At 66.3% G+C, this 390,007-nt stretch carries 377 protein-coding genes, 2 tRNA genes, 1 rRNA gene and 3 pseudogenes; 144 read left to right on the plus strand and 239 right to left on the minus strand.

Features of this window, described 5'->3' with window-relative positions; genetic code table 11:
* Window positions 1-8 precede the first annotated feature (8 nt).
* Complete coding sequence (locus ACFVUS_RS38975; protein ID WP_387778892.1) at window positions 9-428, minus strand: DoxX family membrane protein; 420 nt, start codon at window positions 426-428, stop codon at window positions 9-11.
* 83 nt (window positions 429-511) lie between these two features.
* Window positions 512-1,375: a helix-turn-helix domain-containing protein gene (locus tag ACFVUS_RS38980; protein ID WP_387778895.1), complete on the minus strand. Its 864-nt coding sequence runs from the start codon at window positions 1,373-1,375 to the stop codon at window positions 512-514.
* Between the two features lie 55 nt (window positions 1,376-1,430).
* On the opposite strand from ACFVUS_RS38980, the gene ACFVUS_RS38985 reads away from it, so the two are divergent.
* Complete coding sequence (locus tag ACFVUS_RS38985) at window positions 1,431-1,901, plus strand: VOC family protein (RefSeq protein WP_387778898.1); 471 nt, start codon at window positions 1,431-1,433, stop codon at window positions 1,899-1,901.
* Window positions 1,902-1,906: 5 nt separating this feature from the next.
* Here the strand turns inward: ACFVUS_RS38985 and uvrB are convergent, their stop codons facing one another.
* Window positions 1,907-4,072, minus strand: coding sequence for an excinuclease ABC subunit UvrB (uvrB, locus tag ACFVUS_RS38990; protein ID WP_387778901.1), 2,166 nt, complete (start codon window positions 4,070-4,072; stop codon window positions 1,907-1,909).
* Between the two features lie 283 nt (window positions 4,073-4,355).
* Between uvrB and ACFVUS_RS38995 the strand changes: the two genes are divergently transcribed.
* Window positions 4,356-4,940 carry a DUF402 domain-containing protein gene (locus tag ACFVUS_RS38995; protein WP_387778904.1) on the plus strand — a complete coding sequence of 195 codons (585 nt, stop codon included), beginning with the start codon at window positions 4,356-4,358 and terminating at the stop codon, window positions 4,938-4,940.
* Between the two features lie 79 nt (window positions 4,941-5,019).
* Here the strand turns inward: ACFVUS_RS38995 and ACFVUS_RS39000 are convergent, their stop codons facing one another.
* Window positions 5,020-5,451 carry a hypothetical protein gene (locus ACFVUS_RS39000; protein WP_375967945.1) on the minus strand — a complete coding sequence of 144 codons (432 nt, stop codon included), beginning with the start codon at window positions 5,449-5,451 and terminating at the stop codon, window positions 5,020-5,022.
* Between the two features lie 152 nt (window positions 5,452-5,603).
* Between ACFVUS_RS39000 and ACFVUS_RS39005 the strand changes: the two genes are divergently transcribed.
* Window positions 5,604-6,128 carry a DUF402 domain-containing protein gene (locus ACFVUS_RS39005; protein WP_387778907.1) on the plus strand — a complete coding sequence of 175 codons (525 nt, stop codon included), beginning with the start codon at window positions 5,604-5,606 and terminating at the stop codon, window positions 6,126-6,128.
* A gap of 29 nt (window positions 6,129-6,157) precedes the next feature.
* Here the strand turns inward: ACFVUS_RS39005 and coaE are convergent.
* Window positions 6,158-7,105 (minus strand): annotated as a pseudogene (gene coaE / locus ACFVUS_RS39010) (dephospho-CoA kinase); the annotation flags it as partial.
* Window positions 7,106-7,394: 289 nt separating this feature from the next.
* Between coaE and ACFVUS_RS39015 the strand changes: the two are divergent.
* Complete coding sequence (locus tag ACFVUS_RS39015) at window positions 7,395-7,613, plus strand: hypothetical protein (protein WP_364644243.1); 219 nt, start codon at window positions 7,395-7,397, stop codon at window positions 7,611-7,613.
* An 82-nt stretch (window positions 7,614-7,695) separates the two neighbouring features.
* Here ACFVUS_RS39015 and ACFVUS_RS39020 read toward each other — a convergent pair whose 3' ends face one another.
* Window positions 7,696-9,228, minus strand: a complete 1,533-nt coding sequence (locus tag ACFVUS_RS39020) for a phospholipase C (protein WP_387778910.1) — start codon at window positions 9,226-9,228, stop codon at window positions 7,696-7,698.
* A gap of 194 nt (window positions 9,229-9,422) precedes the next feature.
* Between ACFVUS_RS39020 and ACFVUS_RS39025 the strand changes: the two genes are divergently transcribed.
* A complete protein-coding gene (locus ACFVUS_RS39025; protein WP_387778913.1) occupies window positions 9,423-11,651 on the plus strand; it encodes an MMPL family transporter in 2,229 nt (742 codons plus the stop codon).
* Here the strand turns inward: ACFVUS_RS39025 and ACFVUS_RS39030 are convergent.
* The gene (locus ACFVUS_RS39030) at window positions 11,597-12,169 is read right to left on the minus strand and encodes a TetR/AcrR family transcriptional regulator (RefSeq protein WP_387778916.1); all 573 of its coding nucleotides are present in this window, start codon (window positions 12,167-12,169) and stop codon (window positions 11,597-11,599) included. The two genes, ACFVUS_RS39025 and ACFVUS_RS39030, sit on opposite strands and share 55 nt — an antisense overlap.
* Window positions 12,170-12,312: 143 nt before the next feature.
* A complete protein-coding gene (gene rpsA, locus ACFVUS_RS39035; protein ID WP_387779901.1) occupies window positions 12,313-13,794 on the minus strand; it encodes a 30S ribosomal protein S1 in 1,482 nt (493 codons plus the stop codon).
* 295 nt (window positions 13,795-14,089) lie between these two features.
* Between rpsA and ACFVUS_RS39040 the strand changes: the two genes are divergently transcribed.
* Window positions 14,090-14,962: a class I SAM-dependent methyltransferase gene (locus ACFVUS_RS39040; protein WP_387778919.1), complete on the plus strand. Its 873-nt coding sequence runs from the start codon at window positions 14,090-14,092 to the stop codon at window positions 14,960-14,962.
* Between the two features lie 58 nt (window positions 14,963-15,020).
* Window positions 15,021-16,580, plus strand: a complete 1,560-nt coding sequence (locus tag ACFVUS_RS39045) for a serine/threonine-protein kinase (RefSeq protein WP_387778922.1) — start codon at window positions 15,021-15,023, stop codon at window positions 16,578-16,580.
* 51 nt (window positions 16,581-16,631) lie between these two features.
* Here ACFVUS_RS39045 and ACFVUS_RS39050 read toward each other — a convergent pair whose 3' ends face one another.
* Window positions 16,632-16,802, minus strand: a complete 171-nt coding sequence (locus ACFVUS_RS39050; RefSeq protein ID WP_375967952.1) for a hypothetical protein — start codon at window positions 16,800-16,802, stop codon at window positions 16,632-16,634.
* The gene (locus ACFVUS_RS39055) at window positions 16,802-17,686 is read right to left on the minus strand and encodes an SPFH domain-containing protein (RefSeq protein ID WP_387778925.1); all 885 of its coding nucleotides are present in this window, start codon (window positions 17,684-17,686) and stop codon (window positions 16,802-16,804) included. Before ACFVUS_RS39055 ends, ACFVUS_RS39050 begins: the two co-directional genes overlap by 1 nt.
* A 116-nt stretch (window positions 17,687-17,802) precedes the next feature.
* On the opposite strand from ACFVUS_RS39055, the gene ACFVUS_RS39060 reads away from it, so the two are divergent.
* Together ACFVUS_RS39060 and ACFVUS_RS39065 are read left to right on the plus strand one after the other, a co-directional pair.
* Window positions 17,803-18,369, plus strand: a complete 567-nt coding sequence (locus ACFVUS_RS39060) for a TetR/AcrR family transcriptional regulator (RefSeq protein WP_387778928.1) — start codon at window positions 17,803-17,805, stop codon at window positions 18,367-18,369.
* A gap of 86 nt (window positions 18,370-18,455) precedes the next feature.
* Window positions 18,456-20,219, plus strand: coding sequence for an alpha/beta fold hydrolase (locus tag ACFVUS_RS39065; protein WP_387778931.1), 1,764 nt, complete (start codon window positions 18,456-18,458; stop codon window positions 20,217-20,219).
* Window positions 20,220-20,391: 172 nt separating this feature from the next.
* On the opposite strand, the gene ACFVUS_RS39070 is transcribed toward ACFVUS_RS39065, so the two are convergent.
* Window positions 20,392-21,756, minus strand: coding sequence for an FAD-binding oxidoreductase (locus ACFVUS_RS39070; protein WP_387778934.1), 1,365 nt, complete (start codon window positions 21,754-21,756; stop codon window positions 20,392-20,394).
* Window positions 21,757-21,827: 71 nt separating this feature from the next.
* Here ACFVUS_RS39070 and ACFVUS_RS39075 point away from each other — a divergent pair, with 71 nt between their 5' ends.
* The 3 genes from ACFVUS_RS39075 to ACFVUS_RS39085 all read left to right on the plus strand — a co-directional run bounded on the left by ACFVUS_RS39075 (window position 21,828) and on the right by ACFVUS_RS39085 (window position 24,162).
* The gene (locus ACFVUS_RS39075; protein ID WP_387778937.1) at window positions 21,828-22,763 is read left to right on the plus strand and encodes a LysR family transcriptional regulator; all 936 of its coding nucleotides are present in this window, start codon (window positions 21,828-21,830) and stop codon (window positions 22,761-22,763) included.
* Window positions 22,764-22,834: 71 nt separating this feature from the next.
* Window positions 22,835-23,266 (plus strand): helix-turn-helix domain-containing protein, encoded by a 432-nt coding sequence (locus tag ACFVUS_RS39080; protein ID WP_387778940.1) that lies wholly within the window; start codon window positions 22,835-22,837, stop codon window positions 23,264-23,266.
* Complete coding sequence (locus ACFVUS_RS39085) at window positions 23,263-24,162, plus strand: alpha/beta fold hydrolase (RefSeq protein WP_387778942.1); 900 nt, start codon at window positions 23,263-23,265, stop codon at window positions 24,160-24,162. Before ACFVUS_RS39080 ends, ACFVUS_RS39085 begins: the two co-directional genes overlap by 4 nt.
* A gap of 114 nt (window positions 24,163-24,276) precedes the next feature.
* Here the strand turns inward: ACFVUS_RS39085 and ACFVUS_RS39090 are convergent, their stop codons facing one another.
* The 4 genes from ACFVUS_RS39090 to ACFVUS_RS39105 form a co-directional block, all read right to left on the minus strand.
* Window positions 24,277-25,029, minus strand: a complete 753-nt coding sequence (locus ACFVUS_RS39090) for an amino acid ABC transporter ATP-binding protein (RefSeq protein WP_376065541.1) — start codon at window positions 25,027-25,029, stop codon at window positions 24,277-24,279.
* Between the two features lie 23 nt (window positions 25,030-25,052).
* The gene (locus ACFVUS_RS39095; protein WP_387778945.1) at window positions 25,053-26,003 is read right to left on the minus strand and encodes an amino acid ABC transporter permease; all 951 of its coding nucleotides are present in this window, start codon (window positions 26,001-26,003) and stop codon (window positions 25,053-25,055) included.
* An 11-nt stretch (window positions 26,004-26,014) separates the two neighbouring features.
* The gene (locus tag ACFVUS_RS39100) at window positions 26,015-26,923 is read right to left on the minus strand and encodes an ABC transporter substrate-binding protein (RefSeq protein ID WP_387778948.1); all 909 of its coding nucleotides are present in this window, start codon (window positions 26,921-26,923) and stop codon (window positions 26,015-26,017) included.
* 153 nt (window positions 26,924-27,076) lie between these two features.
* Window positions 27,077-28,162, minus strand: a complete 1,086-nt coding sequence (locus tag ACFVUS_RS39105; protein ID WP_387778951.1) for an isocitrate/isopropylmalate dehydrogenase family protein — start codon at window positions 28,160-28,162, stop codon at window positions 27,077-27,079.
* Between the two features lie 130 nt (window positions 28,163-28,292).
* Between ACFVUS_RS39105 and trxA (ACFVUS_RS39110) the strand changes: the two genes are divergently transcribed.
* Window positions 28,293-28,676 (plus strand): thioredoxin, encoded by a 384-nt coding sequence (gene trxA / locus ACFVUS_RS39110; protein ID WP_375967962.1) that lies wholly within the window; start codon window positions 28,293-28,295, stop codon window positions 28,674-28,676.
* Between the two features lie 139 nt (window positions 28,677-28,815).
* Here the strand turns inward: trxA (ACFVUS_RS39110) and ACFVUS_RS39115 are convergent, their stop codons facing one another.
* Window positions 28,816-29,238, minus strand: a complete 423-nt coding sequence (locus tag ACFVUS_RS39115; RefSeq protein ID WP_387778954.1) for a 2-keto-3-deoxygluconate kinase — start codon at window positions 29,236-29,238, stop codon at window positions 28,816-28,818.
* Window positions 29,239-29,704: 466 nt separating this feature from the next.
* Between ACFVUS_RS39115 and ACFVUS_RS39120 the strand changes: the two genes are divergently transcribed.
* Entirely contained in the window at window positions 29,705-30,037 is a 333-nt protein-coding gene (locus ACFVUS_RS39120; protein ID WP_387778957.1) for a four-helix bundle copper-binding protein, read from the plus strand.
* A gap of 206 nt (window positions 30,038-30,243) precedes the next feature.
* Here the strand turns inward: ACFVUS_RS39120 and polA are convergent, their stop codons facing one another.
* Window positions 30,244-32,982: a DNA polymerase I gene (gene polA, locus ACFVUS_RS39125; protein WP_387778960.1), complete on the minus strand. Its 2,739-nt coding sequence runs from the start codon at window positions 32,980-32,982 to the stop codon at window positions 30,244-30,246.
* 169 nt (window positions 32,983-33,151) lie between these two features.
* Between polA and ACFVUS_RS39130 the strand changes: the two genes are divergently transcribed.
* Window positions 33,152-33,224: transfer RNA gene (locus ACFVUS_RS39130), tRNA-Trp, on the plus strand.
* Window positions 33,225-33,309: 85 nt separating this feature from the next.
* Here the strand turns inward: ACFVUS_RS39130 and ACFVUS_RS39135 are convergent.
* The 7 genes from ACFVUS_RS39135 to ACFVUS_RS39165 form a co-directional block, all read right to left on the minus strand.
* Window positions 33,310-34,089: an SMP-30/gluconolactonase/LRE family protein gene (locus ACFVUS_RS39135; RefSeq protein ID WP_387778963.1), complete on the minus strand. Its 780-nt coding sequence runs from the start codon at window positions 34,087-34,089 to the stop codon at window positions 33,310-33,312.
* A 36-nt stretch (window positions 34,090-34,125) separates the two neighbouring features.
* Window positions 34,126-34,887: an ABC transporter ATP-binding protein gene (locus tag ACFVUS_RS39140; RefSeq protein WP_387778965.1), complete on the minus strand. Its 762-nt coding sequence runs from the start codon at window positions 34,885-34,887 to the stop codon at window positions 34,126-34,128.
* Window positions 34,884-35,849: an ABC transporter ATP-binding protein gene (locus ACFVUS_RS39145; RefSeq protein WP_387778968.1), complete on the minus strand. Its 966-nt coding sequence runs from the start codon at window positions 35,847-35,849 to the stop codon at window positions 34,884-34,886. Before ACFVUS_RS39145 ends, ACFVUS_RS39140 begins: the two co-directional genes overlap by 4 nt.
* On the minus strand, window positions 35,846-37,087 hold the full coding sequence (locus ACFVUS_RS39150; RefSeq protein WP_387779904.1) for a branched-chain amino acid ABC transporter permease: 1,242 nt from the start codon (window positions 37,085-37,087) through the stop codon (window positions 35,846-35,848). The genes ACFVUS_RS39145 and ACFVUS_RS39150 overlap by 4 nt, the downstream gene beginning before the upstream one ends.
* A gap of 5 nt (window positions 37,088-37,092) precedes the next feature.
* Window positions 37,093-38,142, minus strand: coding sequence for a branched-chain amino acid ABC transporter permease (locus ACFVUS_RS39155; RefSeq protein WP_387778971.1), 1,050 nt, complete (start codon window positions 38,140-38,142; stop codon window positions 37,093-37,095).
* Window positions 38,143-38,231: 89 nt separating this feature from the next.
* Window positions 38,232-39,440, minus strand: coding sequence for a branched-chain amino acid ABC transporter substrate-binding protein (locus tag ACFVUS_RS39160; protein ID WP_387779907.1), 1,209 nt, complete (start codon window positions 39,438-39,440; stop codon window positions 38,232-38,234).
* Window positions 39,441-39,689: 249 nt separating this feature from the next.
* Window positions 39,690-40,313 carry an ANTAR domain-containing response regulator gene (locus ACFVUS_RS39165; protein ID WP_364643277.1) on the minus strand — a complete coding sequence of 208 codons (624 nt, stop codon included), beginning with the start codon at window positions 40,311-40,313 and terminating at the stop codon, window positions 39,690-39,692.
* Window positions 40,314-40,545: 232 nt separating this feature from the next.
* On the opposite strand from ACFVUS_RS39165, the gene ACFVUS_RS39170 reads away from it, so the two are divergent.
* Window positions 40,546-40,632: transfer RNA gene (locus ACFVUS_RS39170), tRNA-Leu, on the plus strand.
* Between the two features lie 72 nt (window positions 40,633-40,704).
* Here the strand turns inward: ACFVUS_RS39170 and ACFVUS_RS39175 are convergent.
* Window positions 40,705-41,265, minus strand: a complete 561-nt coding sequence (locus ACFVUS_RS39175) for a hypothetical protein (RefSeq protein WP_387778974.1) — start codon at window positions 41,263-41,265, stop codon at window positions 40,705-40,707.
* Between the two features lie 490 nt (window positions 41,266-41,755).
* Between ACFVUS_RS39175 and ACFVUS_RS39180 the strand changes: the two genes are divergently transcribed.
* Together ACFVUS_RS39180 and ACFVUS_RS39185 are read left to right on the plus strand one after the other, a co-directional pair.
* Window positions 41,756-42,526, plus strand: coding sequence for a GntR family transcriptional regulator (locus ACFVUS_RS39180; RefSeq protein WP_387778977.1), 771 nt, complete (start codon window positions 41,756-41,758; stop codon window positions 42,524-42,526).
* A 74-nt stretch (window positions 42,527-42,600) separates the two neighbouring features.
* Window positions 42,601-43,203 (plus strand): YdcF family protein, encoded by a 603-nt coding sequence (locus ACFVUS_RS39185; RefSeq protein WP_387778980.1) that lies wholly within the window; start codon window positions 42,601-42,603, stop codon window positions 43,201-43,203.
* A gap of 38 nt (window positions 43,204-43,241) precedes the next feature.
* On the opposite strand, the gene ACFVUS_RS39190 is transcribed toward ACFVUS_RS39185, so the two are convergent.
* Together ACFVUS_RS39190 and ACFVUS_RS39195 are read right to left on the minus strand one after the other, a co-directional pair.
* Complete coding sequence (locus ACFVUS_RS39190) at window positions 43,242-43,868, minus strand: hypothetical protein (RefSeq protein WP_387778983.1); 627 nt, start codon at window positions 43,866-43,868, stop codon at window positions 43,242-43,244.
* A gap of 229 nt (window positions 43,869-44,097) precedes the next feature.
* Window positions 44,098-44,463: a hemophore-related protein gene (locus tag ACFVUS_RS39195; protein WP_387778986.1), complete on the minus strand. Its 366-nt coding sequence runs from the start codon at window positions 44,461-44,463 to the stop codon at window positions 44,098-44,100.
* 227 nt (window positions 44,464-44,690) lie between these two features.
* Here ACFVUS_RS39195 and ACFVUS_RS39200 point away from each other — a divergent pair, with 227 nt between their 5' ends.
* On the plus strand, window positions 44,691-46,481 hold the full coding sequence (locus ACFVUS_RS39200) for a hypothetical protein (RefSeq protein ID WP_387778989.1): 1,791 nt from the start codon (window positions 44,691-44,693) through the stop codon (window positions 46,479-46,481).
* 44 nt (window positions 46,482-46,525) lie between these two features.
* On the opposite strand, the gene ACFVUS_RS39205 is transcribed toward ACFVUS_RS39200, so the two are convergent.
* The 3 genes from ACFVUS_RS39205 to ACFVUS_RS39215 all read right to left on the minus strand — a co-directional run bounded on the left by ACFVUS_RS39205 (window position 46,526) and on the right by ACFVUS_RS39215 (window position 48,919).
* On the minus strand, window positions 46,526-46,846 hold the full coding sequence (locus ACFVUS_RS39205; RefSeq protein WP_387778992.1) for a hypothetical protein: 321 nt from the start codon (window positions 46,844-46,846) through the stop codon (window positions 46,526-46,528).
* Between the two features lie 101 nt (window positions 46,847-46,947).
* A complete protein-coding gene (locus ACFVUS_RS39210) occupies window positions 46,948-48,069 on the minus strand; it encodes a hypothetical protein (protein WP_387778995.1) in 1,122 nt (373 codons plus the stop codon).
* A gap of 295 nt (window positions 48,070-48,364) precedes the next feature.
* Window positions 48,365-48,919 (minus strand): TetR/AcrR family transcriptional regulator, encoded by a 555-nt coding sequence (locus tag ACFVUS_RS39215; RefSeq protein WP_387778998.1) that lies wholly within the window; start codon window positions 48,917-48,919, stop codon window positions 48,365-48,367.
* Window positions 48,920-49,021: 102 nt separating this feature from the next.
* On the opposite strand from ACFVUS_RS39215, the gene ACFVUS_RS39220 reads away from it, so the two are divergent.
* Window positions 49,022-50,122 carry an FAD-dependent monooxygenase gene (locus ACFVUS_RS39220; protein WP_387779001.1) on the plus strand — a complete coding sequence of 367 codons (1,101 nt, stop codon included), beginning with the start codon at window positions 49,022-49,024 and terminating at the stop codon, window positions 50,120-50,122.
* Window positions 50,123-50,144: 22 nt separating this feature from the next.
* On the opposite strand, the gene ACFVUS_RS39225 is transcribed toward ACFVUS_RS39220, so the two are convergent.
* A complete protein-coding gene (locus ACFVUS_RS39225) occupies window positions 50,145-50,696 on the minus strand; it encodes a hypothetical protein (protein ID WP_387779004.1) in 552 nt (183 codons plus the stop codon).
* 174 nt (window positions 50,697-50,870) lie between these two features.
* On the opposite strand from ACFVUS_RS39225, the gene bla reads away from it, so the two are divergent.
* The 4 genes from bla to ACFVUS_RS39245 all read left to right on the plus strand — a co-directional run bounded on the left by bla (window position 50,871) and on the right by ACFVUS_RS39245 (window position 53,891).
* A complete protein-coding gene (gene bla / locus ACFVUS_RS39230; RefSeq protein ID WP_387779007.1) occupies window positions 50,871-51,791 on the plus strand; it encodes a class A beta-lactamase in 921 nt (306 codons plus the stop codon).
* A 162-nt stretch (window positions 51,792-51,953) separates the two neighbouring features.
* Entirely contained in the window at window positions 51,954-52,514 is a 561-nt protein-coding gene (locus ACFVUS_RS39235) for a monooxygenase family protein (RefSeq protein ID WP_387779010.1), read from the plus strand.
* A gap of 51 nt (window positions 52,515-52,565) precedes the next feature.
* Window positions 52,566-53,243 (plus strand): low molecular weight phosphatase family protein, encoded by a 678-nt coding sequence (locus tag ACFVUS_RS39240; protein WP_387779013.1) that lies wholly within the window; start codon window positions 52,566-52,568, stop codon window positions 53,241-53,243.
* Between the two features lie 246 nt (window positions 53,244-53,489).
* Entirely contained in the window at window positions 53,490-53,891 is a 402-nt protein-coding gene (locus tag ACFVUS_RS39245; RefSeq protein WP_364643294.1) for a hypothetical protein, read from the plus strand.
* A gap of 111 nt (window positions 53,892-54,002) precedes the next feature.
* Here the strand turns inward: ACFVUS_RS39245 and ACFVUS_RS39250 are convergent, their stop codons facing one another.
* From ACFVUS_RS39250 to ACFVUS_RS39300, 11 genes are all read right to left on the minus strand, one after another.
* Window positions 54,003-54,914 (minus strand): acyl-CoA thioesterase, encoded by a 912-nt coding sequence (locus tag ACFVUS_RS39250; RefSeq protein ID WP_387779016.1) that lies wholly within the window; start codon window positions 54,912-54,914, stop codon window positions 54,003-54,005.
* Window positions 54,915-56,336: a pyruvate kinase gene (pyk, locus tag ACFVUS_RS39255; RefSeq protein WP_375967984.1), complete on the minus strand. Its 1,422-nt coding sequence runs from the start codon at window positions 56,334-56,336 to the stop codon at window positions 54,915-54,917.
* Window positions 56,337-56,426: 90 nt separating this feature from the next.
* Window positions 56,427-57,095 carry an amino acid ABC transporter permease gene (locus tag ACFVUS_RS39260; protein ID WP_364643300.1) on the minus strand — a complete coding sequence of 223 codons (669 nt, stop codon included), beginning with the start codon at window positions 57,093-57,095 and terminating at the stop codon, window positions 56,427-56,429.
* A 33-nt stretch (window positions 57,096-57,128) separates the two neighbouring features.
* Window positions 57,129-57,884 (minus strand): transporter substrate-binding domain-containing protein, encoded by a 756-nt coding sequence (locus ACFVUS_RS39265; RefSeq protein ID WP_387779020.1) that lies wholly within the window; start codon window positions 57,882-57,884, stop codon window positions 57,129-57,131.
* A gap of 197 nt (window positions 57,885-58,081) precedes the next feature.
* On the minus strand, window positions 58,082-58,567 hold the full coding sequence (locus ACFVUS_RS39270) for a TM2 domain-containing protein (RefSeq protein WP_387779023.1): 486 nt from the start codon (window positions 58,565-58,567) through the stop codon (window positions 58,082-58,084).
* A gap of 75 nt (window positions 58,568-58,642) precedes the next feature.
* Window positions 58,643-59,851 carry a prolipoprotein diacylglyceryl transferase gene (lgt, locus tag ACFVUS_RS39275; RefSeq protein WP_387779026.1) on the minus strand — a complete coding sequence of 403 codons (1,209 nt, stop codon included), beginning with the start codon at window positions 59,849-59,851 and terminating at the stop codon, window positions 58,643-58,645.
* 229 nt (window positions 59,852-60,080) lie between these two features.
* Window positions 60,081-60,881, minus strand: coding sequence for a tryptophan synthase subunit alpha (trpA, locus tag ACFVUS_RS39280; protein WP_364643308.1), 801 nt, complete (start codon window positions 60,879-60,881; stop codon window positions 60,081-60,083).
* Window positions 60,878-62,164, minus strand: coding sequence for a tryptophan synthase subunit beta (gene trpB, locus ACFVUS_RS39285; protein WP_387779029.1), 1,287 nt, complete (start codon window positions 62,162-62,164; stop codon window positions 60,878-60,880). Before trpB ends, trpA begins: the two co-directional genes overlap by 4 nt.
* Window positions 62,165-62,172: 8 nt before the next feature.
* The gene (gene trpC, locus ACFVUS_RS39290; RefSeq protein ID WP_067570623.1) at window positions 62,173-62,991 is read right to left on the minus strand and encodes an indole-3-glycerol phosphate synthase TrpC; all 819 of its coding nucleotides are present in this window, start codon (window positions 62,989-62,991) and stop codon (window positions 62,173-62,175) included.
* A gap of 149 nt (window positions 62,992-63,140) precedes the next feature.
* Window positions 63,141-64,040, minus strand: a complete 900-nt coding sequence (locus ACFVUS_RS39295; RefSeq protein WP_387779033.1) for a TIGR02234 family membrane protein — start codon at window positions 64,038-64,040, stop codon at window positions 63,141-63,143.
* Window positions 64,033-65,580 carry an anthranilate synthase component I gene (locus ACFVUS_RS39300; RefSeq protein ID WP_387779035.1) on the minus strand — a complete coding sequence of 516 codons (1,548 nt, stop codon included), beginning with the start codon at window positions 65,578-65,580 and terminating at the stop codon, window positions 64,033-64,035. Before ACFVUS_RS39300 ends, ACFVUS_RS39295 begins: the two co-directional genes overlap by 8 nt.
* A gap of 290 nt (window positions 65,581-65,870) precedes the next feature.
* Between ACFVUS_RS39300 and ACFVUS_RS39305 the strand changes: the two genes are divergently transcribed.
* From ACFVUS_RS39305 to ACFVUS_RS39320, 4 genes are all read left to right on the plus strand, one after another.
* Complete coding sequence (locus ACFVUS_RS39305) at window positions 65,871-66,098, plus strand: hypothetical protein (protein WP_375967991.1); 228 nt, start codon at window positions 65,871-65,873, stop codon at window positions 66,096-66,098.
* Between the two features lie 107 nt (window positions 66,099-66,205).
* Complete coding sequence (locus tag ACFVUS_RS39310) at window positions 66,206-66,664, plus strand: peroxiredoxin (RefSeq protein ID WP_387779039.1); 459 nt, start codon at window positions 66,206-66,208, stop codon at window positions 66,662-66,664.
* Window positions 66,665-66,768: 104 nt separating this feature from the next.
* The gene (locus ACFVUS_RS39315; RefSeq protein WP_387779042.1) at window positions 66,769-67,365 is read left to right on the plus strand and encodes a permease; all 597 of its coding nucleotides are present in this window, start codon (window positions 66,769-66,771) and stop codon (window positions 67,363-67,365) included.
* Window positions 67,366-67,501: 136 nt separating this feature from the next.
* Entirely contained in the window at window positions 67,502-68,032 is a 531-nt protein-coding gene (locus ACFVUS_RS39320; RefSeq protein ID WP_387779045.1) for a MarR family winged helix-turn-helix transcriptional regulator, read from the plus strand.
* Here the strand turns inward: ACFVUS_RS39320 and hisI are convergent.
* The 14 genes from hisI to ACFVUS_RS39390 form a co-directional block, all read right to left on the minus strand.
* Entirely contained in the window at window positions 68,029-68,385 is a 357-nt protein-coding gene (gene hisI / locus ACFVUS_RS39325) for a phosphoribosyl-AMP cyclohydrolase (protein WP_387779048.1), read from the minus strand. The genes ACFVUS_RS39320 and hisI overlap by 4 nt on opposite strands.
* A gap of 41 nt (window positions 68,386-68,426) precedes the next feature.
* Window positions 68,427-70,316, minus strand: a complete 1,890-nt coding sequence (locus ACFVUS_RS39330; protein WP_387779051.1) for a PQQ-binding-like beta-propeller repeat protein — start codon at window positions 70,314-70,316, stop codon at window positions 68,427-68,429.
* 90 nt (window positions 70,317-70,406) lie between these two features.
* Window positions 70,407-71,180 (minus strand): imidazole glycerol phosphate synthase subunit HisF, encoded by a 774-nt coding sequence (gene hisF, locus ACFVUS_RS39335; RefSeq protein WP_387779054.1) that lies wholly within the window; start codon window positions 71,178-71,180, stop codon window positions 70,407-70,409.
* Window positions 71,181-71,184: 4 nt separating this feature from the next.
* Entirely contained in the window at window positions 71,185-72,003 is an 819-nt protein-coding gene (locus tag ACFVUS_RS39340; RefSeq protein WP_387779057.1) for an inositol monophosphatase family protein, read from the minus strand.
* Between the two features lie 5 nt (window positions 72,004-72,008).
* Entirely contained in the window at window positions 72,009-72,740 is a 732-nt protein-coding gene (gene priA / locus ACFVUS_RS39345; RefSeq protein ID WP_364643338.1) for a bifunctional 1-(5-phosphoribosyl)-5-((5-phosphoribosylamino)methylideneamino)imidazole-4-carboxamide isomerase/phosphoribosylanthranilate isomerase PriA, read from the minus strand.
* Between the two features lie 58 nt (window positions 72,741-72,798).
* Window positions 72,799-73,251, minus strand: a complete 453-nt coding sequence (locus ACFVUS_RS39350; RefSeq protein ID WP_387779060.1) for a MarR family winged helix-turn-helix transcriptional regulator — start codon at window positions 73,249-73,251, stop codon at window positions 72,799-72,801.
* 124 nt (window positions 73,252-73,375) lie between these two features.
* Window positions 73,376-74,008, minus strand: coding sequence for an imidazole glycerol phosphate synthase subunit HisH (gene hisH, locus ACFVUS_RS39355; RefSeq protein ID WP_387779063.1), 633 nt, complete (start codon window positions 74,006-74,008; stop codon window positions 73,376-73,378).
* Window positions 74,005-74,637, minus strand: coding sequence for an imidazoleglycerol-phosphate dehydratase HisB (gene hisB / locus ACFVUS_RS39360; RefSeq protein WP_387779066.1), 633 nt, complete (start codon window positions 74,635-74,637; stop codon window positions 74,005-74,007). The genes hisH and hisB overlap by 4 nt, the downstream gene beginning before the upstream one ends.
* On the minus strand, window positions 74,634-75,764 hold the full coding sequence (locus ACFVUS_RS39365; RefSeq protein ID WP_387779069.1) for a histidinol-phosphate transaminase: 1,131 nt from the start codon (window positions 75,762-75,764) through the stop codon (window positions 74,634-74,636). The genes hisB and ACFVUS_RS39365 overlap by 4 nt, the downstream gene beginning before the upstream one ends.
* Complete coding sequence (gene hisD / locus ACFVUS_RS39370) at window positions 75,761-77,098, minus strand: histidinol dehydrogenase (protein ID WP_387779071.1); 1,338 nt, start codon at window positions 77,096-77,098, stop codon at window positions 75,761-75,763. The genes ACFVUS_RS39365 and hisD overlap by 4 nt, the downstream gene beginning before the upstream one ends.
* A 127-nt stretch (window positions 77,099-77,225) precedes the next feature.
* On the minus strand, window positions 77,226-77,993 hold the full coding sequence (gene yidC, locus ACFVUS_RS39375) for a membrane protein insertase YidC (protein WP_387779074.1): 768 nt from the start codon (window positions 77,991-77,993) through the stop codon (window positions 77,226-77,228).
* Between the two features lie 83 nt (window positions 77,994-78,076).
* Window positions 78,077-78,373, minus strand: a complete 297-nt coding sequence (locus tag ACFVUS_RS39380) for a DUF6412 domain-containing protein (RefSeq protein ID WP_387779077.1) — start codon at window positions 78,371-78,373, stop codon at window positions 78,077-78,079.
* Window positions 78,374-78,445: 72 nt separating this feature from the next.
* The gene (locus ACFVUS_RS39385) at window positions 78,446-78,733 is read right to left on the minus strand and encodes a putative quinol monooxygenase (protein ID WP_387779080.1); all 288 of its coding nucleotides are present in this window, start codon (window positions 78,731-78,733) and stop codon (window positions 78,446-78,448) included.
* Window positions 78,734-78,761: 28 nt separating this feature from the next.
* Window positions 78,762-79,796 carry an aldo/keto reductase gene (locus tag ACFVUS_RS39390; protein ID WP_387779083.1) on the minus strand — a complete coding sequence of 345 codons (1,035 nt, stop codon included), beginning with the start codon at window positions 79,794-79,796 and terminating at the stop codon, window positions 78,762-78,764.
* 185 nt (window positions 79,797-79,981) lie between these two features.
* On the opposite strand from ACFVUS_RS39390, the gene ACFVUS_RS39395 reads away from it, so the two are divergent.
* The gene (locus ACFVUS_RS39395) at window positions 79,982-81,451 is read left to right on the plus strand and encodes an alpha/beta hydrolase (protein ID WP_387779086.1); all 1,470 of its coding nucleotides are present in this window, start codon (window positions 79,982-79,984) and stop codon (window positions 81,449-81,451) included.
* Window positions 81,452-81,630: 179 nt separating this feature from the next.
* Window positions 81,631-82,479 carry a helix-turn-helix transcriptional regulator gene (locus tag ACFVUS_RS39400; protein ID WP_387779089.1) on the plus strand — a complete coding sequence of 283 codons (849 nt, stop codon included), beginning with the start codon at window positions 81,631-81,633 and terminating at the stop codon, window positions 82,477-82,479.
* Here ACFVUS_RS39400 and ACFVUS_RS39405 read toward each other — a convergent pair.
* The 3 genes from ACFVUS_RS39405 to ACFVUS_RS39415 all read right to left on the minus strand — a co-directional run bounded on the left by ACFVUS_RS39405 (window position 82,476) and on the right by ACFVUS_RS39415 (window position 86,032).
* Window positions 82,476-83,069 (minus strand): maleylpyruvate isomerase family mycothiol-dependent enzyme, encoded by a 594-nt coding sequence (locus tag ACFVUS_RS39405; RefSeq protein WP_387779092.1) that lies wholly within the window; start codon window positions 83,067-83,069, stop codon window positions 82,476-82,478. The two genes, ACFVUS_RS39400 and ACFVUS_RS39405, sit on opposite strands and share 4 nt — an antisense overlap.
* 182 nt (window positions 83,070-83,251) lie before the next feature.
* Window positions 83,252-84,865, minus strand: a complete 1,614-nt coding sequence (locus tag ACFVUS_RS39410; RefSeq protein WP_387779095.1) for a protein kinase — start codon at window positions 84,863-84,865, stop codon at window positions 83,252-83,254.
* A 270-nt stretch (window positions 84,866-85,135) separates the two neighbouring features.
* Window positions 85,136-86,032, minus strand: a complete 897-nt coding sequence (locus ACFVUS_RS39415; RefSeq protein WP_387779098.1) for an arylamine N-acetyltransferase — start codon at window positions 86,030-86,032, stop codon at window positions 85,136-85,138.
* A gap of 181 nt (window positions 86,033-86,213) precedes the next feature.
* Here ACFVUS_RS39415 and ACFVUS_RS39420 point away from each other — a divergent pair, with 181 nt between their 5' ends.
* Window positions 86,214-88,703, plus strand: coding sequence for an FtsX-like permease family protein (locus tag ACFVUS_RS39420; RefSeq protein ID WP_387779101.1), 2,490 nt, complete (start codon window positions 86,214-86,216; stop codon window positions 88,701-88,703).
* Window positions 88,704-88,736: 33 nt separating this feature from the next.
* On the opposite strand, the gene ACFVUS_RS39425 is transcribed toward ACFVUS_RS39420, so the two are convergent.
* On the minus strand, window positions 88,737-89,699 hold the full coding sequence (locus tag ACFVUS_RS39425) for an alpha/beta hydrolase family protein (protein ID WP_387779104.1): 963 nt from the start codon (window positions 89,697-89,699) through the stop codon (window positions 88,737-88,739).
* Window positions 89,700-89,808: 109 nt separating this feature from the next.
* Here ACFVUS_RS39425 and ACFVUS_RS39430 point away from each other — a divergent pair, with 109 nt between their 5' ends.
* From ACFVUS_RS39430 to ACFVUS_RS39440, 3 genes are all read left to right on the plus strand, one after another.
* Complete coding sequence (locus tag ACFVUS_RS39430) at window positions 89,809-90,987, plus strand: winged helix DNA-binding domain-containing protein (RefSeq protein WP_387779107.1); 1,179 nt, start codon at window positions 89,809-89,811, stop codon at window positions 90,985-90,987.
* A 196-nt stretch (window positions 90,988-91,183) separates the two neighbouring features.
* Window positions 91,184-91,669 carry a tellurite resistance TerB family protein gene (locus ACFVUS_RS39435; RefSeq protein ID WP_387779110.1) on the plus strand — a complete coding sequence of 162 codons (486 nt, stop codon included), beginning with the start codon at window positions 91,184-91,186 and terminating at the stop codon, window positions 91,667-91,669.
* An 83-nt stretch (window positions 91,670-91,752) separates the two neighbouring features.
* Window positions 91,753-91,932: a hypothetical protein gene (locus ACFVUS_RS39440; protein ID WP_364643394.1), complete on the plus strand. Its 180-nt coding sequence runs from the start codon at window positions 91,753-91,755 to the stop codon at window positions 91,930-91,932.
* 59 nt (window positions 91,933-91,991) lie between these two features.
* Here ACFVUS_RS39440 and nadC read toward each other — a convergent pair whose 3' ends face one another.
* Genes nadC through nadA form a run of 3 tightly spaced genes read right to left on the minus strand, consistent with a single transcriptional unit; the run spans window position 91,992 to window position 95,577 of the window.
* Window positions 91,992-92,852, minus strand: coding sequence for a carboxylating nicotinate-nucleotide diphosphorylase (gene nadC, locus ACFVUS_RS39445; protein ID WP_387779113.1), 861 nt, complete (start codon window positions 92,850-92,852; stop codon window positions 91,992-91,994).
* Window positions 92,849-94,504 carry an L-aspartate oxidase gene (locus tag ACFVUS_RS39450; RefSeq protein WP_387779116.1) on the minus strand — a complete coding sequence of 552 codons (1,656 nt, stop codon included), beginning with the start codon at window positions 94,502-94,504 and terminating at the stop codon, window positions 92,849-92,851. The genes nadC and ACFVUS_RS39450 overlap by 4 nt, the downstream gene beginning before the upstream one ends.
* A 35-nt stretch (window positions 94,505-94,539) precedes the next feature.
* A complete protein-coding gene (gene nadA, locus ACFVUS_RS39455) occupies window positions 94,540-95,577 on the minus strand; it encodes a quinolinate synthase NadA (protein WP_387779118.1) in 1,038 nt (345 codons plus the stop codon).
* Window positions 95,578-95,654: 77 nt separating this feature from the next.
* On the opposite strand from nadA, the gene ACFVUS_RS39460 reads away from it, so the two are divergent.
* Window positions 95,655-96,404, plus strand: coding sequence for an NUDIX domain-containing protein (locus ACFVUS_RS39460; protein WP_387779121.1), 750 nt, complete (start codon window positions 95,655-95,657; stop codon window positions 96,402-96,404).
* A gap of 14 nt (window positions 96,405-96,418) precedes the next feature.
* Here ACFVUS_RS39460 and ACFVUS_RS39465 read toward each other — a convergent pair whose 3' ends face one another.
* The gene (locus ACFVUS_RS39465) at window positions 96,419-97,348 is read right to left on the minus strand and encodes a MerR family transcriptional regulator (RefSeq protein WP_387779124.1); all 930 of its coding nucleotides are present in this window, start codon (window positions 97,346-97,348) and stop codon (window positions 96,419-96,421) included.
* A gap of 47 nt (window positions 97,349-97,395) precedes the next feature.
* Between ACFVUS_RS39465 and acpM the strand changes: the two genes are divergently transcribed.
* Window positions 97,396-97,668 carry a meromycolate extension acyl carrier protein AcpM gene (gene acpM / locus ACFVUS_RS39470; RefSeq protein WP_387779127.1) on the plus strand — a complete coding sequence of 91 codons (273 nt, stop codon included), beginning with the start codon at window positions 97,396-97,398 and terminating at the stop codon, window positions 97,666-97,668.
* Between the two features lie 14 nt (window positions 97,669-97,682).
* Here acpM and ACFVUS_RS39475 read toward each other — a convergent pair whose 3' ends face one another.
* Window positions 97,683-98,315, minus strand: coding sequence for a TetR/AcrR family transcriptional regulator (locus ACFVUS_RS39475; RefSeq protein ID WP_387779130.1), 633 nt, complete (start codon window positions 98,313-98,315; stop codon window positions 97,683-97,685).
* A 67-nt stretch (window positions 98,316-98,382) separates the two neighbouring features.
* On the opposite strand from ACFVUS_RS39475, the gene ACFVUS_RS39480 reads away from it, so the two are divergent.
* Entirely contained in the window at window positions 98,383-99,810 is a 1,428-nt protein-coding gene (locus ACFVUS_RS39480) for an FAD-dependent monooxygenase (protein WP_387779133.1), read from the plus strand.
* Window positions 99,811-99,815: 5 nt separating this feature from the next.
* On the opposite strand, the gene ACFVUS_RS39485 is transcribed toward ACFVUS_RS39480, so the two are convergent.
* The 4 genes from ACFVUS_RS39485 to bioB form a co-directional block, all read right to left on the minus strand.
* Complete coding sequence (locus ACFVUS_RS39485) at window positions 99,816-99,992, minus strand: hypothetical protein (RefSeq protein ID WP_387779136.1); 177 nt, start codon at window positions 99,990-99,992, stop codon at window positions 99,816-99,818.
* A gap of 71 nt (window positions 99,993-100,063) precedes the next feature.
* A complete protein-coding gene (locus ACFVUS_RS39490; RefSeq protein WP_387779139.1) occupies window positions 100,064-100,780 on the minus strand; it encodes a DUF2567 domain-containing protein in 717 nt (238 codons plus the stop codon).
* Entirely contained in the window at window positions 100,780-100,995 is a 216-nt protein-coding gene (locus ACFVUS_RS39495) for a hypothetical protein (protein ID WP_364644195.1), read from the minus strand. The genes ACFVUS_RS39490 and ACFVUS_RS39495 overlap by 1 nt, the downstream gene beginning before the upstream one ends.
* A 76-nt stretch (window positions 100,996-101,071) precedes the next feature.
* A complete protein-coding gene (bioB, locus tag ACFVUS_RS39500) occupies window positions 101,072-102,109 on the minus strand; it encodes a biotin synthase BioB (protein ID WP_387779142.1) in 1,038 nt (345 codons plus the stop codon).
* A 108-nt stretch (window positions 102,110-102,217) separates the two neighbouring features.
* On the opposite strand from bioB, the gene ACFVUS_RS39505 reads away from it, so the two are divergent.
* Window positions 102,218-102,802 (plus strand): TetR/AcrR family transcriptional regulator C-terminal domain-containing protein, encoded by a 585-nt coding sequence (locus ACFVUS_RS39505; RefSeq protein WP_387779145.1) that lies wholly within the window; start codon window positions 102,218-102,220, stop codon window positions 102,800-102,802.
* Window positions 102,803-102,913: 111 nt separating this feature from the next.
* Entirely contained in the window at window positions 102,914-103,630 is a 717-nt protein-coding gene (locus ACFVUS_RS39510; protein WP_387779148.1) for an HAD family hydrolase, read from the plus strand.
* 4 nt (window positions 103,631-103,634) lie between these two features.
* Here the strand turns inward: ACFVUS_RS39510 and ACFVUS_RS39515 are convergent, their stop codons facing one another.
* On the minus strand, window positions 103,635-104,864 hold the full coding sequence (locus ACFVUS_RS39515) for a helix-turn-helix domain-containing protein (protein ID WP_387779151.1): 1,230 nt from the start codon (window positions 104,862-104,864) through the stop codon (window positions 103,635-103,637).
* Between the two features lie 168 nt (window positions 104,865-105,032).
* Between ACFVUS_RS39515 and ACFVUS_RS39520 the strand changes: the two genes are divergently transcribed.
* Window positions 105,033-105,230, plus strand: a complete 198-nt coding sequence (locus ACFVUS_RS39520; protein ID WP_387779154.1) for a hypothetical protein — start codon at window positions 105,033-105,035, stop codon at window positions 105,228-105,230.
* A gap of 6 nt (window positions 105,231-105,236) precedes the next feature.
* On the opposite strand, the gene ACFVUS_RS39525 is transcribed toward ACFVUS_RS39520, so the two are convergent.
* The 12 genes from ACFVUS_RS39525 to ACFVUS_RS39580 all read right to left on the minus strand — a co-directional run bounded on the left by ACFVUS_RS39525 (window position 105,237) and on the right by ACFVUS_RS39580 (window position 117,001).
* Window positions 105,237-106,475, minus strand: a complete 1,239-nt coding sequence (locus tag ACFVUS_RS39525; RefSeq protein WP_387779157.1) for a multiprotein-bridging factor 1 family protein — start codon at window positions 106,473-106,475, stop codon at window positions 105,237-105,239.
* Window positions 106,476-106,543: 68 nt separating this feature from the next.
* Window positions 106,544-107,116 carry a dihydrofolate reductase family protein gene (locus tag ACFVUS_RS39530; RefSeq protein ID WP_387779160.1) on the minus strand — a complete coding sequence of 191 codons (573 nt, stop codon included), beginning with the start codon at window positions 107,114-107,116 and terminating at the stop codon, window positions 106,544-106,546.
* A 40-nt stretch (window positions 107,117-107,156) separates the two neighbouring features.
* Window positions 107,157-107,891, minus strand: a complete 735-nt coding sequence (locus ACFVUS_RS39535; protein WP_387779163.1) for an SRPBCC domain-containing protein — start codon at window positions 107,889-107,891, stop codon at window positions 107,157-107,159.
* Window positions 107,892-107,894: 3 nt separating this feature from the next.
* Window positions 107,895-108,530, minus strand: coding sequence for an ArsR/SmtB family transcription factor (locus ACFVUS_RS39540; RefSeq protein WP_387779166.1), 636 nt, complete (start codon window positions 108,528-108,530; stop codon window positions 107,895-107,897).
* A gap of 59 nt (window positions 108,531-108,589) precedes the next feature.
* Window positions 108,590-109,741, minus strand: a complete 1,152-nt coding sequence (locus tag ACFVUS_RS39545; protein ID WP_387779169.1) for a lipase family alpha/beta hydrolase — start codon at window positions 109,739-109,741, stop codon at window positions 108,590-108,592.
* Window positions 109,742-109,797: 56 nt separating this feature from the next.
* Window positions 109,798-110,277, minus strand: a complete 480-nt coding sequence (locus ACFVUS_RS39550) for an SRPBCC domain-containing protein (RefSeq protein ID WP_387779172.1) — start codon at window positions 110,275-110,277, stop codon at window positions 109,798-109,800.
* A 62-nt stretch (window positions 110,278-110,339) separates the two neighbouring features.
* Window positions 110,340-111,659 (minus strand): sensor histidine kinase, encoded by a 1,320-nt coding sequence (locus ACFVUS_RS39555; protein ID WP_387779175.1) that lies wholly within the window; start codon window positions 111,657-111,659, stop codon window positions 110,340-110,342.
* Window positions 111,656-112,330: a response regulator transcription factor gene (locus tag ACFVUS_RS39560; RefSeq protein ID WP_387779178.1), complete on the minus strand. Its 675-nt coding sequence runs from the start codon at window positions 112,328-112,330 to the stop codon at window positions 111,656-111,658. The genes ACFVUS_RS39555 and ACFVUS_RS39560 overlap by 4 nt, the downstream gene beginning before the upstream one ends.
* Before the next feature lie 172 nt (window positions 112,331-112,502).
* Window positions 112,503-113,753, minus strand: a complete 1,251-nt coding sequence (locus tag ACFVUS_RS39565; protein ID WP_387779181.1) for a DUF1501 domain-containing protein — start codon at window positions 113,751-113,753, stop codon at window positions 112,503-112,505.
* Window positions 113,754-113,785: 32 nt separating this feature from the next.
* On the minus strand, window positions 113,786-115,006 hold the full coding sequence (locus ACFVUS_RS39570; RefSeq protein ID WP_387779184.1) for a DUF1800 family protein: 1,221 nt from the start codon (window positions 115,004-115,006) through the stop codon (window positions 113,786-113,788).
* A 154-nt stretch (window positions 115,007-115,160) separates the two neighbouring features.
* The gene (gene bioD / locus ACFVUS_RS39575; RefSeq protein WP_387779187.1) at window positions 115,161-115,850 is read right to left on the minus strand and encodes a dethiobiotin synthase; all 690 of its coding nucleotides are present in this window, start codon (window positions 115,848-115,850) and stop codon (window positions 115,161-115,163) included.
* Entirely contained in the window at window positions 115,847-117,001 is a 1,155-nt protein-coding gene (locus ACFVUS_RS39580; protein ID WP_387779190.1) for an 8-amino-7-oxononanoate synthase, read from the minus strand. The genes bioD and ACFVUS_RS39580 overlap by 4 nt, the downstream gene beginning before the upstream one ends.
* Before the next feature lie 75 nt (window positions 117,002-117,076).
* Here ACFVUS_RS39580 and ACFVUS_RS39585 point away from each other — a divergent pair, with 75 nt between their 5' ends.
* Window positions 117,077-117,388 (plus strand): hypothetical protein, encoded by a 312-nt coding sequence (locus ACFVUS_RS39585; protein ID WP_387779193.1) that lies wholly within the window; start codon window positions 117,077-117,079, stop codon window positions 117,386-117,388.
* Between the two features lie 4 nt (window positions 117,389-117,392).
* Here ACFVUS_RS39585 and ACFVUS_RS39590 read toward each other — a convergent pair whose 3' ends face one another.
* Window positions 117,393-118,661, minus strand: a complete 1,269-nt coding sequence (locus ACFVUS_RS39590) for an adenosylmethionine--8-amino-7-oxononanoate transaminase (RefSeq protein ID WP_387779196.1) — start codon at window positions 118,659-118,661, stop codon at window positions 117,393-117,395.
* A gap of 110 nt (window positions 118,662-118,771) precedes the next feature.
* Between ACFVUS_RS39590 and ACFVUS_RS39595 the strand changes: the two genes are divergently transcribed.
* The 3 genes from ACFVUS_RS39595 to treY are packed head-to-tail and all read left to right on the plus strand — an operon-like array spanning window position 118,772 to window position 124,284.
* Entirely contained in the window at window positions 118,772-119,737 is a 966-nt protein-coding gene (locus ACFVUS_RS39595; protein ID WP_387779199.1) for a GNAT family N-acetyltransferase, read from the plus strand.
* 9 nt (window positions 119,738-119,746) lie between these two features.
* The gene (gene glgX / locus ACFVUS_RS39600; RefSeq protein WP_387779202.1) at window positions 119,747-121,864 is read left to right on the plus strand and encodes a glycogen debranching protein GlgX; all 2,118 of its coding nucleotides are present in this window, start codon (window positions 119,747-119,749) and stop codon (window positions 121,862-121,864) included.
* A gap of 11 nt (window positions 121,865-121,875) precedes the next feature.
* Window positions 121,876-124,284, plus strand: coding sequence for a malto-oligosyltrehalose synthase (treY, locus tag ACFVUS_RS39605; RefSeq protein ID WP_387779205.1), 2,409 nt, complete (start codon window positions 121,876-121,878; stop codon window positions 124,282-124,284).
* 31 nt (window positions 124,285-124,315) lie between these two features.
* Here treY and ACFVUS_RS39610 read toward each other — a convergent pair whose 3' ends face one another.
* Both ACFVUS_RS39610 and ACFVUS_RS39615 read right to left on the minus strand, forming a co-directional pair.
* The gene (locus ACFVUS_RS39610; RefSeq protein WP_387779207.1) at window positions 124,316-124,561 is read right to left on the minus strand and encodes a hypothetical protein; all 246 of its coding nucleotides are present in this window, start codon (window positions 124,559-124,561) and stop codon (window positions 124,316-124,318) included.
* A 97-nt stretch (window positions 124,562-124,658) separates the two neighbouring features.
* On the minus strand, window positions 124,659-125,834 hold the full coding sequence (locus tag ACFVUS_RS39615; RefSeq protein ID WP_387779210.1) for a DUF2235 domain-containing protein: 1,176 nt from the start codon (window positions 125,832-125,834) through the stop codon (window positions 124,659-124,661).
* A gap of 148 nt (window positions 125,835-125,982) precedes the next feature.
* Here ACFVUS_RS39615 and ACFVUS_RS39620 point away from each other — a divergent pair, with 148 nt between their 5' ends.
* A complete protein-coding gene (locus ACFVUS_RS39620; RefSeq protein WP_387779213.1) occupies window positions 125,983-126,657 on the plus strand; it encodes a response regulator transcription factor in 675 nt (224 codons plus the stop codon).
* 84 nt (window positions 126,658-126,741) lie between these two features.
* On the opposite strand, the gene ilvA is transcribed toward ACFVUS_RS39620, so the two are convergent.
* Together ilvA and ACFVUS_RS39630 are read right to left on the minus strand one after the other, a co-directional pair.
* The gene (gene ilvA / locus ACFVUS_RS39625) at window positions 126,742-128,106 is read right to left on the minus strand and encodes a threonine ammonia-lyase IlvA (RefSeq protein ID WP_387779216.1); all 1,365 of its coding nucleotides are present in this window, start codon (window positions 128,104-128,106) and stop codon (window positions 126,742-126,744) included.
* Window positions 128,107-128,181: 75 nt separating this feature from the next.
* The gene (locus tag ACFVUS_RS39630) at window positions 128,182-128,619 is read right to left on the minus strand and encodes a nitroreductase family deazaflavin-dependent oxidoreductase (RefSeq protein WP_387779219.1); all 438 of its coding nucleotides are present in this window, start codon (window positions 128,617-128,619) and stop codon (window positions 128,182-128,184) included.
* Between the two features lie 86 nt (window positions 128,620-128,705).
* On the opposite strand from ACFVUS_RS39630, the gene ACFVUS_RS39635 reads away from it, so the two are divergent.
* The 6 genes from ACFVUS_RS39635 to ACFVUS_RS39660 all read left to right on the plus strand — a co-directional run bounded on the left by ACFVUS_RS39635 (window position 128,706) and on the right by ACFVUS_RS39660 (window position 136,258).
* The gene (locus ACFVUS_RS39635) at window positions 128,706-128,945 is read left to right on the plus strand and encodes a hypothetical protein (protein ID WP_387779222.1); all 240 of its coding nucleotides are present in this window, start codon (window positions 128,706-128,708) and stop codon (window positions 128,943-128,945) included.
* Window positions 128,946-129,027: 82 nt separating this feature from the next.
* Window positions 129,028-129,633 (plus strand): MspA family porin, encoded by a 606-nt coding sequence (locus tag ACFVUS_RS39640; protein WP_387779225.1) that lies wholly within the window; start codon window positions 129,028-129,030, stop codon window positions 129,631-129,633.
* Between the two features lie 36 nt (window positions 129,634-129,669).
* Complete coding sequence (locus ACFVUS_RS39645) at window positions 129,670-131,604, plus strand: hypothetical protein (RefSeq protein ID WP_387779228.1); 1,935 nt, start codon at window positions 129,670-129,672, stop codon at window positions 131,602-131,604.
* 9 nt (window positions 131,605-131,613) lie between these two features.
* The gene (locus ACFVUS_RS39650) at window positions 131,614-133,125 is read left to right on the plus strand and encodes a hypothetical protein (protein ID WP_387779231.1); all 1,512 of its coding nucleotides are present in this window, start codon (window positions 131,614-131,616) and stop codon (window positions 133,123-133,125) included.
* Window positions 133,122-134,594, plus strand: coding sequence for a glycosyltransferase (locus ACFVUS_RS39655; protein ID WP_387779234.1), 1,473 nt, complete (start codon window positions 133,122-133,124; stop codon window positions 134,592-134,594). Before ACFVUS_RS39650 ends, ACFVUS_RS39655 begins: the two co-directional genes overlap by 4 nt.
* Window positions 134,591-136,258 carry an ArnT family glycosyltransferase gene (locus ACFVUS_RS39660; protein WP_387779237.1) on the plus strand — a complete coding sequence of 556 codons (1,668 nt, stop codon included), beginning with the start codon at window positions 134,591-134,593 and terminating at the stop codon, window positions 136,256-136,258. Before ACFVUS_RS39655 ends, ACFVUS_RS39660 begins: the two co-directional genes overlap by 4 nt.
* On the opposite strand, the gene ACFVUS_RS39665 is transcribed toward ACFVUS_RS39660, so the two are convergent.
* The 3 genes from ACFVUS_RS39665 to ACFVUS_RS39675 all read right to left on the minus strand — a co-directional run bounded on the left by ACFVUS_RS39665 (window position 136,259) and on the right by ACFVUS_RS39675 (window position 142,042).
* Window positions 136,259-137,431 carry a beta-mannosidase gene (locus ACFVUS_RS39665; RefSeq protein ID WP_387779240.1) on the minus strand — a complete coding sequence of 391 codons (1,173 nt, stop codon included), beginning with the start codon at window positions 137,429-137,431 and terminating at the stop codon, window positions 136,259-136,261. It abuts the gene before it with no gap.
* A 79-nt stretch (window positions 137,432-137,510) separates the two neighbouring features.
* Window positions 137,511-141,059 carry a DNA polymerase III subunit alpha gene (gene dnaE / locus ACFVUS_RS39670; RefSeq protein ID WP_387779243.1) on the minus strand — a complete coding sequence of 1,183 codons (3,549 nt, stop codon included), beginning with the start codon at window positions 141,057-141,059 and terminating at the stop codon, window positions 137,511-137,513.
* Window positions 141,060-141,160: 101 nt separating this feature from the next.
* A complete protein-coding gene (locus ACFVUS_RS39675) occupies window positions 141,161-142,042 on the minus strand; it encodes a DMT family transporter (RefSeq protein WP_387779246.1) in 882 nt (293 codons plus the stop codon).
* 96 nt (window positions 142,043-142,138) lie between these two features.
* Here ACFVUS_RS39675 and ACFVUS_RS39680 point away from each other — a divergent pair, with 96 nt between their 5' ends.
* Window positions 142,139-142,660, plus strand: a complete 522-nt coding sequence (locus tag ACFVUS_RS39680; protein ID WP_387779249.1) for an STM3941 family protein — start codon at window positions 142,139-142,141, stop codon at window positions 142,658-142,660.
* Between the two features lie 23 nt (window positions 142,661-142,683).
* Here the strand turns inward: ACFVUS_RS39680 and ACFVUS_RS39685 are convergent, their stop codons facing one another.
* Window positions 142,684-143,937, minus strand: a complete 1,254-nt coding sequence (locus tag ACFVUS_RS39685) for a serine hydrolase domain-containing protein (protein ID WP_387779252.1) — start codon at window positions 143,935-143,937, stop codon at window positions 142,684-142,686.
* Between the two features lie 129 nt (window positions 143,938-144,066).
* On the opposite strand from ACFVUS_RS39685, the gene ACFVUS_RS39690 reads away from it, so the two are divergent.
* The gene (locus ACFVUS_RS39690) at window positions 144,067-145,461 is read left to right on the plus strand and encodes an alpha/beta hydrolase family protein (RefSeq protein WP_387779255.1); all 1,395 of its coding nucleotides are present in this window, start codon (window positions 144,067-144,069) and stop codon (window positions 145,459-145,461) included.
* A 39-nt stretch (window positions 145,462-145,500) separates the two neighbouring features.
* A complete protein-coding gene (locus ACFVUS_RS39695; protein ID WP_387779258.1) occupies window positions 145,501-146,118 on the plus strand; it encodes a class I SAM-dependent methyltransferase in 618 nt (205 codons plus the stop codon).
* Between the two features lie 24 nt (window positions 146,119-146,142).
* Here the strand turns inward: ACFVUS_RS39695 and ACFVUS_RS39700 are convergent, their stop codons facing one another.
* The 4 genes from ACFVUS_RS39700 to ACFVUS_RS39715 all read right to left on the minus strand — a co-directional run bounded on the left by ACFVUS_RS39700 (window position 146,143) and on the right by ACFVUS_RS39715 (window position 149,445).
* Complete coding sequence (locus tag ACFVUS_RS39700; protein ID WP_387779910.1) at window positions 146,143-146,544, minus strand: VOC family protein; 402 nt, start codon at window positions 146,542-146,544, stop codon at window positions 146,143-146,145.
* 241 nt (window positions 146,545-146,785) lie between these two features.
* Window positions 146,786-146,992, minus strand: coding sequence for a hypothetical protein (locus ACFVUS_RS39705; protein WP_387779261.1), 207 nt, complete (start codon window positions 146,990-146,992; stop codon window positions 146,786-146,788).
* Window positions 146,993-147,061: 69 nt separating this feature from the next.
* Complete coding sequence (locus ACFVUS_RS39710) at window positions 147,062-147,727, minus strand: response regulator (RefSeq protein ID WP_387779264.1); 666 nt, start codon at window positions 147,725-147,727, stop codon at window positions 147,062-147,064.
* Window positions 147,709-149,445: an ATP-binding protein gene (locus tag ACFVUS_RS39715; protein WP_387779267.1), complete on the minus strand. Its 1,737-nt coding sequence runs from the start codon at window positions 149,443-149,445 to the stop codon at window positions 147,709-147,711. The genes ACFVUS_RS39710 and ACFVUS_RS39715 overlap by 19 nt, the downstream gene beginning before the upstream one ends.
* A 162-nt stretch (window positions 149,446-149,607) precedes the next feature.
* Here ACFVUS_RS39715 and ACFVUS_RS39720 point away from each other — a divergent pair, with 162 nt between their 5' ends.
* From ACFVUS_RS39720 to ACFVUS_RS39730, 3 genes are read left to right on the plus strand one after another with little or no spacing between them, the layout of a single operon-like run.
* A complete protein-coding gene (locus ACFVUS_RS39720) occupies window positions 149,608-150,414 on the plus strand; it encodes an ABC transporter ATP-binding protein (protein WP_387779270.1) in 807 nt (268 codons plus the stop codon).
* The gene (locus tag ACFVUS_RS39725) at window positions 150,404-151,288 is read left to right on the plus strand and encodes an ABC transporter permease (protein WP_387779273.1); all 885 of its coding nucleotides are present in this window, start codon (window positions 150,404-150,406) and stop codon (window positions 151,286-151,288) included. Before ACFVUS_RS39720 ends, ACFVUS_RS39725 begins: the two co-directional genes overlap by 11 nt.
* Before the next feature lie 2 nt (window positions 151,289-151,290).
* A complete protein-coding gene (locus ACFVUS_RS39730; protein ID WP_387779279.1) occupies window positions 151,291-152,343 on the plus strand; it encodes an ABC transporter substrate-binding protein in 1,053 nt (350 codons plus the stop codon).
* A gap of 120 nt (window positions 152,344-152,463) precedes the next feature.
* Here ACFVUS_RS39730 and ACFVUS_RS39735 read toward each other — a convergent pair whose 3' ends face one another.
* Together ACFVUS_RS39735 and ACFVUS_RS39740 are read right to left on the minus strand one after the other, a co-directional pair.
* A complete protein-coding gene (locus ACFVUS_RS39735) occupies window positions 152,464-152,868 on the minus strand; it encodes an ArsR/SmtB family transcription factor (RefSeq protein ID WP_387779282.1) in 405 nt (134 codons plus the stop codon).
* A complete protein-coding gene (locus tag ACFVUS_RS39740) occupies window positions 152,868-153,524 on the minus strand; it encodes an SRPBCC family protein (protein ID WP_387779285.1) in 657 nt (218 codons plus the stop codon). Before ACFVUS_RS39740 ends, ACFVUS_RS39735 begins: the two co-directional genes overlap by 1 nt.
* A 96-nt stretch (window positions 153,525-153,620) precedes the next feature.
* Between ACFVUS_RS39740 and ACFVUS_RS39745 the strand changes: the two genes are divergently transcribed.
* Window positions 153,621-154,091 (plus strand): GtrA family protein, encoded by a 471-nt coding sequence (locus ACFVUS_RS39745; protein ID WP_387779288.1) that lies wholly within the window; start codon window positions 153,621-153,623, stop codon window positions 154,089-154,091.
* Here ACFVUS_RS39745 and rarD read toward each other — a convergent pair.
* Complete coding sequence (gene rarD, locus ACFVUS_RS39750) at window positions 154,048-154,935, minus strand: EamA family transporter RarD (RefSeq protein ID WP_387779913.1); 888 nt, start codon at window positions 154,933-154,935, stop codon at window positions 154,048-154,050. The genes ACFVUS_RS39745 and rarD overlap by 44 nt on opposite strands.
* A gap of 182 nt (window positions 154,936-155,117) precedes the next feature.
* Between rarD and ACFVUS_RS39755 the strand changes: the two genes are divergently transcribed.
* Both ACFVUS_RS39755 and ACFVUS_RS39760 read left to right on the plus strand, forming a co-directional pair.
* Window positions 155,118-157,565 (plus strand): HAD-IC family P-type ATPase, encoded by a 2,448-nt coding sequence (locus ACFVUS_RS39755; protein ID WP_387779291.1) that lies wholly within the window; start codon window positions 155,118-155,120, stop codon window positions 157,563-157,565.
* 148 nt (window positions 157,566-157,713) lie between these two features.
* Window positions 157,714-158,541 (plus strand): PhzF family phenazine biosynthesis protein, encoded by an 828-nt coding sequence (locus ACFVUS_RS39760; protein ID WP_387779294.1) that lies wholly within the window; start codon window positions 157,714-157,716, stop codon window positions 158,539-158,541.
* Window positions 158,542-158,639: 98 nt separating this feature from the next.
* Here ACFVUS_RS39760 and ACFVUS_RS39765 read toward each other — a convergent pair whose 3' ends face one another.
* The gene (locus ACFVUS_RS39765; RefSeq protein WP_387779297.1) at window positions 158,640-159,554 is read right to left on the minus strand and encodes an ADP-ribosylglycohydrolase family protein; all 915 of its coding nucleotides are present in this window, start codon (window positions 159,552-159,554) and stop codon (window positions 158,640-158,642) included.
* Window positions 159,555-159,866: 312 nt separating this feature from the next.
* Between ACFVUS_RS39765 and ACFVUS_RS39770 the strand changes: the two genes are divergently transcribed.
* Window positions 159,867-160,448 carry a hypothetical protein gene (locus ACFVUS_RS39770; RefSeq protein WP_387779300.1) on the plus strand — a complete coding sequence of 194 codons (582 nt, stop codon included), beginning with the start codon at window positions 159,867-159,869 and terminating at the stop codon, window positions 160,446-160,448.
* A 4-nt stretch (window positions 160,449-160,452) separates the two neighbouring features.
* On the opposite strand, the gene ACFVUS_RS39775 is transcribed toward ACFVUS_RS39770, so the two are convergent.
* The 7 genes from ACFVUS_RS39775 to lspA all read right to left on the minus strand — a co-directional run bounded on the left by ACFVUS_RS39775 (window position 160,453) and on the right by lspA (window position 165,320).
* On the minus strand, window positions 160,453-160,824 hold the full coding sequence (locus ACFVUS_RS39775) for a hypothetical protein (protein ID WP_364643586.1): 372 nt from the start codon (window positions 160,822-160,824) through the stop codon (window positions 160,453-160,455).
* Between the two features lie 11 nt (window positions 160,825-160,835).
* Window positions 160,836-161,273 (minus strand): roadblock/LC7 domain-containing protein, encoded by a 438-nt coding sequence (locus ACFVUS_RS39780; RefSeq protein ID WP_364643589.1) that lies wholly within the window; start codon window positions 161,271-161,273, stop codon window positions 160,836-160,838.
* Between the two features lie 120 nt (window positions 161,274-161,393).
* Window positions 161,394-162,281, minus strand: a complete 888-nt coding sequence (locus ACFVUS_RS39785; RefSeq protein WP_387779304.1) for a hypothetical protein — start codon at window positions 162,279-162,281, stop codon at window positions 161,394-161,396.
* A complete protein-coding gene (locus ACFVUS_RS39790) occupies window positions 162,271-162,606 on the minus strand; it encodes a hypothetical protein (protein WP_387779307.1) in 336 nt (111 codons plus the stop codon). Before ACFVUS_RS39790 ends, ACFVUS_RS39785 begins: the two co-directional genes overlap by 11 nt.
* Before the next feature lie 325 nt (window positions 162,607-162,931).
* The gene (locus tag ACFVUS_RS39795; RefSeq protein WP_387779310.1) at window positions 162,932-163,624 is read right to left on the minus strand and encodes a hypothetical protein; all 693 of its coding nucleotides are present in this window, start codon (window positions 163,622-163,624) and stop codon (window positions 162,932-162,934) included.
* Between the two features lie 23 nt (window positions 163,625-163,647).
* On the minus strand, window positions 163,648-164,574 hold the full coding sequence (locus ACFVUS_RS39800; RefSeq protein ID WP_387779313.1) for an RluA family pseudouridine synthase: 927 nt from the start codon (window positions 164,572-164,574) through the stop codon (window positions 163,648-163,650).
* A complete protein-coding gene (lspA, locus tag ACFVUS_RS39805; RefSeq protein ID WP_387779316.1) occupies window positions 164,571-165,320 on the minus strand; it encodes a signal peptidase II in 750 nt (249 codons plus the stop codon). Before lspA ends, ACFVUS_RS39800 begins: the two co-directional genes overlap by 4 nt.
* A gap of 888 nt (window positions 165,321-166,208) precedes the next feature.
* Here lspA and ACFVUS_RS39810 point away from each other — a divergent pair.
* Window positions 166,209-166,277, plus strand: a pseudogene (locus ACFVUS_RS39810) (hypothetical protein); the annotation flags it as partial.
* 189 nt (window positions 166,278-166,466) lie between these two features.
* A complete protein-coding gene (locus ACFVUS_RS39815) occupies window positions 166,467-167,192 on the plus strand; it encodes a hypothetical protein (protein ID WP_387779319.1) in 726 nt (241 codons plus the stop codon).
* Between the two features lie 60 nt (window positions 167,193-167,252).
* Here ACFVUS_RS39815 and ACFVUS_RS39820 read toward each other — a convergent pair whose 3' ends face one another.
* From ACFVUS_RS39820 to ACFVUS_RS39845, 6 genes are all read right to left on the minus strand, one after another.
* The gene (locus tag ACFVUS_RS39820; RefSeq protein ID WP_387779322.1) at window positions 167,253-170,543 is read right to left on the minus strand and encodes an arabinosyltransferase domain-containing protein; all 3,291 of its coding nucleotides are present in this window, start codon (window positions 170,541-170,543) and stop codon (window positions 167,253-167,255) included.
* Window positions 170,544-170,586: 43 nt separating this feature from the next.
* Window positions 170,587-173,274: a hypothetical protein gene (locus ACFVUS_RS39825; RefSeq protein WP_387779325.1), complete on the minus strand. Its 2,688-nt coding sequence runs from the start codon at window positions 173,272-173,274 to the stop codon at window positions 170,587-170,589.
* Window positions 173,275-173,279: 5 nt separating this feature from the next.
* Entirely contained in the window at window positions 173,280-173,600 is a 321-nt protein-coding gene (locus ACFVUS_RS39830; RefSeq protein WP_387779328.1) for a hypothetical protein, read from the minus strand.
* A gap of 130 nt (window positions 173,601-173,730) precedes the next feature.
* Window positions 173,731-174,687 carry an NAD(P)H-dependent flavin oxidoreductase gene (locus ACFVUS_RS39835; RefSeq protein WP_387779331.1) on the minus strand — a complete coding sequence of 319 codons (957 nt, stop codon included), beginning with the start codon at window positions 174,685-174,687 and terminating at the stop codon, window positions 173,731-173,733.
* A gap of 111 nt (window positions 174,688-174,798) precedes the next feature.
* Window positions 174,799-175,299: a hypothetical protein gene (locus tag ACFVUS_RS39840; protein ID WP_387779334.1), complete on the minus strand. Its 501-nt coding sequence runs from the start codon at window positions 175,297-175,299 to the stop codon at window positions 174,799-174,801.
* A 205-nt stretch (window positions 175,300-175,504) separates the two neighbouring features.
* Window positions 175,505-176,836: a DNA polymerase IV gene (locus tag ACFVUS_RS39845; protein ID WP_387779916.1), complete on the minus strand. Its 1,332-nt coding sequence runs from the start codon at window positions 176,834-176,836 to the stop codon at window positions 175,505-175,507.
* 231 nt (window positions 176,837-177,067) lie between these two features.
* On the opposite strand from ACFVUS_RS39845, the gene ACFVUS_RS39850 reads away from it, so the two are divergent.
* The gene (locus ACFVUS_RS39850; protein WP_387779337.1) at window positions 177,068-177,946 is read left to right on the plus strand and encodes a UTP--glucose-1-phosphate uridylyltransferase; all 879 of its coding nucleotides are present in this window, start codon (window positions 177,068-177,070) and stop codon (window positions 177,944-177,946) included.
* A 152-nt stretch (window positions 177,947-178,098) separates the two neighbouring features.
* Entirely contained in the window at window positions 178,099-179,130 is a 1,032-nt protein-coding gene (locus ACFVUS_RS39855; protein WP_387779340.1) for an alpha/beta hydrolase, read from the plus strand.
* A gap of 4 nt (window positions 179,131-179,134) precedes the next feature.
* On the opposite strand, the gene ACFVUS_RS39860 is transcribed toward ACFVUS_RS39855, so the two are convergent.
* A complete protein-coding gene (locus ACFVUS_RS39860; RefSeq protein WP_387779343.1) occupies window positions 179,135-180,124 on the minus strand; it encodes an SMP-30/gluconolactonase/LRE family protein in 990 nt (329 codons plus the stop codon).
* A 121-nt stretch (window positions 180,125-180,245) separates the two neighbouring features.
* The gene (locus tag ACFVUS_RS39865; protein ID WP_387779346.1) at window positions 180,246-180,710 is read right to left on the minus strand and encodes a MarR family winged helix-turn-helix transcriptional regulator; all 465 of its coding nucleotides are present in this window, start codon (window positions 180,708-180,710) and stop codon (window positions 180,246-180,248) included.
* Between the two features lie 53 nt (window positions 180,711-180,763).
* On the opposite strand from ACFVUS_RS39865, the gene ACFVUS_RS39870 reads away from it, so the two are divergent.
* A complete protein-coding gene (locus ACFVUS_RS39870) occupies window positions 180,764-181,813 on the plus strand; it encodes a hypothetical protein (protein ID WP_387779349.1) in 1,050 nt (349 codons plus the stop codon).
* A 3-nt stretch (window positions 181,814-181,816) separates the two neighbouring features.
* Here ACFVUS_RS39870 and ACFVUS_RS39875 read toward each other — a convergent pair whose 3' ends face one another.
* Window positions 181,817-182,359: a TetR/AcrR family transcriptional regulator gene (locus ACFVUS_RS39875; protein WP_387779352.1), complete on the minus strand. Its 543-nt coding sequence runs from the start codon at window positions 182,357-182,359 to the stop codon at window positions 181,817-181,819.
* A gap of 75 nt (window positions 182,360-182,434) precedes the next feature.
* Here ACFVUS_RS39875 and ACFVUS_RS39880 point away from each other — a divergent pair, with 75 nt between their 5' ends.
* Window positions 182,435-182,848, plus strand: coding sequence for an organic hydroperoxide resistance protein (locus tag ACFVUS_RS39880; RefSeq protein ID WP_375968076.1), 414 nt, complete (start codon window positions 182,435-182,437; stop codon window positions 182,846-182,848).
* Between the two features lie 6 nt (window positions 182,849-182,854).
* Here the strand turns inward: ACFVUS_RS39880 and ACFVUS_RS39885 are convergent, their stop codons facing one another.
* The 24 genes from ACFVUS_RS39885 to ACFVUS_RS40000 all read right to left on the minus strand — a co-directional run bounded on the left by ACFVUS_RS39885 (window position 182,855) and on the right by ACFVUS_RS40000 (window position 210,755).
* A complete protein-coding gene (locus ACFVUS_RS39885; protein ID WP_387779355.1) occupies window positions 182,855-183,394 on the minus strand; it encodes an NlpC/P60 family protein in 540 nt (179 codons plus the stop codon).
* Window positions 183,395-183,623: 229 nt separating this feature from the next.
* Window positions 183,624-184,430 carry a carboxymuconolactone decarboxylase family protein gene (locus ACFVUS_RS39890; protein ID WP_387779358.1) on the minus strand — a complete coding sequence of 269 codons (807 nt, stop codon included), beginning with the start codon at window positions 184,428-184,430 and terminating at the stop codon, window positions 183,624-183,626.
* Between the two features lie 172 nt (window positions 184,431-184,602).
* On the minus strand, window positions 184,603-187,758 hold the full coding sequence (gene ileS, locus ACFVUS_RS39895; RefSeq protein WP_387779361.1) for an isoleucine--tRNA ligase: 3,156 nt from the start codon (window positions 187,756-187,758) through the stop codon (window positions 184,603-184,605).
* Between the two features lie 284 nt (window positions 187,759-188,042).
* Window positions 188,043-188,246: a hypothetical protein gene (locus ACFVUS_RS39900; RefSeq protein ID WP_375968244.1), complete on the minus strand. Its 204-nt coding sequence runs from the start codon at window positions 188,244-188,246 to the stop codon at window positions 188,043-188,045.
* Window positions 188,247-188,337: 91 nt separating this feature from the next.
* Window positions 188,338-189,162 (minus strand): DivIVA domain-containing protein, encoded by an 825-nt coding sequence (locus ACFVUS_RS39905; protein WP_387779364.1) that lies wholly within the window; start codon window positions 189,160-189,162, stop codon window positions 188,338-188,340.
* Between the two features lie 71 nt (window positions 189,163-189,233).
* The gene (locus ACFVUS_RS39910) at window positions 189,234-189,536 is read right to left on the minus strand and encodes a YggT family protein (RefSeq protein ID WP_364643659.1); all 303 of its coding nucleotides are present in this window, start codon (window positions 189,534-189,536) and stop codon (window positions 189,234-189,236) included.
* Window positions 189,537-189,776: 240 nt separating this feature from the next.
* Window positions 189,777-190,574, minus strand: coding sequence for a cell division protein SepF (locus tag ACFVUS_RS39915; RefSeq protein ID WP_387779368.1), 798 nt, complete (start codon window positions 190,572-190,574; stop codon window positions 189,777-189,779).
* Window positions 190,575-190,678: 104 nt separating this feature from the next.
* Window positions 190,679-191,461, minus strand: coding sequence for a YggS family pyridoxal phosphate-dependent enzyme (locus ACFVUS_RS39920; protein ID WP_387779371.1), 783 nt, complete (start codon window positions 191,459-191,461; stop codon window positions 190,679-190,681).
* Window positions 191,458-192,198 (minus strand): peptidoglycan editing factor PgeF, encoded by a 741-nt coding sequence (pgeF, locus tag ACFVUS_RS39925; protein ID WP_387779374.1) that lies wholly within the window; start codon window positions 192,196-192,198, stop codon window positions 191,458-191,460. The genes ACFVUS_RS39920 and pgeF overlap by 4 nt, the downstream gene beginning before the upstream one ends.
* Before the next feature lie 211 nt (window positions 192,199-192,409).
* Window positions 192,410-193,681 carry a cell division protein FtsZ gene (ftsZ, locus tag ACFVUS_RS39930; RefSeq protein WP_387779377.1) on the minus strand — a complete coding sequence of 424 codons (1,272 nt, stop codon included), beginning with the start codon at window positions 193,679-193,681 and terminating at the stop codon, window positions 192,410-192,412.
* A 317-nt stretch (window positions 193,682-193,998) separates the two neighbouring features.
* On the minus strand, window positions 193,999-194,838 hold the full coding sequence (locus tag ACFVUS_RS39935; RefSeq protein WP_387779380.1) for a cell division protein FtsQ/DivIB: 840 nt from the start codon (window positions 194,836-194,838) through the stop codon (window positions 193,999-194,001).
* A gap of 6 nt (window positions 194,839-194,844) precedes the next feature.
* The gene (gene murC / locus ACFVUS_RS39940) at window positions 194,845-196,284 is read right to left on the minus strand and encodes a UDP-N-acetylmuramate--L-alanine ligase (protein WP_387779919.1); all 1,440 of its coding nucleotides are present in this window, start codon (window positions 196,282-196,284) and stop codon (window positions 194,845-194,847) included.
* A gap of 79 nt (window positions 196,285-196,363) precedes the next feature.
* Window positions 196,364-197,596, minus strand: coding sequence for a glycosyltransferase (locus ACFVUS_RS39945; RefSeq protein WP_387779383.1), 1,233 nt, complete (start codon window positions 197,594-197,596; stop codon window positions 196,364-196,366).
* Complete coding sequence (ftsW, locus tag ACFVUS_RS39950) at window positions 197,593-199,143, minus strand: putative lipid II flippase FtsW (protein ID WP_387779386.1); 1,551 nt, start codon at window positions 199,141-199,143, stop codon at window positions 197,593-197,595. Before ftsW ends, ACFVUS_RS39945 begins: the two co-directional genes overlap by 4 nt.
* A 26-nt stretch (window positions 199,144-199,169) precedes the next feature.
* Window positions 199,170-200,612 carry a UDP-N-acetylmuramoyl-L-alanine--D-glutamate ligase gene (murD, locus tag ACFVUS_RS39955; protein WP_364643684.1) on the minus strand — a complete coding sequence of 481 codons (1,443 nt, stop codon included), beginning with the start codon at window positions 200,610-200,612 and terminating at the stop codon, window positions 199,170-199,172.
* A gap of 49 nt (window positions 200,613-200,661) precedes the next feature.
* Entirely contained in the window at window positions 200,662-201,738 is a 1,077-nt protein-coding gene (gene mraY, locus ACFVUS_RS39960) for a phospho-N-acetylmuramoyl-pentapeptide-transferase (protein ID WP_364643688.1), read from the minus strand.
* Window positions 201,735-203,231 carry a UDP-N-acetylmuramoyl-tripeptide--D-alanyl-D-alanine ligase gene (gene murF, locus ACFVUS_RS39965; protein WP_387779389.1) on the minus strand — a complete coding sequence of 499 codons (1,497 nt, stop codon included), beginning with the start codon at window positions 203,229-203,231 and terminating at the stop codon, window positions 201,735-201,737. The genes mraY and murF overlap by 4 nt, the downstream gene beginning before the upstream one ends.
* The gene (locus ACFVUS_RS39970; protein WP_387779392.1) at window positions 203,228-204,862 is read right to left on the minus strand and encodes a UDP-N-acetylmuramoyl-L-alanyl-D-glutamate--2,6-diaminopimelate ligase; all 1,635 of its coding nucleotides are present in this window, start codon (window positions 204,860-204,862) and stop codon (window positions 203,228-203,230) included. The genes murF and ACFVUS_RS39970 overlap by 4 nt, the downstream gene beginning before the upstream one ends.
* 152 nt (window positions 204,863-205,014) lie before the next feature.
* A complete protein-coding gene (locus tag ACFVUS_RS39975) occupies window positions 205,015-206,949 on the minus strand; it encodes a peptidoglycan D,D-transpeptidase FtsI family protein (RefSeq protein WP_387779394.1) in 1,935 nt (644 codons plus the stop codon).
* Window positions 206,946-207,614, minus strand: a complete 669-nt coding sequence (locus ACFVUS_RS39980; RefSeq protein WP_387779396.1) for a hypothetical protein — start codon at window positions 207,612-207,614, stop codon at window positions 206,946-206,948. Before ACFVUS_RS39980 ends, ACFVUS_RS39975 begins: the two co-directional genes overlap by 4 nt.
* A gap of 115 nt (window positions 207,615-207,729) precedes the next feature.
* Entirely contained in the window at window positions 207,730-208,731 is a 1,002-nt protein-coding gene (gene rsmH / locus ACFVUS_RS39985; RefSeq protein WP_387779398.1) for a 16S rRNA (cytosine(1402)-N(4))-methyltransferase RsmH, read from the minus strand.
* Window positions 208,732-208,893: 162 nt separating this feature from the next.
* Window positions 208,894-209,325: a division/cell wall cluster transcriptional repressor MraZ gene (gene mraZ / locus ACFVUS_RS39990; protein WP_364643704.1), complete on the minus strand. Its 432-nt coding sequence runs from the start codon at window positions 209,323-209,325 to the stop codon at window positions 208,894-208,896.
* A 438-nt stretch (window positions 209,326-209,763) separates the two neighbouring features.
* On the minus strand, window positions 209,764-210,189 hold the full coding sequence (locus ACFVUS_RS39995; RefSeq protein WP_387779400.1) for a DUF3040 domain-containing protein: 426 nt from the start codon (window positions 210,187-210,189) through the stop codon (window positions 209,764-209,766).
* A 125-nt stretch (window positions 210,190-210,314) separates the two neighbouring features.
* Window positions 210,315-210,755 (minus strand): SAV_6107 family HEPN domain-containing protein, encoded by a 441-nt coding sequence (locus ACFVUS_RS40000; protein ID WP_387779403.1) that lies wholly within the window; start codon window positions 210,753-210,755, stop codon window positions 210,315-210,317.
* 217 nt (window positions 210,756-210,972) lie between these two features.
* Here ACFVUS_RS40000 and ACFVUS_RS40005 point away from each other — a divergent pair, with 217 nt between their 5' ends.
* The 5 genes from ACFVUS_RS40005 (at window position 210,973) to ACFVUS_RS40025 (ending at window position 216,165) form a co-directional block, all read left to right on the plus strand.
* Window positions 210,973-211,584, plus strand: coding sequence for a GNAT family N-acetyltransferase (locus tag ACFVUS_RS40005; RefSeq protein ID WP_375968089.1), 612 nt, complete (start codon window positions 210,973-210,975; stop codon window positions 211,582-211,584).
* Complete coding sequence (locus ACFVUS_RS40010; protein WP_387779406.1) at window positions 211,581-213,149, plus strand: phytoene desaturase family protein; 1,569 nt, start codon at window positions 211,581-211,583, stop codon at window positions 213,147-213,149. Before ACFVUS_RS40005 ends, ACFVUS_RS40010 begins: the two co-directional genes overlap by 4 nt.
* A 152-nt stretch (window positions 213,150-213,301) precedes the next feature.
* Window positions 213,302-214,153: a carotenoid biosynthesis protein gene (locus ACFVUS_RS40015; protein ID WP_387779409.1), complete on the plus strand. Its 852-nt coding sequence runs from the start codon at window positions 213,302-213,304 to the stop codon at window positions 214,151-214,153.
* 87 nt (window positions 214,154-214,240) lie between these two features.
* Window positions 214,241-214,930: an LppM family (lipo)protein gene (locus tag ACFVUS_RS40020; protein WP_375968246.1), complete on the plus strand. Its 690-nt coding sequence runs from the start codon at window positions 214,241-214,243 to the stop codon at window positions 214,928-214,930.
* Window positions 214,931-214,983: 53 nt separating this feature from the next.
* Window positions 214,984-216,165: a glycosyltransferase gene (locus ACFVUS_RS40025; RefSeq protein ID WP_387779923.1), complete on the plus strand. Its 1,182-nt coding sequence runs from the start codon at window positions 214,984-214,986 to the stop codon at window positions 216,163-216,165.
* A gap of 101 nt (window positions 216,166-216,266) precedes the next feature.
* Here the strand turns inward: ACFVUS_RS40025 and ACFVUS_RS40030 are convergent, their stop codons facing one another.
* Window positions 216,267-217,175, minus strand: a complete 909-nt coding sequence (locus ACFVUS_RS40030) for a hypothetical protein (RefSeq protein ID WP_387779412.1) — start codon at window positions 217,173-217,175, stop codon at window positions 216,267-216,269.
* 89 nt (window positions 217,176-217,264) lie between these two features.
* On the minus strand, window positions 217,265-218,263 hold the full coding sequence (locus ACFVUS_RS40035) for a methylenetetrahydrofolate reductase (RefSeq protein ID WP_387779415.1): 999 nt from the start codon (window positions 218,261-218,263) through the stop codon (window positions 217,265-217,267).
* Window positions 218,264-218,776: 513 nt separating this feature from the next.
* Here ACFVUS_RS40035 and ACFVUS_RS40040 point away from each other — a divergent pair.
* The 4 genes from ACFVUS_RS40040 (at window position 218,777) to ACFVUS_RS40055 (ending at window position 224,229) form a co-directional block, all read left to right on the plus strand.
* Entirely contained in the window at window positions 218,777-219,886 is a 1,110-nt protein-coding gene (locus ACFVUS_RS40040) for a polyprenyl synthetase family protein (protein WP_387779926.1), read from the plus strand.
* Between the two features lie 132 nt (window positions 219,887-220,018).
* Window positions 220,019-221,632, plus strand: coding sequence for a phytoene desaturase family protein (crtI, locus tag ACFVUS_RS40045; protein ID WP_387779418.1), 1,614 nt, complete (start codon window positions 220,019-220,021; stop codon window positions 221,630-221,632).
* Window positions 221,633-221,695: 63 nt separating this feature from the next.
* Window positions 221,696-223,309 (plus strand): alpha-(1->6)-mannopyranosyltransferase A, encoded by a 1,614-nt coding sequence (locus ACFVUS_RS40050; protein ID WP_387779421.1) that lies wholly within the window; start codon window positions 221,696-221,698, stop codon window positions 223,307-223,309.
* Window positions 223,306-224,229, plus strand: a complete 924-nt coding sequence (locus ACFVUS_RS40055) for a phytoene/squalene synthase family protein (RefSeq protein WP_387779424.1) — start codon at window positions 223,306-223,308, stop codon at window positions 224,227-224,229. Before ACFVUS_RS40050 ends, ACFVUS_RS40055 begins: the two co-directional genes overlap by 4 nt.
* Window positions 224,230-224,265: 36 nt before the next feature.
* On the opposite strand, the gene ACFVUS_RS40060 is transcribed toward ACFVUS_RS40055, so the two are convergent.
* Together ACFVUS_RS40060 and ACFVUS_RS40065 are read right to left on the minus strand one after the other, a co-directional pair.
* Entirely contained in the window at window positions 224,266-224,556 is a 291-nt protein-coding gene (locus ACFVUS_RS40060; protein ID WP_387779427.1) for a hypothetical protein, read from the minus strand.
* Between the two features lie 117 nt (window positions 224,557-224,673).
* Entirely contained in the window at window positions 224,674-225,042 is a 369-nt protein-coding gene (locus ACFVUS_RS40065) for an Rv2175c family DNA-binding protein (RefSeq protein WP_364643746.1), read from the minus strand.
* A 106-nt stretch (window positions 225,043-225,148) separates the two neighbouring features.
* Between ACFVUS_RS40065 and pknB the strand changes: the two genes are divergently transcribed.
* Window positions 225,149-227,158: a Stk1 family PASTA domain-containing Ser/Thr kinase gene (pknB, locus tag ACFVUS_RS40070; protein ID WP_387779430.1), complete on the plus strand. Its 2,010-nt coding sequence runs from the start codon at window positions 225,149-225,151 to the stop codon at window positions 227,156-227,158.
* Window positions 227,159-227,258: 100 nt separating this feature from the next.
* On the opposite strand, the gene ACFVUS_RS40075 is transcribed toward pknB, so the two are convergent.
* Window positions 227,259-228,647, minus strand: a complete 1,389-nt coding sequence (locus ACFVUS_RS40075) for a class II 3-deoxy-7-phosphoheptulonate synthase (RefSeq protein ID WP_364643741.1) — start codon at window positions 228,645-228,647, stop codon at window positions 227,259-227,261.
* A gap of 213 nt (window positions 228,648-228,860) precedes the next feature.
* Here ACFVUS_RS40075 and ACFVUS_RS40080 point away from each other — a divergent pair, with 213 nt between their 5' ends.
* The 3 genes from ACFVUS_RS40080 (at window position 228,861) to ACFVUS_RS40090 (ending at window position 230,165) form a co-directional block, all read left to right on the plus strand.
* Window positions 228,861-229,373, plus strand: coding sequence for a polyadenylate-specific 3'-exoribonuclease AS (locus ACFVUS_RS40080; RefSeq protein ID WP_387779929.1), 513 nt, complete (start codon window positions 228,861-228,863; stop codon window positions 229,371-229,373).
* A gap of 111 nt (window positions 229,374-229,484) precedes the next feature.
* Window positions 229,485-229,757, plus strand: a complete 273-nt coding sequence (locus ACFVUS_RS40085; RefSeq protein ID WP_387779433.1) for a hypothetical protein — start codon at window positions 229,485-229,487, stop codon at window positions 229,755-229,757.
* 114 nt (window positions 229,758-229,871) lie between these two features.
* Window positions 229,872-230,165, plus strand: a complete 294-nt coding sequence (locus tag ACFVUS_RS40090) for a hypothetical protein (protein WP_387779436.1) — start codon at window positions 229,872-229,874, stop codon at window positions 230,163-230,165.
* A 67-nt stretch (window positions 230,166-230,232) separates the two neighbouring features.
* On the opposite strand, the gene ACFVUS_RS40095 is transcribed toward ACFVUS_RS40090, so the two are convergent.
* The 10 genes from ACFVUS_RS40095 to ACFVUS_RS40140 all read right to left on the minus strand — a co-directional run bounded on the left by ACFVUS_RS40095 (window position 230,233) and on the right by ACFVUS_RS40140 (window position 239,317).
* Window positions 230,233-230,958 (minus strand): lysophospholipid acyltransferase family protein, encoded by a 726-nt coding sequence (locus ACFVUS_RS40095; RefSeq protein WP_364643749.1) that lies wholly within the window; start codon window positions 230,956-230,958, stop codon window positions 230,233-230,235.
* A gap of 164 nt (window positions 230,959-231,122) precedes the next feature.
* On the minus strand, window positions 231,123-232,127 hold the full coding sequence (locus ACFVUS_RS40100) for an ROK family protein (protein WP_387779439.1): 1,005 nt from the start codon (window positions 232,125-232,127) through the stop codon (window positions 231,123-231,125).
* Window positions 232,124-233,026, minus strand: coding sequence for a hypothetical protein (locus ACFVUS_RS40105; RefSeq protein WP_387779442.1), 903 nt, complete (start codon window positions 233,024-233,026; stop codon window positions 232,124-232,126). The genes ACFVUS_RS40100 and ACFVUS_RS40105 overlap by 4 nt, the downstream gene beginning before the upstream one ends.
* Window positions 233,023-234,285 (minus strand): ArsA family ATPase, encoded by a 1,263-nt coding sequence (locus ACFVUS_RS40110; RefSeq protein ID WP_387779445.1) that lies wholly within the window; start codon window positions 234,283-234,285, stop codon window positions 233,023-233,025. The genes ACFVUS_RS40105 and ACFVUS_RS40110 overlap by 4 nt, the downstream gene beginning before the upstream one ends.
* A gap of 32 nt (window positions 234,286-234,317) precedes the next feature.
* A complete protein-coding gene (locus ACFVUS_RS40115; RefSeq protein WP_387779448.1) occupies window positions 234,318-234,755 on the minus strand; it encodes an SRPBCC family protein in 438 nt (145 codons plus the stop codon).
* A 44-nt stretch (window positions 234,756-234,799) separates the two neighbouring features.
* A complete protein-coding gene (locus ACFVUS_RS40120; protein ID WP_387779451.1) occupies window positions 234,800-235,189 on the minus strand; it encodes a polyketide cyclase / dehydrase and lipid transport in 390 nt (129 codons plus the stop codon).
* A 66-nt stretch (window positions 235,190-235,255) separates the two neighbouring features.
* Window positions 235,256-236,419, minus strand: a complete 1,164-nt coding sequence (locus ACFVUS_RS40125) for a glycosyltransferase family 4 protein (RefSeq protein WP_387779454.1) — start codon at window positions 236,417-236,419, stop codon at window positions 235,256-235,258.
* A gap of 77 nt (window positions 236,420-236,496) precedes the next feature.
* Window positions 236,497-237,501 carry a hypothetical protein gene (locus ACFVUS_RS40130; RefSeq protein ID WP_387779457.1) on the minus strand — a complete coding sequence of 335 codons (1,005 nt, stop codon included), beginning with the start codon at window positions 237,499-237,501 and terminating at the stop codon, window positions 236,497-236,499.
* 19 nt (window positions 237,502-237,520) lie between these two features.
* Window positions 237,521-238,486 carry an NlpC/P60 family protein gene (locus ACFVUS_RS40135; RefSeq protein ID WP_387779460.1) on the minus strand — a complete coding sequence of 322 codons (966 nt, stop codon included), beginning with the start codon at window positions 238,484-238,486 and terminating at the stop codon, window positions 237,521-237,523.
* A 237-nt stretch (window positions 238,487-238,723) separates the two neighbouring features.
* Window positions 238,724-239,317 carry a C40 family peptidase gene (locus ACFVUS_RS40140; protein WP_364643776.1) on the minus strand — a complete coding sequence of 198 codons (594 nt, stop codon included), beginning with the start codon at window positions 239,315-239,317 and terminating at the stop codon, window positions 238,724-238,726.
* 587 nt (window positions 239,318-239,904) lie between these two features.
* Between ACFVUS_RS40140 and ACFVUS_RS40145 the strand changes: the two genes are divergently transcribed.
* Window positions 239,905-241,680: a DEDD exonuclease domain-containing protein gene (locus ACFVUS_RS40145; protein ID WP_387779463.1), complete on the plus strand. Its 1,776-nt coding sequence runs from the start codon at window positions 239,905-239,907 to the stop codon at window positions 241,678-241,680.
* Here the strand turns inward: ACFVUS_RS40145 and ACFVUS_RS40150 are convergent.
* From ACFVUS_RS40150 to fabD, 13 genes are all read right to left on the minus strand, one after another.
* Window positions 241,653-242,747 carry a serine/threonine-protein kinase gene (locus ACFVUS_RS40150; RefSeq protein WP_387779466.1) on the minus strand — a complete coding sequence of 365 codons (1,095 nt, stop codon included), beginning with the start codon at window positions 242,745-242,747 and terminating at the stop codon, window positions 241,653-241,655. The genes ACFVUS_RS40145 and ACFVUS_RS40150 overlap by 28 nt on opposite strands.
* Before the next feature lie 45 nt (window positions 242,748-242,792).
* On the minus strand, window positions 242,793-243,803 hold the full coding sequence (locus ACFVUS_RS40155; RefSeq protein ID WP_387779469.1) for a hypothetical protein: 1,011 nt from the start codon (window positions 243,801-243,803) through the stop codon (window positions 242,793-242,795).
* 116 nt (window positions 243,804-243,919) lie between these two features.
* Window positions 243,920-245,464 carry an acyl-CoA carboxylase subunit beta gene (locus tag ACFVUS_RS40160; protein WP_387779472.1) on the minus strand — a complete coding sequence of 515 codons (1,545 nt, stop codon included), beginning with the start codon at window positions 245,462-245,464 and terminating at the stop codon, window positions 243,920-243,922.
* Between the two features lie 11 nt (window positions 245,465-245,475).
* Window positions 245,476-247,026, minus strand: coding sequence for a phytoene desaturase family protein (locus tag ACFVUS_RS40165; RefSeq protein WP_387779475.1), 1,551 nt, complete (start codon window positions 247,024-247,026; stop codon window positions 245,476-245,478).
* Window positions 247,023-248,096, minus strand: coding sequence for a 3-oxoacyl-ACP synthase III family protein (locus ACFVUS_RS40170; RefSeq protein WP_387779478.1), 1,074 nt, complete (start codon window positions 248,094-248,096; stop codon window positions 247,023-247,025). Before ACFVUS_RS40170 ends, ACFVUS_RS40165 begins: the two co-directional genes overlap by 4 nt.
* Window positions 248,093-250,414 (minus strand): beta-ketoacyl synthase N-terminal-like domain-containing protein, encoded by a 2,322-nt coding sequence (locus ACFVUS_RS40175; protein WP_387779481.1) that lies wholly within the window; start codon window positions 250,412-250,414, stop codon window positions 248,093-248,095. Before ACFVUS_RS40175 ends, ACFVUS_RS40170 begins: the two co-directional genes overlap by 4 nt.
* A 14-nt stretch (window positions 250,415-250,428) precedes the next feature.
* Entirely contained in the window at window positions 250,429-251,706 is a 1,278-nt protein-coding gene (locus ACFVUS_RS40180) for a beta-ketoacyl-[acyl-carrier-protein] synthase family protein (protein ID WP_387779484.1), read from the minus strand.
* On the minus strand, window positions 251,703-252,089 hold the full coding sequence (locus ACFVUS_RS40185; RefSeq protein WP_387779487.1) for a 3-hydroxyacyl-ACP dehydratase FabZ family protein: 387 nt from the start codon (window positions 252,087-252,089) through the stop codon (window positions 251,703-251,705). Before ACFVUS_RS40185 ends, ACFVUS_RS40180 begins: the two co-directional genes overlap by 4 nt.
* Complete coding sequence (locus tag ACFVUS_RS40190) at window positions 252,086-253,336, minus strand: beta-ketoacyl-[acyl-carrier-protein] synthase family protein (RefSeq protein WP_387779490.1); 1,251 nt, start codon at window positions 253,334-253,336, stop codon at window positions 252,086-252,088. Before ACFVUS_RS40190 ends, ACFVUS_RS40185 begins: the two co-directional genes overlap by 4 nt.
* Entirely contained in the window at window positions 253,333-253,779 is a 447-nt protein-coding gene (locus ACFVUS_RS40195) for a hypothetical protein (protein ID WP_387779493.1), read from the minus strand. The genes ACFVUS_RS40190 and ACFVUS_RS40195 overlap by 4 nt, the downstream gene beginning before the upstream one ends.
* A 7-nt stretch (window positions 253,780-253,786) precedes the next feature.
* Entirely contained in the window at window positions 253,787-254,566 is a 780-nt protein-coding gene (gene fabG, locus ACFVUS_RS40200; RefSeq protein WP_387779496.1) for a 3-oxoacyl-ACP reductase FabG, read from the minus strand.
* Window position 254,567: 1 nt separating this feature from the next.
* A complete protein-coding gene (locus tag ACFVUS_RS40205) occupies window positions 254,568-254,969 on the minus strand; it encodes an acyl carrier protein (RefSeq protein WP_387779499.1) in 402 nt (133 codons plus the stop codon).
* 54 nt (window positions 254,970-255,023) lie between these two features.
* Entirely contained in the window at window positions 255,024-255,983 is a 960-nt protein-coding gene (gene fabD / locus ACFVUS_RS40210) for an ACP S-malonyltransferase (protein ID WP_387779503.1), read from the minus strand.
* Between the two features lie 208 nt (window positions 255,984-256,191).
* Here fabD and ACFVUS_RS40215 point away from each other — a divergent pair, with 208 nt between their 5' ends.
* Together ACFVUS_RS40215 and ubiG are read left to right on the plus strand one after the other, a co-directional pair.
* Window positions 256,192-257,382 carry an FAD-dependent monooxygenase gene (locus ACFVUS_RS40215; RefSeq protein WP_387779506.1) on the plus strand — a complete coding sequence of 397 codons (1,191 nt, stop codon included), beginning with the start codon at window positions 256,192-256,194 and terminating at the stop codon, window positions 257,380-257,382.
* A 35-nt stretch (window positions 257,383-257,417) separates the two neighbouring features.
* Window positions 257,418-258,122 (plus strand): bifunctional 2-polyprenyl-6-hydroxyphenol methylase/3-demethylubiquinol 3-O-methyltransferase UbiG, encoded by a 705-nt coding sequence (gene ubiG / locus ACFVUS_RS40220; RefSeq protein ID WP_387779509.1) that lies wholly within the window; start codon window positions 257,418-257,420, stop codon window positions 258,120-258,122.
* A 91-nt stretch (window positions 258,123-258,213) separates the two neighbouring features.
* On the opposite strand, the gene ACFVUS_RS40225 is transcribed toward ubiG, so the two are convergent.
* From ACFVUS_RS40225 to ACFVUS_RS40235, 3 genes are read right to left on the minus strand one after another with little or no spacing between them, the layout of a single operon-like run.
* Window positions 258,214-259,122: an SDR family NAD(P)-dependent oxidoreductase gene (locus ACFVUS_RS40225; RefSeq protein WP_387779512.1), complete on the minus strand. Its 909-nt coding sequence runs from the start codon at window positions 259,120-259,122 to the stop codon at window positions 258,214-258,216.
* The gene (locus ACFVUS_RS40230) at window positions 259,119-259,634 is read right to left on the minus strand and encodes a DUF2505 domain-containing protein (protein WP_387779515.1); all 516 of its coding nucleotides are present in this window, start codon (window positions 259,632-259,634) and stop codon (window positions 259,119-259,121) included. The genes ACFVUS_RS40225 and ACFVUS_RS40230 overlap by 4 nt, the downstream gene beginning before the upstream one ends.
* Window positions 259,631-260,092: an ester cyclase gene (locus ACFVUS_RS40235; protein WP_387779518.1), complete on the minus strand. Its 462-nt coding sequence runs from the start codon at window positions 260,090-260,092 to the stop codon at window positions 259,631-259,633. The genes ACFVUS_RS40230 and ACFVUS_RS40235 overlap by 4 nt, the downstream gene beginning before the upstream one ends.
* A gap of 134 nt (window positions 260,093-260,226) precedes the next feature.
* Here ACFVUS_RS40235 and ACFVUS_RS40240 point away from each other — a divergent pair, with 134 nt between their 5' ends.
* Window positions 260,227-260,706 (plus strand): hypothetical protein, encoded by a 480-nt coding sequence (locus ACFVUS_RS40240; RefSeq protein WP_387779521.1) that lies wholly within the window; start codon window positions 260,227-260,229, stop codon window positions 260,704-260,706.
* Window positions 260,707-260,716: 10 nt separating this feature from the next.
* Here ACFVUS_RS40240 and ACFVUS_RS40245 read toward each other — a convergent pair whose 3' ends face one another.
* Window positions 260,717-261,358 carry a TetR/AcrR family transcriptional regulator gene (locus ACFVUS_RS40245; protein WP_387779524.1) on the minus strand — a complete coding sequence of 214 codons (642 nt, stop codon included), beginning with the start codon at window positions 261,356-261,358 and terminating at the stop codon, window positions 260,717-260,719.
* A gap of 149 nt (window positions 261,359-261,507) precedes the next feature.
* On the opposite strand from ACFVUS_RS40245, the gene ACFVUS_RS40250 reads away from it, so the two are divergent.
* The 5 genes from ACFVUS_RS40250 (at window position 261,508) to ACFVUS_RS40270 (ending at window position 266,239) form a co-directional block, all read left to right on the plus strand.
* Complete coding sequence (locus tag ACFVUS_RS40250; protein ID WP_387779527.1) at window positions 261,508-263,691, plus strand: MMPL family transporter; 2,184 nt, start codon at window positions 261,508-261,510, stop codon at window positions 263,689-263,691.
* 179 nt (window positions 263,692-263,870) lie between these two features.
* Complete coding sequence (locus tag ACFVUS_RS40255) at window positions 263,871-264,641, plus strand: BTAD domain-containing putative transcriptional regulator (protein ID WP_387779530.1); 771 nt, start codon at window positions 263,871-263,873, stop codon at window positions 264,639-264,641.
* Window positions 264,642-264,762: 121 nt separating this feature from the next.
* Window positions 264,763-265,161 carry a hypothetical protein gene (locus ACFVUS_RS40260; RefSeq protein WP_364643847.1) on the plus strand — a complete coding sequence of 133 codons (399 nt, stop codon included), beginning with the start codon at window positions 264,763-264,765 and terminating at the stop codon, window positions 265,159-265,161.
* 20 nt (window positions 265,162-265,181) lie between these two features.
* Window positions 265,182-265,661 carry a DUF1772 domain-containing protein gene (locus ACFVUS_RS40265; RefSeq protein ID WP_387779533.1) on the plus strand — a complete coding sequence of 160 codons (480 nt, stop codon included), beginning with the start codon at window positions 265,182-265,184 and terminating at the stop codon, window positions 265,659-265,661.
* Window positions 265,658-266,239: a TetR/AcrR family transcriptional regulator gene (locus ACFVUS_RS40270; RefSeq protein ID WP_387779536.1), complete on the plus strand. Its 582-nt coding sequence runs from the start codon at window positions 265,658-265,660 to the stop codon at window positions 266,237-266,239. Before ACFVUS_RS40265 ends, ACFVUS_RS40270 begins: the two co-directional genes overlap by 4 nt.
* Window positions 266,240-266,394: 155 nt before the next feature.
* On the opposite strand, the gene ACFVUS_RS40275 is transcribed toward ACFVUS_RS40270, so the two are convergent.
* The 4 genes from ACFVUS_RS40275 to ACFVUS_RS40290 all read right to left on the minus strand — a co-directional run bounded on the left by ACFVUS_RS40275 (window position 266,395) and on the right by ACFVUS_RS40290 (window position 270,706).
* Window positions 266,395-267,999, minus strand: coding sequence for a cytochrome bc complex cytochrome b subunit (locus tag ACFVUS_RS40275; protein ID WP_387779539.1), 1,605 nt, complete (start codon window positions 267,997-267,999; stop codon window positions 266,395-266,397).
* Window positions 267,996-269,150 (minus strand): ubiquinol-cytochrome c reductase iron-sulfur subunit, encoded by a 1,155-nt coding sequence (locus tag ACFVUS_RS40280; protein WP_387779542.1) that lies wholly within the window; start codon window positions 269,148-269,150, stop codon window positions 267,996-267,998. The genes ACFVUS_RS40275 and ACFVUS_RS40280 overlap by 4 nt, the downstream gene beginning before the upstream one ends.
* Complete coding sequence (locus tag ACFVUS_RS40285) at window positions 269,147-270,010, minus strand: c-type cytochrome (protein WP_387779545.1); 864 nt, start codon at window positions 270,008-270,010, stop codon at window positions 269,147-269,149. Before ACFVUS_RS40285 ends, ACFVUS_RS40280 begins: the two co-directional genes overlap by 4 nt.
* 84 nt (window positions 270,011-270,094) lie before the next feature.
* A complete protein-coding gene (locus ACFVUS_RS40290; RefSeq protein WP_364643862.1) occupies window positions 270,095-270,706 on the minus strand; it encodes a heme-copper oxidase subunit III in 612 nt (203 codons plus the stop codon).
* 177 nt (window positions 270,707-270,883) lie between these two features.
* Between ACFVUS_RS40290 and ACFVUS_RS40295 the strand changes: the two genes are divergently transcribed.
* The 3 genes from ACFVUS_RS40295 (at window position 270,884) to ACFVUS_RS40305 (ending at window position 272,916) form a co-directional block, all read left to right on the plus strand.
* The gene (locus ACFVUS_RS40295) at window positions 270,884-271,294 is read left to right on the plus strand and encodes a hypothetical protein (protein ID WP_387779548.1); all 411 of its coding nucleotides are present in this window, start codon (window positions 270,884-270,886) and stop codon (window positions 271,292-271,294) included.
* A 77-nt stretch (window positions 271,295-271,371) separates the two neighbouring features.
* Window positions 271,372-272,427: an anthranilate phosphoribosyltransferase gene (gene trpD / locus ACFVUS_RS40300; RefSeq protein WP_387779551.1), complete on the plus strand. Its 1,056-nt coding sequence runs from the start codon at window positions 271,372-271,374 to the stop codon at window positions 272,425-272,427.
* Window positions 272,428-272,565: 138 nt separating this feature from the next.
* Window positions 272,566-272,916: a hypothetical protein gene (locus ACFVUS_RS40305; RefSeq protein WP_387779554.1), complete on the plus strand. Its 351-nt coding sequence runs from the start codon at window positions 272,566-272,568 to the stop codon at window positions 272,914-272,916.
* 74 nt (window positions 272,917-272,990) lie between these two features.
* Here ACFVUS_RS40305 and ACFVUS_RS40310 read toward each other — a convergent pair whose 3' ends face one another.
* Together ACFVUS_RS40310 and ACFVUS_RS40315 are read right to left on the minus strand one after the other, a co-directional pair.
* Window positions 272,991-273,266 (minus strand): Lrp/AsnC ligand binding domain-containing protein, encoded by a 276-nt coding sequence (locus tag ACFVUS_RS40310; RefSeq protein ID WP_364643874.1) that lies wholly within the window; start codon window positions 273,264-273,266, stop codon window positions 272,991-272,993.
* Between the two features lie 44 nt (window positions 273,267-273,310).
* Entirely contained in the window at window positions 273,311-273,766 is a 456-nt protein-coding gene (locus tag ACFVUS_RS40315) for a MarR family winged helix-turn-helix transcriptional regulator (RefSeq protein WP_387779558.1), read from the minus strand.
* Between the two features lie 90 nt (window positions 273,767-273,856).
* Here ACFVUS_RS40315 and ACFVUS_RS40320 point away from each other — a divergent pair, with 90 nt between their 5' ends.
* Together ACFVUS_RS40320 and ACFVUS_RS40325 are read left to right on the plus strand one after the other, a co-directional pair.
* A complete protein-coding gene (locus ACFVUS_RS40320) occupies window positions 273,857-274,708 on the plus strand; it encodes an SDR family oxidoreductase (RefSeq protein WP_387779561.1) in 852 nt (283 codons plus the stop codon).
* Between the two features lie 104 nt (window positions 274,709-274,812).
* Window positions 274,813-275,628: a YdcF family protein gene (locus ACFVUS_RS40325; protein WP_387779563.1), complete on the plus strand. Its 816-nt coding sequence runs from the start codon at window positions 274,813-274,815 to the stop codon at window positions 275,626-275,628.
* An 18-nt stretch (window positions 275,629-275,646) separates the two neighbouring features.
* Here ACFVUS_RS40325 and ACFVUS_RS40330 read toward each other — a convergent pair whose 3' ends face one another.
* A complete protein-coding gene (locus tag ACFVUS_RS40330; RefSeq protein WP_387779566.1) occupies window positions 275,647-276,291 on the minus strand; it encodes a TetR/AcrR family transcriptional regulator in 645 nt (214 codons plus the stop codon).
* A 63-nt stretch (window positions 276,292-276,354) separates the two neighbouring features.
* On the opposite strand from ACFVUS_RS40330, the gene ACFVUS_RS40335 reads away from it, so the two are divergent.
* Entirely contained in the window at window positions 276,355-276,819 is a 465-nt protein-coding gene (locus tag ACFVUS_RS40335) for a VOC family protein (RefSeq protein WP_387779569.1), read from the plus strand.
* A gap of 40 nt (window positions 276,820-276,859) precedes the next feature.
* Here ACFVUS_RS40335 and ACFVUS_RS40340 read toward each other — a convergent pair whose 3' ends face one another.
* Genes ACFVUS_RS40340 through ACFVUS_RS40360 form a run of 5 tightly spaced genes read right to left on the minus strand, consistent with a single transcriptional unit; the run spans window position 276,860 to window position 281,955 of the window.
* Window positions 276,860-277,318: a MaoC family dehydratase gene (locus ACFVUS_RS40340; RefSeq protein WP_387779572.1), complete on the minus strand. Its 459-nt coding sequence runs from the start codon at window positions 277,316-277,318 to the stop codon at window positions 276,860-276,862.
* On the minus strand, window positions 277,315-278,799 hold the full coding sequence (locus ACFVUS_RS40345; RefSeq protein ID WP_387779575.1) for a long-chain fatty acid--CoA ligase: 1,485 nt from the start codon (window positions 278,797-278,799) through the stop codon (window positions 277,315-277,317). The genes ACFVUS_RS40340 and ACFVUS_RS40345 overlap by 4 nt, the downstream gene beginning before the upstream one ends.
* 3 nt (window positions 278,800-278,802) lie before the next feature.
* A complete protein-coding gene (locus tag ACFVUS_RS40350) occupies window positions 278,803-279,960 on the minus strand; it encodes an acyl-CoA dehydrogenase family protein (protein ID WP_387779578.1) in 1,158 nt (385 codons plus the stop codon).
* A 59-nt stretch (window positions 279,961-280,019) separates the two neighbouring features.
* Window positions 280,020-280,772: a 3-oxoacyl-ACP reductase FabG gene (gene fabG, locus ACFVUS_RS40355; RefSeq protein WP_387779581.1), complete on the minus strand. Its 753-nt coding sequence runs from the start codon at window positions 280,770-280,772 to the stop codon at window positions 280,020-280,022.
* Window positions 280,773-280,803: 31 nt separating this feature from the next.
* A complete protein-coding gene (locus ACFVUS_RS40360; RefSeq protein WP_387779584.1) occupies window positions 280,804-281,955 on the minus strand; it encodes an acyl-CoA dehydrogenase family protein in 1,152 nt (383 codons plus the stop codon).
* A 96-nt stretch (window positions 281,956-282,051) separates the two neighbouring features.
* Between ACFVUS_RS40360 and ACFVUS_RS40365 the strand changes: the two genes are divergently transcribed.
* A complete protein-coding gene (locus tag ACFVUS_RS40365) occupies window positions 282,052-282,684 on the plus strand; it encodes a TetR/AcrR family transcriptional regulator (protein WP_387779587.1) in 633 nt (210 codons plus the stop codon).
* Window positions 282,685-282,746: 62 nt separating this feature from the next.
* Window positions 282,747-283,778 (plus strand): peptidoglycan recognition family protein, encoded by a 1,032-nt coding sequence (locus ACFVUS_RS40370; protein ID WP_387779590.1) that lies wholly within the window; start codon window positions 282,747-282,749, stop codon window positions 283,776-283,778.
* Window positions 283,779-283,784: 6 nt separating this feature from the next.
* On the opposite strand, the gene ACFVUS_RS40375 is transcribed toward ACFVUS_RS40370, so the two are convergent.
* The 3 genes from ACFVUS_RS40375 to ACFVUS_RS40385 are packed head-to-tail and all read right to left on the minus strand — an operon-like array spanning window position 283,785 to window position 285,819.
* Window positions 283,785-284,567, minus strand: coding sequence for an ABC transporter permease (locus ACFVUS_RS40375; protein WP_387779593.1), 783 nt, complete (start codon window positions 284,565-284,567; stop codon window positions 283,785-283,787).
* Between the two features lie 5 nt (window positions 284,568-284,572).
* Complete coding sequence (locus ACFVUS_RS40380) at window positions 284,573-285,319, minus strand: ABC transporter ATP-binding protein (RefSeq protein ID WP_387779596.1); 747 nt, start codon at window positions 285,317-285,319, stop codon at window positions 284,573-284,575.
* Between the two features lie 17 nt (window positions 285,320-285,336).
* Entirely contained in the window at window positions 285,337-285,819 is a 483-nt protein-coding gene (locus ACFVUS_RS40385; RefSeq protein WP_387779599.1) for a hypothetical protein, read from the minus strand.
* A 230-nt stretch (window positions 285,820-286,049) separates the two neighbouring features.
* On the opposite strand from ACFVUS_RS40385, the gene ACFVUS_RS40390 reads away from it, so the two are divergent.
* The 4 genes from ACFVUS_RS40390 to ACFVUS_RS40405 are packed head-to-tail and all read left to right on the plus strand — an operon-like array spanning window position 286,050 to window position 289,700.
* The gene (locus ACFVUS_RS40390; protein WP_387779602.1) at window positions 286,050-286,367 is read left to right on the plus strand and encodes a type VII secretion target; all 318 of its coding nucleotides are present in this window, start codon (window positions 286,050-286,052) and stop codon (window positions 286,365-286,367) included.
* Window positions 286,367-288,706, plus strand: coding sequence for a hypothetical protein (locus ACFVUS_RS40395; RefSeq protein ID WP_387779605.1), 2,340 nt, complete (start codon window positions 286,367-286,369; stop codon window positions 288,704-288,706). The genes ACFVUS_RS40390 and ACFVUS_RS40395 overlap by 1 nt, the downstream gene beginning before the upstream one ends.
* Window positions 288,703-289,518: a hypothetical protein gene (locus ACFVUS_RS40400; protein ID WP_387779608.1), complete on the plus strand. Its 816-nt coding sequence runs from the start codon at window positions 288,703-288,705 to the stop codon at window positions 289,516-289,518. The genes ACFVUS_RS40395 and ACFVUS_RS40400 overlap by 4 nt, the downstream gene beginning before the upstream one ends.
* Window positions 289,515-289,700: a hypothetical protein gene (locus tag ACFVUS_RS40405; protein ID WP_387779611.1), complete on the plus strand. Its 186-nt coding sequence runs from the start codon at window positions 289,515-289,517 to the stop codon at window positions 289,698-289,700. The genes ACFVUS_RS40400 and ACFVUS_RS40405 overlap by 4 nt, the downstream gene beginning before the upstream one ends.
* A 56-nt stretch (window positions 289,701-289,756) precedes the next feature.
* Here the strand turns inward: ACFVUS_RS40405 and ACFVUS_RS40410 are convergent, their stop codons facing one another.
* The 6 genes from ACFVUS_RS40410 to cysD form a co-directional block, all read right to left on the minus strand.
* Complete coding sequence (locus ACFVUS_RS40410; RefSeq protein ID WP_387779614.1) at window positions 289,757-291,076, minus strand: TIGR03118 family protein; 1,320 nt, start codon at window positions 291,074-291,076, stop codon at window positions 289,757-289,759.
* Between the two features lie 103 nt (window positions 291,077-291,179).
* Window positions 291,180-292,313, minus strand: coding sequence for a sulfotransferase family protein (locus tag ACFVUS_RS40415; RefSeq protein WP_387779617.1), 1,134 nt, complete (start codon window positions 292,311-292,313; stop codon window positions 291,180-291,182).
* Between the two features lie 20 nt (window positions 292,314-292,333).
* Window positions 292,334-293,128, minus strand: coding sequence for an SDR family oxidoreductase (locus tag ACFVUS_RS40420; protein ID WP_387779620.1), 795 nt, complete (start codon window positions 293,126-293,128; stop codon window positions 292,334-292,336).
* Window positions 293,125-294,327, minus strand: coding sequence for a hypothetical protein (locus tag ACFVUS_RS40425; RefSeq protein ID WP_387779623.1), 1,203 nt, complete (start codon window positions 294,325-294,327; stop codon window positions 293,125-293,127). The genes ACFVUS_RS40420 and ACFVUS_RS40425 overlap by 4 nt, the downstream gene beginning before the upstream one ends.
* Entirely contained in the window at window positions 294,327-296,216 is a 1,890-nt protein-coding gene (gene cysC / locus ACFVUS_RS40430) for an adenylyl-sulfate kinase (protein WP_387779626.1), read from the minus strand. Before cysC ends, ACFVUS_RS40425 begins: the two co-directional genes overlap by 1 nt.
* Window positions 296,216-297,121: a sulfate adenylyltransferase subunit CysD gene (gene cysD, locus ACFVUS_RS40435; protein ID WP_375968250.1), complete on the minus strand. Its 906-nt coding sequence runs from the start codon at window positions 297,119-297,121 to the stop codon at window positions 296,216-296,218. Before cysD ends, cysC begins: the two co-directional genes overlap by 1 nt.
* 278 nt (window positions 297,122-297,399) lie before the next feature.
* Between cysD and ACFVUS_RS40440 the strand changes: the two genes are divergently transcribed.
* Window positions 297,400-298,308, plus strand: coding sequence for an IclR family transcriptional regulator (locus tag ACFVUS_RS40440; protein ID WP_387779629.1), 909 nt, complete (start codon window positions 297,400-297,402; stop codon window positions 298,306-298,308).
* Window positions 298,309-298,346: 38 nt separating this feature from the next.
* Here ACFVUS_RS40440 and trxA (ACFVUS_RS40445) read toward each other — a convergent pair whose 3' ends face one another.
* Together trxA (ACFVUS_RS40445) and ACFVUS_RS40450 are read right to left on the minus strand one after the other, a co-directional pair.
* Window positions 298,347-298,694 (minus strand): thioredoxin, encoded by a 348-nt coding sequence (gene trxA, locus ACFVUS_RS40445; protein ID WP_387779632.1) that lies wholly within the window; start codon window positions 298,692-298,694, stop codon window positions 298,347-298,349.
* A 15-nt stretch (window positions 298,695-298,709) separates the two neighbouring features.
* The gene (locus tag ACFVUS_RS40450; RefSeq protein WP_387779635.1) at window positions 298,710-299,084 is read right to left on the minus strand and encodes a MerR family DNA-binding transcriptional regulator; all 375 of its coding nucleotides are present in this window, start codon (window positions 299,082-299,084) and stop codon (window positions 298,710-298,712) included.
* A gap of 72 nt (window positions 299,085-299,156) precedes the next feature.
* Here ACFVUS_RS40450 and ACFVUS_RS40455 point away from each other — a divergent pair, with 72 nt between their 5' ends.
* Window positions 299,157-299,714, plus strand: coding sequence for an NUDIX domain-containing protein (locus ACFVUS_RS40455; protein WP_387779638.1), 558 nt, complete (start codon window positions 299,157-299,159; stop codon window positions 299,712-299,714).
* On the opposite strand, the gene ACFVUS_RS40460 is transcribed toward ACFVUS_RS40455, so the two are convergent.
* Window positions 299,689-300,171: an SRPBCC family protein gene (locus ACFVUS_RS40460; protein ID WP_387779641.1), complete on the minus strand. Its 483-nt coding sequence runs from the start codon at window positions 300,169-300,171 to the stop codon at window positions 299,689-299,691. The two genes, ACFVUS_RS40455 and ACFVUS_RS40460, sit on opposite strands and share 26 nt — an antisense overlap.
* Before the next feature lie 145 nt (window positions 300,172-300,316).
* On the opposite strand from ACFVUS_RS40460, the gene ACFVUS_RS40465 reads away from it, so the two are divergent.
* Window positions 300,317-300,832 (plus strand): L,D-transpeptidase, encoded by a 516-nt coding sequence (locus ACFVUS_RS40465; protein ID WP_387779644.1) that lies wholly within the window; start codon window positions 300,317-300,319, stop codon window positions 300,830-300,832.
* A 55-nt stretch (window positions 300,833-300,887) separates the two neighbouring features.
* On the opposite strand, the gene ACFVUS_RS40470 is transcribed toward ACFVUS_RS40465, so the two are convergent.
* Window positions 300,888-301,634 carry an SDR family oxidoreductase gene (locus ACFVUS_RS40470; RefSeq protein ID WP_387779647.1) on the minus strand — a complete coding sequence of 249 codons (747 nt, stop codon included), beginning with the start codon at window positions 301,632-301,634 and terminating at the stop codon, window positions 300,888-300,890.
* Between the two features lie 85 nt (window positions 301,635-301,719).
* On the opposite strand from ACFVUS_RS40470, the gene ACFVUS_RS40475 reads away from it, so the two are divergent.
* On the plus strand, window positions 301,720-302,553 hold the full coding sequence (locus ACFVUS_RS40475) for a helix-turn-helix transcriptional regulator (protein ID WP_387779650.1): 834 nt from the start codon (window positions 301,720-301,722) through the stop codon (window positions 302,551-302,553).
* An 83-nt stretch (window positions 302,554-302,636) separates the two neighbouring features.
* Here ACFVUS_RS40475 and ACFVUS_RS40480 read toward each other — a convergent pair whose 3' ends face one another.
* On the minus strand, window positions 302,637-303,215 hold the full coding sequence (locus ACFVUS_RS40480; RefSeq protein WP_387779653.1) for a TetR family transcriptional regulator: 579 nt from the start codon (window positions 303,213-303,215) through the stop codon (window positions 302,637-302,639).
* Window positions 303,216-303,375: 160 nt separating this feature from the next.
* On the opposite strand from ACFVUS_RS40480, the gene ACFVUS_RS40485 reads away from it, so the two are divergent.
* Window positions 303,376-304,542: an FAD-dependent oxidoreductase gene (locus ACFVUS_RS40485; protein ID WP_387779656.1), complete on the plus strand. Its 1,167-nt coding sequence runs from the start codon at window positions 303,376-303,378 to the stop codon at window positions 304,540-304,542.
* A gap of 16 nt (window positions 304,543-304,558) precedes the next feature.
* Here the strand turns inward: ACFVUS_RS40485 and ACFVUS_RS40490 are convergent, their stop codons facing one another.
* Together ACFVUS_RS40490 and ACFVUS_RS40495 are read right to left on the minus strand one after the other, a co-directional pair.
* Window positions 304,559-305,107, minus strand: a complete 549-nt coding sequence (locus tag ACFVUS_RS40490) for an NADAR family protein (protein ID WP_387779659.1) — start codon at window positions 305,105-305,107, stop codon at window positions 304,559-304,561.
* Window positions 305,108-305,278: 171 nt separating this feature from the next.
* On the minus strand, window positions 305,279-306,484 hold the full coding sequence (locus tag ACFVUS_RS40495) for a hypothetical protein (protein ID WP_387779662.1): 1,206 nt from the start codon (window positions 306,482-306,484) through the stop codon (window positions 305,279-305,281).
* 137 nt (window positions 306,485-306,621) lie between these two features.
* Between ACFVUS_RS40495 and ACFVUS_RS40500 the strand changes: the two genes are divergently transcribed.
* From ACFVUS_RS40500 to ACFVUS_RS40510, 3 genes are all read left to right on the plus strand, one after another.
* A complete protein-coding gene (locus tag ACFVUS_RS40500) occupies window positions 306,622-308,172 on the plus strand; it encodes an alkaline phosphatase D family protein (protein WP_387779665.1) in 1,551 nt (516 codons plus the stop codon).
* 77 nt (window positions 308,173-308,249) lie between these two features.
* Window positions 308,250-309,509: an FAD-binding oxidoreductase gene (locus ACFVUS_RS40505; protein ID WP_364643966.1), complete on the plus strand. Its 1,260-nt coding sequence runs from the start codon at window positions 308,250-308,252 to the stop codon at window positions 309,507-309,509.
* A gap of 99 nt (window positions 309,510-309,608) precedes the next feature.
* Window positions 309,609-310,433 carry an SDR family NAD(P)-dependent oxidoreductase gene (locus ACFVUS_RS40510; RefSeq protein WP_387779668.1) on the plus strand — a complete coding sequence of 275 codons (825 nt, stop codon included), beginning with the start codon at window positions 309,609-309,611 and terminating at the stop codon, window positions 310,431-310,433.
* 56 nt (window positions 310,434-310,489) lie between these two features.
* Here the strand turns inward: ACFVUS_RS40510 and ACFVUS_RS40515 are convergent, their stop codons facing one another.
* Complete coding sequence (locus tag ACFVUS_RS40515) at window positions 310,490-310,876, minus strand: MerR family transcriptional regulator (protein ID WP_387779671.1); 387 nt, start codon at window positions 310,874-310,876, stop codon at window positions 310,490-310,492.
* Between the two features lie 65 nt (window positions 310,877-310,941).
* Here ACFVUS_RS40515 and ACFVUS_RS40520 point away from each other — a divergent pair, with 65 nt between their 5' ends.
* A complete protein-coding gene (locus ACFVUS_RS40520; RefSeq protein WP_387779674.1) occupies window positions 310,942-311,715 on the plus strand; it encodes an SDR family oxidoreductase in 774 nt (257 codons plus the stop codon).
* Between the two features lie 159 nt (window positions 311,716-311,874).
* Window positions 311,875-312,720: a hypothetical protein gene (locus ACFVUS_RS40525; protein WP_387779677.1), complete on the plus strand. Its 846-nt coding sequence runs from the start codon at window positions 311,875-311,877 to the stop codon at window positions 312,718-312,720.
* Between the two features lie 5 nt (window positions 312,721-312,725).
* On the opposite strand, the gene ACFVUS_RS40530 is transcribed toward ACFVUS_RS40525, so the two are convergent.
* The 5 genes from ACFVUS_RS40530 to ACFVUS_RS40550 form a co-directional block, all read right to left on the minus strand.
* On the minus strand, window positions 312,726-313,169 hold the full coding sequence (locus ACFVUS_RS40530) for a TIGR03618 family F420-dependent PPOX class oxidoreductase (protein WP_387779680.1): 444 nt from the start codon (window positions 313,167-313,169) through the stop codon (window positions 312,726-312,728).
* A 25-nt stretch (window positions 313,170-313,194) separates the two neighbouring features.
* Window positions 313,195-314,370 carry a hypothetical protein gene (locus ACFVUS_RS40535; RefSeq protein ID WP_387779682.1) on the minus strand — a complete coding sequence of 392 codons (1,176 nt, stop codon included), beginning with the start codon at window positions 314,368-314,370 and terminating at the stop codon, window positions 313,195-313,197.
* A gap of 106 nt (window positions 314,371-314,476) precedes the next feature.
* The gene (locus tag ACFVUS_RS40540; RefSeq protein ID WP_387779685.1) at window positions 314,477-315,262 is read right to left on the minus strand and encodes a ParA family protein; all 786 of its coding nucleotides are present in this window, start codon (window positions 315,260-315,262) and stop codon (window positions 314,477-314,479) included.
* A 156-nt stretch (window positions 315,263-315,418) separates the two neighbouring features.
* Window positions 315,419-315,835 (minus strand): cytochrome c oxidase subunit 4, encoded by a 417-nt coding sequence (locus ACFVUS_RS40545; RefSeq protein WP_364643981.1) that lies wholly within the window; start codon window positions 315,833-315,835, stop codon window positions 315,419-315,421.
* Between the two features lie 13 nt (window positions 315,836-315,848).
* Entirely contained in the window at window positions 315,849-316,847 is a 999-nt protein-coding gene (locus tag ACFVUS_RS40550) for a cytochrome c oxidase subunit II (protein WP_375968176.1), read from the minus strand.
* A 419-nt stretch (window positions 316,848-317,266) separates the two neighbouring features.
* On the opposite strand from ACFVUS_RS40550, the gene asnB reads away from it, so the two are divergent.
* A complete protein-coding gene (asnB, locus tag ACFVUS_RS40555; protein ID WP_387779689.1) occupies window positions 317,267-319,228 on the plus strand; it encodes an asparagine synthase (glutamine-hydrolyzing) in 1,962 nt (653 codons plus the stop codon).
* 18 nt (window positions 319,229-319,246) lie between these two features.
* Here asnB and ACFVUS_RS40560 read toward each other — a convergent pair whose 3' ends face one another.
* The 3 genes from ACFVUS_RS40560 to ACFVUS_RS40570 all read right to left on the minus strand — a co-directional run bounded on the left by ACFVUS_RS40560 (window position 319,247) and on the right by ACFVUS_RS40570 (window position 323,565).
* The gene (locus ACFVUS_RS40560) at window positions 319,247-321,031 is read right to left on the minus strand and encodes a sigma-54-dependent Fis family transcriptional regulator (protein WP_387779692.1); all 1,785 of its coding nucleotides are present in this window, start codon (window positions 321,029-321,031) and stop codon (window positions 319,247-319,249) included.
* Between the two features lie 331 nt (window positions 321,032-321,362).
* A complete protein-coding gene (locus ACFVUS_RS40565) occupies window positions 321,363-322,091 on the minus strand; it encodes an IclR family transcriptional regulator (RefSeq protein ID WP_387779695.1) in 729 nt (242 codons plus the stop codon).
* A 4-nt stretch (window positions 322,092-322,095) separates the two neighbouring features.
* Window positions 322,096-323,565: an APC family permease gene (locus ACFVUS_RS40570; RefSeq protein ID WP_387779698.1), complete on the minus strand. Its 1,470-nt coding sequence runs from the start codon at window positions 323,563-323,565 to the stop codon at window positions 322,096-322,098.
* Window positions 323,566-324,048: 483 nt separating this feature from the next.
* Here ACFVUS_RS40570 and ACFVUS_RS40575 point away from each other — a divergent pair.
* The 3 genes and pseudogenes from ACFVUS_RS40575 to ACFVUS_RS40585 all read left to right on the plus strand — a co-directional run.
* Window positions 324,049-324,588 (plus strand): annotated as a pseudogene (locus tag ACFVUS_RS40575) (amidase family protein); the annotation flags it as partial.
* Window positions 324,589-324,697: 109 nt separating this feature from the next.
* Window positions 324,698-325,399, plus strand: a complete 702-nt coding sequence (locus ACFVUS_RS40580) for an amidase family protein (RefSeq protein WP_387779701.1) — start codon at window positions 324,698-324,700, stop codon at window positions 325,397-325,399.
* Window positions 325,400-325,441: 42 nt separating this feature from the next.
* Window positions 325,442-326,971 carry an APC family permease gene (locus ACFVUS_RS40585; RefSeq protein ID WP_387779704.1) on the plus strand — a complete coding sequence of 510 codons (1,530 nt, stop codon included), beginning with the start codon at window positions 325,442-325,444 and terminating at the stop codon, window positions 326,969-326,971.
* Window positions 326,972-327,021: 50 nt separating this feature from the next.
* Here ACFVUS_RS40585 and ACFVUS_RS40590 read toward each other — a convergent pair whose 3' ends face one another.
* The gene (locus tag ACFVUS_RS40590) at window positions 327,022-327,417 is read right to left on the minus strand and encodes an ankyrin repeat domain-containing protein (RefSeq protein WP_387779707.1); all 396 of its coding nucleotides are present in this window, start codon (window positions 327,415-327,417) and stop codon (window positions 327,022-327,024) included.
* 63 nt (window positions 327,418-327,480) lie between these two features.
* Here ACFVUS_RS40590 and ACFVUS_RS40595 point away from each other — a divergent pair, with 63 nt between their 5' ends.
* The 4 genes from ACFVUS_RS40595 to ACFVUS_RS40610 all read left to right on the plus strand — a co-directional run bounded on the left by ACFVUS_RS40595 (window position 327,481) and on the right by ACFVUS_RS40610 (window position 334,660).
* Complete coding sequence (locus ACFVUS_RS40595; RefSeq protein WP_387779710.1) at window positions 327,481-328,854, plus strand: FAD-dependent oxidoreductase; 1,374 nt, start codon at window positions 327,481-327,483, stop codon at window positions 328,852-328,854.
* 314 nt (window positions 328,855-329,168) lie between these two features.
* Complete coding sequence (locus tag ACFVUS_RS40600) at window positions 329,169-331,646, plus strand: hypothetical protein (protein WP_387779713.1); 2,478 nt, start codon at window positions 329,169-329,171, stop codon at window positions 331,644-331,646.
* An 18-nt stretch (window positions 331,647-331,664) separates the two neighbouring features.
* A complete protein-coding gene (locus ACFVUS_RS40605) occupies window positions 331,665-332,108 on the plus strand; it encodes a hypothetical protein (RefSeq protein ID WP_387779716.1) in 444 nt (147 codons plus the stop codon).
* A complete protein-coding gene (locus ACFVUS_RS40610) occupies window positions 332,105-334,660 on the plus strand; it encodes an Hsp70 family protein (protein WP_387779719.1) in 2,556 nt (851 codons plus the stop codon). The genes ACFVUS_RS40605 and ACFVUS_RS40610 overlap by 4 nt, the downstream gene beginning before the upstream one ends.
* Window positions 334,661-334,710: 50 nt before the next feature.
* Here the strand turns inward: ACFVUS_RS40610 and ACFVUS_RS40615 are convergent, their stop codons facing one another.
* From ACFVUS_RS40615 to ACFVUS_RS40625, 3 genes are read right to left on the minus strand one after another with little or no spacing between them, the layout of a single operon-like run.
* Window positions 334,711-335,415, minus strand: a complete 705-nt coding sequence (locus ACFVUS_RS40615; RefSeq protein WP_387779722.1) for a methionine ABC transporter permease — start codon at window positions 335,413-335,415, stop codon at window positions 334,711-334,713.
* Window positions 335,412-336,599 (minus strand): methionine ABC transporter ATP-binding protein, encoded by a 1,188-nt coding sequence (locus tag ACFVUS_RS40620; protein WP_387779725.1) that lies wholly within the window; start codon window positions 336,597-336,599, stop codon window positions 335,412-335,414. The genes ACFVUS_RS40615 and ACFVUS_RS40620 overlap by 4 nt, the downstream gene beginning before the upstream one ends.
* Window positions 336,596-337,477, minus strand: coding sequence for a MetQ/NlpA family ABC transporter substrate-binding protein (locus ACFVUS_RS40625; RefSeq protein WP_387779728.1), 882 nt, complete (start codon window positions 337,475-337,477; stop codon window positions 336,596-336,598). Before ACFVUS_RS40625 ends, ACFVUS_RS40620 begins: the two co-directional genes overlap by 4 nt.
* A 131-nt stretch (window positions 337,478-337,608) precedes the next feature.
* Between ACFVUS_RS40625 and ACFVUS_RS40630 the strand changes: the two genes are divergently transcribed.
* The gene (locus tag ACFVUS_RS40630; protein ID WP_387779731.1) at window positions 337,609-338,472 is read left to right on the plus strand and encodes a MetQ/NlpA family ABC transporter substrate-binding protein; all 864 of its coding nucleotides are present in this window, start codon (window positions 337,609-337,611) and stop codon (window positions 338,470-338,472) included.
* Window position 338,473: 1 nt separating this feature from the next.
* Here the strand turns inward: ACFVUS_RS40630 and ACFVUS_RS40635 are convergent, their stop codons facing one another.
* The 5 genes from ACFVUS_RS40635 to ACFVUS_RS40655 all read right to left on the minus strand — a co-directional run bounded on the left by ACFVUS_RS40635 (window position 338,474) and on the right by ACFVUS_RS40655 (window position 344,380).
* Entirely contained in the window at window positions 338,474-339,499 is a 1,026-nt protein-coding gene (locus tag ACFVUS_RS40635; RefSeq protein WP_387779734.1) for a hypothetical protein, read from the minus strand.
* Window positions 339,500-339,512: 13 nt separating this feature from the next.
* Window positions 339,513-340,304, minus strand: a complete 792-nt coding sequence (locus ACFVUS_RS40640; protein ID WP_387779736.1) for a DUF4239 domain-containing protein — start codon at window positions 340,302-340,304, stop codon at window positions 339,513-339,515.
* Between the two features lie 133 nt (window positions 340,305-340,437).
* On the minus strand, window positions 340,438-341,181 hold the full coding sequence (locus ACFVUS_RS40645) for an adenosylcobinamide-GDP ribazoletransferase (RefSeq protein WP_387779739.1): 744 nt from the start codon (window positions 341,179-341,181) through the stop codon (window positions 340,438-340,440).
* A 129-nt stretch (window positions 341,182-341,310) separates the two neighbouring features.
* Window positions 341,311-343,308: a nicotinate-nucleotide--dimethylbenzimidazole phosphoribosyltransferase gene (cobT, locus tag ACFVUS_RS40650; protein ID WP_387779742.1), complete on the minus strand. Its 1,998-nt coding sequence runs from the start codon at window positions 343,306-343,308 to the stop codon at window positions 341,311-341,313.
* A gap of 103 nt (window positions 343,309-343,411) precedes the next feature.
* Window positions 343,412-344,380: a helix-turn-helix domain-containing protein gene (locus ACFVUS_RS40655; RefSeq protein ID WP_387779745.1), complete on the minus strand. Its 969-nt coding sequence runs from the start codon at window positions 344,378-344,380 to the stop codon at window positions 343,412-343,414.
* An 86-nt stretch (window positions 344,381-344,466) separates the two neighbouring features.
* On the opposite strand from ACFVUS_RS40655, the gene ACFVUS_RS40660 reads away from it, so the two are divergent.
* The 3 genes from ACFVUS_RS40660 to ACFVUS_RS40670 are packed head-to-tail and all read left to right on the plus strand — an operon-like array spanning window position 344,467 to window position 344,959.
* Complete coding sequence (locus tag ACFVUS_RS40660) at window positions 344,467-344,589, plus strand: hypothetical protein (RefSeq protein WP_387779748.1); 123 nt, start codon at window positions 344,467-344,469, stop codon at window positions 344,587-344,589.
* Window positions 344,586-344,816 carry a hypothetical protein gene (locus tag ACFVUS_RS40665; RefSeq protein WP_387779750.1) on the plus strand — a complete coding sequence of 77 codons (231 nt, stop codon included), beginning with the start codon at window positions 344,586-344,588 and terminating at the stop codon, window positions 344,814-344,816. Before ACFVUS_RS40660 ends, ACFVUS_RS40665 begins: the two co-directional genes overlap by 4 nt.
* The gene (locus tag ACFVUS_RS40670; RefSeq protein WP_387779753.1) at window positions 344,816-344,959 is read left to right on the plus strand and encodes a hypothetical protein; all 144 of its coding nucleotides are present in this window, start codon (window positions 344,816-344,818) and stop codon (window positions 344,957-344,959) included. Before ACFVUS_RS40665 ends, ACFVUS_RS40670 begins: the two co-directional genes overlap by 1 nt.
* 43 nt (window positions 344,960-345,002) lie before the next feature.
* Here the strand turns inward: ACFVUS_RS40670 and ACFVUS_RS40675 are convergent, their stop codons facing one another.
* Window positions 345,003-345,680 (minus strand): DUF3043 domain-containing protein, encoded by a 678-nt coding sequence (locus tag ACFVUS_RS40675; protein ID WP_375968194.1) that lies wholly within the window; start codon window positions 345,678-345,680, stop codon window positions 345,003-345,005.
* A 174-nt stretch (window positions 345,681-345,854) separates the two neighbouring features.
* Here ACFVUS_RS40675 and ACFVUS_RS40680 point away from each other — a divergent pair, with 174 nt between their 5' ends.
* From ACFVUS_RS40680 to ACFVUS_RS40695, 4 genes are all read left to right on the plus strand, one after another.
* On the plus strand, window positions 345,855-346,205 hold the full coding sequence (locus ACFVUS_RS40680) for an iron-sulfur cluster assembly accessory protein (protein ID WP_067565240.1): 351 nt from the start codon (window positions 345,855-345,857) through the stop codon (window positions 346,203-346,205).
* A gap of 204 nt (window positions 346,206-346,409) precedes the next feature.
* The gene (locus ACFVUS_RS40685) at window positions 346,410-347,381 is read left to right on the plus strand and encodes a carbohydrate kinase family protein (protein WP_387779757.1); all 972 of its coding nucleotides are present in this window, start codon (window positions 346,410-346,412) and stop codon (window positions 347,379-347,381) included.
* Between the two features lie 124 nt (window positions 347,382-347,505).
* The gene (locus tag ACFVUS_RS40690) at window positions 347,506-348,582 is read left to right on the plus strand and encodes a homoserine O-succinyltransferase (protein WP_387779759.1); all 1,077 of its coding nucleotides are present in this window, start codon (window positions 347,506-347,508) and stop codon (window positions 348,580-348,582) included.
* A 96-nt stretch (window positions 348,583-348,678) separates the two neighbouring features.
* Entirely contained in the window at window positions 348,679-349,392 is a 714-nt protein-coding gene (locus ACFVUS_RS40695; protein WP_387779762.1) for an MBL fold metallo-hydrolase, read from the plus strand.
* A 104-nt stretch (window positions 349,393-349,496) separates the two neighbouring features.
* Here the strand turns inward: ACFVUS_RS40695 and ACFVUS_RS40700 are convergent, their stop codons facing one another.
* Window positions 349,497-350,597 carry a branched-chain amino acid aminotransferase gene (locus ACFVUS_RS40700; RefSeq protein ID WP_387779765.1) on the minus strand — a complete coding sequence of 367 codons (1,101 nt, stop codon included), beginning with the start codon at window positions 350,595-350,597 and terminating at the stop codon, window positions 349,497-349,499.
* A gap of 122 nt (window positions 350,598-350,719) precedes the next feature.
* Window positions 350,720-351,820, minus strand: coding sequence for a glycine cleavage system aminomethyltransferase GcvT (gene gcvT / locus ACFVUS_RS40705; protein WP_387779768.1), 1,101 nt, complete (start codon window positions 351,818-351,820; stop codon window positions 350,720-350,722).
* Between the two features lie 114 nt (window positions 351,821-351,934).
* Here gcvT and ACFVUS_RS40710 point away from each other — a divergent pair, with 114 nt between their 5' ends.
* The 5 genes from ACFVUS_RS40710 to ACFVUS_RS40730 are packed head-to-tail and all read left to right on the plus strand — an operon-like array spanning window position 351,935 to window position 354,580.
* The gene (locus ACFVUS_RS40710) at window positions 351,935-352,255 is read left to right on the plus strand and encodes a hypothetical protein (protein ID WP_387779771.1); all 321 of its coding nucleotides are present in this window, start codon (window positions 351,935-351,937) and stop codon (window positions 352,253-352,255) included.
* On the plus strand, window positions 352,255-353,661 hold the full coding sequence (locus ACFVUS_RS40715) for a hypothetical protein (protein ID WP_387779773.1): 1,407 nt from the start codon (window positions 352,255-352,257) through the stop codon (window positions 353,659-353,661). The genes ACFVUS_RS40710 and ACFVUS_RS40715 overlap by 1 nt, the downstream gene beginning before the upstream one ends.
* The gene (locus ACFVUS_RS40720; protein ID WP_387779776.1) at window positions 353,661-353,972 is read left to right on the plus strand and encodes a hypothetical protein; all 312 of its coding nucleotides are present in this window, start codon (window positions 353,661-353,663) and stop codon (window positions 353,970-353,972) included. The genes ACFVUS_RS40715 and ACFVUS_RS40720 overlap by 1 nt, the downstream gene beginning before the upstream one ends.
* Window positions 353,966-354,274: a hypothetical protein gene (locus ACFVUS_RS40725; protein ID WP_387779779.1), complete on the plus strand. Its 309-nt coding sequence runs from the start codon at window positions 353,966-353,968 to the stop codon at window positions 354,272-354,274. Before ACFVUS_RS40720 ends, ACFVUS_RS40725 begins: the two co-directional genes overlap by 7 nt.
* Window positions 354,275-354,580, plus strand: a complete 306-nt coding sequence (locus ACFVUS_RS40730; protein ID WP_387779782.1) for a hypothetical protein — start codon at window positions 354,275-354,277, stop codon at window positions 354,578-354,580. It begins immediately after the preceding gene.
* Between the two features lie 32 nt (window positions 354,581-354,612).
* On the opposite strand, the gene ACFVUS_RS40735 is transcribed toward ACFVUS_RS40730, so the two are convergent.
* The 8 genes from ACFVUS_RS40735 to ACFVUS_RS40770 all read right to left on the minus strand — a co-directional run bounded on the left by ACFVUS_RS40735 (window position 354,613) and on the right by ACFVUS_RS40770 (window position 363,375).
* The gene (locus tag ACFVUS_RS40735) at window positions 354,613-354,849 is read right to left on the minus strand and encodes a hypothetical protein (protein ID WP_387779785.1); all 237 of its coding nucleotides are present in this window, start codon (window positions 354,847-354,849) and stop codon (window positions 354,613-354,615) included.
* 26 nt (window positions 354,850-354,875) lie between these two features.
* Window positions 354,876-355,856, minus strand: a complete 981-nt coding sequence (locus ACFVUS_RS40740; RefSeq protein ID WP_387779788.1) for an exonuclease domain-containing protein — start codon at window positions 355,854-355,856, stop codon at window positions 354,876-354,878.
* 2 nt (window positions 355,857-355,858) lie between these two features.
* A complete protein-coding gene (locus ACFVUS_RS40745) occupies window positions 355,859-356,398 on the minus strand; it encodes a hypothetical protein (RefSeq protein WP_387779791.1) in 540 nt (179 codons plus the stop codon).
* A gap of 115 nt (window positions 356,399-356,513) precedes the next feature.
* Entirely contained in the window at window positions 356,514-357,452 is a 939-nt protein-coding gene (locus ACFVUS_RS40750; protein ID WP_387779794.1) for an ImmA/IrrE family metallo-endopeptidase, read from the minus strand.
* Window positions 357,453-357,583: 131 nt separating this feature from the next.
* Window positions 357,584-358,375, minus strand: coding sequence for a hypothetical protein (locus ACFVUS_RS40755; protein WP_387779797.1), 792 nt, complete (start codon window positions 358,373-358,375; stop codon window positions 357,584-357,586).
* 244 nt (window positions 358,376-358,619) lie between these two features.
* Entirely contained in the window at window positions 358,620-360,059 is a 1,440-nt protein-coding gene (locus tag ACFVUS_RS40760; protein ID WP_387779800.1) for a protein kinase, read from the minus strand.
* Window positions 360,060-360,095: 36 nt separating this feature from the next.
* Window positions 360,096-361,364, minus strand: coding sequence for a hypothetical protein (locus tag ACFVUS_RS40765; RefSeq protein WP_387779803.1), 1,269 nt, complete (start codon window positions 361,362-361,364; stop codon window positions 360,096-360,098).
* Window positions 361,354-363,375, minus strand: a complete 2,022-nt coding sequence (locus ACFVUS_RS40770) for an N-6 DNA methylase (protein ID WP_387779806.1) — start codon at window positions 363,373-363,375, stop codon at window positions 361,354-361,356. The genes ACFVUS_RS40765 and ACFVUS_RS40770 overlap by 11 nt, the downstream gene beginning before the upstream one ends.
* 165 nt (window positions 363,376-363,540) lie before the next feature.
* On the opposite strand from ACFVUS_RS40770, the gene ACFVUS_RS40775 reads away from it, so the two are divergent.
* The 5 genes from ACFVUS_RS40775 to ACFVUS_RS40795 all read left to right on the plus strand — a co-directional run bounded on the left by ACFVUS_RS40775 (window position 363,541) and on the right by ACFVUS_RS40795 (window position 367,349).
* Window positions 363,541-363,855 carry a hypothetical protein gene (locus ACFVUS_RS40775; protein ID WP_387779809.1) on the plus strand — a complete coding sequence of 105 codons (315 nt, stop codon included), beginning with the start codon at window positions 363,541-363,543 and terminating at the stop codon, window positions 363,853-363,855.
* Between the two features lie 127 nt (window positions 363,856-363,982).
* The gene (locus ACFVUS_RS40780; RefSeq protein ID WP_387779812.1) at window positions 363,983-364,600 is read left to right on the plus strand and encodes a DUF4352 domain-containing protein; all 618 of its coding nucleotides are present in this window, start codon (window positions 363,983-363,985) and stop codon (window positions 364,598-364,600) included.
* 99 nt (window positions 364,601-364,699) lie between these two features.
* The gene (locus ACFVUS_RS40785; protein WP_387779815.1) at window positions 364,700-365,320 is read left to right on the plus strand and encodes an NERD domain-containing protein; all 621 of its coding nucleotides are present in this window, start codon (window positions 364,700-364,702) and stop codon (window positions 365,318-365,320) included.
* Window positions 365,321-365,388: 68 nt separating this feature from the next.
* The gene (locus tag ACFVUS_RS40790; protein WP_387779818.1) at window positions 365,389-366,033 is read left to right on the plus strand and encodes a plasmid pRiA4b ORF-3 family protein; all 645 of its coding nucleotides are present in this window, start codon (window positions 365,389-365,391) and stop codon (window positions 366,031-366,033) included.
* Window positions 366,034-366,158: 125 nt separating this feature from the next.
* Entirely contained in the window at window positions 366,159-367,349 is a 1,191-nt protein-coding gene (locus tag ACFVUS_RS40795; RefSeq protein WP_387779820.1) for a Fic family protein, read from the plus strand.
* 466 nt (window positions 367,350-367,815) lie between these two features.
* Here ACFVUS_RS40795 and ACFVUS_RS40800 read toward each other — a convergent pair whose 3' ends face one another.
* The 4 genes from ACFVUS_RS40800 to ACFVUS_RS40815 are packed head-to-tail and all read right to left on the minus strand — an operon-like array spanning window position 367,816 to window position 375,747.
* Window positions 367,816-371,025 (minus strand): type I restriction endonuclease subunit R, encoded by a 3,210-nt coding sequence (locus ACFVUS_RS40800; RefSeq protein WP_387779823.1) that lies wholly within the window; start codon window positions 371,023-371,025, stop codon window positions 367,816-367,818.
* Window positions 371,025-372,191: a restriction endonuclease subunit S gene (locus tag ACFVUS_RS40805; RefSeq protein ID WP_387779826.1), complete on the minus strand. Its 1,167-nt coding sequence runs from the start codon at window positions 372,189-372,191 to the stop codon at window positions 371,025-371,027. The genes ACFVUS_RS40800 and ACFVUS_RS40805 overlap by 1 nt, the downstream gene beginning before the upstream one ends.
* A complete protein-coding gene (locus ACFVUS_RS40810; RefSeq protein ID WP_387779829.1) occupies window positions 372,188-373,810 on the minus strand; it encodes a type I restriction-modification system subunit M in 1,623 nt (540 codons plus the stop codon). The genes ACFVUS_RS40805 and ACFVUS_RS40810 overlap by 4 nt, the downstream gene beginning before the upstream one ends.
* Window positions 373,811-373,863: 53 nt before the next feature.
* A complete protein-coding gene (locus tag ACFVUS_RS40815) occupies window positions 373,864-375,747 on the minus strand; it encodes a helix-turn-helix transcriptional regulator (RefSeq protein WP_387779832.1) in 1,884 nt (627 codons plus the stop codon).
* Between the two features lie 286 nt (window positions 375,748-376,033).
* On the opposite strand from ACFVUS_RS40815, the gene ACFVUS_RS40820 reads away from it, so the two are divergent.
* The 5 genes from ACFVUS_RS40820 (at window position 376,034) to ACFVUS_RS40840 (ending at window position 380,110) form a co-directional block, all read left to right on the plus strand.
* Window positions 376,034-376,552 carry a hypothetical protein gene (locus tag ACFVUS_RS40820; protein WP_387779834.1) on the plus strand — a complete coding sequence of 173 codons (519 nt, stop codon included), beginning with the start codon at window positions 376,034-376,036 and terminating at the stop codon, window positions 376,550-376,552.
* Window positions 376,553-376,626: 74 nt separating this feature from the next.
* Window positions 376,627-377,226 (plus strand): exonuclease domain-containing protein, encoded by a 600-nt coding sequence (locus tag ACFVUS_RS40825; RefSeq protein ID WP_387779837.1) that lies wholly within the window; start codon window positions 376,627-376,629, stop codon window positions 377,224-377,226.
* A 74-nt stretch (window positions 377,227-377,300) separates the two neighbouring features.
* A complete protein-coding gene (locus tag ACFVUS_RS40830) occupies window positions 377,301-377,771 on the plus strand; it encodes a hypothetical protein (RefSeq protein ID WP_387779840.1) in 471 nt (156 codons plus the stop codon).
* On the plus strand, window positions 377,764-378,426 hold the full coding sequence (locus ACFVUS_RS40835) for a hypothetical protein (protein ID WP_387779843.1): 663 nt from the start codon (window positions 377,764-377,766) through the stop codon (window positions 378,424-378,426). The genes ACFVUS_RS40830 and ACFVUS_RS40835 overlap by 8 nt, the downstream gene beginning before the upstream one ends.
* 40 nt (window positions 378,427-378,466) lie before the next feature.
* The gene (locus ACFVUS_RS40840; protein ID WP_387779846.1) at window positions 378,467-380,110 is read left to right on the plus strand and encodes a DUF6119 family protein; all 1,644 of its coding nucleotides are present in this window, start codon (window positions 378,467-378,469) and stop codon (window positions 380,108-380,110) included.
* Between the two features lie 66 nt (window positions 380,111-380,176).
* Here the strand turns inward: ACFVUS_RS40840 and ACFVUS_RS40845 are convergent, their stop codons facing one another.
* Window positions 380,177-380,383: a DUF397 domain-containing protein gene (locus tag ACFVUS_RS40845; RefSeq protein ID WP_387779849.1), complete on the minus strand. Its 207-nt coding sequence runs from the start codon at window positions 380,381-380,383 to the stop codon at window positions 380,177-380,179.
* Entirely contained in the window at window positions 380,380-381,282 is a 903-nt protein-coding gene (locus ACFVUS_RS40850) for a helix-turn-helix domain-containing protein (RefSeq protein ID WP_387779852.1), read from the minus strand. Before ACFVUS_RS40850 ends, ACFVUS_RS40845 begins: the two co-directional genes overlap by 4 nt.
* Window positions 381,283-381,740: 458 nt before the next feature.
* Between ACFVUS_RS40850 and ACFVUS_RS40855 the strand changes: the two genes are divergently transcribed.
* Window positions 381,741-382,193 (plus strand): hypothetical protein, encoded by a 453-nt coding sequence (locus ACFVUS_RS40855; protein ID WP_387779855.1) that lies wholly within the window; start codon window positions 381,741-381,743, stop codon window positions 382,191-382,193.
* Window positions 382,194-382,310: 117 nt separating this feature from the next.
* Here ACFVUS_RS40855 and ACFVUS_RS40860 read toward each other — a convergent pair whose 3' ends face one another.
* Window positions 382,311-384,245: a UvrD-helicase domain-containing protein gene (locus ACFVUS_RS40860; protein ID WP_387779858.1), complete on the minus strand. Its 1,935-nt coding sequence runs from the start codon at window positions 384,243-384,245 to the stop codon at window positions 382,311-382,313.
* A 224-nt stretch (window positions 384,246-384,469) separates the two neighbouring features.
* Between ACFVUS_RS40860 and ACFVUS_RS40865 the strand changes: the two genes are divergently transcribed.
* A complete protein-coding gene (locus ACFVUS_RS40865; RefSeq protein WP_387779861.1) occupies window positions 384,470-387,919 on the plus strand; it encodes a phosphotransferase in 3,450 nt (1,149 codons plus the stop codon).
* Window positions 387,920-387,931: 12 nt separating this feature from the next.
* Here the strand turns inward: ACFVUS_RS40865 and ACFVUS_RS40870 are convergent, their stop codons facing one another.
* From ACFVUS_RS40870 to rrf, 4 genes are all read right to left on the minus strand, one after another.
* Window positions 387,932-388,684, minus strand: coding sequence for a hypothetical protein (locus ACFVUS_RS40870; protein WP_387779864.1), 753 nt, complete (start codon window positions 388,682-388,684; stop codon window positions 387,932-387,934).
* Window positions 388,685-388,731: 47 nt separating this feature from the next.
* Window positions 388,732-389,235 carry an LmeA family phospholipid-binding protein gene (locus tag ACFVUS_RS40875; protein ID WP_387779867.1) on the minus strand — a complete coding sequence of 168 codons (504 nt, stop codon included), beginning with the start codon at window positions 389,233-389,235 and terminating at the stop codon, window positions 388,732-388,734.
* 38 nt (window positions 389,236-389,273) lie between these two features.
* A complete protein-coding gene (locus ACFVUS_RS40880; RefSeq protein ID WP_387779870.1) occupies window positions 389,274-389,834 on the minus strand; it encodes a hypothetical protein in 561 nt (186 codons plus the stop codon).
* A gap of 82 nt (window positions 389,835-389,916) precedes the next feature.
* Window positions 389,917-390,007: ribosomal RNA gene (rrf, locus tag ACFVUS_RS40885) — 5S ribosomal RNA — on the minus strand; the annotation flags it as partial.

Below are 390,007 nucleotides of genomic sequence, written 5' to 3' on the forward strand. Positions count from 1 at the left end.
CCGGACCGTCAGGAGAGGCTGAAAAGCGGTCCGGTCAGCGTCAATCCGAGATCGCCGCCGACATGGGCGAAGAAGGCGAAGAGCATGAGCGCCGCGCCCGCCAACGCCAGATCCTTATTGAACGAGATCATCTCGGTCTGCTTGGCCTGCGGATCGGTTTCCTTCCAGAACGCGTGCATGATGAACGCGGTCGGGACCAGGAAGATGACCAGCAGCAGCGCGCCCAGATCGGCCCAGACGCCGAGCAGCACGCTCAGCCCGCCGAGCAGCAGCAGCACCCCGGAGCCCAGCACCGACAATCTGGCCGCCGGAACACCTTTGAATTGCGCGTACTGCGCCATGGCCTCGGACTGGGTCAGATGCCCGACCGCCGAGGAGAGGAACAGTAGAACGAACAGAATCCGTCCGATCAATACCAGCACGTCCATGGCCCGCTCCTTAGTCGATTCCTGCCATAGGGTGATACGGCAACCAACCACATCAGGGGCGTGCACATTCCCGATCTTGCTGTTCAGGAGGGTAGCGAGGTCTTGGCGTATTCCAGCGGAGGCATTCCGATCTCGTTCGCGAACTCACGGGAGAAGTGCGCCTGATCGAAGTAGCCGAGGTCCAGGGCGAGCGTGGCCAGATCGGAGGTGCGGCCCTGGGCGAGCAGATGCGCGCCGTCCTGCAGCCGGAAACGGCGCAGCACCCACTTCGGGCTGACGCCGACGTAGCGGCGGAACAGCCGTTGCAGGGTGCGGATCGGGATATCGAACAGTTCGGTGACCTGATCGACGCGGGTGAGCTCCCGATCGGATTCCATGGCGTCGATAATGCGCAGCACCAGGTGGTAGGAGGCGTCGTCGGCGACGGCGCGCCGATCGATGGCCTCGATCAGGAAGTCCTCCACCAGGTTTCGACGCTGCTCCAGATCGGTGGTGGCCAGCACCCGCTCGGCCAGACCCCGTGCGTCGGGCAGCACCTCGGTGACCGGGAGCGCGGTATCGCGCAGCGCGCCCACATCCATACCGGTGAACGCGCCGAAGCCGCCGGAGCGGAACTTCACCCCGAAAGTGTCACCGACACCGGCCAATTCGCGCACGTACTTGCTGGTCCAGACGCCGGTGACGAAACCACCGCGACGGTCGTGCGCGTTCTCGAAGGTCAGGTTCACCACCGGAAAGCCCAGTACCTCGGCCGAATACGGCGGCAGGCCGGTGCGATCCCAGTGCACGGACCAGTAGAACTCGACATAGCGCGCGACCTGCTCCCCCGCGGGCAACCGGGCGTGATTGCTGGCCGCGATCTGTTCGCGCGGACGCAGAATCCCCTTCGCCGTTTCCGGCGGCGGTATCCGGCGGCGGCCGGAAATCGGCGACTCATCGCTGGTCATGAGGCTGTCGCTTTCTTACAAGATCCCCGGCGGCGCGGCGAGCAGAGTGAATGCCATGAGCAACGCGGTGCATCCGATCCCCGAGAACTACCACTCCATCACCTGCTACCTGACCGTCCCCGACGGCATCAAGGCCATCGAGTTCTACAGCGAGGTACTCGGCGCGAAGGTGGTGAGCCGCAACGATCTTCCCGACGGCCAGCCCGCCCACGCCGAACTGCTGATCGGCGACTCCACCATCCAGGTCGGCATGCCGATTCCGGAGAGCGGCCTGATCGCCCCCAATGGCGAAACCCTCAACACCAGCATCGTGCACTACTGTCCGGATGTGGACGGGGTGATCGAACGCGCCCGCGCCCTCGGCGCCCGCATCGCCGACGAACCGGCCACCTTCGTCACCGGTGATCGGTACGCCGTGCTCTACGACCCCTTCGGCTACCGCTGGGTCTGCATGACCCGCGTCGAGGACGTCTCCCGCGAGGAGGCCGAGCGCCGCGTCAACGAGTGGATGGCCCAGCAGGGCTGAATCGCTCATTGCAATCCGGCCGCGTCCATACCGCGGAGTTCCTTCTTGAGGTCGGCGATCTCATCGCGCAGCCGGCCCGCGAGTTCGAATTGGAGTTCGCGGGCGGCGTTCATCATCTGCGCGGTCATATCCTTGACCAGGTCCGCGAGTTCGGCGCGGGGCATGGATTTGACGTCGCGGCCCTCGAAGACGCCGGCCGAGACCGCACGCCCGGGTTCGCCCTGGGCGCGGCGGCCGCGGCTGGAATTGCGGCCGGAGCCACCCACCTCGACCTCGGTCTCCTCGGCCTCGCGGTAGACGGTGTCGAGAATGTCATTGATCTTCTTGCGCAACGGTTTCGGATCGATACCGCGCTCTTCGTTGTAGGCGACCTGTTTGGCCCGGCGGCGTTCGGTCTCGCTGATGGCGTGCGCCATCGAGTCGGTGATCTTGTCCGCGTACATGTGGACCTCACCGGAGACATTGCGCGCCGCGCGGCCGATGGTCTGGATGAGGCTGGTGCCGCTGCGCAGGAAGCCTTCCTTATCGGCGTCCAGAATCGCGACCAGTGAAACCTCGGGCAGGTCCAGGCCCTCGCGCAGCAGGTTGATGCCGACCAGCACGTCGTATTCGCCGAGTCGCAACTGGCGCAACAACTCCACGCGGCGCAGGGTGTCGATCTCCGAATGCAGATAGCGCACCCGAATGCCCAGGCCCAGCAGATAGTCGGTGAGATCCTCGGACATCTTCTTGGTGAGCGTGGTGACCAGCACGCGCTCATCACGCTCGGTGCGCAGGCGGATCTCGTTCACCAGATCGTCGATCTGGCCCTTGGTCGGCTTCACCACCACGTGCGGATCGACCAGGCCGGTCGGGCGAATCACCTGTTCGACGAATTCACCGCCGGACTGGCCCAATTCGTACTTACCCGGGGTCGCGGACAGATACACCGTCTGCCCGATGCGATCCGCGAACTCCTCCCAGGTGAGCGGGCGATTGTCGACCGCGGACGGCAGCCGGAAACCGAACTCCACCAGGTTCCGTTTGCGCGACATATCGCCCTCGTACATGCTGCCGATCTGCGGCACGGTCACATGCGATTCGTCGATGACGAGCAGGAAATCATCCGGGAAGTAATCGATCAGGGTGGCGGGTGCGGTGCCCGCGCCGCGTCCGTCGATATGACGCGAGTAATTCTCGATACCCGAGCAGAAGCCGACCTGCCGAATCATTTCCAGGTCGTATTGCGTGCGCATGCGCAACCGCTGCGCCTCCAGCAATTTGCCCTGCTTCTCCAATTCGGCCAGGCGCGTTTCGAGTTCGGCCTCGATATCCTTCACCGCGCGTTCCATACGTTCCGGACCCGCGACGTAATGGGTGGCCGGGAAAATGCGGACCATATCCACCTGCCGCACCACATCACCGGTGAGCGGATGCAGATAGTAGAGCGCCTCGATCTCGTCACCGAAGAATTCGATGCGGATCGCCAATTCCTCATAGCTGGGAATGATTTCGACGGTATCGCCGCGCACCCGGAAACTGCCGCGGGTGAACGACATGTCATTGCGGGTGTACTGCACATCGACCAGCAGTCGCAGCAGCTTATCGCGGTCCACCTCGTGACCGACCTCGAGCTCGATCGAGCGGTCGAGATAGGACTGCGGGGTGCCGAGACCGTAGATGCAGGACACCGACGCCACCACCACGACATCGCGCCGGGACAGCAGGCTCGACGTGGCCGAATGCCGCAGGCGCTCGACATCGTCGTTGATCGAGCTGTCCTTCTCGATATAGGTATCGGTCTGCGCGATGTACGCCTCGGGCTGGTAGTAGTCGTAGTAGGAGACGAAGTACTCGACCGCGTTGTTCGGCAGCATCTCGCGCAGCTCATTGGCCAGCTGCGCGGCGAGGGTCTTGTTCGGGGCCATGACCAGTGTGGGCCGCTGCAACTTCTCGATGAGCCAGGCCGTGGTGGCGGATTTACCGGTACCGGTGGCGCCCAGCAGCACCACATCGCGCTCACCGCCGTTGATGCGCTTCTCCAGTTCGGCGATGGCCGCGGGCTGGTCACCGGCGGGCACATGCTCGCTGACCACCTGGAACTGCCCCTCGATCCGCTCGATATCGCCGATGGGCCGATGCTCCGAATGCGCCAGCGGCCGGTCTTCGGGGATCTCGGTTGCGAAAGCCATGCTCACAGCCTAGAACGACCCACCGACAGGTTCACGTGGACCGTGATCGCGGCGGGCGAGCCGCCCCGCCGGTACCCCGCCCTTCCGACCGCACGGTTTGATGCTGGAGCATTCCTCTTTCCAATGGGTCAATTGTCCGAATTATTGTTTCTCCCAAGAAAGTTCAAAGAATTCCCATGTGACGAACCTCGAATTTCCTTCCCACACAACGGAGGTCCCTTTCCCAGACTTCAGGTGTAACCTGGGCTGGCGGTTCGGGACGAGTCGGAAAAGAGGCAGGGCCATGGTCGGTCTGCATATGCCACAGCGCAATTCCACCAACGGCGCAGATCCTCAAAGGGTCGAGCGGCCGGCTCCGGCGGCGTCCGCGCATCGCCCCAGGCTGGAGTTCTTCAATCTCGCGGACCTGTGCTGGACGGATTATCACGGGTACGTGCACTCGGTGGAGCGGCTACACGCCGAACCCTGGGGCCTTTATATCGAGCGGATTGTGGACAATCCACGTTTCCACTACATCGAATCCTGGTTGCTCCCAGAGCTTTACCTTCGGGTCACGGTCTATCACCTGCGGCCCGGCCACGACCGGGGGCAGACCTACTACCTCGATATCGGCGAGTACAGCCAGATCGAGCCGAAGAAGTGGCGTGGCGAGGGTCACTACCTGCACGTGGTGGCGCGGCCGGGACAGGTGCCCGAACTACTCGGCATCGACGAGCTGCTGACCGCGCACGCGGCCGGGCATTTCGATACCGCGCGCACGCACAAGGCCATCGAGCGTGCCGCGGCGGTGGTGGACGGTATCGCGGGCTGCGGTCACGATGTGGATCGCTGGCTCGCCACCAAGGGTGTCGCACTGAGCTGGCTCTAGCTTCGCGAGATATGGAGAAGGCCACCCGGTCCGTCTCGTACCCGGCCCGGGTGGCCCTGTCCCGTCGTACTTTTCGGCGCTAGCTGGAGCCGGTCGGGATGAGTCCGCCGAGCCCGCCGCCGCACCCCAGGCTGCCGGTGTTGCTACCCGCGGTGACCTGGACGTTGATCGAATCGCTGATCAGGATCTGCCGCGCTTCGAGCTTGTGGTTGCCCACGGTGGTGGGGGTCCACTTGATGGTGACCTTATTGCTGAGCAGCGAGGGCGACACCGGGCTGCCCGGGATGTCCACGCCGTTATCGGTGAACTTCACCGTCGACAGCCGGTCCACCTCGACCGAGGCGGTGACGGTGTAGCTGCAACCGGTCTTGTGCTCGGTGCCGCCGTCGACCTGGAGATTACCGACCCACGCGCCGGCCTGTGGTGCGGCCATGACCATGGTGGCGGCCAGCGCGCCGAACGCGGTGACACCCATCCCGGCCCGGCGAGCGCGAACGCTCTGTACCTTCATCTTTGCTTCCCTTATTCGAACTACCCACGTCAAGTAATGGGTAGCCGCAACATAACGGAAGGCAACGTTTCACATTTGCGTTTCGGCGAAACTCGGCCGAATCGGCCACACTCCCCTGGACGACGCCCGCCGGACAAGCGATGCTTACCTGCATGACTCAGGCTTCCGCGGTTGACCTACACCGACCCAAGGTTGAGTACTTCAACGTCGATGAACTCACCAATATCGATCCCAAGGGCTTCGTCCGGCAGGTCGAGCGCTACCACGTCGAACCGTGGGGGCTGTACATGGCGCGCACCTCGGACCATCCCGAGTTCCACTACATCGAATCCTGGCTGCTGCCAACCCTGTCCATTCGCGCGACGGTCTTCCACTTCACCCCCGCCCACCTGCGCGATCAGGACTACTACATCGATATCGGCGAGTACGCGCAGGTCGGTGCGAAGCAGTGGAAGTCGGTCGACCACTACCTGGATCTGGTGGTGCGCAGCAATCGCGAAGTCGAACTCCTCGATGTGGACGAGCTACTCGCCGCACACGCCGCCGGATACCTGGACCCGAGCCAGGCGCAGCAGGCCATCGAGACCGCGACCACCGTCATCGACGGAATCGCCGCGCACGGACACAGTTTCGAGGCCTGGATGCAGGCCCGGGATATCACCCTGACCTGGATGTAGCGCCCGACCCGGCGGGCTGTTCGTCAGTTCTCGACAGCCACAATCACATTGGCGAGGCGACCGGGATCGGCGCTCGCATGCGCCCACTCCCCCGCGACCGGCCGATCGGTCGTGGCACGCGGGAAACCGGCGTCCGCCAATCGATCTCGCAGCCCCTCGGCCACGCCGGCGTCGGCGACCGTGATGCGAATATCGAGGATGTCCTCGGCGGGCTTATCCGCCACCGCGGTCGGCCCGACGTGTTCGATGCGGCGCGCATCGGCCGCGCACGCCAGGGCGAGGCGGGCGATGAGCCGCTTGGCCTGCACCGGCCATTCCGGATTCGCCGACACCACGGGCAATTCGGCGGGCCGGGCGGCGGGGGTGCGGGTGCGCAGATTGCGTTCGAACGGGATGAGCCGCTCGGTCCAGAGCGCGTCGACGGCCGCCGCGATCGCACCGTCCGCGCCATTGTTGTCCAGCAGCACATCGGCCACCGCGTGCCGCTGGGCGTCGGTGGCCTGGGCGGCGATGCGGGCGCGCGCGTCCGCTTCGTCCACGCCGCGGAATTCCACCAGGCGGCGCAGCCGGGTCTCCTCGGCCACGTCCACGATGACCACCAGGTTCATGAAGGGCGCGAGCCCGTTCTCCACCAGCAGCGGAATGTCCTGCACCACAATGCCGTCCGCGGGCGCGGAGGCGACCAGTTCATTGGTGCGCTTGCCGACCAGCGGATGGGTGATGCCGTTGAGGGTGGCGCGCGCGGCATCGCTGGCGAATGCCTTGGCGGCCAATGCCGGTCGATCCAGGCTGCCGTCGGCGGCGAGGATATCGGTTCCGAAGGCGGCCACGAGTGCGGCCAATCCCTCGGTTCCGGGTGCGACGACTTCGCGCGCGATAACGTCGCTGTCCACCAGCAACGCGCCGTGTTCGACGAGAATGCGGGCCACGGTGGATTTGCCCGCTCCCATGCCTCCGGTGAGACCGATTCGCAACATTCGCCCAGTCTGACATCTACTGAAACGGCCGCGAACACCACCCCTCACCTGGCGAAAGTACGGATTACCCAGTCGGACCGGTGAATTCACTTTCGGCCGTGGAGTTTGCTCATTCCGTGATATTGATGAGACCAATTCGCAACTTTTTCGTTCAATACGGACCGTTTGTCGGCAACATTCCGACACGCCGGGGTGAATGTCGCGCAAAATACGGCGTCGCACACTTTTGTTCGGCTAAGGTTCGCCGCAGGCGATCCAGGGCCGGTAACACGTAGGAGAAGGAACTTCATTGGGCACCAGAAACATCCAGACGGGTCGGCACCGTCTGGGACTGCCGGGCATGATGCACTGCATCGAGATTCCCGCGGTCGCGGCAGCGCTCGCCGTACATCGGCGCGGCTGGTTCACCGCTTTGCTCAACCTCACCCCCGCTCGGCACAGTGCCGCCGCCACGCGAAAACGCGCCGAACGTCCCGCCGTCCAACAGTGGGTGCCCGCTACCGCCTGATACGCGAACGCGACTGTGGCCCAGCCCCTTCCGGGACTGGGCCACCATTTCGCGTGCGTACGGGCGGCCGCGCCGCCGGACCTCAGACCGCGAGTCCGCTGGGCTTGCGGCGAGTGCCGGGTTCCTGTGTGGGCATGGCGTTGGGCGGCACCGGATACGGGGTGCCGACATTCGCCGTACCCAGGGCGACATTCGGACCACATTGCGCCAGTGCGGCATTCAGCTTTCGGTCCGCCGGGCCGAAGGCGGGTTTCGCCGTGTCCGGGGTCGAGCCGAAGTCGAAGCTGGAGGTCATATCGCCGGTGACGCCGCGCCGCCACGCGGTCAGGTTCGGCACGTCCACGCCGAAGCGGCGCTCCAGCAGGCGCAGCTGCGAGGTGTGGTCGAAGGTCTGCGAGGAGACCAGGCCGCCGCGGCTGTACGGCGAGATGACGAAGCACGGCACGCGATAGCCCAGACCGATCGGTCCGGCGATACCTTCCGATTTGTGCGCGCGATCCAGGGGCACGGTCAGGTATTCACCGGCGGTTCCGGGCGGCGGGGTCGGTGGCGTCACGTGATCGAAGAAACCGCCGTTCTCGTCATAGCTGACGATCAGCGCGGTCTTCTCCCACACCTTCGGATTCGAGGTGAGGATATCGAGCACCTGCATGATGCCGACCGCGCCCAAAGCCGGTGGTAGCGCGGGGTGTTCGCAATTGAGCAGGGACGGAATCACCCAGGACACATTGGGCAGCTGATCCGCGGCCACATCGGCGGCGAAATCACTCGGGTACACCGGGGCCTTACCCCGGCGCGCCAGCTCCGACGCGGGATCGGCGGCCTGTTTGAAGCAGCCCATCATGCCGTCCAGGATCACCGAGGACAGCGGTCCGACATCGCGATTGTTGTAGATCTTCCAGCTCACCCCGGCATCGGAGAGGTTCTCCGGCATGGTCCGCCAGCTGTACGCGTTCTGCGGAATCATGGTCGGCGTCTCCAGCAGCGGACCGCCCGCGAGACCATCCGGATCGATGGTGGCCGACACCCAGTACAGCCGATTGGGATCGGTCGGCCCGAGCACCGAGCAGTGGTAGTTGTCGCAGATGGTGAACGCGTCCGCGAGATCGTGATGCACCGGGATATCGGCGCGGGTGTAGTAGCCCATGGCCGCCGGGCCGTTGGCCGCGCCGACCGATGCGATGGACATCGGCATCCAGCCGTCATTGCGCCCGTTGTTCCACGCCTTGTGCATGCCCGCCCAGGTGTGGTCGGGATCGTTGATGCACTCACCGTCCAGGGACGGGCCGCGTTCGGTGTCCAGGCGGAACGGGTTGATGAATCCGTCGGCGGTCGGGCCGATGCCGGGGGCGTAGCCGTACTGATTCCACGCCGGCGATGGATCGTCGAATCCTCTTACACCGGAAAGGGTTCCGAAGTAGTGGTCGAAGGAACGGTTCTCCTGCATCAGCAGTACGAAGTGCTCGATATCCCCGAGTCCGCCCATACCGGCCGGATCGGCGGCGTAGGCGCGATCGATGATCGGATTGGCCCAGGAGGCCACCATGCCCGCGCCGCCGGCGACCATCGCCTTCGCCATGAAGTCACGCCTGTTGATGCCGTCGAACACGCCCATGCCTGCATCCAACCTTCGATTGGTGTCGGGACTGCGAATCCCCGGTTTCCGACCGGGTTTCCGACCATGACGCCGGTCACGGTACCGCATGATCACAAATTTCCTGAGAGTGACTTGCAGGGGTCCGCGGCACCGGCCTAGGCTGAGCGAAATATCTGAGAGTGACTTTCAGGTATCGCGTCCGGAGGGGAACCATGACAGAGCCCGCAGCGCCCGAATTCGGCATGGTCGGCAGGGTCGGCCTGTTCATGGCCCGGCATCGGCGCACGGTCCTGGCGGTGTGGTTACTGCTGGTCGTGGTGTGCGCGACCGCCTATCCGGCGCTGCACAGCCGCCTCGGCGCACCCGACTACAGCGTGCCCGGCTCGGAATCCAAACGAGTGGAACAGCTTGCGGCCGAACACTTCTCGCAACTCGGTGCGGAGCAGGACCTGATCGTCTTCCACTCCGCGCGCTATTCCGCCGACAGTCCCGAATTCCGCACCGCCATCGACAGCGCGCTGACCGCCGCCCGCGCCATCCCCGGTATCGCCGGTGCGGTCGGCCCGTTCGAAGGCAATGCGGGACTGCAGATCTCGGCCGATCGGCATACCGCGTTCGGCATCGTCGGACTCAACGGAGAGATGACGGCGCGAGTGGATCTCGCCGGTCGACTACAGACAGCGCTGGATCCGATAGGCAGCACCGGCATTCAGGTCGCGGTCACCGGATACTCCCCCATCCAGGGCGAGCTGATGCGCATGGAAACCGCCGATATGCAGCGCGGCGAGAGTATCGGCCTGCCGGTCGCGGCCCTGGTGCTGGTGCTCGCCCTGGGTGCGATCGTGGCCGCCACCCTGCCGATCACGGTGACCGGCGCGGGTATCGCGGTGGCGGTGGGCGCACTGTTCGGACTCACCACCTTCCTGACCTTCGATTCGCTGGTGCTCTCGGTCGCCACCATGATCGGCACCGGTACCGCCATCGATTACGCCATGTTCGTGGTGAGCCGGTTCAATGAGGAGCTGACCCGGCGCGGCGTACGAGATCGCAAGGCCCGCACGGAGATCGATGCCAGTGTGGCCGCGGCCATGGACACCACGGGCCGCACCATCGCAGCCTCGGGGCTGATCGTCATGATCTCGCTGTGCGCCCTGGTCGTGGTGGGGCTGCCGATGCTCAACGGCGTCGCGATCGGCGTGGTGACCGCCGTATCGGCCACCCTGGGCGCGGCATTCACGCTGCTGCCCGCGGTGCTGGCCATGCTCGGCCCGGCGATCAACCGAGGCGCGCTGCCCGCGCGATTGCGGCCCGCCGAGACCCGCGCTGCCGTCACCTCCACGGCGTGGACCCGCTGGGCGCGCACCGTCATGGGCCGCCCGGTGCTGTTCGGCGCGGCCGGAGTCGCGGTGCTGGCCATCGCGGCCGCGCCGCTGACCGGTTTGAAGTACGGCATCGATATGGGTTTGGCCTCGCTCGGCGATCGACCGGCCGGGCAGGCGACGCAATTGATCCGGGACAACTTCGGACCCGGACTGCTCTCACCCATCCAGGTCGTCTTGACCGGACCCGGCGACGCACCCCTGTCCGGCAGCGGCTTCGTGGACGCGAATCGTTTTGTGGCCGAACTCAATCGAGATCCGCGCATCGCGTCGGTGGTGCCGCAGACCGCCGACGGCCGCATGCTGGCGCTGGTGGTGCCGAAGGATGCGTTCGATTCCACCTCGGTCGCCGAATTGACCACCGATATCCGTTCCCGCGCGGGCGATATCGACTCCGCGACGATCTCGGTCGGCGGCGTCTCGGCCGTCTTCGCCGATGTCTCCCAGCTGATCACCTCCCGATTCCCCTGGGTGATCGCGCTGGTGCTGACGGTCTCGATGGCGTTCCTGATCTTCGCGTTCCGCAGTATCGTGCTGGCGGTCAAGGCGATCGCGCTGAATCTGCTGGCAACCGGTGCGGCACTGGGCATTACGGTCGCGGTCTTCCAGCACGGTATCGGTGAATCGCTGCTCGGCTTCCACAGCGCCGGATTCCTGCAGGTGTATCTGCCCATGCTGGTCTTCGCGGTGCTATTCGGGCTGTCCATGGATTACGAGGTCTTCCTGGTGCGCCGCATGAAGGAGGCCTGGGAGCGCAATCCCGATAACGCCGCCGCCGTGGCGGAGGGATTGCAGCACACCGCGCGTCCGATCACCGCGGCGGCGGCCATCATGGTCGCGGTCTTCGCGAGCTTCGTGACGGCGGATGTGTTGGAGCTCAAGCAGATCGGCTTCGCGCTGGCGGTCGCTGTCACCATCGACGCGGTGATCGTGCGCCTGATTCTGGTGCCCGCCTTCATGCAGCTGTTCGGCCGCTGGAACTGGTGGCTGCCGACGCTGCGCCGGACTCAGCCGATCACGGCCGCCAGCGCCGACAGAATCGAATCCAGCGCCTCGGTGTAAACCTGCCGCATGGGCACGGCGAAATCCGTTCCGGCCCAATGATCCAGCGATGCCATGCACCCCCAGATGGCGGTGGCGACGGCGATCCGCAACTGTAGGTCATTGGCGTCGCGCCCGGACCGCTCGGCCAGCAGCGCCAGGAATTGCGCCTCCAGCTCGCGCATCTGCCGCACCTGCCGATCCCGGATCTCCGGATAGGTCAGCGCATGTTGCATGCGCATTCGGGTGCGGCGTTCGAGCTCCGGGGTGATGAGGGTGTCGATGAGGATCGGCGCGAGCGCGCGCGTCAGCGCCAGCAGTTCGGCCGGTGTGGCGATACCGCCGTCACCGGCGGTGCGCAGCACCTCGAGGATCTGCGGATCGGCCTCGTCGTAGAGGACCAGCATTTCCTTGGTGCCGAAGTAGCGGTAGATCGAACTCGGCGACACCCCCGCCGCCGTCGCGACCCGTTCCACCGTCACCTCGCGGTACCCGTGCCGCTCGAACAGATCCAGCGCGATTCGCTGGATACGGCTCATGGCTTCGACTTTGCGGCGCTCCCACAGCGATCCGGGAGACTCGACGGCGGATTGGAACATATTGCATCGAGAATAGCGAAAGTCCCCGAGCCCATAGGGACTCGGGGACTTTCGAACTATCGCGTTATCGCGTCAGTAGCGAATCAGGCGTTGCCCGACAGCTTCTCACGGAGCGCGGCCAGCTGCGCATCGCTCGCCAGCGAGCCACCGGCGGGCTCGGAGGAGGACGAAGACGACGAGGAGGACGTGGCCGCCTGCGAACCGCTCTCGGAGGAGTAGTTCTGCGGGCCACCGTTGGCGGCCTCGGCAGCGGCGTCGGCCGCCATCTTCTCCATCTGAGTGGTGTGCATCTTGTGGCGACGCTCGGCCTCGGCGTACCGGCCTTCCCACTCCTCGCGGACCTTGTCCGAACCCTCGAGCCATTCGTTGGTCTCGGGATCGAAGCCCTCGGGGAAGATGTAGTTGCCCTGGTCGTCGTAGCTGTCCGCCATGCCGTACTTGGACGGATCGAACTCGGCGTTGTAGTCCTCGTTCGCCTGCTTCAGCGACAGCGAGATACGACGACGCTCGAGGTCGATGTCGATGACCTTGACCATCGCGTCGTCGCCGACGGCGACAACCTGGTCCGGGACCTCGACGTGGCGCTCGGCCAGCTCGGAGATGTGCACCAGGCCCTCGATGCCCTCTTCGACGCGCACGAAGGCGCCGAAGGGAACGAGCTTGGTGACCTTGCCCGGGACGATCTGACCGATCGCGTGGGTGCGGGCGAACTGACGCCACGGGTCTTCCTGAGTCGCCTTGAGCGACAGGGAGACACGCTCGCGGTCCAGGTCGACGTCGAGGACCTCGACGGTGACCTCGTTGCCGACCTCGACAACCTCGGACGGGTGATCGATGTGCTTCCAGGACAGCTCGGAGACGTGCACCAGGCCGTCGACGCCACCCAGGTCCACGAAGGCACCGAAGTTGACGATGGAGGACACGACGCCCTTGCGGACCTGGCCCTTCTGCAGCTGGTGCAGGAACTCGGAGCGCACCTCGGACTGGGTCTGCTCCAGCCAAGCGCGACGCGACAGGACCACGTTGTTGCGGTTCTTGTCGAGCTCGATGATCTTGGCCTCGATCTCCTTGCCGACGTACGGCTGGAGATCGCGAACGCGACGCATCTCGACCAGCGAAGCCGGCAGGAAGCCACGGAGACCGATGTCGAGGATCAGGCCGCCCTTGACGACCTCGATGACGGTGCCCTTGACGGCCTCGTCCTTCTCCTTGAGCTCCTCGATCGTGCCCCAAGCCCGCTCGTACTGCGCGCGCTTCTTCGACAGGATCAGGCGGCCTTCCTTGTCCTCCTTGGTGAGAACGAGGGCCTCGACCTCATCACCCACGGAAACGACCTCATTCGGGTCGACATCGTGCTTGATGGAGAGTTCGCGAGAGGGGATGACGCCTTCGGTCTTGTAACCGATGTCGAGAAGGACCTCGTCACGGTCGACCTTGACAATGGTGCCTTCGACGATGTCACCGTCATTGAAGTACTTGATCGTCTTGTCGATAGCGGCGAGGAAGTCCTCGGCAGTGCCGATGTCATTAACGGCTACCTGCGGCGAGGTCACAGTAGTGGGCATGTGTGAGGTTGCTCCGGACGGATTGTGGTCGGAAGTGGACATGTGGGCTTTCGGTATTGCTGCGAACACACAGCTGATGGAACTAACGTTGGTCATGCAACAGCACATCGCTGTGGCGGAGCACAACGCTGCCCTGAAAAGCATGCGGACTCACAGCACGATTGTCTGCTCTGCGCGGTCCAATGAGTTTCCCCAGAGATCCGAGTACAGAAGACACTCGCGGGAAACAGCGTACGCGAGGTCTGTTGTACCAAGCAAACACGGGTACTTCGGCGCGAGTCGATAGGGTTGCGCAATGGCCGAAGATCACCCCGCTCTCCCCGACGATACCCGGCACGCCGAGGCGAATTCCCTGCTGGGGACGGTGGGAGTGGCTCGAACCAAGATTGACTCCACCGCGAGCGAGCGCGCCAGCCGCAAATGGTGGGATGCGGACGCCGCGGCCTATCACGAGACGCATGCCGATTTTCTGGGCGTGGATTCGGTTGCCGGGGAGTTCATCTGGTGTCCGGAAGGACTGCACGAGGGTGACTGGCGGCTGCTCGGCGACATTGTGGACAAGCACATATTGGAGATCGGCTGCGGTTCCGCGCCGTGCTCGCGCTGGCTCGCCGCGCACGGTGCGCATCCGGTCGGGCTCGATATCTCCCGGCAGATGCTCGAGCGCGGTATGAGCGCCATGACCGCGGGCGGGCCGCGGGTACCGCTGGTGCAGGCGGGCGCGGAGGCGCTGCCCTTCGCGGACGCGAGTTTCGATCTGGCCTGTTCGGCGTTCGGCGGGGTGCCGTTCGTGGCGGATTCGGGTCAGGTCATGCGCGAGGTGGCGCGGGTGCTGCGGCCGGGCGGGCGCTGGGTGTTCTCCGTCAACCACCCCATGCGCTGGATCTTCCCGGACGATCCCGGACCGGAGGGATTGCGCGCCGCCATCCCGTATTTCGATCGCACGCCGTATGTGGAGCTGGACGGAGACGGTGAGCCCACCTACGTGGAACACCATCGCACCGTCGGCGATCGGGTGCGCGAGATCGTCGCGGCCGGGCTGACGCTGGTCGACATCATCGAACCCGAATGGCCGGAGTGGCTCGAGCGCGAATGGGGCCAGTGGAGTCCTTTGCGAGGCGAAATATTCCCGGGGACAGCCATTTTCGTGACCGAGAAGCCGAGCTGAGCCCCGTCCATTCGCGCTGACCCTGCCGCCGTCGCCCCGGGTGTGGTAGGCGTGACGTGTGGAGGAAAGTCCGTTCGGCCGCTATCGACTCCTCGGACTGCTCGGCGAAGGGGGCATGGGGCGGGTCTATCGCGCCTTCGATACCGAGACCGAGCGGGTCGTGGCGCTCAAGGTGTTACCGCCGCAATTCGCGCATGATCCGGTGTACCGGGAGCGATTCCGGCGGGAGGCGCAGGCGGCCGCGCGGCTGACCGAACCGCACATCATTCCGATCCACGGGTACGGGGAGATCGACGGTCGGCTGTTCCTGGATATGCGGCTGGTCGAGGGCACCGATCTGGCGTCGGTGCTGACCGCCGAGGGACGGCTCGCGCCCGCGCGCGCGGTCGAGGTGCTGGCGCAGATCGCCGCCGCGCTCGATGCCGCGCACAGTGCCGGGCTGGTGCACCGGGATGTGAAACCGTCCAATATCCTCACCACCGCAAACGATTTCGCGTATCTCATCGATTTCGGCATCGCGCGCGGTGAGGACGATTCCGATCTGACCACCATGGGCGCGGCCATCGGCACGTTCGCGTACATGGCCCCCGAACGCCTCGCCAACGACAGCTATGACGGCCGGGCCGATGTGTACGCGCTGGCCTGCGTGCTCTACGAATCCCTGGCGGGCTCGAAACCGTTCCCCGGCACCAGCGTCGAGCGTCAGATCGCCGCGCATCTGTCCGCGCCGCCGCCGCGTCCGTCGATTCAGGTCGCGGGGGTCGCGCCCGATTTCGACGCGGTCATCGCGCGGGGCATGGCCAAGAATCCGGCGGATCGCTATCGCACCGCCGGCGCCTTGATCGACGCCGCCCGGTTGGCGGCGCGCGGTCGTGCGCTGCCCGACCCCGGCTCCGAACTCACGCTGCCGGGTCCGGCCGCCGGACCGCACACCCGCCTCGGTCCGGGCTCGGCTGACCCGGATACCGTTGCGACACAGGCCAGTCCGCTGTCGACGCCGCGACCCGAGCACTGGGTCTCAGCCGCCTCGACCGCCGACACCCAACTCATCCGGCCCGCGACCCCCGATCCGGCCAAGCGCTCACTGCGGGCCCTGATGTGGGCGGCCTCGGCCATGGCGTTGCTCATCGCGATCGGGGTCATCGCGGTCCCGCTGATCCGGCAGAGCGGCACCTCGACCGATTCCGCCGGTTCCCCCGCCCCGCAGGCCACCAACACGATGGCGCTCACACCCCCGGGCACCCGCTCAACTCCCCCGCCGACCACCACCGGCGAAAGCGAAACCACCAGCGCTCCAGCCGATTCCGCCACTCGCGCGGCGAACTTCCTCCGTGCGCACTACGCCCTGCTGCCGGGCAATCCGGCGGCCGCCTGGGCGCGCCTGACACCCGCCTACCAGAACCGCATCGGCGGCTATACCGCCTACCAATCCTTCTGGACCACGGTCGACGCCGTCACCGCCTGGGATGTCGCCGCCGACGGCAGCACCCTGACGGTGACCTACCGCCTGTCCTTCCGCTACAACAACGGCAAACCCATCGCCGCCGAACAACGCCGCGCCCAATTGATCCGCAGCGGCGACACCTTCCTGATCGACAGCGCCGAACTCATCTCCTGATCCGGTCCGGATACGCCGAACTCCTCCCGCACGGTGCGGGAGGAGTTCGGTTCAGGGTGTCTTCGGTTCTCGCCCAGCGTTTTTCAATGCCACCCGGAGGGCGTATTCGATTTGGGCGTTGATGCTGCGGAGGTCGTCGGCGGCCCATTTGGCGATGGCGTCGTGGACGCCCGGATCCAGGCGGAGCAGAACCTTTTTGGGCTCGCGTTTGGGCGCCGGCATCAGCTGTAGAGGGTGCCGGTGTTCACAACGGGCTGGGCGGCGCGATCACCGCACAGCACCACCAGGAGATTGGAAACCATCGCGGCCTTGCGCTCCTCGTCGAGTTCGACCATGCCCTCGGCGGCGAGCCGTTCCAGGGCCAGGCCGACCATGCCGACCGCGCCCTCGACAATACGGGTGCGGGCCGCGACGATCTGCGAGGCCTGCTGGCGCACCAGCATGGACTGGGCGATCTCGGGGGCATAGGCCAGGTGCGTGATGCGGGCTTCGATGACTTCGATACCGGCCAGGTCGGTGCGTTCGCGCAGTTCGGCGGTGAGTTCCTCGGCGACCGTGCTGCCATCGCGCAGGCTGGTGCGGGTGGCGTCGTCGTGGGCGTCGTACGGGTGGATGGTGGCCAGGTGGCGGACCGCCGCCTCGGACTGGGTTTCCACGTACTGCTCGTAATCGTCGACGGCGAAGGCGGCCTTGTAGCTGTCGACCACGCGGTAGACGACCACCGCGGCGATCTCGACCGGATTGCCGTCCGCCTCATTGACCTTCAGCTTCTGGGTCTCGAAGTTCCTGACCCGCAACGAGATTCCGCGCCGGCTGCTGAACGGGGTGACCCAGTGGAATCCGGCCTCGCTGACCGAGCCGATGTACCGGCCGAAGAACTGAACGACCTTGGCCTGGTTGGGATTCACCACCACGAAGCCGGTGAGCACGACGACGGCCGCGATCATGGCCACGGTCAGCAGCACCGCACCGGCCGGTGACGCCCCGTTGTGATTGTTGGCGGAATTGCCGAGCACCGCGATCCCCGCGACGGCCAGCGCACTGAAAAGTAGAAAAACCCCCAGCATCAGAAACCCGTTCACGCGGAACGCCCGACGCATCTCCATGACACTCTCCTAGTATCGAAGTGATATCACGACGATAGCGCTCGAACCGGCCGCTGCCAAGTCGGTTTTCCGGACTCGGGGTTGCGTAAATATGTAGACCGGTCTAGTTTTCAGGCATGGGACAGAAGGGCGCGGAAACGCGGGACCGGCTGCTGGACGCGACCCAGGAACTCATGGAGACCTCGGGATACTTCGGCGCCGGACTCAATCAGGTGGTCGCGCTCAGCGGTGCGCCGCGCGGATCGCTCTACTTCCACTTCCCCGGCGGCAAGGACGAGATGGTGGGGGCATCGGTGCGGCGGGCCGGGCAGACGATCGGCGACGCACTCACCGGTCTGGCCGAATCGAGCGATTCGGTGACGGCGCTCGCGGACGCGATGCTGGGCTTTCTCGGCGATCAACTGGAGCAGTCGGGGTGGCGCAAAGGCTGTCCCGTCGCGACGGTCGCGCTGGAGACCGCCGCCACCAATGATCCACTGCAACAGGCATGTTCGGAGGTCTACCGCGCATGGGAGGCGGCCCTGCGCATCCAGGTCGCGGACCGCCCCGATGCGGATGATCTCGCCATCACGATCCTGGCGCTGGTGGAGGGTGCGCTGGTGCTGGCACGTGCGCATCGGAGCCGAGATCCGCTGACGCGGGTCGGGCGGCAGATCAACGCGCTCTTGTCAACACCCGCCTGAACCCCGCCCGCCAACCCGGCCCGCTCTCGACGGCGGGCCATTTTCCGGACCCGAAAATATGTAGACCGATCTATTAAGGACTCCCCATGGACGCAATCGTCTTCGGCGCGACCGGTTTTCTCGGACGCACCCTGGTGGCCGAACTGCTCGGACGCGGACAGCGGGTGGCGGCTGCCATCCGCAGCGACACGCTCACACCGTGGCTGATCTCCCAAGGGCTCGATATCAGCGGTCTGGAGCTGGTCGCGGCGGACATCACCCAGCCGCTCACGGGACTACCGATCGTGCGCGATGTCTACAACACCGCCGGTCGGTACGCCTTCGGACTCGGCAGGCAAGAGGCACGGGCGACCAATGTCACCGGCGCGATCAACGTACTCGAATGGGCCGCAACGCTTCCCGAGCTCCGGCGGCTGGTGCACATCAGCGGATATCGGGTGAGCGCGGCCGACGGCATGCCCGACTACGACGAACTCGGCGCGTACGAGGCATCGAAAGTCGAGGGTGATCTCGCGGTGCGCACCCGCGCTCGCGAGCTGGCGGTGCCGCTGACCGTCGCCAATCCCAGCGCGGTCATCGGCCCGGGGCAGTACATCGGCCCGGCGAGTCTCGTCGAGCAGCTCTGGAACGGACAGCTGCCCGCGTTACCGGGCGGTCCGAACACGTTCGTACCGATCGTCACGGTTGACTACGTGGCGAAGTTCCTCGCCGAGATCCCCGAATACCCTGCGGGCGAGCATCATTGGATTCTCGACGACGCCACTCCCCCGCTGCCCGAATTGATCGGCACGATCGCGAATCACCTCGGCGTGCGTGCACCGCGCCGCAGCATCCCGGTCGGCCTGTTGCGACGACTGCCGCGCGCCTTGACCGGAGCGGACCCCGAAACCCTGACATTCCTGTCGACCGACCGCTACCCGACCGCCTCCGCCCGAGCGCTCGCGGCACAGACGGGTCTGGAAATGCCCTCCGCCACAGCGGCTTTACGCGACTGGGCCGATGAACTGGTGGCCGCCCGCTTCGGCGCGGCCGAGCCCTGGCAGCGCCCGCACGGATTCCACGACGTGGCAGGCAGCCGTACCTGGCTGGTCGGCGACCGCGAACGCCCCGATTACGTCCTGCTGCACGGCCTGCCGATGAACGCCGACCTGTGGGCCCCACTCGCCGCACACCTACCCGGCCCGATCCTCGCCCCCGACCTCCCCGGCCAAGGCCGTTCCGCCGCAGCCGAATCCACCGACACCTGGCTGGCCGAGCTGTTCCACCCGATCCGCACCCGCCCCGTCCTGATCGCCCATTCCGCGGCCTGCGCACCCGCCCTCCGCTTCGCCGCCGACCACCCCGACCGCATCGGCGAACTCATCCTCATCTCCCCCGCATTCCTCCAGAAACCCGCCGGTCGCCTGGCCCGATCCAGCGTGTCCGCCCCGCTGCTGCGACGCATGTCCGCGCAGCGGCTGGCAAGGACGCTGAATCTCCCCGAAGGCGATGAGATCCGAAGCGCCGCAGCAGATCTGCACCGCCCCGGCGTAGCGCGCCGAACCCTCGCGGCCTTGCGCACCGACACCGCGCAACGCGCACGATCGCACGCCCTGCTGAACCGGCTCGGCGACCCCGGCACGACACGGACCGCGCCGAACCCAACGCGCGCCGATCAGCGACCAGTCATGAATGAGTCCCACGTACGCGTCACGATCATCGTGGGCGCAACCGACCCCCTCGTCACGCCCATCGATCTCCCGGTGATCGAGATCAGCGGAGCCGGGCACTACCCCCAGCTGACACACCCCGTCGAGGTCGCAAGACACCTCACCCACGCCGACCTGACCACCACCACCCCTCGAAACTGAGGCGGCTCCGCCCCTCCGTCATCCCGGCATGCTTTTGGCCGGGATCCACACCCGTTGCACACCAACTGATTTCGCGGATTCCAGCCAACCCCACGCCGGAGTATCGACCGGGCAATCCACCGGCTCCGTGCCCGCGATCGAATCCGATCGCGGGCACGGAGGTTCGTCCGGCTCAGCGGGGCTGGATATTGCGGTTGAAGCGGAACAGGTTGTCGGCGTCGTACTTCGACTTCAGGGCGGCGAGGCGATCGTAGGTGGTGGCGGTGTAGGCGGAGCGGGTTTCGGATTCGCCGCGGTCGCCGCCGCCGTAGAGGAAGTTGAGGTTGGTGCCGATTGCCCAGGGCTCCACGGTCTTTCGGATACGGGCCAGGCCGGCGGTGATGGCCGCGGCGTCCGGGCCGGGTAGTGCGATGGCACGGGCGACATACTGGGCGTCGCGGTGATCGACGGCGGATTCGTAGGCGGCGGGGCGGCTCAGCGCACCGCCCAGGTGGCGGAATCCGGCGACGACCGGCAGGTCCGAACCCGGGCCGGTGGCCTCGAGGAAGGCGTCGGTGGCATCGGCGGGGAGTTCGGCGAGCAGGGCGTTGGTGGCGGTGTACGGGTGCGGTTGCGGCGGATCGCTGTGGATGGTGTGGGATTCGGTGTAGGGCAGCACTTTCAGGTTGTCGGTGAAGCGCTCGCCGATGGCGCGCAGCGGGGCGACCAGGTGTTCACCGTCGGCTTCGGAGCCGGTGTACGCGATATTGATGGTGGCCAGGTAGCGGCCGCGCAGGTGTGCGGGGAATTGCGGGATATCGGGCATGGTCATCATGCCGAAGGCGGAGGTGAGCTGGTCGGCCAGATCGGTGGTCCAGAGCCGCCAGGCTTCCAGTGCCTGCGGCACCAGCGGTGCGTCGAATTGCAGTTGACCGCCGTACACCGTTGTCACCGGCAGCAATTCGAGTTCCAGCGCGGTGACCACGCCGAAATTGCCGCCGGTGCCGAGCACCGCGCCGAACAGTTCGTCGCCGGGAGCCAGGCGGCGCAGACGGCCGTCCGCGGTGACGATCTCGATGACCCGCACATGGTCTGCGGCATAACCGAATTCGCGAGCCAGCAGGCCCAGGCCGCCGCCCAGGGTGTACCCGACGACGCCGACCGAATTGGATGACCCGTTCAGCGGGGCCAGCCCGTGTGCGGCGGCGGCCGCGATCAGCTCGCCAGCCTGCACGCCGGCCGCGACGCGAGCGGTGCGGGCGGCGGCATCGATCCGAATGTCCTTCATACGACGGGTAGTGATGAGCACTCCCCCGTCGGCGGGTGCGGCCAGGCCGTGCCCGGTGGCCTGCACCGCGATCGGAAGTCCGTGCCGCGCGGCGTATTCCACGGCGGCGCGGACATCCTCGGCGTGCACGGCCGCGACGACGACGGCGGGGCGATGGGTGTACGCGGTTTGGAATCCCTCGATTTCGGCGCGGTAATCGTCGTCCTCGGGCAGCAGAACCGCGCCGGTGGTGGAGGGGAGTTCGTTCCGGTGGTGCGCTGTCTTCGTCATGTCCCCAACTCTGCGCCGCTTCGATCCAGAACTCCAACACATAGTTTTTCTTGCTACTAGAATTATCAGTTATGGAACTTCGCCAGCTGCGCTACTTCGTCACCGTCGCGGAGGAAGCGAATTTCACCCGCGCGGCCGCCCGCCTGCACCTGGCGCAACCGGGGTTGAGCGCGCAGATCCGCCAGCTGGAACGCGAACTCGGCCAGCAGCTGCTGGATCGCTCCACCCGCTCGGTAACCCTCACCCCGGTCGGCGCGGCCGTCCTGGACCATGCCAAGGCGGCATTGGCTGCGGCACAACAGATTACGCACACCGTGGACGAGTTCACCGGCCTGCTGCGCGGGCATGTCCGGGTCGGCCTGATCTCCGGCGCGGCCAATGACGAGGTCGATATGGCCCGGGTACTGGCCGATTATCACCGCGATCATCCGCAGATCGCCATCTCGCTCACCGAGGACACCTCCGAGGCCATGTACGCGGCGCTGCGGCATTGCGAACTCGATATCGCCCTGCTGGGGTTGACCGGCGCGGAGGACGATCCAGCGGTCGCGCTGGAGACCGTTTTCGATACCGCCATCGTCGCGGCCGTCGCCGCCGACGCCACCGGTTTCGGCGACCGCATCACCCTGGCCGAGCTGTGCGAGCATCCGCTGATCTGTCTGCCGCGCGGCACCGGAATTCGAGGTGTCCTCGAGAAGGCGTGCGCGGCAGCCGGTGTGACACCGGATGTGGCCTTCGAAGGGGCCGCGCCGCCACTGCTGCTGCGCCTGGCCGGACACGGACTGGGCGTGGCGGTGGTGCCGCCATTGCGCCCGGCCGACGCGGCGGCGATCGGGGTGCGCATGGTCGATATCGACCCGGTCATCACCGGGCGGCTCGCCCTGGCCTGGAATCGGGAGCGGCCGTTGAGCCCGGCCGCGAAGGTGCTGCTCGGCCAGGTCCGCATCGCGATGGGCGGCTGGAAGGGCGGCGACACGATCTTCGTCGAACGCGAGGGCCGGGCATAGCCGCACACCGACGCATACTTCCCTAAACTTCCCTATTGAGATGTTTCATAGGGACGTTTACAGTAGTTCTCGTGACCGATCGCCTGTATTCCGTAGAAGACGTCGCCGAACGCCTGGGCCTGCATGTGCGCACCGTCCGCGGCTATGTGCGCGATGGCAAGCTCCCGGCCGTGCGCATCGGTAAGCAGTACCGCATCGCGCACGCGGATCTGGAGGCCTTCACCGGCCGCCCGGTACCGGAGGCGTTGCGCGAGAGCGTGTCCCGGCAGCGGCATGCCGAGGTCTCCAGCATCGTCGAGGCGGACGCGGTGGACCGGGCCACGGTGGACCGGGTGTCCGCCCTGCTCACCGGCGCGACCGGGAATCGGCAGGCCGGTGACGCGCCGATCCGGTTCCACACCATGTACGACGCCGAACGCGCCCGGCTCAAGATCATCATCGTGGGCAGTCTGAGCGAAACGGCTCAGCTGCTCGAATATCTGGACGGAGTACTCACGCCATGAGCACCGCGAACCGCTCCGGGAGCAGCACCGCGAATGACACCGTGCCTCCCATCTACAAATCCGCCGCCGGACAGGCGGCCATCCGGGAGCGCTACCGGGAAGTGTTGCGCGACTGGCCGGTTCCCGCCGAGCAGCGGACCATTGCGACGCGCGAGGGCGATACCTTCGTACTCGTCTCCGGACCGGAGACCGCGCCGCCGGTGCTGCTGCTGCACGGTTCCGGAGCCAATTCCGGCACCTGGCGCGGCGATATCCCCTCCTGGGCACAGCATTTCCGCGTGTACGCCGTCGATCTCGTAGGCGAACCGGGCGGCAGCGCACCGTCGCGGCCGAAGCTCGGCACCGAGGCCATCGCGCTCTGGTTCGACGATGTGCTTGCGGGGCTGGGGCTTTCGGAGACGGCCGTGGTCGGCATGTCACTGGGCGGCTGGCACGCACTGGATTACGCCATTCGCAGGCCGGAACGCATTACGGCACTGGCACTGCTGTGCCCGGGCGGGATCGGCAAGCAGCGCTACGGCTGGCTGCTCAAGGCCATCGTCCCGCGCCTGCTCGGCCGCCGGGATCTACGCGGTTCCGCACAGGCCACCACCGGACTGTACGGCGCGGAGTTGGAGCCCATCCTCGATGACATCGTGTTGACGTTCACCCATTTCAATCCGCGCACCGAACGGCTGCCGCGCTTCACCGACGAGCAGTTGCGCGGCCTGTCCATGCCGGTGTTGGCGATCGTCGGCGATCAGGACGCCATGCTCGACTCGGCCGAAACCGCCCGGCGCATCACCGCTTCGGTACCGGACGCGACCGTACTGATGCTGCCCGGCGTCGGCCACGCCATCCTCGGCCAGACCGAGCCGGTGCTGAATTTCCTTACCGCGCACGCGGATCGGAAGTAGACCGCCTGCAAGTCACACCGGGGGCCTCCGACCCAACCGGGGCTCCCGCAACCGAACGTCAGCCCCGCCCTCCGATGACCGAGGGCGGGGCTGACGACGGAATACGCTGTGCCGCTACAGAATGCGGGACAGGAATGCCTTGGTGCGATCGTGCTGCGGATTGGCGAGCACCTCGCGCGGGTCACCGGCTTCCACGACCACGCCGCCGTCCATGAAGACCAGCTGATCGGCGACCTCACGCGCGAAACCCATTTCGTGCGTCACCACGACCATGGTCATACCGTCGGCCGCCAATTCCCGCATGACACCGAGGACTTCGCCGACCAGTTCCGGATCCAGCGCGGAGGTGGGCTCGTCGAACAGCATCAGTTTGGGATCCATGGCGAGCGCCCGCGCGATGGCGACGCGCTGCTGCTGACCGCCCGAGAGCTGCGCCGGATACGAATCGGCCTTATCCGCCAAGCCGACCCGATCCAGCAGGGTGCGGGCGCGGGTCAACGCCTCGGCCTTCTTGATCTTCTTCACCTGGGTCGGGGCCTCGATCACATTCTCGAGCACGGTCCGATGCGGGAAGAGATTGAAGTGCTGGAACACCATGCCGATATCGCGGCGCTGGCGGGCGGCATCGCGCGGATGCAGCTCGTAGAGCTTGTCACCCTTCTCGCGATAGCCGACCAGTTCGCCGTCCACGTACAGCCGCCCGGCATTGACCTGTTCGAGGTGATTGATGCAGCGCAGGAACGTGGATTTGCCCGAGCCGGACGGCCCGATCAGGCAGAGCACCTCACCGCGCTTGACCTCGAGGGAGATGCCCTTGAGCACCTGGAGCGCACCGAAGTTCTTGCACACCTTGTCGGCACGCACCATCGGCGTCGCCGGATCGACCGAACTCACTGCACTCCCCCCGCCCGCTGCATCTGCGCCAGGGCCTTCAACTGCTTACCGGTCAGCTTGCGCGAGGATCCGCGCGAGTAGTACCGCTCCAGGTAGTACTGGCCGACCATGAGCACACTGGTGATTGCCAGGTACCAGGTGGCGGCCACCAGCAGCAGCGGAATCGGCTGGAAGTTCACGCCGTAGATATCGCGCGCCCGGCCGTACAGGTCGGTGGTGAGCGGGATGGCGGTGACCAGCGAGGTGGTCTTGAGCATGGAGATGAGCTCATTGCCGGTCGGCGGGATGATCACCCGCATGGCCTGCGGCAGCACGGTGCGGGTCATGGTCTGCGACCACGACATGCCCAGCGCCGTCGACGCCTCACGCTGGCCCTCGTCCACGGAATTGATTCCGGCGCGGACGATTTCGGCCATGTACGCGGCCTCGTTCAGACCCAGGCCGATCATGGCGAACAGGAATGGCGCGGACAGATGCTGCACATCGAAATTCGCGAACGACGGCCCGAACGGCACACCGAGGGTGATGGTCTTGTACAGCGACGGGAACAACCCCCAGAACACCAGCTGCACGTAGACGGGCGTACCGCGGAAGATCCACAGGTACACCCACGCCACCGAGCGCAATACCGGATTCGGCGAGAGCCGCATGACCGCCAGCAGCACCCCGAGCAGCACGCCGATGAACATGGCGAGCACGGTGAGCTCCAGGGTCACCATGGCTCCGGAGGCGATCTTGCTGTCCCGCAAGTACTTCCAATAGGTATCCCAGTGATACGCCGGATTGGTCTTGGCGCCCCAGAGGAACAGTGCCACCAGGATCAGTAGCACGGCCGCGGCGATCCACCGGCCCGGCCGACGCAGCGGAATCGCTTTGATCGGCGCGGGTTCGGTGGATTTCGCGAGCGTCGCAGCCGAGGCTGCGGAGTTGGTCTCGTCCTGCGACATGGTGGGTTATCTCAGCCCTGTGCTCCGTTGATGACCGATTTGCTGATCGCGCCGTCCTGCACGCCCCAGTTCTCGGCGATCTTCTTGTACTGGCCGTTGTCCATCAGGTACTGAACCGCTTCCTGCAGAACGGGTCCCAGCGCGGAGCCCTTCTTGATCGGCCAGCCGTACGGCGCGGAATCGAAGATGGCGCCCGCGGCCTCGATGGTGCCCTGGTTCTGCTTGATGGCGTACGCGGTCACCGGGGAATCGGCGGACATGGCGTCGACCTGACCGTTGACCAGTGCGGTGGCCGCGGCGCTCTGCTCGTCGTAGGCGACCTTGGTGATCTCCGGCTTACCGGCGGCGACGCAGGCCGCGCTCTTGGCGGGGATCTCGTCGGTGTCCTGAATGGTGGTGCGCTGCACCGCGACTCGCTTGCCGCAGGCATTGTTCGGATCGACCGTCTTGCCCTTGGGCTGGGCCCACAGGCTGCCCGCGCTGAAGTAGGTGACGAAGTCGGCGGTCTTCTCGCGTTCCTTGTTATCGGTGAACGAGGACATGCCGAGGTTGTAGGTACCGGCCTCGATACCCGGGATGATCTTCTCGAAGTCGGCTTCCTTGTAGTCGGCGTTCAGGCCGAGCACCTTGGCGACCGCGTCCATCAGGTCCACGTCGTAGCCGACGATCTTGCCCGAACCCGGATCCTTGTACTCGTTCGGCGAGTACGGGGTGTTCACGCCGACGATGAGCTTGCCCGAGCTCTTGATATCGGCGGGCACCTTGGCCGCGATGGTGTCGACCTTCGAGACGTCGACCTTGGCCACCGCGGGCGCGTCGGAATCCGAGTTGCTGGTACACGCGGTCAGCACCAGGGCGCCACCGGCGATAACGCAGGCGGCCCGCAGGGCACGCCCGCGGAGAGAGTTACGAACAGACACAGCAGTCCTCCACAGTTCGGTCACGCGACATCCGGACGTCGCCCGCCGTTTTGAAATGTAGGCGAGTCGTACATTCCATGCCGGTCGGTAACCGAACATTAATCGGCGACACGCCGGAGCGGGGCCGATACACGCCCGGTTACGGAAGCGCGCTCACCAGCGGTGCAGCCGTGCGCGCACCTGCTCGGTGAATTCGGTGGTAGATGCTAACCCACCCAAATCGGATGTGGCGATTCCGGCCCGCAACGTCTCGGCTACCCCATGTTCAATCCGCTCGGCCACCCGTCGCAGCGCACTGTGCGAATAGCGGGTCGCGATCCAGCGCAGCAGCAGTGCGGCGGAGAGCATGAGCGCCACCGGATTCGCGCGATTGTGCCCGGTGAGGGTAGGCGCGGCGCCGTGCACGGCCTGCGCCATCGCCTGCGTGTCAGAACAGTTCAGCGAGGGCGCGAGCCCGAGCGATCCGCTCAACTCCCCGGCGAGATCGGAAAGGATGTCGCCGAACAGGTTTTCGGTGACGATGACGTCGTAGTCCTGCGGCGCGCGCACCAGATGCGCGGCGGCGGCATCGACGTGCTCATCGTTCACCTCGATCTCGGGATAGTCCTCGGCGACCTCATAGCACACGTCCCGGAACAGACCCATGGTCACCGGCAGCACATTCGCCTTGTGCACGATGGTGACCTTCTTGCCCCGATTGCCCGCTCCATCGAAGGCAAGTCGCGCGACACGCTCGATGGCGGTACGCGTGAACACGCCGATGGCCATTGCCATATCGGCGGTCGGACGGAATTCCCCGGAGCCGGTGAACATATTGCGGTCGGCGTACAGCCCTTCGCTGTTCTCCCGCACGATGATCAGATCCATCTCGCCCGCCACCGCGCGCACGCCCTCGATGGTCCGCGACGGACGCACATTGCCGTACAGCCCGAAATGTTTGCGGACCGCGCCCGCGGGCGGCAGTCCGGTGCGATGCTCGGGCGCGTACGAGGCGCTGTCGTGCGGACCCATGATCCAGCCCCGCAAACCCTCCAGGGCCGTCAGCGTCGCGGCGGGCATCGGATCACCGAATTCCGCGATCGCGGCGTGGCCGATAGGCACCGACACCCACTCCACCGCGGGCAGCCCCACCACCTCGAAGGCATCGTCGACCACGGTCCTGGTCGCCCGGACGATCTCCGGGCCGATACCGTCGCCCTCCATCAGGCCCAGCCGGAGCCGAGTCACGCTGTCGCTCATGACAGTCATCCTCGCGCAATCGCGACGGCGGCCGGACGGCGGCACGCGGTTGGCCGCTACCGTAGTGGGTAAAGGGAAGAGAACCGCACGGCCCGGTGTTGGACCGGGAAACTCGACATGAGAGGACGCCATGGCCACCCAGACACTGACCGAGCAGAACTTCGATGACATCGTCACCAAGAGCGATGTTGTTCTCGTAGATTTCTGGGCTGCGTGGTGCGGTCCGTGCCGGTCGTTCGCCCCGACCTTCGAGGCTTCCTCGGACAAGCACCCCGATGTGGTGCACGGCAAGGTCGACACCGAAGCCGAGCAGGGCCTGGCCGCCGCCGCGAATATCCGGTCGATTCCGACCATCATGGCTTTCCGCGAGGGCGTGCTGGTGTTCGCACAGCCCGGCGCGCTGCCGCCCGCCGCGCTGGAGGATCTCATCGGGCAGGTCAAGGAGCTCGATATGGACGAGGTCCGCAAGCAGCTCGCCGAGCAGCAGGAAACCCAGCAGGAGACCAAGGCCTGATTCGCGAAAGCGGCCGGTACCACCGGTAATTCACGCATCGAATGCGCCGCACACCCGTAAAGGGTTGCGGCGCATTCGTTTTGCGTGCGTCAGTCCTGAAAGTGCCTGCGGCCGTACATCAACCGCAGGCGTCGCGCTCTCAGGCGAAGGTGTTGATTCCGGCGATCATGGCGCGGACGGTGGATTCCGCGCTGTCATCGGCCAGGGCCGCACCCCAGCCGCGACGGCCGTTGAACTCGCACTGCACGAAGGTGGCGATGCCGTGTTCGGTGCGGCGCTGGTGGAATGCCAGGATCTCGATCGGATAGCCCTCGTCGTACAGGGCCGAGGTGAGCGCCGCCACCGGGCTACCGGAGGTCGAGACGGTGCGCAGGTGATCGGCGAATTCCAAGGTCGCGGTGAAATCCGCGGCCTGGATATGAGTCCATTCGCCGAGCTTGATCGCACCGGTATCGCGGCAGTAGCGATCATGGAATTCGGCGGGGCTCAAACCGGCACTTTCGGCCCGCAGGCTCGCGGGGGCAGCGGTGATGAACGCGTGAGTATCAAGTGTGATTGTCATTGGACTAGGTCTTCCCGACTTCTTCCCAGAAATTGGCAGAGGTGACCAGCTCAAAAAAGTTTCAACGGCCGCAGCGAGGGGGCCGGTCCGGAATCAGACCCCGCTACGGCGAGGTACTACGAGTACGCGGTCAACAGCCACCGTCGCGGTGAGCGGAACAATCGCGGCGCGGTCGCGGATAGCGAGCGCTGCGTTGCGGCTGTTGGCGGTATTCGGCACGGCACCGAGCATAGGGGCAGACCCACGCATTGGCAACCATATTCGCATTCGACCCACGGGTAACTTTGTCGCAGGTCATCGGGTGTGTGGCGCGGGCCATACCGGCTAGCGCCGGGAAGCACAGCAACCAGTGTCTTGGAGCACAGCAACCATGCTCCCGGCCGTGGGCAACCACGGATGTCACAATGGGCAAACCTTGCCGAACGCGCGTTCCAACCCTTCGTGAACACACTCGGGAGAAGCACCGATGACCGATCCGAAAATCATGAGCACCATCAACCATCTATTCGGTTGTCACCGCACCTGTGTCCGGCAGACCGGCGAGTCGCTGGATTTGAGCGGCGATCACGCCGCGCGGGCGCATATCGCGCAGTTGATGGATTGCGCGGCCATCTGCCGCCTCACCGCCGACATTCTGGATCGGCGCTCGCCGTGGGCGCTGGAGCTGTGCGAACTCACCGCCAAGGTGTGCGCGGCGACCGCCGAGAGCTGTGAACAGCTGGACGAGAAGATCTGCGCGCGCACCTGCCGCGAAACCGCCGAGGTGCTAACAATTCTCGCGGCTCAGCTCGCGAACTGAGCCGCTCGGGCAAACTCCCGCCTCCGCGTTATCCGGCACCAGCCCCGTCATCCCGGCGCGTTTTTGGCCGGGATCCACACGATCGGCGCAGTACTGCTCGGTGTGGATCCCGGCCAAAAGCATGCCGGGATGACGGAGGTGGCCCGCCGGGATGGCAGACGAAGGCTCACCTGCCACGGCGTGCGACGACTCTGGTCGCCCTTCCTCTAATGCGCGGCGGAGTCCCAGCTGCGGCCGACGCCGACCGAGACCTCGAGCGGGACCGAGAGTTCGATGGCGTTCGACATGTGTTCGCGGGCAAGGGCTTCGAGTTGTTCGCGTTCGCCCGGGACGACCTCGAAGATGAGTTCGTCGTGGACCTGGAGCAGCATGCGGGATTTCAGCCCGGCATCGCGGATGGCGCGCTGGGTGTCGATCATCGCGACCTTGATGATGTCGGCCGCGGTGCCCTGGATCGGGGCGTTCAGCGCCATGCGCTCGGCCGCCTCGCGGCGCTGCCGGTTGGACGAATCCAGATCGGGCAGGTAGCGGCGGCGACCGAAGAGGGTTTCGGTGTAGCCGGTCTTGCGGGCCAATTCGACTGCCTCGCGCAGGTATTCGCGAATCGCGCCGAAGCGTTCGAAGTAGACGTCCATCTGCGCCTTTGCCTCTTCGGCGCTGATCTTCAACTGCTGGGACAGACCGTAGGCGGACAGACCGTACGCCAGGCCGTAGGACATGGCCTTGATGCGGCGGCGCATTTCGGCGTCGACCTCGGTGATCGGGATGTCGAATGCCTTGGAGGCCACGAAGTTGTGCAGATCCTCGCCGGAGTTGAAGGCCTCGATCAGGCCCTCGTCCTTGGAAAGGTGCGCCATGATGCGCATTTCGATCTGGCTGTAGTCCGCGGTCATGAGCGATTCGAAACCCGGTCCCACCACGAAGGTGTCGCGAATGCGGCGGCCCATATCGGTGCGGATCGGAATGTTCTGCAGGTTCGGCTCGGTCGAGGACAGGCGGCCGGTGGCGGCGACGGTCTGGTTGAACGTGGTGTGAATGCGGCCGTCATCGGCGATGGATTTGAGCAGGCCGTCGACCGTCACCTTCAGGCGGGTCGCGTCGCGGTGTTCGAGCAGATGTTGCAGGAACGGGTGCTGGGTCTTCTCGTAAAGCCCTTCCAGCGCATCGGCATCGGTGGTGTAACCGGTCTTGGTGCGCTTGGTCTTGGGCATATCGAGTTCGTCGAACAGCACCACCTGGAGCTGTTTGGGCGAGCCCAGATTGATCTGCTTGCCGATCACGCCGTACGCGTTGTTGGCGGCCTCGGCCACCCGGTCGGCGAATTCGCGTTGCAGCTCTTCCAATTGGGTGGAGTCGACGGCGATGCCGGCGGCTTCCAGATCGGCGAGCACGCTCAGCAGCGGCAGTTCCATATCGCCGAGCAGCGCGGTGGATTCGATGTTCTCGAGTTCGGTGTCGAAGGCGTCGGCGAGGTCGTACACCGCACGCGCGCGCAGCATTTCGGCCTTGGCGATTTCCTCGTCGGCCTGATCCTCGTCGTCGAGCAGGGACAGCTGGGTTTCCCCGGCGTCCTCGACGCGGAGTTCGCGGCTCAGGTAGCGCAGTGACAGGTCGTCCAGATTGAACGTGCGCTGGCCGGGGCGCACCAGGTAGGCGGCGAGCGCGGTATCGCTGCTGAGCCCGCCCAGCGTCCAGCCACGGCCGCGTAGCGCGTGCATGGCGGACTTGGCCTCGTGTACGGCCTTGAAGGTCTCCGGATCGGCGAGCCAGGCGCCCAGCGCCGCTTCGTCTTCCGGGGTGAGGATGTGCACGTCCAGGTACGCGCCCTCGCCATCGGCGGCGGCCAGCGCGATGGCCTTCACGTCCCCGTGTACCGGACTGCCCACGCCGACCACCGAAAGTCCGTGGCGGACACCGGCCTTCGCATGCTCGGCGAGCCAGTCCGGGACCGCGCCGGGAGTCAGTGCGGCGCCGCTGATCTCGAAGCCGGCCTCGGCCTCGGGCTCGACGGGCGCAAGGGTGTCGAACAGCCGATCGCGCAGCACCCGGAATTCCAGCTCGTCGAACAGGCGGTGGATCTTGTCCCGATCCCACGGCTGCATCGCCAGCTGATCCGGGGTGTACGGCAGCGGCACCTCACGGACCATCTCGGTCAGCTGCCGGTTGAGCAGCACGCTGGACAGGTTGGCGCGCAAGGCATCTCCGACCTTGCCCTTGACCGTGTCGACCTTGTCCACGAGTTCGGTGAGATTGCCGTATTCGCGAATCCACTTGGTGGCGGTCTTCTCCCCCACGCCGGGAATGCCGGGCAGATTGTCACTCGGGTCGCCGCGCAGCGCCGCGAAATCCGGATACTGCGCCGGGGTGAGCCCGTACTTCTCCTCCACCGCCGCCGGGGTGAACCGGGTCAGCTCGGAGACGCCCTTCTTCGGGTACAGCACGGTGACGTTGTCGTTGACCAATTGCAGCGAATCGCGGTCGCCGGTGACGACGAGCACCCGGAACCCCTGCGGCACCGCCTGCGTCACCAGGGTGGCGATCACATCGTCGGCCTCGTACCCGTCGATGGCCATCACCGGAATGCCCAGCGCTCCCAGCACTTCCTGGGTGGTCTCCACCTGCCCCCGGAACTCGTCCGGCGTGGCCGAGCGATTCGCCTTGTACTCCGGATACGCCTCGGTACGGAAGGTCTTGCGGCTCACATCGAACGCCGCCGCCACATGCGTGGGCTTCTCGTCCCGCAGCAGGTTGATCAGCATGGCGGTGAACCCGTACACCGCATTGGTGGTCTGCCCGCTCGCCGTCTTGAAATTCTCCGCTGGCAGGGCGAAGAAGGCGCGATACGCCAGCGAATGCCCATCCAGCAGCAGCAACGTGGGCTGCTCGGTGGACGCGGCAGGTGCGGACACGGCGCTCGGCCGTTGATCGGTAGAGGCAGGGGTCACGGCACAGAGTCTAGGGACGTGCACCGACACGTGCGGGAACCGGGCGCGATCGCCGCGTCACGGCCGCCGAATCGCCGCCGCCGGGGCCGAATCTCCGCAGGCAGCGGCGCTGCCACAAATCGATTTCCGGGACGGGCACCCCGGCTGATAATCTTGCCGCGCACGACAAAGGGGCGTAGCTCAATTGGCAGAGCAGCGGTCTCCAAAACCGCAGGTTGCAGGTTCAAGTCCTGTCGCCCCTGCAAGAATCGGGCCGGTCATTCACGTGATGACCGGCCCGAATGCTTTCTCGGACAGGGTGTTACGGCACGCTCGCCGGGATATGGCCTAGTGCGGGACGCGGGCGGCGGGAATCGGCAGGCCCGCGATACCTGCGGTGCCGGACAGCAGCGCGCCCGCCGTGGTGACGACCATCGTCGTATCGGCGAACGCCACCGAGGAGACGAAGGCGTCCGGGACGTCGATGATCTCGTCGAGGGTGCCGTCGGGATGGAAGCGGGCTATACCGCCGCCGCTGCCCAGGGCCACCCAGACGCCGCCTTCGACGTCCACCGCCAAACCGTCGCATTCACCGCGCGGTGCGGTCGCGAAGATGTCGGAACCGCCGTCGCGCACCGCCCGGACGCGACCGGCGGCGTACTCGGAGATATAGATGGTGCGACCGTCCGGTGAGTGGCCGATTCCATTGGGCCACAACAGATCCGACTCGACCACGGATATCGCGCCGGAGGCGTCGAGCCGCAGCACCTCGCTGGGTGTCGCGGGCTCGCCGCGCGACGGACGATGCCGCAGGACGCCGACCAGGAGCGCGCCGTCGCGGTCGACGGTGACATCGTTGTATCCGGTCGACCCGGGGACGGACAACACCGGCACCGGATCGGACTTCCCGTCGTACGCGATGACATCGCGTCCGGTCACCAGCAGGCCGCCGTCGGCATGGTGTGCCAGCCCGCCGATTCCGCGACGGGCGGGCAGCACCGTGCCGACCGCGCCGTCGCGGAATTCGAAAACGCCCCCGGCGCCGACATTGACGAACAGGATCGAGCCGTCCGACGCCGGGCGCGGCGCTTCGAGCAGACCGTCCATCTCATGTATCACCCGCAACATAGGGCGTTCCTACCGCATCGAGTGCCGGTGCGGTAGTCAGCCCACGCCGAGATACGCGGACTTCACCGCCGGATCGTGCAGCAGTTCCCGGCCGGTGCCCATCTTGGTGACCTCACCGGTCTCCAGGATGTACGCGCGGTCGCTGCGGGTCAGGGCCTGCTGGGCGTTCTGCTCGACCAGCAGCACCGTGGTGCCCTGCGCGTTGATATCGGCGATGATGCGGAAGATCTGCTGAATCACCATGGGGGCCAAGCCCATCGACGGTTCATCGAGCAGCAGCAGTTTGGGGCGGGCCATGAGCGAGCGGGCGATCGCGACCATCTGCTGTTCACCGCCGGACAGGGTGCCGCCGGTCTGCTTCTGCCGTTCCTTGACGCGCGGGAACAGCGTGAAGATCCATTCCAGGGTCTGGTTGTAGTCGGCCTTGTTCTTGAATGGGCGTGAGTAGCAACCCATATCGAGATTTTCCTGGACCGTCATACCCGGGAACACCCCGCGCCCCTCGGGCGCTTGAATCAGCCCCAGACCGACGCGATCGTGCGCCTTGACCCGGGTGATGTCCTTGCCCTCGAACAGGATTCGGCCGCCCGAGAGCGGCAGCAGACCGGACAGCGCGCGCATGGTGGTGGTCTTGCCCGCACCGTTCGCGCCCAGCAGGGTCACCAGCTCACCCTGTGCGACGGTGAGCGAAATACCGTGCAGCGCTTGGATTCTGCCGTAGTTGACGACCATATCGTCGACCTGGAGCAGCGCCTCGGGTTGGGACGGATTCGGCGGTGCCGGGTTCGGCGCGGTCATCCGAGGTCACCCACTTCCTCATCGGGCACGCCGAGGTAGGCGGCAATCACCTTGGGGTCCTCACGAATCTGCGTCGGCAATCCGTCGGCGATCTTCCGGCCGAATTCCAGCACCACGATGCGATCGGTCACACCCATGACCAGGCGCATATCGTGCTCGATCAGCAGCACGGTGAAACCGTCGTCGCGGATCTTGCGGATCAGGTCCATGAGCGCGGCTTTCTCGCTCGGATTGAAGCCCGCGGCGGGCTCATCCAGGCACAGCAGCTTCGGCTCGGTCGCCAGCGCGCGGGCGATCTCCAGGCGGCGCTGATCACCGTAGGAGAGGTTGCGCGCCTTCTCCACCGCGCGCGGGGCGATGCCGACGAATTCCAGCAGCGCCATTCCGCGTTCGACCGCGTCCTTCTCCTCGCGGCGATGGCGGGCGGTGCGGAACACCGCGCCCGGCACCGAGGTGTGGTGCCGCGCATCGGTTCCCACCACCACGTTCTCCAACGCCGTCATCTCCGCGAACAAGCGAATGTTCTGGAAGGTGCGGGCGATGCCGAGCCGGGTGATCTCATTGCGTTTGGATTTGGTGAGCGGTCGGCCGTCGAAACTCACCGTGCCCGAGGTGGGCCGGTACACGCCGGTGATGGCGTTGAAGCACGTCGTCTTGCCCGCGCCATTGGGCCCGATCATGCCCAGGATCTCACCGCGCCGAATGTCGAAGGTGACATTGTCCAATGCGGTGAGGCCGCCGAATTTGACGGTCAGGCCCTCGGCGCGCAGCAGCGGCGCGCCCACCTCGGTCTCGATATCGCGGTGCGGCGCAACCACATCCGCGACCACTTCGGGATCCTTGTAGACCGGCAGCACCTCGGTGACATCGAGGGTGCCCGCACTCGGTTCGGCCTCGGCGGAGGTGTATCCGGCGGCCATATCGTCATTGTCGAATAGCGCGCCGCCACCCGGCCCGGTCATCGCACCCCTCCAGTTGTCTCCCCGGGGGTGCGGTGCACCGCGCGATATACCGTGCGCCCGTAGGCGAGCAGTTTCTGCCGCACCGGGAACAGGCCCTGCGGGCGGAAGATCATGACGACCACCAGTGCGACACCGTAGAAGAGATATTTGTACTCGCCGAGCGATTGCCCGCCGACATTCACCGACATGAAACGGTTCGGCAGATACACGATCAGGAACGCGCCGACGATGACACCCAGTTTATTGCCCTGACCGCCGATCACCACCGCGCACAGGAACAGCATCGAATTGATGATGTTGAATCCGGTCGGATTGATGAACTGCACCTGACCCGCGTACAGCGCACCGGACATACCGCCGATGCCCGCGCCGATCATGAACGCCCACAGTTTGAATTTGAAGGTGGGCACGCCCATCATCTCGGCGACATCCTCGTCCTCGCGAATGGCGACGAACGCGCGGCCGACGCGGCTGCGCTCCAGATTGCCGACGATGAGCAGAATGATGATCACGAACGCCATGCCCATCCAGAACCACCAGGCTCCGGAATTGGCGCGGTCCAACAGGTTTCCGCTGTTCTTGTCGCCGAGATTGCCGGACGAGAAATGCCCGCCGGGATTGGCTTCGGTACCGCCGACATGCGGATAGGCGATACGGGAGAGCCCGAGGCTGCCATTGGTGATATCGCCCAGATTCTCGGCGAGCAGGCGCACGATCTCACCGAAACCGAGCGTCACGATGGCGAGGTAATCGCCGCGCAGGCGCAGCGTCGGGGTGCCCAGGATCAGACCCGAGACCGCGGTGACCGCGATCGCCAGCGGAACACAGATGACCCACGCCCAACCGGGTTTCAACCAGCCATCGGTTTGATTCCACGGACTGTTCGGACTGGTGAGCAGGCCGACCGTGTACGCGCCGACCGCGTAGAAGCCGACATAGCCGAGATCGAGCAGACCCGCTTGGCCGACAACGACATTCAGGCCGACCGCGATCAGCGCCGTCATGGCGAACTGCGCCATGACACCGGAGAAACTGGTGCCCGGGGTGTCGATGATCGGCGGCGGGAAAAGCGGGAGCAGGGCCAGCAGAATGATCGCCGGCACGCCTACGCCCCACTGTGCGGGCCGGGAAAGTCCGGCCCACCAGGTGCGCAATTGATCGCCCACACCGCGTTTCACCGGACCCTCGGCGACCGGCGGCTGAATTCCGCGCTGCTCGGGGCTGGGACTTTTCGCCATATTCGTCATACCCGCGCCCTCCCCAGACTCTCACCGAGAATGCCGGTGGGGCGGAACATGAGTACGGCCACCAGCACCACGAACGCGACGACATCGCGCCACTGATTGCCGAACAGAATCTGGCCGTAATTCTCCGCGAGGCCGAGCAGCAGACCGCCCAGCAGCGCGCCGCGCAGATTGCCGATACCGCCGAGCACCGCGGCGCTGAATGCCTTGATGCCCAGGATGAATCCACCCGAGGAGATGATGCCGCCGGGAATCTTCAACGTGTACAGCAGTGCCGCCGCACCCGCCAGCAGACCGCCCAGCAGGAACGTCAGGGTGATGATCCGCTCCCGCGAAACGCCCATCAGCGTCGCGGTATCGGGATCCTGCGCGACCGCGCGAATACCGCGGCCGAATTTCGTTCTGTTGATGAGGATTTCGGTGACGGCCGCGAGCACCACCGCGGAAATGATGATCACGAGAGTCACATTGCTGACCGCCGCGCCGAAAATCGTGAACTGGGTGGAATCGCGCACCAGCGTGATCGGCTGCTGCGCGGTACTGCCACCGAGCGGAGTCGACATACCCTGGGTGAGTTTGGGCAGTACGTATTGCACGGACTGCTCGATCACGAAGGACATGCCGATCGCGGTGATCAGGAAGATCAGTGGTTTCGCCCCGCGTTTACGCAGCGGGCGATAGGCGACCCGTTCCAGGCCGACCGCCGCGCCACCGGACACCAACATGCCGAACAGCATGGCCGCGGACAGATATACGACGGTGAGAACGACGCCTTCGTGATAGACGTTTCCGCTGGGCGCGAATCCGAGCAGCATGAGCCCGACGTATTGGCCGAACATGCCCAGCATGAAAATTGAGGAGTGCGCGAAATTGATCAGCCGGAGTACACCGTAAACCAGGGTGTAACCGACTGCGACCAGCGCGTAGATCGAGCCATACGCCAAGCCGTCCACCGTGAGCCGCCAGAATTGGTCGACCACGCCGGAGACGTTGAATTCGATGGACCCGTTGGCTAGCAGAGCCGCATCGGCCAGGACGGATAAAGACATTCAATACTCTCGCCGTAGAGGAAGCGGCGCGTGCCGAACGGGTTTGTGACCCGCCGTATTACCGGCACGCGCCGCTCCAGAGTCGGTGACTACTTGACTTCGTACATCCAGATCAGGGCGTTCGACAGCTCGCCCGTATCGCCCCACTTGTACTCACGGGCCAGGCCCTGGCCCTGGTAGGTCTTGACGTACGAGACCAGATCGGCGCGGTTGGTCTTACCGGCGGCGATGCCCTTGAGCACGATCGTGGTCAGGTCGTAGCCCTCGGTCGAGTAGGTGCCGGCGTCGAAACCGTTGAACGCCTTGTAATCCGTGGCGAACTTATCGGGCGCGGGACCACACGGGCAGGACAGCAGCGAGCCCTTGGACGCGTCACCCGCCTGCTTGGTGAATTCGACGTCCTTGGTGCCGTCATCGGAGATGAAGGTCGCGGTCACGCCGCCGGTGCGCAGCGCGCGCACGAACGGGGACGCCTCGGCGTAGTAGCCCGCATAGAAAATGGCATCCGGCTTGGCGGATGCCATCTTGGAGACCGCGGCGGAGAAGTCCTTGTCACCGGCCTTCACCTGGGTGGCACAGCTGGAATCGGCGATCGAGCCGAGACCCTCGGTGAGCGTCTTGGCAAGGCCCGTACCGTAATCCGAGTTGTCCTGGACGACGCAGATCTTCTTGTACTTGCCGGTGCCGGCGAGGTACTTGGCGACCGCCGGACCCTGTACGCCGTCATTACCGAGGCCGCGGAAGAAGGTCTTCCAGCCGTTGGTGGTGAGGCTGACATTGGTGGCGGACGGGGTCAGCGACAGCAGACCCGCATCGCTGACGACCTGGCCGGTCGCCTTGGTCTCACCCGAGAAGGTCGGGCCGATCATGGCGACGATGGACGAATCGTTGATGATCGTCGGAATGACCTGGGTGGCCTTCTGCGGGTCACCTTCGGTGTCGAATTCCTTGACCGCCACCTGGCAGTTCGGATTCGCCTTGTTGTGCTGGTCCAGCGCGAGCTTCACACCGCGCACGATGTTCAGGCCGAGATTGGCGTTCGGGCCGGTCAGCGGTCCGGACATGGCAATCGTCTGCGGCGCGCACTTGTCGTTGCCGTCGCTGGCGGGATTGGCCGCGGCCGTGTTGTCGGCGCTGGCTACTTCCTTACCGTCCTTGTCGATCTGGACAAGTGGCGCAATGGTCAGGCTGCTGTTGTTGTCTCCACTGGTACCGGCATTATCAGTGGACTTGCTGCCGCAACCGGCAGCGCTGAGCGCGAGTACTGCCGCAGCTCCGATGACCACCGCGCGCGCCATGCGGCTGCGCGGTTTCGTCACTGAACCAAGCACGATTCACCTCTATGTTCTGTGCTCCCCCGGCTCGCCGAGGAGGGCCGCCCCATCGATCGGCCCGGACAGAACATATCCCCGCCAGGTTAGGTCCGCATCACATTCGGATCATTCATGTGACATCGCAACAAACGAAAGAGCCCCTCGTGTTACCGGTGGGTTAATTGCGCTGGCGCATTTCCGGCAACAGAGGGGCAATGTTCGGGCAATCGCTGCCTACTTGGGCGCGAGATTCTCCAGTACGACCTCCGCGACCGCCTTCATCGTGGTGCGACGGTCCATTGCGGTGCGCTGAATCCACTTGAATGCCTGCGGTTCCGAGAGGCCCTGGGTCTGCATGAGCACACCTTTGGCACGCTCGACGAGCTTGCGGGTCTCCAAACGGTCCGACAGATTCGCGACTTCGCTTTCCAGCGCGGCGATCTCGTGGAAGCGGCTGGCGGCCAATTCGATGGCGGGCACCAGATCGGACTTCGTGAACGGCTTCACCAGATAGGCCATCGCGCCCGCGTCGCGCGCCCGCTCGACCAGATCGCGCTGACTGAACGCGGTCAGAATGACCACCGGCGCAAGACGTTTCGAGGCGATCTCGGCGGCAGCGTCTATTCCGTCGCGGCGCGGCATCTTCACATCCATGATCACCAGATCCGGACGCAGCTCCTCGGCGAGCTCCACGGCCTGCTGACCGTCCCCCGCCTCACCCACCACGTGATAACCCTCTTCCGAGAGCATCTCCACCAGGTCCATCCGGATGAGCGCCTCGTCTTCGGCAACCACCACCCGCTTGGGGGCCGATGCCGCGGCATCCTTCTTCGAACCGCCCCCTGCTGTCGTTCCCATAGATGAACCCCTGTCGCTCCGATATACCAACACCCGACGTACATCGGTCCGAAGCCACCCTCGACGGATCGGCACGTACCCGAGTACCCAAAGAGTACCGTCCGTCCCCCGCCACAACCCACGTACCCAGCGCAAACCGACCAGTATCACAACCGTGTCATTCTCACCCCCACCCTCCCGAGCCCCGGTTAGGTCATCCACCCCACCACCCGCTATAGTTCCAACGCGGTGCGCCGAGTTGGCGGAATAGGCAGACGCGACGGTCTCAAAAACCGTTGTCCGAAAGGACGTGTGGGTTCGATTCCCACACTCGGCACCAAAATGGAGGGCTGTTCCGAACACTCGGAACAGCCCTCCACTCATTCGCCCCATAGGGCATGTGCACAGTGGGTCAGGAGAGTTCAGGCTGCGGCGGCGGAGGCAGCAACACGTCCCTTACCGGTCGTCCGCCACCGGTGAGGCTCCCCCGAACGCCGAGGTCCTTCCTCGCCGCATCATGGAACACATTGATCGCCTGGAAGACAGCTCGAAAGTCTACCAACCAGTCCTCGTAAGACCCGGCGACCTCGCCCCGCGCCCGCCAAATCAGGCCCTCGGCAGTGGCGTTCAGGTCGTGAGCGGTCTCCACGACATCCTCACCACCGAGCAGCATGACGCGTTCGAACGCTCGACTTCTCACCTTCACAGCTTCCGTCAGTGCCGCAAGCAACTCTTGCTCTGGTAGCGCCCCGGTGCGCTGCCCTTCCCTTCGATATCCCTCGTACAGCACCAATGCCGCCGAAACGCTCGCGCGGACCTTATCGACATAGTTCTCGTAGGCATCGAGCTTCTTCACATCCCACCGGGTGGAAAGCTCGTACTGATTGCGTTGCCGCGTAAGCAGATAGGTGGCGAAATACGTTGCCGTCGCACCCAGCAACACCGCGCCGATAGTGACCAACTGACTGACCATGCGCTCCCCCGGAAGCCGAACCTGACGCCAGCCTATGCGCCGAACCTCTTGTGATGCAGTTTCTTTCAGTCCAAGGATGAATGGGCATCGCCTAGATACGCTGCCGCGGTTCGCTTGCGCGGACACGGCGGCTCACATGAAGCATGGATCTTCAAGATGCCACGGGCACGCTCGGGATTGATCGCGTACACGTAGCCCCTCTCACAGTCGTCGCAAACCCAGTTCGTCACGCGGACCCGCGCTCCGCCGACCGAGAAGTCGGCCGCATCCCACCGCTCACCCGATTGAGGAGTGCGCTCACCTTCCATCACTCAACCCCCTTGCGCCTGTTGCGATTTAAGAACAGCCAGCAGATAGAACCAGCTCTATTGGACCAGTATCATCCCATTGAGTCAATAGAGCTGGCTTTATATGGCCGGACGCGTAGATTACATGGTTACGGCTACCCTTAACAGCGGCTACCTCAGGACAATGACGAGAGGGCTCCCCGATGAGCACGACCGGATACCGCGAACTGGCGGCGCGCCTACGGGACTCCATTCAGCGGGGCGAGTACGGCCCCGGCGCGAACCTGCCGAAGCAGCAGGAGTTGGCGGAACAGTTCGGCGTCAACATCAAGACTGTTCGCCAAGCAGTTGGGCTACTCGAAGCAGAGGGCCTGGTCACCGCGATCAGGCGCCGAGGGACTGTGGTTCGCGAACGGCCACCGATGAAACGCCTTGGTGTCGAACGTTATTCGAAGCAGAAGTGGAAGTACGGAGACACGGTTGCGTTCATCGCCGACCGCGAGGCATCCGGTCGGCCGTGGAATCGCACCGACCAGACGCAGACCGTAGCGCTCGTCGAGGCGGACGCGGAGGTCGCCGAGGCGTTCGGCCTCGAACCAGGCGCGCACGTATTCGAACGCGCCCGGACGGTCCGCGACTCCGGTCAACCGACACACACGCTCACAAGCTATTACGTTCCCGAGCACGTGGAAGGCACGCCGCTCGTGGATCCGACGCCCGGCCCGGCCGGTCCCGGCGGCGGGTTCGCTGTACTCACGCTGCAGGGCTACGAACCCGACCACATATCCGAAACCGTCTGCGGGCGTATGCCAACCCCTGAAGAGTCCAAGGTTCTCGAACTCCCCGCTGGTGAGCCGGTGATGATTCTGAAGCGGCGAACCTATACCGCCAACGACGTTCTTATCGAGTTCGCCAGAGGTGTCCACGCCGCCTCCCGATTCGCATGGACCTACGACTTCAAGCTTCCCGAGTAAGGAGAGCCGTGCCTACAACGACCATCGCGGATGATCTCCGTGGCGATGTCGAAACCCTTTGGGACTACAGCCAAATGCATCACGAGCCGAAGCCGGTGGATCTCGGGATCGGTCTCGGAAGCCATGATCCAGATGTGCCGGTCTACACGACGGAGTTGTACCACCGTGGACTCTTTCCGACGATTGTGTTCACCGGAGCCAACGCACCCGGCACGGTCGAGGCGTTTCCACGAGGCGAGGCTGTCCACTTCCGCGATCGCGCTCTCGAACTCGGCGTGCCGGACAGCGCGATCCTCGTCGAACCCGAGGCGACCAACACCGGCGAGAACATCGATTTCACACGTGCACTCATCGAAGAGCACACGGCCCTGGGACCAATCCGCACCGTCCTGCTGATCTCCCGCCCCTACCAGCAGCGCCGGAGCTATGCGATATGCCGAAAGCGTTGGCCCGGAGTCGAAGTGACGTGTGCCGCGCGCCCACTCCCCCTCGATGAGTACGTCGCTCGAATCGGCGACGCCAATCGGGTGATCAACATGCTGGTTGGCGACACCCAGCGCCTCTGGGTCTACCCGGCCAATGGCTGGGCAATCGAGCAACCGATACCCACCGCCGTACGAAAAGCCTTCGCCTGCTTGGTAGCCGCTGGATTCAGCGCGCGGCTACTGCCCGAGTGAGATGACTTTGTCGATATCGCGCATCCGAACGGGCATTGTCAGGAGGCTTCCTTACGCGCCCGCTTGGTGTTGAACCGGACAGCCCAACGGCGCACTTCGGCCTCATGCTTCGCGTGGACCTCCACGATCAACTGCTCACCCACCGTATTCTCCACAAGTACGAACAGGCGGCGATCTTCGACGGTCTTCTTCGCACCGAGGCCCGCCGCGATCGCGCCGACCGGGCCGAAGAGCAATCCACCGGCGGCAATTCGTGTCACGGTCGCACGCTTGACCAGCGCACCGGAGGATTCGACGGAAGCTCGCGCGCCAGCTGCCGAGATCGGCTCCTGTCCCGGAGCACTCACCATGCCTCGTGAAATCCTGATACCGGGATCGGCTTCCCGCTGCGTCTGAAGCGCTTTGGCCTCTGCCGAACGTTGCCCGTGAGCCTTGTACTCCGGTGATGTACCGAACAGGACGATTCCGGGAAAGAAGATCAAGAGCGCCGGAACACCGAAGGCAGGCCCACCCCAGATCGCGCAAATGCCCAGCAGAATTGCGATCAGTAACAAGACCGTTCCGACGTTCCCCGCAACCGACGTCTCGGTACTCGCATCCTTGCCAGCCATACCCGCCCCACACACTTCGATCATTGTGACGACACCACTGAAGATGCCGGACACTGTTTGCCTGTGAACGAGTCTTCTTCAGACAGACAACTTTTGGCAAATCACCTGAAGCGCCGTGAGCCGAGTGGGCGGCATGACGCTGCCCAAGTAGTCACCGGATTCGACCGCCGACCGCTCCCCGAATGAGTGACATGCGGAGCAGCTCGGTGGACAGGTGGGCACGTATTGGACAGAACAGGGCAGGGCCGGTGACAACCGGCCCTGCCGTACCGCTCCGTTTGGGTCAGTACTGGCCGCAGGTGTCGACGACCTGGGAGAGCTTGTTGCCGAATTCGGCGTTGGTGTCGGCGCTCACGCCCATTTGCTGCTGCTGGGCGATGAGGTTCTGGAATGCGGTGCGGCGCTGGTCGACCGGCTGGTCGTAGGCGTTCTTGATGGCGGACTTCTGAGCGGGGGCGGCGTCGAGCTGGGCCGCGGTCTCCGGGGAGACCTTGTGCAGGGCGGAGTCGATCTGGGCGAAGGAGCAGCTCGAGGTCAGGAGCGGCTCGATATCGCTCATCGGGTCGGCGGCGGCGGGACCCGCCAGCGCGATCGCGGCGAAACCGGTGGTCGCGATCGCGACCGCAAACCGCGCACTGATCAACCTCATGTAGGACCGGCCTTTCGAAGTAGCTGGATCGACATGGACAAACCGACCCCTCGGGATGGGGTCGGCCACAAGGGGTATCGGAGCCGATCGGGCCGTGGCTTGGTCGGCTCGGGAAGTTTCGGCGCGATACCGAAAATCGGTCCCATATGGGCGATTTGGGCGGACTCCGGCGAATTTGTCGGAGGGCGCGGGCATGATCGGACGCCGTGGGGAGTGAAAGAACCGATATGGCAACGCCTTCGAAGCACGCGGTGGATGTCGAGGATGTGTGGCGGGTGTCCGCCGCATGGCTGGCCGGCGCGGAACCGTTTCGCGGGATCAACGCACCACCGCCGCGGGAGATCGACCCGGGGGCGACGGAGGCATTGTTCGAGATACTCGATATTCGCAGCGGGCTCATCGCGGACGTGCTCGAGGCGACCCGGGCGGCGGGTCTGGATGAGCTCGCCGACGCGGCGCACGAGTACGTGCGGGATCCCGGGGGCGAGGTATCTCCGATCGGGGCCGCGGCCATCTGGGTGATCGCGCACTATGAGTATCGGTTCTGCTGCGGATCGACCTCCGAGCACTGGCAGCATGCCGAGATCGATCTGACTCCGGTATTCATCGACAGCTGGATCAGCGAACACGGTCTGGCGTTCGCGGCCGCCGCAGCTGTTCATCGGTCCGGGATGACGGCTCGTCAGGTATACCCCGATACGGGCCAGCGGACCATGGCCCTCGAACCCCTGGACCCGGCAGCGGGCGGCGTCGGCGGACGTGGGGATGTGGCGGAACAACTGCGCGCGATAGTGGCGGCCGCGCCCGAGGCCGACCATCGCGAAGTGGTGCAGCGGCTCGCACTGCTGCGGTCCGAACCCGGGACGGATTGGGCCAGACTCACGACCTCCTATCTGCTTCCGGAACAACAGGATTGGGTCGAGGTCGATCTCGCGCTACCTGGACTCGGAAACTCCCCGGCGGCAGCGCGATTGCTCAGCTCACTCACCACCGCAACCCAGTACAACCGGTTCGCGGCAACCGCGATGTATCTCTACACCCGCGATGAACACCTGTTCAATATGCTGACGCAGATCGGACCGCGGACCACGCCCGTAATCGTGCGCAGGCTCGCCGAGGCGGTCCGCGGGGCCAACCCGCGGCTCATACGAACCATGTCGGCCATTCTGGCCGAACTACCCACCGACGAAGCCTTTCAGGGACTGGTCGATCACGCTTCTCACGATGAGGTCGACAAGGCGTTGGCGCAGGCCATGATTCGATATCCACGGCGGGCAATCCGAGTGCTGTCCCGCAGCGCCGCCCGCACCGGGGCACCCGCGGTCGTGCATCGGCTCAGACTGCATGCGCATATCCATCCCGAACTGGTGGGCGAACCCGGGCATTTCGATCCCGACGCACTGCCACTGCTGGGACGGGCAGGGAACCGGGTCGACGCGCAGGCGGCCGACCTGCCGATGATCCTGACCGCGCCACCGTGGGCCAAGCCGCGGAAGAAGACCGTTCCACCCGGTCCGGTATCCGCGAAGGTTCCGGCCGTGCCGGCATGGATTGTTCCCACGCTGCTGCCACAACTCGCCCTGCGCGATGCCGAGACCGCACTTCCGGAATTCGCTGTCGCACACCTGATCCGAATACTGGCGGCGTCCGGAACCACCGGTAATCACGTCGGGCTGATCGAAGCCACCGAACCAATCGACCGGAAGTCACTGACGGAGTTCGTCTGGGCCCTGTTCGAAACCTGGCATTTCGAGCACTATCCCGCCAAGAGCGGCTGGGTGCTGCACGCACTGGGACAGTTCGGCGATGACGAGACCATCAATCGATTGGCCCCCTACGTGAAAGCGTGGATCTACCGCACCGCATCGGCACGCGCGACCGCCGGATTGAACGTGATCGCCACGATCGGTGGCGCGACGGCCGTGCAGGAGTTGCGCACGATCGCACGCGAAACGCGTTACAGCGCACTGGGTCGGCGGGCCGGGGCGATTGCAGAGACGGCTGCGGCAGCACTGTAGCTCAGGATTACCTCGCGCTTCGCCGCGATCGGAATCCCGCCAGGCTACGGGGCGGACGATGGACTGTCGGTGCGCACGATCTCACGCGAAGATACTGCGCCGGAAGGCTTTTCGCCGAGCAACAGGCACGTGATAACCCGGTAGACCAGAACCGCGGGAATCACGGTCAGCAGCGCTACCCGCAGGACTACCTCCAGCGCGGCAATTGCCAAGTAGGGCAAGCTCATACCCGCGGGGGAACCGAAGCCGTGAGTTGCCGAGAGCGCGACCAGGATCGGGCGCAGGACCAGGTACGCGAGCACCAGGATGGGCAGGCGAAGAAGTCGCCACGCCGGACGCAGACGCGGAGGGATGCGGAAATTCATCAGAGTGGCTCCCAAGCCGGTGGTACGAAGTTCATCGGGCGTGTCCCAGCCGCGGGCGCGGAGGCTCATCAGGCCAGTTCGCTCGGCGGGGGGACGGAGGCTCATTGGGCCAGCTCCGGGCCGGAGGTGAGGAAGGCGAGGAGGAGGGCGTTGCCGGTGGCGCCGGCGGTGGTGAAGCGGAGGCGGGAGTCGGTGCGGAGGGGGAAGCCTAGGAGGTCGGCGGTGCGGAAGACTCGGGTGAAGACCGCGCGATTCTCGAAGGCGTGGGCGGGGGCGAGGGCGAAACTGGTGGCAGAGACCGAGATTCCGAGGATTACCGGGCCGCTGTCTATATCGCCGGCTCCGCTGTAGCCGCTGCCGTATTCGTGAATTGCGCTGAAGCCGAAGAGTTTTCGTTCCTGGCGGAACATTCTGTCGGCGAGCTCCTTCGCCAGGGAGCGGTCGGCGAAGCCCGCGAAGTAGGCGGCCAGGCCGGTGCCGGAGGAGCGTGGGGCGTCGTGGGATTTGGCGTCGACGCCCATGCGTTGCACGACCAGGCCTGTGGCACGGTCGATTTGGACGGCGCGGACCTGTTGCGCCCAATGCGCCAGGACCGCCGAGTGGTCGACGCCGGTCGCGCGGCCGTGCACCGCGATGGCGGCCGCGACCGCCGCGATATCGGTGGGGTACGCCTCGCCGGGGAGCGTGTCCAGGAGGGCGGTCGGTGAGGCGAGCAGGCGGCGCTCATAGGAGGCGACCAGTGCGTCCTGCTTCGCCGCGAGATCGGCGGGGAACGCCGGATCGACCAGGCGCGCCATGCCGAGCGCCAAGGCCGGATAGGACAGGTACGCATGACCATTCGAGCCGTCGAGCACGGACATGCCGTCCTCACCGTGCCAGGCGGCGGTGAAGGTGGAACGCATTTCCGGGAGCAACGTCTTCGCGGCGGCACGGGTCGCGATGGGGGCGTAGCGATCTCGCCATTCGGGATGTGCGAGGCAGATCTGCGCCAACCCCTGCGCGGTCATCTGATGGGTGAGCAGACCCCACATATCGGTGAGTTCGCCGCCCTTACCGGTGGCGCGGAGTTGATCGTCCGCGGCTTCGAACGCCACCATTTCCTCGGCGAGTCCGCGCACCCGTCCCGCGTCGCCCCGAAACCAGGCATCGGCTTCACGCCCGCACCACCAGTTCGGCACCGCCACCGCGACCAGTGCCGCGACCACGAGCCCGAGCACCAGCACGATCGGCCGCCGAAACCTGTTCCGCGCGGTCGACCGATCGGGCTCGCGCGACGCTATCGCAGATCGCCGAAACCGGCCCTGGAACGCCTTAGGTCGCCTGAATTCACCCGGCTCCGACGGCTTTTCCATCCCGTCCGGCCCGGACCGTCGTTCGATTCCATCCGCCGCCGGTGCCGATTCGAACCCGTCCGGCGGCGTTGTGGCCCGCTCACCCGTTCCCGATGACGCTTGCGGCCGAACACGGTCCGCGTTGTCCCCACCCAAATCCATACCACACGGTACACAGCAAAGATACTCAGGCGAGTAGGGCTCGGACTATCCGATCCACGCTCGGGTGTGGGTCGAAATCTGTTGCCGGATAGGTCAATTGGTGCAGGGCGGCGCCATCGATGTATTTGACCAGGAGTGGGGTTGTGTCGGGTGGCGCGTCCGGAACCACCGCTCGCAGCATGGTGGCGATCCATTCGGTCAGGCGGGTGTGGCCGCGGAGTAGGACCGACTGGAGGGCGGGGGCGGTTTGAGATTCGAGGAAGAGGGCGTAGCGGGCGAGGGTGCGGGCGCGGTCGGTGGTGACGGCGTGGGTGAGCAGGGCGGCGAAGCCGTCGATCAGTTGGGGCAGCGTGCTGGGGGCGGCGATGCGGGTGACGGCTTCCCAATCGGCGTAGTCGCGTTCCTCGAGACGTTCGGCGATGCCCGCGAGCAGTGCCTCGCGGGTGCGGAAGTAGTTGGAGGCGGAGCCCGGGGGCATGCCGGCGAGTTCGTCGACCGCGCGATGGGTGAGTGCGCGCAGGCCGCGCGTACCCAGGAGTTCGATCGCGCCGTCGAGGATCAGCTCGCGTTTGGTGGGCATGCACGGATACTACATCGGTAGTTTTTTCACTACAGCAGTAGTAGCGTTCACGGCGTGCAGCGATCGGCCCGCAAGAGCCGATTCGGATCGAAGGGAAACGACATGCCCAAGGCGCTCATCATCGGCGGCGGAATCGGCGGACTGGCCACGGCCATCGCGTTCGATCGACAGGGCTGGGAGGTCGAGGTACTGGAGAAGGCCGCCGCGATCAAGGAGGTCGGCGCGGGACTATCCCTGTGGCCCAACGCCATTCGCGCACTCGACGCGCTCGGCCTGGGCGAGCGCGTGCGGGAGCGCGCCATCGAGGAGGGCTCGGCCGGTATCCGGAACAGCAAGGGCGCGTGGCTGTCCCGCGCCGATACCGAGACGATGCGGGCACGCTACGGCAACCCGATCATGATCCACCGCGCCGACCTGCTGGACATGCTGCGCGCGGCACTGCCACACAACGCGCTGCGCACCGGCATCACGGCGACCGAGGCGCGCCCCGACGGCACCGTCACCCATTCGCAGGGCACCTCCACCGGTGATGTGATCGTCGGAGCCGATGGCATCCACAGCGTCGCGCGCCGCGCGGTCTGCGGTGTGGTCGAACCCCGCTACAGCGGTTACACCGCGTGGCGAGTGGTGGTCTCCCCCACCACACCGGTCGGCGATCTGGGCGAAAGCTGGGGCCGCGGTGAGCGATTCGGCTACGCCGGACTCGCCGACGGCCGCGTCTACTGCTTCGCCACCGCGAACGCGCCCGCGGGCACCCCGAGCGGCGGCCTCGCCGAATTGCGCCGCCGCTTCGGCACCTGGCACGACCCGATCCCGAGCCTGCTCGCCGCGGCCGACGACTCCGCCGTCCTGCACAACGACATCTACGAACTCCCCGCGCTGACAACCTATGTGGCGGGCCGCATAGCCCTGATCGGCGACGCAGCCCACGCCATGACCCCGAATATGGGCCAGGGCGCATGCCAGGCTCTGGAGGACGCGGTGGTCCTGGCCCGCATCGCCGCCGCCGACGCAGACCTCACCCGCTACGACACCGAACGCCGACCCCGCACCCAGCTGATCGCCGCCCGCTCCGGCAGGATCGGCGCGGTCGGCCAACTCGCCTCGGCCCCGGCGGTATTCATCCGAAACGCCGTCCTACGCCTGCTGCCGGCATCGGCACAGTCCAAGGCCCTCGCGCCGGTGCTCGATTGGGAAGGCTGAGACGGCGCGGCCGCCGACTGCCTCAGGCGCTGCCCTCGGCGAAATCCTCGACCGCCGGCGGCACATCGTCGATGCCGCGGGTTTGCAGATCCGCCGAGGTGAACGTCAGGCTCGCGCGGCTGCCCGCGAGAATGCCGAGCAGCGCTTCGAGCATGTCCAGGTGGGCTTCTCGCGAGGACTGCATGAGCTTGTCGATGCGGCCCGAGGTCGCCAGCACCTGGCGGCCCTGATCGCCCGCGGCTTCCAGCGAACGCAGCAGCAGACCCGCCTCCTGCTGCCCGGAGGTGGGGGTGCGCTGGGCGAGCAGGGAGTTCACGGTACGTTTGAAGTGCATGAACAGAACTGTGCCGCGCGGGATTTCAACCATCTGTCCCATTTCCAGGGTCAGGCTGTAGAGGTCTTCCAGGCCGCTCAGTAATCGTTCGCGGTATTTGCGCAGGGCCGCGTTGTAGGCGGTGTTCTCCTGGATGTAGCCACCGATCGGATCGGACCAGTTCGCCTGTGCCAGTACATAGATTTCGGCCAGATCGCGTAGGTGGTAGGTGCGCGGGGCGGCGACGGTTTCGGAGCTCACCACCGGACAGTATCCGGGCCGGTGCTGGTCCCGCACGGCATTAGAACGACTCACAGTTCGGATGCGAACCGGCGTGGCGAACCGATGGGCCGGATGCGGCTTTTGCCCCGATGACGGTGCGCCACTCGGGTTTATTAGTGTCGGTAAGGGAATAGCGGCGACGAAAGGATGCGTATGCGGTTCGGGTGGCGTGGCACGGCGTTGGGGGTGGCGGCCCTGCTCGGGGTCGCGGGCTGCGGCGGAACGGATGACTCCCAGCGCAACGGGAGCGAAACCACCGTCGCCGCCACCGAAGTCGTCGACGCGACCGCCGCGATGCGCGATCTGGAAACCAGATACGGCGCACGCCTGGGCGTATTCGCGATCGATACCGACAGCGGCCACGAGGTGTCCTACCGCAAGGACGAGAAGTTCGCGCTGGCATCCACTTTCAAGGGCATCGCGTGCGGGGCACTGCTGAAGGCGCATCCGCTACAGACCGGCTACTGGGACACGGTGGCGCATTTCGGCCAGGACGAAGTGGTCGCCGCCTCCCCCATCAGCTCGCAGCGGGTCGAGAGCGGTATGACGATCTCCGAGCTCTGCCATGCCGCCATCACGGCCAGCGACAATACCGCCGCCAATCAGCTGCTGAAGCAACTCGGCGGACCGGGCGCGGTCACCGCGTTCATGCGGAGCATCGGAGATCAGGTGAGCCGCCTGGACCGCTGGGAACCCGATCTCAACACCAACATTCCAGGCGATGAGCGGGACACCACCACCCCGGCCGCCCTGGCCGCCGACTATCGGACCCTCGTACTCGGCGATGTCCTCGGACAGCCCGAACGCGATCAGCTCAAAGCCTGGCTGGTCGCCAATACCACCGGCGCTGAACGCATTCGGGCCGGGCTGCCACCGGGCTGGACCGTCGGCGACAAGACCGGCACCCCCGCCTACGGCGGCAACAACGATGTGGCGATCGCCTGGACCGAACTCGGCGGCCCGATCGTGATCGCCATGCTGGCCACCAAGACCGAGCCCGAGACGACCACCGACAACGCCCTGCTCGCGGATGCCACGCGGCTGGTGGTGAACACGCTCAACGTGCACGAATAGCGGTAACGGACTGGACGCGCGGATGGCATCCCCGGGCCCGGAAGAGCATGCTGGACCCAAGGGGACGCGAAATGAAGAGGGTCCGAACCGTCGTAGCGGCTATTTCGTACATCCGCACAGACCGACCTGACGACGGCCTCGGTTCGAAGTGGAGGTCTCCTCATGCGGGTGCACAGGGTTACGGCGGATCTGTCCGACTATCCGGACCTGGTGGTGATCCTGCTCGGTATGCGGGTACACAAGCCGCGCGGCATGCTGCGACTGCTCGGGGTCGGGCCCAAGCTCTACAAATCCCATCGTGATCGCCCGGACGGCCTGCTCTCGCACGAGGACGTGATCTGGTCGCTGTTCCCGCCGCACTGGGGCGCACGGCAGTACTGGCGGGATCTGGAGAGCCTGGAACGCTGGACCAGATCCGAACCGCACAAGATCTGGTGGCGGGACTTCCTGAAGGATTCCGGGGGCACCGGGTTCTGGCATGAGGCGTACTTCGCGCGCGGCGGCATCGATTCGGTGTACGACGATATGTCCCCGGTTTCGGGGCTCACTCGTTTCGCGCCGCTGGTGCCCGCGCGGGGTCGCATGTTCTCCACGCGACAGCGCGTGGAAGGCGCCGCGCCACTGGTCGAATCGGTCGTCGACGAGACCGAGTACTACGCCGGGAGCGAACTCCAGGCGACCGACATTCGGCCGCGAGATGAACTTCCCGGACGAAACGTGTGATTCGGTCTTCCAGGCGTTTTCGTGGCTCCGCCGGGGGCATACGTTGACCTCATGCATGTGCTCTTCGTGTGCAGCGGCAACGTTTGCAGGTCCGTCATCGCCGAGCGCCTCACGCTGGCGGTGGCCGCCGAACACGGGCTACAGGAGCTATCCGCCGAAAGCGCGGGCGTGCGGGCGCTGGTCGGCTTCCCGGCGGAACCGCTTGCGGCGCAAACGATCATCGGACTGGGCGGCGACCCGAGCGGATTCAAAGCGCGCCGACTCAAAGCCGAGATGGTGTTGCGCGCCGATCTGGTGCTGACCATGACCGACAAGATCCGGGACCAGGTGCGCGAATTGGTGCCCGAGGCGCTGCCCCGCACCTTCACCCTGCTCGAGGCCTACCGCATCGCCAAGGTGAGCGGTGCGCGCTCGGTGGTCGGACTGCACGCCGCCCGCGACGATCTGGCATACGTGGGGCGCGAGAACATCTCGGACCCGGTGGGTTTGAAGGCCCAGCAGTTCTGCGAGGTCGGCGATCGCATCGCCGAGGCGCTGGTGCCGCTGCTGCTCGCGCTGCACGCGCATCAGCATCCGCAGGCCACCATCCACCCTCGCGGCAGCGCCGATGAGGCCGGCGCACCGCAGCGCCCCGCACTGCTGGTGCTGCCGGGCGGGCGCGCCGATACCGGCCCGCTGCCCGAATTGTCGCGCCGGTCAGCCGAACCCGTGCGGCACTCGGCCGGATAGGCACCACCCCGGCGCGCGGCACACCACCGATACCACCGAATTCCGGCCACTGACGCTGCCGAATTCCGGCCACCCGACACGGATTTCGGGCATTCGAGACCCGCTCCTACTTCCCTTGCGGCGTAACCAGGATTACGCTGGCCCCTGCGTGTCAATACACCTGTCTGCCCGCTAAGTCCGGTAAGGGATTACACTTCCGCGCGGAACACCACCGCCGGTGGTTCGACACAGGAACAGGACTCAGACATGCCGAAGCGCATTTCGGATGTTTCGCTCCATGTTTTCGTCACACCGCAAACCCTCCACCGCGTCACCGAAACGGTGTGCCGCGTCGTGGATGACTACGTGGACGATCGCGACATCTTCGCGTGGCGCTTCACCCTTCCGGTGGAGTGCGACGATCCCACCCATACGGTCCTCGAAACCCAGTGGCGCCTGGATCATCCCGACGCCGATCCGGGTGAGCGCCGCACCTACGAGATAGCGCTGAGCCTGGTCGGCGAGGCGCGCCAGCTCACCAAGGCGGGCATCGCCCGGCTGGAGCAGCGGCTGGTGCTCGAGCTATCCGCGGACGAACCCATCCCCTACATCGTGCACGCGTTGCAGCGGGAGAATTTCGATCTCGAGGAGAACCGCGAGCTCATCTGAGCCGCAACCCCTCGGCATCCATTGCCGCCGGGTGGATTCCGGCCACAACCATGCCGGAATGACGAACGGGCCGCACCCGCGACGGGTACGGCCCAAATTCAGTGTCTCCGGTCAGGTGCGAGCCGGGAAGTGGCGGATGACGCCTTCCTGGACCGTGGTGGCCAGGAGTTCGCCCGCGCGCGAGTAGAAGTGGCCGCGCGCCAGTCCGCGCGAGCCCGCGGCGACCGGCGATTCGGTGGCGTACAGCGCCCAGTCGTCGAACCGGAACGGCCGGTGGAACCAGATGGAGTGGTTCACCGTGGCCGCGAGAATCCGGTCGTGACCCCAGGACAGCCCGTGCGTGGTGATGATCGAATCCAGCACCGTGGTGTCGGACGAATACGCCAGCGCCGCAACGTGAATCAGCGGATCATCGGGCAGCGCGCCATCGGTGCGCATCCACACCCGATTGTGGTTGAGCTTCTCGCCCGTGCCCTTGAGGATCCAGGCCGGATCGTTCGTGTACCGCATATCGATGGGATGCGGTGCCTTGACGAACATTTCGAGCTTGTCTTCCATGCCGATGAAGGATTCCTCCACGCGCGGAAGGTTTTCCGGATCGGCGACCTCGGGCAGCGGCGAACCGTGCTCGAGGCCCTTACCCCAGTCCTGGAAGGCGGCCAGCATGACGAACAGTTCCTGATCGTCCTGATAGGCCGTCACCGTGCGATTGGCGAAAGCGCGCCCGTCGCGATGCCGATCGACGCGATATTCGATCGGCTTCTTGACGTCGCCGCCGCGCACGAAATGCGCGTTCACCGCGTGCACCGGCCGGCCGGGGCCGACCGTGCGCCCGGCGGCGATGATCGCCTGCGAAACCAGCTGCCCGCCGAAGGTGCGACTCCACACCTTCTCCGGGTGCTGTCCGATGAAGATATCCGGTCCGTGCTCCTCGAGATCGAGCAGCTCGAGGAGCACCCGTAGATCATCGGCCGGGGCCGGTGTTTCAGCCCCGGTCAGGGTTTCGTCAAGCGACGCACTCACCTAGTGGTCCTCCTCGCCGATGCGGTGCACGTGGATCAGATTGGTCGACCCCACGGTACCCGGCGGGGAGCCCGCCACGATCACCACGAGATCGCCCTTGCGGTACCGGCCGATCGACAGCAGCGCGGTATCCACCTGATGAATCATCTCGTCAGTGCTATCGACGGTGGGGACGATGAATGTTTCAGTGCCCCATGTCAAGGCCAGCTGACTGCGAATCGCCGGATTCGGGGTGAATGCCAGCAGCGGCAGCGGGGTGTGCAGGCGGGCCAGGCGGCGCACCGTATCACCGGACTGCGTAAAGGCAACCAGCGCTTTGGCATTGAGCCGCTCGCCGATATCGCGCGCCGCGTAGGAGATGACACCGCGCTTGGTGCGCGGCACATGGGTCAGCGGCGGCACCCGGGTGGAGGATTCGGACTCCACCGCGTGCACGATGCGGGCCATGGTGCGCACCGTCTCGATCGGGTAGTCGCCGACCGAGGTCTCACCCGAAAGCATCACCGCGTCAGCGCCATCGAGCACCGCGTTCGCCACATCGGACGCCTCGGCGCGGGTGGGCCGCGAGTTGGTGATCATCGATTCCAGCATCTGGGTGGCAACGATGACCGGCTTGGCGTTCTCGCGCGCCATCTGGATGGCGCGCTTCTGCACCAGCGGCACCTGCTCCAGCGGAAGTTCCACGCCGAGGTCGCCGCGCGCCACCATGATGGCGTCGAAGGCCAGCACGATGGCCTCCAAATTGTCGATGGCTTCGGGCTTTTCGAGCTTGCCGATGATCGGCACCCGGCGGCCCACGCGATCCATGATCTCGTGCACCAGCTCGACATCGGACGGGGAGCGCACGAAGGACAGCGCGATGAAGTCCACGCCGAGCTTCAGCGCGAACTCGAGATCCTCGATGTCCTTCTCGGACAAGGCCGGAACGGAGATATCCATACCCGGCAGCGAGACGCCCTTGTTGTTGGAAACGGGGCCACCCTCGGTGACCCGGCAGATCACGTCATTACCGTCGACGCGTTCGACGGTCAGCCCCAGCTTGCCGTCGTCGACGAGCAGCCGATCCCCGGCCTTGGCGTCCTTCGCGAGCTGCTTGTAGGTGGTCGAAACTCGGTCGTGAGTGCCTTCGATGTCGTCCACGGTGATGCGGATTTCTTCACCCGTCGCCCAGACGGTCTTACCCTCGATGAACCGGCCCAAGCGGATCTTCGGTCCCTGGAGATCGGCGAGAATTCCCACCGCGCGGCCGAGCAGATCGCTGGCCTGACGCACCTTTTTGTAATTGTCGGCATGGTCGGAGTGTTCGCCATGGCTGAAATTCAGCCGCGCCACGTCCATTCCACTCTCAACGAGTTCACGAATACGGTCCTCGGACGACACAGCCGGTCCGAGTGTGCACACAATCTTCGTTCGTCGCATCACGGCATCAACCCTAGACCTGCCGCATGTGTCCCGCTGAACGGGCACACGCTCCTGCGGAAGATATACACATGCCGTTCAGCTAACCGCCGGTCAGCGCGCGACGTGCCGTCCGAGCCTGGTCTCCAAGCGGGTTTGGCCGAAGCCCAGGACCAGGCATATTACCCAGTAGTAGAGTGCCGCTACGCCATACAGCGCGAAGAAGTCGAACGTCGGCGCGGCCGCCAGCTGAGCCGTCCGCAACAACTCGGTGACGAGGATGGTGGATGCCAGCGAGGTGTCCTTCACCAACGAGATCAGGGTGTTGGACAGCGACGGCACCGCGATCCGCGCGGCCTGCGGCAGGATGATCAAACGCAGCGCCTGCGCATAGCTCATACCGACCGCATAGGACGCTTCCCACTGGCCCTCGGCGACCGAAAGAATAGCGCCGCGAATGACTTCGGCCGCATATCCGCCGACATTGAGACTGAACGCGATCACCGCCGCCGGGAACGGATCGATCACTATGTGGAACTGCGGCAGCGCGTAGAAGACGATGAACAGCTGCACCAGCAGCGGCGTACCGCGAATGATCGAGATATAGAACCGGGCCGCCGCCGATACCGGCCACAGCTTCGACATCCGGGCCAGCGCCACGAACAGCGCCAGCACCAGGCCGATGGCGAAGCTGATGGCCGTGAGCGGCAGCGTCATCTCGACGGTGGCCTTCAGCATCGGCCACAGATTCGCCCGGATCAATTCCCAGGTGGCGTCGTCCATTCGGTCGCCAGTCGTCCAATCGTCCTGTGCCGCTTACTTGCTGACGTCGGTGCCGAAGTACTTGTCGGAGATCTTGGCCAGCGTGCCGTCCGCGCGCAGCTGATCCAGGGCGGTGTTGACCTGATCGATCAGCGCCTGCGAATCCTTGCGCCCGGCGAACGCCTGCTTGCTGGTCTCACCGGTCTTGCCCGCGACGTGCACGCTGGAATCGTTGGTCTTCTTGGTGTATTCGCCCACGGCCAGGGTGTCGTTGACGGTCGCGTCGACACGGCCGTTCTTGAGCAGCTGGATGGCCTGTACGAAGCCCTCGACGCCCTCGACCTTGCAGCCCGCGCCCGCGGCGACCTTGTTCCAGTTGCTGGTGACCGACTGCGCGCAAGTCTTACCGCTCAGATCGGTGAGCGCGTGGATGCCGGTGTTATCGGCCTTGGTGACGATGACGCCCTCGGAGGTGGTGTACGGCTGCGAGAGCGAATACTTCTGCGCGCGTTCGGGATTCACGGTCACCTGATTGGCGACCAGATCGAAGCGCTTGGATTCCAGGCCCGCGAAGATGGCATCCCAGGGGGTCTGCACGAATTCGACCTTGCGGCCGAGCTTTTCGCCGACGGCCTTGGCAACCTCGACGTCGTAGCCGGTGATGCTGCCGTTGTCCTGATAGCTGAACGGAGCATATGTGCCCTCGGTGCCGATCTTCAGCACGTTCGGGTCGTCGTTGCTGCTGCACGCGGTGAGCGCCGCGGTGGCGGCGACTACGGCTAGTACGGCGGCGACCAACTTACGGCGCACGGGGAACACCTCTCCTCGAGCGTGGTCGACCCACGCGACGGACAACCGACAAAGGGTACGCCGTAAACCAACCGGGTGGCACGTCAACCATCTGATCGCGCGAAAACCTTGTGCGATCACGACGGTGATGATAGCGGCGGGCGGGCACCGCCCTGCCCAGTGGTGCCCGCCGAAGTCGGTGTGTCGCTACCGCGCGATCAGTCCTTGAGTGGACGACCCTGCGGATCCGGCACCTTGCCGGTGAGGATGAGAATGCCGTCGATCAGCGACCAGATACCGAAGCCACCGCACGTGATCAGTTGCAGCACACCGATGGTGGTGTAGCCGAGGTAGAAACGGCCGATGCCCAGGCTGCCGATCAGGATCTGCAACAGACCCGCGGTCAGCTTGGACTTGTCCGAATACGGGACGCCGTACGGATCGCGGCCGAAGGGGGCCTCGGCATCCGCGCCGTAGGGCATCGGCTGGCCGTAGGGGCCGGGCTGACCGAATCCGGGCTGGGGCGCACCGTAGGCGGGCTGCTGACCGTATCCGGGCTGGGGCTGACCGTAGCCCGGCTGGGGCTCACCGTAACCGGGCTGCGGCTGGCCGTAACCCGGCTGCTGCTGACCGTACTGCGGGCCGGTGCCGGGCGCGCCGTACTGCGGGCCCGGTTCGGGCTGTTTGGCGAATGGGTCGGTCACTCGAGTCCTCCTGGATCGCGGGCCGCACGGCCCCCTGTGTGCTGAACCCGCCGTGCGAGCCTCGATACGCGGCGGTCAGGAGCCATTCTTGCCCGAGTCGACCGCTTTCGTCTCGTCGAGCGTGACCGCCGGTTCGGATTCACCGGATTCGGAAGAGTTATCGCGAACCTTTGCGGATTCGTTGCCTTCCGAAGGAGATTCGGAGGTGGCGGCGTCCTCGGATGACTCGGCTTTCGCGGGATCGGGCGAATCGGACTTCTCGAGGTCGACTGCCGCATCCTCGGCGGCGGTGTCGGCCGTGGCGGCATCGGCGGTGGTGAACTCGGCCGCCGCGGCCCCGGTGCCCGCGCCGTACTTGCGCAGCGCGGAGAACTGCCACGGCCACGGCCGCAGCACGCCCGCGCGCACCTGGTCCGGTGTCTCGCGACCCTTGGTCGCGAAGACGAAATACGCTATGGCACACAGGAATACGATCGCCGCGGTGAACGAGTTGATCCGGATCCCGGCGATATGGGTGGCGTGATCATCGCGCAGCAGCTCCACGAAGAAGCGCCCGAAGCAGTAGATCGCCACGTACAGCGCGAACAGTCGGCCGTGCCCGATCTTGAACTTGCGATCCACGTACAGCAGGATCGCGACGCCGAGCAGATTCCAGATCAGCTCGTACAGGAACGTCGGCTGCACGATCTTGACCGGCGGGCCCGAGGCGATGCCGTTCATCAGATCCGGGTCGCCGTGGGTGTTGAAGCGGTCGTAGATCTCCAGGCCCCACGGCATGGTGGTGGTGCGGCCGAACAGCTCCTGATTGAAGTAGTTGCCGAGCCGCCCGATGCCCTGCGCGAGCAGAATGCCCGGCGCGATGGCGTCACCGAAGGCGGGCAGCGGGATCTTGTAGATGCGGCAGCCGATCCACGCGCCGAGCGCGCCCAGCAGTACCGCACCCCAGATGCCGAGCCCGCCCTGCCAGATCTTCCACCAGTCCCCCGCCTTACCGCCGGGACCGAAGTACGTCGACCAGTCGGTGGCCACGTGATAGAGCCGCCCGCCGATCAGACCCAGCGGCACCGCGAACATGGCCACGTCCAGCACCATGCCCTGCTGCCCGCCGCGCTGCTGCCACCGCTTCTCCCCCAGCCAGATCGCCGCGACGATGCCGAGGATGATGCAGATGGCGTAGGCCCGCAGCGGGAACGGTCCGATATCCCATACGCCGCGAGGCGGACTGGGAATGTAGGCCAGCACGTCGGAGGCCGGAACTCGGTCGGCCAGGGCTCGTATGGTCACGCGCCCACCGTAGCGGAATCAGCTGGGAAGGCATGTGGCCCGGGTGGCGCGCCGCCGACACCTCGGCGAACAACGCCCCACCGCCAGGCCGCCCAAGCGCCAATGGCACCTACCGGCAGGACCACGTCCCGTCATCCCGGCATGCTTTTGGCCGGGATCCACACCCGCTGCACAGCAACGGTTTTCGTAGATTCCGGCCAAAAGCGCGCCGGAATGACGGGGGCGTATGTCAGGAAGCCACGGCGGCCGAGCGGACGCCGAGGGCGAGCTCCTCGGTGAGGGTGCGGACCGCGCCCAGGCCCTGGGCGGCGGCGCTCACCAGCGCCGAGCCGACGATGACTCCGTCTGCGTAGGAAGCGATTTCGGCCGCCTGCGCGCCATTGCGCACACCGAGGCCGACGCCGATCGGGATATCCGAGTGCGCGCGGACGCGGGCGCACAGGGCCGGGGCCATATCCGAGACCGCGTCGCGAGCGCCGGTGACGCCCATGGTGGAGGCCGCGTAGACGAAGCCGCGCGACGCTTCCAGGGTCTTGACCAGGCGCTCTTCAGTGGAGGACGGTGCCACCAGGAAGATGCGGTCCAGGTTGTAGGTGGAGGAGGCGACGAACCAGTCGTCGGCCTCTTCCGGAATCAGGTTCGGCGTGATCAGGCCGAGGCCGCCCGCCGCCGCGAGATCGCGGGAGAAGGTGTCGACGCCGTACTGCAGCACCGGATTCCAGTAGGTCATGACCACGGCCTTACCGCCAGCCTGGCTGATCGCCTCGACGACCTTGAACACGTCGCGGACGCGGATGCCACCGCGCAGCGCCTGTTCGGCGGCGGCCTGGATGGTCGGACCGTCCATCACCGGATCGGAGTAGGCGACGCCGACTTCGATGACGTCACAACCGGATTCGACCATGGTGCGGCAGACATCGATGCTGCCCTGCAAATCCGGGTATCCGGCGGGCAGGTAACCGATGAGCGCCGCGCGATTCTCCTCACGGCAGGCCGCGAAGGTGTTCGCGAGACGGGACTGCTGGCTCACTTGTCGTTCTCCTCGGTCTTGTCGAAGAGCCCGAACCAGCGGGCGGCGGTATCCATATCCTTATCGCCGCGACCGGACAGGTTGACCAGGATGATCGCGCCCTCGCCCAATTCCTGGCCGAGCTTCAGCGCACCCGCGACGGCGTGCGCGGATTCGATGGCCGGGATGATGCCCTCGGTGCGGCTCAACAGCATGAGCGCGTCCATGGCCTCGGCATCGGTGATGGGCCGGTATTCGGCGCGGCCGATGTCCTTGAGATGCGCGTGCTCCGGGCCGACACCCGGATAGTCCAAACCGGCTGAGATCGAATGCGATTCGATGGTCTGCCCGTCCTCGTCCTGCAGCAGGTACGAGTACGCGCCCTGGAACGCGCCCGGGCGGCCACCGGCGAAAGTGGCTGCGTGACGGCCGGTTTCGACACCGTCACCCGCCGCCTCGTAGCCGATCAGGCGCACGCCCGCATCGTCGATGAACGGGTGGAAGATGCCGATGGCGTTGGAACCGCCACCGACACAGGCGGTTACCGCATCGGGCAACCGGCCCGTCAGCGCCTGGATCTGCTGGCGCGCCTCCATGCCCACGATGCGCTGGAAGTCGCGCACCATGAGCGGGAACGGATGCGGTCCCGCGGCGGTGCCGAAGCAGTAGTACGTCTCGTCGGCATTGGTGACCCAGTCCCGCAGCGCCTCGTTGATGGCGTCCTTGAGCGTCTGCGAACCCGTTGTCACACTGACGACTTCGGCCCCGAGCAACCGCATGCGGGCCACGTTCAGCGCCTGCCGCGCGGTATCGACCGCACCCATGTAGATGACGCATTCCAGGCCGAGCAGCGCACACGCGGTGGCGGTGGCGACGCCGTGCTGGCCCGCGCCCGTCTCCGCGATGACGCGGGTCTTGCCCATGCGCTTGGCCAGCAGCGCCTGCCCCAGCACATTGTTGATTTTGTGAGAACCGGTGTGGTTCAGGTCTTCTCGCTTGAGCACCAGGCGCGCCCCACCGGCGTGCTTGGCGAGGTTCTTGCACTCGAACACCGGCGACGGACGCCCGGTGTAGTCGCGCTGCAACCGATCCAGCTCATTGAGGAAGTTGGGGTCGACCCGCACCTTGTCGTATTCGGCGGTGACCTCTTCGATCACGGCCATGAGCGCCTCGGGCACATGCCGGCCGCCGTAGACACCGAAGTGTCCACCGAGGTCCGGCTCGTGCGCGCTCTTGTGCGAGACGCCCGCGCTGGCCTGCGGCAGGCCGAGCGTGTTCTTACCCAGGTCGTTGATCTGTGTCATCGGCTCTTTCACCGGCCCCGGCGAACCGGCTTCGGGCAGGACGGATGGGTTCCGGCGGTCACCAGCTCGGCCACCGCGGCACGCGGATCGCCGCTGGTCACCAGGCCTTCACCGACGAGCACGGCATCCGCGCCCGCGCCGGCGTAGGCCAGCAGGTCCGCGGTGCCGCGGATACCGGATTCGGCGATGCGGATGACATCGCTGGGCAGGCCGGGGGCGATGCGCGCGAACACATCCCGATCGACCTCGAGGGTCTTGAGGTTGCGGGCGTTCACACCGATCACGGTGGCGCCGGCCTCGAGTGCGCGGTCGGCCTCTTCCTCGGTGTGCACCTCGACCAGCGCGGTCATCCCGAGCGATTCGGTGCGGTCGATGAGCGAGGACAGCACGTCCTGCGGCAGCGCGGCCACGATCAGCAGAATCACGTCCGCGCCGTGGGCGCGGGCCTCGTGGATCTGGTACGGGCCGACGATGAAGTCCTTGCGCAGGATCGGAATGTCGACCGCGGCACGCACCGCGTCGAGATCCGCGAGCGAACCACCGAAGCGGCGCTGTTCGGTCAGCACGCTGATGATGCGCGCGCCACCGTCCTCGTACGCGCGGGCCAGTACGGCCGGGTCCGGAATGTCGGCCAGGGCGCCCTTGGAAGGAGAAGACCGCTTCACCTCGGCGATGACGCCGATGCCCTCTTCGTGCAGCGCGGCCTTGGCGTCACGTGGAGATTTCGCCGCGGCGGCGGCCTTCTTCACTGCCTGAAAATCCAGGAGGGCTTCCCGAGCGGCCACATCCGCGCGGACCCCGTCGAGAATCGAGTCGAGTACCGTCATCTGGCTCGAATCCTTTCTGGGGAGACGGACTTGCTGCCTGAGAATCCCCCCAGGCGCTGTCTCACCGATGCTGATAAAGAGTAAATGGCTATGTTCCCGTCACTGTCGGCGGGGGCGGAACCGGGAGCGACACTGCTCCGGTCCGCTGTTCACGCGGGCTGGTGGCCCGTTTTCCCGCTACCTGGATCATCGTGTGCGGCAGGGGCATTGGTTTCATCGTCGGTCGGATCCGCACCGGCGTCGAGGGCGTCCCACAGCACACGACCCGACAGCGGCTCGGCCGGGGCCGACTGTGACCCGGATTCCGCAGCGCGCTTGACCGCGTGATGTTCGGCAACCTGTTCGGCCGCCTCGGACTTCCGGAAAACCGGGTTGTCGTATTTTCCGGACATGGGCGCGGCGGCCGACGGCATGCGCGTCAGCAGCACACCGGCTCCGAACGCCGCCACCGCGCCGATGAGGGTCAGCACCGCGGGCAGCGTCGAGGTCTGCGCCTGCCCTACATGTTCCCAGTCGTGCAATTCCGCCAGCCGACCGGCCCGCTCCGCGGTTTTCCCGGCACCCTTGAGCAGGGCGTACGCGGGCACGGCGGCGACGGCCGCCAGCACCGCCACCACCACGCCGATGATCCGGCGCGGCCAGCCGCTGGTGGCGAAAACCGCCGCGATGGTCGCGAGCAGTACCAGCGCCAGCGGCGTCAGCGCGCCGAACCAGGTCCCGCCGTCCAATTTCTCGGTGCGGCCGGGGCCCAATTCGCTGATGACATCGACGCTCACCCAGGTCATCCGGGAAGCGGCCCACAGCAGGGCCGCGGCCACGGCGAGCAGGGCCGCCGCGCCGACGGGCCGGGGCTTGGCCTTGGCGGCGTCCGCCTCCGCTTGCCGCGCATCGGCTTTCGCCCGCGCGGCATCGGTCTCCGCCGCCGCGAAGTCGGCGTCGGCCCGCGCCGCATCCGCCTGTGCCGCTTGCACATCGGCCGCGGCGGCGCTCACCTCATCCGAGTTGTGCTGCGGTAGGGCCTTTTCCGGGTCGGGATCCGGATCACTCATCGGTACTGCCGTTCGGACGGTAGGCGCGCAGGGTTTCGGCGGCGGCCACGGCCTTGAGGACGGCCATGGCCTTGTTGCGGGATTCGACGTCCTCGTAGTCCGGGTCGGAATCCGCGACGACGCCCGCACCCGCCTGGACGTAGGCGGTGCCGTTCTTGAGCAGTGCCGTGCGAATGCAGATGGCGGTATCGGCGTCACCGGCGAAATCGAGATAGCCGACCACGCCGCCGTAGATGCCGCGGCGGGTGGGCTCGAGTTCCTCGATGAGTTCCATGGCGCGCACCTTCGGAGCGCCGGACAGGGTGCCCGCGGGGAAGCACGCCTGCACCGCGTCGAAGGCCACCTTGCCCGCGGCCAGGCGACCCGAGACGGTCGAAACCAGGTGCATCACATGGCTGTAGCGCTCGATATGCCGGTATTCGGTGACGCGCACGGTGCCCGGTTCGCAGACGCGGCCGATGTCATTGCGGCCGAGATCGACGAGCATGAGGTGCTCGGCGTTCTCCTTCTCATCGGCGAGCAGATCCTTCTCGAGGAGCAGATCGTCCTCCTCGGTGGTGCCGCGCCAGCGCGTGCCCGCGATGGGATGCGTGGTCGCGATGCCGTCCTTGACCGTCACCAGGGATTCGGGGCTGGAGCCGACGATGGAGAACGCGGTGCCGCCGGAACCGTCCGGGATATGCATGAGGTACATGTACGGGCTCGGATTCGAGGCGCGCAGCATGCGATACAGGTCGATCGGGGTGCCGCCGTATTCGATCTCGAAGCGCTGGGACAGCACCACCTGGAACGCCTCGCCCGCCTCGATCTCCTTGACCAGGCGGCGCACGCCCGCGCCGAATTCCTCGGAGGTGCGCTGGCGGCGGAAGTCCGGTTCGGGGCGATCGAACACCGACACCGTCGATTCGGCCGGGGCGGCAAGGGCTTCGGTCATGCGGTCCAGCCGGGCCACGGCGTCGTCGTACGCCTCGTCCACGCGCTCATCGGTGCCGTTCCAGTTGACGGCATTGGCGATGAGGGTGATCGCGCCCTCGTGATGGTCGAAGGCGGCCAGATCGGTGGCCAGCAGCAGCACCATCTCCGGCAGTTCCAGATCGTCGGTGGCGAGCGCGGGCAGGCGTTCCATCCGGCGCACCGCGTCATAGCCGAGGTAGCCGACCATGCCACCGGTCAAAGGCGGCAGACCGGGCAGGCGTTCGGTGCGCAGCAATTCCAGGGTTTCACGCAGCGCGACCAGCGGGTCGCCACCGGCGGGCGCGTCGGCCGGACTCTGCCCGAGCCAGGCCGCCTCACCGTCGACCACGCTCAAAGCGGTCGGACTGCCCGCGCCGATGAACGACCATCGCGACCAGGAGCGCCCGTTTTCGGCGGATTCGAGCAGGAAGGTCCCGGCCCGATCGGCGGCCAGTTTGCGGTAGGCCGAGAGTGGAGTCTCCGAGTCCGCCAACACCTTTCGAATCACCGGCACAACCCGATGGTCCGCCGCGAGCAACCGGAACTGTTCGCGGGAGGTGGTCGAGGGGTTAGACGCGCTGGGCATTGCCCCATCATTCCAGGCCGCACAACGGGAAATTGAATTGGCCATCCCCGCCCAGCCGAGAGACCTCTGGCCGCGAATACTCGATGCGGTCATCACTACACTCGCGGCAATCTGCGCTTCCCGCAGATCAATCTGCGCTTCCAGCAGATGGAGAGGTCGCACGCGGTATCCCAATCGAGAGGAGTTCAACACAGATGTACCCCTCGCAACCGGTAGCTCCGGAGGGTCCACGGCACGCTGCTCCGCAGGTCGGCCAGGGTATGCCCGGTCAACCGCCGCGGATGATGAATATGAATCACCAGCAGGGTGGTCAGCAGGTCGGCGGCAAGTACAGCGCCATCGCCTCGTTCGTCACCTATGTGAAGGCCCTGGAGGCGCTCGATCCGCGCAGTTTCCCGGACGAGTACGCCGAGCACACCGAGCGTCTTCGTGAGCTCAAGCCGTTCCTGCGGGCGCACGGCATTCTCGATGTCATGGATATCAAGAACCCTGAGGTCGCCGCGCTCATCGGTGTGTGACCCCGGGGTGTTCCCGAAGTTCCGAAAACGGCCCGCGGCCGGACCGTACAGACAGGTCCGTCCACGGGCTGATTCGTGCGCGAGGCTAATCACGTAATCTGCTGCGTATGAAGCCAGGTCAGCTCGCCCCCAAGTTCGAGCTTCCGGATCAGTCCGGCACCGTGCGTTCCCTCGAGTCGCTGCTCGCGGATGGTCCCGTGGTGCTCTTCTTCTACCCCGCCGCCAATACCCCGGTGTGCACCGCCGAGGCGTGCCACTTCCGGGATCTGGCAGGCGAATTCAAGGCGCTCGGCGCCACCTGCGTCGGCATCAGCGCCGATGACGTCGAGGTGCAGTCCGGGTTCGCGCAGAAGCAGGGCCTGGGCTACCCGCTGCTCTCGGACAAGGGCGCGAAGGTGGCGGCCGAATTCGGTGTGAAGCGCGGCCTGCTCGGCCCGCTCATGCCGGTCAAGCGCACCACCTTCATCATCGATCCCGATGGCAGCATCGCCAAGGTGATCAACAGCGAGCTGCGCGCCAACGTGCACGCGGACGAAGCGCTGGAATTCCTGCGCACGCGTAGCTGATTCGAGCCCCGCACCCGCCGCGGCGCTGCGGTTCGTCCGTCACGTCCGGTTGGTCCGGAGTGGCGCTCACTGCCGCGTCGCGCGGGTCGGCATACGCTTGGGCTATGACTACGCCCAGCGAGACCGTGCCGGAGCGCAAGCGATCCTCGTTCGTCACGTGGCGCAATCGCATCATCGCGCTGGTGATCGCGGCGGTGGTGCTGTGGTTGTCGTATCTCATTCTGGCGGCGTTCATTCCGCGCTGGTGGGCGCAGCGGATCGCGGAAATGGTGCACGGCAGTTTCTCCAAGGGCATCTGGACCGGTTTGTCGATGGGTGCGGTTTGTACCTTTCTGCCGCTTTTTCTGCTGTTGATCGCGGGAATGACCTGGCGGAAACGGGGCGGTCCGTTTATTGCGGGCGCTTCGGCCGTTCTCGCCCTCATTACCGCCATCCCCAATTTGATGACGCTGACCGTCGTGCTCGGGAACTCCAATGCCGCACACGCCGGTGAGCGCATTCTCGATGTCGACGCGCCCGCATTCCGCGGTGCCGCGCTGGCGGGTGCCATTGCGGCCGCGGTGGTGTTCCTGGGTGTGGCATTTCTCTTGGTGCGCAGGCGAATTCGGAAGAATCGCGCCGCGAAGCAGCAGGCGGTTCCGGAAAAGCCACGCGTGTCCGCGGAAACTCCGCCAAATCCGGCAGAACCCGGCGCGTACTGATTTCAGCGTGCGACACGCGTGATGGATGTCACGTCATTCATGAACACCGTGACTGACGAGCGAAATCGTGGCAAACTTTGCTCTGCGGGTGACTCGCTGTTGATGCTCCACCAACCGCCGGACTGGCCAGCACAACATGTCACTTGGCTGCTACGAGAGGGCTGGCACGGTGACAAAGTGGTTGAATCCCATGGAACAGCGAGCGTGGCGAACCGTCATCGCGCTGACCACCCGACTCCCCGCTGCTCTGGATACCCAGCTTCAACGTGAGTCCGGGATTACCCATTTCGAATACTTCGTGATGACTCTGCTCTCCGAAGAACCGGGCCATCGGTTGCAACTGAGTGAGCTTGCGCAAAAGGCAAACGCATCGCTATCGCGTCTCTCCCATGTGATTTCCAAGCTCGAGCGTTTGGGCTGGGCCGAACGCGTCTCCATCTCCGGCAGACGCGGCGCACAGGCCGTACTCACCGACGCGGGCTTCCAGAAGGTCACCGAGGCCGCCCCCGGATACCTGGAATGCGTGCGCGGACTGGTCTTCGACGGACTCGACAAAGACCAGACCAAAGAGTTGCTCGAACTCGGCGAGGCACTTCTCCAGCAACTCGACAAGGGCATGTCCCGCGGCGTCGGCCGCTCCGGCCGCCCCAACAGCCACCTGGATTAGAGCAGCTGATCGCCCCGGGCCAGCAGCACATCGGTATCGAAGCAGGTGTGCGTCCCCGTATGACAGGCCGCGCCTTCCTGATCCACGATCAGCAGCACGGTATCCCCATCGCAGTCCAGCCGGACCTCATGCACGTACTGCGTATGCCCCGAGGTCTCCCCCTTGACCCAGTACTGCTGCCGCGACCGCGAATAGTACGTCCCCTTACGCGTTTCCAACGTCCGCGCGAGCGCCTCGTCATCCATCCAGGCCATCATCAACACATCCCCGGTACCGCGCTCCTGCGCGACAGCCGCGAACAACCCATCGTCATTGCGCTTGAGACGGGCGGCGATAGCGGGATCGAGACTCATCCCTCGGTTATAACAGGGCGAACCACCCCGCTCGCGCGCGGCTAGCCGTTCGGACGGAATCCGACCACGTCGGCACCGGTGTCGGTGACGCACGGCACCAGCGTCGCGCCCGGGACGGAGAGCAGCCAGTGGTCGGAGCAACGTTTCCCGTCCCGGGTGATCGGCGTGGCGGTGACGAGGGCACCGTCGGCCCGACGCCACGTTCGGACTTCGGTGTGAGCGCCGCTGTCCGAGTCGTACAGCGCCGCTTCCACCAACTCGTCGGAGAGGAACAGGTCCGATGCGACGATGCTCAAATGGCCGGGAACCTCGATGCGATCGACGACCATTCCGTCCGCGACTCGGCGGATCTCCAGCACGACGGGTTCGTCGGGGGCGCTGTCGAGTTGGAGCACCATGTCGGTGCCGGTCGGGTCGACATCCAGCAGGGTCGACCTCGATGTGCTGTCGGTCCGTGCGGTGAGCAGATGCTCGGGCTTGTCGATGACAATCCGCTGCCGGGAATCGTTTCCGGCATGAAAGGTAATGACCACCGCACCCGCGGTGTGCGCGCTGGTGGAAATCACGTTGTCGACGTCGGCGGCCCGCCCGAGTTCACGTTCGGCCATGATCGCGCCGGTCGCGGGATCGAGTGCGGTGACAACCAGCCGCACACCTGCCGCACCAGCCCCGCTGTCGACACAGGTGGCGATGCGGTAGAGCGCGGCATCGGTGCTGATGACACCATCGCGACCAGCGCTCTCGCAGACTTCGGTGGACCACAGGCGTTTTCCGGTCCGGGCGGCGTAACGAGTGACGTGGGTCTTATCGGTGGCGAGCAGCGCCGTCGAACCGATCCATCCCCGTTCGCGCGGTGCGGGCCAGCGCTCCTTACCGGACACCAGATCCGCGAATTCCGATTCCTTCCAGAGCAATTCGCCGGTGACGGCGTCGAAAGCCGTCAGACCACCATTGCGCCACTGCGCCAGCACCGTCGAACCACCATCGAGCGACATGAGTGACCCCACGGTGTAATCGACGCCCGGACGTCCGTGGGCCGACACATTCGATCGCAGGTAGTGCCAGCGCGGCGCACCGGTCGCCCCGTCGTACGCGGTCAGGCCGCTTTCGGTGGCGATCACGAAACCTGTTCCGGCGATGACCATTCCGGCGAGGGTCTTACCGTCGGCGTTGAACGGCCGTGGGACACGGTAGCGTTCGGTCCCCAGCGTCGCCGGAATGGCCGGAACCGGAATCGAGGCGGCGGAGACGTGGTCGACGCGAGTGCCGTCGTCGCCCGCGTGCACAGCCACGGCCGCGACCGTCGCACTGACGAACAGTCCCGCGCCGAGCCCGAGAATCAGCGATCTCCTACCGGCGGCGCGCACCGATGCCGGACGCAGCAGACCGATGAGAAGTACTGTGCCGCAGAAGATCAGAACGATCGCGGCGGCCGCGGTCGGCAGTCGCCCGAACAGTGGGTATTCGAAGCGCGCCGCCGCCAGCACACCCGGTATGTGCTGGGGGATCGCGTACCAGCCGAGATTCACCCCGGCGAGCACCAGGACGAGCAGCCACGCGCTGACGGCTGGATCCGGATTCGCGGCTCGGCTGCGGCGCAGCAGATCCGCGATGACGACCAGCAGGATCAGGCCCCAGATGAGCGCGATGCCGGACCACCGTTCCGGTGCGGTCGCGAACGGCAGCGCGAACTTGCCGAACAGATCTCGCCCCGAGGCCCAACGCTCGCCCAGGTCTCGGGTCGCCGCTCCGAATCGACTGTAAAGCGCCAGTACCGTCCCCCCGATAACCATTCCGGCACCGAGCAGGCCCAGGACGGCAGACGTCCGCCGACCGGATTCGGGGCTGATGTCGGGGACGCCCGGTGCCGCGTTCGGCTGGGTGTTCGCGACTGGGTCGGAGGGATTCGGCTGCGGGTCGTGGTCGGGCATAGCTCCCCCTCGGCGGTATGCGGCGGCGTGGTGCCGCTGTCATCATTCCGAATGGGTGTGCGGTCCCGGGGAGGACACGCTCCGGCCGGGTCAGCGGACGGTGATGCCTTCGGTGCGCATGGCGTCTTTCACCTGGCCGATGGTGAGGTCGCCGAAGTGGAAGACGCTGGCGGCCAGGACCGCGTCGGCGCCGGATTGGACGGCGGGGGCGAAGTCTTCGACCTTGCCCGCGCCGCCGGAGGCGATGACGGGGACCGAGACCGCGGCTCGGACGGCGCGGATCATGGTGAGGTCGAAGCCCGCCTTGGTGCCGTCGGCGTCCATGGAGTTGAGCAGGATTTCGCCGACGCCGAGTTCGGCGCCGCGGATGGCCCATTCGACGGCGTCGATGCCGGTGCCGCGTTTGCCGCCGTGCGTGGTGACTTCCCAGCCGGACGGGGTGGCGGGCTGGCCTTCGGGAACCGTGCGGGCGTCCACGGACAGCACGATGCACTGGGAGCCGAAGCGTTCCGACATCTCGCGCAGCACATCGGGATTGGCGATGGCGGCGGTATTGACCGAGACCTTGTCCGCGCCCGCGCGCAGCAGGCGGTCGACATCGGCGACGGTGCGGACGCCGCCGCCCACGGTGAGGGGGATGAAGATCTGTTCGGCGGTGCGGGTGACCACGTCGATCATGGTGCCGCGATCGCCGGTGGAGGCGGTGACGTCGAGGAAGGTGAGCTCATCCGCGCCCTGGGCGTCGTAGGTGGCGGCGAGTTCGACGGGATCGCCCGCGTCACGCAGGTTTTCGAAGTTGACGCCCTTGACCACGCGGCCGGCGTCCACATCCAGGCACGGGATTACGCGCACTGCCAACGTCATTGCTCTACCTTTCCTCGGATATGTCGGCGGCCCTGACGGTTTCGCCGATCATGTCCAGTAGTTCCTCGTGCACGCCGGGCGCGGCGGCCAGCACCGATTTGGACTCGATGGTCCAGTCGCGGCCCAGCAGATCGGTGACAACGCCGCCCGCGGCCCGCACCAGGGCCACGCCCGCGGCGTTGTCCCAGGGATGGTGTCCGAAGACGACGGCTCCACCCAACACGCCGGATGCGGTGTATGCCAAGTCGATTCCGGTGGAACCGTGCATGCGCACGCGCCCCGACAACCGGCTCAGCGCACCCAGCAGGTTGAAGCGGAAGATCCCCGGAATCCGGCCCGCCCCATCGATATTGAAGGCGCCGAAGCCGATCATGGCGCTGGAAAGCTTGCCGTGCGCCAGTTTCGGCAGCGGCTGACCGTTCAGCAGTACCGGCCCGTCGACGGTGGCGGCGTAGCGCTGATTCAGTCCGGGCAGCCAGGTCAATCCGATGACCGGTTCCCCGTCCCGCACCAGCGCCAGCAGCATGCCCGAAAGCGGATGTCCCGCAGAGTAGTTGAAGGTGCCGTCGATGGGATCGAGCACCCAGGCGGTACCGCTGGTGAGCTGGGGGCCGCCGAATTCCTCACCGTGCACCGGGAATCCGGTGCGTTCGGTCAGCTGCTCGGAGATGGTGCGTTCCAGCTCCAGGTCGAGTTCGGTCGCGAAATCGTTGCGCCCCTTCTCGACCGCGCTGGGCGCGCCGACGCCTTCCACGAAACGCGGTGCGGCGGCGTCGAGTACATCACGGGCGATGGTGAGCAACTCGGCGAGTTCGGCGGCCATCTGGTTCAGCGCACCGCGGCGAGAGCTTCGGGCAGGGTGAAACGGCCCGCGTACAGGGCCTTGCCGATGATGGAGCCTTCGACGCCGTCCTCGGTGAGGGTGGCGATGGCGAGCAGATCGTCGATGGTGGAGACGCCGCCCGAGGCCACGACGGGCGAGTCGGTGGCATTGGCGACATCGCGCAGCAGCACCAGGTTCGGCCCGGTCAGCGTGCCGTCCTTGCTGACGTCGGTGACCACGTAGCGCGAGCAGCCGTCCCGCTCCAGGCGCTCGAGCACCTCCCACAGATCGCCGCCGTCGCTGACCCAGCCGCGCCCGCGCAGCCGGTACTCACCGTCGATGAGCTTCACATCCATGCCGACCGCGATCTTGTCGCCGTATTCACCGATGGCCCGGCGGCACCATTCCGGATTCTCCAGCGCCGCGGTGCCGAGATTGACCCGCGCGCACCCGGTCGCGAGCGCGGCCTTCAACGATTCGTCATCACGAATACCGCCGGACAGCTCCACCTTCACATCGAGCTCACCGATCACATCCGCCAGCAGCTCCCGATTGGACCCCTTACCGAACGCGGCATCCAAATCCACCAGATGCACCCATTCGGCCCCATCGTTCTGCCAGGCCAGGGCGGCATCACGCGGCGAACCATAACTGGTTTCACTCCCCGCCTCCCCCTGAACCAGGCGCACGGCCTCCCCATTGGCGACATCGACGGCAGGTAGCAGCACAAGACTCACGCAAGCATCCTAGTAGTTACCGGCCGCCGCCTCGGCGTCGGCCCGTACTGCCGCCGATTCAGTTGCGGGGGTGTAGTTCCAGGATGCGGGTGAGGGTGAGGACGAGGTTGGCGCGGTCGGCGGGGGTGAAGCCGGGGAGGAGTTCGGCTTGGGCGGCTTCGAGGCGGGTGTCGAGGTCGTGCAGGTGGGTGTGGCCGGCGGGGGTGAGGGTGAGGGTGTTGCGGCGGCGGTCGGCGGGGTCGGGGGTGCGGGTGAGGTAGCCGCGGGCGGAGAGGTCGTTGACCGCGGCGACGATATCGCTGCGGTCGATGCCGGTGCGGCGGCCGACTTCGGCCTGGCTGAGCGGGCCGGTTTCGTCGAGGGTGGCGAGTAGCGCGTAGTGGTAGCGGCGGGAGCCCGTGGGTTCGAGGGCGCGTTCGGTCGCGCGGTTGGCCAGGATCGCGACCTGGCCGATCAGGCGGGTCGGGAGGGCGCGGAGGCGGCCGGAAGCTCCTGCGGGCGCGATGTCCATGGGGGCAATGTACCCCTCTTGTTGGTGCCACCAATCTTCTGTGCACCGCGCCGATCGCGGCGGTCAACTCGCTGAAACACGAAACCCCCGCCGCCGGCGAGGGTTTCGGATGTCGGTGCGGGCCTCAGAGCGAGGTGACCCAGTTGCGCAGGAGCTGGGCGCCCGCGTCGCCGGACTTCTCCGGATGGAATTGGGTGGCGCTCAGCGGACCGTTCTCGACCGCGGCCAGGAACGGGACGCCGTGTTCGGCCCAGGTCAGTTTGGCCGGGGCGAGGGGGCCGTCGTCGGTGAGTTCCCAGTTCTGGGCGGCGTAGGAGTGCACGAAGTAGAAGCGGGTGTCCGCGTCCATGCCCGCGAACAGCACGCTGTCCGTGGGAGCCTTGACGGTGTTCCAGCCCATGTGCGGCAGGACGGGCGCGTCCAAACGCTCTACGACACCGGGCCATTCGCCGCAGCCGTCGGTTTCGACGCCGAATTCGACACCGCGCTCGAACAGGATCTGCATGCCGACGCAGATGCCGAGCACCGGACGACCACCGGCGAGCCGCTTACCGATGATGCGATCACCGCGCACCCCGAGCAGACCCGACATGCAGGCCGCGTACGCGCCGACACCCGGCACCACGAGACCATCGGCGTTCAAGGCGATCTCGGGATCGGCGGTGACGGTGACCTCGGCCCCGGCGCGCACCAGCGCTCGCTCGGCGGAGTGCAGATTGCCCGAACCGTAGTCCAGGAGTGCGAGTTTGGTGCTCATAGCGTCCCCTTGGTGGACGGGATGCCGCTCACGCGCGGGTCGTATTCCACCGCGGCGCGCAAAGCCCTTGCCACAGCCTTGAATTCGGCCTCGGTGATGTGATGCTGATCGCGGCCGTAGAGCACCCGCACATGCAGGGCGATGCGCGCGTTGAGCGCGATCGACTCGAAGACATGGCGGTTGATGACCGTGGAGTACGACGCACCCGCGCCGACCGACGGAATCACGGTGTGCAGCATGTGTTCCGGCTCACCGGTGTGCACGCAGTACGGCCGCCCCGAGACGTCGACGATGGCCTGCGCGAGGGTCTCGTCCATGGGGATGAAGGAATCACCGAAGCGGCGAATGCCCTTCTTGTCCCCCAGTGCCTGCGCCAGCGCCTGCCCGAGCACGATGGCGGTGTCCTCGACCGTGTGGTGCGCCTCGATCTCGATATCGCCCTTGGCCTGCACGGTGAGATCGAAGCTGCCGTGCTGCCCGAACGCGGTGAGCATGTGATCGTAGAACGGGACGCCGGTGGAGATATCGGTCTTACCGGAGCCGTCGAGGTTCAGCTCGACCACGATGCTCGATTCACGGGTGGTGCGTTCCACCCGGGCGATTCGGTCCATGCTCGCTTCCGTAGTCATCGGGCAACCACTTCGGTCGCAACAAGTTTCGCGCTCACGCGCAGGAATTCGTCGTTCTCGGCGGCCAGGCCGATGGTGGTGCGCAGGTAGCCAGGGATGCCGACATCGCGAATGAGCACACCCTCGTCGAGGTAGTGCTGCCAGGCGCGCGGAGCGTCGGCGAACCGACCGAAGAGCACGAAGTTGGCGTCGGAGGGAATGACGTCGTAACCCATATCGGTGAGCGCCGCCATCACCCGATCGCGTTGCGCCGCCAATTCCGCGACGCTGCCCAGGGTTTCGTCGGCGTGCCGCAGTGCCGCCCGCGCCGCGGCCTGGGTGACCACGGACAGGTGGTACGGCAGCCGCACCAGCAGCATGGCGTCGATGACCGCGGGCGCGGCCACCAGATATCCGAGCCGCCCGCCCGCGAAGGCGAACGCCTTCGACATGGTCCGGCTGACAACGAGTTTCGCCGGGAACCGGTCGATCAGCGAGATGGCGCTGGGCGCACTGGAGAATTCCCCGTACGCCTCGTCCACCACCACGATGCCCGGTGCGGCATCGAGGATGCGCTCCAGATCCGCGACCGGAATGCTGTGGCCCGTCGGATTATTGGGGCTGGTCACGAACACCACGTCGGGGCGGCGATCGGCGATCGCCATGACGGCGTAGTCGATATCGAGGGAGAAGTCGCCATTGCGCTTGGCTTCGATCCACTCGGTGTCGATGCCCTCGGAGATGATCGGGTGCATCGAATACGAGGGCACGAAACCCAGTGCGCTGCGGCCGGGCCCGCCGAAGGCCTGCAACAGCTGCTGCAGGATCTCATTGGATCCGTTGGCGGCCCACACATTCGACACATCCACCGCGACACCGGTCTGCCGGGTCAGGTAGGCGGCGAGATCGGTGCGCAGGCCGACGGCATCGCGATCCGGGTAGCGGTGCAGATCGGCGGCCGCGGCGCGCACGGATTCGGCCACATCGTCGACGAGCGCCCGGCTCGGCGGGTGCGGGTTCTCATTGGTATTGAGCTGTACCGGCACCGTCAATTGCGGTGCGCCGTAGGGACTCTTACCGCGCAGGTTCTCCCGCAGCGGCAGATCATCCAGTGAGACAGCGGATCCGGGGACGGTCACGGCATTCACGACAGTTCTCCGAATCGCACCTGGACGGCCTGCCCGTGTGCGGGCAGATCCTCGGCATTGGCCAGCGCGACCACGTGTCCGGTAACGTCTTTCAACGCCGCCTCGGAGTAATCGACCACGTGGATGCCGCGCAGGAACGTCTGCACGCTCAAACCCGAAGAGTGCCGGGCACATCCGGCGGTGGGCAGCACGTGATTGGACCCCGCGCAGTAATCGCCGAGGCTGACCGGGGACCACGCGCCGACGAAAACCGCTCCGGCACTGCGCACCCGGGCGGCGACGGCCGACGCGTCGGCGGTCTGGATCTCGAGGTGTTCGGCCGCATAGGCGTTCACCACACGCAGACCCTGCGCGATGTCATCGACGAGTACGGTGCCGGACTGCTTGCCGGACAGCGCTTCGGTCACCCGATCGTGGTGCTTGACCACCGCCATCTGCGCGGTCAGCGCCGCGTCCACGGCATCGGCCAGTTCGACGCTGTCGGTGACCAGCACGCTCGCGGCCAGCACATCGTGTTCGGCCTGCGAGATCAGATCGGCGGCGACATGCGCCGCGTCGGCGGTGGCATCGGCCAGAATCGCGATCTCGGTAGGCCCGGCCTCGGCATCGATGCCGACCAGTCCGCGGCAGAGCCGCTTGGCCGCGGTCACATAGATATTGCCCGGTCCGGTGATCATGTCGACCGGTTCCAGCTGCGCGCCATCGGTATCGATACCGCCGTACGACAGCAGTGCGACCGCCTGCGCGCCGCCGACCGCCCACACCTCCTCGACCCCGAGCAGCTGTGCGGCCGCCAGAATCGTCGGGTGCGGCAGTCCGCCGAATTGCGCCTGCGGCGGTGAGGCCACCACCAGCGAATCCACGCCCGCGGTCTGCGCGGGAACCACGTTCATGACCACGCTCGACGGGTAGACCGCATTGCCGCCGGGCACATACAGCCCGACCCGCTCGACCGGAACCCAGCGCTCGGTCACGGTACCGCCGGGCACCACCTCGGTGGTCTTGTCGTTGCGCCGCTGATCGCCGTGCACCTTGCGGGTGCGCTCGATGGCGACCTCTAGTGCGGTCCGCACCGCCGGGTCCAGTTCGGCGAGGGCCTTCTCGAGTTCGGCGGCGGGCACGCGCACCGATACCGGCCGCACGCCGTCGAACTTCTCGCTGTATTCCAGCGCCGCCTCGACACCCCGATCGCGAATGGCCTCCACGACCGGTCGCACATGATGCAGCACCGAGTCCACGTCGACGCCCCCACGCGGCAGAGCCGCGCGCAGTTCGGCAGCAGTGGGAGTACGTCCGCGCAGATCCACGCGGGCGAGCTCGATGCGGCTTGTCATAGCGCTGTCAAGTCCTTGTCTGTGCTGATCATCAAAGGGGTCCGGCGGACAGCCGAAACTGCCCGCGACCAGGTACCAGACTATCGGGTCGGCGCCACCGCTTATCCGCAGGACCGGCTCGGCCCGGTTACGGCACCGGGACTTCCGCGTCGAAACGGCGGTAGACCAGATGTTGTTGGGCGAAGGTCCAGGCGTTCTGGGTGACGAAGTAGAGCAGGATCGCGACCGGCATGACGGCTCCGGCGGCGATCGCGCCGAGCGGGAAGACGTACAGCGACAGGTTGTTGATCAGGCGCACCTGCGGGGTCACCTCGGTGCCTATGCGGCGCTGGCGCTCCACGGTGAAGCGGGCGGTGAAATGGGTCGCGACCGCGGCGATGATCATCAGCGGGATGGCAACGGCCGCAACCGAAGTGAACGAGTCGCCCGCGTTCATCAGGGTCGAGGCCAACGGGGCGCTGAAGAGTTTGGCCTGTAGGAACGACTGCACCTGCTCCGGGGAGAAGACGTAGTTGGCGATATTCGGGTTCTGGAATGAGCGCAGCACGTGATAGAGGCCGATGAAGACGAGCGTCTGGCCGACGATCGGGAGGCAGCCGAGGAACATGTTGACGCCCTTCTCCTCCTGGAGTTTGCGCATCTCCTCGCTCTGCTTCTGCATATCGCCGGGGTGTTTGCGCTTGATCTCCGCGATGTGGGGCTGCATTTCGGCCAGGCCCTTGGAGAAGCGCAATTGCGCCAGGAACGGTTTGATGAGCAGGGCGCGCAGGGTCATGACCAGGAAGATGATGGCCAGCACCCAGGCCAGGCCGCTCGATGCGCCGAGCACCGCCGCGAAGGCGGTATGCCACAACCAGAGCACGGCCGATACCGGGTAATAGATGAAATTGAGCATGGGGGACCTCACTGCGAGGCACCCGCGCACGGGCGCGGGTGGAGCGATTCAGGGCAGCGGCGGACCCGATCGTGCGCGCACGATCAGGCCGGGCACACCCCGGGCGCTCGCGGCCGCGGTCGTCCCGCCGCATCCGGATTGCTCTGTCGCAGAAAGGCTCCCCGCCGCCGACCGGCCGCCGATTCCGGCGGTCCGGCATGTACGGCGGTCCGCAGCACCGGTCCGCGCGCCGCGATGAGGGCGGCGGTCAGGGCTACCAGCGCGGCCGCACCCAGCACGAACAGCGAATTGGGTTCGGCGGCGGCCAGGAAGAGCACGGCCCACGCGGCGACGATCAGGGCGCACACCAGCACCACCGTCGACTTCACCCGCGTGACCATGCCCCCGACCCTACCCACATACCCCGCACCCGCGCCCACAATGTGAGCCAACCCGACATGTTCCGGGGGTGGTTACTCGGGGATGAGGCGGCGGATGACCATCGGCTCGGCGAGGATGCCGTCCAGGACGCTCGCGATGTGGCGGAAGTGCGGGGTGGTGAAGTGCTCTTCCAGTGCCTCGGCGGTGGTCCACTCCTCGACGACGACCATGTGTGCCGGATCGTTCGGATCGGCGAAGGGCTGATAGCTGAGGCAGCCGGGCTCGGCCAGGGACGGTTCGATCATGGCTTCCAGCGCGGTGCGCAGGCGATCCTGGTGCTCGGGGAGAGCGCGGAGTTCGGCGACGACATGCAGGGACATCGGAGATTCCATTCCTGAAGTGTGGTGGTCAGGGGCGGGCGGGGCCGGTGCCCGCGCCGGTGGTGGTGATGGCGGTGGCGATCTCGTCCAGATCGGACCGGGTCAGCACCAGGGTGAGCGCGCCGGTCCAGCCGTCGATCTGGGTGGTGCTGCGAGCGCCGACGATCGCGCCGGTGATGCCGGGCCAGGAGGTGACCCAGGCCAGGGCGACCTCGGCGACGGTGACGCCGTGCCGGGCGGCGATCGGGCGCAGGGCATCGACCAGGGCCAGGTTGGCGGGCAGGCCGGTGGTGAAATCCGGGCTGCCGGAACGCCAGTCGTCGGCGGTGAGTGTGCGGTCGGCGGTGAACGCTCCGGACAGCAGACCGGACTGGAGTGGGGAGTAGGCGATCACACCGGTGGAATGCGATTGCGCCCAGGCGATTTCGGGGGCGGAGCCGCGGTTCACGGCGGAGAAGGGCGGTTGGATGGCATCCACGTGCGCTATCGCCTCGGCCCGATCCAGTTCGGCCACATCGTGATTGGACAGTCCGATGGCACGGACCTTGCCCTCCTTCTTGAGGTCGGCCATGATCTGCCAGTACTCCTCCAGCGGAGTCGGCTGGGCCAGGCTCTCCCCTTCACCGCCGTAGACGAAGACCGCGCCGGTGTCCGGCCAGTGCACCTGGTACAGGTCGATGTGGTCGACGCGCAGTCGGCGCAGTGACGATTCCAGTTCCGCGCGAATGGTTTCCGGGCGCATGATGCGGCGCGGCGGCCCGGAGCGGTCGTCGCCCTCCTCCCAGATCAGGCCGGTTTTGGTGAACAGGTACGGGCGGTCGGCCTCGGGCAGATCCGCCAGGGCGCGACCGACCAGGGTTTCGGCGTGACCGAGACCGTAGGCGGGCGCGGTGTCGAGCCAGTTCAAGCCGCTGTCCACGGCATGCCGGATGGCGGCGATGGATTCGGCGTCATCGGTGGCGCCCCACGAGTACTGCCAGCCGGAGCCGGCGATCACCCAGGTGCCGAAGCCGAGCGGGGTGAGGTTCATACCGGTGCCACCGAAGGGACGGGTGTCGCTCATTCGAATCTCCTGACGCGCTGCCGGATCGGTTCCGGCTGTGAGCACTACTTTTGTCCGCCGCCAGCGGGGTAAACAGTGCCGCGCGAGCCTGGGCACCGGATGACCAGGATGCGACCGGGGAGCCAGGCGGGAACGGCTCCGCAGGGTGATGCGGGTGGGCTCGGGCGGTGCCTAGCGTCGGCGGGATGAAGAGCAGTCATCGTCTCGGAGCGCTTGTGGCGCTTGCGATTCTGTCCGTCTCGACGATCTCGGCCTGCCGCACCGCGCCCGCCGCGACCGCCCCGGAGTGGGGAGCCTGCCAGGGCGGAAACCTGGATCCCAGGCAGGAATGCGCCACCATCTCGGTACCGCTGGACTACAACGATCCCGGGGGCGAGCAGATCACCCTGGCCATCTCCAGGATTCGCAGCGCGCATCCGGAGTCCCGGCACGGGGTGCTGCTGCTCGTCCCCGGCGGCCCCGGCGGCACCGGCCTGGAGCTGCCGACCACCTGGGGCGCGAAACTCCCTGCCGCACTGCGCGATACCTACGATCTGGTGAGCTTCGATCCGCGCGGACTGGGCGCGAGCACCACCGCGGATTGCCGTATCGACCGCGCCGATCTGGCGCTGGAACGTTTCCGGGGCTGGCCGGGCCCTGATGGCGACATCTCGGCGAATATCGCTGTCTCCCAGCGCATCGCGAAGGCCTGCGCGGACAACGGCGGCGCCCTGGTGCGCACCATGGGCACCCGCACCGAGGCCCGCGATATGGATCGCGTTCGCGCGGCGCTGGGCGAGGACCGAATCTCGGCGTGGGGCGAGTCCTACGGCACCTACGCGACCTCGGTGTACGCGACGATGTTCGGCGGGCGCACCGATCGAATCCTGTTGGACAGCAATGACGATCCCGATCCTGAGCGGGTGGAGCGGACGTGGAATGCCAACTACGCCGTGGGTGTGCGGGATCGATTCCCGGATTTCGCGCGCTGGGCGGCCGATCCCGGCAACCCCGATCGCCTCGTCGATACGCCGGACGCCATGCTCGGCGAATTCCTCACCCTGGCAGCGCGACTCGATCGCGATCCGCTGCCCTGGCCGGGCTCCGAGACGGGACAGTTGACCGGCAATGGGCTGCGCCAAGCGCTGCTGGACGCGCTCTATCGCGATGCGGCCTTCCCCGCCCTGGCCCGCGTAATTCGCGCCGCACGCGCCTCGACCCCCCTGCCAGATCCGCAGCCCGCCCCGCCCGAACAGCTGCTCCAGCAGCGCACCGCCGTCGCGGTGGGCACGATCTGCAATGATTCCGCTTGGCCCACAAAGCTTTCCGACTACGCCGAGGCGGTCATGCGCAGTCGCGCCGCCGATCCGCTCACCGCCGGACTCCCGCAGAACGTCTCCCCCTGCACATTCTGGCCCTACCCACCGGCCGACAAGACGGTCGTCGACGCGAACGGCCCCGCCAATGTGCTGCTCGTCCAGAATCTGCGCGATGTGGCAACGCCGTACAGCGGCGCACTGAACCTGCGCAACGCCTACGGCGACCGCGCCCGCATGATCACCGTCGACGCGGGCGGCCACGGCGCGTACCCCTCGCCCAACCCCTGCGCCAACGCCGCCGTCGACCATTTCCTGCGCGACGGCACCCGCCCCGACCGGGATCTGACCTGCCGATGACCCCGGACCGTCACTCTCGCCGACACAATCGCGCACCGTGATCGCCCCGGCGTGACGCGGTCAACCGAGCGTGCTCGATCCCGTCGACATCACGCCGCCGGATCGATCGGCGAACAGCATCGCGAGCCTGGGCACGAGGTGACCAGGAACCGTGGCGCGCCGCCCGCGATACTGGACGCATGACTCTCGATCGTCGTGCCGAACTCGGTGAATTCCTGCGCTCGCGGCGGGCTCGGTTGAGTCCGCAGGAGGTCGGGTTGATCGATCACGGGGCGCGGCGGCGGGTGCCGGGGTTGCGGCGGGAGGAGTTGGCGCTGTTGGCCGGGGTGAGTGTGGATCATTATGTGCGGCTGGAGCAGGGGCGCACCCTGCACTTCTCCGAATCGGTGTTGGACGCGGTGGCCCGGGCGCTGCGGTTGAATTCGGTGGAGCGTGATCACTTCTACCGGCTGGCGCGGCCGTGGTCGGGCGAGGAGCCGCCGGCCGCACAGCAGGTGCGGCCGGGGTTGCGGCGGCTGCTCGAATCCGCCGCGGATGTGCCCGCCTACATCGTCGGGCGCGGTACCAATGTGCTCGCGTGGAATCGCTTGGCGGCTGCCCTGATCACCGATTTCTCCGCATTGCCGCCGCACGAGCGGAATCTGGCTCGCCTCGTCTTCCTGGACGAGGGCATGCGCGAACTCTACGAGGACTGGGATGCCAAGGCCGCCGATGTGGTGGCCTACCTCCGACTCGATTCCGCCCGCAATCCCGGGGATTCCGGCATTGCCGACCTGATCGCAGACCTGTCCGAATCCAGCACGGAATTTCGTGACCTCTGGGATCGGCACGAACTCAAGGACAAGACGCACGGCCGGTACGTCTACCTGCACCCGGTCGTCGGCCGCATCGAGCTCGGCTTCGAAACCCTGCGCCTGCCCGACGATCCCGATCAGGGCCTGATCGCGCACACGGTCGAAGCGGATTCTCCGAGCGCCAACGCATTACGCCTGCTGACCAGCCTCGCCGCGGAAACGCAGTCCGCCTAGCGAGCGCGCAGTTCGGCCACGCCGTCGCCCTCGAGATCGTCGTACGCGACGGTCCGGCCGACCATGGCCAGGGCGAGCGCCTCACCGGGTCCGCGCACCAGCGGTCCCGCGCCCTTCGACCAGTCGACATCGGTCGCTTCCCAGCGCAGTCCCTTCAGATAGCGGCCGGGACCGGCGAAGATATCCGGATTGTCGAGGACCAGCAGCAGCCGCTCGGCCGGAATCTTGCGCTCGCGGCCGAGCGGACGACGAATGTCCTGCTGATGCACGAAGCTGTCCGACAGCGCCAGTTTGGGCATATACCGCGAGAACCAGCCGCGCGGTTCGACCAGCCGATCCACCAGCTCCCCCGTGGGCCGCCCATTGAATTGCTCGACCAGCGCCTGATTGAGCCGATCCGTGGAGGGATTGCGCAGCCCCAACAGCAGGTAACTCGGCAGCGACACGGTATCGGTTTGCAAGTGGCTCACCACATCTCGCACCCGCCACCCCGCGCACAGCGACGGTGTATCCCATTCCTCGACGGTCAGCGACCGCAATAGCTCGACCAGTTCCCCGCGCTCATCGATGAGCAGCTGGCGCACGTTCATACCCGAAAGGCTAATCGCCCCAGCCATATTCCGACAGCGCCCGCGAAGGCGCAGCCGCACCCCGGCAGGTTCCGACAGCACCCGCCACCGGAGCTGTCGCGACCGGCGCGCGCACAATGCTCCCGTAACGCACTGCGCCGCACCGGGATTCCGGTGCGGCGCAGGGGTATTGCGGTCAGCGACTACATCTTGGTGTCGCTGTCGATCTTCACATTGCCGCTGCCCATATCGATCACGCGGAGCGTCACCGATTTGGTGGAGCTGCCGGTGGAGACGGTCGCCACCGAAATATCCGCCGAGCCATCGGCATTCACGCTGTCGGACCAGCCGCGCGCGCCATTGATGGTGGAGTAGCGGGTGATTCGGTTATCGGTCCAGTAGGACTGGAACGAGGACTGGCTGCCGTACACCTGCTGGGCGGCGGGGGTGAGGCGGTTCCAGGCGTCGGCGAAGTTCAGGTAGACGAGGCCGTCGTAGAACTTCTGTACCGCGTCGACACCATCCTGCACGGTGACCTGTCCGGCGCTCTTGGTCTGGCCGAGTGCGCCGGCGGTGCCCTTGCCGGTGGTGGTCTGCGCGGATGCCTTGGTGGCGCTGGTATCGCCACCGGTGGTGCCCGGACTGTCCGATCCGCCGGAACTCATCAGGCCGAAGACCACCGCGCCCGCCACGACGACGGCGGCGACCAGGGCCGCGATCACCAATTTGGTGCGGCGCGGCTGTTCCGGCTCGTCATCGTCGAGATGCGGTGCGAAGGTGGATCGGGTGGGCGGACCGCCGTTGACCGAGGGTCGCGGCGGCGGGGTTTCCAGCAACTGGGCCTGGCTCATGGCGCCGGTGGGGATATCCGCGTTGGCGGATCCGCGCCGATCCATCTGCCGGGTGTTGCCGCGCTGCGGTGCGGGCCGCGCGCCTGCCGGTTTGGCGGGCGGCGGGGTCAGCGTGCCGCCCTGGCGACGTGCCGCCATGACGCGGGTGGCCTCGGCATCGGGCCCGATTTCCGCGAACTCCGCCATGATGTCGCGGACCTCGGTCATGCTCGGCCGGTCCTCCGGCTCGAAGCTGAGCAGGGCCAGCAGCAGATCACTGAGCGGTCCGGCATTGCGCGGCGTGCTGATCTGGCCGTTGGCGGCCGCGTACAGCAGGGCGAGCGGATTCGGGTTGGTGCCGTAGGGCGGTTCGCCTTCGAGCGCGTGGAAAAGCGTTGCGCCGAGCGCGAATACGTCGGCGGCCGGGCTCGGTTCGGCGCCGCGCGCGACCTCGGGTGCGAGGTAGGCGGCGGTGCCGGAGATGAGTCCGGTGGCGGTGAGGGTGACATCGCCCTTGGCCTTGGAGATGCCGAAGTCGGTGATCTTCACCGCCCCGTTGTCGCCGAGCAGGATGTTGCCCGGCTTGACATCTCGATGCACGATGCCAACCCGGTGCGCGGCGATCAACGCCGACGCGACCTGTTCACCGATGCGAGCGACCTGCGGCAGCGGCAGGGTGCCCTGAGAGGACAGCACCACCGCCAGACTCTGCGATGCGAGGTACTCCATCACGAGGCATGGATCGCCCTCGTGCTCGGTGATGTCGAACACCACGATGGCGTTGGGATGCTGGAAGCGAGCGGCATTGCGGGCCTCACGGGCAGCGCGCTGACGCACGATGTCCTTGTCGGCCGCGGACAGGCTCGGCTGGGTGATGATCTGTTTGACCGCCACCGAACGCTCGAGCCGCTCGTCGACGGCTCGCCAGACGACGCCTGTGCCGCCGCTACCAATCCGTTCGACCAGGCGGTAATGCCCTGCGATCACTTGGCCGGTTTCGATGGCACTACTCCGAAATTCTGCGCGATGGTGACTGTGACAACGCGGTTGCCCGCGTGTTTCCCCGCATGAGTGTAGCGGGCGATGGGCAGCACGCCGACGTCAGCGTGAGATATGAGCGAGATCTCGGTGAGATGTACGCCGCACTCCGGTTACGTTTATCCGACGGGCCACGTTAAAGCGCTGCTCAGAGCAGTTGGATGACATGACAGCGAATTCTGCCGCACAAGAGCGGATCCCACCGCGTGGGACGCGATTTCAGTTGGTGCGTGTCGCGCCGTCCGCCTCGTGCTGCGCGGCGGGCCATTCGGCGCGGGTGAGCCGCGTCGCATCGGCCGCGTCGAGTTCGATATCGAACACCTCGGTGAGCACCTTCGGCAGTTCGGCCGCGTCCAATTCGCGAACTTCGCCCGTTCCGTCCGGATAGTCAATCGTCCAGGTCGTACCGTCGATTTGGTGGTGCACCGCCTCGGTGAAGCGCTGAACGAACGGACGCGTGGTGAACGGGGAACGCGGCGAGGTCGCGACGAAGTGATTACCGACCGTGAAGTCTGTTCGATACTGCGGATTCGGGCTGAATGTATAGCGATCCAGCCAGCCGTCCCGGCCGAACTGGTACAGCGTCCAGAGCTCGCCGCCGAGCGCGTCCGCACCCAGCTCGAGCCGGTAACGCCAAGCGCCGAGCGAGAATTCGCCGCGACCGGGCGTCAGCTCGAACGGTTCGAGCGGGCCCGAGCCGAAGCCGACATCGCAGAGCCAGGCGCGCTCGTCGTCGACCGGGCGCACCCGCAGCAGCGCGTGTGTCGCGGGCCGCAATCCGCTGGCGCCCATGGTGACTCGGCCCGAGATGCCGGTGAATTCGAACCCCAGGCGTTCGAGCGCGGCGGCGAACAGCAGCACGTTCTCATAGCAGTACCCGCCGCGGCGCTGCCGGATCAGCTTGTCCTGCAACGATTCCAGATCCAGCGGGACACCGCGGCCGAGAATGATCTCCAGATTCTCGAACGGAATGGTGGTGGTGTGCGCGCGGACGAGAGCGCGCAGTACGGCCAAGGTCGGGGTGCGCTCGCCGGTGTATCCGATGCGGTTCAGGTACGCGTCGAGATCCAATTCGCCGCCGCTCCACAGATAGGACGGATCCACCGGTGTCGTCATCACTGCCTCCGTTTCGATTCGGGTTCCTACGCGGCAACCCCGTACATCACGAAGATGTTCCGAAATCGAGCATGCCCGACAGGTTTGCGGAACGGACGCTGGGGTGCGCCGCGCGGAATTCGTCTGGGACGGTTGTCCGGATTTCGTGGACAGTGCGCAGTCCCGGTCATAGCCTCGGTCCATGATCGCGCTGCTGGATCGGTTGCGGCTGCTCACCATTCGTGAGTTCGCCACACATTGGGGACGAACGGTGGCCTCGGTCGTCGTCATGGCGGTGTCGTCGGCGTTCCTGGTGGCGGTGATCGGCATCTCCGGTTCGCTCACCGGATCCATCGCGCAATTGTCCTCGGGGTTGGCGGGTAATGCGGCGCTGGAGATCTCGGGGGTCACCGATGCCGGATTCCCGCAGGCGGTGCGCGCGGATGTGGCGGCCGTACCGGGCGTCACGGCGGCGGTGCCGATGCTGCGCGCGAATGTGGGACCGGACGACAACCGGCTCATGCTGCTCGGTGTGGACGCCTCCACCGCCGCGCTGGACAGCGATCTGAAGGACTCGGTGGGCAGCGCGCAGACGGCCGCGCTGCTGAGCGTGCCCAATGGCGTGCTCGCCGGACCGGGTGCGGGATTCACCGCGGGCGATGTGATCACCCTGCGCTCGGGCACGGTGACCGTCGCGGCGGTGCTGTCCGGCAAGGAGCAGGCCCGGCTCAATGGCGGCCACTATCTGATCGCACCGCTGCCGCTGGCCCAGCGCGTCACCGGCCGCACCGGGCAGGTGGATTCCATCCTGATCGTCACCGCACCGGATGCCGATGCGGCCCAGGTGAATTCGGCGGTCACCACGGCGGTCGCGGGACGCGCGCTGGTGAGCACGCCCAGCCTGCGGGCCGCGCAGACCAGCAGCGGCGTCGTCATGCTGCGTTTCATCGCGGCCATGGGCGCGGCGATCGCCTTCGTGGTGTCGGCGTTCCTGATCTACAACACCATCAGTATGGCGCTGGCCGGTCGGCGTCCGGTGATCTCCATGCTGCGGGCCATCGGCGGGCGTAAACAGACCATCGTGCGCGATGTGCTGGCCGAGGCCGCGGTGCTCGGGCTGGTGGGCGGACTGCTCGGCGCGGGTTTCGGAGTTCTCATGGGGCGCTACGCCATCGGCCTGCTGCCGGGTGCGTTCAGCCAGATGATGGAGGCGCGGCTGGAATATCTGCTGCCCTGGTACGCGATTCCGGCCGCCATACTCGCGGCCGTCCTGACCAATCTGGCGGCCACCGCGGTCGCCGCCCGGCAGGTGTACCGGGTCTCACCGGTGGAAGCGCTGGCCCCGGTGGGTGTTTCACAGGCCGATGCGGTGCCCGTACGGGTGCGGCTGCTCGCGGGCGCGCTGGCGGTCGGGTTGGCCGTGCTGACGGTGCTGGTCGTGCGCGCGCACCTCGGGCTGTTCGCCGCCGCGGCACTGGGTTCGGCGCTCGGCGCGGAGATCGCGCTGGCATTCGCCTGCACCGGGCCGATCGTCCGGTTGACCGGTGCGACGGCGCGGCGACTGGGATCGGCGGGCGTGCTCGCCGGGGTGAATATCGATCGAGCGCCCCGCCGGGTGTGGGCCACGCTCATGACCGTCACCATCGCCGTCGCGATGACCATCACGATCACCGGTTCGAACGCCGACGCCGTGCGCTCGGCGCGCGACACCTTCGCCTCCCTCGCCGATAACGATGTGTGGGTGAGCGTGACCGCCGAGGATATGGTGCCCACGCCGCTGCTGCCGAACGGCTTGGCCGAGCAGGTCGCCGCGGTGCCCGGGGTCGGACGAGTCACCCAGGGGCAGTTGGCCTTCGCATCCTTCGGCGGTACCAAGGCGCTGGTCTACGGAGTCGATCCGGACAGTAATTTCGCCATGGCGCGCTCGCTCGATACCGCGACGCGGCAGCGATTGCTCGCGGGCGAGGGCGTGGTGCTCTCCCGGGATCTCGCTCGCGCACTGGGGGTTTCGGCCGGGGATGACCTGACCGTGCAGACGCCCAGCGGGGAGCGCCGCACCCGGGTGCTGGCATCGGTGTCGTACTTCTCGGCGTTGAGCGGTACGGCGTCGATGAGTTTGACCCTGATGCGGGAATGGTTCGGCCGCCCCGGCGCGACCACCTTGCAGATCGATGCCGCGCCCGGGGTGGACAAGGCGCAATTGTTCACGGCCATAAGGCAGGTCGTGCCGGCCGAACTGCATGTGTACACCGGCGCGGCGGCACTGGACGGTGTCGGCAAGGCGATGGAGCAGGGGCTGGTGCTGTCCCGGATCATGCTGGTCATCGTGGCGTTCATCGCGGCCATGGCGCTGCTCAATACGCTCACCCTGGCGCTGCTGGAACGCCGCCGCGAGTTGGGGATTCTGCGGGCGGTCGGCTCCAGCAGGCGGTTCGCGCTCCGCATGGTGCTGGCCGAGGCCGCCGGCATCGGGGTGATCGGCGCGGCGCTGGGCGTGCTGTTCGGTTTGGCCAACCAGTACCTGTATTCACTGCTGGCCACCGACATCATGGGTCTGGATGTGCACTTCCGGCCCGGGCCGCCGCTGCTCGTATTCACGGTCGCCGCACTGGCTTTGAGCCTGCTCGGCTCGATTCCGCCCGCGATGCGCGCGGCCCGGCTCAATATCGTCGACGCGGTCAGTGCCGACTGACACCGGAAGCGCGGTGCCGACCGATACTCGAATTCAGGCGGCGCACTTGGAATTCGGCGGCGCGGGCGGAGCCGTGTTCACCCCGTTGGCCACATCGACGATGTAATCGCTCGCCCACGGCTCGGTGTTCGCGAGCAATCGTTCGACCACACAACCGGATTCGAAGAAGACCGGGCTGAGGCCGTGATCTCCCGGCACCACCGCACCGCCCAGATCACGGCCGGACAGCACGGTGTACATCGAGACCGGCTTCCCGGCGGCCATGAGCGCGGCCCGCATCTCCAGTCCGGAGGTGTACGGCACCAGTGGATCCGCGGTGCCGTGCAACAGGATTGCCCGGCGCACCCCGATCCGGCCCGCCAGCAACGACGGTGAGCGCGCCGCGTAGGCGGCCGGACAGGTCAGCGGTCCGCAGCCGCCCGCATCGCGCTCGATCTCCGGCCGCAGACTCGGACCCGCGAGCGGGGCCTGCGCCCAGGAGATGAAATCGCTTGCCTGGCCGAAGGTGTCGACCCAGTAGTCGTAGGTGCCCGGCGGCGCGTAGGCGGCGGCGAGACCGCTGGTCAATCCGCCCTGGCTCCAGCCCCACAGCACGGTGCGGCCGATGCCCGGATGTTCACCGCGATACCACTGGGTGGCGGCAACGATGTCCTGCCAGCCCGCCCATACATTCCATTCCCCGGTGCGCCAGCGGCCGTCGGCCGAGCGCTGATCCATGGTCAGCAGCGCGGCCCCGGTGTGCTGTGCGATCGAGGCCATGTACTCGGGAAAGTCGGCGGCGCTGCCCGCGTGCCCGTGCACCGCGACGATCAGATCCCGGATCTCGCCGTCGGGTTCGTAGACGCGCCCGGTGGCCCGCTCGCCCTCCACGGTGAGTGTCACATCGCGCACGCGCACCGGGGTTTCCGCGGCGGCCTCCGGTATCGCGGCCACCGTGGCGACCAGTATCGCGAGCACCACTCCGCCGACCGTCCACCGCCGCCTTCGACCACCCATCGCGGAATCATCGCACGTCACGGGCGGCGAGCCGGGCAGGCCGCGGCCGGTGTCCGAACACCAGGGCCGAGATCGCTCGAATGTCGTACCCGGCGGCTAGGATTCGCCCATGCGTTCGATGAGTGTGGCGGAGCGAAGGGCTCGGGTCGGGGTGCGGCATCGGCTGGCCGCGGCCGAGCGCGCCGAGGATGTGAACGACATCGTGCGCTCACTGGTGGTGCTGCACGCCACCGATCCGGCGACGGTGTTCCTGTCGATCGCCGCGCGCAGCCGGGGTCTGGAGCCCGGCCACGTGGAAAAGGCGCTGTACGAGGATCGGACACTGCTGCGCATGCTGGCCATGCGGCGCACCATGTTCGTCGCACCGCTGGAATTGGTTCCGGCGCTCCAGGGTTCGTGCGCGGACGCGCTCGCGCATAAGCAGCGCAAGACCTATGGGCGGCTCATCGATCAGGCCGGGGTGGTCGAGGGCGATATCTCCGACTGGCTCGCCGAGGTGGAGGCCGAAACCCATCAGGCGCTGTTGACGGCCGGTGCCGCCACCGGCGCGCAATTGAGCAAACTGGTGCCGCGCCTGCGCACCCAGATCGACGCGGCCCCGGGCAAGTCGTATTCCAAGCCGACCAGCATCACCACCTGGATTCTGGTGGTGCTCGGCGCGGAGGGCCGCATCGTGCGCGGGCGGCCGAACGGCAGCTGGAGCAGCAGCCAATACACCTGGGCTCCCGTCGAATCCTGGCTGCCCGCGGGCATTCCGGCGCTGTCGGCCGAGGAGGCTCGCACCGAGTTGGTGCGAAAGTGGCTGTACGCCTTCGGTCCCGCACCGGAGAGCGATATCAAATGGTGGACGGGCTGGACACTCGGCGAGGTCCGCAAAACCCTCGCGCAGATCGATACGGCCGAAGTCGACCTGGACGGCGTCACCGGCCTGGTCCTGGCCGACGACCTGGACCCGGTCCCCACCCCCGATCCCTGGGTCGCCCTGCTCCCCGCGCTGGACCCCACCCCCATGGGCTGGCAGGCCCGCGAGTGGTACCTCGGCGCACACGGCCCGGCCCTGTTCGACCGCAATGGCAATGTCGGCCCGACCATCTGGTCCGACGGCCGCATCGTCGGCGGCTGGGCGCAGCGCCCGGACGGCGAAATAGTCTGGCGCCTACTGGAAGACATCGGCACCGAGGCCGAATCCCGCATCGAGGCCGAGGCCGCCCGCATGGCCACCTGGTACGGCGACGTGCGCCCCATCCCCCGCTTCCGCACCCCCTTGGAACGCGAACTCACCACCTGAGTGGGCGAACCTCCCCGAATCCCGCACGGCCGGAATCGTTCTCGCGGCGTGGGCAATCAGCGGATGCTGGGCGTTCGCACAGGAATTTCCTAGGCAGCGCCAGGTCATCGACTGTTAGGGTCTGTTTGTACATCCGCACAGTCCGGGCATCGACACGGGGGTCTACGAGTCCGGGGAGATCATTTCGGAGTGTGTCATGACTTTCCTGCATCGCGTCGAAGCCCAGCCGATCTCGATTCCCCGGTTGCCGGAGCACACCGCACAGTGGCGGGAGCAGCTGCTCGCGCAGCGAAACGAGTTGCGCGACGGCCCTTTCCGGGACGCGATCGTGGCGGTGTGCGCCCTGATCACCGCGGCGGACGGCGGTATCGATCCCGATCATCGCGCCCGGGTGGCGCACCTGCTCGGCGCCGATCCCGCGCTGCGCCACTTTCCGGCGGATGAGCTGCGAAATCTCTTCGAGGACAACTGCTCCCGGATGAGTATGGATCCGGCGTTCGGCCGTGCCCACGTACTGGCGCAGATCGCCGAATGCACCGGCGATCCGGAGCAGGCGCGCGCGGTGATCCGATTGGGCATCATGATCGCCGCCGCCGATCGCGGGCTCGATGCCCACGAGGTTGCCGCTGTCCGGGAGGCTTGTCAGGTGCTGCACCTGGAAACACCGGAATTCGGCGTGTAAAGACTGCTGGATACGCCTTTACATCGCTCGGTAAATAACGCACCCTTGGTGAGTTTGGATTCCGAGCGAGGAGTGCACGCTGCATGGCGATCCAAGGTTTTCTGAATATTTTCTTCGATACCGTTCACCCGAATAGGGGCTGGCGGTACTGCATGATGTGCGAGGGCAAGGGCGATTACGGCCTGGTCAACGACTCGGTGCAGTGGTGTTCGGTATGCGGCGGAACCGGCTGGCTAGCCGACGCGCCGCAATACCGCCGCTGAACCCGCAGCGAAATTCCCAGTTAAATTCCGGAATTTCGGACTTTTCGGGAAAAGCGGAATTACATATCCAAACCCAGGTCCAAAACTCGGACCGAGTGGGTTAATGCGCCGACCGACAGATAATCGACACCGGTGCCCGCGTATTCCGCCGCGACATCCAGGGACAGGCCGCCCGAGGATTCCAGCTTGGTCCGCGGCGAGCGGTTGTTGCGGCGTTGCACCGCGGCCTGGGTAGCCCAGAGCGGGAAGTTGTCCAGCAGCACCAGCTGGACATCTTCGCCGAGGATGGCATCGAGCTGGTCGAGGCTGTCCACCTCGATCTCGCACTCGATGTCCGGGTTCACCTCGCGCACCGCGCGCAGCGCCGCGACCACCGAACCGGCCGCCACCACGTGGTTGTCCTTGATGAGCGCGGCATCGCCCAGACCCATGCGGTGATTCACGCCGCCGCCGGTGCGCACCGCGTACTTCTGCAAAGCCCGCAAACCGGGCAGAGTCTTGCGGCTGTCCCGGATTCGGCAGTCGGTGCCCGCGACCGCGTCCACCCACGCGGAGGTCGCCGTGGCGATTCCGGACAGATGGCACACCAGATTGAGCATGGTGCGCTCGGCGGTGAGCAGTCCGCGCGTCGGCGCGACCAAGCTCAGCACGGCGTCACCGGGCTGCACCCGGGTGCCGTCGGCGACGCGGGCGGTGACCTCGTACTCGCCCGCGCCGATCACCTCGTCCAGCACCAACAGCCCGACATCGAGTCCGGCGATGGTGCCGGGCTGACGCGAGGCCATGGTCGCCTTGGCCACCGCGTCGGCGGGAACCGTTGCGGCCGTGGTGATATCGGGGCCGTAGCGCAGGTCCTCCTCCAGAGCCCGGCGAATGAGCGCGATCACCTCATCGCGATCCAGTCCGGCGTCGAGAGTCATTGCGGCACTCCTTCTTCAGTGCGTGAAGCGTCGTGATGCCAGGTCGGCACCATTTCCGAGCCATCGGTGATCAACTGGGGGCGGCCGTCGGAGCCGAGCCGCACCGCGGTACTGCGGTGCAGTTCCTCGCGCGGTTCCGGATAGTCCGAACGGGTATGGCAGCCACGGCTTTCGGTGCGCGCGGAGGCGGTCAGCAGGAACGCCCGCGCGGTCAGGGTGAGCGCGGAGTCCTCGAGATCGCGGATCACCGCGGCCGGATCGTCGGCGCGCACGTCATCGCTGTCATCGGCTTCGCCGCCGGTGATCAGGCCGACCAGCCGCAGCACCGCACCGCGCAGGCCATCGCCGTCGCGGACGACCCCGGCGTGCTCGGTCATCAACTCCTGCAATAGTTTGCGATCCGCGCGCGGCAGCGCGGCCACCCCGGCGAACCGCTGTTCGGCGGGAATGAGCTCGGCCCGGCCGCGCCGTTCCGCGGCCGCGACGCCGACGCGCCCGCCGACCACCAGCCCCTCGAGCAGACTGTTGGAGGCCAGCCGATTCGCGCCGTGCAGTCCGGTGCGCGCGACCTCACCAGCCGCGTACAGCCCGGGAACCGTTGTGCGCCCGTGGGTATCGGTCACCACGCCACCGCACTGGTAGTGCGCGGCGGGTGCGACCGGAATGAGATCGACGCGCGGATCGATACCGGCCGCCGCACAGGACGCGGTGATCGTCGGGAATCGCTCGGGGAACCCCTCGATGGCGCGCGCGTCGAGATAGACGTGATCGGTGCCGAGTTCGCGCATGCGTGCCGCGATGGCCCGGGACACCACATCGCGCGGTGCGAGATCACCGCGCGGATGCACCCCGGCGGTCACCGAATTCCCCCGCGAATCCACCAGAATCGCGCCTTCGCCGCGTACCGCCTCGCTGATCAGCGGCCGCCGCCCCACCCCGCCGGGGGTGAACAGCACGGTGGGATGGAATTGCAGGAATTCCAGATCCGCCACCACCGCCCCGGCGCGCAAGGCCAGCGCGATACCGTCGGCGGTCGCGCCGGGCGGATTGGTGCTGCACGCGTAGAGCTGTCCCAAACCGCCGGTGGCCAGCAGTACCGCGGGTGCGTGCACGATGCCGAAACCCTTGTCCGACACCGCGATCACACCGCGCACCCCGTCGGGTCCGGTCACGATCTCGACCACGGCGGCCCCGAACAGCACCGGCAGTCCGGCCGCGTTCAGCGCGCGCTGCACCTCGGCCCCGGTGGCGTCGCCACCGGCGTGAATGATGCGCCGCGTGCTGTGCCCGCCCTCGCGGGTGCGTGCGACCTCGCCATCGCGGCCGTGATCGAATACCGCGCCGAGATCGGTGAGCGCGGTGACGGCCTCGACGCCGCCCTCGACGATCGAGCGCACCGCCTCGGCATCGCACAGTCCGGCCCCGGCCACCACGGTGTCGTGCACATGCGAGGCGACCGAATCCCCGTGCGGCGCGACCACGGCGATACCGCCCTGGGCGTACTGCGTGGAGGTATCGGTGGCCCCGCCCTTGCTGAGCGTGAGGACGCGCAATCCGCGCAGTGAGGCGGTGCGCGCCGCGGTCAAACCCGCGACGCCGCCGCCCACCACGATCAGATCCGCTTCGGCCTCCCACGTGAGGGAAATACTCACGGTTTCACCCTTTCCGGCGAACGACCGAGCTCGTACTATTCCCCGCCGCCCGGATTGCCGATCTCGATCATGCGCTGCACCGAATTACGCGCCAGGGCAGCGGTTTCCAGGTCCACGTGCACCTCGTCGCGGTTCTCCACCAGGCAGCGCAGCAGCGCGGCGGGGGTGATCATCTTCATGTACTGGCAGGAGGCGCGGTCGTTGACCGGCTGGAAGTCGATGCCCGGGGCGGCTTTTCGCAACTGGTGCAGCATGCCGACCTCGGTAGCCACCAGTACCTGGTTGGACTTGGCCGCCTTGGCGGCGTCGATCATGCCGCCGGTGGACAGGATGTGCACCCGGTCGGCCGGGAACTCGCCCGCACCCGCCAGGTAGAGAGCCGAAGTGGCGCAACCGCATTCGGGGTGCACGAACAGCTCCGCGTCCGGGTGGCTCTTGGCCTGCGCGTTGAGCTCATCGCCGTTGATGCCGGCGTGCACGTGGCATTCGCCCATCCAGATGTGCATGTTCTCGCGGCCGGTGATGCGCTTGACGTGCGCGCCCAGGAACTGGTCCGGCAGGAAAAGCACCTCGCGGTCCGGGTCGATGGAGGCGACCACGTCGACGGCATTGGAGGAGGTGCAGCAGATATCGGTGAGCGCCTTCACCGCGGCGGTGGTGTTCACGTACGAGACCACGACGGCGTCGGGGTGCTCGGCCTTCCACTCGCGCAGATCATCGGCGGTAATGGAATCCGCGAGCGAACATCCGGCGCGCTGATCCGGGATCAGCACGGTCTTCTCCGGGCTGAGGATCTTGGCGGTCTCGGCCATGAAGTGCACGCCGCAGAACACGATGGTGCCCTCGGGGGCCTCGGCGGCGATCCGGGAGAGCGCGAGCGAATCGCCCACATGATCGGCGATGTCCTGGATCTCGGGCAGCTGATAGTTGTGCGCGAGGATCGTCGCATTGCGCTCACGCGCCAGCCGCTTGATCTCCGACGCCCATTCCGGGGTGGCGTTGACGCCGGTGAATCCCGCGGGCCCATCCACAATGCGCTCGGTGAGCGCCAACGTCGCACCTAGTGCAGCCATCTCCTGGCTCCTTCTCTCATGCGGCCGGCCACTTCGCCGATTCGCATACAACCGGTTTTCGACTTAGGATCGAAAACGTGCCCCATCGTAGCACCATCCACGAAACGCTCACCGCGGTGTTCCAGGTTCGTCGCTTCCCGGACACCAACACCGCAGGTGAGAGCAATTCCACCCCCGTCGGAGACCGTTGCCCGCCCGGACAGCACACCGAACTCGCGGTGTTGCTGTGGGAACGCGCCCTGGACCCGGCGATCGGCACCTGGTCAACCCCCGGTGGACGGCTACGCGATGGCGAGGATCTGAACACCTCGGCCGCGCGCCAGCTCGCCGAGAAGGTGGATGTGCGCGAATTGACGCATCTGGAACAGCTTTCGGTCTTCAGCGATCCGGATCGCGTCCCCGGCGACCGCCGCATCGCCTCGGCGTACCTCGGGCTGGTGCCATTGACCGCGGATCCACAGCTACCCCCGGACACCCGCTGGCATCCGGTCTCGGCGCTGCCGGATATGTCCTTCGACCACGGCATCGTGGTGGAGCACGCCCGCACCCGGCTGGCGGCGAAACTGTCCTACACCAATATCGCCTTCGCCCTCGCGCCCGAGCGTTTCACCATGTCGACACTGCGCGAAATCTATTGCGCCGCACTCGGATATGACGTGGACACCACCAACCTGCAACGGGTACTGACCCGTCGCGGCGTCATCACCCCGACCGGCGCGACCGCCTCCCCCGGCCGTGCGGGCGGCCGCCCGGCGGCGCTCTACCGTTTCGCCGACTCCGAAATCCGGGTCACCGACGAATTCGCGGCCTTCCGGCCACCGAGCTGATTCACCGCACCGAGCTAATTCACCGCGGGGCCGGCCGAATGGGCGAGCGCGTCGTACACCCACCGATGCGCCCGCCCGACGGTGATACGCGGTCCGAGCAGCCGTTCGGTCAGCGCCCAGTACCGATCGATACGCCGATCGGTATCGGGGCCATCGAGCAGCAGCCGCGCGCGGAAACGCGGGGAATCCCGCTCACCGCGCGCGGTGGCGTGCGCACCGACGAATCGATCGAGCTCGATGCCGCCGCGCGGTGCCACCCCGCTCGAAACCAGCGGCACCACATCGGTCATCACCGCACCCACCGCGGCATACAGCTCCGGCCCATCGCGGACCGTTTCCGGCCGCGTCCGCCAGAGTTGTTGTCGCACCGCGCCGTGCAGACCGGAGTCGGTGATGAGCGCGGCCAGTTCGGCGTAGGCGACGACCTGGTCCACGGTCGGATCGGCGGGTGGTTCCGGGACATTCCAGCCGATGAAGGTATCGACCTCGGCCCGGGGTATGGGCGCGAGCACGCCGCGCCAGAACCGCACCAGATGCTCATGCGCCGCAGCGGAATCCGATATCGCGGCCAGCAATACGAGCCGCTCGGCCCGCCGCTCCGGGACAACCGCGCCCACCGCTCGCAGCGCCGCCCGCCGCCAGGCCAGGGCCCTGAATTCGCTGTCCAGCCGCGCGGTTTCGGCGGCGACGGCCTCGTCGATCGACCATTTCCCGTGCAGCACATCGGTAATCGACTCCAGCCCGAGCCCGAGCGCACGCAACCGCCGCACCAGCAGCAGGCGTTCGACAGCGGTCTCGGCATCGAACATCCGATGTCCGCCCGCGCTGCGCCGCGATTCCAGAATGCCCTCATCGCAATAGAACCGGATCGTCCGCACGGCAATCCCGGTGGCGCGCGCCAACTCTCCGATACTGACGGGTGCGCCACCCCATGTGTCATCCATCACAACCGCTTGAACCTCCACCCCACTGGAGCTCCTAGCGTAATCGCATGGCTATCACGCAAGCGGAAATCGTCGCCGGTATCGCGGAAATCATCGAGGAGGTCACCGGGATCGAGGCATCGGAGGTGACCATCGAGAAATCCTTCTCCGAGGATCTCGAGATCGACTCACTGTCCCTGGTGGAGATCGCGGTGCAGCTCGAGGACAAGTACGACGTCAAGATTCCCGATGAGGATCTGGCGAGCCTGCGCACCCTCGGCGACGCGGTCGCCTATGTACAGCGGATGGAATCGACAATGCAGGAGAGCCAGGCGAAGTGAGGTAACCCAGGCGCTCACTGCGCGCGCTGTGCGGCCAGACCGTCGCGCAGCAGATCGAAGGCCACGTTCGTCGCGTGCACCGCCGCCGGATAGCGGTGGTCGGCGGACTCGCCGTCGACGAGGTGATCGTGATTCATGGAGGCGAGTTCGGTATGGATCACGGCCACCTGGGCCGCGACCAGGCGTGCGGTCAGCGGATCGAAACCGTTCTCGCGCAAGGCTTCCGCGAGGGTGTTCACCGCACGGGACAGATAGCTCGTCAGCCTGGCCGCCAAAGACTCGGTACCCCTGACCAATTGGAGAAAGGCCATGATCTCCGGGGTGTCGTTCAATCCGGTGTTCGGATCGCGACGGCTCAGCGCTTCCAATCGCGCCTCCCGCAGGGTATCCAGCGGAGGATGGCCGGGCCGGGCCCGGATCTGCCTGGCCGCCTCGTCCTCATGATCGGCGAACCGTTGCAGGACAAGGTCTTCCTTGGTCGGAAAGTACGCGAAGAGCGTGCGCCGGGAGACCTCCGCCGCCTGCGCGATATCGGTGATGGAGACGCGATCGAAGCCCGATTCCAGGAACATGCGGATCGCCGTGGCGGCGATCGTCTCGCGCAGGCGCAGTTTCTTGCGTTCGCGGATGCCCATCGATTCGGTCATGCGATGACCATACCGCCAAAAGTAGACCGAGTGTATTCTTGCACCAAGTCTACTTTTGGAGATCATCGTGCAGACCGAAGTGATCGTCGTCGGCGCCGGGCCGACCGGATTGATGCTGGCCAATGAACTGACCCTGGCCGGGGTTCAGGTCGTGGTGCTGGAGAAAGAGCGCACGCGCAGTTCGCAATCGCGCGCGGGTGGGCTGCAACCACGCACCGCGGAGGTGCTCGACCTGCGCGGATTCCTCGATCCGCTACTCGAACAGGCACTGGATCGCGGCAAATTCGGCGGGCACTTCGCCGGACTACCGGTCGAATTGGATTGTCGGCCCTGGCAAACTCGGCATCCATACCCGGTCGCGATCCCGCAGGGGCGATTGGAAGCGTTCCTCGAACAGCGGCTCGTCGAGCGCGGGGTGCCGGTACTGCGCGGACACGCGGTCGCCGCGATCGAACAGGATGCGGACGGCGTGACGGCCGGGGAGATTCGCGGCGGCTATCTCGTCGCCTGCGATGGCGGGCACAGCGCGGTGCGCAAAATGCTGGGCGTCCCTTTTCCCGGCATCCCGGGTCGCATGGCATCGGTGGTCGCGGACCTCACCCTGGCGTCCCGGTCCGAGGCCGTCCCGCGCGTGTCCGAACATTTCAGTCGATATCCCAAGTCCGCCAACGGATTCTTCACCGTGCTGCATCCGATCGAAGGCGAACGGTACCGATTGATCTTCGGCAGGTTCGCCGCCGAGCGCCCTGATCGTGAGCTGCCCATCACGACAGAGGAGGTCCAGGAGGCACTGACCGCGGTGTACGGACCCGAGACGACCCTGGGCGAATTGCTTGCCGCATCCCGATTCAGCGATGCCACCCGGCAGGTCGAGAACTATCGCGAAGGCCGGGTGCTCTTCGCCGGGGACGCGGCGCATATTCACCTGCCGATCGGCGGCCAGGGCGTGAACCTCGGCATTCAGGACGCGGTCAATCTCGGCTGGAAACTCGCTGCGGCGGTACGTGGTTGGGCACCCGAGGGCTTGCTCGACAGCTATCACGCCGAGCGCCATCCGGTCGCCGCGCGCGTATTGCGCACCACCCGAGCCCAGAGCCTGATCATGAATCCGAGCCGGGACGCGGATCTGGCCACGGTTCGCGACCTCTTCACCGATCTGCTCCGGCTACCGGACACCAATTACTTTGTCTCGGGCATGATGTCGGGCCTGGACATCGAGTACCCGGGGGTCGGACCGCGCATGATCGATCTGGATCTGACCACCGCGGACGGCCCGACGCGGGTGAGCCGACTGCTGCATTCGGGCCGCGGCCTGCTGCTCTGCCTCGATGACGCGCCCAGATCCATCGACCACTGGGCCGATCGGGTGAATCAGGTTGTGGCCAAGGCGGATCGGGACGCCGGCACCGTGCTGATTCGGCCAGACGGCCATATCGCCTGGACCTCAGGCGATATGCAACCACTGGACACCGCGCTGACCCGCTGGTTCGGCTGAGCCGATCACCACGCGCGATCGCGATGCTTCGAGGTGCGCTTGTATTTACGCCCACTCGGAATCGGTTGTGCGGCATTGGATTGCCGAATGGCATGGCGCTGACGCCAGGCGGTGAGATCCGGTCGTTCCGCCTGGGCTTCGGGAGCCTCGGGGGCACGATCGGCGTGCGAAGCGGCTTTCATGGCCGGTCCCCCTGCGGTGTCGTGAGTTCGGCACCAGGGTAGGGGGATTCGGCCGCACGCTCCAGTGATTTTCAGCGGGGGCGGTCGGTCTCCGACGAATCGAAGGGGACCACGGGGTCGCGGGGGCCGTAACCGGGACCGCCATTGCCACCGGGTCCGCCGTACGGGCCGTAGCTGATGGCGGAACCGTACTGCGCGGGAGCGAATACCGACGGTTCCCTCGGCTTGCCGCCGAACGGCAGGAATTGGCCGCTGCCCAGATCATCGGAGGTGCTCAGCGCCGTCAGGATGAGCACGACCAGCACCGCGATCAACGGCTGCACCAGCAGTGCGGGCCAGCCCTCGACGGTCGGGGCGAATTCGACGATGCTGTGCACCGCCGGATGCGCGGGGCGGGTGTGGCGTTGTTCGGCGACGGCCTCACCGACCCAGCGCATGAGCGAGGAGCCCAGTGCCGAACCGGCCAGCAGGCCCAGCAGCATGACCGGGCCGCGAGCGCGCCGCCAGCGCCAGGCGGCGGCGGTGCCCAGTACCGCGACGACGAATCCGAAGAGTACGAACATGGCGACCGCGTCGAAGCGGTGCGTGCTCTCCCCCGTCAGCGCCGCGCCCCGGTCCGGATCGACCACCAGGAGTTGTTCGGCGGGTGCGACGAAACCCCACAGCACGCCGCCGAGCGCGCTCACCGCGGCGATGGCCGCGAACACCACCGCTGCCGCGCGCGCCTCGCGCATCAGGGTGTCGATACGCATGGAGGGCTGCTCGGCAGCGGTGAATGTGGTTGCCACTAGCGGTTTTCCAGGGTGCTGGAATCGAGTACGCCGTGCCGGGAGCATTTGGCCCACCAGCCGTCCGGACTCACCTGCACGATCATGCGGCGGCCGCAGGACTCGCAGAACCGCGGCGGTTCCAGGCCCATGGCGGCGGCGGTCGGTACGGGATCGTCCAGACCCGGCACCACTCGCTTGCCCGTGAACGGGTTGTAGCGCTCCTCTATATCCACGACCACCTCAGTGCACCTCAGCCTCAGTGAAGTTCCGGTACCGCTCACGGTACCGGTTTCCCATAACCCGTTTATCTCAGAGGGTTTCGTTGAGCGCCTTGATCGGCATGGAGAGCTCGCCGAGCAGATCGATATCGGCTTCGGCGGGTCGGCCCAGCGTGGTCAGGTAGTTGCCGACGATGACGGCGTTGATGCCGCCCAGGATGCCCTGCTTGGCGCCGAGGTCGCCGAGGGTGATCTCGCGACCGCCCGCGAAGCGCAGGATGGTGCGCGGCAGCGCGAGCCGGAACGCGGCCACCGCGCGCAGCGCGTCGGCGGCGGGCAGCACCTCGAGGTCGCCGAAGGGGGTGCCGGGGCGCGGGTTGAGGAAGTTCAGCGGCACCTCGTCGGGCTGCAATTCGGCCAGCTGCGAAGCGAATTCGGCGCGCTGCTCCAGGGTTTCGCCCATACCGAGGATGCCGCCGGAGCACACCTCCATACCGGCCTCGCGCACCATGCGCAGGGTGTCGTAGCGCTCCTCGTAGGAGTGCGTGGTGACCACGTTCGGGAAGTGCGACTTCGCGGTCTCGAGGTTGTGGTTGTAGCGGTGCACGCCCATGGCGGCGAGCTGATCGACCTGCTCCTGGTTCAGCATGCCGAGCGAGCAGGCGACCTGGATGTCGACCTCGTTGCGGATGGCCTCGACGCCCGCGGCGACCTGCGCCATGAGCCGGGCATCCGGACCGCGTACCGCTGCCACGATGCAGAATTCGGTCGCGCCGGTCTTGGCGGTCTGCTTGGCGGCCTCGACCAGGCTGGGGATATCGAGCCAGGCGGCGCGCACGGGCGACTGGAAAAGCCCGGACTGCGAACAGAAGTGGCAGTCCTCGGGGCAGCCGCCGGTCTTGAGCGAGATGATGCCCTCGACCTCGACCTCGGGACCGCACCACTTCATGCGCACGTCGTGCGCGAGGGCGAGGGTCTCCTCGAGACGGTCGTCACCGAGCCGCAGCACCTGCACGGTCTGTTCCTGGGTGAGTCCGATGCCGCGCTCGAGCACCTGCTCGCGGGCGATGGTCAGAATGTCCTCACCTGCCGTGCTGTCGGCTTCGGTGCGGACGGCTGCCTGGGTCATGCGCGCGAATCCCTTCGTCCGGCCGGGTGTGGCCGAGCAACTTGAACGGTGTTCAGGGTAGGCTAGCAGTCCGGAGAGTGAGCCGGAACACGAAGGGGTCGGATTTCAGTGCAACTGCACCGCACGGACGTGGTCGACGGAGCCATCGCCATTCTCGACCAGTACGGGCTCGCCGATCTGACCATGCGCCGGCTCGCGGGTTCCCTGCACGTCCAGCCCGGCGCGCTCTACTGGCACTTCCCCAATAAGCAGGCCCTGCTCGGCGCGGTCGCGGACCGCATCCTGGCTCCCATGGACGAACCGGTCGAAACCACCGAATGGACCGGCCAGATCACCGAATTGGCGCACCGCCTGCGCTCCTGCCTGCTCGCCTACCGCGACGGCGCCGAATTGGTCTCGGCCACATACGCTTCCCGCCTCACCACCAGCAAGGGCCGGGAACGCCTGGCGGGCGCGGCAATCCGCGCGGGCATGACCCGCGAGGAAGCCGAACTGGCCGCCTACACCCTGCTCTACTACGTCCTCGGCCAAACCGTGGACGAACAATCCCGCATCCAAATGGACTCCGCCGGAGCACTTCCCGAGGAAAGCTCCCCCCTCTACGACAGCCCCGACGCCACCTCCCGCTTCGATTTCGGCCTGCAACTGTTCATCAGCGGCGTCCGCCACCTCCTCGGCACCCGCGTGCGCTGAATCAGTAGAACAATTAGTTCGAATAGGCACACTCTGCTAATTCGGGGCACATCCGGCGAGTCGCCGCATTGTTCGGCGATTCTTCCGGTGTCGCATTAGTCTTGCGCAATCATGCTGACACCTACGCCGAATGATCCACTCCCCCAGCGTATCCGAGCGGTCGTCTTCGACTGGAGAGGCACGCTCGTCTCAGAACTCGACGCATGCGGTTGGGTCCGCGAAGCACTACGACTCACAAACCGCGATCATGATGATCATGCCGTCGACACGATACTGAAAGCCATTCACGCACCCGAATTACTCCGCAGACTCCAGTCACCACAGGGCAACACCAGCGCACAGCGCCACCGTGAGACCTACTACGGCGTTTTCACCGATGCCGGGCTGGAAAAAGATGTGGCGGACGCATTGTGGGACATCGACTCGAGTACGAAATACAACCATTTCGCCGCGGACGCGGCGGACACCATCCACATGGCTATCGAGAATGGTTGCAAGATAGGCGTTCTCAGCAACATTCATTTCGATATCCGTCCGGTCTTCGACGCTGCCCGGCTACTGGAACCGATCGACGCGTTCATCCTTTCCAACGAGGTCGGTGTGCAGAAGCCGGATCCCGCGATCTTCCGGTTGATGCTCGATGCACTCGGTACCGACGCCGCCGCCACCCTGATGGTCGGAGACCGGCCCTCGCGTGATGGCGCGGCCGCGGCGGTCGGCATGCCCACCCGGATCGTTCCGCCCTTGACCGACCCCGCGATCCGCCAGCTCCACATCGTCGAGGAAGCGATACTCGCCGGTCACGCACCGGCCGCCCGGACCGCCTGATCCCTCAGGCCAGCCGCATCGCGCGCTCGATCGCGCCGAGTCCGGCGTCGATCGCGGTCGGCTGGCCCCGTCGGCACAACTCGCCGACCAGATCCCGGGCGGTCGGATGGTTGTAGACATACTGCGGGGCCAGCCGAGCCGCCCGCTGCAGCTGGTGCACCGCCGCACCGTCCTGTTTGAGTAGCCCACAGGCGCGGGCGATTTCGATGCGATGCCGGGTATGCCGTTCCTTCGAGGCGAGTCGCGCCAGATCGATCGAGGCATGCCGCCGCAGCGCGATATCGGGTTGATCGAGCGCGACGGCGATCTCCGCGGCATGGATATCGCAGTTCGTACGTCCGAAAACGGTCTGAAAGTCATTGCGGTCCACGCCGAGCCGGGCCGCGGCCACTTCCGCCTCGGCCAGATACGCCCACGCGCCGGACGCGTCGTGGCGGCGCGCGGATGCCACCGCGCAGCGCAGATGCAGCGCTCCCCACAGCGAAAGCACCTGCGGTGCGGGCGAAGTCATGGCGGCGCGGAGATCGTTCAGAGCGGCCTCGGCGACCGTCAGCACCTCGGCGCTGGCCTCGGTATGCAACAGCACCCCGCAGCGATCCCAGGCCGAGCAGGCGCGCATGAGCGGATCACCGAGCCGGGCCGCGGCGGTCGCGCCGTTCTCGACGGCCGTCCAGGCCAGATCGTGGTATCCGAGCTGGTTCAGCACGGTGCGGGCGACATGCGATGTCTCCACGATCAACCCGTCGACCAGATCCCGTTCCGCGCCATTCACCGTGAGTGCGGCGGTATTCAGCGATTCGGCCAAGTCCGGGAGCTGCCGCATCACCTCCGGCAGATTCGCGGCCTGACGACGCCTGGTGATGCGGTCGACCTCGGCTCGCAGATCCGGGAGCAACTGCGGCGGTGCCGCCGGGCGTAGACCGGGCTGTCCGGCGAGGCCGAGACCGGTGCGGCGCAACGCTGTTCGCAATGCCGGGATGGCGCTGTGCTCGGTCTCCTGGCCGAAGTCCAGGTGCTGTCCGAGCAGCCAGCCGATATCGATCTCGAGCACGGTGGCGAGCCGATCGATCACCGAATACCTGTCGAGTTCGATGCGGCCGGCCTCGACTCCTCGCAGCCAGGATTCCGAACGCTGCACGAGACCGGCGAGGGTGGCTTGACTCATCCTGCGGGCCCGCCGAGATCGTCGTATTCGCGAGCCGATGGTCAATGCGGCATTGGTACTGGTGGCCACACTCCGAGTCTATGGGGTCGATCCGGAAAAACCGCTAATAAATTGACGGTCGACAGATTCTTCGCCGGACCGTCAGATATCTGACGAAACTTCGACCGAATAGTTGCCATTCTATTCGCGGCCGGGAATCCGGCGAATCGATCTTGCGCATGGGATGGAACCTTCACAATGACAGATTTCAATGAATCACCGGACAGCGGAAATGATCATCGAGCGGATACCGAATCGTCGGCGCGCCCGCTGATGGTGCTCTCGATCGGCGCCGGACTGGCCACCATCACCGGACTGCTCACCGATTGGAACACGGCGTCGATGGTGTTTCTCGCCATCCTCACGCTCTACGACAATGAGCGCCCGAGATCATGAAAAGGTTCATTCCAGGCCCATTCCATTTTTGATTCCGACCAGTCCGGCATCAAATGCGGAACGTCGCGCCCGGCGCAGCAGATTCTCGACCAAACCGCGTGCGAGGGGATGACCGTAGACATACTGCGGTGCGTCGCCGGCCGCTATGCGCAGGGTCATGACCGCACTCGCATCGTCGCCGATTTGCCCGTACGCGCGCGCCACATCGATGCGGTGCCGGGAATGGCGCTCCTTACTCGGCACCGAGGTGAGATCGAAATCGGCACTGCGCCGTAGCGCCACCTCCGGCCGATCGAGTTCCACCGCGATCTCGACGGCGTGAATCGCCACATTGCCGGGACCGAATACGGTCTGAAAATCGTTGCGCTGGCCACCGAGCCGGGTCGCCGCCCGGTCGGCCTCGCCCAGATACGCCCAGGCCGACGCCGCGTCATCGCCGCGTGCCGCCGCCACGGCGCACCGCAGATTGAGCGCCCCGAACAGCGAAAGCGCCTGCGGGTCAGGCGAACTCAGCTCGGGTCGCAGATCGTCCAGCGCCGCCTCGGCCAGCACGCGAACCTGCCGCAGCGCCCCGCTGTGCAGCAGCGCACCGCATCGGTCCCAGGCCGCGACCGCGAGCATGAGCGGATCACCCAGCCGAGCGGCGGCCGCGGCGGCGTTGCCGGCGGCGGTCCAGGCCAGATCGTGGAAACCGAGCTTGTTCAACGCCATTCGCGCGACCTGACTGGTTTCGATGATCAGCCGATAGATCCCATCCAGCTCAGCGGTGTCCGCGGCATCGAGCGCCCCGGTGTTCAAATCCTCCACCAGCCGCGGCAGTTCGAACATGACCGCGCGCAGGCTCGCCGCCTGTCTGTCTCGCACTACGCGAAAGACGTTGGCGCGCAGTGTGTCAATGGGCACCGGTTCGGCAGCCGCGGATATTCGGCGCTGCCCCGACAGCATCAGATCGGTGCGGCACAGCGCGGTACGCAGCGCGGGAACCGCACCGTATCCCGCATCCCGCGCCGGTTCCGCGGATCGATAGGGCTGGCCCAGCAACCACGGAATATCGGTGCCGAGCAGGTCGGCCAGCCTGTCGATCGACGAATACCGCTCCGGGGTGAGCCGATCGGCTTCCACCTCACGCACCCACGACTCCGGCCAATCGCCCAGCGCGCCGAGGTCCGCGACGCTCAATTCCCTCGACAGCCGAGCGCGCCGGACCCTGGCACCGAAGCTGTCGCCGATCGCATTGCTCGGCATACGCTGATTGTGCGGTTCCGGCGCGACTCACGTCGGCCATTCGCGAACTTGATCTCCCGAATGACCGATCAGCGGATGACGTCGAAGACGTTTTTCTGCAGGCCGTTCGAGTAGGACTCGCTTTCGACCAGCTTCAGCTTCTGGGTGTCCTTGTCGGTGGTGGAGAACAGGCGCTTGCCGGCGCCGAGGAGGAGGGGGAAGACCAGGAGGTGGTAGCGGTCGATGAGGTTCGCGTCGGACAGGGACTGGTTCAGGGAGGCGCTGCCGTGCACGATGATGGGGCCGCCCTCGGTTTCCTTGAGCTTCGCGACGTCGTCGAGGGAGCGCAGGATGGTGGTGTCGCCCCAATTGGTCACCAGGTCATCGTCTTTCAGGGTGGTGGAGACGACGTACTTGGGCATCTTCTTGTAGTCGCCGAACTCTTCCATATCCGGCCATACCGGGCTGAATGCCTGGTAGCTGACCCGGCCCAGCAGCATGGCGGCGGCCTCGGTCTGTTCGCGGCCCTTGATCTCGAAGGCATCGGGAACGAAGTCGATGCCCTTGAAGGTCCAGCCGGAATTGCGGTAGCCGGGCTCGCCGCCCGGGCCTTCCACGACGCCGTCGAGGGAGATGAACGCGGTGCTGATCAGAGTGCGCATGTGCTTGTCCTTCTGCGTGTTTCGGATATGTCGGTAGATCTCAGCCCAGCAGGGTGTTGAGCCACTGCTGCCAGGCGGCTTGTGCCCCATCGGTTTTCGGTCCGAAGAGGTGGTGGAACATGAGGGTCAGGCCGGTCGGGCCCTGATGGAAGCTGTAGAGGGCGTCGGCGGTGCGAACCTCGAAACGCTGGTCATCGGCCCACACCACTTCGCCGTCCAGCGGCGGGAGTCCGGCGATCTCGGCGTGTGCCCGCGCGCCGTTGGTGATCGGCGTCGGCAGGGCCAGCGCCGCGGTGAGCGCGGCCCGAACCTGTTGTGCCGATTCACCATTCGCGACGCCGAACACCGGTACGCCGATGCGGCCCGGGAAGTGCGTGAGGTATTCACTCAGCGTGTGCAGGTGGAACGGCCAGCCGCTGCGCAGCGCGTCGTATTCGTCCTGCCAGTCGTCACCGAGCATGCCGCTGTGCACGACCCGCAGCACGGTGCTGCCGCCTTCGCGACCCTCGAGCAGATATTCGAAGGCCATGAATTTGCCGTCGGCATCGGGTTCGGTGCGGGTGGCAAGGCGTTTGCCCGGATCGTAGGCGATGACGGTCGATTCCTCGCGATGCCCGCCGGTGTCCATGGCGGCGATACCGCCCACGCGCGGTTCGACCTCATTGGCTCCCATGAACCAGGAGTCGATGCCCGGACCGGTGGCGATCGCCTCCCACACCTGTTCCGGGCTCGCGGCGAGAGTCGTCTCCAGTTCGATTTCGAACGGCTGCGGCATTGGTCAGTTCTCCTGTCCTGCTTCGGTTTCGGTCTCCGGCTTCGGCGCGGGCACGGATAGCGCGTCGGGGATCTGATGCAGTCCGACGATCACCCGGTGACGACGCCCGCCCGCGGCCGATTCATCGTGATAGCGGCTCACCAGCCCGGCCACGGTCTGCGCGAGTTCATCGGCGAAGGCGGCGCGGTCGGCGGCGGAAGCGAAACGCACTTCCGCGTCGATACCGAACGAGGCGATCCGGCGCTGCGCCCGCGCGGCTCCGGTGAGCAGCGCGCCCACCTCCTGCACCAGCCGCGAGCCGAGCGCCAGCAACCAACGGGCCGACAGCTGATCGGGCGAACGAGCCGGATCCGGACTGATCGCGCCCAGCGCACTCGGCGAGATCACATATGACGCCGCGATGGCGCGATAGACCCGTTCGGTGACATTGCCCTTGCGCCGTTCGGTATCGAGCTCGACCAGACCGTGCTTCTCCAACTCCTTGAGGTGGTAGTTGATCTTCTGCCGGGGCAGCCCGAGCCGCCCGGCCAGCATGGCCGCCGAACCGGGTTCGGCCAGCGCGGCCAGGATCCGGGACCGAATCGGGTCCAGGGATGCCTCCGCCACGGCGGGTTCTTCGATCACGGCTACGTCGAGCATGCGCCCAGTCTGCTACCGACAAATATTTTTGTCAAGACAAGAATAATCGTCGGTAAGTGTCATCTGGGCGGGGCCGCGACCGCTACCGGCTGCTGGCGCAATAGCCGGATGAACGGCACCGCCTGCTGTTCGATGACCGCGTTGTACTCGCGCGGCCGCTGAATCGGATTGGCGTGCGCGGTATTGCGAGTGGTGATCACCAGCAGCGTCCCGTTGACACCGCCGACCTGATCGATGAGCACGCGATGCGAGTAGTCGACATCGACGATCGGATCGTGATAACCGTCATGCGGGCGAATGAAAACGATTGCGGGGCGCGGTTTTCCGGCGGCGGGTTTGGCCAGGGCGCGCAGATCGTCGATCGCGCCGCCCGCGACGATCGCCTTGAACTGCGCCTCGATCAGGCCATTGCTGGCGATATCGCTGTTCAGGATCTTGTCGTGCAGCACCTGCAGCACCGCCTCGCGCAAGCGTTCCGGGCGGAAGCCGTAGCGGCCACCGCCCATGAATCGCTCATGGCGGGCATACATTTCGACGGTGAAGCGCAACAGGCGGCTTTCCCGCGCGCCGGGAATCCAGCCGGTCCAGCGCAGCATCTCCTCGCCTTGATCACGGCTTTCGGGGCGCACGGCGTGCAGATCGACGGGGGTGCAGTCCAGCATGACCGCGAGCACCCGGCGATCGCTCCCGGTGTGCAAGTGGCTGGCGATCTCGAGCGCGATGACCCCGCCCATGCTGTGGCCGACCAGCACCACGTTCGGTGCGCGGGCGGCCGCGGTGACCTTCACGATCAGATCGGCGATGACCTTGGTGTCGATACCGGTGTTGTCATAGCGCACCGCCCACACCGAGCCGAGCTTGCTCAGTGACGGCAGCGCCTGCGCGGTATCGGTGGCATCGAGCACACCGAGACCGACGAGATCGAAGACGGCGGTATCGGCCGCGCGCGGATCCGATGGTCCGGCGATGGGCATGACGGCGGGTTCGGTGCGCGCCAGCCGGGCGCGCTCGGGCATGACATCCCAGGCCAGATACTGGGCGAACAGGCCGATCAGCACGAGCGGAATCAGGCTGCCGCGCAGCAGGATCAGCCGGGTGCGCCGCCAATCGATCCAGTCGTGTCCGAGGCGGGTTTCACGCAGGCGGGCCTGCCGCCGTCGATCGTCGTACTCGACGGCAGTGGACGGACGTGGATAGCCCGGCAGCGCCATACCAATCCACCATAGGCACCGAACCCGGCATCGCGCAGCCGTCCGTTACGCCCGATTCAGTCGGGCGGCGTGTCGGATTCGGTGTGTTCTGCCAGGTCGGCGAGCTTGGCCAGCGACATGCGGAAGCCGAGTTCATTGTCGTCCGGGGACAGGCCGCGGGGCAGATTCTCGTGTCGCGCGATCACCCGGGTGCCGCCGCGCTCGGAGGATAGCGAATAGGTAATGGTCATCTCGCCGCATAAGTCCGGGTTCTCGGTTTCGAATTCGACGCTCTGCACCACCTCCGCATCCGGCACCAGGCGCACGAAGCGACCGTGGAAGGTATCGGTGTGCGCGGAGGTCTTGCCCGCCATACCGGGGACGTCATAGGTGAGCGAGATTCGGAAGCGGCCGCCGACGCGCGGGTCGAATTCGTGGACGCGACTCGTCATACCGTCGGGGACCATCCACGTTCGTACCGATCGCGCATCGAGCAATGCCCGGAAGACATTCGGGCGGGGAGCACTCACGAACCACTCGACGCGGGTGGAGTTCACGGGCGTCACCATACGCCCGGTCTGTTGGTTTCCGAGGCCGGTTCGAGTGGACAGCGCGCAGGTCAGAGCTGGGGTGGGGCGGGCAGGGTGAGCGTGGCTAATGTGCCGCCATCGGGGGCGGAACCGATTGCCACCGAACCCGAATGCGCGCGGGCCACCCACTGCACCAGGGATAGCCCGATGCCATACCGCCCACTCGGACCTTTTGTGCCGTGCTCGAACGGATCGGCCAGCTCCGGATCCAATCCCGGACCGTGATCGCGCACGGTGACCGCGTAGTCGGCGACCGTGATCTCGATCGGCAGCCCACCGTGCACCAGCGCGTTATCGATGAGATTGCGCACCGCGAGCGCGAGCAGATCCGGATCCGCCTGCACCACAGTCGGTTCCGATCGCACCTCGATTCCCGCCACCCCGGATTCGGCGACCACGCCCTCCACCAGCTGATCCAGCCGCAGCCGCTCCACCTCGAGTTCACCGACACCGGTCTCGGTGCGGGTGCGCGCCAGCAGTCCGGTGACCAGGCGGCCCATCCGATCGGTGAGCTCGCGCGCTTCGGTGACCGCACGCCGGGTATCGTCCGGATCCCGCAGTGCCGCATCGAGATACAGCCGCAGCGTGGCCAGCGGGGTGCGCAATTCATGCGAGGCGTCGGCCAGGAAACGCTCCTGCTCGGCGAGCATGCGCACCGCCGGGCGAGTGCTCACCCCGGACAGCACGTGACCGATCAGGGCCGCCAGCGCGATCAATCCCAGACCGCCGAATTCCAGTGCCAGCACCAATCTTTGATGATCGCGCTGGGACGGGGCCGGATCGGCCCCGGCGAACACCACCGCCCCGACGGTGTAGTCCGCGTCGTACGCCGGAGCCGACGCCACCCGAATCCGATCTCCCGACCGATTGGTCATGGTGCTGATCACGGTGTCATCCGACAGAGCCGTTCGCGCCGCCGCTGCACTCAGATCCTGCGGCAACTCCGAGCGCAGATGTCCGTACTTCTCATGCCATTTGCCGTCTTCCTCGAGGGACAGCACCACGACGGCCGAATCGCCCTGCGCCAGATCGTCATCGCGCAGCGCCTCCAGGTCCACCGCCCCCTCCTCATTCCAATAGACGACCCGCGCCAAACCGGTGACCACCCGATTCACCGTGTCATCGAGTTCGCGGTCACGCGAATGACTGTCGATCGAGGCGGCCACCGTGGCCAGCACCAGCAGGCAGGCGGCGGTGAGCGCGGTGAAAAGCGCCGTGAGCAACCACCGCATCCGCCGCAACCGCCCCGGCGTCGTCGGATTGCGGCGCGGACCGGCCGCGGCCTTGCCGCCGCGCGATCGAAACAGCGCCGCCACCCGGGCGCGCAGCCGAAGCAGCCACGCGCTCATGGGGATTCGGCGATCGTGAAGCCGACGCCGCGCACCGTGTCGATGAGCGGTGGATCACCGAGTTTGCGGCGCAGCTGCGCGACCACCACGTCCACGACATTGGAGGCGGGTTCCGCCATTTCGTCCCAACAGGATTCGATGAGTTCGGTGCGCGAGACCACCGTGCCCGCGCGTGCGGCCAGCAACTCCAGCACGCCGAATTCCTTGGGTGTCAAGGTGAGTAGCACGCCCGCGCGATGCACCTTGCGGCGCGGGCGATCGACGGTGAGGTCGCCGAGCGTGGTGCGGGTCGGCGCGGGCGGTTCCCGGCGGCGGCACAGCGCGCCCACCCGCGCGGTGAGCTCATCCATGGCGAACGGCTTCACCACATAGTCGTCGGCTCCCTGCGCGAACCCGTCCAGCCGATCCGCCAGCGCGTCCCGCGCGGTGAGCATCACCACCGGTGTCCGCTGCCCGGACTCCCGATGCGCCTTCACCAGATCCAGCCCGTCCCCATCGGGCAACCCGCGATCCACCACCAGACAGTCATAGGCATTGACCGCGATCTTCAGATCCGCGTCGGCGTAATCGCGAGCCAGATCCACCGCGAACCCGGCCGCGCGCAGCCCGGCGGCCACCTCGTCGCCCAGCTGTCGATCGTCCTCACACACCAAGACCCGCACTGTCGCCATTAGAGCACCACCTCCGACACCCCGGCCAGCACATGCGCGGTGCGCCACCCAACAATCAGGCACACGTCCAGGTCAGCGCGCGGCCTGCCCGCGCACCCTGGCGCGGCGGTCGTCGCGGTGGACCGGGACGAGCACGCCGAGGTCAACCGCGTCTCGAGGCGGGAAGCCGGGCTCATGCGGCGATCACGCCGGGGATGGGGCGGGGGAAGCCGGGGAGGACGTCGGAGGCGGGGATGCCGAACCAGGATTCGGCGAGGGTGGCGTAGAACTCGGTCATGTGGACGGTGGCGCGCAGGTTGTCGTCGGGGTCGAGAGTGCGCAGGGACGGCACGGCGCCGAAGACGCCCGGATTGGTCGGGCCGAGGATCAGGGCGGTGCCCGCCGCGCCGTGGTCGAGGCCGTCGGAGCCGTTGTCCGGGACGCGGCGGCCGAATTCGCTGTAGGCGGCGATGAGGACGCGGTCGGCGATACCGCGCGCGGCGAGGTCCGAGCGGAGCGCGGCGAGGGCGGTGTCGAGGTCGCGCATCAGCAGGGCGTAGCGCGCGGGGTGGGAGGTGTGGGTGTCGAAATCCGCGCCGACCGGGACGTGGACTATGCGCAGGCCGTGCTGGTCATCGGCGAGAAGCCGTGCGGCCAGGCGTAATTGGACACCGAGATCGGAATCCGGGTAGCCGGTGGCGGCGGGTGACAGGGTGGCCGCGACATCCGAGAAGCGCAGCGCCGCCGCGGTTCCCGCGCGGGCGGTGGCCAGTTGCGAGGTGTCGGCGCGGTCGGGGTGCGACATGGCGCGCTGGGCGGCGAGCCAGGCGGCACGCAGGTTGTCGTCCTCGAAAACCGGGAAGAGGCCGTCGTTTCCGGCATCCACCGACAGGGTGGTGACATGTTCGCAGGCCAGCGCCTGCGACGAACCGACGCCCAGCGAGACCCCGACCGCCGGGACGCTCGGATCGCCGAGCTGATCGCAGAGCCTGCCCAGGAATCCGGTGGCCGGTCGGGTACTGCCGCTCGGATCGCCGGTCTGCCAGCGGTGCAGCATTTCGAAATGCGAGAGATCGGGCTGGGCGACGCCGACGCCCGGAATCACCGAGACGCCCGCCGCCGCCAATTTCGGCAGCTCCGGATGCAGGCCGATCTCATTGTCGATCGGATGCACCGCGTTGGCGGCAATGGCGGTGGCGGGTCGCAGATCCCGGTAGCGCGAGTCGGTGTAGGGCACGGCCATGGACAATCCGTCACTGCCACCGGCCATTTCGATGACGAGCAGGCGGCGGCGCTCGGGGGCGGCGGCGCGCAGCAACGGCGGCGGAGCCCAATAGTCCGGGGGTCCGGACAGCGTGCGCACGGCGGCGATGCCCGCCGTGGTGGCGGCCACCCCCAAACCCACACCGGCTCGCAGCGCGGTGCGGCGATTCAAGGTGACCATGGCTGTCCTTGCTGTTCGGGCGATCCGGCCGCTCAAGCCAGTGCGAATTCGGGTGAGGTGAGGGTGAGCGCGAGCAGTCCGGTCGCGGCCTGTTCGGGATCGCGACGCAGCGCGAACGCGAGATCGCTTGCGGCCACCATGGTTTCGGGTGTCACGTCGTGGATTCCGGCACGTGCGAAGACGGCTGCGACGGGGTCCGCCGCCCCCGCCAATTCGGGAATCACCGGCGCATCCACCGCGAGCGCGGCCCGCGCGACCGAGCTGCCCGGCCCCAGCAGCGTGCCGCCGAGCGGCCAGCCCGCCACACCGGGCGGATAGAACGGGGACTGTCCGAGCGCGGTCATATGATCGAAAGCCGCTGCCGGATCATCGATTCCGCAGACCGCGAAGGCGGCGGTCACCCATTCGACCGGGTAGCGCGGACGGGTACGCACGGCGGCGAGAAACGATTCGTGCCGCACGATGGCCTCCACCAGCGGCCGAATCTCCAAGCGTGACCGCGTGAATACCTCGGCCAGCTCCCCGAGCCGCTGCTCGGCGGGCCACTCCCCCAGCAGGAAGGCATGCAGTTTCGCGGCAATGAGCCGCGCGGTCTCCGGCCGGTCGCACAGCACGTCGACGGCATCGTGCACATTGGTCACCGGACGCGAAAGCAGCTGCACCGCACGCTGATTCCCGGCATCGCGATCGAACACGGCTGTGCCGTCATCGTCCACGCTCCACCCGGACAGCGCCGACGCCGCGGCCTTCACATCCGCCTGCGAATAGCTCCCGCGCCCAATGGTGAACAGCTCCATGAGTTCTCGACCATGGTTCTCATTCGGCGCGGCGGCCGTCGAGCCCGCCCCGTCCAGCCACTGCAACATGGCCGCGTCCACGGTGATCGCCTGCGCCAGCTCCCGGAAATTCCCCAGTGCGTGCTCGCGCAGCAGTACATGCTGCCGCCACATGAGATCCCAGGTGTCGACCTTGTCGTGGCTGGAGGTGAAGTGCCCGTGCCAGAACCACACCAGCTTCTCGTGCACGCCCGCCGCCGGATCGGCCATCAGCCGCAACCAGCGCACCGCGGGCCCATCCGCCCCGGCTTCGGCGAGTTCGTCGAAAACCGGTGCGCCCGGGGTCAGCGGCCGCGCATCCAGCACCGCGTCCAGCGCGCCGCCGACCCCGCGCGCCGCGAACGCCTCGGTCATTCCGGGAAACGGCCCGAAGGTGGTACGCCGCAGCACATGCGCCACAGCGGCGAACTCGTCCATGCGCTCACGGTCGCAGTGGGCTCATTAGGAAATCGTGAGGCCGGGAGAATGACTCCCGGCAGTCCGGATGCGCTGTTGGCCGGAATTCACTGCGGACGGCTGGAGATCCGCAGATGTGGATCCCGGCCAAAAGCATGCCGGGATGACGGGGGAGTTAGTTGGCCGGGTGCAGGTGGTGAGCGGTCCAGGTGGGGTCGAACCAGGTGGGGGCGGTGGTGGTGAAGCGGTCGCGGGGCCATGCGCCCGCGCCGGCGGGGAGGGTGCCGATGATGTCGACGCCGGTGACGGCGGGGAGGTCGGTGCGATTGCAGTCGGCGGCGAGGTCGGGGGTTTCGGGCCAGGAGCCGATGACCAGGCCCGCGCAGCGCACGCCTGCGGCTTGCAGGGTGCGGGTGGTCAATTCGGTGTGGTTGAGGGTGCCGAGTCCGGCGGCGGCGACCACCAGGACCGGGGCGGCCAGTTTCTGGGCCAGGTCGAGGAGGGTGAATTCGCCCATGCGGACGAGCAGGCCGCCCGCGCCTTCGACCAGGGTGAGGTCGGCGTCCGCGCAGGATTCGATGCCCGCGACCGTCTCCGCGAGGGTGAGCAGCGGCTGACCGCAGCGGCGGGCCGCGGTGTCCGGGGCCAGCGGCTCGGGGTAGCGGGCCAACTCGACCGTGCGGGTGATGCCGGTGAGCCGGGTGATCTCCGCGAGATCACCGGCTTCGCCCGGGGCGATACCGGTTTGGGCCGGTTTGACCACCGCGACGCGCGCGCCCGCCGCCGCGGCGGTGGCGGCGAGGGCCGCGGTGACAATGGTCTTGCCGACATCGGTCGAGGTGCCGGTGACGAAGAGCAGACTCATGAGGCGACAACGGTCCTTCCACGGGCTTCGGCCAGTACTTCACCGAGAATCGTTGCGATGGTGGCGATCTCGTGCTCGGTCAGGTTGGCGCGAGCGGTGAGCCGCAGGCGCGAGGTGCCCTCGGGCACCGACGGCGGCCGGAAGCAGCCGACGCTGAGCCCGCGCGCCGCGCACGCCTGCGCGGCATCGTAGGCGACCTGCGCCTCCCCGAGTACCACCGAGACCACGGCCGAATCCGGTTCCGGCACACCGGCGATGCGCGCCAGATCGGCGGCCCGCGCCAATACCCGCGCTGCCATGCCGGGATCGCGGCGCAGTACGCGCAATGCGGCGCGGGCGGCACCGACGGCGGCCGGAGCCAGCCCGGTATCGAAGATGAACGTCCGCGCCGAATCGATGAGGTGCGCGCGCACCCGCGCGCTGGCGAGCACCACACCACCTTGCGCCGCAAGAGCTTTGGACAGCGTCGCGGTGATCACCAGATCGGGTTCCCCGGCCAGCCCCACCTCGTGCACCAGTCCGCGCCCGCCCTCGCCGCGCACCCCGATGCCGTGCGCCTCGTCCACGATCAGCACCGCGCCATTGGCCCGGGTCACCCGATGCAGTTCGGCCAGCGGTGCGAGATCCCCGTCCGCGCTGAACACCGAATCGGTGAGCACCAGCGCCCGCTCCTCGGTGCGCTCGGCCAGCAGTCGGTCCACCGCGCCCGGATCCCGGTGCGCGGCAACCTCCACGCGCGCCCGGGACAGCCGGCAGGCGTCCACCAGTGAGGCGTGGCTGCCCGCATCGGACACCACCAGCGATCCGCGCCCGGCCAGTGCCGTGACCGCGCCCAGGTTCGCCGCGTATCCGGAGGCGAAGACCAATCCCGCTTCGGCGCCGACGAATTCGGCGAGTTCGGACTCCAGCAGCTCGTGTTCGGCGGTGGTCCCGGTGACCAGGCGCGATCCGGTCGAGCCCGCGCCCCATTTGCACACCGCGTCGACGGCTCCGTCGATCACCTCGGGATGCCGGACCAATCCGAGGTAGTCGTTGGAGGCCAGGTCGATGCTGGCGGTCTCGGGTGCGCGGGGGCGTAGCTCGCGGCGCAGTCCGGCGTCAACGCGCGCGGCGGCGCGTTCATCGAGCCAGCTCAAGGGATCGGCACTCACAGCTCCGCAGCATACTTGAACACCGTTCAGGAAGCATCCGCCGGGCTATGCTGGAGACTATAAGGAGGCTGCGCGATGCCACGATGGGCAATAGTGGTCGAGCAGACGACCGGCTTCGGCGACAGCAAGAACTGGGCGCCGAAGGTCATCACCGAAGTGGTCGGCACCCGCGAGCAAGCGCTCGCCAAGGTGCCCGATCTAGTACAGAAATTCATTCCCGATCATCCGAAATTGATCAGCCGCCGCACGATCCTGCGCGACGGCGACACCTTCATGTTGATCGCACGCGGTTGGTCCGACGACTACCACTGCGTCTTCCGCGTCTGGGAAGTGCTGTCGGACACCGAGAATCCCGAACGAGTCCGGGAGAAACGCGCCAGTCGCTGAGCGCTCACACCGCCGCGGCGGCGAGCACCGCGGTGGTGATGCGCTCCACGTCCCGAGTCGAACTGATGAAGGGCGGCATGGTGTAGATCAGGTTGCGGAACGGCCGCAACCACACGCCGCATTCGACCGCGGCATGCGTGGCTTTTCGCATGTCCACGTCATGGTCGAGTTCGACGACGCCGATCGCGCCGTGCACGCGGACGTCGGCGACGCCCGAGATGTCAAGGGCGGGAGTCAAACCCGATCTCAGTCCGGCCTCGATCGCGCGCACCTCGCCCTGCCAGTCGCGGGACAGCAGCAGTTCGATGGAGGCCACCGCGACCGCACATGCCAGCGGATTGCCCATGAAGGTCGGCCCGTGCATGAGCCCGCCGTGCGACCGGCTGATGGTCTCGGCGATCTCCGAGGTGCACAGTGCCGCCGCGAGCGTCATGTACCCACCGGTGAGCGCCTTGCCCACGCACATCACATCGGGCCGCACCCCGGCCGACTCGGCGGCGAAAAGTGTTCCGGTGCGGCCGAATCCGGTGGCGATCTCATCGAACACCAGCAGCACGCCGTGCGCATCGCAGATCCGGCGCAGATCGGCGAGATAGCGCGGATCGTGGAAGCGCATACCGCCCGCGCCCTGCACCACGGGTTCCACGATGACCGCCGCCAATTCGGCGGCGTGCGTGCGGATCAGCCGTTCCAGTTCCGAAACGTATTCCGGCACATAGTCGCTCGGCGGCGCGGGCGCGAAATGCTGCTGGGCGAGCACATCGGTCCAGAGCGCGTGCATACCGCCCTCGGGATCGCACACGCTCATGGGCGTGAAAGTGTCGCCGTGATACCCGCCGCGCCAGGTGAGCAGCCGGGACTTCTCCGGATGTCCCAGCGCCCGCTGATATTGCAGGCACATCTTCACCGCGACCTCGACCGAGACCGATCCGGAGTCGCAGAGGAAGACCTTGTCCAGCCCGTCCGGCGTGAGCTCGACCAGCAGCTGGGTCAGGCGCGCGGCGGGCTCGTGGGTCAGCCCGCCGAACATCACGTGACTCATCCGCCGGGACTGCGCGAGCAGCGCCGCGTCGAGCACCGGGTGCTGATACCCGTGCACCGCCGCCCACCACGAACTCATCCCGTCGACGAGTTCACGCCCGTCGGCGAGGGTGAGCCGGGTACCGGACGCGGAGGCGACGATCAGCGGTTCGGTGCTGGCCGGGAATCCGCCGTACGGATGCCATACGTGCGCGCTGTCGATGGCGGTGATCTCATCGGGTGTCAGTGCCACAGGGAATCCTTCACGAGGCGGCGGCTTGAACGCTGTTCAAGTTACCAGAACCGGCACATGACTAGCAGCGGCGGCATATTCTTTGACGGAGTCAAAGGATTGGGGAAATCATGGCGACCGCCGAACGTTCCGTAACCGCCGACCACATCAGCGCCGTGCGATCCTTCAACCGGCGCTACACCCGCGTCATCGGGGTGCTCCAGGGCGGGCTGCTCGGCACCGAGCACTCGCTCACCGAAGCACGAATCCTGTTCGAACTGGCCAGTTTCGGCGCGGCGGAGGTGGTGGACCTGCGCCGCGAACTGGATCTGGACGCGGGCTATCTGAGCCGCATCCTGACCCGCTTCCAGGACCGGGGCCTGATCGCGCGCCGCCGCTCGGACACCGATGGCCGCAAACAGGTGGTCGAATTGACCGATAAGGGCCGCGCGGCCTTCGCCGAGCTCGACGGCCTGACCCAGCGGCAGATCGGTGAACTCCTGCAAGCGCACTCCCCCGGCACCCGCGGGCGGCTGATCGGCGCGATGCACACCATCGAACAGATCCTGGACGCCGATTCCGAACCCGATCCGGCCGCCGTCCGGGTGCGCGCGCCCAGGCCCGGCGAACACGGCTGGGTGATCGAACGCAATGCCGTGCTCTACACCCGGGAGTACGGCTGGAACGACGAATACGAGGCATTGGTCGCCGGGATCGTCGCCGGGTATCTGAATTCCCATGACCCACAACGGGAACGGGCCTGGATCGCCGAATACCGGGGCAATCCCGTCGGCTGCGTCTACTGCATGCGCGAGGACGACGACACCGCCCGGCTGCGGCTGCTGCTGGTGGAACCGAGCGCCCGCGGTCTCGGCGTCGGCAGTGCCCTGGTCGAGGAATGCCTGCGCTTCGCCACCGCCGCCGGATACCGCGAACTGGTGCTGTGGACCAATGACGTGCTCACCTCCGCGCGGCACATCTACCAGCGCGCCGGATTCGAACTGGTGGAATCGAATCCGCATCACAGCTTCGGCGTCGATCTGGTCGGCCAGACCTGGCGGAGGGCACTTGATTCGGGGGTCGATCCGGACCGATAGGGTCTGGGCATGGCTCGCGCGATCACCGACACGGCACCCCCGGGTGTCTGGCCGGGAACCGCCTACCCGCTGGGCGCCACCTACGACGGAGCAGGCACCAATTTCTCGGTGTTCTCCGAGGCCGCCAAGCGCGTCGAGTTATGCCTGCTCGGCGACGACAATCGCGAGACGCGCGTCCCCTTGGACGAGGTCGACGGGTATGTCTGGCACGCCTACCTGCCCGGTATCGCCCCCGGTCAGCGCTACGGCTTCCGGGTGCACGGCCCGTTCGATCCCGCGCGCGGGCTGCGCTGCGATCCCAGCAAACTGCTGCTGGACCCGTACGGCAAGGCGTTCGAGGGCGATTTCGGGGCCGATGCCGCGCCCTACAACCACGGGCAGAACACCCTCGGGCACACCATGACCGGGGTCGTGATCAACCCGTTCTTCGATTGGGCCGATGATCGCGCGCCCAAACGCCCGTACCACGAGACGGTCATCTACGAGACCCACGTGAAGGGTATGACCATCACGCACCCGGACGTGCCGCCGGAATTGCGCGGCACCTACGCGGGCATGGCGCATCCGGCGATCGTGGCGCATCTGCTGAGCCTGGGCATCACAGCGGTGGAACTCATGCCGGTGCACCAATTCCTGCACGACCGGCTGCTTTTGGATCGCGGCCTGCGAAACTACTGGGGCTACAACAGTTTCGGATACTTCGCCCCGCACCTGGAATACGCCTCCAGCAAGACGCCCGGTGCGGCCGTCACCGAATTCAAGGCCATGGTGCGGGCACTGCACGCGGCGGGCATCGAGGTGATCCTGGATGTGGTCTACAACCACACCGCCGAGGGCAATGAATTCGGGCCGACGCTGTCGTTCCGGGGTATCGACAATGCCGCGTATTACCGTCTGGTGGACGATGATCCGCAGCACTACATGGATTACACCGGCACCGGCAACAGCCTGAACGTGCGGCATCCGCACACCTTGCAGCTCATCATGGATTCGCTGCGGTACTGGGTGCTCGATATGCACGTGGACGGTTTCCGCTTCGATCTGGCCGCCACCCTCGCGCGGGAATTGCACGATGTGGACCGGCTGGCCACGTTCTTCGATCTGGTGCACCAGGATCCGGTGGTGAGTCAGGTCAAACTCATCGCCGAACCGTGGGATGTCGGCGAGGGCGGCTATCAGGTCGGCAATTTCCCGGTCGCCTGGACCGAATGGAACGGCAAATACCGTGACACCGTGCGGGATTACTGGCGCGGACAACCGGCCACGTTGGGCGAGTTCGCATCCCGGCTCACCGGGTCCTCGGATCTGTACGAGGCGACCGGGCGCAGACCCAGTGCCAGCATCAATTTCGTCACCGCGCACGACGGCTTCACCCTCGCGGATCTGGTGTCCTACAACGACAAACACAATGACGCCAACGGCGAGGGCAACAATGACGGCGAGAACTACAACCGCTCCTGGAACTGCGGTGTCGAGGGCCCGAGCGCTGATCCGGAGATAATCGCCCTGCGCGCCAGGCAATCTCGCAATCTGCTCGCCACCCTGCTGCTGTCCCAGGGCACCCCGATGCTGCTGCACGGTGACGAATTGGGCCGCACCCAGCACGGCAACAACAATGTCTACTGTCAGGACTCACCGCTGTCGTGGATGGACTGGTCCCTCATGCGCACCAATACCGACCTGCTCGACTTCACCCGGCGCGCGGTGGCGATCCGCACCGCGCATCCGGTGTTCCGGCGGCGGCGGTTCTTCGACGGGCGGCCCGCGACCACCCATGACCATCCCGACGACATCGCCTGGTTCACCCCGACGGGCGCCGAAATGACCGATGCCGATTGGGAAACCGGCTTCGGCCGCACCCTAACCGTGTTCCTCAACGGTGACGGCATCCGCGAACCCGGGCCGCGTGGCGAGCGCATTTCCGATGATTCGTTCCTGCTCTGCTTCAATGCCCATGACGCCGAAATCGATTTCACCCTCCCGCCCGCCGAACACGGTGCGGTCTGGAAGGTGGAGCTGGACTGCTCGACACCCACCGGTGCGGCCGCCGAAGATCAATCACATAACGCCTCGTCCACCATGGCAGTGCCCGCACGCTGCCTACTCGTACTGCGCCGTACGGCATGATTCAGAAGGCCATGACCAGCACGCCCGAACATCACACCGGCCCCATCACGCGGCAGACGCCCGTGCGCAGCACCTATCGGTTGCAATTGCGCCCGGACGCACTGACCTTCGCCGATGCCCGCACGATCGCCGAATACCTGCAGCAGCTCGGTATTTCGCATCTGTACCTGTCCCCCGTACTGACCGCGACCCGCGGGTCCACGCACGGCTACGACATCACCGATCCGACCACCGTGTCCTCGGCGCTGGGCGGGCCCACCGGGCTCAAAGCGCTCTCGGACGAGGTGCGCGGGCGCGGGATGGGCCTGATCGTGGATCTGGTGCCCAACCACGTCGGCGTCGCCGATCCACGGCAGAATCCGTGGTGGTGGGATGTGCTCACGCACGGCAAGGAATCGAAGTACGCGCACTACTTCGATATCGACTGGAGTCCGGCGAACGGCGCGGGCGGGCGGCTCGCGCTGCCGGTACTGGCCAACGAGAACGATCCGGCCGCGCTGTCGGTGGATCGCGGCGGCCTGGAACCCATGCTGGCGCTGCGCGATATGCGCTTTCCCATCGCGCCCGGCACCGACGGCGAGAACGCGCTGCGCATTCACGACAAACAGCACTATCGGCTGGTGAACTGGAAGTCCGGGCTGTGCGGATACCGGCGCTACTTCACCGTCGGCGGGCTGGCGGCACTGCGGCAGGAGGATCCGGCCGTCTTCGACGCGACGCATCGCGAACTCGCGGCGTGGTGTGAGCACGATCTGATCGACGGGGTGCGCGTCGATCATCCGGACGGGCTGTCCGATCCCGGCGAATACCTCACCCGCCTGCGCAAACTCATCGGGCCGCAGCGCCTGCTGCTGGTGGAGAAGGTTCTCGCGCACGGCGAACCGCTTGATTCCGGACTGCCGATCGACGGCACCACCGGCTATGACGCGCTCGCCGATATCGGCGGGGTGCTCATCGATCCGGACGGTGAGAAGACCCTCACCGAACTGTCCCGGCAGTTCACCGGGCACGGCAGCGATCGGGCCTGGTTCACCGAGCACGAGCATCGGATCAAACGCGCGGTCGCGGAGACCATGCTGGTGCCGGAGGTGCGGCGGCTGGTCGCGGCCGTCAAACGCGATGCGCGGGCGGACGCCTTCGACACCATGGCGCTGACCAACGCCACCATCGAAGTGCTCTCGTACATGCCGGTCGCGCGCGGCGATTACGCACCGCTGTCCGGAACCATCGGCAGGGTGGTCGCCGAGGTGGCGGCGCGCAACAGCGAACTCACCGCGCCCCTGCAGGTGCTGGTGACCGGGCTCTCGATTCGTGGCGAGGCGGCGACCCGATTCCATCAGGTGTGCGGTGCCGTCATGGCGAAAGCCGTGGAGGACACCATGTTCTACCGCGCCGCGCGACTGGTTTCGCTCCAGGAGATGGGCGCGGACCCGGCCCGTTTCGGGGCGTCGGTGATCGACTTCCATCTGGCCAATGCCGAGCGGGCCGCGCGCTGGCCCGCCACCATGACGACGCTGTCCACCCATGACACCAAGCGCGGCGAGGACACCCGGGCACGCATCGGCATGCTGTCGCAGGTACCCGATATCTGGGCGCGGTCGGTGAGCGCGTGGCACGAGATCGCACCCGGCCCGGACGGGGCGACGGCACTGTTCCTGTTGCAGAACATGTATGGCATCTGGCCCGTCGACGGCCGTGCCGCCGCGGCCGTGCCCGGATTCCGGGAGCGCATACATCAGTTCGCGGAGAAGGCCGTTCGCGAGGCGGGCACCCAATCCTCCTGGGAGGAACCGGATCTCGAATTCGAGAATGCGGTGCACCGCTGGATCGACGCCATTGTCGACGGGCCCGTCGGCGTCGAATTGGGGGAATTCGTCACCGATCTCGCGGCGCACGCCTGGACCGACGCGCTGGCGCAGAAACTGCTGCAACTGTGCGGACCCGGAATCCCGGATATCTATCAGGGTTGCGAACTCTGGGAGGATTCCCTCGTCGACCCGGACAATCGCCGGCCCGTCGACTTCACCCACCGTTCACTGCTCTTGCAATCACTCACCGGCACACCGGATCTGGAGCCGACCGGGGCGGTGAAAATGTGGATCGTGGCGTATGCGCTGTGGCTGCGCCGGGAGCGACCCGAATGCTTTGTCGGCGGGACATATACGCCGCTGTTCGCATCCGGCGACCATGCCAAGCATCTGGTGTCCTACGCCCGCGGGCGCAATGGTGAAACACCGGAGGTCATTGTCGCGGTCACCCGGCACAGCATTCGACTCGATGAAGCGGGTGGCTGGGGCGATACCGTTCTGGATCTACCCCAGGGCCATTGGACCGATCGTTTGACCGGCCATACATTCTCCGGGCGATCGCGATTGGAGAAGCTGTTCGCCCGGCTACCCGTGGCACTTTTGGTTCGATAGGTTAGAGGACTGTCGGGATCGATTTACCAGGTCAGAGCGTCGGGCACCAGGCACCGGCGCCCGGCGGCGGCGCGGGGATGATGCGCTCGGGAGCGGGAACCACGCGTTCGGGAGCCGCGCCCGCGGGGAGGGATTTATCGCCGGGACCGGGGCCCGCGGGAGCCACTCCGACGGGGCCGGTGTCACCGGACGCCCAGGCCGCGGACGGATTCATGGTGAATATCGAGGCGCAAACAAACGCACCGACGAGCAGGCCGATGAGCTTCTTTTCCGTCATGTATGGCGACGATACCGGCGTGGCAAGGCAATTCGGTGTATCCGGGGTTGATCGGCGGGTTGAGTGGGTATAGGGCGCGCGTGAATAGACACCGGCCTCAGGCGGCGGACGCCGATTCGGATTCCGGTTCCGGGGCGTCCAGGGGGCCGAGTTCGGTGGATTCGATCAGACTCGATGGCATTGAGCCGTCGAGGGTTTCGCGCCAGCGCACGAGATTGGCGGGCAGGTATTGGTGGGCGTGCTGGACGGATGAAGCGAGATAGCCCGCCTGGTCCGTCGGGGTGAGGATGCGACGCCAGGAATCCCAGTAGAAACGCGGACTGCGGGGGTGCCGCAGGAAGCGCAGGAAATTGAGGACCTTGAAGCCGGTGCCGAGGGAATTGTGCAGTAGGAGATGCTTTTTCGGCGGGCGCGGGCAGTGTTCGCGCAGGACGGTGAGCCGGTCGTGGTCGAAGACCAGGCCCTCGGCTTCGGCTTCGCGGATCATCCAGTGCAGGGTGATGTCGGAGAGAGCGCATTCGGGGTAACCGCCGCCGATATCGCTGTGCACGCCCTCGAACCAGACCTGTTTGACGCGGTCGGTGCGGCGGTATTTCTCGTCGATTTCGACGGGGACTTCCCAGAGGCAGGGCTCGAAGGCGCGGCGGCGTTCGTTGAGGGCCAGGGCTTGGCGGGCGCAGCGGACCGTGCGGGAGAGACGAACGTCGTGGAAGCGGTGCCGCCAGGCGGTGATACCGGGGATACCCATCGCGCCCACGGTGTCGAAGACGCCGAGGAAGTTGATTACCACCGGATCGGGATAGCAATTGGCGCGGCGGAATTCGGCCCATTCTGGCGGGTCCGGATCGTCCGGATTGACCTTTCTGGTGTGATAGATCTTCAGCGCGTCGGGATATTTGCCGTCGATCATGGCTTTATAGGTCAAGATACCCAGACGATTAATCATTCCGGCCAGGCTGCGCGCGGTGTACGCGCCCCGGCTGAAACCGAAGATGAAGATTTCGTCACCCGGTTCCCAGTTCAAGGCGAGCTGCCAGTAGGCGGCCGACAGATTGGCTTCCAGGCCCAGTCCGAATGCGCCGCCGAGCAGGCGATCGCTGGTGAAGCCGCGTGCGCCGGGACCGGAAATGTAATAGACGCGCTGGCCGATGGGGTGGCCTTCGCGGTCCGCGCCCGCATGGCATACGGTTTGTGCGATTTTCACGATGTTCGACACCGTGGTGGAAGACTCGGCCTTCCAGGTGCCGTCACAACACACCACAAGTCTCTTCATGAAATAGATGCTCCCGCCCAGGCAATCGGTATTCATGCGTAGTCGACTACTCGGGTTCATCGTATGGACTACGGACTCGCGTTAACCCCGGCTTCGGAAAAACATCCGATCATGATTCGTTCATGATCGGCATGACACCGTTGCCCGCATGCCCGACGATCGGATGACGCCCCGCGACCTGTGGATCCTGGTGTGCGAGGACGACGACGAGCTGGGCGAACGGGTCGCGAGCGGACTGCGGGGAGCCGGGTACACCGTCGATCTGACCCGGAATCTGGCCGAGGCAGGCCAGAACTGCGGCACCCGACGGTATGACTGCCTGATCGTGGATCGGGGGCTGCCCGATGGCGATGGACTGGATTTGATTCGGGGACAACGGGAATCGGGGCGGCGCACCCCCGCACTGATCATCACCGCCCGGGACAGTCCACATGAGCGCGCCGAGGGATACGCCTGCGGCGCGGACGATTACCTGGCCAAACCCTTCTCGCTCAGTGAACTGGCGACGCGGGTGCGGACGCTGTGCGGGCGGCGGCGGTCCACCACCCAGGTGCTGGCGGTGGGTGATCTGGTGGTGGATCGGCTGCGCCGCCGGGTGCGGCGCGGCGGCGTGCTGTTGACCATGACCGCGCGCGAGTTCAATGCGCTGGAATTGCTGACGGCGCGGGCGGGGACAGCGGTCAGTCGCAGTGAGATCGCCGAATACTGCTGCGGTACAGCGTCATCGGCGAGTGTCGAGGATGTCATCCGGCGGCTGGGCCGGAAGCTGGGTGAGCCGCAGCTCATTCACGCGTCCGGATCCGGCTATCTGATGCACATCTGATTTCAGGCTCGCGATCCCGTGGGGTGGATCGCGCACGACCGTCCCGGGCAGGGCACTTCCCCGCCTTGCCCGGGATCGCGTCGATCAGGTCAGATAGCGGTACGCGGATGAGCCCGGTTCGAGGCGTTCGCCGCGAATCGGGGATTCGTCCATGCGCTTCTGCAGTGATTCGAGCCCGTCCGGCGAACCCAGTTCGATGCCGACCAGCGCCGCACCGGTCTCCCGGTTGTTGCGCTTGACGTATTCGAACAGGGTGATGTCGTCGTCCGGGCCGAGCACCTCGTCCAGGAAGCGCCGCAGCGCGCCCGGCTCCTGCGGAAAGTCCACCAGGAAATAGTGTTTCAGGCCCCGATGCACCAGCGAGCGCTCGATGACCTCGCCGTAGCGCGAGACATCGTTATTGCCGCCGGACAGCAGGCACACCACGGTCGAGCCCGGCGCCAGATCGATCTCGCGCAGTGCCGCCGTGGCCAGCGCGCCCGCGGGTTCGGCGACGATGCCCTCGTTCTGGTAGAGCTCGAGCATGGCGGTGCAGATGGCGCCCTCGTCGACCGTCATCATGCGGAAAGCGCTTGTGCCGCCCCGGGATTCGGTGGTGGTCAGTAAAGGCAGCGAAGCGTGCGAGCGCACTCCCCCGCCGAGCCGGGACACCGCGGTGTAGGGCACGCCGCCGATGCGGCGCACGGCCGCACCGTCCACGAACGGGTCGATCTCGGGCAGCGTGACCGGTCCCCCGGCCACCAGGGCCGCGGTCATGGAGGCAGCGCCCGCCGGTTCCACACCGAGAATCGCGGTGTGCGGTGAGCGTTCCCGCATATAGGTGCTGATGCCGGCCAGGCAGCCGCCGCCACCCACCGGGACCACCACCAGATCGGGTGCGCGGTCGAGCTGTTCCAGGATTTCGGCGGCGATGGTGCCCTGTCCGGCCGCGGTGCGCGGGTCGTCGAAGGGCGGGACCATGGTCGCGCCGGTGCGCGCCACATCGTCGACGGCGGCCGCGGCGGCCGCGTCGTAGGTATCACCGACGGCGATGAGCTGTACGAACTCCCCGCCGTGCACGCGGATTCGATCGCGCTTCTGTTTGGGGGTGGTGGTGGGGACGTAGATGCGGCCGTGGATGCCCATCGCCTTGCATGCGAAAGCCACGCCCTGGGCGTGGTTTCCGGCGCTCGCCGCGACCACGCCGGCGGCGCGTTCGGCGGCATTGAGCTGCACGATCAGGTTGTAGGCCCCGCGCAGCTTGTACGAGCGCACGGCGGTGAGGTCCTCGCGCTTGAGGTAGACCTCGGCATCCTTGTCCGCCGACAGCCGCGCGATTCGCTGCAGCGGGGTCGGCTCGATAATCTCGGAAATTCGCTTCGCGGCAGCATCGATTTCGTCCGCGCTCAACTCGGGCACGTGACTGGATACTTTCTCTGCGACTACAAGCGGATCCGACACCCGGCACATGTTACTGAGGTGGGCCGGACAGCAATACGCCGACCGGGGGATGCCGGTCGGCGTATCGGGTGAAAGCGGCGAAACTCAGTCGCGCTCGGTGAGCACGAAGATGGGGATCACCCGGTCGGTCTTCTTGGTGTAGTTGTCGTAGTCCGGCCAGACCTCGGCCGCGCGCTTCCACCAGAGATCGCGTTCCTCCCCGGTGACCTCACGCGCGTCGTAGTCCTTGACCACCGCGCCGTCGCGCAGGTCCACGTGCGGATCCGCCTTGATGTTCCAGTACCAGACGGGGTGCTTGGGAGCGCCGCCCAGCGAGGCGACGACCGCGTACTCCCCTTCGTGTTCGACGCGCATGAGCGCGGTCTTGCGCAGCTTGCCGCTCTTCGCGCCGCGGGTGGTGAGCAGGATGATCGGCTTGCCCTGCAGGGTGCCGCCCTTTTCGCCGTTCGAGCCTTCGTACAGATCGGCCTGCTTGCGGGCCCAATCCGACGTGCTGGGTTCATATTCTCCAGTAAGTGGCATGACCGAGCTAACACCATCGAATGTTGTTATGTTCCCGACAGAAAGTTCGTTTGCCCGAACTTTCGGTCTGCGGGTAGCCTCGAAACATGGCAGTGGTTCACCCAACGCAGATGCATCGCACCCCCGTGCGCGTCGCGACCGTGAATATCGCGGGCACGGCCTGGCCGCTCTTCAAGCTCGAGGCCCTCGCGGCCGGACTGGTCATCGCCCTGATCCTGCTGCTCGTCACCGGTTCCGCGCAGACAGCGGTACTGGCCGGGGCGACCGTGATGGCAATTCGCTGGGTTGTCGCGATCGTGCGGAACGGTCTGACCGACACGAACTGAGCGGTCGGTTGCCCGTGTCTTACGGGTCGGTCATGCGGTTCATCTATTACCGTGATTTCCCATGCGGTCGAAACCGTTCGGGATGTTTTTACTCGCCAGCGGGATCGCGCTGTGCTCCTCGCCTACCGCCCAGGCCGATGTCATCGCCATGCCCGCGCATGAGCGGACCTTCGCCTCGCCCTTCGGCAGCTTCACCGTCGGCAATCGCACCGAATCGGTCAATCGGATCGCGCCGCTGAATCAGGTCGGCACCACGCGTGAGGCCCTGGTCAGCAATGTCGCGTACGGACGGGTCGACGGGGTCGCGGGCGGACAGCTCAAGACCGGGTATCACGTGGGCTGTTCGGTGAACCTGCTCAATGGCAATGTCGGCGCGATTCCGCAGGCCTACGCGCCGACGGTCAATATCCCCGTCATTCCGGACCCCGGCCTCGGGGTCGGCGTGATCGGGCCCAATATCCAGATCCCGATGAGCGTCAATCTGAGCCCGGGCGAGGTGAAGGATATTCCGGTCGCGGACAAGGAGCTGCTGCCGGGCAAAGAGGTGCAGATCGTCATTCGCGACTTCCATATCGCGGTCAATCAGTGCACCGGACCGGTGTCGATCCGGCAGTACACCTATCTCTACGCCAAATCCGCCGAAGTCGATGACAGCGGCGGCGTTTTCGGCGATCCGACCTGGCTGTAAGCGCGCCGCGCGCGCACCCACACAGGAGACCATTTCATGAGTTTGCGTGCGGCGAGCGCTGCGTTCGCCTTGCTGACAGCGGTTTTCGCGGTGACGGCGGCGCCCGTGGTGGTGCACGCCGAACCGGCGGATCGTCCGATCGCACTGCCCGGGCTCGGTATGGGCAAGTCGCTGGAGTTTCCCGGGCGCGAGCACGAGGTCACGCTGACCCTGCCGCTGCTGCCGGGACTCGCGCCGACCGCGATCACCGGAACGGTGCAGCTGCCGCCGAATGTCGGGCGGGCCACCCTCGACGCGCGGTCCGGTGACAAGTTCCTGGATCGGGTCACGTTGCCGCCGGATCCCCGTGCGCCGGTGCGTATTTCGCTGCTCGGGGCCGAGGTGGAGAACAACGCGGTGACCGTGACGCTGACCTCGTCGCTGGTGCCCGAGCCCGGAATCTGCGTCGACGATTGGATGGGCCGGCCCGCCACACTGTCCGATGCGACGGTGGTCTACTTCGGTGAGGAGGCACAGCCCACCACGGTCGCGGAATTCCTGCCGCCCGCACTGCAACGGCTGACCCTGTATGTGCCCGGGAATCCGAGTACGACCGAGAGCGCGGCGGTGCTGGCGCTGAGCACGGCGGTGACCGCGCGCTACACCCGGCAGCCGGTGGCGGTGGATATCCGCCGAATCGATTCCGGCACAGCGCTTCCCGATCATCCGCCCGCCTTCCTGGAGCGGCAGATCGTGGTGCGCGAGGGTGCGGACGCGGGCGTGCGGCTCAGCGGTGGACCCGCGCCGGTGCTGACCGTCTCCGGTGACGAGAAGTCGCTGCCGATCCAGATCCGTTTGCTCACCAGCGATTTGGCGAAAGCGGCGATGGCCTCGGCCGCCACGGCGGTGGGATTGCCCGCCGCGCCCCAGCTCGCGCCGGACACCACGACTTTGCAGGAGCTCGGCCAGGGCGCGTTGAGCGCCACCGCCATCGGCAATGTGCGGGTGGATTTCGCCATCGATCAGACCCGGCTCGGGCGGCCGTCCAAGGGGGTGCGAGTGCACCTGCACGGCAACCACACTCCGTTGCCGAGCACGCTGAACGGCCAGCTCGCGGTGACCATCGGCAATCGGCAGATCGCGGCGTGGCCGGTGGAATCCTCGGGTGCGTTCAACCAGTGGATCACCATTCCCGATGACCTGCTGGCGCGATTCACCACGGTGTCGGTGACCCTCCAACAGGCGGGACTGACACACGGCTGCGGTTTGGAACAGCCGGTGACCCTGACCATCGATCCGGACGGCGAGGTGCGCGGTGAGCCGGCGCAGCCACCGGTGCCGGGCGGGCTCGGTTCGGTGCCGCAGTCGCTGCTGCCCCGGGTGCAGGTGGGATTGCAGACCCCCGGTTTCGCCGATACCGTGCGGGCCGCGCAGGTGCTGATCGCCTCGCAGCGCCTGACCTCGGTGCCGCTGCGACCGGAGCTGGTGTCCTTCGACGATGCGGTGCGAGGCAAACTTCCGGCGGTCCTGGTCGCCGCGAACGGCGCTGTGCCGGAGTCGATTACGCTGCCGCTGGATCGGCACGGCGAAACGCTCACGGTGTACGGCGATGACGCGTACCTGCGCACCAAGATCGACCTGGCGCCGCCGATCGACTTCGGCTCGCTACAGGCCACCTGGAGCGGTAAGCGCACGGTGCTGATCGCCACCTCCACCCAGTCGCCCGAACATCTGGATCGGCTGCTGAATTGGCTTGTCGCCGAACCGGATCGGTCCTTCCGGATGACGGGGCCGGTGCTGTTGCAGGCGGGTGACCGGGAGCCGGAGTTCTTCGATCCGGCCGCCTCGATGAAGGCCGAGGCGGCGGCCGCCGGGACCGGTGACGGCGGAATTCCCTTGGCGCGCACGCTCGCCCTGGTGGGTGGCGCGGTGCTGGCGGTCGGCGTGCTGGCCGGGATCGTGATCCTGCTGCGCCGTCGCCGTACGCGCTGACGCACGACGATGACCGCCACCCTGGAGTCTCCCCCGGAACCACGACGCGACCACTGGTGGCGGACCATCCACTGGCGACCGGTGGCGCGCATGGCGCTGGTGCTCGCCTGCACGGTGGGGGCGTTCTGGAATCTGTGGGCCGAACTGATCGAGGATGTGCGACAGGGCTCCGATATCGGCTTCGTCTTCGCGTTGCCGGTGCTGGCGCTGTTCGCCGCCATCGGCATCGCACTGCGGCATCAGGATGAATTGCCCATCTACGACCGGCAATCCGACATCATCGTCGGCATGCTCGGACTGGCGCTGACCGCGGCGCTACAGGGCCTGCTGGTGTTGCGCTACCGGTACGAGTACGAGGTGCTGCACCTGGATCTCATTGCCGCGCCGCTGTTCCTGATGAGCGTGAGCATCCTGATGTTCGGGCTGCGCCCGGTGTTCCGGTTCTGGCCCGCCTGGCTGCTGTTCCTGGCCGGGTTCCCGTGGTTCTACCGCGGCACTCTGGTGCTGTTCGGCGCGACCAAGCTCGCCGAGGGCATGGCGGCGCTGGTGTTCGCCACCATCGCGGCGGCGATCGCGGCGGGGCGCACCTGGCAACGAGCCCTGGCGGCGGCGGTCGGGGCGATCGGGGTGGGCACGCTGGTGCTGGCCGGGCTGGCCATCGGGTTCCCGCACGCGCATCAGCTTGTCTACCAGCTGGTTCCGTCGGTGGTGACGGTGTTCGCGGTATCGGCGATCATGTACCTGGATCAGCGCGGCTGGTCGCATGTGCGGCCGTTGAACCGACCGGTGCGGCCGCTCACGGCGGGGCAATCGCGCAGTGCCGCGGTGACCGCGATCGTGGCGGCGGCCCTGTTCGCGATGATCCCGGTGCCCGAGGAGTACAAGGTGCCCAGTCCGGTCGTGCCGGGATTGGTCATCGCGCACGCGCCCGCCATACCGGGCGGCTGGACGCTGCTGGGCGAACGCCAATACCCCTGGGCCTCCAAGTATTACGGCCCGAACACCACCTGGGTGCGGCAGCGGATCCGGGCCGAGCGCGGTAATCCGGAGTGGGACAAGGAATCCCGGCGACGCCGGATCATGGTCGATATCCTGCGCTCGGACAGCCCGCACAATGTGGACCGGTATCCGCAGTTCACCATGTACGAGCTGATCCAGCCGCGCGTGACGCCCGGCAGGCATGTCGATCTCGGGCACGGGGTCACCGCACGGCTCAATACCGTGCTCGATGATCAGCGGCTGCTCAGCTGGAGCTATCTGAGCTGGAACTGGCAGGGCCAGGGCGGTGCGGAGCGGGTCACGCTGATCGCGGCCGACAATCATCTGCCCGATGCCGCCTTCCCGAGGCCCGAACCGTGGGCGGTCAGCAATCTGAACAATCTGCTGCATCAGTTCCTGCGCGGCAATGCGGTCAATGTCGATCCCGATTCCGATCTCGAAGATGTCGATCTCGAGCTCAAGGACGGCGAGATGCTGATTTCGGTGGGCCGGGAAATGGTGCGATTGGGGGCGGGCGGATGACCGCGGAGCTGCCCGGACTGGCCACCCCGCAGGAGCGCGAGTACGCGCTGCGCATGGCCGTGCAGGGTTTGCGCGAGAACGATCCGATGGCCTCGGCCTCGGTGGCTTTCCTGCCATGGCAACGCAATACGGTCATCGCCGCGGTATTGATCGTGCTGGTGTGCGCGGTCTTCGCACCGTTGACGACGCTGACCGTGCTGGTGGCGGTGTGCACGCTCGGCTATATCGCGGTGATCGTGGACCGGGTGCTGATCTTCACCCGGGGTATGGCCCGCGATGCCATCCTGACCGTGAGTGATGAACAGGCGCTGGCGCTTTCGGATGATCAGCTGCCGCCGTACACGATTCTGGTGCCCGCCTACGGCGAACCCGAGGTGGTCGGTGATCTCATCGCCGCGCTGAACGGGCTGAACTATCCGCGCGATCGCATGCAGGCGCTGCTGCTGCTCGAGGAGGACGACGCGCCGACCATCGACGCCGCCCGCGCGGCCGGAATCGGTACGGCCGGAAGCGAACACATCACCATCGTGCTGGTGCCCGCCGCCGATCCGCGCACCAAGCCCAAGGCCTGCAATTACGGATTGCACGCCGCCACCGGCGATATCGTCACCATCTACGACGCCGAGGACATTCCCGATCCGCTGCAATTGCGGCGCGTGGTGGCCGCGTTCGGTGGTCTGCCGCGGTCGGTGGTGTGCGTCCAGGCCAAACTGGCGTTCCACAATGCCCGGCAGAATCTGCTGACCGCCTGGTTCACCATGGATTACGGGCTCTGGTTCGGCTTCCTGCTACCCGGGCTGATGCGCAGCGCCGCGCCGATTCCATTGGGCGGCACCTCGAATCACTTCCGGCGCAATGTGCTCATCGATATCGGGGCGTGGGATCCGTACAACGTCACCGAGGACGCCGATCTCGGGGTGCGAATCGCGGCGCGCGGATACTCCACGGCCGTCATCGATTCCACCACCCTGGAGGAGGCGAATCCGGATCCGATCAACTGGATTCGGCAGCGCTCACGCTGGTACAAGGGGTATTTGCAGAGCTGGCTGGTGCACGCGCGGCGGCCGGTGCAGCTGTGGCGCAAGATCGGTCCGGTCAGCTTCCTGCGGTTCACCCTGATTCTGGCGGGGACGCCGATCATCGCCTGCCTGAATCTGCTGTTCTGGTTCGTCACGCTCACCTGGATTTTCGGCCAGCCCTGGCTCATCGAGAAGCTGTTTCCGGCGGCGGTGTACTTCCCGGCGCTGATCGCGCTGGTACTCGGGAACGCGGCGACGGTGTACATGAATCTGATCGCGTGCCGGGAGAACGGTCGGCCGGATCTGCTGTGGGCGTGCCTGTTGTCCCCGGCCTACTGGGTGCTCATGGCGGTGGCCGCGACCAAGGGGTGCTGGCAGTTGGTACGTAATCCGTCTTACTGGGAGAAGACTTTCCACGGTTTGGGCACCGCGAAGGAGACGGCCGAATGACCGCGGTGCGCACACCCCGGGTGATCTTCGCGGTATCGGCGGTGCTGTATCTGTGCGTGGGTGTACTGCTCACCGCCGGGCGGGGTTATCTGGGCGGTGACGCGCTGAGCCGGGTGGCGGCCACCCAGTCCGCGATTCTGAGCCGCGATCCGCATCTGTCGGCCATCGGATTCGTGTTCACCCCGCTCACCTCGCTGGCGCAGTTGCCGTTCGTGGCGTTCGCGCAGTGGTCGGCGGGGATCACCCGGTGGGGTCTGTCCGGGGTGCTGATGACCTCGCTGTTCATGGCGGGCGCGGTGGTCATGGTGTGGGGTATCGGCGGGGATCGCGGTGCGCCGCAGTGGCTTCGCATCGTCATCACGCTGGTGTTCGCGCTCAATCCGATGGTGGTGTTCTACGGCGGCAACGGCATGAGCGAGGCGCTGTTCCTGTTCTGCCTGTGCTGGGCGGCGCGGCGGCTGATGCGCTGGGTGCGCACCGACGGGGTGCACGATCTGGTGGCCACCGGTATCGCGCTGGGGCTGGGATATCTGACCCGGTACGACGCACTCGCCCCGGCGATGGGCGCGGCGGTGCTGGTATTCGGGCTCAGCTATTACCGGCGGCGCGCGGCCGAGCATCGATTCGCCGGGGCGGCGATGGATCTGGTGCTGGTGACGGCCCCGGTGACGCTGGCGTTCGTGGTGTGGGCGGGAACCAGCTGGCTGATCACCGGGCAGGCGTTTCAGCAATTCACCTCGCAGTACGGCAATTCCGCGATTCTGACGCAGTCGGGAGCGGGCGGGCCCGGGAATCCGATCGCGGCGATGCAGTATTCGCTCGGCGCCATGCTGATTCTGGCTCCGCTGCTGCCGCTGCTGGTGCCGATCACCGGGGCGCTGGGCATTCGGCGGCGGGATTGGCAGGTGGCGGTGCCGATGCTGCTGTTCGGTTCGGTGCTGGCATTCCAGATGCTCAGTTACGCAATGGGTTCCACCTTCGCGTTCCTGCGGTTCTATATCGCGGCGATTCCGCTGACGGCGATCCTGGCGCTGCTCATCGCGCCCGCGCACGGTTTCCCGCCGACCAAGCGGGCCGGGCAGTACGAGGACCGCGAGCCTGCCGCACCGCTGATCGCCACCCGCTCCTGGCGACCGCTGGCGGGCGCGGCGCTGGCGGCGGTGCTGTTGATCGCGGGGCTGCCGGTGACGGTGCTGGGCATGAACAATCAGCTGATGGCCGTGCAGGAGTATTCGCTCGAGGCGGTGCTGTTCCCGAATCCGGACAATGTGTCCGCCAAATACAACGACGAGGTCCGCATCGCCGCGACCTTCCGCACCGAACGGCGGCTGGCCGAGTATCTCGACGCGCTGGACCTGCCGCGCGGCGCGGTGGTGATGGACACCGTGTACGGGTTCGCGGTGCTGGTGGCCTCGGAGAAGCCGGATCGGTTCGTCATCCCCTCGGATCGCGATTTCGTGCGGGTGCTGAACCGGCCGCTGGATCGCGGGGTGAAATACATTCTGGCGGTGCCCAATACCGGTCGCGGCACCTCCGACGCGGTGAATCGGCGCTATCCCAGCATGTACGAGAACGGCGCGCAGATCGCCACATTGGAGCTGGAGATCCCCAATGACGGTGCGGGTCAGCCGGATTGGCGGCTGTACCGGGTGATCGGCAGCTGACTACTGTCCCAGGGTGGTGTGCTGGGCGACCACCGGCCAGAGCGGATCGTCCGGGCCGACATCGTAGGTGCATTCGCCATGGCGCGGATCGGGGACGAACGCCCAGATGAGCGCCCCCGCGGTACCGGCCCGGCGCTGACCGTCCATGCGGCGCACCATGATCTCGGCGCGCTTCTCCAGGGTGTCGCAAGAACCGGCGTATTCGCCGATCTCCCCCACCAGCAAGGGTTTTCCGAGTTCCCGGGACTGCGCGATGCGCCGGGCCAGGCCGTTGGCCGCGTCACCGGGTAGCGGGTTGCCGTCCTCGGTGTAGTCGTGGAATTCGGTCACGTCCACATTGCGCGATCCGCTGGCCACGCTGAACGCGTCGCCGGCGATACCGCATTGGCTGCCGCCGACATATCCGGCGAAGAGCAGGCGCTGGGGATCCAGGGTGCGCACGATATCCCCGGCGTCGTCCATGAACGTGCGCAGCACCTGGGCGGCGTCGGCGGGACAGGTGCGGTGCCGCAGATCGCAGCGATTGTGATCGCAATTGCTCGGTTCGGGTTCGCCGACCAGTTCCCAGCCCGCCAGCACCGGGGAGCCGCGCCAGCGGGCCACGGCGGTGTTGACCCAATCCCGGTAGCTCATGACCGAACGGCCGGGCACCTCGATGAGTTTGGTCCAGCCGTCCACGTACCACTGTCGCTGTTTGTAGACCTCGTCACCGCAATCGCCGGTCTGCGCGGCCAGCACGGGAAGCACCATCTGGCCGTACTTCTCGGCCGCCGAGAACACCACGTCGGCGGGTTTGAAATTGAGTTCGCCGGTGTCCTTGTTCACCACGAAGGCCTGGAAGAGCGCGAATCGGGTGAGGCTGTTGGGCGGCAGGGCACGGAAGAAGGCGTCCAGATCGACCTCGGCCCCGCAGCCGAAATTGACGGCGTAATCGGTGGCCAACTGCGGGCCGTTGAAACCGCTCGGCCACCACGGCTGGCCGCGCAGGCGCAACCCGTCCGGGGTGGCGGTGACGGCATTGGGCGCCGACGGCGCGCCCTGCGGTTGCGGAATGCTGCGCGCCGCACGGGGTTGCGAGGTGGTCACCACCGAATGCGGGCCACTGTGACCGCAGCCGACGAGCAGTCCGGTGGCCGCGAGCACGGCCAGTAGTCGAGCGCGCGGAAAAGCCACCTCGGACATCCTCTCCGGTCCTGATCACGGCTGTGCCTATCGGCACCCTACTGCCGTGATCAGGTAAATCCGGGGAGGCTCAGCCCGCCAGGCAGCCGGGGCCGAGCAGTGCCTTGAGATCGCCCATGAGTGCCGAGGACGGTGAAACCCGCAGGTTGTCAGCGACTTTGAGCACCGTGGTGCGCTCGCGCGAGCCGACGTGGCGGATATGCACGTCCGCGGTGCCCGGATGGCTGCTGAGCACCCGCTTGAGCGCGCTGATCTTGTCCGGGGTGCAGAGCCGGGTCGGGATCACCACCGACATCGGCTTATCCACGCCGATGGACGAAAGATCCGGCACCACAAGGTCATTGGCGATCAGCGAGATGCGATCGTCGCGGGCCGAGACGCGCGCCTTCACCAGCACGATGGCGTCCTCGGTGACATCCATGCCGTACACCGAATAGGACTGCGGGAAGAACAGCACCTCGATACCACCGCTGAGGTCTTCCAGCTGCGCCGAAGCCCAGGCCAGGCCGTTCTTGTTGACGCGGCGGGTGACGCTGGCGAAGATGCCGCCGATGGTGACCTGCTGACCGTCCTTGACATCACCGTCGAGAATGGTCGGGATCTGAGTGTCGGACTGCGCCGCGAGCACATGCTCGACACCGTTGAGCGGATGCCCGGACACGTACAGGCCCAGCATTTCCCGCTCCAGGGCGAGCTTGTGCTTGGTCTCCCACTCCTCGTCGGGGACCTTCACATTGAAGACGCTGGCCATCGAATCGTCGTCGTCCAAACCGCCGAAGAGGTCGAACTGGCCGATGGCCTCGGCCTTCTTGGTCGACATGACCGCGTCGATGGCATCGGAGTGCACCAGCAGCAGACCCTTGCGCGGATGCCCGAGCGAATCGAAAGCGCCCGCCTTGATGAGGGATTCGATGACCTTCTTGGAGCAGGCGGCGGCGTCGACCTTGTTCAGATAGTCGGAGAAGTCGGTGAACTTCGACTTCTCCTTGCGCGCGGCGATGATCGAGGACACCACGTTCGCGCCCACATTGCGGACCGCGCCCATGCCGAATCGGATATCGCCGCCGACGGAAGCGAATTCGATCTCGGACTCGTTGACATCCGGCGGCAGCACCTGAATGCCCAGGCGGCGGCAGTCGGCCAGATATACCGCGGCCTTGTCCTTGTCGTCACCGACGGAGGTGAGCAGACCGGCCATGTATTCGGCGGGATAGTTGGCCTTGAGGTACGCGGTCCAGAACGACACCAGGCCGTAGCCGGCGGCATGCGATTTGTTGAACGCGTATCCGGCGAACGGAAGAATGGTGTCCCACAGGGCTTTCACGGCCGGTTTGGAGAAACCGTTCTCGACCATGCCCGCTTCGAAGCCCTCGAACTCGGCTTCCAGGACCGAGGCCTTCTTCTTACCCATGGCGCGGCGCAGAATATCGGCTCGGCCGAGCGAGTAGCCGGCGACCTTCTGCGCGATCTGCATGATCTGCTCCTGATACACGATCAGGCCGTAGGTATCGCGCAGAATGTCCTTCAGGGGCTCTTCGAGCTCCGGATGAATCGGTTTGACCTCTTGCCGCCCGTTCTTGCGGTCGGCGTAGTCGTTGTGGGCGTTCATGCCCATGGGGCCGGGGCGGTACAGCGCGAGCACGGCGACGATGTCCTCGAAGCCGGTCGGCTGCATGCGCCGCAGCAGATCGCGCATGGCGCCGCCGTCGAGCTGGAACACGCCGAGAGTGTCACCGCGCGCGAGCAATTCGTAGGTGGGGGCGTCTTCGAGCGGCAGCGTGTCCAGGTCCAGGTCGATACCGCGGTTGGCCTTCATGTTCACCAGCGCGTCGCCGATGACGGTCAGGTTGCGCAGACCCAGGAAGTCCATCTTCAACAGGCCGATGGCCTCGCACGACGGGTAGTCCCAGCCGGTGATGATCGCGCCGTCCTGGGCGCGCTTCCACACCGGGATGGCGTCGGTGAGCGGTTCGGACGACATGATGACCGCGCAGGCGTGCACGCCCGCGTTGCGGATCAGGCCCTCGAGCCCGCGCGCGGTCTCGTAGATCTTGGCGACGTCCGGATTGTTGTTGATGAGTTCGCGGACCTCGGCGGCCTCTTTGTACCGCTCGTGCTCGGGATCCATGATGCCCGAGACCGAGATGTCCTTGGCCATGATCGGCGGCGGCAGCGCCTTGGTGATCTGGTCGGCGATGGCGAAACCGGGCTGACCGAACTGTACGCGCGCCGAATCCTTCAGCGCCGCTTTGGTTTTAATGGTACCGAAGGTGATCACCTGTGCGACCCGGTCACTACCCCACTTCTCGGTGGCGTAGCGGACCATCTCACCGCGGCGGCGATCGTCGAAGTCGATATCGATATCGGGCATGGATACGCGCTCGGGATTGAGGAAGCGCTCGAAGAGCAGCCCGTGCGGGATCGGGTCGATATTGGTGATGCCCATGGACCAGGCGACCAGCGAACCGGCGGCCGAACCACGACCCGGGCCGACGTGGATGCCGACCGAGCGGGCGTAGGTGATGAGGTCGGCGACGATGAGGAAGTAGGCCGGGAAGCCCATTTCGATGATGACGTCGAGTTCGAAGTCCGCGCGCGGCAGGTATTCCGGCGGAATGCCATTGGGGAACCGGCGATGCAGACCGGTCATGACCTCGTGCCGCAGCCAGCTGCCCTGGGTCTCGCCCTCGGGCACCGGGAAGATCGGCATGCGGTCGCGCGGGGCCCACACCTCGTCGTAGGACTGCACGCGCTCGCCGATGAGGACCGTGTTGTCGCACGCGCCGGGGACCTCGTCATCCCAGATGGCGCGCATTTCCTCGGCGGATTTGAGGTAGTAGCCGGAGCCGTCGAACTTGAACCGGGTCGGGTCCGAGAGCGTCTTGCCGGTCTGAATGCACAGCAGCGCTTCGTGATTGCCCGAATCGGTCTCGTGCACGTAGTGGCAGTCGTTGGTGGCCAGCGGCGGGATGCCCAGCTCGCGGCCGACCATGAGCAGGCCCTCGCGCACGCGGCGTTCGATGGACAGGCCGTGGTCCATGATCTCCAGGAAGAAGTTCTCCGGACCGAAGATCTCCTGCCATTTGGCGGCGGCCTCGAGGGCTTCGCGCTCCTGGCCCAGGCGCAGGCGGGTCTGCACCTCGCCCGAGGGGCAGCCGGTGGTGGCGATGATGCCCGCCGCGTGCTCGGCGATGATGTCGGCGTCCATGCGCGCCCACTTGCCGAGCTGACCCTCGATTGAGGCGAGGCTGGAGAGTTTGAACAGGTTCCGCAGACCCTGCGCGTTCTCCGCGACCATGGTCATATGCGTGTACGCGCCGGAACCGGAGACGTCATCGCTCTTCTGCGAGGGATCGCCCCACTGCACGCGCTTGGTGTTGAACCGGGATTCGGGCGCGATGTACGCCTCGATCCCGATGATCGGCTTGATGTCCTGCTGCTTGGCGGAGTTGTAGAACTCCGAAGCGCCGTACATATTGCCGTGGTCGGACATGCCGACCGCGGTCATGCCCAGGCGTTTGGCCTCTTTGAACAGAGGCGTGATCTTCGCCGCGCCGTCGAGCATCGAGTACTCGGTGTGGTTGTGGAGATGGACGAATGATCCCGACGAGGCTGACACCCGAACATCCTAAGCGCCCCCACCGACTGGTTTCGAAGGCACGCGGACGTGACTTGCGCGTACGGCGTTTCGCTCTGCGCGTGTCGTGTTCAAGGTCACTCTCAGGGCTGTGAGACCGGTGCGGAATCGGGCACTTCGAGCGGTTCACCCGCCTGCGCGCGGGACAGCGCGACGGTCGCGACGCACATGACGAGCACCGCCACGATCACGAACGCGGTGCCGACCGGACCGCTGCGCAACCGCTCGTCCAGCACGGTGATCCCGACGAACGCGGCGACCAGCGGTTCGGCGATCGTGAACGCCGGAAGGCACGCGGCCAGTGACCCGGCCTGATATCCGCGCTGTTGGAGATACACGCCCCCGACTCCGGTGAGCACCAGTACGTAGATTTCCCAGCTGGTCAACGCCGAGCTGATCGACTGCCCGAACAATCGAGTCACATTGGCGGTCAACGCCGCCGACACACCCACCAGCGTGCCGCCCGCGCCGCCGAGCAGAAGCGCCCGCAGCGCAGGCGTTTTCACCACCCGCGCCCCGATGACCCCCGCCGCCACCACCGCGAACACCAGTCCCAGCGGCCACAGCCAGCGATGCCACGGCGCGTTGTCCAGTCCCTCGGTCGGATCACCGACGATCAGGAACACCGCCAGCGCCACCGACAGCGCAAGCGCGTTGGCCCACATGCTCGCCGTGGTCTTGCGCCCGCTGTACCGCGCCGCCATCGGCAGGGCGAATACCAGCGCACTGACCAGAATCGGCTGCACGATCAACACCGACCCGAGCGCCAGCGCCGCCACCTGGAACGCGAATCCCCCACCGTCCCCGATCATCCCGGCCCACCACCGCGGATTGCGGATCAGCGCCCGCATCAGCCCTTCGCCCTCGGGCACCGCCGCGGCGGCACTCTGCTGCGCCACCGCCGACACCGCGAACAACAGAGCCGCGACGAACGCACAAATCACCGCACCGAGAGGAAGCTGCACGCCCCCAGTCTGCCGCGCCCGGCTTTCCCCGTTTGAACCGGCGCGCTCGGTGGCGGATGATCACGCACTGAACTCGTTCGAGCAAAGGGAATTCGTATGTCGCCGTCCGACCGCACCACGGACGGTTCGACCGTCTACTACATCTCGCAGTCGCGCCTGCTGGTTCCGCTGCTGTGCGCGGTGGCGCTGGTGATCACCGGGATCGCGATGGTGGCGTTCGGCGGGTTGAAGGCGGTCATCGGGGGTGCGCTCGCGGTGCTGTTCTTCGGTTTCTGCGCGGTCCTGCTCGGGGTGCAATTCGTGCGGCGCAGCCCGCAGTTGACGATCTCCTTCCAGGGGCTGGCCTTCCGCAATCGCAGCCTCGGCTGGCATGAGATCGAACGAATCCGGCTGCGCCACACCGGCCGTCAGCACGCTCTCGAGGTACTCCCGCACCACCTCGAGAACCACAGCGCCGGGCTCTCCCCGGCGGGCCGGCTCCTCGCCCAGAGCAATACGGCGCTGGGCTACAGCCCGCTCACCATCACCGCGCAGACCCTGTCGGTCTCGGTCGACGATATCGCCCTCACCATCCGCCGCTACTGCCCGACGCTGCGGATCGAAGACCTGCGCAACTGAGATCCCTTGGTCGGCAAGGGCACTCAGGCCGCGCGGCGGCGGGCCGGGGTCTGGGCGGTGCGGCGCGTTGATCGAGCGCCCCGCACCGCCAGCGGCAGCACCCATGCCGAGGCCAGTTGGTCCGTGTAGAGGGCGGTCAGGGAGAGGCGGTTGTGGGTGAAGCCGACCGAGAGGCCGGTGTTGGGGTCGGCCCAGCCGAAGGAGCCGCCGAGGCCGATATGGCCGAAACCGGCTCGGGCTCCGGGTATCGGCAGGGAGTGGTAGCCCATATGCCAGAGCATGGGGATGTAGAAGAGGGCGTGATCGAGGGAGTAGGTCTCGATGTGCCGCATGGTCTTGATCGTTTGCGGTGATAGGAAGCGGCGGCCGTTGTGCATGCCGCCGTTGGCGAGCGCACCGTAGAGGGTGGCCAGACCGGTGGCGGTACAGACGCCGTTTCCGGCGGGGAGTTCGGTGTCGAGGATGGGCGGGGTGTCGCCCTCGAGGAAGTCCTCCAAGCCGGGGAGGAAGAGTGCGCGGGAGGCAGCGCCGAGTGCGCCGGGGAACGAATAGGCGCGGCCCAGGACCAGCGAGATATAGGTGGTGCCGACGAACGCGAGGCGGCCGCCGTGCATGGTGGCGGCGGTGGTGACCGAACCCGCCGGTGGCCTGCCGAGGTGGATACCGGTGGTGCCCAGTGGTTCCGCGACCTCGGTGCGGAAGAGTTCGGCCATACCGCGGCCGGTGACGGCGCGGGCCAGACCGGCCAGCAGCCAGCCGTAGGTGAGAGCGTGGTAGGTCGGGGTGCCCCGCAGATGATCGGGCTTGGCGGCGGCCAGCCGCTGTTCCATCAGCCGGTGATCGAGGATGTCGTCCAGACCGGCGGCGATATCGGGGAGGCCGGACAGCCCCGCGCGATGGGAGAGCAGGTGCCGCACGGTGATTCGCTCTTTGCCATTGGCGGCGAATTCGGGCCAGTAGTAGGCGACCGGGGTGTCGTAGTCGATGAGGCCGCGATCGGCGAGGCGGTGGATGACCGTCGCCGCAATGCCTTTGGTGGCGGAGAACACGATCGCGCCGGTATCGGCGTCCCAGGCGGTGCCGGGCGCGGATTCGCCGATCTGAATGTCCACCAGCGGGACGCCGCGCAGCTGCACGGTGAGCGCACCGCCCGCACCGGGCACCCCGCCCATGAAACGGGCGAAAGTCCGTACCAGCGGACCGAATTCGGGGGTCGCGTAACCGCCCACGCCGGTGGGTAGATCCGCGAGATCGTGGGCGATGGCGACGTTGCTCATCGATCCACGGTAGAAGCGCGCGGCGCGCCGGGCAATGGGATGACGGCGAGAGTTACCCGCGAATGCCCAGTGGTTATGCGGGGTGTCGAATCGGTAATGCGGGTGTGACCCCCGCGTACGCTGGGCGGCATGCGAGCCCTGCGGTCTCTTTCACTGAGTGTGCTGGTCGTGGTCGCCGTGGTGGTGGCGGGTTGCGCGTCGAAGAACGACGCGCCCGCGACACCCGCCGGGGTCCCCGGGGACTGGCACGGAAATATCGAGATTCCGGATCAGCCGTTGCCGGTCGGTGTCACCTTCACCGCGGACGGCAAGGCCACCATCGACATTCCGCTGCAAGGGGTGTCGGCGCAGGAGCTGGGCGGGGTGCAGACCGATCCGGATCAGGTGACGTGGACCATCACCGGATTCCCGGGCTCGCCATCGTTCAAGGGCAAGTTCGACAAGGGGTCGGACACCATCAAGGGCGAGTTCAGCCAGTCCGGTGCGACGTTCCCGTTGAATATGACACGCGGCAAGATCGCCGGATTGAATCGCCCGCAGGAGCCGAAACCGCCGTTCCCGTACAACTCCGAGGACGTCAGCTATCGCAGCGGCGATATCACCATCGCGGGCACGCTGACCGAACCGCGCAGCGCCGGACCGCATCCCGCCGTCGTGCTGATCACCGGCAGCGGACCGCAGGATCGCAATGAGGAAATCGCCGGGCACAAACCATTTCTGCTGATCGCGGACACTTTGACGCGCGCCGGATACGCCGTGCTGCGCACCGACGATCGGGGCGTCGGCGGTACCGGCGGCAAGATCGACGAGGCGAACTACGACCAGCTCGCCGCCGATGTCGTCGCGGGGGTGAGCTTCCTGCGCGGCCGTTCGGAGATCGACGGCAAACGCATCGGTTTGCTGGGCCACAGCGAGGGCGGCTATCTCGCCCCGCTGGCGGCGACCAAGCCGGACAGCGGTATCGCCTTCGCGATTCTCCAGGCGGGTCCGGCGGTACGCGGGTCCGAGGTGCTGATCGAACAGAACCGGCTCATCCTGGCCGCGGGCGGCGCGACCCAGGAACAGATCGACGCCCAGGTCGCCTACATCACCGGTCTGACCGAGGTGATGCGCGGCGGCGATCTCGACGCGGTCCGCAAATACGCGCACGCGCACAATGATTCGCTGCCCGCCGATCAGCGCGCCACCGATGAGGTGCTGGACGGCACCATCACCACCAGCATGCTGGCTCTGGTCAATTACGATCCGGCCCCGGCGCTGTCGGCCCTGCGGATTCCGGTGCTCGCGGTGTACGGCAGCAAGGATCTCCAGGTGCCGCCGGCCCAGAGCGAGAGCGCGGCGCGCACCGCGCTGGCCGCCGATCCCGATGCCACCGTGCACACCTTCGACGGGCTCAATCATCTGATGCAGCCCGCCAAGATCGGCCTGCCCGCCGAATACGCGGGCATCGACACCACCATCGATCCCCGGGTGCTGGATATGTACACCACCTGGCTCGAGCAGCGGTTCCCGCCGAAGCGTTAGCACCTGGCGGACCGGCTATTTCCTTGGAAGAGTGAGCACATGGGCATTTACGAGAATCAGGTCCTGCCCCGGATCATCGATCTGTCATGCGGTTCGGCCATGCTCGATCCGGTGCGCGAGCAGACCTGCGAGGGACTGCACGGCCGCGTGGTCGAGATCGGCTTCGGCTCGGGCCGCAATGTGCCGTTCTATCCGGGCGCGGTCGATACGGTGACCGCCGTGGAACCGGTCGATCGCGGCTGGCACATGGCGAGCAAGCGCGTCGCCGAGTCGAAGGTCCCCGTCGAGCGGTCCGGCCTGGACGGCCAGTCACTTCCATTCGCGGACAACAGTTTCGATTCGGCGCTGTCCACCTGGACGCTGTGCACCATTCCGGACGCACAGGCCGCACTCGCGGAATTGCGGCGCGTCCTGGTGCCCGGCGGCACACTGCATTTCGTCGAACACGGCCTCGCACCCGACGCCGGTGTCCAGAAATGGCAGCATCGCCTGAATCCGGTGCAGCAGACGCTGTTCGGCGGCTGCAATCTGAATCGCGATATTCGCGCGATGATCGAGGATTCGGGTTTCGAGATTCGCGAAGTGGATCGCTTCTACGAGAAGATGGCCCCGAAATTCCTGGGCGCGCTGTCACGGGGCGTGGCGATCTCGGCGTGAGCTCGCCACGCCCCGCGCCACGTACTACGTGGCGGGCCAGCCACCGTACGGAACGGTGATCAGCTCCATGTAGTGACCGTTGGGATCGGTGAAATAGATGCCCCGACCACCGTCATTGTGGTTGATCTCGTTCACGCCCTGCATACGCGGATCCGCATAGTAGGTGAGACCGCGCTCCTGGATCTTCTTGAAGGCCGAATCGAATTCGTCCTCCGAGACCAGGAAGGCGTAGTGCGTGGGGTGAATGCCGCCCGGAATATCCGGCGGGCTCTTGGCGAAATCGAAGGTGACGCCGTTGTGTACGGGCAGCGCGATGAACGGACCCCACTCCGCACCGACTTCCAACCCGAGGATATCCGCCCAGAATTCGGCGGTCTCCCGATTGTCCTTGCTCGCGACAATGGTGTGGTTGAACTGAATAGTTATCGGAATTCTCCTGTGTCCGTGGCGATCCCGACCCTGGACCGGTGCAAGTCGGCCAACAGGAGCACCGCCACACCCCCGAAGCTAGCCGCAAACCATCCAGCCCGCAAACCATCCAACCCAAACCGTTCAACCCGCAAACCCCCAAAACGGGGGTCCGGGGGCGAAGCCCCCGGCGGGGGCCGGGGGCAGAGCCCCCGATTCCGGGGGTCCGGGGGCAGAGCCCCTGGGAAAAATACAGCTACTACTTCTGCGCAGATGCCGAGGCCGAGAACGTGCTGAGCAGGCAGATCACACTCTGCGGGAACTGCTGGACGCAGACCTGCCCCGCGACATCAGCATTCTGCACGGGAGCCTCGTCCAGCGGTACGGCAGACGCGGTAGCGACGCCGGCCAGCGGCGCGAGCACCAGGGCGCTCACCAGGACTCCGGCACGAAAACGATTGCGCATGAAAATATTTCCTTCCAGGACGGTGACGGGGTACACCACCCGCTTGCAGGATAGTGATATGTGCACATTTCAGACAGGGGCGGAATACTCCTGCTCCGGCCGCCCGGTGCTGCCATAGCGCAACTGCATCCGCAGACCCCCCGTTGCCACCAGCGTAGCGAGATACCGCTGCGCCGTGGCGCGAGAAATCCCGATGGCCGCCGACACCTGCGCGGCGGACATGGGCGCGGTGGCCCGCTGGACGGCTTGCAGGACAAGGTCTTTCGTCGGCGAGGCAACCGCCGCCGCACCACTCGGCACCGCATTCGGCCGCAACGCCAGCAGCGCGGCATCGACCTCTGCCGCCCCGATCTCCGGCGCCGACAGGATCCGGCGATACCGCGCGTACCCCGCCAGCCGCGCAGCCAGCGCGGCATGTTCGAACGGCTTCACCAGATAACCCAGCGCCCCCGCCGCCAGCGCCCCCCGCACCGTCTCGGATTCGGTTGCGGCCGTGAGCATCATGGCGTCGAACCGAATCTCCCGCACCAGATTCACCCCCGAACCGTCGGGCAGATACACATCGACCAGCGCCAAATCGAACCCGCCCCGCCCGATCTCGGCCCGCGCGGCGGCAAGGGTATTCGCAACCGCCCCGACGACGAATCCCGGTAACGCCGAAACGATTCCGGCATGCATATTCGCCACCTGGAAGTCGTCATCGACCACCAGCACCTTCAGTTCTCCGCGGCCCACGCCGGTTCTCCCTCGATCAGCACACCCGGCAACCGGGCAATGAACTCCGCTCCCCGCAGCGGTCTTTCCGATTCCGCCGACTCCCCCGCACCGGATTCCCCGGTACTCGCGGCGACGCCACCCCGATGCGCGAGCCGAACCTCGCCCCCGCGCGCCCGCGCCACCTGACGGGACAGCGCCAGCCCCACCCCGCGTCCACCGGGTACATCCCCGCCGGAACGCGTCGAAACCCCTTCTACGAAAATCGAATCCACCAATTCCGCGGTCACCCCGGCACCGCTGTCCGCGACAGCGATGTGCAGCGTGTCGCCCTCCTGCACCAACTCCACTTCGACGACCGGCGATACGTCCGGACCTGTTTCGGCCGCCGCGTCGATGGCGTTGTCGAGAAGGTTCCCCAACACCGTCGTGACATCCACCGGCGCAGCGAGATTCGCGGTTACCCAGGTGTTGGGGCCGAGGCGGAGGTGGACGCCTTTTTCGCGGGCGTGGGCGGCTTTGGCGGAGAGGAAGGCTTGCAGGTAGGGGTCGGCGACGGTGTCGATACCGGGCAGGGCCGCGCCGAGGGGGCCGGAGCCGAGCAGTTCTTCCAGGTAATTCGCGGCCTCGTCGGGGCGGCCGGTGTGCAGCAGGCCGCTGAGCAGGTGCAGGCGGTTGGCGAATTCGTGGCGCTGGGCGCGCAGCACGGTGCTCATGGAGCGGACCGCGTCCAGTTGGCGGGTGAGCGATTCCACGTCGGTGCGGTCGCGCACGCTCAGCACCGCGCCGAGCGGGCGGCCGTCGCGGGTGACAGTGCGGGCGGTGACGACGACTATGCGCTCCCCCACCGCCGCCTGCACGGGTTGGCCGTCGGCGGCCCGGAAGGCTTGCAGCACACGGGGAGTCAGGTCGATGGCGTCGATATCCGCGCCGGGCGCGGCGGTGATGCCGAGCAGGCGGCGGGCTTCGTCGTTGATCACCGTGACCCGCCAGGCGACATCGGCGGCGACCACGCCCTCACCGATGCCGTGCAGCACGGCATCCTGTTCGCGCACCAGCTCCGCGAGCTCGGAGGGTTCCAGGCCGAGTGTCAGCCCGTGCCAGCGACGAGCCAGCAATACCGATCCGGCGATACCCGCCAGCAGTGCGCCGCCGATCAGCAGCCCGGCCCGGCGCAGATCGCGCAGCAGTTGTTCGCGCACGGCGGTGGTGGAGATGCCCACGCTCACCTCACCGACCACCCGGCCGGTACCGCGTTCGAGCACAGGCACTTTCGCGCGCACCGATTCACCGAGCGTGCCATGTTCGCGGATCACCACCTCGCCACCGGCGAGCGCCTTGGACGGGTCGGTGCTGACCATCTCGCCGAGCCGAGTGCGGTCCGGATGCGCCAGCCGCAGTCCGGCGTCATCGGTGATGACCACGAACAACGCTCCGGTGCGCAGTCGCGCGTCATCGGCGATATGCGCCAATTCGCCCTCGGCGAGCTCATCCTCGAGTTGCGGTCCGGGCCGCGATGCGGAATTGCTATAGCGCGCCACCTCGGTGCGCACCACCGGATCCGAGGCAACCGTGCGCGCGATGGCAAGCGCCCTTTCGCCGTACTCCCCCGACAGCCGCTGTCCGCTGACGTACGCGAATACGCCGAATGCCAGGCCCAGCGTCAATCCGACCACCGCGACCTGCAACAGCACGATCTGGGTCCGGAGGCGAACCGAGCGGGGGCCGAGCGAGAACACGGGCGACAGTGTAGAGAACCCCCGGCAAACGCATGAGCAGAATGCGCGAAACGTCCGAATCGCTGCTTGTGCGGGTAGCGCGCACAACCGGGCCCGGTGTGACCCGGGACACGTAACTTCTGTCCAACGCCGCAGGGACGCGGCAGGAATACAGGAGTGGCAATGACAGATCCGCTGATTGAGCTCAGGGGCGCGACCAAGCGCTTCCCCGGGACGAACGGTGGCATTCACACCGCGGTGCGCGACCTGAACTTCACCGTCGCGCCCGGCGAGTTCGTCGCCGTGGTCGGCCCGACCGGCTGCGGCAAGTCCACCACGCTGTCGCTGGTCTCGGGACTCGAACCCGCTTCGGCCGGAAGGACTCTGGTGCGCGGCACGGATGTGCGCGGCATCCCGGACGGCGTCGGCTACATGTTCCAGCAGGACGCGGTGCTGCCGTGGAAGACGGTGCTGGACAACGTGGCACTGGGCCCGGCGTTCCGGGGCGTGCCCAAGAAGGCCGCCCGCGAACGCGCCGCCGCCTGGGTGCGCACGGTCGGCCTCGCCGGATTCGAGGGCTACTACCCGCACCAGCTGTCCGGCGGTATGCGCAAGCGGGTATCGCTGGCGCAGACCCTGGTGAACGATCCCGAGATCATTCTCATGGATGAGCCGTTCAGCGCGCTGGACGTGCAGACCCGTCAGCTCATGCAGGACGAACTGCTGCGGGTGTGGTCCGGGACGAACGCGGCGGTCATCTTCGTGACGCACGATCTGGAGGAGGCCATCGCGCTCGCCGATCGGGTGGTGGTCATGACCGCTTCTCCCGCAACGGTTTGCGGTGATTTCAAGGTCGGCTTGGAGCGGCCTCGTGATGTCGAGGAGGTGCGGCTCACCGAGGAGTTCCGCGACCTCTACAAGGAAATCTGGGAAACGCTGCGCGATCAGGTCGAGGCAGCTCGCAGTAAGGGAGCCTCCCGTGTCGCTTGATGTCTTGCCGCAGAATGCCACCGCCACACCGGTTTTCGAAACCGAGGAGCAGATCCTCGCCCGAGTCCGTAATCAGGCGCGCAAGAACAAGATTCGCACCTGGAGCCTGCGCGCCCTGCTGGTCGCGTTGTGGCTCGGGTCCTGGGAACTGACCGCCTCGCTGTGGATCGACCCGTTCTTCTACTCCAAGCCCTCGCTCATCTGGGACCGGCTCGTCGAATGGTTCACCGAGGGCACGCAATTCGGATCCATCTGGCTCCAGCTCTACACCACGGTGCAGGAGGCGGTGCTGGGCTTCGTCATCGGCACCGTTGCCGGTGTGGTGCTGGGTGTGCTGCTGGGCCGTAGCCGCTACTGGGCCGATGTGCTCGCGCCGTTCATCAAGGCGCTCAACGCCGTTCCGCGTATCGTGCTGGCATCGCTGTTCATCATCTGGTTCGGCCTTGGCCTGAGCTCCAAGGTGGCGACCGTGGTGGTGCTGGTGTTCTTCGCGGTGTTCTTCAACGCCTTCACCGGCGCTCGCGAGGTGGACGGCAATGTGATCAACAATGCCCGCATTCTGGGCGCGTCCAAGCGCCAGGTGCTCACCTCGATCGTGCTGCCCAGCGCCACCACCTGGATTCTGTCCAGCCTGCACACCGCCTTCGGTTTCGCGCTCATCGGCGCGGTGGTCGGTGAATACGCCGGGGCCAGCAAGGGTTTGGGCCTGCTCATCTCGAACGCGCAGGGCACCTTCGACGCGGCCGGCATCTATGCGGGCATGATCGTCATCACCGTGGTGGCGCTGGTCGCGGAGTGGATCATCGGCCTGGCCGAGGGCCGCCTGCTGAAATGGCGTCCGTCGCAGGCTGCCGCGGGCCACGGCGGGATGTGAGCATGCGCTATCGCAAGAGCCTGGCGCTCATCCTGCTCGCCGTCTCCTCGCTGCTGCTGGCCACCGGCTGTCGCGATTCGCGCACCATTCCGACCGCGAACGGGCGGCCGCAGCTCACCATCATGGTCGGCGGGCTGGAGAAGGTGATCTACCTGCCCGCCATGCTGACCCAGCAGCTCGGCAATTTCGAACGCAATGACATCGATGTGACACTGCTCGGCGAACAGTCCGGCGCGACCGCCGAAACCGCGCTGCTCACCGGCGATGTGCAGGCCGTGGTCGGATTCTACGATCACACCATCGATCTGCAGGCCAAGGATCAATGCCTGCGCACCGTGGTCCAATTCGCCGATGTGCCGGGCGAAGTCGAGCTGGTGTCCACCGCGGACGCGGGAACCATCCGCTCCCCCAAGGACTTCGCGGGCCGCAATCTCGGCGTCACCTCGCTGGGATCCTCCACCGACTTCCTCACCCAGGCGCTGGCCGGGCAGGAGGGCCTGAGCACCTCGGACTACACCCGGGTGAAAGTCGGTGCGGGACAGACCTTCATCGCGGGTATGAACCACAATGGCATCGACGCGGGCATGACCACCGATCCGACCGTCGCCAAGATGGTCAGCTCCGGTGATGCCCAGGTGCTCATCGATATGCGCAATGAACTGGGCACCCGGGCCGCGCTGGGCGGGCTGTATCCGGCTGCCTCGCTGTACATGCGGTGCGAGACCGTGGACAGCCATCCGGAGATCGTGCAGAAGCTGGTCACCTCGTTCGTGCAGACCCTGCAGTGGATCAAGGCGCATTCACCGCAGGAGATCGCGGCGAAGATGCCCCCTCAGTACGCGGGTGGCGATCCCGCGCTGTACGTGAAGTCGGTCGGCGATTCGATCAGCATGTTCAACGGTGACGGGCTGATGAAACGCGAAGGCGCGCAGAACGTGCTGCGGATTCTGGGGCAGTACTCGCGCAATGTGAAGCCGGTGCGCGATCGCATCGATCTCGATGCCACGTACACGAATCAGTTCGTGGAACAGGCGCTGCGGCCCGCCGCGCAGTAGCGCCGGATTCGAAAAGCCCCGTGCGACCGCGCATCCGATGAGGGGATGCGGGGCTCGCACGGGTTTCCGATGTCCGCGCACCGAACCGGCCCTGCGTGGGGCGCGTGCACGGGCAGCGCATCACGCGTAGCGCGTGTCCGGCCCGCCGTGTTCATCGCGACTATGCCTGCGGGGCTGCTGATTCCGGCGTTCGCGCTGCCCGCGCGCGATCTCGGTGGCGAGCGCGTCCAGCGGTTGCGCGAACGGCTGCACGGTCAGCGCCGTGAGCCACTCGCGGGCCGCCCGCGTGGCCTCGGGATCGATGGCATAGATCCGGCGGGTGCCCTCGGCGCGCACGGTGAGCAGTCCGGCCTCGCGCAATACCTTGAGATGCTGGGAGACCCCGGGCTGCGAAATCGAGGTGAACTGTTGCGCCGCGGCGACAATCGCCCCGGCGGGCAGTTCGCCCGCGCCCACCAGTTCCAGGATGAAGCGGCGCACCGAATCACCGAGAGCGTCGAAGATTTTCGCCGGGGTTGTGGCCATCAGGATTCCGCGCTGCCCTCCGGCTCGACAGTGTAAAAGGTGATCGTATTGTCCCGCGCCGCACGGGCTACGACGGGATCGTCACCGTCGGCGATGGCGGCCGCGGCCCAGCCCTCGGCGGCCGCGCTAACGAATTCGATGCCGGGCGGGGTGGTCGGAAAGGCCAGTCCCGCAGCCGGATCCACCGATTCGCCGGATTCGATGTGCAGGCCCAGGGCCATCAGCGACAGATCCCAGCCGACGCCGACCGCGCCCGGACCGTACTGCGTCCAGAAGTCCGGGTCCACCAGCGCCTCGTGCACCAGCTCCAATGCGGTGCCGTCACCGTCCGGGGTGAGGCCGATGGTCAGCCAGGACATGGCCGGGCCCATTTCCCAGGTCACCGCGAAGCGTTCGGGGGCATCACATTCCTCGATGACCCCGCCCGCGTTCCCCTGGGTCTGATAGCGGCCGCCGGGCTTCAGCTCACCGGTCACCGGCAGGAACCAGCGCGGCAGCCGTTCCGGATTGGTGAGCGCGTCCCAGAGATCGGCCTGATCGGTGGCGTAGACGCGCCGGGCGACGGCGGTGCGGGTCGGCTTTCCGTCCCGCGAACCGGTGCGCACCTCACGCACGACCAGTCCGGCGACGGCGATCGGATCGTCGAGCAGGGCCATGACATCCTCCTTTATATAAGTTTCAACTTATACTACCCGGCGTCGAGTTGGCTCGCCGCTAACCTGGCCGCCATCTCGCGATGGCATCTTGATCTCGTGCACAAGGTTCTGCCCGATACCTGGTTCCACCGCCTGTGCGCGGGCATCTCCGACCGCCTGCCGTTCGGGCTCGAACGCTTCGCGCCACCGACCGTCGTGGGCTATCTGCTGATCAGCGCGGTGTGCTTCACCGCCGACATGATCGTGCTCACCCTGTTGCACGGCACCCTCGGCACCCCGCTGCCGGTCGCGGTCACCACGGGTTACATCACCGCGTTCGGTTTGAGCTATGTGCTGAACCGCACGCTGAACTTCTCCTCGCACGCCGCGGTCGGACCGCAGCTCACCATCTATGTCGTCGTGGTCGTGGTGAACTACCTGGTCTTCATCCTCGGCGTCACCAGCGGATTGGCCACGATCGGCGTCGAATATCAGCTCGCCCGGGTGGCGGGCGGCATCGGCGAGGGCATCTATATGTACGCGGCTATGCGCTGGCTCGTCTTCCGCGGCGCAATGCGTCGATCGTGAAGATGGCCAGGGCCAGCCAGATGAGCGCGAAACCGGCCCAGCGCGAGGCGGGCATATCCTCGTGACCGATCGCCACACCCCAGGTCAGCTGTAGCGCCGGGGTCAGATATTGCAGGATTCCCATGGTGGACAGGGGAACTCGCGGCGCGGCCAGCGCGAAGCACAGCAGCGGTATGAGTGTGACCGGACCGGAGATCATCAGCAGCGCCGAATGCGAGACGCTGGAACCGAAGGTGGCGTTACCGGTGACGGCGAGCACCACCACGGCGATCACGGCGAACGGCGCGGCCGAAATGCCTTCCGCGGCAAGGCCGGGCAGGGCATCGAGGCGGATCACCTTCTTGATCAGCCCGTAGGTCGCGAACGAACAGGCCAGGATCAACGCGATCCAGGGCGGGCGGCCGTAGTCGATGGTCAGCACGATGACCGCGGTCGCGCCCAGACCCAGTGCGAGCCACTGCACCCGGCGCAGCCGCTCCCGAAAGATGATGACGCCGAACGCAACCGTCACCAGCGGATTGATGAAGTAGCCGAGCGCGCACTGCACGACCTGTTCGGACATGACGCCGTAGACGTACACGCCCCAATTGATGGACAGCGCAAGCGAAGCCGCCGCCGCCAGCCACCAGGTGCGGGCATCGATACCGCGCAGTTCGCGCAGGCGGCCGGAGATCAACAGGAGCAGCAGTGCCACGCCCAGGGTCCACAGAATCCGTTCGGCCAGCACCTCGACGGGGCTCGCGAATTTCAGCAGGCCGAAGAACGCCGGAAACAGGCCCCACATGAAGTACGCGCCGAAACCGAAGGCGACGCCCACCTGACCGGCCGAACGCCCGGCCCCGATACGGCTGGATTTCGCGGCATCCGCCTCGACGGCGGCGGGTCTGTCGGACACCCGTCAACGTTAGCCTGTGCAACGACCAGGCGACTATCGGATATTCGCCTTATAAGTCCCGCTTGCCGACGCGCTTCCGGCTTACCTGGGCAAACCCGGCTAACCGCACGCAAACCCTTAGGCTGTGAATCATGTCGATCACCGCACAGGCAGCGACGCCCGCGACCGGGCTCACCTCAGCGGAGGTGGAGCAAAGACGGCGCGACGGGCTCACCAATGATGTTCCCGAGCGGGCCTCCCGCTCGGTGCGAGATATCGTCAAGGCCAATATCTTCACCCGCATCAACGCCATCCTCAGTGTGCTTTTCGTGCTGGTGATCGCGACCGGATCGATCATCGACGGCATGTTCGGACTGCTCATCGTCGCGAACAGCGCGGTCGGCATCATCCAGGAATTGCGCGCCAAGAAGACCCTGGACGAATTGGCCATCGTCGGCCAGGCGCAGCCGGTGGTGCGGCGCGAGGGCCGGGCCAACGCGGTCGCACCGCAGGAGATCGTGCTCGATGACATCATCGAGCTCGGACCCGGCGATCAGATCGTGGTCGACGGCGAGGTCATCGAATCCGAACTGCTCGAGGTCGACGAATCACTGCTCACCGGTGAGGCCGATCCAATCGACAAAACCGTTGCGGCACCGGTCATGTCGGGCAGTTTCGTGGTCTCGGGCAGCGGCGCGTACCGGGCCACCAAGGTCGGCAAGGACGCCTACGCCGCCAAACTCGCCGATGAGGCCAGCAAGTTCACCCTGGTCAAATCCGAACTGCGCAATGGCATCGACACCATTCTCAAGGTCATTACCTACCTGCTGATTCCGGCGGGCCTGCTGTCCATCTACAACCAGCTGGTCTCCAGTAAGGAATCGTGGCGGCCCGCCGTCAACGGCATGGTCGCGGCGCTGGTGCCGATGGTGCCCGAGGGCCTGGTGCTGATGACCTCCATCGCCTTCGCGGTCGGCGTGGTCCGGCTCGGGCGGCGGCAGTGCCTGGTGCAGGAACTGCCCGCCATCGAGGGCCTGGCGCGCGTGGATGTGGTGTGCGCGGACAAGACCGGCACCCTGACCGAAAACGGTATGCGGCTCAGCGAGATTCGGCCGGTGCACGACAACGCGGTGGGCGAGGCGCTCTCCGGCGACAGCGAATTGACCCGGGTGCTGGCGGCCATGGCCTCGGATGATCCGCGACCCAATGCCAGTGTCGCGGCCATCGCCGAGGCGCTGCCGGATAAGCCGGGCTGGAAGACGACCGGCATCGCGCCGTTCTCCTCGGCCAAGAAGTGGAGTGGTTTCTCCTACGGCGACCATGGCAACTGGCTGCTCGGCGCACCCGATGTGCTGCTCGACCCGGATACCGAAACCGCCGCTGTCGCACAGGATATCGGCGCGAAGGGATTGCGCGTGCTGCTGCTGGCCGGCAGCGACCGGCCGGTGGACGCCCCCGACGCACCGGGCACCGTGACCCCCGCCGCGCTGGTGGTGCTGGAGCAGCGGGTGCGGCCCGATGCCAAGGAGACCCTGGAGTACTTCGACTCCCAGCATGTGGCGACCAAGGTCATCTCCGGTGACAATGCCGTCTCGGTGGGCGCGGTGGCGGCCTCGCTCGGCCTGGCGGGCGGTGACGATCCGGTCGACGCGCGCAAACTGCCGACCGATCAGAACGAGCTCGCCGATGTGCTCGATCACAAGACCGTCTTCGGCCGGGTGCGCCCGGATCAGAAGCGCGCCATGGTTTCCGCGCTGCAATCGCGCGGGCACACCGTCGCCATGACCGGTGACGGCGTCAACGACGTACTCGCGCTCAAGGACGCCGATATCGGCGTCGCCATGGGTTCGGGCAGCCCGGCCACCCGCTCGGTGGCGCAGATCGTGTTGCTGGACAACAGGTTCGCGACGCTGCCCTACGTGGTCGGTGAGGGCCGCCGGGTGATCGGCAATATCGAGCGCGTCTCGAATCTGTTCCTCACCAAGACCGTCTACTCGGTGGTGCTGGCATTCCTGGTCGGCATCGCGGGCATCGGCTCACAGATCTTCCACTACAAGGCGATCGGCTATCCGTTCCTGCCCCGGCACGTGACGATCGCGGCCTGGTTCACCATCGGCATTCCCGCGTTCATCCTGTCGCTCGCGCCGAACAATGAACGGGCCCGCACCGGATTCGTCGGGCGCGTCATGCGATTGGCGATTCCGTCCGGTCTGGTGATCGGCGTGATGACCTTCATCGCGTACCTGATCGCGTACCAGGGACCGGACGCGGGTGAGACCGCGAAGGTGCAGGCGGGCACCACCGCGCTCATCACGCTGCTGATCATCGCGGTGTGGGTGCTGGCCATCGTGGCGCGGCCGTGGAACTGGTGGAAGATGCTGCTCATCGCGGGTTCCGTTGCCGGATACCTGATTCTGTTCGCGGTGCCGTTCACCCGGCACTTCTTCAAACTGGATCCGAGCGATATCGCGCTCACCACTTCGGCGATCATCTGCGGTGCGATCGGCATCGTGCTGGTGGAGGTGGCGTGGTGGGTGAGCGCCAAATTGCAGGGCGAGACACCGCATCTGCTGCCTACCGCGCCGAGCGAAAACGACTGATCTTCACCGCATTCCGAATAGCGACGGCGGCGCACCGATACGGTGCGCCGCCGTTGTTGTCAAACATCCAAACTGGTCGCATGGTTTGGCTCGCCGGTGAACTGCCTTGTCCCGGACGTTTTTTGACCAGCGGGGTACCTTGTGCCCCATGGAGGTCCTGCTGCATCAGATCGACGCGTTCGCCGACGCACCGTTCTCGGGCAATCCCGCCGCGGTCATGCCGCTGCTGTGCTGGCTGCCCGATGAACTGCTGCAACATCTCGCCGAGGAGAACAATCTCGCCGAGACCGCCTTCTACACTTCGGCGCTACCCGCGGAGGCCGGTGCGGCACCGGACAACTCGCCCGCCTTCCATCTGCGCTGGTTCACCCCCGCCAATGAGGTCGACCTGTGCGGGCACGCCACGCTCGCCGCCGCGGCGCAGATTCTGGACGATATGCATCCCGGCGCGGATCGCGTGCACTTCTACACCCGCAGCGGCTGGCTGCGCGTCGACCGCGATCGCGATGATCTGGTGCTGGATCTGCCGACCGTCTCCTCGGTGGAGATCGATGTGCGCGAAGACATTCCGCGCGCGCTCGCCGCCGCGCTGGGGGTCAAACCGTTGCGCGCCTACGACGGCACCGATGTGGTGCTGCTGGTCACCTCGGAAGAGGAAGTGCGCCAGGCACATCCGGACTTCGCGGCGTTCCCGAAAATGCCGCGCGGCGCGATCATCACCGCCGCCGGAGCCGAATCCGATTTCGTCTCCCGCTTCTTCGCGCCCGGACAGGGCATTCCGGAGGATCCGGTCACCGGTTCCGCGCACGCCCAGCTCACCCCGCTGTGGAGTCGCGAACTCGGCCGCACCACCCTGTCCGCCCGCCAGCTCTCCGCCCGCGGCGGAGCGCTGCGCTGCACCCTCAGCGGCGACAGAGTCCGTCTGGCAGGCCGCTGCCACCGTTACCTGGACGGCGTAGTTCGCCTGGCGGACTGAACCCTCGTCATCCCGGCATGGTTTTGGCCGGGATCCACACCGGTTACGCCACAGCGGATTTGGTGGATCCCGGCCAAAAGCGCGCCGGGATGACGGGGTCAGCGGCGATTGACGATGGCGTCGGTGAGTGCCAGCAGATCGGCTTCCCGGTAGCCCGGGTAGCCGTGCAGCATGGCGCGCCACTCCGGCGGAATCGCGGACGCGCCCCAGCGCGCGCCCAGCAGGCCGCCCGCGATGGCGGCGGTGGTATCGGTATCGCCGCCCGCGCGTACCGCGAGTTCCAGTGCGGCGGGCAGGGTGTCGGCGTGGGTGATGGCCCACCACGCGGTCTGCAGGGCGTGCACCACCCAGCCGTTCTTCGGGAAGTCCGCGGGGACGCCGCATTCGGCCTTGTCCAGCAGCGGTCCCCAGAAACCCGCGTCCACCTTCGAAAGTGATTCGCGCACACCGTCATAGGTGCCGTACAGCACCGCGTGCCGAATGGCGCAGGTCCACAGTTTGCACGCCTGCATGGCCTGCATGTCGTAGTGCGTGAGCGAACTGACCACGGCCGCGCCCTTGGCGCAGTGCTCTTCGTCGTCGAGGTAGGCCAGCGCCACCGGCGCGGTGCGCATGAGCGAGCCGTTGCCCGCCTTCAAACCCTCCAGATCGTGCGCGCGCACCTGCATCTCGCGCCCGGTCGGGCTGCGCCACTGCAGTACCTGCCTGGTCTGCATGCCGATATCGGCGGGCTTGGAATCCCACCAGGCCAGGAATTCGGCCGCGACGGCGTCGAGGCCGGCCTCCTCGTGCAGGTTCGGCACCCGCGCCGCCGCGCGGGCGATGGCGATCGCCATGGAGGTGTCGTCGGTCCACTCCCCCGGCGCCCAGTTGAAACTGCCGCCGCCCTTCATCTCGATGACCACCTCGGGCCCGGGATGGGTGAACTCGTACCCCGCGCCCAGCGCATCGCCCGCCGCCGTACCCAGCAGCACCCCGGCCGCCCGGTCCGCCTGCTCCGCGGTCAGTTCCATCAGATCCCAGCCCCTCTCGATGAGCTCGCTGCCCTCACTCTCGCACGGACAGCTCTGCTGTCACGGTAGCTCTCCCGCGACGGCGCTCGTGCCGCGGCCGGGCGATGGTTGCGCTTCCTTGACGGTGCGAGCCGATCCGCGATTAGGGCAGATGTCCGATGGTGCGCGGATGCGGCCGCCCATAGTGTCGAGTCCGGGGGTTCACCGCCGGGTCGCACCGTGCCTACCCCCGTGCCGGAATCAGCGAAAGATGTTGCCGCGCAGTTCCGGTCGGGCGGAGTGGCGTGCGCGGCGGGAAAAGAGGACCACTCCATGACACACACCAGCCGCCCGCGCGCGATACGACGGACGCTGCCGCTGCTGGCGACGGTCGCGGCGCTCGGACTCATCGTGGGATGTTCGAGTGATCCGACCTCGGGACCGATCACGGTCAAGGGGTCACCGGCGGTCACCACCGTGAGCGCGGCCCCGACCACCACTACCACCGGGGCGAATCCGGGTGCGGCACAATCGGGCGGCGGACAGCAGCCGGGCGGCGCGGGACCGCAGCAGCAGCCCGGCGGCGCGCCGATCGACGAGCCGGGCCCCGCACCCGATCCGGGCACGGGCACCCCGCTCGGCACCGACCATTACGTGAAATGTACGGACAAGATCAATTACGCGGGTGACCCGCGCTCCAATGCCGAGATAAATCTCGAGGGCGAACGGCACGGCGGTGATTGCCCCGCCCCGATAACGTCGTCCCCCACGGCTGCGCCATCCACTGTCGCGGCGACGACAACCGTTGCGCCCCCGGCGGTTACGACCACCGTGAGCCCCGCGCCGACCACCACCGCGGCGGCGACCAGCGCACCCGCCGCCACCGAACCGGCGACCACGAGCGCGGCGAAATAGTCGACTAGACCTCGAGCTCCTCTTCGATGCCCCGCAGCCGGTGCCGCGCCATCGCGAGATTGGCGCGGCCCCGGTCCAGAGCCAGATACAGGAAGAGCCCCTTGGACTTTCGGCCCGTCATCGGCCGAATGATGTGGTACTGCGCGCCGAGGGTGATGAGAATGTCCTCGATATCCTCATTGATGCCGAGCTGATCGATGGTGCGCATCTTGGCGCGCACCACCTCGGTATTGCCCGCGGCGGCCACCTGCAGATCCAGGGCCTTGGAGCTGCCGAGCATGCCGAGCGCCATACCGCTGTTGTAATCGACCACGCAGGCGCCGACGGCACCGTCGATCACCATCATGTCCTTCAGTGCGATGTCCATGTTGGACATGGCCGTTCCTTTCAATCGGTGTTTCTCTTCGGGGTTTTCTTGACGTTGTTCGCCAATTCGGTCAGCTGATCGGCGATGGCGCGGGCCACCGGACGCGATTCCAGATGCAGGCGGCCCACATTCACCTCCGGACCCGCCAAAACCGTCAGTGAGGCCGTCCAACCGGCCGCGTAGATGACCACGTATCCGCCGGAGCCGTGCACCACGACCTCGTGAAAGCCACCGCCGTGCGCGGTGGTGGCCAGCCGATGCGAGAGCGACAGCTGGGAGGCGGTGAGCGCGGCCATGCCGGTGGGTTCGATATGCGGCGGCAGATCGTGTGCGATGAGCAGCCCGTCGGTGGAGGCCACCAGGGTGCCGGTCAGCCGAGGTACGCTGTCGCGCAACAACTTCAGCTGTGCCAGCAGCACCGTATTCGGTTCGGGTCGCGAAATCGCCACCTTTGTCATCCTTCTTCCCATCATTTCGCCGAGCCGCCTCCTGCGCGCGGTCACACCAGCTCCTCCAAGGCCGCCTCCCATTCCGTCCGCCGGGCCTGATCCGTTTGATCGAACGCGGCCGCTGTGCGGTCATGCCAGCTCCTCCAGTGCCGCCCGGACACGGACGAGCACTTCACGGTCGATGGGTTTCCAGCGTTCCGGAGCGGGAGTCGTTGCCCCGGAACGCGCGCGGCGGCGGGGAAGCTGTGCGGGCGGCTGCGAGGCCGCCGGTTCCGGATCCGATCCGGGGCCGCCGAGTGCCAGCGGCGGCAGACGATCCGCCGCCGCCCGGCGCGCGTTCAGCGCGATCAACGGCGCGACCTGCGCGTCGGCGGCATGGCGCGGAGCGGTGAGGCGCACGGGCGGTTCGATCAGCCCGGCCTCGGTGAGTTCGCGGACGGCGGTGAGACAGCCGTAGGTGGTGCGGCCCAGATACTCGGCCAGGGTGGTGATGCTGCGGCGCGCGTCGGCGGCGGCGAGCATTTCGGCCTGACCGCCGGTGAGCATGACGCGGCGTTTCGGGATGCGGCGGGCCGGGACCACGGGGGCGCGGTCGACCAGCGTCACCGGCCACGGCCCGGCCTCGGGATCGCCTCGGCGCGAACACTCTTCGACGAGGGCGGGCGGTGCCACCTTGCAGACGGGGGCCAGCCAATGCGCGGGCGCGGGCTGGAATTCCGGGGTGGCCGGGGTCGCCAGCAGGAAGTAGGCGGCATCGAAAACCGAGAGCAGCGCCAGGGTTTCGAGTTGTGGGCGGTGCAGCAGCGGACCGAGATCTCCGGTCTCGGCCCGCCGCCACTCCTCCGGGGTCGCCACACCCGCTTCGACCACCAGGCGATCGAGCCCAGTAGTCCGGCGGCAATCGGCGCAGGCGATCGTACCCTCGGCCAGATGGAATGCGCCATCTCCCGCGTGCAGTACGCCCGTCGAGCCTTCCGCAGCCAATCTCCGCAATTCGCTTGCGAGTTCAGCGCTCATGACCGCCCTCGGTGAATTCGGCCAGAATTCCGCGCAGGCGGAAACGGGCCATACCGAGATTTCCGGTTTCGTCATCGAAGAGCACGTGGACGAACAGTCGTCCGTCGAAGTCCCCCTTGACGAGATTCAACAGGTGGTACCCGCGAGTGCCGCACACGATGATCTCGGAGATGTCATCGTCGTCCGAGCCACTCGCCAGCGCCGGGCAGCCGAGCACCGCGCGCACCACATCCGTGCTAGCCGCGGCATCCTCGTGCTGATCGAGGGGGTCCTGCCGCCCCGCCCCCGCTACCGCGAGCCCGCTCGCACCATCTACCAGCGTCACACTGCGCGCACCTGGAATATCCATGATCCGCTGCAGGCAGCCGTCTATACCGATCACCGCGTCACCGCTTTGTCTGATAAGCCATTTGGCGATCCAGACGCTACACACGCGCCGCGCGAGCTGTACCCCGTTTGCGCGAGAATTACGCGTACCCAAAGCATTCCCCCAGTAAACCTCTGAAGAATACCCCTCGGTACTCAATACCTCGCAGTACCAACAAGATTCGAAATGAAATATTCACTCGAATTGTTTGCTGGAATCCCCCGTCCAGCAAACCCTATGCTGATCATTAACCGCACTCACCTACCGACCGGCAGGGGCGATGTCAGTTGTCGGGGACGGGGCCGTCATTGGGACCCGCATCGGCGAGGTCCCGCTGTTCGGGAAGCAGCGGCGCGACGGCGAAAACGGCCGCGGAGGCATCGGCGGGCAGCGCCTCCACCGCGCGAATTCCGGGGCGGGCAGCCAGGTTTCGGAGTTGTTCGAGGTTGCCGTGCACGACCAGGCTCACCAGGCAAGGGCAATTGGCGCGCAGGCGGGCTGCGACCACGGCATTGGTGCGGACATCGCGGTCGTTGTAGGCCTGCGCCACACCCATTGCGGCCGCAGCCGAACGCTGGGAGGCCAGCGCGGCGGCTTCGCTCGCCGGGAGCGGAATATCCAGCACCGGGGTGGCGACCCGGTCTATCGCCACGTGGTAGACCGCGTCCGAGATACGCAGGCCGCCACTGTATTCGGGAATGTGATCGGCCGAAATGCCTTCGGTGAAGGAGATCAGCGCCCAATGCTCATCGGTATCGCCGCCACGCAAAGTGTCCTGGGCGCGCGCCAGGTACCGCGCCACCGGCTCGCTGTTCTCCGGTCCCAGCCGATCGGTGGCGATGATGCCCTTGCGCGGCGGAATCGCCCAGCCCAGCAGCACGATCAGGATCACCAGCAGCGCCGCCGCCGACCAACCCGCGATCCGCCGCGCCCGGCCATCATCGATGAGGGCGCTGACCGCCCGGCCGAACTGCACGCGTAACTCCTTGTGCTCGTGAATCAGTGCGTGCGCAAGACTTCCAGAGCGTGCTCCAGATCGGCGGGGTATTCGCTGGTGATCTCGATCCAGCGGCCGTCCGCCGGATGGTTGAAACCGAGCTGGCGGGCGTGCAGCCACTGGCGTTCCAGACCCAGGCGTTCGGCCAGGCGCGGATCCGCGCCGTAGGTCAGATCACCGCAGCAGGGATGCCGGACGGCGGAGAAATGCACGCGAATCTGGTGTGTGCGACCGGTTTCCAGATGGATGTCGAGCAGGCTCGCCGACTGGAAGGCCTCCACCGTGTCGTAGTGCGTGACGCTGGGGCGGCCGTCCGCGGTGACCGCGAACTTCCAGTCGTTACCGCGGGCACGGCCGATCGGGGCGTCGATGGTGCCGCTGCTGGGATCCGGATGACCCTGCACCAGAGCGTGATAGCGCTTATCCACGGTGCGCTGTTTGAACGCGCGCTTCAGCACGGTGTAGGCGTGCTCGGACTGCGCCACCACCATGACACCGGAGGTGCCCACATCCAGGCGGTGCACGATCCCCTGGCGCTCATGCGCGCCCGAGGTGGAGATGCGGTAGCCCATCGCCGCCAGACCGCCGACCACCGTCGGGCCGGTCCAGCCGACACCGGTGTGCGCGGCCACGCCGACCGGCTTGTCGACCGCGACGATATCGTCATCGGCGTAGAGGATCCGCATACCGTCGACGGGGGTGGCCTCGACGGTGAGTTCGCGCTTGGGCTCGGGGAATTCGACCTCCAGCCAGGAGCCCGCGTTCAACCGGTCGGACTTGCCCGCCGCCACACCGTCCAACTGGACCGAACCGTCCTCGGCCATACTGGCGACGGCAGTGCGCGACAGGCCCAGCAAACGGGACAGTCCGGCATCGACACGCATGCCGTCCAAACCATCCGGCACCGGCATACTGCGGGTTTCCCTCATACGGTCTTCTCCTCCGCGCTCTCGTCCTCCTCGTGCCGATGCGCACGCGTGCCATCGGGTTCGAAACCGAACACCGTCAACGCCACCAGTAATGCGGCGCCGCAGACAATCGCCGAATCGGCGACATTGAACACCGGCCACCAGCCGACCGCCACGAAATCCACCACGTGACCCTGCAGCGGGCCGGGCGCGCGGAACAGGCGATCGATCAGATTGCCCAGTGCGCCACCGAGCACCATGCCCAGGCCGATCGCCCACGGCAGCGACCGCATGGTGCGGCCGATCCGGACCACACCGATCACCACGGCCGCGGCGACCAGGGTCAGCAGCCAGGTCATACCGGTCGCCATCGAGAACGCCGCGCCCGGATTGCGCACCAGGGTCAACCGCACCACATCGTCGATGATGTGGATCGGGCGGCCGGGAGTCAGCTTGGCGACCACGATGCACTTGGTCAGCAGATCCAGGCCGAGCAAGACCGCGGCCACGATCAACAGCGTGCGCAGCCGCAGCGGCTGGGCGGTGTCGGGCTCGGCGACAGCGGGGCTCGCGGATTCGGCGGCAACAGGGGTCGCTGGCTCAGCGGCAACAGGGGTCGCGGGCTCGGCGCTAACAGGGGTCGCGGGGTCCACGGCAGCGTCCGGATTCGGCTTGGCCGGGGTGCCGAGGGGTGCGCTATCTGCTGGCGACTCGCCTGGTTCGTCTGCGCCGGATTCGCGCGGCCGGTCGGTACTCACCCTTGACATCATTCCCTATGGCCATTCCGTGCCCGATGGCCGGACGGCGCGCCCGCATCCCAAGCTGATTATCAGGAAGTGGCCGTAACCTGTTCGACGTGACGGTGTTGTCTTCATCCCCCGGTTCGGCGAACGCCACCGCACGCTGTACCCGTACCCCCGGCCGCGCCCGGCCGGGACAGCGCGCCACCCGATCCGGCGTCCTTCTCATCGTGCTCGCGGTCACCCTGTCGGCCTTCGGCGTCGGCTGCAGCGACCGCTCCGAGACCACCACCGAATCCGAGGGCGCGGAGCCGCTCGGCATCGGTAAAGAGGTCACCATGCCGATCGCGGCGGTGACCACCACGGTGCTCGATCCGGGCGCCGAACCGCGTGCCGCGCTGCGGCCGACCTTGCCGCCGGGCACCACCCAGCAGGTCACGCTGCGCACCGACCATCACATCGAACAGCAGATCGGCACGCAGGCCGTGCGCGATTTCTCCCCGCCCGCGGTGACCATTCCGCTCACCGCCGAGGCGGGGAACGACGGGGTGGAGCTCACCCTCGGCACCGTCACCTCCCCCGATCCCGCGCTCGCCAAAGCGCTACTGCCCGCTGACGGTTCGCGCGCCGGGCTCGATATGAGCGAGCTGGGCGCCATCACCGCGCTGCGCCTCGCGCCCAAGGCCGCCACCTCCGATGCCGCGCGCGCCGCGCTGGAGCAGGCGTTCTACCAGGCCGTCTACCAATCCGTGGCATTCCCGGACGATCCCGTCGGCGAAGGCGCGGCATGGACCGTGCGGCAACAGGTTTCCGGCAGCGTGCCGCTGGAACAGGTCACCACCGCGACGCTCACCCATCGCGAGGGCAATCTGCTCACCATCCAGCTCGATGTGACGCAGACCCCGAAATCCACGGTGTGGCATCTGCCCAATGAGGCCGGGCAACTGGAGATCATCGACTACCTCATGCGCGGCACCGGCGTGATCACCGTGGATCTCGGTATGCCGCTACCGGTTTCGGGCTCGGTCGAAGTGGGCGGCAACCAGGCCTACCGCGATCCGCACAGCGCGGTCACCCTGCGCCAGACGCTACGCACCCAGGTGCAGTGGGGCGCCTGACACGCGCGGGCGGGGCTGCGCGCGCGGAAATCACCGGCCGGGGCATGATGGCGGCGTGAACCTCCGTTATCGGCCGCGCGGGCGCACCGCGCTGGCCGCCCTGCTCGGCGTGAGCGCCGTGGCGCTGTCCGCCTGCGGCTCACATGATTCCGCGCCCGCATTGCCCACGCTCGGGCCGGTGGTGCAGCCGACCGTGCCGAGCAATGTGCCGGTGCCGGATGTGACGGCGCTGCGCAACGGGCTGCTGGACGCGACGCAACTGCCCACCGGATACACCTCGCTCGGCGATCCGCCGACCGGCAGCACCACCGGGGCGGGCGCGGGCACCAACCCGGCGCAGTGCGCGAAGGTGCTCGCGCCCATCGCCGAACAGGCCACCAACGCCGCCACCCGCGCGGCGGCGCAATACGGCGGACCGGATTTCGAGAGCATCGATATCGACGCCGCCGCCTACGCGAGCGGCGCAGCGGCGCAGGCGTTCTCCTCGGTGCAGGCGCTGTTGCGCGCCTGTGCCAGCTACTCCAGCACCGATCCGGACGGCACCAAGGTCGAATATCAGGTCGGCGGACTGGACCAGCCTGCCTCGGGCGACGCCTCATTCGCCTTCCGCGTGCACACCACCAGCCAGGGATTGACCCTCTACTCCGCGGTGACGGTGTCACTGGTCGGCGCGACCGTCGTGCAGTTCTCCATGTCCGGTGCGAAAGAGCCCGACCCGCAACAGCTCACCGCGCTCACGGTGGCCCAGGTGAACAAGCTGCGCGGCCAACCCGCGCCGTAGCCGATAGCACGCACCCGAAACGAGTTCCGCCCCCGCTGTTTTCAGCGGGGGCGGAATGTTCTACTTCCAGCCGTTCACATTGATCGGACCCGGAGTCCAGAGCCCCGAATGGGTTTCGGGGGTGATCACCGGGCGGCCGGTGATGGCGGTGTCGTCGATGCGGGAGAACTGTTGCAGCTCACCCCAATCGCGTCGCCAATCCTGATTCAGGTAGGTCGCCAGGGTGTGCGGGCGCAACAGCATGGTGCTCCAGCCGAGCGGACCGCCGCCGTCGTGGTTCTCCCACAGGTTGGTGTCATGCGCGCCGCCGCGATCCGGCAGGATGCGGTAGCCCGGCACCTCGGCGATGCCGACGTGATGGTCGAACGGGCGCTGGCACGGGAATTGCAGGCCCACCGCCCAATCCAGCAGCACCGGCTGCTGTGAACCGATCAGATCCTGCAGGATGCGGGTCTGCGGAACGCGCGGCGGAGTCAGCGCCACCCACTGCTTGGGATCCCGATCGCGATCGGTGGCGACAATGCGGATGACCGTGGCATCGGCGGGGATGTCGGTGAACGGGACCCGCAGATTACGCCAGGTCGGCGTGGGACCGATATCGATCGGGGTGATGCGGCCCTGCGGCTCCAGATCGGCTGTGCCGTACTCGATTTCGACGGACTGGCCGGGGGTCACCACCCCGTACTGATCCACCGAGCGAATCCGCCCGGCCGCCGTGATCGCGACAATGCCCTTGCGATCGGCCGCCGCGGGCAACCGGTACCAGCCCGTGGTGAGCTCGGCGACCGATTCGCTCGAGCCATTACTGCCCAGCACCGGCACCTTGGCCGGATTCAAGCCGAAAGGCAGTGCGGTGGTGGTGGTTCCGGACTCGCTGTCACTGGACTTGTTGGTCAGCGTGGTGGTGATGGCGCTGGTGTCGACCTCATCGTCGGCGCGCATATCGGTGGCGACACCGGACGGGCTGAACCCCTTGACATCGGCGGTGAAGGTGCCGAACACATCCCCGTTCACCGGGGTCAGCATGCCGTCATTGGGATCGGTCTCCACCAGCACATCTCGCGCCATGCCGCACGGTTGTCCCAGTACCGCGGCGGTATTCGAGCGCGCCAGCGAGAACGCCGGATACTGCGAATACGCCGCCTTCGCGAACGAGCCAACCTCGACCAGCACCATCAGCGCCGCGGCCAGAGTGAGCGGCGACAAGGCCGCCAATCGCCACGCGCGCGGCGAAATACGATGCGGGGCAGCCGGTTCCGGAGCCCGCACATGCCACCACCCGGCCAGTACCAACAGCAGCAGGGCGAGCACCAGGAACAGCTTGTTCACCCCGATACCCGCGATCAGCGGCGGCTTGTCATTGAACGGGATGCCGAAATTGGAGACGTACCACCAGCCGTTCATGCTGGAGAACGTCAGCGCCAGCGCGAACGCCACCACCGCGGCGAACAGTGCCCGGTTGCGCGGTGAGCGCATTACCTTGGGGCCCAGCGCGACCGCCGCGAGCACACCGATCACGCCCGCCAGCCCGGCGTAGACGCCATTGTGGTGCGTCCACTTGGTGGGGGTCGTCATCATCAGCAGGATCACACCGACGGTGCTGCCCAGCACCCGCCGCGCCGGACCGGACGCCACCGTGGGAATCCGGCCGCCCTTGCGCAGCAATACGAACGCGCACGCGGCCATGCCCAGCCACAGCATGAACATGCCGAACCGGCGCGCCACCGAACCGTCGATCGAGACCATGAACAGGTACTGGTAGCGCAGATATTCGTCCGGCCACTTCACATTCGGGCCGACGATATTGTGCACGCGCTTCATCTCGAACATGGCGGCGAGGGTTTCCACGCCGAACATGGCGACCAGCACCACGGTTCCGGCGGCCACCAGCGGGGTCGCCAGGGTGAGATAGGCAACGAAACGGCTGCGCAGGATTCGCAGTGCGCTCGCACCCTCCGGAACCGGCTTGCTCAACGCCCGTGCGCGGTTATCCAGCACCCGCCACATCGGGCGGATACCGGCCAGCAGCGGGGCGAAGCAGATGACGCCCGACGGGCCGACCGTACAGCTGAACGCGCCGATGGCGATCGCGATGCCGTACGGCAGCAGGCGGCGGGTGGCGATGGCGCGCTCGACCGAGACCCAGGTGAGCAGTACGCCCATCGCCACCATGGCCTCGGGGCGCAGGCCGTTGTTGTACGGCAGCCAGATGGTCAGGAAACCGAGCGCACCCGTCCACACCGCGACCCGATTGCGGCGAATCCGCGCGCCCAGGCGCGGAATCACCTCGCGGCTGATCACCAGCCAGCAGATGAAACCGGCCAGCAGCGCGGGCAGGCGCACGAACGGGCTCGCGACGCTGATCTCGGCGAGCCGGCCGATCAGGTCGTAATACGGTGTGCCGACCGGGTTTTCGGGGACGCCGAAGTACGCGAAGTAATTCGCCATATAGCCCGCGTGGATGGAGGTGCGGCCCATACCGAACTGGTAGCCGTCATCGGAGGTCGTGGAACCGATGAAATGCCACAGCAGCAGCGTGCCCAGCACGAACGCGTCCACGAGGGAGAACGACCACCAGCGCTGCGGCAGGAATCGGCGGGCGCGACGGCCGTCCAGACGATCCAGGCGGTGCAGCGCGAACAGGGCCAGCACGGTGGCGAGCACGGCCGTCCACAGGGCGATGCGCTTGATCAGCGTCGGATGCGCGGAGAAGCGGCTGTCGAGTTTCGCGGTGGCGGTGACGCCGTCCGGGGCGGGCAGCTCGGTGAAGAAGCCGACCAGCTGCGGGCGATAGTCTCCATCGAGTGTGACGGGAGACACATTCGAACCGGTGAGAACCGCGGTGGCCCGGGTCATTTCGGTGTGCACGGTGAGCACGCAACCGGCCGGGAGCTGGTCCAGCGGGACGCTCACCAGGGTCTGATCCTGCAATACCGCTTCGAATTTGCCGGGTGTGACGACGCCTTCGGCATCGGTGGTGGCGGCGGTCACATGCGCCGCGAACCCGTATCGATCGCGATTCGGCGCACCGTTCGGCCCCGTCGCGAGCAGTGTCCCGCCCTGCGAACCGAGCTGCGCCGCAGCCGAACACGGAACACTCGCGTCAAAACTCAACGGCGCGTAGGAAATCAGCGGCGCTTCCACGCTCTTGGCCGAATCCCCCTGCGGCCAGGACAGTGTCGCGGCATCCACCTTGACCGGCAACACCGGCACCGCGATGGCCGCCAGCACGGCGATCAACCCCGCGATCAGAGCGACCGGCCGTTCCCAACCCCCGTATCTTCGCCGAGCGGTCTCGGGTCCAGCACTACCGGCGGAATCCTGCCCCGCCTTCTCCATCACGTCGGTCACGATCGCAGATATTAAGGGGCGTTCCTGATAACCCGCTCTCGAGTCACCCACCACCCCGCCGACCAGCCCCTTCCGACTCCCGCGCGGGCTCAGAGCCGAATCCGAGCTCGGGCTCCGACTCAGGCGCGGGCTCCGGTTCCGGCTCTGGTTCGGGCTCGGGCTGGGGCTCAGGTTCCGGCTCGGGCTCGGGCTCTGGTTCGGGCTCGGGCTCGGGCTCGGGCTCAGGTTCCGGTTCCGGTTCCGGCTCTGGCTCGGGCTCGGGCTCGGGTTCCGGCTCCGGTTCCGGCTCGGGCTCGGGCTCTGGTTCCGGCTCGGGCTCTGGTTGACACCCCACGTCCGGTCGGGGCGCGGGTTCCGGAATACGGTGCGGTCGATTTTCAGGCTCGGGACGGTGCTCGGGCTCGGATCCAGGTTCCGGCACCGGCTGAGGCTCGGGGACCGGCTCAGGTTCGGGCGTCGGTTCGGCGATCGACTCCGGCACCCAGAAGCCACGGTCGGGAGCCTCGGGCGACTCGTACTCGACGATCGGGGGCAACCCGAAATACCGTGGGGTGTAGGGAATCTTCGACGTCGTGTCGTACTCGTGCCCGTGCGGCGAGATCGGGAGATCAGGTAGACCCGCTCGCGAAGACCGCGGCGCGGGAGGCGCTTCGGGAACCACCGAGCGTGGTGAACCGACAGGTTCGACACGTTTGGGCGGGGTCGGCTGATGACCGAACTCGCCGGACGGCGAGGGCGCACCCTGCGGTGAGGCACCGGCGGCCGCGGGTGGTAGGGCCGGGGCGGGCGCGGACGCTCGCGGCGAATGCGACTCGACCGGAACAGCTTTCGGACCGCCACCGGGTGCGGAGGACTCGGCTACCGGCCCGGGTCGAGGGGCTACCGGTGCGGATTGCGACGCTTCGGGCCGCAGGTGCGGAACCGGGTTGGCGACGGGCTCCCCGACATGATCGACATCGAGGCCCAGTTGACGGCCCGCATGCCGCAGCTTTCCCAACTGCTCATCGAGCTGCGCGTGCATCGCCGACTGCTCGGAGGGGCCGAGCCCGGCCGCATCCACCATCTCGCCGGCGGCATGTAATTCGGCAATGCGCTGCAGCACCGGATCACCGCCTGCCCGACACGGCTGCTCGGCCGTCATACCGCCGGGATCGGGGGCCGACTCCGGAGCCGGAGCCGGAACCTGGGGCTGGGGCTGGGGCTCACTGGCTCTCAGTTGAGGATGCGCATCGAGGAGGTTCGTGATCTGCTCGTCGAGCTGTGTGCGCATCGCGGCGTGTTCGGTCGGGCCCAGGCCCGAGGCGTCGAGCAGGTCGGCGGTCGCCCGCAGTTCGGCGATCCGGCGGGCTGCCTCGGTGCCGGGATCCGATATGAGCCGTTCGATGCTCGACGCCGATTCGTCCGGTGTGGCGGCGCGGGGAACCTCGACGTCGGCACTACCGGCCCGGACCGTCGATTCGGCGGCGGTGTCGTCCTTCGCCCGGGTGGGCTGATGCTCGGGGGCGCTCGCCCGGGGCGGCTCCGCGACGACCGGTTTGTCCGGGGTCGCCGGACGTTGCGGTGCAACGGGTTCGACGGATTCGACTCGGCCCGCCTGTGGACGGGATGTGCCCGAGCCGGGATGAGCGCCGCGGGAAGGCGCACCGGACGGCGGTTGCTGACCGTGCGTGGATCCGGTCGGTCCGGGTTGCACGGTGGGCGGGTGCACCGAATCAGGCTGCGCCGCGTTCTTCTTCGCGGGCTCGGGGTGGGGAGTGGTGCCGTCGGGGCCGCCGAAGTGCGCGCCGTCGGGAGCGTTGAAGCGGCGGACGCCACCCGGATGGGGGGCGGTGGTGGGGTGGCGGAGGCCCTTGGTGCCGCCGGTGAGGGCGCCGAAGGCGGCGCCGTTGGTGAGCAGGCGCGGGTCCCAGGTGAAACCGTTCAGAGCCCCGCCAACGCCCCAGGCACCTACCGCGCCGATCATGCCTGCGCCCGCTCCGACGGCTGCGCCTCGGAACGTGTTGGGAATTCGCGTGTCCGGGAGAGGGAGGTGGTTTGCGGCCTTGCCGAGGAGGTCGCCGGCCGGGCCGCCGATGGCTCCCGCGGCCGCGGCGGTGAGGGCGGTGTTGCCCACTCGGGTCCAGTCGACGTCTTCGCGGTGACCGGCGGCCACCTGGCCGACCTGGATCGCGAGGTCCTGGCCCGCGCCGAGGGCGGTGCTGATCGCTACGTGTTTCATGGTGAATTTCGCCAGCGCGGCTACGGCCAATTTCATTGTCTCGCGGGCGATTTCACTGATCGCGCGACCGGCCAGTTGCCGAATGGCCACGCGGGTGGTGACGATGGCGGCGGCTTCCACGGCGGGGGCGGTGGGTGGGAACAGCCAGGCGGCGGCCATCTCGATGGCGAGCATGGCCAGGGAGCTGATGACGAGGATCTTGGTGTATTCGATCTCGGTGCCGAGGGCGTCGGCGCCGGCGGCGACCGTATCGAGGATTCTCGCGAATTCCTCGAGGGATTGGGAACCGTGCTCGAGCCGGTCGAGGGATTCGGCGATCGACTCGATGCCTTCGCCCCACGGGTAGGCGGCCAGGGTGGCGTACTTGGCCGCTGTCACCTCATCCAGCAGAGCGCGGATTTCCCCCGCGGCCGTTCGCCAATCGGAGCCGATGGCCCACATCCGGTCTTCATCGCCTTCGGGCCAGTCCGACCCGGCGACCCAGCCCAGTACATCGGGGAGGTCGAAGCCCAAAGCCGTTACGCCCCGCCGAAATCGCGCGCGCCACGATGGTCGTTCCGCTCCAGCAGGCCGGCGGCGTCCCGCTGTCCATCGGCATAGGACTTGAATGTGCCTGCCAGATGGGTGAATCCGGTTTTCAGGTTCGCGTGGGCGGCGGTGTAACCCTGGTCGCCCTCGGCGAATGTCGCGCCGTAGCCGTCGTCACCCCACGCCGCGCCCTGGGCCGCCAGCGAGTGCTCGAGCCTGCTCAGGATGTCGGTGACACGCAGGTGCAGTTCATCCATTTGCCCTGCGGCACCGCGCAATCGGCTCGCACTCGCCCCAACCTTGGCTGCCACCGCAACTCCTCCACCGCATTCGACCGGAGTAGCACGATCGCATGGCCGGAACCGCGCCGGACAGATGACCGCGCCGGAATTAACGCGCTTCTGACAACCGCTGCGGCCCAACCGATCCCGCGTTGACGAGTTATTGACGCCCCGGATAACGCTCCGCCAGCGCGCCGATGATGTCCAGGCATTCGCGCGCACACCGCTCGATGATCTCCGCCACCGGTTCGACGGTATCGATGCGGCCCGCGACCTGCCCGCTCAGGGCGATGGCGGCCTCCATATCGCCGCCGAAGTACAGCTCCATGGCATTGCCGAACAGTGCCATCGCATTGGTATCGGTATCGAACTCCAGCGCGGTGGTGCGGCCGGTACGCAACGCCCGAAGTGCGGGTTTGGCATGGCGATTCAGGAAAACCGTATCGGTCTCGCGGGCGGCGAGCACGGCCTGCTTCCAGTTGTCGTGAATGGGGCTCTCGGCCGCCGACACCATGCGGGTGCCCATCTGCACCCCTTCCGCGCCGAGCGCGAACGCCGCCGCCATGGACGCCCCGTCCACGAAACCGCCCGCGGCGATGATGGGCACATCCACCTTGGAGGCGATCAACGGCAGCAACACCATGCTGGATACCGGCTGCGGACTCTTGAAGCCACCGCCCTCACCGCCCTCGACGACGAGCCCGTCCACCCCGGCGTCGACCGCGCGCAGCGCGCCTTCCAGATTGGGCACCACGTGAAATACGGTGAGCCCATTCGCCTTCAACGACGCCGTGTATTTCGTCGGACTGCCCGCCGATGTCGTGACGAATGAAACCCCTTGTTCGGCAACGAAATCCACGATGCCGGGATCCCGCACGAACGCCTGCGCGATATTCACCCCGAACGGCTTGTCGGTGAGCTCTCGCATGGCCAGGATCTCCTGCCGGATGACATCGAGCTCCCCCGAAGAGGTTTCGATGATCCCCAGCGCCCCGGCATTGCTCACCGCACTGGCCAGCCGCGACCGCGCGATCCAGCCCATCGGCGCCTGCACGATCGGAATGTCCACGCCGAGCAGTTCGGTGACCCGGTTGGTGAATCGCGATGTCGAAACCATGCGTCCGTCCTACCATCCCCGCACCGTGCGCGAACAGTGCGCGAATCGCCTGTCCCGCACAGCGAGCGAGCCCGCCGTCCACACGGGACGACGGGCTCGCTGCGGGAAGAACTACGTGCAGGCCGGGGAGGTCTGGTTGGCCAGCGACAGCATGTTGCAGATCCATTCCTTCTGGACCTTCCACTTGCCGTCCTCGGCGACGAAGGGCACCACGGCGTTCTGCGGTGCGCCACCGGCGACGGCGACCTGCGCGTCGGCGGTCAGCGTGCCATTGCCCAGATCGGTCACACCGGTGACGGTGATGGTGGCCTGGTTCTGCTTGTAGGCGTCGATCATGCGCGTGGGCAGGCTCGGATCGGCCTGCACGCCCTGCATCATGTCCAGCTTCTCGGCATCGGGAATCGCCGGATCCAGTGCCTTCTGCAGCTGGGCGTTCAGGTCCGCCGCCGTGGGAGCGGGCGGGTAATTCTGGGCGGCGGTGGTCTGCGAGGTGGAGGTCTTGGTGGGCTTGGTGGACTCCTTCTTGTCACCGTCGCCACACGCCGACAGCCCGAGTACCGTCACGACAGCCAAGGTGGCGACCGCGATACGTCCAGTCTTCTGAAGCTTCAACTGCTCGTCCTTTGCGTTCGAGAAGGTCCGTTTCGACTACGTGACAACGCGGCAAACCGATCGGCAACGCTGCACGACGACACAGAGGCTACCAACGTGGTCGGCGAGAATCCGCCTCCGAACACGCTGCGACCGCACTTTCAGTCCGAATCCTCATAATTGGCGCATTCATCCCTTAAACGCGGCCCACCAGCGGATGTGTCGTTCACTCCAGGCTGCGCAGCGGATCCGCCCGCGTCAGCGCCGGATCCGCGGCCGAAAAGGTGCGCGCCGCGCCGGGACCGGTGGAACGGGTCTCGAACCGCACCGTCACCACCCCGTGCCCCGCGCCCTGCACCCAGCCGTGCCCGAATTCCGGATGCGCGACATCCAATCCCGGATACCAGCTCTCCTTGGCGTAGGACCGGGTGGCGGGCGGCACCTCGGGCACCGGCCCCGCCGCGATGCCCAAAGTCGGCTCCTCCGAGACCGATTCGCCGCCCTCCACGGCCTGATCCAATTCCGGGAACAGCGATTCCTGCCGAATCTCCGACAGCCCCGCGAATCCCACACCCACCAGGCGAATCGGCCCCAACTCCACCGGATCGATGGCCGAGCGCTGCGCCGCAGCGGTGAGCGTGGCCAAATCCTCGGTGGCGTACGGCAGCGTGAACGATCGCGTCACGATGCTCATATCCCGGCGCTTGAGTTTGAGCACCACGGTGCGCGCGGCCCGCCCGTCCGCGGTGAGCCGCCGATGCGCGGACACCGCCATGGCATCGATGGCCGGGCGCAGCTGCGGCAGCGTGACGATATCGGTCTCATAGGTGGTCTCGGCGCTGATCTGCTTGGCCTCGGCGCGCTCGGCCACCGGGCGATCATCGATACCGCGCGCCAGCCGATGCAGCGCGATCCCCATGGCGCCACCCAGAATCGAGGACGCCTCGGACTCCGGCAGCGCGGCCAATGCTCCGACGGTCTCGATTCCCAGTGTGCGCAAACGACTTTCGGCCACCGGCCCGATCCCCCAGAGTCGGCGCACCGGTAGCGCGGCCAGGAAACGCTGCTGCTCCCCCGGCGAAATGACCCGCACCCCATCGGGTTTGGCCATATCGGAGGCGATCTTGGCCAGCTGCTTACCGCTGCCCGCACCCACCGAGGCCACCAGACCGGTGCGCTCGCGCACCAGCGCGCGCAGCTCCTCACAGAAGTCGAGCACCTCGCGCGCGGTGGCCCCGGCCAATTCGGCGGGCTCACCGAACGCCTCGTCGAAGGACAGCGTCTCCAGCACCGGGATCCGCGACCGCATGGTCTCGAACACCTGCCCGCTCAGCTCGCCGTACACCGCCCCGCGCGGCGGCACCACCACCGCGTTCGCACCCACCAGCCGCCGCGCCTGATGCATGGGCATGGCCGACCGCGCCCCGAACACCCGCGCCTCATAACTCGCGCCCGCCACCACGCCGCGCCCGCCCATACCGCCGACGAGCACCGGCCGCCCGCGCAGCGTGGGCCGGGTCAGCTGTTCGACCGAGGCGAAGAAGGCGTCCATATCCATATGCAGCACCCAGCGCCGCCCGCGCTGATCGTTCGCTGTGTGACCGCTCCCGGGTTGCTGCGAATCCGCCCCGCCGCCCGCAGCCGGCGCACCGACCCCGCCCGCACCCGCGAGCGCGCCACGACCAGGCACGATGCGCTCGGGCGCGGAATGGGCAGAGGTGTTCACGCTCGGGAATCTACGCGCCACTACCGACAGGTAGGGCCAAGGCGGTGTGTGAGGATGGATGTCATGACGATTCGCAAGGCCGTGATTCCCGCGGCGGGCATCGGCTCCCGCCTGCTGCCCCTGACCAAGGCGATCCCCAAGGAAATGCTCGCGGTCGGCGATAAGCCGGTCATCGAACACACGGTGCGTGAGCTGGTGGACTCCGGCATCACCGATATCACCATCGTGGTGAGCGGCGGAAAGTCATTGATCCAGGACCACTTCCGGCCCAACCCGCAATTGGTCGCGCAACTGCGCGCCGACGGCAAGGCCGCCTACGCCGACGCGGTGGAGGAGGTCGGCGAACTGAGCCGACAGGGTCATATCACCTACCTCGATCAGCACGGCCCGTACGGCAACGGCACGCCGGTCCTGAATGCCGCCCGCACCCTCGGTGATGAGCCCATGCTGGTGCTGTGGCCCGATGACGTATTCGTCGCCGGGGTGCCGCGCGCCCAGCAGCTCATCAACGCCTACGAGAAGACCGGCGCGCCCGTCCTGGCCCTGGTGCCGATGGACCCCTCCGAATCCCAGCGCTACGGCGTCCCGGTGGTGGAGGAGACCGAGGCCGACGGCCTCATGCGGATCAGCGGCCTGATCGAGAAGCCCAAGCCCGCCGACGCGCCGTCCGGCTTCGCCGCCATCGGCGGGTACGTGGTGACGCCCGGCATCATCGCGGAATTGCGCCGCCAGGTGGACAACTGGTACACGCATCGCACCGGCGAGGTCTACCTCACCGACGCCATCAATATCTTCGCGGCCTCGAATCCAGTGTACGGCCAGGTCATTCGCGGTACCTGGTACGACACCGGCAATCCGGCCGACTACCTGGTGGCCCAATTCGCCTCCGCGCTGGCACATCCCGAGTACGGTCCGCTGTTGCGCCAGCTCGTGAAGGAGTAGGCGCGCGTCACAAACACGCCAGCGTCCAATTGGTCAAAACGTGAAACATAGGGGCAACAAACCACGATCATCCCCACTGGATCTTGCTGGGCTAGTGTGGGAGTTCGGTTTTGCGGTGCGGCAGTACGCTCATGTTCGGAACAGGTATCCGGATGGCGGCGCTTGCCGCCGTGACCTGTGTAGTCACCGGTTCGCTCAGCGCGCGCACGGCTGAGGCGGCCCCACCCGACCCGATCACGAACGGCGCGACCCTCGCTGCCACACCGGTTTCCGAGGACGGCTCCCGAATCACCCGCTTCGAGATCAGGGATGCGCACAACCTCACCCTGCACGTGTACTCGGAGGCCATGAACGCCGAGTACACGGTGGAGGTGCAGCGTCCCGCCGACGCCTCCGCGCCGCGCCCGGTGCTCTACCTGCTCAATGGCGCTGGGGGCGGCCAGGATACGGCGAACTGGAAGCGCAATACCGACGCCACCCAGTTCTTCGCCGATAAGAACGTGAACGTGGTGATGCCGATCGGCGGCGCGTTCAGCTACTACACCGACTGGCGCGCAACCGATCCCAAGCTCGGCGTGAACATGTGGAAGACCTTCCTCACCGAGGAGCTGCCACCGCTCATCGACGGGGCGTTGGGCACCAACGGTTTACGCGCCATCGTCGGCATGTCCATGTCCGGCACCTCGGTGCTGCAATTGCCGATCGCCAAGCCCGGTCTGTATCGCGCGGTCGCGGCCTACAGCGGATGCGCGCAGATCAGCGATCCCATCGGGCGTAAATTCGCCGAACTGGTGGTGTCCATCGGCGGCGGCAATCCCGCCAATATGTATGGGCCCGATACCGATCCGGAATGGGCGGAGAACGATCCGTACGTGCACGCCGAGGATCTGCGCGGACTCCAGCTCTACATCTCCAATGGCAGCGGACTGCCCGGGCGGCACGACAATCTCTCCGATGTGCGCAGCCTCGGCCCGGCCGACGGCGGCATCATGCAGCAGCTGCTGGTCGGCGGCATTCTGGAGGCGGCCAGCGACTGGTGCGCCCGGAACCTGCAGGTCAAACTCGATGAACTGGATATCCCGGCGACCTTCGAGATCAGCCAGGCAGGCACGCATTCGTGGGGTTACTGGGAGGATGCGTTGCGCGCCTCCTGGCCGGTGCTGGCCAAGGGCCTGGAGCTGTAAACCCCTACGGCAGTGGGACTATCACCACGCGATTGTCCGGCATGGCGGGCACCCACAGGTTCCGTCCCGCCGCGTCGACGGTGAAATCGGCTGGGCCGTGCAGGTTCTCGGGCAGTTGCACCGGGGTCACCTCGGTCCCGTCCGGACGGTAGGTGGTGATCCGGCCCGGCTGATCACCCTGGCTCACCACCCAATCCGAGACGACCAGGGTACCATCGGCCAGCACCGCCAGCCCGTCCAGCACACCGTGCACCGCACCGATTCGCTGCGGCACCACCGGATTCTGCGCGAGGTCGAGCCGCCATACGTCACCACCGCCGAAATCCGCGCCGACGCCGACCACATAGGCGAGCTTGCCCGTCGAATCGAGCGCGATGCCATTGGCCCCGGGAAGCCCGGCGGCGACCGGCTCGAAACGCTTGGTCTCCAGGTCGAGCCGGGACACACTGCCGCGCGCGGTATCGGTGACCAGCAGCGTATGCGAGTCCAGCAGTGCCAGATCATTGAGCAGCGCGGGGCCCTCCCCGCCGAGCGCGGCCTCGAATACCTGCCCGTGCGTATCGACGTCATAGCCGACGACCCGATCGATATCGGCCACGAACACCCGATTGTCCGTGCGCGCCAACCCCTTCGGCGCGTTCAACGGCGGATCGCCGGGCCGCGGCATGGCCCGCCGCGCGGTCACGGTTCCGGCCGAATTCAATTCGGTCAGATAGCCGTCACCGTCCTTGCCGGTGGCATCGGCCTTCGCCCCCACATTGGAGATGAACCAGCGGTCCCCGGCGAACAACACGCTCTCGGGCGTCGAGAAGCCTTCCAGGGAACCGGGTTTGACGACGGTACCGGGCGCGGCGCGGGTACCGGTGGCGGACGATCCGCCGGCATCCTCGTTACCGCCGCATCCGGTCGCGGCGGTGAGCAGCATCACCCCGGCGCAGGCGGTCACCACCCGGCGGCCACTCCGACTCGCGAGACCGTTCGACCCATGGGACATAGGCCCACCCTCCGACGGAAGATCTCGCCCCGACCGGCGAGACGGGGCTCATTCTAGCCAGCGCCGCCGCACCGGATCAACGAAATCGATTGAACTCCAAGCGGTTTCGTTTACTCATCAACTACTCGTCGGCGGCGTTGTAGCGGACCAGATAGTCGGCCATGCGCGCTATGTCCGCATCATCCCAATCGCGGAGGCGGTCGGCGAACGCGGCCGCGCGAACGCGCGCCGCCGCACCCGCCACCCGGCGACCCTCGGGGGTCGCACGCAGGATGTGATTGCGACGGTTGGCCGGGTCCACCTCGCGCGCCAGATAACCCAGCCGCTCCAGCGTCGCCACCTGACGACTCATCGTCGATTTGTCGAGATGGAAGTGTCCGGCCAGATCACTGGCCAGGCAACCGTCCCGCTCGATCACCAGATCCAGAATGCTCGACGCCACCAGCGAGAGCTCCGGATGCAATTCGGCGGCGCGGCCGCGGGCACGGCGCGAGAAGGCGGTGAGTTCACGCTGGATCACCGCGATGGCGTCCGCACGGCCGGTCTCGGCGGGCGCGGCACCCGGGAATGCGGGGTCGGTCTCCATAGTTGTATAGTACAACCTCATATAGTTGCATTTACCAACCATTCGGAGATTCCATGGCCCCGCATCAGATCCGGCACGTCGCCACCCATCTGCTCACCCCGCTGCTCATGTGCCTGGGCATGGGACTCGCCTACCTGGGGGCATTCCATCAGCCCTCACCCAATCACCTCGCCGTCGCGGTGGTGGGCGACAGCGCGCAGGTCAAGGTGCTCGCGCAGACACTGAAGGACACCGGCGGCAGCGCCCTGGACGTCATCACCCTGCCCAGCCGCGACGATGCCGTTGCCCAGCTGCGCACTCGCGATCTGGCGGGCGCGTTCATCCCCGACGCACAGCATCCCGAGGTACTGGTCGCCAAGGCCGGATCCGATACCACCGCCATGGCCGCCGAGGCCGTCTTCGGTCAGGTCACCGCGAAACAGGGTGTGCCGCTGACCATCACCGATGTCACCACCGCCGCCTCCGGCGATCCCACCGGACAGGGCATCTTCTTCCTGCTGGTCGCGTTGAGCATCGGCTCGTACGGCAGTGTCGCCGCCATCGGCGCGGCGGGCGCGGGACTGTCCATGTGGATCAAAGGCCTCATCGGACTGGTGACCTCGCTGCTGGTGAGCCTGATCGGGCTGGCGCTCGCGGGCCCGGTCTTCCACGTGGTGGATCACGACAGCGCCGCCATCTGGGCCATGTCCTGGCTCTACTCCGCGGGCATCCTGGCCGTGGGCATCGGCGCGCACACCTTCCTGAAGCGCTGGACCACGCTCGCCATGATGGTGGTGTTCGTCATGCTCAACTTCACCACCTCCGGCGGCGTCTACACCCCGTGGTTGCAGAACGATTTCTTCGGCGCACTGCACTCCTTCTGGAACGGTGCGGGTTTCGTCGAAGGCGCGCGCAGCCTGCTCTACTTCGACAGCGCGGGCTTCGACTCGCGACTACTGAGCCTGTTCGCCTGGTTCGGCGCGGGGCTGGTGATCATGGTCGCGGCCGCGTATGCCGAAAAGCGCCAGGCGGCAACGGCTCCCAAGCATGCGGCAGTGGCCGAATCAGCGGCCGAAGCCCAGGAGGAGGCCGAGGAGGAGATGGAGGAGACGGTCGGGGTCTGACGCTCAGCGGCGAATATCGAGCTGCGCCAAGGCCGTTCGCACCCCGGCCTGCACGGTTTCGGTATCGCCCACTCCCCCGCTGACGGCCACGCCGTCCCGAGTCAACAGCAGTGCGCGCGCCGCCTGGTCCACCTCATGGTGACCGGCGGCGCGCAGCCGTTCGGCCATGAGTTCACGGAACCAGTCGCGATAGTCCCGCACCACCCCGCGCACCGCGTGCTCCGGATTCGGAAACTCCACGGCGGCATTGAGAAACGGGCAGCCCCGGAAACCCGGACCGCAGCTGAGTTCGCCGAGCTTCTCGAAAATGGTGACGATGCCGTCCGCGCCGGCACCGGGCACCGACTCCAAAACCTGGCGCTGCCGGTCGTATTCGCGCACCAGATACGCCACCACCAGATCGTCCTTGGTCCGGAAGTGGCGATAGAAGGTGGCCTTGGCGATGCCCGCCTCGGCGATGATGCGGTCGATGCCCACGGTGTGGATGCCCTCGGCATAGAAGAGCCGGGTGGCGGTCTCCAACAATCTCTCGCGGGCTGCGCTCATACCCTTGACGATAGCAGACAGATCTGTCTACTCTGAGGGAGCACGTGAACAGACTAGTCTGTCTAGGAGGCAGTCATGGCACCCCTCTACACCGCAGTCGCCACCTCGGTCGGTCGCGACGGCCGCTCGTACACCGATGACGGCATCCTCGATCTCACCCTGGCCCGACCCAAGGAAATGGGCGGCGACGGCGCGGGGACCAATCCCGAACAGCTCTTCGCGGCCGGTTACTCCGCGTGTTTCGCGAGCGCGCTGCAACTGGTCTCCAAGCGCATGAAGCTCGACGCCGAGGACGCCTCGGTCACCGCCGAGGTCGGCCTGAACGCCCTCGAAGGCGGCGCTTTCGGCCTGTCCGTCGTACTGCGCGTGGAACTGCCCGAGCATCTGCACAACGAGCAGGGACAGGCGCTCATCGAGGCCACCCATCAGGTCTGCCCGTACTCCAATGCCACCCGGGGCAATATCCCGGTGGAACTGGTTGTGGAGTAACGACTTTCAGTAGAAGCGGCGGATATCGTAGATCTCGAACTGCGCGAGCGGGCTCAACCCGACCGGGACACCCCAGTCATAGGCGTTGAGCACGTTCCCGCCGCCGGCATAGATGCCCACGTGTGAGGCATCGCCGTTCAGAATCACCACATCGCCCGGCTGCACGGCCCCGACCGGGACCTCCAGGCCCACCTCGGCCTGCTGCCAGGTGGTGCGCGGCATATCGATGCCGACGCTGCGGAACGCCCATTGGACCAGACCGGAGCAGTCCCAGGCGTCCGGACCCACCCCGCCCCAGCGGTACGGCTTACCGGTCTGGGTCTGCGCCAGTCCCAGTGCGATCATGGCGCGCGGACTGGTGATCGGCAATTGTGCCGAACCACTGGCACTTCCGGAGGCGGAACCGCTACCGCTGCCGGAGGAGGAACCCGAGGCGGCGGATCCGGTATCGGCGTGCGCCGCGCCCAGGGAGAGCGCGCCGGTGAGAGTCAAGGCCGCGGCAGTCGTCAGGAACGACGCGGATCGGCGCAGCAGTCTTCGTGTCATGCACTCGCCCTTCAGCTCAACCACGCCGAAGGCACGACACTCAGCAAGCAATCAACCTGCAAACGGGCCACGCTGCCCGGTGTGACGTGAGATTCAGCGCTTACGACTGGAACTAGCGATACATCTCGAAAACACCATAAAGCTAAACGTTAGCTCTACAGTTGCTGTTCTATCTCATCAGTCACATGCTTCACAAGGGGTATCCGGCGGGCGAGTCTCGAGACCCAGCTCACTCCCGGGCGGCGAACACCTCTCGAGCGGCGGTGATGGCATTGAGCGCCGCCGGGAATCCGGCGTAGCCGCCGAGCTGGATGATCGCCTCCACGGCCTCCTCGCGCGTGCCGCCCACATTGAGCAGACCGTGCAGGTGCACGCGGAGTTGCGGTCCGGCGGTGCCGAGCGCGGTGCACGCGGCAATGGTCGCCAGCTCACGCGTCTTCAGGTCCAGGCCGGTGCGGGAGTACACATCACCGAAGGCGAATTCGACGATGTAGCGCGCCAGGTCGGGAGCGGTGTCCGCGAGGGCGGCGAAAATGTGTTCGGCCGCATCGCCATCCACCTCATCGAGCTTGGCCAGCCCGCGCCGGTAGCGCTCCTGCCCTGTCTCCTCGGGCCGAATATCGGACTCCGACACCGGATTTCCGACCTCCGGCCGATCCGCGAAGGCCGCCCGCGCCACCGAGATGGCATTGAGCGCCGCCGGGAAACCCGCGTACACCCCCACCTGGATGATCGTCTCGACCACCTCGGCCGGGGTCAGCCCCACCGTGAGCCCGCCGTCGATATGCCAGCGCAACTGCGGGGCGGCATGCCCCAGCGCGGTCAGCGCGGCGATGGTGATGATCTGCCGCTGTTTCAGCGTCAGCCCGGGCCGCGAGTAGATATCCCCGTACCCGAACTCGACCACGTATCTGCCCAGATCAGGTGCGATATCGGCCAGACTGTTCACCACTGCGCGCCCGGTCGGGCCACCGACCTGGTCGAGCACCTCCAAACCACGCTGGAAACGATCATCGGCGGTGGGGCTGGAGCTCATACCGGACTTCCTTCCCTGAACTGACACACCTGAGTTGACGCTGCGAGCCGGGCGATGGCCCAACCCATCCTCAACTCCGCAACCTCCATCCCGCGCGCGACATTCCGGGCTGTCCCGAGATGACGAAGGGGCGCAGCCGCGATGGCTGCGCCCCTTGCGAGCTGTCCGACCGTCAGGCCTTGGTGACGGAAACCTTGACGCCGCCGACGATCTCGGCGGCATCCGCGCCCGCGTCCCCGAAAGTCAGGGTGGTGGCGAGGATTTCACCGGCGATCAGGTCGCGGTGGGTTTCGGCCCAGCCCTTGCGGTCGGCGGGGACCTCGAGGATCACGGTGATCCGGTCCGAGACGTCCAGGCCCTGCGATTTGCGGGTTTCCTGGAGGTCGCGGATGAGGTCGCGGGCCCAGCCCTCGGCCTCGAGTTCCTCGGTGACCACCGAATTCAGCACCACCAGACCAGCATTGCCGGGCAGCGCGGCGGTGGATTCGGGTTCGGCGGCCACCAGGCGCTGGGTGTACTCCTCGGGCAGCAGCGCGATACCGGCGGCGGTGACGGTGCCGTCCGCGGCCTCGCTCCACTCCCCGGCCTTGACCGCCTTGATCACCGTCTGCACCTGCTTGCCCAGGCGCGGTCCGGCGGCGCGGGCGTTCACCACGAGTTCGAAGCGGCCGTGCGAGGCCACATCGGTGGTGAGATCGACCTTCTTGACGTTCACCTCATCGGCGATGAGATCGGCGAACGGGCGCAGCCGCTCGGCGTCCTCGGCCGCCACGGTGAGCTCCGAAAGCGGCAGCCGCACACGCAGATTCTGCGCCTTGCGCTGCCCCAGCACGGTGGAGCAGACCACACGCACCTCATCCATGGCCGCGACCAGTTCCGGATCACCGGGCAGCTCGGACGCGCTCGGCCAATCGGTCAGATGCACCGAACGACCACCGGTGAGCCCGCGCCAGATCACCTCGGTGATCAGCGGCAGCAGCGGCGCGGCCAGCCGGGTGATGACCTCGAGCACCGTGTGCAGGGTGTCGATGGCATCGCGATCCTCTTCCCAGAACCGCGAACGCGACCGGCGCACATACCAATTGGTGAGCGCGTCAGCGAAGGACCGCAATTCCTCTGCCGCGGTGGCGATATCGAGACCCTCGAGGGCATCGGTCATCACATCGCGGGTCGCGGCCAGCCTGGCCAGGATGTAGCGATCCAGCACATTCTGCGAATCCGTGCGCCACACACCGGGTGTCGAGGCGTACAGGTTCAGGAAGGTCCACGCGTTCCACAACGGGCGCAGCGCGTGGCTGACGCCTTCGCGGATGCCGCGCTCGGTGACGATGAGGTTGCCGCCGCGCAGGATGGGCGAGGCCATCAGGAACCAGCGCATGGCATCGGCGCCGTCGCGGTCGAAGACCTCGAAGACATCCGGGTAGTTGCCCTTGGACTTGGACATCTTGAGGCCGTCATCGCCCAGCACGATGCCGTGCGCCACAACCGATTTGAACGCCGGTCGATCGAACAGCGCGGTGGAGAGCACATGCAGGTTGTAGAACCAGCCCTTGGTCTGGCCGTTGTACTCGACGATGAAATCGCCCGGACTGTGCGCGGCCTGATCGCCGGAGCCCTCGAACCACTCCTTGTTCTCGAACGGGTAGTGCACCTGCGCGTACGGCATGGACCCGGATTCGAACCAGCAGTCCAGCACCTCGGGCACGCGCCGCATCATCGACTTCCCGGTCGGGTCATCGGGATTCGGGCGCACCAGATCATCGATGATCGGCCGGTGCAGATCGGTCGGGCGCTCGCCGAAGTCACGCTCCAACGCGTCGAGCGAGCCGTACACGTCCACGCGCGGGTACTGCGGATCGTCCGACACCCACACCGGGATCGGCGCGCCCCAGAAGCGATTACGGCTGATGTTCCAGTCGCGCGCGTTCTCCAGCCACTTGCCGAACTGACCGTCCCGCAGATGTTCCGGGGTCCAGTTGATCTGCTGGTTCAACTCCAGCGCGCGATCACGGAACTTGGTGACCGCCACGAACCAGGACGGCACCGCCATGTAGATCAGCGGCTGACCCGAACGCCAGCTGTGCGGGTACGAGTGCTCGATGGTCTCGTGCCGCAACAGCTTTCCGGCGGCCTTGAGGTCCTTGATGATGACCGGGTTGGCGTCGAACACCATCAGACCCTGATACGGCGGCACCATCGAGGTGAACTTGCCGCCCGCGTCGAGGGGCTGCACGATCTCGATGCCGTTGGCGGTGGAGACATCCATATCCTCCTCACCGAAGGCGGGGGCGAGATGCACGATGCCGGTACCGGAGTCGGTGGTGACGTAGTCGGCGTTGAGCACGCGATGCGCGTTCGGATGGCCGACGAAGAAGTCGAACGGCGGCTGGTACCGCAGCTCGGCCAGCGCCGCGCCGGAGTGCTCGGACAGCACCTCGGGCTCCTCGCCGAACTCCCGGGTGTAGTGCGAAACACGTTCGGCGGCAAGCAGGTATCGCTTCCCGTCCTGCGCGCGCAGGTGCACATAGGTGACATCGGGATGCACCGCGATGGCGAGGTTGGACGGCAGGGTCCACGGCGTGGTGGTCCAGATCAGCGCGTTCGCACCGTCCAGCTGCGCGAGCGGATGCTCGGCCGGAACCGAGAGCACCATATCGACGGTGACCGCCGGGTCCTGGCGCATGCGGTACGAATCATCGAGGCGCGCCTCCTGATTCGACAGCGGCGTCTGCTCGTACCAGCTGTACGGCAGCACCCGGAAACCCTGATAGATCAAACCCTTGTCATGGAGCGACTTGAACGCCCACATGACCGATTCCATGAAGTCGAGGTCGAGGGTTTTGTAGTCGTTGTCGAAGTCGACCCAACGTGCCTGTCGCGTCACATAGTTTCGCCACTCGTTCGTGTAGCGAAGAACCGAGGATTTGCACGCGGCATTGAATTCCGCGAGGCCCATGGCATCGATCTGTGATTTGTCCGTGATACCGAGCTGCTTCTCCGCTTCGATTTCCGCGGGCAGTCCGTGAGTGTCCCAACCGAAGCGCCGCTCGACCTTCTTACCGCGCATCGTCTGAAAACGTGGGATCAAATCCTTGACATATCCGGTCAGCAGATGGCCGTAATGCGGCAATCCATTGGCGAAGGGCGGACCGTCGTAGAAGACGAATTCCTCTGCATCGGAACGGTTCTCGATGCTGGCGCGGAAGGTGTCATCGGCGGCCCAGTAGTCCAGCACGCGCTGCTCGAGCTCGGGGAACGATACCTGCCCGGTCACGGAGCTGAGCTCGACGCGAGGGTAGGCGTTGGGGGTCGGGGTCTCGCCGGACATCTCGGCGTCAGCTCCTCGTGCCAGTGGGTCTCGGGGACCCGGTGGGCACGGGGACGATGACGGCGCCGGTGCGCCGATACCGCGGTACCACCCCGCTTGTCCGGCTGCGGACCGGACCTCTCGTTATGAGCTGTGACGGGCTCACCCGTTCGGTTCTACTGGGCGCGCGCACCGAAAGCGGTGCTCACGCTGTTCTTCCGAAGACTCCCCGGTGATGGCCGGATCAACGCCGTGAAACTGTTTCGATTCTAACCGGGCAGGTCCAGTGGATATTTCCAGCCCGTCTAATGCTTCGCGTGCCGCCCGCCGGGGCGCGACTGCGAATCTTCCTCCGGTTCACGTAGCGACAGCGCACTGACCAGCAGTAACACCGCCCCTAACACGCACACAATGATGCAGCCCCAGGCCCAGATCACCGAACCGGTGGTCAGGGCTGTCACCAGCAGGCCGAAGCCCACCGCTGCCAGAGCCAGCGTCATCACGAGCATGGTCACCACCCCTCTTATGGAAACGGTGGCGGCGCCGCACCTCCCGCTTCAACGAACGGGGAGCGCGGCACCAATGGCCGTGATTACGACTCTACTTGCCGCCCTTGAGGAGTGCGCCGTTGCCCGAGGCGCCCTCGCCGAACTCGCCGCCGTCGACCGGGACCGCGGAGCCGCGGTTCTCCAGCTCTTCCAGCTGCGATTCCAGGTAGGACTTCAGGCGTACCCGGTACTCCCGTTCGAACGTCTTGAGCTGCTCGATCCGGCTCTCCAGCACGCTGCGCTGCTGGGTGATGGTGGCCATGATCTCGGTGTGCTTGCGCTCGGCATCGGCCTGCAGGGCGTCGGCCTTCTCCTTGGCCTGGCGGAGCTGGGAATCGCTGCGGGTCTGCGCGTCCGACAGCATGGCCTCGGCCTTCTGACGGGCATCGGCGATCATCGCCTCGGAACGGGTGCGGGCATCGCCCACCAGTCGCTCGGAATTCGCTCTGGCATTGGCGAGCAGCTGCTCGGCCTCGGTCTTGGCATCGGAGGTGAGGCGATCGGCCATCTCCTGGGCCAGCGAAAGCACCTTGGCGGCCTGTAGATTCGCGTCCGCGCTGGGGGCCTCGGCCTTGACCGGAACGGGCGCGGGAACAGGCATGGGAGCCGGCGGCGGAATCGGAGCGGCCTTGACGGGCTCCGGCGCGGGCGGCTGCTTCACAGCCTGAACGGGACCGCGATTCTTCTTGGCATCAGCCAGTTCCGCGTCCAATTCGGCAACGCGCTGGCGAAGATCTGCGTTTTCTTCGATGAGGCGTGAGAGCTCCTGCTCGACCAGGTCGAGGAAGGCGTCGACTTCATCCTCGTTGTAGCCGCGCTTCCCGATCGGTGGTTTGCTGAACGCGACGTTGTGCACATCGGCAGGGGTCAGCGGCATGGAACGATCCCTTCACGCTTCGTTGGAGATCTAGCGGTAGATCTGGGTAAGCATTCTTTCCGCTCATTCTGTCACACATGAGCTAACGGCTGCCCCTGCTGGCCCGTGATCGTCATGAGGATGAACACGATGAAAAGCAGGACCATTATCGACAGATCCAGCCTAATTCCCCCAAGATTCACTGGGGGTATCAAACGCCTCAGGAGTTTCACGGGCGGGTCCGTGATGGTGAAGATCGCCTCGAGGATGATCACGACGAACCCGGTGGGCCGCCAGTCCCGCGCGAAGCTGCGAATGAACTCGACGATGACTCGGCTGATGAGCAGCAGCCAGAAGAGGAACAGCAGGAGGTTCAACACCTGGAACAAGGCCACACTGTTCACTCTGCCTCAGAAACAGTGCCGCGCAAAATAGGATCACCGATCGCGCCGGTCACAGTGTGGTTTTCGGCGTAGTTCCGCCGGATCTTCCCCCGCGCGCGGCCGCACGCTCACACCCGTCACCGACCGGCCACCGATGGGCCGTGAATGGACTGGGCGGGCTCTGGCGACCGCCTCGCAACCCCCATTAACGACTGTCACACCGGCGCTGATCATCAAAGCCGGTGCGACAGCTTACTTCTGGTTGTAGTAACCGTTCTCGGCCAGCTTGCGGCGCTCCTCGGCGGAGACATCCACATCGGCGGGCGAGAGCAGGAACACCTTCGTGGCGACCTTGTCGAATGAGCCACGCAGTGCGAACGCGAGACCGGCGGCGAAATCCACCAGGCGGCGGGCGTCACTGTTGCTCATCTCGACCAGGTCCATGATCACCGGGGTGCCGTCCCGGAAACGCTCGCCGATGATGGCGGCTTCGGCATAGGTGCGCGGGCGTAGCGTCGTGATCTTGGACAAGGGGCCTCCGTCCTCGAAGATCGCGGAACGGCGCGGGGGCTGCTGTTCCAGCCGGCGCTCCTCCATCCGCAACTCTTCCATGCGCCGCTCGGCCTCCGGGTCCACCGCGAGCGCGCCGCGGGTGGTGCCGCGCACCATCGAGGCGCCACCGGAACCCCCCATGGAACGGGTGCGGCTGGACGGGGCGGTGTCGATGCGGGTGGGGCGACGCGGCGCGTCGTAGCGATCACGTTCGCGCTCACGGTCATCCGCGTATTCGTCCGCGTACTCGTCACGGCGCGAGGTGCCGTACGCGGGCTTGTAGGGCGCCTTGTAGGGCGGCGGCTCGGCGTAACCGGGCTCGTCGTCGTAGCGCTCGTGCTCATACCGGTCGTAGTCACGCTCGGTGTAGGCCCGGGACCGGCGCGGGGCACGTTCGTCGACGGCCGGACGGGGGCCGCGGTCCTCGACATAGTCGTCTTCGTAGTCCTCGAGCGGAACCATGCCGAAGTACGCCTTGAACTTGTGCAGCGTGCTCATCTGGTCGACCTTCCTTCGGCCCCGGTTGGCCTGGGGTGTTGTCCTGCTCAGTCCTCGTCTGCCACCAAGCATATGTTTCATATGTGACTGATGAGGTTTCTTTGCTACGCCGAGGTTATCGGTCGAGCGCCCATCAAAGCGGTACCGACACGCACGCAGGTGGATCCGTGGCGTATCGCGGCCTCCAAATCACTTGACATGCCCGCGGACAGCTCTCTGGCCTGGGGATGTTCCGCCAAAAGTGAGCCGTGCATATGGGCGAGTCGCTCGAATGCGGCGTCTGGGTCGGCGTCCAGCGGCGGGATCGCCATCAGGCCCGCGAGCTGCAACGATGCGGATTGCGCAACCTGATTCGCGAGGGTGAGCATGGCATTGTCCGAGACACCTCCGCGCGCCGGATCGGCATCCAGACTCACTTGCAGCAGCACACGCAAGGGGGTCGTGCGCTCCCCCGCTTCCAGGGCCGTATGGACCCCGGCGTCGAGGGCGCTCGCCAACCGATCACTGTCGACCGAATAGACCGTATCCGCCCAGCGTGCAACGTGTTTCGCCTTATTGCGCTGCAATCTGCCGATGAATTCCCAGCGTACTTGTGACAGGTGGCGCAGTTGCGCCACTTTGTCCGATGCCTCCTGCTCGCGTGATTCACCGAACTCACGCAGGCCGAGGCCATAGAGGATCTCGATATCCGAGGCCGGGTGGAACTTGGTCACCGGGAGTAGTCGCACACTGCCCGGTGCACGGTCCGCGGCCCGGCACGCTGCGCCGATGCGCTCGGTGAGGACCTCGAGCGCCGCCGACAACTGCGCGACACGATCGGGCGCGGAAGTGAGCTGCGACTCCTGCGCCACCGTGGAACCGGTTGCGGCGGCGGGATTCTCGGTCATTCTGCAATTCCCTCCGATGCCATCCAAATCACACCGGCGAGTCTGCCGGTCGGCGCGCCACGGCGGTGACTGAACAACGCTTTGTCCTCGATGGTGCAGCGCGGGTCCACGGCCACGGCGCTCACCCCGGCGGTTTCCAGCTGCCGCCGGATGCCCGCGCGCAGATCCAGACCGGGGGTACCCCGCACGGTCGTGGTCGCACTGCCGGGCAGATGCTTTTCCACATCGGCGCGCATGGCGGCGGGCACCTCGTACTGGCGACCGCTGGCCGCCGGGCCCAGGAACGCGCCGATTCGCTCCACCTGCGCGCCGAGCTCGAGCATGGCCTCGATGGCCTTGGGCACGATGCCGATCCGCGCGCCGATCCGGCCCGCGTGCACGGCGGCGATCACGCCCGCCTCGTCATCGGAGAGCAGCACCGGCACACAGTCCGCGCTGAGGGTGACCAGCGCCAGATCGCGCTGGGTGGTCACCAGCGCATCGGTGGCGGGCACCGGCTCGGACCGCGGGCCGTCGACCACCGTCACGTTGCGGCTGTGGATCTGTTCCATCCACACCAGCCGGTCCGGGGTGAGCCCGATGCTCTCCGCGAGCCGAACCCGATTGCGCCGCACGGCTTCCGGATCGTCCCCGACGTGATCGCCCAGATTGAACGAGTCATAGGGGGCCTGGGAGAAGCCGCCCGCCCGCGCCGTGACAACTCGTCTCGTCCGATACGTCGTACCCGCAGAAGTCATACCTTCGAGAGTAGTGGCCAATTCCCCGCAACCCATCCCGAGACGGCGTGGTCATCACCACCCGCGCGGCCCGCCGACACCACCCCGCCGCGCCAACCCTGCCCACATCTGGACTGAGCAGGCACGACCCCGCACCGGCGACATGCCGGGCAAACGAACGCGCCCGCCTCCGTAGGGAGGCGGGCGCATTGTTGTTGCTTCGCGGCGCTGGTCAGCGACGCATGAACGAGGGGACGTCGACGTCATCGTCATCGGCGTCCGGGGGCTGGATATGGCTGCGGGAATTGTTCGCCACGGTGGGTTCCATTGCCGGGCGCGGGGATTCGTAGGACGGCGCGGGGCCGCGACCCGAGGACGGCGGCGGGTTCTGCGCCACCGGTGCCGGGGCCGGTTCCTGCCGGACCGGGGCCGGTTCGGGGGTGCGGGCGGTGGTGTAGTCCGGGGTGCGGGCCACCTCACCGGCGCGGGCGGTATTGAAACTGGAGGTAGTGGTGGTGGCGGTGCGGCCGACCGCGGGTTCGATGCGCCGGGCGGGACCGCTCCCGTCAAAACCCGCCGCGATCACCGTCACTCGGACCTCATCGCCGAGGGAATCGTCGATGACGGTACCGAAGATGATGTTCGCTTCGATATGGGCTGCTTCCTGCACCAGCGAGGCTGCCTCGTTGATCTCGAAGAGGCCGAGATCCGAACCGCCCGCGATCGAGAGCAGCACGCCGTGCGCACCGTCCATGGACGCTTCCAGCAGTGGTGAATTGATCGCGGACTCCGCGGCTTTCACCGAGCGGCCCTCACCGCGGGCCGAGCCGATGCCCATGAGGGCGCTGCCCGCACCGGACATGACGGACTTGACGTCCGCGAAGTCGACGTTGATCAGACCCGGGGTGGTGATCAGATCGGTAATGCCCTGAACACCGTTGAGCAGCACCTCATCCGCGGAGCGGAAGGCGTCCATCAGCGAGACGGCCGCGTCGCCGAGCTGCAGCAGGCGGTCGTTCGGGATGACGATGAGGGTGTCGCAGGATTCGCGCAGCGCCTGGATGCCCGCCTCGGCCTGATTGCTGCGGCGCTTGCCCTCGAAGGAGAAGGGCCGGGTCACCACACCGATGGTGAGCGCGCCGAGCTTGCGCGCGATGCCCGCCACGACGGGCGCGCCACCGGTGCCGGTGCCACCGCCCTCGCCCGCGGTCACGAAGACCATATCGGCGCCCTTGAGCACCTCTTCGATCTCGTCCTTGTGGTCCTCGGCGGCCTTGCGGCCGACTTCCGGATCGGCGCCGGCGCCGAGGCCGCGGGTCAGTTCACGACCGACATCGAGCTTGACGTCCGCATCACTCATCAGCAGCGCCTGCGCGTCGGTGTTGACCGCGATGAACTCGACTCCCTTGAGTCCCTGTTCGATCATCCGGTTGACGGCATTCACGCCGCCGCCGCCGATGCCGACGACCTTGATCACAGCAAGGTAGTTGTGCGGGGGCGTCATGGGCTCTCGCCTTCCTTAGATCCAAAAAGCTTGTCGTCTAACGGATGCTCGCCGTATGCCAGTTCCGGATGGTCTCGGTTCGATGAACCCTCAACCATAGGTTTAGCCTTATGTCAAGTATCCGACTGGTGCGGAACGGTATTCGCAGCCACCGCGTTACGGGCGCAGGCGCGCCGAAACGAGAATCAGAATCTTGTGTGATCCACCTCGTCCGGTCCACCTGGCATCGTATCGTGGACGGTTGCCCTCCGGTGCCGGGACGGCGCTGGAGCGTTCCTGCAGGCCACCGAAACTTTCGGTGGCCCAATGGGTATCGCTCACTTTACCGTGACGAGATTCGGACTCGAAACATCGAACACCTTGCCGGGCTGGGTGAGTAGAGGTCCCACCACCGCCGCCTTCTTCTGTGAATCACCGGTCCCACCCCACAGCACGGTACGCCCATCTCGCAACTCGAGAGCAATATCCGAAACCGATCTGGCCACAACCTCTCCCACGCCCAGACTCGGCGGCACCAGCGCCATCACCGCGACGGCCGCGCGGGTGGCCGGATCATTGCCGCCGGGATGGTCGGTGACGAGTTTGGGCGCGGTGCCCGGGGGCTGTTCGATCGCGAATTCCACGCTGTCGCAATCGAGCAGATGCGGTCCGTCCGGGGCGTCGTAGTAGAGCACCGGGGTGCGCTCGACAACGGTCACCTGCACGGTGGACGGGAATTCGCGCTGCACCCGCACACTGCGGACCTTGGGCAACTGCGCCACCCGTTCGGCCATGGCAGTGGTGTCGAGCCGGATCATGGACAGCCCGTCCGGCACCTGGAGTGCGTCCAGCACTTGATCTTCCGGCACCACGGACAGTCCGTCGACGCGCACGGTGCGCACCGACAGCACCGGCGTGAACCAGGCCGTGATCCCCAGCGCCAGGATCAGGACCAGACCGATCGCCGCGCCGATGCGCACCCGCGGCGAGCGCCACGAGTACAGCAGCTTCGAATCCTCCCGGGCCCGCCCGCGCCGCAGCCGGGCACGCCGGGCCGCGCGAGCCGCCGAATCATCTTCGGCGGCAGGCTCGTCCACCCACTCGTCCGGCTCCTCGGCGGCACCGCGCTTGCGGCCGGAACCGTCAGCCGAGTCCTTCGCTCCCCCACCCGGGCTCATGTCCGCTCACCGCCCGTGTGAGGGTCGCGCGCGCAGACCGTCCAGGATCTGGCTGCCCAGCATGGTGACATCGCCCGCGCCCATGGTGATCACCACATCGCCGGGTCGCGCCAGCGCGGCCACCTGGCGGCCCACCCGCGACATATCCGGCTGATAGTGCACGGGTTTGGTGACCGAGTTGGCCACCAGCGCACCGTTCACCCCGGGCAGCGGTTCCTCGCGCGCGCCGTACACGTCCAGCACCACGACCTCATCGGCGAGCGAGAGGGCGGTGCCGAACTCGGTCGCGAAAGTGGCGGTGCGACTGTACAAATGCGGCTGGAAGACCACGATCACCCGGCCCGGGCGCGAGCGCGCGCCGTCGCGGGCCTCCTGCGCCACCAGTTCGGCGGCGGCGCTGAGCACCGCGCGCACCTCGGTCGGATGGTGCGCGTAATCGTCGAAGACGCGCACGCCGTTCTCCCGGCCGGTGAGCTGGAAGCGGCGGTGCACACCGCCGAAACCCTCCAGGCCCTGGATGATTTCGCCCATATCGGCTCCGGCGGCGCGGGCGGCCAGCAGTGCGCCGAGCGCGTTCAGCGCCATATGGCGACCCGGTACCGAGAGCCGCAGGGTGCGCGGCGCGGGCTCCTCCGACAGCTGGAATATCGCCACACCGCCGACATCGCGCGGCTCCCACGACAGCAGCTGCGCGCCGATCGGCACACCCGCGAAATCGCCGGAACCGTAACCGATTACCTCGATACCGCGCGGATCGTCCGCGAGCCGGGCCACCGAACGCTCGGCCAGGCCAAGCGAGCCGGGATCGTCCAGGCACACCACCAGGCGGCCGCCCGGTTGCAGGCGATCGACGAAATCGTCGAAGACCTTGGTGTATGCCTCATCGGTGCCGAAGAAGTCCAGGTGATCGGATTCGATATTGGTCACCACGGCCACATCCGGCGCGTACTGCAGCAGCGAGGCATCGCTCTCATCGGCCTCGGCCACGAAGATGCCGCCGGTGCCGTGATGGGCATTGGTGCCCGATTCGTTCAGCTCGCCGCCGACCGCGAACGACGGATCCGCACCGCAGTGTTGCAGCGCCACCACCAGCATGGAGGTGGTGGAGGTCTTGCCGTGCGTACCCGAGACCAGCAGGGTCTTATGACCCTGCATGAGTTCGGCCAGTACGGCGGGGCGCAGCAGTACGGGCAGGCCGCGCCGATGTGCCTCCACCAGTTCGGGATTGGTCTTGGGGATGGCGGCGAAGGTGGTCACCACGGCGGTCGGGCCGCCGGGCAGCAGGTCCAGGGCGCTCGCGTCGTGGCCGATGCGCACCTGTGCGCCGCGGGCCCGCAGTGCCAGGACACCGCGGCTCTCCTTGGCGTCGGAACCGGACACCATGCCGCCGCGGGACAGCAGAATTCGGGCGATGCCCGACATCCCGGCCCCGCCGATGCCGATCATGTGTACCCGGCGCAGCAGTTCCGGTAGGTCGGTCTGCTGCTCAACGGGCGTATTCACGGCCTGTTGGGTATCGGCTGCTTCAGTCACGACCCGCCACCTCCAGCACAATTCGCGCTACCTCGTCCGCGGCGTCGCGATGTCCGGCGTCCGCCGCCGCGCGACCCATGGCTGTCAGCCGATCCGTATCCCTGAGCAGCGGTATCACCTCGTCGATCACGTATTTCGGAGTCAGCTCCGCGTCCGCCACGATTCTGCCACCGCCGGCGGCCACCACGGGCCGCGCGTTGAGCTCCTGCTCGCCATTGCCATGCGGTAACGGAACATAGAACGCGGGCAGACCCACCGCCGACACCTCGGCGACGGTCATCGCACCCGAGCGGCACACCACCGCATCGGCGGCGGCATAGGCCAGCGCCATCTGCGATAAATACGGCACCGCAACGTATTTCGCGGGCTCGTGCAGGCCCTCGAGGGTGAGACTGTTCTTCGGCCCGTGCGCGTGCAAGACCGAGATCCCGGCCGCCGTCAACTGCGGCGCGGCGGCCGACACCGCCTCATTGAGACTGCGCGCCCCCTGCGACCCGCCGAACACCAGCAGCACCGGCCCCTCGGCGGGCAGGCCGAAGTTCTCGCGCGCCCGCGCCCGCAACGCGGGACGGTTGAGCGTGGTGATCGCCGACCGCACCGGAATACCGACCACCTCGGCATCGGCCCGCCCACGCGCATGCACACCCGAATTCGCCGCCGCGGCCAGCACTCTGGCGGCCACGCGCGCGCCGATCTTATTGGAGATACCGGCCATGGCATTGGCCTCGTGCACGATCACCGGGACTGCGCGGCTACGCCCCCGCCTCGTCATCCCGGCATGCTTTTGGCCGGGATCCATTGAATCCCGTTGGAGGTCAGCCCGTGTGGATCCCGGCCAAAAGCGCGCCGGGATGACGGAGGCGATGCCTCGCCCGGCGGCCAGGTAGGCGGGTAATGCGACATAGCCGCCGAAGCCCACGATGACATCCGCGTCGACCGCGTCGATGATTTCGCGGGTGCGGCGCATCGAGGCCAGCACTCGGCCGGGGAGGCGGAGCAGGTCCGGGGTGGGTTTGCGGGGTAAGGGCACGGGCGGGATCAGTTCGAGGGTGTACCCGCGCTCGGGGACGAGCTTGGTTTCCAGGCCGCGCTGGGTGCCCAGTGCGGTGATCCGGATGGCCGGGTCATGGCGGCGGAGCGCGTCGGCTACCGCCAGGGCGGGTTCGATATGTCCCGCGGTGCCACCGCCCGCCACGATCACCGAGAGCGGCCGCTCCACTGTCACCTCGAATGTCCCCTGTCCCTATCGTGTTTCGTCGGATAGCTGGGTTCCCAGGCCCGGGTGCTGCGCCACGATTCGGTGGAGCGGCTGGTGGTGCGCCGGGCGGTATCGGAATCTACGGACCGGCGGCGCGGCGGTTCGGAGCGACCCCGGCCGCTGGGCGGTAGCGCGCGCCGCTGCGGCGCGGGCTTCACACCCGATTTCGGCTTGGGCTTGGCCTTGGCCTTGGCGGTGCTGCGCGCGCGGGCGGCCTGTGCCCGTGCGGGCGAATACATTTCGGGCACCGGCAGTCGCAGCAGGCGGCTGAAGCGCCCGTCCTGTCCGGCGTGCAGCGCGGCGACCGCCTCGGGTTCGTGCCGGGCGGCATTGGCGATGATGCCGAACATGAGCAGCGTGATGGCGAGCGAGGAACCGCCCGCCGACACCAGCGGCAACTGGAGTCCGGTCACCGGCAGCAGTCCCACCACGTAGCCGACGTTGATGAGCGCCTGCCCGGTGATCCAGGTGGTCGCCGCAGCGGTCAGCAGCCGGATGAACGGATCCACCGAGCGGGTGGCGATGCGCAGTCCGGTGTACACGAACAGCGCGAAAAGCCCCAGCACCAGGGCACATCCGAGGAAGCCGAGCTCCTCGCCGATGATCGCGAAGATGAAGTCGTTGTGCGCGTTGGGCAGATAGCTCCACTTGGCCCGGGACTGTCCCAGCCCGCGGCCCCAGATCCCGCCGTCCGCAAGCGAATACAGCGCCTGGCGGGCCTGATAACCGATGCCTTGCGGATCATCGCCGGGGCTGAAGAACGCGCGCATGCGGTCCGAGCGATATCCGGCCGACAGCGCCAGGATGCCCGCCGCCACCGCACCCGACACCGCGATGGTGACGAACATGCGCAGCGGCAGTCCGCCGAACCACAGCAGCGCGGACAGCACGATGCCCAGCGCGATGGTGGTGGACAGGTTGGGTTCGAGCACGACCAGGAAGCACACCAGCAGCCCGGCGGGCACCAGCGGCATCAAAATGTCCTTGTACCCGGCCCTTTCGGTCTGCCGCGAGGCCAGCAGATGCGCGCCCCACACCACCAGGGTCACCTTGGCGATCTCGGACGGCTGCACCGAGACGAAGCCGAGGTCGAACCAGCGCCGCGAACCCTGCACCTCGAGGCCGATGCCCGGAATCAGCACCAGCACCAGCAGTACGACCGAGAGCGCGAACACCGGGAACGACAGCTGCCGCATCACCCGCATGGGAATCCGCAGCGCGATATAGAACAGCACGGCGCCGAACAACGCCATCATCGCCTGCTGGATGAACAGCGAATACGCCGATTTGCCAACGGCATACGATTCCACGCTGGACGCGGACAGCACCATCACCAGTCCGAGCACGGTGAGCAGCACCGCGATCGCGACCACGAGATGGAAGGACGCCAGCGGTCGCGCCAGCCAGGCCGCGAACCAGGTATTGCGGAACCGGGCCGAACCCGCCGAATCCTTGGCCGCGTGCCCGGAATCGGTGGCCGCACGCGCCGGTGTCTGCGCCGCACGAGACGGCATTCTGTTTCCGGCGCGGCGCGGCCCCGTCATTCCGATCTCCCGATGTCCTTCTCGTCCAGGGCCTGCACCGCGGTGGCGAAACTTCGCCCCCGATGGGTGTAGTCGGCGAACATGTCCAGGGATGCCGCGGCCGGGGCCAGCAGCACGGTGTCGCCTCGGGTGGCGTAGCCCGCGGCCACGCGCACCGCGCGGGCCATCACCGCTTCGGGTTCGATTTCGGTGAAGGGGTCACCCATCCCTGCATCGTCCCCCGAATTCAGCTCCACGACGGGGACATCGGGCGCGTGTCGCGCCAGTGCGGCGGCGATCACCGGGGCGTCGACGCCGAAGAGCACGGCCGCCACCAGGTGCTCGCGCACCTCCTCGACCAGATCCTCCACACTCGCGCCCTTGAGCTGGCCACCGGCCACCCAGATCACCGACTGGTGCGCCAGGATCGAGGACCGCGCGGCGTGCGGGTTGGTGGCCTTGGAATCGTCCACGAAATCGACGCCGCACAGCTCCCGCACATGGGCGGCGCGATGCGGGCCGACCTTGTGCTCCTGCAATCCCTCTTTCACGAATTGCGGTGCCACATCGATGGATCGGGTGAGCGCGGCCGCGGCGAGCGCGTCGGCGACACCGGCCGGACCCTGCGGGCTGATATCGCTCGTCTCGGCCAGGATCGCGGCCTTGGTGAAGGCGCGGTCCAGCAGTTTGCCGTCCACCACGCCGAGTTCACCGTCGGCGGGTACGCCGATGCGGAAGCCGACGGTGCGGCGCGCCTTGGACTTTCGCGCCAGCGCGGCCGCGACCTGATCGTCCAGGCCGACCACGCCGACGCGTCCGGTAAGTGCGCGCGCCTTGGCGGCGGCATAGGCGTCCAGGCCGCCGTGCCAGTCCAGGTGATCCTCGGCCACGTTCAGCACCACACCGGCTTCGGGTCGCACCGAAGGGGCCCAATGCAATTGGAACGAGGACAGTTCCACGGCCAGCACCTGCGGCCCCGGATTGCGGCGCAGCGCGTCCAGAATCGGCAGTCCGATATTGCCGCAGGCCACGCTGGGGATCCCGGCGGCCCGCAGAATCGAGTGCGTCATCTGCGTGGTGGTGGTCTTGCCGTTGGTGCCGGTGATGACCAGCCACTTGCGCACCGGACCGTAGATGCGCGCCTGATCGACCCACCAGGCGAACTCGACATCACCCCATACCGGAATGCCCTCGGTGACAGCCGAGACCAGTATCGGGGAATCCGGCCGCCAGCCCGGGCTGGTGATGACCAGCGCGAACCGTTGCAGCGCATCGGGTTCCAGCAGATCCGCGGTGGTCGCGGTCTGCAAGCCGAGTTCGGCGGCCTCGGCCAGGGCCTTACCGCCGCCGTCGGTCACCACCGGGCGGGCGCCGATGTCCTGTAGCGGCTCCACCAGGGAGCGCCCGGACACCCCCCAACCGGCGACGAGCACGTCACGACCGCGCAGGAATTCGAGCATGGGGCCTGGCGAACGCAGGACCCTCGGAGAATGTTCGACCATCAGATGTTCACCCGACCGCGGAGAGGTAATCGCTGTAGAACAGGCCCAGACCGATCGCCGACGCCATGCCGGCCAGCAACCAGAACCGGATGATCACCGTGGTTTCCGCCCACCCTGATAATTCGAAGTGGTGGTGGAACGGCGCCATCTTGAACAATCGGTTCCGCGTGGTGCGGAATACCGCCACCTGGAGAATCACCGAGGCGGCCTCGGCGACGAAGAGCGCGCCGATCACGATCATCAATAGTTCGGTGCGGGTGGTCACCGATAGGCCCGCGAGCAGACCGCCCAGCGCCAGCGAACCGGTATCACCCATGAAGATCTTGGCGGGCGCGGCATTCCACCACAGGAAGCCGATACACGCCGCACCGCCCGCGGCGCACACCAGCGCCAGGTCCAGCGGATCGCGCACGTTGTAGCAGCCCGCCTCGGGATGCGTGGTGCAGGCATTGCGCCACTGCCAGAAGGTGATGATCATGTACGCGCCCAGCACCAGCGAGATGGAACCGGCCGCGAGACCGTCCAGGCCGTCGGTCAGGTTGACCGCGTTGGACCACGCCACCACGACCAGGCTGACAAACAGCAGGAAGACCACCACGCTCATCGACACCGTGGCGATATCGCGGGTGTACGACAGATGCCTGCTGGCCGGGGTCAACCCGTTCGCGCCCTTGAATTGCAGTGCCAGCACACCGAAGATGACCGCCGAGGCCAACTGCCCGATGTACTTGCCCGCCGCGGTGAGCCCGAGATTGCGCTGCTTGCGCAGCTTGATCATGTCGTCCAGGAAGCCGACCGCGCCCAGCGCGGTGGCCAGACCCATCACCAGCAGACCGGACGCGGACGGGCCGGGCTCGCCGTAGCTCATCGAAATCAGGTGTGAGCCAAGGTAACCCGCCCACATACCGGCCAGGATCGCCACGCCGCCCATGGTGGGGGTGCCGCGCTTGGCCTTGTGACTTTCCGGGCCGTCGACCCGAATCTCCTGGCCGAAGCCCTGTTTGGCGAACCAGCTGATCACCGCGGGGGTGAGCAGAATCGAGACGGCGAGCGCGATGGCCGCCGACAAGAGAATCTGAGTCATCGCGCGGCCTCCAGCAGGTGCTCGGCAACGGTCCAGAGCCCCACCGACTTCGACGCCTTCACCAGCACCACATCACCCGGTTCCAGTTCGGCGTCGAGAATCTCGATCGCGGCTTGCAGGTCGGGCACCAGTATCGACTCTTCACCCCAGGAACCCTCCATCACCGCCCCCTGATGCATACCGTGCGAGGGCCGCCCGGTCCCGACCACTATGAGCCGGTCCACGTCCAAGCGCACGACGAGCCGGCCGATGCGATCGTGTTCGATCACCGAATCGTCGCCCAGTTCACCCATTTCGCCGAGCACGGCCCAGCTGCGGCGGCGGCCGATCTCCCGGCCCTGCCCGTCCGCACCGGCCGCGCGGGACATGGTGACCAGCGCCTTGAGCGCGGCGCGCACCGAATCCGGGTTGGCGTTGTAGGAGTCGTTGATCACGGTCACGCCGTCGGTGCGGGTGCGCACATCCATGCGGCGGGCCGAGGCCGCGCCGGCACCGGAGAGCGCCTGCGCCACCGTCTCCAGCGACGCGCCCTGGTTCAGGGCCACCGCGGCGGCGGTCAGCGCATTGCCGACCTGATGCTCACCGTGCACGGCGAGCCGGATCTCGATGGATTCGCCGTTGTGGTGCAGCGTGAATCGCGCCCGCGCCTGCTCGTCCATCTGCACATCGGTGGCGCGCACATCGGCGTTCGCGGCCATACCCACGGTCACCACGCGGGCCTGTGTGCGTGCGGCCATCTTGGCGACGAGGTGATCGTCGAGGTTCAGCACGGCGAGGCCGTCGGCCGGAAGGGCTTCGACCAGTTCACCTTTGGTCTGCGCGATGACTTCCTGACTGCCGAATTCGCCCAGGTGCGCGGTGCCGACATTGAGCACCGCGCCGACCGCGGGCGGCGCGATCTCGGTGAGCGCCTTGATATGTCCGGGTCCGCGCGCGGAGAGCTCCAGCACCAGGTAGCGGGTGCTCGCATCGGCGCGCAGCGCGGTCCAGGGGTGGCCGAGCTCATTGTTGAACGAACCGGGCGGGGCCACGACCGCGCCGAGCGGGGCCAGCACGGCCGCCAGCAGATCCTTGGTCGAGGTCTTACCCGCCGAACCGGTCACGCCGACCACGGTGAGCGTGCCCGCCGCCGCGAGCCGATCGACGCTCGCGCGGGCCAGCTTGCCCAGCGCGCCGAGCACGGCCGCGCCGGAACCGTCGGTGTCGTACGCCAGCGCGATGGCGCGGCTGGCATGCGGTTGCGGCGTCACCACGATGGCGGGGACGCCGACCGGGCGCGCGGCCAGCACCGCGACCGCTCCGGAGGCCACCGCGCGGGCGGCGAAGTCGTGGCCGTCGGCCTTCTCACCCGGCAGCGCCAGGAACAGGTCACCGGGAGTGATTCGGCGCGAATCGAATTCGACCGCTCCGGTGACCGTCGCATCGGGGTCGGGGACGTCGTGCAGCGTGCCGCCGACAATGTCCGCGATCTCCCGCAAAGTCATCTCGATCATGAATGTGTCAGGTCCCTCGTCCTTCGCGACAAGGCCGCCGCGAGCACCTCGCGGTCGTCGAACGGATACTTCACTCCCGAAATCTCCTGCCCTGTTTCATGTCCCTTGCCCGCGATCAGCAGCACATCGCCGGGTTGCGCCCAGTCGACGGCGGCGGCAATGGCCTGTGCCCGGTCCCCGACCTCCCGGACCTCTCCGCGTTCGTCCGGCGCAACCGCATCGGCTCCGGCACGGACCGCGGCGCGGATGGCCGCGGGCTCCTCACTGCGTGGATTGTCATCGGTGATGATGAGCAGATCGGCGCCGCGCGCTCCGGCCGCGCCCATCAGGGGGCGTTTACCGGCATCGCGATCACCGCCCGCGCCGACCACCACGGCCAAGCGTCCGTTTCCCTGTTCCGCCAACAGTGCGCGCAGGGTCGCCACCACCGATTCGATGGCGGCCGGTTTGTGCGCGTAGTCGACCACGGCCAGGAAATCCTGTCCGCGCTCCACCCGCTGCATCCGGCCGGGCACGTCGACCTCGCCCAAAGCCGAAGCGGCGGTGGCGACTTCGGCTCCCGCGGCCGCGCACACGGCCAGCGCGAGCAGACCGTTGGCGATGTTGTACGCACCCGGAAGCCGCAGGCTCACATCGAGTTTCACGCCCGGACCGGACGCCTCGAACCGCTGGCTCGCCGCACCGGGTACGGCCGCACCGGCCACCCAATCCGCTTGTACGCCAGGGGTTGTCGTCACGGTCACCGGTTCCGGACGGCCATCCGCGAGCGCGGCCACGGTCACGTCACCGGCCAGCCGGACGCCCCACTCGTCATCGACGCACAGCACCGCCGTCGCGGCGGGCACGACGGCCGAATCACCGGCGACGAACAGACGGCGCTTGGCGGCGAAGTAGTCCTCGAAATCAGCGTGGAAATCCAGATGATCCTGCGAGAGATTGGTGAACGCGCCGACCGCGAAGGCCACGCCGTCCACCCGGCCCAGCGCCAGCGCGTGACTCGATACCTCCATGACGACCGCCTGCACACCCTGTTCCACCATGACGGCGAACATGGCGTGCAATTGCGGAGCCTCGGGGGTGGTCAACGCCGAGGGCACCCGCTGGCCGCCGATGCGGGTTTCGATGGTGCCGATCAGCGCGGTGCGGAATCCGGCGGCCGCCAGTCCGGCCTCCACCAGATACGAAGTCGTGGTCTTGCCCGAGGTTCCGGTGATGCCGATGATGCGCAGCGTGCGAGACGGATCACCGTAAAGGGCCGAGGACAATTCGCCGAGCACCGAGCGCGGGGCATCGTGCACCAGCACCGGCACGCCGATCTCGCCGATCAATTCCGCGCCCGCCGGATCGGTGAAGATCGCGACCGCGCCACGCTCCACCGCATCGTGCGCGAAACGCGCGCCGTGCGAGTGCGCACCGGCCAGACCGGTGAACAGATCACCCGGCCGGACCGCGTTCGACCGCTGCTCGATACCGGTGATCTGCACATCCGCCGGAATTCCGGCCGCACCGGCCGGACGGGCGTTCGTGAGCTCGGCGACCGTGCGCAGGGCGGTCACCGGCGGTGCGGCGGGCCGAAGTACCTGCGGACTGTCTTGCGCGGGCACGAAGCTCCTCTCCGGGACGGTGTTCATCGAAGGTCATAGGTGCGAATCCGGTACTCGGACTCGGATCGACGTGTCAGGTTACCTGTGTTCGGTCACCGTGCGATCGGCACGCCGGAGTTCGGTCACCCGCCCCGGCGCGAGCCGGGCGCGGTGTACGTCACGTCCATCGCAAACCCGCTCTAACTCGCCTGCAAAATCAGCTGTTTGGCCGGTGGTGACGGCGGCACCCGATCGCGCTGCAGTGCCCAGGAGGCGATGGCGTGGAACAGCGGTGCGGCCGATCCGCCGCCACTGCCGTCGGAGCTGCGCACGGGTGCGTCGAGCATCATGCCGATCACATAGCGCGGATTGTCGGCGGGGGCCATACCGGCGAAGGTGATCCAGTAGCGATCGGTCGAATAGCACCGGCACTTCTGATCGATCTGCTGTGCGGTACCGGTCTTGCCCGCCACCTGATAGCCCTCGATGGCCGCCGGACTGCCGGTGCCCGACTGGATACCGCGCGGATCCTTCTGCACCACGGCCTGGAACATCTGCCGCAGCGTCTGCGCGGTCTGCGGGCTCACCACCTTGATCCCGTCCGGCTGCTCCTCCTCGGTGCGGTGCCCGTCCGGAGCGATCTTGGCCTTGACGATGCGCGGCGGAATCCGCACCCCGTCATTGGCGATGGCCTGGTACATGGCCGTCATCTGCAGCGTGGTCATCGAAAGACCCTGGCCGATGGGAAGATTCGCGAAGGTCGAACCGGACCACTGATCGCGCGGCGGCAGTACGCCCGCACTCTCACCGGGCAGGCCGACACCGGTGCGCTGCCCCAGGCCGAACTTCTTGAGCATGTCGAAATAGCGGTCCTCGCCGACGCGCTGCGCCAGCATGAGGGTGCCCACATTGGAGGACTTACCGAAGATGCCGGTCGTGGTGTACGGGGCGACCCCGTGCTCCCAGGCATCGTGCACGGTGACACCGCCCAGGCTGATCGCGCCCGGAACCTCGTGCACCTCATCGGGATCGGTGAGACCGTATTCGATGGCCGCGGCCGCGGTGACGATCTTGTTCACCGAACCGGGCTCGTACACCTCCGCCACCGACGGATTGCCCAGATCCGATTGCGACCAGAACTGCGGGCCCATCGCGGGATTGAAGGTGTTGTCATTGGCCATCGCCAGCACCTGACCGGTGTGCGCGTCCAGCACCACCGCCGAAGCCGCCTGCGCACCGGACATATCCTTGGCCTGCTGCACCTGCTGCTGCACGTAGTACTGCAGATCCTGATCCAGGGTGAGCTCGACGCCGTAACCGTTCACCGCGGGCACCTGATCGCGCCAACTGCCCGGGATCACCGCGCCGTCCGAACCGCGGTCATAGGTCATGGAACCGTCCGAACCGGCGAGGATCGCGTCCATCGCCGATTCCAGGCCGATCTGCCCGTGCCCGTCCCAGCCGGTCGCGCCGATCATATTGGCGGCCAGCGAACCACCGGGATATTCGCGCATATCCTGGCGCTCGCTGCCGACCTCCGGGAACTTCAGGTTGATATCGGCGGCGATGCGCGGATCCACATTGCGCACCAGATAGGCGAACGGATCGTCACTGCGCAGTTTGGTCAGCAGGTCCTTCTCCGGCGCGGCATTACCCAGCTTCTCGTGAATGTATTTCGCGATGGCCTGCAGGCGATCATCCGGTTCGGGCTTCTTCGGATCCTTGTCATGCGCCTCGGCCAGATCCTTGCGCACCTTCACAGGCTGGAAGGTCAGCGCCTTGGCCGCGATGGTGAAGGCCAGCGAATTGCCGTAGCGATCGGTGATCGGACCGCGCTTGGCCGGATCCGGCAGCTTCACGGTGCGCTGACTGGCCGCCTGCGCCGACAGCATGGGCGCGGAAAAGCTTTGGATCCAGAGCAATTGGCCCGCGGTCACCAGCAGGGCCAGCAGCATGAGCACCCGGCCCACCCCGAACCGGAACCGCGTCGAGCCGTCCATACCCGCGGCGGTGCGCGGTCTGGCGCTGCGCCCCGGCCCGGAACCCGCACGGCCGGAGCCGGATCGGCTGCGTGCGGCGGCCGCCCGTCCCCGGCCGGAATCACGGCCACCGCGCACCGCGCGGGAAGAACTCATCGAGGCGTTCCATTCGGCGCGGCCTGCAGCGCCGGGGACTGCGGCGCCGGATTCTGCGGCGCGGTAGCCGGATTGGGCGCGGTGGTCGGCGGTGTCGTGGTCACCGGCACCGGACGCTCACCCTGGGTCTGTTGCACCGCGCGCGGCGCGGTCGGGGGCGGCGCCGAGGGCGTGGTGTTCAACGGCGGCACCGGACCGCCCTGCGCGGGCTTGGGATCGCCGATCACGATGACCTGACCGTCCGGGCCCACCACCAGGCGGGCCGGATCCTTGGCCGGGATCATGCCGAGTTCGGCTGCGCGCTGGGCCAATTCGGGCGCCGAATCGGCGGCCTCCACCTCACGCTGCAATGCCGCCTTCTCATCGGAGAGTTGCTCGTTGCCGCGCCGGGCATCGCCCAGGTGATAGCTGTCCTCGGTGGCGCGGGTGGTGAGCAGCAGCGTCAGCGCCAGCCCGCAGCCCAGCAGCGCGATGATGGTGGCCACGAACGACATGCGGCCGCGCGGGGCGTCCGCACCGCCCATGCGCCGCAGCACCGGGGGCAGTTCGGCGCGCTCGCGACTCTTACGACGGGCATAGGCGCGTTGTGCCGCACCGGATTTCACGGGTTCGGCGGCCTGTGCCCGGCGCGCCCCCCGCACGGTGCTCTGCGTCTTGATCGTCATAGGGCGGCCCCGTTCCACGACGGGCGCGCGTGCCACCTCCGAGTCCGGTATTCCCGGACGGGCGTTGCCCGCCACTCCCCGGCCGTGTCCGCTCGCCGATTCCGCACTTGCCCGCTCATTGCGCAACCTCCCCTGCGATCCGTTCCGCCGCCCGCATGCGCACCGGGGCGGCCCGCGGATTGTCTTCGATCTCCTGCTCGGTGGCTTTTTCCGCGCCCCGGGTCAGCAGCTTGAATTCCGGTCCCATACCGGGCAATTCGACCGGCAGATCGATGGGGGTGCGCGAGGCCGTGCGCTTGGCAAGCTCCGCCTTGACCACCCGATCCTCGAGGGACTGGTAGCTCATGAACACGATCCGGCCGCCGGGCGCGAGCGCGTCCAGCGCGGCGGGCACCGCGGCTTCGAGGGATTCCAGCTCGCGATTCACCTCGACGCGCAGCGCCTGGAAGGTCCGCTTGGCCGGATGACCACCGGTGCGGCGGGCCGCGGCCGGAATGGTGGCGTACAGCACCTCCACCAGCTGCGCGCTGGTGGTGAACGGGGTTTTCTGCCTGCGGCGCAACACTTCCGAGGCGATCTTGCCCGCGAAGCGTTCCTCACCGTAGACCTTCAGCACCCGGGCCAGATCACCGTGACCGTAGGTATTGAGCACATCGGCCGCGGTCGGCCCGGTGCTGGAGTCCATCCGCATATCCAGCGGAGCGTCGATCGAATAGGCGAAACCGCGATCGGCCTCGTCCAACTGCATGGAGGACACGCCGAGATCCATCAGAATCGCGCGCACCGAACCGGTACGCGGCAGCCCGGCCTCTTCGAGGGCGTCGGCGATACCGTCATACCTGGTGTGCACCAGCGTGATTCGGTCCTGGAACGGGCTTAGTCGCTCCCCCGCCAGTTTCAGCGCCTCGGTATCTCTGTCGAGCCCGACCAGGCGGATATTGGGGTAGGTACGCAGGAAGTGTTCGGCATGACCACCGAGGCCCAGCGTGCAGTCCACATAGACGGCGCCATCGAGACCCAAAGCGGGACCGAGGATTTCGTCGGCACGATCGAGGAGAACCGGGACATGGCGGGGGCCGTCATTGCCTGGGTGCACCTTCGACCTCCCGGACCTCACATTCGTCGCACGGCCGCTGACGGGTCGCTTGCGATTCGGACTAAGCACTGAATCGATGGCCAATGCCCCAGGGTCTCTGACCGAAGCGCGGCACCTGGCGTTGGGGAAGTACGTCAGGGTCCACGTCGGGCAGAGGCCGCAGGGCACTCGCCTCGCTGTGGGCTAGAAAATTCCGCCCAGCGACTCGTCTCTGGCCTGCGAGTAATCCTCCTCATGCTCGGCGAGGTAGCTCTCCCACGCCGTCTTGTCCCAAATTTCGAGGAAGTCGACCGAGCCGATCACCACGCAATCCTTCGAGAGGTTCGCGTAGCGACGATGCTCAGCCGACAACATGATGCGTCCCTGGGCGTCCGGACGCTGTTCATCCGAGGAGGCAGCCAGGTTACGGACGAACGCGCGAGCCTGCGGATTGCTTCGGGACGCGGCGGCGGCTCGCCGCGCGAGCGCGGTGAACTCTTCCTTCGGATACACGGCAAGGCTGTGGTCTTGACCCTTCGTGACCATCAACCCTCCCGCCAAATCGTCCCGAAACTTCGCAGGCAACGTGAGTCGCCCTTTGTCGTCCAGTCGAGGGGTATAGGTACCGAGGAACAAGTCCCAGCACCTCCTACCGGATCACCCTCTCGACTGTTCGGCCTCCTGTAGTGCGCGCTCCACATTACCCCACTTTCCCCCACTTTCAATCGAAAGCGGCGGTGATCTCAGTCCCCGCTTGGCGAACTTCGCAGGTCACACCAGCTATCACACGGGTGGGGAACTTTCCCCGCAGTTCCCCCGACACGCGCGGCACGCGGCGGGCAGGACCCGACAACAGTCAGCAAACCCGCAGATAGCGCGCATTTCCGGCGGATGTGGGTGAGCGTGGGGGAACCCCGTGGGGGGAGGTGGGGAAGGCCGGGAGGGCATCGACACGCCGCTCGACTTCCACAAGAAACGCCGTGGCGCCACACCTCAAATCGGTGTGGCGCCACGGCGTGTCGCTCTTGTTTCAGTTAGCCGAACAGCCGCCCCCTATAAGAGGGAGCGGACCGATCAGTTGTCCTGCTCGAACCGGCGGCGGAACCGGTCCTCCATACGAGATGAGAACCCGCCCGACTTCTTCGCCCGGCCCTGGCCGCCGCCAGGACCGCTACCCGAGGCGGGATGACCATCGCTGCCGCGGCCACCCTGGGACTTCATCCCAGGGCCACCGGTCAGCAACAGCACTCCCGCGCCGAACATGACGATGAATCCGATCAAACTGATGATCGGGAAGTCGCCCAGCTTGATGGGCGCGGCGATGCCTGCCACGAGCAGGAACAGACCAAGGACGAACAAAGCCGCCGACTGAAGTCTGCGCCGGCCGGTGGCGGATCGTAAGCGTCCGCCCCGAACCGTCGAGGCGAACTTGGGGTCCTCAGCGTAGAGCGCGCTCTCGATTTGTTCGAGCATGCGCTGCTCGTGCTCGGAGAGTGGCACGGTACCTCCCCCGGCACTAGGTGGTGGCGGTCGCCTCCGGGTAAGCGACAGATAGCCGGCGTTGGCGGCTGTCTGCCACCAATAATACGAGTTCGATCAGGTACCTACCACCTACTCGCCGATAGTCATGCCAGCATTCCGGCAACCCAGCCCGTTCCGGGACCCAATCGTGATGCCTGGGCCAGCAGATCTTCCACGTCATGCAGGAATGCGCCTACCCGCGAAGAGAACTCGTCGGCGCGCCGATCATCGACCGGACGGGGCAGACCGGCCTCCAGAGCGGCCCTGGTTTCGGACTGCGCGCTGAAGTAATCCGCCCACATGACGAATTCCGGTGCGGCGGCCTGCATCATGACCCAGGCATTGCGCGAACGCGCCCGGGGCGCGCGATCCGCGCCCGTCAGCGCCAGCACCGCGCCCGCCCCGCGCAATGCCGCCAGATAGGCCGTTCGGAAGCGCTCGGCCGGATCGGACTCCCCCGCGGCCTGCATCAACAGGCCGTCGGCGCGCCGGAGCAGTTCACCGGCGCGGCCGGGATGGGCCGGACGTTGGTTTCTACCGGACATCGGGTACCTCCCCACTCGCATACCCCGATTCCACGGGACCCCCTCAGGGCGAGAAGAGCCTCCAGAAAGATCGAACAGGTATTCGAAGGTTTCAATTGAGTCTGACTCTAAAGACACCCACCGACAAGTTCCGGCGCTCGACCACGCGGCAACGCCAGGCGAGAACGGCGCTATCGTCGGACCATCCGTCCGCGCCAACGAGAGCTGCGCCTGCCCGATGACCGCCGTCACCCCCAACACCACACCCGCACCCGTCGTCGTCGATCTGTCGGCGGCGACCATGCGCGTCCGGCTGCATGACGCCCTCTCGGTATACGTCGCGGCGATGGACTACCCGCGCGGCACCGAACATCAGCGCGCGCCCATGTGGACCGAGCACACCACCCGGCCCGGCTGGCAGGCCGTGGCGGCGGTGCTACCCGATGACGACGGGCGCCTGGACCTGCGCACCGCGCCGATCGTGGCCATCGCCTACGGGTATCACGGTGCGGCGCACCAGTGGTGGCATCAGCAGGTGTACAGCGGGATGCGGCGCACCGGCTGGCCGGAACACGCTGCGCGCGAACTGCTTTCGAATTACTTCGAATTGACCGAACTGCATGTGCATCCGGCCGCGCAGGGGCGCGGCATCGGGGAGATATTGCTCACTCGGCTGCTGCAGAACCGGCCCGAGCGCATGGTGCTGCTGTCCACCCCCGAGGTGGACGCCGAGGCCAATCGGGCTTGGAAGCTCTATCGCCGACAGGGATTCGGAGACGTTGTCAGACATTTCATCTTCTCGGGCGATACGCGCAAGTTCGCGGTGCTCGGGCGGCGGTTGCCGCTGTGAGTGTGCTGATCATCGGGTCGGGGCACAACGCACTGGTCGCGGCCTGTTATCTGGCTCGGGACGGGCATCGAGTGGAGGTGCTCGAGCGGGATACCGTGATCGGCGGGGCGGTCTCGACCGTGGAGCGGTTTGCGGGGCATCAGGTGGATCGCGGGTCGTCGGCGCACATCATGATCCGCCATACCGGGATCATCGAGGAGCTGGAGCTCGCGAAATTCGGGCTGCGGTATATCGACTGTGATCCTTGGGCTTTCGCGCCCGCGCCGCCCGGGGTGGACGTGCCGCCGATCGTGTTCCACCGCGATGTGGAGGCGACCTGCGCGTCCATCGCCGCCGCGTGCGGGGCGCGCGATGCCGCCGCGTATCGAGAATTCGTCCGGGTGTGGGGACCGCGGACCGCGCGGGTCATGCGGAGTTTTTCCGGTGCGCCCACTCCGGGACGATTATTGAAGTCGTTCTGGGGGCTGGACGCGAAAGGCGGCGGGAGCGCGCTGTCGCGGGAGTTCCTACAGAGCGGAGACGCGCTGCTGGACAGTTATTTCGACGATGAGCGGCTCAAAGCGGCGCTGGCATGGTGGGGTGCGCAATCCGGGCCGCCCATGTCCGAGCCCGGCTCCGCGCCCATGGTCGGGTTCGCGGCGCTCATGCATACGCTGCCGCCCGGACGGGCGGTCGGCGGTAGTGGGGCCTTGACGACCGCGCTCGCGGCGCGATTGCGGGCCGATGGCGGGGTGATCAGTCCCGGGGATGCCGCGGTGTCGCTGGCACGGTCCGGGAAAGGCTGGCGGGTCGAGACCGCGAGCGGGCGAAACCTGTACGCGGACACCGTGATCGCGGGATCGCACATTCTCACCACGCTGAAGCTGTTGGAGCAGGGCGGTTTCGACGCGGACACCCTCGTCGACTGGCGACGCCGGATCCGGGTGGGCCCGGGCATCGGCATGGTGGTGCGCGCCGCCACCACCGCACTTCCCGAGTACCCCGGCGCGAAAACCGGCGAATCCGCCCACGGCCTGCAACTTCTGGTGACCGACCGCCGCCACCTGCGTCGCGCCCACGGTGCCGCGCTCGCCGGTGATCTCCCACCGCGACCGGTCGTTCTCGCCATGAGTTTCAGCGCCCTCGACCCGAGCATCGCCCCCGCGGGCGAACATCAACTTTCGCTGTGGGCGCAATGGCACCCCTACGAACTGGCCGACGGCACCTCCTGGAGCGAGCACGCCGACCGCGAAGGCGACCGCATCATCGCCGAAGTAGACGCGCACGCACCGGGTTTCGCCGCCACCGTCCGCGACCGCTTCGTCCAGACCCCCGCCGACCTGGAACGCGAAATGGGCCTGCTCGGCGGCAATGTCATGCACGTCGAAATGTCCCTCGACCAGATGTTCATGTGGCGACCGCTCCCCGAGCTCTCACACCACAAAGTCCCTGGCGCGCCGGGCCTGTACCTCACCGGCGCGTCCACCCACCCCGGCGGCGGAGTGTCCGGCGCGAGCGGCCGCAGCGTCGCCCGCGTGGTTCGGCGCGACCTGCGGCCCGCCCGGCTGCGTCTGCCCCGCCGATGAGCGGCGACCTATCCCCGACCAGGACCGAACCGGCCCGGCTCGACGGCCGAAGGTCGATCTCAACGAGCGATCCCGCACCACTACAGCGGAACTCGGTGAACCGGGTGCGTGGACTTCGGGGGGCGGTGCGCTCCGGGGCGCGATACGGACGAATGCTCGTGCGGGGTGGGGTGAGTCGCACGGTTGTGGTGGCGGCTGTGCCCGCGGTGTTGCTGGTGCTGGTGCAGATCGCTTATCCGCTGACGGACGGGGTGGCTCGGGATCGGGTGACCGTTGCGGTGGTCGGGTTGTCGGCGGTGACGGCGCTGGTGCATGCGGGGTTGACGCGCGGGGTGCGGTGGGCTGTCGGATTTTTGGTGATCGTGTCGGGGATCGGGCTGGTGGCGGAGGTGGTGGGGACGGCTACGGGGGTGCCGTTCGGGGCGTACGAGTACGCGGTGGGGCGATTGGGGCCGGAGGTCGCGGGGGTGCCGCTGGTGGTGCCGCTGGCGTGGACCGGGGGGATCTATCCGGTGTGGATTGTGGCGGGGTTGCTGAGTTCGGCTGTGGGCGAGTGGGTTTCGCGCACGATGCCACGAGTTCGGCTGGCGGTGCCGCGGGTTTGGCTGACGATGCTCGGTGCGGTGGGGTGGGATCTGTTTCTGGATCCGCAGATGGTGGCGGATGGGCAGTGGGAGTGGAAGGCCGGGGCGGTGGGGTTGCCGGGGTTGGGGCAGATTCCGTTGACGAATTATCTGGGGTGGCTGGCGGTGGCGGCGGTGATGGCCGGGCTGCTGGAGTTGTGGGATCGGACCGCGATCGACAGCGGTGCCGCGCGGGTGGTGCCGGTGGCGGTTTTCCTGTGGACCTGGCTGGGGTCGGCGCTGGCGCACGCGGTGTTCCTGGGATTGCCGGTGTCGGCGATATACGGGTTCGCGGGGCTCGGGGTGCTGGGGATTCCGCTGGTTCGGGGGCTGATGGCCCGTCGAATCACACTGCGGCCCCTGGGCCATGGCACGATGTGAGCCGTGCCGAGTCCGATCACCTCCACAGCAGACGACCCGCTCGAATCCGCGACGCCGGAACCGGAGACTCGGCGAACGCGCCGATGGATGCGGATATCGGCCGTCATGCTGTTCGCGGCGCTCGCGGTCATGCTCACCGGATGCCTGCGTGTACAGGTGTCGATGGGCGTGTCCTCCAATGACCGGGTATCCGGGCGCATCGTGGCCGCCGCGGTCCCGCAGAACGACAAGGACAAAGGGCCGCAGCTGAAAGCGCCCGACGCGCTGTCCAGCAAGGTGCGTGTCGACAGCTACTCGCAGGACGGGTACGTCGGCAGCCAGGTGTACTTCGACGATCTGACCTTCGGTGAGGTGCAGCAGCTGGGCTCGCTGTCCGATCAGACGCAGGGCATGTTCACGTTGCAGTTCAACCGCGTCGGCGATCTGGTCACCCTGACCGGGCGCGTGGATTTGAAGAGCCTGCCGCCGCACGGTTCGGATGTGCAGTTCACCGTGGCGTTCCCGGCGCGCGTGGCCACCACCAACGGCACCCGCGAGGGTGATTCGGTGGTGACGTGGAAGCTGCCCGCGGGCGATGTGTCCACGCTGCGCGCCGAAGTCGGCTATTCCGACCCGAATACGCGCTCGTTCGCCGGTTGGGCCGGCATCGTCGGCGGCATCACCCTCGCGGTGGCCGCGGTGGTCGCGGTGCTGGCGTACATGACCCGGAATCCCGATCCGCCGAAGTACGTGCGCGCCGCGCGCTGGCTGCGCACCAAGCGCGATACGCGGGTGTGAACGCCCACCGCACCTGGGAATTCGCGGTGCGGGCCGGAACGGTACTCGCCGTCATGAGCGCGGGCACCGCACTGGTGAACCGAATCACGCTGCGGCAGTTGCGGGATGGGGATGTCGAGGTGACCGAACCGGTCACGGTGTGCGTCCCCGCCCGCGATGAGGCCGACCGCCTGCCCGCACTCATCGCCGATTTGCGTGCACAGCAGGGGATTCCGCTGTTGCGGGTGCTCATCCTGGACGACGATTCCAGCGACGACACCTACCGTGTAGCGCTCGACGCCATCGGCGGGGACGATCGATTCACCCTGCTGCGCAACGATATTCCACCCGCAGCCGGTTGGACCGGCAAGAACGCGGCGTGTGCGCGACTGGCCGCCCACGCGAACGAACTCGACCGGGTGGCCGAAGTCCTGATCTTCCTCGACGCCGATGTGCGACTGACCCCCGGTGCGCTCGCGGCGGCTGTCCACGAATTGCGCCGCACCGGAGCGGGTTCGGTCTGCCCATGGCCCGCACAGCAGGCCGAGACAGTGGCCGAACGACTGGTACAGCCCCTGCTGGCCTGGTCCTGGGCATCGACACTCCCTGTCGCACTGGGTAATGCGACGCTGTTCCCCTCGATGGCGGTGGCGTGCGGCCAATTTCTGGTCTTCGACGCAGCCGCATACCGCGCGATCGGCGGCCACGCCTCGGTAGCCGACCGAATCACCGAAGACCTCGCCATCGCACGCGAACTTCGCCGCAATGGCCACCGCACCGCCCTGGTAGCGGGCGGCGGCATTGCCGCCACCCGGATGTACCGGAGCGCAAGGGAACTCGACGAGGGCTACCGCCGCTGGCTGTGGACGGCCTACGGCGGAATCGCAGGCAGCGCCGCCGTCGGCGGCTACGCCGCACTCGCCTACTGGCTGCCACCGCTGGCCGCTGCGGTGGGACACGGGAGCGTGCGCCGAGTCGGATTGCTGGGCTATGCGGCCGCCGTGCTCGGAAGACTGGCGGCCCGATCAGCGGAACGTGGCGGACACTTCGGTCAAAAATCGCTGGAGCGTGGACAGGGCCACGAGCGGGCACGAATGCACCGATCAGGTCCGGGCATCACCGGCGCGGACGTCGTTTCGGCGGTGGCGCATCCGATTTCGGTGGCAGCCTATCTGGCCCTGTCGATTCGGTCGCACCGGGCGCGGCGGCACGGGACGTTGGCGTGGAAGGGCCGACTGCTCGGCGACAATCGGTGAGGCACCGGAATTCCGACGGTAGCGGTTGCGATCGGCCCGGGCCGAATAGTCCCGGGCAACAACCGGTTACGGCCCACGCGAGGCAGCGAGACGAGGTGGTCCTACGGGACCGGGGTGATGCCGATGGTGGGGAGGAAGAAGCAGGAGCGGCCCGCGTTGTTGACCACGCCGAACATGGTGGCCAGGACGGTGCCGGAGCCGGTGTCGACGGGGACGGCGCGGACGCCGCCGACCGGGAGGGCGCTGAGGAAGAAGTCGTGGACGGCCTGTTCGACCATGGGGCGCAGTTCGCCGGGGATTTGGGGCGGGAGCATGCCGTTGAGAACGTGCGAGAGCGAGCCCATGGGCGCGAAACCGCTTTTGCCCGTGGTGAGATTGAGCCAGACGACCTGCATGCCCGAGGTGTCCGCGCCATCGGGGCTCATACCGTAGGGGACGAACGCGAACATGGCCTGGCCGGCCTTCACGGCCGAAAGGTCAAGGCCGGGAACCGAAACGGCGTATTTGGGCCAGGGGCCGGGGATGGTGCCCGCGACGGCGGGGGCCATACCGAGCGTCGTGCCGTTCAGGCAGAAGGGGGCGGCGGTCGGGTAGAGGAACGGTTGCACGCCCAATTGCTGTAGACCGTCCAGGGTTTCGCCGTACGCGGCGAACCAGTCCGATGGGGCGGCGGTCTGGGTGGCGCGCGCGATGGCGCTCACCGCGGCGGCGGTATCGCGCGGACTCAGACCGTGTGCCATGGCGGCCGCCGCGCCTCGGGCGAGCGCGGCACCGAGACCCTCGCCGCTGTCACCGGCGGTCCCGGCCGTCACATCGCCCGGTCCGTTCGGTTGAGCCGCGCCGCCACGCATCGGATTCGCGCCGCCGTTCGCCGTCGCCGTACCGCCGTCGGTGGCCGATGGGGATGAGCCGGGGTTGGTTGGCTCGGCGGTTGCCGGTCCGGCGGCGGCCAGGACGGCGCAGGCGGTCAGGGCGCCTGCTATGCGGACGAGATTGCGTGACACGGGCATAGCGGGCTCCTCAACTTCGCGGTCGAGGGTGGACGCTACTCGGCTGATCGGTGCATATCCGACATTTCGCCCGGCATGCCGGGCGAGAGTCAGGCGTGCACGGGCGCGGAGGTGACGGTATAACCGAGGTTCGCCAGGACTTCGCTGGTGGCCTTGGCGAAGTTCAGGGTGATGAAATGCAGGCAGGGCGCGCCCTCGTCGATGAGGCGCTGCGCCATTTCGGTGGCGATCTCGATACCGGCGGCGCGCACGGCCGCACGGTTCTCCTCCGGCCCGTCGCCCGCGGCTTTGCGGAGGCGCTCGAGAACCCCGGCGGGAAGTTCGCGGCCGGAGAGCTCGACCGCGCGCTCCACCGTGCGCAACGAGGTGATCGGCATGAGCTCGGGGATGATCGGCTTATCCCCTTCGGCCGGATCGAGTTTCGCGACGCGGTCGCGCAGCCGGAAGTAGTGCTCCGGATCGAAGAACATCTGGGTGATCGAATATTCCGCGCCCGCACGAAGTTTCGCGATCAGATGCCCGGTGTCCTGATCCAGGTCGGTGGAACGCGGATGCCCCTGCGGGAACGAGGCGACGCCCACGTGGAAGTCGCCGAGATCGCGCACCATGCGCACCAGTTCCTCGGCGTACTCCACGCCCTCGGGGTGTTTGACCCACTCCCCCAGCGGATCACCCGGCGGATCGCCGCGCAGCACCAGCAGATTCCGGATACCCGAATCCGCGTACGCCCCGACGATCGAACGTAGTTCGCCGACACTGTGATCCACGGCGGTCAGATGCGCGACCGTCAGCAGCGTGGTCTCGCGCGCCAGCTGACCGGTGACCCGAATGGTGCGATCGCGGGTCGACCCGCCCGCACCGTAGGTCATGGACACGAACGCCGGATGCAGGCGCTCGAACTCCCGCGCCGCCCGCCACAGGCGCGCCTCACCGGCCGCGTCGCGCGGCGGATTGAACTCGACAGAGAACGGCACCGACCCGTCCGGGCGCGGCCCGAGCTGCTGGATCACCGAGCGAGTTCCGGACCCTTGCGGTGTGCGGGAAACTCGGCCAGGGGTCGAATATCCCCGTACATTGTCGAAACTCACGGCCCCAGTTTAAGGGCATTCGACCCGATGGCCCGCCGAGACCCGGCCTCACACGCTGCGAGAACACCTATTTCCCGCACCGAAGCGGACAATACGACCAGCCCAAAGCCCCCGCCCCCGCACCGAAGCGACCCACACCACATTTCACCTCGGCGGCATTCGCCGCCCGGCCGACCACACCCCGCAAGTGACTCCGTGACCGCACTCCCCGCGGACCCGCACCCACTCGGATACCGCGAATCGTCACGGCACTCAAGTCGAATCGCGGGAGCCGCCGACCGGTCGCGGCGCGGGTGGTTCGGAGCACCTGACCGGTTGGGTCGGGGTGGCGGGTGGCTCGGTAGAGTCGGGGCGAATCCCCGCGCGGGCCACTGCGGTCTCGCGGCGTCGGCGGTTCGGCGACTTCTCAGGTGAGTTCGAGCGCTCGCGCGCGACTCCGGAATCGTCGCCGGATGCCGGGCGGGGACGTGTACGCGTCGCGCCGAGGGTGCGGCCCCACCACAGGAGGATCCTCTGTCCGCCGGACCCGGTACCCCGACACGTCAGCCGGTCGGCGCGGGATCGCTCGTCGCCGCCGTGGAGGAACGACTCGCGCATTTCTTCGTCACGCGGCAGGAGACCATCGCACCGCTGGGACCGGTCGTGGCCGACGCCGCGCGGGCGCTGGAGGATTTCGTACTGCGGGGCGGCAAGCGCACCCGGCCCGCGTTCGCGTGGACCGGATGGCTGGGCGCCGGGCGCGATGCCGCCGACCCGCAGGCCGATGCGGTGCTGACCGCCTGTGCCGCACTGGAATTGGTGCAGGCCGCGGCGCTCATCCACGATGACATCATCGATTCCTCGCGTACCCGGCGCGGATTCCCCACGGTGCATGTGGATTACGAGACCCGGCATCTGAGCGGCGCGTGGGCGGGCGATTCCGCGCACTACGGCGCGAGCATCGCGGTGCTCATCGGCGATCTGGCGCTGGCCTGGGCCGATGACATGACCCGCAGCGCCGGACTGGACGCGGACGCCGAGCATCGATTCGCGCCGGTGTGGTCGGCCATGCGCACCGAGGTGCTCAGCGGACAGATCCTGGATATTCACGGCGAGGCGGGCGGGGATGAATCCGTCGAGGCCGCACTGCTGATCAACCGGTTCAAGACCGCCGCGTACACCATCGAGCGACCGCTGCACCTGGGCGCGGCGCTGGCGGGCGCGGATGACGAATTGATCGCCGCCTACCGGGAATTCGGCACCGATATCGGTATCGCCTTCCAGCTGCGGGACGATCTGCTCGGTGTCTTCGGCGATCCGGCCGTGACCGGTAAGCCGTCCGGCGACGATCTGCGCGAGGGCAAGCGCACCGTGCTCATCGCGGAGGCATTGAGCCGCGCCGATGTCACCGCACCCGCCTCGGCCGCGCTGCTGCGCCGCAGCCTCGGCACCGATGTCACCCCCGAGCAGGTCGCCGAATTGCGCGGCATACTCACCGATCTCGGCGCGGTGGACGCGGTCGAGGCGCGCATCACCGATCTCACCGACCGGGCGCTGACGGCTTTGGACGCGAGCACCGCGACGGCGGATGCCAAACGGCAGTTGCGGTCCATGGCGCTGGCCGCCACGGCACGGGCTTACTGACACCCGTCATCCCGGCGTGCTTTTGGCCGGGATCTCCACTAGCAGAGGTGGATTCCGGCCAAAAGCGTGCCGGAATGACGAGGAGGCCCGACAGGGACCGGGATGAAATACCGACGAGGAAGCAGTGCTGGGATGAAAACTGTTGCGGGGCCCACTGATCGGGTTGTCGTGGTGGGCGCGGGGCTGTCCGGGCTGGCGGCGGCACTGCATCTGGTGGGCGCGGGGCGGCAGGTGACCGTGCTGGAGCGGGCCGATCATCCGGGCGGGCGGGTCGGGTTGTATCGCGGGGACGATTATGAGATCGATTCCGGGGCAACCATTTTGACCGTTCCGGGTTTGCTCGACGAGGCGCTGGCGGCGGTCGGGCGGACGCGGGAGTCGGTGGGGCTGCGGATCATCGATCTCGCCCCGGCGTATCAGGCCAGGTTCGCGGACGGGACCAGCGTGGGGGTGTATTCGGATCCGGACGAGATGACCGCCGAGGTCACCCGGGTGCGCGATGCCGCTGCGGGACAACGGTATCGGCGGCTGCGCGACTGGTTGCGGCGGGTGTACGAGTCCGAGTTCGGGCATTTCATGGACACCAACTTCGATTCCCCGCTCGATATGGTGCGCTACCCCGACAAGCGCGGCGCGCTGTTGAAGCTGGTGCGGCTCGGCGCTTTCGGACGCCTCGGGCCGCGCGTGCGCAAGCTCATGGGCGATGAACAGCTGGCCCGACTGTTCAGTTTTCAGGCACTGTTCGCGGGCACCGCGCCGAATCAGGCGCTCGCGGTGTACGGCGCGATTCCCTATATGGATACCTGCCTGGGCGTGTCGTATCCCGAAGGCGGTATGCGCGCCATCGCCGACGCACTCGCCCGGGCGTTCACCGAGGCGGGCGGCATCCTCGAATTGAATACCGAGGCCGCCGGCATCGATTACTCCGGCCGCCGGGCCACGGCCGTGCGCATCGCCGACGGCCGCACCGTGCCCTGCGACGCGGTGGTGCTCACCGCCGATATCGGCTCGCTGCCCGCTTTCGGCCTGCGCCGCCGTCGTGGGCTGCGTGCCTCCCCGTCCGCGGTGGTCGCGCACGGCACCATTCCCGCCGATATCGCCGCCGCCTGGCCGATTCAGGCGCATCACACCATCGATTTCGGCGCGGAATGGGACCGCACCTTCACCGAGATCGCCGCCCGCACCGGCCGGGGCAAGCTGATGAGCGATCCGTCGCTGCTGCTCACCCGCCCGGCGCTCACCGATCCGGCGCTGTACATCGAACGGCCCGAACCGCGAATCGACGCGGCCGGGCACCTGTCCGACACCACCCGATACGAACCGCTGTCGCTGCTGGCCCCCTGCCCCAATCTCGATGCCGCACCTCTGGATTGGGATCAGCTGGCCCCCTACTACCTGCGCGAACTACTGCAAACCCTGGAAGAGCGCGGTTATCAAGGCATTTCGCGGCACTTCCGAATCGATATCGTCGACACCCCGCAGACCTGGAAGAACAGGGGCATGCTCGCGGGCACCCCGTTCTCGGCCGCACACCTGTTCCGCCAGACCGGCCCGTTCCGGACCCGGAACCTGGTTCCCGGCCGCGACAATGTCGTTCTCGCAGGCTCGGGCACTGTTCCGGGCGTCGGCGTGCCGACCGTGCTGCTGTCCGGAAAACTCGCCGCGACCCGCATCACAGGTGATCTACGACATGCCCGGGCCGGAACCTCCCCTGCCGGGGCGGTGGCCGCGCCGCACAAGCACTAGACTGACCGCGTCCTGAACCAGCGCGGCGGGCGCCGCCGACCTTTCCGGGGGGAACGACCACCGATGCCGACCCCCGATATGGACCTCACCATCACCACTCTCGAACCGCAGTCCCGCGTCACCGCGAACACCGAGCCACATCGCTGGGTGCGCAACTGGGCCGATTTCGTGCGCAGTCCCGAAGGTAAAGCCGCACTGCTCGGCTTCTTCGGCGCGGTCATGATCACCTTCGGCGGGTTCGGGGCGGGCAGTGTGCGCCGCAACGATCCGCTGCTCGAGGCCGCGCACCTGTCGTGGCTGCGCTTCGGGCACGGGTACGCGCTCTCGACGGTGTTCGTGTGGATCGGTGTGCTGGCCATGATCACCGCGTGGGTGCGGCTGGGTCGCGCGACGCTCGGCACGGTCCCCAACGCCAAGGTGACGCTGAACGAATTGCGCGCCATCGTCGGCATCTGGATCTTCCCGCTGCTGTTCGCGGTGCCCATGTTCTCCCGGGACGCCTACTCGTATCTGGCGCAGGGTGCGCTGCTGCGCGACGGCTTCAACCCGTACCAGGTCGGCCCGGTGGTGAATCCCGGTGTGCTGCTGGACAATGTGAGCCCGGTCTGGACCACCACCACCGCCCCGTACGGTCCGATCTTCCTGCTGCTGGCGCGCGGCATCACCTCCATCACCGGCGATAACGTGGTGGCGGGGACGATCGCGCTGCGCCTGGTCATGCTGCCCGGCTTGGCGCTGATGATGTGGGCGGTACCGCATCTCACCAAACACCTCGGCGGTAAGCCGACCACCGCGCTGTGGCTGGCGGTGCTCAATCCGCTGGTGCTGATCCATCTCATCGGCGGCGTGCACAATGAAATGCTCATGGTCGGGCTGATGGCGGCGGGTATCGCGCTGGTGCTCGAACATCATCATGTCGCCGGAATCGTGGTCGTCGCGGTCGGTGTCGGTGTGAAGGCCACCGCCGGTATCGCGCTGCCATTCCTGGTGTGGATCTGGATGATTCACGAACGCGAGCGCCGTGCCGCGCAGGGTGAGGGTGAGCTGCCGCATCCCGCGATGATGTTCGCCAAGATCGCCGGATTGGGTGTGGCGGTCTTCGGGCTGGTCTTCGCCGCCGCGTCGGCGCTGGCCGATGTGGGCATCGGCTGGCTGACCGCGCTGTCCGGTTCGAAGAAGATCATCAACTGGCTGTCGCTGCCGACCATCATGGCGCATATGACCACCTGGGTGACGCCGCTGCGAATGGAATCGGTGCTGTCGGTGACCCGATTCCTGTGCGCCGTCGCGCTTGTCGTGATTCTGGTGTGGGCGTGGTGGCGGTTCCGGCATACCGAGCGGGAAGCGGTCTTCGGTATCACCGTGGCGTTCGTGGCCATCGTGATCCTGTCCCCCGCCGCACTGCCCTGGTACTACTCGTGGCCGCTGGCGCTGGCCGCCGGATTCGCGTTGTCCACCACCACACTTCAGGTGCTGGTCGGCCTGTGTACGTGGTTGATGCTGGTCTTCCAGCCGGACGGATCCATCGGGCTGTACAGCTTCTGGCATGTCGCACTGGCCACCTTCGCGGCCGTGGTGGCGGCGCTTTCGCTGCGCACCATCGACCCGCTCAAGCTCAGCGCGCATTCGCATGTCCATCCCCCGGCGAGCGTGAGCGCGCCACCCAGCGCGGCATGAGCTCGGCCGAACTCGAACTCGCATACCGGGATTGCCGCCGCATCGCGGCCGAACACGGGCGCACGTATTTCCTCGCGACCCGGCTGCTGGAGCCGGAGCGAAGACCGGCCGTGCACGCGCTGTACGCCTTCGCGCGCATGGTCGATGACATCGTCGACGACAGCACCGCCGCGACGCGCGCGGAACACTCTGCGGCGCAACTGGATCGGATCGAACACGAGCTACGCGGGCGATTGGCGCACGCCCCGGGAGCCGGTGGCGCGGACCGCATCCTGCTCGCCGTCTCCGACACCATCGTGCGCTATGACATTGCGCCCGAACACTTCTGGGTGTTCCTGGACTCCATGCGCATGGACATCCCCGGTGGCCCGCAGTACCGCGACCGCTACCCCACCATGGACGCCCTGCGCGAATACATGCGTGGCTCCGCCGCCGCCATCGGCCTGCAACTGCTCCCGGTGCTGGGCACCGTGGTCCCCATCGCCGAGGCCGAACCCGCCGCGGCCGCACTCGGCGAAGCCTTCCAGCTCACCAATTTCCTGCGTGATATCGCCGAGGACCTGAACCGCGGCCGCATCTACCTGCCCGCCGACGAACTGGCGGCCTTCGGCGTAGACGAAGAACTGCTGAAGCATTGCAACGACACCGGCCGCAGCGACCCCCGAGTCCGCCGAGCTCTCGCCCACCTCATCGCCGTGAACCGGGGCATCTACCGTCGCGCCACCCCCGGAATCGACCTGCTCACGCCCCGCGTGCGCCCCGCCATCCGCACCGCCGCCACCCTGTACGCCGCCATCCTCGACGAAATCGAACGCTCCGACTACGCCGTCTTCACCCGCCGCGCCACGGTCCCCCAACACCGCCGACTACGCGTCGCCGCAAGGGAATTCGCGTTCACGGCCGAGGTCCACCGGACCTGACGAAGCCGGGGATATCGAAACATCCCCGGCGCGATATCAGTAGTGACCACCGCACCCCGTCATCGGCCCCATCGGGCAGTCCAGGGGCGGAAGCTGAACACTCCCGGTGGCCAGGCCGAGCATATCGAGCCCGGCGCTCCCGGTGGGGCCCATGATGACCTGGGCCGTGCTCGGCGATACGGCGGGAGCGGCGGCACCGGCATCCTCCAGCGCTATTCCATCGCTCTGAACGGGAGCGGCAGTGGCGATAGCGGAACCGCCCGCCACCGCCCCGGCGAGGGCCGTCAACACGACGGCGGTACGGAGGGCGGGAAGCAGTGCACGCATGAAGCGGGTCCTTTGATCGGGCTGCAATTTCACCCGTGAGGTTTTCAGACCCGTATCCCGCTGTGACAGACAGCGTTTCCCCTGCCCCCGACGCCGGGGGCGGGTACTACCGGTAGCTCAGAACGGGTCGGCGGCCGCGCGGCGAATGACCTCGCGGGCCAGATCGCCGTGCAGGGCGTCGATGGGACGGCCCGGCAGGGACGGGTCCTCGGTGTAGATCCACTCGAGGATTTCCTCATTGGTGTATTTGCCGTCGCGCATGACGGTGATCAACCCGGTGAGATGCTTGGCGATTGCTCCGTGGGAGTCGAAGAACTCCTCGGGGACGGCGATAACGCCGTCGCGGCGAACCGCGATCAGCTGATGTTCGCGCAGCATCTGGTGTACGCGGGTGACCGACTCGCCGAGCAGCTCCGCCACGTCGGGCAGGGGAAGCACGGTGACCGATTCCGGCAGGACATCATTGCTGTAGGGGATGGCACTCACGGGGATAACGGTAGTCGGTCGCGTCGCGTCCGCCGCATCACACCCCGACCCGACTACCATCGGGTCACAGTCGCACCGGGCGGCACGGAAGTCGGAAGGGTTGCAGTTGATCGGCCAGATGCTGGAAGGGCGCTACCGCATCGACGCGCCGATTGCGCGCGGCGGTATGTCCATGGTGTTCCGGGGGGTGGACACCCGCCTGGACCGACCGGTCGCCATCAAGGTGATGGACCCCAAGTTCGCCGCCGACCCACAATTCCTCACCCGCTTCGAATTGGAGGCCCGCGCGGTCGCCAAGCTCAAGCATCCGGGCCTGGTCGCGGTCTACGACCAGGGCGTGGACGGAGATCATCCGTTCCTGATCATGGAACTCGTCGAGGGCGGCACGCTGCGCGAGTTGCTGCGCGAGCGCGGGCCGATGCCCCCGCACGCGGTGCGCGCGGTTGCCGAACCGGTGCTCGCGGCGATCGGCGTCGCGCACGCGGCGGGGCTGGTGCACCGCGATATCAAACCGGAGAACGTGCTCATCTCCGATTCCGGCGAAGTCAAGATCGCCGACTTCGGATTGGTGCGCGCGGTCGCGGCGGCGAATATCACCTCCGACAGCGTGATTCTGGGCACGGCGGCGTACCTGTCGCCCGAACAGGTCACCAGCGGCAGCGCCGATTCGCGCAGTGATGTGTACTCGGCGGGCATTCTCATCTTCGAAATGCTCACCGGGCGTACGCCGTTCACCGGCGACACCTCCATTTCGGTTGCGCTGCAACGGGTCGAGAAGGATGTGCCGAGTCCGAGCCGCCTGATCGGCGGGGTGCCACCGGAATTCGACGAGCTGGTCGCGCACGCCACCGCGCGCGAGCCGTCGCATCGGTTCAGCGATGCCACCGAGATGGCGCGCGAGCTACGCCGCATCGCCCGCGACCTGCAGCTACCGGACTACCGGGTGCCGTCGCCGACCGAATCGGCCGAACACCTCAGCGCCCGATACAAGGTCGCCACCCCGGCCGCGCCCGCACGGCAGCCGCACACCCCGGCTCCCGCCCGCAACGCGCCGTACGGGGCCGCCGATCTCACCACGCGCATCCCGGCCGATCCGCCGACGCAGCACATTCCGCCGCCGCATCAGCAGACCCGGGTCATGACGGCCGCGCGCGAGATTCCACCGGATTACGCGCCCTCGACCTCCCAGTACGACATGCGCGAACCCGAACGCGGCAGACGCTCGGACCTGATCGAGAATCGCGGCAAATCGCGGCGCACGGTCATCATCTGGCTCAGCATCGTGGTCGCGCTGGCCCTGCTTCTCGGTATCGGCGGCTGGTGGGTGGGGGTGGGCAGATACTCGGCGGTGCCGTCGATCGCCGGGCTCGACACCCAACGGGCGATCACCACGCTCACCGACGCGGGCTTCAAGACCGAGACCAGACAGAAGGCGTCGGACATCATTCCGACGGGCAATGTGGTCGGCACCGATCCGGCCGCCGGGACCAAGGTCACCAAGGGTTCGACGGTCGCGGTGCTGGTCTCCAGCGGTAAACCCAAGGTCCCGGACGTCAAGGCCGGACAGGATGTGAACGGCGTCAAACAGGCGATCAAGGACGCGGGGCTGACACCGGTCGATTCCGGCGAGATCGGCAGTACGGCCCCGAAAGGCTCACTCGCCAAGGTGGATCCGGCGCCCGGGACCGTACTTCCGGCGGGCGCGAACGTGAAGGTCTATCGCAGTAAGGGTTCCGCGCCGATCAAGCTGCCCGATGTGAGCGGTAAGACCGAGGACGAGGCCCGGGATGCGCTCACCAAGGCCGGAATCACGGTGCGGGACACCAGATCCGAGTTCAATACCAAGGTCAAGGGTGGACAGGTGATCGGTACCGATCCCGCCGCCGGGGCCACCGTCGAATCCGGTGACGGGGTCACCCTGATCATCAACAGCGCGGTGGACGTGCCGAGTGTGCTGGGTTCCAATGTCGCCGCCGCCCGGGTCAAACTCGAAGGGCTCGGATTGAAGGTCACGGTGCGCCAGCTGGCTTCCAATGAGAGTTCGATCGTCATCTCGCAGAGCAGTCTGGGCAATGTGGAGGCGGGCTCCACGATCACCCTCGTCGCAATCCCTTAGGCAGATAACGCTGAAAGCGATCGACCCCTGACGGACGAAACGCGGCCCGGTCCATTGGACCGGGCCGCATCTTATTTCGTTGTGGGCGTGAGCGGTTCGCTCAGCGCAGCATCTCCGCGACCAGGAAGGCCAGTTCGAGGGACTGCTGGGTGTTCAGGCGCGGATCGCACGCGGTCTCGTAGCGGTCCACCAGATCCAGATCCGAGATGTCCTGCGCGCCGCCGAGGCATTCGGTGACGTTCTCACCGGTGAGCTCGATGTGCAGGCCGCCCGGATGGGTGCCGAGCGCGTGGTGCACCTCGAAGAAGCCCTGCACCTCGTCGACGATGCGGTCGAAGTGGCGGGTCTTGTAGCCGTTCGAGGTCTCATGGGTGTTGCCGTGCATGGGATCGCACTGCCAGATCACCTGGTGGCCGGTGGCCTGCACCTTCTCGATGATCGCGGGCAGCACCTCGCGCACCTTCTGATTGCCCATGCGGGCGACCAGGGTCAGGCGGCCGGGCTCATTGTTGGGATCGAGGCGCTCGACGTATTCCACGGCCATTTCCGGCGTGGTGGTCGGGCCGATCTTGAGGCCGATCGGGTTGGCGAGCAGTTCGGCGAAGGCGATATGCGCGCCGTCGAGCTGACGGGTGCGCTCACCGATCCACAGGAAGTGCGCGGACAGGTCGTAGAGGGTCGGCTCACCGGTGGTGGGGTGCGCGCTCAGGCGCAGCATGGCGCGCTCGTAGTCCAGGACCAGCGCTTCGTGCGAGGCGTACAGGCGGGCCGAGGACAGGTTCGGGTCGTTGACGCGACAGGCCTTCATGAAGGCGAGCGCGCGATCGATCTCGGCGGCGAGGGCTTCGTAGCGGGCGCCGGCCGGGGACTGGGCGACGAATTCGCGGTTCCAGTCGTGCACCTTGTGCAGGTCGGCCATACCGGCGGAGGTGAGCGCGCGCACCAGGTTCATGGCGGCGGAGGCATTGGCGTAGGCGCGCACCAGGCGGGACGGATCATGCACGCGCACAGCGGGATCGGCGACCAGGGAGTTCACCATATCGCCGCGGTAGGAGGTCAGGCCGAGGGAATCGGTATCGGAGGAGCGCGGCTTGGCGTACTGGCCCGCGATGCGCGCGACCTTCACGACCGGCAGGCTCGCGCCGTAGGTGAGCACCACTGCCATCTGCAGCAGCGTGCGGATATTGCCGCGGATATGCGGTTCGGTGTTGTCCGCGAAGGTCTCCGCGCAGTCACCACCCTGCATGAGGAAGGCCTCACCGCGGGCCACCTCGGCCAGGCGCGCCTTGAGCTCCTCCACCTCGGCGGGCACGCAGATGGGCGGCACCGACTCCAGTACGGTGCGCATCTTGGCGGCCTGCTCGGGATCCCAGGACGGCTGCTGCAGTGCGGTGCGAGCCAGCGCGTCATCGAGTCGCCGGCGTAGCTCGGCGGGCAGCGGCGGAAGTTCCGGCAGGCGATCGATCGGTACGTCGACGGTCCAGTTCACGAGTTCAGAATACGGACCGCGACAAACCGCTCGGACTACACCCAGGGCTGGAATACCCAACACCGTATGAACCGATCTTGACGTAACCCCAGACCCGGCCGCCGCGATCCGGGAACCTAGGCTGGAGGGCCGGAGGATCTGCCCGGATCATCCCCAGTCCCCAGCGTCGAAGGCATAGGCCCCGGCCGCGAACCCGAGGAGAGACCGATCTCTCTGCGATATTTTTACGATTCGGAATTCATCGAGGATGGGACCACCATCGACCTCGTCTCCATCGCGGTGGTGTGCGAGGACGGCCGCGAGTATTACGCGGTCTCAACCGAATTCGACGCAGACAAGGCCGGGCCGTTCGTGCGCCGCAATGTGCTGCCCAAACTGCCGCCGCCCGCCTCACACCTGTGGCGCAGCCGCCAGAAGATCCGCGAGGACCTCTACAGGTTCTTCCTGCCCCGCCCCGGCGTCGAACCGGAGCTGTGGGCATGGGTCGGCGCATACGACCACGTCGCACTGTGCCAGCTCTGGGGTTCCATGGTCGACCTCCCCAACGCGCTCCCGCGCTTCACCAATGAGCTGCGCCAGCACTGGAACCAGCACGGCCAACCACCGCTGCCGCCCATCCCGAAAGACGCGCACGACGCACTCGCGGACGCCCGGCACAACCTGGCGAAGTTCGAGGCCATCGAAGCGTATCGCCGACAGGCATCGGACACCCGGCCCGTGCACTGAGGACCTGCCCGGCCCCCGCATCGGGGGCAAGGTAATCAAGGGCTGCGGCGACAGGCTGAAAGCTGAAAACGTCTCGAGGTGAATTGCTTTCCGAGTAGAGGACACACCTTGATGCGTGCACTTGTTCCCGCCCTGCGTTCCGCCGTCGTGCTGACGGCCCTTGTCGGAGCGGTGGCGGGCGGTTCCGCGATCGCCGCCGCCGATACTCCGACAGGGGTCGCCGCGCCGGTCGCCATCGAGCCGGTCGCCAATCCGTACGGCCCCAACACCGGTAGCGCGGCACTGGATTGGGGGACGATCTTCCTCGGCCTGCCCACCGGAAGCCTGCAACGGCCCTGTGTCCCGACCGGAAAGCCGTTCGGAAATTGCCAGCTGCTGGGCTGACACCGAGCGCACCGCCCCCGGCGTCGGGGGCAGGGGAAAAACGGTCTGTCACAGCGGGATCGGGGTCTGAAAAGGTCGCGGGTGAAATTGCAGCCCGATCAGAGGACCCGCTTCATGCGCGCTTTGTTTCCCGCTATCAGAACCGCCGTTGTCATGACGGCCCTTGCCGGAGCGGTGGCGGGCGGTTCCGCGATCGCCACCGCGACCGCACCCGATCCGGCGGACAGCGTTCAGCTCGTCGCGGCCGGTCCGGCTGACGCGCAGTTCGTGTACACGAGCGATACGGGCAGCGCGGTGCTCGACCTGCTGACCATGTTCTTCAATCTGCCCACGGGCAGCCTGCAGAAGCCGTGCCCGCCCGTGTTCGCGGACTCGTGCGCGATGCGGCCGCCGACCAGCGGTAGTTAGAAGTCGCACCCGGATATGGCTCGGGCCCCGAGAGTTGCTCTCGGGGCCCGTGTCTGGCTGAGGTGACTCAGCCCGCCATGGTCTGGGGGATGCGGTCCGCGTCGGGGCGGGTGCCCGAGGGGACGTTCTTCTTGAGGCTGGCGGCGTAGACGTCCACGTATTCCTGGTCGCCCATGCGCATCAGTTCGTACATGATCTCGTCGGTGACGGCACGCTCGACGAAACGGTTGCCGCCCATGCCCTCGTAGCGCGAGAAGTCGATGGGCTTACCGAATTTCACGGTGACCTTGCGCGGCCGCCAGCGGAACGGTCCGGGCGGGCAGACCTCGTCGGTGCCGATGAGGGCCACCGGGATCACCGGGACGCCGGTCTCCAGGGCGAGGCGGGCGACGCCGGTCTTGCCCTTGTAGAGGCGGCCGTCCGGGGAGCGGGTGCCCTCGGGATACAGGCCGACCAGGCGGCCCTCGTCGAGCAGCTTGCGCGCGGTGTTGAGGGCGGACTCGGCGGCATCGGCGCCGGAACGGTCGATCGGGTACTGCCCGGTGCCGGAGAAGAAGAACTTCTGCAGGCGACCCTTGAGACCGGGGGTCGTGAAGTACTCGGCCTTGGCCAGGTAGGTGATGCGGCGCGGGCTCGCGAGGGGGGTGAACAGCCAGTCGGTGAACGACAGGTGGTTACCGGCCAGAATCGCGGCGCCATCCGGGGGGATGTTCTCCACACCTTCGACCTTGGGTCGATTGATGAGCGAGATGAATGGTCCCACCAAGACGAACTTCAGCAGCCAGTAGAACATTGCGTCCTTTCCCCTGTTTCGATACCCGGGACCGGCCTCGTTGCGGGCACCACACTCTCTTTGGCGACTCTACCGCCGAGACAAGCCGGTGACCAACCGCCCACTGCCCGATGTGTCCGGTTCACCGAGTATTTACGTCAAGGACGGCGATTCGCCCGGGAGTGTCACCGACCCGAGGGACCGGCGGGCACCGCATCACGCTGCGCGTCCAGGGCCGCGCGCGCCAGTTCGGCCGCGCCGATCATGCCCGCGGCCTCCCCGAGTTGCGCGGTCCGGATGCGCGCCAGGCGACGATGCCGGGCGCCGGTGATGGAGGCCGCGTAATGCTCGCGGGCATCGTCCAGGAACAGCGGGGCCGAGGAGCTCACGCCACCGGCCACCACGATCAGATCCGGATCGAAGATATCGCTCACGAACGCCAGACCCAGGCCCAGCCAGCGCGCGAAATCGGCCATCACGTCCAGGGCCAGCGGATCGCCGTCCTGGGCCGCGCCCGCCACCCGGCGACCGGTGAGCGAACCCGGATCGCGGCCCGCGTCCCGGGCCAGCATGGTGGAGCGGACCGGATCGGTGGCCAGCATCTCCAGCGCGGTATCCACCAGAGCCGTTCCGCTGCAATACCTTTCCCAGCAGCCGCGCTTACCGCAGGCACAGGCGCGACCGTTCGGCACCACCTGCAGATGGCCGAGTTCCGGTGCGACACCGTAACTTCCGCGATACAGCCGCCCGTCGATGAGCAGCGCGGCTCCTATCCCGGTGCCGATCGCCACCAGCACCACATTGCGGCCGCCCGCCGCGGCACCGAATCGGTATTCGGCCCACAGCGCGGCATTGGCATCGTGTTCGAGCACCACGGGCAGCCCGAGCCGATCGGTGAGCCGGCGCGCGACCGGCGCATCCTCCCAGGGCAGATGCGGTGCGAAACGCACTGTCGCGCGGTCCTCGTCGACGAATCCGGCGACGGCCAGACCGACCGCGCCGATGGCGTGGCGGCCGCACAGTTCGCGCACCACCCGCGCCAGCCCGTCCTCCAGGGCCCGCGCGGACTGCGGGGTGGAGGCGGTCACGGTATCGAGCACCTCACCGGCACCGTCCACCACCGACGCGCGAATATTGGTGCCGCCCACATCGATTCCGACAGTCAGCGGCACCTGTCCACCGCCTCTCATGCCTTGATGGTCACGTCGATGGGGACATATCCCGCCCGCGTCGCCCCCCGCCCGCGGCCCGGCTCGCTCGCATCCCCCGGTCGCCTGGCCACCCCGGGCCCGCGTCCGAAAGAGTCGCTGCCGCTCGCGGTCTCACGCTCGCGACGACCCGCGTTCACACCGCTCTGCGCGCCCGCGCCGGAGGCATCACCGCGCGCGCGGCGGCCGGTGGAGTCCGGTGCGCCCGCCGCGGACGTGCCACCGCCGGAACCGTCTTCCGCGCCCGCGCGGCTCTCGGCCGCTGCCGGATCGGTTCCGGCCTGTGCGGCGCGTGCGTGTTCGGATCGAATGCCTTGTGCGCCTGCGGCGAAGCGGGCGATGAGCCCGGCCAGCGCGGCGCTCGCCCCGGTGTGCGCACCGGCCGCACGGCCACGGGCCGCGCCGCCATCGGGCTTCCCGGATGCGTCGCCCGCGGCGAAATCGTCTGCGGGATGGTCGAACCCGGCCCCGCCGCCGGTTGGGCCGTTATCGGGACCGGGCTCCGCCGGAGCCGCGCCGTGCCCGAAGGAATGGTGCAGCCAGGCTTGATATTCCGCCGATTCGGGATCCAGATCCGGTGGCAGCACCGGTTCCACGGGCACACCCGCGAGCGCCTCGCGCAGCACCGTCACGATGGCGGTGCCGTGATCGGCGATGGCCGCCACCACATCGTGGTGTTCACCGCGCACCACGGCCGCGGCCGCGCACACCGGGCACCAGGCGCAACTGGACCATTGGGTGCGGCCGTCGGCGGCGGTGCGGCGCAGTACCGGTTCGACGCGTTCGAGCACAGCCTCGGCGAGCAGCCGGAGCTCCTCGGCGAATTCGCTGAAGTTGTCGTCGGGGTGGCCGGAACGTGGATGGTCGTGCGTCGCGGTCATTTCGGCCAGACCTCGGGGTCGGGACGGAAACGGATCACCAGTTGATCGCCGTCGAGTTCGGCGGCGTCGACCGTGCACCGCCGCAATACCGGCGCCAGCCGCAGCCGGCGCCTGACCCCGTCCGCTCCCACGATCAAATCGTCCTCCACTCGTCCCAGCTGCAGGGTCGACGGATCGACCACGGGTAGATGCATGCGCATGGCGAACACCGAATGCACACCCGTTCCCGCTTCCAGCCGCACTACCGGCCCGGCCGAAACGGACGGCATCGGGTCCACATCTGAGCCAAGCATAGGGACCGGACCCGGTCCCACCCAGTTACCACTCGGATCGACCGCATAGGACAGTGCCGTTAACGAGCTCAGGCCCACGGGTTCGGATCCGGCGTGGGTCACCACCTGCACGGGAATGCCGCCCATGCGTTTTCGGAGATCGGCGATCACATCCAGTTGTTCCCCGCGCCGGTTGAAATACCACTGCACGGCGGGATGAATATTCGCGCCGTAGTCGGGCGCGGCGGTCTCCGGCAGGACCTTGTTGACCAGGACCGCGATCAGGCGCAGGCCGAGCAGGGCCGCGGCCGAGCGCACCCGGGCGGATTCGGCGACGGCGACCTGTTCGGGCGCGGTGACCAGGCGGGCGGTGGTGCGGGTGGGATCGGCGATGAGGTCGCGGGCCGCGGTCACCGAGGCCACGATCTGTTCCACCGTCACCGCGAGCACCGCGCGCCGCAGATCCCCGCCGACCGCGGTGAGGGTGCGCGAATGCGCGGGCCAGACCCGTTCGAGATAGCCGAGCAGGGTGTCCGGGGCGGTGAGAATGCGCAGCATATCCGCCGAGGGCGGGCAGTCCAGGATGATCACATCCCACTGCCGGGTCTTGCTGAATTCGGTGATCTCCAGCAGTGCGAGCAGTTCCTGCACCCCGGGCAGGCCGGTGAGCTCGGCGGGATCCAGTGCGCCGATATCGATTCCGTGATCGTGGCCCGCACCGGACAGCATGAGCAGTACGGTGCGGAAGCGATCCTCCAGCAGCGCAAGGGAATCCACTTCGATCACGTCCAGGCCGGGCTGCACCGCCGCCACCCCGGGCACACTGCCGGGTTGGTGCGCGAACCGGAAACCCAGTGCGTCACCCAGGGAATGGGCTTGATCGAGGGAGGCCAGCAGCACCCGCTGCCCGGCGCGCGCGTAGGCGAGTGCGGTCGCGCACGCCAGCGTCGTCTTTCCCACCCCACCCTTGCCGACGAACAGTTCCACACGGGTGGCAGGTCGCTCGGGCCTGCTCGCGGTCAGCCTTCGACCCGTTTCTTGAGTTCCTTCAACGCCGTATCGGTGATGACCTTCTCGGCCTTGCGTTTGAACATGCCGATCATCGGGATGTTCAGGTCCACGGTGAGTTCGTACACCACCTGGGTGCCGCCCTCGGGCAGGGTGATCAGCTCATAGCTGCCGTCCTGGGCCTTCTGCAGATCACCGCCGACCAGGGTCCAGCTGACGGCTTTGCCGTCCGGACGCCAGTTGTAGGACAGCGTGTACGTGTCCTTCACGACGCCCGCGTCCAGCACGAAGCGCGCGGTGCGGGCGCGGCCGTCCGGGAATTTGTCGAGCACCTCGACCGAGCGGGCCGCGGCGACCCATTCCGGATACGACTCCAGGTCCGCGATGACGGCCAGCACCCGATCCGCGGGGGCGTCGATCACGATCGACCGTTGAGTGCGATCGGCCATGGGTGGCAACGCTTCCTTTCGAAGGGGGCGGAACTACGAGTGGTCTACTGCGCGGCGGCGGGTGCGACCCCGGCCTTGCGACCGGCCTCGAGCCGGGCCTTGACCTCGAAGGACATCTTCTTTCCGGCGACCCGGCGGGTCCGATTGAGCGCCAGCAGATCCCGCGGCGACATCCCCTCGGCCCGCTGCGGCTCCGCGTGCATGAAGTAGTGCAGGATCACCCCGTCCAGCATGGGCTCCAGCCACACCTCCATGGTGCCGGTCGCCGCCCCGCTGACCGTCCACCGAATCCCCTTGTCGGCCCGGTCTTCCCGCACCTGCAACTGCAGGTCCGGCCACCACTGCCGCCACCGACCGCGATCGGCCAGCATCTCGCCCACCACGGTGCCGGGCGCGGCGATGAAGGTCTGGTCGGCAACCTGGATACTGCTCACGCGCTGAGCCTAACCCAGAGTCCGCCCACGTTCGATTCGCCTCCGGCTCACACCTCCCGGTCCAGGTCAGTTCAGGGTAATGCCGGGCATCGAGCGCACCGGTGGGTCGAGTAGGTCGCGCAGGCGTTCGCCCATGCGGTCCCAGCGCCATTGCTGTTGGACCCAGGTGCGGCCGGCTGCGCCCATGCGGGTGGCGGCGTCGCGGTCGGAGAGGACGTCGACGATGGCCTTGGTGATGGCGGCGGTGGAGCGGCCGTTGACGACGTAGCCGGTTTCGCCTTCGCGGACGGTTTCGGGGGCACCGCCGGAGTTGCCCGCTACCACGGGGACGCCGGAGGCGGAGGCTTCCAGGAAGACAATGCCGAGGCCTTCGACGTCGAGGCCGAAGCCGCGGGTGCGGCAGGGCATGGCGAAGACGTCGGCGAGGGTGTGGTGGGCTGCCAGTTCGGCGGCGGGGACGCGGCCGGTGAAGACGACATCGTCTGCTACGCCCAGGGTTTCGGCGAGGGTGTGCAGTTTCTGTTCGTAGGGGCCGCCGCCCGCGATGACCAGGACCGCGCCGTCGATCTGTTTGCGAATGTCCTGCATGGCGACGATCAACGCGTCCTGACCTTTGCGCGGGACCAGCCGGGACAGGCACAGGATGGTGGGGCGATCGCCGAGGCCGTAGCGCTCGCGCAGTTCGGCGCGGGCGGCCGGATCTGGTGCGAAGACCTCGGAATCCACGGCGGGCGGCAGATATTCGAGTGCGGCCTGCGCACCGAACGCGGCGGAGAAGCGGCGGCGCGTGTACTTGCTGACATAGGTGATGACATCGGTGTTGTCACCGATGGCGCGCAGGGCTTGGCGCGCACCGGGCAGCATGGACCAGCCCACCTCGTGCCCGTGCGTGGAGGCCAGAATGCGTTCGGCTCCCGCGCGGCGCAGCAGCGGTGACATCAGGGCCAGTGGTGCGGCGGCGCCGAACCAGACCCGATCGCACTGCTCATCGCGCAGCAGTTTCGCCGCGCGGCGCGCCACCAGCGGTGTGGGCAGCATCAGCGTGGTGGGGTGCCGGACCACCTCGAAGGGCTGCTCCGCGTCGAACTTCCAGTGGCTGTCGCCCTTCCAGCGGGGCGCGTACACCACCAGTTCATCGGGCGGTAGCTGCATGGCCAGCGCGTGCACGTAGGACTGGATACCGCCCGGTCGTGGCGGGAAATCATTGGTAACCAGCAGCGTTCGCCCCATGCGATCAACCTACTGCACGGGCGGCCGGGACTCGCCCCGGCCGCGAACCTCGCACCCCCGCAGAGTGGCGTGTCGCGTCAGGCGCCGGGAGTGGTGCGGGTGGCGATCCAGGAATGCCAGCGCGCCAGCAGGTCCGGATAGGCGGTGGCCAGGGTGTTCTGCACGATCGCCGCCACGGCGGCGTGATCCTTGGGCCCGCTCGCCAATTGCCGGTAGAGCGAAACCAATTGGGCCTCGCCGAACTGATCGGCAATGAAAGCGCAGGCGGACCAAGCCTGTTCGTAGACCGCCGCCGCTTCACCGCTGGCGGGTTCGAAGGCCGCGTCGGTGGGCAGATCGGCCGGGAGATTGCCCGCCCGCGCCCGCGTGGTGAGGGTGGGCGCGACCTCTTCGATGGGCTGGCGCATACCGCGATGCGCGACGTATTCGGCGAAACCCTCCAGCATCCACTGCGGGGAACCGTCGACGGTCACCGCGCGGGTGGCGACATGGGTGAGCTCATGGCGCAGCACCGAACGCAATCCGTCGGGACCGAGCCGCCGCCCGGCATCGGATCCGAACACGACGCGCTGACCGGTCGGCTGCGTCCCCGGATGAAAGGGATCGGCGACCGTGGCCGCGGCGACTTCGGCGGGCACCGCACCGGTCTCATTGGTCAGTGCCGCGAATTCGGCTGGGCTGGAAGCGACCACCACCACCGGCGCCTGCGACCAGTCCGAACCCCACACCGCGCTGACCGCGGTGGTGGCCGCGGCCAACTCTCCGGCGAGCACGTCCATATCGCTGCCGCGCGCCGGATGTCCCAGCACCACACCGACTTTGCCCGCCCCGGTGTTCACCGGTTCGGAGCTCACCTTGCCGTAGGAATCCATCAGCCGGTGCAGCGCCGATACCTGCGGATCGGTGGCGACCAGCGCATCGCCCCCGGGCACCACCGCGCGAATCTTGGGCAGTACCGAATTGGGCAGCATGAGCAGGGCGCCGCAGGCGGCGGTCAATCCCGTCACCATGACCAGGGTCAGGCAGAACTGGAAGCGTCGTTTCGCCGACAACCAGCCGCGTACCTGCCGCAGTGCGCTCATTGCCACCTCGTGGTGTAGGTCAGAATCGTCGCGCCGAGTGGAAAGGTGTCGATCCCATCGGCGCCACCTGGACAGGCACTCCGAATGTGGAGGCGTGCAACATCAAACCATTGCCCGCGTAGATGCCGACATGCGAGATGTCGGAATAGAAGAAGACGACATCGCCGGGCCGCAGATCCTTCTCATCGACCGGGGTGCCGTACGAGGCCTGCTGCTGGCTGGTGCGCGGCACATTCTTGCCGACCTGATGGAATGCCCACTGCACCAGACCCGAGCAGTCGAACTGTTCCGGACCGACCGCGCCCCAGACATACGGCGCGCCGATGCGGGTGAGCCCGGCGGCCAGCGCGCTGGTGCCGCTGCCCGGAACCAGCCCGCGCAGTAGCGAATCCCGGTCGAAGCCGGGCGGGAACATCGAACCCGCAAGGGCGGAACGATCACTCGCGGAGAGCTGACCCCATGCCGCGATGACCCCGGCCATGGAGCCCTGTAGTGAGGAGCGCTTGTTCTCCAGATCGAGGCGTACGGCATCGGCCTGATCGCTGGCCGCACGCGCCGCGTCGGCGGCGGTGCGGGCAACGGCCTCGGCGGCGGACGCGGCGGTGCTGACCTTCTGATACTGGCTCAGTTGATCATTGGTACGCGCACCGACGAAATCCACGATGGACATCTGATCGAGCAATTGCTGCGGTGAGGAACTCACCAGCAGCGAGGTGAGCCGGTTGGTTCGGGAACCGAGCAGGGCTGAGCTGGCCGCGCGATCGATCACCGGCTGATATCTGCGAATCTCGGAGCGCGCCGCATCCAATGCGGTGGCGGCGTCCGCGGCCTTGGAATCGGCGTCCTTGGCGGCGGCGACCTTGGTGTCGAGATCGGATTGGGCGTTCAGGGCCTGCTGGTTGAGCTGTTCGGATTGCCGTGACAGATCGATCAGGCGCTGCACCGCTTCCCCGGCCGATGCCGGTGCGGCGACCGGATCGGCCATCGCGGGTCCGATGCCATTGGCTCCGACCAGGAGTACCCCTGCTGTGAGGGCTCCACCTACGAGTTTCTTCGTGCGATGTTGCGCTACCACCGTGGTGCCGTGTCCCGTTCTCTTACCCCGAGCTGGAAAAGAAGGTCTCGAATAGATTACGAAACGGCGACCGCTTGTGTCCAGCAGGCCACGAAATCATTACGGTCGCCGTTCGCTCGCAGGTCATCCGACCTGCGGATCTTCGATTCAGATTCGTCGCGCGCCGGCGAACGGCATGGACGAGATCGGGGCGACCTTGACCGGCTGGCCGGAGGTCGAGGCGTGCACGACATTGCCGTCGCCCACGTAGATGCCGGAGTGGCTGCCGCCGTAGAACGACACCACATCGCCGGGCTCGAGCGAGTCCTCGGAGATGGCGTAGCCGGCGTTGAGCTGGTCATAGCTGGTGCGCGGCAGGCTGATTCCGGCCTGCGCGTACGACCACTGCACCAGACCGGAGCAGTCGAAGGCGTTCGGGCCCGCGGCGCCGTACACGTACGGGTCGCCCAGGCGGCTCATGGCGGCGTCCACGACCTGCTGGCGCGGGCTCACCTGGGGAGCGGGGGCCGGGGCGGCCGGGATCTCGACGCCCGGGATGGCGGGCAGCTGCACCGGAAGCGATTCCGGGACACCGGGGATGCCGGCCGGGAGCTGGATCTGATCCGGGACGTCGAAGGTTCCGACGCCGGGGATGGTCACCGGCTGCGCCGAGGCAGGAGTGGCGGGCAGCAGCAGCGCACTCAGCGTGGCAGCGCCGACGGCACCGGCCGAGAGGGCCCGCTTGACGGTCTTGGTCGCCATGGTGAGGTACTTCCAATCTGCCCCGCGACGCCGCACCGGTTTGGTGGGTCGGACTCCGCGAGGTCTCAGGAAGATTACGAGCCGATAACGGTGGTTTGTAAAGCTGCGCCCAACGGACGATGGCTCGAAATAGTTACAAGCCAACATTTCGGTGCGACAAAAGTCACAGCAATCACGAAACGATAACAGCGACCAATTCGGCGGGAGCTTCCGCTGAGCTACCAGTCAGTAAGGAGCGGGTTGGGACAACCCCTCCTTGCAGGACCGATTCCGAATAACAGCAGGTCGGAGACGCCTTGCCCGACCAGGCTCTGACCGGCGGACTTGCAAACCGTGCTGAGGCGATCCTCACCGCGCCAGCACGCGCCGGACACTGACCCGGACAGTCCGTCACACTCCCCCGGATTGATCCACATTATGAATCAATGTGACCCTGACCACATTTCTGCATATTTGCTCAAATCGGGGATTTCACCTCGAGAATCTCGATTACGAATTCAGACATTTCCCCTGGTCAATGAAATCCGGGCCGTTACCGGGGGTAACGGCTTCGAACCTGTCGGACCCCCGGCCTACGCTTGCGGGTCGTGTCCGAACAGCTGGCCTTCGATGAGCTCGAAACACCGCTCTATGACACAACGTTCGTGGTCGTGGACCTGGAGACCACCGGAACCAGCCCCGAAGGCGATGCCATCACCGAGATCGGCGCGGTGAAGGTGCGCGGCGGTGAGGTGCTCGGCGAGTTCGCGACGCTGATCAACCCCGGGTACGCGATTCCACCGCAGATCGTGCAGATCACCGGGATCACCACCGCGATGGTCATCGACGCGCCACCCATCGCACAGGTGCTGCCCGGATTTCTGGAGTTCGCCGCCGGGGCGGTGCTCGTCGCGCACAACGCCCCGTTCGATACCGGGTTCCTGCGCGCCGCGGCGGCGCGGTCCGAGATCCCGTGGCCCGCTTTCCAAGTGCTGTGCACGGTCCGGCTGGCGCGGCGGGTGCTCGGGCGTGATGAGGCGCCCTCGGTGAAGCTGTCCTTCATCGCGGAACTGCTGGGCGCGCAGACCCGTCCCACGCACCGCGCGCTCGACGACGCGCGCGCCACCGTGGACGTATTGCACGCGCTCATCGCCCGGGTCGGCAATCAGGGCGTGCACAGCCTCACCGAGCTGCTGGACTATCTGCCGGAGGTGACGCGCCGCCAGCGCGCGAAACGGACTCTCGCGGCGGACCTTCCGGCCACCCCCGGCGTCTATCTGTTCCGGGGTCCCTCCGATGAAGTCCTATATATAGGAACCGCGGTGAATCTTCGCCGCCGTGTCCGCAACTATTTCACCGGTTCGGACACCCGCCCGCGCATGCGCGAAATGGTGCAACTGGCGACGCGAGTCGATCATGTCGAATGCGCGCACGGTCTCGAGGCGGGCGTCCGCGAACTCCGCCTGCTGCTCGCGCACACCCCGCCCTACAACCGCCGCTCCAAATTCCCGCAGCGCGCGTGGTGGCTCAATCTGACCGACGAACCGTTCCCGCGTTTCGCGGTCTCCCGCACCCCCGTCCGGGACTCCCTCGGCCCCTTCACCTCCCGCGCCGATGCCGTGGAGGTGGCGACCACGATCGCCGAGAACTGCGCCCTGCGCACCTGCACCCACCGCATCCCCCGCGACGGCGCTCACGATTGCCCGTCGGCCGTGGTCGGCGGTTGCCCCGCGAACGCCCAAAACAGACCCCTATATATAAAGGAGTACGCGCAGTCTCCCGAAGCGGTCCGCGCCCTGTTCTCCGGCGATAGCGACGCGATCTTGATCTCCATCCGGGAAAAGATCGAATTCCTCTCAACCGCAGAACATTTCGAGGCCGCAGCCCGCCTACGGGACCGCACCATCACTGTGATCCGCGCCCTCCGCCGCACCCAGCGCCTAGCCGCCCTCACCCGCATCCCCGAACTGATAGCCGCCCACCCCGACGGCACCGGTGGCTGGCAGTTCGCGATCATCCGTCACGGCCGCCTCGCATCAGCCGGCAACGCCCCCCGAGGCATCTCCCCCATGCTCACCGTCGACCGCCTCGCAGCCGCCGCCGAAACCGTAATCCCACCCCGCCTCAACTCCCCCACCGAGCCCCCGATCCACCCACCCCTGCACGGCGCCCTCCCCGAGGAAGCAGGCCTCCTGGTCCGCTGGCTAGAACAGCCCGGCACCCGCATAGTCCGCACCACCAACGGCTACGCCGAACCCCGCCTCGGAGCAGGCCTCTGGCTGGACTGGCTCGCCCGCGCGGAAACCGCGCGAAGCGTCGATGAACCACCTCCTGGTGATCACCCGCCCAAAGTCCGCTACACAGGCCCCGTGACGAATGCTTGAACCGCCGTCTCGGCGAAGGTGATGGGAGGCATCGATTGCCGGTGGCCCGCACTGGATACACCGCGCATCAACGCGACGACGAGAACGACGATGATCAGGATTGACACCGCGATGAAGACGATTGCTCGGGCGGGAGTTCCGGATTCGGCCGGCTCGTCCGATGGTGGTGTCCGTGCCGGTGGAGTGGCCTGCTTCGGCGCGAGGTGACGCGGGTTGATCGTGGTGGCGCGGTGCGGGGAGTTGAGGGCTCGCTCGGTGTCGGCCGCGAATTCCAGGCAGTCGGGGTATCGATGGCCGGGTGATTTCGCCATGGCGGTGGCGATGATTTTGTCCAGCCTGGCGGGTAGGTCCGGGCGTAGCGCGGTTGGTCGCGGTGGTGGCGCGGTGAGGTGGGCCGCGAATACCGCGGCCTGATCGGAGCGCGGGAATGGTGTTTGCCCGGTGAGCATTTCGTAGAAGGTCGCGCCGAGGGAGTAGACGTCGGCGCGCAGGTCGACCGGGATGCTTTCGAAGCGTTCGGGTGCGGCATAGGCGAGGCTGGCCATGACCGTCGACTGTGTCGCGGTGTCGTCCAGGCTGCGGGCGATCCCGAAATCGGCGACCAGCACCTGTTCGACATCGTCGATGTGCTCGATGAGCAGGTTGGCCGGTTTCACATCCCGATGCAGGACGCCTTGGCGGTGCGCGAAGCTCAGGCCGCGGGCAGCCCCCGTGATCAGATGGAGCGCGCGATCGGCGGGTAATTGCCCATCGGCGCGTGTGATCACCCCGGCGGTGTCCCCGCCCGATACGTAGCGCATGGCCAGCCACAGCACCGGGTCGCCGGGACCGCTGCGGTCATGGATGGCAACGATATTGGGGTGTTCGAGCCGCGTCACCACCTCGACTTCACGCTCGAACCGCGCCCGTGCCTTCGGATCGGCGCTCAGCGCCGAATTGAGTACCTTGAGCGCCACCTGGCGTTGCAGCCGTGGATGCTGCGCCAGATAGACCTGCCCCATACCGCCGGATCCGACCAATTTTCTGATGGTGTAACCGGCGAACACCGTCCCAGGCTCGAATGCCACCCCTGACAACACCTTCCACAACTCGATACCTCGGTGAACCCTACGTCAGGATTCGAGGGTGGGGGTGAGGGCTTGGAGGAGGGTGGATTTGATGGGGGTGCGGGTGGTGCAGACGAGGGCGAAGGTTGCTTCGCGCATCAGTTGTTCGGCGGGGGTGTGGGTGAGGGTGGAGCGGCTGCCGGTGGTTACTACCGCTGCTGCGGCGGCGGTGAGGGCGGCTTGGGATATTTCGGCGCGGAGGGTGTGGGTCAGGGCGGGGTTGCCGAGGGCGGTGGCGTATTTGGTTCGGAGAGTGGACAGTTGGGCCGCGTAGGGGGTGGCGTCTATCGGCTGGGTTGCCAGGTAGCGGTTGATGCGGGTGAGGATGCCGAGGGAGAGGGCTCCGTTGATCCAGTCGCTGAGGGGGTTGGGGGCGGTTTCGTCCACCGGTTTGATGGATATCAGGGTGGAGTCGGGGACGAAGGATTCGGCGAAGTGGAGGGTGACGGTGGAGCTGGCGTCGGCGGCGGTGAGGGGGAGGCGGGTGGGGGTGAGGTTGCCGGTGTCGTGGATCGGGATGAGCAGGGTGGCAACGGATTCGGTGCCGCTGGCGTGGACGCGGACGGCGGTGGCGACGGCGTCGATGTAATCCCAGCCGGTGACGAAGGGGGCGGTGCCGGTGAGGAGGAAGCCGTCCCGCACGGGTTCGGCGAAGAGGGTGGGGTTGGGGCGGGCCGCCGCCCAGGAGACGCCGCAACGGTAGGTGCCCGCGAGCATGCGGGGCAGGAAGCGGTCGCGCAGGGCGGCGTCGAGGCTGAAGGCGACCGCGCGCAGGGCTCCGAGGTGTTGTGCCCAGACGAAACCCGTTGCGAGACAACCGCTGATAATGGTCGCGGCGGTGTCGATGAGAATCTCCGGTGACATGCCTTCGGAGAGCGGGAAGCCGTAGAAGCCGCGTTCGGCGAGGGCGTCGAAATGCGTGGCGGGGATCGTGCCGGTGCGATCGACCTCCGCGGCGGACGCGTCGAGCACCTCGTGCACGAGTGTTTCGGCCGCGCGTACCCAGTCCGCACCCATTCGGTTTCCTCCCCGATCCCGATCGAGGCCCACCGTGGAATTCGGCGTGGCGACCTCGGCACAGGAGACTACCAGTGCCGATATGGGCGATTCCGGGTGATTCGGCTCGCGCGGAGCTACTGCGGTGGGTTCCCGTGTTTGCGGATCGGCAGTCCGACTTGCTTGCGCCGCAGCATCTCCAGTCCGCGGATGAGCGCGATTCGGGTGTCCGCCGGATCGATGACATCGTCGACGAGCCCGCGTTCGGCGGCGTAGTACGGGTGCATGAGTTCGGTGCGGTATTCCTTCACGCGCTGCTGCCGCAGCGCTTCCGGATCGTCGGCGGCGGCGATCTCGCGCCGGAAGATCACATTGGCGGTGGCTTCCGCACCCATGACGGCGATCTCATTGGTCGGCCACGCCAGCGCCAGATCGGACCCGATCGACCGGGAGTCCATCACGATGTACGCGCCGCCGTAGGCCTTGCGCATCACCACCGAGATGCGCGGCACGGTGGCATTGCAGTACGCGTACAACAGTTTCGCGCCGTGCCGGATGATGCCGTGATGTTCCTGATCGACCCCGGGCAGGAATCCGGGCACGTCCAGCAGCGTGACGATCGGGATATTGAACGCGTCGCACAGCTGCACGAAACGCGCGGCCTTCTCCGATGCGGCGATATCGAGCACGCCCGCGAGCACGATCGGCTGGTTCGCGACGATCCCCACGAGTTGCCCATTGAGGTGCGCGAAGATGCACAGAATATTCGCGGCCCAGTTCTCGTGGACCTCGAAGAAGTCCCCGTCGTCGACGATCTCCTCGACCACGGTGCGCATATCGTAGGGCCGGTTCCCGTCGGCGGGCACGATGTCGTAGACGCGTTCACAGCGCCGATCCGGCACGTCCGGGGTATCGGCGATGGGGGCCGAATCACGATTGTTGGCGGGCAGAATGGCCAGCAGATACCGCACATCGTGCAGGCAACCGGCTTCATCGTCGTAGGCGAAATGCGCGACTCCGGAGGTGTCGGCGTGCACATCCGCCCCGCCGAGCCCGTTCATGGTGACCTGTTCCCCGGTGACGGCGGCGATGACATCCGGTCCGGTGATGAACATCTGCGAGGTCTCGCGCACCATGAAGATGAAATCGGTGAGCGCGGGACTGTAGGCCGCCCCACCCGCGCACGGCCCCAGAATCACACTGATCTGCGGAATCACCCCGGAGGCCGCGACATTGCGCTGGAAGATCCCGCCGAATCCGGCGAGCGCGGTGACGCCTTCCTGAATGCGTGCTCCCGCACCGTCATTCAGTCCGACCAGCGGCGCACCGGCCGCCAGCGCCAGATCCATGATCTTGTGGATTTTCTGCGCGTGCGCCTCACCGACCGCCCCGCCCATGATCCGGAAATCCTGCGCGTAGACGAAGACGGTGCGGCCGAACACGGTGCCCCAGCCGGTCACCACGCCGTCGGTGTGCGGTTTACGATTCTCCAGCCCGAACCCGGTGGCGCGATGCTTGCGCAGCGCGTCCACCTCGTGAAATGACCCCTCGTCCAGCAGGATCGCGATGCGCTCGCGGGCGGTGAGTTTACCTTTGGCGTGCTGGGCCGCGGTGGCGGCGGTATCCGGCCAATCCTGTACGCGCCGTTTGATATCGGCCAGTTCCGCTGTGGCTCTGCGCATTCGATGCCCCTTTATCTGGTGGATGCCTGAAAGCGATCGACGCGATCGAAGGCCGGTACGAAAACCGGTGCGCCCGCGACCAATTCCGCGGTCTGGATGCCGGAGCTAACCACGGTGAGCACCCCGCCGCCGGGCTGGGTCCAGTGCCCGGAGAAGAAGAGTCCGTCCACGGGTCCGCGATGCGGCATGCGATCGGTGGAACTCTGTTCGGGTGTATGCGCCCAGCCGTAGATCGCGCCCTGCTCATTGAGTGTGTAGCGCTCCATGGTTCGCGGTGTTCCGGCTTCGGCGAAGTCGATATGCCCGCCGATACCGGGTATCACCTGCTCCAGCTTCTCCAGCATGAGCCGCTCGTACCGCGGCTTGTGCGCCCGCCAGGAATCCACCGCGTCGTAGGCGATGAGCGTGGACAGCGTCACCAGGTGTTTGGCCCGTCCGCGCAGCAGCGACGAATCACTCAGTGTCGGAACGGTTACCGCGAGCGCGGGCACCTCACCGGCGTTCATGCGGTCGTAGACGATGTCGTGATCCCAGTGGTCGTACAGGAAGGTCTCGTGCGCGACGTCCATCTGCTCGAGCGGCAGATCCGTGGCCAGGAACACCACCGCCGCCGAGAGCGAGGGCCGCATATCCCGCAGTCGCTTCGTATAGTCCTGCCCCACAACGCTTTCACCGATGAGCTCGGCGCAGGTCTGGAGCGGATCGGCGTTGGAGATGACGGTCTGCGCGCGAATCCGCTGCCCGTTGTCGAGCACGACCCCGGTGACGCGCTCATTCTCCACGGTGATGCGCCGCACCGAGGTCTTCAGCAGCGTCTCACCACCGGCGGTGGTCAGGCTCGCGGCAACAGCGTCGACGAGATTCTGGAAGCTGCCGACGCAGTAGTAGACCCCGAGATCCACATAGTTCATCAGCATCGGCGCCCAGGTGTCGAAGGCCGCTGCGCTGGGCGGCACACCGAGATACGGCCACAGCGTGCCCAGCAGCGCCTTCAGTTTCGGATCACGCAAATGCTGGTCGAAGACCTCGCCGACGGTCCGGTGCCGGTATTCGTGCAGTAGCGGCAGTCCGGCCGCGAGCAGATCCTCGGACGGCAGATCGGGCGGGGTCCGCATCACCTCGCGCGCCAGCTGCGTCGAAAGGCGTTGCAGGCGGCGCAGTCCCAGCTTCTCCTCGGGGAAGAGCCGGGTGTGCACGTCGAGAAACTCCGGCCCCGTGGGGATGTCGACGCTCATGCCGGGAAACATGGCCCGGTACAGCGAATCCAGCTGCCGGAACTCACATCGGTCGGCGACCCCGAGGTAGTCCAGCAGCAGCGGCAGCATGCTCGGAAAACCGCTCTCGCTGTGTTCGGCACCGGCGATCAGATGCACCGCCGAATCGAAGATCTGCCGTTTGTGCGTGAACGAGTGCGCGTAGCCACCGAGCCGGTTGTGCCGTTCCACCACCAGCACACTGCGCCCGGTCTGCGCGAGCAGCGCGGCCGCGGTCAACCCGCCGAGTCCGCTGCCGATGACCACGACGTCGTAGCTGTCCTGCGCGGCATCCACCAGAATCGTCATCGCGGGCTCTTCTCTGCCGTCCAGGTCAATGCCATACCGGCGTAAATCCATCGGCTGGTTTCGATTCCGAGCAGCAGCACCTTGTCGCCGGGGCGAATGCGCCCGTGCTGCCAGGCGTCATCGAGCGCGATGGGAACCGCAGCCGATCCGGTCGCGCCGACGTCGGAGAGGTTCTCCATGATCTTGGATTGCACTGTTTTCCACTGCTCGGCGGACATGCCCGCGGATTCGAGCTCGGCGGTGAAATAGGGCGCGTTGCCTTCGGGCAGCACGCATCCGGTGATCTCGTCGATGGTCAGCTCACTGGCCCGCAGCAGCGCGTCGAGGGCTTCCACGAACACCGTCGGCCCGAACTTCTCGGACTGCACGACATCGAGATTCAGCCGCACCATCTGGCGCGCGGCCAACTGTTCGGCGATCGGCGCGTGCGTACCGCCGCCGATAATGTGCATTCCGGGTTGGCGATCCCCGCCGATGCAGGCATTCACGCTGCCGTGCAACCGATCCGGGCCATCACCCGGTGTCAGCACCACCGCGCCCGCGCCATCACCGAAGTTGTAGAACGAGATTCGATCCCGCAGCCGCACGGCCTCGGGATCCCCGCTGCGCAGATACGGGAACAGCAGCGGGGAGATGATCTCACTCCCGATCACCACCGCATTGGCGTAGCGCCCCGATTCCACCATGCGCCAGGCGATATCGAGTGCCTGCACCGCACCCGCGCAGCCGGAGCGCACCTCCACCACCGCGCAGCGGGTCAGTCCGAGCCGCGCCTGCACGAACGTAACCTGCGCGGGCAGATGGTATTCCGGGCTGGAGGTCGACATGACCAGCAGTTCGACGTCGCCGGGTTCGATTCCGGCGCGCTCCAATGCCTGTCGCGCGGCCGCCTCGGCCATCTCACCATTGCTGACCAGGTGGCGGCCCGATACCGGGTCGATGGCCCAGTGCCTGCGCTGCACCTGCAAGCCTTCGAGCACCTCGGGCGGCAGTGTTCCGCACAGCCCGGCCATATCGTCGTTCGTGAGCGGTGCGCCGGGCAGATACGCGCCGGTGCTGGCGATCGTCACCACGATGTACTCCTGTCGTCGGCGGTGCGCACCGGGGTCAGCACCACGCTGATATGGGTGCCGCCCGGCGAGGAACTGTTGATCAGCACCGGTTGTGCGAGCGGCTGTTCGGCCGCCAGCGCGACGGCCAGGTGCGCGCCCGCGCCGACCGGTTCGCCCAGCCACCGCTTGGGTGTTTCGACAAATGGTTCGGTGCTGTCGAAAACCCGTCCGATGGCGGCGAATTCGGCGGTGTCGAAGGCCTCGACACCCGCCGCGTTGGACTGGATGCGCGGGACCTGCGCCGCGGTCAGCTCCGCGTGCGCCAGCGCGGCCCGCATGGCGCGTTCGAAACCCTTTCCATCGGTGTCGAATTCGCCGATGCCGAGGCCGTCGGACGCCATGCCGAATCCGGCGAACTCCGCGCGCGGCACCGCACCGCGCGCCAGCGCCTTCGAAAGCGGTTCCAGCACAATGCCGTACCCGCCCTCGGTGGGTACGTATTCGGCCGATCGCGCGAAGGCGGGTAAGCGCCCGTACGCGGTTCGCGCGGCAGCACAAAAGGTGTCGACGGCGGGCACCACGATCGCGTCGGCGGTGCCCCGGCGCAGCAGATCCCGCGCGACGCACAGCGCCGCCGCACCCGCGGCATGCGCGGCGGTGAGCGTCGAGGTCACCCCGGTGAGCCCGAGTTTCATGGCGACCTGCCCGGCGGCGGCGTTGTACACCGTGTTCGGGAACACCGCCGGATTGGCGGTTTCCGGCCCCGAATCGACCAGCGGCACCACGAATTCCTCGATGCTGGCGAGCGGTCCGAGCCCGGTGCCGAGCACCACGCCGATGCGCGGCGCGGGACGCTCCGTCCCCGCGAGTCCGGCATCGGCGAGCGCCATGGCGGAGGCCATGATGGCGTACCTGCCCAACCGGTCCACCCGGCGGCGTTCGCGCGGCGGCAGCTCCCATTCGGGATTGCCGAGCAGTGCGGCGAAGCGTTCGGATCTGCGATCGGCGGCCGAATAATCGCGGTAGGCGGCATGCAGTCCGGCGAGGGTGTTCCAGTCCGGTCCGAGTGCGGCCAGTCCGGTGATGACGATCGGTTCATCGCCCGGTGCCGGACTCTCGATGCGGCCGGGCAGGCCGAACAGAATGCTGGCATTGGCCCCGGCGAACGCGAAGTTATTCGACAGCGCGGCCGCGGTATCGAGCGTCCGGGAGCCGCCCGGCACCACATCGATGGCGCAGTGCGGATCCGGTTCCAGGAATCCGGCCGTGGGCGGCGCGGTCTGCTCCCGCAGCGCCTGTACGGTCACGATGCTCTCCACCGCGCCCGCCGCGCCGAGCAGATGCCCGATCATCGATTTGGTGCTGCTCAACAGGGTTTTCGCGGTGTCGTCGCCGAAAGCCGTTCGCACCGCGGCGACTTCGGCCGGATCGTTCTTGGGCGTCCCGGTGCCGTGCCCGTTCACATAGCCGACCTCGTCGGGCCGGACACCACCGGACGCGAGCGCCGCGACAATGGCGCGCGCCGCCCCGGCTCCCTCGGGATGCGGTGCGGTGGCGTGATATCCGTCCGCCGACAGTCCGTAGCCGAGCACCTCGGCCAGCACCGGCGCGTCATGCGCCGCCGCTATCGTGGCCCGGGTCAGGACCAGCATCCCGCTGCCCTCGCCGAGCGAAAGACCGTCGCGCCCTTTCGAATACGGTGCGGCCGGATTGGGCGAGAGCGATTCCAGACTGTTGAATCCGGCGAACGTCACCCCCGAGAGCGAATCGCTACCGCCCACCAGCAGCGCGTCGGCGTGCCCGTCGCGCAGCAGTTCCACCGCGTGCGCGATGGCGTGCGCACCGGAGGCGCAGGCGGTGTTCACCGACAGCACCGGTCCACCGAAACCGAAGGCCGCGCCGATGACCTCGGCGATGGTCTGCGGTGAGACCAGCAGCAACTGCTCGAACGGTGCGGGCTGTCCGCTCGCCTCGGCGCGCAATGCCTGTTCCCCGCTGACCAATCCGCCATTGCAGGTCGCGAACACCACGCCCCAGCGTTCGGGCGGCACGACGCCCGCGAGTCCGCTGGCGGCCAGCGCCTCCTCGGCGGCGACCAGCGCGAAGTCCAGCGACGGCTCTCGCACCGCACCGGAAAGCCCGTCGTACGACGGTTTCACGTCCTCCGGCACCTCCCCCGCGAGCTTGGTCCGATACCCCGCCATGGGCAGTCCGGCCACCGGGCGAATGGCGACGGCACCGGCGCGCGCACCCTCCCACAGCGGTTCCAGGCCGATACCGAAGGCGGTGACGGCCCCCATTCCGCTCACGACTATGCGGTCGATGGTTTTCGACATGAGTTCCTCCGGGTCTACGAGATGGGGCGCAACGCGAGCGCCACCTGCTGACCGGCCAGCCCGCGGGCCAGCGCCAGCGCGCCGGTGAGCGTGGCGTCCGGGCGCGCGGATTTGGGCACCCAGTCCAGATCGCAGTCCGGATCCGGTGTTTCCAGGTGCAGCGTCGGCGGCACGATCGCGTGATGCAGGGTGAGCGCGGCGATCGCGATATTGAGCGCACCGGCCGCACCGACCAGATGCCCGGTCTGCGGTTTCACGCTGCTGGCCCGCACCGTGTCGGCGGTGGAGCCCAATGCCGTTCGAATGGCCCGGGTTTCGGTGACATCACCGAGCCGGGTGGCGCACCCGTGCGCGGCGATATATCCGACCTGATCGACCGGCATGGCGGCATCGTCGAGCGCGCGGGTGATGGCGGCGGCCAGTGCGCGCCCGTGCGGTTCCGGGGTGAGCGCCTGCCGGTCGTTGGTCAGGCCCGAGCCCGCGATCTCGGCGTAGCAGCGCGCGCCCCGGGCGAGCGCGGCATCGCGGCGCTCGAGGATCAGGAAGGCCGCGCCGTCGCCGAGCACCGAACCCGAGCGATCCCGGTCGAACGGCCGGAAAGCCGAGGGGCCGAGGTCATTTCGATCCGACAGCACCCCGAGGGTGTCCATATGCGACATCGGCCACCACGAGGTCGGATCATCGAAGCCGCCCGCGACCGCGATATCGGCCTCGCCCCGGCGCAGTGCCCGCGCGGCACGGGCGACGGCATTGGCGCCCGCCTCCGCGGTTCCGTGGAAATACGCGTTCGGCCCACGGACCCCGAACATTTGGGACAGGAAGAACAGCACGGCCGGTTGCAGGCCCTCGACGTAGAACAGCGGCGGGAACACCGACGACGCCACCTCGCCGAGCTTGCGGAAGTCGGCCCGGCCGTCCTCGCCGCGAACGGCCAGCGCGCCCTCGACCACGCCTTCGGGGCGGCACAGTTCCTTGTTGCCGCCCGCGAACACCCCGGTGCGCGCCGGATCCAGGTCGGCCACTTCGAGTCCGGCGTCCCGGAGCGCGAGCAGCGCTGCGGCAGCGGCGATCTCGTCCACCGGGGCCATGAAACGACGGGCCTTGCGCTCCAAATACGTACGGACGTCGAAGTCCCGCAACTGGGCCGCCTGGCGGGTGTGCAGGGACGCGGGTTCATAGGTCGAGATCGGCCCGATCCCGGTGCGCCCCTCGATGAGTCCCTGCCAGGTCGGTTCCTGTCCCTCGCCCAGGGCGGTGATCAGCCCGATACCGGTGACGACTACCTCGGTCATACCGGCACCACCGCTTCGACCGGGCTCAGCCGCAGGGACCGGCAGGTGGCGACCACCCGATCGCCGACCTTGGCCTGCACCTTGAAGGTTCCGGGCGCGGTGAGCGTCGCCTCGATGATGACGCGATCCCCCGGCTGCACGAAGTGCCGGAAGCGCACCACCCCGGCCTCACGCACCTGCCAGGCCGGACCCGGTTCGCCGACAACGTATTTCGCGGTCTCGATCATGCTGTCCAGCAGCAGCACCCCGGGCAGCACCGGAAAGCGCGGGAAGTGGCTGTCGAAGATGGCCAGGGTGGCCGGGATATTGCGGACCGTCACCGCGCGCTGCCCGGGTTCGACGAGCAGCACCCCGTCCAGGATCGGTTCCCATGCTGGGTTCATTGGTGCTCCTGTGGCTTGGCGACGACCAGGCAGGTGTTGGTGCCGCCGAACGCGAAGGCGTTCACCAGCACCGCGCCGACCTCGCGATGGACGGCGATATTGGGTACGTAGTCCAGGTCGAGCTTGGGATCGGGACGATCGAGGTTGATGGTCGGCGGCAGGATGGAGGTGCGCAGCGCACCGACCGCGGCCAGCACATTGAGCGAGGCCGCCGCCGAAGTCAGATGTCCCGTCATGGATTTCGGTGAGCTGACCGCCACACGCGCCGCGCTGTCACCGAATACGGATTTGATGGCGATGGTCTCGGAGAGATCGTTACCGGGTGTGCCGGTGCCGTGCGCGACCACGTAATCGATATCGGCGGGGGCGATTCCGGCATCGTCGAGCGCGCCGGTCATGGCGCTGATCGCACCGCCGCCATCGGGCGGCGAATCGGTGATGCGGTACGCGTTCAATGTCGAGGCGTAGCCCCGCAATTCGGCCAGGACGGTCGCGCCGCGAGCGTGCGCCGCCTCCCACTCCTCGAGCACCACCATGACCGCGCCTTCACCGATCACGAAGCCGGAGCGATCGGCTTCGAAAGGCCGCGAGGCCTTTTCGGGCCGATCGTTGTAGTCGACGGTGAGCGCGCCCAGCAGGCCGAAGCCGAGCACATCCATCCAGCTGGTCAGCGTGTCGGTGCCGCCCGCGACCATGGCGCGAGCGTCACCGTCCTGAATGGCCCGGAACGCCTCACCGATGGCATGCCCCGATCCGGCGCAGGCGGTGCTGACACTGATCATCGGCCCGGCCGCGTCGGCCGCCACCGCGAGCGCGGACAGCGTGATATTCGCGTTGCGGTACAGCACATCTCGCGGGGCGTGCCGATAGATCTCGGTGGCCCCGGTCCGATCGCGCAGGTACGCGACATCCACGACGGTCTGCAATTCCGGGCGGCCGACACTGGCTCCGACCGCGATGCCGATCTGCTCGGGCGCGTACGTGCCCGGACCGATCCCGGCCTGCGCGAGCGCTTCCCGGGTGGCCGCGATGCCGTACCGGCCCGCATCCGGCAGACGCCGATCGCGCAGGTCCGTACAGCGGAAATCCTTGACCTGTCCCCCGATTCGCGCGGGGTAGGTCGAGGCGTCGAAGGTGGTGAGCGGCCCGACGCCGCTGCGCCCCGACGCCAGACCCGCCCAGGTCTCGACGGCGGTATTGCCCAGCGGTGTCACCGCGCCGATCCCGGTGATGGCGACCCGCCTCATATCGCACCCCCGAGCAGCTGTTCACCGTGCAGGCGCACCCGTTCGGGATCATCGAGCTTGCCGGTGTCGATGAGCGCGCACATCACCCCGGTCGCGGTCAGCACCCGCCGCTCCCCCACGGTGACGGTGCCGTCCAGCACCGCCACCTCATCGGAGGTGGAGATCACCGTGCCATCGATGGTGAGCACATCACCGCTGTACACCTCCGATTCGAACGCGACGTGTTCGATGGACAGCAGCGCCGCCCGCCGGGCGTAATCGCTGCTGAGCATGACCAGCCAGGTTCCGGCCTGGCAGAGTGCCTCCAGCACCAGGGGTTTCGGCATGACCGGACCCTCCGGGCCCACCCGCCAGAATTCCTCGGCCGCCGAGGTGAGTTTGCGCGCCCGGATCTCGGTGTGCGGGGTCCAGGATTCGATGCGGTCTACCAGGTGGAATCGCATACAGTCCTCACAGCTTGGGGCGGCCGAGGCCGAGCGCGGCGCCCGCGCCGCCGTCGACCCGCACCAGCGAACCGGTCATATACGCCGCGCCCGGTCCGGCCAGGAAGGCGACCACCTCGGCCACCTGTTCCGGACTCGCGAACTCGCGCACGGGAATCTGCTGTTTGATCGAGCGCCCGCCGTCCTTGGCCAGCAGCCCGCCGACCAGTTCGGTCGGGGTGAAACCCGGCAGGGCGGCGTTCACCCGCACCCCGAAGCGCGCGAGTTCCAGTGCGCTGCACCGGGTGAAGGCGTTGATCGCGGCCTTGGACGCGGCGTAGTTGGATTCGCCGATCCAGCCCGCCTCCCCCATTACCGAGGAGACGTTCACGATCGCGCCCGCGCGCTGGCCCATGAAATGCGCCATGGCGGCCTTGGTGCAGTTGAACGTCCCGCCGAAGTTGGTGCGCATGACCTCGACCCAATCCGCCTCGGCGAGATTGAAAATCAGTCCGTCCCTGGCGATTCCGGCATTGTTGACCAGAATGTCGAGACCGCCGAGTTCGGTGACGGTGCGCTCCACCAGGCGCTGCGCCTCCTCGGGCGCGGCGACATCCGCGCCGAGGGCGATGGCTTTCCCACCGCGCGCATCGATTTCGCGCACCACGTCTTCGGCCTGCGCGCTGCCGGAGCGATAGTTCACCGCGACCCGCGCCCCGGCGGCCGCCAGGCGCAGCGCCACCGCGCGCCCGATCCCGCGCGAAGCACCGGTGACGAGCGCGACCTGACCGTCCAATTCGGCAGCCATATCAGGCCGCATTCTCGGCGGCCTTGGCCTTGCCGATCACAATGTCGATCAGGTTCTGCACGGTCAGCAGCGACATGATGCGCTCGGCGGGAAGCTTGCCCGCCAGCGCCTCCACATCGATCTGCGGCATCACCTTCGCCAGCTGCGCCAGTCCGGCGGCGGTGACGATCTCGTTCTCATCACCGAATTCCTCATCCGGGATACCGCCCTGGATGGCGTCACCGATATCGGAGGCCTGCACCTTGATGCCGCTCTTGCGCTCGACGCGGAACAGAATGTCGAGCAGGTCGATGGACTCGGCGCCGAGCTCATCGATGAGGGTCGACTCCAGGGTTACCTCGCTGTCGTCGAGCCCGAGGGCGGCGGCAACGGCTTCGATAACGGTGGAATTGATTTCGGACATGAGGGACTCCTCGTGAAGTGGTGAAACTGTCATTCGTGCGGTGGCCGTCGCGATTCAGGACGCGATGGCGCGCGCGTTCTCCAGCGCCGCGAGCACCGCGGCGAGGTTCTTGGGGTTGCCGGTGCCCAGCGTCTGGGCATCGGGCGCAATGCGTTTGGCGAAACCGGTGAGCGCACGGCCCGGGCCGATCTCCACCAGCGTGGTGCTGCCGGCATTGAGTGCGGCGCGAACCGTGCCGACCCACTGCACACTGCCGCTGAGCTGGCGGCGCAACAGGATTCGCGCCTCCGCGCCCGAGCGCAGCGGTGCGGCGGTCACCGAACTGATGACCGTCATGCGGGGATCGGCGAAGGGCTGGCGATCCAGCTCGGCCCCGAAATCGGCGGCGATGGCGTCCATCAGCGAACAGTGAAAGGGCGCACCGACTTTGAGCCATACGCATTTCTCGGCCCCGGCGGCCAGTGCGGCGGTCTCGACCTCGGCGATGGCCGCGGCGGTGCCGGAGATCACGGTCTGTTCGGGCTCGTTGTAGTTCGCCACCTCCGCGCCCGGGGCCTGTTCGCACAGTTCCTCGACCCGCTCCGCGGACAGCCCGATGATCGCCAGCATGGCCCCCGGCACGCTCGCACCGACCTGCGCCATGAGTTCGCCACGACGCGCGACCAGCAGAAGTGCCTGCTCATAGGTCAGCACCCCCGCGGCCGCCAGCGCCGCGAACTCGCCGAGGCTGTGCCCGGCCACCGCCGCGGGCTCGAAACCCCTGGCGCGCAGTACATCCCAGATGGCCAGACTGGTGGCGACCACGGCGGGCTGGGTGATATCGGTGCGCTGCAACTCCTCCTCGCTGCCGGTGCTGCACAGCTGCGAAATCGACTGCCCCAGTGCCGCATCCGCCGTCGCGAAGACGGCCGCCGCCTCATGATGATCGGCGCGCAAGGCGGTCGCCATCCCCGGACGCTGCGATCCCTGACCTGGGAACATGCCCAGAATCGGGCCCTCGAGCTCAATACCCATCGCTCGTGATCTCCTCTCCAGAGCGCCTGGAATCGAGCATGCCCGGGGGCACTGTGCCGCCCACTGGATCGCGTGCCGGGCGGTCCACTTGCAGTTCACTGGGCGGACCACTGAACGTCGCCGAATTCAAGACAACCTCGAGATGCCCGGCCAGCTGCGGTGGCCAGGCTGGCACCCGACATCGCAGACCAATTGCCGGGAGGCGCAGATGGTAGGGACACAGGCCCGCCGAGTCCTGATCGCCGGGGGCGGTATCGGCGGTCTCGCCGCCGCACTGGCGTTGCAGCACAGGGGATTCGAGCCGATCGTGTTCGAACGCTCGGAGACGCTGCGGGACGGCGGGGCCGGATTGCATATCTGGACCAATGGCACGCTGATCCTGGACCAGCTCGGCGTCGCCGACGAGGTGCTGAAAATCGCTCCGGCACAGGAGATCTGTCGATTCGCATCGTCACGTGGCGAAGTGTTCGGAGCCTGGGACGTCGGCTCGTTCACCGCGAAGTACGGACGGCCGACAATCGCCGTGGAGCGGTCGGTACTGCATCGGGCACTACGAGAGGCACTGAGCGGCAGTGTCGTTCGAACCGGAGCGGAGGTGGTGGGGTTCGATCAGAACGACACCGGCGTGACCGTGCGCCTCGCGGACGGCGGCACCGAAACCGGCGATGTGCTCATCGGCGCGGACGGCATCAACAGCGCGGTTCGAATCGGGCTGCACGGTGCCGAAAAGCCGCGCTACAACGGGTATATCGCGTGGCGCGGCAAGGCATCGCTCACCCACGACCTGATTCCCCCGGGCACCTTCCACGCGCTCTTCGGGCCGGGCACCCGCTTCACCTATTACGACGTCGCGCCCGGCGTCGTGCACTGGATGAGCGTCGCGAACGGTCCGGCGGGCGGGGCGAACGAGCCGGATATGAAGGCGCTGCTCGCCGAACGGCATCGCGGCTGGGTCGAGCCGGTGAGTGAAATCCTCGCCGCCACACCGGAGTCCGACATCATTCGCAGTGACGTCTACGACCGGCGGCCGAGTAAGAAGCGCTGGGGCCGGGACCGGGTGACCCTGCTCGGGGATGCCGCGCACCCCATCACCTTCAATATCGGGCAGGGGGCGTGCCAGGCCCTCGAAGACGCCATGATCCTGGCCGATGAACTCGCCGCCACCCCCGATGTGCCATCGGCCCTGCGGCTCTACGAACAGCAGCGCATCCCCCGCACCGCCGCAATGCAGCGCACCGCCTGGCTCATCGGGCAGATGGGCGCGGTGCAGCATCCGGCCCTCATCCAGCTGCGCCAGCTCGTCATGCGCCTGGCCTGGCCGAAATTCGCGTTCACCGCCGCCGAACGCGACCAGATCTCCTATGCCGCACGGTGGGCCACCGTGCCGACCGCCCCGTGACCGCGTACCACCCTGTGAATTCGGAAGGAAACCCCATGACCGAGCCGGCCACCGACCCCTATTTCTTCGGCGCCTTCGCCGACAAGTGGTGGAGCGAAGACTCGAATATGAAGAACCTGGCCTCTTTTCAGGGACCGCGGTTCGCGTACTTCGACAAGTTCGTCGACAACTGGGCCGGGAAGAAGGTCCTGGACGTGGGCTGCGCGGGCGGGTTCACCACCGAATTCCTCAGTGCGCGTGGCGCGCTGGTGAGCGGGATCGACCCCTCCCCCAATCTCATCGCCGTCGCGCGGGCGCACGCCGAGGAGACCGGCAAGGCCATCGACTATCAGGTCGGGGTCGGGGAGCAACTGCCGTACGCGGATGGCGCCTTCGATATCGTCACCTGTGTGGACGTGCTCGAGCACGTGACCGATCCGGCGCAGACCGTGCGTGAGATCGCGCGGGTGCTGGCTCCCGGTGGAATCTTCCTGTACGACACCATCAATCGGACGCCGGTCTCGTACTTCATGATGATCGTGATGCCGGAGTACGTGATGAAGATCGTCCCCAAGGGCGCGCACGCGTACAAGGACTTCATCAAACCGAGCGAGATGCGCGGCTACCTGTCCGGTGCGGGCCTCACCCAGCTGGACAAGATGCGCGGGCTGACCATCCTGGGCCAGCGCAAGGACGGCAGCCTGATGACCTGGCAGGGTCTGGACAGCACCTCGACGTACATGAACGTCGCCAAGAAGTAGACGCGACCTCCGTCATCCCGGCATGCTTCTTGGCCGGGATCCACATCGGTTGTGGATCCCGGCCAAAAGCGCGCCGGGATGACGGGCGGATCTAGGCCTGCTGTACCAGCAACTCCGAGACCTCCCACAGTTCGCGGGCGCGCTCGGTGTCATGCGATTCCGGCGCACTGGGCACCCTGTCCCGCCCGGTGAAATAGCTGCCGGTGACCTCCGCCATCTCGGGCGCGGTGGCCAGCCAGGCCAGATCGTCGGCGGACTGCGAGAGCGGCCGCGCCACCGGCATCATCAACCGGATGAGCGGGGTCATCAACCGGTAGCCCCGGCGCATCAGCAGCGGATAGTTGCGGGACAGCTGGGTTTCCGGCATCAGGCCCGGATCGAACGCATTGGCGGTGATACCGCGATCGGCCATCCGCCGTGCCAGCTCATAGGCGAAGTAGACATTGGCCAGCTTCGAGGTCGAATAGCGCACCCGGCCACCGCGATTCGAGGCCGTGCGGCGCTGCACCTCGACATCGGCCAGCTCACCCGGCGTGGTCCATTCGGGCGCGGGGAAGCCGCCGGACTTCTCCGGACCCTGATGCACATCGCTGGACACCACCAGGATGCGAGCCCCGGATGCCAGCGTCTCGATCACCTCGTCGATGAGCTGGAAATGCCCGAGATGGTTGGAGGCGAAGGTCATTTCGTACCCGTCGGCGGACTGCTGCACCCCGTCCACGATCTGCAATCCCGCATTGCAGATGATGGCCGCGGGCGGTTCCGCGAGCGATTTCAACTGCCGCGCCGCATGCCGCACCGATTCGATCGAGGCGAGATCGACGATCACGATCTCCACCTCGGCCGTGGGCACGGCCGTGAGGATCCGCTGTTTCGCCGCCGCCGCGCGGCCCTCGTCCCGGCAGCCCAGAATGACCGGAATGCCTTTGCCCGCAAGGATTGTCGCGGTCGCCAGACCCAGTCCCGAGCTCGCCCCGGTGATGACTATCGGCGCGCTCATGCCTTGTCCTGCCGCTCGCGGGTCAACCAGGACTCGGTGTATTCGGCGATCTGGGTCACCTCATTGCCCACATCGGTGGCGATATTGCCCTCGATCGCCTTGCCCAGCACCGGAACCCGCACATCCACCGTGCCGTCGAAATCCAGCGTCGATCGCGGACCGGCGTCCTTCAGCACGAATTTCGCCGCCAGCGTGATGGGCATCCCGGCGATATCGGCCACCATCTCCGCGTGCGCGACGCCATCGGTGAGCGGACCCCAGGACTCGGTCACCTCCAGCCGCACCGAATCCGGAATCAGCTTGGCCACCTGCGCGGGCATCCGGCCGACCGGCGCGGGCTTGGACACCACGATCCTGGTGGTGTCACCGGTGACCTCGAAGGACACCAATTCCGCTCCCGCGCCGTCCAATTCGGCGACCCGGTCCACCCAGTACTGCCGGGTGGTGACCGCGCGATGCACTTCCGCGGCCGACTGCGCGTACTCCTCGACGCGACTCACCTTGCGTGTCATAGCGTTCCCCCTGTCCGCGGAGTCGAACTCTTGGACGAACTCCACTTGAATTTCAGGCCGAGCGCGCGGCGCATGTTCTCGTCGAAGCCGATGGACCAGCGCTCGGTGATCAGTCCGGCGTCGACCCGGAACACGACCAGCGCGTTGAAGCTGACCTGCTGCCCGGTCGCCGGAATATTGAGGACCTCCCCCAAATGTGTTCCGGACCAAGTGTTGTGGCACGCGACGAGGCCATTATGCGCGCTCATCTCATGGGTCTGCACGGTGAGATCGGGCAGTACCGTCCGCATCAGGCCGATCGAGGCGTGCGCGCCCTCCGGCCCACGTTCGGGTGCACCCGGGAACGCCTGGTGGTCAATATATTTCGGGGAGTAGATCTCATACGCGACATCGAGTTTGCCCTGGCTGGCCATCTCGTCGAATACGCGGCGTATCAGCGCCTTGTCCGCCTCTGACATCAAAACTCCTGACTGCGGTGCATCGGTTTCCTGCGCCCGAGAATCACATCGGAGCATTGGACGAAACCTTGAACCCACCTTGACTCGAGCGGACCTCGAGGTGGCGCACCAGTCACCGCGGCAATTGTTTTCGCATGCGAAGTATCACCACCACAGTCCTCGCCGCCGCACTGCTGGCAACCCCGGCACTGCTCGCGCCGAGCGCCCACGCCGAGCCCGGCCGCACGGTCCACGTCTTCGAGAAGATGACCTCCCTGGAGATCAACGGCATGACCGGCACCTACTCCTACACCATCCACGACACCCCGGATGGGCCGGTGATCGGGCAGACCACGGGCTACTGCACCGTGTTCTTCCAGGATCCGAGCAATAGGGAGATGTACTCGTACTGCGATGACACCATGAGTTTCCACGGTGGCACGCTGCACTCCTTCGGTGTCATCAATATGACCACCGCCTACGCGGGCGCGCCGATCACGCTGGGCGTGAACGGCACCGCCGGCGACTTCGAGAATCGGATCGGCACCCGCTACTGGGTCGCCAAGTCCGAACCGAGCGCGGATTCGCGCTCGCAGATATTCACCGCGACTTCGGATTTCACCTTCATGTCCTGAGCTCGAAGCCTCAACACAGTTGCGCGTCGAACAGCGGGGCCAGGGAGGCGAGCATGAACTGCTCGCCCTGCCGGGTGCCGCCCGCCACCCGGCCGCTCATCGTCAAGGAGACGAACCCGTGCAGATACGCCCACATGGTGTGCACGGCGGCGGCCGGATCGCGCAACCGCTTGCCCTGATCGGTCGCGATGGATTGCAGCACCGCGTGGAAGACCGTGAAGCCGCGCTCCACCTCCGGCGGCATCTCCGCACCGTCGAAGGAGACCCCGGCCTGACCGTTCATGGCCTGGTACAGCTCGGGCGCGGCGAACGCGAAATTCCAGAACGCCGAGGCCACCGCGTTCAGGCGCTTGTCGGCGGGTTCGCTCATGGTGGCCTCGATACGGTCCGCGATATCCCGGAAGCCGACGCACATGACCTCCGAGACCAGCGCGTCCTTCCCGGAAAAGTACTGGTAGATCACCGGCGAGGTGTATTCGATGCGGTCGGCGATGCGCCGGATGGTGACCGCCTGCCACCCCTGTTCCGCCGCGATGCTGCGGGCCGTGTCGAGCAATAGGTTTCGCATGTACTCGCGCTCGCGTTCGCGTCGCCGTCCGCTGGGGCTGCTCGCAGGGGCCTTGACCTCTCGCTCCACGGATCCTCCTTTCATTGACAACAGCATACTGACAACGGTTGACTGTCTATCAGTGATAGATGTTCAATAGTCGATAGTTCAGCTACTACTGATCGAACGACAGGAAGCGCACCATGTTCACTCGATTAGGTCTCTTCATCGTTCGGCGAACGAGGTTGGTCCTGGTGCTCTCCGGGATCATCGCCGTGGCGGCCATGGCCTTGGCGGGCACCGCGTTCTCGAAACTGGAGACCGGCGGATTCGCCCCCGACAACGCGGAATCGACGCACGCGCAACAGCTCATCGACCAGCACCTGGACGGCAATCCGAACCTGCTGCTGTTGATCGAGGCCAAATCCGGCAAGGTCGACGATCCCGCCGTCGCCGCCGCGGCCGATCGGGTCACCACCGCGCTGAAGCAGCGCTCCGAAGTGCGAAACATCGTGTCCTACTGGACAACCGGCGCTCCCGCGCTCAAATCGCAGGACGGCCGCTACGGGCTGATCTCCGCCTTCGTCAGCGGCGACGAGACCGCAAGCGCGAAAACCGTTGCCGCCGTTGCGAAGGACGATCTCGGCAAGGCGGGCGACGCGGTGACGGTGCGGGCCGCCGGTGCGCTCGCGGTCAACAACGACATCAACACCGCGGTGATGAAGGGCCTGGTGCTGGCCGAATCCATCGCGCTGCCACTGACTCTCATCCTGTTGCTCGCGATTTTCGGCAGCGTCATGTCGGCGGTGCTGCCACTGCTCATCGCACTGCTGGCCATCGCGGGCACCTTCGCCGAACTGTCCCTGCTCGCCGAGGTGACTCCGGTGAGCATCTTCGCCACCAACCTCATCACCGCCATGGCGCTCGGCCTGGCCATCGACTATGCGCTCTTGACCGTCAGCCGCTTCCGTGAAGAACTCGCGCGCGGCACCGCCACCCCGGACGCGGTGGTGCACACCGTCCGAACCGCCGGGCGCACCATCGTTTTCAGCGCGGTGACGGTCGCGGTGGCACTGTCGGCGGTGCTGGTCTTCCAGTCGACCTTCCTGCGTTCACTGGCGCTGGCCGGTATCGGGGTCACGGTCATCGCCGCCGCAGCGGGCACGATTCTGCTGCCCGCATTGCTGGCGGTGCTCGGCCCGCGCATCGACGCCGGTCGAATTCCCTTCGTGCACAGCGCGAGTGCGCAGGAATCGCGGACCTGGGGTCGCCTAGCCGCGACCGTCATGCGCCGTCCGATCGTCACCGCCATTCCGGTGCTGGCGATTCTGCTCCTGGCCGCCGCGCCGGTGCTGCGCATCGAATTCGCCACCGTCGACGATCGCTCGCTGCCCACCACCACCGACAGCCGGGTCGCGCTCGATGTACTGCGCACCCAGTTCGGCGGGGACAGCACCGCGACCATCGACGCGGTCACCACCGATCAGGTGTCCGTCGTCGCGGTCGACGACTACGCCAAGCGCCTCTCACTACTGCCCGGGGTGGCCCGAGTCGACAGTCCCGCAGGGCTTTTCGTCTCCGGACAACCGGCCGGGCCCGCGCAGCGACAGCTCGCCACGGCCACCGCACAGCAGGTGGTCATCACGCCGAACGCCGATATCCACCCCGAATCGGGCACCGCGCAGGATCTGGTGCGAACTGTCCGGGCCACTTCCACCCCGGACGGCGCGCACTTCCTCGTCGGCGGCACCACCGCCACCCTGGTCGATACCAAGCACGCCATCAGCACCCGGCTGCCCTGGGCACTGCTGCTGCTGGTCGTGACGACCTTCGTGGTGTTGTTCCTGTTCACCGGCAGCGTGATTCAGCCGTTGCGGGCGCTGCTGCTCAACGCGCTCGGCCTGTCCGCCACCTTCGGCCTGATGATCCTGATCTTCCAGCAGGGACACGGCGCCGGACTGCTCGGCATCACACCGCGTCCGCTGGACATGTCGATGCCGGTGTTGTTGCTGTGCATAGCATTCGGCCTGTCCATGGACTACGAGGTATTCCTGATCAGCCGGATCAAGGAGCTGCACGATGCCGGGGCGAGCACCCGCGAGGCCGTGGTCGAGGGCCTGGGCCGCACCGGGCGCATCATCTCGGCGGCGGCGGTGCTGATCGCCATCAGCTTCTTCGCCTTCGCGCTCAGCCCGGTCAGTTTCGCGAAGTTCTTCGGCATCGCGGCCGGGCTCGCGGTGGTGCTCGATGCCACCGTGATGCGCGGAATTCTGGTTCCGGTCACCTTCCGGCTGCTGGGTGAGCGGGCCTGGTACGCACCGGGACCGCTGAAGCGGCTCCACCAGCGCATCGGCGTCCGGGAATCGGATGCGGACGAGTTGCCCGCGACACCGCCCGCGAAGCCGGAGACCGCACCGGCGACACTGACGGGAAGTTAACAGGTTTACCTGAAACCCAAGGTAGACAAGCTATTTCGAGCTCCCTCCCGGCGCAGCGCACAAGATCACGACCGGACACGATCAGCTATCAGTGATAGGATCGCTAACGGTTGAGATCAGCGGCGACTCGACTGCGCTGGGGGGGATCTTCAATATTGGCTTGTTATGTTGGGGGCAGTATGGAATTTCAACTTCTCGGATCGCTGGACCTATATGCGGGCCATGCTCCGATTAGCCTCGGTCCACCGAAACAACGAGCAGTGCTCCTGCCACTTCTTTTGGAACCAAACACACCGATCGGCTTCGATACATTGGTCGAACGGGTATGGGATGAATCACCGCCTTCGGATGTTCGCAATGTCGTCTACACGTATGTGACCCGACTGCGGCGCATTCTCGAGAAAGCGAACGAAGGCTGCAATTCGGCGAATGACGTCAGAATAGTCCGCCAGAACGGCGGCTATCTGCTGGATATCGCGCCGAACTGTATCGACCTGCACCGGTTTTATGCGCTGATGAGTGAGGCCCGGCAGGAAAACAACCCTCGTACCAGGGCTTTCCTGCAAAAATCAGCACTGAATCTGTGGCAGGGATGCCCCATCGCGAATATCTCCGGGAGCTGGGCGACCCGGGTCCGGGAATGGCTCGACCGGGAACGACTCGACGCCATGACCGATTGGGCCGAAACGGAAATAATGATCGGGAACTCGAGTGCGGTGATCACCGAACTCCGCCGCGAGATGGCGAATAATCCACACTCCGAGCTCGTGATAGAAAAACTCTTGCAAGCCCTCATGCAAACCGGGCGCACCGTGGAAGCGCTCGAACTGTATGGGACAGCTCGCGGTCGCATTGTGGAAATGATGGGCGCGGAACCGGGGCCGCGGCTCCGGGAAATTCATCGCACCCTGCTGGCCTCGGATAGTTTCGATCTGCGCGAAATATCCTGAGGGCGGTCCCGTGGTCATCGGAATCAAGATTCCGTCAAGTGTTCCGGCCAGTCTCCGGTGACAGTCTTGGTGCGCATATTCGACGGCGTGCCGCAGCGCACACGAGATTAAGGCTGGATCAATGGCCAACGGGAAAACAGTCTTGCGTCAGGTGGTTCGCAGCACCGCCTGGGCTCAAGGCGCCGCACGCGTGGCAATCGGCAGCGGCATGCTGCTCAATCCCGCGGAGACGGTCAAATCGTGGTCGGGCGAGTACGACGAGAAGATGTCCTCGTTGCCGTCCCGGGCGTTTGGGGCCCGGGACCTGGTGCTCGGCGCCGGCACCCTGTTCTCGCTGTACCGGGGCCATCCGGTGCGGCACTGGTTCGTGCTGAGCGTGGGACTCGAGCTCATCGACGCCTCGGTCACCCTCAACAAACGTCGCATCACCGGTAACTCCGGTGCCCCCGACACCTGGGAACTCCTCACTGCCGCAGGTCTTTTCGGTGGCCTCCTGGTCGCCGGCCTGCTCGACGACTGAAGATTGGGAGCGGAAAACCCGTGCGAAACATCACCGAAGGACTGCTGACGGTGTCGGTGCTCGGCAGCGCCGTCGTCTACGGCACCGACGTATTCTGCGCGATCGTGCTGCGCCCCGCCCTCGCGGCGGTGGACGACAACGTGCTGGTGCAGACCATCGGCAATGTGCATCGAATCGCGGACGCGCGCATGCCGATTCCCGGCGCGGCGGGCTGGATCGCCGCCGGACTCGCCGCGGTGACCTCGCTGATCGACGGCGATAAGAAGGTCACGCTGCTGGCCGCACTGGCCTTCGCCTTCCTGGCGGTCTGGATGGCCATCTACGTCCGCGTCAGCGCCCCGATCAACAAGCAGCTCACCGCCGCCTCGCAGGGCGCCGCACCCGCGGGCCTGGATGCCCGCGCCCTCCAGAAGCGCTGGGACAGCGTCATCTACGCGCGCGCCGGTCTCCAGACCGTCGCGCTGCTGAGCCTGTGCCTGGCCATCCGGGAAGCCGCGTGAGCAGAGTTCGCATGACCGCCGCCCAGCGCAGTGAGCAGGTGCTCACCGCGGCTGTGGCGGCATTCTGCGAATCCGGTTACGCCGGAACCACAACCGATGACATAGCGCGGCGGGCGGGCGTCTCGCAGCCCTATGTCATCCGGTTGTTCGGCAGCAAGGAACAGCTCTTCCTGGCCGCGGTGCACCGCGTCTGCGATCGCATCGCGGACATCTTCCGCACCATCGGCGAAAACCGGGATGCCGCAACCGATCCGGCGGAACTGCTCGCCGCGCTCAGTGCGGGCTACGCCGAGATCCTGGCCGAACGCGAACTGGTCGTCGTCTTCCTGCACGGGATGGCGGCGAGTTCACATCCCCCGATCGGCGTCGCGGTGCGCGAGCGCTACGGCGAGATCTACGCCCTGGTCAAGGAATTGACCGGGGCGACCCCGGACCAGGTCACCCGTTTCTTCGAAACCGGCATGCTGCTCACCGTGATGACGGCCATGCAGGTCATCGGCCCCGGCGCGGTGGATACCGACTGGGCCCGGGAGATCACCGAGACCTTGGAATCGAACTCGGCGCACGAGCTGGTCTGACTCCCCCGTCATCCCGGCATGTCTTTGGCCGGGATCCACACCGCCACTGTGGATCCCGGCCAAAAGCGCGCCGGGATGACGGGGATTGCGCCGGAAACGGGGAAGGCCCCGAGTCGAATTCGACTCGGGGCCTTCCCTTTACAGCGTGCGCGGGCTCAGTGGCCGTGCGAACCGCTGTCCGCGGTGTCCTGGTGGGATTCCAGGGCGGCCAGCATGTCGTGCTCTTCCTTGTGCGCGTGCTCGACGTTCTCCAGCTGCTGCTGGGCCGGGTCGGCGAACAGGAAGGAGCCGGTGCCGGGCTTACCGGCGGAGCCCAGCTTGGACATCTTCTTGGGCACCGGGGCGCCCTGGTACTCCAGCGGGATCGGGTGACCGTGCGAGTCGACCGGGCCCAGGGGCTGGTGGATCTCGATGTACTCACCGTGCGGCAGGCGCTTGATGACACCGGTCTCGATACCGTGCTCGAGCACCGCCCGGTCGCTGCGCTGCAGACCCAGGCAGAACCGGTAGGCCGCGAAGTACGCAAGCGGCGGCACGGTCAGCAGGGCGATGCGGAAGAACCAGGTGGTGGCGTTCAGCGAGATGTCGAACTTCAGCGAGATGATGTCGTTGACACACGCCAGGGTCAGCACCAGGTAGAACGCGATGGCCATGGAGCCGATCGCGGTACGCACCGGCACATCGCGCGGACGCTGCAGCAGGTTGTGCCGCGCGGTGTCGCCGGTGAGGCGCTTCTCGATCCAGGGGTAGATCACCAGGACGGTGAACACCAGGCCCATGATCAGCGCGACCCAGAAGGCGGCCGGAACCGTGTGACCCCAGAAGTAGAGCTCCCACGGCGGCATCAGACGCGCCATACCGTCGGTCCACATCATGTAGAAGTCCGGCTGCGAACCCGCGGAGACCTGAGACGGGTTGTACGGACCCAGGTTCCAGATCGGATTGATCTGCAGCACGCCACCCATGATCGCGACGATGCCGAGGGTGAAGGCGAAGAACGCGCCCTGGTCGGCGGCGAACACCGGCACGATGCGCGCGCCGACGACATTGGTTTCCTTGCGACCCGGTCCGGGGAACTGGGTGTGCTTCTGGTACCAGACCAGCGCGACGTGCGCGGCGATCAGGGCCAGCAGAATGCCCGGAATGAGCAGCACGTGCGCGATGTACAGACGCGGGATGATGATCTCGCCCGGGAAGTCGCCCGCGAAGATCAGCCAGTGCAGCCAGGTGCCGATGACCGGAACACCGATGGTGATGCCCGAGAAGGCCGCGCGCAGACCGGTACCCGAGAGCAGGTCGTCCGGCAGCGAGTAACCGAAGAAGCCTTCGAACATCGCCAGGATGAGCAGCAGCGAGCCGATCACCCAGTTGGCCTCACGCGGCTTGCGGAACGCGCCGGTGAAGAAGATGCGGAACAGGTGGATGATGATCGACGCCGCGAAAAGCAGTGCCGCCCAGTGGTGCACCTGGCGCACGAACAGACCGCCGCGCACCTCGAACGAGATGTTCAGCGCGGTCTCGTAGGCCCGCGACATGGTGACACCGCGCAACGGCTGGTACGAGCCGTTGTAGACGGTCTCCGACATGGACGGGTCGAAGTACAGCGTCAGGTAGATACCCGACAGCAGCAGGATGATGAACGCGTACAGCGCGATCTCACCGAGCAGGAACGACCAGTGGGTCGGGAAGACCTTGTTGATCGACCGCTTCACGAATGCGGCAGCGTGGTACCGCTCGTCGAGTTCGTTGACCTGGCTCATGAACGACGCTCCCAGAAGGCCGGGCCGAGGGGCTCGAGGAAGTCGTGTACGGCGACCAGATAGCCCTCGGCATTGACGGTGATCGGCAGCTGCGGCAGCGCGCGAGCGGCGGGACCGAAGACCGGCTTACCCCACTCGGTCGCGGAGAACTGCGACTGATGGCAGGGGCACAGGATCCGGTTGGTCTGCTGCTCGAAAAGCGAGGTCGGGCAACCGAGATGGGTGCAGATCTTCGAGTAGGCGAAGTAGTCGCCGTAGTTGAAGCTCTCCTGGCCCTTACGCTTGATGGCCTTTTCGGCGTCCGCGGTGCGCAGGCGAATCAGCATGACCGCGTTGCGGATTCCACGCAGCGACTGCAGGGTCTCGTGCTCGTCGCCACGCCATTCTTCCTTCCAGGGGAAGACGGTTTCCATGGCGCCGGCGTCGAGGTCCTCCGGGCGCACCAGGACGATGTCCTCGGGGCGGCCGGTATCGCGACGCAGGAAGATGGTCTGGCCCGCGAAGTCCGGGGTCCAGCCCGAGACCCACAGCGGCGACTTGTCGCGCTTGGCCCACGGGTTCTTGACCATGCCGCCGACGAACACGAGCAGCGCGCCCACGCCGAGCACACCGACGCCGGCGCCCGCGGTGCGGGTGATCAGCTTGCGGCGGCCCAGGGTGGAGGTCTCCACCGCGTCCTGCAGCTGCGCGCCCAGCGTGCGGCGGTTGACCTCGGAGGAGCGGCCGTCGTGGCGATCCTGGATGGAGATCTCGACCGGGATGAACTTCTTGCGGATGAGCACCACGGCGATACCGACGGCGAGCACCGCGATACCGAGCGTGAGGCCGTACAGCGGAGTGGTCAGCGTGTAGGCGGCATTGCCGTCCTCGCCGCGACCCTTGTACTCCCAGGGCCAGAACAGGTAGATGCCGACGAGCGCGGCGCCGAAGATACCGGCGATGGCGAACCACAGCGCCACCTGGCGCTCGGCGCGCTTCTCCGCGCGGGTGCCGGGCACCGGCCAGCGCGGTGCGCGGTAGGCCACGTCGACACCGTCGAGCTTGGTGCCGAGTTCGACGAGCTCATCGCGCGACATGGCGTCGAGCTGCTCATCGGTGAAATCGTGCTCGCTGGGGTTGTCCCCCATGCTCTTTCGCTCCTGTTCACTCATGACCGGGATCCGATCCACATGGCCGATCCGACCAGCGCCACGATCCCGACGATCCAGATCGCGAGACCTTCGGTCGCGGGACCGAAGCCGCCGAGGCCGTAGCCGCCCTCGGACTTGGTCTCCATGCGGTCCTTGATGTACGCGACGATGTCCTTCTTCTCCTCCGGCGACAGCTGCCGGTCGGAGAACTTCGGCATGTTCTGCGGGCCGGTGAGCATGGCCAGGTAGATCTGCTGCTCGCTCGCCTCTTCCAGGGGCGGGGCGAACTTACCGGAGGACAGCGCGCCGCCCTTACCGGTGAAGTTGTGGCAGGACGCGCAGTTCATCCGGAAGAGTTCGCCACCGCGGCCGAGATCGGCTCCGGCGATGATGGACTCCTGGGCGATCTCCCCGTTGGGGTCGCGCAGCACGGTCGGGCCGCCGCCGTTCGCCTGGATGTAGGCGCCCAGGGCGTCGGTCTGGCCGGCGTCGAACTTCGGGGGCTTGCGCACGATCTGCGCCTCGTTGCGGGCGGCGGGCATACGACCGGAGGAAACCTGGAAGTACACCGCGGCCTCGCCGACGCCGATCAGGCTCGGGCCGCGATCCTGCACACCCTGCAGGTTCGCGCCGTGGCAGGTGACACACGAGGTGTCGTAGATCTGCTTGCCCTCGCGGATCAGCGCGGACTGGTCCTCGTGCGCCGTGGCGACCTGCGCCGTCGGGGTCAGGGCCGATGCCGCGAAGCCGGCTCCGACGAGGCCCATCAGAAGAACCAGACCGCCGGCGAGCTTGCGGCGCATGCGCCGCTGCTTGCGGGTCTTGGTGGCCTCGCCGATCCCCTCGCTGGGATCTGGCGCTGACGGGGGAGATGAACTCATCTGTGTCCCTTTGGAGTAGACGGAACCGACTTGTCAGAAGCTTCGTGCCTACGGCGGGCTGTGCCGTGGTACTGGATCCGCTTGCTAGCGGATGAAGTAGATCGTGGCGAAGAGCCCGATCCAAACGATGTCGACGAAGTGCCAGTAGTAGGAGACAACGATCGCCGCGGTCGCCTGCGCGGGGGTGAACTTGCTGAGCGAGGTGCGGACCAGCAGGAACACGAACGCGATCAGACCGCCGATGACGTGCAGACCGTGGAAGCCGGTGGTGATGTAGAACACCGAGCCGTACACGGTGCTGGAGATCGTGGTGCCTTCTTTGACCAGGTTCGTGTACTCGTAGCCCTGACCGGCCACGAACATCGCGCCCATGATCAGCGTGATGGTGTACCAGCGGCGCAGGCCGAACACATCGCCGCGCTCGGCCGCGAAGACGCCCATCTGGCAGGTGAAGGACGAGGCCACCAGGACTGCGGTCACCGGCACGGCGAGCTTGAGGTTCAGCTCGGTCGGCTCCATCGGCCACTTACCGTGGGCCTGCGCGCGAGCGACAAAGTACATAGCGAACAGGCCGGCGAAGAACATCAACTCGCTCGACAGCCAGATGATGGTACCGACGCTGACCATGTTGGGCCGGTTCAGCGAATGCACTCGCTGGGTAATGGCCGATCCTGGGGTCCCTACTGCGGTCGTCACGCCGGTAAGTATGACTTGTCGTAGTACGACAGACATAGCGGGGTACGAAAGTTCGTCGTACGTGTCGGAAACCGCAGGGCGAGCAAGCCTCTCGATGGGCGCTCGGCGTGTCACGGACCAACCTAGATTGCCCAGGTAAGAGAAACCTGAGCCCTATTTCGGAGGAGTTTTCGAACCATGGAATGGGTGCGGCGACTGCTGCGACGCGGCGGGACAACGGAACTGGATCCCGGGCGCGCCGATCTCGTCACGGTGGCGTCGAGTTTCGATGACGCGGAGGCGTGTTCGGCCGCATTGGCCCGAGCGGAGAACTGGACTCCCGACCAATCGGTGGTGCTGCGGCATCACCTGCGGATTCCGGTGGCGCGGCAGGCGGAGGTCGCCGCCATCGCCGCGCAGGGCGGCTACACGCTCGGTCATACCGGCGACGAGTCGAATGTGATCTTGCAGCGCGTGCAGGTGCTCGACGCCCTGCACTGCTCGCAGGAACGCTCGCGAATGGCGAGCCTGGCCCACCGCCACGATGGCGAGGCGCTGGGCTGGGATGCCCTGCAACCGGCCGCGGAGCCGCCGAGAGAAAAGAAATAGCCCCCGCCCACTAGGCTTGCACCGACAACACTGGTGGCCCGACATCCACTCCGGATTCCCGGGGGAACGGAAGAGCAATGAGCGCGCGCAGCTGGCGAGAAATCCTCGGCATCCTCACCGATGGCAATGATCTGTCCACCGATGAGGCCGCGTGGGCCATGAACGAGATCTTCACCGACAGCGCCACCTCCGCGCAGATCGCCGCGTTCGGCGTGGCCCTGAAGATGAAGGGCCCCACCCCCGATGAGCTGGGCGGTCTGGCCCAGGGCATGCTCTCGCACGCGCGCCGGGTGCCGTACAAGGGCGCGGCGGTCGATATCGTCGGCACCGGCGGTGACCGCTCCGGCACGGTGAATATCTCGACGATGTCCTCGATCGTGGTGGCGGCCACCGGAATTCCCGTCGTGAAGCATGGCAACCGCGCGGCATCCTCCAAGAGCGGCGGCGCGGATGTGCTCGAGGCGCTCGGGGTGAAGATCGCCCTCGGCCCCGAATCCGTGGCGACCTCGGTGAACGAGGTGGGCATCGGCTTCTGTTTCGCCCCCGTGTTCCATCCGTCGCTGCGTTTCGCGGGCCCGGCGCGCAGTGAGATCGGCATTCCGACGGTCTTCAATATCCTCGGCCCGCTGACCAATCCGGCCCAGCCGACCGCGGGGCTCATCGGCTGCGCCTTCGCCGATCTGCTCCCGGTCATCGCGGGCGTATTCGCCGGTCGCGGCGCCTCCGCGCTGATCGTGCGCGGCAATGACGGCCTGGACGAGATCACCACCGCCGACACCACCGACGCCTGGGTCGTCGCGGGCGGTCGTGCGTTCGAAACCACCATCGACCCAACCGAACTCGGCATTCCCCGGGTGGCTCCGGAAGCCCTGCGCGGTGGCGATGCCGCCATGAACGCGGTCATCGCCCGCAATATGCTCGCCGGTGAACCCGGCCCGGTGCGCGATGCGGTGCTCCTGAATTCGGCCGCCGCCGTGGTTGCCTTCGAGTTGACTCCGGACACGGCCACGGACAATCTGCACCCGCAATTGGCCGCGGCCCTGGAACGCGTCGCCGCCGCCATCGATACCGGTGCGGCCGCCGACCTGTTGACCCGCTGGGTCACCGTCACCAATCAGCTCGGTTCGGACTGACCCGGACTTATCACCGCCGGGAGGCGTGTTTGCCGGCGGGATGCCCGTGACGGCGCTACAGTTTTGGCGTTGAGCAGGCGGTTTCCCGCTGATGGGTGCGGCTGACCGCGACACTGGCCCAGTCGAGGATGTGCGGCAATGGTGCGGTTCGGGCGCGACGGAATACCTTGGCGGCGGGGACTTCTCACGATCGGCGCGGTGCTGGCGGCGGGGGCCGCGATGGGGGTGGTGCCCGAGAGCGGGGCGCATCCGGTCGCGCCGATATTGACGCAGACCGCGAGCGGCACGCTGAGCGTGGACGGGCACGATTACGGCGATCCGGCGGGCTGCCTCACCGTTCGCAAGGTGCCGCGCCGCCTGGCGGTGGTGAACCACACCGCCCAGGAAGTGCGGGTGTATCTCCTACCCGGCTGCAAGGGCGGGGTCACCAATGTGGTCGAGCCGGGCAGATCGGCCACTCCGCTCGGGGCGTCCATACAGACCGGCTAGTTACCCGGGAATCCGCGCCGGGGGCGCATCGCCCTACCCGGCGAACCCGCACCCGCGCGGCATGTCCGCGACGGCTATTCGCCGATGGAGAACCCCGCCTCGACATCGGCGCGGTTGTAGGACTTGAACGCGATATGGGTCGCGGTGCGCACCACCCCGGCGGTCTTGTTGATCCGCCCGGTGACCACCTCCGCGATGCGCTCGTATTCGCGGACGCGCACGACCGCGATCAAATCCACGTCACCCGCGCAGGAGTACACCTCGGCCACACCGTCGATATCGGCCAATTCCTGGGCGGTCTCAGGAATGCGGTCGGACTCGGCGTGAATCAGCACGATCGCGGTAATCATGTGGCCAACTCTAGGTGATCGCCGGGACGGTGTTGCCGGTTGCGTCAGTCGGGCAGCGCGCCCGGCTCGTCGATGGGACCGCCGAGGAGTTCGGTGGCGGCCCGGTGAATCTTGGCCAGCGCGCTCATCAGGTTGGCGCGCTCGGTGGCGGTGAGCGCCGCGGTCACACTGTCCTCCAGCGCCTTTCGCTCCGCTTCGACGGGCCGCCGCAGCTCACGCCCCCGATCGGTGAGCCACAGCCGCACCAGCCGGTTGTCCCGGTCATCGCGTTTGCGCACCAGCAGCCCGGCGGCGGCCATCCGGGTCGCCATCTTCACCACGGTCGGCGTGGTGACATGCAGCGCCGCCGCCATCTCCCCCGGCGTGCGCCCGTCGTGTTCCCACAGCACCGCGAGCACATGGTTCTGCCCCAGGTGCAGTCCGTGTCGCCGCATATCGCGATCGGCCAAGGCGCGCAATGCCTTCGACGTATTGCCGTGCAGTTCCAGGAATTCGGGCATCCATCCTCCGGGTGCGGAAATCAACCGTTGCCCTTCGATCGTTAGCCGTCTAGCGTTATTCGATAGACGGCTAACGAACAAGGGATTCTCATGATACTTCTGACCGGAGCCACCGGGAACATCGGCCGTGAGCTCACCCGCCAACTGGCCACCGCCGCAACGCCTTACCGGGCATTGGTGCGCGATCCCGCCCGCGCGGAACTGCCCGGCGGCGCGGCCTGCCGCGGCGATCTCGACGACCCGGACGCGCTCACGCCCGCCTTCGACGGGATCTCCGCACTGTTCCTGCTGGTCCCCGGTACGGGAATGGAACACGCTCGCAATGCCGTCGCCGCTGCCCACAGCGCGGGGGTGGAGCGGATCGTGGTGATCTCGTCGTTCTGGGCTGTCGGCGATCCGATACCGGCCATGGGCCGCTGGCATCACGAACGGGAGCGGCTGGTGCGCGAGAGCGGGATCGCCTCGACGATCCTGCGCCCGGGTGGACTGATGAGCAATGCCCTGGAATGGGTTCCCGCGATTCGCGCAGGTGCACCGATCCTGGACCCCACCGGCCCCGGGCGGTTCGCGCCGATCGATCCGGCCGATATCGCGGCGGTCGCGGCGCTGGCGCTGACCAAGGACGGCCACGGGGGCGCGGCCTACGACCTGACCGGCGACGAATCCCTCACCTGCGCGGAGCAGGTCGGCATACTGGCGCGAGTTCTGGACCGCCGCTTGGCGGTTCGAGCGACGAACACCGTCGAAGAGGCCGTGCGCGCCCGGTTCCCCCGGGGTGCGCCGCCCGCCCTCGCGGCGGCGATCGCGGAGTCGTTCGAGCAGATGCGTTCGGACACGGTCGGCCTGCGCACCGGCACGGTGAAAGAGCTGCTGGGCCGCGCGCCGCATACCTTCGAGGACTGGTGCCGCGCCCATCGATTGGCATTCGGTCCCACTGAGTGAACATGTTTCGCCAATCGGGATCTTGTTTTGCCGAAAACCCCTACCGGCCAGTCACTTCGGGGTGATCATGGATCGCAAAAGTGAACCGACTAGGAGTCACTAGGGTGACTGTCCAGGGGGTTTTCATGTTCGATCTGCTACCGGCCATCCCGGTTCTGCGTCACCTCTCCCGAAATACGGCTCGGCTCGCCGTACGCACCCTGCTCGCGGGCGCCACCGTCGTGGTGGTCGCGGCGGGGGCCGCACCGGCGCAGGCCGATACCGGCGCGGTCACCGTTCCCGCGCAGTCCGAGGCGGTCACCGCCGCCCGTCCCGATACCGTGACCGCACCCGGCCAGGCGATCGCGCCGGAGCCCGCCCGGCCCATCGTCATGCCCGCCACCCCGATCGCGGGAATCACCGAAGACGTTGTGAACGTGCTCAATTCGGTGACGACGCTGGTTCCCGGCCTGGATCTGCCGGGACTGGAACTGCCCGCCATGTTCAGTCCGAGCACCGCCATCGTGGTGCTCGGCTACGGTCTGATGCCGGACGGGGAGATGCGGCCCGAGCTGATCAATCGCCTGTACGCGGGCTATGTCTCGGCACTGCTCTCACCGATGGCCCCGGTGATCCTCACCGGCGGCAATCCGCAGGCGGGCGTCACCGAGGCGCAGGCCATGGCGGATTGGATGACCCAGCGCGGCATCTCCCCCGATCGCATCCACACCGAGACCAAGGCGAATTCGACGGTGCAGAACGCCGCCTTCTCCGCCAAGCTCATGGAGGTGATCGGCGCGCACGCCGCCATCCTCATCACCTCGGCGGACCATATCGCGCGGGCGCTCAGCAATTTCCGCTCGGCCGGGATATCCGTGGTGGCGACCATGACCCCCGATGAATCACCTTTGTCCGCACAGCCTTTCGGCCCGGACAAGTAGCACGGGCAGCCGGGGCGCTCACGCGCGCAGGAGTTGCGCGGTGACCGACCCGGTCAGCCAATCCCGGTATCGCGCCGCACTCCAGCCCCGTTGCCGCCGCAGCAGCCGGAACACATGCGGCGAGGCGAGCGCGAAGAAAATGTCCGCCGCCGCTTCGGCATCGAGTTCGGGCCGTAGCGCACCGGCGCGAAAGAGGTTGCGGGTCAATCCGAGCCACGTCTGGTAGGTATCCGCCTCCGCGGCGTCGGACCCCGCGCGCATGGCCGCGTCGGCCGCGCCCGCCTCGATGCCGACCATGATGAGATCGCCCGCGCGCTCGAAGAGCGCCGCCGTGTACTCGACGAGCCCCGCGATCGCGGCGGCGGCATCGGTATCGGATTGCGCGGCAAGCACTTCGGGCCGCTCCAGCACCGCGACGGGTTCCTCGTCGCCGACGGTGGCCACGCCTATGGTGTGCCGGAACAGCTCGAATTTGTTCGGGAACGCGTCGTAGAGCGTGCGCTCCCCCACCCCCGCGCGCCGCGCGACCTCCCGCATGGTGGTCGCGGCGTACCCGGATTCGACGAAGAGTTCGGTCGCGGCCGCGCGCAGGGCGGCACGGGTGGCCTCGGCGGTCCGGGCGCGTTTATCCGCGCGGTAGGTCCTCTTGACCGGTTGGCTCATGAGGAGCATCCTATCAATATCTACCGCAGTGCCACTGCGGTGAAATTCGAGAAGGTGACTTCGATGCCCGAACTGGCAGGCATACATCACATCAAGATCCCGGTGACCGATCTGGTGCGCTCGGTGCGCTGGTATCGGGACGTACTGGGCTTCCGCCCGACCGTGCAGTTCACCGATGACGACGGGGTGGTGCGCGGTACCGCGGGCGAACTGCCCGGTATCGGCGCGTCGATGCTGGGCCTGCGCGAGAACCCGCTGGCCGCGCAGGGCTGCAAGGATTTCGACCCGGTGAGCCTGGGCGCGCGCGGTCCCGCCGATCTGGAGCGCTGGGCCGCGCATCTGGACGCGCACGGCGTCGAGCACTCCCCCGTCATCGAGGCCAGTATCGGATGGCTACTGGTCTTCAACGATCCGGACGGCCTGCAGCTGCATATCTACACCTGGGCCGAGCACAGCGCCGACACCGCCGATCGCCCCGGCTACGGCACCCCGATCGCCGATCCGGACACCTGGCTGCCCGCCCGCTGAATCGGTGTGGGAGCGAGGGGTTCCCACACCGATTCGGCACTCAGGACAGGTAGCGGGCGATGCTCGTAGCGACGCAGGCCGGTTTGCTCGCACCCTCGATCTCGACGGTGACCGTGCGCTCGGCCTGCACACCGCCGGGGATATCGGTGACGGTGTTCAGGGTGAAGCGCCCGCGAATGCGACTGCCCACTGGCACCGGGTTGATGAAGCGAACCTTGTTGAGCCCGTAGTTGATTGCCATGCGCGCGGCACTGAAGGTCATCACCTGCGCGGTCATCGGCACCACCAGGGACAGGGTCAGGAACCCGTGCGCGATGGTGCGGCCGTACGGCCCGGCCGCCGCCCGTTCCGGGTCGACGTGAATCCACTGATGGTCGCCGGTGGCCTCGGCGAACAGATCGATGCGCTGCTGATCGATGAGAAACCAGTCGCTGACCCCGATTTCGGTGCCGGCGGCGGCGCGCAACTGGTCGAAGTCGGCGAAATCGGTGACGCTCATGCGAAGCGCTCCTTCAGTTCTCGCTTGAGGACCTTATGGGTGGGGCCGAGCGGTAGCGCGTCCAGGAATTCCACCCGGCGCGGATACTTGTAGCGCGCGACGTGCTCGCGCGCGTAGTCGATCACCTCATCGGCGGTGACCGGTTCGGCGGGCACCACCACGGCCAGGATTTCCTCACCGTAGTTCTCATCGGGGACGCCGATGATCGCGACCTGGGCGATCTTGGGATGCCGCAGCAGCGCCGCCTCGACCTCGGTCGGGTACACGTTGAACCCGCCGCGAATGATCATCTCCTTGATGCGGTCGACAATGCGCAGATAGCCCTTGTCATCCTTGGTGCCGAGGTCCCCGGTGCGAAACCAGCTGTCCACCACGGCTTCCGCGGTCGCCTCGGGTCGCCCGGTGTACCCGCTGAACACATTGTGCCCGCGCACCACCACCTCGCCGATGGTCCCGGCGGGCAGCAGTTCGATGCGGTCGCGCACGTCCGGATCGGCGATCTCGACGTCGACGCCCCAGACCGGATGTCCGACGGTGCCCGCCTCCGGTCCGAGTTCGGGCTGATTGACCGAGGCGGTCGGTGAGGTCTCGGATAGTCCGTAGCCCTCCAGGATGTACGAGCCGAAGACGCGTTCGAATTCCTCGAGCACCGAGGGCGGCAGCGCCGCGCCGCCACTGATGCACAGCCGCAGGTGCGGCAGGGTCTCGAATTCCTTCGCGGCCTCGAGCATGCCGATGTACATGGTCGGCACCCCGTGGAAGGTGTTCACCCGCTCGGCGTTCATGAGCCGAATCGCCTCCGCCGCATCGAATCTCGGCAGCAGCACGAGGGTGGCCCCGACCCGCCAGTGCGAGTTCATGGACACCGTCTGACCGAAGACGTGGAACAGCGGCAGCGCGCCGAGCGCGATATCGTCGCGGTGCACGTCATTGGCGTCGAAGGCGTTCACCGTCGCGCACATGACCATATTGAGGTGGCTGAGCTCCGCGCCTTTGGGTCGCCCGGTGGTGCCGCTGGTGTAGAACACCACGGCGGTATCGAGCGGGCTGCGCGATACGAAGGTTGGAATCGCCTCGCCGACAAGGTCTTTCGGGCCGACGCAGGGAATTCCGGCGCGCTCGGCCGCCACCGTGCCGACCGGTGCGACCATCTCGTGGCAGATGAGCAGCGCGGCCCCGCTGTCGCGCAGGACGTATTCGGCCTCATCGGCGGTGAGCAGCAGGTGCACCGGCACCACGGTCGCGCCCGCGGCCAGAATGGCGTAGTAGGCGCGCGGGAAATCGGTGGTGTTCGGCCCCATCAGCGCGACCCGATCCCCGGGCCGCACCCCGAGCGCGATGAGCGCGGCGGCCTGTTCGCGCGCCTGCCGCCACAGTTCGGCGAAGGTAATCCGTTGCGCCCCTTCGATAAGGGCGATGTGATCGGGTCGCCGCCGCGCGGGTTCGGCGAGAATGCTGGCCAGCGAAAGAGTCGCGTTCATGTTCTACAGACCCATGTCCTTGGCGATGATCATCTTCATGACTTCGCTGGTGCCGCCGTAGATTCGGTTGACTCGGTTATCGGCGTACAGGCGGGCGATGGGGTATTCGTTGATGAAGCCGTAGCCACCGTGCAGTTGCAGGCAGCGGTCGATGACGCGGGCCGCGACCTCGGTGCAGAACAGTTTGGCGGAGGCGGCGTCGGCGGCGGTGAGGGTCCCGGCATCCAGGGCCTCGAGTCCGCGATCCACCACGGCTTCAGCGGCGTCCACTTCGGCCTGGCAGGCGGCGAGTTCGAACTTGGTGTTCTGGAAGCTGGCGACCGGCTGCCCGAACACGTTGCGCTGCCGGGTGTAATCCTTGGCGAACCGCACCGCGGCCTTGGCCTGCGCGTACGCGCCGACGGCGATGGAGAGTCGCTCCTGGGGCAGGTTCAGGCCCAGATAGGAGAAGCCGCGGTTCTCCTCGCCGAGCAGATCCGCGACCGGCACCCGCACATCGGTGAAGTTCAGTTCGGCGGTATCGGACACCCGCAGGCCGAGCTTGTCCAGCTTGCGGCCGACGGTGTAACCGGGCGATTTGGTGTCCACCAGGAACAGTGAGATCCCGTGGCGGCGATCATCGGCGCGCGGTGCGTCGGTGCGGGCGCAGACGATCACCCGGTCGGCATGCACGCCGCCGGTGATGAAGGTCTTGGACCCGTTCAGCACATAGTGCGTGCCGTCCTCGGAAAGCTTTGCGGTGGTGCGCATTCCGGCAAGGTCGGAGCCGGTGCCGGGTTCGGTCATGGCGATGGCGAACATGGTCTCGCCGCTGACGAAGCCGGGCAGCAGCCGTTCCTTCTGCTCCTGGGTGGCGAGCATCTTCAGGTACGGCAGGCACAGCCCCACGTGCACACTGGATCCGCCGAAGGAGACCGCCGCGCGGGCGGCCTCTTCGATGAGAATGCTCTGGAACTTGAAGGATTCGATGCCCGCGCCACCGAATTCCTCCGGCACCTCGATACCGAAGACGCCGAGTTCGGCCAGCTTGTAATAGAACTCGCGCGGTGCGATCCCGGCCTCGAACCACTGGTCGTAGACGGGCGCGACCTCGGATTCGATGAAGGCCCGTACCGTCTTACGGAAGGCCTCATGGTCAGCATTGAAAACTGTTCTCTGCATGATGATTTCTCTCGTGATTCGGGGGTTTCAGGGGGAACCCCTGAGAGCCCGAGAGTTGCTTAGAGCTTGCGTCCGCCGTCGACGTAGATGGTCTGACCGGTCACGAACGAGGAGTCCTCGGAGGCCAGGAACGACACCACATTGGCGATATCCTCCGGCTGCCCGACGCGCCGCAGCGGCGTGATATCGGCTGCGGCCTTACGGAATTCGGCCGGATCCACACCCACGCGCGCGGCGGTGGCATCGGTCATATCGGTGACGATGAACCCGGGCGCGACGGCATTGACATTGATCCCGTACGGGCCGAGCTCGATGGCGAGGGTCCGGGTGAAGCCCTGGATCCCCATCTTGGCGGCCGAGTAATTGGCCTGCCCCCGGCTGCCCAGCGCGGACACGCTGGAGGTGTTCACGATCTTGCCGGACTTCTGCTTCACCATGTACCGCTGCGCGGCCCGGCTGCACAGGAACGCACCGCGCAGGTGTACCGACATGACGGTGTCCCAGTCCTCCACGGACATCTTGAACAGCAGGTTGTCGCGCAGTACGCCCGCGTTGTTCACCAGCACGTCGACCGAACCCAGTTCCGCCACAACGCGTTCGAACGCCGCGTCGACCGAGGCCTCGTCGGCGACATTGCAGCCCACGGCGCTGGCCCTACCACCGGCGGCAACGATGGCATCGACGGCGGTCTTGCAGGCGGCCTCGTCCAGATCGGCGATGACGACGGTGAATCCGTCGGCGGCGAGCCGGGTCGCGGTGGCCGCGCCGATGCCGCGTGCCGCTCCGGTGACGAATGCGACCTTCGAGGTCATGGTGAAACTCCTTGTCAGCGAATGCAAGTGGTCAGTTGAAGGCGTTGACGCCGGTGAGCGCGCGCCCGATCAGCAGCTTCTGGATCTGGCTGGTGCCCTCGTACAGCGTGAGCACGCGTGCGTCCCGAAGGTATTTGGCGACCGGGTATTCGTCGATGTACCCGTATCCGCCGAATACCTGAATGGCGTTGTTGGCGGCCTTGACCGCGGCCTCACTGGCGAACAGTTTCGCGACCGAGGCTTCGGTGCCGAACGGTTTTCCGCGTTCCACCAGGTCGGCGACTCGCCAGGCGAGCAGTCGCGCCGCCTCGACGTCGACGGCGATATCGGCGAGCAGTTCCTGAACCAGCTGGTAGGAGGCGATGGGCTTACCGAATTGTTCGCGTTCCGCGGCGTATTTCACAGCCGCTTCCAGGCAGCCGCGCGCGACGCCGACGCATCCGGCGGCCACACCCATGCGGCCCTTGTCGAGTGCGCCCATGGCGATTTTGAAGCCCCGGCCCTCATCGCCGAGTCGCGCGGTATCGGGCACCCGCACCTGATCGAGCACGAATTCGGCGGTGGCCTGACCGCGCAGGCCGAGTTTGCCCTTGATCTCGGTGCGGGTGAACCCGGGTGCGTCGGTGGGCACCAGGAAGGCGGTCACGCCCTTGGGGCCGGGTCCGCCGCTGCGTGCGAAGACGATCGCCACGTCGGCCCAGGTGCCATTGGTGATGAAGATCTTGGTGCCCGAGAGCAGCCAATCATCGCCGTCCCGAACGGCTTTGGCGGTGAGGTTGCCCGCGTCCGATCCGGTGCCGGGCTCGGTGAGCGCGAAGCAGCCCAGCGCCTGTCCGGAGGTCAAGCGCGGCAACCATTCCCGTCGCTGCTCGTCGTTCCCGTAGGTCTTGATCGATTTGGCGACCAAACCCAGTGAGACCGAGACGATTCCGCGCACCGAACTGTCGCCGCGGCCGAGTTCCTCGAGCAGCAGGCAGTAGTCCAGGGCGGTGCCGCCGGACCCGCCGTACTCCTCGGGAATCTCGATGCCGAGGAAGCCCATATCGCCGAGTTTGCCGACGATGGCGGTATCCACCGCTTCGGCGCGATCCCAGGCGGCGGCGTACGGCACGACCTCTTTGTCCACCCAGGCGCGGGCGACCTCGCGTAGTTCGCGCTGTGCCTCGCCGAGCTCGAAGTCCATCTGTGACAGCTCCTAACCGAACGTTGTTAGGTTTATAACCCCGAAGCTATCCTAACGGTGTTCGGTTTTTCAAGACCCAGGTGATAACTTGCGAAGATGGCCAGACCGAAGGTGCCGCTACTGAGCCGCGAACGCATTCGCGACGCGGCGCTGACCCTCATCGACCGCGATGGGCTGGCCGATCTGTCCATGCGCAAGCTGGCCGCCGAATTGGGCGTACAGGCCGCCTCGCTCTACGGCCACTACCCCACCAAGGACGATGTCCTGGACGACATCGCCTCGGGCATCATGAGCCGGGTCGACACCTCCGAGTTCGAGCACGGCGATTGGCGACACGGCCTCATGTCCTGGGCGCGGTCCTATCGCGCCGAACTGGTCGCGCACCCGAACTTCGTGCCCTATCTGGCCGCCGGTCCGGGCCAGCGCGAGGAGAATCTGCGCCACGCCGACGCGGTGCACGGCGGACTGGTCGGCGCGGGCTGGCCGCCCCGTGAGGCCACCATGATCGGAGCCGCCACCCGCTACCTGGTGATGGGCGCGACCATCGGCTCGTTCTCCCGGGGTTTCGTCGACGATGTTCAGGTCTACCGCGACCGCTACCCGCATCTGGAGCAGGCGCATCTGCTGCGCGCCCGCGCAGACGAAATCGATTCGGAGAGTTTCGAACTGGCGCTGACCGCCTTCGTGGACGGGCTCGCCGCGCGCTTCCCAGCGCGGGTCACGGAATAATCGTTGCCTCTTCGTACGATCTACCGGACGACAGAACGCCGGCGGTAGTGACGAGGGTGGTAGTGACACAGCATATTCGGATCGATCGCCGCACCCTGTTGACGGGGGCGGCGCTGACCGCGGCCGGGCTGCTGGGTACGCGCGCCGGCGCACTGGCCGCACCGGTCGGGGAAACCGATTGCCGGGGAGCGGTTTTCACCGCGCTGCGGGATATCGAGCCGAATGCGGCACCGGCCGCGGTGCGCTTCCAGGTGGCGGGTGTGTGGACCGATCCGATCCCGGTACATCGCACCGCGCACGGCCGCGACGACCGGCCGGGCAAGCTGTCGGAGATCGTGCCGATTCCGCCCGGCGCGGACAGGGTCGATGTGATCGCCGAGAACGTCACGCTGCCCGGCGTTTTCGCTCCGGTGACGGCGCAGCCGTTCACCACCGCCGTAACCACCTCGTACGCCTGGGGTTTCCCGGCGGTCACCCGCTCCGGCTGGGGCGCGGACGAGGCATTGCAGACCTGGGGTGAGCCGGAATACGCACCGGCACAGGTGATCACCGTGCACCACACCCAGATTCCGACCGGCCAGGAGTACGACGACTACCGCGATACGGTTCGCGGCGTCTATCGCTTCCACGCCCTGCCCGATCCGGACGGCCAGGGCTGGGGCGATCTCGGCTACCACCTGATGATCGACCCGAACGGCGTCATCTATTCCGGCCGCCACACCGGCGCCGACGACTCCCCCATCTTCAAACCCGGCACCGCCCTGAAGCCGGGAGCCGAGGTGGTCACGGCGGGCCATGTGCGCGGGGCGAATTCGGGAAATATCGGCATCTGCCTGATCGGCGATTTCAGCCGCACCCTGCCCAGCAAGGCCGCACTGCACAGCCTCGACATCGTGCTGACCCGGCTGTGCTCCGGGCTGGGCATCAATCCATTCGCGCAGATCAACTATGTGAACGCGGCCAACGGCGTCACCGCCGTCAAACCGGCCGTGGCCGGTCACGGTGACTGGCAATCGGTGTGCGGGGAAACCACCTGTCCCGGCGATTTCCTGCACACCATCCTGCCGCTGCTGACCGCGCTGTCCCAGTTGTGATGTCGATCAGTCGGTGGTGGGGTCGCGGCGGGACAGTCGCACCGTTCCGAGAGCGAAGAAGGTCACCGCGATGACGGCGAAGTAGGCGAGGGAACCGTTGGCACCGCCGAAGATCGGGTGGATTGTCGGGTATTGGCCCGCGCCCAGTTCGCCGTTCTTGAACGGCATCCACTGCTGCACCACATTTCCGATCTTCACCGGGAGTAGCGCGGAGAACGCTTCGATGCCGAATTTCCACAGCAGCACCGCGCCGACCACGACGCCCGGGCGCGGTATCAGCCCGGCGATGCCGATGCCCAGTGCGGTGACGAGGAAGGCGAAAACCGGTAGGGCCCAGAGCAATCGGAGTCCGGCCGGGGAAGTCGCGTCGACGCGGCCCCACACCTCGGGGAACACAGCCGGGAAGACCATAAGCAGTACGACCACGGTGATCAGGGTGGCGATCACGGCGATCAGCCCGAATACGATCAGTTTCGCCACCGGCAGCAGCCAGCGCCGCGGCTGTGCGCCGTAGACCAATTCCACCGTGGCGTACTTGAATTCATTGCTCAGCGAGGCGACACCGGCGGACATCAGGATGACGGTCGAGAAGATCATCACCCAGTACCCGGCGTTATTGGTGTCCATGCCACCGCTGCCGTTGACCTTGTTCATACCGGTCGCGATAGCCAGGCCCGCGTTCAATCCGAGCGGCAGCAGCACCGCGAGCGGCACGATCGCGAACCACAGTGGGCTGCGCCGGGACAGTTTCGCCAATTCGCTTCGGACCGAACGGATCACATCCGTCATCGGGGTCACCGGTCCGCCCGTTCGCCGGTCGTGCCGTCGTATTCGACGCTGTCGCGGGTGACCGCCAGGTAGGCCGATTCCAGCGGGCGCGGACCGGAGCCGAGCGCCACCGTCTCATCCCGGCCGGCATCGGACAGCACCCGCCCGCGTCCCATGATCACGATGCGATCGGCGGTGATCTCGACCTCGGTCAGATTGTGCGAGGCGACCAGCAGCGTACGGCCCTGTGCCGCAAGCCCGGTCAGCAGTTCCCGCAGCCACAGGATGCCGTCCACATCGAGCCCGTTGTCCGGTTCGTCGAGCACGATGGTGCGCGGATCACCCAGCAGTGCGCTCGCGATCCCGAGTCGCTGGAGCATGCCGAGCGAGAACCGCCCGACGAGCCGATTCGCCACCTCGGCCAACCCCACCCGCGCGAGCACCCGCTCGACCTCGGACACCGGGATACCACCCAGGCGCGCTTGCCATTTCAAATGCTGCGCCGCCGTATGCCGCGGATCGCGCGCGAAGGTATTCAGGTTGAACCGAACCGCGCGCATCGTATCGGCGAGCCCGCGCAGCGACTCCCCATCGATCCGCACCGTGCCCGCATCGGGCGTCGTCAATCCCGCGATCATGCGCATGGTCGTGGATTTGCCCGCCCCATTGGGTCCGAGCAGGTACGTGATCGCCCCGCTCGCCGCCTCGAAACTGACGTCACCGACGGCGACCTTGTCACCGAAGCGCTTGGAAATACCGGAAACCGAGATCATCAGCTATCGAGCGCGACTCAGTACCCGAAGTCGGGGTTACCGGAGCAGCCGCCCATACCGGCGCAGGTGGCCTTCCAATCGACCTTCCACAGCCCGTCCTCACGGATGTAGCTGTAGGTCCCACTCGACGCCGGGAATCCGGCCATCACCCCGGAAAGCGTTGCGGTCATGGTGTTCCCGGTAATGCTCTTGGCGGTAGCCCGCTCCTGAATCGACAGGAAGTCGTACACCCCACCCTGCGACAGAATCCCCTGCAACGCGGGCGCGACCGAACTCCCGTGGTAGCTGACCTCCGCCTTCGCGTTCATCGGCAGACTCGGATTCCACAGCGCCGCGAACTGCCCCGCCAGCGCGTCCAGCGACGGATCCGCGTCCCGCACATACAGATCCGCGACCGTCGCATCCCGAACCGACCGATCCGCGAGCGCGGGCGCCGCGAAACCGGCCGTGACCAAGCCAGCGGAAACCAGGGCGGCGAACGCGCCGACAATCTTCTTCATGACACCTTCCTTCGCGGTAGCGGAATGCCCCGCACGCTACTTCCCAAAGTTAGGTTAGTCAAACCTAACTACACGTCACCCGAGCACTCATCATCCCCGCCAATCCCCCACTCCCCCGGACCGGCCGAAATCTGCTGCGACAGTTCGATTCTGATAATCTGCGACTGCATTCTCCCTCGGGCGGAGGACGGAGAATGCATTAGATGAACCCACTATGAATGGGGGGCCACATGCAGGTTTCTGCACAGGAATTGCGCGATGCCGCGACCAAGTTCGACACCATTGTCGCGGCGGTCGGAAAACTACCCGCGATCGATAGCGCGGGCGGCTTCCTCGGCACGCTCGGATCGTTCATGCAGGGCTCCGAAACCGGCCCTGAGCTGGATCGGATAGAGCCGGTACGCGCCAAGGCGATGCCCGTCATCAGCGGCCGCTATCAGGAATTCGCCGCACTACTGCGCGAATCCGCCGACACCTATCACGGCACCGACACCGGTGCCGCGGCCCGGTTCGACGCCCTCGGCGATTTCAACTCCGGGACGAAGTAGTGCGCGTTCCCACCGTCGACCAGGTCATGTTCTGGAATATCGATATGGGATCGGTGGCTCCGAAAGCCGAATTGATCGCCACCGGCATTCGCGATGCCGCCGATGACATGCGAAAGGCAATCGACGGCCTGAACTGGTCCGGCGAGGGCCGCCAGGGCGCGGAAGGCCGAGCCGATCGCGAGCGCACCCAAATGCGTTCGGTCGCGGACGCTTACGACGATCTCGCGACCGCCTGCCGCAATGGCCAGAACGCGCTGGCCCCCATGGTCGTCACCGCGCGACAGACGGTCACCACCCTGCGCGACTCCGGATTCGAGGTCGACGACACCGACTGGTCGGTCAGCGACCCCTACAACTATCCGGCCGCCCTCGCGGCCGCCGGTGACGACCAGAGCCTGATCGATCAGGTGAACACGCTCCGCTCCACCCGCACCACCGAGGCCGCCAATCAGACGGTCGCCCTGCAACGCCTGGCCGCCGATCTGGGCGTGGCCGATGAGACCGCCGCGACGGCAATCCGCAACGCGCTGAACGCCATCGAGCAATTGACCCCGGCGACCTCGGCGCTGAATCCGGCACTCGCGGCCCAGGATGAGGCCGCCCTGCGCAATGGCACCGCGACCCCGGAGCAGATCGCCCGATTCCAGCAGGCGACCACCCTGACCCAGCAGCAGAAGGACGATCTGCTCGCGGGCAAACAGGTGAATCTGCCGCAGGGCCAGTTCGACTACCTGCGCGGTTTCATGCGTTCCACGGATTCGATGAGCGTCACCGATATCGACAAGATCGGCACCGGGCTACCCGCCGACCAGCAATCGCAGGTGCGGGCCGGGGTCGCGAACGCGCTCCAGATCATGTCCAACCCGCAGATCGAGACCGCCGGCTATCACGGGTCCGACCATGAGGTTGTGGGCGATACCGGCGGAATGTCCTTGCTGCCCACGCAGGTTCGCACGCTGCTGACCGAAAAGCCCTACAAATCACTGAATCCCGGACGCGGGGCCGGTGCGGGCGGTGTCATCGAGGTATCCCGCATGGGCGACTTCAACACGCTGACAAACCTATTGGGCAAAGGCGATTCGGGTCTGGCGCAGGGCACCGATATCGATCGCGGCCTGCTCAAACAGGCCGCCGAGATCGCGGGCAGCAATGTCAAGAACATCCAGGGCCCGTGGGGCAGTACCGAAACCCCGAGCTCACTGGCCGACAAAATGCTCAGCCGGGCGGGCATCGACCATCTCGCCGTGCACGATCTCCTGACCGGCGGCGCTCAATTGCCCGACGGCACACACCGCATGGACGCCACCGTCACCCCGGGCGGCAGGTACGACCCGGAGTCGCATATCGGAAACCTGCTCAACCACAACTGGGTAGGCCACGACGCGGGTATCGCCACCGTCGTCGATACCGCCGGAGAATTCGCGACCTCACCGATCGACGCGCAGCGCATCGGGGCCGGTGAATCGGCGCACGCGCTCGCGAGCTATATGAGCAAGCACGAAGACGAACTGCTGCATATCAACAGCTTCGAGGGGCAGCGAGAGATCGGTGTCGCCAACCCCGAATTGACCCGGGCACTGGCATCGACGCTGTCGCCCTACATCCCCGAAATGGTTTCCGTCGGCCCGGAGTGGCTGCATACGGGTGGATTCGCCCATGACTTCAGCGCGGACGATGTCAAGAAGGTATTCGCGGTCATCGATTCCGACAAGCAGGCCGCGATCCAGTTCAATGGTTCGGCGTACGCGACGATTTCGCAGCTGAACCAGCAGTTCGGAATCACCGGAGCGCAGAACTATCAGCTCGCCGACTGGGCCGGCGCGATCGATGCCGGGGCCAAGAACGGGATGAAGTTGGAGTTCGACACCAGATCGCTGGGCGACACGCAACGCGTGAAGGAGGCAACGGTTGTCTTCGACTCGGCGCGTGAGGGTGTCGCCTTCACCGCCAAGCGGATTCCCGTTATCGGCGATGCCATCGAACTCGGCGTGAAGGCGTCCTCACCCGGAGTCAAGGCGTGGCTGTTCGGATCTGCGCCCGAAGTCCATGAGACAGTTGACCTGACTTCGAACGGCAATCCGGTACAGCGCTACTACAACATCCTCGAAGGCATCAACCAGTCCCCGAATCACGAGGACCTGCGAACGAACCCCTACGTCGGCAAGTACTTCGACGCCGAGGGCAAATTGAAGTCCCTGGAAGAGATCGCGGGGAACGACCCCGCACAGTATCTACCGAAATTCGACAGCGATATGCAGAACTATCTGCCCAACCATCTGCCCGGTTACGAGGTCAGCTGGGAACACGGACACCACCCGAACGGACTCCCCAAAAAATGAGACCGGAGAACCGAGCTGTGCGCTTCCGCCGCGTCGTACCGGTGGTCCTGGCCGGCTGTCTGCTCGCCGGATGTTCCGATGACGCGACACCGGGAAAGTATCAACCGCCCGAAGCTGTGCAGTTCTCCTACCGTTGGACCGCCACTGCCGGTGTGGACCTCACCTCCGATGCCGCGATTGTCACCCGCGCCGTGATCGAATCCTCGTTCATCGCCGCGATCACCGGCACGACCTCCGAACGGGATATCGGCAAATACACCTACCCCGGATACACCCGTGCGGTCGATCGAGCCGTGGCGGACAAGGACCCATCGCCCTACAAAGTGTGGGATTCGAGCATTCTCGGGACCGCGCCCCCGCTGCACGGCACCACCTATCTCTATCTCGCGGCGCTCAACCCATCGGCGAACGCCACGGCTCCCCGTACCGTGGACGCGCTCACCTGCGTGTGGTTCAACGGCCTGAGCAAGGACGTGAGCCCCCCGGAGAAATATGCGTCCCTGCGAAATCCCGCTCTCACGCCGCAGGCGGTAAAGCTGAAACTGCGTGCCCCACAGGAAGACACCCCTAAGCTGACCGCGCTCGGCCATGGTCTTTCCCGCTACCCGGTAAGCGATGTATTCGGTGACTGGTCCGTCGAATCGATCGAGATCACCAACCGCGACCTGAAGGGCCGGGCCTATCAGGACCCCTGCGTCGACCTCCCCGGTAATCCGGTTCCCCCCGAACAACTCGCGGTCACCGGACTGACGTTCTACCGCGATCCGCTTCCCACGCTCGACCCGTCCCCCGGTTGGCCAGCCGCACAATGAGTTCGCCCAATCTGCCACCGGAGATCCTGGCCGCGCTCCACACCCCGATCGCCGAATCGAGCGGCGCGGGCGCCGGTGCCGATTCGAATGCCGATGACGCGCCGGGTTTCACCGACGCGGTGAGTTATGAGCGCTGGTACCGGGATCTCATGTGGTCGGTTCGCGAACCGCCCTGGATGTGACACGCGGCGGGCCCCGAGTCGGAATCGACTCGGGGCCCGCCTATTACGCGTGCTGCCTACTGGAGGCGGAGGCTGCCGAAGAGGCCGTCTTTCTCGTCTTCGGGGCCCGCGGTGAAGTAGAGGGCGTCGGAGTCGCCGAGGCTTTCGCCGTTGCCGAACATCAGGGCCCACAGACCCGGGATTTCGATGGGCGCGCCGGTGGTGTTGCGCAGGTAGTCGACGGGCTTGCCGGTCTTGTCGTCGATGGCGACGATGTGGCCGAGGCCGCCGAAGTTGCCGACCAGGATCTTTCCGGCAAGGGGGCCGAAGGAATCGGGGGCGATGGTGACGCCCCAGGGGGCGTTGAAGCGGTCGTCGCCGTCGATGGTGCGGACCAGTTTGCCGGTGGCGTCGAATTCGGCGACCTTGCCCTTGCCGGGCTTGCCCGCGGCGGCCTTATCGGCGGCCTTGTCGAGGGAATCCTCTTCGCCTACATCGATTTTGCTGGCGTCGACCTCATCGGGCTTGGTGGTGGCGTAGGAGATGAACACGCGCTGGCCGATGGTGGTGACGTTCCAGGGGGCCGGATCGCCGGGCTTGACCTTCTTGCCCTTGGTCGGATCGGCCGGGTCGAGGTTGTCACCGGTGGCGAAGGGGTTGGCGTAGCCGGTGGTGCCGATCAGCTGCCAGTTCTTGTCGAACGTGCGGATCTGCGGGTTCTCGCCGAAGTCGGCGGCGAGCAGCTTGTCGCCGGACGGGGTGAGGGCGATGCCGAAGAACTGCATGCCCTTGTCCTTACCGTCGAAGACGGTGTTGGCCGGGCCGTCGTGACGCACGATCGCGCCGCCCGCGCCCTGTTCGGTCCAGGCGGAGATCTTGCCGGAGTCGGTGGCGAAGATGAATCGCGCCGAGCCGGTGAGCTTTTCGTCCTTGCCGTCGTAGCTGACCGGCTGATCCTTCACCACGAACAGGTCCGAGGTGATGGGCGCGGGGTTGAAGATGACGCCGGTGGTCTTGCCGACGCTCTTGTCGGAGGTGTCCGAGTCCGCGCCGGGGACGGTGACGAGCTTCAGCGGATCCTGAAACAGCTTCTGGAACTTGGGATCCGAGGATTTGGTGACGTCACCGACGAACTGGAAGGAGAAACCGCCGCCGCCGACCCAGAAGTGCCCGCCGGCACCCTTGGGGCGATCGGCCAGGCCCCAGGCGTTGACCATGTCCGGATAGGTGAACTGCGCCTTGTACGAGTCCTTGTCCGCGGCCAGGTTGATCTGGGCGTAGTGATTACCGTCCAGCGCAGCCGGGTAGTTGTCGGCGGCGGGCTCCGACTTCGAGCACGCGGCGGCGACCAGTATGGCCGCGCCGAGCGCCGAGATCCGCATCAGATTCTTACGCAATTCCCTCGTCCTTCCAGTCCAGACCGCATTTCCACGGTTAGGCGACGCTAACCATAGCTGGTTTAGGTGATGCTAACCATATCCGGAAGGACGAGGGGTGCGCCTAGCTTTCGAACTCCGCCCTGACCTGCGCTTCGGTCAGTCCGTAATCGGCCAGGGAGTACCGGTGAACGGGTTTACGATCACCGCTCTTACTCTCCTCATCGAGGGAGCCCATGGCCGTACGCGCGGAGTCCGAGAAATCGATGCCGAAGGCGCCGTAGATCTTTTCGACGGTGCCCATGGGATCGGCCCGCAATTCATCGAATTCGATATCGAGGAACTGCTCCGGGTTGTATCGCGCACGGGCGCTGTTGAATTCGCGCAGCCCGCGCGACCACAGCTCCAACTGCGACTTGCCGATGGTCTCCCCTAGGAAGGTGGTGGACCACCCGCGCGCCGCCTGATCGGACAGGCTGCACGAGGATCCGACAATGGTCACCGGGTCACGATGGGTCTGAATGATCAGCGCGTCCGGGTACACCGCCATGAGCGCGTCCAGGGCGAACAGGTGGCTCGGATTCTTCAGCACCCAGCGCCGCTCATCGCCGAGCCCGATGAGCTGCAGGTTCTTCCGATGCCGGGTGTAGGCGTCGGTCCAATCCTGCTTGCGCAACCACTGCGAGTAGGTCGGCAGATAGGCAAGCGACTCGTACGAGATGGACTTGGCCGTCTGGCGCAGCAGCTGCCAGCACTCCTCGACATCGGCGGCGCTCATATAGTGCACGCCCATGAATTCCGGATTCTCGATGCGATGCTGTGCGAATCCGGCGTCGATGCGCTGGTAGATCGGATTGTCGGCCCAGCTGTCGCGCGGCGGCCGCGGCTGCGGGAAGTCCGCCAGCCACATCTCCAGCGCCTGATGCCCCGGATCCGCGGCCAGCAGCCGATGCAGCGCCGTGGTGCCGGTGCGCGGCAGTCCGGTCACGAAAATCGGCCTGGTGACCCGGGTTTCGGCGTACGCCGGATTGGCTTTCCAGGACGCTTCGCTGAGCGCGCGGGCGACCAGCGCCCCGCGCAGGAAGAACCGGCTCATCTTGGAGCCGAGCTCGGTGAGTCCGGCATCGCGCTGATACGACTCCAGCAGGGTGCTCAAACCCTCCAGGTAGTCGTCCGCGCCGAAGTCTTCGAGGCCGCAGACCCGGGTGGCCGAGGCGTGCAGATCCTCGACGGTGCCGACGGAGGTGCGTGCGCTCATGGGTGGTAACTCCTTGCTCATCAAACGTGGTATTCGCCGCAGTTGACGTCGATGGTGTGGCCGGTGATGGCATTGGCGAACGGCGAGGCCAGGAACACCACGGTCTGGGCGATCTCATCGGGCAGCGGCAGCCGCTTGAGATCGGTTTTGGACGCTGTCTGCTGGTAGACCTGCTCCTCGGTGATGCCGTACTTCTTGGCGATCTCGCCGAAGTACCACTTCAGCTGATCGGTCCAAATGTAGCCGGGGGCAACGGTGTTGACGCGGATTCCTTTGTCACCGAGTTCGGTGGCCAAGGTCTGCGACATGGCCAGCAGCGCGGATTTGGCGACCTTGTAGCTGCCGTAGCGGGGTTCGGAGTGCCGCAGCACCGCCGAATTGATCATGACGACATTGCCCTTGGTCTCGGCCAGGGCTTCGGTGAAGGTCTGCGTCATGCGCAGCCCGCCCAGCACGGTGAGTTCGACGCTGTCCCGGATCTGTTGAAAGTCGGTGCGCGCCAACGGCTTCATGGAGGGCACCGAGAACGCGTTGTTCACCAGCACATCGACCTTGCCGAAGGTTTCCAGCGTGCGCGCCAGCAGGTTCCGCACCTGCTCCTCATCGGTGATATCGGTTGGCACACTGAGGCTTACGCCGCCCTCGGCCTCGATCTCGTCGGCGACTTCCTTCAACCGCGATTCGGTGCGGGCGGCGAGCACGACCTTGGCCCCGGCCGCGGCGGCCTCGAGGCAGATGGAGCGGCCGAGGCCGGGGCCCACCCCGCTCATCACCACGACCTTGCCGTCGAGCAGTCCTGTCCTGAGCCGGGTCATCCGAGCATCCTTCCCGCGAAAGCGCGCTGCCGGTCGGCGATTCGTTCCCGCCAGCCCGCCTCGTCGATCTGATTGTGTGCATAGTGCGGCAGCCGCTCGGCCACCTTGTCGAACGGCACCAGTTCGATGGTGGGGCCGTCCGCCTCGGTCATCGGGCGGCCGACGCGCTGCCAGCGGAATTGCAGGATGCCCAGACGGCGGCCGGTGGTCTCGATCCAATTGGTGACCCCGGGATTGCGCGCGGACACCACCATGCGAATGAGTCCGTCCGGATCCACCTGCGCCTGAGCGTGATTCAGGCTGGTCTGGTGATTGCTGTAATCCAGCGAGATGTACCAGCGACTGCCGAGCTGGAAACCCTGGTACGGCGCATCGGATTTGGGCACCGTGATGATGAGCGCCTGATCGTCGGCCAGATCGAAATGCCCCACCGAGGAGTACTGGGTGCTCAAACCGCCCGGGGTGAGCCGGGGTTCGGTGAGGGTGTTGACCGGCAGGTTCAGATAGAACCACTTGGGGAAGTTGAACCAGGTGTTGACCCGGGTCAGCAACATGCGACCGGCGGCCCGGTAGCGCTTGCGCAGTCCGGCCACATCGGGTTCGGCCGGAGCGGAGCCGATGGTGTCGACGCGCTCGATGCGAATCGAGCCTTTGCGCTCGGTATCCCAGTCGCCGTACACCTCTCGCACCGCGAGCATGGACGCACCCTCGCCGAGCACGAAGTAGTTCGGCTCCGGATTCTCCTTGGCCGGGCCGAATCGCAGCTGGTAACTGCCGTCCGCGGCGATGTCCAGGCGGCGATCGTCGAAGGCGTCATCACCATTGGGGACGTCGGTGGCGGTGTAATCGCCCTTGAGCACCTGGAAACTCAGGTCGACGGTATTGCCGCGCACGCCGGTGAGCAGGTACTCGCCGGTCGACTCCACATTCGCGTGGTAGTACAGCGTATCCGGGTTATCCAGGCCCATCTTGGTGTACGGGCCGGTGGAGGTCACGAAGTACGGATGCGAGGTGCCGTGCGCGCGGGACAGTTGCAGGACCGCGGCGATGCTGCCCTGCAAATAGTCGTAGCCCTCGGCGAGGTCGTGCTCGTCACGGATGAAATCCGCTGCGGCGATGAGCTTCTCGGCCTCGGCGACCGCGGCCAGGAAGGGCTCGGTCAGCGGGAGTTCGGCCTGCTCGATATCGGGGGTGTCCATCAGGCGTCAACGATTCCTAGTTCTCGGCGGATAAGGCGGGCGATTTCGGCTGGGTTGCCCTGGTCGGGCGTAATGGTGAGTTCGGCGTACTCCGGGCGCTCGTAAGGTGAAGAGATGCCGGTGAATTCGGGCAGCTCCCCCGAACGGGCTCGCTTGTACAAACCCTTCGGATCCCGAAGCTCGCACTCCGCGAGCGGTGTGTCAACGAAGATCTCATTGAACGGCAATCGCTTGTCGTCGTGCAGCTTTCGCGCATCGCGGCGCTGTTCCCGGAACGGACTGATGAGCGAGACGATGGCGATGGTGCCCGCATCGGCGAACAGCGAGGCGACCTCGGCCACGCGGCGAATGTTCTCGCGCCGATCCGCATCGGTGAAGCCGAGATTGTTGTTCAGCCCGTGCCGCAGGTTATCGCCGTCCAGGAGATAGGCCGGGCGACCGGCGGCGATCAGCTGCCGCTCCAATTCGACCGCGATGGAGGACTTTCCGGAGCCGGACAGCCCGGTCAGCCACAGCGTCATACCCTGGCTCAACCGCTGTCCGCGATCCACGGCCGAGTTGTGCCACACCACATTCGCGCGCGGGCGGCGGCCGGTGGCGCGGTGCCCGCGATCGCTGGTCGCCTCGGCGATGCCCGGGGTGCGGGCGGTGATCATGCCCGCCGCGACCGTCTGATTGGTGCTGTCGTCGACGAGAATGAAACTGCCCGTGGCGCGATTGTCCCGGTACGGATCGAACATGATCGGCTGCCGGGTGTGCAGCGTGACGCGCCCGATGTCATTGAGCGCCAGCGCTTGTGCCTCGGTCTGCCGGTGCAGAGTATTTACATCGAGGCGATAGTCCAGCTCGGTGACCCGCACCTTGGTGTGCTGGGTGGCGGTGCGAATGCTGTAGTCGTTGCCGGCGCGCAGCGTGCCGGTATCGGAGAACCAGCAGACCATGGCGTCCAGCTCGCGATCCTGATGCGGCTGATTACCGGGCCGGGCGAGCATATCGCCACGGCCGATATCGATTTCGTCATCGAGGGTGAGCGAGACCGCCATACCCGCGAAGGCTTCTTCGATCTTGCTGCCGCCCGGACCCCAGATCTCCGTCACGTGACTGGTGCGGCCCGAGGGCAGCGCGACCACTTCGTCACCGGGCTTGAAGATGCCGCCCGCGATGGTGCCCGCGTAGCTGCGCTGACTCTCGCCGTGCGGCCGGATCACGTACTGCACAGGCAATCTGGCGTCGATGAGATTGCGATCGGAGGCGATGTGCACCTCCTCCAGATGACGCAGCAGCGGCGGTCCCGCGTACCACGGTGTGTGCGTGGACATTTCGACCACATTGTCACCGTGCAGCGCGGACAGCGGCAGAAAACTCAGATCGCCGACATCGAGTTTGGTGGCGAAATCCGCGAACTCCTCCCGGATTTCCTCGAATCGCTGTTCGGACCAGTCGACCAGATCCATCTTGTTCACGCACAGCACCAGATGGCCCACACCCAGCAGCGAGGACAGGAAGGCGTGGCGGCGGGTCTGTTCGGACACGCCCTTGCGGGCATCGACCAGGATCAACGCCAGATCCGCGGTGGACGCGCCGGTCACCATATTGCGGGTGTACTGCACATGCCCCGGGGTGTCCGCGATGACGAATTTCCTTCGCGGCGTGGTGAAGTAGCGATACGCGACATCGATGGTGATGCCCTGTTCGCGCTCGGCGCGCAGGCCGTCGGTGACCAGCGACAGATCCGGTCCGCCATTACCGCGCGCCAAGCTGGCGCGTTCGATGGCGTCGAGCTGATCGGAAAACAGCGATTTGGAGTCGAAGAGCAGGCGGCCGATGAGGGTCGATTTGCCGTCGTCGACACTGCCCGCGGTGGCGAGTCGTAAAAGGTTGCGGCGCATCAGAAGTAGCCCTCTCGCTTGCGATCTTCCATGCCGGATTCGGAGATGCGGTCATCGGCGCGGGTGGCGCCGCGTTCGGTGAGCCGGGTGACGGCGGTTTCGGCGATCACCGCGCCCGGGGTGGCGGCATCGGATTCGACGCAGCCGGTGCAGTCGGCATCGCCGAGGGTGCGGAAGCGCACGCTGGTCTCGAAGAGTTCCTCCTCGGGCTTGCGGGCGATGAACCTGTTGTCCGCCAACAGCATTCCGTCGCGCTCCAGCACCAGGCGGCGGTGCGCGTAGTACAACGGCGGCAGCGCCACCTCGGCGCGCTCGATGTACTCCCAGATATCGAGTTCGGTCCAATTGGACAGCGGGAACACGCGAATGTGCTCGCCCTTGCTGTGCTGACCGTTGTAGAGGCTCCAGACTTCGGGCCGCTGTGCCCGCGGATCCCATGCGCCGTATTCATCGCGGAAGCTGAAGACGCGTTCCTTGGCGCGCGCCTTCTCCTCATCGCGCCGCGCGCCGCCGAAGACGGCGTCGAAACGGTGCTCCCGAATACTGCGCAGCAGCGTGGCCGTTTGCAGCCGGTTACGGGATTCGCCCGCCTTCTCGGTGACCCGGCCCGCGTCGATATCGTCCTGCACGCTGCCGACCAGCAGCTGTGCACCCAGGCGTTCGACGGTGCGATCGCGGAAATCGATCACCTCGTCGAAATTGCGGCCCGTATCGATATGCATCAGCGGGAACGGCAGCGGCGCGGGCCAGAACGCCCGCCGCGCCAACTCCAGCATGACCGCCGAATCCTTACCGCCGGAGAACAGCAGCACCGGTCGTTCGAAGGTGGCGGCCACCTCCCTGATGATGTGCACCGACTCCGCCTCCAGGGCGTCCAGGTGCGACAACTCGTATCCCGCGCGCATTCGCTTCACTCACTCGCCGCGTCGATCTTCGCGACCGCGTCTACCCGAAAGACTTGCGGTGTCGAATATTCGACGCTATTGTTCGATTATGTGACACCGACGATAGGTCGCCCGACCAGTCCCGGTCAATAGCCAGCGCCCGATTCGTCCCGGCCGGAATCCAGCCCGTCATCCCGGCATGCTTTCGGCCGGGATCCATACCCCGCCACCGCACGCCGCTCGCGATAGATTGGCCTCATTGCCCGCGGCCCGGCCGCCCGACGACCACCGAGGACGACTTGACTGAAATCGCCTCCACCACAGCGCTATCCGAAGCCGGTACGCCCGGCACCGATGAGGTGAGCGCCTCGCCGCCGACCCGGCGCGTGGTGCAGACGATCGAGTTACTGTCCCGGCATCCGGCCGAACATCTCTCGCTGGCCCGCATCGTGCGCGGAACGGGCATGTCCCGGGCCACCGCGCACGCGGTATTGACCCAGCTCACCGCCGATGGCTGGACCATCCGCGATGCGGACGGCAACTACTGCCTGGGCCTGGGATTGATGACGGTGGCACGCCGCGCGGAGGCGGCCTTCCCGCTGCGACGACTGGCGGCGGAAGCGATTCGCCGCCTGGCCGACACCCACCGCATGCCCGCGTTCCTGGCCGAGCGCGAAGGCGATTCGATCGTCATCACCGAGGTCATCGGCACCCCGTCGGTGCCGTGGATGCGCGCGGGCCGGCATATCCCCTTCGCCCCGCCGGTCTGCCGCGAATTCATCGCCTGGGCACCGGCCCCCGCACGCGCGACATGGCTGGCGGCCGCCGAACCGGCCCACCAGCCCCGCTTGACACTCGTCCTGGACGCCATCCGCGCCCGCGGCTATTCGGTCGAACGCCTGGCCGACGACTCCGGACCGATGCTGGAAGCCCTTGCCTCCCTGCGCAATTCCCCCCTCACCGACCCGCTGCGGCATCGCCTCAGCGATATGATCACCGAACTCATCACCATCGACTACCTCCCCGACGAACTCGGCGAGGAGAATGCCGTGGTCTCGGTGGCCGCACCGGTATTCGGCGCGGACGGCGAGGTAGTCGCCTCACTGGTGGTCTGCCCCGACACCCAGCTCCCCGCCGCACAGTTGACCGCGCTGGCCGAAGCGGCGATCGCGGCAGCCGATACGGTGACGACCGCCCTGCGTCATTAGCAGACGCGGACGGCCGTCACCACGATGCGAATCGCGCGCTAGCTGCTCGCGGCGGCGTCGATCGCGGCCAGCAGTTTCATCTTCGATTGCGCCCCGATCATGGTCCGCACCAGTTCCCCATCCCGGAACAGCAGTAGCGTCGGCAACGACATGATCTGGTAATCCCTTACGGTGCCCAGGTTTTCGTCATGGTTCAACTTGCAGATGGTGAGACTGTCCGCCCGTTCCCTGGCGATGACGTCCAGCACCGGCGCGATCATCCGGCACGGCGGGCACCATTCGGCCCAGAAATCCACCAGTACCAGCCCCGGCCGGGCGAGCACCTCCTGCTCGAACGTCTTATCGGTGACGTCGATGATTCCGGTTGCGGTGTGCGACTGCGACATACGATTTCCTTCGATTCAGAACGGGCTGGGGTCGGCATTGCGATGCGCGGCGTCCCGCAACCGGTTGACGAGACCGTCGCGGCGCGCGGTCAATTCGTCGATCTGCGCGGTCAGATCGGCGATGGCGCGGCGGTATTCGGCCAGCGAGGCCGGACAGTCGTCGACGTGTTCGCCACCGGAGGCCAGGCATTCGAGGAACGGGCGGGTTTCCTCGACCGGAATGCCGAGCAGGTTCAGGCTGCGGATCTCGGCCACGGCGCGCACCGTGTCCTCGTCGTATTCGCGGTAGCCGTTGGCCTGGCGCGCCGGAGCCACCAGGCCCAGGGCCTCGTATCGCCTGATCGCCTTCGGGCTGACTTCGGCCAGCCGGGCCAGTTCGCCGATCCTCATGGCATCGAATGTAAATGCTGCCCCTAGGGGCAAGGTCAAGCCCCGGCGCGCGCGATGGGTCAAGATCGAGGGATGGAACGGATCAGTTCACGGGAGATCTACTCGAATCGGTGGATAACGCTGCACGAGGACGTCGTTCGGCACGACAACGGGGAGCAGGGCATCTACTCCCATATCGACAAGGGCGATTTCGCGCTCATCATCCCGTTCGACGGTGCGCGGTTCCATCTGGTGGAGCAGTTCAGATACCCACTGCGGCAACGCTGCTGGGAGTTCCCCGGCGGTTCGATACCGGACGCGCAGGGGTTCGATCCGATCGAGGTCGCGCGGCAGGAACTGCGGGAGGAGACCGGGCTGCGCGCCGACAATCTGGAACTGCTCGGCAAATTCGCCGCCGCGCCCGCGACCGCCAACCACTACGGCCATGTCGTGCTCGCCACCGGCTTGACCGAGGGCGAGCACGAACGCGAGGCGACCGAACAGGATATGCGCGCGGCCTGGTTCACCCGCGACGAACTCGAATCGATGATCGCCGAGAACGTGATCGTCGATTCGCACTGCATGGCGGCCTATTTGCTGCTGCTTCTGCATGAGCGCAAGAGCGCTACGCCGACTCCCCCGCATGCTTGATCAGACCGTGCACGACCTCCGGGAAATCGGCGGTGATCTGCGGGCCGACCTCGGGACCCGCGGTATCGGCGGCGGGACCGGTGATCTCGGTCCGGTAGGTGACCCGGGTGCGGCCGTCGCCGAGCGCGGTGAGCCGATGTTCGGTGCGCACCTCGAGGCCCTCGCCGGCGAACACATCGCTCCAGAGTTCACCGTCGATGATCTCGACGAACCGCAGTTCGACGGTGTCGCCCTCGGGTGAGGTCATCCGGAATGACGTCCCGACCGCGAAAGGTCCGTCCAATTCGAAGCTTTCGATGCCCGGATTCCATTCCGGCCACCGATTCGGGTCCGACCAGCTGCGCCACAGCGCCGCCGCGTCCACCGTGGTCTCGGCGCTGAATTCGTACTCCCACATGGTGATCTCCCAAGCTCGGAACCGCTTCGAGCGGGACAGTATCCGTTTTGCGGTGTACACGCCGATTCTCCCCGGTGGCGATTCGGCACGAATCCCCGCTTTGCGCTTATAAGATGCACTGATAGTTCCTGTGCATGACCAAAGTGGTGGTTTCCGAATCACCGGCGTACAGCGCTGCGCCCTGGATGAGCGAGGTTGGAACGTCATGAGCGGCAAGCAAATCCGTAAACGCACGGCCGGGATACTCACCGGTCTGGCCTCGGCGAGTCTCGCCCTGTCGGGTACCGCCCAGGCCGAACCGCTATGGCCCGGCGGCCCCGATGTCCCCGGCGTCCCCGCCATTATTCAGCCCCCGGCCCCCGCGCCGGTGGTCGCGCCCTGCACCACCGCGGGCGCGCGCGTCTGCATGAGCCTGTCCGAGAACGAGGCCTGGCTCATGGAGAACGGCAAGGTTATCTACGGCCCGACCCCGATTTCGCACGGCCGCCCGGGTTTCGAGACTCCCCCCGGCGTCTTCCACGTGGCTTCCAAGAAGGAATACCACTGGTCGACCATGCACAATGCCGAGATGAAGTGGGCCGTGTTCTTCAATGGCGATATCGCCACCCATATCGGCCCGATCGAAGAGAAGTCGCACGGCTGCATCCGGATGACTCCCGAGGGCGCGGAAACCCTGTACCGCTGGGTGTCCAATGGCGACATCATCGAGGTCGTTCGCTAGTTTCCGCTCGACCGGGCACTCATGGCGGCAGGTCCGCCATGGGTGCCTTTCTCGATTACCAAGGCAGTCGGCCGTATTCGACATCCGAACCCCACAGAAAGCCCCAGAGCTCGCCGGACGGGCCATCCGCCGGGAGGGTGGCCAGGTGGACGGACGGTTCGGCACCCTGCGCGGCGGACCGGAAACCGGTGTTGTGGTTCAGATCGGTGGCGCAGTAGCCCGGATTGGCGGCATTGACCTTGATGGGGGTCTCCCACAGTTCCTTGGCGTACATGGCGGTGACCATATTCAGCGCCGTCTTGGAGGACGGATACGGAATGGACGCCATCTGCCACATCGGGCCCTCGGGATTCAGCATCATGTCCAGCGAGCCGACCTCACTGGAGACATTCACGATGCGCGCGGCCTCGGCCCGGCGCAGCAGCGGCAGCAGTGCGTTGACGACCGCGACGACGCCGAACACATTGGTCTCGTAGACCCGGCGCAGATTCGCGAGCGAGGTGGAGGACGGTTTCCCGTCGCGCTCCATACCGCCGGTGATACCGGCATTGTTGATCAGGATGTCCAGGCTGCCGAATTCGGAATCGATCCATTCCGCGGCGCGGGCGATGGAATCCTCGTCGGTGACATCGAGCTGGACGAAGTGCGCCTGTGCGCCTTCGGCTTTCAGGGTGTCCGCGGCGGCCTGGCCGAGATCCTTGTCGCGGGCTCCGAGCAGGACGGTGATGCCGCGGGCGGCGAGCTGGCGGGCGGTTTCGAATCCGATGCCCTTATTGGCTCCGGTGATGAGTGCTGTGGTCATGGAGTAAGCATCACGCCGCGAGGGTGATCCGGGGAGGACCAGGTTGTACCACCCAGAGCGGGATGAAAAGGACCACACTTGGGTTATGGCGGATCGAAGCGCACTGGCCGAATTCCTGCGGACGCGGCGGAATCGGCTGCGGCCCAGCGATGTCGGCCTACCCGACGGGCTGAACCGGCGCGCGGCCGGATTGCGCCGCCAGGAGGTCGCGCAATTGGCGGGGATCTCGGTCGACTACTACATCCGTATGGAGCAGGCGCGCGGGGCGAAACCGTCGCGGCAGGTGCTGTCCGCGCTGGCGCGTGCGCTCATGCTCACCGTCGATGAACGCGAATATATGTTCCGGCTGGCCGGGGAGCACCCGCCGATCAGCGGTGGGCCCAATCGCACTGTGCCGCAATCGGTCCGGATCATGCTCGATACGCTCGGCTCGCCCGCCTACGTGGTGGACGCCACCTACGAGATCCTGGCCTGGAATCGCTGCGCGGTGCCGTTCATCGGCGATCTGGACGCCCATCCCGACCACGAGCGCAATATGGTCCGCTGGATGTTCCTGCAGGCCGGGGACCATCCGCAATGGTCGGACGAGGAAACCCGGCGCTTCGCCCGCTCCACCGTCGCGGATCTGCGCGCCGCCTACGCGCGCTATCCCGGTAATCCGGCGCTGGCCCGGCTGGTCACCGAATTACTCGGCACCGCACCGCGTTTCGCCGAAATGTGGAACTCGCACGAGGTACAGGTGCGGCGCGGGCACAACAAGAGCATCGCCCACCCCGAGCTGGGCGCACTCGAATTCGAATGCCAGGTCCTGCACATCTCCGACACCGATCAGCGCATCATCGTCTACTGCGCCACCCCGGGCACCCGCACCGCCGCCGTATTCCGCACCCTCGCAGCGGAATCCGGCCGCGCGACGTGACCCGTCATCCCGGCATGTTTTTGGCCGGGATCCACCCGGCGACTTGGATTCCGGCCAAAAGCGCGCCGGAATGACGAGGCCGTTCAGTCGGCGGGGGCCGAGGTGAGGTAGCGCTGGATGGTGGGGCCGATATCGGCGACCAGCTGGTCGGGGGTGAGCGCCAGCACCGGGGGGATGCGTAAGACGTAGCGGCACAGGGCCAGACCGAGCATCTGGGTAACGATCAGCGCGGCGCGCCGGGGCGCGTCGGCGGGATCGCCGAGCCGCAGGACCGCGGGCATGACCTGTTCGGCGAAGACCTGGCGCACCCGTTCGGTGACGGTGTCATCGGTGACGGCCGAGCGCAGCAGGGTGAGCATGACCTCATTGCCCGGCGGCGCCTCCCAGATCTCCACGAAGCGGCGCACCAGCAGTTCGCCGAGGGCATCCGCCCGCACCGCCGCGAGATCCGGCAGTTCCAGGCGCACATCGACAGCGGCGGCGAACAGACCCTCCTTACTGCCGTAGTAGCGCATGACCATGGACGGATCGATGCCCGCGTCGGCGGCGATGGCGCGAATGGTGGCCTTGCGGACGCCGTCCTCGGCGAACCGGCGGCGCGCGGCGTCCAGGATGGCGGCGCGGGTGGCGTCGGAGCGGCGCGGGGCGGATGCTGCGGTCATGCCAACAACTGTAGGCCAACAGTCGTTGGCGCACACGAGCAACACCGGACAACTTGTCAACATCTGTTGGCCAACAAGTGTTGACAGGCCTTCGACCGGGGCATATCGTTCACGTCAACAGATGTTGGCCAACACACGTTGGCAAGATCGAGGAGTCGATATGAACGCCATTCCCGCCACCACCACGGTCGCCATCGTCGGCGCGGGCCCGGCCGGTCTGACCGCCGGCATCGCGCTCGCCGACGCGGGTGTGGATGTGGTCCTGCTGGATCGGCTCGCCGAGGGCGCGAACACCTCCCGCGCGGCCGTCGTGCACGCCCGCACCCTCGAGGTGCTGGAGCGCTTCGGCATCACCGATGAGATGCGCGAACGCGGAATCGTGGTGCCGCACTTCGTCATGCGTGACGGTGAGCGCGCGATCGTGGAGATCTCGTTCGACGAACTGCCGTCGGCGTACCCGTACACGCTCATGATCGGGCAGGAGACGACCGAGGCGATCCTGTTGGCGCGCCTGGAGAAAGCGGGCGGCAGCGTGCATCGCCCCTACGAGGTCACCGGCCTCACCCAGGACGAGAACGGCGCGACCCTGACCTACACGGGACCGGACGGTGCGGGCTCGCTGCGCGCGGACTATGTGATCGGCGCGGACGGCATGCACAGCAAAGTCCGCGACGCCGTGGGCATCGCCTTCACCGGCGCGAGCTATCCGGAATCGTTCGTACTGGCCGATGTCCGGATGACCTGGCCGGATGCCCGCGACCAGGTGGCACTGCATCTGTCCCCCGAAGGCGTCACCGTCATCGCACCGCTGCCCGATGCGGCGGGCGATCGCTACCGCGTCGTCGCCACCCTCGCCGACGCCCCCGAAAAGCCGAATCTGCAAGACGTCCAAGCGATCCTGACCGCCCGCCGCCCCGCCTCGAATGTCCAGGTGCACGAGGTGCTGTGGAGCTCACGCTTCCGCGTGCACCACCGCGTCGCCGAGCAGTACCGCGCGAATCGCGTATTCCTCGCGGGCGATGCCGCGCACGTACACAGCCCGGCGGGCGGTCAGGGCATGAACACCGGTATCCAGGACGCCGCGTTCCTCGGCGATGTGCTGGCCCGCACCGTGCACGGCGAACCCGCCCTGCTGGACACCTACGAGCAGACCCGCCGCCCGGTGGCGCTGCGCGTGGTGTCCTTCACCGATCGCGTGACCCGCATGGCCACCCTGCGCTCCGCCCCCGCCCGGCACGTGCGAAACCTGTTCCTCGGCACGGTGACCCGCATCCCGGCGGTCCGCCGCACGCTGGCCTTCCGCATCGCCGAACTCGACAACCGCTGACCCGACCCGAGCCGGATCAGGCCACCGAGACCAGGGCTTCGCGAGCGTCCATCAGCGCGAAGCCCAGTAGGTTCTCCCCGCGCCAGGTGGAAGGGTGTGCGGCCGCGGGGTTTTCGGCTCCCAGGCCGATACCCCAGATGGTGTCTCGCGGCGCGGCCTCCACCAGGACCTTGTCGCCCGTCGCGATGAGGAAATCGCGCAATGCCTCGTGCTGGCCGAATTTGGCGATGCTGCCGCGCATGACGATATCGAAGCGGTGCGCGACCCAGGTGTCCTGATCGAAGCCCCGCACCTCGCGGCCCAGCCGCTTGGCATCGGCGGGGGTGGCGCTGGCCAGGATCTTGGCGCGGATGGCCTCGTCACCGAACAGCCGGGCCTTCTCGCCCATCATGAAATGTTCGGCGCTGCCGTAGCTCTGGCCGTCGACGGTGAATTCCACCTGCCACCACTGGCTGAGCACCCACTTGCCGATCTCGTACCCCGGGGTGCGGGTATGCCCCCAGAAGAAGAGGAATTCCGGTATGGCCCCGTCCGCCATCTCAGCTGTCAGCTGCGCCCTGTCCACAAAACCCGACCCTAGCCGACCCTGACGACACAATCCGATGCCTTATTCGCCACACCGCCGGACCCGCCGCTATGCCGCTGTACCGCAACCGCTCCAGCCCCGAATCGCCCACACCCACCACACACCCACCCTCGTCATCCCGGCGCGCTTGTGGCCGGGATCCACACGTTCTCAATACGACAGCGCGCGTAGGCGATCCATCACCCCGGCGGGCGGATGATCTTCCACCCGATAGCGCGGCGGATCGAAACCCGGAGCGGGGGTGAGCGATACGTGTGCCGCGACGTCCTCCCAGGCGACCCGGAAGACCTCACCGGTCATGGTGACCAGGCAGACGAAGTGGGCATACGGCAGCAGGGTGGGGACGCCGTCGGTCCACGGGGTCATGGTGTGTTCGGTGCCGTCGGGGGCGCGCACATGCATGACCTCGCTGACGGCCTCCTCGCGATAGCGGTCCGCGCGCAGATATTCGGTTTGCACGCGGTACGCGTGCGCGGCCAGTCGCGCTTCGGCACTGCGCAGCGCGGACCAGCCGGGATGCCCCTGCGGCACCTGGAGCGGCACCAGATCGCCTTCGGCGTCCACGGTGTACGGCAGCGGGGACAGCGGGCGTAGCGCCTCGTCGTACTTGTTCGCGGCCATCTCCAGAAACGCCGGGAGCTGCTCATCGGAGGAGTCCAGCACCACGAACATGCCGAGGTGCCCGGGCATCAGCACGATGGGCCGGGTGCCGGTGCGGGTCGCGACCCCGGCCAGCCAGCCCGCCACCAGCGGTAGTGAGCCGACATAGCTCTCACCGTCGTCATCGGCGAATTCGAGCACCCGGGTATTCGTGGTGGGTTCGAAGGCGGCGAGCGTATTCATCGCCAGGCCGGCCATATTCACGTGCGCGGCGCGGAATACCTGTTCGGCGTCCACACCCCAGCGCTCCAGATCGAGCCGATTGACGAAATGCATGGTGGCGGGCATATCCACCACGACGAGTTCGATCAGGTACGGCAGCGCGGGCCGCCACACCATCACATCCCGGCCTTCGAATCCCTCGAGGTCGATGCGTGAGCGCTCGGATCCGCGCAGCACCGGGCGCAATCGCCCCGCCACCGCATCCCAGGTGTCCGGCGCGCTCTCGGTGAGGTACTCCCCCACCAGATCATCGACGCGGCGTTCGCGTTCGGCATCCGGCTGCCCCTGGCAGCGGGTGTACAACGTGTCCAGCATCAGCTTGCCGTGCCCGGACTCGCGGAAGCGGAAACGCACCTCGAAAGCGGCGGCGTCGAATTCGGCGGATTCGATGCCCTCGTAGCCGAGGACTTGCGCAAGCACCTTCTCCCCGAACCGATTTCGCGCCGACCCGAACACCCCTCCCAGAAAACTCATGTTCCGGACTATACGGAGCGGGACCGACAATCGGTCCAGCTCGCGACCCCGCGACACGCCGCACCGTAGCCGAGCATTCGCGGACCGGTCCGGCACAGTTCAGCTGATGTTGAGCTAGCTGATGAAAGGTCGGCAACATGGCTATACATCTGTCGCGGCGCACCCTACTGCGCACCTCGGCCGCCGGTCTGATCGTCGCTCCGGCGCTCGCGGCGTGCTCGTCGAATGATGGTCCCGCCTTGGTCACCCAGCGGCCCAAGCTCACCCACGGTGTGGCCGTGGGTGATCCGCGCTCGGACGGCGCGCTCATCTGGGCCCGGTCGGATCGGCCCGCGAAACTCATCGTCGAGACCGCCGCCACCGAATCCTTCAAGGACGCAAAGCGTTTCGAAGGCCCCATGCTGACCCCCGATACCGACGGCACCGGCCGGGTGCGGGTGAACGGCCTGCCCGCCGGACAGCAGGTGCACTATCGCGTCACCCTCGAGGGCGATGCCACCTCCGAACCGGTCACCGGCGTTTTCCGCACCGTGCCCGCAGGCGCGTCGGATATCAAACTGCTGTGGTCCGGCGATGTGGTCGGCCAGGGTTACGGCATCAATCCCGATCTCGGCGGTATGAAGATCTTCTCCGCCATGGCCGCGCGCGATCCGCATTTGTTCATTCACTCCGGCGATTCCATCTACGCGGACGGCCCGCTCAAGGAATCGGTGACGCTGCCGGACGGCCGGATCTGGCGCAATACCGTCTCCGAGGCGAAAAGCGCTGTGGCGCAGACCCTGGATCAGTTCCGCGGTAATTTCGCCTACAACTTCACCGACGAGAACTATCGCCGCTTCAATTCCTCGGTGGCGCAGATCGTGCAGTGGGACGACCACGAAACCGTCAACAACTGGTATCCGGGCGGACAGGTCGGCCCGACCAAGGGATATACCGAGCGCAGCATGGACGTGCTCGCCACCCGGTCCTGGCAGGCATTTCACGAGTGGATGCCGGTGGAGCCCAAGGAGGCCGTGGACGGGCGGCTGTATCGCAAGATCTCCTACGGACCGCTGCTGGATGTCTTCGTACTGGATATGCGCACGTACAAGGACACCAATGACGAGAACCGCTCGCCGGACGGCAAGATCTTCGGTGCGGCCCAAACGCAATGGCTCATCGGCGCTTTGAAGGATTCCAGGGCGACCTGGAAAATCGTCGCCAACGACCTGCCGCTGGGCGTGGTCGTGAAAGATGGTGAACAGCCCGATCGCACGGCTTTCGAGGGTCCGGCGAACAATGATCCGGGCGCGCCCTCTGGTCGCGAGACCGAAATCGCCAAGGTGCTCTCGTCCATCAAGGCGAACAAGGTTTCCGGCGTCGTCTGGCTCACCGCGGATGTGCATTACACCGCCGCGCACCACTATTCGCCCGAGCGCGCCGCGTTCCAGGACTTCGACGAATTCTGGGAATTCGTCTCCGGGCCGTTGAACGCCGGTGCGTTCGGCCCGAACCCGCTCGACGGAACCTTCGGCCCGGAAGCCGTTTTCGTGCACGCGCCGCCGGTGCAGAACGCCTCACCGCTGGACGGCGCGTACCAGCATTTCGGCGAGGTCAGCATTGACGGCAAGTCCCGCGAACTCACCGTGAATCTGTGTGACGCGACCGGGAACGTGCTGTTCACCCAGCGTCTGGCACCCGCACGCTGAGGCGTCTCGCACCCGCACAGTGAGACGGCGGTCCAAGTACGAGCAGGACGGGCTCGACTATGGTTAGCTGTAGCGCCATGAGCACGTCCTTCTCCACCCTCCCGGCCGAGTTCCTGCCGCGCGACACCGCGGATGTGGTTCGTACCGTTCGGGATTCGCGCAAATCGACGAAACCGCTGATCATCCGCGGTGGGGAGCGACCGGACGAAGAGCTCGCACTGCCCGAACAGGGCACCGTGCTCTCCCTGCGCAAGATGAACCGGGTCCAGGTGGTGGACGCCGACGCCCGCACCGTGCGGGTGCAGGCGGGCGCGCGCCTGTCCGATATCGACCGCACCTTGGGCGCACACGGTTTGGGCCTGCCGATCGTCGGCGACCACCGGGATATCACCGCGGGCGGTTTCGCGGCGGTCGGCGGGCTCAGCGCCGCCTCGCATCGCTTCGGCATGTTCAGCGATAACGTCGTCGAGGTCGAATACGTAGACCAGGACGGGCGTTTCGGCACCTGCGGGCGCAATCACCACACCGAGCGCTTCCACAAGATCCTGGGTGGCGGCGGGCGCACCGGCATCATCACCGCGCTCACCCTCGGGGTGACCGAGGTGGACAAGGACCGCACCTGGCTCACCACCGACGCGCACCGCTTCCTGGACTTCGACACCTTCGTGGAGCAGGCGTACAAGGAGATTCAGTCGCCCGGTGAGGCCATGCTCCAGGTCGGGCGCTGGGTGGACACCGCACCGCTGAAGGTGGCGCGACCGGTCGGCACCGGCACCGTACAACTGGGCACGGTGCGCTTCGGTCAGTGGTCGAGTCTGCATCCGACCGCGCCCAATCTGTCGCTGCGCGCGCGGCGCGAGGTCGGCTCACGCGCTCGAAAGTCGCTGGGCGCCATCGCCGCATCGGCGGGCGGGCGCGCCGGTATGCCGGTGCGTAATGCCGCCGCGGGCGCGCTCATGTTCGCTCCGAAGGTGCTGACGCTGCGCGATGCGGAGTACCTGGCCGATACGGTCATCAGTTCCTCCGAACGTGGTTCGGCATACCGCATCTCGGTCTTCGCGCCGATGTCGACCTATCCCAGGGTCTTCCACAAGCTGCACGATCTGTTCTCCGGGCATCGTGAGCAAACCGGTTGCTTCACCGTGATTTCCGCGCTCACCTACGGGGTGCGCTCGCACTACCTGCGCGAACTCGATAACGAAGATCATGGCTTCATCACCTTCACCTGCCGGTTGCGCCCGGCGGCGCTGCCCTCGGAACTGTTGCGGGACATCGTGTCCTCGATCGACGAAATCTGCCTGGCCGAACGCGCCCGGCGTTATGACCCGACCGATTAGAATGTGTTCCGCCGCACCGCCAGCAATCGGCTAGCAGCCGGGTGGTGCGGACGGTATCGGTACTGTCGGCGGGGTATCGGTGCATGGTTCGGCTCATTCATGACTGAAGGTTGCCTGTCCATGATGGAATTCCGCACTGCCCGACGCCCTCGTCCCGCCGCCGATTCGATCGCGGGAAAACGCATCGTGATCACCGACGCCTGTTCCGAAATAGGCCGGGCCACAGCGCGATTACTCGCCTCCCACGGCGCAGAGGTACTCCTCGTCGCGCGCCGCGGGAGTCAACTGGCCGTCGATTGCGCCGCCATCATCGAAGCCGGTGGCCGCGCGCACTGGAATCGCTGCGATCTGTCCGCGCTCGGTGATGTGGATCAGCTGGTCGAATGGCTGCGCACCGATTTCGACAGCATCGATGTGCTGATCAATAACGCGGGCCGCCCATCCCGTCGCCCGGTACTGCAATCACTGGATCGCTTCAGCGATTATCAGCGCACCATGGCCGCCAACTACTTCGGCCCGCTCCGGCTGACCCTGGGCCTGCTGCCCGCCATGCTCGCGGGCGGTTCCGGGCACGTGGTGAATGTCGGCCCCTGGAGCCTGACCACCGGCGCCGCACCGAATTTCGCGTCCTATGCCAGCTCGCAGGCGGCCTGGACCACCTTCGGGCAGTGCGCCGACGCCGAACTCTCCCCGCGCGGGATTCACGTCACCACCGTGCACTATCCGGCGTTCCGCATCGACGCCACCGCACCCACGTATTTCACCGAACAGCCGGTGCTGGACGCGAGCGAGGCGGCGCACTGGATCGAGACCGCCATCCGCACCCGGCCCAACCAGCTCCAACCCCGTTTTCCCCGAGCCCTGTTGGGCCTCGCGGGCATGTCACCCCGTACCACCCGGTTGAAACACGCCCTCGGCATCTGAGCCAGCTCCACTCGATGAGGGGAGACGGGGTGCCGGGCACTCGGGCACCCCGCCTTTCAGTTCACTCGGACCGATCGCTCCAGCTCCCTGCGCCGCACCGCCGCAACGTATTCGGCGACGGCGGCACGACTGTGTTCCAGCGCCGCGATGCGCGCCGTCATGCGGTCGTACTCCTGCTCCAGGGTCGTCAGCATTTCCGGGGTGGGGTTGTCGAAGTGGATATCGCGCGGCGCCTTCAGGCACGGCAGGATCTGCCTGATGATGCGCACCGGCAGCCCGGCCGCGAGCAGACCCCGAATCTGCACCACCCGATCGACATTCGCCTCGTCATAGCTGCGATAGCCGTTCGCACACCGATCCGAGGCGATCAAACCCTGCTCCTCGTAGTAGCGCAGCAGGCGGGGCGGGGTTTCGGTACGCCGCGACAGTTCTCCGATTCGCATATGACCCAATCCGATTCGCGTAGGGCTTGACTCTCACACCGGTGTCAGAGTTTCAGGATTCCGCTATGAGCAACAACGAGAACATCGCCCAGCGTCCCGTCCACGATTTGACCGGCAAAGTCGCACTGGTGACCGGCGGCAGCCGCGGCATCGGCGCGGCGATCGCCGAACGACTCGCCGCCGACGGCGCGCACATCGCACTCACCTATGTCGAGGCCGCCGATCAGGCCGCGGCGGTCGCGAAGCGGATCGAGGCGAACGGTGGCCGGGCGCTGATCATTCAGGCCGATCTGACCGAACCCGAGGCCGCCACCCGCGCGGTCGAACAGACGGTGAAAGAGCTGGGCGGCATGGACATTCTGGTGAACAACGCGGGGTTCCTCACCTACGGGCCGCTGACCGAGGTGTCCGCCGCGGAATTGGATCGGGTACTGGCCGTCGATATCCGCTCGGTCTTCCTGGCCGCCCAGGCCGCCGCCCGGCAGATGTCCGAGGGCGGCCGGATCATCAGCATCGGGTCCTGCTTCAACGGGCGGGTGCCGGGTCCGGCGTTCGTGCTCCAGGCCACCGCGAAATCCGCGCTCATCGGACTGACCAAAGGTCTTGCCCGCGAGCTGGGTCCGCGCGGTATCACCGCCACTATCGTGGATCCGGGTCCGATCGACACCGATATGAATCCGGCGGACGGCGATACCGCCGGCTTCCAGCGCTCGCTCACCGCCCTCGGGCATTACGGGCAGGCCGCGGATATCGCCGCGGCCGTGGCGTATTTGGCCGGTCCCGGTGGCCGGTACATCACCGGCACCTCGCTCGCGGTGGATGGCGGGTATACCGCCTGACACCCGGCGCGCCCGGTATCGCCAGCGTGCGTACCGGGCGCGTTCGCGCGCCCTCCGGGCTCGCCCGGGGATCTGTAGGCTCGCAAAGGAAGTGCCCGGCCACGCCTGCCCGGCGGATCCGTGCGCCGTCCACCCCGTCGACCGGCCGGAGGTATCTCCTTGTCCAGCACAGCGATCCGGTCACGATCCGCGGGCGTCTCCGGCCACCTGGTCGTCGCGCTCGTCGCATTGGCCGTGGTCCTGGGCTTCGCGCTGGTCATCGCCCCGCGGACCCTGGCGGCAAACGATTCCGCGGACTTCTCCGATGAGAACGCGCTGCGTGAGGCGTTCCGGAAGGCCTTCGCCGAGTATTGGGCGTCCGGTTCCGGCGACTTTCCCGCGAGCCTGCAACACACGGTCGACTACTGGTTCCGCTATCACATCGCCAAGGCGGTGATCGCCGCGCTGCTGCTGATCGTGCTTGCCGCACTGGCGGTGCTGCTCTGGAAGGCGTTTCTGCGGGCCGGCGGACTGGGTGCGGGAGTCAATGCCGCGCTGGCCACCGCCGGGACGTTCGTCACCCTGCTCGCCGTCTTCGCGCTGTTGACGGTGATGGCGAATATCCAGGGCATCGCGTCCCCGTTCGCCTCCCTGCTGCCGATGCTGCCGGTCGGCGACTACGGCGGTGCCTACGCGGGCATCATCGGCCAGATCCGCCGGGCGCTGGCAGGTTCGGAGACCACGCCCGCGCTGCGGGTGATGATCGACGATTTCGGCCGGTACCACGTGGCGATGGCGGTCATAGCCGGAACGGTGGCCGTCATATTCGCCGTCGCCGGGGCGCTGTGCCTGCGCGCGTTCGCTCGAACAGCCAAGTCCGAGAGGCGAACCCGGCGCGTGCTGGCGACCTTCGGAGCCCTCGCGATCCTGTCGACCGCGACCACGATCACCCTCGCGGTGGTCAACACCGCAACCGCGGCCGATTCCGCACCCGCCCTCGCCGCGTTCTTCAACGGCGGCTGGTGATCAACTCACCCGTTCCCGTACACCCGATCCGGAATCACCAGCACCACCGCGCGCCGATCCTCCGCCATCACCCGGTCGTACTCATCCCAATCATCATGCGTCCCACCGGCAGCGCTGAACACCTCCCGCAGCAACACCCGCAACCGCTCCCCATCGATCCCCGCCACCGGATCATCGGGTCCGACGATCCACACCGTGCCCTCGACCGTGCGCCACTCCCACCCGACCCGAACCACCACCGACATGCGCGGCCGCGCCCGCAGATTCGCCAACTTCCGCGTCCCGCCCCGCAACACCATCCCCACCACGGGCTCACCGCTGTCCGGATGTTTCAACACCCCCGCATTGATCAGCGAGGACTGGATCGTCCCATCCGCCCGCAACGTCGACACAACGCACAGCCCATGATCGCCGGCAATCAGCCGCGCGAATTCCGCGAGATCGGTCACGATCGAAGTCTACGGACTCCGGACCTCAACAGCCGGATTCGGCGGTGGTGCTCGAACGCCCGATTCGAGTTACGCGGCAGGCGGATTTGGCGAGAGCGCGGGCTGCGTCATCTGTGAGGCTGACGACCAGTGCATCGGCCAAGGCTCGGCCGAGTATCGGTCGGATAATGAGTCTCGACGCGACCTGCCCACCGGAGTTGGGGATGAAAGAGCAGGTGAGAGTGGTAGATCCATTCCCTGGCATCTCCACGACACCCGTGCAGTCCGGTCGAGGGATGACTGAGTCATTGAAAATATTGTCCACCGGGGTTGTGGAGCGGGGGGTGATCCCGGGGATGGTGACGTCGAGCAAGCCACGCGCGGAGCTGGTAAGCGTTGCGATCGCAGCGCAGGTCGGCGCGCAGGACATGTCCCAGCTGCCCACGGAGGTAACCTTCGTGTCCTTCTGGGAGGCGACATCGAGGGCGGACACGGTCGGCCGGAGGTCGGTGCAGAAGCGCGACACCTCATCGGATGTCATTACCGCGACGCGAATGTCGAAGCTCGCGTGCACAATTCGGTCGACCCGACCCGCGTGCACATAGGTCGTTACCGTCCCGCTGGTGATCGGCGTGGAATCGTGCCCGTCTATGCTGATCGCCCGGCCGAGCTGTACCGGCTGACCGTATTCCGCAGCCGAGCCCAGGAACATGCCGAGCGAATCCGGAGTCAGAGTCACGGATAGGTCCATGCCGTAGAACGTGGACAGCTGCTCCAATTGCTGACCGTCCGCGGTGGTCGCGCCGTCCTCGGTGAATCCATAGGTCAGCCATGCGTCACGACTACCCTGCACGAAAGTCTTTGTGCCGATTCGCAGATAGTTCAGCTTCCGGCCGGGCGCGATTTCCAGAGTCCCCGACATATCGCCGACGTTCGTGACATACAGGTCCACACTCGCGCTCTTACCACCTGGCCCGTTCAGCACCCCGGTGTAGTGCGCGCCGGGCGCATTGATCAAATCCAGCTGTGCCGTCCGCAAGTCCGCACGCGCGGCGTCCTCGGGCGACACATGAACGCGAGCGAAAACCGCCAACGCCAATACCGCGGAACCACCAAGTAGCGCCACAATCAGCAGGATCCAGCGCTTCCCGCGGCGCGGTGCCGCCGCGACCTCAATCGTGGTATCGCCCACCGGCTCCGCCGCGGCAGTCTCGGCCGTCATCCCCACCCCATCGAACACACACTCACGCGCTATAGACGCGAGGACTATACGGCCCGCCGCGTAACCCCGGCAAACCAAACAAGCCAGTCCGATCGACGCTTGCGTCTCACCGCCCGGTGCGGGCGATCAGTTCGGTGGCTAGGGCCCGGTATTGTTCGGCGCCTTGGGATTTGGGGGCCCAGGTGGTTACCGGTTCGCCGGCGAGGGTGGCGTCGGGGAAGCGGACGGTGCGGGAGATCTGGGTGTCGTAGACGCGGTCGCCGAAGACTTCCTTTACGCGGGTGAGGACTTGGCGGGAGTGTAGGAGGCGGCCGTCGAACATGGTGACGACGATGCCCGATAGGTGCAGGCGGGGGTTGAGGCGGTCGCGGACCTTTTCCATGGTGTCGGTGAGCAGGGCCAGGCCGCGCAGGGCGAAGTATTCCGGTTCCATGGGGATGATGACGCCGTCGGCGCACGCCAGGGCGTTGACGGTGAGCAGGCTCAGCGACGGCTGGCAGTCGATGAGGATGTAGTCGTAGCGGTCGCGGATGGGGTCCAGGACGCGGGCCAGGCACTGTTCGCGGCCGACCTCGTTGACGAGCTGGATTTCCGCGGCGGAGAGGTCGATATTGCTCGGGAGCAGGTGCATGTTCTCGACGCCGGTCTTCATCAGCACCTCGTCGACCGAGGGCGCGTTCCGGCTGAGTAGGTCGTAGATGGTCAGCTCCAGGTCGTTGACGTACACGCCCAACCCGGCCGACAGCGCGCCCTGCGGATCGAGATCGACCAGCAGCACGCGCAGTCCGGTCTCGGCGAGCGCCGCTCCTAGATTGATGGTCGAGGTCGTCTTCCCGACCCCACCCTTCTGGTTGCACAGGGCCACGATCTGCGCTTCAGAGGTTGCCAACATGTTGCCAGGCTAGCCCCGTAGACTCCGGACCCGGTGCTGCGACGCGTGAGTGTTTACTCACGAAATACCGCTCGCACCGGCCGAGTACGCGGAAAAGATGAAGCGCCCCACCGGAATCCGGTGGGGCGCTTCGTAATTCGGTTCAGTGCTGCTGGCTCAGTGCTTTTCGGGGCCGAGGTGGTACTCGAACACCAGACCGCCCGCGGCGACCAGGATGCAGACGACGCCGACGCCGATCAGCCAGTACTGGAAGAAGGCGAAGCCCAGGGCGGTGATGGAACCCGCGCCCGCGAGCAGGATGGGCCAGAACGAGCCGGGCGAGAAGAAGCCCAGGTCGCCGGCGCCGTCCACGATTTCGGCCTCTTCGTAGTCTTCCGGACGCAGGTCCAGTCGACGGGCGACGAAGCGGAAGTAGGTGCCGACGATCAGCGCCAAGCCCGCCGTCAGCACGATGGCGGTGGTGCCGGCCCATTCCACGCCGGTGCGCGACTGGGCGGTGAAGTAGGCGTAGACGACGCCCACGATCGCGAAAAAGACCGCGAGCAGTTCGAAGATGCGAGCTTCGACCTTCATGTCAGTTCATCCCTCACTTGACTTCGGAGGCGAGTTCGTTGCCACGCGCATCGCGCTTGGTGTTGAACGGCTTGGTGGTGGTCGCCAGCGGCGACTGCCCGATGGACTCCAGCGCCGCCGCGTTGGTCTTGCCATCCTTGCGCGCATCCAGGTACTTCTGGAAGTTCTCCGGCGAAACCGCGCGAACCTCGAAGTTCATCATGGAGTGGAAGGTGCCGCACATCTCGGCGCAACGGCCGACGAACGCGCCTTCCTTCTCGATCTTGGTGATCTGGAAGATGTTGTCCGAGTTGTTCTGCTTCGGGTTCGGCATGACGTCCCGCTTGAACAGGAACTCCGGCACCCAGAAGGAGTGGATGACATCCGCCGCGGCCAGCTGGAACTCGATGTTCTTACCGGTCGGCAGGACCAGCACCGGGATCTCGTTCGAGGTACCGACGGTCTCGATCTTGTCGTAGTTCAGGTACGAGATGTCGTTCGCGGGCAGACCGTTGTTCGGGCCGGGTTGCGGGTGACCGTCCTCGGTGCGCTCCGCGTACTCGTCCTTGATCTGCTGGTTCATGTCCTGACGGACGTGATCGACACCGTCGTATACCGGAGCGCCGCCCTTGAGGTCGACCTTCTGGTAGCCGAACTTCCAATTCCACTGGAACGCGGTCACATCGACCACGACATCCGGATCGGAGACCTTCTCGTGCACGTAGTTCTGCACCACCACGGTGAAGTAGAACAGCACCGCGATGATCACGAACGGAGCCGCCGTGTAGCTCAGCTCCAGCGGCACGTTGTAACCGGTCTGCCGCGGGAACTCCGGGGAGTCCGCCTTCTTGCGGTGGAACGCGATCGTCCAGAAGGTCAGACCCCACACGATCACACCCATCACCAGAGCGGCGATGACGGACCAAGTCCACAGCTCGCGCATCCGGGTGGCCTGCGGCGTGACGCCCGAGGGCCAACCGAATCGAAGCCACGGGTTGTCGATCGAGCATCCGGAGACGAGCATCGCGGTCATCCCCAAGGACACCGCCAGCCCGGCCCGTCGAAGGATGCGGCCCCGCCGACCCTGGGCGGGTCGTGCCCCTATCGCTTCGCTCGCCTTGTGCGCCACGCTCAACGCCTTCCTGGTCGTCTATTCGACTGGCATCGCCCGGGCTCCCTACCGCCGGGCGACACAACTACAGCACGCTGGGAACCTCTGGAACCGATCGCGCGCAACGCAGGATCAGCCCCGGGAGTTCCCGAGTACTACGCAGCGTAGACCAAACCGGGCACACCATTGTGATGGGGTCGGCTTCGACACTCCGAGAACCTCATAACCCGTGGATACGGCCTCTGGCGGCGCGATCAACGCGCGTGCGGCATACTCGGACAGTACGTTTCGCGTATCGACGCGTGACTCTCCTTTACTCCGGAAACGAGGTTCTGCCCGCAGTGTGTGGACTGCTCGGATTTCTGACGGCTCAGACGGCGACCACCCCGGATGGGCGGACGGTCGAGACCACGGCGGCGCAGGTGTACGAGGCGCTGCACTGCCAGCGGCACCGCGGCCCAGATGAGAAGGGCACCTGGAACGACGATCGGATGATCTTCGGTTTCAATCGCCTGTCCATCATCGATATCGAGCATTCGCATCAGCCGCTGCGCTGGGGCCCACCGGAGAATCGGGAGCGCTACGCGCTCACCTTCAACGGCGAGATCTACAACTACCTCGAACTGCGCGAGGAGCTGAAGGCCGCGCACCAGGCCGAGTTCGGCGATGAGCCGATGTTCGCGACCGAGGGCGACTCCGAGGCGATCGTCGCGGCCTTCCACTACTGGGGAGCCGAGGCCGCCAAACGCCTGCGCGGCATGTTCGCCTTCGCCATCTGGGATACCGAGACCGGCAAGCTGTTCATCGCGCGCGACCCGTTCGGCATCAAGCCGCTGTTCCTGGCCACCGGGCCGGGCGGCACCGCGTTCGCCAGCGAGAAGAAGAGCCTGCTGGAACTGCTTCCGGAACTGGAGCTTTCGGACGAGCTCGATCCCCGCGCGCTCGAGCACTACACGGTGCTCCAGTACGTGCCCGAGCCCGAGACGCTGCACAAGAGCATCCGCCGCCTCGAATCCGGTTGCTACGCCTGGATCGAACCGGGCCGCGCCCCGCGCATCACCCGCTACTTCAACCCGCAGTTCCGGGTGCGCCCGTTCGGCGACACGCAGCCCCGGTACCGCGAAATCGCGGAGGCGCTGGAGGATTCGGTCGCCAAGCATATGCGCGCCGATGTGACCGTCGGTTCGTTCCTGTCCGGCGGTATCGACTCCACCGCTATCGCGGCGCTGGCGATTCGGCACAATCCGAATCTGCTGACCTTCACCTCCGCGTTCGAGCGCGAGGGATACTCCGAGGCAGATGTGGCCGCCGAGACCGCCGCCGCCATCGGTGCGAAGCATTTCATTCGCATGGTGACACCGGAGGATTTCGCCGGCGCGATTCCCGAAATCGTCTGGTACCTGGACGAACCCGTCGCCGACCCGGCGCTGGTGCCGCTGTACTTCGTCGCCAAGGAAGCCCGCAAGCACGTCAAGGTGGTGCTGTCCGGCGAGGGCGCGGACGAGCTGTTCGGCGGCTACACCATCTACCGGGAGCCGTTGTCGCTCAAGCCGTTCGAGTACCTGCCCAAGCGGGTGCGCAAGCTCGCGGGCCTGCTGTCCGATCGCATTCCGGAAGGCACCCGCGGTAAGAGTCTGCTGCATCGCGGCTCGCTGAAGCTGGAAGACCGCTACTACGGCAATGCCCGCAGCTTCAACGACGCCCAATTGCGTTCGGTGCTGCGCGAATTCCGCCCGGAATGGACGCATCAGGATGTCACCGGCCCCATCTACGGCGTGCAGGACCGCGCCATGGATCCGGTCGCGCGCATGCAGCATCTTGACCTGTTCACCTGGTTGCGCGGCGATATCCTGGTCAAGGCCGACAAGATGACCATGGCCAATTCGCTCGAATTGCGGGTTCCCTTCCTCGATTCCGAGGTCTTCAAGGTCGCCGAGCAGATCCCGTTCGAACAGAAGATCACCAAGGAGACCACCAAATACGCGCTGCGCCAGGCACTGGAGGGCATCGTCCCGCCGCATGTACTGCACCGCGCCAAACTGGGTTTCCCGGTCCCGCTGCGGCATTGGCTGCGCGGCCCGGAGCTGTTCGACTGGGCGCGTCAGCAGATCGCCGATTCCGGCACCGATCACCTGCTGAACAAGCCCGCGATTCTGGCCATGCTGGAAGCGCACCGCACCGGCCCGATCGATCATTCGCGCCGGCTGTGGACGCTGCTGGTGTTCATGGTGTGGCACGGCATCTTCGTGGAGAACCGCATCAAGCCGGACATTCAGGAGCCGGTGTACCCGGTCAGCCTCTGAGCCGACGGGGGCAGGCGCTCACCCGGTGAGCTTCTGCCCCACCCGAATTCCGTACGCCTGGATCTTGCGATAGAGCGAGGACCGGGCGATCCCGACCAGCACGGCGGCATCGCGCCGATTGCCGCCGGTCTGCATGAGCGCCCGCACGATCGCGCTGCGCTCGGCCGCCTCGATGGGCGTGAGCCTGCGCCCGCCGGAGACGAAACAGGTCTCGGGCAGATCCTCCGCTCGCAGATCCCCCACCGGCCGCCGAGTCAGCGCCGTGCGCAACGCGTCTCGCAGCTCGGTCACATTCCCGGGCCAATCGTGCCCGAGCAGCACCCGCAGCGTGGCAGGCGTACACGCCACGGTCCGGCGGGGAGCGAGCGCACCCAGCAGATGCGAAACCAATTGCGGCAGATCATCGATGCGATGCCGCAGCGGCGGGACACTGACCGAGACCTCGAAATGCCGCAGCACGGAATCCAATTGGGGGTGTGGATCCCGGCCACAAGCATGCCGGGATGACGAGGGGGAACCGCAGCCGGAGTTCGCGCTCGACATGGTGGCGGCCAGCCAGCCGTCGTGGTCGAGGGATTCCAGAATGCGGTCGAGATCGTCGTAGTCGCCGGGTAATTCGTCGAGGTGGGCCAGGACAAGGGTGGGGAGGCGGGCGGCTTCGAGGCCCTCGAGGACCCGGGTGACCGGGTCGGTGCGGCAGTCGATGACGACCAGGGGCCGGGTCGGGAAGGTGCGGCGGTGAGCGGCGGTGAGCAAAGCCAGTTTGCCGGTGCCGGATTCGCCGGTGAGCACCACGGGCGCGGCGGTGTGCGCCGCGTCGACCACCTCGCCGGTGACGCGCCGCCAGGCGGCGGAGTCACCCGGGATCTCGGGCATGCCAACCGATTTCACCGGGGCGCGGCGAACGCTCGGCTCCGGCGCGGTGAGATCGACCCGCAGCACCACACCCGCGATATCCGCGCCGACGGTCACGGTCTCCGGTCGCACCCGGGCGGAGCGGCCGGAGGGCATTTCGACGTCGAGCACCATGCTGTCGCGCAATCCGCCCAGCCCGGAGGCGATTTCACGGATGTAGGCCTTCTCCTGCGGCAGCAGTTGCTGATTGGCGCGGGTATCGCTCATGAACACGTCCCCGCCGAGTGAGACCACCGGTCCGCGCGCGGTGCGGCTGACCCGCAGGAAATGCTCCAAGACCGCCTGCTGATGCACCGATCCGCTGGCGCGCAGCTCGATTTCGATATTCCGGGCGGCCTGCTGTGCGAGCGAATGCATGAAGGGGCTGGCGTCGGCGGCCAGGCAGCTCAGATCCAGTACACCCTGCACCAGTCCGGTCAGCGGATCACGGATGGGCGCGCCGGCGCAGGCGAAGACGGTGATGTTCTCGGCGAAATGCTCATGCCCGGTAATGAATACGGCCCGGCCCGAGGCCAGCGCGGTGCCCACGCCATTGGTGCCGACCTCGCCCTCGCTGTAGTTGAAGCCGGGCGCGAAGAACACGGTGTCGAACCGTCCGCCCAGTAACCGCTGGTTGTCGCGCCGCAACAGCACCCGCGAATTGCGGTCGGCGAGTGCGATACTCACCGGTAGATCGCTCAATTCCCGTTCGAGACGGTCGATTACGGGTAGCGCGCACTGTACGAACCGGCTTTGCAGGTCGAGATCGCCGATATAGCCACGATCCAGCACATTCGACAGATCGCTGACGCCCGCCTGCACCGATCGCTGCCAGGATGCCGACACCAGACCGGACACCCCGTTCACGGGTAGATCACCCGAGCTGAGGAAGCTTTCGCGCGCACGCACGACCGGGATGCTGTGGACGGCCGGACTCACGGGTGCCCCTCTCGCCGTAGTTTGCTGCCTTCCACCTTCAAGTGTCCCAAAGTGGGACATCGTATCCGGGTGATTCCACCTGAAACTGATGACACCAACGACTGTGACCACAGCCGCTGACGGATACGTGCCCCATTCGGCTGTGGCACCTGTTGGAGTGCCCGCCCGCCCCGGCCACCGGTGCCAGTGTTGTCACCCGTGACCTACCGCCCAAGGTTCGCGTCAGGGTCGGGGCAGGTGGTGCGGCGCTGATCAAGACAGCGCAGATCGATCGGCTACGCACGGCAAGCGGCCGTACTTGTCAATACAGCAGCGGGCCTAATAGTTTCGCGTACTTACGAGCCGATTCATCATGTTCGAGCAGTGCCGCATACCGGCCGCTCGGTCCTGAAATACACAGTGCGCCTTCGGCGGTGCCGTGTTCGCTGTACACCGGATACGCCAGACAGGCGATGCCCGGCACCAGCTCATTGACCGCGCCGGCATAGCCGGTATCCCGGATGACCCGCATCTCCTCGGCCAGCACCGCATGCTCCACATGGGTGTGCGTGGTGATCCGCGCCGGATCGGAAATCATTGCGCGCCACTGGGTTCGCGTCGAGAGCAGCAGTTTACCGGCGGCCGAGGCATGCGGATGCCGGACCAATTCGCGCTCCCCCGGCACGGGGTGATCCGGATCCTCATTGGCCACCTGCACCGAATCGGTGCGGAAATGCATGAGGTGCACCGCGAATCGCGTCGTGGAGCGGAACTCGTCCAGGCATCCGCGCGCCGCCGCGGGCACCACCGGGGTATTCAGGGCCCCCGCCAGTCCGCGCAATCGCACCCCGAGCCCGAAGCCGCGCAAATCCGCTGTGCGCACCAGATATTCGTCCGCGACCAGCGCGTTGATCAACCGATACGCGGTCGCCGGTGCCATATCCAGGCGATGCGCGATCTCCTTGGCCGTCACCCCGACCCCGCAATCGGCGACCACTTCGAGAATGGCCAGGGAATTGGAGACCGCGTTCGCGCGGCGCGAATCCTTCATCGCGCTACCGGAACGTCGCGGTCTGGAGCAGATCGGTGCGCCGCGGCTCATCGTAGATACCGATGCCGCGCAATCGATCCGGCGCGAAGACTCGCAGCCAGGCGGTGTAGAGCAGCGATGCGCCCAGCACCGCGGCATAGACCGTCAGCAGTTCGGCATTGTTGCTCTGATTCGAGAACGCCGCCGCCCCCACCAGCACCGCCAGCAGTACCGCCGTCACCGCGCCCAGCACGTTCAGCGCCCGGCTGGATTCGTGAATCCGCCGCAGGAGCGCGGGCCCGGCCAGACAGGCGGGCAGATAGCTGCCGAGATAGCCGAGGGCACTGAGCGTCAGGAAGGACCGAATGCCGTCCTGCGGTTCGGTACCCGCCAGCAGCGCGCCGACCGCACAGGCCGTGATCACCCCCATCGCCAGCACGATCGCATGCGCGGGCGTGCGAAACCGCCGATGCGCCCGCCCCACCACCGCGGGCGCGATGCGCTCGCGTCCCATGGTGAACAGCACCCGCACCAGCGCGTTGGTCGAGGCGATCGTGCACGCGAAGAACGAGGCGGCGATGCCCAGATCCACCACGGCCGCGAGCACCCGCGCGTCCTGCCGCAGCAGCAGATCGGTCACCGGCGTCTCGGTGCCCGCGCTCAATGCCGAACCACCGCCCAGCGCAATCGATTCCGCGCACACCGCGACCACATAGATCGCCGCCGCCGCGACCGGCGTCCACACCAGCGTGCGCGGCACCGATCGGAACGGCCGATACGACTCCGAGGACAGCGTGGTCGCGCTCTCGAACCCGACGAACGCGCTGATGGCCACCACCGCGCTCATGGCCAGATTGCCGGTGCCGGGATGTTCGGTGTACTCGAGCGGCAGCTCCGCACCGCCGCCGCCCCGGGTGAGCAGATAGATCATGAGCGCCAGCACCACCGCCACCGATACGCATTCGACCAGCAGCGTCGCCCCCGCGGAGACGCGAATCCCGCGCACCATGAGCAGTACCGCCACCGCCGCCGCGATCAGCAGCACCGCGACTATGGCCGCGGTGGAACCGAATCCGCTCACTCCCGCCGTCTCGGCGAACTGCCCGGCATAGGTGCCGACCGCGATCAATCCGGCCACGCTCACACTGCCGTATCCGACGATCGCCGACCAGCCCACCGGAATCGCCACGGTGGGCCCGAGCCCCTGCGCCACATAGGTATAGAGCCCGCCACTGACCGCCAGCCGCTGCGCCATCGGCCGAATCAGCAGCGCCACACAGGTGGCCAGCAGCCCCGCCGCCACGAACGCCAGCACACTCGCACCCCCGCCCACCGCGCTGATCACGAAAGGCGGTGTGACAGCGGCGGTCCCGGACGGCGCGATGGCCGCCACCGACTGCGCGAACACCGGCAGGAACGGGAGTTTGCGGCGAGTGAGCCCGCGCAGCGCCGACCGCCGCACCACCAGTGGCGGACTCGGCGTCGGCGCGGGCATTCTCGATCCAACTCTCTACTGCTGCGACATGAAGTCCCACAGCGTGCTCGATCCCGATGTCGGGCAGGTTAATTCCGGTTACGGCCATTTATCGCGGCGTGAGAGAAATACCGCCCCATTTCTCTCGTTCCCGGTCACCGCGACAGGACTCCCCCGAAACAGCCGCCAACTACGGTTTCGCAACAACACAGGACGGGTGGAATCGGGAAGGTGGAATCGACGGTGACCGAACAGGGCCGCAGGTATCGCATCGCGGATATCTCCGCGAGCGATTCCACGCATTCTCCGGCCGGGTATCGGAATTCGACGGTCGTGAATCGGCGCACCGCACTGGGATTGGCGGCGAAGACGGCGGCAGTCATCGCGGCGGTGGGCGGGGGTGGGTTGGTCCGCCCGGGGCCGGCCGCCGCCGACGCCTCCGATGTCGCGGAACTCGCCTTCACCCCGGCCACCGAACTGGCGCGGCTCATCGCGGCGGGGCAGGTGTCGGCCACCGAACTCACCACGCTGTTCCTGGATCGGATCGATCGATTGAACCCGGCGCTCAATGCCTTCACCACGATCATGCGGGAGCAGGCGTTGGGTCAGGCCACCGATCTGGATGTGCGGCAGGCACGCGGGGAACGGCTCGGACCACTGCACGGTGTGCCGATCGTGGTGAAGGACGAGGACCATGTGGAAGGCATTGTCACCACCTATGGCGGCGGGGCGTTCTCGGTTCCGGCCGCGCGGGACAGCGCGGTGGTGGCCCGGCTGCGCGCGGCGGGTGCGGTGATTCTGGGCAAGACCACCATGCCCGAGTTCGGGATCTGGGCGTTCACCGAATCCGATGCGCACGGGATCACCCGCAATCCGTGGGATCTGTCGCGTTCGACCGCGGGATCCTCGGGTGGGACGGCGGCCGCGGTGGCGGCGGGCCTGGCCCCGCTCGGCGTGGGTGGTGATGGCGGCGGTTCGATTCGCCTGCCGTCCTCCTGGTGCGGATTATTCGGTCTCAAACCGCAATTGGGCCGGGTGAGCGCCGCGCCGAATCGGGAACTGTGGAACAACCTGGGCGTCATCGGCTGTCTGTCCCGATCGGTCGCGGGATTCGGCGCTGTTCTACGACATCACCCAGGGCTCGACGCCGGGCGTGGACATCTACAGCGCGGGCGCGTTGAACGGCACGTTCGCCGAGGCCGCCGCGACTCCGCCCGCTCCGTTGCGCATCGCCATCTCCACCAAGCCCGCCAGCCTCACCGCGACAGTCGATCCCGAAACCGCCGCCGCGCTGGAATCGCTCGGCCGACTGCTGGAATCGCTGGGCCATCACGTCTTTCATGGTGAGCCCGCCTATCCGGATATCACCGCCGCGTTCGAGCCGATGTGGCTGGTCTCCCCCGCCGCCGAATCCCGGCGGGCCGATCATCCGGATCTGCTGGAGTTGCGCACCCGGGAACTCGCGCTCTACGCAACAGCTTTCGACAATCCCGGCGCGATGGCCGCCGCCCGTGCCGCGACCGATGCGGTCATCGGCGCGGTCATGCCGTTCTTCGAGACCGCCGATGTGCTGATCACCCCGACCACCCCCGGTCCGGCCTGGCCGGTCGGGCAGCTCACCGGAATGGATTTCCACGGCGCGGCGCTCAAATCCCTTCCGGCGGCGAGCTGGACCAATATCTGGAATGTGTGCGGCAATCCGGCCGCCGCCATTCCCACCGGATTCTCCGGTGGCGGCCTGCCACTGTCGGCGCAATTGATCGGCCCGCCGGACAGCGAATTGCGCTTGATATCCCTGGCGGCGCAAATCGAACAGGCGCGGCCGTGGTCCGGTACCCGGCCACCCGTCCGCTGAATCCCTTTTAGCTCTGAAACCGGTTCGTAGAGAGATGAGTTCATGACCCAGCAAATACAGGCAGCGCCGGTGACCCCGGTAGACCCCGCCGAATCATCAAGTGGCGCTTCGGGTGTGCATCGCCTCAAGCCGAATGCCGTCGGATTGCTCGGTGTGGTCTTCATGGCCGTCGCCACCGCCGCCCCGATCACCGCCATGACCGGCAATGTGCCGTTCATGATCTCCTCGGGCACGGGTACCGGCACACCCGCCGGATTCCTGATCGCCATGGTGGTGCTGGCCATCTTCTCGGTGGGTTTCACCACCATGTCCAAGCACATCACCGCGACCGGTGCGTTCTACGGCTTCATCTCCTACGGTCTGGGCCGCACCGTCGGCCTGGCGTCGGGTCTGCTGGCGGCCTTCGCGTACATGGTGTTCGAACCGTCGCTGGTCGGCATTTTCGCCAGCTTCTGCACCAATACCGTTGGGGCGCAATTCGGTGTGCACGTGCCGTGGTGGGTGTTCGCGATCATCATGATCGGCGTCAATGCCATCGGCACCTGGTTCGGTATCGCGGTGGCGGAGAAGCTGCTGGTGGTGCTGCTCGGCACCGAGGTGCTGGTGCTCGCGGTCATGGCGATCGCGGTGGCCGTGCACGGCGGCGGCCCGGACGGCTTCTCGTTCGAACCGCTGAACCCGGTGAACGCCTTCGCCGGTCCGTCGGCCGGGCTGGGCCTGTTCTTCGCCTTCTGGTCCTGGGTCGGCTTCGAATCCACCGCCATGTACGGCGAGGAATCCAAGAATCCGAAGAAGATCATCCCCAAGGCCACCATGATCGCGGTGCTCGGCGTGGGCGTGTTCTACGTGCTGGTGTCGTGGATGGCCATGTCCGGCAACGGTATCGAGGAATCCGCGAAGCTGGCGGGCTCGGACAGCCCGATGGATGTGTTCTTCAATCCCACCACCGCCTATGTCGGGCACTGGGCCGTGATCGCTATGCAGTGGCTCATGATGACCGGATCGCTGGCCTGCGGTATGGCCTTCCACAATTGCGCGGCCCGCTACCTGTACGCCCTGGGCCGCGAAGGCGTCATCCCCGCGCTGCAACGCACCATCGGCCGCACCCATCCGGGTCACGGCTCCCCGCATATCGCGGGCCTGGTGCAGACGGTGTTCGCGGCGCTGCTGGTGCTGGGCTTCGGGCTCGCGGGCAAGGATCCGTACTCGGGCACCTACACGCTGCTGGCCATCCTGGGCACCATGGCGATCCTGGTGGTGCAGTCGACCTGTTCGTTCGCGGTGCTGTGGTACTTCCGCAGGAACCATCCGGAGACCCGGCACTGGTTCCGCACCTTCGTGGCCCCGCTCACCGGCGGGCTGGCCATGCTCGCGGTGGTCGGGCTGCTGATCGTGAATATGGGTGTCGCGGCGGGCAGCGAATCCGGCTCCCTCGTCCTGCGAGCCACCCCGTGGCTGGTCGGGGCGATCGTGGTGGGCGGCATCGGCGCGGCGCAGTACCTCAAGCGCCGTGATCCGGACCGCTATGCCCTGCTGGGCCGCACGGTCCTGGAAGAGACACACGAACGCTGACAAACGAACCACGATGGGCATCCGCTATCCGGCGGATGCCCATCGTCGTATTACTTCAGGAAGCTCTCGAGGAATGCCGTGCGATCGAACATCGCCGCCGTATCGCGCGCGGAGGGACTCCCGGCATCGGGATCAGCCCCCGCCCCGATCAGCGCCTTCAGAATTCCGGTCTCACCCTTGAAAACCGCTCCGGCCAAAGGTGTTTGGCCCGCGTCATTGGTCACATTGGGGTCCGCGCCGTGCTCGAGCAGCGTCAGCACCGCCGCTTCGTTGCCGTAGTACGCGGCCAGCATCAGAATGCTGTCGCCATTCTCATTGGTGAGGTTGACCGGAACCCCGGCATCCAGGTACGCGCCCAATTTCTCGGCATCTCCCTGGCGTGCGAAGTCGAAGATCTGACCGGCCAACTCGAGGACCTTGTCGGCGTCGGGGTCATTCGCGCTCATTGGTCCAGTACTACCACCATGCGGTCGCACCCGCTGGCGGACCGGCGACGTAACGTCATCGGTATGACTGAACGTCTGGTGATCATCGGCGGGGACGCGGCCGGGATGTCGGCGGCCTCGCAGGCGCGGCGCATGAAATCGGCGGAACAGCTGGAAATCATCGTCTTCGAACGCGGCCATTTCACCTCTTTCTCCGCCTGCGGCATCCCGTACTGGGTGGGCGGGGATGTGACCGATCGCGATGAGCTCATCGCCCGCACCCCCGAAGAACATCGTGCGCGCGAGATCGATCTGCGCATGCGCGTGGAAGTCCTGGAGATCGACGTCCCCGGCCGCCGGGTGCGGGCGCGTGATCTCGAGGCCGGGACCGAAACCTGGGTCGGCTACGACAAACTCGTCATCGCCACCGGGGCGACACCGATCCGCCCGCCCATTCCGGGCATCGACGCGCCCGGTGTGCACGGGGTGCAGACCCTGGACGACGGCCAGGCGCTCATCGAAACCCTGGGATCCACCGCGGGTCGACGAGCCGTCGTGGTCGGCGCGGGCTATATCGGCGTCGAAATGGCCGAGGCCCTGATCAACCGCGGCTACGAAGTCACCATGATCAATCGCGGCCAGCAGCCCATGGCCACCCTGGACCCCGATATGGGCGCACTCATCCGGAAAGCCATGGACGGCATGGGCATTCGCGTGCTCTGCGATGCCGAACTCACCGAAGTGCTGCTCGATGCCGACGGCCGGGTCCGCGCCGTCACCACCGCCGACGCCGAATTCCCCGCCGATGTGGTGGTGCTCGGCATCGGTGTGCGCCCGGCCACCGAATTGGCCCGCGCCGCGGGACTTCCGCTCGGCCTGCACGACGGCCTGCTCACCGATCTGTCCATGCGGGTGCGCGGCCACGAGAACATCTGGGCGGGCGGCGACTGCGTCGAAGTGCTGGACCTGGTCTCGGGCACCGAACGCCATATCGCCCTGGGCACGCACGCCAATAAACACGGCCAGATCATCGGCGCGAATATCGGCGGCGGCTACGCCACCTTCCCCGGCGTCGTCGGCACCGCCGTGAGCAAGGTCTGCGACCTCGAAGTCGCCCGAACGGGCTTGCGCGAGAAGGACGCTCACGCGGCGGGCCTGCAGTACCTCACCGTCACCATCGAATCCACCAGCCGCTCCGGCTATTTCCCCGGCACCGCCCCCATGACCGTCAAAATGCTCGCCGAACGCCGCACCGGCCGCCTGCTCGGCGTCCAGCTCGTCGGCCGCGAGGGCGCGGCCAAACGCATCGACATCGCCGCCGTAGCCCTCACCGCCCGCATGACCGTGGACCAGATGATCGCCCTCGACCTCGGCTACGCACCCCCCTTCTCCCCCGTCTGGGACCCCATCCTGGTCGCCGCCCGCAAGGCCGCCCTAGCCGTGGAACGCAACCGCTGACCGCTGAAATCCGGTGCCGCGGCACCGAATGCGCGGCACGGTCCGGCAGCACCGCCGGACCGTGCCGAAATCTTTACCGTCGGCTTGACGGGAATGGCTCGGCGCGGGATATTGTCGGTCATTGTTAGGGGGCGGGGTCCGGGTGGCTATCCCCGGCAACGCTTTTCGGCAGCCCCCGGCAGGAGTTCGTGTACGTGAAATGGCGATGGCCGCGGGGTGGCGGCGAGCAGCAGGGGGAGCCGGGTGGGGACAATTTCGATGAACCGGTGCGTCGGGTCGTGACACCGCGGGGGCCTTCACAGTTCGAGATCGCCATGCGTGAAGCCGATGCGGAACCGGTGTTCCGGACACGAATGCTGCTGGTATTGGCCGCTATTCGTGATCTGCTCGGGCGCGGCGACGATGCGGAACTGGCCCGCGATCGGCGCGGGGTCGAGACGCGGCTGGTGCAGGCCGCGCGGGTCGCGCCCGATACCGCCGTGCGATTGCTGTGCGATGTGGCCGATCGCTGCGGAATCGATGACGAGTCCGGGCGGCAGGTGCTCGCGGTCTGGGCGCGCGAACCGGTGGCCGCGGAATTCGCGCGCACCTGGTTCGCGGTGGACGGCCTGCTCGAGGATCACGCCGAACTCGGTGTGTGGCTGGCGAATTCGATTCGGTCCGGATCGCAGGACATATCGCCGGAATTCCGGCGGCTGACCCGCGCACATCTCACCGGACTGCTCGACAAGCAATTCGAGCGCTACGAGTTCTCCGGACCCGCCAAACCGGTCTGGCAGCTGCTCTACGCCCTCGGCCCCGCCAGCAGACCGGACTGGTTCCTGCGGCTCGGCGATCTGGCCGCCGCCCGCGGCGAGGAACACGAGGCCGCACGGCGATACGAACTCGCCGAACGATTCGGCGGCGGTGCGCAGGCCCGGGAGCGGGTCGAGCGATTGCACGATATCGCCGCGTACCACCGCCTGGCTCAGGGCATCACCACCACCGAGCAATTGAAGGGCTCGGGCACGCCGAGCCCCTATCGCCAGTTGGTACTGGGCGCGGCGGCCGTCATGACCGATCGATCCCCCACCACACAGGTCGCGGAAGTGCTGCGCGCGCAAGACACCCGGCTGCACGCCCCGGCCCGGCTATTGACCGCCCTGGACCACCTCCGCACCGGCAACCGGCAGGGCGCACGCCAGCAACTGCGCATGATGATCGGTGCGGACTCGGGCAATGGAACGAAGACGGTTGTCGGCGCGGACAGTTCGACGAAGGCGGGTTCCGACGCGGACAGTGCAACGAAGACGGCTATCAGCGCGAGCTCGGACGATGTCGCGAGCGTGGATTCGGTTGCGGCCAATGCCCGCCTACTACTCGGCGCGCTGGACGCCGACGATCAACTGATCACCGACGGCGCGCGCACCCTGCTGGCCCGGCACGGCAATGCCTGGCCGCGCCACAGCCTGGTGGACGCCACCACGGTGCTGACCGCGGTATCGCGCCGCGATCCAGCCCTGTTCTCGGAACTGATCGGCGCCACGGGCAACGACCCCGGCGGTGAACTCCGCGAACTGCATCTGAAAGTCGCGGGCACCGTACTCGCCGACGCCGCGCACGCCGAACTCTTCGAGCAGCCGGAGCGGTCCGACGCCGCCCTGACCTGGGCCGGACAACTGCTCGCCGGGGTCGAGGGCGAGCAAGCCGCCCGATTGCGCTCGGTCGCCGCCCGAATCACCGATATCGCCGCCGGCCGCCGCGCCTCGGCAGACGCCGATCGCCCCCTGGATCGCCTCGCCTTCGCCGAACTCCGGCGCGAGGGCGAACTCCAGCCCTGGACGCCCTCGGCCCTTCGCATCCTGCGCGAGTCCGATGCCGAAAACGGCGGCGGGCTGCATCACCTCGCCATCGCCGAGCACGCTCGCGCGTACCAACTCGAACTCGACGGGGATGCGGCCGCTTTCGAACAGTGGAAACGGGCATTGGCGGTCTGGGCCCGACTACACGCCGATGATCGACTCTGGGATGAGCTCCGGGCGTATCTGATCGCCGTGACGCCCGATACGACACCGGACGAGGTATCGCACGCCGTCGACAACGTGCGCGCCGAACTGCCCGGCCGGCTGCTGGAACCGCACGTCGCGCGCGTGCTGGAACTGCGCCGCGATCAACTGCCCAGGGCGCGTGCGCATTTGGAGCTCATTCGCGGCGCGGATTTCGCTCCGGCCGACGTGGCCCGGGCACGGGCGCGCCTGGCAAGGGACGCGGGTGCGCAGATCCGCAGACTCATTCGCGAACAGCAACTCGATCGCGCACTGGACGAGGCGCGAGCCTGGGTCGAGATCGACTCCGAGAATATTCCGCTCGCCGAGCAGGCCCTGGAAGTCGGCCTGGAGGCCGCCGAGAACGCGAGGCACGAGGTTGAAACCTGGGCCGAAGAGATCCGTCCCACGCTGGAACAGGTGGCCGCGATGGTCGAGCCCCTGTGCTCCGAATTGGGGCTCACCGCATCGAGAATCGCGACCGGCGCACCGCCCCGTTTCGACGAGCCGGATCGTATCGCGTTCGCCGCCAAGTACGCGCGGCACGAGTTCTGGCTCGGCCTGATCCTGGTCATCACCACCAGCCAGCGACTGAATTCCAATCCGTACGAGGATCGCCACGGCTTCCGAATCGGCTCCAACCATCTCAACAACGCGCTGAAACTGGGCCTGCCCGCGCACAAGCCGTACAGCCACGCGCACGACTTCCTGGTGGCCGCCGGCGTGTGGGCGCGCCACTCACAGGGCCCCGTCATCGGGTTCTTCTAGCCGGATCGGAGCAGCACAGTGAATCCCTGGGCTTGGCGTGAGCGCAACCCCTACTACGAGACGGCATTTCAGGTCCTGGACCTGGATCCGGCCGCCGACCGGGCCACCACCCGCGCCCGTATCGCCGCCCGCCGCAAGCGAATCTCGTACGACCCCAAGCGTTTCCCACTCTTCGGCAGGGAACTGACGGTGGCCGACGTGAACGCCGCCGAGGAGCAGCTGAGCACCCCGGACGGCCGCCTGGCCGCCGAACTGCTCACCCATCGCACCGAGGTCGCGGGCGACGATATCGCCGAGTTGGCCGAGCTGCTGGAACTGAGCAGAAACCTCTCCGCCACAGCGGAATCCGCCCCTGCCGCGGGCTACGAGTTCCGGATCGATCACAGCGTCCTGCCCGCGCTGCTGCCGCATCCGACCGGCGCCGAACCCACCGCGCACCCAGATGAGAAAGACCCCGCATGAGCATCGTCGCCGGCATCGACCTCGGCACCACCAACTGCTGTCTCGCCGTCCCGGCCGACGCCGATATACCGAATAAGCAGGCGCTCATCGACAGTCGCCGATTGCGACCGCTCGGGGGTTCGCTCATCGTCGCGAATCCTGATCTGTCACTCACCACGCCGTCCGCGGTGTGGATCGCCACCGACGGCACTCCGCTGGTCGGCGCGCTCGCCAAACGCAAAGCGCGCCAACCCGGTTCGCCCCCGGCTATGTTCTTCAAACGCAATATGGGCACCGATGCCCTGGTCACCGCGGGCCACGCGATCCTGACCCCGGTGGAGGCATCGGTCCATCTGCTGCGTCATCTCAAATCCGTCGCCGAGGAAACCCTTGGGGTGGCCATCGATCGCGCGGTCATCACCGTGCCCGCGTACTTCGAGACCGGAGCCAAGACCCAGACCACACAGGCGGGTGCGGCGGCCGGGCTGGAGGTGGCCGAAACCCTGATGGAACCGGTCGCGGCCGCCCTGGCCCATATGCATGAGACCGGCGAAAACCGTTCCGAGCGAAGGCGTTTCCTGGTCTACGATCTGGGTGGCGGCACATTCGACACCTCGGTGGTCTCCTGGGACCCCGAGGACGGCTTCAGCAGCCGCTCCTTCGACGGTGACCGCTATCTGGGCGGCTACGACTTCGATCAGGCGATCGTGGACTGGATGATCGGCAGCCTGCCCGCCTACGACCTGCGCGTGGAACCGGGTAATACCGGCGACGCCGAACGCCAGGCCCGGCTGCTCTCCCTGGCCGAGACCGCCAAACACGAACTCACCCGCGATACCGAGACCGAGATCGTCAACCAGGATCTCGAGGATCACGACGGCCTGCCCATGAGCATCAACCTGCCACTGGGCCGCCACGAATTCGAGCGCATGATCGACGGTTTCGTGCGCGGCACGCTCGACCACTGCGCTCGCGCGGTCGAGAAGGCCCGGCTCGGCGCCGCCGATCTGGACGAGATCGTGCTGGTCGGCGGATCCTCCCGGGTGCCACTGGTGGCCCGGCTGTTGGCCGAGCGGTTCGGCGTCACCCCGCGTCTGTTCCATCCGGAGCTGGTGGTCGCCGTGGGCGCGGCGCTCAAAGCCGGGAATCTGGCCGTGCGCGGAGCCGTACTGGAGCTGGAACCGCTACTGCCGGACGGTGATTGCGCCGATATCGCGGGCCGGGTGCTGCGTTCGCGCATCGACGCACGCGAGATCGTGGTCGAGGTGCGCCCAGATGGCGGCGCTCCGATGCGCGAGGTGATTACCGATCCCGACGGCGCGTTCCTGTTCATCGAGGTACCGCTCACCGGTGGCGAATGCACCATCCGGGTGCTCGCCGACGGCATCGAGATCGCGGCCGAAAAACTCGGTGTGCGTGTCGAATCCGGGCCGGCGGTACCGGAACTGGCGGGCGATATCCTCGCGCACGACTTCTCCGTCGAACTGCTGGATCGGCAGCTGTGCCAGGTCGTCAAGGCGGGCACCAAGATTCCGCACCGCGCCTATCAGCGCTTGGAAACCGCCACGCGTGGAACGACACTCGCCGTGCGACTGTACGAGGGCTGGATTCCCATCGGCGAGGTCAAGATCCGCGATCTGCCGGACGATCTGGAGCCCGGCGCGGTCGTGGAACTCACCCTGGAATTCGCCGCCGGCTGGACCATCCAGGCCTCGGTGCGCATTCCGCACCTGGATCGCAGTGCCACCGCCGCCATCGAGATCCCGGTGCGCGAGGTCGCCCCCTGGCCCGAAATCCGCACCCGCGCCGCGCGAGTGCGGACCGATTGGCAGCAGATGCGCCGCGAGGCGCATCAGGCCGAGACCGCCAAGGCCGAACCCGAGATGGAACAGCGGTTGACGGCACTGGAGCCGCTGATCGTCCGCACCCAGGATCAAGCCAAGGCACACCACCTGCTGCTGGAGGCGGAGACCATCCTGCGGGGACTGCTCAACAGTCACGGTCCGGACGACTATCTGGAGCCACCGCTCGGCGAATTCGAGGAGCGGCTGGACAATCTGGACGAGATCATCCTGCTGCTGCAGCGCACCGAGCCCGAGCTCGCGCCCGGTTTCCGGCTGCGCGTCGACGACCTGCGGGCACGGGGCCGCGAAGCCTATGCCGCAGGCGATTTCGTCGTCTGGCCGCGCGTGAATCAGCAACTGGAGGACCTGACGCGCGAGGCCGTACAGGTGCCGGCCATCCGCGAGATCATTATCATGCAGCAGACCCCGAGCATGCTGAGCCGCTCATTGCACGCCCGCATCGATGTCCTCGACGCCGCCATTCACGCCAAATTCCGTGAATTGCAGTCCGATTCACGACTCGAGGCACAGGACCGGGCACAGTTGCCCGGTCAGCGCGACGACTTCCTCGGTGAACTGGCGGCCATCACGTTCGCCGTCGAGGCGGTGGATCCGCAGCGCCCCTCCGCGCCCGAACAATTGCGCAATATCTACTACGACCGACTCCGGCCGCTCGAGCAGCGAGTCAACGGCTGGGGCCGCGAAGCCGGAATGCGGCAGTCGCAGTAGGGATTCGCGGCGTGGACGGCCCGCCGACGAGGTGGCGGGCCGTCCACCCCTCAACGCCGCAGTACCCTGCGGGCCAGCCAGTTCCCGAAGAACTGGATGCCTTGCACCCCCGCGATGATGATCAGCGTGGCCACCAGGGTGACCTGCCAATCGAAGCGCTGATAGCCGTAGACCAGGGCGAAATCACCCAGGCCGCCGCCACCCACGGTGCCCGCCATGGCGGACATGTCGACCACCGCGATGACCACGAAGGTGTAGCCGAGTACCAAGGGGCCCAGCGCTTCCGGGATCAGCAGGGTGGTGATGATGCGCAGCGGACCGGCTCCCATCGAACGCGCCGCCTCGATGACGCCGGGATCGACGGTCACCAGGTTCTGCTCGACGATCCGGGCGATGCCGAACGAGGCCGCCACGATCATGACGAACGCCGCCGCATCGGTGCCGATGGTGGTGCCCACCACCTCCAGTGTCACCGGCCCCAAGGCCGCCAGCAGAATGATGAACGGAATCGGGCGCACCACGTTCACCAGGAAATTCAGCACCAGATTGATCGGCGCGTTCGCCAGCAGACCGCCCTTGCGGGTGGTGTACAGCAGGGTGCCCAACGCCAACCCGATCAGCCCGCCCACCACGAAGGTGAGCAGCACGAGATAGATCGTGGTGCCGATCGCCTCGGTCAGCACCGGCCGCAACTTGTCCCAATCGGTATGCACCGCAGCGTAATTCACGTCCGCGTGCACGGTCGCGTAGCTCATGCCGACCTCCGATCGTCCGCCACGAGCGCCGCCGCGGCCGACCCATCGGCGGCTCGGTCACCCGATGCCGCCGGATGATCGCTATCGGGGTCCTGGGACACCGCTTCCGGGGCATCGCGTTCCAATTCGCGGGCAACGCGTTCCACTGCCTCGTCCGCACCGGCCAGCGCCAGCGTCAAGCTGCCGAAGGTCTTGTCCTGCAACGTGCTTACGCCGCCGTACACGATCTCGAAGGTGACGCCCGCTTTGGCGGCGGTGGCCAGGGCCGCGCCGATACCGCGCTCATCGGCGATATCGACGGTGACAAGTCGACCGGGATGCTTCTCGCCGAGGCGTTGCAGCTCTTCGGGAGTGGGCCGGTTGTGCAGCACCGTCTCCACGAAGGATCGGGTGGGCGTGGCCTGCGGGGCCGCGAAGACGTCGAAAGTGTTCGCCAGCTCCACGATTCGGCCCTCGGCCAGCACCGCGACCCGATCGGCGACGGCGCGGATCACATCCATCTCATGGGTGATCACCACGATCGTCACGCCCAGTTCGCGATTCACCTTCTTCAGCAGCCGCAGCACCTCACCGGTGGTTTCCGGATCCAGCGCCGAGGTCGCCTCATCGGCCAGCAGCAGTGCGGGCGAGGTGGCCAGCGCGCGGGCGATGCCCACGCGCTGCTTCTGCCCGCCCGAGAGCTGATCGGGATAGCTGCGCGCCTTATCGGTGAGCCCCACGAATTCCAGCAGCTCCGCCACCCGCGCCTTGCGCCGCGCGCGTGACCAGCCCGCCACCTTCAGGGGGTATTCGATATTGCCTGCGGCAGTGCGTGATCGGAACAGATTGAACTGCTGGAACACCATGCCGATATCGCGCCGCAACTGCCGCACCCGGGATTCGGGCACCCCGGTGATCGGATCACCGGAAATGAGCACGGTCCCGCTGCTCGGCTGCTCCAGGGCATTGATGAGCCGCACCAGGGTGCTCTTGCCCGCACCGGAGTAGCCGATCACCCCGAAGATCTCCCCGCGCTCGATGCGCAGATCGATCTCGCTCAACGCGGTGTGCGACTGCTTGCCCGCCTTGAATACCTTGGTGACCGAAAGGAATTCGACAGCGGCCGCCTGGGCAGTGGCGGCAGCGCCGGACCGCCCTGCCGACTCGGCTACCTGCGTGGCGCTCTCGGTGGCGTTGTCGCTCACTTCTTCTCGCGGATGGTCTGCTGCACCCGCGCCAGAATCTGCTCCAGCTCCGGCCCGCCGCGCTTGACCTCGACCGCGGTTCCCTTGGAGGTCTTGGCGACCGCCGCCTGCACCTGCGGCCCGTGCCAGATCTCCACCAGCTTCAGATAGGTGGGGTTGGTCTTGTCCGCACTGCGCGTGACGAACGCGTTGATGTACGGCTCCGCGCCGGGATTCTTCGGATCATCCTTGTACAGCGCCGAATTCGGGTCGATGCCGGACTTCTCCAGGAAGGTGTTGTTCACGATCGAACCGTCCACCGAGGCCAGCGACAGCGCGGTCTGGGTGGCGTCGACCGCGGTCACCTTCACCTTGGACGCGCCCTTGTCGACATCGGCCGGGGTCGGCTGCTTGACGTCACCGGACAGCTTCAGCAATCCGGCGGCCTGTAGGACGAACAGCGCCCGCGCCTGATTGGTCGGATCGTTCGGAATGGCGATCTCACCGCCCTGCGGGATATCGGCCAGGCTCTTGTGCTTCTTGGAGTACAGCCCCAGCGGCACGATCTGGGTCGCGCCGATCGGCGTCAGATCATCGTTGTTGGCGACGTTGTACTGCCCGAGGAATTGCAGATGCTGGAACAGATTCACATCCACCTGCTTCTGCGACAGCGCGGCGTTCGGCTGCGAGTAGTCGGAGTAGTGGGTGATCTTGAGCGTGATCCCCTGCGCCTTCGCCTGCTCCTCGAACACATCCCACTGCGGATCGGTCTCGGTGGTGCCGATGCGCACCACATTGCCCGCCGCGTCATCGTTCTTACCGCACGCCGTCGCGGTGAGGGTCAACCCCGCGACTGCCGCAACCAGGACCGGGATCGCCAGTACCCGTTGGAATTTCACTCGTGCTCCCACATGGTCGTCGAAAATCGAACCTGGTAAGCCAACCTTTCCGGCAACCCCCGAGCAATGATTGCGATCTGAGCGATCGAAACACTCCCGCACCCGCGATGCGATCGCCTAGCTTGTCCAAAATGCGAAAATTGCGCCGTCTCCTGGTGATTCCGCTTCTGCTGAGCCTGGCCCTGAGCGCCGCCTGTGGCCGGGAACACGACGAGAGTGTGGTGCGCATCGGTGTGAACGATCTCGCACAGCCGCACTGGGACGTGTTCAAGAAGAAGGCGTCCGCCGCGGGCATCACCGTCGAATTCGTGAACTTCTCCGATTACAACCAGCCGAATCCCGCACTGTCGCAGGGGCGGGTGGACCTCAACAAGTTCCAGCACATCCGGTATCTGGCCAACTACAACGCCCGCAATAACGACACCCTGATCCCGCTGGGCGCGACCGAGATCTTCCCGCTGACGCTGTACTCGAAGAAGCACAAGAATGTGTCCGAGGTACCGCAGGGCGGTGAGATCACCCTGAGCAACAATCCCGCGAATCAGGTGCGGCCGCTGCTGAGCCTGGCCGCCGCCGGATTGATCGTGCTGAAGAACGGCGCGAGCTGGGATTCCAAGATCGAGGACGTCGACAAGGCCGCCTCCAAGGTGCGGCTCACCACCATCGATCCGACGCTCACCGCGCAATCACTGGAGAGCGTCGACGCGGCCTTCGTGGACGACACCTTCGCCCAGCCCGCCGGACTGACGCAGCAGCAGGTCATCTACACCGATGACCCCAATCGGCCCGATCTGACCCAGTACATCAATATCTTCGCCGCGCGGGCCGCCGACAAGGACAATCCGAAGCTGTTGCAGCTGACCAAGATCTATCACGATCCCGAGGTCGAGGCGGCGATCAAGGCCGAGACCGGTTACCAGGGCATCTTCAAGAACAATCCGCCCGCCGAATTGCAGACCGCCGCAACCGAACTCGAAGCCAAGTTCAAGAAGTAGGTCAGCCGCGGCGACTGCGGGCGTTCTTCGCCCGGGCGGCGGCGAGGATGGTGATGACCATGACGGTCATCATTTGCAAGGTGTTCCAGTCCACCGGCTCGGGGGCGGGCGGCGCGGCCAGCACCACCGGACGCGGAGGTATGACGACCGGGATCACCGGCGGGACGGGCGGCACCGCCGCGATCTCCACGGGCGGCACGACCGGAGCCGCCACCGGCTCGACCACGGCGGGCGGTGTGATGGCCGAGGGAATGAGCAGTGGGATACCGGGAATCTCGGGCGCGACCGGGAGCAGCAGCAGACAGGTGAGTGCGGCGCTGCCCAGCGCCGCACTGCCGACCACGACACTGCCCGCACCCGAAGAGCCCGGACCCACCAGACCGCTCGATCCGGGAACGAAGCCCGGGCCGATCAGTCCGGAACCGAATCCGCTGCCGGTGAGCAGGCCGAGACCCAGTACGGCACTGCCGAATACGGCGCTGCCCGCACAGGCGGTGAGCACGCTGCCGGACTCCAGGCCCAGCGTCTCACCGAGCGTGCTCGGGGCGGCCACCTGCCCGCGAAACGCGTCCGAGGCCGAGCCGGAACCGGGTAGCGCGATGGCCGCGGCGGCCGGATCCGCGGCGCTGCCGCTGCCCGCGCTACCGGTGGCCGAACTGCCGGTGCTCAGATAGCCACCGCCCGCGACCGGGCTCACGCCCAAAGAGCTACCGGACTTCGCACCGTCCTTACCGGAGCTACTCCCCGAGGCCGCACCGCCGTTCGCGGAACTGCTGCCCGAAGCGCCCAGCCCGATACCGGAATTGCTGCCGGAGTCACTGCTTCCCGAGCCCAGCCCGAGCGAACTGCCGGTGGGTCCGTCGATGGGGGCGGCCCCGCCGCCGGAACCCGCACTGCCGGAGATAATCTCGCCTATCGACGGCAGCCCCGGATCGGCGACGGCCGCGGCGGGATGCACCGCCAGGAACGCCGCCGCGATCGGAGCTGCCGCGAATCTGCCTGCGCCGCCGCGCTTTCCCTTATTCATGACTACCTACTCTTCAGCGCGGCAGAATGCTCGACGAGCCGCCGGAGACGATGTGCTCATACCTGGACAGCGCCAGTTCGAAGGCGTCCTTGGACACCATGTTCCCGCCCGCGAACGGCCGATCCAGCTGGTAGACAGCGAGAATCACCGCGCCGATGACGACGCCGAACAGGCCGGTCATGATGGTGCTGCGCTTGGTGACGACCACACCGGAGAACACCGTGCCGAGCAGCAGCATGCCGGTGCCGAACCACAGCGCCACGTAGAGGAAGGTGGGCAGCCGGTAGGCGGCGTCCATCCCGCGGTCGTAGCGCGCGTCCGAGACCGCGTCGAGGGCCGAATCCGCTTTGTCCTGAATGTCCTTGACGTTCGGATCCGCGGTGGAAAGACCGGACACCGCCGCCCGCAATTCGTCGAGGGTGTTCTGGGTGTCCTGGCTGAGCTTGGCATCCTTGCTCATCACCGACCACTCCGACCCGACCACCTGCTCGGTGTAATCGCGCACCAGACCCTGGATCTGCGTGCGATCCTGCATCGGCAGATCATTGGCCGCCTCGTACACCGAGACCAGCGCCTTCGCCTCGGACACGGTGTGCGCGTGCGAATTGTCGTACTGCTGCCACAGAATCACGACGATGAAGGCCACGATGGCCGCGAAGAACATATTCACCAGATCCAGCACCATCGTGCTGGACGCTTCGTCATCACTGTGCCGCCAAGTATCCGGGCGCAATCGATCACCGACCAGGAAGACGGCTACGGCGACCAGCGCGAACAGGACGAGCACACCCAACTGCAATGCCATACTCGGCTCCGCCTCCCAGGCACGGGCAATATCGAACACGAGATATTCGAGGCCACTGGGCGGTCGGATTGTGACGCAAGCAATCCGTTATAGAAGACCGCAGATAACGATCCCCCGGTCAGCACGGGATCAGTCAGCCGAGGGTGAAGACCCCGGCGGCAATCGCGACGGCGAATTCCAGTGCGGCCCCGAGCACATCGCCGTTGAGTCCGCCGAATCTGCGCACGCAGTGCCGCACCACCAGGACCGCCACCCCTAGCGCGGCAACCACGCCGAGCGGGCCGATCCACCACTGATTTCCCGCGAATAGCGCTGCCGCCACCGCGATTCCGGCCCAGAGCGCACCGACGATCGCCCCTTGAGTCCCCGCGACCAGGACCCCGAACCCCGCTCCCGGCGCCGCCTCGATCCCCTGTCGGCAAGCCAGCACTACGGCGACCCGCCCGACCGCGACCGCCACCACGATCCCAGCCCACCGCCCGGCATCAGCCAAGGCGGCGAACGAAACGGCCTGGATCCCAATCACAAACACCAGCGCGGCCACCCCGAACGGCCCCGCCCCACCACTCTTCATGATCTCGCGGGCACGCTCCGGCGGCCCGTAACTCCCGAGCCCATCCATGGTGTCGGCAAGCCCGTCGATATGCATCCCCCGGGTAATCAATGCCAACCCGGCCACCGCCACGAACCCGGCCAGCAGCCATGACGCCCCGGCCGCACCCAGCCCCCACATCACCCCGGCCGCACCGAGTCCCAGCAACGCCCCCACCAGGGGTGCCCATCCAATGGCCCGCCCAGCCGCGCGTCGATCCACCTCGTCCGGTCCGCGCACGGGCAACACCGTCAACCACGAAAGCGCGAGTCGCACACCGTTCATGAGCGTGCGCGCTCTCGTCGGATCTGATGAACCGACTCCGGCCGGGTGGGTTTCGTCTGTCGCGAAGCGAGTGTTGTTCCCGCCCCGGGCGCTTTCGTAAGCGCCCGAGCGGGTTCCGTCGTCGCGGCTTTACACACCGGCGGATTCGGTTGCGGCGTCGGCGGTGCTGACGCCCGCCTGGGCGAAGGTCGCCATTTCGGCGAGGGTCGCTACGGCGGCACGGAGGACGGGCAGGGCGGTGAGCGCGCCGGAGCCTTCGCCGAGGCGCATATTCATTTCGACCAGCGGTTCGAGCTGGAGGCGGTCGAGGGCGACGGTGTGCGAGGGCTCGCTGGAGCGGTGGCCCGCTACCCACCATTCCTTCGCGCCGAGCGCCAGTTGGTTGGCGACGAGAGCGGCGGCGGTTACCACGACGCCGTCGAGGATTACCGGGGTGCGGCGGGCTGCCGCGCGGGCGAGGAAGCCCGCCATGGCGGCGAGGTCCGCGCCACCCGCGGTGCGCAGCAGGGCAACCGGGTCCTTGACGACCGGGCGCGCGCGCCACATGGCGTCGCGAATGGCGGCGGTCTTGCGGATCCAGCCCGCGTCGTCGACGCCGGTGCCGCGACCCACCGCGACGACCGGTTCGGTGTCGGTGATGGTGGCGATCAGCACGGTGGCGGGGGTGGTGTTGCCGATGCCCATATCGCCCGCGATGAGAAGGTCTGCGCCGGAATCGATTTCCTCATCGGCGATGGCGGCGCCGGCGGCGAGTGCGGCCTGCACCTCGGCCTCGGTCAGCGCGTCCTCGCGGTCGATCGACCCGCTGGACTTGCGCACCTTGTGCTTCGAGATCTCCGGCGCGGTATCACCCTGCACCGCAATGTCTTCCACCCGTACGGTGGCATCGGCCAGTCGCGCGAGCACATTGACCGCCGCCCCGCCCGCCTGGAAGTTGGCGACCATCTGCGCGGTCACCTCACTCGGGTAAGCCGAAACCCCATGCGCCGCAACACCGTGATCGCCCGCGAACACCACGACCCGGGCGCGCTCGAACTGCTTGGGCGGGCACACGCCCTGGCAAGCCGCGACCCAGTTCCCCAGCTCTTCCAACCGCCCCAGCGCCCCGGCCGGTTTGGTCAGCTCCAGCTGCCGCTCCTTCGCCGCGACCAGGAAATTGCCATCCGGCCCCGGCACCGGCCCGAACGAAATCCGCACCGGCTTGGTGAGTTTCAGCCCGCCATCGGCGCTCGGCTCCGCCTGCGCGGCAGCCTGATCCGACGTAGCGGCCGCTGCCATGGCACTCGACACCACCACGGTCTCAGCGGTGGAAACCGTAACCGTCTCGGCGGCGGAAGTCGCATGGGTCTCGGCGGCGAAAGCCGCGGCTGTCCCGGTGGCAGAGCCCGCCGACCCGGTGGCGGAACTCGCGACACCGGTACTGGAGTCCGTCGCGGCCGAATCCGGTTGTGCGGCATGCTGTCCCGCGGTTCCCGCCGCCGTAGCGAGCACGGCGGCGACCTGCGCGTTGGCGGTCGCGGTCGCCTGGGCGTCCGCGGTGGCGGCGGCATCGGTGAGCGCGGCGGCGGAGGCGAAGGCGCGGTCGGGCTTGATGCGCAGCGGCTGACCCGCCACCACGAGGTAGATCTCATCGCAGAGCTGGGCCAGGCGCTGGTTCAGCGCACCGAGCTCATCGCGGAAGAGGCGGCCGGAGTGGGTGGCGGGGATGACGCCCAGGCCCACCTCGGGGCTCACGATGACGAGCCGTTCGGAGTATTCGGCCACCGCCGCGACGAGCGCGTCGACATCGGGCGCGATGGTCCCGCGCGGGGCTTCCCACGCGCCGCGCGCGTCGATGCGCGCCGTCAGCCAGGTGCCGAGATCATCGATGAGCGTCGACGGGACGGGCTGGGCCAGTGCGTCGACCGGATCGCCCTCCACGACGGTCCAGTTCCCGGGCCGCCGAACCCGATGTGCCGCAATCCGTTCGGCGAAATCCGCGTCCTCGGGATCCGGTACGGCGGTGGCGATGTACCGCACCGCCTCCGATACGACCAACTGTTCCGCGAAAGCCGACTTACCGGACCGGGCTCCACCGAGCACCAGCGTCCGTAGCGGTCGATCGGTTGACTGAGCACTGTGCGACACGTCAGCACGGTATCAACACCCCGCACTCCACAGCCGATGAGGCACGACTCGAGCACGGAAACGATGCGGTGGCCGGACGCGGCAGGTCCGGACACCCGCACGATCAAGCGGTGCGCACCCCTCCGAAGCGACGGCGATATTCGGCGGGCGCGATGCCGACCTGCCGCTGGAAGTGATGCCGCAGCAGCGCCCCCGACCCGAATCCGCACCGATTAGCCAGATTCTCCAGATCCATATCGGTGTCTTCCAGCAGCTGCTTGGCAAGCAGAATCCGCTGCCCGGTCAGCCATTTCACCGGTGTAGTCCCGGTCTCGGCGGCGAACTTGCGCGCGAACGTCCGCGTGGAGGTATTCGACCGCGCCGACAGCGATTCCACCGTATGCGGCAGCTCCAGGTTCTCGCCCATCCAGTGCAGCGTCTCGCTGAGACTGTCCGAACTACAATCCACCACCGGCCGCTCGATGAACTGCCGCTGCCCGCCATCGCGCTGCGGCGGCACCACCATGCGCCGCGCGACCGCGTTGGCCACCGAACTGCCCAGCTCACGCCGCACCAGATGCAGGCAGGCGTCGATCCCGGCGGCCGTGCCCGCACTGGTGATGAGATTGCCCTCATCCACGAACAGCACATCCGGATCGACGGTGGCGAGCGGAAACCGTTGCGCCAGTTGCTCGACATACCGCCAGTGCGTCGTGCATTTCCGCCCGTCGAGCAGCCCGGCCTCCCCCGCCAGGAACGCTCCGGAACACACCGTCAGCACCGTCGCGCCGCGCTGTGACGCATCGCGTACGGCGTCAACGATCTGGGTGTCGAGCACCAGCCCCTTGTTGAACGGAAAGGCCGGAATCGCCACCAGATCGGCGTCGGCGAGCTCCTCGAGCCCGAAATCGGGTGTCACCGAGATCCCGGGCGAACTGGTCCGCAGCGGCTTTCCGGGTTGGGCTCCGCAGACCTTGTAGTCGAAGGCGGGCAGTCCGTCGGCGGTGCGATCGAGCCCGAAAACCTCACAGACCACGCCGAATTCGAACATGGCGAGGTTGTCGTTGAGCACGACGGCGATCTTCGAGAGCATGTTCCCATCCTATCTGGCGGGATATTTGCGAACTATGTCAGAACCGCCACTGTTGGCAGTAACTGCATTGGAGAAAACTTACTGCCATGCAAGCCCTTACCACAATCACCGCAGCCGGAACCGCGATGAGCGCCCTCGGCTACCTGACCTTCGCCGCCATGGCCTGGGACAGCACCGAACCCACCGATGAGAACGAGGCATGCGCATGACCACCATCAGCCACTTCCAGGCCCTGCACACCACCACCGATACCGAACCCAAGGCGAAGGCCATGTTCAGCCGACTCTTCACCCTGTTCGCCGCCGCCGGCCGCGCCGTACCGTTCCATCGCGAATCCGATTGGGGCATGCGCGGATCCACCGGCATCACCGACCGCGATCACGACCGCTCCGCCCTCGAACTGCACGCCATCTCCAGCATGCGCGAGCACGGCTGATGAGCTGGTTGTCCCTCGCCCTCGTCGGCCCGGCCCCGCGCCAGTGGGGCACGCACGCCACGGCCGTGCGCTTCGGCGACGAACGCCCGCAGCAGCCACCCGAACCACCGCGTCATCGAGACACCGACCCCGCCAATGACTGAGGGCCGCCGAATCATTCGGCGGCCCTCGTCGTTTCGCGAGAAACTAGATGCTGTCTCCGGCGCTGACCCGCGGCTTCGGCGCGCGCATGCGGCGAATCTGCGAGGCGCGCACGAACGAGTACCAGCCCAGCGAGAAGCTCGACTCGGTGGCATCCGGGAAGCGCTCGCGCACCCGGCGATTCACGATGCGGCCCAGGATGATGCCCTCGATGATCATGAAGACCATCATCACCAGCATGGCCAGCGTCACGATCGCCTGGAGTGCGGGCGAGAGGATCATGCTCAGGATCAGCACGAGTGCAAGGGGCATGAACAAGCCGAGCAGATTGCGCCGCGCATCCACGATGTCGCGCACGTAACCCTTCACCGGACCCTTGTCGCGCGGCAGCAGGTACTGCTCCTCACCGGCGAGCATGCGCGCCCGGCGATCCTGCACCGACGCCTTGCGCTCGGCCGAGGCGACCTTGCGATCCGCACGGGAACCACGTAGCTCCTTGCGGCGCGCACGCGCTTCCTTCGAGGTCGCGGGCGCGGGCGCGACCGGCCCGCGACGGCGGGATTCGGCCTCGCGGCGCTTGGGGGTGGGCCGCCCCTTACCGGGGGTGGACGGGCGCTCCGCGACCGTCGCCGCACCACCGGCATCGACGACAGGGGTGTCGGAGGTGGGAGTGGATTCGCCACGGCGCAGGAACTTCACGGCGACCAGGCTATTCGATGGCATGCCCGCCGGAAAAACCTGGTCCGCCCGTTTTGCGCGCGCGGCCGCTCAATCCCTGCAACTGCTGGCAGAATGGCCGCCGCGTAGGATTGGGAATAGTCGCCCGCGAAGTGGCGTTGACAGGCGTTGAGCCGTGCCCCTTCTCACGGGTTGAAAACAGGTCCTTTAGGAGAGTTCATGACTGTGCAGAACGAGACCACCACTCATGGTGCGACTCTGACGGACGCCGCTGCCGCCAAGGCGAAGGCGCTGCTCGACCAGGAGGGCCGCGACGACCTCGCGCTGCGCATCGCCGTACAGCCCGGTGGCTGTGCCGGCCTGCGCTACCAGCTCTTCTTCGACGATCGCAGCCTCGACGGCGACCTGGTCGTCGAATTCGGCGGCGTCAAGCTGGCCGTCGACCGCATGAGCGCCCCCTACATCCAGGGCGCCTCGATCGACTTCGTCGACACCATCGAGAAGCAGGGCTTCACCATCGACAACCCGAACGCCACCGGCTCCTGCGCCTGCGGCGACAGCTTCAACTGATCCAGCTCAATCAGCGCGGAACCCCCTTCGCCGGAGGTTCCGCGCTGTTGTGTGCTCAGGGTTAACCCGCCCGCAAGTTGGAGTTTCCTGTCTCGGACAGGGTATTTTCATAAGTGCGGACCCATCGGTTCGCTCCCCCCGGCCCCGCGTCTGCCTCGTCTCGAATAGGTGTGCGCAGCGCACGTCACCGAAGGATCGACGCCCGTGACCATCGCCGTGTCCGCATCAATCGCGACCGACCACCTCATGCGCTTCCCGGGGAAATTCTCCGATGCGCTGCTGGCCGACCAACTCCAGCACGTATCCCTGAGCTTCCTCGTCGACGACCTGGTCATCCGCCGCGGCGGCGTGGCGGGCAATATCGCCTACGCCATGGGCCTGCTCGGCCGCACCCCGCTGCTGGTCGGCGCGGTCGGCCCCGACTTCTCCGATTACCGTCAGTGGCTCGAGACCAGCGGCGTGGACTGCTCCGCCGTGCGCATCTCCACCGAGGCGCATACCGCGCGTTTCGTCTGCACCACCGATGAGACCATGGCGCAGATCGCCTCGTTCTACCCCGGCGCGATGAGCGAAGCCCGCGAAATCTCCATCGGCGAACTGGCTTCGGGCCGCGAGCTGGAACTGGTCCTGGTCGGCGCGAACGATCCCGACGCGATGGTGCTGCACACCGAACAGGCGCGCGCCGCGGGCATCCCCTTCGCCGCCGACCCGTCGCAGCAGCTCGCCCGCCTCGACGGCGAGCAGGCCCTGTCGCTGATCGACGGCGCGGCCTACCTGTTCACCAATGAATACGAGTGGGGCCTGCTGCTGCAGAAGACCGGCCTCACCGAAGCCGAAATCGGTGAGCGCGTTGGCATCCGGGTCACCACCCTGGGCTCCAAGGGCGCCAAGATCGTCGACCGCGACGGCACCGAACTGCACGTCGACGTGGTCCCCGACAACGCCAAGGTCGACCCCACCGGCGTCGGCGACGGCTTCCGCGCCGGCTTCCTCACCGGCCACTCCTCCGGCCTGTCCCTCGAGCGCTCGGCCCAATTGGGTTCCCTCATCGCCGTTCTCATCCTCGAGACCGTCGGCACCCAGGAATGGACCCTCGACAAGGACGTGGCGTTGAAGCGCCTGCGCGAGGCCTACGGCCCGGACGCCGCATCCGAAATCGAAGCGATTCTTCGCTGACACCTGCTGGACTCTTTTGTACCGCACGCTGATCTCACGATCGGCGTGCGGTTTCTTCTGTGCTGACGCCTGACCCGGTCGTCGGCTCTTGTTCGTTGTAAGACAGTTCTCGAAGGACCTGATGATGGTGGTACGGGTCGGCACCGTGGTGAAGATCGGAATTGTGGATCTGATCTCGTCGCGGCCGGACAGCATGACGCGGCGGGTGTTCGCCGAGGCGGTACGCGGGGCGACCGGACGGCTCGGCTGGGCGATACCGGAATTGCCGTTTGCCGACCCTACGCCGGTGGAATGGGCGGAAACCGCTGCCGAGCAAGGTGATTCGCTCTGCGGCATCGAGTTGAGCTGTTTCGGGATCGATCCGCTCGGGTCGCCGGACGCGGTCGACTGGGCGGCGCTGGCCGCGATGGACGGGCTGATCATCAGTGGGAGCGAGCCGACCGCATCCGATATCGCCGATGAGCCGTGTCTGGCGATCATCGATCGACTGATGCGTGAGTGCGCCGACAGTTCGCTGCTGTTTTCTTGCCAGTCCGCGCATGCGGCGCTGTATCTGCTGCACGGGGTGCGGCGGCATCGGCTCGTGCGGCGGCAGCACGGGGTGTTCGATCACCGCGTGCATACGTCGGGGCTGCTCGACCTGGAGATGGGTACGGGCACAGCGCATTCCGGGCCCGAGGCGGTGCTGACCGATGGGCTCACCACGCCGGTGCGGGTGCCGCATTCGCGGTGGAATGTCATGGCTTCGGCCGATCTGCGTGCCGCAGGGCTCACCGTGCTGCTCGATTCCGAAGAGGCGGAGTGGCAGCTCGCCATCGGTCCTTCGGAGTTGCGGCAGGTGTTCATCCAGGGGCATCCGGAGTATCTGCCGGACACCATGGCTCGCGAGTACCGCCGGGATCTGCGCCGGTGGATCGCCGACCCTTCGCTGCCGTTCCCCCAGATTCCCGCCGACTACTTTCCCGCCGAAGCGCTCGAGCAGATCGTCGCGCTCACCGAACTGGTCCGAATCAGCCGCGATCCGGCGGTGCTCGACGATCTCGTGCTGCCCGCGGATCACACTCGGGTGGCGCACGACTGGTCCACGTATTCGCGCGTCTTCTTCGCCAATTGGCTGGCAGCCGTGCGAGATCGGCGCGGAATCGCGGCGGGGTCGGCCTTCGGGGTGGCATCGGTCGATCCGGAAGCGCTGTCCGCGTAGTGGCGGACATGTCCGTCATATTGCGACTGGGCGACAGTCCAACTTCCGTGGGGGTACCGCACATTCAATCGTGCCCGAGGCAATAGGGTGTTCGGCATGGGCTCCGACCGTTTGTATTTTCGTCAGCTGCTCGCGGGACGCGACTGGGCCGTCGGTGATCCGATCGCCACCCAGATGCGGAACTTCGCGTACCTGATCGGTGATCGGGACACCGGCGACTGCGTGGTCGTCGACCCGGCGTACGCCGCCGCGGATCTGGTGGAGATCGCCGAGGCGGATGGCATGCGGCTATCCGGGGTGCTGGCCACCCATCACCATCCCGATCACGTCGGCGGCACCATGCTCGGCTTCACGCTGAGCGGAGTCAAGGAGCTGCTCGAGAAGGTCGATGTGGCGGTGCACGTCAATGCCGAAGAGCTGCCCTGGGTCGCGAATGTCACCGGCATCGCGCCGAGCGAGCTGACCGGGCACGCGCACGGCGAAAAGGTCGCGGTCGGCGGCTTCGAGATCGAACTGCTGCACACGCCCGGGCATACGCCGGGCAGCCAGTGCTTCCTGTTCGACGGTCGGCTGATCGCGGGCGACACGCTGTTCGTGGACGGCTGCGGCCGCACCGATTTCCCCGGCGGCAATTCCGACGATATGTTCCGCAGCCTGCGCTATCTCGCTGAGCTGCAAGGTAATCCGACGGTGTACCCGGGGCACTGGTACTCCGAGGAGCCCAGCGCCGAGCTGACCAAGATCGTCGAGAAGAACTACGTCATGCGGCCGAAGACGCTCGAAGAGTGGCAGATCTTCATGCCCAGCTGATTCGGGTCGGCGGCGATCGCATTGCCGCGCAGTCGAATCTCGGCCCAACGCACAGCGCCCGCCCCGAATCTCATTCGGGGCGGGCGCTTTTCAATTCCTGAGGCTTATGCCAGGGTGCGCATCCAGCCGTGGCTGTCGGCGAAGGTGCCGCGCTGGATACCGGTGAGGGTGTCCCGCAGCGCCATGGTCACCTCGCCGGGTTCGCCTCCGCCGATGGTGAATTCGCCCTCGGCGGACTTCACCGTGCCGACGGGCGTGATCACCGCGGCGGTACCGCAGGCGAAAACCTCGGAAATCTCACCGGATTCAGCGCCCTTGCGCCACTCCTCCACCGAAATCTTGCGCTCCTCAACGGGATACCCCGAATCGGCGGCAAGGGTGAGCAGCGAATCGCGGGTGATACCCGGCAGCAGCGAACCCGACAGCTCCGGCGTCACCAGCCGCGCCTCCGACCCGGTGCCGAACACGAAGAACAGATTGTTGGTGCCCATCTCCTCGACGTACGCCCGCTCGATGGCATCGAGCCACACGACCTGATCGCACCCCTGCTCGGAGGCCTGCTGCTGCGCCAGCAGCGAAGACGCGTAGTTACCCGCGACCTTGGCCTCACCGGTGCCACCGGGAGCCGCGCGCACGTATTCGGTGGACAGCCACACCCGCACCGGCTTCACACCGCGCGGGAAGTACGCACCGGCGGGCGATCCGAGCAGCAGGTACTTGTACGCGCTCGCGGGCTTCACGCCCAGCCCCGCCTCGGTGGCGAACATGAACGGCCGCAGGTACAGCGACTCCTCGCCCCCGGCGGGCGGCACCCACTCGGAATCGATCTCGAGCAACTGCCGCACGGATTCGATGAACAGCTCATCCGGCAACTCCGCCATCGCCATCCGCGCCGCCGACCGCCGGAACCGCGCGGCATTGGCATCGACGCGGAAGGTAGCGATGCTCCCATCCGCCTGCCGATACGCCTTGAGCCCCTCGAAAATCGCCTGACCGTAGTGGAACACCATGGTCGCCGGATCCATCGACAGCGGCCCATACGGCTCGACCTGCGGATTCACCCACTCCCCATCGATGTAATCGATGGAAACCATGTGATCGGTGAAGAAGCGCCCGAACCCGGGTGCCGCGAGAATCTCCTGCCGACGCTCCGCCGAGGTGGGCGCGGGATGCGAGGTGCGGGTGAACTGCGCGGCAACTGTCATGCTCGGGAGTTTAATTCGCCGCCGAGAAGGACGCGCCGCCGCCCACCCACCCGCTAACCCGGGCGCGTCGCACCTGAGCAACCGACCGGTGTGACGCGACCCGAGAAGAGAGCTGACAGCCGTCAGGCGGTGTGCGGTTCCACGAAGGGCGGGCGGATGACCTCGCACTTGAGGCGGCGGCCGCGCACGTCGACCTCGACCTCATCGCCGGGCTCGAGCTTCGCGGCGGTGTCGAGCAGGGCGAGGGCGATGCCGACCTTGAGGGTGGGCGAGAAAGTGCCGGAGGTGGTTTCGCCGACCTGCTCGTCGCCGCGCATCACGGCCTGGCCCTGGCGCAGTACGCCACGATCGAGTGCCTTGAGGCCCAACAGGAGTCGCTTGGGCCCGTCGGCCTTCTCCTGCTCCAGCGCGGCCTTGCCCCAGAACTCCGGCTTCTTCCAGCCCACGGCCCAGCCGGTGCGCGCCTGCAACGGCGAAATATCAACGGAGAGTTCATGTCCGTGCAGCGGGTAACCCATCTCGGTGCGCAGCGTGTCGCGCGCACCGAGCCCGGCGGCCTGACCACCGGCGGCTTCGACCTGCGTCACGATCGCACGGAAAACCGCTTCGGCGTCATCCCATTTCGGGAGCAGCTCGTAGCCGTGCTCACCGGTGTAGCCGGTCCGGCACACGCGCACCGGCCGGCCTTCCCACTCCGCGTCGGCGTACGCCATGTATTCCATATCGGTCGGCAGCCCAAGCGCCGCAAGCACTTCCGCCGACTTCGGCCCCTGCACCGCGAACACCGCGTACCCGCGATGCTCATCGGTCACCGTGATGCCTTCGGGAGCCTGCTTCCGCAATTCGGCAACCACCGCAGCGGTATTCGCCGCGTTCGGCACCAGGAAGATCTCGTCATCGCTGACGTAGTAGGCGATCAGATCGTCGATCACACCGCCCTCGGGCGTGCAGCACAGCGTGTACTGCGCCTTCCCCGGCCGAATCCGATTCAGGTCATTGCTCAGCGCCGAATTCACGAACGCCGCCGCCCCCGGCCCCGCAACCGTGGCCTTCCCGAGGTGGCTGACATCGAACAGCCCGACCGCGGTCCGAACCGAGGTGTGCTCCCCCACGGTCCCCGCGTACGACACCGGCATCTCCCACCCCCCGAACGGCGCGAACGTCGCCCCGAGCTCAACGTGGACGTTGTGGATGGGCCCCTGCAACAGCTTCTCGTCGGTCACGCGCAGGAGTTTATCCGCCACCGACCCCTTGGTTGTGATCCACCCGATTCCCGGCAGACCGGTCATAGCAGTCTGCGATAGAGTCTGCCGGAAGTTTGCAGTTGAGGGAGCACCATGCCATTCGAAGTCAACCCCGACGGCCTCCGCGCCGCCGCGGGCGCACTTGCCCTGCTCCCCGGCGATATAGACCGCGCTCCCCGACTGGGCGCCGAACCGGTTGCCGCAAAGATGCCAGGCTCAGCGGTAGGTGCGGCCCTGTCCCCCTCCGACAACCTGAGCCGCAAAGCCAAAGACCTCCTGAAGGCCCGCTTCAACGAATTCTCCGCAACCCTCGTCGTCGCCGCCGACACCTACCGCGGCACCGACACAGACGCCGCCAACCGCATCGCCGCCCTCACCGACATCAATTCGGGCGACCCCCACGCAGGCCGCTGATGCCCACCCCGCTCCAAGTCCTGACCTGGGACATCTCCGGCTACGCCACCACGGCGACCAACGCCACCCAAATCGCCGACGCCATAGTCAAAGCCTCCGGCACCATGCACGCCACCATCTACGACCTGTTATGGCAGGGCGCAGCCCGCCAAGCAGCCGAGTCCAAAGCCGACGCCGAACAAACCCAAATGCGCGCCATCGCCACCGCCTACGACGACCTGGCCACAGCCTGCGCCGGCGCGGCAAGCGCCATGGCCGACCCCATCGCCACCATCAAGTCGATCATCCTCAACTACGTCCACCCACTGGTCTCCATCGGCGACGACTGGTCGATCGAGGGCGTAGAAGACTGGAATTCCGAAGCGGGACTACAACTTTCCCGCCTGGCGGGCCTGGCCTCCACCCTCTTCGCCGCCGATGCCGAATGGGGCGCGAAGATCGCCACGGCCAACAGCGAATTGGAAGCCATGGCCCCGGCCGCCGCACTCGCCGCGGCCAACGCTGTAATCCAGACCGATAAGACGAGCGATACCCGCGCCGATCCGGAACGCCTCCAAACATCGGCAGCGGCATTCCAGCAGGTCTTCGCGCGGCTGCCGACCAGCCCCGCCGATTGGTCGACCGCCGAGGCTCTCAATCCGAAGAGCTACGACCCGAAATATCAGGGCGTCGGACCCGAGATTCGAGTGGCCCGCATCGATCCGGTCAGAGGTCAGGGCGTCGTGCGGACCGGGCAATTCATCGAACAGCGCGATGTCACCTCGACCCCGAAGGGCGTCAACCCATTCCCGCGCGACCGGGGCGACAATCGCTCGGCCGACTCGAATTTCGATCCCGAACACACCCGCGTGACCGCCTATGTCGACTATGAGAACGGCATCGTGGTCATGCGCCAGAACCCTTCCGTCGAGCAGAACAGCGACGGAACTCCCGGCGAGGTGAAGGTTGAGGCCCCGAACGGCCGGGTCTGGCAGAACCCGGACGGTGCGGTACGCATCCAATACGATGCCGCGAACCCCTTCGCCCCTGGCGTGGCGAAGGACCATTCGGTGCTCGGCGACCATACGATCACCGTGAACGGCGATCTGGTATTCACCCCGGGAGCCAATGGCGTTCAGGTCAATGGAACTCGAACCGACTACCCGTCGCTGGAGGTCTATCAGGACCGGCCGAATGGGCAGACCAGCACGATTGCCATCGATTCGGCCGTGACCGGCAGATCCTGGGGCCCGGCGGTGAACCTGCCGTTCCATCACGACATCGGTTCCGGCGGTAAGGCTTTCTCGGATTTCTACGACTGGAATCCCGTGTCCGACACGAAAACCTCGGTCAGACCGTCGGTGGAACTCGGCCCGACCACAGCACCACCGTATGTCCCGGTACCAGTACCCAAAGGAATGATCTGATGTCGATGGGATCGGCAGTGCAGGAACGATATTGGAAGGTCGCGACACTGAGCGTCGCGGTCCTTCTCGTCGCACAGGCGATGGTTTTCGTGATCAGCGTCGCGATCATCGATCTGGACGGACCCGATCTTCCGCTGCGCGCCTTCCTGATTACGAACGGCGTCAGCGTGCTCGCCACGATCCCGCTGCTCCGAAGGGGGCTCGGCGAACAGAAACCTCTCGCCCTGGCCGCAGTCGTTACCGCCGGAATCTGGCTTATCGCAACACTTTTCGAAATACTACTGTACAGCGGAGCGGGGATCGTGTGGTGACCGAATTCAACGATCAGCGGCAATTCCTGCCCGCTCGCGAACCTCGATTCGGTCGGACGTCATTCGTCAGCGCGGCGATCGGCGGATTCCTGAATGTCACGTCCCTGTTCACGCTGAACTTCGCCTACTTCTTCCTCGTACTCTTCTTCCTGGTCGAACTTGTGATCATCGCGGTGCTCCATCGCATCGGTGGACGGGCACGCCAGGTCGGAGTTGGCCTTGCGGTCACATTACTCAGCGCCCTCGCAGTCATTGTGTTGATGCTGTGCACGGTTTGGCTTCGAGACCACTGGCTTCGGTAGATGGCGCGGCCTACTCGAATCCAGAATTTCACGGCCGATAGCGCCTTCTGGCGATCGGCGACAGTTACCCTCCCACTGGCCATCGCCGGGGAGGCGGCATTGTTCGCGGCCGTCGTTGCCGCGATTACCGACTCCGATCCCAAGGCCGATCCGTCGCGGCACCTGCTCTTCTCGATCGGGGCGGCAATTGCGGTTCTGGCTGTAACGCTGCTCTGGCGCAGGCGAACGCCCACTGCGCAGGGCGCGGCGCTCGGTGTGGCGACTGCTGGCGCATTCCTGCTCCTACTCTGGGCGGCGACCCTGTGACCGAACCGCTACGCCGCTATCTCCGACCGGAATCATTCGGCCCGGAGAGTTTCGCTGCAGCCATCCTCGGATTCCTCTGCATAGCTTTGCCTTTCATCGGCTGGGTTCCGAATGGCGCCGTATGGTGCCTTTTCGCACCCGGCGTCGCCGGTGCGGTGCTCGTCTTCTTTCCCGGTAGCGGTCGACGCATCGGAATCGGCCTGCTCGCCGGATTCCTCGGGTTCTTCCTTATCGTGTTGGCTTTTCTCGCGGGTCTCGCCGTCGGTCATCTCTTCTGACCGTTGACCGTTGAAGATCAGGACATATTCACAGTCGGTTTGAGGGTGGCGAGGAAGAGTTGTTCGTCGAGGACCGCGATCTGCTGACCTTGGGCACGCAGGTAGGCGGCGCGGTGGGCTTTGGTGGTAGTGAAGGCGGTCGAGTCCGTGCCGGTGAAGCCGTCGCCGATCACCAGGCAGGTGGTGCGTTTGGTGACGTTCTTGGCGGGGGTGGCGCCGCAGGCGGCGATGATGTTCCAGGCTTCCTGGCGGGTCAGGGTGGTGAGATCGCCTGTGAAGACGATGATTTGGCCGTACAGGGGGTGGGTGGGGTCGGTGCCGGTAATTTCCGGGAGCACCAGTTCCTCGCGGGCGAAGAAGGAGCGGCGGGGGCGAGGGGTTTCGGTGCGGAGAGTCTCCGAGCGGCGGGTTTCCGCCCGGCGCGCGGTGGCTCGGGGGCGGTAGGGGCGTTCGTTTCCGAGGCGTTCGAGATCACCGAGGGAATCGATGCCGGTGCGGGCGGCCAGGGCCAGGACGATGTCCGCGGCGGCCGTCGCATCGGCCGCCGCGTCGTGGTGGGTCAGTAGCGAGATGTCCAGTGCGTCAGCGACATCGGGGAGGCGGTAGCTGTCCAGGTCGAGGTGTCGTCTGGACATTGCCAGGCTGCAGCTGAAATCCCAACTCGGGGAATCGATTCCGCTGTGGCGGCAGGCCTCGCGAATGGCCCCGCTGTCGAAGCCCGCATTGTGGGCGACCAGCGGGAGGTCGGCTACCACATCGAGCACTTCGGGGAATCGCGCCGCGAAGACCGGTTGATCCGCGACCATTCCGGCGGAGATGCCATGCACGCGAATGTTGTGGTGGGAGAAGAAATCCACCGACCGAGGTGGACGGCACAGCCACGAGTGCGTGGCCAGCCGCACGCCTTCACGAACGATCGCCACGCCGACAGCGCAAATGCTGCCGCGCGACGAATTCGCCGTCTCGACGTCGATTGCCGCGAACGACAGTCCCGCCATCGTCACCGCACCACGAGTGGCAGCGGACGCACGGCAGGACCGCCATGCTCGGCGAGGAAAGCTCTTGCCACTCGCAATGATTCGAAATCCGCCCACGAGTCGGCCAAGTCAGCGATTCCGCGCGCCAAAATCAGTGCCTCCCTCACGGTTTCATCCATCCCGTACAAGAACTGCCGCGCGTGCACCGGGTGCACCAACTCCGGCCATTCCGGCCGGATCAACTTATTCCCTTGCTTCTCTTGATATTCGGTGAAGAGCACGTCCACCGCATCGACCTCGGCACGCGCGGCCGCCACCGTCGCATCGAGATCCACCACACCCCCGGTCACAACCCCCTCGGCAACCTCGTCGCACCACACGGCGTCATACCCGCCGGTGAGCGTAGCGATCGCCGCGCCCTCATCATCCCCAACAACCCAAGCGCCCGATAGCCGCGAAAGCCCCATGGCCCGACCAACATTCACATGCCAAACAACCAACCGGTCTCCCACCTTGTCGAGCACCACCACAAGGGACAAAACGGTCTGAGTCGCACTGGTCATGACGCTCCGAGGTCGCTGCGGATGCTCTGCATCCGACACCATAGGGCATGGGTCCGACAGGTCATCGAGGGCTATTTCAAAAGTGTTCGAAATCAACCGATTCCGACCGGTGGGTTCAGGTCGACTCACCTTTCAGGTGCGACCAATCCGCCATCGAGACCACCCGATCGGCATAGCTGGAGTCATCGCGCAACGAAGGCGTTTTCACATGCCGCGCAACCGGATAGCGCGCGGTCACGGTCCGAAAATCCGCGTCCGAAACCCGGCACTCCGCGATCAAGTGGTGGCCGTGGATCCCGACCTCGTCCAGTAGTTCCAGCGCACGCGGCAGCAATGACGGCTGCTCGATCACAGGCGCAACCGCCGTGCCGACCTCCCGATCAACCAGTCTGCCGCCGGCACCGCCGGTCGCGAATGAGTCCCCCATCTGCGCACTCGGCAATAGAAACTCCGCCGCGAAGCGGTCCGCCTGGAGTTCGGCCACCCGATGACCCGGTTCAGCATCACAATGCATAACCAGATGCCCCAATTCGTGTGCGACATCGAATCGCTGACGGTGGGGATCTTCCACATTCGGATCCAGCACCACAATCGGCCGGTGCGCACCCTCGAAGGAGTAGGCGGCAACCGCCGTCGTTCGAGCCGAGCCGAAAATGACGAGCACACCATGGTTCTCGACCAACCGCACAACATGACGTATCGACGCGGTACCGAGACCCCAGGCCTCGCGAACAGAGCGAGCAGCACATTCAGGCGCGGCACTGTCCAAATCGTCGATGGCGACCGTAATTCGCGGAACCTCGACCCGGGGGAACTCCACCCGGCTCTCCAGCGTCGAAGCCACCTCGACCGCGAGCCGCCCGTACGCGAACGCTTGATCCCGGTCCAACTGCGTGGTGGTCCGGAGCGATCTGAAATGCGGTGTCGTACTGAGTATCGAGTCCGGGCGCACCATCAGGAATTCCGCCGGAATCGCCAGGCCGAGCGCGAGCTCGGCCACCACGGACGCCCGCGGACGCAACATCCCGGATTCCCAGGCGGACACCTCGCTCACACTCCGATCGAGCGATTCCGCGAGTTCGCTTTTGCGCATTCCCGACAAATGCCGCGCCAATGTCAGCCTGGCACCGTCGAAAAAGGCCGAAACCTCCATTGCCCTTTCGATGTTCGGCGTGCGTACGGTCACTATCCAGCAGTACCACGCTCGGTTCGCTGGTCAGCTACCGGCCCGCGCAAACGCACCGGCGCATCGGGGACAGGATCCGGGCCGATCGGCGGCGGACCACTCGGCCCGGCCACGGCACTGTCCGGCGGATCGAGCAGATTGTGTTGCCACACCCAGGCATCACCGCCGCCGAGGTTGAATTGCGGCCGGCCGATGACCAGTTCATGATCGCCGGTGAATCGATCAAGACTGTGTGCGACAACGAAAGTCGGCAGATCCAGCTCCCGCTCCGCCAATGCGGCGGAAACCGCCGCCAACCCGTCGATCTCGTCGGGAGCGAAGGGATCGAAGAGCGACTGTTGACCGGAATCGGGATCGGATTGTCGTGCCACACCCTGCTTCGTCCGGCTCTTCTGCGGCCATGGAATGTGGTTGATCTGCCCGAACTTACTGGAGGCCAACAGGAATCGATGCTTCCCATGGACCCATCCGGGGCTTCCGTTCAGACCGTCGCGAGCCACCAGGTCGATACCCAGTTCGGGCATGTCACCGAGGTCACGGATGGCCGAGTCGGGAGTCTCCTCGACCCCAGCGCTTCCCGCTCCGACACCGAAGCGCTCACAGCTGAAGACTCGGTCCAGCCGATCACGCAGCAACGTGTATCTGGTTGTACCCACCCAGGTTTCATCAAGACCTGCGCGCGCCGCGTACATTTCCATCGTCTCCGCGATAGCGGACCGGTAGGCCCATCGAATCCCGGCCGATACGCCATCGCGCTCGAAGGCCGACACGACCTCCTGCTTCTCGGTCATCCCCGCTCCAACCCGAGCTCGTCGGCGCTCGAACTCGTGGCCGCCGACTGCCTGATCGTCGAATGAACTGGGCCGCGTTGCCCGCAACCAGCAACGCTCAGAAGATCGATTCGCCAACGCCGCCCATCGCACCCCCTGCGATCGTGCTGTCAGTCAAGTATGCGTCGCAGAGCGGCTGCGATGACGCAAATTCCGGCGGGAATGTGAAACGCTCACAGGAGAACGACTAGTCGGTCCTTGGTGGTCAGTTGGCCTTGATGTGACCGATCTGTGCGGCCAATTCGATGACGCGCCTGTCCTGTTCGCCGTAGCGGACCGCCATCTGACTGTGCAGTCGCTTCAGGCGGGTCAGGGCCGCTTTGACGTCGCCGGTGTGGACGTGGCAGGCGGCGAGGCGGCGCTGGCAGTACATGACGTGGTCGTCGTAGGGGCCGCGTTCGGCGGTCAGGTCGTCGATGAGTTCGCGGTAAAGGTCTGCGGCACCGGCATAGTCGACGCTTTCGAAGCGCAGGTCCGCCAGGCGCAGGCGGGCTTCGACGACGTCGGCGTCGCGGGAGCCGAATCGGGGCAACGCCTTGTCCACCACGGTCTGCAATTCGTGCACGGCGGGGTCGTAGCGGGAGTCGTCGGCGAAATCGCGGGCGCGGCGCATGGCGCGCTGCAGATCGCCGCGGCTGAAATCGGTGGGAACCGGTGCCGGAGGGACGGTTGGCGGCTTCTCCGGCAAATTTCGCAACACGCGCGTAGGAGACACAACCGTCTGAGCGGTCCGCGATGAGCCGCCGGCCGCGATGGCCCGGGCGTACATATGCGCGGGGCTGAGCGGGTCGCTGACCTCCGATAGCGACCCGACTCCCGTCGCATAGCGCAGCAGCACCGAGTGCACCGTCGCCGCGTCATCCGGCCGCTGATCCGGCGATTTGGCCAGCATCGCCATGATCAACCGCGCCAGCTCGACGGGGACTTCCGGTCGCTCATAACGGATATCGGGCGGGGTCTGATGAACCTGGTTCTGCCACACCACATATGGGGAGCTGCCCGTCATAACCCGGTCGCCGGTGAGCAATTCGTGCAGCACCAGGCCCAGCGCGTACAGATCCGTCTGCGGCACAACGGTTCCGCCCTCGACCTGCTCCGGTGCCATGAAAGCCGGTGTGCCCAAGGTGTGTCCGGTGCTGGTGTACCGGGTCTTGTCCGCGTCGAGTGATACCGCGAGCCCGAAATCGAGCACCTTCACGGTCCCGTCATCGCACAGCATGAGATTCGACGGCTTCAAATCCCGGTGGTAGATGCGATTGCGATGCGTGGCGGCGAGCACCGCCGCCGCCTGCGACCCCAGCGACGCGACCACCCCGACCGGCAGCGGCCCCCGCCGATCGAGCAGGTCATCGAAGGTCACGCCCTTCACGAATTCCATTACGAGATAAGGCCGTTCGGGCGTCCCCGGCTCGATCCCCGCATCATGGATCATCGGCAATCCCGGATGCCGCATCTGCGCCATGAACTCCGCTTCCCGGAAGAAGCGCTTCGTCCAATCCGGATCCTTGTCCAGACTCGGATGGGTGAACTTCACGGCGATCTGCCGCCGCAGGTGGCGGTCGAAGCCGTCGTAGACCTGCCCCATGCCGCCCGCGCCGATCTCACTGATCAGCTCGTACCGGCCGCCGACGACCTGCGGTTGCACCGCACCTACCTCCGTGATTTCAGGAAAACCGACACGCTACTCGTCACCGCTGCCGTGTGGGACGCGGGCCTGCGACGATGCGGCGTGATCCGGGGGCCGCAGCAGCCCCTGCGCGAGGCCGCGGAAACCGGTGCGGACCAGGCGCTCCATCGTCGAACGCTGCTGCTGCCAGGCGGTTTCCAGTGCGGTCAGCTGCTCGAAGGCTGCGCCGTAGCGACGCTGTTCGGCGAGCGGGATTCTGGGCACCGCGACCTGGTAGAGGTCGACGTGACTGCCGTCCGCCGCGTCCACCGCGGCGCGCAGGACACCGGCGAGGAAATTCGGATCGACGGCTTTGGCATTGGTGCGCACCAACTGGATGCCGGAACCGAGCAGCACACCGTCATCGGCGCAGACGCGGACAGCGGGTTCGGTGCTGATCACCACGGCCACATCGCCTTTGCGGACGGTGACCGCGCCGCTGGCGTCGGTATTGCCCCAGCGCGAGGCCGGACGACCCAGCCGGACATCCTTCGCCGACAGCAAAGGTGTCTCGCCGGATTCCGAGGCAACGGTGGGTGGCGCTTCGAAACAGGCCACCGCCTCCGCATCGACCAGTTCTTCCAGCGAGATCGCGCTGTGCTCAGCGCTATTCGACTCCAGCGCAGGCGGCGCCCATACCCGCTGTCCCACCAGCGTGGTCCGCAGCGCCGCGTACTCGGCAGACGAATCACCCGCAGATCCGCGCGGTGCCAGATCGATTCGATCATCGAGGAGGTCGACCACTCGCACCGCGTAGGGCGCGGCATCCGGGTGCGCCGAATCCACTTCGAAAGCGCGCCAGGCATTCGACGCGAGCCCGGGCTCACCGAGCGCGTCGATCAGCAGCACATGACTCGGATGCGTATCGCTCTGCCGAAGCAGCCACAGATCCGGCGCATCCGGCAATCCGGAGATGATGCCGCGCAGTACGCCGTTCCGCAGCAGCATGTTTCGCAGTGCCCGCGAATCGGGTCCGGTCGCCGCGCTCGACGGCATTGCCACGGCGACCAATCCGCCCGCTTCGGCATGCCCCAGGCATTCCCGCAGCCACACCGACGCCCGATCGACGGTCGACCAGCGCGCACGCCCGAAGTTCGCGGGATCGTGCACGACGGCATCGAATTCGTGTTCCGCGAACGCGCGATAGCCCGGATGAGCGGCGATATCCCCCGTCACGGCCTGCCTCCCCACGCGTTCACCGGCCGCACTCCCATTGCGGTCCTCGGCAACCGTAGCAGCGCTCGGCGTCGAGCAGCGGATGTACGCCCGTGCATTACTTCTCATCCTTCTCATCCGGTGCGAGGGCTCCCGCGGTGAGCCCGGTGGTCACCAGTTCCGCGACACTCTCGGCGGCGTAGGTGGCCCGGCGGGCCGCGCCGCGGAGCAGGAACAGGTGGCGGAAGGTTTCGCCGTAGCGTTGCTGCTCGGCGAGACTCAGCACCGGGACGCGCAGGCGGCTCGGATCGAATCGGATGGTGGATGTACGGGTGGCGGAGACGTTTTCCGCACCGGTGAGGAAGCCGGCGAGGAACCACGGGTCGAGCCGATCCCGGTCGGCGCGCAATAGGTGCACATGCGGACCGCGGATCGCCCCCTGGTCCTCAGGACCTGCGACACGCGCACTGCGGCCGCCGGTTCGGTCGCTTCGTACGGCCGGAATCAGCACATCACCGGTCCTGATCTCCACCTCGGTCTCGGGCGCGGAGGTGCTGAAGCTGCCCGAAGCAGGGCTCCCGGTCGCGACATCAGGAGCGGTGAGAATGGCGCGGGAGTCATCCGCTTGACGGCCGGAGCTGGGCGGCGACGCTCGAATCCATTCCAGCTGGCCATAATTCACCAGGTCGGCGATGGACACGAACCGCCAGGACTTGCCCGATGTGCCGGACCAGCCACCGAGCACGGCGGTCACTTCGGCCAATTCCGCCGCCACACTGGAGAGTCGGCGAATCGCGTCGTCGACCTGATCCGAGACGGTGTCCGAATCCAGCGACGAGCGGACATAGCGTGCCGGAGTCAGATCGACTTCATCGTCCAGCACCTCGACCAGGCGCACCGTGGCTGCGAGTCCGGAAACGGTTGCGGTGCTGGAGTTCTCGCCATCGAAGGCACGCCACGCTTTGAGCGTCGATCCGGTGACGGCCTCCCAATCGATTCCTTCGGCGGCGACCGGCAGCGCTGTCGTATCGACGAAAAGCATTGTTTCCGAAGCAGTCTCACCCGCCTGCACCGGTCGCAACACCCAAATCTGCAATCCCACGTGCCACGGTTGCGCCGCCCCGGGGGCAAGTCCTATGACCGCGCGCAGCGCACCCTTGCGCACCAGGCCCGCGCGAATCTTCCGACCGGAAGGGCGGGTCGCCACGGCCGGCGGGAGTAGCAGCAGGGCGGTGCCACCGGGGCGCAGATGCGCTATGGCGTGCTGCACCCAGGCCAGCTCCGGCTCACCGCGCGGAGGCGTGCCGTAGTCCCAGCGGGTGTCGAAGGCGAGCTCGCCGGAGCCCCAATCACGCTGTCCGTAGGGAGGATTGCAGAGCACCGCGTCCACGCGCAGGTTGTCGAACGCGTCGGAGGTGAGGGAATCGCCTTCGCGTACAACGGGTTCGAGATCGGTGTCCGCTTCGAGCAGCAGGCGAGTGCGCTCAACCTGAACGGACAGCGCGTCCTGACCGTAGAGCTCGACCGCGCCGACACCGGCCGCCGCCAACAGGAGCGACCCGCTGCCGCAAGCCGGGTCGAGCACGCTCCGCAGCTCCGACGCCGAAGGCGAATCCAACAGCGTCGCCATCAGTTTCGCGACAGGTTCCGGTGTGATGTACACACCCGTCGCCGCGGTGTCCTCCAGCGCACGCTCCGCGAGTACGTCCAGGGCGGCACGGTTACCGTCCGCAGCGGCCGCGCGTTCCAGCAACCGCAGCAGCTCGGTGACGCTGTCGCTGTTTACATCCGTCTCGCCGTGTACATCGCCCCCACTGTGTACATCCGCTCGCTTGCCGGCGCTCCACGTCCCCTTCGAGGCGCGAAGCCCCGCCATCAACCGAGAGAGGGCATCCGGCGTGGTGTGCGACCGCACCAGCGTCCGCAGCTCGGTCACCGGCGACTCGGAAACCTCGACACCGTGACCGAGCAGCCATTCCTGCACTTCCCGCAGGTCGAACTGCGGTCGCGCCTCACTGCTCCCGGCAATCGGCTTGGGAAAGTCGTCATGCCGCCGACGCCAGTTGCTGACCGTGGCACGCGTGACATCGGCCAACCGCGAAATCTCCGCGGCACTGACCACTGAAGCGGGCTTCGACATACCCCTCCTCTCGTAAACGTTCCCCCCAGACTGCTGGACGCATGAGCAAAAATCAATCACAGATTTTGGGTTGACAATGTTTTCACCGTCTCTTACGGTTTTGCATCAGCGGGACAGAGCCGAACCCGGCCACCCGATCTCCAATCCCTGAACGAAGGAAAACCCATGCGCCGCAACGCCATCGCCCTCCTGGCCGCCACCGCCATCACCACCCTCGCCATCGGTGGCACCGCCAATGCCGCCGCCACCCAGCTCCACGAGGGCCAGCAGGTAGTAGGCCAGGACGTCCAGCCCGGCACCTACCGCACCGACGGCCCCCGCGACCAGGACTACGGCTCCTGCTTCATCACCTGGCTGCCGTACAAGGGCGCGAAGTCCTCCGAGCTGATCGACATCCAGTCGTACACCGGGGCTTCATTCGTGAAGCTCAACGCCGGCGACGTTGTCGACGTCAGCGGCTGCAACTGGGTCGCCGAGTAATAACGCCGGTCGCGGAGTCGCCGTCCCACCCGCGCAACCGGCGTCCGCCTCGAAACAACCTCCACCCCAACGCAATAGGTCCCCGGTCAGCGACCGGGGACCTCCCGAACCTGCCCAAAGGAACCCCATGTCCCACCCGAATCAGCCCTACCCCGGCCATCTCCCCCCGCAGGGCTACCCCCAGTACCAGCAGCCCGCCCCGCCGCCCAAGAAGTCCCACACCCTCCGCACCATCCTGATCATCCTCGCGGCGATCGTGGCCGTCTGCGGCATCGGCGGCGCGCTGATAAGCAAGGGCTCCTCGTCCTCCTCCTCATCCACCCCCGGCGTCGACCCCAGCAAGCCCCTCCCCGGCCTGAACACCCCCGTCCGCGACGGCAAATTCGAGTTCGTAGTCACCGAAGTCCAGTCCGGCGTAAAGACGGTGGGCGACAACCAATTCCTCCAAAAAACCGCCCAAGGCTCCTACACCATCGTCTCCATAACCATCACCAACACCTCCGACAAACCCCAATCCTTCTCCCCCACAGACCAATACGTCTACGACGCCAAAAACCGCAAATTCAGCAACGACACCGCCGCCGCCATCAACCTCCAGTCCGACACCAGCCTCTACGCCAGCGTCAACCCCGGCAACAAAATCACCGCCCAGGTCGTCTACGACCTCCCCGCCGACTCGGTCCCCGACCACATCGTCCTGCACGACTCGATGTTCAGCGGCGGCACCACGGTCTCGCTGCACTGATGTTCTCCGAAACCCCCAGACCACCTGGGGGTTTCATCGTTTCTGTCGGTGCTTCGAGCTACGTTCACCGAAAGCCGTTTCGCCCCACGAGGTCGCCCAATGGATCACACCCGCTGGACCGCAGTAACCGAATCCGCGTTCGAACATGAACGCCGCGGCCTGGACCGAATCCGCGAATCCCTCCCCGACCGCGCCCCCTGGCGCGCCTGGTCCAACTTCACCTTCGCCACCCGCAGCGGCACGTTGTTCGAGGTAGACCTGCTACTGGCCGCCCCCAGCGGCGTACACCTCATAGAACTCAAATCCTGGCGCGGAGCCATAGACGAATGGCACGGCGTCTGGGTTCAGCACACCGAGGACGGCTCCCGAATCCCGCACGGCAACCCGATGACCCTGGCCATCCACAAGGGCGCAGCCCTGCGCCACCTGCTACTGACTACAGGCGAATCCCCCTACTTCCGCCCCTCGATCTGCTTCACCAACGACTCCCTACGCGTAAATCTCCCTCGCCTCGACCTCCGCCACACTCACAAAGTCCCCGACCTGATCCGCATGCTGTCCCGCCCCACCCACAACGCCCGCGACATCATGACCGCGGACCGCGTGGCGGCGCTCGAGGAATCCATCGAACTGACGGGCATCACCAGCTCAACCGCCAACTGCGGCGACCTGCACTCCCTCGTGAACCGCCTCTTCACCGAGCTCGCAGACGGCAGCTAGCCTCTTACGCCGCAGCAACATTCACCGTCGCAATCCGCCGCGGGCTCTTCACCAACTACTCTCGCCCCGTGGCCGACACACAGCCATCCCCCCGCCGACCGCGCCGCAAAAAGCCGGTCACCTTCCGCCTGCGCGCCACAATCGAAGGCACCGACCCACCCCTCTACCGCTGGCTCGACGTCTCCTCCGAACTCTTCCTGCACGACCTCCACGAGGTACTCGGCGCATCCTTCGGCTGGGTAGACCGCGCCCACCACGAATTCCGTTGCGGCCCAACCATAGACACCCCCACCGACCGCTACATCTCCCCCGAAGCGGTAGCCGCCGGCGACCCCGCCACCCCCGAAAACCAGGTCCGCCTCGACGAGCTCCTCACCACCCCCGGCGACACCCTCTACTACCTCTACGACTTCGTCGACCCCTGGCCCCACCACCTGGTCCTCACCGAACTCCTCCCCCGCACCGCCAAAACACCCCGAGCCCGCTGCACAGGCGGCATGCGCGACTGCCCCGCCGACGCCTCCGGCGGCATCCCCCGATACGAATACTCTTCCCGCAGATCAATCTGGAACGACGAAGACGATTCCTTCGACCACATCACCCCCGAAGCCATCACCTCCGACTCCTACGAAGCGGAACCCAGCCCCTTCGTCATCGAAGAGATCAACTGGCACCTGAACAGCGTGTTCGGGTATGGAAGGAACGTGAAGTAGCGCCGGCGCAGCCGTAGGTCTTCAATGCAAATCGGTAAAGTACATCAACACGAACTATAAATGCGTTTTTTATGCATAAAGTATATTAAACATAGAGTTGGTGTACCTTAGCTGATGGAGACCTCGTGGACTGGCCGCCTCACCGCGACGAAGATCGGATCTGGAGCCCGAGTCAGCGCCAAGGCTCGAGGGCCGACCGCACCCTTGACCAGATCACGGTCGCGATCCCGCCCGCAATCGGCGAGCTCGACTACGACCCGACCGGGACCGTTGCCCGCACTCATGAAGCGGCATTGATCGCGATTGCCCGCCTCGAGGCAGGTTTCGGTGAGCACTTGGCCCCGCTCGCGGACTTCCTGCTGCGCAGCGAGTCCGTCGCATCCTCCAAGATCGAACATATCGACGCGGGCTGGCACGCCTTCGGCAAAGCTGTCGCCGGAGGGAAAGCCAGCGACGAAGCGAAATCGCAGCTGGCAGCAGTCAAAGCCCTAATCGCCATGGTCGACGCGGCTGGTGCGGGCACCATCCAGCTCGACGATCTACTCGAAGCTCACCGCCTGCTGATGGCCGTCGACTACTACACGTCTCGCGACGCGGGACAACTACGAGATGTCCAGAACTGGATCGGCGGCAGCGACTACACCCCGATCAACGCCGCCCACATCCCCCCGCCCCCCGAACTGGTTCCCGACCTGATCACCGACCTCCTGGCATTCGTCAACCGAACCGACCTGCCGATCCTCGCCCAAGCCGCCATCGCGCACGCCCAATTCGAATCCATCCACCCCTTCACAGACGGCAACGGCCGCATCGGACGAGCACTGATCAGCGCGGTACTACGCCGCCGCGGCCTCACCCGCCAGGTAACCGTCCCACTGGCATCGGTCATGCTGGCCGACACCAGCCGATACTTCATGCACCTCAACCAATTTCGCCATGGCGACGTAGATTCGTTCGTCGAGTACCTCGCAACCGGCGCGATCCACGCCAGCGAGGCCGCCCAGGACTCCGCCCTGGCCCTGGCCGACCTACCAGGCCGCTGGCGCGACATCGCCCGCCCGCGAACCAACTCCGCGGACGAGAGCCTCCTCTCGGCGCTACTCGAAACCCCAATCCTCAACGCCGACACCGCACAACACCTCACCGGCACCACCGAAGCCAGCACCTACCGGGCACTGGGCAGGTTGACCGACGCGGGAATTCTTGAACTGCTCTCAGAGAGCAAACGCAACCGAATCTGGGCCGCGACTGACGTGCTGGCGGAGCTGGATGCCCTGAGCGCGGCGATTGGGCGGCGCACCATCGAGCAGCTCTGAAATTCCTCACTGGCTGGACCCAATCAGGTGAACAAGGGTGATCCGTAGAAGCTGGCAAATTGCGACAGGGGCACCGCTCAATCAACCCGTTGGAAGAATGCTCTGCATGGCCAAGAAGGACGGTACACAACACCAGAAATACATCTTCAGCGCAGTGCCGTGAAGATTCGCAAAGCATCACCAGTATAGAAATTTGCTATCACTCCGCTGCGCAAAGGGAACGAACCGATTCGATCTCGGATAGTTCTCCGGCACGTGGCTACAGCCGTCGAAGGCCAATTCCACTGTCCCTATGGCCTTCCGGGCACTCTCCAGGGACACGCGCAGCGATCGCAAGAGTTGGAGCAAGATCGCCGCTCTCGATACCCCCGCGAGTAACGACAATCGACAGGAAACGAGGCGAAGAACTAGAAGGGTCCTGACATTCGGAACGAAACTCGTTGCACTAGAGGAGGATCCGAAGATCCTATCCTGCTTGCCGCAGCTCCTCAGCGTAACGGGGAGCCATCGCCTCCATCTGCTCAACGACCAGGCGGATCGCTTCGGGCTGCTTGTCCGGCGGGTACTTGTACTTGATCAGCAGGCGCTTGATCGAAGAGCGCAGCTTAGCTCGCACATCGTCACGAACTGTCCAGTCCGTCTTGATGTCTCGTTGCATTACCTGAAGTAGTTCCCGCGCGATCCGGGCAAGGGTGTCATCGGTCATCGCTTGCACCGCCGACTCGTTCTCGCGTACCGCATCGTAGAAAGCGAGTTCATCGCTCGACATCGGAGGGGTGAAGTTCTGACCGCGGTTGCTTTCCGCGGTCGCCTCCTTCGCCAGCTCAATCAATTCCGCGATCACCTCGGCTGCGGTGAGCTGCTGATTGGTGTACTTGCGCATCAGCTCCCGCAAACGTTCGGAGAAAGCCCGTTCGCGAACGAGGTTGTTTCGAGTCGCATTTCGCGCCCGGTCAGTAACCAAAGCTCGTAGTGCCTCGATCGCCAAGTGCGTGTTGGTCGCCGAGCGCGCTCGGGATTCGAACTCGGGGGTCAGGTCGGTGAGTGAGGGTTTGGGTAGACCAGCCGCATCGTAGATGTCGATTACCTCACCAGAGACGGTCGAGTCTGCGACCAAAGTGGCCAGCATCCGCTGGATCTCTTCGGGAACCGGACGCCCCTCTGACTGCCGCTGGCCGGCGTCGAACTTGGCCATCCAGACCCGAACCTCTTCATAGAAGCGGACGACCGGATGCAGTTCAGCGAGAGTCTCGTGACCGGCTGCCAGGGTCCACGCGCGCGCAAGTTGATTGGCATAGGTTCGAAACTGCTCAGTGAGAGTGTCCTCGCCCTCCGGCACCTGGTTCCCAGGTGTGGACGGTGAGCGCAGATATTCGGTCAGGCCGACAGCAGCGCGGACCCAACCGTGTTTGCCCACATCCAGTTTGGAGCGCCAGGCGTACCCCGCGCAGAGGAGATCCAGGGTTGCAATCAACTCGGTGACCAGTACGGCCGCTTCGCTGGTATCCCGGCCGACCGGCCGCTCAGTCTGATCCGTGGTCGTGTACTCGGCAAGCGCTTTCTCCAAGTTGTCAGCCAGCACCGGCGCGTAAGCCACCAACAGGCCGGAAGGCTTATCGAGGAAGGTTCGATTAACTCGGGCGAGTGCCTGCATCAGGAGTGCGCCCTTGAGAGGCGCATCGAGGTACAGGGTATGCAAGGGCGGGGCGTCGAATCCGGTGAGCATCATGTCTTTGACGATCACCAACCGCAAAGGATCGGTCCCACTCCGATCTTTGATCCGCTCCTGGATTTCTTTGTTCTCTCCCGAACGCCGAACATGTTTGCTGACTACGCCTGTGTCCTTCGCACTACCGGAGTAGACAACCTTCACCACCCCCTTGTCTAGAGCCTCGTCGTGCCACTCTGGTCTGAGCGCAATAATCTCCTCATACAACTTCGCGCAGATCTCACGAGTTGCCCCAACGATGAAACCGCGACCAGAAAAGCCGAGGAACTTGGTCATCTCCGCTGACCGCGTCTCCCAATGATCGACAATGTCTTTCGCTAGAGCTGAGATCCGGACCGGTGCACCATAAATGGCATTCATCGCCGCAACAGACTTTTCGATGCGAGCGCGTTCAACATCGTCCAAGCCGACAGTGACTTCGTCAGCGGCCAGGTCAATGTCCTCGTCACTAACGTCTGCCGCAAACTGCATACGAATGAGCCGTGGCTCGAACGCCACCTCAACGGTGGCACCATCCCTCACCGCACGAGTAAGATCGTATACGTCGATATCAGGACCGAATTCGGCGCGAGTATCGCGTTCGATAGTTGAAATCGGGGTGCCCGTGAACGCGATCCTAGTCGCGTTGGGCAGCGCGTCCTTGATGTGTTTAGCGAAACCGTTGAGATTGCCGTAGTGACCACGATGTGCTTCATCGACAATGAGAATTACATTGCGACGATCGGTCAACTGCGGATGTGTCTGGCCCGCCTTCTGTTCGTCTTCCGAAAGCCCGAATTTCTGCAATGTAGTGAAGTAGATTCCGCCAGTCACACGATTTCTCAACTCGTCACGCAGATGTTTACGCGAGGTGACCGCGACAGGCTCCTCAGCCAGCAGCTGTGACCGCCGGAACGTCCGAAACAGCTGATCATCGAGCTCGGTCCGATCAGTGACTACAACAAGCGTCGGATTCTTCAACTTGGGCTGTATACCCACGAGGTGGGCATACAGTTCCATTTCCATCGACTTCCCCGAGCCCTGAGTATGCCAGACGACACCGGCTTTACCATTACTCTCATACGCTTGCACTGTGCATCCCGTGGCTTTGGTTACCGCGAAATACTGGTGCGGTTTGGCAATTCGCTTCACATAACCGCCGGCCGTCTCGTCGAATGCAGTGAAATTGCGTTGCAATTGCAAGAATCGTTCAGGATTGAACACGCCGTCAACAAGATGCTCGAGCTCCACCCCAACGCTGTCGGGATCTGCTCGCTGACCGAACTTGACGGGTTTGCCGTCGTCGTCGACGTTCCAGGGCGCGAAATGATTGAGGGCGGTGAACGGCGTGCCGTACCGCGCCGTAATACCGTCGCTGATCACCATCAGCACCGCGAACCGGAACGCCATCGGGAACTCGTCGAGATATGTCCCCAGCTGCGCATGCGCTGCGGCGAGCGTCGCCTGCGGGCTGCCTGCCTGTTTCAACTCCATGACCACAACGGGCATCCCGTTGAGGTAGAGCACAACATCAAAGCGACGCTCCACCTCCCGCGACCGAATGGTCACCTGATTCACGGCCAGCAGTTCATTGTCCTCGACTCGCTCACTTATCAGCCGGATCGTCGGATTCTGCTCCGCCCCTTCATGATCGATGTAACTGACCCCCCGATACCCGTTCACGCAGATGTCGTGCAGCCGATAGTTCTCAGCAATCGGATCCTGAGACTTCGCCTGATTGATCTCCGCCCGCGCCTGCTCCAAGAACTCTACCGGCACATCGGGATTCAACTTTCGCATAGCCGCTAGCATCCGCGCAGGCAATACCAGTTCCCCCCATGACGCCCTCCCCAACTCGGCGCCCGGCGCAATCGCCGACCCGGACAGCGGCTTCCATCCCCACTCCCCCAGCCGCTCGAGCGCCAACTGCTCCCAGTACGCCTCACTGGCACCTGCGTGAACGGTCATTAAACGACTTCTTCCACTAGCTTTTCTGCATCTTTGACACGAAGTTTTCCGGAAATTAAGAGGGGCAGAAGTTGGTCACGAGTACGTTCTAGAAGCATATTCTCTTGAATTGAACTCGCAATCATCGCCTCAAGAGAACCGAGCTGCACTTCCAGCTGCGAAGCGGCATCCGCGGAAACCATCGGCACTTGAATAGCCGCGAGTTGTGTCTTGTTGATCGATCCAAATATGGTCCCTTCTGCTTCAAAGGGTGCCCATTCCGATTTGGCCGCACCAATCTGATGAAAGAGCGTCATCGGACTATCTGTACGGGATCGCACGCCCGCGAGTCCTCGACCGATACAAAGACTCTCATTGGCGAGATTCAATCTCCCAACTGGTGCGCGTACACTAACGAGTGTGTCATATTTTTCCGCAGTCCGACCAGGCTCTGTCGTCCAAACACGATTGGATGGATAGCGAATACCAAAGTCTCGTACCCCTTGATAAAAGCACATTCCATCGCTATTTTCATTATAGCTAGAACCGGGCGGCGAGGACCCCATCGTTATCTCAGCGATAGACACTAACGACACAGTCGATCCGTTAAGAGAGGACTCCAGTACCGCAGACGCGAGCTGGTTAGCCTTGATAATCACCTCGTCGTTAGCGGCGATCTTGCCATCGAGCGCCCCCAATACCTCTGCAATGGCTCGCTGATCGCCGATATTCACATGAACATCGAAAAATAGCTTACCGAAATCACCCTTCTTAAAATGAGGGATCATCGTCCCCACATGCATATTCCCTATCTTCGACTGAACATCCAAAGAGAGCAGCCGATAATAAAGATATCCAGAGTCCACGACATCCTCATTGGCGCGTAGGGCAACCATATCCTGCGCTATACAAAATGTCACAGGATCGGAAACAACAGCAACGCGACCGGGTGAACCTTTTGTTACAAATAGAATGTCACCAGGCTCCGGATGTGCCCTGAACCAAGATTCATACGTCACCTCGTCAACATATCGAATATTTTCAAATACAGGATATTTGACTCCCGATTTCAAGCAGTTCGTAGCGATAAGAGGAAACCCGCTATCAGCTGTCGGGCACGTGCGGCCTCGATTATCGACAATCGAACTAACTACCTCAAGCAAGCTGCGCTTGATGAGATTTGTCATCGGACTCGCCCCAATTGATCGCGTACGGTTTTCTCCAAACGCGCCGATTCATCGAATGCTGCCAACAATTCGGTTGTCAGACGGTGAACTTTCTCATCGATTGGCTCGCCGTCGTCCTCAACCTCCGGCGCGCCAACATAGCGTCCCGGCGTAAGCGCATAGTCTGCTGCCTTGATCTCAGAATTGGTGGCCGACTTGCAGAATCCTGGAATATCCTCGTATATAGAGTGTTTTGCACCAGCGGAGCCGGTCCCACGCCAGGAGTGATACGTGGCAGCAATCTTGGCAATATCCGCATCAGCAAGTGCTCGTTCCGCGCGATCCACCATGTAGCCAAGTTCACGGGCATCGATGAATAGAACTTCACCGCGTCGATCCACCGCGCCCCGTTGGCCCGAAGCCTTGTCTTTGGCGAAGAACCAAATGCACACCGGGATTCCCGTGCTGCGGAATAGCTGTGTAGGCAGAGCTAACATACACGACACCATATCCGCCTCAACAATTCGAGCCCGGATGTCACCTTCACCATTAGAGTTCGATGACATCGACCCATTCGCCATCACGACTCCAGCGCTGCCGCCAGGGGCGAGTTTGTACAGTATGTGTTGAATCCAGGCGTAGTTGGCGTTGTTGGCGGGCGGTACACCGTATATCCAACGGGGATCGTCGGCATTACGAGTCCAGTGCTTGATGTTAAATGGCGGGTTCGCCATCACGTAGTCCATTTGGACATCTGCATGCTGATCGCGAGCGAAGGTGTCGCCCCATCGCGCACCGAGGCCGCTGTTGCTGATACCGTGGATAGCAAGGTTCATTTTTGCCATGCGCCAGGTTTCTTCAAGGGCTTCCTGGCCGTAGACGGCAACGTCTTTCGGGTCGCCGTCGTGTTCAAAGATGAATTTCTCAGTCTGCACGAACATACCCCCGGAGCCGCAGCACGGATCGTAGACACGACCGCTGGAGGGTTCGAGAACCTCGACGATCACCTTGACGACGCTGGGCGGGGTGAAAAACTCACCCCCTCGCTTGCCTTCTGCGCGTGCGAAATTCCCCAGGAAGTACTCGTACACCTCACCCATCAGGTCACGGGCACGATGTTCTCCCTGACGGCTGAATCGAGCACTGTTGAACAGGTCGATCAGCTCGCCAAGGCGGCGTTGATCGATATTGTCTCGATTATAGAGTCGCGGCAGAGTTCCGTTGAGTGCAGGGTTAGCTTCCATTACCACAGTCATGGCATCATCCAGCAACTCGCCGATGGTTTTGGCAGGCGAGTCTTCGGTGGCGGACCTACCTTTCGCGTTGTAAGCCAAGAACTCCCAGCGAGCTGCAGATGGGACAAGAAACACGCCGTAGCCCTGGTATTCCTCAGGATCGTCGATGACCTGAACGATCTGTTCGTCATCCCAGCCCTCGTCCACGAGTCCGGCTCGGATGTCCGCGCGGCGCTCGTCGTAGGCATCAGACACATACTTGAGGAAAACCAGGCCAAGGATCACGTCCTTGTACTGGTTCGAGGACAACGATCCGCGGAGCTTATTGGCCGCATCCCAAAGAGTGTCCTTGAGCTCCTTCATTGTCGACGGTGCCGACGGTTCCTGCTTCTTCTTGGGGGCCACCCCCACGCTCCTTTTCTCTAGATCCAAACCGACTGTGTCAAAACCGAGTTGAGTCACGGCTTGCTCCCATCCGTGGTGTGCAGGCTGAGCGCGCCCGCGCCGATCCCGTCGATCAGCGCGTGTTCCAGGTCGTCTGCGGCTCGGAGTCGTTCTCGCAGATGTTCGCGGTAATGGGCGGCATCCGTAAGGACTGCCTCCAGGCGCAGTACTTCATCTTTGTCGATGACGGGGACGCTCCAGGACTGCCAGTCGCGGGCGGTCTCCGGCAACTGATTGATGATCACCGCGAGTGCTCGCGGGCCGATGCCGGCGTTTGGGGCCAGCCGCAGCACGCGCGACGGTGACGCTACGAGCGCACCCCCGCGCTCATCTACAAATGCGACAGGCCGCGGGCGGTCAGCGAAGATCACGTCGCCAGGTTCTGTGTGCACCGCTCGACCGTAGTGCTTCGATACATCCAGAGGATCGAAGCGGAGGTGGTCGGTCGAACGGTCGGCGGACAGCAGTGCGACCGTCCCGTCTGCTGCGGCCTTCTCCGTGTCGATTCGATTGCCCCTGACCATTCGCAGCACCCCATCCCGTTTGAGCTCCGCCAGCGTGCGTCGCCTCAGCACAGGCATGGCCTGATGAGCGGTGACCACCGTGTCGAGCGTACGGATCGGCACCGAAGTCACCCTGGTTGCCGAGTAGACGCGATCGATATGGGCGATAGGGTCCCCGACATGAAGGCGGTATGCGGTCATTCCAGGCGGTACCGGGGGACCGCCAACCAATATCTCCGGGAGCTGATGTGCTCGAAGGTATCTATACGACCGGCTACGAGTCTGAGCCAGAGCCGCGACGATATCGGAACTCAAGTCCTCACGATCGAGATCTTCGATCCGACCCACCCCCAGGTCCGCTACCAGCGGCTGACTGATCCCCCGATCGCCGGTGCAGACCCACACCCCGAGAGCCTGCCGATGCGCCTCCTTCCACAAGCCGCGCGGAAGTCGAAGTGCCACAGCGAGATTGCCAGAGCGCAGGGTTTGAGACCGCTGATGCTCGCGGTCCCCGCGTAAGGAATCGCACAATGTCGACGCTGCGCCGATGATGAGAGCGACCTGGCCAAGCCCGAGGTCGAGTAGCGTGTTGTCGATTGCATCCAGGGCGTCATCAGGGTTGGCACCGACGACCGAAAGCAATCGGACTTGCGGACCGACGGCGGCCTCGATCACCGTGAACCCTCGTATGAGAGCGCGCCGGCGCAGCGCTCGTGTCGGCTCCCCCTCGCCCTCGATGACGATTTCGGGGAAGTCCTCGGCCAGGGTCAGTGCGAAGGTCGCGGATTCGCCATCACAAACCAACGGCACGGCCTCGGCGTCGATGAACGAAACTGCCGCATGGGCAATCGTCCGGAGCAGATCGACGGCCGAATTGATCAGATCACGGGCACCGATCTCACGGGCCGCCCGGCCGTGTTCCAGGTGTTCGAGTGCATCGTCCAAACCGAAACAGGATGCCACCAGATCGTCGACGAATGCCAGCGTCTGATGAGAGGGGTTCAGTTCCCGTGTTTCGCAAAGCAAATACTGGTCGTGGGGATCTACATCTTCCGCTGCATCGATACGCCCCTGCGTGTCCTCTTCGGTCAACTGCTGCGAACCGGCGGCGCGCAGGCACAGTAGGATTACCAGCTCGTCAAGTGAAACTCCTTCGGGCACACCGAGCGTCGGCGCGTCGAGATCATATTCACGGTTGTTTCCTCGGCCAGTTTGTTCCAGCCAGTCCACGATGTCGTCGCGGCGGAATCGCGGTACTCGTCCGGTCTCAGCCGGCTCGGGAAAGGGCAGGTACTGGCCGCGCACCGTGGGCCGTTTGCGCCACATGCTCACCACCGGGCGCTCGACCTTCGCGAGCTCAGCGATGTCCTGCAAGGTCAGCATCGGTTCGGCCATGGTCTGCCACTCACCTCTCCTGTTCGGGAGTTCATCGGGCCTCAACCATACGAAGGCTCCAGAATTGCATCCAGCCTAATCACCGATAAGACGGCTTATCACGATTGTCAATCGACTTCATCAAACTGCAGCCGCACAGTTGCTCATGTCGAACCACACCCCCGAGCACTACCGGGACGGTGCCAAGCCGGACGTACCGAGTCCACCAGGAGAGACGCACATGAGCACTCACACTCGCCAGAACCGCGGACATCGCCGCTCGCATCGGTCACGCCGTGGGCTGGACATGCGCAACGGCACCGACCTGACCAAGCGGTTCACCTCTGCCCCGACCACCCGCTGTGGAATTGGCAAGCGCCGCTATATGACTCGCTCCGATGCCGAGCTGGTTCTGGCCTGCCTGGACCGTACCAATCCGCATCGGCGCGAAAAGCGGGTTTACTGCTGCCCGGTGTGCGACGGCTGGCATCTCACGAGTTGGTCGCTCACCGAATACGAGGCCAGCCGGGTCACCGTCAACGCGAGTGAGGCGACGACCGACATACAGGTCGGGGCTGCCGTCCAGGTCCGTCGGCCGGTGGTGCTCGAGCCGATCTCGGCTGAGGATGCGCGGGTGCCGACTCCCCTTGAAGTTGCGCTGCGCACCGCCCCGGTCACCAAGGCTCGGACCACCAGAAGCCGCCTCAGGAAACAGCCGACGGCAAATGACGGCAGCCGCGAGGTACAGCGTTTCGGGCAGAGGCTTCGTGCCCGAGTTCGAGCTGTCGTCCATTCGAGGCTTCGACAGGTTCGCGGCACCCGATGACCTTTCCCACTGATCGGCGGCATCGAGTCCGATACGAGATCAATCATTCACCCGCTCACGCCTCTGGAGGCACAGTGATCACCGGATTGTCTTTCGCCGCACTCGATGTCGAGACGGCGAACCCCAAGCGCGGCAGTATCTGCTCAATCGGTCTCGCCATCGTCCGCGACGGCCGACGCATCGCGGCCCAGTCCTGGTTGTGCCGACCTCCCGCGCCGGTCGACCATTTCGAACCGTTTCAGGTGAACATCCACAAGATCACCAACGAAATGGTTTCCGGGCAGCCGACTTTCGCCCAGCTGTGGCCGACGGTGCTGCGCACGATCGATGGTCTTGCGGTGGTGGCCCACAATGCGAGCTTCGATATCAGTGCTGTTCGTCAGGCTTGCGATCACAGCGGCTTGGAACTGCCGGACTGGTCGTACGGGTGCACCAAGGTGTGGGCTCAGCGACGCCTTCGCCATTTGCATAACCACAAGTTGAAGACGGTCGTTGCCGCGCTTGGGATCAATCTAACGGCCCATCATCGCGCTGATGCCGACGCCGTAGCGGCGGCTGACGTAGCAGTCACTCTGGCTCGCCTCACCGGAGCTCGCACGCTGACCGAGCTCGCCCGGGCGACCGGAACTCGGCTCGGGCGGATCAGCCCGTCCGGCGTTCGGAGCTGCAGTTAGGGAGCGGCTCACGACACCGATCAGCTCTACACCCAACCAAATTTCGCCCGGTACTACCAGGAGGTGAGATAGCCATGAACGACACACGATTCGAACACATCATGGGGCTGCTCCGAGAACGCATCCCCAGTCTGGCAGACGAACTCGACCAAGATTTTCGGCTCGGGCGAGCGGTGCCCGTTCGGGCAGTGCCGCATGAGTCCGACATGCGAGAACGGTCGAAAAGGCTGGCGGACAACGACCTTCAGCCCTTGGGACGCGCGGACATGGTCGTGGTCCCCTACTCGGATGACGAGCGCGGGACATCGATAAACGAGGCGCTGTTGACCCTGGCGGAGACCATGTATCGATCTCGCCTGGCCCTGTTGAAGACTGCCACGGCGCACGGGATGGACACGACGATCCAGTTCGGCGATCCGGAATTCGAAGAGCCGTCCCGCATCGACCTGTCGATCGAGGTCGAGCGTGCGCGTGTCGCCCGAGACCTCGTCCGCACACTCCTGTCGGGCGGATCCATCAGCGGAAAGGAGATGTCCGATGAATAAGGTGGACTTGATCCAGGCCATCGAGCAGGCGATCGGTGCGCTCGAACCCGTGTACCGGAACCGCGCCGATGAGTCGGATCTGTATGAGGCGTCCCTGATCTCAGTGTGTGCCGACGCGGCCGCAGCCGCCGGAGGCCAGACTCTGCTGACCGAGGATGGAAAGGCGCCGTCCACGCTCATGAAGTTCCGCAGGTCGCCGGGAGTGCTGCCGACGAACGGCTTCACCTATGGTCTGGTGCGTTTTCCCGATACGCCGAAACTGCTCGAGATCCACTTGGGCGTCTATGTACTTGCCGCGTATTCGAAGGTCGCACACGAATGCGATGTCGCGATCATCGACCATCGTGAAGCTCAGCGGAGTCGGTTGAGCGGGGCGTATCCCCGCAACCGGGGTCTGATCGCAGCAATCGAAGCCAAGCACTACGACAAGTCCCCCAGCCTTGGAATTGGCCGCGGATTCCTCGGGCTCGCAAGGGAACTGGGCGAGAAGAAGTGCGCGCTCGTCTTCCCCTCCCGCAGTTCCGCGAACCTCGGAGCTTTGATCGCCAAACGGCCCAGTGAGGCATATCCGGAGTTGCTGCCCAACACAACCGCCGCCCTGCGATTGCATTCCCAGCTGGACCAGGCGATCCGGAATTGGAAGAACAGCCTTTAGCGCCCGACTCGTCAACTTTCGAATTGAAGGAGTAAGAGACTTGGCCACCTCCGTTCGCAAGATCTCGGTATACCGCCTGAAACATGTGCAACCCACCGCCGAGGGCATTTTCGATGCGATGGCAACGGGCAAGCTGGTCGGCGACGGCTTTGACGTCGACACGTTCGAAATCGGGGATGTACCGGCAGTGCTGTTCACAAAGCAGCTGCCAGAGAAGCCCACCGGGTGGTGCGAAACCTTGTCAGCGCTCACTGCTCGTCCCATCGAGCTCAACTGTTCAGACGCTGCCGCCGTCCTTGTGATGGCGATCGGCGACACCGTCCTCGCAACGGGGTACGGCATGGGATACCAGTACATCCCCAGCGATCTGAAGGTAGACAACTTCGGGCTGCAGATCGCTCTGCGGGTTGTCAACCCGGACAAGGTTCGTGAGGTAAGCCGCAGGAGCATGGCCGTCGCAGGCCGGCAGGACGATACCTACATCACAAGCGGTATCCCGATCAGCAGCATCGGTATTCGCGAATGGACCGAACTGGTGAAGCGCCTCGGCGGTGTCATTGATGCCGCAGAACTTGGTCTCGATCATCGCCAGCGGGTTGCCATCCGTGGCGGCTCGAGTCTGATCGTCCCGATGCCCGTGGACCCGGAGCGGTTCGTCAACGTCCTGCGACGGATCGCCGCGATCGGACGACGCGAAATTCCCGCCGAGTTCGAACTCCTGGAAGCGATTCAGTTGGTGACCGACGAAGCGGTCTGCGCGGAACTCGAATCGCGACTCGCCGCCTGTCTCAGGGAAGACTCGGATGCAGTGCTCGATTTCGCCATGCCGATCGATCTCACCGACTACAGGCACGAGGTCACCGGGTACATCCTCGAGATCGGCAGCACCGTGCAGATTGTCGCCGATCTGAGCCAGGAGGTCGTGCGTGGGCTGTGCTGCCAAACGGACAATCCCGCCGAGGCGCTCCACAACGGCACTATCGGTTTGATTCTGGGGCAGCGACCCGATGACAGCGGTCCGGATACTGCGGCCGACCTCTGGCTCGAGGCGTCGATTTCGATCGGCTCCCGTATCTACTGGCTGTGCGAAGGTGAATGGCTCGAATGCGGAACGGCCTACATGCAGTCGATCGACCGAAATATCCGCGAACTCATGCTTGAAGAACCGTCGATCGTGCTGCCTGCATGGCACGTCGGAGAACTCGAAAAGGACTACAACGAGCGCGTTCAGAAGGAGCTTGGGCCGGAAGCATTCTTGTGCCTGGACACGAAGCTCATCAGAACTAGCGTGCATAACGGAAACGGATTCGAGCCCTGCGACGGCTTCACCGACGCACGGGCACTCGTGCATATCAAAGGTGCAGACCGTGCCGCGCCGCTGAGTCACCAGGTGAATCAGGCCTACTCGTCGGTCGAGGCGTTGTTCGCACAGGCTGAGGCCAGAAAGAAGTTCAGCAAGCTGGTCGCGGATACGAGCGATAACAAGGTCTTACTCTTGGAGGATTTCCGGCCTACCAAGGTGATCTTGGGAATCAAGCTCAAGGGTAAGGACGCCACGGCTGAGAACCTCTACCCCCTCGCCAAGGTCGCAATTGTCAATATGGCCAAAAACCTTGAGCAGTACTACGGTGTCACCGTCGAGGTGGTTGCGATTCCCGAGGGGCGCGGAGAACACCAGTCGTGAGCGTGGGTGGGCGCAATCCCCACCCTAGTCACGACATCCAAATACGTTGAAGCGCAACCCGAAGCATCAGCGACAGTCGAACAGACCGGACTTCACGGCGTTGTTGAACTGATCCCACACAACCCCGTCAAAAACCAACACCGGGCTGGCGGCACCCAACTTCGAATCCCGTACCCCTACATTACCGCCGCGCATGTGGGCTGCTTCTACGCAGGCTTCGCCGCCTGCGCTGAAGCTGCTCTTGAACCAGTGTGCTTCCCGCGTCTCACTCATGCTTCGAACTCCTTCGCTACCTGCCGAAGCAAGTGTTTGCTATCAGCTTCGTTCAACGCTACCTGCCCAATGCCGTTGTGGGCCTCCAGGTATCGCGCCACCGTTGTCGTACGGTCGTAGTACAGCCGGGATCCATAGGACTCGCTGTACACGGTGGTTGGCTCCACCGGCTCGCCCGTGCTGGGATCCGTTGGGAACCGAAGTATCACGAACGGACCCGGTGCAGTTCCGAGCGGGAATCCGGCGGTGAACGGCACAATTCGGATCCGAGCATTCGGCGGAGCATCAGCCAGTTTCCACAGTTGGGCGGCCATCACTCTTCGGCTTCCGGCAATACGCCTGATCACCGCCTCATCTAGGAGGAGGTCAACCTCAACCGGGGACAACTTCCGAGTGAGGGCACATTGCCGTCGCAGCTTCACCTGAATGCGCTGTTCCAGGTCAGTTGGCGTATCGGCCGTGAAGAATGTCCGGTCCAGTGCTCGCGCGTAGTCGGCCGTCTGGACCAGCCCCGGCACCAAGTCAGTCTGATACATGATCACATGTGTCGCTGCGGCTTCCAGGCTCATGTAGGTCTCGAAGTCGTCTGGGATCAGATCGTCGTATCGGTGCCACCAGACACGCTCATCCACCGGCCGCATGCGCTCATCAGCTTCCTTCGCAAGGGCCTGTAATGCGTCTAGCTTGCCCGTCTCCGCGCCATACAAGCGGCACAATGCCTCGATGTCCAATAGCCTGATCCGTGGGTTCTCGCCCTTCTCCAAACGCTGAAGCGTTCCAGCTCCTCGTTCGATCAGCCGCGCGGCATCCGCAATGGAAAGTCCTGCGGCTTGGCGCATTTCACGAAGCTGGCGGCCCAGCTGTCGACGGGGGATCGTCGTCGGATTCTTGCCGATCATAAGCTTTGCTCCCGAGTTTTTGGACGACTCGCGCGCTGATCATGGATGGTGTAGCTCGATCTGTTGGATGCCATCTTCCGCTCGCTTCGGGTGGCACGCTGGGAAAATGGGCGGATTCATTTGGACGATCCGAAAGTGCCTCCGCCGCAGTCGTTGCGGGTGCCTACTTGCTTCATCACCACCGGGCGGCGAGCTCAGCCGAACCGCCGTTCGGAATAGTAGATCGGACACTGACGAGGGGACATCGAAATGCCCTGGGAATCTTTGGTTTTGCTCATCATGCTCACAACAGGCTCAATCACCATCGTCGGCGCGGTGGTGGCGGACCTACGCGACAGCCGAAGCACACAGCCTCGACAGGCTGCGCTTCCGCTCGAACTGTCCACCGGTAGCACCTATCCCGTCGCGGCGAGGTGCGCACCTGGGCGGCATCGGGCCGGGGTAAGCGAGCGGCAGCGATGACCGGCGTCTACTCGCGGCTCGATCACCACCCCGTTTCAGCGTATCGAGTCAATTTGCGTTATCCGCACGGCCTGCGAGCGTTGCTGTACCCCCATCGCAACTGCGTTGCCGGGCCAGGGCGCAATGACAAGAGTTGCGCCCGACTGCGGCAACTGCTTGAGATCGCAGACCGCAACGAATGGCATTGGGCGAAACGGATTGTTGGCCCACAACCGCGGAGCACGACAACGGCGGAGAGATACGGCCCACGCTTGAAGATGCTCGAAGCGCACACCGTCGCGGAGTCCGAAAGCCGGATGACGCAGACGGAGGCCATCGAAGCCAAGGCGCACCATCGTGACTGCGACCCACCGTGCGAGCGCGCCCGCGCCGCGAACGAGCGATTGGCGGACGACTTCGCCCAGAGACCCGCGACCATCCTTCGATTCCCGGATCGGGTCGACCTTTGAGCATCAAGAATCACCCTCGGGCCGGTTCATTGACACGACCGCATCGCACAGCCGCGCGTTATTCGACCGACGGTATCGATCATCGTGCGGAGCCAACCTCGGACGCCTGCACCTCGACTAGTCGTGCAGGTAAGCAACCCAGATATAGTCCCGAGCCCTGGTCAGTGCGACCAGTGTTTGGCGGGCCAGGGTCTCGGCCCGATCCCGCTCTCCGCCGGTCAGTTCGCTCAGCGGCACGTCGATCGATTCGGTGATGTGGAAGACCGCCCCGAAGTCCATACCCTTGCCGCGCCGGACGGATCCGACTTTGATGACGTCCGGTTGTGTGCCGTCGTAGTCCACGAGCGGTAGCACTGGAAAACCCGCTCGCTCCAATGCCTTCTCATAGGTGCGAGCCTCCTGTGGTGTGTGGGTGATCACCGCGATCTCCGAATTCGAGAAGCCTGACTCGGTGATCGCTGCGATCAGCTCCGTCTCAATTGCGTTGCGGTGCACAGATTTTTCGACCGCGCGCCCACCACTCAGCACCGCTTCGCTGTCGCGCAGCACGAAGCCGGGTCCGCCGTCGAGGTCGTCGACAGTGTTGGCGGCCTCGATGCGCTGGGCGTAGTTCAGGACCGTTTCCCGGTTGCGGTAGTTGGTTCGCAGGACTCGGCCGCGGCCGACGATGGGGATGCCGGCGTCCGAGAGTGTCCAACCACCGGCGTAGACCTGCTGCTGGCCGTCGCCGACCAACAGCAATTGGGCGTTCGATTCGCCACCTGCGATCTGGTGCACCAGCTGGAGCTCGAGCAGAGTGCAGTCCTGCACTTCGTCTACGACGACCATCGCGTAGTTCTCGAAGTCGTCGAGCGGGCGGGCTCGCAGTTCGTCGACTGCTTTGCGGATGAGATCGTTGAAATCATCGACGCCGCGGTGTTCGAGCCGCGCCTGGTAAGGCTCGAAAAGCAGGTTCCATACGGCCTCGCGCTGAGTATTGAAGAGTGGAACACCCTCGCGCCCAGTACGTTTGATGCTGCGATAGCCACGGCGACCATTCTCGTCCTTGAACGTGGTGATGCCGCGACCCTTGATTACGCGGTGCAGCTCGTCCTGCCAATACTGGTGGTCTGTGCCGTCGACGCGGCCGAGAACATCGCGGGCCTTGACCCACGCTCGCGCAAAGGCATCCTCACTTGCCTCTTTGACGAGGCGGAAGGGCACACCGCGGTGGGCGAGGAATCGGGCAGTCCAGGCGTGCAGCCCGATGAACTCGGTGCGTTCTGCCGCGTGTGGCGCCAGGCGGGCGTATCCGGATTGGTGGTATGCGGGAAGGGTTTTGACGAAACTGGTGAACAGCATCCTGCCCGGATGCTGTTTGGCGAGCTGTGCCATACGGTGCAGGGCAACCACGGTCTTCCCAGTACCTGCCGGACCGCTGAAACGCGCCGGACCGTTGAAGTTCACAGTGACCAGACTCAGTTGCTCTGGGTCAAGGAAAGTCATCCAGTCCTGGAATGGGCGACCGAGAGCCTTGTCGCGCTCACCTTCCTGGAGATCGGCGGCAGCGAAGAGTTCTTCGACAACAGGCGCTTCGGCCGTGGGTGCGTCATCGCTGGAGAACCACTCGAAGCGCGTAAGGCGAGCATCGGCCGCCGCGGCGAGTTCGCGGGCACGCTGTCGTGAAAGCCACCCGTCACCGTTCAGGAGGGTGTCGCGGAACGTCGATTCGTCGACTGCGAGGAACGGATCGTGCGCCTCGACCTTCACTGCATTGGCCATCAGGAGCATCACGTCCAGCATGTGTGGCACGAACTGACCGCGGTCCAGCACCAAGCCCCTGAGGGAACTCTCGGCGCTCTCACGGATGCCGCGGACTTGGGCCCTATCGGGAACGCTGTCGGTGAATACAAGCGCGTAGACCCCGGTTCTGCCGATCGCGAATGCGGCCGGGCGCGCAGGTTGGCCGACTGATTCGACCAGTAGGTGCCACCCGTTCTCCATCAGTGGCACCGAAAGGAATCTGCGCTGCTGTGGCGTCAGCCCCGGCAGTCGATCGAGCTGCTGTTCCACCCAGCGACGTCTGCGTTCCCGAGCAATGTCCGACATCGAATACCCCCATCGAAGATCCGGCAATACGTCAACAGTACTGGACACTCGACTAAGGAATCTGCGAATTATGTTCTACGCCAATTGATTTGATGGCTGAAAGGTTGCCTATTCACGTCAGCCGAAAGCCCGTGGCTCCGACCTGGTCATGGGAGAATCGACAGTGCCGATCGCGAGGGGGAATCTCGATGGTGTTGACCGCACGCTACCAACCAGGGGCAATCCGGCGTCCGTTCGTGAACCGGGATGCGGTGTTCCTGCGTTTCGATGAGTTGCTTGCTGAGTCGGCGCATACGCCAAAGGTGCTGCTGCTGACAGGGATTGGCGGGATCGGGAAGTCGCGGCTGCTGGCCGAGTTGAAGGCTCGAGCTGGTAAGGAGCATGCGGCGGCCACTGTCGATTTTCAGGTGCCCAGTCAGCGGCAGTCGATCGAGGCGCTCGCGGTGTTGCGGTCCCAGTTCGGGTCGCGGAAGGTCAAGTTCCATCGGTTCGATATCGCGTACACAGTGCTGTGGCAGCGGTTGCACCCGCATCTTCGAGTCAGCTTCGAATCGTTGGCGTTCGCGGAGAACAGTGAGGTGCTCACCGAGATTCTCAATGACGCAACCGGGATACCGGTCTTCGGCACCGCGGCTCGACTGATCGAGTTGAGTGCGCGGAAAATGAAGCGCACCTTTCGCATTCGTCATGATCAGGTGCTTCAGGAGCTCGATCAGTTGACGCTGTCGCAGTTGGAGGGTGCGGTGTCGTATCTGTTCGCCGCGGACCTCGCGGCCGGTACGGAAGGCGAACCGTATGTAGCGTTTCTCGACGCCTACGAAGCGTTGGTCGGTGGCGTCGAACGGGTTGGGCGAGCGGCGGATTCGGATGCTTGGTTGCGGGATCTCGTCGCACAGCTGGACAAGGGATTGGTGGTCATCGCCAGCAGGGAACCGCTGGGCTGGGAGCGCCACGATCCGGAATGGCAGGGACGGATCGAGAAGATACGGCTCGATGACCTGGTTCTGGCCGACCGGCATCGCCTGCTCGACGCTTCCGGTGTCGGTGACCCCGCCGAGCGCATGGCCATCGCCATGGCGAGCGCCGGGGTGCCGTTCTACCTTCATCTCGCCATCGACGCGCGGCTTCGCGGTGGTGTGATGGCGCCACACGAACTCGTCTCTCCCGGAACGATTCTCGAACGATTCCTGCTGCACGTCCGCCCCGAAGAGGTGCGGACCCTGGAGTTGCTCGGCCTGCCGCGGATCTTCGACAGGGAGACATTCACCGCCATCGCGACCGCCTTCGGACTCCCGGCTCATGTGACGGCGTGGACGTCATTGATCGGATACTCGTTTGTCTATGCGGCCGATGAGGAAGGCACCACCGGGCGGTTCCAGCTACACCAGCTCATGGTGACCGCGTTGCGCCACCGGCTGGATATCGGGGTGACCGCTACGCTTCATGATGTGCTGCACCACCTGTGGCGTTCACGTGCGGAAGCCGCGTCCGGTCGCGTGACCGCATTGCGCGAGGCCGGCTACCACGGCCTGCGTGCCGGGACATTGACGGCCGTCACGCTGCTCGATTATGTGGATCGGATCGCGGCAGCGGGTGGGAAACAAGGGATCGACGCGGTGCTCACGGACCTGAATCAGTACCTGCTGGATGACGGCTCCACCCGGCCGGACCTTCCCGAATTACGCGAGCTGACACTGTGTCTGGAGACCGAGGGCGCATTGCTGCTCGGTGATGCCAAACATGCCGACCACCTCACAAGCTCGATCAATGTAGATCGAACCGGACCCGTCGCCGAACGGCTTACATTGGCCGCGGCCAACGCTCGACGAATCATCGGCCGCACGGATGAGGCGCTGACGATGTACCAGGCGCTGTGGTCGCATGGATCGGGCCGCGTTCGACTGAATGCCGGCCTCTGGGCCGCAGACCTGCACATGTGCCAGGGGCGATTCGCGCAGGCACTCGAATTGTGTGACCGCCTGGTCGAACTCGCGGACTCCGATGATCACGAGTTCCTCGGCGATACCGCACGGCTTCGATACCTCACCTACCGGATGTCGTTCGATACCGACGCTGCGGCCCGATATCTGAACGAGGCCGACGGTCACTACCGTTCAGCGGGAAGCGTTGTCGGACAGGCCAATATCGCCACAAACCGCGCCGAACTGCTGGCGCTCGTCGAGCCGAGCCAGGCGATTGCGGCGGCAGCCGCGGCCATCGCGATCCAGCGCGAACTCGGTGCGCTGCACGAACTCGGGAAGGCGCACACCGCCCTCGGCATCGCCCAGTTGGCTCTCGGGGATCTCGATGCGGCCGAACGAGCCTTCGCCGACGCCTGCGAGACACTCGAACGCGCGGGTTACCGCTCCGGTCGAGCCAGAGCTGAGCTGTTCCGAGCCGGTGTGCACGCCCAGCGCGGACGTAGAGAAGACGCTGCCGCCGGAGCACGTTGGGCGGTCGCGGAATTGGAGGCGGTCAACGTCTACCCTGCGCTCGTACTGGTCGCACGAGCGGTGCTGGCGTTACTCGGATGGCCCGATCCTGCCGTCTCACTGGCGGCCGCGCGGGCACATCTCCGCATTCAGCCTCTTGCCCCGGATAGCGACCTGGAACTCGCCGCTCAACGGCTGAGCGCCCGGATACTCGGACTCGATCCGGACGCGTACTACCGCGAAGCAGTCAGCCGAACCGATTCCGCCGCAGGGTATTACAACCACAATGTGCGGGTCGCGACTGCCACGGGTCCGGTGAATGTCCGAATTCCGGTGGCGGGTGCGGACATTATGGATCTGCGGATCTGGCCGGAGGTGGAGGTGCTGCGCGCCATCGAACCCTTCGTAACCGCGGCCCCTCGGCTGCGCTGGGAATCTGCCGTCCCGGCCTACCAGATTCAGGACTTCATCACCGGCGACCTTCTCGATGACATCGCGCCACGCGGGCACGCGGTCCCCGATTGTGTACCCCGGGACGTCCCCAGGCTCTTCGCGGAACTGCGCGGCATCCCCACCGAGCTGTTGCCGACGCTGCCCAGCTCATCCACGGAAGATCCGGCGGCGTTCGCTCGCCGCTTATCCGACGTCACCGAACGCGTGTATCAGGAGAATCAGCATCGATTCGGGCCGCTGTATCGCAGCCTGGGTGTGCCCGAGAATCCGCTTGCCACAGTGCTTTCCGATTGGAACACCCTCGAATCTCGCCCGTTCCGTCTCGTGCACGCGGATGTGCACCGGAAGAACATGATCATCCAGAATGGCACCGCGGTCGTATTTCTGGATTGGGAACTGGCACTGCTCGGCGATCCGCTGTACGACGTGGCCAGCCACCTGCACAAGATGGGTTACCAGCCGGACGAGCGCTCCCTCTTCCTGTCCCAGTGGGTCGCTGCCGAACCCGAAGCAGCGACCGGTCGCTGGGAGACCGATCTACAGACATACCTCAACCACGAACGGATCAAATCCGTCATCGTCGACTCGGTGCGGTACGCCAAACTGCTCACAGAAGGAAGCAGAACCGCCGATCAGCAGCGGGCACTGGTGAGCAATCTTGTCGCCAAAATCAATGCTGCTCATGAGATTTGGGGCAGCAGTGCGCGGTTTGATGCGAATTCTGTCAACTCGAAGCTGCGGGCGGCTCGCTAAGCCTGTGACCTACTACCCACGCAAACAGGCATGCCAGGAGGACGGCGGGGCATCCAGGATGATGGAGCCGTTGTCGTCGACTTGATTTCGGTTGCGGCTGTAACTCGGGACCGGATTCCACACTCCACCCGCTGATGCCGTGGCCGTCTTCAGTTCTGCGAGAAAGGCATTCAGCCTGGATCCGTTGAGTTGTGCCAGCTGGGTGTTGTCGAGGGCTTGGTTGCCAGGTCGCCCGACGGGGGGATTCCAGGGGAAGAAGATGTCGGTTGTGACTGCGAGTTCGAAGGTGAGTGATTCTTCGCCGGGAAGTGAATCCATGCCGCCCAGTAGTACCGGTGGCTGTTGGAACGATTCCAGGAGGTCGGCGGCGGAGCCGATGTCTTTCATTTCTGATATCCAAGAATCCGTGATTTTCCCTTCGCGGTCATAGTATTCGAGACGGGTGGCGGGCACGACTCCGAAGGATGCGTCCAAGTATTTGGCGAACACACATCGGGATCGAGACTCTTGCGGCTCCACGTTCGGAGCCAGCTCGGGGTGATCGGCAAGGAAGTCCAGGACGTAGCCGTCACGGTCGAAACGGAATCGGCCATTGGACAGGGCCAGTTCCTGTACGCGCAGAATGCCCGTGCGCTCCCCCGCGTCCAGCACAGCTCGCTGCCAGCGGAGCAGGACATCGTTGATCGCGGGTACGCCGACATGCCAGACGAATACCTCGTCTTCACAGCTGCACCAGTTATTTACATGGGCTTCCGAAGACGGCACTGAACTCCTCCTTACATCAGCATTGCGCAGCGTTAGGGGCCGGGCGCCTAGGACTTCTTGCCCTTCAGTTGGTCGATATCCACGAGGACGTTTTTGCCGGTGCCGGTGACTATGACTGTGGTGCCGTCCATGCGGATTGAGGTGGGGACTACGCCGAAGGGGAGGAGGCCGGCTACGTCCAGGAGGACCATGGGGCGGAGGGCGTTGAAGCGGGCTGTGGCCTCTAGGCGGTCTACCGGGACTCGGTGGAGTTCGCGGCTTTTCAGGTCGCTCAAGGGGAGTTCTACGCCGTGGAGGGTGGCTTCTACGTCTACGAAGCCGAATTTTTCGGTGCCTACGTGGTTGGCCTTGATTACGAGTTCGTCGTATTTGCCTCGGGCGGCCTGGAGTAGGACCGGGAAGCCTTTGATGTCTACCGAGGGGTCGGAGCCGAGGTTGGCTGTGTTGCGCATGGATTCGGCGGCGGCTTTTTCGGCGTAGGCCGCGGCGCCGAAGTCGGCGGCTACGGCCAGGCCCGCGATGATGATCAGGGTGATGAGGAGGGTGCGCACCTGAACATCATGCCAAGGTTGTCGGTGCGCACCGCGGGTCAATCGGTTACTCGGTGGATGAAGCGGGTCAGGTCTTCGGGGGTGTAGCCGAGGAGGCGGGCTCGTTCTACGGACATCAGGAGGAGTTGGGCCAGAATCCTTGCGCCCCAGCCGTCTTTGCCGTCGGTGACCCATTCGTCTACCTTTTCGACGCCGATGTCGGTCAGGAGCAGGCCGTGGTCCTTGTGGATCAGCGCGCAGGTGGTGGAGATGGCGTCGAGGAGATCTGTTCCTGGGCGGGTGCATTCGAGGCTGAAGCAGTGCGTCAGGGGTTCGGGGACGCAGCCTTCGGGTGGGGATGACCTGATCGCGGTGTAGGCGGGGTCGTCGGGAGTCGCACCCTCCGAATTGAGGAGGCTGTCTATGAGAGTGAAGCGGTGGTAGCCCGGCGGGGGTTCCGGCGGCCGCGGGGATGCCTTGCGGCCGAAGGACTTTTCGACTTCGTCGGCTGCTACTTCTTTGGATTCGTGGGTGATGGTGATGGTTCGGTGGCCGTCCTCGCCGGTTACCGTCCATCGGCCGCTGTGTGGATCTTCTTCATATGAGAGATACAGGGACACGGGTGATATTCGGAGCCGCAAGGGAATTGGTGGTGAAACGAAAAAGACCCCCAGCGAATGCTGGGGGTCTTCTCGAATGATGTTCCGGCGGTGTCCTACTCTCCCACACCCTGTCGAGTGCAGTACCATCGGCGCAGGTGGCCTTAGCTTCCGGGTTCGGAATGGGACCGGGC

The sequence above is a fragment of the Nocardia sp. NPDC058058 genome, assembly GCF_042885355.1.
Taxonomy (GTDB): domain Bacteria; phylum Actinomycetota; class Actinomycetes; order Mycobacteriales; family Mycobacteriaceae; genus Nocardia.

Coding starts and splice junctions, on each gene's coding strand:
- ACFVUS_RS38975 (WP_387778892.1), bottom strand. CDS start 428: ATGGACGTGCTGGTATTGATCGGACGGATTCTGTTCGTTCTACTGTTC.
- ACFVUS_RS38980 (WP_387778895.1), bottom strand. CDS start 1,375: ATGACCAGCGATGAGTCGCCGATTTCCGGCCGCCGCCGGATACCGCCG.
- ACFVUS_RS38985 (WP_387778898.1), top strand. CDS start 1,431: ATGAGCAACGCGGTGCATCCGATCCCCGAGAACTACCACTCCATCACC.
- uvrB (WP_387778901.1), bottom strand. CDS start 4,072: ATGGCTTTCGCAACCGAGATCCCCGAAGACCGGCCGCTGGCGCATTCG.
- ACFVUS_RS38995 (WP_387778904.1), top strand. CDS start 4,356: ATGGTCGGTCTGCATATGCCACAGCGCAATTCCACCAACGGCGCAGAT.
- ACFVUS_RS39000 (WP_375967945.1), bottom strand. CDS start 5,451: ATGAAGGTACAGAGCGTTCGCGCTCGCCGGGCCGGGATGGGTGTCACC.
- ACFVUS_RS39005 (WP_387778907.1), top strand. CDS start 5,604: ATGACTCAGGCTTCCGCGGTTGACCTACACCGACCCAAGGTTGAGTAC.
- ACFVUS_RS39020 (WP_387778910.1), bottom strand. CDS start 9,228: ATGGGCGTGTTCGACGGCATCAACAGGCGTGACTTCATGGCGAAGGCG.
- ACFVUS_RS39025 (WP_387778913.1), top strand. CDS start 9,423: ATGACAGAGCCCGCAGCGCCCGAATTCGGCATGGTCGGCAGGGTCGGC.
- ACFVUS_RS39030 (WP_387778916.1), bottom strand. CDS start 12,169: ATGAGCCGTATCCAGCGAATCGCGCTGGATCTGTTCGAGCGGCACGGG.
- rpsA (WP_387779901.1), bottom strand. CDS start 13,794: ATGCCCACTACTGTGACCTCGCCGCAGGTAGCCGTTAATGACATCGGC.
- ACFVUS_RS39040 (WP_387778919.1), top strand. CDS start 14,090: ATGGCCGAAGATCACCCCGCTCTCCCCGACGATACCCGGCACGCCGAG.
- ACFVUS_RS39050 (WP_375967952.1), bottom strand. CDS start 16,802: ATGCCGGCGCCCAAACGCGAGCCCAAAAAGGTTCTGCTCCGCCTGGAT.
- ACFVUS_RS39055 (WP_387778925.1), bottom strand. CDS start 17,686: ATGGAGATGCGTCGGGCGTTCCGCGTGAACGGGTTTCTGATGCTGGGG.
- ACFVUS_RS39060 (WP_387778928.1), top strand. CDS start 17,803: ATGGGACAGAAGGGCGCGGAAACGCGGGACCGGCTGCTGGACGCGACC.
- ACFVUS_RS39065 (WP_387778931.1), top strand. CDS start 18,456: ATGGACGCAATCGTCTTCGGCGCGACCGGTTTTCTCGGACGCACCCTG.
- ACFVUS_RS39070 (WP_387778934.1), bottom strand. CDS start 21,756: ATGACGAAGACAGCGCACCACCGGAACGAACTCCCCTCCACCACCGGC.
- ACFVUS_RS39075 (WP_387778937.1), top strand. CDS start 21,828: ATGGAACTTCGCCAGCTGCGCTACTTCGTCACCGTCGCGGAGGAAGCG.
- ACFVUS_RS39085 (WP_387778942.1), top strand. CDS start 23,263: ATGAGCACCGCGAACCGCTCCGGGAGCAGCACCGCGAATGACACCGTG.
- ACFVUS_RS39090 (WP_376065541.1), bottom strand. CDS start 25,029: ATGGTGCGTGCCGACAAGGTGTGCAAGAACTTCGGTGCGCTCCAGGTG.
- ACFVUS_RS39095 (WP_387778945.1), bottom strand. CDS start 26,003: ATGTCGCAGGACGAGACCAACTCCGCAGCCTCGGCTGCGACGCTCGCG.
- ACFVUS_RS39105 (WP_387778951.1), bottom strand. CDS start 28,162: ATGAGCGACAGCGTGACTCGGCTCCGGCTGGGCCTGATGGAGGGCGAC.
- trxA (WP_375967962.1), top strand. CDS start 28,293: ATGGCCACCCAGACACTGACCGAGCAGAACTTCGATGACATCGTCACC.
- ACFVUS_RS39115 (WP_387778954.1), bottom strand. CDS start 29,238: ATGACAATCACACTTGATACTCACGCGTTCATCACCGCTGCCCCCGCG.
- ACFVUS_RS39120 (WP_387778957.1), top strand. CDS start 29,705: ATGACCGATCCGAAAATCATGAGCACCATCAACCATCTATTCGGTTGT.
- ACFVUS_RS39135 (WP_387778963.1), bottom strand. CDS start 34,089: ATGTTGCGGGTGATACATGAGATGGACGGTCTGCTCGAAGCGCCGCGC.
- ACFVUS_RS39140 (WP_387778965.1), bottom strand. CDS start 34,887: ATGACCGCGCCGAACCCGGCACCGCCGAATCCGTCCCAACCCGAGGCG.
- ACFVUS_RS39145 (WP_387778968.1), bottom strand. CDS start 35,849: ATGACCGGGCCGGGTGGCGGCGCGCTATTCGACAATGACGATATGGCC.
- ACFVUS_RS39150 (WP_387779904.1), bottom strand. CDS start 37,087: ATGGCGAAAAGTCCCAGCCCCGAGCAGCGCGGAATTCAGCCGCCGGTC.
- ACFVUS_RS39155 (WP_387778971.1), bottom strand. CDS start 38,142: ATGTCTTTATCCGTCCTGGCCGATGCGGCTCTGCTAGCCAACGGGTCC.
- ACFVUS_RS39160 (WP_387779907.1), bottom strand. CDS start 39,440: ATGGCGCGCGCGGTGGTCATCGGAGCTGCGGCAGTACTCGCGCTCAGC.
- ACFVUS_RS39165 (WP_364643277.1), bottom strand. CDS start 40,313: ATGGGAACGACAGCAGGGGGCGGTTCGAAGAAGGATGCCGCGGCATCG.
- ACFVUS_RS39175 (WP_387778974.1), bottom strand. CDS start 41,265: ATGGTCAGTCAGTTGGTCACTATCGGCGCGGTGTTGCTGGGTGCGACG.
- ACFVUS_RS39180 (WP_387778977.1), top strand. CDS start 41,756: ATGAGCACGACCGGATACCGCGAACTGGCGGCGCGCCTACGGGACTCC.
- ACFVUS_RS39185 (WP_387778980.1), top strand. CDS start 42,601: ATGCATCACGAGCCGAAGCCGGTGGATCTCGGGATCGGTCTCGGAAGC.
- ACFVUS_RS39195 (WP_387778986.1), bottom strand. CDS start 44,463: ATGAGGTTGATCAGTGCGCGGTTTGCGGTCGCGATCGCGACCACCGGT.
- ACFVUS_RS39200 (WP_387778989.1), top strand. CDS start 44,691: ATGGCAACGCCTTCGAAGCACGCGGTGGATGTCGAGGATGTGTGGCGG.
- ACFVUS_RS39205 (WP_387778992.1), bottom strand. CDS start 46,846: ATGAATTTCCGCATCCCTCCGCGTCTGCGTCCGGCGTGGCGACTTCTT.
- ACFVUS_RS39215 (WP_387778998.1), bottom strand. CDS start 48,919: ATGCCCACCAAACGCGAGCTGATCCTCGACGGCGCGATCGAACTCCTG.
- ACFVUS_RS39220 (WP_387779001.1), top strand. CDS start 49,022: ATGCCCAAGGCGCTCATCATCGGCGGCGGAATCGGCGGACTGGCCACG.
- bla (WP_387779007.1), top strand. CDS start 50,871: ATGCGGTTCGGGTGGCGTGGCACGGCGTTGGGGGTGGCGGCCCTGCTC.
- ACFVUS_RS39235 (WP_387779010.1), top strand. CDS start 51,954: ATGCGGGTGCACAGGGTTACGGCGGATCTGTCCGACTATCCGGACCTG.
- ACFVUS_RS39240 (WP_387779013.1), top strand. CDS start 52,566: ATGCATGTGCTCTTCGTGTGCAGCGGCAACGTTTGCAGGTCCGTCATC.
- ACFVUS_RS39245 (WP_364643294.1), top strand. CDS start 53,490: ATGCCGAAGCGCATTTCGGATGTTTCGCTCCATGTTTTCGTCACACCG.
- ACFVUS_RS39260 (WP_364643300.1), bottom strand. CDS start 57,095: ATGGACGACGCCACCTGGGAATTGATCCGGGCGAATCTGTGGCCGATG.
- trpB (WP_387779029.1), bottom strand. CDS start 62,164: ATGACACAGATCAACGACCTGGGTAAGAACACGCTCGGCCTGCCGCAG.
- trpC (WP_067570623.1), bottom strand. CDS start 62,991: ATGACGGTACTCGACTCGATTCTCGACGGGGTCCGCGCGGATGTGGCC.
- ACFVUS_RS39295 (WP_387779033.1), bottom strand. CDS start 64,040: ATGAGTGATCCGGATCCCGACCCGGAAAAGGCCCTACCGCAGCACAAC.
- ACFVUS_RS39300 (WP_387779035.1), bottom strand. CDS start 65,580: ATGCCCAGCGCGTCTAACCCCTCGACCACCTCCCGCGAACAGTTCCGG.
- ACFVUS_RS39305 (WP_375967991.1), top strand. CDS start 65,871: ATGAATCACCAGCAGGGTGGTCAGCAGGTCGGCGGCAAGTACAGCGCC.
- ACFVUS_RS39310 (WP_387779039.1), top strand. CDS start 66,206: ATGAAGCCAGGTCAGCTCGCCCCCAAGTTCGAGCTTCCGGATCAGTCC.
- ACFVUS_RS39315 (WP_387779042.1), top strand. CDS start 66,769: ATGACTACGCCCAGCGAGACCGTGCCGGAGCGCAAGCGATCCTCGTTC.
- ACFVUS_RS39320 (WP_387779045.1), top strand. CDS start 67,502: ATGTCACTTGGCTGCTACGAGAGGGCTGGCACGGTGACAAAGTGGTTG.
- hisI (WP_387779048.1), bottom strand. CDS start 68,385: ATGAGTCTCGATCCCGCTATCGCCGCCCGTCTCAAGCGCAATGACGAT.
- ACFVUS_RS39330 (WP_387779051.1), bottom strand. CDS start 70,316: ATGCCCGACCACGACCCGCAGCCGAATCCCTCCGACCCAGTCGCGAAC.
- hisF (WP_387779054.1), bottom strand. CDS start 71,180: ATGACGTTGGCAGTGCGCGTAATCCCGTGCCTGGATGTGGACGCCGGC.
- ACFVUS_RS39340 (WP_387779057.1), bottom strand. CDS start 72,003: ATGGCCGCCGAACTCGCCGAGTTGCTCACCATCGCCCGTGATGTACTC.
- ACFVUS_RS39350 (WP_387779060.1), bottom strand. CDS start 73,251: ATGGACATCGCGCCCGCAGGAGCTTCCGGCCGCCTCCGCGCCCTCCCG.
- hisH (WP_387779063.1), bottom strand. CDS start 74,008: ATGAGCACCAAACTCGCACTCCTGGACTACGGTTCGGGCAATCTGCAC.
- hisB (WP_387779066.1), bottom strand. CDS start 74,637: ATGACTACGGAAGCGAGCATGGACCGAATCGCCCGGGTGGAACGCACC.
- hisD (WP_387779071.1), bottom strand. CDS start 77,098: ATGACAAGCCGCATCGAGCTCGCCCGCGTGGATCTGCGCGGACGTACT.
- yidC (WP_387779074.1), bottom strand. CDS start 77,993: ATGCTCAATTTCATCTATTACCCGGTATCGGCCGTGCTCTGGTTGTGG.
- ACFVUS_RS39380 (WP_387779077.1), bottom strand. CDS start 78,373: ATGGTCACGCGGGTGAAGTCGACGGTGGTGCTGGTGTGCGCCCTGATC.
- ACFVUS_RS39385 (WP_387779080.1), bottom strand. CDS start 78,733: ATGTCCCTGCATGTCGTCGCCGAACTCCGCGCTCTCCCCGAGCACCAG.
- ACFVUS_RS39390 (WP_387779083.1), bottom strand. CDS start 79,796: ATGAGCGACACCCGTCCCTTCGGTGGCACCGGTATGAACCTCACCCCG.
- ACFVUS_RS39395 (WP_387779086.1), top strand. CDS start 79,982: ATGAAGAGCAGTCATCGTCTCGGAGCGCTTGTGGCGCTTGCGATTCTG.
- ACFVUS_RS39400 (WP_387779089.1), top strand. CDS start 81,631: ATGACTCTCGATCGTCGTGCCGAACTCGGTGAATTCCTGCGCTCGCGG.
- ACFVUS_RS39405 (WP_387779092.1), bottom strand. CDS start 83,069: ATGAACGTGCGCCAGCTGCTCATCGATGAGCGCGGGGAACTGGTCGAG.
- ACFVUS_RS39415 (WP_387779098.1), bottom strand. CDS start 86,032: ATGACGACACCGGTGGATCCGTCCTATCTGTGGAGCGGCGGCGAATTG.
- ACFVUS_RS39420 (WP_387779101.1), top strand. CDS start 86,214: ATGATCGCGCTGCTGGATCGGTTGCGGCTGCTCACCATTCGTGAGTTC.
- ACFVUS_RS39425 (WP_387779104.1), bottom strand. CDS start 89,699: ATGGGTGGTCGAAGGCGGCGGTGGACGGTCGGCGGAGTGGTGCTCGCG.
- ACFVUS_RS39430 (WP_387779107.1), top strand. CDS start 89,809: ATGCGTTCGATGAGTGTGGCGGAGCGAAGGGCTCGGGTCGGGGTGCGG.
- ACFVUS_RS39435 (WP_387779110.1), top strand. CDS start 91,184: ATGACTTTCCTGCATCGCGTCGAAGCCCAGCCGATCTCGATTCCCCGG.
- ACFVUS_RS39440 (WP_364643394.1), top strand. CDS start 91,753: ATGGCGATCCAAGGTTTTCTGAATATTTTCTTCGATACCGTTCACCCG.
- nadC (WP_387779113.1), bottom strand. CDS start 92,852: ATGACTCTCGACGCCGGACTGGATCGCGATGAGGTGATCGCGCTCATT.
- nadA (WP_387779118.1), bottom strand. CDS start 95,577: ATGGCTGCACTAGGTGCGACGTTGGCGCTCACCGAGCGCATTGTGGAT.
- ACFVUS_RS39465 (WP_387779124.1), bottom strand. CDS start 97,348: ATGGATGACACATGGGGTGGCGCACCCGTCAGTATCGGAGAGTTGGCG.
- acpM (WP_387779127.1), top strand. CDS start 97,396: ATGGCTATCACGCAAGCGGAAATCGTCGCCGGTATCGCGGAAATCATC.
- ACFVUS_RS39475 (WP_387779130.1), bottom strand. CDS start 98,315: ATGACCGAATCGATGGGCATCCGCGAACGCAAGAAACTGCGCCTGCGC.
- ACFVUS_RS39485 (WP_387779136.1), bottom strand. CDS start 99,992: ATGAAAGCCGCTTCGCACGCCGATCGTGCCCCCGAGGCTCCCGAAGCC.
- bioB (WP_387779142.1), bottom strand. CDS start 102,109: ATGACCCAGGCAGCCGTCCGCACCGAAGCCGACAGCACGGCAGGTGAG.
- ACFVUS_RS39510 (WP_387779148.1), top strand. CDS start 102,914: ATGCTGACACCTACGCCGAATGATCCACTCCCCCAGCGTATCCGAGCG.
- ACFVUS_RS39520 (WP_387779154.1), top strand. CDS start 105,033: ATGACAGATTTCAATGAATCACCGGACAGCGGAAATGATCATCGAGCG.
- ACFVUS_RS39525 (WP_387779157.1), bottom strand. CDS start 106,475: ATGCCGAGCAATGCGATCGGCGACAGCTTCGGTGCCAGGGTCCGGCGC.
- ACFVUS_RS39530 (WP_387779160.1), bottom strand. CDS start 107,116: ATGCGCACTCTGATCAGCACCGCGTTCATCTCCCTCGACGGCGTCGTG.
- ACFVUS_RS39535 (WP_387779163.1), bottom strand. CDS start 107,891: ATGCCGCAGCCGTTCGAAATCGAACTGGAGACGACTCTCGCCGCGAGC.
- ACFVUS_RS39540 (WP_387779166.1), bottom strand. CDS start 108,530: ATGCTCGACGTAGCCGTGATCGAAGAACCCGCCGTGGCGGAGGCATCC.
- ACFVUS_RS39545 (WP_387779169.1), bottom strand. CDS start 109,741: ATGGCGCTGCCGGGCTATCCACGTCCGTCCACTGCCGTCGAGTACGAC.
- ACFVUS_RS39555 (WP_387779175.1), bottom strand. CDS start 111,659: ATGAGCGCGTGGCTGCTTCGGCTGCGCGCCCGGGTGGCGGCGCTGTTT.
- ACFVUS_RS39560 (WP_387779178.1), bottom strand. CDS start 112,330: ATGGCGACAGTGCGGGTCTTGGTGTGTGAGGACGATCGACAGCTGGGC.
- ACFVUS_RS39565 (WP_387779181.1), bottom strand. CDS start 113,753: ATGGTCACCTTGAATCGCCGCACCGCGCTGCGAGCCGGTGTGGGTTTG.
- ACFVUS_RS39570 (WP_387779184.1), bottom strand. CDS start 115,006: ATGGACGAGTTCGCCGCTGTGGCGCATGTGCTGCGGCGTACCACCTTC.
- bioD (WP_387779187.1), bottom strand. CDS start 115,850: ATGAGTCTGCTCTTCGTCACCGGCACCTCGACCGATGTCGGCAAGACC.
- ACFVUS_RS39585 (WP_387779193.1), top strand. CDS start 117,077: ATGCCACGATGGGCAATAGTGGTCGAGCAGACGACCGGCTTCGGCGAC.
- ACFVUS_RS39595 (WP_387779199.1), top strand. CDS start 118,772: ATGGCGACCGCCGAACGTTCCGTAACCGCCGACCACATCAGCGCCGTG.
- glgX (WP_387779202.1), top strand. CDS start 119,747: ATGGCTCGCGCGATCACCGACACGGCACCCCCGGGTGTCTGGCCGGGA.
- treY (WP_387779205.1), top strand. CDS start 121,876: ATGACCAGCACGCCCGAACATCACACCGGCCCCATCACGCGGCAGACG.
- ACFVUS_RS39610 (WP_387779207.1), bottom strand. CDS start 124,561: ATGACGGAAAAGAAGCTCATCGGCCTGCTCGTCGGTGCGTTTGTTTGC.
- ACFVUS_RS39615 (WP_387779210.1), bottom strand. CDS start 125,834: ATGAAGAGACTTGTGGTGTGTTGTGACGGCACCTGGAAGGCCGAGTCT.
- ACFVUS_RS39620 (WP_387779213.1), top strand. CDS start 125,983: ATGCCCGACGATCGGATGACGCCCCGCGACCTGTGGATCCTGGTGTGC.
- ilvA (WP_387779216.1), bottom strand. CDS start 128,106: ATGTGCCGGGTGTCGGATCCGCTTGTAGTCGCAGAGAAAGTATCCAGT.
- ACFVUS_RS39630 (WP_387779219.1), bottom strand. CDS start 128,619: ATGCCACTTACTGGAGAATATGAACCCAGCACGTCGGATTGGGCCCGC.
- ACFVUS_RS39635 (WP_387779222.1), top strand. CDS start 128,706: ATGGCAGTGGTTCACCCAACGCAGATGCATCGCACCCCCGTGCGCGTC.
- ACFVUS_RS39640 (WP_387779225.1), top strand. CDS start 129,028: ATGTTTTTACTCGCCAGCGGGATCGCGCTGTGCTCCTCGCCTACCGCC.
- ACFVUS_RS39645 (WP_387779228.1), top strand. CDS start 129,670: ATGAGTTTGCGTGCGGCGAGCGCTGCGTTCGCCTTGCTGACAGCGGTT.
- ACFVUS_RS39650 (WP_387779231.1), top strand. CDS start 131,614: ATGACCGCCACCCTGGAGTCTCCCCCGGAACCACGACGCGACCACTGG.
- ACFVUS_RS39655 (WP_387779234.1), top strand. CDS start 133,122: ATGACCGCGGAGCTGCCCGGACTGGCCACCCCGCAGGAGCGCGAGTAC.
- ACFVUS_RS39660 (WP_387779237.1), top strand. CDS start 134,591: ATGACCGCGGTGCGCACACCCCGGGTGATCTTCGCGGTATCGGCGGTG.
- ACFVUS_RS39680 (WP_387779249.1), top strand. CDS start 142,139: ATGTCGCCGTCCGACCGCACCACGGACGGTTCGACCGTCTACTACATC.
- ACFVUS_RS39685 (WP_387779252.1), bottom strand. CDS start 143,937: ATGAGCAACGTCGCCATCGCCCACGATCTCGCGGATCTACCCACCGGC.
- ACFVUS_RS39690 (WP_387779255.1), top strand. CDS start 144,067: ATGCGAGCCCTGCGGTCTCTTTCACTGAGTGTGCTGGTCGTGGTCGCC.
- ACFVUS_RS39695 (WP_387779258.1), top strand. CDS start 145,501: ATGGGCATTTACGAGAATCAGGTCCTGCCCCGGATCATCGATCTGTCA.
- ACFVUS_RS39705 (WP_387779261.1), bottom strand. CDS start 146,992: ATGCGCAATCGTTTTCGTGCCGGAGTCCTGGTGAGCGCCCTGGTGCTC.
- ACFVUS_RS39720 (WP_387779270.1), top strand. CDS start 149,608: ATGACAGATCCGCTGATTGAGCTCAGGGGCGCGACCAAGCGCTTCCCC.
- ACFVUS_RS39730 (WP_387779279.1), top strand. CDS start 151,291: ATGCGCTATCGCAAGAGCCTGGCGCTCATCCTGCTCGCCGTCTCCTCG.
- ACFVUS_RS39735 (WP_387779282.1), bottom strand. CDS start 152,868: ATGGCCACAACCCCGGCGAAAATCTTCGACGCTCTCGGTGATTCGGTG.
- ACFVUS_RS39740 (WP_387779285.1), bottom strand. CDS start 153,524: ATGGCCCTGCTCGACGATCCGATCGCCGTCGCCGGACTGGTCGTGCGT.
- ACFVUS_RS39755 (WP_387779291.1), top strand. CDS start 155,118: ATGTCGATCACCGCACAGGCAGCGACGCCCGCGACCGGGCTCACCTCA.
- ACFVUS_RS39760 (WP_387779294.1), top strand. CDS start 157,714: ATGGAGGTCCTGCTGCATCAGATCGACGCGTTCGCCGACGCACCGTTC.
- ACFVUS_RS39765 (WP_387779297.1), bottom strand. CDS start 159,554: ATGGAACTGACCGCGGAGCAGGCGGACCGGGCGGCCGGGGTGCTGCTG.
- ACFVUS_RS39770 (WP_387779300.1), top strand. CDS start 159,867: ATGACACACACCAGCCGCCCGCGCGCGATACGACGGACGCTGCCGCTG.
- ACFVUS_RS39775 (WP_364643586.1), bottom strand. CDS start 160,824: ATGTCCAACATGGACATCGCACTGAAGGACATGATGGTGATCGACGGT.
- ACFVUS_RS39780 (WP_364643589.1), bottom strand. CDS start 161,273: ATGACAAAGGTGGCGATTTCGCGACCCGAACCGAATACGGTGCTGCTG.
- ACFVUS_RS39785 (WP_387779304.1), bottom strand. CDS start 162,281: ATGAGCGCTGAACTCGCAAGCGAATTGCGGAGATTGGCTGCGGAAGGC.
- ACFVUS_RS39800 (WP_387779313.1), bottom strand. CDS start 164,574: ATGAGGGAAACCCGCAGTATGCCGGTGCCGGATGGTTTGGACGGCATG.
- lspA (WP_387779316.1), bottom strand. CDS start 165,320: ATGTCAAGGGTGAGTACCGACCGGCCGCGCGAATCCGGCGCAGACGAA.
- ACFVUS_RS39835 (WP_387779331.1), bottom strand. CDS start 174,687: ATGGTTTCGACATCGCGATTCACCAACCGGGTCACCGAACTGCTCGGC.
- ACFVUS_RS39845 (WP_387779916.1), bottom strand. CDS start 176,836: ATGGATATGGACGCCTTCTTCGCCTCGGTCGAACAGCTGACCCGGCCC.
- ACFVUS_RS39850 (WP_387779337.1), top strand. CDS start 177,068: ATGACGATTCGCAAGGCCGTGATTCCCGCGGCGGGCATCGGCTCCCGC.
- ACFVUS_RS39855 (WP_387779340.1), top strand. CDS start 178,099: ATGGCGGCGCTTGCCGCCGTGACCTGTGTAGTCACCGGTTCGCTCAGC.
- ACFVUS_RS39860 (WP_387779343.1), bottom strand. CDS start 180,124: ATGTCCCATGGGTCGAACGGTCTCGCGAGTCGGAGTGGCCGCCGGGTG.
- ACFVUS_RS39865 (WP_387779346.1), bottom strand. CDS start 180,710: ATGGAGACCGACCCCGCATTCCCGGGTGCCGCGCCCGCCGAGACCGGC.
- ACFVUS_RS39870 (WP_387779349.1), top strand. CDS start 180,764: ATGGCCCCGCATCAGATCCGGCACGTCGCCACCCATCTGCTCACCCCG.
- ACFVUS_RS39875 (WP_387779352.1), bottom strand. CDS start 182,359: ATGAGCGCAGCCCGCGAGAGATTGTTGGAGACCGCCACCCGGCTCTTC.
- ACFVUS_RS39880 (WP_375968076.1), top strand. CDS start 182,435: ATGGCACCCCTCTACACCGCAGTCGCCACCTCGGTCGGTCGCGACGGC.
- ACFVUS_RS39885 (WP_387779355.1), bottom strand. CDS start 183,394: ATGACACGAAGACTGCTGCGCCGATCCGCGTCGTTCCTGACGACTGCC.
- ACFVUS_RS39890 (WP_387779358.1), bottom strand. CDS start 184,430: ATGAGCTCCAGCCCCACCGCCGATGATCGTTTCCAGCGTGGTTTGGAG.
- ileS (WP_387779361.1), bottom strand. CDS start 187,758: ATGTCCGGCGAGACCCCGACCCCCAACGCCTACCCTCGCGTCGAGCTC.
- ACFVUS_RS39900 (WP_375968244.1), bottom strand. CDS start 188,246: ATGCTCGTGATGACGCTGGCTCTGGCAGCGGTGGGCTTCGGCCTGCTG.
- ACFVUS_RS39905 (WP_387779364.1), bottom strand. CDS start 189,162: ATGCCGCTGACCCCTGCCGATGTGCACAACGTCGCGTTCAGCAAACCA.
- ACFVUS_RS39915 (WP_387779368.1), bottom strand. CDS start 190,574: ATGAGCACGCTGCACAAGTTCAAGGCGTACTTCGGCATGGTTCCGCTC.
- ACFVUS_RS39920 (WP_387779371.1), bottom strand. CDS start 191,461: ATGACCGAGAATCCCGCCGCCGCAACCGGTTCCACGGTGGCGCAGGAG.
- pgeF (WP_387779374.1), bottom strand. CDS start 192,198: ATGACTTCTGCGGGTACGACGTATCGGACGAGACGAGTTGTCACGGCG.
- ftsZ (WP_387779377.1), bottom strand. CDS start 193,681: ATGACGCCCCCGCACAACTACCTTGCTGTGATCAAGGTCGTCGGCATC.
- ACFVUS_RS39935 (WP_387779380.1), bottom strand. CDS start 194,838: ATGAGCCCGGGTGGGGGAGCGAAGGACTCGGCTGACGGTTCCGGCCGC.
- murC (WP_387779919.1), bottom strand. CDS start 196,284: ATGATCGGCATCGGCGGGGCCGGGATGTCGGGCATCGCCCGAATTCTG.
- ftsW (WP_387779386.1), bottom strand. CDS start 199,143: ATGCCGTCTCGTGCGGCGCAGACACCGGCGCGTGCGGCCACCGATTCC.
- murD (WP_364643684.1), bottom strand. CDS start 200,612: ATGCTCGAATTCCTGCGCGGTCGTGACGTGCTCGTCGCCGGTTGGGGG.
- mraY (WP_364643688.1), bottom strand. CDS start 201,738: ATGACTCAGATTCTCTTGTCGGCGGCCATCGCGCTCGCCGTCTCGATT.
- murF (WP_387779389.1), bottom strand. CDS start 203,231: ATGATCGAGATGACTTTGCGGGAGATCGCGGACATTGTCGGCGGCACG.
- ACFVUS_RS39970 (WP_387779392.1), bottom strand. CDS start 204,862: ATGAACACCGTCCCGGAGAGGAGCTTCGTGCCCGCGCAAGACAGTCCG.
- ACFVUS_RS39975 (WP_387779394.1), bottom strand. CDS start 206,949: ATGAGTTCTTCCCGCGCGGTGCGCGGTGGCCGTGATTCCGGCCGGGGA.
- ACFVUS_RS39980 (WP_387779396.1), bottom strand. CDS start 207,614: ATGACGATCAAGACGCAGAGCACCGTGCGGGGGGCGCGCCGGGCACAG.
- ACFVUS_RS40000 (WP_387779403.1), bottom strand. CDS start 210,755: ATGTCCGGTAGAAACCAACGTCCGGCCCATCCCGGCCGCGCCGGTGAA.
- ACFVUS_RS40005 (WP_375968089.1), top strand. CDS start 210,973: ATGACCGCCGTCACCCCCAACACCACACCCGCACCCGTCGTCGTCGAT.
- ACFVUS_RS40015 (WP_387779409.1), top strand. CDS start 213,302: ATGCTCGTGCGGGGTGGGGTGAGTCGCACGGTTGTGGTGGCGGCTGTG.
- ACFVUS_RS40020 (WP_375968246.1), top strand. CDS start 214,241: ATGCGGATATCGGCCGTCATGCTGTTCGCGGCGCTCGCGGTCATGCTC.
- ACFVUS_RS40025 (WP_387779923.1), top strand. CDS start 214,984: ATGAGCGCGGGCACCGCACTGGTGAACCGAATCACGCTGCGGCAGTTG.
- ACFVUS_RS40030 (WP_387779412.1), bottom strand. CDS start 217,175: ATGCCCGTGTCACGCAATCTCGTCCGCATAGCAGGCGCCCTGACCGCC.
- crtI (WP_387779418.1), top strand. CDS start 220,019: ATGAAAACTGTTGCGGGGCCCACTGATCGGGTTGTCGTGGTGGGCGCG.
- ACFVUS_RS40050 (WP_387779421.1), top strand. CDS start 221,696: ATGCCGACCCCCGATATGGACCTCACCATCACCACTCTCGAACCGCAG.
- ACFVUS_RS40055 (WP_387779424.1), top strand. CDS start 223,306: ATGAGCTCGGCCGAACTCGAACTCGCATACCGGGATTGCCGCCGCATC.
- ACFVUS_RS40060 (WP_387779427.1), bottom strand. CDS start 224,556: ATGCGTGCACTGCTTCCCGCCCTCCGTACCGCCGTCGTGTTGACGGCC.
- ACFVUS_RS40085 (WP_387779433.1), top strand. CDS start 229,485: ATGCGTGCACTTGTTCCCGCCCTGCGTTCCGCCGTCGTGCTGACGGCC.
- ACFVUS_RS40090 (WP_387779436.1), top strand. CDS start 229,872: ATGCGCGCTTTGTTTCCCGCTATCAGAACCGCCGTTGTCATGACGGCC.
- ACFVUS_RS40095 (WP_364643749.1), bottom strand. CDS start 230,958: ATGTTCTACTGGCTGCTGAAGTTCGTCTTGGTGGGACCATTCATCTCG.
- ACFVUS_RS40100 (WP_387779439.1), bottom strand. CDS start 232,127: ATGAGAGGCGGTGGACAGGTGCCGCTGACTGTCGGAATCGATGTGGGC.
- ACFVUS_RS40105 (WP_387779442.1), bottom strand. CDS start 233,026: ATGACCGCGACGCACGACCATCCACGTTCCGGCCACCCCGACGACAAC.
- ACFVUS_RS40115 (WP_387779448.1), bottom strand. CDS start 234,755: ATGGCCGATCGCACTCAACGGTCGATCGTGATCGACGCCCCCGCGGAT.
- ACFVUS_RS40125 (WP_387779454.1), bottom strand. CDS start 236,419: ATGGGGCGAACGCTGCTGGTTACCAATGATTTCCCGCCACGACCGGGC.
- ACFVUS_RS40130 (WP_387779457.1), bottom strand. CDS start 237,501: ATGAGCGCACTGCGGCAGGTACGCGGCTGGTTGTCGGCGAAACGACGC.
- ACFVUS_RS40135 (WP_387779460.1), bottom strand. CDS start 238,486: ATGGCCGATCCGGTCGCCGCACCGGCATCGGCCGGGGAAGCGGTGCAG.
- ACFVUS_RS40140 (WP_364643776.1), bottom strand. CDS start 239,317: ATGGCGACCAAGACCGTCAAGCGGGCCCTCTCGGCCGGTGCCGTCGGC.
- ACFVUS_RS40155 (WP_387779469.1), bottom strand. CDS start 243,803: ATGGGTGCGGACTGGGTACGCGCGGCCGAAACACTCGTGCACGAGGTG.
- ACFVUS_RS40160 (WP_387779472.1), bottom strand. CDS start 245,464: ATGCGCAGAGCCACAGCGGAACTGGCCGATATCAAACGGCGCGTACAG.
- ACFVUS_RS40165 (WP_387779475.1), bottom strand. CDS start 247,026: ATGACGATTCTGGTGGATGCCGCGCAGGACAGCTACGACGTCGTGGTC.
- ACFVUS_RS40175 (WP_387779481.1), bottom strand. CDS start 250,414: ATGTCGAAAACCATCGACCGCATAGTCGTGAGCGGAATGGGGGCCGTC.
- ACFVUS_RS40180 (WP_387779484.1), bottom strand. CDS start 251,706: ATGACCGAGGTAGTCGTCACCGGTATCGGGCTGATCACCGCCCTGGGC.
- ACFVUS_RS40185 (WP_387779487.1), bottom strand. CDS start 252,089: ATGAACCCAGCATGGGAACCGATCCTGGACGGGGTGCTGCTCGTCGAA.
- ACFVUS_RS40190 (WP_387779490.1), bottom strand. CDS start 253,336: ATGAGGCGGGTCGCCATCACCGGGATCGGCGCGGTGACACCGCTGGGC.
- ACFVUS_RS40195 (WP_387779493.1), bottom strand. CDS start 253,779: ATGCGATTCCACCTGGTAGACCGCATCGAATCCTGGACCCCGCACACC.
- fabG (WP_387779496.1), bottom strand. CDS start 254,566: ATGGCTGCCGAATTGGACGGTCAGGTCGCGCTCGTCACCGGTGCTTCG.
- ACFVUS_RS40205 (WP_387779499.1), bottom strand. CDS start 254,969: ATGTCCGAAATCAATTCCACCGTTATCGAAGCCGTTGCCGCCGCCCTC.
- fabD (WP_387779503.1), bottom strand. CDS start 255,983: ATGGGTATTGAGCTCGAGGGCCCGATTCTGGGCATGTTCCCAGGTCAG.
- ACFVUS_RS40215 (WP_387779506.1), top strand. CDS start 256,192: ATGGTAGGGACACAGGCCCGCCGAGTCCTGATCGCCGGGGGCGGTATC.
- ubiG (WP_387779509.1), top strand. CDS start 257,418: ATGACCGAGCCGGCCACCGACCCCTATTTCTTCGGCGCCTTCGCCGAC.
- ACFVUS_RS40225 (WP_387779512.1), bottom strand. CDS start 259,122: ATGAGCGCGCCGATAGTCATCACCGGGGCGAGCTCGGGACTGGGTCTG.
- ACFVUS_RS40230 (WP_387779515.1), bottom strand. CDS start 259,634: ATGACACGCAAGGTGAGTCGCGTCGAGGAGTACGCGCAGTCGGCCGCG.
- ACFVUS_RS40235 (WP_387779518.1), bottom strand. CDS start 260,092: ATGTCAGAGGCGGACAAGGCGCTGATACGCCGCGTATTCGACGAGATG.
- ACFVUS_RS40240 (WP_387779521.1), top strand. CDS start 260,227: ATGCGAAGTATCACCACCACAGTCCTCGCCGCCGCACTGCTGGCAACC.
- ACFVUS_RS40245 (WP_387779524.1), bottom strand. CDS start 261,358: ATGAAAGGAGGATCCGTGGAGCGAGAGGTCAAGGCCCCTGCGAGCAGC.
- ACFVUS_RS40255 (WP_387779530.1), top strand. CDS start 263,871: ATGGAATTTCAACTTCTCGGATCGCTGGACCTATATGCGGGCCATGCT.
- ACFVUS_RS40260 (WP_364643847.1), top strand. CDS start 264,763: ATGGCCAACGGGAAAACAGTCTTGCGTCAGGTGGTTCGCAGCACCGCC.
- ACFVUS_RS40275 (WP_387779539.1), bottom strand. CDS start 267,999: ATGAGCCAGGTCAACGAACTCGACGAGCGGTACCACGCTGCCGCATTC.
- ACFVUS_RS40280 (WP_387779542.1), bottom strand. CDS start 269,150: ATGAGTGAACAGGAGCGAAAGAGCATGGGGGACAACCCCAGCGAGCAC.
- ACFVUS_RS40285 (WP_387779545.1), bottom strand. CDS start 270,010: ATGAGTTCATCTCCCCCGTCAGCGCCAGATCCCAGCGAGGGGATCGGC.
- ACFVUS_RS40295 (WP_387779548.1), top strand. CDS start 270,884: ATGGAATGGGTGCGGCGACTGCTGCGACGCGGCGGGACAACGGAACTG.
- trpD (WP_387779551.1), top strand. CDS start 271,372: ATGAGCGCGCGCAGCTGGCGAGAAATCCTCGGCATCCTCACCGATGGC.
- ACFVUS_RS40305 (WP_387779554.1), top strand. CDS start 272,566: ATGGTGCGGTTCGGGCGCGACGGAATACCTTGGCGGCGGGGACTTCTC.
- ACFVUS_RS40310 (WP_364643874.1), bottom strand. CDS start 273,266: ATGATTACCGCGATCGTGCTGATTCACGCCGAGTCCGACCGCATTCCT.
- ACFVUS_RS40315 (WP_387779558.1), bottom strand. CDS start 273,766: ATGCCCGAATTCCTGGAACTGCACGGCAATACGTCGAAGGCATTGCGC.
- ACFVUS_RS40320 (WP_387779561.1), top strand. CDS start 273,857: ATGATACTTCTGACCGGAGCCACCGGGAACATCGGCCGTGAGCTCACC.
- ACFVUS_RS40330 (WP_387779566.1), bottom strand. CDS start 276,291: ATGAGCCAACCGGTCAAGAGGACCTACCGCGCGGATAAACGCGCCCGG.
- ACFVUS_RS40335 (WP_387779569.1), top strand. CDS start 276,355: ATGCCCGAACTGGCAGGCATACATCACATCAAGATCCCGGTGACCGAT.
- ACFVUS_RS40340 (WP_387779572.1), bottom strand. CDS start 277,318: ATGAGCGTCACCGATTTCGCCGACTTCGACCAGTTGCGCGCCGCCGCC.
- ACFVUS_RS40345 (WP_387779575.1), bottom strand. CDS start 278,799: ATGAACGCGACTCTTTCGCTGGCCAGCATTCTCGCCGAACCCGCGCGG.
- ACFVUS_RS40350 (WP_387779578.1), bottom strand. CDS start 279,960: ATGCAGAGAACAGTTTTCAATGCTGACCATGAGGCCTTCCGTAAGACG.
- fabG (WP_387779581.1), bottom strand. CDS start 280,772: ATGACCTCGAAGGTCGCATTCGTCACCGGAGCGGCACGCGGCATCGGC.
- ACFVUS_RS40360 (WP_387779584.1), bottom strand. CDS start 281,955: ATGGACTTCGAGCTCGGCGAGGCACAGCGCGAACTACGCGAGGTCGCC.
- ACFVUS_RS40365 (WP_387779587.1), top strand. CDS start 282,052: ATGGCCAGACCGAAGGTGCCGCTACTGAGCCGCGAACGCATTCGCGAC.
- ACFVUS_RS40375 (WP_387779593.1), bottom strand. CDS start 284,567: ATGACGGATGTGATCCGTTCGGTCCGAAGCGAATTGGCGAAACTGTCC.
- ACFVUS_RS40380 (WP_387779596.1), bottom strand. CDS start 285,319: ATGATCTCGGTTTCCGGTATTTCCAAGCGCTTCGGTGACAAGGTCGCC.
- ACFVUS_RS40385 (WP_387779599.1), bottom strand. CDS start 285,819: ATGAAGAAGATTGTCGGCGCGTTCGCCGCCCTGGTTTCCGCTGGCTTG.
- ACFVUS_RS40390 (WP_387779602.1), top strand. CDS start 286,050: ATGCAGGTTTCTGCACAGGAATTGCGCGATGCCGCGACCAAGTTCGAC.
- ACFVUS_RS40400 (WP_387779608.1), top strand. CDS start 288,703: ATGAGACCGGAGAACCGAGCTGTGCGCTTCCGCCGCGTCGTACCGGTG.
- ACFVUS_RS40405 (WP_387779611.1), top strand. CDS start 289,515: ATGAGTTCGCCCAATCTGCCACCGGAGATCCTGGCCGCGCTCCACACC.
- ACFVUS_RS40415 (WP_387779617.1), bottom strand. CDS start 292,313: ATGAGCGCACGCACCTCCGTCGGCACCGTCGAGGATCTGCACGCCTCG.
- ACFVUS_RS40420 (WP_387779620.1), bottom strand. CDS start 293,128: ATGACCCGGCTCAGGACAGGACTGCTCGACGGCAAGGTCGTGGTGATG.
- ACFVUS_RS40425 (WP_387779623.1), bottom strand. CDS start 294,327: ATGGACACCCCCGATATCGAGCAGGCCGAACTCCCGCTGACCGAGCCC.
- cysC (WP_387779626.1), bottom strand. CDS start 296,216: ATGCGCCGCAACCTTTTACGACTCGCCACCGCGGGCAGTGTCGACGAC.
- cysD (WP_375968250.1), bottom strand. CDS start 297,121: ATGCGCGCGGGATACGAGTTGTCGCACCTGGACGCCCTGGAGGCGGAG.
- trxA (WP_387779632.1), bottom strand. CDS start 298,694: ATGTCGCAGTCGCACACCGCAACCGGAATCATCGACGTCACCGATAAG.
- ACFVUS_RS40450 (WP_387779635.1), bottom strand. CDS start 299,084: ATGAGGATCGGCGAACTGGCCCGGCTGGCCGAAGTCAGCCCGAAGGCG.
- ACFVUS_RS40455 (WP_387779638.1), top strand. CDS start 299,157: ATGGAACGGATCAGTTCACGGGAGATCTACTCGAATCGGTGGATAACG.
- ACFVUS_RS40465 (WP_387779644.1), top strand. CDS start 300,317: ATGAGCGGCAAGCAAATCCGTAAACGCACGGCCGGGATACTCACCGGT.
- ACFVUS_RS40470 (WP_387779647.1), bottom strand. CDS start 301,634: ATGACCACAGCACTCATCACCGGAGCCAATAAGGGCATCGGATTCGAA.
- ACFVUS_RS40475 (WP_387779650.1), top strand. CDS start 301,720: ATGGCGGATCGAAGCGCACTGGCCGAATTCCTGCGGACGCGGCGGAAT.
- ACFVUS_RS40480 (WP_387779653.1), bottom strand. CDS start 303,215: ATGACCGCAGCATCCGCCCCGCGCCGCTCCGACGCCACCCGCGCCGCC.
- ACFVUS_RS40485 (WP_387779656.1), top strand. CDS start 303,376: ATGAACGCCATTCCCGCCACCACCACGGTCGCCATCGTCGGCGCGGGC.
- ACFVUS_RS40495 (WP_387779662.1), bottom strand. CDS start 306,484: ATGAGTTTTCTGGGAGGGGTGTTCGGGTCGGCGCGAAATCGGTTCGGG.
- ACFVUS_RS40500 (WP_387779665.1), top strand. CDS start 306,622: ATGGCTATACATCTGTCGCGGCGCACCCTACTGCGCACCTCGGCCGCC.
- ACFVUS_RS40505 (WP_364643966.1), top strand. CDS start 308,250: ATGAGCACGTCCTTCTCCACCCTCCCGGCCGAGTTCCTGCCGCGCGAC.
- ACFVUS_RS40510 (WP_387779668.1), top strand. CDS start 309,609: ATGACTGAAGGTTGCCTGTCCATGATGGAATTCCGCACTGCCCGACGC.
- ACFVUS_RS40515 (WP_387779671.1), bottom strand. CDS start 310,876: ATGCGAATCGGAGAACTGTCGCGGCGTACCGAAACCCCGCCCCGCCTG.
- ACFVUS_RS40520 (WP_387779674.1), top strand. CDS start 310,942: ATGAGCAACAACGAGAACATCGCCCAGCGTCCCGTCCACGATTTGACC.
- ACFVUS_RS40535 (WP_387779682.1), bottom strand. CDS start 314,370: ATGACGGCCGAGACTGCCGCGGCGGAGCCGGTGGGCGATACCACGATT.
- ACFVUS_RS40540 (WP_387779685.1), bottom strand. CDS start 315,262: ATGTTGGCAACCTCTGAAGCGCAGATCGTGGCCCTGTGCAACCAGAAG.
- ACFVUS_RS40545 (WP_364643981.1), bottom strand. CDS start 315,835: ATGAAGGTCGAAGCTCGCATCTTCGAACTGCTCGCGGTCTTTTTCGCG.
- ACFVUS_RS40550 (WP_375968176.1), bottom strand. CDS start 316,847: ATGACCGCGATGCTCGTCTCCGGATGCTCGATCGACAACCCGTGGCTT.
- ACFVUS_RS40565 (WP_387779695.1), bottom strand. CDS start 322,091: ATGAAGGATTCGCGCCGCGCGAACGCGGTCTCCAATTCCCTGGCCATT.
- ACFVUS_RS40570 (WP_387779698.1), bottom strand. CDS start 323,565: ATGCCCGCGCCGACGCCGAGTCCGCCACTGGTGGTGCGGCGGTCGGCG.
- ACFVUS_RS40585 (WP_387779704.1), top strand. CDS start 325,442: ATGACCCAGCAAATACAGGCAGCGCCGGTGACCCCGGTAGACCCCGCC.
- ACFVUS_RS40590 (WP_387779707.1), bottom strand. CDS start 327,417: ATGAGCGCGAATGACCCCGACGCCGACAAGGTCCTCGAGTTGGCCGGT.
- ACFVUS_RS40595 (WP_387779710.1), top strand. CDS start 327,481: ATGACTGAACGTCTGGTGATCATCGGCGGGGACGCGGCCGGGATGTCG.
- ACFVUS_RS40600 (WP_387779713.1), top strand. CDS start 329,169: ATGCGTGAAGCCGATGCGGAACCGGTGTTCCGGACACGAATGCTGCTG.
- ACFVUS_RS40610 (WP_387779719.1), top strand. CDS start 332,105: ATGAGCATCGTCGCCGGCATCGACCTCGGCACCACCAACTGCTGTCTC.
- ACFVUS_RS40615 (WP_387779722.1), bottom strand. CDS start 335,415: ATGAGCTACGCGACCGTGCACGCGGACGTGAATTACGCTGCGGTGCAT.
- ACFVUS_RS40630 (WP_387779731.1), top strand. CDS start 337,609: ATGCGAAAATTGCGCCGTCTCCTGGTGATTCCGCTTCTGCTGAGCCTG.
- ACFVUS_RS40635 (WP_387779734.1), bottom strand. CDS start 339,499: ATGAATAAGGGAAAGCGCGGCGGCGCAGGCAGATTCGCGGCAGCTCCG.
- ACFVUS_RS40640 (WP_387779736.1), bottom strand. CDS start 340,304: ATGGCATTGCAGTTGGGTGTGCTCGTCCTGTTCGCGCTGGTCGCCGTA.
- ACFVUS_RS40645 (WP_387779739.1), bottom strand. CDS start 341,181: ATGAACGGTGTGCGACTCGCGCTTTCGTGGTTGACGGTGTTGCCCGTG.
- ACFVUS_RS40655 (WP_387779745.1), bottom strand. CDS start 344,380: ATGCTCTCGAAGATCGCCGTCGTGCTCAACGACAACCTCGCCATGTTC.
- ACFVUS_RS40660 (WP_387779748.1), top strand. CDS start 344,467: ATGCAAGCCCTTACCACAATCACCGCAGCCGGAACCGCGATGAGCGCC.
- ACFVUS_RS40665 (WP_387779750.1), top strand. CDS start 344,586: ATGACCACCATCAGCCACTTCCAGGCCCTGCACACCACCACCGATACC.
- ACFVUS_RS40670 (WP_387779753.1), top strand. CDS start 344,816: ATGAGCTGGTTGTCCCTCGCCCTCGTCGGCCCGGCCCCGCGCCAGTGG.
- ACFVUS_RS40675 (WP_375968194.1), bottom strand. CDS start 345,680: ATGCCATCGAATAGCCTGGTCGCCGTGAAGTTCCTGCGCCGTGGCGAA.
- ACFVUS_RS40680 (WP_067565240.1), top strand. CDS start 345,855: ATGACTGTGCAGAACGAGACCACCACTCATGGTGCGACTCTGACGGAC.
- ACFVUS_RS40690 (WP_387779759.1), top strand. CDS start 347,506: ATGGTGGTACGGGTCGGCACCGTGGTGAAGATCGGAATTGTGGATCTG.
- ACFVUS_RS40695 (WP_387779762.1), top strand. CDS start 348,679: ATGGGCTCCGACCGTTTGTATTTTCGTCAGCTGCTCGCGGGACGCGAC.
- ACFVUS_RS40700 (WP_387779765.1), bottom strand. CDS start 350,597: ATGACAGTTGCCGCGCAGTTCACCCGCACCTCGCATCCCGCGCCCACC.
- ACFVUS_RS40710 (WP_387779771.1), top strand. CDS start 351,935: ATGCCATTCGAAGTCAACCCCGACGGCCTCCGCGCCGCCGCGGGCGCA.
- ACFVUS_RS40715 (WP_387779773.1), top strand. CDS start 352,255: ATGCCCACCCCGCTCCAAGTCCTGACCTGGGACATCTCCGGCTACGCC.
- ACFVUS_RS40720 (WP_387779776.1), top strand. CDS start 353,661: ATGTCGATGGGATCGGCAGTGCAGGAACGATATTGGAAGGTCGCGACA.
- ACFVUS_RS40730 (WP_387779782.1), top strand. CDS start 354,275: ATGGCGCGGCCTACTCGAATCCAGAATTTCACGGCCGATAGCGCCTTC.
- ACFVUS_RS40735 (WP_387779785.1), bottom strand. CDS start 354,849: ATGACCGACGGCGAGACCCGCGAGAAAAGCCAACACGATAAGGAAGAA.
- ACFVUS_RS40740 (WP_387779788.1), bottom strand. CDS start 355,856: ATGGCGGGACTGTCGTTCGCGGCAATCGACGTCGAGACGGCGAATTCG.
- ACFVUS_RS40745 (WP_387779791.1), bottom strand. CDS start 356,398: ATGACCAGTGCGACTCAGACCGTTTTGTCCCTTGTGGTGGTGCTCGAC.
- ACFVUS_RS40755 (WP_387779797.1), bottom strand. CDS start 358,375: ATGACCGAGAAGCAGGAGGTCGTGTCGGCCTTCGAGCGCGATGGCGTA.
- ACFVUS_RS40765 (WP_387779803.1), bottom strand. CDS start 361,364: ATGAGAAGTAATGCACGGGCGTACATCCGCTGCTCGACGCCGAGCGCT.
- ACFVUS_RS40770 (WP_387779806.1), bottom strand. CDS start 363,375: ATGTCGAAGCCCGCTTCAGTGGTCAGTGCCGCGGAGATTTCGCGGTTG.
- ACFVUS_RS40775 (WP_387779809.1), top strand. CDS start 363,541: ATGCGCCGCAACGCCATCGCCCTCCTGGCCGCCACCGCCATCACCACC.
- ACFVUS_RS40780 (WP_387779812.1), top strand. CDS start 363,983: ATGTCCCACCCGAATCAGCCCTACCCCGGCCATCTCCCCCCGCAGGGC.
- ACFVUS_RS40785 (WP_387779815.1), top strand. CDS start 364,700: ATGGATCACACCCGCTGGACCGCAGTAACCGAATCCGCGTTCGAACAT.
- ACFVUS_RS40800 (WP_387779823.1), bottom strand. CDS start 371,025: ATGACCGTTCACGCAGGTGCCAGTGAGGCGTACTGGGAGCAGTTGGCG.
- ACFVUS_RS40805 (WP_387779826.1), bottom strand. CDS start 372,191: ATGACAAATCTCATCAAGCGCAGCTTGCTTGAGGTAGTTAGTTCGATT.
- ACFVUS_RS40815 (WP_387779832.1), bottom strand. CDS start 375,747: ATGGCCGAACCGATGCTGACCTTGCAGGACATCGCTGAGCTCGCGAAG.
- ACFVUS_RS40820 (WP_387779834.1), top strand. CDS start 376,034: ATGCGCAACGGCACCGACCTGACCAAGCGGTTCACCTCTGCCCCGACC.
- ACFVUS_RS40830 (WP_387779840.1), top strand. CDS start 377,301: ATGAACGACACACGATTCGAACACATCATGGGGCTGCTCCGAGAACGC.
- ACFVUS_RS40835 (WP_387779843.1), top strand. CDS start 377,764: ATGAATAAGGTGGACTTGATCCAGGCCATCGAGCAGGCGATCGGTGCG.
- ACFVUS_RS40845 (WP_387779849.1), bottom strand. CDS start 380,383: ATGAGTGAGACGCGGGAAGCACACTGGTTCAAGAGCAGCTTCAGCGCA.
- ACFVUS_RS40850 (WP_387779852.1), bottom strand. CDS start 381,282: ATGATCGGCAAGAATCCGACGACGATCCCCCGTCGACAGCTGGGCCGC.
- ACFVUS_RS40855 (WP_387779855.1), top strand. CDS start 381,741: ATGACCGGCGTCTACTCGCGGCTCGATCACCACCCCGTTTCAGCGTAT.
- ACFVUS_RS40865 (WP_387779861.1), top strand. CDS start 384,470: ATGGTGTTGACCGCACGCTACCAACCAGGGGCAATCCGGCGTCCGTTC.